437 protein-coding genes, 10 tRNA genes, 1 other RNA gene, 4 pseudogenes and 2 riboswitches (2 of these 454 only partly in view) are annotated in these 450,254 nt (G+C 65.4%); of the genes and pseudogenes, 279 read left to right on the forward strand and 173 right to left on the reverse strand.

Features of this window, described 5'->3' with window-relative positions:
* Positions 1-425 (reverse strand): annotated as a pseudogene (gene fbaA / locus ACYVF5_RS05520) (class II fructose-bisphosphate aldolase); its annotated part reaches 607 nt to the left of the window's first position; the annotation flags it as partial.
* A gap of 142 nt (positions 426-567) precedes the next feature.
* On the opposite strand from fbaA, the gene glpX reads away from it, so the two are divergent.
* Positions 568-1,575: a class II fructose-bisphosphatase gene (gene glpX, locus ACYVF5_RS05525; RefSeq protein WP_460944153.1), complete on the forward strand. Its 1,008-nt coding sequence runs from the start codon at positions 568-570 to the stop codon at positions 1,573-1,575.
* 54 nt (positions 1,576-1,629) lie between these two features.
* Here the strand turns inward: glpX and ACYVF5_RS05530 are convergent, their stop codons facing one another.
* Positions 1,630-3,084 carry a DNA recombination protein RmuC gene (locus ACYVF5_RS05530; RefSeq protein WP_460944155.1) on the reverse strand — a complete coding sequence of 485 codons (1,455 nt, stop codon included), beginning with the start codon at positions 3,082-3,084 and terminating at the stop codon, positions 1,630-1,632.
* Between the two features lie 96 nt (positions 3,085-3,180).
* On the opposite strand from ACYVF5_RS05530, the gene ychF reads away from it, so the two are divergent.
* From ychF to ACYVF5_RS05545, 3 genes are all read left to right on the forward strand, one after another.
* Positions 3,181-4,275 (forward strand): redox-regulated ATPase YchF, encoded by a 1,095-nt coding sequence (gene ychF / locus ACYVF5_RS05535; protein ID WP_460944157.1) that lies wholly within the window; start codon positions 3,181-3,183, stop codon positions 4,273-4,275.
* A 62-nt stretch (positions 4,276-4,337) separates the two neighbouring features.
* Positions 4,338-5,444, forward strand: a complete 1,107-nt coding sequence (locus ACYVF5_RS05540) for a DUF3644 domain-containing protein (protein ID WP_460944159.1) — start codon at positions 4,338-4,340, stop codon at positions 5,442-5,444.
* Positions 5,445-5,548: 104 nt separating this feature from the next.
* The gene (locus ACYVF5_RS05545; protein ID WP_460944161.1) at positions 5,549-7,078 is read left to right on the forward strand and encodes a recombinase family protein; all 1,530 of its coding nucleotides are present in this window, start codon (positions 5,549-5,551) and stop codon (positions 7,076-7,078) included.
* Positions 7,079-7,089: 11 nt separating this feature from the next.
* Here the strand turns inward: ACYVF5_RS05545 and ACYVF5_RS05550 are convergent, their stop codons facing one another.
* Both ACYVF5_RS05550 and ACYVF5_RS05555 read right to left on the reverse strand, forming a co-directional pair.
* A complete protein-coding gene (locus ACYVF5_RS05550; protein ID WP_460944163.1) occupies positions 7,090-8,334 on the reverse strand; it encodes a hypothetical protein in 1,245 nt (414 codons plus the stop codon).
* Positions 8,301-9,905, reverse strand: a complete 1,605-nt coding sequence (locus ACYVF5_RS05555) for an AAA family ATPase (protein ID WP_460944165.1) — start codon at positions 9,903-9,905, stop codon at positions 8,301-8,303. The genes ACYVF5_RS05550 and ACYVF5_RS05555 overlap by 34 nt, the downstream gene beginning before the upstream one ends.
* Before the next feature lie 115 nt (positions 9,906-10,020).
* Between ACYVF5_RS05555 and ACYVF5_RS05560 the strand changes: the two genes are divergently transcribed.
* Positions 10,021-11,271, forward strand: a complete 1,251-nt coding sequence (locus ACYVF5_RS05560) for a DNA-methyltransferase (RefSeq protein WP_460944167.1) — start codon at positions 10,021-10,023, stop codon at positions 11,269-11,271.
* Here the strand turns inward: ACYVF5_RS05560 and ACYVF5_RS05565 are convergent.
* The 4 genes from ACYVF5_RS05565 to ACYVF5_RS05580 are packed head-to-tail and all read right to left on the reverse strand — an operon-like array spanning position 11,268 to position 13,453.
* Positions 11,268-11,738 carry a hypothetical protein gene (locus ACYVF5_RS05565; protein ID WP_460944169.1) on the reverse strand — a complete coding sequence of 157 codons (471 nt, stop codon included), beginning with the start codon at positions 11,736-11,738 and terminating at the stop codon, positions 11,268-11,270. The two genes, ACYVF5_RS05560 and ACYVF5_RS05565, sit on opposite strands and share 4 nt — an antisense overlap.
* 54 nt (positions 11,739-11,792) lie before the next feature.
* Entirely contained in the window at positions 11,793-12,002 is a 210-nt protein-coding gene (locus ACYVF5_RS05570) for a hypothetical protein (RefSeq protein ID WP_460944171.1), read from the reverse strand.
* On the reverse strand, positions 11,999-12,202 hold the full coding sequence (locus ACYVF5_RS05575) for a hypothetical protein (RefSeq protein WP_460944173.1): 204 nt from the start codon (positions 12,200-12,202) through the stop codon (positions 11,999-12,001). The genes ACYVF5_RS05570 and ACYVF5_RS05575 overlap by 4 nt, the downstream gene beginning before the upstream one ends.
* A gap of 15 nt (positions 12,203-12,217) precedes the next feature.
* Positions 12,218-13,453 (reverse strand): MFS transporter, encoded by a 1,236-nt coding sequence (locus ACYVF5_RS05580; RefSeq protein ID WP_460944175.1) that lies wholly within the window; start codon positions 13,451-13,453, stop codon positions 12,218-12,220.
* 69 nt (positions 13,454-13,522) lie between these two features.
* Between ACYVF5_RS05580 and ACYVF5_RS05585 the strand changes: the two genes are divergently transcribed.
* Positions 13,523-14,395 (forward strand): LysR family transcriptional regulator, encoded by an 873-nt coding sequence (locus tag ACYVF5_RS05585; RefSeq protein ID WP_460944177.1) that lies wholly within the window; start codon positions 13,523-13,525, stop codon positions 14,393-14,395.
* Here ACYVF5_RS05585 and ACYVF5_RS05590 read toward each other — a convergent pair.
* Positions 14,385-14,828 (reverse strand): Lrp/AsnC family transcriptional regulator, encoded by a 444-nt coding sequence (locus tag ACYVF5_RS05590; RefSeq protein ID WP_460944179.1) that lies wholly within the window; start codon positions 14,826-14,828, stop codon positions 14,385-14,387. The genes ACYVF5_RS05585 and ACYVF5_RS05590 overlap by 11 nt on opposite strands.
* Positions 14,829-14,899: 71 nt before the next feature.
* Here ACYVF5_RS05590 and ACYVF5_RS05595 point away from each other — a divergent pair, with 71 nt between their 5' ends.
* Both ACYVF5_RS05595 and ACYVF5_RS05600 read left to right on the forward strand, forming a co-directional pair.
* On the forward strand, positions 14,900-15,628 hold the full coding sequence (locus tag ACYVF5_RS05595) for an AzlC family ABC transporter permease (RefSeq protein WP_460944181.1): 729 nt from the start codon (positions 14,900-14,902) through the stop codon (positions 15,626-15,628).
* The gene (locus ACYVF5_RS05600; protein ID WP_460944183.1) at positions 15,621-15,956 is read left to right on the forward strand and encodes a branched-chain amino acid transporter permease; all 336 of its coding nucleotides are present in this window, start codon (positions 15,621-15,623) and stop codon (positions 15,954-15,956) included. The genes ACYVF5_RS05595 and ACYVF5_RS05600 overlap by 8 nt, the downstream gene beginning before the upstream one ends.
* Before the next feature lie 7 nt (positions 15,957-15,963).
* Here ACYVF5_RS05600 and ACYVF5_RS05605 read toward each other — a convergent pair whose 3' ends face one another.
* On the reverse strand, positions 15,964-16,230 hold the full coding sequence (locus ACYVF5_RS05605) for a helix-turn-helix domain-containing protein (RefSeq protein ID WP_460944185.1): 267 nt from the start codon (positions 16,228-16,230) through the stop codon (positions 15,964-15,966).
* Positions 16,231-16,336: 106 nt separating this feature from the next.
* Here ACYVF5_RS05605 and ACYVF5_RS05610 point away from each other — a divergent pair, with 106 nt between their 5' ends.
* Both ACYVF5_RS05610 and ACYVF5_RS05615 read left to right on the forward strand, forming a co-directional pair.
* Entirely contained in the window at positions 16,337-16,729 is a 393-nt protein-coding gene (locus tag ACYVF5_RS05610; RefSeq protein WP_460944187.1) for a hypothetical protein, read from the forward strand.
* 40 nt (positions 16,730-16,769) lie between these two features.
* Positions 16,770-17,198 (forward strand): hypothetical protein, encoded by a 429-nt coding sequence (locus ACYVF5_RS05615; protein ID WP_460944188.1) that lies wholly within the window; start codon positions 16,770-16,772, stop codon positions 17,196-17,198.
* Between the two features lie 30 nt (positions 17,199-17,228).
* Here ACYVF5_RS05615 and ACYVF5_RS05620 read toward each other — a convergent pair whose 3' ends face one another.
* Positions 17,229-17,927 carry a response regulator gene (locus tag ACYVF5_RS05620; protein WP_460944190.1) on the reverse strand — a complete coding sequence of 233 codons (699 nt, stop codon included), beginning with the start codon at positions 17,925-17,927 and terminating at the stop codon, positions 17,229-17,231.
* On the reverse strand, positions 17,924-18,772 hold the full coding sequence (locus tag ACYVF5_RS05625) for a sensor histidine kinase (protein WP_460944192.1): 849 nt from the start codon (positions 18,770-18,772) through the stop codon (positions 17,924-17,926). The genes ACYVF5_RS05620 and ACYVF5_RS05625 overlap by 4 nt, the downstream gene beginning before the upstream one ends.
* A 116-nt stretch (positions 18,773-18,888) precedes the next feature.
* On the opposite strand from ACYVF5_RS05625, the gene ACYVF5_RS05630 reads away from it, so the two are divergent.
* The 6 genes from ACYVF5_RS05630 (at position 18,889) to ACYVF5_RS05655 (ending at position 23,342) form a co-directional block, all read left to right on the forward strand.
* Positions 18,889-19,596, forward strand: coding sequence for an ABC transporter ATP-binding protein (locus ACYVF5_RS05630; protein ID WP_460944194.1), 708 nt, complete (start codon positions 18,889-18,891; stop codon positions 19,594-19,596).
* The gene (locus tag ACYVF5_RS05635; RefSeq protein WP_460944196.1) at positions 19,593-20,324 is read left to right on the forward strand and encodes an ABC transporter permease; all 732 of its coding nucleotides are present in this window, start codon (positions 19,593-19,595) and stop codon (positions 20,322-20,324) included. Before ACYVF5_RS05630 ends, ACYVF5_RS05635 begins: the two co-directional genes overlap by 4 nt.
* A 1-nt stretch (position 20,325) precedes the next feature.
* Complete coding sequence (locus tag ACYVF5_RS05640; protein WP_460944198.1) at positions 20,326-21,129, forward strand: hypothetical protein; 804 nt, start codon at positions 20,326-20,328, stop codon at positions 21,127-21,129.
* Positions 21,130-21,231: 102 nt separating this feature from the next.
* Positions 21,232-21,513, forward strand: a complete 282-nt coding sequence (locus ACYVF5_RS05645; protein ID WP_460944200.1) for a helix-turn-helix domain-containing protein — start codon at positions 21,232-21,234, stop codon at positions 21,511-21,513.
* 113 nt (positions 21,514-21,626) lie between these two features.
* Entirely contained in the window at positions 21,627-21,980 is a 354-nt protein-coding gene (locus tag ACYVF5_RS05650; RefSeq protein ID WP_460944202.1) for a hypothetical protein, read from the forward strand.
* A gap of 435 nt (positions 21,981-22,415) precedes the next feature.
* The gene (locus ACYVF5_RS05655; protein ID WP_460944204.1) at positions 22,416-23,342 is read left to right on the forward strand and encodes an alpha/beta hydrolase; all 927 of its coding nucleotides are present in this window, start codon (positions 22,416-22,418) and stop codon (positions 23,340-23,342) included.
* Positions 23,343-23,517: 175 nt separating this feature from the next.
* Here the strand turns inward: ACYVF5_RS05655 and ACYVF5_RS05660 are convergent, their stop codons facing one another.
* From ACYVF5_RS05660 to ACYVF5_RS05675, 4 genes are all read right to left on the reverse strand, one after another.
* Positions 23,518-24,600, reverse strand: coding sequence for an AI-2E family transporter (locus tag ACYVF5_RS05660; RefSeq protein WP_460944206.1), 1,083 nt, complete (start codon positions 24,598-24,600; stop codon positions 23,518-23,520).
* Between the two features lie 119 nt (positions 24,601-24,719).
* On the reverse strand, positions 24,720-26,357 hold the full coding sequence (locus tag ACYVF5_RS05665; RefSeq protein ID WP_460944208.1) for an MFS transporter: 1,638 nt from the start codon (positions 26,355-26,357) through the stop codon (positions 24,720-24,722).
* On the reverse strand, positions 26,354-27,367 hold the full coding sequence (gene glsA / locus ACYVF5_RS05670) for a glutaminase A (protein WP_460945287.1): 1,014 nt from the start codon (positions 27,365-27,367) through the stop codon (positions 26,354-26,356). Before glsA ends, ACYVF5_RS05665 begins: the two co-directional genes overlap by 4 nt.
* 21 nt (positions 27,368-27,388) lie before the next feature.
* Positions 27,389-27,829, reverse strand: coding sequence for an SHOCT domain-containing protein (locus ACYVF5_RS05675; protein WP_460944209.1), 441 nt, complete (start codon positions 27,827-27,829; stop codon positions 27,389-27,391).
* 536 nt (positions 27,830-28,365) lie between these two features.
* Between ACYVF5_RS05675 and ACYVF5_RS05680 the strand changes: the two genes are divergently transcribed.
* Together ACYVF5_RS05680 and ACYVF5_RS05685 are read left to right on the forward strand one after the other, a co-directional pair.
* Complete coding sequence (locus ACYVF5_RS05680) at positions 28,366-28,917, forward strand: TetR/AcrR family transcriptional regulator (RefSeq protein WP_460944211.1); 552 nt, start codon at positions 28,366-28,368, stop codon at positions 28,915-28,917.
* A gap of 120 nt (positions 28,918-29,037) precedes the next feature.
* Positions 29,038-30,147: a DUF998 domain-containing protein gene (locus ACYVF5_RS05685; protein ID WP_460944213.1), complete on the forward strand. Its 1,110-nt coding sequence runs from the start codon at positions 29,038-29,040 to the stop codon at positions 30,145-30,147.
* 18 nt (positions 30,148-30,165) lie between these two features.
* Here ACYVF5_RS05685 and ACYVF5_RS05690 read toward each other — a convergent pair whose 3' ends face one another.
* From ACYVF5_RS05690 to ACYVF5_RS05700, 3 genes are all read right to left on the reverse strand, one after another.
* Positions 30,166-30,750, reverse strand: a complete 585-nt coding sequence (locus ACYVF5_RS05690; RefSeq protein ID WP_460944215.1) for a DUF308 domain-containing protein — start codon at positions 30,748-30,750, stop codon at positions 30,166-30,168.
* 210 nt (positions 30,751-30,960) lie between these two features.
* Positions 30,961-31,596 carry a TetR/AcrR family transcriptional regulator gene (locus ACYVF5_RS05695; RefSeq protein WP_460944217.1) on the reverse strand — a complete coding sequence of 212 codons (636 nt, stop codon included), beginning with the start codon at positions 31,594-31,596 and terminating at the stop codon, positions 30,961-30,963.
* 36 nt (positions 31,597-31,632) lie between these two features.
* The gene (locus tag ACYVF5_RS05700) at positions 31,633-33,087 is read right to left on the reverse strand and encodes an aldehyde dehydrogenase family protein (protein ID WP_460944219.1); all 1,455 of its coding nucleotides are present in this window, start codon (positions 33,085-33,087) and stop codon (positions 31,633-31,635) included.
* Positions 33,088-33,179: 92 nt separating this feature from the next.
* Between ACYVF5_RS05700 and ACYVF5_RS05705 the strand changes: the two genes are divergently transcribed.
* The gene (locus tag ACYVF5_RS05705) at positions 33,180-33,863 is read left to right on the forward strand and encodes a type 1 glutamine amidotransferase domain-containing protein (RefSeq protein WP_460944221.1); all 684 of its coding nucleotides are present in this window, start codon (positions 33,180-33,182) and stop codon (positions 33,861-33,863) included.
* A gap of 99 nt (positions 33,864-33,962) precedes the next feature.
* Here ACYVF5_RS05705 and ACYVF5_RS05710 read toward each other — a convergent pair whose 3' ends face one another.
* From ACYVF5_RS05710 to ACYVF5_RS05735, 6 genes are all read right to left on the reverse strand, one after another.
* Positions 33,963-34,544, reverse strand: a complete 582-nt coding sequence (locus ACYVF5_RS05710; RefSeq protein WP_460944223.1) for a recombinase family protein — start codon at positions 34,542-34,544, stop codon at positions 33,963-33,965.
* A gap of 228 nt (positions 34,545-34,772) precedes the next feature.
* On the reverse strand, positions 34,773-35,390 hold the full coding sequence (locus ACYVF5_RS05715; protein ID WP_460944225.1) for a hypothetical protein: 618 nt from the start codon (positions 35,388-35,390) through the stop codon (positions 34,773-34,775).
* 23 nt (positions 35,391-35,413) lie between these two features.
* The gene (locus ACYVF5_RS05720; RefSeq protein WP_460944227.1) at positions 35,414-35,986 is read right to left on the reverse strand and encodes a hypothetical protein; all 573 of its coding nucleotides are present in this window, start codon (positions 35,984-35,986) and stop codon (positions 35,414-35,416) included.
* Positions 35,973-36,521: a hypothetical protein gene (locus ACYVF5_RS05725; protein WP_460944229.1), complete on the reverse strand. Its 549-nt coding sequence runs from the start codon at positions 36,519-36,521 to the stop codon at positions 35,973-35,975. The genes ACYVF5_RS05720 and ACYVF5_RS05725 overlap by 14 nt, the downstream gene beginning before the upstream one ends.
* Positions 36,521-37,222, reverse strand: coding sequence for a hypothetical protein (locus ACYVF5_RS05730; RefSeq protein ID WP_460944230.1), 702 nt, complete (start codon positions 37,220-37,222; stop codon positions 36,521-36,523). Before ACYVF5_RS05730 ends, ACYVF5_RS05725 begins: the two co-directional genes overlap by 1 nt.
* Before the next feature lie 3 nt (positions 37,223-37,225).
* Positions 37,226-37,414, reverse strand: coding sequence for a hypothetical protein (locus ACYVF5_RS05735; RefSeq protein ID WP_460944232.1), 189 nt, complete (start codon positions 37,412-37,414; stop codon positions 37,226-37,228).
* A 114-nt stretch (positions 37,415-37,528) separates the two neighbouring features.
* Here ACYVF5_RS05735 and ACYVF5_RS05740 point away from each other — a divergent pair, with 114 nt between their 5' ends.
* The 8 genes from ACYVF5_RS05740 to ACYVF5_RS05775 all read left to right on the forward strand — a co-directional run bounded on the left by ACYVF5_RS05740 (position 37,529) and on the right by ACYVF5_RS05775 (position 45,494).
* Entirely contained in the window at positions 37,529-37,747 is a 219-nt protein-coding gene (locus tag ACYVF5_RS05740; RefSeq protein WP_460944234.1) for a hypothetical protein, read from the forward strand.
* Between the two features lie 4 nt (positions 37,748-37,751).
* A complete protein-coding gene (locus ACYVF5_RS05745; RefSeq protein WP_460944236.1) occupies positions 37,752-39,227 on the forward strand; it encodes a type IV secretory system conjugative DNA transfer family protein in 1,476 nt (491 codons plus the stop codon).
* A 38-nt stretch (positions 39,228-39,265) separates the two neighbouring features.
* Positions 39,266-39,772, forward strand: coding sequence for a hypothetical protein (locus ACYVF5_RS05750; RefSeq protein WP_460944238.1), 507 nt, complete (start codon positions 39,266-39,268; stop codon positions 39,770-39,772).
* A 98-nt stretch (positions 39,773-39,870) separates the two neighbouring features.
* Positions 39,871-39,993, forward strand: coding sequence for a hypothetical protein (locus tag ACYVF5_RS05755; protein WP_460944240.1), 123 nt, complete (start codon positions 39,871-39,873; stop codon positions 39,991-39,993).
* Between the two features lie 285 nt (positions 39,994-40,278).
* The gene (gene mobF, locus ACYVF5_RS05760) at positions 40,279-43,812 is read left to right on the forward strand and encodes a MobF family relaxase (RefSeq protein ID WP_460944242.1); all 3,534 of its coding nucleotides are present in this window, start codon (positions 40,279-40,281) and stop codon (positions 43,810-43,812) included.
* A 44-nt stretch (positions 43,813-43,856) separates the two neighbouring features.
* Complete coding sequence (locus ACYVF5_RS05765) at positions 43,857-44,558, forward strand: hypothetical protein (RefSeq protein WP_460944244.1); 702 nt, start codon at positions 43,857-43,859, stop codon at positions 44,556-44,558.
* Positions 44,559-44,568: 10 nt separating this feature from the next.
* Complete coding sequence (locus ACYVF5_RS05770) at positions 44,569-44,901, forward strand: hypothetical protein (protein WP_460944246.1); 333 nt, start codon at positions 44,569-44,571, stop codon at positions 44,899-44,901.
* 104 nt (positions 44,902-45,005) lie between these two features.
* Positions 45,006-45,494, forward strand: coding sequence for a helix-turn-helix domain-containing protein (locus ACYVF5_RS05775; protein WP_460944248.1), 489 nt, complete (start codon positions 45,006-45,008; stop codon positions 45,492-45,494).
* Positions 45,495-45,712: 218 nt separating this feature from the next.
* On the opposite strand, the gene ACYVF5_RS05780 is transcribed toward ACYVF5_RS05775, so the two are convergent.
* From ACYVF5_RS05780 to ACYVF5_RS05795, 4 genes are all read right to left on the reverse strand, one after another.
* Positions 45,713-46,354, reverse strand: a complete 642-nt coding sequence (locus tag ACYVF5_RS05780; RefSeq protein WP_460944250.1) for a GIY-YIG nuclease family protein — start codon at positions 46,352-46,354, stop codon at positions 45,713-45,715.
* Complete coding sequence (locus ACYVF5_RS05785; RefSeq protein WP_460944251.1) at positions 46,351-48,099, reverse strand: DNA polymerase; 1,749 nt, start codon at positions 48,097-48,099, stop codon at positions 46,351-46,353. The genes ACYVF5_RS05780 and ACYVF5_RS05785 overlap by 4 nt, the downstream gene beginning before the upstream one ends.
* Positions 48,100-48,200: 101 nt before the next feature.
* The gene (locus ACYVF5_RS05790; protein ID WP_460944253.1) at positions 48,201-50,768 is read right to left on the reverse strand and encodes a DUF3854 domain-containing protein; all 2,568 of its coding nucleotides are present in this window, start codon (positions 50,766-50,768) and stop codon (positions 48,201-48,203) included.
* 69 nt (positions 50,769-50,837) lie between these two features.
* On the reverse strand, positions 50,838-51,140 hold the full coding sequence (locus tag ACYVF5_RS05795; protein ID WP_460944255.1) for a helix-turn-helix domain-containing protein: 303 nt from the start codon (positions 51,138-51,140) through the stop codon (positions 50,838-50,840).
* Between the two features lie 265 nt (positions 51,141-51,405).
* Between ACYVF5_RS05795 and ACYVF5_RS05800 the strand changes: the two genes are divergently transcribed.
* The 4 genes from ACYVF5_RS05800 (at position 51,406) to ACYVF5_RS05815 (ending at position 53,923) form a co-directional block, all read left to right on the forward strand.
* The gene (locus ACYVF5_RS05800) at positions 51,406-51,795 is read left to right on the forward strand and encodes a helix-turn-helix domain-containing protein (protein WP_460944257.1); all 390 of its coding nucleotides are present in this window, start codon (positions 51,406-51,408) and stop codon (positions 51,793-51,795) included.
* Between the two features lie 547 nt (positions 51,796-52,342).
* Positions 52,343-52,936: a hypothetical protein gene (locus ACYVF5_RS05805; RefSeq protein WP_460944259.1), complete on the forward strand. Its 594-nt coding sequence runs from the start codon at positions 52,343-52,345 to the stop codon at positions 52,934-52,936.
* 331 nt (positions 52,937-53,267) lie between these two features.
* Positions 53,268-53,501: a FitA-like ribbon-helix-helix domain-containing protein gene (locus ACYVF5_RS05810; protein ID WP_460944261.1), complete on the forward strand. Its 234-nt coding sequence runs from the start codon at positions 53,268-53,270 to the stop codon at positions 53,499-53,501.
* On the forward strand, positions 53,498-53,923 hold the full coding sequence (locus ACYVF5_RS05815; protein ID WP_460944263.1) for a PIN domain-containing protein: 426 nt from the start codon (positions 53,498-53,500) through the stop codon (positions 53,921-53,923). Before ACYVF5_RS05810 ends, ACYVF5_RS05815 begins: the two co-directional genes overlap by 4 nt.
* 434 nt (positions 53,924-54,357) lie before the next feature.
* Here the strand turns inward: ACYVF5_RS05815 and ACYVF5_RS05820 are convergent, their stop codons facing one another.
* From ACYVF5_RS05820 to ACYVF5_RS05835, 4 genes are all read right to left on the reverse strand, one after another.
* Positions 54,358-55,206, reverse strand: coding sequence for an NmrA family NAD(P)-binding protein (locus tag ACYVF5_RS05820; RefSeq protein WP_460944265.1), 849 nt, complete (start codon positions 55,204-55,206; stop codon positions 54,358-54,360).
* Positions 55,207-55,216: 10 nt separating this feature from the next.
* Positions 55,217-55,768 carry a TetR/AcrR family transcriptional regulator gene (locus ACYVF5_RS05825; protein ID WP_460944267.1) on the reverse strand — a complete coding sequence of 184 codons (552 nt, stop codon included), beginning with the start codon at positions 55,766-55,768 and terminating at the stop codon, positions 55,217-55,219.
* Between the two features lie 236 nt (positions 55,769-56,004).
* Positions 56,005-57,432: an amidase gene (locus ACYVF5_RS05830; RefSeq protein ID WP_460944269.1), complete on the reverse strand. Its 1,428-nt coding sequence runs from the start codon at positions 57,430-57,432 to the stop codon at positions 56,005-56,007.
* The gene (locus tag ACYVF5_RS05835) at positions 57,429-57,914 is read right to left on the reverse strand and encodes a hotdog family protein (RefSeq protein WP_460944271.1); all 486 of its coding nucleotides are present in this window, start codon (positions 57,912-57,914) and stop codon (positions 57,429-57,431) included. The genes ACYVF5_RS05830 and ACYVF5_RS05835 overlap by 4 nt, the downstream gene beginning before the upstream one ends.
* Before the next feature lie 164 nt (positions 57,915-58,078).
* Here ACYVF5_RS05835 and ACYVF5_RS05840 point away from each other — a divergent pair, with 164 nt between their 5' ends.
* Positions 58,079-58,672 carry a TetR family transcriptional regulator gene (locus tag ACYVF5_RS05840; RefSeq protein WP_460944273.1) on the forward strand — a complete coding sequence of 198 codons (594 nt, stop codon included), beginning with the start codon at positions 58,079-58,081 and terminating at the stop codon, positions 58,670-58,672.
* Here the strand turns inward: ACYVF5_RS05840 and ACYVF5_RS05845 are convergent.
* The gene (locus ACYVF5_RS05845; RefSeq protein ID WP_460944275.1) at positions 58,669-60,846 is read right to left on the reverse strand and encodes an acetate--CoA ligase family protein; all 2,178 of its coding nucleotides are present in this window, start codon (positions 60,844-60,846) and stop codon (positions 58,669-58,671) included. The genes ACYVF5_RS05840 and ACYVF5_RS05845 overlap by 4 nt on opposite strands.
* Positions 60,847-61,048: 202 nt before the next feature.
* On the opposite strand from ACYVF5_RS05845, the gene ACYVF5_RS05850 reads away from it, so the two are divergent.
* The 5 genes from ACYVF5_RS05850 to ACYVF5_RS05870 all read left to right on the forward strand — a co-directional run bounded on the left by ACYVF5_RS05850 (position 61,049) and on the right by ACYVF5_RS05870 (position 66,366).
* Positions 61,049-62,671, forward strand: a complete 1,623-nt coding sequence (locus tag ACYVF5_RS05850) for an ABC transporter substrate-binding protein (protein WP_460944277.1) — start codon at positions 61,049-61,051, stop codon at positions 62,669-62,671.
* 98 nt (positions 62,672-62,769) lie between these two features.
* Positions 62,770-63,687 (forward strand): ABC transporter permease, encoded by a 918-nt coding sequence (locus ACYVF5_RS05855; protein ID WP_460944279.1) that lies wholly within the window; start codon positions 62,770-62,772, stop codon positions 63,685-63,687.
* Positions 63,684-64,538, forward strand: coding sequence for an ABC transporter permease (locus tag ACYVF5_RS05860; protein WP_460944281.1), 855 nt, complete (start codon positions 63,684-63,686; stop codon positions 64,536-64,538). Before ACYVF5_RS05855 ends, ACYVF5_RS05860 begins: the two co-directional genes overlap by 4 nt.
* Positions 64,535-65,539, forward strand: coding sequence for an ABC transporter ATP-binding protein (locus tag ACYVF5_RS05865; RefSeq protein ID WP_460944284.1), 1,005 nt, complete (start codon positions 64,535-64,537; stop codon positions 65,537-65,539). The genes ACYVF5_RS05860 and ACYVF5_RS05865 overlap by 4 nt, the downstream gene beginning before the upstream one ends.
* A 68-nt stretch (positions 65,540-65,607) precedes the next feature.
* Positions 65,608-66,366, forward strand: a complete 759-nt coding sequence (locus tag ACYVF5_RS05870; RefSeq protein ID WP_460945289.1) for an ABC transporter ATP-binding protein — start codon at positions 65,608-65,610, stop codon at positions 66,364-66,366.
* 159 nt (positions 66,367-66,525) lie between these two features.
* On the opposite strand, the gene ACYVF5_RS05875 is transcribed toward ACYVF5_RS05870, so the two are convergent.
* Positions 66,526-67,953, reverse strand: a complete 1,428-nt coding sequence (locus ACYVF5_RS05875; RefSeq protein WP_460945291.1) for an NAD(P)/FAD-dependent oxidoreductase — start codon at positions 67,951-67,953, stop codon at positions 66,526-66,528.
* A gap of 169 nt (positions 67,954-68,122) precedes the next feature.
* Positions 68,123-68,293 (reverse strand): SMR family transporter, encoded by a 171-nt coding sequence (locus ACYVF5_RS05880; RefSeq protein WP_460944286.1) that lies wholly within the window; start codon positions 68,291-68,293, stop codon positions 68,123-68,125.
* Positions 68,294-68,393: 100 nt separating this feature from the next.
* On the opposite strand from ACYVF5_RS05880, the gene ACYVF5_RS05885 reads away from it, so the two are divergent.
* Complete coding sequence (locus tag ACYVF5_RS05885) at positions 68,394-68,834, forward strand: hypothetical protein (RefSeq protein ID WP_460944288.1); 441 nt, start codon at positions 68,394-68,396, stop codon at positions 68,832-68,834.
* A 24-nt stretch (positions 68,835-68,858) separates the two neighbouring features.
* Here the strand turns inward: ACYVF5_RS05885 and ACYVF5_RS05890 are convergent, their stop codons facing one another.
* The 12 genes from ACYVF5_RS05890 to ACYVF5_RS05945 all read right to left on the reverse strand — a co-directional run bounded on the left by ACYVF5_RS05890 (position 68,859) and on the right by ACYVF5_RS05945 (position 79,175).
* Entirely contained in the window at positions 68,859-69,473 is a 615-nt protein-coding gene (locus tag ACYVF5_RS05890) for a GNAT family N-acetyltransferase (RefSeq protein WP_460944290.1), read from the reverse strand.
* Between the two features lie 146 nt (positions 69,474-69,619).
* The gene (locus tag ACYVF5_RS05895) at positions 69,620-69,943 is read right to left on the reverse strand and encodes a DMT family transporter (RefSeq protein WP_460944292.1); all 324 of its coding nucleotides are present in this window, start codon (positions 69,941-69,943) and stop codon (positions 69,620-69,622) included.
* A gap of 13 nt (positions 69,944-69,956) precedes the next feature.
* Positions 69,957-70,021: riboswitch (guanidine-III (ykkC-III) riboswitch) on the reverse strand.
* A gap of 20 nt (positions 70,022-70,041) precedes the next feature.
* Positions 70,042-70,200: a hypothetical protein gene (locus ACYVF5_RS05900; protein WP_460944294.1), complete on the reverse strand. Its 159-nt coding sequence runs from the start codon at positions 70,198-70,200 to the stop codon at positions 70,042-70,044.
* A 98-nt stretch (positions 70,201-70,298) separates the two neighbouring features.
* Complete coding sequence (locus ACYVF5_RS05905; RefSeq protein WP_460944296.1) at positions 70,299-70,532, reverse strand: hypothetical protein; 234 nt, start codon at positions 70,530-70,532, stop codon at positions 70,299-70,301.
* A gap of 85 nt (positions 70,533-70,617) precedes the next feature.
* Positions 70,618-71,754: a cysteine desulfurase family protein gene (locus ACYVF5_RS05910; RefSeq protein ID WP_460944298.1), complete on the reverse strand. Its 1,137-nt coding sequence runs from the start codon at positions 71,752-71,754 to the stop codon at positions 70,618-70,620.
* A gap of 42 nt (positions 71,755-71,796) precedes the next feature.
* Positions 71,797-72,657 (reverse strand): carboxylating nicotinate-nucleotide diphosphorylase, encoded by an 861-nt coding sequence (gene nadC, locus ACYVF5_RS05915; protein WP_460944300.1) that lies wholly within the window; start codon positions 72,655-72,657, stop codon positions 71,797-71,799.
* Positions 72,651-74,228 (reverse strand): L-aspartate oxidase, encoded by a 1,578-nt coding sequence (gene nadB, locus ACYVF5_RS05920; RefSeq protein WP_460944302.1) that lies wholly within the window; start codon positions 74,226-74,228, stop codon positions 72,651-72,653. Before nadB ends, nadC begins: the two co-directional genes overlap by 7 nt.
* A complete protein-coding gene (nadA, locus tag ACYVF5_RS05925; protein WP_460944304.1) occupies positions 74,228-75,520 on the reverse strand; it encodes a quinolinate synthase NadA in 1,293 nt (430 codons plus the stop codon). The genes nadB and nadA overlap by 1 nt, the downstream gene beginning before the upstream one ends.
* A complete protein-coding gene (locus ACYVF5_RS05930; RefSeq protein WP_460944306.1) occupies positions 75,517-76,239 on the reverse strand; it encodes an NUDIX hydrolase in 723 nt (240 codons plus the stop codon). Before ACYVF5_RS05930 ends, nadA begins: the two co-directional genes overlap by 4 nt.
* A gap of 149 nt (positions 76,240-76,388) precedes the next feature.
* Positions 76,389-77,969 (reverse strand): solute symporter family protein, encoded by a 1,581-nt coding sequence (locus ACYVF5_RS05935; RefSeq protein WP_460944308.1) that lies wholly within the window; start codon positions 77,967-77,969, stop codon positions 76,389-76,391.
* Positions 77,966-78,328 carry a DUF485 domain-containing protein gene (locus ACYVF5_RS05940; RefSeq protein ID WP_460944310.1) on the reverse strand — a complete coding sequence of 121 codons (363 nt, stop codon included), beginning with the start codon at positions 78,326-78,328 and terminating at the stop codon, positions 77,966-77,968. Before ACYVF5_RS05940 ends, ACYVF5_RS05935 begins: the two co-directional genes overlap by 4 nt.
* Positions 78,329-78,404: 76 nt before the next feature.
* Positions 78,405-79,175, reverse strand: a complete 771-nt coding sequence (locus ACYVF5_RS05945; RefSeq protein ID WP_460944312.1) for a CPBP family intramembrane glutamic endopeptidase — start codon at positions 79,173-79,175, stop codon at positions 78,405-78,407.
* A gap of 388 nt (positions 79,176-79,563) precedes the next feature.
* Here ACYVF5_RS05945 and typA point away from each other — a divergent pair, with 388 nt between their 5' ends.
* Entirely contained in the window at positions 79,564-81,468 is a 1,905-nt protein-coding gene (gene typA, locus ACYVF5_RS05950) for a translational GTPase TypA (RefSeq protein WP_460944314.1), read from the forward strand.
* Positions 81,469-81,579: 111 nt separating this feature from the next.
* Here typA and efeB read toward each other — a convergent pair whose 3' ends face one another.
* From efeB to efeU, 3 genes are read right to left on the reverse strand one after another with little or no spacing between them, the layout of a single operon-like run.
* Complete coding sequence (gene efeB, locus ACYVF5_RS05955; protein ID WP_460944316.1) at positions 81,580-82,935, reverse strand: iron uptake transporter deferrochelatase/peroxidase subunit; 1,356 nt, start codon at positions 82,933-82,935, stop codon at positions 81,580-81,582.
* Positions 82,936-82,954: 19 nt separating this feature from the next.
* On the reverse strand, positions 82,955-84,166 hold the full coding sequence (gene efeO, locus ACYVF5_RS05960) for an iron uptake system protein EfeO (RefSeq protein ID WP_460944318.1): 1,212 nt from the start codon (positions 84,164-84,166) through the stop codon (positions 82,955-82,957).
* A 46-nt stretch (positions 84,167-84,212) separates the two neighbouring features.
* Positions 84,213-85,091 (reverse strand): iron uptake transporter permease EfeU, encoded by an 879-nt coding sequence (gene efeU / locus ACYVF5_RS05965; protein ID WP_460944320.1) that lies wholly within the window; start codon positions 85,089-85,091, stop codon positions 84,213-84,215.
* A gap of 173 nt (positions 85,092-85,264) precedes the next feature.
* Here efeU and ACYVF5_RS05970 point away from each other — a divergent pair, with 173 nt between their 5' ends.
* From ACYVF5_RS05970 to ACYVF5_RS05985, 4 genes are all read left to right on the forward strand, one after another.
* Complete coding sequence (locus ACYVF5_RS05970; RefSeq protein WP_460944322.1) at positions 85,265-85,771, forward strand: hypothetical protein; 507 nt, start codon at positions 85,265-85,267, stop codon at positions 85,769-85,771.
* Between the two features lie 35 nt (positions 85,772-85,806).
* On the forward strand, positions 85,807-86,133 hold the full coding sequence (fdxA, locus tag ACYVF5_RS05975) for a ferredoxin (RefSeq protein WP_460944324.1): 327 nt from the start codon (positions 85,807-85,809) through the stop codon (positions 86,131-86,133).
* A 2-nt stretch (positions 86,134-86,135) separates the two neighbouring features.
* Positions 86,136-87,257 (forward strand): succinyldiaminopimelate transaminase, encoded by a 1,122-nt coding sequence (gene dapC / locus ACYVF5_RS05980; RefSeq protein ID WP_460944326.1) that lies wholly within the window; start codon positions 86,136-86,138, stop codon positions 87,255-87,257.
* A 130-nt stretch (positions 87,258-87,387) separates the two neighbouring features.
* Positions 87,388-88,698: a citrate synthase gene (locus ACYVF5_RS05985; protein WP_460944328.1), complete on the forward strand. Its 1,311-nt coding sequence runs from the start codon at positions 87,388-87,390 to the stop codon at positions 88,696-88,698.
* 153 nt (positions 88,699-88,851) lie between these two features.
* Here ACYVF5_RS05985 and ACYVF5_RS05990 read toward each other — a convergent pair whose 3' ends face one another.
* A complete protein-coding gene (locus ACYVF5_RS05990; protein WP_460944330.1) occupies positions 88,852-91,410 on the reverse strand; it encodes a penicillin acylase family protein in 2,559 nt (852 codons plus the stop codon).
* A 46-nt stretch (positions 91,411-91,456) separates the two neighbouring features.
* Entirely contained in the window at positions 91,457-92,428 is a 972-nt protein-coding gene (gene dapD / locus ACYVF5_RS05995) for a 2,3,4,5-tetrahydropyridine-2,6-dicarboxylate N-succinyltransferase (protein WP_460944332.1), read from the reverse strand.
* A 72-nt stretch (positions 92,429-92,500) separates the two neighbouring features.
* Here dapD and dapE point away from each other — a divergent pair, with 72 nt between their 5' ends.
* The 3 genes from dapE (at position 92,501) to ACYVF5_RS06010 (ending at position 95,135) form a co-directional block, all read left to right on the forward strand.
* Positions 92,501-93,604: a succinyl-diaminopimelate desuccinylase gene (dapE, locus tag ACYVF5_RS06000; protein WP_460944334.1), complete on the forward strand. Its 1,104-nt coding sequence runs from the start codon at positions 92,501-92,503 to the stop codon at positions 93,602-93,604.
* Between the two features lie 3 nt (positions 93,605-93,607).
* The gene (locus ACYVF5_RS06005) at positions 93,608-94,876 is read left to right on the forward strand and encodes a hypothetical protein (protein ID WP_460944336.1); all 1,269 of its coding nucleotides are present in this window, start codon (positions 93,608-93,610) and stop codon (positions 94,874-94,876) included.
* Between the two features lie 88 nt (positions 94,877-94,964).
* The gene (locus ACYVF5_RS06010) at positions 94,965-95,135 is read left to right on the forward strand and encodes a DUF3117 domain-containing protein (protein ID WP_460944338.1); all 171 of its coding nucleotides are present in this window, start codon (positions 94,965-94,967) and stop codon (positions 95,133-95,135) included.
* Between the two features lie 81 nt (positions 95,136-95,216).
* Here the strand turns inward: ACYVF5_RS06010 and ACYVF5_RS06015 are convergent, their stop codons facing one another.
* The gene (locus tag ACYVF5_RS06015) at positions 95,217-95,846 is read right to left on the reverse strand and encodes an O-methyltransferase (RefSeq protein ID WP_460944340.1); all 630 of its coding nucleotides are present in this window, start codon (positions 95,844-95,846) and stop codon (positions 95,217-95,219) included.
* A gap of 94 nt (positions 95,847-95,940) precedes the next feature.
* Here ACYVF5_RS06015 and ACYVF5_RS06020 point away from each other — a divergent pair.
* Positions 95,941-96,219, forward strand: a pseudogene (locus ACYVF5_RS06020) (Sec-independent protein translocase family protein); the annotation flags it as partial.
* 356 nt (positions 96,220-96,575) lie between these two features.
* Here the strand turns inward: ACYVF5_RS06020 and ACYVF5_RS06025 are convergent.
* From ACYVF5_RS06025 to ACYVF5_RS06035, 3 genes are read right to left on the reverse strand one after another with little or no spacing between them, the layout of a single operon-like run.
* Positions 96,576-97,769, reverse strand: coding sequence for an Mrp/NBP35 family ATP-binding protein (locus ACYVF5_RS06025; protein ID WP_460944342.1), 1,194 nt, complete (start codon positions 97,767-97,769; stop codon positions 96,576-96,578).
* A complete protein-coding gene (locus tag ACYVF5_RS06030; RefSeq protein WP_460944344.1) occupies positions 97,747-98,271 on the reverse strand; it encodes a DUF1003 domain-containing protein in 525 nt (174 codons plus the stop codon). Before ACYVF5_RS06030 ends, ACYVF5_RS06025 begins: the two co-directional genes overlap by 23 nt.
* Positions 98,264-99,553, reverse strand: coding sequence for a magnesium transporter MgtE N-terminal domain-containing protein (locus tag ACYVF5_RS06035; protein WP_460944346.1), 1,290 nt, complete (start codon positions 99,551-99,553; stop codon positions 98,264-98,266). The genes ACYVF5_RS06030 and ACYVF5_RS06035 overlap by 8 nt, the downstream gene beginning before the upstream one ends.
* 80 nt (positions 99,554-99,633) lie before the next feature.
* Between ACYVF5_RS06035 and ACYVF5_RS06040 the strand changes: the two genes are divergently transcribed.
* On the forward strand, positions 99,634-100,140 hold the full coding sequence (locus tag ACYVF5_RS06040) for a YflT domain-containing protein (RefSeq protein WP_460944348.1): 507 nt from the start codon (positions 99,634-99,636) through the stop codon (positions 100,138-100,140).
* Between the two features lie 14 nt (positions 100,141-100,154).
* On the opposite strand, the gene ACYVF5_RS06045 is transcribed toward ACYVF5_RS06040, so the two are convergent.
* Both ACYVF5_RS06045 and ACYVF5_RS06050 read right to left on the reverse strand, forming a co-directional pair.
* Complete coding sequence (locus ACYVF5_RS06045) at positions 100,155-101,606, reverse strand: aminopeptidase P family protein (protein ID WP_460944350.1); 1,452 nt, start codon at positions 101,604-101,606, stop codon at positions 100,155-100,157.
* Positions 101,607-101,647: 41 nt separating this feature from the next.
* Entirely contained in the window at positions 101,648-102,667 is a 1,020-nt protein-coding gene (locus ACYVF5_RS06050; RefSeq protein ID WP_460944352.1) for an endonuclease/exonuclease/phosphatase family protein, read from the reverse strand.
* Between the two features lie 113 nt (positions 102,668-102,780).
* Between ACYVF5_RS06050 and ACYVF5_RS06055 the strand changes: the two genes are divergently transcribed.
* Positions 102,781-103,650, forward strand: a complete 870-nt coding sequence (locus tag ACYVF5_RS06055) for a PHP domain-containing protein (RefSeq protein ID WP_460944354.1) — start codon at positions 102,781-102,783, stop codon at positions 103,648-103,650.
* Between the two features lie 155 nt (positions 103,651-103,805).
* Here the strand turns inward: ACYVF5_RS06055 and ACYVF5_RS06060 are convergent, their stop codons facing one another.
* Positions 103,806-105,218 carry a DEAD/DEAH box helicase gene (locus ACYVF5_RS06060; protein WP_460944356.1) on the reverse strand — a complete coding sequence of 471 codons (1,413 nt, stop codon included), beginning with the start codon at positions 105,216-105,218 and terminating at the stop codon, positions 103,806-103,808.
* A gap of 173 nt (positions 105,219-105,391) precedes the next feature.
* On the opposite strand from ACYVF5_RS06060, the gene ACYVF5_RS06065 reads away from it, so the two are divergent.
* Positions 105,392-106,120, forward strand: a complete 729-nt coding sequence (locus tag ACYVF5_RS06065; protein ID WP_460944358.1) for a ferritin-like fold-containing protein — start codon at positions 105,392-105,394, stop codon at positions 106,118-106,120.
* Positions 106,121-106,228: 108 nt separating this feature from the next.
* On the opposite strand, the gene pcaC is transcribed toward ACYVF5_RS06065, so the two are convergent.
* Complete coding sequence (gene pcaC, locus ACYVF5_RS06070; RefSeq protein WP_460944360.1) at positions 106,229-106,615, reverse strand: 4-carboxymuconolactone decarboxylase; 387 nt, start codon at positions 106,613-106,615, stop codon at positions 106,229-106,231.
* 219 nt (positions 106,616-106,834) lie between these two features.
* On the opposite strand from pcaC, the gene ACYVF5_RS06075 reads away from it, so the two are divergent.
* The 6 genes from ACYVF5_RS06075 to ACYVF5_RS06100 all read left to right on the forward strand — a co-directional run bounded on the left by ACYVF5_RS06075 (position 106,835) and on the right by ACYVF5_RS06100 (position 112,356).
* Complete coding sequence (locus tag ACYVF5_RS06075; protein ID WP_460944362.1) at positions 106,835-108,112, forward strand: ABC transporter substrate-binding protein; 1,278 nt, start codon at positions 106,835-106,837, stop codon at positions 108,110-108,112.
* An 81-nt stretch (positions 108,113-108,193) separates the two neighbouring features.
* Positions 108,194-109,078 carry a branched-chain amino acid ABC transporter permease gene (locus ACYVF5_RS06080; protein ID WP_460944364.1) on the forward strand — a complete coding sequence of 295 codons (885 nt, stop codon included), beginning with the start codon at positions 108,194-108,196 and terminating at the stop codon, positions 109,076-109,078.
* Positions 109,075-110,163, forward strand: coding sequence for a branched-chain amino acid ABC transporter permease (locus ACYVF5_RS06085; protein ID WP_460944366.1), 1,089 nt, complete (start codon positions 109,075-109,077; stop codon positions 110,161-110,163). Before ACYVF5_RS06080 ends, ACYVF5_RS06085 begins: the two co-directional genes overlap by 4 nt.
* A complete protein-coding gene (locus tag ACYVF5_RS06090; protein WP_460944368.1) occupies positions 110,160-110,903 on the forward strand; it encodes an ABC transporter ATP-binding protein in 744 nt (247 codons plus the stop codon). Before ACYVF5_RS06085 ends, ACYVF5_RS06090 begins: the two co-directional genes overlap by 4 nt.
* Positions 110,903-111,613, forward strand: coding sequence for an ABC transporter ATP-binding protein (locus ACYVF5_RS06095; RefSeq protein WP_460944370.1), 711 nt, complete (start codon positions 110,903-110,905; stop codon positions 111,611-111,613). The genes ACYVF5_RS06090 and ACYVF5_RS06095 overlap by 1 nt, the downstream gene beginning before the upstream one ends.
* Positions 111,613-112,356, forward strand: coding sequence for an SDR family NAD(P)-dependent oxidoreductase (locus tag ACYVF5_RS06100; RefSeq protein WP_460944372.1), 744 nt, complete (start codon positions 111,613-111,615; stop codon positions 112,354-112,356). The genes ACYVF5_RS06095 and ACYVF5_RS06100 overlap by 1 nt, the downstream gene beginning before the upstream one ends.
* Positions 112,357-112,411: 55 nt before the next feature.
* On the opposite strand, the gene ACYVF5_RS06105 is transcribed toward ACYVF5_RS06100, so the two are convergent.
* Positions 112,412-113,761 carry a hypothetical protein gene (locus ACYVF5_RS06105; RefSeq protein WP_460944374.1) on the reverse strand — a complete coding sequence of 450 codons (1,350 nt, stop codon included), beginning with the start codon at positions 113,759-113,761 and terminating at the stop codon, positions 112,412-112,414.
* A 27-nt stretch (positions 113,762-113,788) separates the two neighbouring features.
* Positions 113,789-115,357 (reverse strand): FAD-binding oxidoreductase, encoded by a 1,569-nt coding sequence (locus ACYVF5_RS06110; protein ID WP_460944376.1) that lies wholly within the window; start codon positions 115,355-115,357, stop codon positions 113,789-113,791.
* 267 nt (positions 115,358-115,624) lie between these two features.
* Between ACYVF5_RS06110 and ACYVF5_RS06115 the strand changes: the two genes are divergently transcribed.
* Both ACYVF5_RS06115 and ACYVF5_RS06120 read left to right on the forward strand, forming a co-directional pair.
* Complete coding sequence (locus ACYVF5_RS06115; protein ID WP_460944378.1) at positions 115,625-116,269, forward strand: GntR family transcriptional regulator; 645 nt, start codon at positions 115,625-115,627, stop codon at positions 116,267-116,269.
* Positions 116,270-116,374: 105 nt separating this feature from the next.
* A complete protein-coding gene (locus ACYVF5_RS06120) occupies positions 116,375-117,589 on the forward strand; it encodes a serine hydrolase domain-containing protein (protein WP_460944380.1) in 1,215 nt (404 codons plus the stop codon).
* A gap of 139 nt (positions 117,590-117,728) precedes the next feature.
* Here the strand turns inward: ACYVF5_RS06120 and ACYVF5_RS06125 are convergent, their stop codons facing one another.
* Both ACYVF5_RS06125 and ACYVF5_RS06130 read right to left on the reverse strand, forming a co-directional pair.
* The gene (locus ACYVF5_RS06125; RefSeq protein WP_460944382.1) at positions 117,729-118,016 is read right to left on the reverse strand and encodes a hypothetical protein; all 288 of its coding nucleotides are present in this window, start codon (positions 118,014-118,016) and stop codon (positions 117,729-117,731) included.
* Between the two features lie 10 nt (positions 118,017-118,026).
* Positions 118,027-118,251, reverse strand: a complete 225-nt coding sequence (locus tag ACYVF5_RS06130; RefSeq protein WP_460944384.1) for a DUF3107 domain-containing protein — start codon at positions 118,249-118,251, stop codon at positions 118,027-118,029.
* A gap of 150 nt (positions 118,252-118,401) precedes the next feature.
* Between ACYVF5_RS06130 and ACYVF5_RS06135 the strand changes: the two genes are divergently transcribed.
* Both ACYVF5_RS06135 and ACYVF5_RS06140 read left to right on the forward strand, forming a co-directional pair.
* On the forward strand, positions 118,402-121,635 hold the full coding sequence (locus ACYVF5_RS06135; protein WP_460944386.1) for a PD-(D/E)XK nuclease family protein: 3,234 nt from the start codon (positions 118,402-118,404) through the stop codon (positions 121,633-121,635).
* On the forward strand, positions 121,632-124,943 hold the full coding sequence (locus tag ACYVF5_RS06140; RefSeq protein ID WP_460944388.1) for a UvrD-helicase domain-containing protein: 3,312 nt from the start codon (positions 121,632-121,634) through the stop codon (positions 124,941-124,943). The genes ACYVF5_RS06135 and ACYVF5_RS06140 overlap by 4 nt, the downstream gene beginning before the upstream one ends.
* Here ACYVF5_RS06140 and ACYVF5_RS06145 read toward each other — a convergent pair.
* Entirely contained in the window at positions 124,889-126,187 is a 1,299-nt protein-coding gene (locus ACYVF5_RS06145; protein ID WP_460944390.1) for a phosphotransferase, read from the reverse strand. The genes ACYVF5_RS06140 and ACYVF5_RS06145 overlap by 55 nt on opposite strands.
* Before the next feature lie 64 nt (positions 126,188-126,251).
* Between ACYVF5_RS06145 and nudC the strand changes: the two genes are divergently transcribed.
* Together nudC and ACYVF5_RS06155 are read left to right on the forward strand one after the other, a co-directional pair.
* A complete protein-coding gene (nudC, locus tag ACYVF5_RS06150) occupies positions 126,252-127,232 on the forward strand; it encodes an NAD(+) diphosphatase (protein WP_460944392.1) in 981 nt (326 codons plus the stop codon).
* Positions 127,229-128,971: an ATP-dependent helicase gene (locus tag ACYVF5_RS06155; RefSeq protein WP_460944394.1), complete on the forward strand. Its 1,743-nt coding sequence runs from the start codon at positions 127,229-127,231 to the stop codon at positions 128,969-128,971. The genes nudC and ACYVF5_RS06155 overlap by 4 nt, the downstream gene beginning before the upstream one ends.
* Before the next feature lie 782 nt (positions 128,972-129,753).
* Here the strand turns inward: ACYVF5_RS06155 and ACYVF5_RS06160 are convergent.
* Entirely contained in the window at positions 129,754-131,160 is a 1,407-nt protein-coding gene (locus ACYVF5_RS06160; protein ID WP_460944396.1) for a zinc-dependent metalloprotease, read from the reverse strand.
* A gap of 119 nt (positions 131,161-131,279) precedes the next feature.
* Between ACYVF5_RS06160 and ACYVF5_RS06165 the strand changes: the two genes are divergently transcribed.
* The 3 genes from ACYVF5_RS06165 (at position 131,280) to ACYVF5_RS06175 (ending at position 135,616) form a co-directional block, all read left to right on the forward strand.
* Positions 131,280-132,437 carry a YlbL family protein gene (locus tag ACYVF5_RS06165; RefSeq protein WP_460944398.1) on the forward strand — a complete coding sequence of 386 codons (1,158 nt, stop codon included), beginning with the start codon at positions 131,280-131,282 and terminating at the stop codon, positions 132,435-132,437.
* Between the two features lie 85 nt (positions 132,438-132,522).
* Positions 132,523-135,453 carry a UPF0182 family membrane protein gene (locus ACYVF5_RS06170; protein ID WP_460944400.1) on the forward strand — a complete coding sequence of 977 codons (2,931 nt, stop codon included), beginning with the start codon at positions 132,523-132,525 and terminating at the stop codon, positions 135,451-135,453.
* Between the two features lie 89 nt (positions 135,454-135,542).
* Positions 135,543-135,616, forward strand: a tRNA-Met gene (locus tag ACYVF5_RS06175).
* A 159-nt stretch (positions 135,617-135,775) separates the two neighbouring features.
* On the opposite strand, the gene ACYVF5_RS06180 is transcribed toward ACYVF5_RS06175, so the two are convergent.
* Genes ACYVF5_RS06180 through ACYVF5_RS06190 form a run of 3 tightly spaced genes read right to left on the reverse strand, consistent with a single transcriptional unit; the run spans position 135,776 to position 139,349 of the window.
* Positions 135,776-136,303 carry a MarR family winged helix-turn-helix transcriptional regulator gene (locus tag ACYVF5_RS06180; RefSeq protein ID WP_460944402.1) on the reverse strand — a complete coding sequence of 176 codons (528 nt, stop codon included), beginning with the start codon at positions 136,301-136,303 and terminating at the stop codon, positions 135,776-135,778.
* A 5-nt stretch (positions 136,304-136,308) separates the two neighbouring features.
* On the reverse strand, positions 136,309-137,814 hold the full coding sequence (locus ACYVF5_RS06185; protein ID WP_460944404.1) for an aldehyde dehydrogenase family protein: 1,506 nt from the start codon (positions 137,812-137,814) through the stop codon (positions 136,309-136,311).
* Positions 137,811-139,349 carry a GMC family oxidoreductase gene (locus ACYVF5_RS06190; RefSeq protein ID WP_460944406.1) on the reverse strand — a complete coding sequence of 513 codons (1,539 nt, stop codon included), beginning with the start codon at positions 139,347-139,349 and terminating at the stop codon, positions 137,811-137,813. The genes ACYVF5_RS06185 and ACYVF5_RS06190 overlap by 4 nt, the downstream gene beginning before the upstream one ends.
* 270 nt (positions 139,350-139,619) lie before the next feature.
* Between ACYVF5_RS06190 and ACYVF5_RS06195 the strand changes: the two genes are divergently transcribed.
* From ACYVF5_RS06195 to ACYVF5_RS06240, 10 genes are all read left to right on the forward strand, one after another.
* The gene (locus ACYVF5_RS06195; protein WP_460944408.1) at positions 139,620-140,753 is read left to right on the forward strand and encodes an ABC transporter substrate-binding protein; all 1,134 of its coding nucleotides are present in this window, start codon (positions 139,620-139,622) and stop codon (positions 140,751-140,753) included.
* 34 nt (positions 140,754-140,787) lie between these two features.
* Positions 140,788-141,342 (forward strand): nuclear transport factor 2 family protein, encoded by a 555-nt coding sequence (locus tag ACYVF5_RS06200; protein WP_460944410.1) that lies wholly within the window; start codon positions 140,788-140,790, stop codon positions 141,340-141,342.
* A gap of 25 nt (positions 141,343-141,367) precedes the next feature.
* Positions 141,368-143,227: an ABC transporter permease gene (locus tag ACYVF5_RS06205; RefSeq protein ID WP_460944412.1), complete on the forward strand. Its 1,860-nt coding sequence runs from the start codon at positions 141,368-141,370 to the stop codon at positions 143,225-143,227.
* Positions 143,224-144,306 carry an ABC transporter ATP-binding protein gene (locus ACYVF5_RS06210; RefSeq protein WP_460944414.1) on the forward strand — a complete coding sequence of 361 codons (1,083 nt, stop codon included), beginning with the start codon at positions 143,224-143,226 and terminating at the stop codon, positions 144,304-144,306. The genes ACYVF5_RS06205 and ACYVF5_RS06210 overlap by 4 nt, the downstream gene beginning before the upstream one ends.
* Before the next feature lie 48 nt (positions 144,307-144,354).
* Positions 144,355-146,028: a CocE/NonD family hydrolase gene (locus ACYVF5_RS06215; protein ID WP_460944416.1), complete on the forward strand. Its 1,674-nt coding sequence runs from the start codon at positions 144,355-144,357 to the stop codon at positions 146,026-146,028.
* 44 nt (positions 146,029-146,072) lie between these two features.
* The gene (locus tag ACYVF5_RS06220) at positions 146,073-147,386 is read left to right on the forward strand and encodes an LLM class flavin-dependent oxidoreductase (RefSeq protein WP_460944418.1); all 1,314 of its coding nucleotides are present in this window, start codon (positions 146,073-146,075) and stop codon (positions 147,384-147,386) included.
* Between the two features lie 16 nt (positions 147,387-147,402).
* Positions 147,403-148,542, forward strand: coding sequence for a flavin reductase (locus ACYVF5_RS06225; protein WP_460944420.1), 1,140 nt, complete (start codon positions 147,403-147,405; stop codon positions 148,540-148,542).
* Between the two features lie 68 nt (positions 148,543-148,610).
* Entirely contained in the window at positions 148,611-148,826 is a 216-nt protein-coding gene (locus ACYVF5_RS06230; protein ID WP_460944422.1) for a three-helix bundle dimerization domain-containing protein, read from the forward strand.
* Between the two features lie 80 nt (positions 148,827-148,906).
* Positions 148,907-149,101: a hypothetical protein gene (locus ACYVF5_RS06235; protein ID WP_460944424.1), complete on the forward strand. Its 195-nt coding sequence runs from the start codon at positions 148,907-148,909 to the stop codon at positions 149,099-149,101.
* A gap of 48 nt (positions 149,102-149,149) precedes the next feature.
* Complete coding sequence (locus ACYVF5_RS06240) at positions 149,150-149,365, forward strand: hypothetical protein (RefSeq protein ID WP_460944426.1); 216 nt, start codon at positions 149,150-149,152, stop codon at positions 149,363-149,365.
* An 87-nt stretch (positions 149,366-149,452) separates the two neighbouring features.
* On the opposite strand, the gene ACYVF5_RS06245 is transcribed toward ACYVF5_RS06240, so the two are convergent.
* Genes ACYVF5_RS06245 through ACYVF5_RS06255 form a run of 3 tightly spaced genes read right to left on the reverse strand, consistent with a single transcriptional unit; the run spans position 149,453 to position 153,436 of the window.
* The gene (locus ACYVF5_RS06245) at positions 149,453-150,028 is read right to left on the reverse strand and encodes a Brp/Blh family beta-carotene 15,15'-dioxygenase (RefSeq protein WP_460944428.1); all 576 of its coding nucleotides are present in this window, start codon (positions 150,026-150,028) and stop codon (positions 149,453-149,455) included.
* Complete coding sequence (locus tag ACYVF5_RS06250; RefSeq protein WP_460944430.1) at positions 150,025-152,421, reverse strand: glycoside hydrolase domain-containing protein; 2,397 nt, start codon at positions 152,419-152,421, stop codon at positions 150,025-150,027. The genes ACYVF5_RS06245 and ACYVF5_RS06250 overlap by 4 nt, the downstream gene beginning before the upstream one ends.
* Positions 152,402-153,436 carry a hypothetical protein gene (locus ACYVF5_RS06255; RefSeq protein WP_460944432.1) on the reverse strand — a complete coding sequence of 345 codons (1,035 nt, stop codon included), beginning with the start codon at positions 153,434-153,436 and terminating at the stop codon, positions 152,402-152,404. The genes ACYVF5_RS06250 and ACYVF5_RS06255 overlap by 20 nt, the downstream gene beginning before the upstream one ends.
* A 520-nt stretch (positions 153,437-153,956) precedes the next feature.
* On the opposite strand from ACYVF5_RS06255, the gene ACYVF5_RS06260 reads away from it, so the two are divergent.
* The 3 genes from ACYVF5_RS06260 to ACYVF5_RS06270 all read left to right on the forward strand — a co-directional run bounded on the left by ACYVF5_RS06260 (position 153,957) and on the right by ACYVF5_RS06270 (position 155,510).
* Positions 153,957-154,496, forward strand: coding sequence for a hypothetical protein (locus ACYVF5_RS06260; RefSeq protein WP_460944434.1), 540 nt, complete (start codon positions 153,957-153,959; stop codon positions 154,494-154,496).
* A complete protein-coding gene (locus ACYVF5_RS06265; RefSeq protein WP_460944436.1) occupies positions 154,493-154,939 on the forward strand; it encodes a hypothetical protein in 447 nt (148 codons plus the stop codon). The genes ACYVF5_RS06260 and ACYVF5_RS06265 overlap by 4 nt, the downstream gene beginning before the upstream one ends.
* A gap of 217 nt (positions 154,940-155,156) precedes the next feature.
* Positions 155,157-155,510 carry a hypothetical protein gene (locus ACYVF5_RS06270; RefSeq protein ID WP_460944438.1) on the forward strand — a complete coding sequence of 118 codons (354 nt, stop codon included), beginning with the start codon at positions 155,157-155,159 and terminating at the stop codon, positions 155,508-155,510.
* Between the two features lie 99 nt (positions 155,511-155,609).
* Here the strand turns inward: ACYVF5_RS06270 and ACYVF5_RS06275 are convergent, their stop codons facing one another.
* The 3 genes from ACYVF5_RS06275 to ACYVF5_RS06285 form a co-directional block, all read right to left on the reverse strand.
* Positions 155,610-156,239: a response regulator transcription factor gene (locus ACYVF5_RS06275; protein WP_460944440.1), complete on the reverse strand. Its 630-nt coding sequence runs from the start codon at positions 156,237-156,239 to the stop codon at positions 155,610-155,612.
* Complete coding sequence (locus tag ACYVF5_RS06280; protein ID WP_460944442.1) at positions 156,236-157,312, reverse strand: sensor histidine kinase; 1,077 nt, start codon at positions 157,310-157,312, stop codon at positions 156,236-156,238. Before ACYVF5_RS06280 ends, ACYVF5_RS06275 begins: the two co-directional genes overlap by 4 nt.
* 224 nt (positions 157,313-157,536) lie before the next feature.
* A complete protein-coding gene (locus ACYVF5_RS06285) occupies positions 157,537-157,917 on the reverse strand; it encodes a hypothetical protein (RefSeq protein ID WP_460944444.1) in 381 nt (126 codons plus the stop codon).
* Positions 157,918-159,438: 1,521 nt separating this feature from the next.
* Here ACYVF5_RS06285 and ACYVF5_RS06290 point away from each other — a divergent pair.
* The gene (locus tag ACYVF5_RS06290) at positions 159,439-159,729 is read left to right on the forward strand and encodes a hypothetical protein (protein WP_460944445.1); all 291 of its coding nucleotides are present in this window, start codon (positions 159,439-159,441) and stop codon (positions 159,727-159,729) included.
* A 236-nt stretch (positions 159,730-159,965) separates the two neighbouring features.
* Here ACYVF5_RS06290 and ACYVF5_RS06295 read toward each other — a convergent pair whose 3' ends face one another.
* Positions 159,966-160,631, reverse strand: coding sequence for a M23 family metallopeptidase (locus ACYVF5_RS06295; RefSeq protein WP_460944447.1), 666 nt, complete (start codon positions 160,629-160,631; stop codon positions 159,966-159,968).
* 789 nt (positions 160,632-161,420) lie between these two features.
* On the opposite strand from ACYVF5_RS06295, the gene ACYVF5_RS06300 reads away from it, so the two are divergent.
* Positions 161,421-162,272: a carbon-nitrogen hydrolase family protein gene (locus ACYVF5_RS06300; protein ID WP_460944449.1), complete on the forward strand. Its 852-nt coding sequence runs from the start codon at positions 161,421-161,423 to the stop codon at positions 162,270-162,272.
* A 23-nt stretch (positions 162,273-162,295) separates the two neighbouring features.
* Here the strand turns inward: ACYVF5_RS06300 and ACYVF5_RS06305 are convergent, their stop codons facing one another.
* On the reverse strand, positions 162,296-163,495 hold the full coding sequence (locus ACYVF5_RS06305) for an aminotransferase class I/II-fold pyridoxal phosphate-dependent enzyme (protein WP_460945293.1): 1,200 nt from the start codon (positions 163,493-163,495) through the stop codon (positions 162,296-162,298).
* 179 nt (positions 163,496-163,674) lie between these two features.
* On the opposite strand from ACYVF5_RS06305, the gene ACYVF5_RS06310 reads away from it, so the two are divergent.
* The 5 genes from ACYVF5_RS06310 to ACYVF5_RS06330 all read left to right on the forward strand — a co-directional run bounded on the left by ACYVF5_RS06310 (position 163,675) and on the right by ACYVF5_RS06330 (position 169,622).
* A complete protein-coding gene (locus ACYVF5_RS06310) occupies positions 163,675-165,414 on the forward strand; it encodes a S1C family serine protease (RefSeq protein ID WP_460944451.1) in 1,740 nt (579 codons plus the stop codon).
* A 124-nt stretch (positions 165,415-165,538) separates the two neighbouring features.
* The gene (locus ACYVF5_RS06315) at positions 165,539-166,624 is read left to right on the forward strand and encodes a glycosyltransferase family 2 protein (protein WP_460944453.1); all 1,086 of its coding nucleotides are present in this window, start codon (positions 165,539-165,541) and stop codon (positions 166,622-166,624) included.
* On the forward strand, positions 166,599-167,420 hold the full coding sequence (locus ACYVF5_RS06320) for a CDP-alcohol phosphatidyltransferase family protein (protein ID WP_460944455.1): 822 nt from the start codon (positions 166,599-166,601) through the stop codon (positions 167,418-167,420). The genes ACYVF5_RS06315 and ACYVF5_RS06320 overlap by 26 nt, the downstream gene beginning before the upstream one ends.
* A gap of 7 nt (positions 167,421-167,427) precedes the next feature.
* Positions 167,428-168,291, forward strand: a complete 864-nt coding sequence (locus tag ACYVF5_RS06325; protein WP_460944457.1) for a glycosyltransferase family 2 protein — start codon at positions 167,428-167,430, stop codon at positions 168,289-168,291.
* A gap of 29 nt (positions 168,292-168,320) precedes the next feature.
* Positions 168,321-169,622 (forward strand): CDP-glycerol glycerophosphotransferase family protein, encoded by a 1,302-nt coding sequence (locus tag ACYVF5_RS06330; protein ID WP_460944459.1) that lies wholly within the window; start codon positions 168,321-168,323, stop codon positions 169,620-169,622.
* Here the strand turns inward: ACYVF5_RS06330 and ACYVF5_RS06335 are convergent.
* The 6 genes from ACYVF5_RS06335 to ACYVF5_RS06360 form a co-directional block, all read right to left on the reverse strand.
* Entirely contained in the window at positions 169,619-170,539 is a 921-nt protein-coding gene (locus ACYVF5_RS06335) for a hypothetical protein (protein WP_460944461.1), read from the reverse strand. The genes ACYVF5_RS06330 and ACYVF5_RS06335 overlap by 4 nt on opposite strands.
* A gap of 81 nt (positions 170,540-170,620) precedes the next feature.
* Complete coding sequence (locus ACYVF5_RS06340; protein WP_460944463.1) at positions 170,621-171,490, reverse strand: LLM class flavin-dependent oxidoreductase; 870 nt, start codon at positions 171,488-171,490, stop codon at positions 170,621-170,623.
* 51 nt (positions 171,491-171,541) lie between these two features.
* Positions 171,542-172,279, reverse strand: coding sequence for an ABC transporter ATP-binding protein (locus ACYVF5_RS06345; protein WP_460944465.1), 738 nt, complete (start codon positions 172,277-172,279; stop codon positions 171,542-171,544).
* Complete coding sequence (locus tag ACYVF5_RS06350; protein ID WP_460944467.1) at positions 172,279-173,106, reverse strand: ABC transporter permease; 828 nt, start codon at positions 173,104-173,106, stop codon at positions 172,279-172,281. The genes ACYVF5_RS06345 and ACYVF5_RS06350 overlap by 1 nt, the downstream gene beginning before the upstream one ends.
* An 80-nt stretch (positions 173,107-173,186) precedes the next feature.
* Positions 173,187-173,879, reverse strand: a complete 693-nt coding sequence (locus ACYVF5_RS06355; protein WP_460944469.1) for a phosphocholine cytidylyltransferase family protein — start codon at positions 173,877-173,879, stop codon at positions 173,187-173,189.
* Positions 173,880-173,975: 96 nt separating this feature from the next.
* Complete coding sequence (locus ACYVF5_RS06360) at positions 173,976-174,755, reverse strand: hypothetical protein (protein ID WP_460944471.1); 780 nt, start codon at positions 174,753-174,755, stop codon at positions 173,976-173,978.
* Between the two features lie 895 nt (positions 174,756-175,650).
* Here ACYVF5_RS06360 and ACYVF5_RS06365 point away from each other — a divergent pair.
* From ACYVF5_RS06365 to ACYVF5_RS06375, 3 genes are read left to right on the forward strand one after another with little or no spacing between them, the layout of a single operon-like run.
* Positions 175,651-176,622: an ABC transporter ATP-binding protein gene (locus tag ACYVF5_RS06365; protein WP_460945295.1), complete on the forward strand. Its 972-nt coding sequence runs from the start codon at positions 175,651-175,653 to the stop codon at positions 176,620-176,622.
* A complete protein-coding gene (locus ACYVF5_RS06370; RefSeq protein WP_460944473.1) occupies positions 176,598-178,169 on the forward strand; it encodes a hypothetical protein in 1,572 nt (523 codons plus the stop codon). Before ACYVF5_RS06365 ends, ACYVF5_RS06370 begins: the two co-directional genes overlap by 25 nt.
* 28 nt (positions 178,170-178,197) lie before the next feature.
* Entirely contained in the window at positions 178,198-178,500 is a 303-nt protein-coding gene (locus ACYVF5_RS06375) for a DUF3039 domain-containing protein (RefSeq protein ID WP_460944475.1), read from the forward strand.
* Between the two features lie 13 nt (positions 178,501-178,513).
* Here ACYVF5_RS06375 and ACYVF5_RS06380 read toward each other — a convergent pair whose 3' ends face one another.
* Positions 178,514-179,827, reverse strand: a complete 1,314-nt coding sequence (locus ACYVF5_RS06380; protein ID WP_460944477.1) for a nicotinate phosphoribosyltransferase — start codon at positions 179,825-179,827, stop codon at positions 178,514-178,516.
* 76 nt (positions 179,828-179,903) lie between these two features.
* On the opposite strand from ACYVF5_RS06380, the gene murI reads away from it, so the two are divergent.
* From murI to ACYVF5_RS06400, 4 genes are all read left to right on the forward strand, one after another.
* A complete protein-coding gene (gene murI, locus ACYVF5_RS06385) occupies positions 179,904-180,767 on the forward strand; it encodes a glutamate racemase (protein ID WP_460944479.1) in 864 nt (287 codons plus the stop codon).
* Positions 180,768-180,776: 9 nt separating this feature from the next.
* Entirely contained in the window at positions 180,777-181,517 is a 741-nt protein-coding gene (gene rph / locus ACYVF5_RS06390; protein WP_460944481.1) for a ribonuclease PH, read from the forward strand.
* Position 181,518: 1 nt separating this feature from the next.
* Positions 181,519-182,136, forward strand: coding sequence for a non-canonical purine NTP pyrophosphatase (locus tag ACYVF5_RS06395; protein ID WP_460944483.1), 618 nt, complete (start codon positions 181,519-181,521; stop codon positions 182,134-182,136).
* 87 nt (positions 182,137-182,223) lie between these two features.
* Positions 182,224-183,132 (forward strand): cation diffusion facilitator family transporter, encoded by a 909-nt coding sequence (locus ACYVF5_RS06400; RefSeq protein WP_460944485.1) that lies wholly within the window; start codon positions 182,224-182,226, stop codon positions 183,130-183,132.
* Positions 183,133-183,174: 42 nt separating this feature from the next.
* Here the strand turns inward: ACYVF5_RS06400 and ACYVF5_RS06405 are convergent, their stop codons facing one another.
* Positions 183,175-184,107, reverse strand: a complete 933-nt coding sequence (locus ACYVF5_RS06405) for a DUF368 domain-containing protein (protein ID WP_460944487.1) — start codon at positions 184,105-184,107, stop codon at positions 183,175-183,177.
* Positions 184,108-184,193: 86 nt separating this feature from the next.
* Positions 184,194-184,931 carry a DedA family protein gene (locus tag ACYVF5_RS06410; RefSeq protein ID WP_460945297.1) on the reverse strand — a complete coding sequence of 246 codons (738 nt, stop codon included), beginning with the start codon at positions 184,929-184,931 and terminating at the stop codon, positions 184,194-184,196.
* Positions 184,932-185,161: 230 nt separating this feature from the next.
* On the opposite strand from ACYVF5_RS06410, the gene ACYVF5_RS06415 reads away from it, so the two are divergent.
* The 3 genes and pseudogenes from ACYVF5_RS06415 to ACYVF5_RS06425 form a co-directional block, all read left to right on the forward strand.
* On the forward strand, positions 185,162-185,746 hold the full coding sequence (locus tag ACYVF5_RS06415) for a uracil-DNA glycosylase family protein (RefSeq protein WP_460944488.1): 585 nt from the start codon (positions 185,162-185,164) through the stop codon (positions 185,744-185,746).
* Positions 185,747-186,396: 650 nt separating this feature from the next.
* The gene (locus ACYVF5_RS06420) at positions 186,397-187,536 is read left to right on the forward strand and encodes an FAD-dependent oxidoreductase (protein WP_460944490.1); all 1,140 of its coding nucleotides are present in this window, start codon (positions 186,397-186,399) and stop codon (positions 187,534-187,536) included.
* Positions 187,537-187,872: 336 nt separating this feature from the next.
* A pseudogene (locus ACYVF5_RS06425) lies at positions 187,873-188,046 on the forward strand (amidohydrolase family protein); the annotation flags it as partial.
* Positions 188,047-188,085: 39 nt separating this feature from the next.
* Here ACYVF5_RS06425 and ACYVF5_RS06430 read toward each other — a convergent pair.
* From ACYVF5_RS06430 to ACYVF5_RS06460, 7 genes are all read right to left on the reverse strand, one after another.
* Positions 188,086-188,688, reverse strand: coding sequence for a TetR/AcrR family transcriptional regulator (locus tag ACYVF5_RS06430; protein WP_460944492.1), 603 nt, complete (start codon positions 188,686-188,688; stop codon positions 188,086-188,088).
* A 33-nt stretch (positions 188,689-188,721) separates the two neighbouring features.
* Positions 188,722-190,437, reverse strand: a complete 1,716-nt coding sequence (locus tag ACYVF5_RS06435) for a thiamine pyrophosphate-binding protein (RefSeq protein WP_460944494.1) — start codon at positions 190,435-190,437, stop codon at positions 188,722-188,724.
* The gene (locus ACYVF5_RS06440) at positions 190,424-191,263 is read right to left on the reverse strand and encodes an ABC transporter ATP-binding protein (RefSeq protein ID WP_460944496.1); all 840 of its coding nucleotides are present in this window, start codon (positions 191,261-191,263) and stop codon (positions 190,424-190,426) included. Before ACYVF5_RS06440 ends, ACYVF5_RS06435 begins: the two co-directional genes overlap by 14 nt.
* Positions 191,260-192,003 carry an ABC transporter permease gene (locus ACYVF5_RS06445; RefSeq protein WP_460944498.1) on the reverse strand — a complete coding sequence of 248 codons (744 nt, stop codon included), beginning with the start codon at positions 192,001-192,003 and terminating at the stop codon, positions 191,260-191,262. The genes ACYVF5_RS06440 and ACYVF5_RS06445 overlap by 4 nt, the downstream gene beginning before the upstream one ends.
* A 26-nt stretch (positions 192,004-192,029) precedes the next feature.
* Positions 192,030-192,872, reverse strand: coding sequence for an ABC transporter permease (locus ACYVF5_RS06450; RefSeq protein WP_460944500.1), 843 nt, complete (start codon positions 192,870-192,872; stop codon positions 192,030-192,032).
* Positions 192,873-192,876: 4 nt separating this feature from the next.
* The gene (locus ACYVF5_RS06455; RefSeq protein WP_460944502.1) at positions 192,877-193,872 is read right to left on the reverse strand and encodes an ABC transporter substrate-binding protein; all 996 of its coding nucleotides are present in this window, start codon (positions 193,870-193,872) and stop codon (positions 192,877-192,879) included.
* Positions 193,873-194,355: 483 nt separating this feature from the next.
* The gene (locus ACYVF5_RS06460; protein ID WP_460944504.1) at positions 194,356-194,979 is read right to left on the reverse strand and encodes a TetR/AcrR family transcriptional regulator; all 624 of its coding nucleotides are present in this window, start codon (positions 194,977-194,979) and stop codon (positions 194,356-194,358) included.
* A gap of 474 nt (positions 194,980-195,453) precedes the next feature.
* Between ACYVF5_RS06460 and ACYVF5_RS06465 the strand changes: the two genes are divergently transcribed.
* Both ACYVF5_RS06465 and ACYVF5_RS06470 read left to right on the forward strand, forming a co-directional pair.
* Positions 195,454-195,702 carry an amidohydrolase family protein gene (locus ACYVF5_RS06465; RefSeq protein WP_460945299.1) on the forward strand — a complete coding sequence of 83 codons (249 nt, stop codon included), beginning with the start codon at positions 195,454-195,456 and terminating at the stop codon, positions 195,700-195,702.
* Positions 195,703-195,707: 5 nt separating this feature from the next.
* Positions 195,708-197,120: an aldehyde dehydrogenase family protein gene (locus ACYVF5_RS06470; RefSeq protein ID WP_460944506.1), complete on the forward strand. Its 1,413-nt coding sequence runs from the start codon at positions 195,708-195,710 to the stop codon at positions 197,118-197,120.
* Between the two features lie 321 nt (positions 197,121-197,441).
* On the opposite strand, the gene ACYVF5_RS06475 is transcribed toward ACYVF5_RS06470, so the two are convergent.
* Genes ACYVF5_RS06475 through ACYVF5_RS06485 form a run of 3 tightly spaced genes read right to left on the reverse strand, consistent with a single transcriptional unit; the run spans position 197,442 to position 200,619 of the window.
* A complete protein-coding gene (locus ACYVF5_RS06475; RefSeq protein ID WP_460944508.1) occupies positions 197,442-198,905 on the reverse strand; it encodes an APC family permease in 1,464 nt (487 codons plus the stop codon).
* The gene (locus tag ACYVF5_RS06480) at positions 198,902-200,278 is read right to left on the reverse strand and encodes a flavin monoamine oxidase family protein (protein WP_460944510.1); all 1,377 of its coding nucleotides are present in this window, start codon (positions 200,276-200,278) and stop codon (positions 198,902-198,904) included. Before ACYVF5_RS06480 ends, ACYVF5_RS06475 begins: the two co-directional genes overlap by 4 nt.
* Positions 200,275-200,619, reverse strand: coding sequence for a cupin domain-containing protein (locus tag ACYVF5_RS06485; protein WP_460944513.1), 345 nt, complete (start codon positions 200,617-200,619; stop codon positions 200,275-200,277). Before ACYVF5_RS06485 ends, ACYVF5_RS06480 begins: the two co-directional genes overlap by 4 nt.
* A 183-nt stretch (positions 200,620-200,802) precedes the next feature.
* Between ACYVF5_RS06485 and ACYVF5_RS06490 the strand changes: the two genes are divergently transcribed.
* From ACYVF5_RS06490 to ACYVF5_RS06515, 6 genes are all read left to right on the forward strand, one after another.
* Positions 200,803-201,435, forward strand: a complete 633-nt coding sequence (locus tag ACYVF5_RS06490) for a TetR/AcrR family transcriptional regulator (RefSeq protein WP_460944515.1) — start codon at positions 200,803-200,805, stop codon at positions 201,433-201,435.
* Positions 201,436-201,451: 16 nt separating this feature from the next.
* Complete coding sequence (locus ACYVF5_RS06495) at positions 201,452-202,546, forward strand: NAD(P)-dependent alcohol dehydrogenase (RefSeq protein ID WP_460944517.1); 1,095 nt, start codon at positions 201,452-201,454, stop codon at positions 202,544-202,546.
* A 169-nt stretch (positions 202,547-202,715) separates the two neighbouring features.
* Positions 202,716-203,285 (forward strand): dihydrofolate reductase family protein, encoded by a 570-nt coding sequence (locus tag ACYVF5_RS06500; RefSeq protein WP_460944519.1) that lies wholly within the window; start codon positions 202,716-202,718, stop codon positions 203,283-203,285.
* 195 nt (positions 203,286-203,480) lie between these two features.
* Positions 203,481-204,446, forward strand: coding sequence for an arginase family protein (locus ACYVF5_RS06505; RefSeq protein WP_460944521.1), 966 nt, complete (start codon positions 203,481-203,483; stop codon positions 204,444-204,446).
* Between the two features lie 213 nt (positions 204,447-204,659).
* Positions 204,660-205,115: a hypothetical protein gene (locus tag ACYVF5_RS06510; RefSeq protein ID WP_460944523.1), complete on the forward strand. Its 456-nt coding sequence runs from the start codon at positions 204,660-204,662 to the stop codon at positions 205,113-205,115.
* Between the two features lie 84 nt (positions 205,116-205,199).
* Positions 205,200-205,409: a hypothetical protein gene (locus ACYVF5_RS06515; protein ID WP_460944525.1), complete on the forward strand. Its 210-nt coding sequence runs from the start codon at positions 205,200-205,202 to the stop codon at positions 205,407-205,409.
* A gap of 101 nt (positions 205,410-205,510) precedes the next feature.
* Here the strand turns inward: ACYVF5_RS06515 and ACYVF5_RS06520 are convergent.
* From ACYVF5_RS06520 to ACYVF5_RS06545, 6 genes are all read right to left on the reverse strand, one after another.
* Positions 205,511-205,592: transfer RNA gene (locus tag ACYVF5_RS06520), tRNA-Leu, on the reverse strand.
* 409 nt (positions 205,593-206,001) lie between these two features.
* The gene (locus tag ACYVF5_RS06525; protein ID WP_460944527.1) at positions 206,002-206,523 is read right to left on the reverse strand and encodes an SRPBCC family protein; all 522 of its coding nucleotides are present in this window, start codon (positions 206,521-206,523) and stop codon (positions 206,002-206,004) included.
* The gene (locus tag ACYVF5_RS06530; RefSeq protein ID WP_460944529.1) at positions 206,520-207,086 is read right to left on the reverse strand and encodes a TetR/AcrR family transcriptional regulator; all 567 of its coding nucleotides are present in this window, start codon (positions 207,084-207,086) and stop codon (positions 206,520-206,522) included. Before ACYVF5_RS06530 ends, ACYVF5_RS06525 begins: the two co-directional genes overlap by 4 nt.
* A gap of 241 nt (positions 207,087-207,327) precedes the next feature.
* Entirely contained in the window at positions 207,328-207,525 is a 198-nt protein-coding gene (locus tag ACYVF5_RS06535) for a hypothetical protein (protein ID WP_460944531.1), read from the reverse strand.
* Between the two features lie 350 nt (positions 207,526-207,875).
* Positions 207,876-208,346 (reverse strand): hemerythrin domain-containing protein, encoded by a 471-nt coding sequence (locus ACYVF5_RS06540; protein ID WP_460944533.1) that lies wholly within the window; start codon positions 208,344-208,346, stop codon positions 207,876-207,878.
* 184 nt (positions 208,347-208,530) lie between these two features.
* On the reverse strand, positions 208,531-208,821 hold the full coding sequence (locus ACYVF5_RS06545; RefSeq protein WP_460944535.1) for a DUF1330 domain-containing protein: 291 nt from the start codon (positions 208,819-208,821) through the stop codon (positions 208,531-208,533).
* 147 nt (positions 208,822-208,968) lie between these two features.
* Here ACYVF5_RS06545 and ACYVF5_RS06550 point away from each other — a divergent pair, with 147 nt between their 5' ends.
* The 7 genes from ACYVF5_RS06550 (at position 208,969) to ACYVF5_RS06580 (ending at position 213,582) form a co-directional block, all read left to right on the forward strand.
* Positions 208,969-210,198, forward strand: a complete 1,230-nt coding sequence (locus ACYVF5_RS06550) for a CpaF family protein (RefSeq protein ID WP_460944537.1) — start codon at positions 208,969-208,971, stop codon at positions 210,196-210,198.
* Complete coding sequence (locus ACYVF5_RS06555) at positions 210,195-211,058, forward strand: type II secretion system F family protein (protein ID WP_460944539.1); 864 nt, start codon at positions 210,195-210,197, stop codon at positions 211,056-211,058. Before ACYVF5_RS06550 ends, ACYVF5_RS06555 begins: the two co-directional genes overlap by 4 nt.
* A complete protein-coding gene (locus ACYVF5_RS06560) occupies positions 211,055-211,993 on the forward strand; it encodes a type II secretion system F family protein (protein ID WP_460944541.1) in 939 nt (312 codons plus the stop codon). The genes ACYVF5_RS06555 and ACYVF5_RS06560 overlap by 4 nt, the downstream gene beginning before the upstream one ends.
* Positions 211,994-212,081: 88 nt before the next feature.
* Positions 212,082-212,270: a hypothetical protein gene (locus ACYVF5_RS06565; protein WP_460944543.1), complete on the forward strand. Its 189-nt coding sequence runs from the start codon at positions 212,082-212,084 to the stop codon at positions 212,268-212,270.
* Positions 212,271-212,281: 11 nt separating this feature from the next.
* Positions 212,282-212,683: a TadE/TadG family type IV pilus assembly protein gene (locus ACYVF5_RS06570; RefSeq protein ID WP_460944545.1), complete on the forward strand. Its 402-nt coding sequence runs from the start codon at positions 212,282-212,284 to the stop codon at positions 212,681-212,683.
* A gap of 16 nt (positions 212,684-212,699) precedes the next feature.
* Positions 212,700-213,146, forward strand: a complete 447-nt coding sequence (locus tag ACYVF5_RS06575; protein WP_460944547.1) for a hypothetical protein — start codon at positions 212,700-212,702, stop codon at positions 213,144-213,146.
* A 4-nt stretch (positions 213,147-213,150) separates the two neighbouring features.
* A complete protein-coding gene (locus ACYVF5_RS06580; protein WP_460944549.1) occupies positions 213,151-213,582 on the forward strand; it encodes a pilus assembly protein TadG-related protein in 432 nt (143 codons plus the stop codon).
* Between the two features lie 34 nt (positions 213,583-213,616).
* Here ACYVF5_RS06580 and ACYVF5_RS06585 read toward each other — a convergent pair whose 3' ends face one another.
* Positions 213,617-214,906: an MFS transporter gene (locus tag ACYVF5_RS06585; RefSeq protein WP_460944551.1), complete on the reverse strand. Its 1,290-nt coding sequence runs from the start codon at positions 214,904-214,906 to the stop codon at positions 213,617-213,619.
* 81 nt (positions 214,907-214,987) lie between these two features.
* On the opposite strand from ACYVF5_RS06585, the gene prfB reads away from it, so the two are divergent.
* The 5 genes from prfB to ssrA all read left to right on the forward strand — a co-directional run bounded on the left by prfB (position 214,988) and on the right by ssrA (position 219,300).
* A complete protein-coding gene (prfB, locus tag ACYVF5_RS06590) occupies positions 214,988-216,094 on the forward strand; it encodes a peptide chain release factor 2 (RefSeq protein ID WP_460944553.1) in 1,107 nt (368 codons plus the stop codon).
* An 85-nt stretch (positions 216,095-216,179) separates the two neighbouring features.
* Positions 216,180-217,289, forward strand: coding sequence for a cell division ATP-binding protein FtsE (gene ftsE / locus ACYVF5_RS06595; protein WP_460944555.1), 1,110 nt, complete (start codon positions 216,180-216,182; stop codon positions 217,287-217,289).
* Positions 217,286-218,200 (forward strand): permease-like cell division protein FtsX, encoded by a 915-nt coding sequence (ftsX, locus tag ACYVF5_RS06600; protein ID WP_460944557.1) that lies wholly within the window; start codon positions 217,286-217,288, stop codon positions 218,198-218,200. The genes ftsE and ftsX overlap by 4 nt, the downstream gene beginning before the upstream one ends.
* A 102-nt stretch (positions 218,201-218,302) precedes the next feature.
* Positions 218,303-218,779: an SsrA-binding protein SmpB gene (gene smpB, locus ACYVF5_RS06605; RefSeq protein WP_460944559.1), complete on the forward strand. Its 477-nt coding sequence runs from the start codon at positions 218,303-218,305 to the stop codon at positions 218,777-218,779.
* Positions 218,780-218,929: 150 nt separating this feature from the next.
* Positions 218,930-219,300: a transfer-messenger RNA gene (gene ssrA, locus ACYVF5_RS06610) on the forward strand.
* Here the strand turns inward: ssrA and ACYVF5_RS06615 are convergent.
* Positions 219,279-220,112, reverse strand: coding sequence for an inositol monophosphatase family protein (locus tag ACYVF5_RS06615; RefSeq protein ID WP_460944561.1), 834 nt, complete (start codon positions 220,110-220,112; stop codon positions 219,279-219,281). The genes ssrA and ACYVF5_RS06615 overlap by 22 nt on opposite strands.
* Before the next feature lie 136 nt (positions 220,113-220,248).
* Between ACYVF5_RS06615 and ACYVF5_RS06620 the strand changes: the two genes are divergently transcribed.
* Positions 220,249-220,321 (forward strand) — tRNA-Lys (locus tag ACYVF5_RS06620).
* 42 nt (positions 220,322-220,363) lie between these two features.
* The gene (locus tag ACYVF5_RS06625) at positions 220,364-220,657 is read left to right on the forward strand and encodes a hypothetical protein (RefSeq protein WP_460944563.1); all 294 of its coding nucleotides are present in this window, start codon (positions 220,364-220,366) and stop codon (positions 220,655-220,657) included.
* Positions 220,658-220,713: 56 nt separating this feature from the next.
* On the opposite strand, the gene ACYVF5_RS06630 is transcribed toward ACYVF5_RS06625, so the two are convergent.
* Both ACYVF5_RS06630 and ligM read right to left on the reverse strand, forming a co-directional pair.
* Complete coding sequence (locus ACYVF5_RS06630) at positions 220,714-221,178, reverse strand: hypothetical protein (RefSeq protein WP_460944565.1); 465 nt, start codon at positions 221,176-221,178, stop codon at positions 220,714-220,716.
* A gap of 146 nt (positions 221,179-221,324) precedes the next feature.
* Positions 221,325-222,734 (reverse strand): vanillate/3-O-methylgallate O-demethylase, encoded by a 1,410-nt coding sequence (ligM, locus tag ACYVF5_RS06635; RefSeq protein ID WP_460944567.1) that lies wholly within the window; start codon positions 222,732-222,734, stop codon positions 221,325-221,327.
* Positions 222,735-223,099: 365 nt separating this feature from the next.
* On the opposite strand from ligM, the gene ACYVF5_RS06640 reads away from it, so the two are divergent.
* From ACYVF5_RS06640 to ACYVF5_RS06650, 3 genes are all read left to right on the forward strand, one after another.
* Positions 223,100-224,224, forward strand: coding sequence for a 4-oxalomesaconate tautomerase (locus tag ACYVF5_RS06640; protein WP_460944569.1), 1,125 nt, complete (start codon positions 223,100-223,102; stop codon positions 224,222-224,224).
* A gap of 69 nt (positions 224,225-224,293) precedes the next feature.
* A complete protein-coding gene (locus ACYVF5_RS06645) occupies positions 224,294-225,250 on the forward strand; it encodes a VOC family protein (protein ID WP_460944571.1) in 957 nt (318 codons plus the stop codon).
* 140 nt (positions 225,251-225,390) lie between these two features.
* The gene (locus ACYVF5_RS06650) at positions 225,391-226,761 is read left to right on the forward strand and encodes a glucose-6-phosphate dehydrogenase (RefSeq protein ID WP_460944573.1); all 1,371 of its coding nucleotides are present in this window, start codon (positions 225,391-225,393) and stop codon (positions 226,759-226,761) included.
* Positions 226,762-226,798: 37 nt separating this feature from the next.
* Here the strand turns inward: ACYVF5_RS06650 and ACYVF5_RS06655 are convergent, their stop codons facing one another.
* Positions 226,799-227,278 (reverse strand): hypothetical protein, encoded by a 480-nt coding sequence (locus ACYVF5_RS06655; RefSeq protein WP_460944575.1) that lies wholly within the window; start codon positions 227,276-227,278, stop codon positions 226,799-226,801.
* A gap of 136 nt (positions 227,279-227,414) precedes the next feature.
* A complete protein-coding gene (locus ACYVF5_RS06660) occupies positions 227,415-227,612 on the reverse strand; it encodes a hypothetical protein (protein ID WP_460944577.1) in 198 nt (65 codons plus the stop codon).
* A gap of 179 nt (positions 227,613-227,791) precedes the next feature.
* Between ACYVF5_RS06660 and ACYVF5_RS06665 the strand changes: the two genes are divergently transcribed.
* The 9 genes from ACYVF5_RS06665 (at position 227,792) to serA (ending at position 238,393) form a co-directional block, all read left to right on the forward strand.
* Positions 227,792-229,378 carry an alpha,alpha-trehalose-phosphate synthase (UDP-forming) gene (locus ACYVF5_RS06665; RefSeq protein WP_460944579.1) on the forward strand — a complete coding sequence of 529 codons (1,587 nt, stop codon included), beginning with the start codon at positions 227,792-227,794 and terminating at the stop codon, positions 229,376-229,378.
* On the forward strand, positions 229,375-230,187 hold the full coding sequence (otsB, locus tag ACYVF5_RS06670; RefSeq protein ID WP_460944581.1) for a trehalose-phosphatase: 813 nt from the start codon (positions 229,375-229,377) through the stop codon (positions 230,185-230,187). The genes ACYVF5_RS06665 and otsB overlap by 4 nt, the downstream gene beginning before the upstream one ends.
* Positions 230,188-230,236: 49 nt before the next feature.
* The gene (ilvD, locus tag ACYVF5_RS06675; protein WP_460944583.1) at positions 230,237-231,931 is read left to right on the forward strand and encodes a dihydroxy-acid dehydratase; all 1,695 of its coding nucleotides are present in this window, start codon (positions 230,237-230,239) and stop codon (positions 231,929-231,931) included.
* 41 nt (positions 231,932-231,972) lie between these two features.
* Complete coding sequence (locus tag ACYVF5_RS06680; protein WP_460944585.1) at positions 231,973-233,799, forward strand: acetolactate synthase large subunit; 1,827 nt, start codon at positions 231,973-231,975, stop codon at positions 233,797-233,799.
* Positions 233,800-233,801: 2 nt separating this feature from the next.
* Complete coding sequence (gene ilvN / locus ACYVF5_RS06685) at positions 233,802-234,311, forward strand: acetolactate synthase small subunit (protein ID WP_460944587.1); 510 nt, start codon at positions 233,802-233,804, stop codon at positions 234,309-234,311.
* Positions 234,312-234,368: 57 nt separating this feature from the next.
* Entirely contained in the window at positions 234,369-235,397 is a 1,029-nt protein-coding gene (ilvC, locus tag ACYVF5_RS06690) for a ketol-acid reductoisomerase (protein WP_460944589.1), read from the forward strand.
* Positions 235,398-235,800: 403 nt separating this feature from the next.
* Positions 235,801-236,310 (forward strand): DNA polymerase III subunit gamma/tau, encoded by a 510-nt coding sequence (locus ACYVF5_RS06695; protein ID WP_460944591.1) that lies wholly within the window; start codon positions 235,801-235,803, stop codon positions 236,308-236,310.
* Entirely contained in the window at positions 236,307-236,669 is a 363-nt protein-coding gene (locus ACYVF5_RS06700) for a bacitracin resistance protein (protein WP_460944593.1), read from the forward strand. The genes ACYVF5_RS06695 and ACYVF5_RS06700 overlap by 4 nt, the downstream gene beginning before the upstream one ends.
* Positions 236,670-236,800: 131 nt before the next feature.
* Positions 236,801-238,393 (forward strand): phosphoglycerate dehydrogenase, encoded by a 1,593-nt coding sequence (gene serA / locus ACYVF5_RS06705; protein ID WP_460944595.1) that lies wholly within the window; start codon positions 236,801-236,803, stop codon positions 238,391-238,393.
* Positions 238,394-238,398: 5 nt separating this feature from the next.
* Here serA and ACYVF5_RS06710 read toward each other — a convergent pair whose 3' ends face one another.
* A complete protein-coding gene (locus tag ACYVF5_RS06710) occupies positions 238,399-238,641 on the reverse strand; it encodes a DUF6458 family protein (RefSeq protein WP_460944597.1) in 243 nt (80 codons plus the stop codon).
* A 140-nt stretch (positions 238,642-238,781) separates the two neighbouring features.
* On the opposite strand from ACYVF5_RS06710, the gene ACYVF5_RS06715 reads away from it, so the two are divergent.
* From ACYVF5_RS06715 to ACYVF5_RS06745, 7 genes are all read left to right on the forward strand, one after another.
* The gene (locus ACYVF5_RS06715) at positions 238,782-239,828 is read left to right on the forward strand and encodes a 3-isopropylmalate dehydrogenase (RefSeq protein ID WP_460944599.1); all 1,047 of its coding nucleotides are present in this window, start codon (positions 238,782-238,784) and stop codon (positions 239,826-239,828) included.
* A 48-nt stretch (positions 239,829-239,876) separates the two neighbouring features.
* On the forward strand, positions 239,877-241,001 hold the full coding sequence (locus ACYVF5_RS06720; protein WP_460944601.1) for a branched-chain amino acid aminotransferase: 1,125 nt from the start codon (positions 239,877-239,879) through the stop codon (positions 240,999-241,001).
* 60 nt (positions 241,002-241,061) lie between these two features.
* Positions 241,062-241,820, forward strand: coding sequence for a fumarylacetoacetate hydrolase family protein (locus ACYVF5_RS06725; RefSeq protein ID WP_460944603.1), 759 nt, complete (start codon positions 241,062-241,064; stop codon positions 241,818-241,820).
* 211 nt (positions 241,821-242,031) lie between these two features.
* Positions 242,032-243,294 (forward strand): MFS transporter, encoded by a 1,263-nt coding sequence (locus ACYVF5_RS06730; RefSeq protein WP_460944605.1) that lies wholly within the window; start codon positions 242,032-242,034, stop codon positions 243,292-243,294.
* Positions 243,295-243,333: 39 nt separating this feature from the next.
* Positions 243,334-244,851 carry a glutamate--tRNA ligase gene (gene gltX / locus ACYVF5_RS06735; RefSeq protein ID WP_460944607.1) on the forward strand — a complete coding sequence of 506 codons (1,518 nt, stop codon included), beginning with the start codon at positions 243,334-243,336 and terminating at the stop codon, positions 244,849-244,851.
* Positions 244,848-245,762 carry an NAD(P)/FAD-dependent oxidoreductase gene (locus tag ACYVF5_RS06740; RefSeq protein ID WP_460944609.1) on the forward strand — a complete coding sequence of 305 codons (915 nt, stop codon included), beginning with the start codon at positions 244,848-244,850 and terminating at the stop codon, positions 245,760-245,762. The genes gltX and ACYVF5_RS06740 overlap by 4 nt, the downstream gene beginning before the upstream one ends.
* Positions 245,763-245,860: 98 nt before the next feature.
* Positions 245,861-245,932, forward strand: a tRNA-Gln gene (locus tag ACYVF5_RS06745).
* Positions 245,933-246,062: 130 nt separating this feature from the next.
* Here ACYVF5_RS06745 and ACYVF5_RS06750 read toward each other — a convergent pair.
* Genes ACYVF5_RS06750 through ACYVF5_RS06765 form a run of 4 tightly spaced genes read right to left on the reverse strand, consistent with a single transcriptional unit; the run spans position 246,063 to position 248,257 of the window.
* On the reverse strand, positions 246,063-246,731 hold the full coding sequence (locus ACYVF5_RS06750; protein ID WP_460944611.1) for a DUF4166 domain-containing protein: 669 nt from the start codon (positions 246,729-246,731) through the stop codon (positions 246,063-246,065).
* The gene (locus ACYVF5_RS06755) at positions 246,728-247,336 is read right to left on the reverse strand and encodes an SRPBCC family protein (protein WP_460944613.1); all 609 of its coding nucleotides are present in this window, start codon (positions 247,334-247,336) and stop codon (positions 246,728-246,730) included. Before ACYVF5_RS06755 ends, ACYVF5_RS06750 begins: the two co-directional genes overlap by 4 nt.
* Positions 247,337-247,377: 41 nt before the next feature.
* Entirely contained in the window at positions 247,378-247,584 is a 207-nt protein-coding gene (locus tag ACYVF5_RS06760; protein WP_460944615.1) for a KTSC domain-containing protein, read from the reverse strand.
* A 34-nt stretch (positions 247,585-247,618) separates the two neighbouring features.
* Positions 247,619-248,257, reverse strand: coding sequence for an MBL fold metallo-hydrolase (locus tag ACYVF5_RS06765; protein WP_460944617.1), 639 nt, complete (start codon positions 248,255-248,257; stop codon positions 247,619-247,621).
* Between the two features lie 202 nt (positions 248,258-248,459).
* Between ACYVF5_RS06765 and ACYVF5_RS06770 the strand changes: the two genes are divergently transcribed.
* Positions 248,460-248,532: transfer RNA gene (locus tag ACYVF5_RS06770), tRNA-Glu, on the forward strand.
* On the opposite strand, the gene ACYVF5_RS06775 is transcribed toward ACYVF5_RS06770, so the two are convergent.
* The 3 genes from ACYVF5_RS06775 to ACYVF5_RS06785 form a co-directional block, all read right to left on the reverse strand.
* Positions 248,530-248,781 (reverse strand): excisionase family DNA-binding protein, encoded by a 252-nt coding sequence (locus tag ACYVF5_RS06775; RefSeq protein WP_460944619.1) that lies wholly within the window; start codon positions 248,779-248,781, stop codon positions 248,530-248,532. The two genes, ACYVF5_RS06770 and ACYVF5_RS06775, sit on opposite strands and share 3 nt — an antisense overlap.
* Positions 248,782-248,872: 91 nt before the next feature.
* Positions 248,873-249,196 carry a helix-hairpin-helix domain-containing protein gene (locus tag ACYVF5_RS06780; RefSeq protein ID WP_460944621.1) on the reverse strand — a complete coding sequence of 108 codons (324 nt, stop codon included), beginning with the start codon at positions 249,194-249,196 and terminating at the stop codon, positions 248,873-248,875.
* 69 nt (positions 249,197-249,265) lie between these two features.
* Positions 249,266-249,940, reverse strand: coding sequence for a TIGR00645 family protein (locus tag ACYVF5_RS06785; RefSeq protein ID WP_460944623.1), 675 nt, complete (start codon positions 249,938-249,940; stop codon positions 249,266-249,268).
* A 233-nt stretch (positions 249,941-250,173) separates the two neighbouring features.
* On the opposite strand from ACYVF5_RS06785, the gene ACYVF5_RS06790 reads away from it, so the two are divergent.
* The 7 genes from ACYVF5_RS06790 (at position 250,174) to ACYVF5_RS06820 (ending at position 257,789) form a co-directional block, all read left to right on the forward strand.
* On the forward strand, positions 250,174-251,187 hold the full coding sequence (locus ACYVF5_RS06790; RefSeq protein WP_460944625.1) for a TerC family protein: 1,014 nt from the start codon (positions 250,174-250,176) through the stop codon (positions 251,185-251,187).
* Between the two features lie 128 nt (positions 251,188-251,315).
* Positions 251,316-252,797 carry a 3-isopropylmalate dehydratase large subunit gene (gene leuC, locus ACYVF5_RS06795; protein ID WP_460944627.1) on the forward strand — a complete coding sequence of 494 codons (1,482 nt, stop codon included), beginning with the start codon at positions 251,316-251,318 and terminating at the stop codon, positions 252,795-252,797.
* Positions 252,797-253,393, forward strand: a complete 597-nt coding sequence (leuD, locus tag ACYVF5_RS06800) for a 3-isopropylmalate dehydratase small subunit (RefSeq protein ID WP_460944629.1) — start codon at positions 252,797-252,799, stop codon at positions 253,391-253,393. Before leuC ends, leuD begins: the two co-directional genes overlap by 1 nt.
* Before the next feature lie 45 nt (positions 253,394-253,438).
* Positions 253,439-254,809: a UDP-N-acetylglucosamine 1-carboxyvinyltransferase gene (gene murA / locus ACYVF5_RS06805; protein WP_460944631.1), complete on the forward strand. Its 1,371-nt coding sequence runs from the start codon at positions 253,439-253,441 to the stop codon at positions 254,807-254,809.
* A 7-nt stretch (positions 254,810-254,816) separates the two neighbouring features.
* Entirely contained in the window at positions 254,817-255,671 is an 855-nt protein-coding gene (locus ACYVF5_RS06810; RefSeq protein ID WP_460944633.1) for a lysophospholipid acyltransferase family protein, read from the forward strand.
* Positions 255,668-256,783, forward strand: coding sequence for an NAD(P)H-dependent glycerol-3-phosphate dehydrogenase (locus tag ACYVF5_RS06815; protein ID WP_460944635.1), 1,116 nt, complete (start codon positions 255,668-255,670; stop codon positions 256,781-256,783). Before ACYVF5_RS06810 ends, ACYVF5_RS06815 begins: the two co-directional genes overlap by 4 nt.
* Complete coding sequence (locus ACYVF5_RS06820; RefSeq protein WP_460944637.1) at positions 256,695-257,789, forward strand: D-alanine--D-alanine ligase family protein; 1,095 nt, start codon at positions 256,695-256,697, stop codon at positions 257,787-257,789. The genes ACYVF5_RS06815 and ACYVF5_RS06820 overlap by 89 nt, the downstream gene beginning before the upstream one ends.
* Before the next feature lie 7 nt (positions 257,790-257,796).
* Here ACYVF5_RS06820 and ACYVF5_RS06825 read toward each other — a convergent pair whose 3' ends face one another.
* Positions 257,797-258,279 (reverse strand): DUF3515 domain-containing protein, encoded by a 483-nt coding sequence (locus tag ACYVF5_RS06825; protein ID WP_460944639.1) that lies wholly within the window; start codon positions 258,277-258,279, stop codon positions 257,797-257,799.
* A 24-nt stretch (positions 258,280-258,303) separates the two neighbouring features.
* Between ACYVF5_RS06825 and thiL the strand changes: the two genes are divergently transcribed.
* A complete protein-coding gene (thiL, locus tag ACYVF5_RS06830; protein ID WP_460944641.1) occupies positions 258,304-259,317 on the forward strand; it encodes a thiamine-phosphate kinase in 1,014 nt (337 codons plus the stop codon).
* 16 nt (positions 259,318-259,333) lie between these two features.
* Here thiL and rsmD read toward each other — a convergent pair whose 3' ends face one another.
* A complete protein-coding gene (gene rsmD, locus ACYVF5_RS06835; RefSeq protein ID WP_460944643.1) occupies positions 259,334-259,900 on the reverse strand; it encodes a 16S rRNA (guanine(966)-N(2))-methyltransferase RsmD in 567 nt (188 codons plus the stop codon).
* A 147-nt stretch (positions 259,901-260,047) separates the two neighbouring features.
* Between rsmD and ACYVF5_RS06840 the strand changes: the two genes are divergently transcribed.
* The 9 genes from ACYVF5_RS06840 (at position 260,048) to mutM (ending at position 269,896) form a co-directional block, all read left to right on the forward strand.
* Positions 260,048-262,231, forward strand: coding sequence for an ATP-dependent DNA helicase RecG (locus ACYVF5_RS06840; protein ID WP_460944646.1), 2,184 nt, complete (start codon positions 260,048-260,050; stop codon positions 262,229-262,231).
* A gap of 46 nt (positions 262,232-262,277) precedes the next feature.
* Positions 262,278-262,760 carry a pantetheine-phosphate adenylyltransferase gene (gene coaD / locus ACYVF5_RS06845; protein WP_460944648.1) on the forward strand — a complete coding sequence of 161 codons (483 nt, stop codon included), beginning with the start codon at positions 262,278-262,280 and terminating at the stop codon, positions 262,758-262,760.
* Complete coding sequence (locus ACYVF5_RS06850) at positions 262,757-263,797, forward strand: AAA family ATPase (protein ID WP_460944650.1); 1,041 nt, start codon at positions 262,757-262,759, stop codon at positions 263,795-263,797. The genes coaD and ACYVF5_RS06850 overlap by 4 nt, the downstream gene beginning before the upstream one ends.
* Positions 263,798-263,868: 71 nt before the next feature.
* Entirely contained in the window at positions 263,869-265,119 is a 1,251-nt protein-coding gene (locus ACYVF5_RS06855) for a DUF58 domain-containing protein (protein ID WP_460944652.1), read from the forward strand.
* Positions 265,116-267,407 (forward strand): transglutaminase family protein, encoded by a 2,292-nt coding sequence (locus tag ACYVF5_RS06860; RefSeq protein WP_460944654.1) that lies wholly within the window; start codon positions 265,116-265,118, stop codon positions 267,405-267,407. The genes ACYVF5_RS06855 and ACYVF5_RS06860 overlap by 4 nt, the downstream gene beginning before the upstream one ends.
* Positions 267,408-267,458: 51 nt before the next feature.
* Positions 267,459-268,034: a YceD family protein gene (locus tag ACYVF5_RS06865; protein WP_460944656.1), complete on the forward strand. Its 576-nt coding sequence runs from the start codon at positions 267,459-267,461 to the stop codon at positions 268,032-268,034.
* A 3-nt stretch (positions 268,035-268,037) separates the two neighbouring features.
* Positions 268,038-268,241: a 50S ribosomal protein L32 gene (gene rpmF / locus ACYVF5_RS06870; protein WP_022887809.1), complete on the forward strand. Its 204-nt coding sequence runs from the start codon at positions 268,038-268,040 to the stop codon at positions 268,239-268,241.
* A 25-nt stretch (positions 268,242-268,266) separates the two neighbouring features.
* Positions 268,267-268,965 (forward strand): ribonuclease III, encoded by a 699-nt coding sequence (rnc, locus tag ACYVF5_RS06875; protein ID WP_460944659.1) that lies wholly within the window; start codon positions 268,267-268,269, stop codon positions 268,963-268,965.
* Entirely contained in the window at positions 268,949-269,896 is a 948-nt protein-coding gene (gene mutM / locus ACYVF5_RS06880; RefSeq protein ID WP_460944661.1) for a bifunctional DNA-formamidopyrimidine glycosylase/DNA-(apurinic or apyrimidinic site) lyase, read from the forward strand. Before rnc ends, mutM begins: the two co-directional genes overlap by 17 nt.
* Before the next feature lie 32 nt (positions 269,897-269,928).
* Here mutM and ACYVF5_RS06885 read toward each other — a convergent pair whose 3' ends face one another.
* Positions 269,929-270,420, reverse strand: coding sequence for a DUF2000 domain-containing protein (locus ACYVF5_RS06885; RefSeq protein WP_460944663.1), 492 nt, complete (start codon positions 270,418-270,420; stop codon positions 269,929-269,931).
* A gap of 77 nt (positions 270,421-270,497) precedes the next feature.
* Between ACYVF5_RS06885 and ACYVF5_RS06890 the strand changes: the two genes are divergently transcribed.
* The 4 genes from ACYVF5_RS06890 (at position 270,498) to ACYVF5_RS06905 (ending at position 276,143) form a co-directional block, all read left to right on the forward strand.
* Positions 270,498-270,959 carry an Lrp/AsnC family transcriptional regulator gene (locus ACYVF5_RS06890; RefSeq protein ID WP_460944665.1) on the forward strand — a complete coding sequence of 154 codons (462 nt, stop codon included), beginning with the start codon at positions 270,498-270,500 and terminating at the stop codon, positions 270,957-270,959.
* Between the two features lie 203 nt (positions 270,960-271,162).
* Positions 271,163-274,729: a chromosome segregation protein SMC gene (smc, locus tag ACYVF5_RS06895; protein WP_460944667.1), complete on the forward strand. Its 3,567-nt coding sequence runs from the start codon at positions 271,163-271,165 to the stop codon at positions 274,727-274,729.
* A 35-nt stretch (positions 274,730-274,764) separates the two neighbouring features.
* The gene (gene ftsY / locus ACYVF5_RS06900) at positions 274,765-275,640 is read left to right on the forward strand and encodes a signal recognition particle-docking protein FtsY (RefSeq protein ID WP_460944669.1); all 876 of its coding nucleotides are present in this window, start codon (positions 274,765-274,767) and stop codon (positions 275,638-275,640) included.
* Positions 275,640-276,143: a DUF2004 domain-containing protein gene (locus tag ACYVF5_RS06905; protein WP_460944672.1), complete on the forward strand. Its 504-nt coding sequence runs from the start codon at positions 275,640-275,642 to the stop codon at positions 276,141-276,143. The genes ftsY and ACYVF5_RS06905 overlap by 1 nt, the downstream gene beginning before the upstream one ends.
* A 6-nt stretch (positions 276,144-276,149) precedes the next feature.
* On the opposite strand, the gene lipA is transcribed toward ACYVF5_RS06905, so the two are convergent.
* A complete protein-coding gene (gene lipA / locus ACYVF5_RS06910; protein WP_460945301.1) occupies positions 276,150-277,139 on the reverse strand; it encodes a lipoyl synthase in 990 nt (329 codons plus the stop codon).
* Positions 277,140-277,177: 38 nt separating this feature from the next.
* Complete coding sequence (lipB, locus tag ACYVF5_RS06915) at positions 277,178-277,810, reverse strand: lipoyl(octanoyl) transferase LipB (RefSeq protein ID WP_460944674.1); 633 nt, start codon at positions 277,808-277,810, stop codon at positions 277,178-277,180.
* Positions 277,811-277,950: 140 nt separating this feature from the next.
* Between lipB and ffh the strand changes: the two genes are divergently transcribed.
* From ffh to rimM, 4 genes are all read left to right on the forward strand, one after another.
* Complete coding sequence (gene ffh / locus ACYVF5_RS06920) at positions 277,951-279,519, forward strand: signal recognition particle protein (protein WP_460944676.1); 1,569 nt, start codon at positions 277,951-277,953, stop codon at positions 279,517-279,519.
* A 301-nt stretch (positions 279,520-279,820) separates the two neighbouring features.
* On the forward strand, positions 279,821-280,252 hold the full coding sequence (gene rpsP / locus ACYVF5_RS06925; RefSeq protein WP_460944678.1) for a 30S ribosomal protein S16: 432 nt from the start codon (positions 279,821-279,823) through the stop codon (positions 280,250-280,252).
* Positions 280,253-280,255: 3 nt separating this feature from the next.
* On the forward strand, positions 280,256-280,492 hold the full coding sequence (locus ACYVF5_RS06930) for an RNA-binding protein (RefSeq protein WP_460944680.1): 237 nt from the start codon (positions 280,256-280,258) through the stop codon (positions 280,490-280,492).
* Position 280,493: 1 nt separating this feature from the next.
* On the forward strand, positions 280,494-281,174 hold the full coding sequence (rimM, locus tag ACYVF5_RS06935) for a ribosome maturation factor RimM (protein WP_460944682.1): 681 nt from the start codon (positions 280,494-280,496) through the stop codon (positions 281,172-281,174).
* Positions 281,175-281,258: 84 nt separating this feature from the next.
* On the opposite strand, the gene ACYVF5_RS06940 is transcribed toward rimM, so the two are convergent.
* The 6 genes from ACYVF5_RS06940 to nirB all read right to left on the reverse strand — a co-directional run bounded on the left by ACYVF5_RS06940 (position 281,259) and on the right by nirB (position 291,241).
* On the reverse strand, positions 281,259-282,914 hold the full coding sequence (locus ACYVF5_RS06940) for an FAD-dependent oxidoreductase (protein ID WP_460944684.1): 1,656 nt from the start codon (positions 282,912-282,914) through the stop codon (positions 281,259-281,261).
* Complete coding sequence (locus ACYVF5_RS06945) at positions 282,911-285,043, reverse strand: molybdopterin oxidoreductase family protein (RefSeq protein WP_460944686.1); 2,133 nt, start codon at positions 285,041-285,043, stop codon at positions 282,911-282,913. Before ACYVF5_RS06945 ends, ACYVF5_RS06940 begins: the two co-directional genes overlap by 4 nt.
* Before the next feature lie 40 nt (positions 285,044-285,083).
* Positions 285,084-286,496: an MFS transporter gene (locus ACYVF5_RS06950; protein ID WP_460944688.1), complete on the reverse strand. Its 1,413-nt coding sequence runs from the start codon at positions 286,494-286,496 to the stop codon at positions 285,084-285,086.
* A gap of 181 nt (positions 286,497-286,677) precedes the next feature.
* A complete protein-coding gene (locus ACYVF5_RS06955; protein ID WP_460944690.1) occupies positions 286,678-287,808 on the reverse strand; it encodes a uroporphyrinogen-III synthase in 1,131 nt (376 codons plus the stop codon).
* The gene (gene cobA, locus ACYVF5_RS06960; RefSeq protein ID WP_460944692.1) at positions 287,805-288,599 is read right to left on the reverse strand and encodes a uroporphyrinogen-III C-methyltransferase; all 795 of its coding nucleotides are present in this window, start codon (positions 288,597-288,599) and stop codon (positions 287,805-287,807) included. Before cobA ends, ACYVF5_RS06955 begins: the two co-directional genes overlap by 4 nt.
* A complete protein-coding gene (nirB, locus tag ACYVF5_RS06965; RefSeq protein ID WP_460944694.1) occupies positions 288,596-291,241 on the reverse strand; it encodes a nitrite reductase large subunit NirB in 2,646 nt (881 codons plus the stop codon). The genes cobA and nirB overlap by 4 nt, the downstream gene beginning before the upstream one ends.
* A 311-nt stretch (positions 291,242-291,552) precedes the next feature.
* On the opposite strand from nirB, the gene nirD reads away from it, so the two are divergent.
* The 16 genes and pseudogenes from nirD to ACYVF5_RS07045 all read left to right on the forward strand — a co-directional run bounded on the left by nirD (position 291,553) and on the right by ACYVF5_RS07045 (position 305,394).
* Complete coding sequence (nirD, locus tag ACYVF5_RS06970) at positions 291,553-291,924, forward strand: nitrite reductase small subunit NirD (protein ID WP_460945303.1); 372 nt, start codon at positions 291,553-291,555, stop codon at positions 291,922-291,924.
* Positions 291,921-292,667 (forward strand): sirohydrochlorin chelatase, encoded by a 747-nt coding sequence (locus tag ACYVF5_RS06975; RefSeq protein ID WP_460944696.1) that lies wholly within the window; start codon positions 291,921-291,923, stop codon positions 292,665-292,667. The genes nirD and ACYVF5_RS06975 overlap by 4 nt, the downstream gene beginning before the upstream one ends.
* 9 nt (positions 292,668-292,676) lie before the next feature.
* The gene (trmD, locus tag ACYVF5_RS06980; protein ID WP_460944698.1) at positions 292,677-293,396 is read left to right on the forward strand and encodes a tRNA (guanosine(37)-N1)-methyltransferase TrmD; all 720 of its coding nucleotides are present in this window, start codon (positions 292,677-292,679) and stop codon (positions 293,394-293,396) included.
* A gap of 104 nt (positions 293,397-293,500) precedes the next feature.
* Complete coding sequence (locus tag ACYVF5_RS06985) at positions 293,501-293,989, forward strand: hypothetical protein (protein ID WP_460944700.1); 489 nt, start codon at positions 293,501-293,503, stop codon at positions 293,987-293,989.
* Between the two features lie 149 nt (positions 293,990-294,138).
* Positions 294,139-294,486, forward strand: a complete 348-nt coding sequence (gene rplS, locus ACYVF5_RS06990) for a 50S ribosomal protein L19 (protein ID WP_460944702.1) — start codon at positions 294,139-294,141, stop codon at positions 294,484-294,486.
* 66 nt (positions 294,487-294,552) lie between these two features.
* Positions 294,553-295,296, forward strand: a complete 744-nt coding sequence (lepB, locus tag ACYVF5_RS06995; RefSeq protein ID WP_460944704.1) for a signal peptidase I — start codon at positions 294,553-294,555, stop codon at positions 295,294-295,296.
* Positions 295,293-295,937, forward strand: coding sequence for a ribonuclease HII (locus ACYVF5_RS07000; protein WP_460944706.1), 645 nt, complete (start codon positions 295,293-295,295; stop codon positions 295,935-295,937). The genes lepB and ACYVF5_RS07000 overlap by 4 nt, the downstream gene beginning before the upstream one ends.
* A 12-nt stretch (positions 295,938-295,949) precedes the next feature.
* Positions 295,950-296,273, forward strand: coding sequence for a DUF2469 domain-containing protein (locus tag ACYVF5_RS07005; protein WP_460944707.1), 324 nt, complete (start codon positions 295,950-295,952; stop codon positions 296,271-296,273).
* A 194-nt stretch (positions 296,274-296,467) separates the two neighbouring features.
* The gene (locus ACYVF5_RS07010; RefSeq protein ID WP_460944709.1) at positions 296,468-296,893 is read left to right on the forward strand and encodes a YraN family protein; all 426 of its coding nucleotides are present in this window, start codon (positions 296,468-296,470) and stop codon (positions 296,891-296,893) included.
* A 710-nt stretch (positions 296,894-297,603) separates the two neighbouring features.
* The gene (locus tag ACYVF5_RS07015; RefSeq protein WP_460944711.1) at positions 297,604-299,979 is read left to right on the forward strand and encodes a glycoside hydrolase domain-containing protein; all 2,376 of its coding nucleotides are present in this window, start codon (positions 297,604-297,606) and stop codon (positions 299,977-299,979) included.
* A 47-nt stretch (positions 299,980-300,026) separates the two neighbouring features.
* Positions 300,027-300,926 carry a hypothetical protein gene (locus tag ACYVF5_RS07020; RefSeq protein WP_460944713.1) on the forward strand — a complete coding sequence of 300 codons (900 nt, stop codon included), beginning with the start codon at positions 300,027-300,029 and terminating at the stop codon, positions 300,924-300,926.
* Between the two features lie 43 nt (positions 300,927-300,969).
* A pseudogene (locus ACYVF5_RS07025) lies at positions 300,970-301,062 on the forward strand (DUF2469 family protein); the annotation flags it as partial.
* Positions 301,063-301,256: 194 nt separating this feature from the next.
* Entirely contained in the window at positions 301,257-301,613 is a 357-nt protein-coding gene (locus tag ACYVF5_RS07030; protein ID WP_460944715.1) for a YraN family protein, read from the forward strand.
* Positions 301,613-303,145 (forward strand): YifB family Mg chelatase-like AAA ATPase, encoded by a 1,533-nt coding sequence (locus ACYVF5_RS07035; RefSeq protein WP_460944717.1) that lies wholly within the window; start codon positions 301,613-301,615, stop codon positions 303,143-303,145. The genes ACYVF5_RS07030 and ACYVF5_RS07035 overlap by 1 nt, the downstream gene beginning before the upstream one ends.
* Positions 303,142-304,392 carry a DNA-processing protein DprA gene (dprA, locus tag ACYVF5_RS07040; protein ID WP_460944719.1) on the forward strand — a complete coding sequence of 417 codons (1,251 nt, stop codon included), beginning with the start codon at positions 303,142-303,144 and terminating at the stop codon, positions 304,390-304,392. Before ACYVF5_RS07035 ends, dprA begins: the two co-directional genes overlap by 4 nt.
* Positions 304,393-304,479: 87 nt before the next feature.
* The gene (locus ACYVF5_RS07045) at positions 304,480-305,394 is read left to right on the forward strand and encodes a tyrosine-type recombinase/integrase (protein WP_460944721.1); all 915 of its coding nucleotides are present in this window, start codon (positions 304,480-304,482) and stop codon (positions 305,392-305,394) included.
* 159 nt (positions 305,395-305,553) lie between these two features.
* On the opposite strand, the gene ACYVF5_RS07050 is transcribed toward ACYVF5_RS07045, so the two are convergent.
* The gene (locus ACYVF5_RS07050; RefSeq protein WP_460944723.1) at positions 305,554-306,132 is read right to left on the reverse strand and encodes a M23 family metallopeptidase; all 579 of its coding nucleotides are present in this window, start codon (positions 306,130-306,132) and stop codon (positions 305,554-305,556) included.
* A gap of 372 nt (positions 306,133-306,504) precedes the next feature.
* On the opposite strand from ACYVF5_RS07050, the gene rpsB reads away from it, so the two are divergent.
* The 9 genes from rpsB (at position 306,505) to ACYVF5_RS07095 (ending at position 313,309) form a co-directional block, all read left to right on the forward strand.
* Complete coding sequence (gene rpsB, locus ACYVF5_RS07055) at positions 306,505-307,461, forward strand: 30S ribosomal protein S2 (RefSeq protein WP_460944725.1); 957 nt, start codon at positions 306,505-306,507, stop codon at positions 307,459-307,461.
* Positions 307,462-307,486: 25 nt separating this feature from the next.
* Entirely contained in the window at positions 307,487-308,314 is an 828-nt protein-coding gene (gene tsf, locus ACYVF5_RS07060; protein WP_460944727.1) for a translation elongation factor Ts, read from the forward strand.
* 164 nt (positions 308,315-308,478) lie between these two features.
* Positions 308,479-309,219: a UMP kinase gene (gene pyrH / locus ACYVF5_RS07065; RefSeq protein WP_460944729.1), complete on the forward strand. Its 741-nt coding sequence runs from the start codon at positions 308,479-308,481 to the stop codon at positions 309,217-309,219.
* A 36-nt stretch (positions 309,220-309,255) separates the two neighbouring features.
* Positions 309,256-309,810: a ribosome recycling factor gene (gene frr, locus ACYVF5_RS07070; protein ID WP_460944731.1), complete on the forward strand. Its 555-nt coding sequence runs from the start codon at positions 309,256-309,258 to the stop codon at positions 309,808-309,810.
* Between the two features lie 36 nt (positions 309,811-309,846).
* Positions 309,847-310,857: a phosphatidate cytidylyltransferase gene (locus tag ACYVF5_RS07075; protein ID WP_460944733.1), complete on the forward strand. Its 1,011-nt coding sequence runs from the start codon at positions 309,847-309,849 to the stop codon at positions 310,855-310,857.
* A 41-nt stretch (positions 310,858-310,898) separates the two neighbouring features.
* Positions 310,899-311,450: a DivIVA domain-containing protein gene (locus ACYVF5_RS07080; RefSeq protein ID WP_460944735.1), complete on the forward strand. Its 552-nt coding sequence runs from the start codon at positions 310,899-310,901 to the stop codon at positions 311,448-311,450.
* A gap of 57 nt (positions 311,451-311,507) precedes the next feature.
* A complete protein-coding gene (locus tag ACYVF5_RS07085) occupies positions 311,508-312,206 on the forward strand; it encodes an aggregation-promoting factor C-terminal-like domain-containing protein (protein WP_460944737.1) in 699 nt (232 codons plus the stop codon).
* A gap of 76 nt (positions 312,207-312,282) precedes the next feature.
* Positions 312,283-312,573, forward strand: coding sequence for a hypothetical protein (locus ACYVF5_RS07090; RefSeq protein ID WP_460944739.1), 291 nt, complete (start codon positions 312,283-312,285; stop codon positions 312,571-312,573).
* Between the two features lie 16 nt (positions 312,574-312,589).
* Positions 312,590-313,309, forward strand: a complete 720-nt coding sequence (locus ACYVF5_RS07095; RefSeq protein ID WP_460944741.1) for an alpha/beta hydrolase — start codon at positions 312,590-312,592, stop codon at positions 313,307-313,309.
* A 27-nt stretch (positions 313,310-313,336) separates the two neighbouring features.
* On the opposite strand, the gene ACYVF5_RS07100 is transcribed toward ACYVF5_RS07095, so the two are convergent.
* Positions 313,337-314,383 carry an AI-2E family transporter gene (locus tag ACYVF5_RS07100; protein WP_460944743.1) on the reverse strand — a complete coding sequence of 349 codons (1,047 nt, stop codon included), beginning with the start codon at positions 314,381-314,383 and terminating at the stop codon, positions 313,337-313,339.
* 250 nt (positions 314,384-314,633) lie between these two features.
* Between ACYVF5_RS07100 and ACYVF5_RS07105 the strand changes: the two genes are divergently transcribed.
* Together ACYVF5_RS07105 and ACYVF5_RS07110 are read left to right on the forward strand one after the other, a co-directional pair.
* On the forward strand, positions 314,634-316,469 hold the full coding sequence (locus ACYVF5_RS07105; protein WP_460944745.1) for a hypothetical protein: 1,836 nt from the start codon (positions 314,634-314,636) through the stop codon (positions 316,467-316,469).
* Positions 316,466-317,413, forward strand: a complete 948-nt coding sequence (locus tag ACYVF5_RS07110; protein WP_460944747.1) for a co-chaperone YbbN — start codon at positions 316,466-316,468, stop codon at positions 317,411-317,413. The genes ACYVF5_RS07105 and ACYVF5_RS07110 overlap by 4 nt, the downstream gene beginning before the upstream one ends.
* A gap of 96 nt (positions 317,414-317,509) precedes the next feature.
* On the opposite strand, the gene glgB is transcribed toward ACYVF5_RS07110, so the two are convergent.
* On the reverse strand, positions 317,510-319,684 hold the full coding sequence (gene glgB / locus ACYVF5_RS07115) for a 1,4-alpha-glucan branching protein GlgB (protein WP_460944749.1): 2,175 nt from the start codon (positions 319,682-319,684) through the stop codon (positions 317,510-317,512).
* On the reverse strand, positions 319,681-321,828 hold the full coding sequence (locus tag ACYVF5_RS07120) for an alpha-1,4-glucan--maltose-1-phosphate maltosyltransferase (protein ID WP_460944750.1): 2,148 nt from the start codon (positions 321,826-321,828) through the stop codon (positions 319,681-319,683). Before ACYVF5_RS07120 ends, glgB begins: the two co-directional genes overlap by 4 nt.
* A gap of 103 nt (positions 321,829-321,931) precedes the next feature.
* Here ACYVF5_RS07120 and glgP point away from each other — a divergent pair, with 103 nt between their 5' ends.
* A complete protein-coding gene (glgP, locus tag ACYVF5_RS07125; protein ID WP_460944752.1) occupies positions 321,932-324,514 on the forward strand; it encodes an alpha-glucan family phosphorylase in 2,583 nt (860 codons plus the stop codon).
* Between the two features lie 6 nt (positions 324,515-324,520).
* On the opposite strand, the gene ACYVF5_RS07130 is transcribed toward glgP, so the two are convergent.
* On the reverse strand, positions 324,521-326,086 hold the full coding sequence (locus ACYVF5_RS07130; RefSeq protein ID WP_460944754.1) for a hypothetical protein: 1,566 nt from the start codon (positions 326,084-326,086) through the stop codon (positions 324,521-324,523).
* Between the two features lie 118 nt (positions 326,087-326,204).
* On the reverse strand, positions 326,205-328,256 hold the full coding sequence (glgX, locus tag ACYVF5_RS07135; RefSeq protein ID WP_460944756.1) for a glycogen debranching protein GlgX: 2,052 nt from the start codon (positions 328,254-328,256) through the stop codon (positions 326,205-326,207).
* 129 nt (positions 328,257-328,385) lie between these two features.
* Between glgX and ACYVF5_RS07140 the strand changes: the two genes are divergently transcribed.
* From ACYVF5_RS07140 to ligA, 5 genes are all read left to right on the forward strand, one after another.
* Complete coding sequence (locus tag ACYVF5_RS07140; protein ID WP_460944758.1) at positions 328,386-329,618, forward strand: cysteine desulfurase family protein; 1,233 nt, start codon at positions 328,386-328,388, stop codon at positions 329,616-329,618.
* A 94-nt stretch (positions 329,619-329,712) separates the two neighbouring features.
* Positions 329,713-330,921 carry a tRNA 2-thiouridine(34) synthase MnmA gene (gene mnmA / locus ACYVF5_RS07145; protein WP_460944760.1) on the forward strand — a complete coding sequence of 403 codons (1,209 nt, stop codon included), beginning with the start codon at positions 329,713-329,715 and terminating at the stop codon, positions 330,919-330,921.
* A gap of 278 nt (positions 330,922-331,199) precedes the next feature.
* Positions 331,200-331,688 carry an aldehyde dehydrogenase family protein gene (locus ACYVF5_RS07150; RefSeq protein ID WP_460944762.1) on the forward strand — a complete coding sequence of 163 codons (489 nt, stop codon included), beginning with the start codon at positions 331,200-331,202 and terminating at the stop codon, positions 331,686-331,688.
* Positions 331,675-332,739 (forward strand): amidohydrolase family protein, encoded by a 1,065-nt coding sequence (locus tag ACYVF5_RS07155; RefSeq protein WP_460944764.1) that lies wholly within the window; start codon positions 331,675-331,677, stop codon positions 332,737-332,739. Before ACYVF5_RS07150 ends, ACYVF5_RS07155 begins: the two co-directional genes overlap by 14 nt.
* A gap of 381 nt (positions 332,740-333,120) precedes the next feature.
* Positions 333,121-335,499 (forward strand): NAD-dependent DNA ligase LigA, encoded by a 2,379-nt coding sequence (ligA, locus tag ACYVF5_RS07160; protein ID WP_460944766.1) that lies wholly within the window; start codon positions 333,121-333,123, stop codon positions 335,497-335,499.
* A 10-nt stretch (positions 335,500-335,509) separates the two neighbouring features.
* On the opposite strand, the gene ACYVF5_RS07165 is transcribed toward ligA, so the two are convergent.
* Complete coding sequence (locus tag ACYVF5_RS07165) at positions 335,510-337,201, reverse strand: long-chain-fatty-acid--CoA ligase (protein WP_460944768.1); 1,692 nt, start codon at positions 337,199-337,201, stop codon at positions 335,510-335,512.
* 50 nt (positions 337,202-337,251) lie between these two features.
* Here ACYVF5_RS07165 and ACYVF5_RS07170 point away from each other — a divergent pair, with 50 nt between their 5' ends.
* The 14 genes from ACYVF5_RS07170 (at position 337,252) to ACYVF5_RS07235 (ending at position 350,878) form a co-directional block, all read left to right on the forward strand.
* Positions 337,252-337,989, forward strand: a complete 738-nt coding sequence (locus tag ACYVF5_RS07170; RefSeq protein ID WP_460944770.1) for a GntR family transcriptional regulator — start codon at positions 337,252-337,254, stop codon at positions 337,987-337,989.
* The gene (locus ACYVF5_RS07175; RefSeq protein ID WP_460944772.1) at positions 337,986-339,011 is read left to right on the forward strand and encodes an ADP-ribosylglycohydrolase family protein; all 1,026 of its coding nucleotides are present in this window, start codon (positions 337,986-337,988) and stop codon (positions 339,009-339,011) included. The genes ACYVF5_RS07170 and ACYVF5_RS07175 overlap by 4 nt, the downstream gene beginning before the upstream one ends.
* A 46-nt stretch (positions 339,012-339,057) precedes the next feature.
* Positions 339,058-340,494 carry a purine-cytosine permease family protein gene (locus ACYVF5_RS07180; RefSeq protein ID WP_460944774.1) on the forward strand — a complete coding sequence of 479 codons (1,437 nt, stop codon included), beginning with the start codon at positions 339,058-339,060 and terminating at the stop codon, positions 340,492-340,494.
* The gene (locus ACYVF5_RS07185; RefSeq protein ID WP_460944776.1) at positions 340,494-341,435 is read left to right on the forward strand and encodes a PfkB family carbohydrate kinase; all 942 of its coding nucleotides are present in this window, start codon (positions 340,494-340,496) and stop codon (positions 341,433-341,435) included. The genes ACYVF5_RS07180 and ACYVF5_RS07185 overlap by 1 nt, the downstream gene beginning before the upstream one ends.
* Positions 341,436-341,574: 139 nt before the next feature.
* Positions 341,575-341,874 carry an Asp-tRNA(Asn)/Glu-tRNA(Gln) amidotransferase subunit GatC gene (gatC, locus tag ACYVF5_RS07190; protein WP_460944777.1) on the forward strand — a complete coding sequence of 100 codons (300 nt, stop codon included), beginning with the start codon at positions 341,575-341,577 and terminating at the stop codon, positions 341,872-341,874.
* Positions 341,874-343,388 (forward strand): Asp-tRNA(Asn)/Glu-tRNA(Gln) amidotransferase subunit GatA, encoded by a 1,515-nt coding sequence (gatA, locus tag ACYVF5_RS07195; RefSeq protein ID WP_460944778.1) that lies wholly within the window; start codon positions 341,874-341,876, stop codon positions 343,386-343,388. The genes gatC and gatA overlap by 1 nt, the downstream gene beginning before the upstream one ends.
* Complete coding sequence (gatB, locus tag ACYVF5_RS07200; RefSeq protein WP_460944779.1) at positions 343,388-344,890, forward strand: Asp-tRNA(Asn)/Glu-tRNA(Gln) amidotransferase subunit GatB; 1,503 nt, start codon at positions 343,388-343,390, stop codon at positions 344,888-344,890. Before gatA ends, gatB begins: the two co-directional genes overlap by 1 nt.
* A 68-nt stretch (positions 344,891-344,958) precedes the next feature.
* Positions 344,959-345,552, forward strand: a complete 594-nt coding sequence (locus tag ACYVF5_RS07205) for a hypothetical protein (RefSeq protein WP_460944780.1) — start codon at positions 344,959-344,961, stop codon at positions 345,550-345,552.
* Positions 345,553-345,594: 42 nt separating this feature from the next.
* A complete protein-coding gene (locus ACYVF5_RS07210; RefSeq protein WP_460944781.1) occupies positions 345,595-346,851 on the forward strand; it encodes a DNA polymerase IV in 1,257 nt (418 codons plus the stop codon).
* Positions 346,852-346,904: 53 nt separating this feature from the next.
* A complete protein-coding gene (locus ACYVF5_RS07215) occupies positions 346,905-347,249 on the forward strand; it encodes a spore germination protein GerW family protein (RefSeq protein ID WP_460944783.1) in 345 nt (114 codons plus the stop codon).
* A gap of 21 nt (positions 347,250-347,270) precedes the next feature.
* Positions 347,271-347,380: riboswitch (TPP riboswitch) on the forward strand.
* Between the two features lie 36 nt (positions 347,381-347,416).
* Positions 347,417-348,043 (forward strand): ECF transporter S component, encoded by a 627-nt coding sequence (locus ACYVF5_RS07220; RefSeq protein WP_460944785.1) that lies wholly within the window; start codon positions 347,417-347,419, stop codon positions 348,041-348,043.
* Between the two features lie 12 nt (positions 348,044-348,055).
* On the forward strand, positions 348,056-349,540 hold the full coding sequence (locus ACYVF5_RS07225) for an ABC transporter ATP-binding protein (RefSeq protein ID WP_460944787.1): 1,485 nt from the start codon (positions 348,056-348,058) through the stop codon (positions 349,538-349,540).
* Positions 349,537-350,331, forward strand: a complete 795-nt coding sequence (locus ACYVF5_RS07230) for an energy-coupling factor transporter transmembrane component T family protein (protein ID WP_460944789.1) — start codon at positions 349,537-349,539, stop codon at positions 350,329-350,331. The genes ACYVF5_RS07225 and ACYVF5_RS07230 overlap by 4 nt, the downstream gene beginning before the upstream one ends.
* Positions 350,315-350,878 carry a nucleoside/nucleotide kinase family protein gene (locus tag ACYVF5_RS07235; RefSeq protein WP_460944791.1) on the forward strand — a complete coding sequence of 188 codons (564 nt, stop codon included), beginning with the start codon at positions 350,315-350,317 and terminating at the stop codon, positions 350,876-350,878. Before ACYVF5_RS07230 ends, ACYVF5_RS07235 begins: the two co-directional genes overlap by 17 nt.
* Before the next feature lie 21 nt (positions 350,879-350,899).
* Here the strand turns inward: ACYVF5_RS07235 and ACYVF5_RS07240 are convergent, their stop codons facing one another.
* The 6 genes from ACYVF5_RS07240 to ACYVF5_RS07265 form a co-directional block, all read right to left on the reverse strand.
* Entirely contained in the window at positions 350,900-352,129 is a 1,230-nt protein-coding gene (locus tag ACYVF5_RS07240; RefSeq protein ID WP_460944793.1) for a D-alanyl-D-alanine carboxypeptidase family protein, read from the reverse strand.
* Between the two features lie 89 nt (positions 352,130-352,218).
* Positions 352,219-352,569, reverse strand: coding sequence for a metallopeptidase family protein (locus tag ACYVF5_RS07245; protein ID WP_460944795.1), 351 nt, complete (start codon positions 352,567-352,569; stop codon positions 352,219-352,221).
* A 2-nt stretch (positions 352,570-352,571) separates the two neighbouring features.
* Positions 352,572-352,934, reverse strand: coding sequence for a DUF2200 domain-containing protein (locus ACYVF5_RS07250; RefSeq protein WP_460944797.1), 363 nt, complete (start codon positions 352,932-352,934; stop codon positions 352,572-352,574).
* Between the two features lie 60 nt (positions 352,935-352,994).
* Positions 352,995-353,070: transfer RNA gene (locus ACYVF5_RS07255), tRNA-His, on the reverse strand.
* Between the two features lie 51 nt (positions 353,071-353,121).
* Positions 353,122-353,742 carry an oligoribonuclease gene (gene orn / locus ACYVF5_RS07260; RefSeq protein ID WP_460944799.1) on the reverse strand — a complete coding sequence of 207 codons (621 nt, stop codon included), beginning with the start codon at positions 353,740-353,742 and terminating at the stop codon, positions 353,122-353,124.
* A complete protein-coding gene (locus ACYVF5_RS07265; RefSeq protein WP_460944802.1) occupies positions 353,739-354,560 on the reverse strand; it encodes an SGNH/GDSL hydrolase family protein in 822 nt (273 codons plus the stop codon). The genes orn and ACYVF5_RS07265 overlap by 4 nt, the downstream gene beginning before the upstream one ends.
* A 134-nt stretch (positions 354,561-354,694) precedes the next feature.
* On the opposite strand from ACYVF5_RS07265, the gene ACYVF5_RS07270 reads away from it, so the two are divergent.
* The 8 genes from ACYVF5_RS07270 to ACYVF5_RS07305 all read left to right on the forward strand — a co-directional run bounded on the left by ACYVF5_RS07270 (position 354,695) and on the right by ACYVF5_RS07305 (position 360,745).
* A tRNA-Arg gene (locus ACYVF5_RS07270) sits at positions 354,695-354,767 on the forward strand.
* Between the two features lie 751 nt (positions 354,768-355,518).
* Positions 355,519-355,728: a heavy-metal-associated domain-containing protein gene (locus tag ACYVF5_RS07275; RefSeq protein ID WP_460944804.1), complete on the forward strand. Its 210-nt coding sequence runs from the start codon at positions 355,519-355,521 to the stop codon at positions 355,726-355,728.
* Positions 355,729-355,943: 215 nt separating this feature from the next.
* Complete coding sequence (locus ACYVF5_RS07280; protein ID WP_460944805.1) at positions 355,944-356,681, forward strand: hypothetical protein; 738 nt, start codon at positions 355,944-355,946, stop codon at positions 356,679-356,681.
* Between the two features lie 50 nt (positions 356,682-356,731).
* Positions 356,732-359,002 carry a heavy metal translocating P-type ATPase gene (locus tag ACYVF5_RS07285; RefSeq protein WP_460944807.1) on the forward strand — a complete coding sequence of 757 codons (2,271 nt, stop codon included), beginning with the start codon at positions 356,732-356,734 and terminating at the stop codon, positions 359,000-359,002.
* Between the two features lie 49 nt (positions 359,003-359,051).
* Positions 359,052-359,321, forward strand: a complete 270-nt coding sequence (locus tag ACYVF5_RS07290; RefSeq protein ID WP_460944809.1) for a YHS domain-containing protein — start codon at positions 359,052-359,054, stop codon at positions 359,319-359,321.
* Positions 359,322-359,460: 139 nt separating this feature from the next.
* Positions 359,461-359,916, forward strand: coding sequence for an FAD-dependent oxidoreductase (locus tag ACYVF5_RS07295; protein ID WP_460945305.1), 456 nt, complete (start codon positions 359,461-359,463; stop codon positions 359,914-359,916).
* A gap of 143 nt (positions 359,917-360,059) precedes the next feature.
* A complete protein-coding gene (locus ACYVF5_RS07300; protein ID WP_460944811.1) occupies positions 360,060-360,371 on the forward strand; it encodes a metal-sensitive transcriptional regulator in 312 nt (103 codons plus the stop codon).
* Positions 360,372-360,469: 98 nt separating this feature from the next.
* Positions 360,470-360,745 (forward strand): hypothetical protein, encoded by a 276-nt coding sequence (locus ACYVF5_RS07305; RefSeq protein ID WP_460944813.1) that lies wholly within the window; start codon positions 360,470-360,472, stop codon positions 360,743-360,745.
* Positions 360,746-360,962: 217 nt separating this feature from the next.
* On the opposite strand, the gene ACYVF5_RS07310 is transcribed toward ACYVF5_RS07305, so the two are convergent.
* Entirely contained in the window at positions 360,963-361,862 is a 900-nt protein-coding gene (locus tag ACYVF5_RS07310; RefSeq protein WP_460944815.1) for an SDR family NAD(P)-dependent oxidoreductase, read from the reverse strand.
* Between the two features lie 103 nt (positions 361,863-361,965).
* Here ACYVF5_RS07310 and ACYVF5_RS07315 point away from each other — a divergent pair, with 103 nt between their 5' ends.
* Positions 361,966-362,598, forward strand: coding sequence for a TetR/AcrR family transcriptional regulator (locus ACYVF5_RS07315; protein WP_460944817.1), 633 nt, complete (start codon positions 361,966-361,968; stop codon positions 362,596-362,598).
* A 110-nt stretch (positions 362,599-362,708) separates the two neighbouring features.
* Here the strand turns inward: ACYVF5_RS07315 and ACYVF5_RS07320 are convergent, their stop codons facing one another.
* From ACYVF5_RS07320 to ACYVF5_RS07335, 4 genes are all read right to left on the reverse strand, one after another.
* Positions 362,709-363,002: a hypothetical protein gene (locus tag ACYVF5_RS07320; protein WP_460944819.1), complete on the reverse strand. Its 294-nt coding sequence runs from the start codon at positions 363,000-363,002 to the stop codon at positions 362,709-362,711.
* 76 nt (positions 363,003-363,078) lie between these two features.
* The gene (locus ACYVF5_RS07325) at positions 363,079-363,687 is read right to left on the reverse strand and encodes a Fic/DOC family protein (protein ID WP_460945307.1); all 609 of its coding nucleotides are present in this window, start codon (positions 363,685-363,687) and stop codon (positions 363,079-363,081) included.
* A 106-nt stretch (positions 363,688-363,793) separates the two neighbouring features.
* On the reverse strand, positions 363,794-363,991 hold the full coding sequence (locus tag ACYVF5_RS07330) for an antitoxin VbhA family protein (protein WP_460944821.1): 198 nt from the start codon (positions 363,989-363,991) through the stop codon (positions 363,794-363,796).
* 148 nt (positions 363,992-364,139) lie between these two features.
* Positions 364,140-365,387 (reverse strand): cation:proton antiporter, encoded by a 1,248-nt coding sequence (locus ACYVF5_RS07335; RefSeq protein WP_460944823.1) that lies wholly within the window; start codon positions 365,385-365,387, stop codon positions 364,140-364,142.
* A gap of 67 nt (positions 365,388-365,454) precedes the next feature.
* On the opposite strand from ACYVF5_RS07335, the gene nadE reads away from it, so the two are divergent.
* Positions 365,455-366,279, forward strand: a complete 825-nt coding sequence (gene nadE, locus ACYVF5_RS07340) for an ammonia-dependent NAD(+) synthetase (protein ID WP_460944825.1) — start codon at positions 365,455-365,457, stop codon at positions 366,277-366,279.
* 1 nt (position 366,280) lies between these two features.
* Here nadE and ACYVF5_RS07345 read toward each other — a convergent pair whose 3' ends face one another.
* Positions 366,281-367,036, reverse strand: a complete 756-nt coding sequence (locus ACYVF5_RS07345; RefSeq protein ID WP_460944827.1) for a hypothetical protein — start codon at positions 367,034-367,036, stop codon at positions 366,281-366,283.
* A 90-nt stretch (positions 367,037-367,126) separates the two neighbouring features.
* On the reverse strand, positions 367,127-367,381 hold the full coding sequence (locus tag ACYVF5_RS07350) for a hypothetical protein (protein WP_460944829.1): 255 nt from the start codon (positions 367,379-367,381) through the stop codon (positions 367,127-367,129).
* Between the two features lie 155 nt (positions 367,382-367,536).
* Between ACYVF5_RS07350 and msrA the strand changes: the two genes are divergently transcribed.
* From msrA to ACYVF5_RS07375, 5 genes are all read left to right on the forward strand, one after another.
* Positions 367,537-368,058 (forward strand): peptide-methionine (S)-S-oxide reductase MsrA, encoded by a 522-nt coding sequence (gene msrA / locus ACYVF5_RS07355; RefSeq protein WP_460944831.1) that lies wholly within the window; start codon positions 367,537-367,539, stop codon positions 368,056-368,058.
* Positions 368,059-368,241: 183 nt separating this feature from the next.
* Entirely contained in the window at positions 368,242-368,763 is a 522-nt protein-coding gene (gene ssb / locus ACYVF5_RS07360; protein WP_460944833.1) for a single-stranded DNA-binding protein, read from the forward strand.
* A gap of 100 nt (positions 368,764-368,863) precedes the next feature.
* A complete protein-coding gene (locus tag ACYVF5_RS07365; protein ID WP_460944835.1) occupies positions 368,864-369,343 on the forward strand; it encodes a DUF6993 domain-containing protein in 480 nt (159 codons plus the stop codon).
* 4 nt (positions 369,344-369,347) lie between these two features.
* Positions 369,348-371,030: an energy-dependent translational throttle protein EttA gene (gene ettA, locus ACYVF5_RS07370; RefSeq protein WP_460944837.1), complete on the forward strand. Its 1,683-nt coding sequence runs from the start codon at positions 369,348-369,350 to the stop codon at positions 371,028-371,030.
* A 17-nt stretch (positions 371,031-371,047) separates the two neighbouring features.
* Positions 371,048-371,509 carry an acyl-CoA thioesterase gene (locus ACYVF5_RS07375; RefSeq protein ID WP_460944839.1) on the forward strand — a complete coding sequence of 154 codons (462 nt, stop codon included), beginning with the start codon at positions 371,048-371,050 and terminating at the stop codon, positions 371,507-371,509.
* 34 nt (positions 371,510-371,543) lie between these two features.
* Here the strand turns inward: ACYVF5_RS07375 and ACYVF5_RS07380 are convergent, their stop codons facing one another.
* Positions 371,544-372,416: an acyl-CoA thioesterase gene (locus tag ACYVF5_RS07380; RefSeq protein WP_460944840.1), complete on the reverse strand. Its 873-nt coding sequence runs from the start codon at positions 372,414-372,416 to the stop codon at positions 371,544-371,546.
* 49 nt (positions 372,417-372,465) lie between these two features.
* On the opposite strand from ACYVF5_RS07380, the gene ACYVF5_RS07385 reads away from it, so the two are divergent.
* Positions 372,466-373,125 carry a hypothetical protein gene (locus tag ACYVF5_RS07385; protein WP_460944842.1) on the forward strand — a complete coding sequence of 220 codons (660 nt, stop codon included), beginning with the start codon at positions 372,466-372,468 and terminating at the stop codon, positions 373,123-373,125.
* Between the two features lie 293 nt (positions 373,126-373,418).
* On the opposite strand, the gene ACYVF5_RS07390 is transcribed toward ACYVF5_RS07385, so the two are convergent.
* Both ACYVF5_RS07390 and pepN read right to left on the reverse strand, forming a co-directional pair.
* Positions 373,419-373,811, reverse strand: a complete 393-nt coding sequence (locus ACYVF5_RS07390) for a globin (protein ID WP_460945309.1) — start codon at positions 373,809-373,811, stop codon at positions 373,419-373,421.
* 28 nt (positions 373,812-373,839) lie between these two features.
* Positions 373,840-376,386: an aminopeptidase N gene (gene pepN / locus ACYVF5_RS07395; RefSeq protein ID WP_460944844.1), complete on the reverse strand. Its 2,547-nt coding sequence runs from the start codon at positions 376,384-376,386 to the stop codon at positions 373,840-373,842.
* A 76-nt stretch (positions 376,387-376,462) separates the two neighbouring features.
* Between pepN and ACYVF5_RS07400 the strand changes: the two genes are divergently transcribed.
* The 4 genes from ACYVF5_RS07400 (at position 376,463) to ACYVF5_RS07415 (ending at position 379,896) form a co-directional block, all read left to right on the forward strand.
* The gene (locus ACYVF5_RS07400; protein WP_460944846.1) at positions 376,463-377,077 is read left to right on the forward strand and encodes a mycothiol-dependent nitroreductase Rv2466c family protein; all 615 of its coding nucleotides are present in this window, start codon (positions 376,463-376,465) and stop codon (positions 377,075-377,077) included.
* 154 nt (positions 377,078-377,231) lie between these two features.
* Positions 377,232-377,720 carry a ribose-5-phosphate isomerase gene (locus ACYVF5_RS07405; RefSeq protein WP_460944848.1) on the forward strand — a complete coding sequence of 163 codons (489 nt, stop codon included), beginning with the start codon at positions 377,232-377,234 and terminating at the stop codon, positions 377,718-377,720.
* Between the two features lie 46 nt (positions 377,721-377,766).
* Complete coding sequence (locus ACYVF5_RS07410) at positions 377,767-378,762, forward strand: Fpg/Nei family DNA glycosylase (protein ID WP_460944850.1); 996 nt, start codon at positions 377,767-377,769, stop codon at positions 378,760-378,762.
* A 54-nt stretch (positions 378,763-378,816) separates the two neighbouring features.
* The gene (locus tag ACYVF5_RS07415; protein ID WP_460944852.1) at positions 378,817-379,896 is read left to right on the forward strand and encodes a hypothetical protein; all 1,080 of its coding nucleotides are present in this window, start codon (positions 378,817-378,819) and stop codon (positions 379,894-379,896) included.
* 106 nt (positions 379,897-380,002) lie between these two features.
* Here the strand turns inward: ACYVF5_RS07415 and ACYVF5_RS07420 are convergent, their stop codons facing one another.
* On the reverse strand, positions 380,003-380,488 hold the full coding sequence (locus ACYVF5_RS07420) for a Dps family protein (RefSeq protein ID WP_460944854.1): 486 nt from the start codon (positions 380,486-380,488) through the stop codon (positions 380,003-380,005).
* Positions 380,489-380,662: 174 nt separating this feature from the next.
* Here ACYVF5_RS07420 and ACYVF5_RS07425 point away from each other — a divergent pair, with 174 nt between their 5' ends.
* The 4 genes from ACYVF5_RS07425 to ACYVF5_RS07440 are packed head-to-tail and all read left to right on the forward strand — an operon-like array spanning position 380,663 to position 385,069.
* A complete protein-coding gene (locus ACYVF5_RS07425; RefSeq protein ID WP_460944856.1) occupies positions 380,663-382,306 on the forward strand; it encodes a multicopper oxidase family protein in 1,644 nt (547 codons plus the stop codon).
* The gene (locus ACYVF5_RS07430) at positions 382,296-383,789 is read left to right on the forward strand and encodes a sensor histidine kinase (protein ID WP_460944858.1); all 1,494 of its coding nucleotides are present in this window, start codon (positions 382,296-382,298) and stop codon (positions 383,787-383,789) included. Before ACYVF5_RS07425 ends, ACYVF5_RS07430 begins: the two co-directional genes overlap by 11 nt.
* A gap of 50 nt (positions 383,790-383,839) precedes the next feature.
* The gene (locus ACYVF5_RS07435) at positions 383,840-384,511 is read left to right on the forward strand and encodes a response regulator transcription factor (RefSeq protein ID WP_460944861.1); all 672 of its coding nucleotides are present in this window, start codon (positions 383,840-383,842) and stop codon (positions 384,509-384,511) included.
* Positions 384,512-384,535: 24 nt separating this feature from the next.
* Positions 384,536-385,069: a gamma carbonic anhydrase family protein gene (locus ACYVF5_RS07440; RefSeq protein ID WP_460944863.1), complete on the forward strand. Its 534-nt coding sequence runs from the start codon at positions 384,536-384,538 to the stop codon at positions 385,067-385,069.
* A 98-nt stretch (positions 385,070-385,167) separates the two neighbouring features.
* Here ACYVF5_RS07440 and ACYVF5_RS07445 read toward each other — a convergent pair whose 3' ends face one another.
* Complete coding sequence (locus tag ACYVF5_RS07445; RefSeq protein WP_460944865.1) at positions 385,168-385,335, reverse strand: hypothetical protein; 168 nt, start codon at positions 385,333-385,335, stop codon at positions 385,168-385,170.
* Positions 385,336-385,581: 246 nt separating this feature from the next.
* Positions 385,582-386,118, reverse strand: coding sequence for a VOC family protein (locus tag ACYVF5_RS07450; RefSeq protein WP_460944867.1), 537 nt, complete (start codon positions 386,116-386,118; stop codon positions 385,582-385,584).
* 176 nt (positions 386,119-386,294) lie between these two features.
* Here ACYVF5_RS07450 and ACYVF5_RS07455 point away from each other — a divergent pair, with 176 nt between their 5' ends.
* The 5 genes from ACYVF5_RS07455 (at position 386,295) to ACYVF5_RS07475 (ending at position 392,124) form a co-directional block, all read left to right on the forward strand.
* The gene (locus ACYVF5_RS07455) at positions 386,295-387,077 is read left to right on the forward strand and encodes an IclR family transcriptional regulator (RefSeq protein WP_460944869.1); all 783 of its coding nucleotides are present in this window, start codon (positions 386,295-386,297) and stop codon (positions 387,075-387,077) included.
* A gap of 296 nt (positions 387,078-387,373) precedes the next feature.
* Positions 387,374-388,687 (forward strand): MFS transporter, encoded by a 1,314-nt coding sequence (locus ACYVF5_RS07460; protein WP_460944871.1) that lies wholly within the window; start codon positions 387,374-387,376, stop codon positions 388,685-388,687.
* The gene (locus tag ACYVF5_RS07465; protein WP_460944873.1) at positions 388,684-389,496 is read left to right on the forward strand and encodes an SDR family NAD(P)-dependent oxidoreductase; all 813 of its coding nucleotides are present in this window, start codon (positions 388,684-388,686) and stop codon (positions 389,494-389,496) included. The genes ACYVF5_RS07460 and ACYVF5_RS07465 overlap by 4 nt, the downstream gene beginning before the upstream one ends.
* Positions 389,493-390,368: an SDR family NAD(P)-dependent oxidoreductase gene (locus tag ACYVF5_RS07470; RefSeq protein ID WP_460944875.1), complete on the forward strand. Its 876-nt coding sequence runs from the start codon at positions 389,493-389,495 to the stop codon at positions 390,366-390,368. Before ACYVF5_RS07465 ends, ACYVF5_RS07470 begins: the two co-directional genes overlap by 4 nt.
* A gap of 22 nt (positions 390,369-390,390) precedes the next feature.
* Positions 390,391-392,124, forward strand: a complete 1,734-nt coding sequence (locus tag ACYVF5_RS07475) for a thiamine pyrophosphate-binding protein (protein ID WP_460944877.1) — start codon at positions 390,391-390,393, stop codon at positions 392,122-392,124.
* A 331-nt stretch (positions 392,125-392,455) separates the two neighbouring features.
* Here ACYVF5_RS07475 and ACYVF5_RS07480 read toward each other — a convergent pair.
* A tRNA-Gly gene (locus ACYVF5_RS07480) sits at positions 392,456-392,526 on the reverse strand.
* A gap of 158 nt (positions 392,527-392,684) precedes the next feature.
* Here ACYVF5_RS07480 and ACYVF5_RS07485 point away from each other — a divergent pair.
* The 6 genes from ACYVF5_RS07485 to ACYVF5_RS07510 all read left to right on the forward strand — a co-directional run bounded on the left by ACYVF5_RS07485 (position 392,685) and on the right by ACYVF5_RS07510 (position 397,847).
* A tRNA-Pro gene (locus ACYVF5_RS07485) sits at positions 392,685-392,762 on the forward strand.
* A gap of 55 nt (positions 392,763-392,817) precedes the next feature.
* Positions 392,818-394,164, forward strand: a complete 1,347-nt coding sequence (gene tig / locus ACYVF5_RS07490) for a trigger factor (RefSeq protein ID WP_460944879.1) — start codon at positions 392,818-392,820, stop codon at positions 394,162-394,164.
* Positions 394,165-394,353: 189 nt separating this feature from the next.
* Positions 394,354-394,938 carry an ATP-dependent Clp protease proteolytic subunit gene (locus tag ACYVF5_RS07495; protein WP_460944881.1) on the forward strand — a complete coding sequence of 195 codons (585 nt, stop codon included), beginning with the start codon at positions 394,354-394,356 and terminating at the stop codon, positions 394,936-394,938.
* A gap of 29 nt (positions 394,939-394,967) precedes the next feature.
* Positions 394,968-395,633, forward strand: coding sequence for an ATP-dependent Clp protease proteolytic subunit (locus ACYVF5_RS07500; RefSeq protein WP_460944883.1), 666 nt, complete (start codon positions 394,968-394,970; stop codon positions 395,631-395,633).
* Positions 395,634-395,780: 147 nt separating this feature from the next.
* Positions 395,781-397,058, forward strand: a complete 1,278-nt coding sequence (gene clpX, locus ACYVF5_RS07505) for an ATP-dependent Clp protease ATP-binding subunit ClpX (protein WP_460944885.1) — start codon at positions 395,781-395,783, stop codon at positions 397,056-397,058.
* A 24-nt stretch (positions 397,059-397,082) separates the two neighbouring features.
* Positions 397,083-397,847: a hypothetical protein gene (locus tag ACYVF5_RS07510; protein ID WP_460944887.1), complete on the forward strand. Its 765-nt coding sequence runs from the start codon at positions 397,083-397,085 to the stop codon at positions 397,845-397,847.
* Between the two features lie 20 nt (positions 397,848-397,867).
* Here ACYVF5_RS07510 and ACYVF5_RS07515 read toward each other — a convergent pair whose 3' ends face one another.
* On the reverse strand, positions 397,868-399,916 hold the full coding sequence (locus ACYVF5_RS07515; protein ID WP_460944889.1) for a M3 family metallopeptidase: 2,049 nt from the start codon (positions 399,914-399,916) through the stop codon (positions 397,868-397,870).
* 75 nt (positions 399,917-399,991) lie between these two features.
* On the opposite strand from ACYVF5_RS07515, the gene ACYVF5_RS07520 reads away from it, so the two are divergent.
* Entirely contained in the window at positions 399,992-400,798 is an 807-nt protein-coding gene (locus tag ACYVF5_RS07520) for a methyltransferase domain-containing protein (protein ID WP_460944891.1), read from the forward strand.
* 61 nt (positions 400,799-400,859) lie between these two features.
* Here ACYVF5_RS07520 and ACYVF5_RS07525 read toward each other — a convergent pair whose 3' ends face one another.
* From ACYVF5_RS07525 to valS, 3 genes are read right to left on the reverse strand one after another with little or no spacing between them, the layout of a single operon-like run.
* Positions 400,860-401,123: a hypothetical protein gene (locus tag ACYVF5_RS07525; protein ID WP_460944893.1), complete on the reverse strand. Its 264-nt coding sequence runs from the start codon at positions 401,121-401,123 to the stop codon at positions 400,860-400,862.
* 2 nt (positions 401,124-401,125) lie between these two features.
* Positions 401,126-401,575 (reverse strand): GNAT family N-acetyltransferase, encoded by a 450-nt coding sequence (locus ACYVF5_RS07530; RefSeq protein ID WP_460944895.1) that lies wholly within the window; start codon positions 401,573-401,575, stop codon positions 401,126-401,128.
* Positions 401,575-404,169, reverse strand: coding sequence for a valine--tRNA ligase (gene valS / locus ACYVF5_RS07535; protein ID WP_460944897.1), 2,595 nt, complete (start codon positions 404,167-404,169; stop codon positions 401,575-401,577). Before valS ends, ACYVF5_RS07530 begins: the two co-directional genes overlap by 1 nt.
* A gap of 101 nt (positions 404,170-404,270) precedes the next feature.
* On the opposite strand from valS, the gene ACYVF5_RS07540 reads away from it, so the two are divergent.
* Entirely contained in the window at positions 404,271-406,436 is a 2,166-nt protein-coding gene (locus ACYVF5_RS07540; protein ID WP_460944899.1) for an acyltransferase family protein, read from the forward strand.
* A gap of 9 nt (positions 406,437-406,445) precedes the next feature.
* Here ACYVF5_RS07540 and ACYVF5_RS07545 read toward each other — a convergent pair whose 3' ends face one another.
* Genes ACYVF5_RS07545 through ACYVF5_RS07560 form a run of 4 tightly spaced genes read right to left on the reverse strand, consistent with a single transcriptional unit; the run spans position 406,446 to position 411,548 of the window.
* Positions 406,446-408,098: a dipeptide ABC transporter ATP-binding protein gene (locus tag ACYVF5_RS07545; protein ID WP_460944902.1), complete on the reverse strand. Its 1,653-nt coding sequence runs from the start codon at positions 408,096-408,098 to the stop codon at positions 406,446-406,448.
* Complete coding sequence (locus ACYVF5_RS07550; RefSeq protein ID WP_460944903.1) at positions 408,095-408,907, reverse strand: ABC transporter permease; 813 nt, start codon at positions 408,905-408,907, stop codon at positions 408,095-408,097. Before ACYVF5_RS07550 ends, ACYVF5_RS07545 begins: the two co-directional genes overlap by 4 nt.
* Positions 408,904-409,893: an ABC transporter permease gene (locus tag ACYVF5_RS07555; RefSeq protein WP_460944905.1), complete on the reverse strand. Its 990-nt coding sequence runs from the start codon at positions 409,891-409,893 to the stop codon at positions 408,904-408,906. Before ACYVF5_RS07555 ends, ACYVF5_RS07550 begins: the two co-directional genes overlap by 4 nt.
* On the reverse strand, positions 409,890-411,548 hold the full coding sequence (locus tag ACYVF5_RS07560) for an ABC transporter substrate-binding protein (RefSeq protein ID WP_460944907.1): 1,659 nt from the start codon (positions 411,546-411,548) through the stop codon (positions 409,890-409,892). Before ACYVF5_RS07560 ends, ACYVF5_RS07555 begins: the two co-directional genes overlap by 4 nt.
* Positions 411,549-411,870: 322 nt before the next feature.
* Between ACYVF5_RS07560 and ACYVF5_RS07565 the strand changes: the two genes are divergently transcribed.
* The 8 genes from ACYVF5_RS07565 (at position 411,871) to ndk (ending at position 421,064) form a co-directional block, all read left to right on the forward strand.
* Positions 411,871-413,442, forward strand: a complete 1,572-nt coding sequence (locus tag ACYVF5_RS07565) for an HNH endonuclease signature motif containing protein (protein ID WP_460944909.1) — start codon at positions 411,871-411,873, stop codon at positions 413,440-413,442.
* Positions 413,443-413,595: 153 nt separating this feature from the next.
* Positions 413,596-414,162 (forward strand): TetR/AcrR family transcriptional regulator, encoded by a 567-nt coding sequence (locus ACYVF5_RS07570; protein WP_460944911.1) that lies wholly within the window; start codon positions 413,596-413,598, stop codon positions 414,160-414,162.
* Positions 414,159-414,518 carry a DoxX family protein gene (locus ACYVF5_RS07575; RefSeq protein WP_460944913.1) on the forward strand — a complete coding sequence of 120 codons (360 nt, stop codon included), beginning with the start codon at positions 414,159-414,161 and terminating at the stop codon, positions 414,516-414,518. The genes ACYVF5_RS07570 and ACYVF5_RS07575 overlap by 4 nt, the downstream gene beginning before the upstream one ends.
* Positions 414,519-414,706: 188 nt before the next feature.
* Entirely contained in the window at positions 414,707-415,303 is a 597-nt protein-coding gene (locus tag ACYVF5_RS07580) for a TetR family transcriptional regulator (protein ID WP_460944915.1), read from the forward strand.
* A gap of 226 nt (positions 415,304-415,529) precedes the next feature.
* Positions 415,530-418,922, forward strand: a complete 3,393-nt coding sequence (gene ileS / locus ACYVF5_RS07585) for an isoleucine--tRNA ligase (protein WP_460944917.1) — start codon at positions 415,530-415,532, stop codon at positions 418,920-418,922.
* Positions 418,915-420,279, forward strand: coding sequence for a bifunctional folylpolyglutamate synthase/dihydrofolate synthase (locus ACYVF5_RS07590; protein WP_460944919.1), 1,365 nt, complete (start codon positions 418,915-418,917; stop codon positions 420,277-420,279). Before ileS ends, ACYVF5_RS07590 begins: the two co-directional genes overlap by 8 nt.
* On the forward strand, positions 420,276-420,644 hold the full coding sequence (locus ACYVF5_RS07595) for a DUF4233 domain-containing protein (protein ID WP_460944921.1): 369 nt from the start codon (positions 420,276-420,278) through the stop codon (positions 420,642-420,644). Before ACYVF5_RS07590 ends, ACYVF5_RS07595 begins: the two co-directional genes overlap by 4 nt.
* A gap of 3 nt (positions 420,645-420,647) precedes the next feature.
* A complete protein-coding gene (gene ndk / locus ACYVF5_RS07600) occupies positions 420,648-421,064 on the forward strand; it encodes a nucleoside-diphosphate kinase (protein ID WP_460944923.1) in 417 nt (138 codons plus the stop codon).
* Between the two features lie 32 nt (positions 421,065-421,096).
* On the opposite strand, the gene ACYVF5_RS07605 is transcribed toward ndk, so the two are convergent.
* Positions 421,097-421,717, reverse strand: a complete 621-nt coding sequence (locus ACYVF5_RS07605) for a vitamin K epoxide reductase family protein (RefSeq protein ID WP_460944925.1) — start codon at positions 421,715-421,717, stop codon at positions 421,097-421,099.
* 390 nt (positions 421,718-422,107) lie between these two features.
* On the opposite strand from ACYVF5_RS07605, the gene ACYVF5_RS07610 reads away from it, so the two are divergent.
* Complete coding sequence (locus ACYVF5_RS07610; RefSeq protein ID WP_460945311.1) at positions 422,108-424,636, forward strand: Rne/Rng family ribonuclease; 2,529 nt, start codon at positions 422,108-422,110, stop codon at positions 424,634-424,636.
* Between the two features lie 57 nt (positions 424,637-424,693).
* Here ACYVF5_RS07610 and ACYVF5_RS07615 read toward each other — a convergent pair whose 3' ends face one another.
* On the reverse strand, positions 424,694-424,981 hold the full coding sequence (locus ACYVF5_RS07615) for a DUF4031 domain-containing protein (protein WP_460944927.1): 288 nt from the start codon (positions 424,979-424,981) through the stop codon (positions 424,694-424,696).
* A 245-nt stretch (positions 424,982-425,226) separates the two neighbouring features.
* Here ACYVF5_RS07615 and rplU point away from each other — a divergent pair, with 245 nt between their 5' ends.
* From rplU to ACYVF5_RS07665, 10 genes are all read left to right on the forward strand, one after another.
* The gene (rplU, locus tag ACYVF5_RS07620) at positions 425,227-425,544 is read left to right on the forward strand and encodes a 50S ribosomal protein L21 (RefSeq protein WP_460944929.1); all 318 of its coding nucleotides are present in this window, start codon (positions 425,227-425,229) and stop codon (positions 425,542-425,544) included.
* 20 nt (positions 425,545-425,564) lie between these two features.
* Positions 425,565-425,825, forward strand: coding sequence for a 50S ribosomal protein L27 (gene rpmA / locus ACYVF5_RS07625; RefSeq protein WP_460944931.1), 261 nt, complete (start codon positions 425,565-425,567; stop codon positions 425,823-425,825).
* Positions 425,826-425,941: 116 nt separating this feature from the next.
* Positions 425,942-427,525 (forward strand): GTPase ObgE, encoded by a 1,584-nt coding sequence (gene obgE / locus ACYVF5_RS07630; RefSeq protein ID WP_460944933.1) that lies wholly within the window; start codon positions 425,942-425,944, stop codon positions 427,523-427,525.
* Positions 427,525-428,346 carry a glutamate 5-kinase gene (gene proB, locus ACYVF5_RS07635; RefSeq protein ID WP_460944935.1) on the forward strand — a complete coding sequence of 274 codons (822 nt, stop codon included), beginning with the start codon at positions 427,525-427,527 and terminating at the stop codon, positions 428,344-428,346. Before obgE ends, proB begins: the two co-directional genes overlap by 1 nt.
* A 66-nt stretch (positions 428,347-428,412) precedes the next feature.
* Positions 428,413-429,714 carry a glutamate-5-semialdehyde dehydrogenase gene (locus ACYVF5_RS07640; protein WP_460944937.1) on the forward strand — a complete coding sequence of 434 codons (1,302 nt, stop codon included), beginning with the start codon at positions 428,413-428,415 and terminating at the stop codon, positions 429,712-429,714.
* A 49-nt stretch (positions 429,715-429,763) separates the two neighbouring features.
* Positions 429,764-429,976, forward strand: a complete 213-nt coding sequence (locus ACYVF5_RS07645; RefSeq protein WP_460944939.1) for a hypothetical protein — start codon at positions 429,764-429,766, stop codon at positions 429,974-429,976.
* Between the two features lie 9 nt (positions 429,977-429,985).
* Positions 429,986-430,585, forward strand: coding sequence for a nicotinate-nucleotide adenylyltransferase (gene nadD, locus ACYVF5_RS07650; protein WP_460944941.1), 600 nt, complete (start codon positions 429,986-429,988; stop codon positions 430,583-430,585).
* Positions 430,582-431,706: a hypothetical protein gene (locus tag ACYVF5_RS07655; protein WP_460944943.1), complete on the forward strand. Its 1,125-nt coding sequence runs from the start codon at positions 430,582-430,584 to the stop codon at positions 431,704-431,706. Before nadD ends, ACYVF5_RS07655 begins: the two co-directional genes overlap by 4 nt.
* Before the next feature lie 40 nt (positions 431,707-431,746).
* Complete coding sequence (rsfS, locus tag ACYVF5_RS07660; RefSeq protein WP_460944945.1) at positions 431,747-432,133, forward strand: ribosome silencing factor; 387 nt, start codon at positions 431,747-431,749, stop codon at positions 432,131-432,133.
* Positions 432,134-432,204: 71 nt separating this feature from the next.
* Positions 432,205-432,277 (forward strand) — tRNA-Ala (locus ACYVF5_RS07665).
* Between the two features lie 200 nt (positions 432,278-432,477).
* On the opposite strand, the gene ACYVF5_RS07670 is transcribed toward ACYVF5_RS07665, so the two are convergent.
* On the reverse strand, positions 432,478-433,500 hold the full coding sequence (locus ACYVF5_RS07670) for an NAD(P)-dependent alcohol dehydrogenase (RefSeq protein ID WP_460945313.1): 1,023 nt from the start codon (positions 433,498-433,500) through the stop codon (positions 432,478-432,480).
* A gap of 183 nt (positions 433,501-433,683) precedes the next feature.
* Between ACYVF5_RS07670 and ACYVF5_RS07675 the strand changes: the two genes are divergently transcribed.
* Positions 433,684-434,325: a TetR/AcrR family transcriptional regulator gene (locus ACYVF5_RS07675; protein WP_460944947.1), complete on the forward strand. Its 642-nt coding sequence runs from the start codon at positions 433,684-433,686 to the stop codon at positions 434,323-434,325.
* A 214-nt stretch (positions 434,326-434,539) separates the two neighbouring features.
* Here the strand turns inward: ACYVF5_RS07675 and ACYVF5_RS07680 are convergent, their stop codons facing one another.
* Positions 434,540-435,199 carry an alpha/beta fold hydrolase gene (locus ACYVF5_RS07680; RefSeq protein WP_460944949.1) on the reverse strand — a complete coding sequence of 220 codons (660 nt, stop codon included), beginning with the start codon at positions 435,197-435,199 and terminating at the stop codon, positions 434,540-434,542.
* Positions 435,200-435,349: 150 nt separating this feature from the next.
* Complete coding sequence (locus ACYVF5_RS07685) at positions 435,350-436,003, reverse strand: TetR/AcrR family transcriptional regulator (protein ID WP_460944951.1); 654 nt, start codon at positions 436,001-436,003, stop codon at positions 435,350-435,352.
* Between the two features lie 33 nt (positions 436,004-436,036).
* Between ACYVF5_RS07685 and ACYVF5_RS07690 the strand changes: the two genes are divergently transcribed.
* On the forward strand, positions 436,037-437,032 hold the full coding sequence (locus tag ACYVF5_RS07690) for a DMT family transporter (RefSeq protein WP_460944953.1): 996 nt from the start codon (positions 436,037-436,039) through the stop codon (positions 437,030-437,032).
* Here the strand turns inward: ACYVF5_RS07690 and ACYVF5_RS07695 are convergent.
* On the reverse strand, positions 436,956-437,579 hold the full coding sequence (locus ACYVF5_RS07695) for a TetR/AcrR family transcriptional regulator (protein WP_460944955.1): 624 nt from the start codon (positions 437,577-437,579) through the stop codon (positions 436,956-436,958). The genes ACYVF5_RS07690 and ACYVF5_RS07695 overlap by 77 nt on opposite strands.
* Positions 437,580-437,662: 83 nt before the next feature.
* On the opposite strand from ACYVF5_RS07695, the gene ACYVF5_RS07700 reads away from it, so the two are divergent.
* Together ACYVF5_RS07700 and ACYVF5_RS07705 are read left to right on the forward strand one after the other, a co-directional pair.
* Positions 437,663-437,938 (forward strand): DUF1905 domain-containing protein, encoded by a 276-nt coding sequence (locus ACYVF5_RS07700; protein WP_460944957.1) that lies wholly within the window; start codon positions 437,663-437,665, stop codon positions 437,936-437,938.
* On the forward strand, positions 437,935-438,732 hold the full coding sequence (locus ACYVF5_RS07705; RefSeq protein ID WP_460944959.1) for an alpha/beta fold hydrolase: 798 nt from the start codon (positions 437,935-437,937) through the stop codon (positions 438,730-438,732). Before ACYVF5_RS07700 ends, ACYVF5_RS07705 begins: the two co-directional genes overlap by 4 nt.
* A gap of 47 nt (positions 438,733-438,779) precedes the next feature.
* Here ACYVF5_RS07705 and ACYVF5_RS07710 read toward each other — a convergent pair whose 3' ends face one another.
* Entirely contained in the window at positions 438,780-438,968 is a 189-nt protein-coding gene (locus tag ACYVF5_RS07710; protein WP_460944961.1) for a hypothetical protein, read from the reverse strand.
* A 152-nt stretch (positions 438,969-439,120) separates the two neighbouring features.
* Here ACYVF5_RS07710 and ACYVF5_RS07715 point away from each other — a divergent pair, with 152 nt between their 5' ends.
* Both ACYVF5_RS07715 and ACYVF5_RS07720 read left to right on the forward strand, forming a co-directional pair.
* Entirely contained in the window at positions 439,121-439,816 is a 696-nt protein-coding gene (locus ACYVF5_RS07715) for a response regulator transcription factor (protein ID WP_460944963.1), read from the forward strand.
* A gap of 10 nt (positions 439,817-439,826) precedes the next feature.
* Positions 439,827-440,900, forward strand: coding sequence for a sensor histidine kinase (locus tag ACYVF5_RS07720; RefSeq protein ID WP_460945315.1), 1,074 nt, complete (start codon positions 439,827-439,829; stop codon positions 440,898-440,900).
* 21 nt (positions 440,901-440,921) lie between these two features.
* Here ACYVF5_RS07720 and vanX read toward each other — a convergent pair whose 3' ends face one another.
* The 3 genes from vanX to ACYVF5_RS07735 are packed head-to-tail and all read right to left on the reverse strand — an operon-like array spanning position 440,922 to position 443,549.
* Entirely contained in the window at positions 440,922-441,530 is a 609-nt protein-coding gene (gene vanX / locus ACYVF5_RS07725) for a D-Ala-D-Ala dipeptidase VanX (RefSeq protein ID WP_460945317.1), read from the reverse strand.
* A 32-nt stretch (positions 441,531-441,562) separates the two neighbouring features.
* The gene (gene vanA-Sc, locus ACYVF5_RS07730) at positions 441,563-442,603 is read right to left on the reverse strand and encodes a D-alanine--(R)-lactate ligase VanA-Sc (protein WP_460944964.1); all 1,041 of its coding nucleotides are present in this window, start codon (positions 442,601-442,603) and stop codon (positions 441,563-441,565) included.
* Entirely contained in the window at positions 442,596-443,549 is a 954-nt protein-coding gene (locus ACYVF5_RS07735; RefSeq protein ID WP_460945319.1) for a D-isomer specific 2-hydroxyacid dehydrogenase family protein, read from the reverse strand. The genes vanA-Sc and ACYVF5_RS07735 overlap by 8 nt, the downstream gene beginning before the upstream one ends.
* Positions 443,550-444,019: 470 nt before the next feature.
* Between ACYVF5_RS07735 and ACYVF5_RS07740 the strand changes: the two genes are divergently transcribed.
* From ACYVF5_RS07740 to ACYVF5_RS07775, 8 genes are all read left to right on the forward strand, one after another.
* Positions 444,020-445,351, forward strand: coding sequence for a D-alanyl-D-alanine carboxypeptidase family protein (locus ACYVF5_RS07740; RefSeq protein WP_460944966.1), 1,332 nt, complete (start codon positions 444,020-444,022; stop codon positions 445,349-445,351).
* 252 nt (positions 445,352-445,603) lie between these two features.
* Positions 445,604-446,173 (forward strand): TetR/AcrR family transcriptional regulator, encoded by a 570-nt coding sequence (locus ACYVF5_RS07745; RefSeq protein WP_460944968.1) that lies wholly within the window; start codon positions 445,604-445,606, stop codon positions 446,171-446,173.
* The gene (locus ACYVF5_RS07750; protein WP_460944970.1) at positions 446,166-446,909 is read left to right on the forward strand and encodes an ABC transporter ATP-binding protein; all 744 of its coding nucleotides are present in this window, start codon (positions 446,166-446,168) and stop codon (positions 446,907-446,909) included. The genes ACYVF5_RS07745 and ACYVF5_RS07750 overlap by 8 nt, the downstream gene beginning before the upstream one ends.
* Entirely contained in the window at positions 446,906-447,706 is an 801-nt protein-coding gene (locus tag ACYVF5_RS07755) for an ABC transporter permease (protein ID WP_460944972.1), read from the forward strand. The genes ACYVF5_RS07750 and ACYVF5_RS07755 overlap by 4 nt, the downstream gene beginning before the upstream one ends.
* Positions 447,707-447,811: 105 nt before the next feature.
* Complete coding sequence (locus ACYVF5_RS07760; protein ID WP_460944974.1) at positions 447,812-448,180, forward strand: PGPGW domain-containing protein; 369 nt, start codon at positions 447,812-447,814, stop codon at positions 448,178-448,180.
* Positions 448,181-448,411: 231 nt separating this feature from the next.
* Positions 448,412-449,257 carry a putative protein N(5)-glutamine methyltransferase gene (locus ACYVF5_RS07765; RefSeq protein WP_460944976.1) on the forward strand — a complete coding sequence of 282 codons (846 nt, stop codon included), beginning with the start codon at positions 448,412-448,414 and terminating at the stop codon, positions 449,255-449,257.
* Between the two features lie 74 nt (positions 449,258-449,331).
* Complete coding sequence (locus tag ACYVF5_RS07770; protein WP_460944978.1) at positions 449,332-450,123, forward strand: DarT ssDNA thymidine ADP-ribosyltransferase family protein; 792 nt, start codon at positions 449,332-449,334, stop codon at positions 450,121-450,123.
* A gap of 32 nt (positions 450,124-450,155) precedes the next feature.
* Positions 450,156-450,254, forward strand: the 5' portion of a protein-coding gene (locus tag ACYVF5_RS07775; RefSeq protein ID WP_460944980.1) for a glycoside hydrolase family 3 N-terminal domain-containing protein. Its footprint extends 1,101 nt past the window's final position; the window shows 99 of its 1,200 coding nt (coding positions 1-99); the start codon lies at positions 450,156-450,158; the stop codon falls past the right edge of the window.

Genomic DNA, 450,254 nt, shown 5'->3' on the forward strand with positions numbered 1-450,254 from the left:
TTCTCATCGAGGGGAACCGCGGAGCCGTCCCACATGTGCGACTGGAACAGCGGGTTGCGGCCCGCTTTCACCTCTTCTTCCGATGCCTCGATGAGCGGGTAGACGAATCCGTCGAGGGCGTTCTTCGGGCAGTGGTCGGTGTGGAGCGCGACGGTGACAGGGTAGTTCTTCGCAACCTCTGTCGCGAACTTCGCGAACGCGATGGCGCCGGCCGCGCGGTTCTTGACGGTCTGGCCGGCGAAGTAGTCGGCGCCACCCGTCGACACCTGGATGATGCCGTCCGAGCCCGCCTCGGTGAGCCCCTGGAGCACGGCGTTGACGGTTTGCGAGCTCGACACATTGAATGCCGGGTAGGCGAATCCCTGTGCCTTGGCGGTGTCGAGCATTTCTGCGTACTGCTCTGGGGTTGCGACGGGCATGGCTGCTCCTTTGAAAACGTTCGTAGGGGTGTGCTCGTTAGTTTAGTGAAGACGGCGGTCCGATGCCCGCAGACGTTAGGCTGGTGGTGGCGCCCCCAGCACGCCGTGAATCGTCTGACGACGCCATTTTCGACACTGTGAGGACACCGTGAACAGCCCTGAGACAGAATCGCTTTTTCTGCACCCGGACCGCAACCTGGCGCTTGAGCTCGTGAGAGCCACAGAGGCCGCCGCGATCAGGGCGGTGCCGTGGATCGGGCGCGGAGACAAACTCGGTGCGGACGGAGCGGCCGTCGACGCCATGCGCAAATTTCTCGGCACGGTCAACTTCGACGGTGTGGTGGTGATCGGCGAGGGTGAAAAAGATGAGGCGCCGATGCTCTTCAACGGGGAGCGCGTCGGCAACGGACGCGGCCCGGCCTGCGACATCGCTGTCGACCCGATCGACGGCACGAGCCTGACCGCTGCCGGCCGGCAGAACGCCCTCTCGGTGATCGCCGTGTCCGATCGGGGAACAATGCTCGATGCCTCGAGCGTGTTCTACATGGACAAACTCGCCGTCGGTCCGGAGGGGGTCGGCGTCGTCGACATCCGCAGGCCGATCGGCGAGAACATCCGGGCATATGCGAAGGCGACGGGCAAGGACGTCGGCGAGGTGAGGGTAGCCGTGCTCGACCGCCCCCGGCACGCCCAGCTGATCGAAGACATCCGCGCGGCCGGCGCCGGCACGCGGATGATGAGTGACGGGGATGTGGCCGGAGGCATCAATGCCGCGAGGTATGAGTCGCGCATCGACATGTGCGTCGGCATCGGTGGCAGCCCTGAGGGAATCGTGACAGCGTGCGCGATCAAGGCGCTCGGCGGCCAGTTTCAAGGCCAGATGTGGCCGCAGAACGACGAGGAACGCCAGAAGGGCATCGATTCGGGCCTCAAGATGGATTACGTCTATGAGGCAGATGAGCTCGTCGCGAGCGACAACACGTTCTTCGTGGCGACGGGTGTCACCGATGGTGGTCTTGTGCAGGGTGTGCGACGCAAGGGTCCCATCATTCGCACCGAGAGTGTTGTGCTGAGGTCGAAGTCCGGAACTATCCGGCGCATCGTCGCAGACCACCTCGCAGCCAAGTGGCTCGACAGCGACTCACCCAGCTCGTAACGACCCGGTCGCGGCGAACCGCTCGCGGCGAACCGCTCGGCGGATGGAGCGTCGTCACTCGAGGCGTTTCGCTATCGAGTCCTCGAAGTCGATCAGAGGGTCGTCTGCCGTCAGCTCGTCTTGTTGCAGGTCGAGCTCGGGGTGAGTCGTGCGGGCGTCTGAATCTGAACCGTCGACGGCCAGTTCGGCGACGAGTTCGTATGCCGTGGCCTCGCGCGCAGTCTCTTCGGCGGGAGAGAGGGTGGGCAGCACCTTCGACTCGTCGAGCATGTTGAGCTTGCGCGCCGAGGGGAGCACCTGGCGTTCGAGCGAGCCGACGAACTTGTTGTAGTTGTTCACTGTCGCCGTCACCGACCGGCCGAGCTTGTCGATGTGACCGGCCATCGTCGTCAGGCGGCCGTACAGCTCGCGGCTGAGGTCGAACAGCTGCTTCGCCTCTTGTGTCACCACGTCTTGCTGCCAGCTGAAGGCCACAGTCTTCAGCACGGACCAGAGGGTGACCGGCGATGAGAGCGCCACCCGCTTGCTGAAGGCGAACTCCATGATCGTCGGGTCGGCCTCGAGCGCGGATGACACCAGAGATTCGCTCGGGATGAACGCGATCACCATCTCGGGGCTGGCGTCGAGGCCGTCCCAATAGGACTTGCTGCCGAGTGCGGTGATGTGGTCTCGCACGGCCTTGACGTGCGCCTTCATCAGCTGATCGCGTCTCGCAAGCTCCGCCTCTGAGGCCGTGGACGGAATCGCGCTCGCCTCGAGAAAAGAGTTGAACGGCGCCTTCGCATCGACGGCTATGCTCTTGCCGCCCGGCAGGTGCACGACCATGTCTGGGCGGCCCGCGCCGCTGTCAGAGGTGATGCTCGACTGCACGTCGAAGTTCACGCGCTGCAGCAGCCCGGCGGCTTCGACCACGCTGCGCAGCTGGGTTTCGCCCCAGACGCCGCGGGTGCTGTTGTTCTTGAGCGCGGCCGCGAGTGACTCGGCCGTTGAGCGCAGCCGTTCCTCTGACTCCGTCGCAGACTTCAGCTGCTGTGAGAGCTCTCCGTGCTGCTGCACACGCTGCGTCTCGAGATCCGTGACCTTCTTCTGCATCTCGTGCAGGCTTTCGCGAACGGGAGCGAGCGCCTGCAGCACCTTGCTCTCGGCCTGCTCCCTGGCTTCGCGTTCTGCCTGCTCGGCTCGGTGGCGCTCCACGAGCTCACGGTACTGGGCCTTCTGTGCGTCGATCTGTTCCCGCAGCTGGCTCGCCGTGGCATCCGCCGCCGCCAGCCGGGACTGCAGCACCGACCGGCTCTGGGCCTCGTCTGAGAGCAGGGCGGCTCGTGCCTGCGCCTCTTCGGCGCGCACGGCCTGAAGCTCGCCCGCATGGCGTATCTCGATGAGCGCGAGATCGTCTGCGGTCGGGCCCCCCGACCGGTTGAGCCTGCGCGCAGCGAGCAGCCATCCCACGAGTGCACCGATGGCGATACCGGCGAGAAGGCCGATGACGAGTGCGAGTATCAGGTCCATGCATCAAGTGTCGCAGTGACCTCTGACATTGCCCGTTGCCCGCGTGGCGAGCCGCGCTGACGGCTGTTCGGTGGCGGGCCGGTACGATGGAGCCTCGTGGCTCTTACAATCGGAATCGTCGGCCTGCCCAATGTCGGCAAGTCGACCCTCTTCAACGCACTGACCAAAAACCAGGTTCTCGCGGCGAACTACCCGTTCGCGACGATCGAGCCGAACGTCGGTGTGGTGAACCTGCCAGACCCCAGGCTCGACGTTCTCGCTCGCATCTTCGCAAGCGAACGCATCCTGCCCGCCACCGTGTCGTTCGTCGACATCGCGGGCATCGTGCGCGGTGCGAGTGAGGGCGAGGGGCTCGGCAACAAGTTTCTGGCGAACATACGTGAGGCGGATGCCATCGCCCAGGTCGTGCGCGGATTCAGCGACGCAGACGTTGTGCACGTCGACGGCGAGATCAACCCCGCGAGCGACATGGAGACGATCAACACCGAACTGATCCTCGCCGACCTCGAGACCCTCACGAAGGCAGAGGCGCGCTTCGAGAAAGAGGTGCGCGGCAAGAAGCTCGATCCGATCGTGCTCGAGACCGCCAAAGCGGCGAGGGCGTATCTCGACACCGGCAAACCGCTCTCGTCGTCGAGCATCGACCTCGAGCCCATCAAAGACCTGGGGCTCTTGACCGCGAAGCCGTTCATCTATGTCTTCAACGTCGATGAAGAGGTGCTGACAGACGACGCGAAGCGTGCAGAGCTGGCGGCGCTCGTCGCGCCGGCGCAGGCGGTGTTCCTCGACGCGAAGATCGAGTCTGAGCTGATCGACCTCGATCCAGAGGATGCCGCCGAGCTGCTTGCGTCGACGGGGCAGACCGAGTCCGGCCTCAATCAGCTCGCGCGCATCGGCTTCGACACGCTCGGACTGCAGACCTACCTCACCGCCGGACCGAAAGAGACCCGTGCGTGGACGGTGCCGAAGGGGGCGAAGGCGCCCCAGGCGGCCGGGGTCATCCACACCGACTTCGAGCGCGGATTCATCAAGGCCGAGGTCATCTCGTTCGATGATCTGGTCGAGACCGGCTCGATCGCCGAGGCGCGTGCGAAGGGCAAGGCGCGTGTCGAGGGCAAGGACTATGTCATGCAGGACGGTGACGTGGTGGAGTTCCGGCACGGAGGGCAGTCTGGGAGCGGCAAGAAGTGATCGCCCGCAGCCGCATGTTCAGCGCTCCGTCTGCGGCCGCCTGCTGACGCGGATCGTGACCCATGACCGCCAGGAAGACCAGGCAGTACGTCGCCACTGCGGTTGACTCCCTGACGCTCGCGATCGAGCTGTTCAACCGGCCGAGCCCGACCGGGCGTGAGCACGCCACGGTCATGATGGCGGCCCACGCCTTCGAGATGCTGCTCAAGGGCGCGATCTACGAGGAGCGCCAGAAGGTCAGATTCTCAGGCAGCGACAGGTCGTTCGACCTCGGCAAGTGCGTGACGGTGGCGGAGACCTCGCTGGGCATCATCGACGCGGGCGACCGGGTCGTGCTGCTGGCTCTGAAGGAGGACCGGGACGCCGCGACCCACGACGTCATCGCGATGAGCGACGACGTCCTGTGGCTGCACCTGCGGTCCGCGGTGACCATCTTCCGCAAGGTGCTCTTCGACCTGACCGGGCAGGACCTGACGGACGTGATGCCGGGGCGCGTGCTACCGGTCTCGGCGAGCCCGCCCACGGACGTGGGCCTCGTGGTGGGCAAGGAGGTCGAGCAGATCGCCGAGCTGCTTCGGCCCGGTCGACGCCAGAGCGCCGACGCTCGCTCCCGTCTGCTCCCGCTCATGGCGCTCGACCGGGCGGCTCGCGGGGAGACCGAGCCGCCGAGCGAGACGGAGATCAACCGGGCTCTTCGTGATCTCAAGGCGCAGAAGCCCTGGGCGTCCGTGTTCCCGGGGGTCGTCGGCCTGCAGCTCGTCGGCGGGCCGCGCCCGTCCGATCAGGTGCAGGAGATCAGCCTGAAGATCGACCCCAAGCGAGGGGACCTCGCCGTCCGCCTGGCGGAGGACGGCGAGGACGCCCTGGGGTACCGCGAGGTCGACACGTTCGACCGGTACTCGCTCAAGCTCAGCAAGTTCGGGGAGAAGCTCGGCCTGACAAGGCACCAGGGGCTCGCTGTGATCCACGCGCTGGATCTGCGATCCGACCCCAAGTGCTATCGCGAGAAGCTCACGAGCAACGGGCATGTCCAGTTCCAGGGGCTCACGAACATCGCGCTGGAACGCGCGAAGAAGGCCATCGCCGAGGGCATGGACGTGGACGCCGCAGTCGTCGCCTACAACGCGAGCGTCGCGGAGCGGTCGAAGCGCAGGTCTCCTCGGCGCTGAGGACGCCTTCGACGAACTTCGCTGCGCGTCTTCTACGTGAACAGTGCCGAGCGGTAACGACTGAGTTCCGGCACGGAGGGCTATCAGAGAAGTAGAATGGATGCGTGGCCGACGCACCGCTCCGCGCAGCGATATACCTGCGCGTCAGCCAGGATCGCGAGGACAACCGACTTGGTGTCGACCGGCACCGTAAGGCAGCCGAAGAGCGGATCTCGCAGCGCGAGTGGTCGTTGGTGGACGTCTACGAGGACAATGACACCAGTGGCTCCGGCAGCAAGACGCGTCCGGGCTTCGAGCGGCTTCTCGTCGACGTCGAGCGAGGCCTGATCGATGTCATCGTCGCGCAGGAGTGGCCTCGCCTCGAGCGCAACCCGATCGATCGCATCAGAGTCATCGAGGCTGCGCAGCGGCACGGCGTCCTGCTGACCTTCGTCAAGGGCATGGATGTCGACTGCTCGTCGGCCATCGGCCGCATGATGGCCAACTGGCTGTCGTCGCAGGCTCGCGCCGAGATCGAGATCAAGGGCGAGCGCCAGTCGCTCGCCCAGCTCCAGCGCGCTCGGCAAGGGAGGCCGCCGAAGGGGCAGCGTCCCGTCGGCTACCTGACGAACGGCGACGTCGTCGAGGAGGAGGCCGCCGCTGTCCGCGAGGTATACAGGCTCTTCGCGATCAAGGACGGACCAACGATCGCATCGCTGGCCGCGGCCCTCTCCGGCGGTGATGGGCCCGAGGTCCCCAAGAGCGTCCCGCATCTGCCTCGCCACAGCCGCACAGTCATGATCGAGCGGAACGCGCGCCGAGTCGCGGAAGGGCTCGCGCCGAAGCCCGTGCCCGACGACGGGCCATGGCACAGCTCGACCGTGCTCGGCATCCTCCGCAACCCTCGCTACGCCGGCTACTCGGTCTACACCGACCGCATGGACCGGACCAAGAACAAGCGCCAGAGCTGGTACGCGCAGATCGTCCGGGACGAGGACGGCGAGCCCGTCCGCGGCCAGTGGGAGCCGATCGTCGACGAGATGACGTGGTGGAGCGTGCAGGAGCGTCTGAACGAGCCGTCCCGGATCACCAACCGCTCGGGATCCACGGCCCGCAAGCACCTCGGCGCTGGACTGTACCTCTGCGGCCTCTGCGAGAAGCCGGTGAGGACCGGCTCCGCTCGGTACCGGTGCGCCGCCTGCGGCATCAACCGCACTCGCGAGCACGTCGACGACTGGGTCCTCAAGCTCATCCGCGCCCGCCTCGCCAGTCCCGACCTCCACGATGTGATTCCGACCGGCGACGAGCCCCGCGTGCAGGCCATGCAGGCCGAGATCGGCACCAGGCAGGCCAAGATCAAGCGCGCCGCCCACGACTACGACGAGGAGATCATCGAGGGCTACGACTACAAGCGCATCAAGGATCGCGAGCTCACCGCCATCGCCGCGCTGGAGGCGGAGCGCCGCTTGCTGACCGCCACGACCGACCTCGGGGGAGTGCTGGACGCCAAGGACCCGGTGAAGGCCTTCGAAGACGCCGACCTGATGATAAAGCGCCGGGTCATCGACTTCTTCTGCACCGTCCGGCTCTACCCGCACCCTCAGGGAAGGAAGATTTTCGACCCCGAGACTGTGCAGGTCTTGCCGAAGCAGTAGCAGTGCAGGGGCTATGCAGTGACGTCGAGGAACTCCGAGATCAGCGTCGACATCCACGGCACCGCAGTGACGCCGAGGCGGATGGCGCTGCTGCGCCCGGGGATCTCGACCCGCGACTGCCCCGCGACCTTCTCCTCGGGGCCGATCACGTAGGACCAGAGCCGCATCCAGACGTCCTGCTCGTTGATCGCGTAGCCCGCCGCCTGGTGGTACCCGTTGCGCCCGACGTACGACCCGGACCAGGAGAACTTGCACTCCAGGAGGAGCGCATGGCCGCGGTCGGGGATGTACAGCGCGACATCGGAGCCGATAGCCGAGTCGGATCCGCGCACCGGCCTGACGACCTGCCGGTAGGCCGCCGGCCCGAACCCGTAGTGCTCGCGGGCACCCGCGGCCTCGAACCACACGTCGACCTTCGTCCCGTCGGGCATCGCCGCGACGAAGTTGGGGCCGGAGGCCCCCGCGCCCATCGGGGCCCGCCAGCGGATCGAGGCCCCTTCCGCGCGGAGCGCCATGAGCGCATGGCCGAGGACCGCGAGGTGGTAGAGCCGCCACCGAAAGTCCGGATCCGGTGCCAGCAGTTGCAGCGCGAACCAGTTCAGATCGGTCTCCGACCGCACGATCTTCGCCGTGACGGGCTCGATCTCGGACCACGGCCGACCCGAGGTGCGGAGGGACTCGAGGTCGTGCCGATCGGGCCGCGGGAGGTCCTCCGGCACGTCGGTGAGGGCCAGCGCCTCGCGCGCTGCGGCCAGCGGGACGTCGATCGCCTCCTCCGACTCGTCCAGGGCCCCGGTGCTGCGCGCAGCGGCGACGATGCGGTCCAGCGCCGCGACCGTCCAGGAGAGCGTGCTCACGGTGACGTCCGCGATCTCGCGCTCGCGCAGGCGGGTCACGTAGGAGTGGGCCGGCCAGCCGAAGCGCCGCGAGGTCTCGCGCCAGTCGACCCGACCGTGCGGGACCTGCGACACGAGCGTCCGGGCGGTCGACGCGATGGGCAAGTGCGGCAGCCATTCATCGAGGGACTGCGGCCATCTCTGCAGGTCGGCACGCACGTGCTCGAGCAGGATCCTTCCCGCGCGGCTGCGGATCGACTTCTCGTCCCAGTCGCGATCGATCCCGTCCGGGTCGTCCACGGCCCCGAGCGCCTGGAACAGGCTGCCCTGGCCTGACCAGCCCGACAGGACGTAGGCGACTCCCTCGATGGGGACCGAGAGCGCTGTCAGCCCAGCGTGTTCCGATGGCTCGTGATCCACGACCATCCGTCCTCCGAGATCGCGCCGTCGTCGACCAGTCGCGCGCCCAGCGCGTCCAGGGTCGCGTCGTCGTACGCGGCGACGTACTTGCCCAGGTTCATCACGTAGGCCTCGGCGATGAGTTCCGCGGGGTCGTTGACGGCAGGGTCGTCGTCGACGACGTACTCGGCGATCCTCAGGAAGATCGCCGGCCCCAGCTGCGTGTGCGGGTCGGTGTAGTGGGCCGCGTAGAGGCCCGAGACGGCGTCGCTGAGGTCCTGGTCGAGGTCGGGGAACTTCTTGGACAGGAGCGTGGTGAACGACGCCGTGTCCAGCGCCGGCACAGGGATCACGACGAACCGCCTGGACAGGGCAAGGCCCATGCGGAATACACGCTGCGCGTCCGCCGGGTTGTAGGTGCCGAACAGCCTCCAGGACGAGCCGGCGCTGTACTTGCCGTCGTCGACGGAGGACGTCGGATCGTCCGTCCAGTCCAGGGACACGGGCTTCCCGCCGTGGGCAGCGTCGCGCCCGATCTCGACGTTCTGCAGCGACAGCCACGTGAGCAGCGGCCCCATGATCTTGTCCATGTCCGCGCGGTTCGTCTCGTCCAGGACGAGCCAGCGGTCCTCGGCCACCGCGTTCGGGAGCGTCCCCGGCGACCACCGGAGAGTGCCCGAGTCGTCGGGGGCGAGCCCGCCGATGAGGTCGAACGCAGACCACGACTCGTCGGGCGTGCGCCAGATCGGATCCGGGTCGAAGCCCGGCTCGAAGCCGAACGACTCTGGGTCCGACCTGACCTGCTCGGTGACCCACGAGACCAGCGTGCCCTTGCCCGTCCCCGGAGGGCCGACGAGGAGGATGAACGGGAAGCGGGCGACCGCACGGCGGATCATGCGCTCTGTGCGCTTCTCGATCACCATCGTGGTCGGGGCCTGCTGCCCGGGCGTCGACGATGCCTTCGGAGGCGTCTGGATCGTCGTGGTCGCGACCGGCCTGAGGGACTCGGGCAGCGCCGCCATGGACCACTCGGGCATTGCGATCAGGGACTGGCCCAGGGTCACGGAGCTGTCCGTGATCTCGTCGTACTCGCTGGACTGGAGCCCCAGGATCTCCTGCGCCTTCGCGTGCGCGTCGCTCCAGGTCGCGGCCTGGGGGAAGTCCTCGTTCCGGACGAGGAGCGCCGTCAGCGCCTCCTTCGACGGCTTGTCCGGCGACGCCGCGACCAGCAGGCTGCGAGCGTTCGGGAGCAGGCCCTGACGGATGTCGCCGTTGGTGAACAGCGAGCTCGCCAGCGTGCTCTTGCCTCGCGACGCCTGGTTCCAGACCGTCTTGCGGCCCGAGCTGTCCACCTGGGACCAGGTGTAGCGGAACGGCTTCAGTCGACCTTCCTCGTCCTGCGGGTCGAGCGTGAAGAGCTGGTCGACGACCTCGTTCGCCTCCTTGGTGCCCGGGTCCGCGATGCCCTGGGCGGCGAAGACCATTCCTGTGAGCAGCGCCTCCCACGCGGACGAGACCTTGGTCTGGTACTGATCCTTGTCGTGGAAGTACGTCAGCGCCGCCTCCATGGCGGCTTCGCTGATGCGGGCCATCCCATCTCCTGTCGTGGGCGTCGAGAATGCTCAGAGATGAGCGTCACCGACACAACCGTACCTACCACGGCGCTGCCTGCCCGGGAGGCTGGCGGGAGCGCCTTACGATGGATCCATGCCGGAGACCCCCTCGACAACGATTCAGCCGCGCACTCCGGTGTCCACCCTCGACCGCGCCCGCTACCTCGACTCCGACCGGACCTTCGCGATCGCGGAGGTCGCTCCGCTCGTCGGCATGCAGGCCACCTTCATCAAGCGCGTGGTCGGCCACGACCGCGAGCTCTCGGTGGCCGACGTCATCCTGCTCCTGGACCAGGACGCCTTCGCTGAGACCTTCGTCCCGCGCTCCAAGGTCCTCGACTACCTGATGCGGGATCGCGAGGACGCGGTCGAGCAGGACTACGAGAGCCCCGAGCGCTATGACCTCGTGCACGAGGATTGCCTCTCGTTCGTCCGCCGCGTGCCGGACGAGGCCGTCAACTGCATCGTCACGTCGACGCCGTACTGGGCCATGCGCGTCTACAAGGAGTCCCGAACGATCGCATGGGCCGACGGCGACCTCGCCCCCTACGGGCACGAGCAGACGCCCGAGGGCTTCGTGCGGCACACCACCGAGATCCTGCATGCGCTGTCGCGCGTGCTGACCCAGGACGGCTCGATCTGGTGGAACGTGATGGACACTTTCAACACGCGGACTCAGATCCGCGGGTCGGCCGTCGAGGCACTGCGCGCCATGCAGGGCGGCGACCACTACAAGGTGTGGAGCGAGCACGAGTACCGCCGCTACAGCGCCGGTCACTCCTATCTGAAGGACGGCGAACAGGTGGGCATCCCGGCGATGATCGCGCAGCGCGCCTCTCGCCTCGGCCTGTTCGTGAAGGGCACCATCACCTGGGCGAAGACCGCGACGCTGCCCGAGCCTCAGAAGTCCCGCGTCTCGCGGCAGCTCGAGTACGTCATCCACATCACGAAGCAGCGCACGCCGAAGTTCGACAAGGACGCGTACTCGCGCCTGTCCACGGCCATGGGCGGCCGCAACCAGCTGCTCGAGACGGCGAAGCTCTCCGACGTGTGGGTGATCCCGACGTCGAGCGGCGGCGACGGGCACGGCGCGCAGTTCCCTCTCGCACTCCCGGCGCGCTGCATCGGCCTGTCCACGGACCCGGGCGACGTCGTGCTGGACCCGTTCGTCGGCTCGGGGACGTCCGTCGTCGCGGCGCTCGCCCTGGGGCGTCGAGGGATCGGCACCGACACGGCGCGCGAGTACCTGGCCGTTGCTGAGAGCAAGGTCCAGTCGCTCGGCGCGCCGAAGAAGCGCGGCGCTCAGCCTGTGGAGGCGAACCTCCCGGAGTTTCGGGCGATCTAGCCTGCCGTGCTCGGCCACGTCTCCGCGTCGTAGCGACCCACGGCCTCGATGTGCTCGGCCCGGGCTTCGAGCCACTCTGCCACCGACTCGTCGCCGTCCCAGTCGTCCACGGCGTGCCGCAGCGCTGCGGCGGCCACCTCGGCGGCCAGGCGCTCGGTCGCGGCGGTCGAGCGCACGGTGAACTCATGGGAGATAAATTGCTGGCCGCCGCGTCTGCTTCTGAGCGAGGGAGCGGCCCACGGCTCCGAGTAGCCCCTCCATCCGCACGTGCAGGTCGGGATCAGGTCGCCTTCGAGCTCGGCAAGGATCTCCTCGAGCCCATGTCTCACCGTCAGGTCGGTGAGACCCCTTAGCCCCTCGTGGGCGCGGCCGGCCTTCGCCCTGGCCTCGTCGGAGAGCTCCTCCGCCAGCACCCAGCCCTCGAAAGCGTGCCCCTCCAGATCGTCCCGTCCTCGTCGTGCTGTCATCCATCCAGTCTCGCCCGGAGGGCGGTCAAATCAGGTGAGCACTCCAGAAACTCGTCAGCGCAGGTCGGAGAACGGGTCCACGATGCTCTGAGCGCCGTGCTCGGGGCAGACGAACGCGATGCTCACGCCGGTGCCGTCCGCGCTGAGCGACGGGTCCGGCTCACAGTCCCCACCGCAGACCGAGCAGGTCCGGTACGCATCATCTGTCGGCACCCGGACCTCGAGCCCGTCCGGCCCGTCAAGGCTCTCGTACTCGAAGCTCACGGTCGCTCCACGGTGGCGGGCTCGTCGAGCCACTCCGGCTCGGCGCGACCCAGCCCCTCGGCTACGGCGGTCGCCGTCTCCCGCCAGGCCCTCGCCACGGCGTCCAGGCGCTCGGTTCCCGTCGCCTCCGCGAGGTCCCGCGCGCACGCCTCCTGGTCGGCGGGCGACAGCGCGCGCGTCCAGTCGAGGTCCTCCGTCATGTCCTCGATTCTAGGTCACCTCCGAGCGCACCCTTCGGTGGCAATCGGCGTGAGGTCGGGTTCGAACGTGTCGCGCAGCCGGGGTACCCAGATCACGGCGACGGTACTGAGGACGCCCACGGTGCCCAGCGCCGCGAGCACGGCGGGGACCAGGCCGGCGGTGTTCCCCGCCCAGCCGACCGCCAGCACCGTCGCTGCGGAGACTGTGTAGGTGACGGCGGCGTAGAGCGAAGCGAGCGAGCCCTGGCGTGATGGTGTCGCGCCGCGCGTCAGGGCGACGAGTGCGGCCCGGAAGGAGACGCCGACGCCGGCCCCGAGGACCGCGAACCCCGCGATGGCGAGGGCGTCGAGGGCCAGCCATGCGCCCGAGAGGATGCCCGCGATGCCCATTCCCATTGCCACGGCACCGCTGACCCATGGCGCGATGCGGGCGATGGCAGGGCTGGCCAGCTGCGCGGCCGCGCTGGTGCCGAGCAGCAGCGTGGGTCCGATCGCCTGCACCAGGGGCTGCCCGAGGTCTGCGAACACTGTCGCGCCGAACACGACGGCAACGCTCGTGGCCGCCCAGGCGATCGTCCCGGTGGCGAACATGCGCACGGCCCGCCGGCCGATGCGCGCGGGGGCCGGCGTCCCCGGCACCACGGCAAGGTCCGCGCGGTTGGCGTCGCGGCGCGCTCTCAGCACCACGATGGCGGCGAGGAGCAGCGCCGCGACGATGGCGGCGTGCCCCAGGAACACCGCCTGCGGGGCGGCCTCGCCCACGAGCGAGACCACGAGCTGCGACGCTCCGGCCCCGAGCACTCCGCCGACGAAGTTCCCTGTCGCCGTGACGGCCCGGCCCTTCGCGCCGATGGCGGCGACGACGAGCGCGGACGCGGCACCAGTGCCCAGGCCGCCGGAGAGCCCGGCGCAGACGCGGCCGGCGAGGATCGACCACTCCTGGGCGTGCGCGAGCAGCAGGTCGGACGCGATGAGCAGGGCCAGGCTCGCGAGGAGGAAGGGCGCGGCGCGGTGGGCACGGCCGGGCCGGGCGAGGAAGAACAGCGCGCAGACCAGCACTGCGACGTAGAGCACGAACGTCAGCGACAGCACCAGCGGGTCGAGGCCGAGCTGGTCGCGATAGATCGGCAGCAGGGGATTCACCGCGTTGGATCCGGCGAGCAGCATCGCGAAGGACGACCCGACGACGATCGACTGGGCAACGGCAACGCGGCTGTCGGAACTGCGCTGCGCTCTGGTGGTCTCGGCCATGCGGGCCACGCTAGGCGAGGCGATGCCAAACACCTAGTGCATGTCTCGCCGCTGCCATACGCTTGGGTTATGGATTGGACCATCCGGGAGCTCAGAGTGCTCGTCACCGCGGTGGAGACGGGCTCGTTCACGGACGCGGCAGCCGAGCTGCACGTCTCGCAGGCGGCGGTCTCGCGCACCATCGCCTCCCTGGAGCGCGGCGTCGGCGCGCAGCTCCTGCGCCGAGTGCCCCGAGGGTGCGAGTTGACGAGCGCCGGACGGCAGGTGCTGCCGGAGGCCCGGCGCGTGCTCGCCGAGGCGGACCGGTTCGAGCAGTTCCTCAGGACCCGGCACGCGCGGCTCCGGCTCGGGTACGCCTGGGCCGCGCTCGGGCACCACACGGCGTCGTTCCAGCGCCGATGGGCGGCGGAGCACGAGGCGGTCGAGCTGGAGCTGGTGCGCCACAACTCGCCGACCGCGGGCCTGGTCGAGGGGCTCTGCGATGTGGCGATCGTTCGTCGTCCCGTCGATGAGAGACGGTTCGAGTCCGTGGTCGTCGGTCTCGAACGGAGGCTCGTGGCCTTCGCATCCGACGATCCGCGGTGGGCGCGACGGCGACAGCTGAGCATGGCCGAGATTGCAGAGCGCACCGTCGTGATCGACCCCCGCGTCGGAGCGACGAGCGAAGAGCTCTGGCGAGGCACCGGACGACCGCCGCAGTTCATCGAGTCGACCGACGTGGACGGCTGGCTCGACACCCTCGCCGCTGGCCGCGGAGTCGGCACCACGTCCGAGGCGACGGCGCATCACCATTCGCGGACCGGGGTCAGCTACCGTCCCATCAAGGACGGCCCCCGCATCCCGGTGCGGCTGGCGTGGTGGCGCGACTCCCGCCCGGCAGGGCTCGCCGACCTCGTCGACGCGGTGACCCGGCTCTACGCGGGTGGGGCGACTAGCCCTTGAGCAGCTTCATCGTCTGGTGCGAGTCGACGCGGAAGACCGCCGGCAGCGCTGTGAGCTTGTGCATCTGGAACTGCTCGTACTCTTCGACGTCGCGCACCATGATCCGCAGGAAGTAGTCGGGGTTGCCGAAGACCTTCCTCGCCTCGACCACCTCGTCGAAGGCCGACACCGCGCTCTCGAACTCCGCGATCGTCTGGGTGTCGGTGCTCCTGACCTCGACCGCCGCGGTGACCTCCAGGCGACGCCCCAGCTTCTCGTGGTCGATGACCGCCCGGTAGCCGGTGATCACGCCATCGGCCTCGAGCCGCCGCACCCGTCGCAGGCACGGCGCAGGCGTCAGGCCCACCTTCTCGGCGAGCTCGAGGTTGCTCATGCGGCCGTCCGCTACCAACTGCTCAAGGATTGCGTGGTCGAGCGCATCAGGTTCCTTCATAGTGCGCATTCTCTCCCAGGCTCGCGCACTTCGGCAACCATAGTTCGCGATATCTTCCCTACCATTGCAGGATGGAAGAGTCAGTTGCCAGCCTTGGCGAGCGAACAGGCCCGAGCGTGCCCAAGGAGGCCCTCGCAGGCATCCGCATCGCGTTGCCCGCCGGGGTCGCGATGGCACCCCTGGGCATGGCGCTGGGTGTGCTCATCTCGCAGTCCGGCCTGCCGTGGTGGACGGCTCCGCTCTTCACGGGCGTGATCTTCGCCGGGTCTCTGGAGTTCCTGCTGGTCGGCATGGTCGTCGCGGCCTCTCCTCTTGCCTCGGTGGCGCTGACGGCGCTGCTGGTGAACTTCCGCCACGTCTTCTACGCGTTGTCCTTCCCGCTGCACCAGATCCGCTCCCGTGGCCTCCGCGTCCTGAGCACCTACATCCTCTGCGACGAGGCATGGGCGCTGACCGCGCACCCCGAGGCCCGCACTTGGACCGGCGCACGCATCCTCGGCATCCAATCGGTGTTCTACGTGAACTGGGTCGTCAGCGCCACCGTCGGCGTGCTCGCTGGTTCCCTCATCCCGCCGAGCGTCGTCGGGCTGGACTTCGCGATCACCGCGTTCTTCGTCGTCCTCGGCATCGACGCCTACCGCGCCCGTCGCTCCGTACCGATCCCGCTGATCGCTCTCGCCTGCGCGCTGTTCTTCGCCGTGTTCGCCGGCGACTCCATGATCCTGTCCGCGATGGGAGCCTTCGTCGCGGTACTGCTGGTCTCCTACGTCTGGAAGCGCTGGAGGGTCTGCCGTGGATGACGTCCAGTACCTTCTCACCGTCACGTTCGTCGCAGCCGCGGTGACCTGGGGGCTGCGCGCCCTGCCGTTCGCGATCCTCGCCCCGCTGCGCCACAGCGAGCTCCTGCCGTACCTCGCGGAGCGCATCCCGGTCGGCGTGATGGTGATCCTCACCGTCTACACGCTCCGGCACGTCGAGATCGTGGACGCCTCGAGCGTCATCCCGGCAGCGATTGGAGTGCTCGCGACCGCGGCGCTGCACCTCTGGAAGGCGAACATGCTCCTGAGCATCGCCGGGGGCACGGCCAGTTACGCAGTCCTCGTGTCTACCGTGTTCAGCGCGAGCTGACGACCGCCTACACGATCGGAGTCGGCGTGCCCACGGCCTTCGGGTGCCGGGCGCACACCGGCGCGACGAGCTCCGGCAGCGGGACGCCGAGGGCATGGGCGATGCCGTGAAGGGTGCTGATCTTCGCGGCGACCCGGCCGGCCTCGATTTGAATGATCGACTTCCGATGCACGTCGGCCGCCTCAGCGAGCCGGTCGATCGACATGCCCCTCTCGCGGCGCAGGCGCGCGATCTCGACGCCGAGGGCGCGCAGGTCGGGGACGGGAGCAGGCATGCCTCCCACGCTCGCGGAGGCGCGTTCAGTGCACAGTAGCGTAAACGCGCCTATTGCTTGATAGGTTCTGCTCGTACACGAGAAGAACTCGCGCAGGGGGACTGCATTGACGACCAAGACCGCGTTCAGCAAGCACGGCAAGATCCTCACGGCGGCCTTCGGACTCGCAGGAGTCGTGCTCGCGCTCACCGGCTGCTCCGGCAGCCCCGACATCGACGGCACCTACTTCACCCACCACAACAACGACAGCGCGCAGGCGGTCATCAGCGGCTCGACGATCGAGCTCTACATGATCGACTGCGTCGACGACCAGCCCGCGGCGGCCGACGAGCCCTCGCTGACCGGGAAGCTCAACGGCGACTTCACCGAGCTGACTCTGCAGGACGAGGACGAGCCCGTCGCGATCAGCATCTCAGACGGCGTCCTCACCATCGGCGGCGAGGTGTACACGCAGATGAGCGAGGCCGAGGGGCTGGCCGCCAGCCACGTGTGCAGCTGATCCGATGCCCGCTGAGACGAGAGAGAAGGACACAACGGACATGACCAGCACCAGGACCGCATCGGCGACGCGGCACAAGATCGCCGCGACCGTTGTCGGCCTGGCCGGCGTCATGCTGGCGCTCACCGGCTGCGGCGCGCAGAGCGTCGACGGCGAGTACTGGAACCACCAGGGCGACGAGAGCACCCGGGTCGTCATCGACGGCTCGACCTTCGAGATCTACGAGCTCGAGTGCGCCGACTCGGTGCCGACCATCCCTGCCGAGCCCACCACGACGGGCGAGGTCAACGCGGACCGCACCGAGATGACGGCCACCGTGGACGGAGAGCAGATGAGCGTTCCGATCCACATCTCAGACGGCGTGCTCACGATGGCAGGACAGACCGCGACCCAGATGAGCGAGTCCGAAGGGCTGGCCTCGAGCCATGTCTGCGACGGCGGCGTCGACACGGACGTCGACACCTACTGACCCGTCGCGGAGCTCGCCTAAGCCCCAACGTCAGCGGCGCTCAGCCGCGGAGGCATCCCCGCTGACGAGCCCGTGCGAGTACGCGGCGATGACGAGCTGCGCCCGGTCCCGGGCGTGGAGCTTGGACCGCAGGGCCCCGATGTGGGCCTTGACGGTGTGCATGGTGACGGTCAGCTCGCTGGCGATCTCCGCGTTCGACAGCCCACGGGCGATCAGAACCAGCACTTCTTCTTCTCGGTCCGTCAGCCCGGCGGGGCGGCGCGGGGCGGTGGTCCTGGGGCGCTCGACATAGTGATCGACGAGGCGGCGCATGATCTGCGGGGCGAAGAGCGACTCGCCGGCATGGACGCGCCGGATCGCGTCGGTCAGCTGGCCCGGGAAGGCGTCCTTGAGCAGGAACGCGCTGGCACCGGCGGACAGCGCCCCGTAGACGTACTCGTCCATCTCGAACATGGTCAGCACGATCACACGGGTGCTGCTCAGCTCAGGGCTGGCGGTGATGCGCCTGGTCGCTTCGATCCCGTCGAGCTCGGGCATCCGGATGTCCATGAGCACGATGTCCGGGCGCAGCTCGCGCGTCCTCGCCAGGGCTTCTGCTCCGTCGCCGGCCTCTCCGACGACGCGAAGTCTCGGTTCGTGGTCGATCGCGATGCCGAGGCTGCGCCGCAGCAGCGGCTCGTCGTCGACGAGGAGGACGCGGATCGTGGCTTCCTCCTCCGTCGCGCTCACGTCGTCCGTCCTCTCGGCAGCTCGGCGACGAGCCGGAACCCATCACCGGCCGGACCTGCCGTCAGCACGCCGTCATGGAGAGCTACCCGTTCCCGCAGGCCGGCCAGGCCGTGCCCTGTGCCCGCGTGGGGCCGCCAGCCCGGCGAGGGCCCGTCGTCGGCGACGTCGACCCTGACGAGGTCGCCCTGCACGCTGACGGACACGCGGGCGCTCGTGCGGCCGGCGTGTCGAGCCGTGTTCGACAGTGCCTCGCGCACCACGGCGCAGATCGTCACCTGCATCTCCGGTGAGAGATCCCCGAGCTGCGCGCTCTCGATGGCCGCGTCGACGTCGACGCCCGCCTGGCGGGCCGTCTCGACGATGCCCGCGAGGTCGGCGACGGTCTCGGGCGGGCGCATTGGCGCGTCCGCGTCGGAGGCCCGCAGGACGGTGAGCATGCTGCGCAGCTGATCGGTCGCCCGCCGACCGACTCGTTCGATGTCGTCGAGCGCGGTCAGCCGCTCCTCGTCGTCGGCGAGCTTCGCCGTCGACGCCCGGACGGTCATCACCCCGAGCCCGTGCGAGGCGAGGTCGTGGAGCTCGCGGGCGATCTTCAGGCGCTCGTCCATCGCGGCGCGCTCGCGCGCCCACGCCTCGAGGCGGCTCTCGTGGATGATGCGCTGCCGTCTGGTCCGCCACCAGGCCCAGACGGTGACGAGGACCACGAGAACGCCGAACGCGGCGACGATCCACGACGTGCCCGGGCTCGGCGGGAAGAGCAGCAGGAGGGCGACCAGCAGCGCGACCAGCCCGAGCGCCGCGGGCCATGCCCGCGACGTCCAGCTTGGCCGCTGCGCATCTTCCATCGTTCCAGCCTAGGCAGCGGTGGTGTGGAAGTCCTTAGACCGTGGTCTAGGACCGCCGAAGCAGGACTGCACCCCGGGCCAATGCGTCCCATTCCGCCGCCTGCTGGCATGGAGGCATGCTCACATTCGACCGACTCTCGAAGCGCCGCGGCACTCGAGACATCCTCACCGACATCTCCTTCCAGGCCCGCCCGGGACGGGTCACCGGCTTCCTCGGGCCCAACGGAGCCGGCAAGTCCAGCACTCTGCGGATCCTCCTGGGCCTGGACCGCGCGACGTCCGGCACCGCCCTGGTCGACGGCCAGGACTTCCGCACCCTGCGCGACCCGATGCGCAAGGTGGGCGCGGTGCTCGACGGCTCCGGCGCGCACCGCTCGCGCACCGGGCGCGCCCATCTGCGCTGGGTCGCGAGGGCCGCGGGGATCGGCGACGCGCGCGTCGAGGAGCTGCTGGAGACCGTGGGCATCGCGGACGCCGCCGGCAAGCGCGTGAGCACCTACTCCCTGGGCATGGGGCGCAGGCTGGGACTTGCCGCCGCGCTGCTGGCCGACCCCGAGGCGCTCGTCCTCGACGAGCCGGTCAACGGCCTCGACCCCGAGGGCATCCGCTGGATCCGCCTGTTCCTGCGCGACCAGGCGGAGCAGGGCCGGACCGTGCTGCTGTCCTCGCACCTGATGGGGGAGCTCGCCGAGACCGTCGACGACGTCGTCGTCATCCGCAAGGGCCGGATCGTCGCGGACGGGACGCTGGACGAGATCACCGGCGACCACCCGAGCCTCGAGTCGGCGTTCTTCGCCCTCACCGATGACCGGGACGCGCGATGAGGGCCCTGCGCGCGGAGCTGTCCAAGCTCGCGAGCCTCCCGTCGACCTGGATCGCCTTCGCCGCCGGCCTCGTCGTCCCCACCGGCATCGCCGTGATCACCAGCCTGACCTCGACGCCTGGGGAGAACACCGGGTTCTCGGAACTGGCCATCGGCGTCGTCGGCGCGATCGTCCTGGGCGTCAGCGTGATCGGCAGCGAGTACACCGCAGAGGGGGAGGAGTCCGCAGGCGGACGCCAGATCACCACCACGCTGACCGCGACCACGTCGCGCAGCCGGCTCCTGATCGCCAAGATCGTCGCCGTCGTGATCGCCACGGCGCTGATGGCCGTGCTCGCCATCGCCGCCGTCTTCGCGACGGTCGGCCTGCTCGTCGAGGACGGTGCCGCCCCGCCGCTCGACGCCGACGCGCTCGGTCGGATGGGCGGGGCCCTCGTGTACTGGGTGCTCATGGCGCTGCTGGCCTTCGCCCTCACCGTCTTCACGCGCAACGGCACCATTCCCATGTCCGTGCTCGTCGCGAACTCCTCGGCCGTGACCGTCACCTACCTGCTCGCCCAGTCCATCCCGGCCGCGAACTGGCTGCCCGACCTCGCCGGGATGCGGATGTTCACCACCGTCGAGACCGGCGTGCACATCGCACCCCTGACCGGCGGCCTTGTCATGACGGCCTGGGTCGCGGTCCTGCTCGCGGTCGCCGGCGTCGTCTTCTCGAGGCGGGATGCCTGACATGGACAGCACCACGGCCTCCCTGGTCGGAGGCCATGCCGGACCCGTCCAGCGCGGCGCGCTCAGCGCCTATGTCGCCGCCACCCGCGCCGAGCTGTCGAAGCTGCGGTCGCTCCCGGCGATCTGGCTCACGCTCGCGGGCACGCTCGCCCTGACCGTCCTGTTATCGCTCCTGTTCATCCGGGATGCCGAGTTCACGACCGGTGCCGACGTGACGGCCGACGCGGTGAACGTCCTCGACTACGGCGTCGTCGCCCTCGGCTGGTCCCAGGTCGGCTTCTTCCTCCTCGGCGTCATCGCCGCCACCTCCGAGTACATCGGCGGCCAGATCCGCACCACCCTCATCGCCGTGCCCCATCGGGTTCTCCAGCGCCTCGCAGCCAACACGGCCCTGGCCATCACGGTCTTCTCCATGGCGCTGCTGACGATCGCGATCAGCATCGGCACGGTGCTCGTCTCCAGCGGCACCGCGATCACCGAGCTCGATGGAGCACTGGTGGCGCGGATCGTCTTCGGCGCGGCCGGTTACCTCACCTGTATGGCGCTCCTCTCCGCGGCCCTCGGGCTCCTCATCCGAAGGGCCGTCCCGGCGGCGGCGATCCTGCTCGTCTACCTGCTGATCGTGAGCCCGCTGCTCCAGGGGCAGAACTGGTACTTCCTGCCGGACATGGCCTCCTACGCGCTCTGGTACGCCACCGTCCCCGAGACCGCGCCCCCGGCGATCGTGTGCTGGCTCGTCGTCGTCGCCTGGACCCTGGCCGCCGTCGTCCCCGCGACGCTGCGCTTCGCCAGGCGCGACACATGAGCGCGATCGCGGCCTGGACGCGCTGCTCAGACCATGTGGCGACCGTGAGCGAGCGCTGATCGGAGCTTCGGCTCTCGACACGCCGCTCATAGACTGCTGCCCATGGACAGGCTGAGGCTGTCGGACCTGCGGCGGCACGGCGACGTGCGCCAGGAGCGCCGCGCCCAGGCCCCTGCATACGCGGCCGAGGCCGACCGCCTGGCGCTGGCCGACGCCGTGAGCACGGCCCTCGTCCGCTACCGCGCCGAGCACGGCCTGACGCAGAGCGCCCTGGCCGCGCGGCTCGGCTGGGATGAGGCTCACGTCGCGCGGCTGGGGAGGGGCGACGAGACGCCATCCTCCGAGTCGCTGGAGCGCCTCGCCCGCGCCGGCATCATCACCTGATTCAGGCCTTGACGATGCGAGCCACGCGCCGACGGCGCGTGCTGCTCGACCGCGGCTCGAGCCCGATGATCACGGAGCCGGACTCGCGCAACACCTCAAAATAGGATGAATTCATGCCAGAACACGTATTCGAGTCCCGTTCTTCATCATCGGCCTCATACAAATTCTGGCTCGGTGCGCTCTTCTCCGCACTGGCCGTCGTCATCGCCGTGATCCTGGTCGGAGCACTCGGCTTCCGCGGACTGGAGACCGCCGGCTGCTCGCCGGAGTGCAGCGGCTCATCGCTCATGATGACGCTGTACCTCTACGTCGGCTACTGCGTCGTGGTCGTCGCAGCAGGATTCATCGTCATGGCCATGAACCGCCGGAGGACGTGGGCCTGGCTCACGCCGCTGTTCGCGCTCGTCGCCGTGATCGCAGGATTTCTGATCGCCAACATCGCTGCGGGAGCAATACTCCAGGCCTGACGTCGTTCGGTACGAGAACCGGCCTCCGGTGACCCTCTTCGGGTCGTTCCCAGGCCGCGGCGGACTGATCAGTGCTCCGCATCGAACGGTCTGCCTGCTCACGCCGAACATCGCGCCGATCTCGCTCGGAGAATGCTCGCCCTCCTGGTGGAGTCGCAGCACCTGCTTCTTCTGCGCGCAGCGACACCTTCCGTGCGTTCGGTGGACGCGCCCCGAGCGTGCTCCCGCCGCTCACATCGAGCATCGCGCCCGTCGTGCGGCGGGATCGCTCCGAGATGAGGAACGCGATGGCCTCGGCCACATCTCTAGGACCAGATCATGCCCGAGTTCGCTCGACAGAACTAGCTGTCTCGTCGAGCTGATCGCGCGTCAGCTTCGGCCCCATCCGTGCGGAAGAATGGCTCTCGGCGCATCAATCCCTAGCAGAAGGACCCTATGAAGCTCAGCGACATCGACCCGCGGCTGCGGGCCACCGCGCTGCTGTCGAGCATCCGGCACGTGGACAAGCCAGTCGTACGGGCCGTGACCCGGGCGGCGCTGCGCTCCTGGCCATCGCCGCGGGTTCCCGGTGTCCGGGTCGGCATCGCACGCGTCGGGAGTGCCTCTCTGAGGGTCTATGAGCCGGAGGGTCGGTGTTCGCGGCCTGCACTGCTGTGGATCCACGGCGGCGGACTCGTCGTGGGCTCGGCGCGGCAGGACGACGGGCTGTGCGCCCGGACCGCGGCCCGGCTCGATGCGGTGGTCGTGTCCGTGGACTACCGGCTGGCTCCAGAGGACCCGTGCCCCGCTGCGATCGACGACGTCTTCGCGGGCTGGCAATGGCTGCTCGCCCACGCGGAGCAGCTGGACGTCGACACGGGGCGACTGGCGATCGGCGGGGAGAGCGCCGGCGGGGGACTGGCCGCCTGCCTGGTCCAGCGGATCCATGACGCCGGCGGCGTGCAACCGATCGCCCAGTGGCTGTTCGCGCCGATGCTCGACGACCGGACCGCAGCCGATGCCGGGCGCGACGCAGTCGATCACTTCGTGTGGAACAACAGGGCCAACCGCTTCGGCTGGACGGCCTATCTGCAGCAGCCACCCGGCGGCGAGACGGTGCCGGCCTATGCCGTGGCCGCGCGCCGCACCGATCTGACGGGTCTGCCCCCGACCTGGATCTACACCACTGAGATCGAACTGTTCCACGACGAGGTTCTCGCCTACGCCAGTCTGCTTCGCGAGGCGGGCGCGACCGTCGAGCTGCGCACCGTCCCGGCCGCGCCCCACGCGTTCGAGCTGTTCGAGAACACCGCCCCGGCCCGCGCGCTGATGGAGGAGGCCCGTGCCTGGCTCGACCAGCAGCTGCGAGCCTCGTCATCATGAGCTGGCACGAACCCTGGTGAAGCGAGTCCCGTTCACGGCCAGGGGGAGCAGATGCAACGAACGCGCCGCTGCGCGGAGCTCGCCGACGCGCGGCAGGCTCAGCAGCTCGGCACCGGCGCGATCGCGCGATCCGGCGAGATGGCCGGAGTCGTGCATGCAGTGCGACCCGAGGCGATCAAGGCTGCTGCTCCGTCCGCCGCTCTGCGAGGGTCGCCATGGCCTTCTGCGCAGCCGACAGCAGGGGGGGCCCCAGGATCATCCCGAGGAGCCCTGCGACGACGCCGCCGACGAGCGTCGTCAGCATCACCGCGACGGGGTGCATCTTCAGCGCCGTGCCGAGGGCCCAGGAGCTGACCACGCTCTGGATCGTTCCGTTCGAGACGAGCAGGCTGAGCGCGACGATGATGGCCGCCGTCGCGCCCCCTGATCCGAAGGCGATCAACACGGCGAACGCTCCCGTGATCCACGCGCCGACGTAGGGGACGAACGAGAGGAAGAAGTACAGGATGACGATGGGGATGACCAGCGGCACCCCCAGCAGCAGCAGGGGGATCACGAAGATCGGGGCCGTGATGAGGGCAGTCACCGCGGTGCCGCGGAAGTACCCCCGGAGGGAGGCTCTCGCCGCCGAATCGATCTGGACGACGAACTGCTCGTCCTGCCCGGTGACGCGGGCGAGCCACGACGGGAGCGCATGTCCGTCACGGAGCACGAAGAACAGGAAGAACATGGCGAAGAAGCAGCCGATGCCGAGCGAGATCACGCCGTAGACGGTGTTGGTGACGATTCCGAGGATGCCGCTCCCGAGCTGCGGCGCGGCCTCATCGATCGTCTTGCGGATCTGCTCGAGCCATGAAGCCTCCAGATCGAGGGAGCGGGCCCACTGGTACAGCGAGCGCCAGCCTTCGCCGAGCTGTTCGGAGATCTCCGGCAGCTGACGGATGAACCCCGCGACGACCACGGCGACGATGCCCGCAGTCACGAAGATCGACAGCAGCAGTCCGCCGGCAGCAGCCAGCGCAGCGGGGACGCGCAGACGGCGCAGGCCCTGGACGACCGGTTCGAGGACCGCACCGAGGATGACTGCGATCACCAGCGGGATGAGAATGCCGCTCAGAGCGCTCACGGCGCTCGCCATGACGACGACGAGAGCGATGACGCCGAGCGCAGCCCAGCTCGCAGCGCCCAGCTCTCGCAGCATCGGCAGCCGCACGCCAGGCGAGCCGTCATCGTGGTCACGAAGGGCCTCGTCCTGCACCTGAGCACCCGCTATCGTCTTCCTCGATCTCGGGGATCTGCGCCCCGAACCGTCAGCAGAGATGGCGGGCCCTTTCCCAGGTGCTGGAGAGCCGGCTCGACGACCTGGGCCCCTCCACGTCACGCACGATCTGCCTTGGGCTGGTCGTGCGCGACGATCTCGTGCGGCCGATAGCGGGGGAGGCGGGACGCGGGGATGATGGCGGTGGCGCTGATGCCGGCGAGGATCAGCAGCCCGAGCTTGAGTGCGCGCAGACGCTGCTCCTCGTTCAACTGCACTGCCTCCTCGACCTGGGCCGGTGTCGCATCGGTCTGCGACAGCACCTCTTCGAGCGCGTCGTTCGAGACGAAGTTCACGCTGTCGAGGTCCACTTGGGCGACGAGCTCGTCGGGAAGCTCGGGATGCTCCATGACGGCGCGGCCGACGCCGACGCTCAGCAGCGCGACCAGAAGCGCGCCCACCATGGCGGTGCCCACCGCGGAGGCCAGGTTCTGAGTGCTGCCGCGGATCGAACCGACGTCGCCGGCGAGCTCCGGCGGGGCTGCGGTGACGAGCACGTTGAACACGAGGGTGACCAGTGCGCCCTGGCCGACGCCGAAGACGAAGAGACCGAGGATCGTGGGCAGCGTCTCCCAGTTGTTCGTCACCACGAACGAGAGCCACACGAGCGCGCCGGTTGTCAGGATGAATGCGGTGACGCCGATCGTTCGCGGGCTGTAGCGCTTGTAGAAGCGGACGACCAATGTGGCCGTGACAAACACGGTCAGGTTGAACGGCATCATCGCCAGCGACGTCTCGAAGGGGGTGCGGCCCTGCACGATCTGGATGTACAACGGCACCGTGAAGTTCAGCGCCGCCTCGAGCGCGACGACGATGAACATCGCATAGACCGCCGCACGCTCGCGCGAGGACCCGAGCACGGAGAGATCGACCAGCGGAACCTTGCCCGCACGCATGCGTCGCCTGGTCCACGCGAAGAACGCCTGGCCGAACACGATGCCGAGAATGATGAGCATCGGCGCGGGCGAGACGCCCAGGATGTCGAACGGTGCCCCGGGCCCGGCGAAGAACGCGCCCCACCCGTTGAGGTTGTTGAAGCCCAGGGTGAGCAACATGATCGCCAGGCCGATCAGCACGGACGCGACCAGGTCGATCGTGATGCCCGCGTCACCCTTGTCCGAGCGCAGCGCGAAGCTGAAGAAGAAGACGGCGACCGCGATCGCGAGCACGACCATGAACACCGGTCGCCACCCCACGAGGGTTCCCAGCGTGCCGCCGATGAGGAACGCGCTGATGCCTGACAGCGCCCGAGCGGAGCCGAGCGAGCCAATGGCAGTCGCCTGCTGGTCGCCGGAGTAGTTCTCCGCGATCAGCGCGACCAGCGACGGCACGATGATCGCTGCCGCGGCCCCGGCCAGCGCCTGACCGGCGATGGCCCAGCCCACGGACGGCGAGAAGATCATCATGAGGGAGGAGCAGGCGAACACCACGACCATGCAGCGGAAGATGAGCACCCAGCCGACGCGCTGCCCTAGCTTCGCGCCCGTCATCACCAGCGCCGCGACGACCAGGCCGTAGACCACGATCGTCGTGCTCGCCACGGTGGGTGGCACGCCGTAGTCGGCGACCATTCCGCCGATGGAGATCGGAAGGGCCGCGACGTTGAACGACATGAGGATCTGGGCCAGGAACAGGCCGATCATCGGCAGCCACGAACGCCGCTCTGCGCGTGCGATGGTCTCTGCTGTGGCGGTCATGACGATGCCTTTCCGGTCTGGGTGTTCGTGTCGGATGCGAAGAGGTTGAGCCCGAGGGCACGGGAGAGATAGGCGATGGCCCGCTGGCCGCGGACGCTGTTGCCCGCCGAGTTGAGGCGTGGGGAGAAGGCACCGATCGCACCCTTGCCCGGCGCGACCGCGACGATGCCCCCGGCCACTCCGGACTTCGCGGGAATGCCGATCTCGAACAGCCACTCGCCGGATCGCTCGTACATGCCGCTGGCCGCGAGCATGGACAGCGTGTCGCGGCAGACCTCGGCCGAGACCACCTGCACCCCGGTGACCGGATTCACGCCCCCGTCGGCAAGCGTCGCGCCCATCACGGCGAGGTCATGCGAGGTGACGAGCATCGCGCACTGCCTCGTGTAGATGTCGACCATCTCGAGCGGATCCGCATCGAGCCGGCCATAGCTCTCGAGAAGACGCGCGAGGGCTTTGTTCCTGGCGTTCGTCGCCATCTCGGAGGCGTACACGACACCGTCCATCGTCAGCTGGCGTCCCGCGAATGCGGACAGGCCCGTCCTGATCAACTCCCACTGCTCCGCCGGGGTCGCCCCGGGCATCAGCGCGGTCGTGGCGATCGCTCCGGCATTGACCATCGGATTCATCGGATGCCCGTCGTTGAGCTCGAGCGCCATCACAGAGTTGAACGACAGGCCCGTGTTGTTGACCCCGACGCGCTCCTTGACGACCTCGTGCCCGTACTCCTGGCACACCAGCGCGTAGACGAAGGCCTTCGAGACCGACTGGATCGAGAACGCATAACCGCTGTCGCCCACGTCGTGGACCGCCCCATTGACTTCGCTCACCGACAGACCGAACAAGGAAGGATCCACGTCGGCGAGCACCGGGATGTAATCGGCCACGTCGCCCGAATCGAGCTCTCGGTATCGCTTGAACGCCGCCGCCGTCAACGACTCCACCGCCTCCCACCCGGGCAGGCGGCCCGTCGACACCAGCTGATCGACGCTGTCGGACTCCGACGTGATCACAGTGACGCCCTCTCGTCCTCAGTTCCCAGGTGCCAGTGACGGCTGTCCGCCCGAGCGGGCAGGGACGTGCTCGAGCGCATTGCGCTTCAGCGTCGAGAACTCGTCTTCCGAGATCGCGCCGGCGTCCAGCAGATCTTTGGCCCGGGCGATCTCGCTGGCCGGACCGTGGCCGGCGACGGAACGGATGTAGTCGTCTGCGACCTGCTTGTTCGCCTGCGCCCGTTCGTTCTGTCGCTCAGCCATTCCGCGCCCACGGGCGATGAGATAGACCAGCGCCGTCAGCACCGGCACGAACAACAGGAAAACGATCCATGCCGCCTTGGCCCAGCCGTTCAGCGTGCGGTCGGAGACCAGGTCCCACACGATCGTGAACAGTGTGAACAGATACGCGACCAGGACGAATATCCAGAACAACGACGAGATGAAATCCCAGAAACTCGTGAACAGATCCCCGACCATGAGTGTTTCCTCCCTATCCGTGAGTGGTGGATCTTTCGCGTCGCATCACCGACCATGAAAAGCGATGCTCTGACCTGGTGGGCGCGCGACGAGGCCCAGCAGGAAGGAGAAGATGGCGGGCTCGGGAGCCTCCGCCAGCGGACACGCGCCGTCGGTGCTTTCGCCAGAACCACGAACCGGCCATGAAGCCGCACTCCTTCCTGCCGCCGGGGAGCACCCGGGCACCTGCTACAGATGTACCAGTTACTCTACGAATGTAGCGGGCTCTTCATCGAGGCACAAGGCTTCTGTCACACTCGGACACCGTGGTCCCGCAATATTCACCTCGCATTCACGGGCGAGCGGATCGTGCGTTTCAGGCGGGCACGCCGGTCGGCCCGTCCGCGAGGCCTCGGCGCGTGGCAGGAGCTCGATGGACGCGAACACGCCCAGTACCATGGGCGCATGGAAATCTCAGTCGGACGAGCTCGACCGTTGCAGCCTTTGTCGACCGTTGCTGACCCACCAGGCGATCCGTGTTGACGGGCCGGAGAGAGTTGATTGCCAATACCGCAATCGAGATCATTGATTCCCAGGGCGTGCGGGCGCTGACGCATCGCCGCGTGGACGCCGCTGCAGGATTGCCGCCGGGAACTACCTCGTACTACGCACCCACCCGCAAGGACCTGCTCGCTCTCGCTGTCGAGAGGATCTCGAAGGAGCCTGCCTTCGAGCCGTTGGTTGAGGACGAGTATCCGCGCCCGTCGACGGTGGCAGAAGCGGTGCCGTACATCACCAGCGAGATCGAACGTACCGCGGAAGCTGCGCCGGTGCTTCGGGCTCGCGCGAGCATCCTTCCCGAGCTCCGTGAGTGGCCCGAACTCCAGGAGCCCCTTTTCGACACTGCCCCGATTGCACTGGCCACCAGGCCACGCGCAATCGCCATCCTGGGCAGCATCGGCGTTAGCCATCCGGACGAACACGCCGAGGAGCTGCTGGCCCTGTGCGAAGCGCTGGTCATGCTGTGCGTGACACGACCCGGTGCTCTCGACCCAGGCAATGTTCTGACCCACTATCTGACTGGACTCGGCGGGCGAGTGGAGAAATAGCTGACGGCACTGCTGGGGAGATCGGCTTCCGACTTCACTGCCGCATAGATGGAGCCTGGACGAGATTCAAGAAGGGAGAGCACTACCGATGCTGTCCGCACGCTCACTTATCGTGGTGCCATGAGCATTGCACCCGTGCCCGGGCCTCCCGGGGAGGTTTCTTCGACAGTCGAGGAGCCGCACCACTATGTCGCACGGGTGGAATCCATCGCCACACGGGCAGCGCTGGTCGCGTTCGGCGCGGCACTGCTCGTCGCCGGGGTGGTGATCGGCGGCGACAGGCGTCCCCTGGCAGGCGACGAATCCGTCGGGGCGGTGGCCTCGTGGGTCAGTGCGGTGTTCGCGGCGGTCGCGGTCGCGGGAGCGTTCCTGCACGCGACCAAGAATGGGTACGCCCCGTGGCGACGGAGGATCCCGGTGCCCAGACGGATCATCGACATCGTCGCCGTCACTGCCGGCATGGCGACCCTGGCGTACTTCTCCGTGCTGGCGGCGGCTCGTGTGTTCCAGCTCGGGTTCATCGGTCTGACCGTCGACGCGATGGGCGGTGCCGTCCTGGTGGCCGCCGCGGCCGCGGCCCTCACCTACGTCGCGGCTCTGGCCGGAGCCCGCGTCAGCGGCGAAGGGCTGGCGCTGCTCGCGACCCTCGTGCTGCTCACCGGGACCATGGCCAGCATGCTGACGACCCCGGACGAGTCGTGGTGGCAGCTGCACTTCTCGCAGCTCGGCAACGTCGCCGAGCTGTCCGGGTACCGCTTCAATCTCGGGCTCATCGTCACGGGTGCGGTGCTGACGGCGCTGGCCGGCTTCATCGGGCACGACATCGACCTCGGGCTCACCGCGCGAGGTCGAGAGTCGCCGGCGCTGACGAAGGCTCTCAGCGGCCTGTTCGCAGCCATGGGGGTGTGCCTGGCGACGGCCGGCTTCGTCCCCGACGCCGTCAGCGTTCCCATCCATGTCGGGGCCGCGTCCGGGATGGTGGTCGTCTTCATCGTCTTCGTGGCGCTCCTGCTGCGCCTGCCGGGCCTCCCACGAGAGGTGGCTGCCGTCTCGCTGCTCGTCATCGCCGGCATCGTGACCGCCGCCGTGCTGTGGGTTCCGATCGGCTACTACAACCTCACGGGGACCGAGTTCGTCGCGGCGGCGCTGCTGTTCGGTTGGCTGACCATGTTCGTGCGGGCGATCGGCGCGTACGCCCGTCCGAGCCGTCACGTGTCGGCTCCCTCGTAAAGGCCGCATCCTAGGTTCTCAGGACGCGCGCTCTCGCTGATCGCGCGTGAGCACGAGCCGGATGATCGTGATGAGTCCGACAGTGATGAAGCACGCCGCGCTGACGGTGAGCAGGTGACCGAACGTTTCGATCGGGAGAGCGAAGACGACGACAGCTGCGGCCACGGATACGATCCCGGTCACGATCGCGGTGCGCCGCTCGGGCCCCTTGTCCAGGAGGCGCGCAAGCCCAGCGCAGGCAGCAGCATCGACGATGAGGCCGATCGACACGAGGCTGTCGATCATGGCGAAGCTGCGGTACGGATTGTTCAGGCACAGGACGCCGATCGCGACCACTCCTATACCGAGCGCACCCACGATGACGCGCATGCCCCGGGTGCTCGCTGCGTCGAACGCCGTCGCAGCTCGACCGATGCCGGTGGAGACGAAATAGACGCCGATGATCAGCGAAACGGCGTTCTCTCGATACTGAGGGAAGACGAGTCCGGCGAGACCGATGAGGATCGCCATGCCGGAGGCCCACCACGCCCAGCGCCGAGTGATCCGTCGCACCTCGTCCTCGGTGCTCTCATCGGCAGGATTCGACGATGTGCTGGATGCCATGTGAATGCCGCTCCTTTCGAGGGGCGAACGGAGGCGTGCGTTCCGACAACTGAGGACCGGGAGTGCCGACCCCTCCTACATTTGTAGAGTTTACACCGCCTTGCGAATCACATGAAGCATGAAGTCCTGCATATGGCGAAGCAAAGTACCGGCACCATGACGCAGTCCGGCTCTCTCCGCGCCCTTACGCCACCCAGGCAGGCTCCCGGCTCAGCCCGGGGCGGGGAGAGCCATCAGCACCTGCAAGATCATGTCCACCTCGGCGTCGATGGTCGAGGCGGGCGGCGGCATTGGGGCCAGGGCGTGTCGGAGCAGGCCTCCGCCGGCGATGAGGAGGCCCAGGAGCGCCGCCGTGTCCTCCTGCGGGGGAGCGATCTCTCCGCGGTCAGCGGCGCGGTCGAGGATGGCTCGCATCCTCTGGGTGGTGGCCTCGAGCACCTCCGTGTGGAGGATGCCTCGCAGCTGGGTGTCGTGGGCGGACTCGGCGAGCAGGGCGATTACGGCGGTGCCCGTGCGGGCGAAGAGGTGCTGCTTGAGGGTGATCAGCGCGTGCAGGTCGCCGCGGAGGGTTCCGGTGTCGAGGGAGTCGAGCGCGCCGTGGGCGATGGTGCGCGCGAGGTCGGCGATGAGCGCCTGCTTGGTTGGCCAGCGGCGGTACAGGCTGGCGGTCGAAGCGCCGACGTGCTTGGCGACGGCCGACGTCGTCAGCGCACGGTAGCCGCGGGTGGTGAGCAGGTCGAGGGCGGCGTCGATGAATCGCGCCTGCAGATGCGGGTCCGCGGGCCGGCCACGGGAGCCGGTCGGGGTCGCAGGGTCCTGCTGCGCGGGTTCGGCATTGGCGGGCATGGTGGGTGGTCTCGCTACTTCCCGTGAGTGATTTCGTCAGCCGCGCCGCTGCAGCCGCCCCAGCAGACGGCTGATGCGGGCATGGGTGCCGGGGTTGAGCAGACGAAGCGTGTCCGGCACGCGTGGCTTGGTGAGTACTGGCTTGAAGTGGGAGAAGGTGCGGATGGAATCGTAGCCGTGGTAGGCACCCATGCCGCTGGCACCGACTCCGCCGAACGGCAGCGTCCCGGCCCCGACGTGGATCAGAGCGGCATGGTTGAGCACCGCGCCGGAGGACGTCTCCTGTTCGAACAGACGGCGCGTCTGCGCGCAGTCGCTGAACACGTACAGTGCGAGCGGCTTGTCCCAGCCGTTAATGACCCGCACCGCCTCCTGGGGAGAGTCCACGACGATGATCGGGAGGATGGGGCCGAAGACCTCCTCGCGCAGCAGCCCGTGCGGCGCGTCGGGACCGACGGCGGCCGGGGTGGAGAAGGGGAAGGTGATCACGGTGGGCGCGATGTACAGATCCTCGCGGTCGTGCTGCCCGCCGATCTCGATCGTGCCTTCGTCCAGATATCCGGCGAGCCGGTCGAAGTGCCGCTCGCTGACGATGCGGCCGTAGTCGCCGCTCGCGGCGGGGTCGCGGCCCCAGAGCTCCTCGATCGCGCCGCGCATCGCCTCCACGAGGGCGGGGACCCGGTCCGGGGTGGTCATCACGTAGTCCGGGGCGACGCACGTCTGGCCGGCGTTGGTGAACTTCGCCCACGCCAGGCGGCGTGCCGCGTCCGCCAGGTGCGCCTCGTCGTCGAACCACACCGGGGACTTGCCGCCCAGTTCCAGCGTGACCGGGGTGAGATGCCGGGCGGCTGCGCTCATCACGATCCGCCCGACGCGGCCCGAGCCGGTGAAGATGATGTGGTCGAAGCGCTCCTCCAGGACTCGCTCGGCGACCTCGACGTCTCCCAGCACCACCTGCACGGCACCGCCGGGGAAGTACGCCGGCACCAGCTCGGCCAGCAGCTCCGACGTGCGCGGGGACTCCGGGCTGGGCTTGATCACCGCCGTGTTGCCTGCTGCGAGCACGCCCACCAGCGGATCCAGGGTGAGCTGGAGCGGGTAGTTCCACGGGGACATGATCAGCACCACCCCGAGCGGCTCGGGCACCATGCGGGCCGACGCGGGCCACAGGACGATCGGTGTCGAGGCGCGCCGCGGGGACGTCCACGCCGACAGGTGCCGCGCGACGTGGGATATCTCGCCGAGGACCGTGTCGATCTCGGTGATCCCGGCCTCGCGTGCGCTCTTGCGCAGGTCTGCGTGCAGCGCGCCCTCCAGCCGAGCACGGTTCTCGACGATCAGGCGACGCAGCGCGTCGAGATGCTCCCGCCGTGCTGCACGGGAACGGGTGGCACCGGACTCGAAGACGCTGCGGGCATGGGCGACGAGGGCGGAGACGTCGGGCGCACGAGAATCGACGGGCGACGGCGACGTGAGGTTGCGTGTCGGCATGGGCCCAGGCTACGGTCTATACGATACGAAATCAAGTCGTTTCGTATATCCGATACCTGTCCACCGCCAATTCCGAAGCGAGGCTCCTGCCCATGATCCGTCGCGTCCTGCATGTCGTGACCAACGTCGGTCATTACGACGACCAGTCCCATCCCACGGGGTTGTGGCTCTCCGAGCTCGCGCACGCCTGGGAGGTGTTCGCTGATCACGGCTTCGAGCAGATGATCGTCAGCCCTCTGGGCGGGAGATCGCCGCTGGAACCGCGTTCGCTGAAGTTCCCGAACTTCGACAAGAGCGCCAAGGCCTGGCACCGCGACCCGGGACGGATGGCGCTGCTCGAGACCACGCTCAGCCCCGACCAGGTCGATGCGGCCGACTACGACGCGATCTACTTCACCGGCGGCCATGCTGTGATGTACGACTTCCCCGATTCCGAGGGCCTGCAGCGCGTCACCCGCGAGATCTGGGAGCAGGGCAGCATTGTCTCCTCGGTATGCCACGGCTACTGCGGACTGCTCAACACGCGGCTGTCCGACGGCTCCCTCCTCGTCGCCGGCAAGCGCATCACCGGCTTTGCCTGGCAGGAGGAAGTCCTGGCCAGGGTCGCCGAGCTCGTCCCGTACAACGCCGAGGAGGAGATGAAGGCGCGCGGTGCGGTCTACGAGAAGGCGAAGCTCCCCTTCGTTTCTTACGCTGTCACCGACGGGAACCTCGTCACGGGCCAGAATCCGGGATCGGCCAGGAGGACCGCGCAACGGGTGGCGGCACTGGTGTAGCGCACCCCTGCGATCAAGAACCGCGGGCCGACGTCGAGGTCGCCGGGATTGACTCTACCCAGATGCCTCGCCTGCGCCGTCGTCATCAGTCGGGGTCGATCAGCTCACACTCTTCTCCGCGTCGGCGACCACGCGGTAGACCGTCTGGCGGCTCACGCCGAACATCGCGCCGATCCCGCGCGGGGAATGCTCGCCCTCCTGGTGGAGTCGCAGCACCTGTCGCTTCTGCGCCGGCGACAGCTTCGGTGCGCGCCCGGTCATCTTCGCTCGGCGCTCCGGCACGGCCAGCGCCTCCTTGGTCCGCGCGGAGATGAGATCGCGCTCGAACTCGGCGAACAGCCCCAGCATGCCGAAGAAGAGCTTGTCCATGGGGTCGGTCGGGTCGTAGGGCTTGCCGCCCAGCGAGAGCGTGATGCCCCGCGCCTCGAGGTCCTTGGCGATGTCCCCGAGGTCGCGCGCCGAGCGGCCGAGACGGTCGAGCTTCGTCACCACGAACGCGTCGCCGGGGCGGAGCGCCTTGAGCGCGCTCTCCAGCCCGGGCCGGTTCCGGTTCTTGCCGGACAGACCCTCGTCGAAGTACAAGTGCTCGGGCTCGACGCCGAGGCGGGCGAGCTGCTCGCGCTGCGCCTCGAGGTCCTGCTCGTCGGTGCTGACCCGCGCGTATCCGATCTTCGTGCTCATATCTTCAACCTCCACTGAGAACTTCTCTGGACACCACTTCTGGACACGCAGGACCCCTCCTGAGCGCTCTGCTCGGAGGGGTCCGCGAGATGGTCGTCATCTGGACAGTCAGATCGCTCCGACCATCAGCGCCGCGACGCCGAGCACCAGCGCTGCCAGCATGGCGACCACGGCGGCGGTCCCTGCTGCTCGCCAGCGGCGCGGCACGGCGTGCTCGTCGTTCATCGGTCAGATCACGAACCGCAGGATCGCTTCGCCCGTGTCGCCGCACACCCCGACGTACCGATCGATCTCGATGTCGTGGTGCGTCGAGGCGATGTCACCGCTGTTGTCGAGGGTGCGCTCGGTGATCACGAGCGACTCCGTCGCGCTGCGGGACATCCGCATCGGCGACTCGCCCTCCCACGTGACCGTCCACTCGCCCTCGTCCTCGCCCGGGGTCAGCGACCCGACCCCCGCGCCGGGCAGGCCGCCCGCGGAGTCGGTGGTGCCGAGGCACGTGTACCTGCGGTACTCGAGCGTGCCCGCAGCCTCGTCGACGGTCCATACCTCCAGGAGCGGGGAGAAGTCCTGGATGGTGCGGATGTACACCACCGCAGTCTCGGACTCCGGGGCGAGCACCACCTCGACGGTCTCCCGCTCGTCCTCGCTCTCCCCGTCGTCCGACGGCTTCGGCTCGGTGGTCTCCTCGGGCTGGGTCTCCTCGCCCTCGGCGCTCGGCTCGGAGGGCTGGGTCGACTCCGTGGTCACGGTAGGCGAAGTGCCGCCCTCATCCTCGCCCCACTGGACCGAAACGCATCCGGTGAGCGCCAGCGTCGCCGCGGCGACCACGGTGGCGGCGGGCATGAGCTTCTCCTTGAACATGTCGATCACTTCCCCCTCTTGCTGTTGTGCAGCGTGCGGATCCACGCCCAGATCTGCTCCTGCGCGAGGACCGCCGCGCCGAAGAGCAGGCCGAACCCCGCCGCCATCCACAGGGAAGACATGAGGCCGAATGCGAAGGCGACGCCCGCGCGCAGGATCAGGAAGCCGGCGGTCTGCCCGGCGGCGAAGACCAGCAGCCTCGGCATGGAGCTGTTTGCGATCGCGGCCTGGATCTCGTCGTAGATCCGCCGGATGGTGGACTTGGTGAACGCGAGATCGTCGTTCTGCTTCTCCGGGAGTCGCAGGATGCCCGCCTTGAACGCCAGCGTGACCAGCGTCATCAGGAACATCGACAGACCGGTGGCCACGACCTCCCGGAGGGGGCCGAGCGAGAGCTGGTAGCCGAAGCAGGCGATGGCCAGCGACACCATGAGGGTGATGAGGACGCTCCACACCCGGCTGCTGTCGAGCTTGATGGAGTTGTGGACGTGGACCTCGGGCTGCGGATCACGGCTCGTGTGGAAGTGCGTCTCGGACGGTCGGCGCTCCACGCCCTGCTCGTTCTCAGCGGTGGTCATGGCTGCGCTCCTTGATGATGATGTGCTTGTTCTCCTCGGGGCCCAGGGCGTCTGCGATGCGGCCCTGGAGGCGGTCGACGGATCCGGCGAGCGAGTACCTGATGCGCTCCGCCGCCTCCCGGACGGCTCCGCGGGCGAGGGCCCAGTCGCTCATCGACTCGCGGTGGGCGATGTGGTCGAGGACGTCGGCGTCGAGCTCGCCGTACCAGGCGTCGGCCTCTGCCAGGCGCTCGTCGTCGTCATGGCGGTGCTCCTCGATCCACGCCGCCACCTCGGCGGCCGGCACCTCGCGCGGCACGAAGAAGTCGTGGTCATACCCGCCGCAGATGCAGCGCCCCCGCGACGACGTCCGGTTCGGGTGCGCGTCGCAGTGCGCGTCGTAGTACTTCACCCGTCCGCAGCAGCCGGAGACCCGGCGCACGCGATGGGTCGCCAGCGGGTTCCGCCGCGGAGCCCACCACGGCGTGTCCAGGTGATGGCACCGCTCGGGGAGCCCGAGCGGTCCGCGCAGCGGCGTGGTCGTGTTCGCGTTCATCAGTCCTTCTCCTTCTCCGGCTCCGCGTACGGCGTGAGCCGGACCTTGTCCTTGGCGGCGGTCTTGGCGAACTCGCCGGTCTTCCTGTCCTTCTGCGGGGTGAGCACCCGGTCGGCGTCGGCCTTCACCGCGAGCCACCCGCACTCCACGGACCACCAGGCCGCGAAGAGGAGCGCGAGGGTGCCCTGGACCCACACGGTCTGCAGGACGAACCGCGTCGGCTGCTCGACCTCGACGACGAGGTGCGGGCCCGCCTGGACCGAGAGGGCCGCGGACGGGTCGGGCCCGACGGCGAACCAGCCGAGGACCCCGAGAACCGCTCCGGCGACGGCGTACGGCCACCAGCGGATCGGGCCCCACGCCGCGGTCCTGGACCACCAGAGCCCGTAGAGCCCGAGGCCGACGACCATCGCCGGCCCGACCGTCACGGCGACGGCACCCGCCTTGATCGCGGTCCAGACCGTCCAGCCGATCTCCGCCTTGAACCCGTCGCCGCCGTGCTTCGGGTGCGAGGACCGGTACCACCAGCCCGGCGTCGGGTCGTGGGGCTTGCCGCCCTCCGCCTTGCCGGTGGTCGAGGCCCGGCCGGCCCGCGCCGCCCGCTTGGCGAGCTGCTCCGCCCGGCGACGCCGGCCGGTGTGCTCCTTGGATCGGTCGTACAGCCAGTCGCTGCGGCGGTCCTCCCAGTGGTGCGAGGTCACGGTTCAGCCCTCCATCGAGGCGAGGCAGGCGTCGAGCCCCGCGGAGTCGATGGAGCCGCCGGCGTGCTCGATGCACGCCCGGACGGCCTCGAGCTGCTTCTCCTCGGCCATCTCGTTCGACCAGGAGCCGCCGACGACGACGCCCGCGATGAAGATGACGGCGAAGACCACCAGTCCAGCGATGAGCTTCATGTCGATGCCCCCTGTCTCTCTCCCGCGAAGGTGCCGCAGGTTCTTTCTCGATGGTACGTAGTCTAGTAAACTCGCAACTACTACACAACCAGCAAGAGTGAAGGAGTGGAGAGCATGAACGGCACGGAGTTGGATGCACGGCAGATGGTCTCGATGACCACGGCGGGACGGCAGCGCCTTCGGACGACCGCCGTCGGCCAGGACATCGGCCACGGGGCCTTCGCCCGCGTCCTCATCGACGCGGCGCTGGACGAGCTCGAGACCGACCCGGGCTTCGCCGAGCGCGTGGCCGAGGGCGTCGAGGCGGAGCGAGAGCGCTACAGGAGGGGATGACGCGATGAGCTGGATGGACGCGGTCGCGGCCTTCTTCATGGGGGCCGGCGACGAGGGGCCGAGGGAGCTCCCACGCCTGGCGAGGGCTGAGCGGCAGGTCGAGCTCGGCGACAGCCCCTACGTGGGCGTGCTGCTGCACGACCAGCCGGACGAGCCGGACAGCCTCAACATCAACGCCGGCCGCCGCGCCGGGGACCTGGCGCTCGGAGGGCCACACACGCTCTGCGTGGCTCGCACTGGATCGGGCAAGTCCCGCGCCGTCGCCGCTCAGAACATCCTCCTGGCCGGGGCGCGGCCCGTCATCGCGATGTCGGCCAAGGGCGACCTCGCGGAGCTGACGATCGAGAAGCGCGCCGAGCAGGGGCCCGTGTACCTGATGGACCTGTCCGGCCGCGTGCGCGAGAGCGAGCTGCAGGGCGTCGACGTCACGCGCGTCGTCTCCGATCCGTGCGCCCTGGTCTCCGACGACGACTCGGCCCTGCTCGTCTCGAGCCTGCTGCACCAGATGGGCACGCTCGGGGCCGGCGGCTCCGGTGAGATCAGCGGCGACTCCGCGCGGTGGACGGCGCTGGCGACCCCGCCGCTGGCGGGCTTCCTCCGCGCGGGAGGGTGGCTCACCGACCCCGACACCGGGGAGCGGACGTGGGGAGGCGGCATCCGCTGGGTGCTCGCCGCGCTCGACGTCTTCGAGCGGGAGAAGGACGAGGACCCCGAGAAGGCGGACGCGCCGTGCTGGGACAACGCGGCCAACCGGATCGACACGTGCACCGACTCGCGCTTCGCGCAGGCGCTCCAGGCCGTCCAGGCCATGGCCCCCGAGCAGCGGGACTCGATCGCCATCAACGTGCGCAACGCGCTCTTCCCGTTCCAGCTCTCGACGGTGGCAGGCGACGGCACCGAGCCGCCGTTCACGCCGGAGCTGCTCGAGGAGCGGGGCACGACCCTGTACCTCGTGACGCCGGGGCGCGGCATCAGCCCGGGAGCGGCGGCCGCCGTGCTCGAGCAGACGATCACCCATTGGATGGACCACCCGGAGAAGGGCCTCCGGACGCTCACGCTCGTGCTCGACGAGATGGCGACCGGAGCGCGGCTGCCGACGCTTTCCGAGGTGGTCAACCTCGGACGCGGCGCGGGCATCAGGATCATCGGCTTCGTCCAGTCGCTGTCCCAGCTGAAGCTCTGGGGCGAGGTGCCCGGCGAGATCCTCAAGGACGCATGGCCGTCCATTCTGCTGTTCCCCTCCGCCGCGGGCTCGAAGGAGGTCCTCGAGGCCGCGGCGTGGACCGCCGGAGAGGACCAGCGGACCGCCGCCTCCACCGACTCCCTCGGGCGCGCCTCGCGTTCGAGCGAGAAGGCGGACCGCTTCACCGGCGCGGACCTGCTGGCCCCGCGGCGCGGACAGGCACGCCTCGTCACAGACGGCACGCCGGGCGTGCTCGTCCGCCTCCCCGACCTCGAGCAGACCAGCCTGCTCGACTGACCGACCCCGACCACCACGCAGCACCCGAGAAGGAGAAGATGACGATGGCCCTCTACAGGAAGCCCAGCCCCACGCTCGAGAGGATCCGCAAGCAGCAGGAGGAGCTCGCTGCCCAGCTCAAGGCCGCCGAGCGGGAGGAGAGGGAGGAGCAGCGCAGGATCCGGGACGCGGGCAAGCGCGCCGGCGAGTCCTACGCCGAGGTCGTCCTGCCGCTGTATGACCTGCTCGGCGTCGAGCCGGAGCACACGACCAAGCGCACGACCGACGAGCGCGGCGAGATCGAGGTGACCACCGACCCCAAGGAGCGGATCCGCGCCGCTCGCGTCCTCACGATGCTGGAGGAGATCATCGAGCACGCGGACAAGGGGCTGATCGAGCGCCTCCGGCGCGAGGACGCGGCGGGGCGCGAGGAGCGGCGCAGGGAGCGCGAGGCCGCCCGTGCGACGAAGGCCGACGCTGACGAGCCCGAGGACGATCCCGACGAGCCCGAGGGCAGTGACGAGGCCGTGCGGAGCAGTGCCCCGTACGAGGCCATGATCGCGTAGTCGCCCACGCCCCACCAGGACCCCGGTCACCATCGTGGCCGGGGTCCCGCTCTGTCCGGGCCTCGAGAGGGACTGCGTTACCGGAAGGGCGGGCGGACTTGGAGCGACAGGGACTGCTGTGGAGACCAGCGGAGATCGTCGACTGCCTGCCAGGAGGTGAGAGCCAGGAGGGCATGCAGAAGGCCTGGGAGTGGGAGTGGAAGAAGAGGGTGAAGACCTGAGGAAGTGAGCATCCCTGAAGGAGTGAGGGCTGATGGGTGTGAAGAGGAAGAGGGTGAGGACCTGAGGGAGAGAGGACCCTGCCTAGCCCTGGAGAGAGGGAGGACTGTGATGAAGAGAGGAAGGGGAAGCGCGTAAACTACAGCTTCGCTGTAGTCAGCCGTCTGGTACAGTGGACACCACGCGGCGTCCATCGTCCGCTGGGCCTCTTCGCACCATGACCCGCATCGGCCCGAGCCCGTAGAGGTTGAGGATCACGGCTCTCCGTTCCATCGGAGGGCATGGTCATGGCCGGCGGCTTCAAGGCGTTCAGGGCGGCGAGCCCGAAGGCCGGAGACGTGCGCGCGGCCTCGGGCAAGGCGTCCGACTACCTCCTTGAGCGCGACGCCGCTCGCCTGGACGACTACTACGCCGAAGGCGAGGACCGGGCGATCCAGCATGTCGTCCTCCATCGGTCCCAGGACGGCGGCAAGGCCAGCGTCGACGAGTCGACCTTCTCGAGCGACGAGTTCCGCGCCTGGATCGAGCACACCGACCCCGCCACCGGCGAGAAGCGCGGTGGCTTCCGGACGCACAAGTACGTCAACGGTGAAGGTGAGGAGGTCACCGGCAGCACGCCGCTGTACCACGAGAAGGTCGTCACCGCGAGTAAGTCCCTCAGTATCGCGGCCGCATCGGACCCGAGGATCGCAGAGGCGCTCGAGAACGCCCAGGCGCGCGCGGTCGTGAGGGCCGCCGAGGCGATGGAGCATCACGCGGTCACGCGCATGGGGCCGCAGAACGCGCAGTACCAGGTGCGTCTCGACCGCGTGGAGTGCACCAGCGTCCAGCACAAGACCTCGCGATCGGGCGATCCGCACTTCCACCGCCACATGCAGGTCCTGCCCAAGGGATACGCCGAGGGGAAGTGGCGCAGCTTCCACGGGACCGTGCTCTACCGGCTGTCCGACCGCATGAACGCCGCCGCCGACCTCGCGATGGCGCGCGACGAGGAGCTCCGCCAGGCGATCGCGGACGCCGGCTACACGTGGGCGCCCAGCGAGAACGGAGGCGGAGTCGTCCTCGAGTTCGAGCCCTTCGTCGACGACTTCTCCCAGCGCCGCGCCGCCATCGATCAGGAGCGCGAGTCGCTGGAGGCCCAGTGGCGGACCGAGCACCCCGACGAGGATCCCGGACCGCGCCTGAAGAGGTCCTGGGACCAGCTCGGTTGGGCGAAGACCCGCCCAGAGAAGTCGCGCAAGAGCGACGTGCTCGCCGAGGACGCGCAGGGCCAGACCACGAACGTCGCGCTCATCGAGCGCGATGAGGTCGCCGCGCGGATCCCCACCGTTGCACCGCGGAACGTCGCACGGGTCGTCGCGGCGCAGACGGTCGACCAGATCGATCCTCGGGCGATCGCAGAGGGCGCGCTGGTCGACCTCGCGCAGCGCCGCTCGGCGTGGTCGCCGGCGGACCTGCACGCAGCGATCGATCGACGCCTGGCCATGACGTACCTGGTCGGCGACGACGGCGTCGACGAGCTGCACGAGCAGGCACTGCAGGCGGCGCAGGGCGAGACGGTCAGCTTCCTGGACGACGGTGTTCAGATCGAGGGGGTGAGGCACCTGACCGCCAAGGCCGTCGTGAAGACCGAGAACGACCTGACCGACGCGCTCACCAGGCGTGCGGAGCGGTCGGGAGAGGACGGGCTGGTCGAGGCGGACCGCGGAGCATTCTCGCTGACCGAGGGACAGGCAGCGGCGGCGCGAGGAATCACGGGCAACCACGCGCTGGTCGTAGTCGAAGGAGCGGCCGGCAGCGGCAAGACCAGCATGCTCGCGGCCGCGAACGAGCAGCTGAAGCTCGACGGCCGCCGGCTCGTCTCGGTGTCCCCGACGAAGCGCGGCGCTGAGGAGATGGCCCAGGCCGTGAAGGGCAAGGGCAACTCGGTTCACTCGATGCTGGTCCGCGCCGGGGCATCGTTCGACGAGACCGGGCGGTGGACGCTGCCGACGCAGTGGAAGCCGCAGCCGCGCGAGTTCGCGATGGACGAGGACACCGTGGTCGTCGTCGACGAGTGCGGCATGCTCGACCAGGAGACCGCGGCGGCGCTGCACAGGTACGTCGACGACCAGGGCGTGGGAAGCCTCGTGCTCATGGGGGACACGCGCCAGCTCTCCGCGGTCGGACGCGGCGGCTACCTGGCCAAGGCCGCGGGGATCGCGCGGCAGACCCACGACTTGCAGGACGTCCAGCGCTTTCGCACCAAGGACACCGGCGAGACCGACAAGGTCTACGCTGCGGCGTCCCTGAAGCTGCGCGAGCGCGAGGAGGTCGAGGAGTTCTTCGAACTGCTCGCCTCGCGCGGAGCCGTGCGCACGGGCACCTCGGACGAGGTGATCGGCCGGGTCGCGGAGACGATGGCCCTCGAGATCGCGGTGCGCCAGGAGACCTCGGTCGCCGTGGCGTCCACCAACGCGACGGCGCAGCAGATCAACTTCGCGGTCTACGACCGGCTGGTCGCCGCCGACGTCATCGACGCCTCCCGCGTCGTCAAGGGCCGCGACGGGGACCCGATCGCCCGCGGTGCGCGCGTGGCGACGAGGCTGAACGACCGCGACCTCAAGGTCGCGAACAGGCAGACGTGGACGGTGGAGCGGGTCAACGAGGACGGCCGGGTCGTCGTCAGGAACGAGAGCACCGGGCACCGGAGCACGCTCGGCCCCCGGTACGTCCAGGACCACCTCCAGCTGGCCTACGCGGTGACCACGCATGGGTCGCAGGGCATGACCGTCGACCACGCGGACTTCCTGCTCTCCGAGCAGGCCGACGCGGCTGCGGCGTACGTGGCGCTCACCCGCGGACGCCACAGCAACACGCTGCACGCGGTGGCGGTGGACATGGACGACGCCCGTGACCAGTTCGTCGCGGCTGTCGACCGCGAGGGCGCGGACCAGGGTCTGGACGCGGCCAAGAAGCAGGTGCAGCGCGACGTCGCCGGCCTCGCCCAGTCGTCCCGGTTCGATGACGTCCTGCAGGACATCGACATGTCGTGGCTGGATCAGTACCGGAGCGCGTCGAAGCGCCAGGGGGAGCCCGCGAGGAGGCAGTCCTCTGCGACGCCCGCTCGGAAGCGCGCTGCAGCGCCGGAGCCCGCTGCCCAGGCGTCCGTCGCCCCGGTGCCGGTCGAGACCGTGGCCGAGCGCCGTGCGCGGATCGAGGCCCACGTCGCGGAGCTCGGAGAGCGGGCTGCCCAGGAGGCTAGGGACAGCGCGCAGAGGATCGCCGCAGAGCGCGCTGCGGAGGACGAGCGCCTCGCGGGCGACGGCTGGATCGAGGACCCGGACGAGCCGGGGACTCTGCGGAGGAAGGAGGAGACCGAGGACAGCCCTCAGGCCGTGCTCGAGAAGGCCGACGCCGAGCTGCAGCGCATCGGCGAGCAGCACCCGAACGAGCTGGCCGTCATCACCCAGAACATCAAGGAGGGAAATCAGCTCCGCTCGCCCGGTGCCTCATCGGAGGCGATCGACGCGAAGGTCCGGAAGGAGCTGCGCGTGCTGGCGTACGTCGGACGGCTCGACGAGGACGTCCGAGAGATGGAATCGGCTGCGGGGTACTCGCGGCAGCTCCAGCAGGGTCCGCGCGGGGACTCGGTCGAGGCTGCCCGGTCGGGGACGGCGCACGCTGCGCACCCTGCCGAGACGACCCCTGAGGAGAAGAGCAGGCCGCAGTCGGAGAAGGCCCGACGGCTCGCCGCGGCCCAGGCCAGGAACCGCAGCGCCCGGGAGCACAGCAGGGCGAAGGACAGCGACGGCCAGGGCTTCGGCCTTGGCGGAAGGTGAGCGACGGTCGACCGACCGCCGCCGACGAGGAAGGAAGAAGGATCATGGCAGACGACGACCGGACCGGGCAGCACACTTACGAGGAGCCCAAGCGGGCCACCGACCAGCGTCGCGACGCGGACGCACAGCGCCGGCTCGACCAGCACCGCGTCGACCAGATGCAGGCCGAGATGCGCTCGGGCAGCAGCCGGGAGGAGCTCCGCCGGCGGTTCGGCGAGAGCGCGACCGGCTCCGAGGAGTTCCAGGAGGCCCAGCTGCGCGAGCAGCGCCGGCGCGAGGCGCAGAAGCGCTCCCTCGAGATGGCGATGGCCGACGACGAGGAGATGCGGCTGTCCGCCGAACAGCAGCAGCAGGCGGACGCGGAGCAGGCGCGGATCGAGCAGGAGCACCAGGAGCAGGAGGCCCGAGAGCAGGCCGAGGAGCAGGCCAGGATCGAGGACGAGGCGCAGCAGAACCAGGTCGAGCAGCAGCAGGACGCCGCGCAGGCGGACCAGCAGCTCGGCCATGCCGCGCCTGCGCAGGCCCAGGGATCCGTTCGGAGCTCCGATGAGTCGTCTTCGTCGCAGAGCAGTTCCCGGTTGTCGACCGCGGACGCTCAAGAGCAGGGCGGCGACGCGGACGGCTCGGGAAGCGACGAGCAGCGCTCCTCGGCGCGCGAGCGGCTCGCCGCCTCGCAGGCCCGCAATTCGAGGAGCCGGCAGCGCGCTCAGGACCGCCAGTCCCAGTCCCATGGCATGCGGATGTGAGGGGGAAGCGATGACCGGCGAGGACTGGAGGGCCTTCCACGCGAAGCGCCTCGAAGGCACGGCACGGCATCTCGACGAGATGGTCGCGCGCAGGAACGAGGGCATCACGTCGCGGCCGGTGACGAACCGGGATCGGACGCGCGTGGGGATCCTGACGGAGCAGGCGAACGACATCGAGCGCGAGGCCGCTGACCTGCGGCGCGCCGCTCGCTGGCTCCGGTCCCGATCCGGTGGCAGGGAGACCACGACCGCGACGTCGCACGACCCGAACCTGTACGTCCTGACCGAACACGGCACGGAGCGCGCCGTCGACGTCGATAGGCGTCGACGCGGACACGGCTGACTCCTGTCGATGAACGGCACCCCGGCGGAGCATGCGCCGGGGTGCCGTCGTGTGTAGTCTGTGGATGACTACCTATCGACTCGTATCCGAGGGAGCCCGACACCATGCCCGAGACCGCGGTCCCGCCGGAGTCCGCCGCCCTCAAGGCCGCCCATCGCCGCAGCGGCTACTCCATGGCCGAGCTCGCCGCGGCCATCGGCATGAGCCGGGGGTCGGTGCAGGTGGCTCTGGACGGCGTGAGGTACCGCGACGGCGAGGCGATCCCCGTGGTGCCGCCGGACGCGACGCTGGTCAGGCTCGCCGGCCTGCTCGGCATCGGGCCGGCCACCCTGCGCGAGCTGGGGCGCGACAGAGCCGCGCAGCTGCTGGAGGAGGCGGACCCGCCGGTCCCGGTGGAGAAGCCCGTCTCCCTGTCCGAGAGGGAGTCGCAGGCCGCTGTCGCCGCCCGCGCCGCCGTCGTGCGGCAGATGCTCTCGATCTTCTCGACCGAAGAGCTCCGGGCGGAGCTGGATCGACGGGACCGCGCCGAGCACGACGAGATCAACCGGGAGGGCATCCGCGACGCCGCCGAGGAGTGGCGCATGACGCGCTGACGATCGCCCCACGCATGATGAGACCCCCGGTCAGGGACCGGGGGTCTCGGCGTCTCTGCGCCCTCCGGGCGGTCAAGTCCTCGGTCGTCCGCGGGCCCGTCCCGAGCCCGCTCGGGCTGGTCGTGGGGGTCGGGAGGCCCGCTCAGCCATCGCCTCCCTCGTCGTCGCCAGGCGGTCGGGTGATGTTCATCGGGTGGCTCCTTGGCTCTTCAGCGCCGTCACACGGCCTTCGACTGCTGGAGCGCCCTCGGCATCAGAATTCCGCGATCGACGAGGTCGCGGACGCGCTCATGGTCCGCGTCAGAACAAAGCGGTGAACCTCGGTCGAGGTCCTCGTAAGCTTGTGACAGCAGCGCCTCGGAGGTCGCGCGCGGGCTCGCTTCAGCGAGAGCGAGGACCCGCATCGCCAGGGATCTGCGTGCCTCTGCGTCGGAGAGCCCGGACGTCCGGGGCCAGTACCGCGAGCGAGCGAGATGGCGCGCGATGAAGAGGTATCGGGCGTTGGGCCATCTAGCAGCTCGTGCTTCGATCTCCGGCTGGATCCATCGGCGAGCCTCGTCGTCTCCGCTGTATCGCAGCAAGTAGAGGTACTTCGACCAGAGCTGGACTTCGTCCCGGATCTCATCGCGATTCTCGAACCACTCGCCGCCCTGCCGAAGACGGAACCGGTGGAACTGCTCGTGCAGGTGCTGCTCGAGCTCGTAGGGCGCGCTCGGGATGGCCGCGACGAGCTCGAGCTCGGACGCGCAGCTGACCTGGATGCTGTGCATCCGCCTGTTCACATTCCCTTTCGTGTACCCGATCTTGAGAGCGCCTTCACCGCACCGGGTCTCAGGGTCGAGGATCAAGTAGACGGTCATGCTGCCTCCCTTTCTGCATTGCTCGTCGAACTCTTGATGTGCCAGGTGCAGCCCCCGTCACGGCACGTGGGCAGGTCCCGGTGGTCCCGGGAGACTTCGGGCCAGCTCTTCTTCTCGGACCGGTAGCAGTCAGCCCAGTCGCGACCGCGGTCTGACTTGTCAGCGAGAACAGGGACCGCGACCGCATCAGCCGCGATCCGGTACTCGAACTGGAGGGCGTCGAGCACGGCGGCCTCGGCCTCGTCGGCCCGGTCCTCGGGCACGGACAGGACGATCTCGTCGTGGACGATGGCTCGCAGGCAGGGCAGGAGCCACTCGGGCAGTCGGAGGATCCCCTCCATCATCAGATCGCGGGCGGTGCCCTGGCCGATGTGGGCCGGGGCCTGGGTGTACTCCTTGCCCGGCTGCACGCGCATCCGACGCCCGAAGGCGTTCGTGATGACCTGACGCCTGGCGTCCTCGCGCACCCAGGCCTTGAATGAGGCCAGGCCAGGGAATTTCAGCTCAAGCGCCGCCAGCTGCCGCTCGGCGTCCGCGAGGCTGATTCCCGCGTTGGCGGCCAGCGCCGCAGCGCCCATGCCGTACGAAGTCGCGTGCGTGATCGCCTTGGCATCACCGCGGCGGGGATGGTGACCCGCTGCGCGGTCCCAGCCGACCTCTCCGAAGACTGCCGCGGCCATCTCGTCGTGGAGGTCCTTCCCGGGCTCCAGAGCGGCGACGTAGGCATCGTCCTGGCAGTGCATCGCCATCGCCCGAGCGTCGATCTGCGACAGGTCGGCGCTGATGAGCACATGCCCCTCGTCGGGGAGGAGCATCGCCCGCTCGCAGACGTTGGCGCGGTCGCGCTTGCCCATGACAGACAGGCCGGGGTCGGTGATGCTGATCCGTCCCGTGGCCTGGATCGCGGCGACCCCCGGGTGCACGCGTTCGTCGGATCCGGTGTGATCCCGGATCGTCTGAGCGGTCGACCGCTCGCCGTTGAACGCCCGCAACGCCCCGCACAGCTCGACGAGGGACGCGTTCTCAGCGTGCCGCTCGGCCAGGGCCCTGAGCGCTTCCTTACCGGTGACGAGGTTCCCCTTGCTGGTCCGCGGCGGCTCGACGCCGCAGTCGGCGAACGCCTTCTCGAGGGCGGTCTTCCCTGGGGTAGTGGTGTGGGGCTTCTTGCCTTCGAGAGGCAGGCCGTAGACCTCGTGGAGGCGCTGCTTCTGTGCGTCGACGCGCTCCGACTGCTCAGCGATCAGTCGATCGACCAGGCCGACGTCGACGCGGAACCCGTGCGCCGTGATGTGGTTCAGCCGCCACATGACCCGGTGCTCGCGCCACAGGTAGTCGTCGACGACGAGGTGCTCGGAGAGCGCACGGACGAGCTCCACGTCCTGCACGAGATAGCGCACATAGTCGGGGTGGTCGACCGGGATCCGGTCGTAGCCGCCGAACTCCCGGGCCAGGGCCTTCAGCACGGAGCCGCCGTCGCCGGAGACCTTCCCGTCGCCCAGCACGCGGCGGCACACCGCGTCGAGGTTGTACCGGCGCGCATCGGCCTTCCCGGACAGCGGCGGATCGTTCTGACGGGCGGCCAGCAGCGTGTCCACGACCCGGTTCTCCCGCACCAGCCGGCCCAGGTCGAGGCCGTGGTAGCGCTCCAGGGCAGGCAGGTCGAAGCCGAGCACGTTGTGCCCGACGACGAGGTCGGCCCGCTCGACCATCTCGACGACGGCCGCGATGTCGGTCGTCGTCACCACGGCGGAGGACCCGAGGGCGTAGCCGGCGAGCCGGACGAACCCAGAGCCGTAGTCCCAGAGCCGCTCCGCGTCAGCAGTCTCGAGATCGAGGTAGAGGATGCTCACGATGCATCACCCCCGATCTCAGCGATGGTCTTCCCATTCATCGGCGGCATCGCACGGGCCACCTGGCTCTTGAACCCGTGACGGTCCGTGATCTCGATGACCTCGCCCTTCGTGGCACCGGCTGCAGGGCGCTGACCGGCGGGTGCCGACGAGGACGTGGTCGGGTCCGGGACGGGCAGGGGGGTCACGCCGGCGGGGAGCTGCTCGACGACGTACGCCTTGCCGCGGCCGTGCATCTTCCCGTCGTGGCGCACGCGGAGCCCGCCGTACCAGCGGGGATGAGTGCCGAAGTACGTCGACAACGACTTGGCGTCGAGCTCGTCCCATCCCTTGCCGTAGGGCGGCGGGGCGTCCGGATCGGCCTTGGCCTGCGCGAGGACGTCGCCGGCAGCGAAGCGTGCGCCGGCGGGGAACAGGTCCGAGATCCAGGCCCAGCACTCGGCGTTGTCCACGGCCTCGCTGTCGGCGGTGGCGCGGACCTCGAGGACGGTGGAGAGGAACCCCTTGATGCCGGCGAGATGGAGGATGCCGCCGACGACGCGCTGCCACTCGCCGAAGGACTTGAACCCGAAGGCTCGTGGGGCCTCGGGCTGTCCGCGGTCGTACCAGGCCCGGACCAGGATGAGCACGGCCCTGAGCAGCTCCGCGCGGTGCTCCGGGACCCAGGTGTCCATGTCATGGCGGAAGTCGTCGCGGGTCTCGAGGTCGTCGCGGTCGGAGGACAGGCGGCTGGTGTAGACGCGGCGGATCATGTCGCCCGGGATCTGGACGTTGTTACCGAGCCCGAACGTCGTCGCCATGTTCGGCAGGTCCAGGATCTCGGACACGCCGAGCTTGCGTCCTTCGTAGGACTCCGAGGTGAGGAACGCGCCGAGCGAGAGCGAGTCCAGCCGCGAGGTGCCGTCCTTGTCCTGCACCTCGTCGAGGACGATGGTGTCCGCACCCGCCCGCAGCTTCGCGATGAGGCGCTTGTCCATCTCCTCATCCGACTTGGGAGCGGGCTGCATCGGAGCGGGGATGCCGAAAGCGACCCTGTGGATCACATCGACGCAGCCGCCCTTGCCGACGCCGCGATGAAGCCCGTCGAACACGAGCATCGGCACCTTGCGCACGTTCGCGCGGACGACGGGAGTGATCAGGCCGGCGATCGCGTGGGTCTGGTCGGCCTCGGAAGCGAACACCCAGCCGTCCCGGCCGCCGGCCCCGTCCCGGGCGAAGAGGTCGTCCCGGATGAGCTCGACGGACTCCTCGATGTCGGCGTCGGTCGGGTGCTCCGGCACTTCGATGCCCTGCACGTCGGGGGTGAGGTCCAGGAGGACCCCGGTCTGCGGGTCGTATCCGGAGGCCGTGCGGACGGAGCCGTCCGCAGCGACGAGGGGCGAGCGGGTGATCCCGGCCAGCCATGGCATCCGGTCGTAGTGGTCGGCCACCAGGTCGACGAGGTTGTCGCTGAGGCCCGCGGGCGCGGGGCCGTCCGCGGTCATCGTGCAGGGGTAGACGGCCTCGAGCAGCTCGCGGCGCAGCCCGCTCCTCGTGAGGAGGCCGGCCTGATTCCGCCCGGTGTGGTCGGGACGGACCCGGACCATCGCGCCGTCGCGCTGGAAGACCCTCGTCCCGCCCTTGGCCTCCACCAGAGCTTCGAGCATGTCGAGCGAGACCTGGAGCATGTCGCCGCTCACGTCGATCTCGACGCGTCCCCGGGCGGCGTCGGCCACGGCGACCTCCGCAGCACGCGCGGCGGCCTTCGCCGCGGCCTCGGACCGCAGCTTGGACAGCTCTCGCTTGTCCAGGTCCGCGGGCTTCTGCTTCGCGTTCGCCACCCAGGACCGGAGCATGGAGCGGCGGGCATCGTCGTCGGCGAGGCGGGCGAGCAGATCGTCGAGCCCGTCCTTGCCGCCGCCGGGGAGCCGCGCGAACCTGACGCTGTTCGCTCCGTACCCCTCGCACGCCTCTCCGAGCGCGGTCGCCCCGTCGAACACATGCGGGTTGGTCCTGGCGTCCGCGTCGGGGACGATCACGACGTCGCGGCCCTGGACGGCGGCGAGGTGGGGGGTCGGGGTGCCGCGCTGGCCCTCGACCCCGCTCGCGACCATCCAGGACCAGATCCCGGTGATCCGGTAGATCGACCACGCCGGGGGTGCCCACGCCAGCGCGGCCAGCGCCTGCTTGACGCCCTCGACGATGAGGACGGTCTCGGGGTCCTTCACCGCACGCAGGACGGGCAGCCGCGGCGGGTTGCCGTGCTTTCCCGGCGAGATGTACTTCGGGGCGCGGCCATCGTCGAAGGTCACGGTGCCCAAGGCGGGCTTGACCTGGCCGGTCTCCGAGCCGTCCGGCTGCACCATCGGGTACACGAGCACGGGGAACACGTCCTCGTCGTGCGCAGCGATCCACTGCGCCCACGCCGGCAGCTCGTCGTGGCAGCGCGCGGAGTACACCCCCGCGTCGAGGGCGACCTGGAGCGGGATCGCGCTCCGGGTCAGCTCATCGACGTGGTCGTCGGACAGGACGGTGCCCGCGTCAGGGACCGTGCGATCGACGGCGTCGTCGTCTACAATGGACATGAGGAACCTCAACTTCCTTCACGGCCCCGGGCAGTCGTCAGCTGCCGCGGGGCCGAAGTCTTTCTCCGGTCAGGCGGCGAGCAGGCGGCCGAGCTCGCGCTTCCGCTCGGGCGAGAGCTCAGGCCACGTCAGGACGAGGCGCGCCGCGATCTCCTCGAGGCTCTCGGCGGGGGCGTCTCCGGCCGTGTGCTCCTCGACAGGGCCGGTCAGACGCTCGAGGTCGGACGCATACACGCGGAACTCGCGGCCGCCCAGGCGATGGGCCGGCAGGCGGCCGGAATGGATGTACTCACGGATGGTCGCCGGATGGCGTCGCAGGCGGCGCGCCACCTCGGGGACGGTGAGCTCCTCACGGAGGGTCGTTGTGCTCATGGAGGGGTGCCTCTCGGGAGAGAACCTTCATCTCGTCCGAGTCCGCGCCTGCCTCAGCCGTGACGGTCGCGACGACCGAGCACTCTCGTGCGGCGCGGCGTGCCCTCTCGACTTCGGGGGACGCGTAGCTATGCCCGCACGCGGGGGACCGCACCGTGGGGTGCTGCCTTGCTCTCTAGCTTAAGCGATCTCTGCTCATCTGACAAGCACCGCGCCAATGTATGCTAATGGAACACGGAAGTGCTCGTATACGAGGAGGTCCCGCATGGCGACGTACAGCAAGGTCTTCGCGCATCGGCTCCGCGAGGAGCGGCAGCGAGCCGGCCTGAGTCAGGCACAGCTCGCCCAGCGCATGAGCGAGGCCCTCGGTACGGGCATCGACGCGAGTGCTGTCTCCCGCATCGAGAACCCGAGTTCGGGACGGATCATCAAGCTCGACGAGGCGGCCGCCGCTGCGGGCGCACTGGGCGTGCCGCTCTCCGCCCTCCTGAGCGAGCAGGATCCCGTCGAGGCCAGGCTCGAGGAGCTACAGCGTGAGCTGGTCGTGCAAGGGGCGAAGGAGAAGGATGCCTGGTTCGACGTCCAAGAGGCGCAGGGGGCCATATCCGAGCTCGAAGAGGAGATCGAACAGCTCAAGGCATCTCGGCCGGACTGAGTAATGCGTCTGGACGAGGGGGCCGGGATCTTCGACGTGCCGCTGGTCGCGGTGCTCAGTCATCGCACGGTCGCAACGAGGAGCTCAGGCGGTCGGGTGTAGGTCGAGCATGGACACTCACTGCTGATCGGAGAGCAGGAGAGCACGGCAGCTCCCTGCTCTCCGCACTGCTCTCCGTGCGTAAGTCCTGGTGGTAGCAAGGAGATGTGCCTAGGGAGAGCAGGAGAGCACTGATCGACCGGCCTCGGGTACTCCGTGTGCGTGCGTGCGTCACGCGGCGTGACTTGCGCGGTGTGACGCGCACACACCGCGTCACATGGGAGTCCCCGATTCTGCTCTCCCTGCTCTCCGCAGCGGCGTCGCCCCGGGTGGTGCGCGCAATCTCACGGAGAGCAGAGCCGTTATCCCTGCTCTCCGTCTGCTCTCCTGCTCTCCGCCCCCGTTCGCCCCTGCTTCCCTCACGCTCGCTCCCGCTCCCGCTCGAGCTCTCCGCGGGTCCTCATCTCCGAGCCGATCGGTGTCCTCGCCCCGGCGTAGTGTCGATCCCATGCCGCGTCCTTCCACCTCCTCCCGCGCCGTCGGCGACGGCATCGCCCGCTACCGCGAGATCCGCCGGCTCTCCCGAGACGAGCTCTCCTACGCCCTGAGCACCGCGGGCCACGACCTCGACGTCGACGACCTGCGGCTGATCGAGCAGGGCGGCGCGATCGTGACGGCGGACGACCTCGTCGCCGTCTCCGTCGTCCTGGACGTCTCGCCCGCTGTACTGCTCTCGCACGTCCCCGCGGGCCGCCCTGCCGAGGAGCCCCTTGGGACCGGTGTGCCCGCTGATGTCGACCAGCCCGAGCTGGCTGCGTGGGCGCAGGGCAGGACAGGGCTTGACCGCGCCTCGCGGCTCCGCTGGGCCGAGGACCGGGTCGCGCGCCTGCGGATCCTCGCGGCGCACCACCAGGAGCACCTGGAAGCCGCGCTCGCCGAGCGGGACGAACTCGGCGAGCTCGTGGCCCAGGAGGCCGACGCCGTGCCCGTGCAGCGCCTGCTGGACCGCATCCAGGAGGGCGAGCACGCCGTGCGGGACGCCGACCTGGCGCTGGCGTACGCCGAGCACCGCCTCGAGGGCCTGCAGGGCGTCGAGCGCTGAGGAAGGTCGCGCCGGCACGGCGCAGTTCGTAATAGCCCTACGTGTGGGCACGTGGTGGAGTTCCGGTTCAACGTGTAGCCAGGCTGCTGACGGGGAGAGTTCTCCTCGTTCGCGATCGTCGACCTCGTTTCGAATGGTGTGCTATCGCCGTGCGTCGACAAGGAGGAGCCTCCCGGCCGACCATCGATGTTCTGACGGGCCCGATTTGACATGTCTCGACCTGCAGAAGCAGACGAGAGGCCACTGGCCAGCGATCTCTCGTTGTTCGACGGGCCGCTTGGATTGGCTCGACTGCTATCATGATTGATATCAGTCGAGGAGGTGGTCATCCATGTCATCTATCGTCGTTCGCGGTCTCGATGACTCAGTGAAGCAGCAGCTGGCGGCGCGGGCCAAGAAGCACGGACGCTCGATGGAAGCCGAGGTCCGCGACATCCTCACGAAAGCCGCGCGACGGCCCCACATCGGGATGGCTCTACTGTCCGTCGCCCAGGGGGTCGGCGGTGTCGATGAGTTGCCAATCCCGGCGCGCGAGGACGTTGCGCGAGCGGTGGACTTCGAGTGATCGTCCTCGACACCAACGTCATCTCGGAGATCTTTCGGCCCGCGCCGGACGAGCGCGTCGTTGACTGGCTTGAGTCGCTCACAGGCGACGTCGCGATCACCTCGGTCACGCTCGGGGAACTGCTGGCCGGAGTACGGCGGCTGCCGAGTGGCCGCCGCAGGGAGGATCTGGCGTCCCGGATCGACGCCGCGATTGAGCCGTATCGAGGCAGCCGCTCGGTGGTGCCCTTCGACGACCGGGCCGCTGACCGCTATGCCGACGTCCTCGTCGCTCGCGAGTCAGCCGGATCGCCGATCAGTACGGCCGATGCGCAGATTGCTGCGATCTGCCTGGCTCACAGCGCAACCTGCGCGACGCGCAACGTCAAGGACTTCGCGCATACTGGCGTTGAGCTCTTCGATCCGTGGCGCGCCCAGCCATGAGCCGTCTTACGATCGACAGCATCGCGCACGATGAACTCACGTCGGACCATCTCGCCGGACTTCGTCGCCCGTTCGATGACGAGTACCGCGACGACTTCAGGGAATGGGATCCGGACCAGCCTTACGGCTATGCGCCGCATGATCTCCACGTCATCGTGCGAGTAGACGATCGAATAGTCGGACACGTTGGGTGGGGGTGTCGCAAGCTCAGCGTCGGTGACGAAGACATCGTGATTGCGGGGGTGGGCGGTGTGCTGATCTCAGAACAGGCACGCGGTCGAGTGGGGACTGCAATCTGCAGATCCGGCGCAAGTCATGTAGTCGAGCCCCCGGCCAGCGCTTCTTCAGGCGAGTGTGGGTGCGCTCCAACCGGCGCATCGACCTTAGTTCCCACCCGCGTGCTGCACGAGCGTCTGCAGGAGGCGCGGGGGTAGTCACTCGCTTCGGAAGACCGCCGCGTGCTCGGCTGCGAAGGCCGCGAAGCTGCGGGCCGGACGGCCCAGCAGATCGGGCACGGCCGGCGAGACCTCGGCGGCCTCGCCGCGTGCGTAGTGCGCGTAGTCCTCGAGCAGGCCCCCGACCTGCCAGGGTGGAAGCACGCCCGTGAGCAGCTCGCTGAAGTGCTCGGGGGTGATGTCTCCGAACCGGATCTCGTGGCCTGTCGCAGCGGAGAGCTGCCCTGCGAGGTCGGCGTGGGTGAGCGATTCTGGCCCCGTGAGCGTCTGGATGCCCAGCGGCTCGGGCGACGTGAGGGCGTGGGAGGCGATGTCGCCGATGTCGCGCACATCGATGAGGCTCACGCGGGCATCGCCGATAGGCGCGGGCAGCGTCCGTGTTGCCTGCACGATGCTCGCGACGGCGAACAGGCCTTGCATAAAGAGGTTCGGACGTAGTGCGGTGACGCCGATACCCGACGCGAACGCGTGCTGCTCGACGGCGGCGTGGTATCGCAAGAATCGAACCGGGGAGTCGCACACAGATCCCAGCTGGGAGAGCAACACGAGGTGGCGAACGCCCGTATCGGCTGCCAGGTCGACGAATTGCTTCTGCTGCGACTCAGCGCGTTCCGTCGACGGCGATACGAGATATACCGTGCGCACGCCGTGGAGCGCTGCGCGCACGCTGTCGGCGTCGTCGAGGTCGGCCTGTACCGAGAACTCCGCGGACGACGGTCGGCGTGACATGGCGCGGAATCTGACGCCGCGTGCGGTCAGGGCGTCGGCGGTCGCGCGGCCGGTGGATCCGGTAGCGCCGGCGATAAGGATGCCGGGTGTGGTGGTCATATTCTTTCCTTCAGATCTCGGGGTGGCGCACGCCATTGGTCAGGATGCGCGACCAGTCGTCATCGATATCGGCGATGCCCGACGTGACGATGAGGTGGCAGAGCTGGCCGTAGGCGATGAATCGTTGCACGTCACGGTCGGCGGCTCCGGATCGTTGCTTCGCGAACCGGGTGATACGCGCCAGGCCGCTTCGAAGGGCGTCGCCGATTCCGGGGATCGTTGCCACCGACTGCGCGTGCACCTGGATGAGGAGCAGCGTTCGATCGGTGATGAGGTCGGCATATGCGTCGCCCATTGAATCGAGGATCTCGGTGGGGGATCCGTCGGCGGGCGCGCCCGCCAGGGCCTGCTCGACGCGTTCGAAGCATGCATCGAGCGCGGCGACGAAGAGTGCCTCCTTGTCGCCGAAGAGCTTGAGCACATACGCGCTCGAAATCCCCGCCTCACGGGCGACGTCCGTGATGGTGGTTCCGCGGTATCCGCCCCGCGCGAACGCGGCGAGAGCGGCGCCGATGATTACAGGCCGTCGGGCTTCCGCGGACGAGAGTGTGCGCGGTGACATGTGAGTGACTGTACACTCACTCTTCCAGGATCACAAGGCTCTAGGGAAGAGCTCGACTGGTCTGGCTTCGATGTCCTTCGGGACGACAGGCGCAACTACGCCCCGACCCTATGTTTTGCGACGTACGGATGCCCTTGACGGCGGCGTTGCCGTTGTTCGGGTGCTGGCATCGCTATCGCGGTGAGAGCGGTAGGCGGCACGGCGAGGAGCCGATTGTCTCGATCGTCTCGGCTGATTCAGAGCGCGGGCCGAACGGTATTCCAGGGGCTGATGGCCTCGAAGGCGGCCGCGGCGGCAAGGACGGCCGAATCGGCGAAGCGCGGGCCGACGATCTGCAGTCCCACAGGGAGACCCTCTTCTGAGAACCCGCAGGGAACCGTGATCGCGGGGAGGCCGGCATGACTGGGCGGTTCCGTCAGCCTATGGAAGTCCAGGTGAGGTGCATGCACTGGTTCCCCGTTGACATGGGTGTTTCCTGCCGCCTCTCCGGGGTGAGGGAACGCCGTGACGGGCATCGTCGGCATGACAACGAGGTCGTGCTTCGCCAGTACATTGTTGAACCCCCTCGAGATCTCGCCACGGGTCTGGGTGGCCGTGGTCAGGTAGTCGACAGCGGACATACGCTCTCCGATCTCGGCGAGGCGCGTCATCGCCGGATGCCCCATGTTCTGGGTTGCTTCGGCTGCGCGCACCCCGGCCGCGAAGCTGGGAGACCAATAGTGCTCGAAGTACTCGATCGGGTCGGGGAGAGCCATCTCGATCTGTTCCACGTGGGCGCCGCCGTCGTCCGCGATGCGTTGCACTGCACGCTGCACGATCCGTGCTACCTCGTGGTCGACGTTGGCGCTGCCGCAGTCCGGGGTGAACGCGATCCGGAGGCCCGCGAGCGACGGGTCGTTCAGTACCGCGGCCACGAAATCGTCGCCCGTCCACGGGAGGGAGAGCGGATCGTTCGGGTGCGGCCCGGCGGTGACGGCGAGGAGCAGTGCGGAATCGACGACCGAACGGGTCAGCGGACCGTCGGTGACGGCGGACTCCCATGCCTGCTCACCGGGGATGCGTCCCAGCGAGGCCTTGTGCCCCACGACGCCGCAACAGGCTGCCGGCACTCGAACGGAACCGCCGCCATCGGAACCCCAGGCGAACGCGGTGACGCCCGCGGCCACGGAGGCCGCTGCGCCTCCGCTGGACCCGCCGGAGGTATGGGTGGTGCGCCAGGGGTTGTTGGTGACTCCGGTGAGAGCGCTGTCGGTGACGCCGAGTGCACCGAACTCGGGAGTGGTGGTCTTGCCGATCAGGATCGCACCGGCGGCCTTGAGCCGGGCCCAGGCAATGGAATCCTCAGTCGGCACATGATCGGCGAACGCCTTCGACCCATAGGTGGTTCGCACTCCCGCGGTGTCACAGAGATCCTTCACGGTGATCGGTACGCCGAACAGGGCGCCCAGGTCATTCCCATTGCTGGCCATAAGTCGTTCTTCTGCTTGTCGGCCTTGGGCGCGCGCCGCCTCCGCGGTGACGGTGACGAAAGCGTTCAGGTGCGGCTCGGTTCGTTCCAACTGGGCGAGCGCCGCGTCCACAGCCTCGACCGGGGAGATATCACGGGCACGGATCTTCGTGGCCATTTCATAGCCACCCATCCAGGTCAGTTCGTTCGTGCTCATGATGCAGTCTCCTCGTCGAGCAAGGTCCACATGACCCTCCACTCGGCGATCATCCCCGGCTTCGCGCGACCCTCGACCTCAAGGGTGCAGTGAAACAGGACGAGGAGATTGTCGCCACGCTGTTCGATCGATTGGACTGTGCCTCGCACGCGGATGCGATCGCTGAGGGTGACCATGCTGACGAAGCGCACTCTGTCGAACCCGTAGTTCCAGCCGGACCACCGAGGCTCGTCGATATAACAGACCTCGTTGACGAGATGGTCCAGCAGGCCCAGCAAGTGGAATCCCTCGATGAGGCCTGGGGGATAGAGCCCGATGTTGACACCGTTCGGATTCTTCTTGACGTAGATGGCCTCGTCGAACAGTGCCAATTTGTCTTCTTCCACCGAGAACCAGCTTCCGCAGAACTCTTGGCCCGCGAGCTTCGGCGCGTCTTCCCAGTTTGTGACCGCGATTTGGGTCTCTGTCTGTTGAACGGACATGAGGGAGCTTCCTCTCCTGTAGGTACGGCCGTCAAGACGGCGCAGCACACAACCTTGTGTATCACGTACTATATATAAGCTATTACATAGAATGTCGTTACGGAACGTTTCACATCTGCGAGACGTGAGCCAGGCGGCGACGTCGGCTCAGAGAGAGGTGCAGGATGGCACGAAAAGTCGATCCACTCGAGCGGCGTCTCGAAGTCACAAGTGCTGCAATGCGTATCATTGCGAGGGGCGGGCTCGGAGCGCTGACTCTGCGCAGCCTGGCTGAGGAACTGAATGGCTCGATCACCCTCGTTACGCACTTTTTCGCCAAGCGCAGCGATTTATTCGAAGCCATCGTCGATGATCTGATAGCGAGCTATGACGCGGAGATGATCGAGTTGGAACAGTGTTCCGACGAATATGCCCGGCTGGAGACACTTCTCAAGTGGTTGCTGCCGTTGGACGAAGAGGAGCTCGAGCGTGAAGCGACCAGGATTGCTTTGAACTCGATGCGGGAGGAGTCCAGCATCGACCATTTCTACGTCGCCATGGAGAAGCGCACCCGTCAACTCATGAGCGTGTACCTTGAACCGTTGTTGCCCGCGGCTGAGGTGCCTGCTGCCGTTGATGTGTTGAGGGCGACGGTCAACGGCTTGGTTTTGTCGGCGGTCGAGCATCCACAGCTTTGGCCTTCGGAGAGGCAGCTGTCTGTGCTGTACAACGCACTTCGCGGGCTTGGTGTGCGTCAGTCCGATGCGGTAACGACCTAAACGCACTCGGCGGGCGAGAGCGCCTCTTGCGAATGCTCGTCCGCTCCCGCAACCAGGAGTGCGTCGATGACGAACACTCGGCCCGTTTCCTGTTCGACGAGAACGGGGTTGAGATCGGCCTCACGCAGACTCGTCCTCAGATCATCGGCCATCCACGAGAGGCGGCTGACCACGTCGGTGAAGTGGTGCGCCGGTGTCATCGGATTCAGGTTACGGTAGCCATCCAGAAGCGACTGCAGGCGGGTCGTTTTCAGGAGCGAGGTGGCATCTTCTGCACTGATCGGAGCCAACGCACGCGCCGTGTCATCGAGCAGTTCCACAAGAGTTCCACCCATTCCCAGGCCGATCGTCGTCCCGATTCGGGCATCGGTCACGAACCCGGTGAAGGCCTCGATGCACCCGACGATCTGCTCCTGCACCTCGAGCCCGGCGATGACCGCGTCGGGTCTGTGAATCTGCACATTCGCCAGGATCTTCTCCCACGCCTCCTTCAGGTCATCCACATTGCGGATATCCGTGATCACCGCGCCGATGTCTGACCGGTGGGCGATGTCGGGTGAATCAACTTTAAGGGCGAGAGGGAAGCGGTGCGCCTGGGCCCAGGCGATTGCCTGGGAGAGTTCTGTGACCGTGGACGAAGGGACCAGCGGAATACCGTACGCGGTGAAGATCTGCGCGAGGAAATCACGGGGCACGGGGCCGCTCAGTGTGTCGAGAGCACGTGTGAGATGCTCGACCGTCGGCATCGACGGCAGATCGTCGGGTCGCTCGATCGGACGTGGCAGCGTCGACTTATTGGCGGCCGCAGCCGTGAGTGCGACCAGAGCGTTCCCGATGCCGCGCAGAACGGGAACAAGAGAGTCAGGAGTGGTCACCCGGCTGGGATGAATCGTGAGAGATGAACTGGAAGCGATCACGACAGGTTTGGCCGGATGCGCTGCCGCTGCCGCGGTGACATCGGTGATCATTTGTTCCTCGTAGGCGATTTCTCTGTCGGAGAGGCTCGATTGCGCATCCGCGACGACCAGGACCGCGTCGAGGCTGGGATCGCGGCACAGGACTCCAAGCGCGTCGCCGAATGCGCTTTCGTGGGACGAGGCGCCTGCGCCGGCGTCGAATGGGTTGTTGATGGTTGCACCCGAGAACAGTGCGGAAAGTTCGTGGGATGTAGCATCGCTGAACGGGGGAAGCGTGATTGAGCGAGCGGTTGCCAGGTCTGCTGTGAGTGCGGCCTGCCCACCCGAGATGGTGATGACACCTACTCTGGGGCCCGCCACTGTCCGTGAACGGAGAACGGACAGCGCTTCGAGCGAGGAGGCGAGCTCGTCATAGTCGGCGACCAGGGGAAGATCAAGTCTCTCGAACAGTGCGGTATACGCGGAATCGCTGGAGAGGATCGCGCCGGTATGCGCGACAGTCGCCCGGCCACCCGCTTCGGTGCGACCGACTTTGAGTGCGACCAACGGTTTTCCGGCCCGACGCGCCTTGGCGACCGCGGCCTGAAACGCTTCGGCATCGGATATGGACTCCAGCACCAAGCCGATCACCCGAGTGTCAGGGTCGTCGGCCAACCAGGAGATGTAATCTGCTGACGAAGTGGCGTATTCGTTGCCGGTGGAGATGATCTTCGCGAAGCCGATCCCGGGGGCGGATCGGGTCACGAAGATAGCGCCTGATCCCGATTGCGACACGATCGAGACGTCACCGGGTCGCAGGCCCGTCAGGATACCCTCGTCTGCCCAGACGGCCATGCTCCTTTGCACGTTGATGACGCCCATGCAATTGGGGCCGTGCACAACCATTCCCCTCGTCTCCTTCCACGTGACAAGGGTGTCGGTCTCGTCCTGGGTCAACTCGACGCTCAACACGGCCGCAGCCGGGCAGCCCGCGTTCTCGAGGTCGAGGAGGACGGTGCCGATAGCGCCGGGCGGGAGCGTCACAACAGCAAGGTCGATGTCTGGCAGGTCGGTGGTGGAACGCACCGCTTGAACCCCCTCTATGAGGGCGCCAGAGGGATTGACTGCGTGGATCGTCCCCGTGTACCCGGTATCCCGCAGATGACGGATCACCTGGTTTCCTGTGGCATCGGCACGTTTCCCAGACGCTCCGATCACCGCAATGCTCTTCGCATCGAACAGGGCGTCGAGGTTGGTGAAGTTGGACGTCATCGTCATTACGTGCTCCTCTTCGGTTCGTATAGCAGACACTATATAACGTCTGTCATGTGGAAGATTATCCGCAAGGTTCAGGATATTGTCGGAATGTAGTCCGTGCTATATATTGCTTGTTACACAGCAAGCGCTCACTGACAGAACTCAACGAGGAGTACTTATGTCCCGCAGTCGCAGACAACTGGAACGCCGAGGGCGTCTCCGAGTGGCAGCATTCATCGGAATGGGCGCCGTTCTGACCGTGACCGGTTGCACGGCAGCCGGCAATTCCGATCGCGCCGACGAAGGGTCGGCTTCCGAACGCGAACTCGTCTCGGTCGCCCCCGCCGCACAAGGGCCAGTCGATTCTCTCGTCTGGAACCTTCCCACAGGTGAACCGGCCAGCATCGACCCTCCGAATGCTCCGACCTATTCCGGTGCGGGAGTGGTGAGCAACCTTTGTGATTCGCTCCTGACAGTGGACGCCGACTACAACCTGAGCCCCAACCTGGTCGACTTCGAGCAGGTCAGCCCCACCGAGCTGGTCTATACCCTCCGAGCGGATGCCACCTTCTGGGATGGAAGCCCTGTCACCGTCGAGGATGTGGCCTTCAGCCTCAACCGCGCCGCGGCACCGACGTCCATCGTGGCTTTTCTCTATGCCAACGTCGCATCCATCGGCGTGACCGGCGCGCGTGAGGTGACCGTCACCTTCAGCCAGCCTGACGAACTGTTCAATCTTGAGATGGCGACGTTCGCCGGAATGGTTGTGCAGAAGGAGTTCACCGAACAGGCCGGTGAGGCCTTCGGAACGGCCAGCGGCGGCGTTATGTGCAGCGGCCCGTTCGAACTGGATGAATGGCTGCCAGGTGAGAGCATCACTATCTCCAAGAATGAGAGCTATTGGAACCCCGATCGGCAACCGCTGGCCGAGCAGGTGACGTTCACCTTCGTCACCGATACCACAGCTATGACTCAGGCTCTCAATGCGGGAGAGATCGACGCTGCTCACGAGATCTCGCCAGCGGCGATTTCAGCGTTGGACGGCTCTGACGCCGGAAACCTGTACTTCGGCCCCTCGATGCAGAGCATGGGCCTCACCGTGGCTAACCCGGGCGGGCCGCTCGGGGACGTCGACGTGCGTCGCGCGCTCCAGATCGTTGTCGATCGCGAGGCATTGGCCGAGATCGTGTACAACGGCGCGGCCATCCCCGCCTACACGGTGATCTCGCCCGCGACCTGGCCGAGCGAGGTCAGGAATCTCTACGCCGATGCGTACTCCGAGTTTGAAGAAGAGCGAAAGCTGAACATCGACGAAGCGACGGCGCTCGTCGAAGCTTCGGACTACGGCGGCGAGGAGATCTTGCTGGCGGTTCCCGCGGGCGATGAAACGCTCTCTCAAGTGGGACAGCTCGTCCAGCAGCAGGCTCAAGCGGCAGGGCTCAACATCGTCATCGAGTCGATGCAGCCGCTGGCGTTCGCCGAGGCGCAGTATGACGCCGAGAAGAGAGAGGGCATCCACCTGTTTGTCGGCACGAGCTTCAATGCGGTGCAAGACCCCATCGAACCGCTCGGGTTCAGTTACTTGCCGGATGGCGCATACAACACGAGCGGGTTTGAAGATGCGGATGTCTCGCGTTTGCTGATCGAGGCACGCGCAACATTCGATCCTGAAGAACGAGCCGAAATGATCATTGAGGCTCAATCGATCTACGAACGCGCCTCAGCGAACATCCCGTTGTTGAACCTCCACTCGGTGACCTTCCTCAATAAGAAGTTTGCCGGGGCCGTGACCTCGTTCGCCTATCTCATCATGCCGTCGTTGGCGTACGTCGGCTCTGCCGAATAAGACGGACGGGTCATACCTCTGTGAAAGTTGAGCAGGTCACTCCCGGGACCGGAACGCGCAGACCGTTCCGGTCTCGGGCCGCGCTTGTCCTTCGCTGGGTGGGCGGGCCACTGGGCACCGTGCTGGCTGCGTCGTTCATCATATTTGTAGCCTTGGCCTTCGCTCCGGGGAACCCGATCGCACAGATCCTGGATGCTCGCGCAACCGAGGAGCAACGGTCGGCGATGAGGGAGCAGCTGGGCCTCGACGATCCTCTGCTCGTGCGCTACTGGAACTGGCTCATGGGTGCCATGCGGGGGGACTTCGGAGTGTCCTTCACCTTCAGGGACGATGTCTCGGCGATTCTCGCTCCACGGATCGGCACAACACTCACCCTTGTCGCCATGGCCGCGATTCTCATCCTCGTGATCGGCATCGCTCTGGGGACTCTCGGGGGAATGTCGCGACGTCTGCGGCCCCTCGTCAGCGCGTTGATCGGCGTCGGAATCGCTCTTCCAACATTTGTGGCCGCAGTTCTGTTGATCGGAGTCTTCGCCGTCGGGCTGGGTTGGTTCCCCACCTATGGCGCCGGATCGGATTTTCTGGACAGTATCTGGCATCTGACCCTGCCTGCCATCGCGCTCTCCATGGCATGGACAGCGTATATAGCCCAAATCACGCAAGCCGCGGTGCGGGAGGAAGCAGCCAAGGAACACGTCGCCACCGCAATCGGTCGCGGATTGCCCCGCAGTCTGGTTCTTCGGCGGCATGTGCTTCGCAATTCAGCCATTCCGGTGCTGACCGCATCTGGACTGACCGTAGCCGGTCTCGTGGCTGGGTCGGTCATCGTCGAGGCGGCATTCGCTGTAAACGGAATCGGATCCCTGCTCGTCGAGGGCGTTTCCAATAAGGACTATCCCATCGTCTTGGCGATTGCCATGATCATCGTCGTTGTGTTCGTCGTTATCACGACCGTCATCGATATTGCTCACACACTGCTGGATCCCAAGCGGCGGAAGGCGGGAAGGACGTCATGACGCAGCTTGCCGTTCCAGGTCGCTGGGTCGTCCGCTCCCGGCTGAGGATGCGGGACCCGTTGTTCGTCGCTGTGCTGGCGGTGTGCTCAGCGCTGGCGCTGATCGCTGCGATCGGCCCGTACATAGCTCCCTATCCGCCTGCGCAGACCGATATTCTCGCATCGGGTGAAGGACCCAGTGCCGCTCATTGGCTCGGCACAGACTCTCTCGGGCGCGATGTGTTGTCGCGCTTGCTCGTCGGCGCGCGTCTGAGCTTCGCCGGTCCTGGTCTGGTCGTGCTGGTCAGCACGACGTTGGGAACGGCGCTCGCCTTGGCAGGGGCATGGTTCGGAGGATGGTTCGATAGCCTGCTCAACAAAGTGCTCAACGTGCTCTTCGCCATCCCGGGAATTCTGGTCGCCGTCCTGGCCGTCGCTGTGTTCGGCGTGGGTTTCTGGGCACCGGTTCTCGCTCTCTCCCTGGTCTACGTTCCCTATATCGCACGCGTGGTGCGCAGTGCCGCCATTCAAGAGCGACACAAGGCGTATGTCGAAGCGTGCGAGCTAGCCGGCCTGTCCGCCCGGCGGATCACTTCCCGGCACATCCTCGGCAATGTGTTCCCCATCGTGCTGGCACAGGCGACCTTCGGATTCGGCGCAGCCCTGATGGATTTCGGAGCCATTTCCTTCCTCGGGCTCGGCGTTCAGCCGCCGGCCGCAGAGTGGGGACTCATGGTCAGCGACGGTCGTTCGGAACTGCTGGAAGGTTCCTTCCAACAGAGTGTGTCGGCGGGACTCATGATCGTCATCACTGTGGTCGCCTTTAACATGCTCGGCGAACGCATCTCCACCCGCTTAGGAGCAGCCAGATGAACGACAATAATCCGTTGCTCGAGATCGACCATCTCGGAGTCGATCTTCCTGGTGTCGCCCGGGACGCCCGTGTGGTCGTCATCAACGATGTCAGCCTGACAATCCACGAGGGCGAGTCGGTCGGCCTGGTCGGTGAATCCGGCTCGGGCAAGTCGATGACCACTCGAGCCGTGATGCGGCTCCTGCCGGAAGGGGCGCGGGCGCGGGGACGGCTCGACTATCAGGGCAGAGACCTGGCGAAGCTCAAGGGCAAAGCGCTGGCCCGCTTTCGAGCGAAGAACGTCGGCATGATCTTCCAGGATCCTCGCGCGCACATCAACCCGTTGTGGACCCTGGGTCACTTCCTCGTCGAGAGCGTTGTGGAAACGGGAGAGATGACGCGGGAGGCCGCCGAGAAGCGCGCCGTACAACTGCTTGACGAGGTTGGGATCCCCGACGGCGCCAGGCGCTTGAAGCAGTACCCGCATCAGCTGTCCGGGGGGTTGTTGCAGCGGGTGATGATCGTGATGGCGCTGATGCCGTCACCGCAGCTCCTTCTCGCCGACGAGCCCACCACTGCGCTGGATGTCACCGTGCAGTCTGAGGTGATGGCGATCCTGAACGAACTGCGGATCCAACACGGGCTCGGCATGCTTTTCATCACCCACGACCTTGATCTTGCGGCAGCTGTCACCGATACCCTGGCCGTAATGTACGCGGGTGTGATCGTTGAACGCGGTCCGTCCCCGGCCGTCTATCACACCCCCCGGCATCCGTACACAGCCGGCCTGTTGGGCTCGCGCCCCAGCGCTACTGCTGTGAAAGAGCTGACGGCCATTCCGGGCAAACCGATGGGAGCATTCGAGGTCGGGCCCGGATGCGTGTTCGAGAAACGGTGCCCCTTCGCCACCGATTACTGCCGCGACGTTCGGCCGGAGTTGCGTGAGGTCGAGGACGGTCGTTGGGTCGCCTGCCACCAGGCTGAAGAGATCGTCAACGAACTGAAAGGGGCCGAAGCCTGATGGGAGGAGATCTGCTCGCCGTCGCCGGACTTCGCAAGGTGTTCCACGTGAAGGGTCACCTCGGTCATATGGAGGATTTCGTTGCGGTCGACGACGTCACGTTCTCCCTCGCTCGCGGAGAGTCTCTGGCGATTGTCGGCGAGTCCGGCTCTGGAAAGACAACGATTGCCCGCATCATCGCCGGATTGGAGACAGCCACCGACGGCAATATCCTCTTCGAGGGCCGGCAGTGGTCGAAGCCGCGAGGGGTCACGCAGAGGCGTGAGCACGCGAGGCAAGTTCAGATGGTTTTCCAGGATCCATTCGGGTCGCTGAACCCCAAACAGGCGCTAGGCCCCTGTTTGGAAGAGATTCTCATCACCCAGTTCGACCGGGACCGGTCATGGCGCAAAGCGAGAATCGCAAAATTGCTCGATCAGGTCGGACTTGATGACCGGCAAGCCAAGGCCTTGCCGCGGAACCTGTCCGGCGGTCAACGACAGCGGTTCGCCATCGCCCGCGCTCTTGCATTGGAGCCGCAGCTCCTGATACTGGACGAGGCGGTATCTGCACTGGACGTCAGCGTGCAAGCACAGGTGCTGAACCTCTTGATCGAGATCAGGCGGCAAATCGACATCTCATACCTGTTCGTCTCTCATGACCTGGCGGTTGTCCGGCAGATCAGCGACAGATGCTTGGTGATGCAGAAGGGCCGGGTGGTCGAAATCGGCGACACAACGTCGGTGCTCGACGACCCGAGCGATCCTTACACCCGGCAGTTGCTCGACGCCATACCCCGACCCGGATGGCAGCCCAGCCGCCGAATCCAGCCGACGGTCCCGAGGTGATCCGGCGAGGTGATCTCGCGCAGGTCAACCGACGCTTGCAGCGGTCTTCCCCCGAAGCTCTCTGAGGAGCGCGTTCGCTCTCGCCCCGCCTGCCCGCGTTGATCGGAGAGCGTTCCCGGGTGCGGCCGTGTGTCGGAGTGTGTCTGGCGTGCGGCGGGCTTACGAGTCGAAACCGAGACCGAGAGAATCGAGGGTGCGCAAGAGGACGTTGCGCCTGCCCTCATTACGATCAGCGCGATCCAACGACCAGCGGGTGGCCTGCACACCCATCCAGGCGATCGGCTCAGGCGGGAACGGCACACCCTTGTGGCGCACCATCTCCAACTGCGTACGCTCGGTCTCCTCGCCAGAGAGCAGATCCAGCATGACTTTGCCCGCGAAGCGTGTGCTGCCCACTCCGAGGCCCGTGAAACCGGCGGCATATGCAACTCGGCCCTGTCGTGCGGTGCCGAAGAACGCCGTGAATCGTGTGCTTGTGTCGATCGCACCCGCCCATTTATGAGTGAAGCGGATGCCCTCGAGCTGCGGGAAGGTGGTCAGGAAGTGGCTGGCGAGCAGCCGGTAGCTCGAGGGCCGGTTCTCATATCGCGGGTCGACCCGGCGTCCGAAGTGGTACACCGCGTCGTAGCCGCCGAACAGGATCCGATTGTCGGCGCTCAGACGGTAATAGTGAAACTGGTTGGCCGAATCGCTCAAGCCTTGCCGGTTCAACCAGCCGATGGCATCCAGCTGCGTGTCGCTCAGCGGTTCGGTCATCAGCACGTAGTCGTAGACCGGCACCGTGTGCAAACGGTTGCGCTTCAGCAGAGAGGGGAAGACGTTCGTCGCCAACGCCACCCGGTTGGCGAAGACAGTGCCTTCGGCCGTGATCAACCGCACCGGGTCTGTGGGTGTGCTCCCCGCGCTCTCGACGGCGTTCACCTTCGTGTGCTCGTGGATCTCGATACCGAGCTCCACCGCGACCCGGGCCAGTTCGAGGGCGAGCTTGCCCGGGTGCACGATCGCGGCGCTGCGCTTGTGCCAACTGCCGGCGAGGTAGGTCGGGGAGTTCACCTCGGCGGTCACGGCTTCGCGGTCGAGGAACACCTCGTCTGGGCCGTGCTCGGCCTGCCGCATCGCCTCGGCCTGGTAAGGCTCAACGGCGAGGCCGATCACGCCGTTCCGCTCGAAATCGCAGTCGAGGCCGAGTTCCTCGACGGTCTGCTCGATCTCGTCCAGGTTCTCCAAGCCGAGCTCGTCCAGCCGCCGAATCTCGTTAGGCCACCGGCTCTTGCCGTTCTCGTGGCCATGGGTGAGACTGGCCTCGACGAAACCGCCGTTACGACCAGATGCCGCCCACCCGACGGCCCTCGCCTCCAACAGCACAACACGTGAATCCGGGTTTGCCTGCTTCGCCAACACGGCTGTCCAGAGCCCGCAGTAACCCCCGCCGACGACGGCGAGGTCGGCGCGCACATCGGCGCGGAGCGGCGTATACGCCGTGCGCGACACATCATCGAGCCAGAACACCCCGCGTCGAGTCTCGCGAAGAGATTCTTCCACAGCGCTCGGCGGCGGCGCCTGACGGTCGAACACCGTTGTTCTCATGCCCACCAGCTAACCATATCGAGACGGACCACCCCCTTTGCGATGATTCCGCCGGCAGGCAGGAGAGCCGTCGCCCCCGGGCATCCTCGTATTCTGGTCAGTGCGAGTCATCGACCAGCTTCAGCCAGACGATGCAACCGATCAGGCCGACCAGCAGAAGAATCTTCACTCACGACACGTCTGCATCCCCGGTGAACATCGACCACGCCACCGTCAGCGCAGCACCGATTCCGACCCAGACCGCATATGCAGTTCCGATGGGGATGTCACGCATGGCGATCGCGAGACCGCGCGAAGCGGGAACGGCAGGAGCTCGGACCAGGACGGAGCTGACGGTCATCATCGCTCGGTCAGGCGTGGCTTAGCCTGATGTTCGCGGTGGCACCGCGACCCGATTCCGGTGGTGGTTCGCACGGAGCCCGCAACACGTACACTTGAGCGTGCATTCCGACCTATCCCCAGCGCTCAAGCCCTTTATCCTGCAGGGCTACGCGTTCCCGGCGATGGGTGAGCACGTGTATATGCCGGTGACGCCGAGAGGATTCTTCGGGCTGAGCTCGCAGAAGGGCCAAGACGTCGTCGGCGATGTTCGCTATCTGCCGCGCATCAGGGCAGTTCTCGACGAATGGCGCGCAGACGGCGAACGTGACGGCCAGCTTCTGGCGATGCTTCTTCTCGAGCAGACCGACCCAGAGGCGGTTCGGATCGATCTCTTCTACTGCGGCACGGTGGCCACCTGCGGGTACCTGCCCGTCGCCCAAGCGGCCACGTTCGCAGCGCCGATACGCGCCACAGCCGACCAGGGTCTCATCGTCGCGATCGCGGCGAGAGCGTCAGGCGGCACGACCGAAGACCCGGCCATCTCGATCCGTCTCGGCTGATTCGGCGGCCGTGACTTGAGCACGTCAGCCGAGCATCCGCCGCATGAGAATGCGAGGGAAGCCACCGGCGACGGAATCGGTGTCCGAGACCTTTGCAAAGCCCGCCTCTTCGAACATGCTGCGCGTGCCCACATACGCCATCGTCATGTCGACGCGTTCCCCGGCATTGTCCACCGGATAACTTTCGACGGCAGGCGCCCCCGATTCGCGGGCGTACTCGACGGCGCCCTCGATGAGCGCACGGGTGACACCCTGTTTGCGGAAGCCAGGTCGCACCCGGATGCACCAGAGTGCCCACACGGGCAGATCATCGACATACGGGATCTTGCGCGAGTTCGCGAAGGGATGGAGTTCGGCGCGAGGAGCGATGCCGGCCCAGCCGGCGACATCCCCGTCGATGTGCGCGAGCACCCCAGGGGCGAGGTCACGGGAGCACAGTTCGCGCACTTTGTCTGCGCGCGCGGTTCCCGTGAGCTCTCGGTTCTCCTTCGAGCTCAACCTCCACGAGAGGCACCAGCAGACGGACGACTCCGGCTTCTTCGGTGCGAACATCGTCGCCATGTCGTCGAAGGAATGAGCCGGAGTCACCTCTATCGAGTGTGCTGCCGAGCGTGTCGCCGTTTCTGTGGGTTCACCCATGACCCCATCGTGGCAGCGGAGGATGCCCAGGGGAAGCACTCGCCCTCGCACCGACCGGCGCGAGAATAGGACATCGGGGCCGGAGCGACGAGAAATCGCCGATTTCATCCTTCTGCCACGCCGTTTGCCTCTTCTGCGCTGCTCCGTCAGTGCGAGTCATCGACCAGCTTCAGCCCGATGATGCAACCGATCAGGCCGACCAGCAGAAGAATCTTCACCCACGACACGTCTGCATCCCCGGTGAACATCGACCACGCCACCGTCAGCGCAGCACCGATTCCGACCCAGACCGCATATGCAGTTCCGATGGGGATGTCACGCATGGCGATCGCGAGACCGCCCATGCTGAGAGCGAGCGCGCCGACGAAAACAATGCTCGGCCAGAGCTTCGTGAATCCCTCCGACTTGCCGAGCGCCGTCGCCCAGACCGCTTCAAGCACGCCAGAGGCGATGAGAATGATCCACGACATGACGATTCACTCCTGTGGCCAGTCTTGTCGCTGTCCGGGTACTGATCCGTCGTCCGGGGTCGCATCGCGCGACCTTCTCACACGATATCAAATGCCCGTCATGGAGCAGGGGCAGGGCCCTCGGTCGGCTCGGCATCCGGCAGCCAGTCCTCGAGCTGCTCCTCTTCCGGCGCGGTCAGCTCTTCGTCGTTCTGGTCAGCACCCTCAGCATCGCCACGCTCGCGCTTGTCTTCGCCGTTCTTGAACTGGTTCGTCATGCCCACACGGTATGGCGCCTTGCTCGCGACCTCAAGAGTCCGGTGAGCTCACCGTCGGGATGACCCGGAACGTCGTATGACCCGGAACGTCGGATGACTCAGAACTCCGATCGTCGCGAATCGATGGCGCCCGGATAGACACGACGGCGGACAACAGGAGCCGCGCGTTGAGCGCGGGTCGTCGCATACGGCTGGCCATCCGTCGGCATCGCCGAGGGGAGCCAATTCTTGAGGCGCACGAGCTCTGGCGCCAACGAATCCTCGAACGAGAGGTCGTACTCGTCGTCTGTCATCTGGCCGGCACGCTGAACCGGTTTCTGTGCCCCGCTCATGCCTTCACGCTACTCCGGCGAGTACAGCCGCTCAAGCATTCGACGAGCATCGAGGGGTCGTGGTCCGTCGTCACGGAGCCGGTCGTCAGAGAGAGGTCATGGCGCGCACTGACGAGCTGACGGCATCCGCCGTGTGCGTGAGCTGGTCCGGAGTGATGTCGGACGCCAGGCTGAAGCGAACTGCGGTCTGAGCCGTTGCCGGATCGATTCCGACCGCCGTCAGCACGTGCGAGGGCTCATCGCTGCCTGCGGCACACGCGGAGCCGCTCGACGAGACGACCCCGCGTCGCTCGAGTTCGAGCAGAATGCCCTCTCCGCTTGTTCCGGGAAAACAGAACGACGCGTGGTTCGGCAGGCGCTCGGTCGGATGCCCCGTGAGGAACGCACTCGGCACACCGCGAAGGATGTTGTTGATAAAGGAGTCCCTCATCGTCGTCACGCGTGCGGACCCGTCGGGCCGTTCGGCCTCGGCCATCGTGAGAGCGGTGGCGAGGCCGACGGCTGCCGCGACGTTCTCGGTGCCTGAACGGCGACCGCGCTCCTGGCCGCCGCCGTGGAGCACGGGTTCGATCGGGAGCCGGCCGCGCAGGTAGACGGCGCCGACACCCTTCGGAGCGCCGACCTTGTGACCCGAGATCGTGAGGGCGTCGACTCCGAGCTGTGACGCGGTGATACTGAGCCAGCCGGCCGCCTGCACGGCATCGCTGTGAAACGGGATCCGGTGGCGGAGGGCGACCTCGGCGATGCCGGCGACGTCGTTCACGGTGCCGATCTCGTTGTTCGCGTACATCACGGTGATAAGCGTTGTGTCGTCTCTCACGACGCTCGCGACGGCATCCGGCGTCACCCGCCCGGTGCCGTCGAGATCGACGAAGGTCACGTCGAAGCCGTGCAGGCGCCTGAGGTAGTCGACCGAGGCGAGCACGGCCTCGTGCTCGATGGCGCTCGTGACGATGTGCCGGCCGCGCGGGTCGCCGAGCGCGATGCCCTTGATGGCGAGGTTGTCGCCCTCCGTGCCCCCGCCGGTGAACACGACGTCGCCGCTCCTCACCCCCATAACGGCGGCGACAGCCGAACGAGCGTCTGCGAGGGCTGCCGCCGCGCGCTCGCCGACGGTGTGATGGCTCGACGGATTGCCGAACTCGCTCGTGAGAAACGGCCACATCGCCTCGATGACCTCCCGGCGGACGGGGCCGGTCGCGGCGTTGTCGAGGTACAACATCAGCGGGCGTTCCCGTCGGGCACGCGCTCGGGCGCGACCGGCTCAGGCATCGGCGCACACCACAACATCGAGCCCCAGATCGAGCGCACGCACACTGTGGGTGAGCGCACCGGCCGAGATCACATCGACGCCGGTCTCGGCGATGGCCCGGACCGTGTCGAGTGAGACGTTGCCGCTCGCCTCGACGATAGCCCGGCCCGCCACGCGGTCGACCCCGTGTCGCAGGTCGTCCACCGAGAAGTTGTCGAGCATGATCGTGTCGACGCCGCCCTCGAGAACGGCGTCGATCTGGTCGAGGTCGTCGACCTCGACCTCGATGTGGGTCGTGTGCGGGAGCTGCTCGCGCAGGCCCCGGATCGCGTCGCTGACTGCGACCCCGCCCGCCGTGAGCACCGCGAGGTGATTGTCTTTCGCCATCACCGCGTCAGACAGTGAGAAGCGGTGATTGTGACCGCCGCCGGAGCGGACGGCGTGGCGCTCCAAGGCCCTGAGCCCCGGCGTCGTCTTGCGGGTGTCGACGATGCGCGCACGGGTGCCGGCGATCTCTTCAACGAAACGCGCCGTCAGCGTCGCGATTCCCGACATCCGCTGTGCGAAGTTGAGCCCGATCCGCTCCGCCTGGAGCACCCCGCGTGCGGGACCGGCGACGGTCGCGAGACGATCGCCGCGCGCGAACCTGTCGCCGTCGCGGCGGTGGAGCGTCACCCGTATCGATTCGTCTGTCAGGCGAAAAGCCGCCGCAAAAACGTCGCCGCCGCTGAAGACGCCGTCTTCACGCGCGACGAGATCGGCCGTCGCGACGGCGTCGGCCGGGATGAGCATCTGGGAGGTCAGATCGCCCCACGGTGCGTCTTCGTCGAGCGCTGCACGCACCGTGCGGTCGATGGTCGAAGCGGTCAGCATACGAGTGCCTCCTGCGCATCGGTGACGAAAATCGTCGGGATGGCCCTGGTCGGGTCGGACCGCGGGTGATCAGAACGAAAGTGGGCGCCGCGCGATTCCGTTCGCCTGATCGCCGCGTCGGTCATCGCCGACGCGATCGTGACCAGGTTGCGGTTCTCGACCTGACGGATGCCGTCCGCTCCCGTCTCGAGATCCGTTCCGTCGTCGAATTCCCGGCTCCAGCGCGCAAGCGTCTCGGCCGCGGTCTGCAGGCCGGCGCCATCGCGCAGCAGGCCGACGTGTTCCCACATAAGCTTCTGCAGCTTCTGGCGGACCTCGCCGACGAACGCGAACCGCTGCCGCCTCGCCCGGCTGATCGTGGGTGGATGCGCGTCGGTTCCGGCGGGAAGCCGATCGAGAGCGGACGCCGCACGAGCGCCGAACACGGCGCCCTCGAGAAGCGAGTTGGAGGCCAGGCGGTTCGCGCCGTGCACCCCCGTTCGCGCGACCTCTCCGACGGCGAGCAGCCCCGGCAGGTTCGTGCGCCCCCACAGGTCCGTGACGATCCCGCCCATCGCATAGTGGGCGGCAGGCGCCACCGGAACACCCGTGCGGGACCAGTCGATCCCCGCCGCCCGAACAGCCGCGTCGACGCTCGGAAAGCGGGCGGAGAGGTGCGCGGCGCCGAGCGCCGTCGCATCGAGGGTCACCGGCCCGCCGCGCGACGCCATCACCTGCGCGATGCCCCGCGCCACCACGTCTCGCGGCGCGAGCTCGGCCGCAGGGTGGAGGTTCTGCATGAACCGCCTTCCCTCCCCGTCGCGCAGCACGGCGCCCTCGCCGCGGACGGCCTCCGAGAGCAGGAACCCGGTGCCCGTCATGGCCGTGGGGTGAAACTGGTAGAACTCGAGATCGGCCACGGCGGCGCCGGCCCTGATCGCAGCAGCCAGGCCGTCGCCCGTTGCGACGGCGGGGTTGGTCGTGTGCTCGAAAAGCTGACCGAGGCCGCCCGTCGCGAGCACAACGGCATCCGCCCTGACCTCGACGAGGTCGCCGTCCGGTGTGAGAAGGAGCGCGCCGCGAACACCCGTGGGGTCTCTCAGCAGATCGACCAGGACAGTGTGCTCCCTGATCATCACCCCGCTGCGCTTCGCCCGTGTGATGAGCGCACGCTGTATCGCCTCTCCGGTGGCATCGCCGCCCGCGTGGAGCACACGGGGAGCCGAGTGCGCGGCCTCGAGCCCGCGTGCGGGCACGCCGTCGACGCCGTCGAACTCGACACCCCAGTCCGCGAGGTCGTGAAGGCGAGCGGATGCCTCTGTGCAGAGAACGCGGACGGCATCCGGGTCGCAGAGGCCGGCGCCTGCGGCGAGGGTGTCTGTGATGTGGGCGTCGACGCTGTCGAGGGGGAGACCGGCGGCCTGGCGGTCGTGTGCGCTCGTCATCACACCGGCGATTCCGCCCTGCGCTCGCCTGGTGTTGCTCTCGCCGACCGCCCCCTTCGTCACCACGGTGACCCGGTGGCCGGCGGCGGCGGTGATGGCGGTGACCAGGCCGGCGATCCCGCTGCCGATCACGAGCACCGTCGCCATCAGCGGTGCTCCGGTGGTTTGGCGGCGAGCATCCGCTCGAGTGCCACGCGTGCGGGTTCGGCGACGTCGTCGCCGACGGTGATCCGGTTGAGAACGGCGCCCTCGACGAGGGACTCGAGCACCCAGGCGAGATATCCCGGGTGAATCCGATACATCGTCGAGCACGGGCAGACTACGGGGTCGAGGCAGAAGATCGTGTGCTCGGGGTACTGCGCGGCGAGGCGTTGCACGAGGTTGATCTCGGTGCCGATCGCGAACGTTGTGCCCGCGGGCGCAGCCGCGATGGCCTTGGCGATGTAGTCGGTCGACCCCGCTTCGTCCGCGGCATCGACGACCGGCATCGGGCACTCGGGGTGCACGATCACGCGGACACCGGGATGCCGGGTTCTCGCCTGCTCGATCTGGTCGACGGTGAAGCGTTTGTGCACTGAGCAGAACCCGTGCCAGAGAATGACCCTGGCGTCGTCGAGGGAGGGCTCGTCGTTTCCGCCGAGCGGACGGTTCGGGTTCCACATCGGCATCTGCTCGAGGGGGACGCCCATGGCCTTCGCGGTGTTGCGGCCGAGGTGCTGGTCGGGAAAGAAGAGCACACGCTGCCCGCGCTCGAACGCCCATTCCAGAACCGTCTGCGCGTTGGAGGACGTGCAGACGATCCCGCCGTTCCTTCCGCAGAATCCCTTGAGTGCCGCCGAGGAGTTCATATAGGTGACAGGGATCACCGGAACACGGCCGGAGGCATCCGGTTCGGTTCCATACAGGTCGGTGAGCTGCTCCCAGCATTCCTCGACCTGATCGATGTTCGCCATGTCGGCCATCGAGCATCCGGCGGCGAGATTGGGCAGGATGACCGCCTGTTCCGGCTGCGAGAGCAGGTCGGCGGTCTCTGCCATGAAGTGCACGCCGCAGAAGACGATCGCCTCGGCCTCTGTGCGCGCCTTCGCCGCGTTCGCAAGCTGAAAGGAGTCCCCGACGTAATCCGCGTATCGGATGACCTCTTCGCGCTGATAGAAATGGCCGAGGATGACGAGTCGGTCGCCGAGCGTCGCCTTGGCGGCCAAGATCCGTGCATCCAGGTCCTCGTCCGATGCGTCGCGATACTCGCGCGGCAACTCGCCCTGTCTCGGCGAGCCGGTCGGGATCACGTCGCCCATCGACGCTCCCGGCCCGTATCCGGGAGGAGCAGAGTCGAAGAGCCACGGGCTTTTCACCAGGTCGGGGCTGCACGCCTCTGCGGGAGCGCGGCCGGCGTTGATCAGCTGGATGGTGGCATCGACTGAAGGGGTGAGCGTCATGAGTGCTCCAGGTTGTGGGTGCGGGTGTCGGAGAAGAGCGGGCCGTGGTCGACGAGCTGTGCAGAGCTGTTGTATCTGTAGAGACGGGCGGGGCGGTGCCTGGCACCGGTCTGAAAGCTCTCTGTCGCGATGACCTGGCCGGAGCCCTCGATCTGGCGTCGAAAATTGGCCGGGTCGAGCTGCTTCTGAAGGACGGCCTCGTGAACCTCACGCAGGTCGGTGAGTGTGAACGTCTCGCCGAGGAACGCGTGGGCGATGTGACTGTATTCGAGCTTGTTGCGCAGGCGCCAGAGCGCGTAGTCGACGATGCGGTTGTGATCGAACGCGAGAACGGGAAGGTCGTCGGCTTCGAACCACCTGACGTTCTCGGTGAGCACGGCGCGATCTGCTTCGTCTGCGCCCACAAGCGCCCAGTAGACGATCGAGACGACGCGGTCGCCGGGGGAGCGCCCGGTGTCGCCGAAGGCATAGAGCTGCTCGAGATATCTCGGCGAGAGCGCGGTCGTCTCGTCAAGGGTGTTGGCCGCGGCTGTCGAGAGGTCTTCGTCTGCGCCGAGAGGGCCGCCTGGCAGAGCCCACATCCCCTTATAGGGTGAGCGAACGCGCCGCACGAGCGGGAGCCACACGGTGCGAGCGCCGGATGCTCGTGCGGGCCGGAGTGCGAAGATCACTGTGGACACCGCGAGATCGACCTTCTGACCCGGTCTGCGTTCCGACATCGCGTCCTCCGTTCACGCGGCAATAAGAGTCATGCTGACTCTAAGTCTCTATCTTAGAGTCATGTCGACGTGAACTCACAACTCGCACGCGTCCATACGCGATGCGAACGCCCTCCCGGGGGAGGGCGTTCGCATCGCGCGCGAGACGGTTAGTGGTGTGACGCCTTCTCTGCGCCGTGACCGGTGAGAGAACGCACCTCCATCTCGGCGGCGATGCGTGGATCCTCTTTCACCCGTGACGTGACCGTTCCCAGCCAGCCGAGCAGAAAACCCAGCGGTATCGAGACGATCCCGGGGTTGCTGAGGGGGAACCATGCGAAGTTCGCGTTCGAGAACATCGACGTCTCAGCCCCCGAGACCACCGGGGAGAAGACGATCAGGACGAGGGCGGATCCGAGCCCGCCGTACATGCTCCAGAGTGCGCCGCGTGTGGTGAACCGGCGCCAGAACAACGAGTACAGGATCGTCGGCAGGTTCGCGCTCGCCGCGACGGCGAAGGCGAGAGCAACGAGGAACGCGATGTTCTGCCCCTGCACGCCGATGCCACCTGCTATCGCGAGCAGTCCGATCGCCACAACCGTGATGCGCGCGACCTTCACCTCGCCGTTCGGCGGCACCTTTCCCCTTTTGATGACGTTCGCGTACACGTCGTGCGCGAACGACGCGGCGGCCGTGATGGTGAGCCCGGCCACAACGGCGAGGATGGTGGCGAACGCAACGGCCGAGATGATCCCGAGCAGGATCGACCCGCCGAGTTCGAACGCGAGCAGGGGAGCGGCTGAGTTCACACCGCCGGGCGCGGCCAGGATCCTCTCCGAACCGACGAGGTACGCGGCGCCGTACCCGAGCACCAGCGTGAACAGGTAGAACAGGCCGATCAGCCAGATCGCCCAGACGACGCTCCGCCGTGCCTCCTTCGCCGTCGGAACGGTGTAGAACCGCATCAGCACGTGCGGCAGGCCCGCTGTGCCGAGCACAAGTGCCAGCGCGAGCGACACGAAGTCCAATCGGCTTATGCCTGTGACGCCGTACTGCAGTCCGGGGTTGAGGATGCCGTCTCCCGCGGTCTGGGCGGCCTGCCCGAGAAGAGCGGAGAGGTTGAACCCGTTGAGGGCGAGCACCCACACGGTCATCACGCCGGCGCCTGCGATGAGCAGCACCGCCTTGATGATCTGCACCCAGGTGGTGCCCTTCATCCCCCCGATGAGCACATAGAGGATCATCAGCACACCGACGACGGCGATCACCACCGACTGCCCGATCTCGTCTGCGACGCCGAGCAGCAGAGACACCAGGCCGCCGGCGCCGGCCATCTGGGCGAGAAGGTAGAAGAAGCAGACGGCGAGCGTGGCCGTGGCTGCGGCGAGGCGAACCGGGCGTTGCTTGAGCCGGAACGACAGAACGTCTGCCATCGTGAACTTGCCGGTGTTCCTGAGCAGTTCGGCGACGAGCAGCAGCGCCACGAGCCAGGCGACCAGAAAACCTATCGAATAGAGGAATCCGTCATAGCCGTTCACGGCTATCGCCCCGCAGATGCCCAGGAACGATGCGGCTGAGAGGTAGTCGCCTGCGATGGCCGCGCCGTTCTGTCCGCCGTTGAACGAACGACCGGCGGCATAGAAGTCGTTGGCCGTCGTATTGCGGCGTCCCACCCTGATGACGATGATCAGGGTGACGAGCACGAATGCCGCGAAGATCGAGATGTTGAGGATCGGCTCGCCGATGTTCATCGTGGGGCCTCCCCGCTCTCGGATTCTGCCTGTTCGAGTTCGGTGCGGAATCTCTGGGCAGCGGGGTCGAGCTTCCTATTGGCGAATGACACGTACCAGGTGGTGATGGCGAACGTCGTGACGAACTGGCTCAGTCCGAAGAGCAGTCCGACGTTGATGTTGCCCCAGACCTTGATCGACATGAACTCGTGTGCGTAGTCCGCGAGAAGCACATAGACGAAGTACCACACGAGAAAGGCGATGGCCAGCGGAAAGACGAATCGTCGGTGTCTGCGTTTGTGCTCGACAAAGGGTGCCGACTCTTCGATCGCAACGTAGTCGATGGCGGAGACAGGCTCACTGGCATACTCGTCCGACACGGATCCCCCCGAACTGTGCGCCACTCTGCGCACTTGGGCACACGATACTGCGATCGTTGTGCCCTGAACAGGGGTGTCACTCGGTCGGCAGGAACAGCCCCGGCCACCACATCGCGGCGAGTGGATAGCCGACGAACGACACGATGTCGATCAGCCAATGGGTGATCACCAGAGGCATCACACGGCCGTACCTGGTGTAGAACCAGCCGAAGAGCACACCCATCACGACGTTCCCGATGAACGGGCCGATGCCCTGGTACAGGTGATAGCTGCCACGGAGGAGCGCCGACGACAGGATGATCGTCCATTTCGACCAGCCGAGCTCCGCGAGCCGGGTGAACAGATAGCCGATCCCGATGACCTCCTCGATCAGCGCGGCTTTGAGCGCGGCGAAGATGAGGATCGGGATGGTCCACCAGTATGCGTCCAGCGGGGTGGGCACCACCGCGACGGTGATCCCGATCGCGCGGCCGATCGCATAGAAGACGAGCCCGGGGATGCCGATGGCGAGGAACAGCGCCAGGCCGCCGGCGGCATCCCTGCCCGGCTTCGCGAAGGTGAGCCCGATGCGTTCGAAGCCGCTGGTGCGTGGCGACCAGAGCAGGTAAAGCGCGAGAGCGACGGCGAAGAGATCGAAGAAGATGCCGAGAAACTGGTAGCTGAAGTCGAGCCACTCGAGTGGCGATTGGGACTGATTGAGCCCCGCGGCCTGGTCGGACAGGGGAGTGTCTGCGGTCAGCCTCGACACGATCGACACGATCGAATAGACGGCGGATGCCCCGAGCGAGAGTCCCAAGACGATGGCGATCTCCCACCAGAGGCGGCTCCTGCGTGCTGTTGGTGTCACTCGTCGATCCTGCCACCCCTGGGAACCTGCTGCAAAGTCTGCATGTCAATGGGGCAAGATCCGCAGTCTTCTGCGCTGGTGTCGGGATCCTTGCAAGAAAAGGCGATCAGACACCACTCTGTGTAGATCGCACACCCGAAGATGCCCCGCATTCGCGGCTGTGTGACGTTATGTTCTTCTGGTTCGGCGACGGGCGCGGAGGTCTGACACCTGTGCGTACGACAGAGAGCTCGGCAGTCTGGGGTTGCGCCTGTCGGTCGGCACCTTGACGTCGCCGGTTCGGCCGGCCGGACCGTGTAACGCATACGTTCAGCCTGCAGCGGGTAGAATGATTCGTCGCGGGTTTCTCCGCAGCACTCCACACACGTGAACTGAAGGACATTTCTGCATGGCAATCGCCACACGTACCGATCTCCGTAACGTGGCGATCGTCGCACACGTCGACCATGGCAAGACGACACTCGTCGACGCCATGCTGCGTCAGACGGACTCGTTCTCGGCCCACGAGCACGTTGAAGAGCGCGCCATGGACTCGAACGAGCTCGAGCGCGAAAAGGGCATCACCATCCTCGCCAAGAACACGGCGATCTCTTATAACGGTGTGCATGCCAACGGAACACCGATCACCATCAATGTCATCGACACCCCCGGCCACGCCGACTTCGGCGGTGAGGTCGAGCGCGGCCTGTCGATGGTCGACGGCGTTGTGCTGCTCGTGGACGCGAGCGAGGGCCCACTGCCGCAGACCCGTTTCGTGCTGCGCAAGGCGCTCGAGGCGAAGCTTCCGGTGATCCTGCTCGTCAATAAGACCGACAGGCCGGACGCCCGCATCGACGAGGTGGTCAGCGAGAGCCAGGATCTGCTTCTCGGTCTTGCCAGCGACATCTCCGAAGACAACCCGGAGCTCGACCTCGACGCGATCCTCGACGTTCCCGTCGTCTACGCGTCCGGCAAGGCCGGGCGGGCTTCGACCAACAAACCCGAGAACGGTGCGCTGCCTGACAGCGAGGACCTCGAGCCGCTCTTCGACGCCATCCTGACTCATATCCCGGCGCCGACCTACGACGACCAGCACCCGCTGCAGGCCTGGGTCACCAACCTCGACTCGTCTCCGTTCCTCGGTCGCCTGGCGCTGCTGCGTGTCTTCAACGGCACCATCAACAAGGGCCAGACCGTCGCCTGGGTCAGGCACGACGGCTCCGTGTCGAACGTGCGTGTGACCGAGCTGTTGAAGACGCGGGCTCTCGACCGTTACCCCGCCGAGAGCGCCGGGCCTGGCGACATCGTCGCGGTCGCCGGCTTCGCAGACATCACCATCGGCGAGACGCTCGCCGACCCCGATGACGTCAGGCCGCTCGAGACCATCACCGTCGACGACCCCGCCATCTCGATGACGATCGGAACGAACACCTCGCCCCTCGTCGGCAAGGTCAAAGGACACAAACTCACGGCTCGTATGGTGAAAGACCGCCTCGACCGTGAGCTCGTCGGAAACGTCTCGCTCAAGGTTCTCGACATCGGCCGGCCAGACGCCTGGGAGGTGCAGGGCCGAGGCGAGCTGGCACTGGCGATCCTCGTCGAGCAGATGCGTCGCGAGGGCTTCGAGCTCACCGTCGGCAAACCTCAGGTGGTGACGCGTCAGGTCAACGGCAAGACGCACGAGCCCTATGAGCACCTGACGATCGACGTGCCGGAGGAGTACCTCGGTGCGATCACCCAGCTGCTCGCCGCGCGCAAGGGTCGTATGGAGGGCATGACGAACCACGGAACCGGCTGGGTGCGTATGGAGTTCATCGTTCCGAGCCGCGGCCTCATCGGGTTCCGCACGGAGTTCCTCACGATCACCCGCGGCACGGGCATCGCCAACGCCATCTCGCACGGATACGAGGAGTGGGCCGGTCAGATCGTGACCAGGAACAACGGCTCGATCGTCGCGGACAGAGCAGGAGTGGTCACGCCGTTCGCCATCATCGCCCTTCAGGAGCGGATGACCTTCTTCGTCAACCCGACAGAAGAGGTCTATGAGGGGATGGTCATCGGCGAGAACTCCCGCGCAGACGACATGGACGTCAACATCACCAAAGAGAAGAAGCTGACGAACATGCGTCAGTCGACGTCAGACACGTTCGAGTCGATGACGCCGTCACGCCAGCTCACTCTCGAACAGTGCCTCGAGTTCGCCCGCGAAGACGAGTGTGTGGAGGTCACCCCAGAGATCGTGCGCATCAGAAAGGTCGAACTCGACCAGAACGCTCGCGCCCGATCGACATCGCGACTGAAGAAGCAGGCCTAGCTCACACGAAAGCGCAGCCATGCACGGTGTGCGCGGCCGAACGACAAACGGCCGCGTGCGCCGTCGTCAGCCTGGTGCCGGCCCCTGACCGACGGCGGCGAGTTTCTCCGTCTAGGTGAAGAGGGTCTCTCCGACGAAGCCGTTTGCGCTCGCACCAGGCGGCACCGCGAACAGGGCGGAGCCGACGTGTTTGATGTACTCGTTCAGCGTGTCGTCTGCCAGTGTGCGCTGCACGGTGATGAACTGCTCAGGAGAGCGCTGGAACGAGATGAAGAAGAGCCCGGCGTCGAGCAGCCCGAGCGTGTCGTTGCCATCGACGTAGTTGTAGCCGCGGCGAAGGATCCTCGCACCGCCGTTCTGGTCGGGATGCGCGAGTCTCAGGTGCGATGCCGCGGGGATCAGCTCATCGCCCGTCGCGCCCTTCGCCGTGAAATCGGGGGCGGTGAACTCCTTTCCTCCCGAGAGGGGAGCGCCCTCGCCCTTGGTGCGACCGATGGTCTGCTCCTGGTCCACGAGCTGCTGGCGGTCCCAGACCTCGATGATCATCCTGATCTTGCGGGCGACGAGATAGGTTCCGCCCGCGAACCACTGCTGATCGTCGTCGCCGGCCCAGAGATGCTCCGCGATCTGGTCGGTCTCCTCCGCCTTGAGATTGGCCGTGCCGTCTTTGAACCCGAAGAGGTTCCTCGGCGTCGTCTGGGTCGTCGAGGTCGACGATGTGCGCCCGAATCCCAGTTGCGACCAGCGGATGCTCGCACGGCCGAAGGCGATCCGGCTGAGATTGCGGATGGCGTGAACCGCCACCTGAGGATCGTCGGCGCACGCCTGGATGCACAGATCGCCTCCCGTCCACTCCGGGCGGAGGGCGTCGCCGCGGAATCGCGGGAGGGTCACCAGGCCTGCTGGCGTCTGCGAGGCGATGCCGAAACGATCCTCTTCCTCTCCGTCGGTGAAGAGGGACGGACCGAACCCGAAGGTGACCGTCAGCGCGCTTGCCGAGAGCCCCAGGGCTTCTCCGGTGTCGTCGGGCGGCGCGTAGTCCGACCCGCCGATCGCGCCGCTCTCGCTGACATCGAGCCCGGCCGTCAATCTCGCGGCCGCCGCGCTCCAGTCCCTGAGCAGGCCGACGAGACCGTCGCGGGTGAGACCGGCAGAGACATCGAAAGCGGCGAAGTGCAGTCGATCCTGCGCGGGTGTGGTGATCCCCGCCTGGTGGACTCCGTGGAACGGATGCACGGACGACGCCGGCTGGCTGCCGATGGCTGCGGCTGCTCCCAGCGCTCCGGCTCCGCCGCCGACGACGAGACCGGCGGCGCCGGCGGAGAAGAGCCCGAGCATGCCACGACGGGAGAATCCGCGCGGTGTCGCTTCATCGGCAGTGGCCGGAGGGGCAGTTTCTCGCGGCCCTTCCGCGCCGACCGGACCGACGCCGCCCGGCCCCCCGGCGTCGCGCCGATCCTCGGTCAAAGGTCACCTTCCGGCACGGTCAGAGCCCGAGAACGGTCTGTGTCAGATTCGAGAGCGGCTCCGCGAGGGCGTTCACGGCGTCGGACAGCTTCTTCTTCTGGTCGTCGGTGAGTTCCTTGTAGTTCACGAACCCGTCATCGATGCTGCCGTACTGCGCGAGCTGTGACTCGAGGGCGTCGAACTCGGTCTCGATCGACGAGACGAGCTGCTCGCCATCGTCTCCAGAGGCCAGGGCGATCTCGCGGACATTGCCGAACGCGACTCGGGCGCCCTGCACGTTCGCGGCGAAGTCGGTCAGGTCGGTCCCAGACCACCAGTCCTCCTCACCGGTGATCTTCCCAGAGGCGACCTCGTCGAGCAGGGCGATCGCGCCGTTGCTGATGTCGCCGAGCGTCACGGTGAAATCATCGGCGTAGACGAGGTCATACAGCGCCTGCACATCAGAGACGAGAGCGTCGCCGATCTGCCGGCGTTGCTCGGGTGTCGAGGCAGACCAGTCAATGAACGCGTCTGCTCCGTCGGAGTTGAGCGCGCCGGCGGCCGGTGGCCACAGGTCTTTCTCGATCCGGTGGAAGCCGGTCCAGTCCAGACCCTCTGCGACGGCGTCGACCTCGCGGTAGTCGATCCTGGGGTCGAGGTCACCGAACGCCTCGGCGGTCGGCTCGATGCGCTCGTAGAAGGCGCGGGTGGAGGCGAAGAGGTCGCGAGCGGTCTCGTCGTCACCCGCGACGTAGGCGTCGACGAACTTCTGCACGGCGGGAACCAGCTCACCCGCCTGAGAGGTGACATACGCGATGTAGTTGGTGACCGCCGCCTCGCTGAGCTCCTTCTCATCGGCTGAGAGCTCGGCCGAATCGCCGGTCACCGTGAATTCGGCCAGTCCGATCGGAGCACCGACCTGCTGGAACTTGCACGCGGTGTAATAGGTGCCCGCGCTCAGCTGCGCGGCGTAGTCGACGCTCTGGCCGGGAGCGATGTTCTCTTTCTCTCCCACGATCCTGAGCTTGTCGTCGGCGAGGATCTCGAACTCGTTGACGTCTGTGCCGGTGTTGGTGATCGTGAACACAACGGCGCCGGCGGATGCCGTCGCCGCAGAGACATCACACGTGTCGTCGGCGATGTCGACGGCCAGGGCGGCATCCTCGTTCGAGGCGTTGTTGGCGACACAACCCGTCAGGGCGACGGCCAGCGCACCTGCCGCGGCAATGGACGTGAGTGCAGATCTGTGCACGGATGACTCCTGTTCGATTCGGCACGGTTCAGTGCGATGAGATGGTTCAGTGCGAGGGGATGGTGCTGTGTGATCCGGCGGTGACGTCGGTCTTCGATGGCCCGTGCTCGCGCCTGCGCCGACGACTGCCGAAGACCTGCCTGACGAAGAGCGCGACCGTCACGACCAGGTAGACGAGCCAGGCGGCGAACTGAAGTGTCGTCGGCTCCGGGGTGAAGTTGAAGATGCCGGCGAGCACCGTGCCGTACCAGCTGCTCGGCGGGATGGCCGACGCGAGTGAGAACGCGGTCTGACCCCACCCGGGCAGGACCGACGCCTCTTGAAGGTCCCCGACGCCGTATGCAAGCACACCGGCTGCGACCACGATCAGGAGGAAGCCGGTCACCGTGAAGAACAGCGAGAGATTGACGCGAACCAGCCCGCGGTAGATCAGATAGGCGATGGCGACAGCGATCAGGATGCCGGCGACGGCTCCGATCGTGCCGCCGAGGGCGTCTCCGGACGAACCGGCCGCCGCCCAGACGAACAGCGCCGTCTCCACTCCTTCTCTCGCGACGCTCACGAAGCCGATGATCACGATCCCCCCGGCGGTGCCACGCAGAGCGCGATCGAGGTGGGACTCCAGCTCGTGTGCGAGCGTGCGCGCATGGTGCCCCATCCAGAAGATCATCCACGTGACGAGGCAGACGGCGACGAGGGAGAGTGTGCCGCCGAGGATCTCCTGACCCTGAAAGCTGAGGCCGTACGGACCCCAGGTGAGAACCGCGCCGACGCCGAGGGAGAGCGCAACGGCCAGGGCGACGCCGAGCCAGAGGCGGGGCAGCACATCTCGGCGGTCGAGCTTGCGGAGATAGGCGACGAGGATGCCGACGATGAGCGCCGCCTCGAGGCCTTCGCGCAGGCCGATCAGGATGTTTGCGAACAAGGGACCCCTACGTAGTCGATGGTGCGGGGTGATCGCGCCATACACAGATAAGCTAAGGCTTGCCTTAGCAAGATAATCGAATCGGGCGTCTCTGTCCATTCCGTCGCGCCTCGCCTCCGCGAACGGCAGGTCGCTCCCGTCACTGTCACAGTCAGGTGTGGCAGGATGACGCCGTGACATTCGACCGACAGCAAGAGGCTCCCCACGACGCCCACGTCGACCGGTTGCCCGCACTCGAACGCGACGAGGAGCATCCGACCGCGGCGGCGCGTGTGCTCAGCTCTCTTCTCTCGCTCGTCGTCGGCATCGCCTACGGTGCCATCGGCACCGTCGCACACGTCAACACGATAACCGTGTTCGGCGTCGAGATCCCGTTGGGACTCGTTCTGGCCGTCGCCGGAGCGATAGCGCTTCTTCTCGGATTCCGCCTGGTGCTCGATGACCGGTTCGCCGTGCTCTGCGCCGCCATAGGCATGGTCGCCACGGTCGGGCTGTTGTCGATCGAGAGCGCAGGCGGAACCGTGTTGATTCCTCAGGGCGGGCCGGGGCTCGTCTGGACGCTCGCCCCCGTTCTGATCGGCACAGTCATCGTCGCGTGGCCCGCGCTGCCGCCTCGCCGCGCTCAACGGCCCTCGCCCGTGGCCACGGCAGAGGCGGGCGAGGCCTCGCACGAGGATTAGACTGGAGGCATTGACTCGAAGGGATCGAACCCGCTGTGACCTACGTGATCGCTCTGCCGTGTGTGGACGTCAAAGACCGCGCCTGCATCGATGAATGCCCCGTCGACTGCATCTATGAGGGCGAACGGTCGCTGTACATCCACCCGGACGAGTGTGTGGACTGCGGGGCGTGCGAGCCGGTCTGCCCGGTCGAGGCGATCTATTACGAAGACGACCTGCCAGAGGAATGGGCTGACTACTACACGGCGAACGTCGAGTTCTTCAACGAGATCGGGTCGCCAGGCGGAGCCGCGAAAGTCGGCGTGATCGCATACGACCACCCCGTCATCGCCGCGCTTCCGCCGCAAGCGCACAACGCCTGACGATGGCGCTCGGACCCCTGCCTGAGTATCCCTGGGATGCCATGGCTCCATACGCGGAGAAGGCTCGCTCCCATCCAGACGGCATAGTGGACCTGTCCATCGGTTCACCTGTCGATGCGACGCCGACGGTGATCAGGGCGGCGCTCGCCGAGGCGACGGACGCCCACGCCTACCCGTTCACCGTGGGCACGCAGACGCTTCGTGAGTCCATCGTGGACTGGTTCGCCCGGCGACGAGGAGTCACGGGCCTCGAGCCGCGCAACGTCGTTCCCACCATCGGTTCCAAGGAGCTCGTCGCGCTGATGCCGCTGATGCTGGGGGTCGGCGACGGCGATGTCATCGTTCACCCACGCGCGGCCTACCCGACCTACGCGATCGGTGCGACGATCTGCGGCGCGACCGCCCTTCCCGCAGACGACCCTGCTGACTGGCCGGACAACACCAGACTCGTTTGGCTCAACTCTCCGGCCAACCCAGACGGGCGCGTTCTCGACATCGCCGCGCTGCGAGCGGCGGTCGCTCGCGCGCGCGAACTCGGTGCGGTCATCGTCAACGACGAGTGTTATGCCGAACTCGGCTGGGACGACCAGTGGGCGGACTCTCCCGTCCCGAGCATTCTCGACCCGAGGGTGATCGAGGGCAATCGGCGGAATGTGCTCGCGATCTACTCCCTGAGCAAGCAGTCGAACATGGCCGGCTACCGTGCCGCGTTCGCGGCGGGGTGCGCGACGGTGATCGAACGCCTGGTGAACGTGCGCAAACATGCCGGGCTGATGCTGCCCGCGCCCCTGCAGGCGGCGATGGTGGCGGCGCTGGCGGACGACGAACATGTGGTGAACCAGAAAGCCGTCTACCGTGCTCGTCGCGATGTGCTGAAACCTGCGCTCGAGGCCTGCGGCTTTCGCATCGACAACAGCGAGGCCGGGCTCTACCTCTGGGCGACGGAGGGCAGGGATGCCTGGGAGTCTGTCGACCGACTCGCCGAACGGGGCATCCTCGTCGGCCCAGGGCATTTCTACGGCGATTTCTCCCCGCAGCACATACGCCTGTCGCTCACCGCGACCGACGAGCGGGTGAGCGCAGCGGTCGCCCGGCTGACCGCAGAATCGATGGCTGGCGGATAGCTCCAACCGATCCGGCAGAGCTTTGTCTGATGCGGCAGTATCTCGCAGAGGCGATTAGGCTGTATCCAGGTCACTGTCGAGTGGGCGGTCGGCCATCGCAGTTCGATCAACCAATCATCAAGGAGGCGCCGTGGGCGACGCCCTGCATCAGTCATCGACAGAGCCCCAGAAAGCGACTCTCGCGTTTCCGGGGGGCTCAGCGGAGTTTCCCCTGGTGCCTGCCTCGCAGGGGGCATCGAGCCTGGACGTGTCGACGCTGACCAAGCAGTCGGGGCTGACCGCTCTCGACTATGGGTTCGTGAACACGGCGGCCACGAAGTCGGCCATCACGTATATCGACGGTGACCAGGGAATCCTTCGCTATCGCGGATACCCGATCGAGCAGCTCGCAGGCGGTTCGACCTATCTCGAGGTCGCCTGGCTCCTCATCCACGGCGACTTGCCGACCGCCGACGAGCTGGGCGAGTTCGATGAGCGAATCAGGCGACACACTCTGCTGCACGAAGATCTCAAACGATTCTTCTCTGCGTTGCCGCACACAGCGCATCCGATGTCGGTCCTCTCGAGCGCGCTCTCGGCGCTGTCGACCTATTACGAGAACGGCACAGCTCCGCACGACCCGCACGAGGTCGACATCACAACGGTTCGCCTTCTGGCCAAGCTCCCCGTGATCGCGGCATACGCACACAAGAAATCGCTCGGCCAGGCCTTTCTCTACCCGGACAACAGCCTGAGCTTCGTCGACAACTTCCTTCGCTTGAACTTCGGGAACCTCGCTGAGCCGTACGACATCGACCCGGTGCTCTCACAGGCCCTCGAACGACTGCTCATCCTGCACGAAGACCACGAGCAGAACGCGTCGACGTCGACGGTCAGGCTCGTCGGATCGACCGGCGCCAACCTCTATGCGTCGGTCTCGGCTGGCATCAACGCGCTCTCCGGTCCGCTGCACGGTGGGGCGAACGAGGCTGTGCTCGAGATGCTCGGACGCATTCGCGACTCCGGCGAAGGAGTACAGCGTTTCGTCGAGCGTGTGAAGAGCAAAGAAGAGGGCGTCAAGCTCATGGGCTTCGGCCACCGGGTCTACAAGAACTATGACCCGAGGGCGAAGATCGTCAAGCAGAGCGCCACCGAGGTGCTCGCACAGCTCGGTGTGAACGACCCGCTGCTCGACCTCGCACAGGAGCTCGAGCAGATCGCCCTCGAAGACGACTATTTCAAGGAGCGCAGGCTCTATCCGAACGTCGATTTCTACACGGGCGTGATCTACAAGGCGATGGGGTTCCCCACACGCATGTTCACAGTGCTGTTCGCCATCGGGCGCCTGCCCGGCTGGATCGCGCACTGGCGCGAGATGAACGCAGACCCGCAGTCCAAGATCGGGCGGCCCCAGCAGCTGTACACCGGCGAGGGAGCGCGCGACCTGCCCCAGGGGCGCTGACGGCGGCATCCTCTCGCTCGAGACCCGATCTCGCTCGAGACCCGATGGCGGGACTCGACGGCCACGATGCGCAAGCGCGGAGCTCAGTTGTTCCGCGGGCGGTGAACATCGGAAACCCGCCACTCGCGGTGCCGACCACCCGGTGTCACGTGGTCAGCGTGTGTGCGCGTGCCTCAGCACGAGCGTGTTCTCTGCCGACTCCGCCACCGAACCGGCAGAGAACGGCCACGCTCGCTGCTCACCGGCCTGCCACAGGGTGGTCTGGTCCACATAGTTCGGGTGGTAGGCGTGCCCGGATGCCCCGGCGAGATTGATCCAGGTCGATCTGTCGAAGTCTGAGAGGTCGACGACCATCCGCATCGACGGCACCCAGTTGACCTCGTATCCGTCTGGCGGGTACCAGCCCATGGCGTTGACCACGGACGAACCGCCGCCGACGGGGTACGGGCCGCGGTTGAAGAGGGTTTCGAGCACGGGAACGCCCGAGGCGCCGAAGCTCTCGTTGCGCAGAGTCAGGGTGTGCAGGCTCGACCACTCCCAGCGGTCCGAATCGTCTCCCATTCGCTCGGACGCCTCGTGCCAGGCGGCGTCGAGTGCCGCGATGAGCGCCTGGTCGCGTCCGGCGGCGTCGCCGTCATTCCACCAGGGCGAATCGGGTTGGTCGAGCAGCGAGCCGACGACCTGGAACCATCGTGCGCTGCCCTGCGGCGGGATCTCCTCCGGCAGCTTCGGCGCAAACGTGTTCTCGAGCAGCGTCTTCCAGAACACGTTGAAATAGGCGCTCGCGGCGCTCGAGGCGTCATCGCGGCGGTCCCACTCGGCGAGCAGGCGCTGGCCGTCTGCCGCCCTGCCGCTTGTGGTGAGCGCGGTCAGCACGGGGACGATCCTCTCGGCCATCGCGTTGTGCGTGTCGGTCTGAATCGTCCGCATGTCGCCGGCGGTGACCGTGGTGTCCGACCCGATCAGGTCTTCGAGCAGCATGCTGATGCGCGATGCGCGGTAGCCCGCGTCCCAGTCGCGGGTGATGAAGACGGGGTAATCCGGTCCGACGACCGCGTTGTTCGCGGTGGCGATATAACCCGCCACGGGGTTCTGCACGTTCGGAAGGCTCTCGAACGGCACAGAGCCGCTCCATCCGGCGGCGCTCGTCCAACCCGGCTGAGGAAGGGTTCCGTCACCCTGGCGTCGCACAGGAACGACGCCGGGCATCTGGTAGCCGATGTTGCCTGCTGTGTCGGCGTATACGAGGTTCTGCGCGGGAACTTCGAAGAGGCGAGACGCCTCGCGGAACGTCGACCAGTCAGATGCGAGGTTGACGGCGAAGATCGCGGATGCCGTGCGTCCCGGTGTCAGTGCCGTCCACTGCAGCGACAACTCGTACTCGCCCTCCGGCATGCCCGCCGCGGCCGGGTACCCCGATCCGATGGATTCGAACTCCCGATCGATGCCCGTGACGATGGGGCCGCGGCCCGTCGAACGAACGTCGATCGTGACATCCTCGCCTCCGGCCACCGCTATCGTCTCGGTGCGGACCTCGAATGGCACGATGACACCGTCGAGTTCATAGCCGTCGCCCGTCACCCGCTCGATATACAGGTCGCTGACGTCTGGGCCGAGGTTCGTGAAGCCCCAGGCGATCGACGCGTTGTGGCCGATGACCACCCCTGGTGTGCCCGAGAAGGTGTAACCGGCGACCTCGAACGGGCACTGCTCAGTGACCTCGGCGCAGTGCAGGCCCATCTGATACCAGATCGAGGGGAGCGAGGGCCCGAGGTGGGGATCGTTGGCGAGCAGCGGCATCCCCGTGTTCGTGTAGTCGCCGGACACGACCCACGAATTCGACCCGAGGTCGTTGCCCGCGTCGCCGAGCAGATCGGGGAACGACGAGAGAGCGTTGTGCAATTCGCTGAGAGCCCCTGAAGCGTCGTCAACGGCGTCACCAGGATCGGGGTCCCCGGCACCCCAGGGGCGAGACTCCAGCGCCGCCGGCGCTGCACCGGGCGCAATAAGAGGGTTTTCATCAGAGGGATACGAGGGATAGAGGTCGGCGACCTGCTCAGGCGTCAGCTCAGACGACAGGATCGCCCTGTCGACCTCTGATTCGAGGTTTGAGCGCATGTCCCACGCCATGGCCTTGAGCCAGGCGACAGAGTCGACAGGGGTCCACGGCTCGGGTGTGTAGCCCGGATTCTGCAGAGCGAGCACCGAGTACTCGAGTGAGAGGTCGGGTCCTGTTCGCTGCTCGAGATAGGCGTTCACGCCGTCTGCGTACGCCTGGTAGTAGCCGAGGTCCCTCTCGCTGAGCATCTCGACCTCCTGCTCGGCCACGTGCCGCCATCCGAGGGTCCGCACAAAGGTGTCTGTGCCGACCTGGCTCTCGCCGAAGAGCTCCGAAAGCCGGCCGGAGGTCACGTGGCGGCGAAAGTCCATCTCCCAGAAGCGATCCTGGGCGTGCACGAACCCCTGCGCGAGAAAGAGGTCTTCTGCGGTGCTCGCGACGAGCTGGGGGATGCCTGCGTCATCGCGATAGACCGTCACCTCCGAGGTGAGCCCGGGAACGTCGAGTTCGCCGTCGAGCCGCGGGAACGGCCGCTGGACGGTCCATACAACGAGAATCGACGCCACGATGCCGAGCACCGCTATCGCGCCGATCACGCTCAGCAGACCGGTGGCCGTGCGTGACCTTCTCGCGCGGGGTGTTTTCGGAACCATGTGCACTCCTTTGTGACAGGTCGGTCAGGCGACGGCGGGAACCGGGTCAGGCGTGGAGGGCCTCATTCAGGGTGACGCCGGCGCCGGTGCGGGCGAGGGCCTCGACGGCACCCGTGAGCGAATTGCGGCGGAACAGCAGGTTCGGCACCCCGGACAGCTCGACGGCCTTGACGGTGCGCGGCGAGCCGGGAGCGTCTCCCTCGATGAGGGTGACCTTCGTCCCGGCCGTCACATAGAGCCCGGCCTCGACGACCGAGTCGTCTCCGATCGAGATGCCGATCCCCGAGTTCGCCCCGAGGAGCGCCCGCTCACCGATCGTCACCCGCTGCGAGCCCCCTCCAGAGAGCGTGCCCATGATGGACGCGCCGCCGCCGATGTCAGACCCGTTGCCGACCACAACGCCCTGCGAGATGCGGCCCTCGACCATCGACGCCCCGAGGGTTCCGGCGTTGTAGTTGACGAATCCCTCGTGCATCACGGTGGTTCCGGGTGACAGATGCGCGCCGAGACGCACACGAGACGCGTCGGCGATCCGAACGCCGCGGGGCGTGACGTAGTCGATCAGACGTGGGAACTTGTCGATCGACGAGGCCTGAATGCCGTGCAGCGAGAGCGGGCGGCGAAGCTCGTCGAAGTCGTCCGGATGCACGGGGCCGGCGTTCGTCCAGACCACGTTCGGCAGGTGAGCGAAGATCCCGTCGAGATTGATGCTGTTCGGTGTGACGAGAAGGTGGCTCAACAGGTGGAGCCGGAGGTAGGCATCCGCCGTCGACGCCGGCGCGCTTGCCAGGTCGATCTCGGTGGTGACGACGTCTGTTCTGACCCGTCGACGCTCGTCCGTCACCGCGAGCGCCTCGATCTCGGCGGGCGCGATCCACCTGTCGCGTCCCTTCGGCAGCGCGCCGAGCCTCGGTTCCGGATACCACGTGTCGAGCACCGTGCCGTTCGATGACACAGATGAGAGGCCGTAGCCCCATGCCGATGTGGATGCGGAGGAATCGCGAGGGGCCGTCGTCATGCTTCAAGGCTAGCGAATCCGGCGGCCCCGGACGGACGACGGGCGGGAGCTCTGCGACTCTAGACTTGCCGTATGCCGGATTCTTCGCCAGTCATCCAAAACATCGACCTGGGCGTTCCCACCCCTCAGCTCGCTCAGCAGCTGTGTGACATCAGATCGGAATCCGGCGATGAGACGCGGATCGCCGATGCCATCGAGAGCGCGCTCGCGCACTGTGCGCACCTGGAACTGCACAGGGACGGAGACACGGTCGTCGCCAGGACGGCTCTCGGTCGAGCCAGTCGGGTGATCATCGCCGGGCACATCGACACGGTTCCCGTCAATCACAATCTGCCGAGCCGGCGAGAGAGGGTCGACGGCCGCGAGTTCCTCTGGGGTCGGGGCACCGTCGACATGAAGGCAGGGGTGGCGGTGCAGCTCAAGCTCGCCGCCGAGCTCGCCGCGCCGATCGTCGACGTCACCTGGATCTGGTACGACCACGAAGAGGTCGCGTCTGACCTGAACGGGCTTGGTCGCCTCGCGCGCAACCGGCCCGACCTCTTCGCGGGTGACTTCGCCATCCTCGGCGAACCGACGGCGAGTGAGATCGAGGGCGGATGCAACGGAACCATTCGCGCAGACATCCGAACCCACGGCGTTCGGGCGCATTCCGCACGAAGCTGGGTCGGCACGAATGCCATTCACGGGGCGTCTGAGGTGCTCGCCGTGCTCGCGGGGTACACCGCGCAGAACGTCGACGTCGACGGACTCGTCTATCGCGAGGGACTCAACGCGGTGAGGATCTCGGGCGGCGTCGCGGGAAACGTCATCCCAGACGAGTGCACGATCGAGGTCAACTACCGATTCGCCCCGGACAAGAGCGCCGACGAGGCGGTCGGCTATCTGCTCGGTCTCTTCGACGGCTATGACGTGACCGTCACCGATCGCGCGGACGGTGCACGGCCGGGGCTGCATGCCCCGATCGCTCAGCAGTTTATGCGTGCAGTGGGCGCCGCGGCGAAGCCGAAGTACGGCTGGACGGATGTCGCCCGCTTCTCTGCCATGGGAATCCCAGCGGTGAACTATGGCCCCGGCGACCCGTTGAAGGCACACGCCGACGACGAGCGCGTCGCGATCGACGAGATCGTCGCGTGCGAGCGCGGCCTTCGGAACTGGCTCACCGGCGTGTCCGGCTGACGGATGTCGACGACGCAGACCGGCGGGATGGGGGCCGGTGAATCCGGTCGGCTGACCTCGCCGTCTCGCTGGGCCCAACGCACGCGCCAGCTGCCGTGGTGGGTGCGCGTCGCTCTGATCTGGGGGGCCGCCCGGGTCGTCACAACGACCATGCTGCTCGTGCTCGCCGCGCAACAGCCGGCGAACGCGTGGACGGGCGCGAGTCCTGGGTATGCCGACTTCGCCACCATCTGGGACGGTCACTGGTACAACATCATCGCGGTCTCGGGCTATCCGACCGATCTGCCGATGACAGACGACGGGCATGTGGCCGAGAACGCCTGGGCATTCATGCCGGTGTATCCCGCGGTCGTGCGGCTGCTGATGCTGGTGACCGGGCTCGAATGGGCGACGGCGGCTGTCTCCGTATCGGTTGTGTGCGCGCTCGCCGCTGCTCTCGTCTTCTTTTTGCTTATGCGTGAGGTTCTCGACGAGAGCAGGGCGATGTTCTCCGTCACGCTGTTCTGCGTCGCGCCGCTCTCGCCGCTCATGCAGCTCGCATACGCGGAGTCGATGCAGATGCTGCTGCTGACGACTGCGCTCTATCTTGTGGTCAGGCGTCGTTACCTCGTGTTGCTTCCCGTGATCGTTGTGATGTCTCTCACGCGTCCGACCGGGCTCGCCTTCGCGCTGTTCCTCGGTCTGCACGTCTGCTGGAGGTGGCTGGCCGCCCGCCGAAACCGCGAGAGACCGCCGCAAGACCTGTGGCGGGCGGTTCTCGCCACTGTCGTCAGCGGCGTGGCCGGTCTCAGCTGGCCGGCGATCGCCTGGCTCGTCACCGGCAGGATGTCCGCCTACGTCGACACCGAGCTCGCGTGGCGGTCGGCCTACATCGGGCATCAGCACCTCGTGCCGTTCTCCGGGTGGGTGCAGGGCCTCGACTGGTGGGCGGTCAACGGACTGCACCTGCCGGCCGGTGTGCCGTGGGGCGCTGGGGGAGTGATCGTGCTCGCCATCGCCTTCACCGCGCTGCTGTTCTCGCCCCCGGTGAGAACACTCGGCGTCGATCTGCGACTGTGGACCGCCAGCTATGCCGTCTATCTGCTCGCCGTGTTCTTTCCACAGTCGAGCACCTTCCGTCTGCTTATGCCTGTTTTCCCTCTGCTCGGCGCGGTCGCCGCACCGCGGTCATGGATCTATCGGGCTGTCGTCGTCGCCCTGTCGCTGCTCGGGCAGTGGGGGTGGCTGCTGATCGCCTGGCGAGTGGACGGGTACGACTGGACACCGCCGTGACGGACCCCGCGTCGCAGAGGCCATCCGATTAGCACGCATACCGCGAAATATCGGATAATAGAAGTCACACGCCACGAAAGGGGAGCCAATGGCAGCCATGAAGCCGAGGACCGGAGACGGGCCGATGGAGGCTGTGAAGGAGGGACGGCTGATCATCGTTCGGGTTCCGCTCGAAGGTGGGGGCCGGCTCGTCGTCTCTGTGAACGACGCCGAAGCGAAAGAACTGCACGACGCTCTTGCCGGGGTTGTCACGTCCTGAGTGGGCAATCCGCGATGCGGATGCCGCCGGTCGTCTGAACCGGGGGCATCCGCATCGGCATGTGTAGGGGAGGCCGCCGGCTCAGTCGACCGTGGTGATCTGCAGCAGGCCGTCGCCGACGGGAGACAGTGCGCTCATCACGGCTGGAGACGACGCGATCTCTTGAACCAGGGTGCGGAAAGACGTGGTGATCGGGTCACGCTGCGTGGGATCCGCCACACGCCCTTTCCAGAGGGCGTGTGGAACGAGCACCGTACCGCCCCGCCTGACGAGGCGAAGGGCGTGCTCGACATATTCGATGAGCTGTGCGGGGTCGGCATCGATGACAACGAGGTCATACGAGTTCTCGTTCATGCGGGGCAGCACCTCGAGGGCCTTCCCCGTGATGAGCCTGATCCGGTTCGTGGCGATGCCTGCCTCTGAATAGGCACGACGCGCGTAGCCCAGGTGCTCGGGCTCCACGTCGATGCTCGTCAGCACGGACCGGTCCGAGGCCGAGAGCAGCCACAGGCCCGAGACCCCGGCGCCTGTTCCGATCTCGACGATGCTCGTGGCATCCGTCGCTTTCGCGATGACGGCCGCCTGTGCCCCCGTTGCGGGGGAGACGGCGTCGATGCCCAGCTCGAGCGACTGCTGGCGCGCTTTCGCGATGGCCTCGGATTCCGTCACGATCTCGTCCGCGTACTTCCAGTTGGAGGCGTGCTCAGACACCGGTGTGCTCCTTCGTGTCGCGCTCTCGGACAGCACTCAGCGTAGCGCCGCCAGACGCAGCATTCTGCGAGGCGCGGCGCGATAGTCTGAACTGGTGTTCGGCCTGACCTTCGACAAGCTCGTCATCATCGGCGTGATAGCTGTCTTTCTGCTCGGGCCGGAGCGTCTGCCTCACTATGCGGCGCAACTCGCGCGGCTCGTTCGATCGCTTCGCGAGATGGCGCGCGGCGCGAAAGACCGTATGCGCGACGAGATGGGTCCGGAGTTCGACGAGGTCGACTGGCAGAAGCTGGACCCTCGTCAGTATGATCCGCGGCGAATCATCAAAGAGGCGCTGCTCGACGACACCGGTCCAGAGGCGTCGAAGCCCCGGTCTGCCGAAAGCGGCACGGGCGCCGCACATCGAGCGGGCGTTGCCGACCGTGTTTCTCGGGGTGACGAAGCTGCGGCGCCGGCGGGCGTTGGCGCCGGTGGTGCCGGTGCCGGTGGGTCCGGGTCCGGTAGGTCCGGTGACGGTGGTGCCGGTGCCTCCGCGGGATGGGTCGAGCGGATTCGCGGCCTCAGGGCCGGTGAGCAGGTGCCGCCGCCATACGACGCCGAAGCGACATAGGGATTGTGCCACCAGGTCCATGCCACCACGTCTATGTGACGTTTCCGGACCGGTGTGCACGCACTATCGGCCACTGAGGTCCGGAAAGGTCCCATAGAGAGAGCCCGGTCGGGTCGTGCTCAGGCCGGCGAGAGCCCGAGCTTGCGGCCGGCCAGGCCGATGCCCCGAGCCTGAATGGCGTCGGCCACCGAACGGATCGCGACGCTCGCCGGGTCGTCAGGCGCAGACAGGACCAGGGGCACACCCTCGTCGCCCCCGGTTCTCAAGGCGATGCTGAGGGGGATCGACGCGAGCAGCGGCACGTCATTGTCTTCTGAGCTGAGCCGACGCGCCACCTCGTGGCCGCCTCCCTCTCCGAAGAGATGCAGAACCTCGCCATCCGGCTGCGCGAGACCCGCCATGTTCTCGACCACCCCGAGCACTCGCTGGCCCGTCTGCCCGGCGACGATGCCGCTCCGCTCGGCGACGTCTGCAGCCGCCGGCTGCGGTGTCGTCACGACGATCGCCTCGGCGTTGGGCAGAAGCTGCCCGACCGAGATCGCTATGTCTCCCGTTCCAGGGGGCAGGTCGAGCAGAAGGATGTCGAGGTCTCCGAAGTACACATCGGTGAGGAACTGGGTGATCGTGCGGTGGAGCATCGGACCGCGCCACGACACGGCGCCGGCGCTGCCCGCCCGCCCGTCTCTGGGCGCCTCGATGAACATCCCGATCGAGATCACTTTCACGCCGTGTGCCACAGGCGGCAGGATCATGTCGTCGACACGCGTCGGTCGCGGCGCTGCCCTGTTCTCGTCGACGAGACCGAGGATTCCCGGAATGGAGAACCCGTGCACGTCGGCATCGACGATGCCGACGGCCAGCCCTCTCGACGCCAGCTCGACGGCGAGGTTGGCCGTGATCGTGGATTTGCCGACGCCGCCCTTTCCGCTCGTGACCGTGTAGACGCGTGTGAGCGTGCCCGGCCCGAACGGCATCTCACGGGAGCGGTCGCCGCGAAGACGCTCTGTCAGCGCCTTCCTCTGCTCAGGCGTCATCACGCCCACGTTCACCGTTGCACTCGTCACCCCCGACACAGCCGACGCCGCATCGAACACCGCCTGCTCGATCGAGCGTGCCGCCGGGCATCCGACGATCGTCAGACGGATGTCGACCGTCGCCTCTCCGGCGTCGGTCACCCGCACGTCTGCGACCATGTCGAGCTCAGTGATGGGCCGCCTGATCTCGGGGTCGATGACACCCGTGAGAGCGGCGGTCACGCGGGCGGCGAGGTCGTGATCGGCGCTCTGGCGGTCAGCTCGATCGGGGATCGCCATCACTCCTGTCTTTCTCGAGCTCGTCGAGCAGGGCACGCAGCTCCTGCCTGATGAAGTCCTTCGAGGCCATGTCGTTCATCGCCAGCCTGAGTGCGACGACCTCTCTGGCGAGGTACTCGGTGTCTGCGAGGTTGCGCTCTGCTCTCTGGCGATCCTGTTCGATCTGCACCCGGTCGCGGTCATCCTGACGGTTCTGGGCGAGCAGGATGAGCGGAGCGGCATACGAGGCCTGCAGCGACAGCATAAGCGTCAGGGCGATGAACCCGTTCTCGAACCGGTCGAACCGCAGGTGCGGCGGAGCGAGAGTGTTCCACGACATCCAGACGACAACGAATGCACTGAGCCCGAGCAGGAACCACGGTGTGCCCATGGCGCGCGCGACCCACTCCGTGAACCGGCCGAACCGGTCTTGAGAGCGTCGGCCGCCACGGCCCGGAATCACCGTGGGGCGCAGACCCTTCGGGGCGTCGAGACGGGTTTCATTCCTGCGTGATCTAGGCACGACCTGCCCTCCGCCCCTGTGGCTGTTCCTGGGTCGCTACGGGTTCGTCGTGTTCCTGGCTTCGCCAGTCCTCCGGCAAGAGATAGTCGAGGACGTCATCGATCGTCACCACCCCGACGAGGCGGTGGGCGTCGTCGACGACGGGCACCTGAACCAGATCGTAGCTGGCGAGGATCCGTGAGACGACGGCTGCCGAGGTGTCTGGGTGCACAGGATCGAGTTCCTGGTCGAGGATCGCGCCGAGACGCTCGTGGGGCGGATAGCGCAGCATCCGCTGATAGTGCGCCATGCCGAGATAACGACCCGTCGGCGGCTCGTAGGGCGGCAGGGTGACGCAGACGGCGGCGCCGAGCGCCGGCGGGAGATCCGCCCTGCGGATCAGCGCGAGCCCCTCGGCAACCGTGGAGTCGGCTGAGAGGATGATCGGCTCTGTCGTCATCAGGCCGCCCGCGGTGTCTGGTTCGAACGCGAGAAGCATGCGCACGTCATCGGCTTCTTCAGGCTCCATCAGCTGCAGGAGCTCTTCACCGCGTTCGTGGGGCAGCTGAGCGATGAGGTCTGCGGCGTCGTCTGGCTGCATCTGATCGAGGACGGCGGCGGCCCTGTCGTCGTCGAGCTCCGAGAGGATCTCGACCTGGTCGGCCTCACGCATCTCTTCGAGAGCGTCGGCCAGCCGGTCGTCGGGGAGCTCCTCTGCCACCTCGAGGCGGCGCTCTCGCGGAAGATCGAGCAGCGTGTTCGCGAGGTCCGCCGGTTTGAGGTCGCTGTAGGTGGCGATCAGGTGCTCAGCGGACTGTGCCTCGCTGGCGTCGACGACCTCGTGGATCTCGCGCCAGGTCGCGAACGTCGTCGGGCCCTTGCTGAACGGCGACGCCGAGGTCTTCCGGCGTCGAACGAAATACTGGCTGACGGCCCATTCGCCCGGACCGGATTCTTCGATGGCGACGTCTTCGATGGTCGCCTCGCCCGTGCCATCGGTGAATCGGACCTTGCGGCCGAGCATCTCGGCGATCACGCGGACCTCGCCGCCCCGCTGCTCGAAACGACGCACATTGATGAGTCCCGTTGTGATGACCTGCCCGGCCGCGATGCTCGTGACACGGCCGATCGACATAAACACACGGCGCTTGCCCGGGATCTCGACGATCATTCCGACGACACGCGGTGGGTCGCTTTTGCGATAGACCACGAGCACGTCTCGTACTCGGCCTACACGGTCGCCCGCGGGGTCGAAAACTGTGCACCCGGCCAGGCGGGCGACGAATACCTTGGACGCTGTCACCTCTCTAACTTAGCCCGGGACGCTCCTCCATAGGTTTCCCTTCATTCGTTCTTCACATGCCGGGGTGCCAGAATGGGAGAGTGACCAGCCCAGAGCCGCAGAACCAGAACCGCTCCTTCGTCGATCCTCAGATCCCGCGGGGCGAGACGGTCGCGAGTTTCGAGACCTACCGTGAGGCTCAGCAGGCCGTCGACAGGCTCGCGCAGGCGGACTTCCCGGTGAAGCGCATCTCCATCATCGGGGACGGCCTGAAGAGCGTCGAACGCGTCACCGGAAAGCTCAGCTACGGCCGCGCAGCCGGCGCCGGTGCGTTGAGCGGCGCATGGCTCGGGCTCTTCTTCGGTCTGCTCCTGGTGCTCGTCAACCCCGCTAGCGATTTCGTTTTCGTCGGTGCAGCGGTGCTGATCGGCGCTGCTTTCGGGATGATGTTCGGCATCGTGTCGTACTCCGTCAACCGTCGCCGGCGGGACTTCACGTCAGTGATGCAGGTCATCGCAACGAGTTATGCGGTCATCGCTCCGCCGGACATCGCCAACCGTGCGCGCAACCTGCTCGACGGCGACGGCCGGGAGCATCCCGCCCTCTGATGCCCTGCCGGTCGCTATGACCTCAGCCGCGCGATCCATGCCTCGACATCGTCGGCCGTTCGAGGGATGTCTGCGGAGAGGTTCTCCGCACCGGTTTCCGTGACGAGCACGTCATCTTCGATGCGCACGCCGATGCCGCGGAACTCCTCTGGGACGGTGAGGTCGTCCGGCTGGAAGTAGAGGCCCGGTTCGACGGTGAACACCATGCCGGCTCTCACCTCTCCGTCGTGGTACATCTCGCGGCGTGCCTGGGCGCAATCGTGCACGTCGATGCCGAGGTGGTGGCTCGTGCCGTGCACCATGTACCTGCGGTGGAACTGGTTGTCGGGCTCCAGCGACTCGGCGGCGCTCACCGGCAGGATGCCCCACTGGGCCGTGTGCCTCGCGATCACCTTCATCGCCTCGGCATGCACGTCGCGAAAGACGATGCCGGGACGGATGACGGCGAAAGCGGCATCCGCGGCCTCCCTGACCGCCTCGTACACCATACGTTGAACCGGTGTGAACCGCCCCGAGGCCGGGAGCGTGCGCGTGATATCCGCGGTGTAGAGGCTGTCGAGCTCAACGCCGGCGTCGAGCAGCATGAGGTCACCAGGGGTGACGGGCCCGTCGTTTCGCGTCCAGTGCAAGATGCACGCGTGCGGCCCGGATGCGGCGATCGTGTCATAGCCGACCGCGTTGCCGTCGACCCTGGCCCTGGTGTAGAAGACCCCTTCGACCACGCGTTCTCCGCGAGGCTCGGTGGTGATACGGGCGAACTCGCCGATGACGTCGTCGAATCCGCGTTTGGTGGCGGCGACGGCACGCCGCATCTGCCCGATCTCCCACTCGTCTTTCACCAGTCTGAGCTCAGAGACGAACTCGGTGAGGCGGGCATCGGACTCAGAGTCCCCTCCGACGGTGAGGTCCTCGTCAGACGGGGTGAAATCGTCGAGGTGCGCCGTGGTGATGCCGAGGTCGGCCGAGACCTGCTCGAGCGACGGGCGCGCCCCGATCCAGAACTCGCCGATCGCCGGATTGGCATAGAACTCGTTCGAGGTGCGGTCCGCCCGCTCCCGAAAGTACAGGGTCACGTCGTGGCCGTCTGCGTTCGGATCGAGGACGAGGATGCTGCCCGGCTCCGAGTCAGACGCCCAGCCCGTGAGGTGCGAGAAGGCGGAGTGCGCCCGGAAGGGATAGTCGGTGTCGTTGGAACGCTGTGTGAGGTCTCCGGCGGGCACAACCACTCGTTCGCCCGCGAAAGCCTGTGAAACCCGTCTGCGCCTGGCCTCGGCGAACCGAGCCTGTTCCCTGGGGGCGGGCATCTCATCATGCCGGTCGGCCCATGACGACGCGATGTAGTCCTGGAAGCGCGTCGACGAGGGCGTGGTCGAGCGGTTCGACGTGCCGAGGGGCTTCTCGTTGTTGTCACCGGCCGGGTGTGCGGAGGTGTGCGTCGTGGGGGTGCCCGCCGTGCTGTTCTGCATTCCTTCATTCTCTCATCGTCCAGAAGGCAATGCCCGGATGCTCAGCCGGATGGCGTGAGTCGCGCGACGACCGGGCGGTGATCGCTCCCCGCGTTGTCATACTCCGTGAGCACGTGGGTGTCCTCGACATGCCAGTCGCTTGTCGCCATCACGTGGTCTATGGGCGACCCGACGAGGGAGGGCAGACTCGTCGGCCAGGTTCCGACGGCGCCGTCGCCAGATGAGACGGCGGCGTCGGAGCAAGCGCCGAGGGTCGCCCCGTTCTCTGTCTCGAGGCCCGCCATGCTGTCGACGGTCGCGTTGAAGTCGCCAGCCATGATCACGCTTCCGGAACCGCACTGTTCGGCCAGCCAGGCGAGGTCATCCCGCCAATTGGCCATCTGCCCGACCGTGGGAGACACGGCGTGGGCGGCGACGATGGTGGGGCCGTCGCCGTCCGCCGGCTCGACGATGACGGTGGGCAGCACCTTCGTGTTCTCGTTGCGTTCGGTGTCGCTCGTCACCTTTCTGTAGTCGCCAAGCTCGCTGCTGACCAGCACCGTCGTCGAACGTGCAGGCGAGATCAGGTCGAATGCCGTTGTGTGCACCCACATGGGGCGCCCGAGTGAGCGCATCGTCTCGGCGATCTCGACCCCTGTGGACTCGGTGGTCTCGGGGAGCGAGACGATGTCGGCCTCGACCTCGACCGCGAGTTCGGCGATCGCCTGAGCTCCAGGCGCATCGCCGAGAGTGTTCCACGACAGCACCGTCACGGCCTCAGGGGAGCCGGTCTCGAGCTCGCCGCTGCCCAGACCGCGCTGGAGCAGGAGCCCGCCCGTCGCGAGCGAGACCACCAGCAGAAGCACCGCGTTCACCGCGGCGAACACGCGGATCGGCTTGATCGCACTGAGGCACAGAAGAATGACAGCCATCACAGCCGCTGCGACGAGCAACAGCCCGCGCATCGAGACGGCCTGGGCGACGAGCCACGTGGTCTGAAGGCCGAAGAGCTGAGGCCACGCGACGACGAGCAGCACAGCGGCGATGACGATGGTGACGAGTGCACCGAGTAGTTTCAGCATGGCCCAGCCACACTACCGGCACGATGCTGGGGGAACCCTACGTGCCGGCTGACAGCCGACGGTGAGGCCCGGGTGCGGCCTCACGGCCCGCCGTGCCGCTCTATGCTTGGCATATGGTTGACGCGCTGCGAGTACGTATGCCGGCCGATCTGCACACGCACTCCAGCGTCTCCGACGGCACCGAGACCCCCACCCGGGTGGTGGCGGCCGCCGCTGCGATCGGACTCGGAACCATCGCGCTCACCGATCACGATTCGACAGCGGGATGGCACGAGGCGTCACTCGCGGCGAGGCAGAACGCCATCACGCTGATACCCGGCATGGAGTTCTCGACTCGGCTGGGATGGAAGAGCGTGCACCTGCTGGCATATCTCTTTGATCCGAACAACGGGGAGCTTGCGAGCGAGACCGCGAGGATCAGGGACTCACGCATCAAACGTGCGGAATCGATCGTCGATCGCATCTCGGCGGACTATGCCCTCACCTGGGACGACGTGGTCGCCCAGACACAGCCGGGAACCACCGTCGGCAGGCCGCATATCGCCGACGCCCTGGTCGCGAGGGGCCACGTGCCCACCCGCAGTGAAGCGTTCGCAGGCATCCTTCACCCCGCGACGGGTTACTACCTGCCACACTACGCGCCCGAGCCCTTGCGCGCCGTGCAGCTTGTGGTCGCCGCCGGCGGTGTTCCGGTGATCGCCCACCCCGCGACGAGAGGGCGCGGAACTGTCGTCGATGAGGTGTATCTGTCGAAGATGGCCGGTGCTGGCCTGTTCGGTCTCGAGGTCGAGCACCGCGAGAACACAGCCGACGGCAAACGGCGGCTGCGTGAACTCGCCGAGAAGTTCGGGCTCGCGATCACGGGTTCGAGCGACTATCACGGCGAGGGGAAACCCAACCGGCTGGGGGAGAACACGACGTCTGCGGCCGTTGTCGAGGCGATCATCGCGCGGGGGAGCGGGTCGGAGCCGGTGTACGGCTGAACAGGTTCGCCACGCAGAGCCGGTGACGCGGCGTCATCGTCTGGTGACGCGGCGTCATCGCGGAGCACCCGCGAGCGGGGCACCACGGCGCGCAGGATCACCGGAAACGCGCAGGATCACAGAGGGCTCCTGCGCGTTCGGGAACCCGTCCGTGGTTATTCGGGTTTCGAGGTGCGACGACGCGTGCGCGAACGGCGTCGTGGCGAGCTGTTCCCGTCGTGGTGCTGTGCTCCGTGGCCGTCGTGAGTGCCCGCGGCGACCCTGGCGTCGTCCGAGGCTCCCTGTGCCTCTGCCGACCGGGTCCGGCGCCGGTTGCGATTGCGCGGAGGGTGATCGCTGCCGCCCGGCTCCGGGTTCTTCGCGACCGGCGCGCTGCTGGCCGATGCGGCCTTGAGGCGGCCCTTTGTGCCCTCGGGGATGTCGAGCTCGGCGAAGAGGTGCGGAGACGATGAGTATGTCTCCACAGGCACCGGCTGCCCGAAGTCGAGGGCTCGGTTGATGAGTGCCCATTTGTGCAGGTCGTCCCAGTCGACGAAGGTCACGGCGATGCCCGTCTTGCCCGCGCGGCCTGTGCGGCCGACGCGGTGAAGATAGGTCTTCTCGTCTTCGGGAATCGTGTGGTTGATGACGTGTGTGACGTCGTCCACGTCGATGCCGCGCGCCGCGACATCCGTGGCGATGAGCACGTCTTTTTTGCCGGCCTTGAAAGCGGCCATTGCCCGCTCACGCTGTTCCTGGCCGAGGTCTCCGTGCACGGCGGCGGCGTTGAATCCGCGGTCGTTCAGCTCTTCGACGAGCTTCGCCGCTGCTCGCTTCGTTCGTGTGAAGATGACCGTCTTTCCGCGACCCCTGGCCTGCAGGATGCGGGCGATGACCTCGTCTTTGTCCATGTTGTGAGCACGATAGACATGGTGCTGGATATTCGCCTGCATCAGGCCCTCGTCTGGGTCCGATGCCCGGATGTGAATCGGCTTCGACATAAAACGACGTGCGAGTGCGACGATCGGTCCAGGCATCGTCGCCGAGAACAACATCGTGTGGCGAGTCGGCGGAGTCTTCGAGAAGAGCTTCTCGATGTCGGCCAGAAAACCGAGGTCGAGCATCTTGTCCGCCTCGTCGAGCACCATCTCTTCGACCTTGCTGAAGTCGAGCAGTCGCTGGTTGTTGAGGTCGATGAGGCGTCCGGGGGTGCCGACGACGACCTGAGCGCCGGCTTTGATCTGCTCGATCTGACCCTCGTACGCCTTGCCGCCGTAGATCGACACGATCTTCGTGTTGCGGTTGGCCGCGGCGAGCTCGATGTCTTCGGTGACCTGAACGCAGAGCTCGCGCGTCGGAACGACGATGAGAACTTTCACCCCGGATTCCGGATCGGCGCCGATGCGCTGGAGCACGGGCAGCCCGAAGCCGAAGGTCTTTCCTGTGCCGGTCTTGGCCTGGCCGATGATGTCTTGCCCGGCGAGGGCGAGGGGGATGGTCTGTTCCTGGATGGGGAAGGGTGAGAGGATGCCGTTGGATGCGAGTGCGTCGACCATGTCCTGGTCGACGCCGAGGTCGGTAAAAGTCACGAGTATGTATGCCTGTCAGTGCCTATCAGCGGTCTACGCCGAATCATTCACTCAGGCGCAGGAGCCCGATCCGTCGCCGGGCATGGTCCACATTCTAGCGGAGCGTGTCTGGATGCTTGCCTTGCGCCGCGTTCCCTGCCTGCCGCGCGACGGCAAGCCTCTACACTTGAGCCGTGGTCACATGGTTTCAGCGCCGCGCCAGGTCGGCGGCCCCGCGCCTCAGACAGCGAACGGGCCTGCGGCGAACGACCCGCGTCGACTTCGCGGAGCTGACGCCGGATGCAGCCAGCTTTCTCGGCCAGGTCGCGTACCTGCAACTCGGTTTCTTTCAACAGCTCTCGTCTCTCGGGTCTGCGAGCAGCGACCTCGGCGCGAAAGAAACACTGGCCTCTGCCGCCGGTGCGGCGCTGGCGAAACATCAGGGCTGCGTCGCCGAGATCAGGCGGCGGGGAGACGATCCCGCAGAGGTCATGGCGCCATTCGCTCCGTCGATCGATCGTTACCTCGAGGTGACGCGCGGTGAATCCGTCAACGAGAGGCTTGTGAGCGCCTACATCTGCCAGGGTTTTCTCGACGACTTCTACGTCAGTCTCGCCGCCGGTCTTCCCGCCGACATCGGTCCGCGACTGGCCGTGCTCCTCGGTGCGGACTCGGGTGCTTCTGGGATCGTCTCGCTTCTGACGGATGCCATCGCGGCGGATCCGGCCAGGGCTCACTTTCTCGCGCTCTGGGGCAGGCGTTTGGTGGGAGACACGCTTCTGCTCGCCGAGGCCGCGCTGCGGCACGGCGACGGAGCACGGCGGAACGGGATCGGCTCAGACGACGAGCGGATCGAGCCGGTCTTCACCGAGCTGATCGCGACGCACACCAGGCGTATGGACACCCTCGGCTTGACGGCGTGAGCTGCGTCGCGGCCTGAGCGGGCGCACGAGCACCGTGATCGCTGCTGTGAACCCGCCCGAGTCCCATCGTGCGCCCGATCCGGTCGGCGAGCGACACGACGTTGGCGCTCAGTCGCCGTCGAGTGCCCGCTGCGCGGTGCGGGTCGCTTCGAGAGCGGCAGGCACTCCGCAGTAGACGGCGGCCTGAAGGAGCACCTCGCGCACCTCGTCCGGGGTGACTCCGTTTCGGATCGCTCCTCGCACATGCAGCGTGAGTTCCTCCTGTTTGCCGAGCGCGGTCAGCATGGCGAGGTTGACGATGCTGCGCGTCCGCCGGTCGAGCCCGGGGCGATTCCAGATGGCGCCCCAGCAGTACTCCGTGACGAAGTCCTGCAACGGACGGGTGAAGTCGGTTGCGTTCGTCCGCGAGCGCTCGACGTGTTCGTCGCCGAGCACGCGGCGACGCATAGCCTCACCGGCGTCGATGAGGTCGGACCGACTCTGATTCGTGTTCATCTTCTGGCTTTCTCTTCGCACGGGGGTGACGGGCTTTCGCACACTGAGCCTGGCCCCGAGGCTAGCAGATCGGATGCTAGCTGACAGCAGCTATTGCACCACAGGCTGTCTGACTCCTAGGATCACCAGTACACCGGCAAGGACGCCGGCCGCGGGTGCTCGCAAGCGCAGCAGCTCCACAGGCCCCCGCAAACCCGGAAAGGAATCCCAATGAGGTCGATGCCTTCACAAGGAACACGTCTGCTGAGAAGTCGTTCCCGCCGCCGGCCGCTGGCCGCAGCTGTTCTCGCCGGAGTGGCGCTGCCGCTCGCTCTGGCGGGCTGCGGCGGGATCGCGAGCGAGTCGGAAGCGACTGTCGACCCCGACTGCGGTGACACGATCCAGATCGGCGCTCCGCACCCCTACTCCGGCCCGTTCACCGAGTTCGGCACGAACTCCTACCAGGGGATGGTGATCGCCGCAGACGAGATCAACGCCGCCGGCGGCATCGAGGCTCTCGGAGGCGCGCAGCTCGAGATCGTCAAGGGCGACACCAGCACGGCCGATCAGGCTCAGGCGAGCAGCGCGACCACGAAGCTCATCGAGGACGGCGCGGTGGCGCTCGTCGGCGCGTGGGCGAGCCCGCTGACCCAGGCGGTCTCGACTGTCGCCGAGGAGGCGCGCATCCCGATCCTGACGCAGTCGTGGGCCGATCAGCTCTCCGACCGCGGATTCCAGTACTACTTTCAACCGCCGCCCAAGGCATCCGAGATCGGCGGCGCGGCGGCGCAGTATCTCACCGAGGCCGCCGAGGCGGCGGGTGTGACGTTCGAGCGGGTCGCGGGTGTCGGGAACAACGATTCGGCGAACGTCGGCCAGATCACCTCTGCAGTGGAGGCGTTCGTCGCGGGCGGCGCCACAGCGCAGGAACCGACGTTCTTCGACACGGGAATCACCGACCCGACCCCGATCGTCAACCAGATCATCGGCCAGGATCCCGACCTCATCCTGCTCAGCGGCACACCGGCGGACATGTCGCTCGTCATCGGGGCGCTGCGTGACCGGGGTGTCACCGCGGCGATCATGGGCTTCGGCGGCGCCTTCGTTGTGCCGAGCTTCGCGGAGAACCTGGGCGCAGACGTCGACGGCCTGTTCGCCGTCGGCGCCTGGAACGCCGACCTTCCCCTCGACGGCGTCGAAGAGGCCGCGGCGGCGTACGAAGACGCGTACGGCGACTTCATGCCGATGGAGGCGGGCGAGAGCTGGGTCGACGTGCACCTGATCGTCCAGGCGATGGAAGACGCCGGGTCGTGCGACCCCCAGGACATCACCGACGCCCTACACGCAATGGACATCGACTCGGGTCCTGCCGCGGCCATGCCAGGCGGTCGGGTCGCTTTCGATGACGCAGGCACCAACGAGTCCGCCGTCCCGATCCTCATCCAGTGGACCGACGGTGTGCCCGCGACCGCGTGGCCCGAGGAGTACGCGACGATCGACGCGGTCTTCGACAACTGAGCAGAAGACAGGCTCGCCGGCGCGGTCTCCCGCCACACCGGCGAGCCCGTCGGTCGGAACGAAACGAAGGAATCCATCAGAGTGGAAAGCCTCATTCAGGTACTCGTCTCAGGCGTGCTCGTCGGCGGTCTCTACGGCGTGATCAGCAGCGGGCTGTCGCTGAGCTTTGGAATCTCGAAGATCGCGAACTTCGCGCACGCCGACTTCGTGACGGTTGGCATGTACCTGTGCATCGTCGCGGTCGGCGCACTCGGCTCCCTCGGGCTGGTGCTCGTTCCGCTCATCGCCGCCGCCGTCGGACTCATCGGCACCGTGGTGTACGTCCTGCTGCTGCGCCGCCAGCACATCAGCGCGGCGAACGAGGATGAGGCGCATCTGCCGCAGATCGTCATCACGGCCGGCGTCGGGATTTTCATACAGTCACTGCTGCTTTCGATCTTCTCGTCGCAGGATCGCAGCATCCACACGATCCTCGACGGGGCATGGTCGGTGGGAGGGGTTGCGATCTCGAAGGCGCAGACCGTCGCGTTCGTCGTCGCGGTCATCGCGTTCGTTGTGCTCGACCTGGTCGTTCGGCGCACCGAGTTCGGGCGGGGGCTCCGTGCCATCGTCGACGACGGCGACGCGGCTGCGCTCGTCGGGGTCAACCGCGGGCGGATGCTCAGTCTGAGCATCGGCATCGGCGTCGCGCTGGCCGGCCTGGCCGGCGGTCTCCTCGCGAGCTACCAGGTCGTGAACCCGACCAGCGGGTTCGACTACCTCGCCCTGGCGTTCGTGGTCATCATCCTCGGCGGGCTGGGGAGCATCCGCGGCGCCTTCGTCGCAGGCATTCTCGTTGGCCTCATCCAGCAGGCGACCGGAACCTACGTCGCGCTCGAAGCACAGAACATCGTGATCTGGGTCATCTTCATCCTCGTGCTGCTTGTGCGGCCGAACGGACTCTTCGGAAGGCGGGTCGTCACATGAGCCGTTTGCTCACCGGCGGACGGGTGGTGCTCCCCGCGCTGGGAATTCTCATCGTCGGGCTTTCGCTGCCCTACTGGTTCATCCAGCAGGAGTACGTGCTCGTTGTCTTCATCGTCGCGTGCATCTGGGCGATCGCCGGGCAGGGCTGGAACATCATCGGAGGCTACGGGGGACTGCTGTCCTTCGGCCATTCGGTGTTCTTCGGCATAGGCGCCTATACGACAGCGATGCTCACCGTGCATTTCGGGATCTCGCCCTGGATAGGCATCCCGGTCGGGGCCGCGCTCGCGGCTGTGGCCGGCGCCATCCTGACCTTTCCCGCCTTGCGCCTGCGCGGGGTCTACTTCACCCTCGCCACTTTTGTGCTTGCCCTGCTCTTCACCGACCTCGCGGTCGCCAGCCGTGACTTCACCAATGGCGACCAGGGGATCACCATCCCGTTCCTCCGCGACACACCTGGGATGCTGCAGTTCGACTCGAGGGTGACCTTCTACTTCGTTGTCATCGGTTTCCTTGCCCTGGCGACGCTGATCGTCGGCTTGGTCGCCCACAGCAGGCTCGGGCTGTTCCTCGTCGCGAGCCGGGACGATCCCGATGCCGCTCGAGCAGCCGGCGTCGATGTCACACGCACACGGCTCTTCGGACTCATGATCAGCGCCGCGGTGACCGCGGTCGCCGGTGGACTGATGCTGCAGTACCTGCGCTTCATCGATCCGGCGACGGCGTTCGGTGCGGCCACAGCCTTCACGATCGGTTTGGTCGCGCTCGTCGGGGGGCGCGGCACGATCCTGGGTCCGGTGCTTGGCGCGTTCATTCTCATCCCCGTTCAGCAGCTGCTGTCATCCACCTTCGCGAGCGGCCCGTCCGGAACCTCTGGCATGATCTACGCCGCGATCGTGGTGATCATCATGCTGCTGGACCCGCGGGGCCTCATCCACCTCGTAGGGCGCATCGTGAGCGCGGGCTGGCGCGGCGTCCGCGCGCTGAAGCGAGGATCCCCGGGGGCCGCCACGGCTGCCGAGGAGCCAGAACCAGCGCAAGCGAGTGCGGGCGCCGGCGCCCGGGCGAAGGAGACGCGCGAATGATGACAGACGACCGCCTGCTACACGTCGAGCACGCGACGGTGGCCTTCGGCGGCGTGCTCGCGGTGAACGACGTTTCACTCGACGTCCGACGGGGCGAGATCCTGGGGCTCGTCGGGCCGAACGGAGCGGGGAAGTCGACGCTCTTCGGAGCGATTGCCGGAGCCGTGCCACTTCGCTCCGGGCAGATCGAGCTCGACGGTCAGTCGATCGGCGGACGCAAGCCCCACACGATCTCCCGGCTGGGGATCGCACGAACCTTCCAGAAAGTGCGGCTGTTCGCGTCCATGACCGTCGAGGAGAACGTGCTGGTGGCCGCCCGTTCGCACGAGCGTTCTCTTGCGGCCGCCCACGCCATCGCTGCGGACTCACTCGCCCTCGCCCGCTTCGCCGGCGACCCGCGGACTCCCGTCACCGCACTGCCGCTCGCCGACCGCAAGCGCGTGGAGATCGCCCGCGCGCTCGCCGCGCGGCCGAAGCTGATACTGCTCGACGAGATGATGAACGGCCTCACCGTCGCAGAGACCGATGCCCTCGTCGCCGAGATCCGCGAGCTTCCCCAGGACGGCGTCACGGTCATGCTCGTGGAGCATGTCATCCACGTGGTACGCAGTCTGTGCGACCGGCTCGCGGTCCTTCATCACGGCAGGCTGATCGCGGAAGGCGCGCCGGGAGAGGTGCTCGCGCGGGAGGACGTCGCAGAGGCCTGGCTCGGCCGTGCGGCGGAGGGGAGGACGCTGTGATGCTCTCGGTGTCGGGACTGTCGGCCCGCTACGGGGACAGCGCCGTTCTGCACGACGTCGCGTTCGATGTTCAGGAGGGTGACCTCTTCGGCATCCTCGGTGCCAACGGCGCAGGAAAGACGACCATCCTTCGTGCAATCGCCGGGCTCCATCCGCCGACAGTCACCGGGTCGATCCTCTTTCGGGGCGAGGAGATCATCGCGCAGCCCGCTCATCGCCGTCCCTCGCTGGGAATCGGGACGGTGCCGGAGGGGCGTCGTATGTTCAACAGCCTCTCGGTGCGCGACAGCCTTCTTATGGGGGCCTATGGGCGAGGGCGCGCGTGGCAGCAGCGCAATCTCGCCCGCATCCTGGAGACCTTCCCCGAACTGGCCGAGCGACTCGAGCAGCCCGCGGGGAGCCTGAGCGGGGGCCAGCAGCAGATGGTGGCGTTCGGCCGGGCACTCATGAGCGAACCGAAGCTGCTCCTGCTCGACGAGCCGTCGCTCGGGCTTGCCCCCGTCATCGTGCAACGCATCTTCGGTCTCCTCTCAGATCTGCACCGTGCGGGCGACCTCACGATCATCCTCATCGAGCAGAATGCCGTCGAGGCGTTTCCGCTCATCACCAGCGGCTGCGTGGTGGATCGCGGCCGTGTGACGTTCGCCGGAACCCGCGTGGAGCTGGAGTCGTCTGAGACGATCAGCCAGGCCTACTTCGGGTCGGCCTGATGACCGGTGAGCTGGAGGACCGCGTCGCGATCGTCACCGGCGGAGGCGGCGGGATCGGAGCAGCGATCGTGCGCCGCTACGCCGAGGCGGGTGCGCGGGTCGCCGTCCTCGACCTGGATGTCGGTGCAGCACGCTCGGTTTCCGAGGCGACGCGCGGCGCCGAGGCGTTCGGGCTCGACGTCGCAGACGTGGAAGCACACCATGCGGTCCTCGACGCCGTCGAGGACCGCATGGGACCCGCGAGTGTGCTCGTCAACAACGCGGGCGTCGGCACGCACGCCGACGTGCTCGATGTCACGCCGGAGCAGTGGGACCGGGTCCATTCGGTCAATGCCCGCGGGACCTTCTTTTTTATGCAGGAGTTCGCACGGCGCCTCGTCGCAGCCGGCACAGGTGGCTCGATCATCAATGTCACCTCCGTCGTAGCCGACCGTGTCTGGCTTCCCAGCACTGCATATGCCGCCAGCAAAGCGGTGGTCCGCACGTTCACCGAGTACGCCGCCGCCGAGCTCGGCCGACACGGCATCCGCGTCAACAACCTGTGCCCCGGCCCGACAGACACTCCGCTCTCGGCGCCGAGGTACTCCGACCCCGGCTTTCGGGCGTCTCTGCTCGAGGCCATCCCGCTCAGACGGATCGGATCGACCCGCGATCTCGCCGACGCCGCCCTCTTCCTGGCGAGCGACACATCCGCATTCACGACAGGCACCACGCTGTATGTGGACGGCGGCCGACACCTCTGAACGAGAGGACCTGTCGCGGGGAGCCGCACGCACACGACGACCGAGCGGGCCGCCGCTAACGAGCGGACGGAGCCGGCAGCTCGATGCCCTGATTCCGGGGAACATCGAGATAGGGATAGCGGGCCACCGTCGCACGGATGCGCTTCTGCCTGCTCGCCTCTGGCCCCCACAGCACCTCGACCTGCTCACCCTCTGCGATCGTCCTCTCGAGGGAGCAGAGCGAGATCATCCGTCGGTAGTAGTAGGAATATGCGCGTCCCGAGCTCACGCCGACCAGTTCGTCACCGCGAAGAACCCTGTCCGCGTACATCACCTGCCCGCCGTTCTGCCGGGTGATATGGATCGGGTGGTCGATCGGTGCAAAGTGCTCGCCGAGCTCGAACTGGGACCGATACACGTCGACGAGGTCGTCGACATCCCACTCGAGCGTGACGATCCTCCGCGGCGGATCGGCGACGGCTCGCTCCAGGGCCTCCCGACCCGTGAAGTCGTGATCGAAACGGACCATCGACCCCCAGCCCAGGTCGAACGGCGTGCGATAGCGCAGCGTCATGTCCTCGCCGACGCTGCCGAGGAGCGCGGCGTCGTTGAGCAGGTTGCGGGTGCCCATCGTCCGTCCGGAGAGCCAGGCGCGAAACTCGGGAACGGTGTTCCAGGCGAGGGAGAAGTGGTAGAACGACTGGGGATATCCGTTCTCGGTGTGGTTCATCATGTACGCCCACGTCCCCAGGCGGCGGATGCCGAACGGCTCACCCGCCGCGACGATCGCCGAATAGATCTCCTGGGCGAACTCGGCATCGCCGTGAACCTCATAGGCCAGGGAGCCACCCATGCCCATCCGCAGGACGCGGATGTCGTGGCCGGCGATCGTGCTCGGGCGGTGCCGCATAAAGCGGATGTCAGACAGATCGTCTGTGGTCGCGGCGGCGAGGACGTCGTATGAGCGGGGGCCCGCGATCTGAAAGAGGAACCTGCTCGTCGACACATTCTCGAACTCGAGGTCCAGATCCGTCTGGCTCAGCAGGAACTCGAGGTAGGGCGCGAGCCACTGGGCTTCGAACTCCTCCTCACCGGTGCGGATGAGGACGCCGTGGCTCATCACCAAGCCGTCCGTGTTGCAGAGGATCGCGTGTTTGCCTCCGCCGACCGGAAAGGCGGCGAAGCTGTTGACGCACACGCTCTCGAGGAATCTCGACGCGTCTGGACCGGTGATCCGCGTCCACGGGCTGGGGTTCAGATTGCCGTGGACGTACGCCGTCGTCTTCCATGACAGCTGTTCATCCCGCCATCCGGTGTATTCCCAAGGGATGAGGAACGGTCGCAGCATCGCGTCATACAACATGATGTCAGGGTCGTACGGGACGTAGGGGGAGTGCGGGATCGCGATCGGCGGCTCTGCAGACACGAGATGCTCCTTGCTCGAGGGGGCGGATCAGTCGCCGGCGCGGTAGCGGCTCGGCCAGACGCCGTGACGACCGGGGGCGAGAATGCCGCGGGGGTCGACGGCATCCTTTATCCGCTCAACGAACCGACGATACGCATGGTCGTTGAACGAGAGCTGGTCCGCCGCGAGATCCATCAGATCGACGTGCGCGCGGTACTCGGCGTATCCGCGTTCGCCCGCTTCTGCGATCAGCTTCCTGACGGTTTGGTAGGCGCGACGGTTCGTCTCCGGGTCGGTGACGTCGAAGGTGATGCTGTTGACGACGACGCAGCTGCGGTCGTTGATCACGGACAGTGCGCAGACGTGATTCAGGCCGATCTCACGCACGATCGAGTCCCGGATGAGCGCGATGTTCTCTGCGAGAACCTCACCCCTGAGCGGCAGCACCGGAGCGAAGGCGATATGACCGATGTGGGGCGGTGTTGCCTGGATGATGTCGAGATTCGGGATGCCGGCTTGAACCTTGTCCACGAAGGTCTCGATGTGATCCCATTCGTCGCGACCGTAGATCCGAGTGTTGAGCACACGTCCGCCGGGAATGCGCTCTTCCCAGACGCGGCGGATCCGCTCGAGGTGGTGATCGACGACGACTCGGTCGCCCCACAGTGCTGTGCGCGCCCCCCACCGGCCCAGGCCGGTCCGGTCGGCGAGCTCGTCGAGTGCGTCGTCGCTGAGCGCGGGGTCGGCACGCAGATACATCGAGCGGGTCTCGGGGAACTGCGCAGACATCGTGACGAGATTCTGAATGGTGGGGACGCCGCGCACCACGCCGTCGAGCCGCAGCTCGCGGAACACGTTGACGGCCTCGGCCAGTTGCGCGTCGCGGGGAATCGTGAGGAAGAGGGGCGCGAACGCCTCGGGCCGTCGCATAAGCCACACTGCGGCTCGCGTGACGATGCCGTAGTTCGACTGCATAAACAGCTGGTCGAGGACCGGACCGATACCCCGCGGATAGACGTGCCACGCCGCGTTGCCCTCCTGAGCGCCGAAGCCCGTTCGGAGGACGTCGCCATCGGCGAGAACCACCTCAAGGCCACAGAGCTTCTGGAAATCCGAGCCGTATGGCGCGTAGGTCATCCCGTTGTCGAGGGAGTTGCCGATCACGCTTCCCCAGCCGAGGTCGGGAATCGAGAACCAGAGGTCGGTGTTTCCGCTCTCGTCGAGAGCGGCGCGGAGGTCGAACCAGGTGACTCCCGGTTCGATCACGGCATAGGCGAGTTCCGGGTCGATCTCGAGGACCCGGTTCATCCTGCGCAGGCTGACGAGCACGGAGCCGGCCACCCGGGGCGACGGGCCGCCGTATCCGTTGTTGCGTCCCTGCGATGACACCCACAACGGCACCTCGAACTCGTCGGCGATCCTCACGATCCTCTGCACCTGCTCGGTCGACCTGGGGAAGAGGACAGCCGACGAGTCATAGCTTCGGTCCTCGGGCAGCCAGAACGGGTCACGGAAGGTGTCGCGCTCGTCCTGCGTGAGCAGGGCGCCGTCTCGCCCCACCACCTCCACGAAACGCTCGAGGATGCTGTCGTCGACGACGACGCGGGAAGTATGCACGATGAAGTCCTCAGTTCAGGATTCGATGGTCGTCTGGCGGCCGCCCGAGCACGCCACCGCCGGGCGGGGACGAGCTGTCTGACAGCATATAGCTCGACGTGCCCAGCGTCTACATGTGGCCAGCACATCGGAACCCTCCGAGCAGACGGACGTCATCGGCGGTTGCTGACAGACAGCCGCTACGCTGTTAGCAGACCACAGGAGGATGTTATGTCTGCGTCAGAAATCGGCATGCGGGTGCAGCGTCATGCACCGATCCGGACCCAGGTGGCCGACATCCTGCGGGATGCGATCATCGACATGCGTCTGCAGCCCGGCCAGCTGCTCATCGAGCGCCAGCTGTGTGACATGACCTCCGCAAGCCGTCCGTCCGTCCGGGAGGCGCTCCGGCAGCTGGAGGCGGAAGGGCTGGTCGAGTCTCAGAATGGCCGCGGCACGGTGGTCAGCATCCTCAGCCCCGAGGTCGCGCGCTACGTATATCAGGTGCGCGCCGAGCTCGAGGGGCTCGCAGCTCAGCTCTTCGCCGAACGCGCCGATGAGGAGCTCCGCACCGAGCTCACGAAGACGTTTGCGGACGTCGAGCGCGCCGCCCGGGAAACCGACGAGGACCACACCATGGACATGCTCAAGGCGAAGAACGCGCTCTACGACGTGCTTTTCCGCGGCTCGGGCAACCCCGTGCTTCATCAGGTGATTCAAACACTGCAGCGTCGCGTCAATCAGCTGCGATCGCTTACGCTCGCGCAGCCCGGTCGGCCCGCTCAGAGCGTGGAGGAGATCCGCGTGGTCATCGACGCCATCCAGCGGCGTGATTCTGCTGCGGCTCGCTCGGCCGCGACCCACCATGTTCACCAGGCGGTGCGCACGGTCCTCGACGCCATCGACGGCGGCACGGCCCCCGTCACCGGCTGATCCCCGACCTCCGCCATCGCTCGGGGGTTCTGCCGGCACACATTGCGGTGCGCTGTCTGCTGTATGACAATAGGCTAGCAGTGATGATCGCGATGAAGGGATCCCATGAGCGAGCAGTCGAGTCTGCGGGAGTCAGCCGACGATGACGTGTTCGAGGCGCACGGAACGCGGCTTCCCGTCCACGGTTTCTATGAACGGGCGTTCCGCCCGGTCGTGGACGCCTTCGTCCAGAACTACCGTGAAGAAGAGGAGGTGGGCTCCGCCGTCTCGGTGGTGATCGAGGGCCGGACCGTCGTCGACCTCTGGGGCGGTTGGACGGACTCCTCGCGAACGCGCACGTGGCAGCGCGACACGATCGTGTGCATGATGTCCGTCGCGAAGGGCATCACAGCGATCGCCTTCAACATGCTCGTCGACCGTGGGCTGGTCGACATCGACACGCCCGTGTCGGAGTACTGGCCAGAGTTCGCGCAGAACGGCAAGGCCGACATCCCCGTTCGGTGGATTCTCGACCACAGGGCGGGCCTGCCGGTGCTCACACCCGACAAGCTGTGGCACGGCGCGCTGTACGACCGGATCGCGATGGTGGAGGCGCTCGCGAAGCAAGCGCCTCTGTGGGAGCCCGGCACGGTGGCGGCCTACCACGTGCACACGCAGGGTTACCTGCTCGGTGAGATCATGCTGCGGGTCAGCGGCAAGCTCGTCGGGCCTTTCGTGCGCGACGAGATCGCCGGTCCGCTCGACGCCGACTACTGGATCGGGTTGCCCGCGTCTGAGCACGGGCGATGCGCGACAGTGATGCCGAACATGGGCTCACGGCTGTTCGCCGCGAAGGACGGCGAGGAGCCAGAGACGCTTCGTGCGCTCGCGTTCTCTCAGAATCCAGACGAGCCGTGGTCGACGACGCTCAACTCGGCCGCCTGGCGCGAGACCGAGATGGCCAGTGGCAGCGGTCACGGCAACGCCCGCGCTGTCGCGCGGGTCTATGGCGCCCTCGTCAGCCCCGGCGCGATCCGCGGAGTGGCTCTTATGTCACCGGAGACCATGCGGCAGATGGCAACGATGCAACACGACATGATCGAGCTGTTGCAGGAGCGCCACTACCGTCAGGGGCTCGGCGTGCTTCTCCATTCGCCTGACGCCGTCCACATGGGCCCGAACCCGGCGTCGTTCGGTCATCATGGGATCGGCGGCTCGATCGGCTTCGGTGATCCTGACGCCGGCATCGGCTTTTCCTACGCCGTCAACAAGATGCACTCAGCCGGGACCAACGGGCCGCGTGCCCGGCGTCTCATCGACGCGCTCTATTCGGTGGTGTGACGACCGCGTGACCGTCGGGCGCGCCACCGGCGCGGCGAGCCTCGGACCGCGAGGAACACAGAGGTTAGAGGAACACAGAGGTTAGAGGAACACAGAGGTTAGAGGAACACAGAGGTTAGAGGAACACAGAGGTCGGAGGTCAGAGACCGAGCTGTACGCGCAACCGGCCGTCCGAAGCGGTACGAAGGCGACCGAGAACCAGATCGGCGACGAGCACAACGATCGCCGTGCCGCCGAGCGACAGCCACCAGATCACGCCGCCGTCCCACGCGAAACCGAGCCAGGTCAGCGCCACCCAGATGACGGCGGACACGATACCGCCGATGGCGGGCACGAGCATCGAACCGTGCAGGTCGCGCTTCGGAAGAACGTAACGTGCGATGAGCCCGAGAATGACGCCACCGAGCATAACGAAAAGCAGTTCCATCGGGCGGGGCCTAAGCGACGAAGCCGATGCGGCGGGACTCTTCGCTGCCGACCTCGACATAGGCGAGACCCGCGATCGGCACGATGTACACCTTGCCTTTGTCGTCGCCGATCGTGAAGTACGGCTTCTCGCTCTCGAGGGCCTCCCGGATCAGCTTCTCGACGTCGCTCGCCGACTGCGTGGTCTCAAAGCTGAGCTCGCGCTGGCTGTTGGTGATACCGATACGGATTTCCACTAGATCGCCTTTCAATCGCCTACGCCCACATTACGACACAACCGTCGAGCGGATCGCCTCGTTCTCCTCGCCCAGAGCGAACAGGGCGAGATCGACAGACGCGGGCGGGCCGAACGCCGGGTGTCGGCGGGTGCGGATACGGTGTGACGCGTGGCAGTACTCGGATTCATTTCAGAGCGGCTCGCGGCTCCGGTTGAAGCTGTGCCCGATAGCGGCGTGCCCGGCAGCACCGTCGCCCGCGGGCCCGCTCCCGGCGTCGCCGTGCTCGACGCATCACAACGTGCAATCGTCTCGTTGGCCGACGACACGAGCGCCGCGGTTCTCGGTGCCCCTGGCAGCGGCAAGACGACGACGCTCGTCGAACTCGTCGCCGAGCGGATCATCGCGAGGGGATACTCGCCCTCAGAGATCCTCGTCATCGCTCCGCACCGCCGATCGGCGACGGCGCTGCGTGACAGACTCGCCCTGCGAGTCGGCGTGCCGACAGAGGGACCTCTCGCCCGCACCCTGAACTCTGCCGCCTACCAGATCGTCAGGGCAGACGCGACGATGCGCGGTGACGAGCCGCCTCGGCTGCTCACGGGGGCCGAGCAGGATGCCGTGATCGCCGATCTTCTGCGCGGGCACCAGCTCGAGGGAACGGGTCCCGGGTGGCCGGACGAGATCGATCGCGAGGTGCTGTCGCTCGCCGGGTTCAGAACGGAACTCCGAGAGCTTATGATGCGCGCGACGGAATCGGGGATCAGGCCGGAGCAGCTCGCGGCGCTGGGATCGCTGCACGGGCGTGCCGAGTGGGCCGCCGCGGCGCGATTCATCGACGAATACGAACGGGTGATCGACAGCTTCGACGCACGCTATCTCGACGCCACAGAGCTCGTGGCAGAGGCCACTGCGCTGGTCAGAAGGGGCTTCGGGTTCGAGAAGCTGCGACTCGTCGTCGTCGACGACATGCAGGAGCAGGGGGAAGGCGCGATCAGGTTCATCGCAGCCCTGGCCTCTCGGGGAGTCCGGGTGGTCGGGTTCGGCGACCCAGACGTGGCCGCATCGACGTTCAGGGGATCGGACCCCGGCGCGATCGCGGCCCTCGGCCCGCGTCTCGGGATCCCGCTCGAGACGATGTCGCTGGCGGTCGTCCATCGGCACGGTCCGCGGCTGCGTGAGCTTGTGCGTGAGGTCACGTCACGGGTGGGCACGGCCGGAGCCGGTTTCCACCGCGAGGCTGCATCGGTGCCTGCATCGGTGCCTGAGGATGAGGCTGCAGATGGCCCAGACAGCCGGGCGGAGCGCACGACCCCGCCGGTTCTCAGGATCGAGGCAGCCTCGACTCCCGGCCAGTATCAGCAGATCGCACGCGTCCTGCGTGAGCATCACCTCTTCGGTGAGATCCCCTGGGCGAAGATGGCCGTCATCGTCAGATCGGGCGGGCAGATCCAGAACATCGCGCGAGCGCTCGCGCTCGCCGAGGTCCCCACCTCATCGGCCGCGCAATCCAGAAGCGTGAGCTCGGAGTACGCGTCGCGGCAGCTGATCATCGCGGTCGCGCTCGCGATCGGGCGCATCGAACCCGATGCGAGCACCATCACCGGGCTGCTGACGGGGCCGCTGTGCGGCATCGATGCCATCGCGCTGCGCCGCCTGCGACTCGCGCTCAGGCACGAGGAGCTCGCGGGCGAGGGAACCCGAACGGGCGACGAGCTGCTTCTCGAGGCCGTTATGACGCCCGGGCGCTTCGCGACGATCGATTCGGCTGCCGCCAGGTCGGCAGGCAGGCTCGCCGAAGCACTGGCGCAGGCCCGCGCAGAGGCAGAACGCGGAGCAAGCATCGAGGAGCTGCTCTGGATGTTCTGGGAGAAGAGCAGACTTGCATCGCTCTGGACGACACAGGCGCTCGGCTCAGGTCTCGCCGCCGACGAGGCGAATCGTCACCTCGACAGCGTGATGACCCTCTTCACGTCGGCGAAGCGGTTTGTCGAGCGTTATCCGACCGAGCCGGCGGGCCGGTTCATCGATGACGTCCTCGACGCCCAGGTGCCCGAAGACTCACTGACACCGCAGGCGGCTGCAGACACCGTGTGGATCGGAACACCGAGCGGTGCGGTCGGCAGCGAGTTCGACGTGGTCGTCGTCGCCGCGCTGCAGGACGGCGCCTGGCCCAACCTGCAGCTGCGTGGTGCGATTCTGGCCCCGGGGCAGCTCAGCGCCGTTTCTCAGGGCCTTCCGGTCGGCGACATCGACGAACGCGCAGAAGTGCTCTCTGACGAGGTGAGGATGTTCGCGCTGGCGGTGTCCCGCGCGAGAAGGCAGGTCGTGCTGTGCGCAACGGTGAGCGACGACGAACAGCCGTCCGCCCTGCTGCGGTTCCCCTGCATCCGGAACGCCGTTGCAGCGCACGGCGATGCTGAGCATCCGCTTTCGCTACGCGGGCTTGTCGGGTTTCTTCGCAGGCGGCTCGTCACCCACGGCGACCCCGCCGCGGCATCTGCTCTCGCACGGCTTGCACGATCGGGTGTGCCCGGGGCGGACCCGGGGGACTGGTACGGCATGCGCGACCCGTCGACGACGGCGCCGCTTGTCGATCTCGATGACGAGACAGCTGTCGTCTCGGTGTCGCCGTCGAAACTCGAGACCTTCGAGAAATCGCCGTTGGCCTGGTTCATCGACACGATGGCCGCAGCGCCGTCAGGAATCGCAGCGGGAATCGGAACCATCGTTCACGCGGCGATGGAGCAGGCGGGGCGGATTCCGGCAGACCAGCTTCAGACAGAGGACCTGAGCGTCGATTCCCTCTGGCAGACGATAGACGCGCACTGGTCGGAGCTGTCATTCGAAGCGCCGTGGCTGGCCGAACGGCAGCGAAGGAACGCCAGAGCGCTCGTCGAGGGCCTCAGTGAGTATCTTCTCGATGCGCACAGGGCAGGAAACAGTGTTGTGAGCGCAGAGGGCAGATTCGAGGTCGCGCTCGGCCAGATGCGGCTCTCTGGCACCATCGACCGCGTCGAGCGGGCGCCGAACGGAGAGATCACGATCATCGACCTCAAGACGGGCAGGACAGTGCCCAGTCAAAAAGACGTCGACGCGCACGCGCAGCTCGCTGCCTATCAGCTCGCGTTCCACGACGGTGCCATCCCGGGAACGAGCGCGGAGGATGCCGCGGGTCCGGCTGCGCTGCTCTACGTCAGCGGCGGAACGAGGGGCACGTCCTATCAGCGCAGAGACCAGCCGCTGCTGGATGACGCGCAGCTCGACGAGTTCCGCCGGCGTGTGATCGATGCGGGTTCCGGCATGGCGGAGGCCACATTCTGGGGCGCGGCCGACCTGCCCGAGAGAGATCCCAAGGCCTCGCTGATGTATCGGATCCATCTCGTGGCGGCGGTGTCCGCATGACGGGCGATCGTGTGAGCGCCGGCCTTCTCACGCTCGCGGCGCAGGTACCGGATGGTGCGGTGCCCGATGCTCCTCCCGCCCACGCGCTTTCCGCATCCGAGATCGCCCGACGGCTCTCGCTGCCGCAGCCGACGGCGGAGCAGGCAGCCGTGATCGAGGCCCCGCTCGCCCCCGCGCTCGTGGTCGCAGGCGCTGGCAGCGGCAAGACCGAGACGATGGCGAATCGGATCGTCTGGCTGCTGGCGAACGGACAGGTGAAGGTCAACGAGGTGCTCGGGCTCACTTTCACCCGCAAGGCCGCCGGAGAGCTCGCGGAGCGCGTGCGCACGCGGATCGACCAGTTGCACCGCGCGTTCGGCGACCGGCCGGGCGGCACGACCACCGACGTGCTCGCGGCACCGACCATCTCGACATACAACGCGTTCGCCAGCGGGATCTTTCGTGAATACGCACGCCTGATCGGCCGGGAACCGGATCAGACCGTGATCACGGAGGCATCCGCTTGGCGACTGGCGCGTCAGATCGTCGTCGCGTCGCAGGACCACCGTCTCGTTGATGTCGACAAATCCGTTGATGTCATCACGGGCGCGGTGATCGGCTTGTCCAGGGCGCTCGGAGACAACGACGCGTGGGGCGATGTCGAGGCCGTGCGTGAGTTCTCGACCACGTTCACCGAACTCGCCGACCTTCCGCTGCACGACGGCGGATCGCGCAAGCGCACGCCGTCGAAAGACCTTATCAAGGCATGCCAGGACGTCGGATGCCTTCCCCTTCTGCTCGATCTTGCCGAACGCTTCCAGGCAGAGAAGCGCCGTCGGGGATTCGTCGAGTTCAGCGATCAGGTGTCCCTCGCCCTCGAGATCTGCCGACGGGCGCCACGCGTCGCCGAGGAGCACCGCTCTCGCTTTCGTGTCGTGATCCTCGACGAATACCAGGACACATCCGTTGTGCAGACGGATCTGCTCGCCCGGCTGTTCAGCGATCACCCGGTGATGGCCGTCGGAGACCCGAACCAGTCGATCTATGGGTGGCGTGGTGCGAGCGCTGCCAACCTGTCGAGGTTCCGAGACGATTTCGCTCCCGCGCGGCAGGCGGCCGGATTCGCCCTGTCGACGAGCTGGCGCAACGCGGGTGCGGTGCTCGATGCCGCGAATGCGATAGTCGCACCGCTGCCGACCGGTCGTGGTGTTCCCGTGAGCACCCTCCGGCGTTCTGAACGGGCGCCGGACGGAGAGGTCTCCGTCGTCTTCACCGAGACGGTCGTCGAAGAGGCGGATGCCGTGGCCGGCTGGCTGCACCACGAGCTTGAGCGGCCGAACCAACACGGTGGCGTGAGATCGGCCGCGATGCTGTGCCGTTCACTCAAGGGGATCGGTGTCTTCACCGATGCCCTCGCCGCGCGCGGTGTCCGTTTTCACGTGCTCGGCGTCGCCGGCCTGCTCGAGCAGCCGGTCATCGTCGACCTCGTGTCGGCACTGCGGGTGCTGCACGATCCCTCGGCGGGATCCGAGCTCATCAGGCTGCTCACGGGAGCCAGATGGCGGATCGGCGCACGCGACGTCAAAGCCCTCAGAGCTCTCGCGCGATGGCTCGCCGATCGCGACCATGCGCAGCAGCGTGTCTCAGAGGACGTCCGCCGCCGGATGTTCGAATCTGCCGCCGATGACGATGGCACGTCCATTGTCGACGCGCTTGATTTTCTGCAGACGGCGCCTGAGACGCACGGGGCGCTCGCGGACTTCAGCGAGCAGGGCCTGGTGAGGATGCGAGAGGCCGCCAGAGCGCTGACGGCGATGCGCAGGCGCCCCGGTCTCGACCTGCACGACCTGGTGAATCTCGTGGTGCAGGACCTGCAGCTCGATATCGAGATCGCCGCCAACGAACACTCGGTGCTCGGGCAGCCGAGCCTCGATGCCTTCGCCGACCAGGTGTCGGCTTTTCTCGCCATCGACGAACGCGGCACACTCGGCGAGTTCCTCTTGTGGCTCGACGAAGCTGAGAAACGCGAGAACCTGAGCCCGCGATCAGAGGATCCAGAACCCGGAACGGTCCAGATCCTCACGATCCACGGATCGAAGGGGCTCGAGTGGGACAGCGTGGCGGTGCCGCGTATGGTCCATGACGAGTTGCCGGGAACGCTCAGGAGCAAGCGCGGGTGGACCGCGTTCGGTGAGCTTCCATATGAGTTCAGGGGTGACCGGTTCGAACTGCCAGACCTCGCCTGGCGGGCAGTGGCGACCCAGGTCGATTTCGAGTCCGCCTACAGCGCATTCGGTGACGGGCTCGACGACAGGAACGCCGGGGAGCAGCGACGCCTGGCCTATGTGGCTGTGACGCGAGCACGCGATGCGCTGCTCGCAACCGGATCGTTCTGGTCGACGCAGCGCCGACCACGGGCGCCTGGTCGGTTTCTGCACGAGATCGCTCAGGCTGTTCCTCGCAGCTGCGCCGGCCTTCCGGAGCGCAGCGAGCACAGCGAGAATCCGCTTGCTGAGCAGCAGAGCCGTATTCCATGGCCGCTCGATCCGCTGGGAACGAGAGAGAAATCGGTGCATGCCGCTGCGGCCGCCGTTCTCGGCGCCGATCCGGATGCAGACACTCCGTGGTCGCGGGACATCGACCTGCTCATCGCTGAGCGAGACCGCCGTGCTCGGGCTGACGAATGGGTGACGGTGCCACACCGTGTTCCGGCGTCGCGGTTCAAAGACTTCGTGTCCAACCCGCAGGAACTCGCAACCCGGATGCGTCGTCCGGTTCCGGAACGGCCGTTCCGGCAGACGCGTCTCGGCACCCTCTTTCACAGTTGGGTGGAGAACCGCGTCGGCATGGCCGGCGGGCAGGAGACGCTCGACGCACAGGTGCTGGAGCAGGACACGGACGACGTCGCGCAGGGAACCCTGTTGCCCGTCGGCATCGAGGAGCTGCAGGCGCTCCAGCGCCTGCAGCAGACTTTTGAATCGAGCGAGTGGGCCCACCTCGCCCCGGTGGATGTCGAACGAGAGATCAATGTGGTGCTCGGCGGCCAGATCATCATCTGCAAGCTCGATGCGGTGTACCTGCGTGACGGTCGTTACCAGATCGTGGACTGGAAGACGGGTCGTGCGCCGGCGAACGACGATGAAATCGATGAGCGTCAGCTGCAGCTCGCGCTCTATCGCATCGCGTGGTCACGATGGAAAGGCGTGCCGGTCGACGAGATCGACGCCGCGCTGTACTACGTATCCGAGAACCGCGTCGTCAGGCCCGAGCGCTTCTATTCAGAAGAGGAACTCGTTCGCCGGTGGACGGCCGCGATGGGATCGCCGTGATCGGGCTTTGTGGTGCTGATCGGTCCGGTCGCGAGCTCATCTGCGCCCGGCGCGTCAGGAACCGGCTCGTTCGCCGCCAGGTCGTCTTCGGGCCTGTCACCCTCAGCCGAGTCCTGGCCGTCGACGATGTCGAACTCAGACGTGCCGAACTCCCGGGCGAGTTCTTCGCGGTCATAACTGTCCGTTTCCATGGCGTACGCCGCATGCCTCGCTTCGGAACCCTGCGCCGCCGCAGCCGGACGCGCCTGCGGTGTTCGCTCGAGCATGGCCTCCACGTCAGAGACCGCCATGATCGGGCCGGTCTGCGGCGTGAGCGGATACATCATCTCGCCGAGCACACTGTCGACGAGCCCATCGAGCATCACAACTGCATCCTCGACCACTGACTCGTCACGCGTGTCGATCCCGTGAAGAAGCCACCTGGCGAGCTCGAGCTCAGCATGAAGCAGGGAACGCTGCACGATGTGGCTGTCGGGGTGACGCGTGCACGCCGACCGGTAACCGTCGATCACGCTCTGCGCGGCATCCTCTGCACCGCTCAGCCAGTGCAGGTCGCGAGCCGGGTCGCCGACCTGCAGCGAACCCCAGCCGAGCATCCCGGACACAACCGGGCCCGCCTCATGGTCTGTGATGAGGAAGGAATCCGAACGAACGGCTCCGTTGATGACCGTCGGCTGGAACTGCCAGACGGTGTCGTCGTCGACCGCGTCGAGCCAGCGCTTCTTCACGGCGGCGGGCAGACGCCGAGCTGCAGAGGCGCGATCGATGACGTTTCGCGCCTCTTCGCGCGACTGTGCGGCGGAGAGGTGCGGAAGTCCCACATCTGAGACGAACGACCCCGGCAGCGAATGCACGGCGGCGATCGCGGCACCGATCGAGGTCGCCGCTCCGTCGCCGGCGGGAATGTTCTCTGCTTCCACGCTGTAACCGGGCAGATAGTCGTACACAACGGCGCGACCGGTCTCGAGAGGCGCCTGTCCCATGATCGCCGGAACATCGAACGGCAGCCGGCTGCGGATTCCCTGCGTCATAGCCTGCAGGGCGATGATCTCGATCGACTGCTCACTCGCCGCTCGCTCGTGCGCGGGCACGCGCACGACGACGTCGGCACCTGCGGCCGTGCGCAGGAGCGCAGAATCGAAATCTCCGCCGTTCGGGCTGCCGAGCACACCGCTGCCGGTCACCACGAGCCCGGGCGCGGCCGAGGTTGCCAACGCGGCTAGAGTGAGATGCGATCTGGCCATGCACACTAGGTTAGGTCTCCAGCTTCGCCGCCGACTGTTCGCCACGCCCGTGAGAGAGGAGAGTATGACCCTGAGTGAAGGCCGTCAGCTGACGATCGCGGTTCCGCCGCTGTCCCGTGGTGCCGTGGATCGCGACTATCGCACCCGTTCGCAACCAGAGCTTCTCGCCGATCTGGAGCAGAATCCCGACGCGAGGATCCTGCCCATGTGGAACGGCCGGATGCTGGTGGGTGAGGGCGAGATCGTCCTCGTTCCCCGGCTCGAACACGCCGGGGAGGGGCTGAGCTGCTACCTCGGCCGCACGATCGGCCCGATCGCAGACACCCCGTCGAATGCACCGGTCCGTCTCGTTGTGCTCGCAGACGACGAAGCGAAGCGCCTCGAGCCCGACGAGGCACGCTGGCGAGGACTTCGAGAGCTGGCCGGCACCGTCGGAGATGATTCCGTCGCCTTTGCGACGGCGGCCGTCGCTCTGGCCAACTGGCACGGGTCGAGCAGGTTCTGCCCGCGTTGCGGGTCCGAGACGGTGATCGAGCAATCCGGGTGGGCGCGTCGCTGCACGTCGTGCAACAACGAGACCTTTCCCCGCACCGACCCGGCCATCATCGTGGTCGTGACCGACGACGACGACCGTTTGTTGCTCGGCTCGAACGTGCTGTGGGAGCAGGGCAGGTATTCGCTGCTGGCGGGGTTCGTCGAGGCGGGGGAGTCACTCGAGCAGGGAGTGGTGCGCGAGATCTCCGAGGAATGCGGTCTCGAGGTCATCGATCCCACCTACAGGGGCTCACAGCCGTGGCCGTTCCCGCGCTCGCTGATGCTCGGCTTCGCGGCGCGGGTGGCGCCGGGGCAGAACCCGGACGACCTGGAGCCGGACGGAGACGAGATCGCAGATCTCCGGTGGTTCACGCGCCACGATCTGAGGCACGACAGCGCCGGTGTGCTTCTGCCGGGCACGAGTTCGATCGCGCGCACGCTCATCGAGCAGTGGCTGGCCGCGGACGGAGGTCCCGGGCTCGACGAGCAGACGACCGGCGGCCGGCGGTGACAGACGTCGTCAGGGAGCCCTCTCGCCTGCTCGAATCGCTCGACGATGACCAGCGCATCGCGGCAGAGGCGCTGAGGGGACCGGTCTGCATACTGGCGGGCGCAGGCACGGGCAAGACCAGGGCCATCACCCACCGCATCGCCTATGGCGTGGCCACGGGGACGTATGCGGCGAACCGGGTTCTCGCCCTGACCTTCACCACGAGGGCCGCCGCGGAACTTCGCCAGCGCCTTCGCCAGCTGGGTGCAGGGGGTGTGGCCGCACGCACCTTTCACTCGGCCGCGCTCAGCCAGCTCAACTACTTTTGGCCGCACGTCGTCGGCGGTTCCGTGCCGTCCCTCGTCGAAGGAAAGGCACGAGTGCTCGGCCAGGCCGCTGAGCGGCTGAAGCTCAAGGTCGACACGGCGACGCTCAGAGACCTCGCCGCAGAGATCGAGTGGCGCAAGGTGTCCGCACTGAGCATCGACGAGTACGCCCACGCGGGCAGGCAGACGCCGCCCGGCTTCGATCTCGAACGCGTCCTCGCGATGCAGGCCATGTATGAGACGCTCAAGGACGAGCGCCGCCAGATCGATTTCGAAGACGTGCTGCTCGTGTGCGCCGGCATGATCCGGTCGGAGCCCTCGGTGGCGATGCAGGTGAGAGAGCAATACCGATTCTTTGTCGTCGACGAGTACCAGGACGTCTCCCCTCTGCAAGAGCGTCTGCTCGGGTTATGGCTCGGAGACCGGAGCGAGATCTGCGTCGTCGGTGATGCCAGTCAGACCATCTACTCGTTCGCGGGCGCCAAGAGCGATTACCTTCTCGGTTTCGCCTCGAGGCATTCAGGCGCGACGGTCGTGAGGCTTGAGCACAACTACCGTTCGACGCCACCCATCGTCGACACGGCCAACCGGCTGATGCGCGGGCGCGCGGGCGCGTTGACCCTGCACGCCGCGCGCCGCGGTGACCACCCTGATCCCGTTGTCCGGGCGTTCGCCACAGACATCGCCGAGGCCCGGGGGATCGCAGAAACGATCAGGGAGCAGATCTCGTCCGGCGTGAGACCCGAGCGCATAGCCGTGCTCTATCGCTACAACGTTCAAGCGGCTGCGTTCGAGACAGCGCTCAGCGAACTGGGCATCTCGTACCAGTTGAAGGGGTCGAAGCGGTTCTTCGACCTGCCCGAGGTGAAGCAGGCGATCATGGCCCTGCGGGGAGCATCCGTCGCCGTTTCTGCCGAGCCCCTCTTCAAATCGGTGAGCGACGTGCTGCGTTCGCTCGGCTGGTCGCAGGTCGCTCCAGAGACACGTGGCGCTGTGCGTGACCGGTGGGAATCCCTCAACGCGATCATGCAGCTCGTCGACCAGGCGGCGGCGGGCACAACGCTGCGGCAGTTCACCGATGAGCTGCTCGAGAGGCAGGCCGGGCAGCACGAGCCCACCATGTCGGCGGTGACCCTCGCGACGCTGCACTCCGCGAAGGGGCTCGAGTGGGACACCGTGTTCCTCATCGGCCTGAGCGAAGGACTCGTTCCGATCAGCTATGCAAAGACGTTCGAGCAGATCGATGAAGAGCGGCGGCTGCTCTATGTGGGCATCACTCGCGCGAGGACGAGACTTTTTCTGTCGTGGTCAGAGGGAACAGGTCGGGCGGGACAACCACGGTCGATGTCGCGTTTTCTGACAGAGATCGGCATCCGCACAGCGGGTGCTGCCGGTGCGAGACGAAGCGGCCAGCAGAAGAGTCGCCGAGTCTGATCGACGAACCCACCAGCTCGTTGACGCCGCGGCGCACCCGCGCGTCGACGATCCGCGCCACTCTGAGCGCGACTTCGCTCACCAGAGGCTCTTCCTCGGCAGCGGCCGTGAGGTGCGCCACCTGGGTGGCGATCACCGGCCAGGCGTCGTCTTCGTCGACTCTGGCGTTCGCCACGCAGTGCAGGCAGGGGCCGAGCCCGGGTTCGACGAGGGGCCCGATGCTCACACCCGTGTCACCGTAGGTGACCGCAAGGTGTGGGATGTCGCTGCTCAGCCAGGGCACGTATCGCGCCGGGGCGATGGCGAAGGCGCCGATGACAACGGTGAGCGCGGGCCGTGCGGCCCGAGCGGGCGCAGTGACGGCGAGGTCGCGGTCGAGCAGAAGCTCTCTCACCCTGGTCGCCGTCGGCCCGCTCCCGTCCACAACGCAGAAACCGTCGGTTGCGTGAGGGGGAGGACTGTTCTGGCCGTGGAGCAGCGCGGGCCGCAGCGCCGTGACGAACGCATCGACCTCCTCCCGTTCGACGCCGAAACGCCGCCCGATGTCACCGAGCGTCGAGACGCTCGCCCCCGCGACCGCCGCGCCGAGAAGATGTTCGAGCGCGACAGTGGAGTTGTCGAACAGCACCATCGCGCGTTCGACCCCGATCTGCAGCGATGTCGGAGAACGCCAGACGACGGGGTATCGCGGATCGAGTTCGACGTGCATGGAGTGATCATGCCGCAGCGGCCATCGGTTGCGAGCGGGTTATCCACAGCCCGGTCGTCGGCTCACGAACCGGTCAGACCGACGGCGGCCGGTCGTCGCCTTCGCCGGCGGGTTCGTCTGGATCGATCCTCGACGAGCTGTCGTCGGCGGTTCCGGACCGTCCGCTCAACAGGTCGTCGAGCGCCGCATCGAACTCATCCCTCTCGGGAAGCTCTCCGCGGGCCGCGCGGGCCAGGCGTGCGATAAGAGCAGACGGATCATCGATGTCTGATGCCGTCGGAACGAGATCCGGGTGCGACCAGAGCTGGTCCCGATCGTCTGCGCCGACGGCATCCGTCACCGCCTGCCACATCGCTGCGGCCTCGCGAAGGCGTCGCGGACGAAGTTCGAGCCCGACAAGGCTCGACAGAGCCGACTCGGCCGGTCCGCCCGTGGCACGGCGTCGCCGAACCGTCTCAGCGACGGAACCCGCCTTCGGCAGGCGCGTCGTCGCCTCCGCGGTGATCACGTCGACCCAGCCTTCGATGAGGGCGAGCATCGTCTCGAGGCTGGAGAGCGTCTCGAGCTGTTCGTCGGTTTTCGGAGGGATCAGCGAACCGTCCACCATCGCCTGGCGAAGTTCCTCGGGATGCGACGGGTCGAAGCTCTCGGCGAGAGACTCGAGACGCTCGGTGTCGATGTTGATGCCCCTGGCGAACTCGGTCACAGACGAGATGAGCCGCAACCGCAGCCACCGTGCGTGGCGGAAGAGCCGGGCGTGCGCGAGCTCGCGCACCGCCAGGTACAGCTGCACCTGGTCGATGGGAATGTCGAGTCCCTCCGCGAAGTTCGCGACGTTCTGCGGAATGAGGGCCGCCGTGTTGTCATCGAGAAGCGGCAGTCCGACGTCGCCGCCCGAGACGACCTCTTTCGACAGCTGCCCGACGACCTGGCCGAGCTGCATCGCGAACAGGGCGCCGCCGATGCTCCGCAGCATCTGGCTCGCGCCCTCGACCATGCCGCGCATCTCTTCGGGAGCCTGCTCCCGCATCACCCGGGTGAGGGCATCCGAAATGCTCAACGCAACGGGCTCGGCCAGTTGCGTCCACACGGGCATGGACTGCCGTGTCCACTCGGCACGGCTCATCAGCAGAGGGGTCGACGTGACGTCGCTGATCGACGTTGTGTCTGCGAGCCACAGTGCGGCCACATGGAAGGCCTGCTCGAGTTGTGCCCGCTCGTTCTCAGAGGACGGCGTGGCGCCGTCGTTCGCGATCTGGCGTGCCCTGTCCTCCGACGCCTGCCAGTTGAGCCCGCCGTCCGGGCTGGGCTGCATCGCATTCTGGAGCTGGCTCATCATCGCCTGGAGGGCGGCCGGATCGTTCGGCAACCCGGCGGCGCCCGCGAGCTGGGCGGGGTCGACACCGGCCTGACCTGACAGGAACTGTTGCAGCATGTCGCGGAATTCGTCTTCTGGATTCTTCGCGTCGTCTTCTGGCACGTCAGCCACCTCTCAGCGGGCTCGGGGTTGCTGGATCTACGCTAGTCAAAGATCCGTTGAGATTCGCGCGTGGGGGCTGATCCCCTGTCCGCCCGCCGCGAACACCAGAAAGGCCGCGCGTGACCCTGTTCTCTGACGATCCCACTGTGCCCGGAATCGTGGATCGTGACGCCGTCATCACCGCGCCCGCCGTGCGAAGGCGCCGACGAGGTTGGATAGCGCTCGCCGTTGGTTTTGTGCTGCTCGGTGTGCTCGCCATCTGGCCGAGCTCATATGTGATCCAGCAGCCGGGACCTGTTTTCGACACCCTCGGCAGTGTGGAGAGCGACGATGAAGACGTGCCGCTCATCACCATCGACGGCACTGAGACGTATCCGACGAGCGGAAGCCTCGACATGCTCACGGTGCAGGTGCTCGGCAACCCGGAGCAGCGGCCTGGGTGGTTCGAGATCGTGTCGGCCTGGTTCGACCCTGCCCGGATGGTGGTGCCCCTCGAGGCTGTGTTCCCGTCCGACCAGACACTGGATGAGCGCAACGAGCAGAACGAAGAGCTGATGGTCGACTCCCAGCAGGACGCGATCGCCGCAGCGCTCTCTGAACTCGGCTACGAGTTTCCGGCCGAGTTCAGCATTGGGCGGATCACAGAGGGATCGCCCGCCGAAGGCACGCTCAAGGTCGACGACGTGCTCGTCAGCGTGAACGATGTTCCCGTTCCCGATGTCGAGACGATTCGCGAGGTCCTGATCGAGAACGGCACGGAGAAGCCCGCGGAGTTCGACGTGATCAGGGGAGGAGTGCCGACCACGGTGAGCGTCACCCCAGAGCCGTGGCCGCTCGAGAACGGCGAGACGATGCCCGTCGTCGGCATCACCACGACCTACGTCTATGACTTTCCCGTCGACGTCACCATCCAGCTCGACGATGTGGGGGGACCGAGTGCCGGCATGATGTTCGCTCTCGGCATCGTCGACAAGCTCACGCCGGGGGAGCTGAATGCGGGCGAGCAGGTCGCCGGAACGGGCACCATCGGCGCGGATGGCGCCGTCGGCCCTATCGGAGGCGTTCGGCAAAAGCTCTATGGCGCGCAGAACGCGGGAGCGGGTGTCTTCCTGGCCCCGCAAGGGAACTGCCAGGAGGTCGTGGGTCATGTCCCAGATGGACTCGACGTCTACAGCGTCGCGACTCTCGACGACGCGATAGCCGTTCTCGAGACGATCTCGTCCGGTGACGGCGCCGACGAACTGCCCACCTGCGAGAGCGTCGCCTCCGAGGACTGAGCCGGATGCGGATGACGCTCCCAGATTGTGCGGGAGCACGCCCCTCTAGAATGGTTCACGACCCCGAAGACCAAAGAGGCTATACGTGACGTCCACAGCATCCGCACGACAGGATTCCCCCAAGAGAAGCCGCCGCGCTCCCATTCTCATCACGGTCGCGATCGTCGCGGTCTTGGTGATCGCATTCTTCGCCTTCGCGGGGGTGTACACAGACTTTCTCTGGTATGAGCACCTCGGTTTCACGAGCGTGCTGTTCACGCAGTGGTTCGCGACCGGGGTGATGTTTCTCGTCGGGTTCGTCGGCATGGCTGTGCCGGTCTGGCTGAGCATCTACCTCGGTCACCGGTTGAGGCCTGTCTACGCGAAGCTGACAGGTCAGCTCGATCGTTACCAGGAACTCGTCGAGCCTCTTCGCCGCCTCGCGACGTACGGCATCCCCGTGGTCCTCGGCCTCTTCGCCGGCTTTTCAACGGCAACGCGCTGGCAGGTCGTGTGGATGTGGATGAACAGCACCCCGACGGGTCAGACCGACCCCCAGTTCGGGTTCGACGTCTCGTTCTACATGTTCGACCTGCCGTTCTATCGCGGTGTCGTCGCGTTCGCCTCTGCTGTTGTGCTCGTGTCGATCCTCGCCACGGCAGCCGTCACGTATCTCTATGGCTCGATCAGGGTGACAGGGCGCGAGCTGCGGATCTCGAAGGCCGCACGCATCCAGCTCGCGATTCTCGCCGGGGTGTACCTGCTTCTGCAGGGGGTCTCGATCTGGCTCGACCAGTACACGACGCTCACGCAGACCGGCGATCTCATCACGGGCGCGAACTATACAGACGCAAATGCGACGATCCCCGGTCGTGCGATTCTCGCCGGCGCCGCCGTTGTCGTTGCGCTCTTGTTCTTCGTCACGGCGTTCATCGGGCGCTGGCGGCTGCCGATCGCCGGAACCGCACTGCTTCTGGTCGCCGGGCTCGTCGTCGGTTCCGCCTACCCGTGGGTCATCCAGCAGTTCCAGGTCGGCCCGAACGAGCAGTCCCTCGAGCGGCCCTACATTCAGAAGAACATAGACCTCACCCGTGATGCCTATGGCGTCGCCGACGTCGAAGAGATCCCGTACAACGCGACGACGGATGCCGAGGCCGGCGCCCTGCGTGAAGACGCGGAGACGACCGCGAGCATCCGAATCATCGACCCTGCGATCGTGAGCCCGTCCGTGCGGCAGCTCCAGCAGTTCAAGCAGTACTACAGCTTCGCCAGCACGCTCGACGTCGACCGGTACAACGTCGATGGTTCGATGCAGGATGCAGTGGTGTCGGTTCGCGAGCTCAACCTGGCCGGTCTTGACGACGCGCAGAGCTGGGTGAACTCCACGATTGTCTACACACACGGTTATGGCATGGTCGCCGCATACGGCAACGAGCGCTCCGCCGACGGGCAGCCGGTGTTCATGGAGGGCGGCATCCCGTCGACGGGTGTGCTCGGCGAATACGAGCCGCGGATCTACTTCGGCGAGAATTCGCCGGAGTACTCCATCGTCGGTGCGCCAGAGGGCAGCGATCCCGTTGAACACGACTACCCGGCGAACAGCGAAGGCGAAGAGAACAGCTACACCACCTATGAGGGTGATGGCGGACCGACCCTCGACAACGTCTTCAAGAAGCTGTTGTACGCCCTGAAGTTCCAGTCCGAGCAGATCTTTCTCTCAGACGCGGTGAACGACGAGTCGCAGATCCTCTATGACCGCGATCCGCTCGAGCGGGTGCAGAAGGTCGCTCCGTACCTGACCCTCGACTCCGACCCGTATCCGAGCGTCGTCGACGGCCGGATCGTGTGGATCGTCGACGGGCTGACCACGTCGGCGAACTACCCGTACTCGCAGAAGGTGAACCTGGCAGAGGCCATCACCGACTCGCAGACAGAGGCGCAGCCTTTCGCGCTCGAAGAGATCAACTACATCCGCAACTCCGTCAAGGCGACGGTCGACGCCTACGACGGCTCGGTCACGCTCTATGCCTGGGATGACGAGGATCCGGTCCTCGCGACCTGGCAGAAGATCTTCCCCTCGACGGTGAAGCCGATGAGCGAGATGTCGGGTGAGCTGATGAGCCACGTCAGGTATCCGTCAGACATGTTCAAGGTGCAGCGCCAGATCCTCGGCAAGTATCACGTGGTCGACGCGGGCCAGTTCTATTCGCGCACCGATCAGTGGACCACACCGAACGACCCGCAGTCGTCAGGCGACTCCGTGTCACTCCAGCCTCCGTACTACCTGACACTGCAGATGCCGGGCCAGGAGTCACCCGCGTTCTCGCTCTTCTCGACGTTCATCCCGCCTGGTGCCGGTGAGGCATCGCGCAACGTTCTGACGGGCTATCTGGCGGCAGACGCGAACGCCGGGTCGACGGCGGGTGAGAAGGCGGAGAGCTACGGAACACTCCGGCTGCTCACTCTGACGGGCGACGATACGGTGCCCGGTCCCGGGCAAGTGCAGAACAACTTCGACTCCGAGCCGAGTGTCTCTCAGGAGATCAACCTGCTGAAGCAGGGCCAGACCGAGGTGCTGAACGGCAACCTGCTGACTCTGCCGGTCGGTGGGGGACTGTTGTACGTGCAGCCGGTGTATGTGCAGTCGACGGGCGGCACGAGTTATCCGCTCCTGCAGAAGGTGCTCGTCGCATTCGGCGACCAGATCGCCTTCGAAGACACTCTCGACCAAGCGCTCGATGTTCTGTTCGGCGGTGACTCCGGTGCCAATGCGGGTGATAACGAGGTGCCAGACATCGAAGAGGGCGCGCCTGTCGACCCGGGGGCGGTGCCAGACGAGGGCGATCAGACAGACGAGGGCACAGACGAACCCACGGATCCTGCTGTCAGCGAAGATCTGCGAGACGCGCTCGCAGACGCCAATCAGGCCATGCAAGACAAGCAGGCTGCCCTTGCCGACGGCGACTGGGCCGCATACGGCGAGGCGGATGCCCGTCTCGCTGAGGCCCTGCAGAGAGCACTCGACATCACCGGGTGATGACGGTCGGGGCCGGTGCGGCGCTCACGCGCTGTTTCCGGCCCCGATTGGACGCCTCGTCAAGCGCATGCTAGAGTTAATTCTTGTGCCGCGGGGTGGAGCAGTTCGGTAGCTCGCTGGGCTCATAACCCAGAGGTCGTAGGTTCAAATCCTGCCCCCGCAACAGAGAAGGCCCGGAATCGTTGAGATTCCGGGCCTTTTGCTTCGCCCAGGCGCAGCCGGCTCGGGGCTTGTTTGCCACAGGTGGGTATGGCCTCGGGCATGTCCTGCTCATCGTGTGCGGTGCGGGTGTCCGGTGGCACCGTGTGATGAGCCGAGCACCCTACGGGGTTTCTGGGCTGTGGTCCATCACCTTCTGCATGAGCATCAGGAGCAGCGTCTGCTCCACATCTGTCAGCGAACCGAACCACTCGCGCTCCACTTCGAGGTGCGCTTCGTAAGTGCGGCGTGTCGCGGTCTCTCCCTGCGGTGTCAGTCGCATCACAACCGAGCGCTGGTCCTCGATAGACGGCTCTTTGGTGACGAGGCCGTCTTCGTGGATCTTCTTCAGCGCTGCAGAGATGGTGGCGCGGCCGATGCTCGTCACCGCGGCGATCCGATGCGATGGCAGCGGGCCGAGCACCCACAGGGCGAAGCAGATGCGAAAGCTCGCCTGAGTCCAGCCGGCAGGTCGATGCACGCGCCGCTCGGCATCGTCCGTCATCAGCTGATTGAGCTTGCGCGCGACAAGACTGAGGCGGGGGATCACGGTGTCTTGGTCTATGCCGAGTTCGTTCACCTTGTGCGCCGACGCATCGACGAAGGACCGGAATCGACCGGCCCGGGAATGTGGCTGTGGGACGTTCTGCACGGGAGTCAGTCTGCCTTATCCGGCGCGTCGACCGCGGATCGCACTGCGGTGCCGTCGGTGATCGTGACGAGCTCGCAGAAGGCATCGACGCCGGCATCGCCCCCCTCGCGCCCGATCCCGCTCTGCTTGACCCCGCCGAACGGGATCGACGGATCGGGCATGGCGAGCTCATTGACCCACACGACGCCCGCCTCGAGCCGTGAGACGATGCGCTCGATGAACTCGTCGTCCGCAGACCACACGCTGGCGCCGAGGCCGTAGAGGGTGCCGTTCGCGAGTCGGATGACGTCGTCCTCTGTGTCGTAGGCAATCACCGGGAGGACTGGGCCGAACTGCTCTTCGTCGACGATCGGATCCCCGGGGGCCAGATCGGTGACGATCGACGGCTGCATAAAGAACCCCGGCTCCTTCGACCGCACGCCCTCGTATGCGACGCGTCCTCCTCGCGAACGGGTGCCCTCCAGAAGCGACTGCACCCGGTCATACTGTGCCTCGGTCGTCAGCGCCGGCGCTGTCGCCTCGGCATCGAAGGGGTTTCCGGTCCGCGCCTGCGCGGCGAGCGAAGCGAGGCGGTCCACGACATCGTCGGCGATAGGTCTCGGGACGTAGACGCGCTTCACTGCGACGCAGGCCTGACCGCTTGACGCGAAAGCGCTTCTGAAGATCTGCGGCACGACCGTGTCGAGATCTGCATCGGCGCCCAGGATCGCAGGGTCGTTTCCGCCGAGCTCCAACTGCACCCGCTTGAGGGTCGACGCAGCAGCTGTCATGATTCTCTTGCCGACCGCCACACTGCCGGTGAACGAGATCATCGCGACATCAGGGTGTTCACTGAGCACCGGACCTGCCGCGTCGTCACCCGCCACGATGTTCACCCACCCCGGCGGAACGAGGTCTGCGAATGCTCTGGCAAGTCTCATCGCGCTGAGCGGTGCCGCCGGAGACGGCTTGCAGACGACCGTGTTTCCCGTGACGAGGGCTGCCCCGATCTTGTTGACCATCATCAGAAGCGGCATGTTGAACGGTGTGATGGAGGCGACGACGCCGATCGGCCGGCGCAGAACCCGAACCCGCTTGCCCGCCGCGGATCGAAGCTCCTCTGCTCGCGGCTCGACCGAGGCCCAGTGCTGCAGCGCCGCAATCGTGCCCGCCGTCTCCATGGTTGCGGAGCGGAACAGTTTTCCCGTCTCGAACGAGATGAGAAGGGAGAGCTCACGCGCGATCTTCTCCACGTGGTCGGCCATCTGGCCCAGCAGGGCTCGGCGAGCAGCCAGATCGGCCGTGTCGGCCTCGAACGCCGTCCGTGCGGCGTGGATGGCGGCACGCACCGTGTCGGCATCCGCCATACGGTACTCGACCATCTGAGTGCGATCCCATGGGGCCCGCACCGTGCCAGGAACGGTCCCTTCGATCATCCGTCCGCCGATCAGGTGCCGGCTCTCGCTGGCGATGGCGGACGCGTATGCGTACGCATCCCGCGCTTCGGTTGTGTGGGCATTCGCTGTTGTCATGCTGTGGCTCCAAACAGGTCGGGGTTGCGCACCAGAAAGTGCTCGGCGAGGGCGAGAACGCTGAGGTAGGTGTTCGCGCTCGGCACCGTCGGCATAACAGACGCGTCGACGACGCGTAGGTTCTCGACGCCCAGCACACGGCAATCGGAGTCGACGACGGCCTCCGGATCGTCCGGTGCTCCCATGCGGGCCGTGCAGCAGAGGTGCATCGTGTCTTTCACCGTCGCTATGATCTCGTCGTCGTCTCTCGGCATCGTGGGCTCTCCGGTGACGATCCGGCCGAACGCCTCGTGGTCCATCAACGTGCGGGCACGCTTCAGCCCGTCGCGCATGCGGATGAGGTCGCGTTCGTCCGAGAGAAAGTCGAGCTCCACATGGGGCTCGTCGAGCGGGTCAGCCGAGCGCAGCGTCATCTCACCACGGGAGTACGGCTGCTCCAGCGAGACCGCGATCCCCGCCGTGTCTCTTCCGAACCAGTAGTTGTGGTTTGTCGCGAGGAGCATCATGTCGTTGTGATGGCCGTCACCGAGTCCAGACGAGTAGCGGACGACGATGTTGGTCGGCCGATTGGCGACGCAGGTCTGCGCCGCGGGCGCAACGGGAACCTCGACGAAGGTGACGGCGTGGTCCTGTGCGCCACGGCCGACAGGTAGGTCCGCGCGTACGGGGATGCCGAGAGGCGCCAGGACGTCCGCTGGTCCGATGCCCGAGCGCATCAGGATGGCCGGCGAGAACGTCGATCCGGCGCAGAGCAGGACCTCGCCGCCCGGACGGGCGATGTGGCTGTTGCCGGCGACGTCGACCACACCGATCGCGCGGTCGCCCCGGAAGAGGACCCGGTCGACATGCGTATCGCCCATGATCCGGAGGTTTTGTCGGTGGCGTGCTGGCTCGAGGTACGCATGGTTGGTCGAGACGCGGTTCCCACCTCTGATGTTCATCGCCGTCGGGGAGACACCTGTGCTGCCCGGGGCGTTGTGATCGGGATGCCAGGGGTATCCGGCCGCGAGCGCGGCGTCGCGAACGGCGCGATCCACACCGCCCCAACCGGGCTCGGGTTCACGATAGACCGGCGTCGGCCCCGTTGCCCCGTGATACGGCAGGTGGCCGAAGTCGAGGTCGCTCTCGATGGCGCGGTAGGCATCGAGCATCGCCTCTGGGCCCCACCCCTGAGCACCGTGCTCTTCCCACGTGCGGAAATCGTCGTCGACGCCACGGATCGCGTACAGACCGTTGATCGTGGAACTGCCTCCGAGCCCACGCCCCCGCCTGTAGGGGAAGGGCTCCTGGCCTCGTGCTCGTCGTGCGGTGGTCCCGTGCCAGTAGAATTCAGGGTTCAGGTGGTTCTTGGGCGCCTCCAGCGCGAGACCGAGGCCCTTGGTGCGATCCCTGAACTCTTTGGGTGTGTCGGCGGCACGATAGTCCGGTCCGGCCTCGATGAGGAGGACAGAGATGCCGGGGCTGGTCGTCAGGCGAGACGCGAGCAGCGCTCCGGCTGAACCCGCACCGACGATGATGTAGTCCCAACCGCTCATGCTGCCTCCTTCGTTGGTTGCCCATGTGGCCGCCGCCTCGCGGACTCATGTCTGAACATATCGTCCCGCCGCTCACCCGATATGTCAATTGATAGACAAAATCGGGCACGATAAGTTCTCGGAGAATGCTGAATAACCGCGAACTATGGGGGTGAATAAAAAGGATCATGGGAAAAACAAGTCTAATGCTTGACTACATTGCGACTTGTGTAAGAGAATCCCATCACGGTTCCTGCAACGCGGCAGCGAACCCCGACCCGGGAGAACACGATGAAGCGTTCCACTGTCCGCAAACGACTCGTCTTCAGCGCCGCCATCGCGTGCGGGATGCTCGGCCTCGCCTCGTGCAGCGCCTCCGGAGCGGCGGAGGGCGGCGAGCTGGACCTCGATCCGCTGAACCTTACCGCGGAGCAGGAGTCGGAATTCGAATCACTGTATGAGGCGGCTATCGAGTCCGGCGAGACGGAGGTCGCCATCTACGCCGGACACCACGACGAGTACCTCGGCATCTACGAGGCCTTCGAGAACCGCTTTCCGGGGCTGACGATCCAGCCCGAGACCTACGTCGGCGCCGAACTGCAGACAGCACTCGAGGCAGAGAAGCAGAGTGGCAGGCACGTCGTCGGAGTGATCTCGAACCCCAATGCCGACAGGTATGCGGAGCAGGGGTTCGCCGAGGCGTACCGCCCCGTGACCTTCGAGATCCCGGCGTGGACCGAGGGCCGGATCAGCCCAGACCAGATCGAAGACCCGAAGGGTTTCTACCACGCACCGTGGGCACTGCTGTTCGCGTCCTCGTACAACACCGAACTGCTTGACGAGAACGAGCTGCCCGGCACCTGGGCGGAACTGGCCGACGACGAGTGGGAGGGGAAGCTCACGTTCATGACGCCGGCGACTCCCGGGGGAACGCAGACCGTGCTGGCCACCCTCCTCAACGACGGGGTCGTTGACGAGGAGTGGCTGCGCACCGTGGCTTCGCACGCGAAGATCGTGGCGCAGGACCAGCTCGCGCTGCAGTCGATCAGCTCTGGTGAATTCCCCTTCCAGCCTCTGTCTGCCACGACATCCGTCCTCAACGCACAAGAGGACGGCGCGCCCGTCGCCGTGCATTTCATGGACGAAGACAACGTCGCCTCGACAGAGAAGTGGATGCTCGCGGCTGACAGTCCATCGCCAGAGGCGTCAAAGCTGCTGCTGAGCTTTCTCTTCACCAACGAGGCCCAGAACGCCACCGTCGAAGCGGGAAACTTCCCGCTCGCGCAGGACTCATCTGTCGAGTCGCCGCATGGCTGGCCGGCTCTCGAAGACGTGAACTTCGTGCCGATTCCGGAGCAGACCGCACTGCGCGCCAAGGCGCTCGAGTACAGCGAAGGTCTCTTCCGTGAGATCAGCGGCAACTAGCACGATCAGCCCCGACGGGGAGGAAGGGAGACACATGAATGCTCAGGACGCGGAGATCCTCGCTCGACTGAACGCGCTCGAGAAGCGCGTAGACGAACTCGATTCGATCCGGGCGATCGAGAAGCTGCAACAGCAGTACGTTCGGGATCTCGGCGACCGCAATTGGCAGGGTGTCGCCGACGCGTACGCCGAAGATGCGGTGTGCGACATCAGGCAGCACGGCCGCCACGCCGGTCGCGACAGCATCGCGGAGATGTTCGCCGAGGACCTCGAGACGGTCGTGAAGAGCCGCGACGGGTACATCCTCTCGTCGCCGTCCATCACCGTGGACGGCGACGAGGCCTACGGGGAGTGGGTCTGGCATCGCTTCCAATGCGAGTTCCGCACCTCCTTCGGAATGATGCGGGTCTGGGGCCCGTGGTCGGAGGGCATCTACAAATGTCACTACCGCAGGATCGACGGGGAGTGGAAGATCGGGGATCTCTGGTTCCGGGTGATCCGGCCGGATTCAGATGAGGAACTCGCGCAGATCCAGGAAGGGCAGGTCATCGGGGGCAGCTATGCGCCTGTGGGGAGGGCCGGCGGGTGACTGTCACCCTGAGCGGGAGGAGCACATGATGCAGAGGCTGCGCAACACGCTGGCGAATCCGCAGACGCTCGTCACGGTACTGTGTGTGGCCTGCTTCGTCGCACCAGCGGCGATGATCGTGCAGGGCGCGTTCAAGACCGAGATGTTCGGGGAAGGCGGCACGTACACGGCGGAGATGTTCGTCGACGTCTTGACGTCGCCACGCGTCCACGAGGTGTTCGGGCAAACAGTCCTGATGGGCATAACGAGCGTTGTCCTCTCGACCGTGCTCGCTCTGCTGTTCACCGTTGTGTACGTCAAGACGAACACGCCGCTGCGTCGGCTCATCCCTCTCATCATGTTCGTGCTGATGGCGACGCCTGGCCTCTTCTTCGCGATCTCGTGGGGTCTGCTCGGCAATCAGAACGTCGGTCTCGTCAACGACGTCCTCGAGATGCTGCTCGGTCCGGCTGGACGGGTGGTCGATACCGAGTCGTGGTGGGGCATCGTGCTCGTCTCGGCGATGAGGCTGATCGCGCTGCAGTTCTTTCTGATGCTCGGCCCATTCCTCGCGCTCGACCGGTCGCTGGAGGAAGCCGCGCGGATGAGCGGGGCCGGGCCGCTGCGCACCTTCGTGCAGATGGAGATCCCCATACTGGCACCGGCGATCACTGGCTCGATGATCCTGTGCTTCGTCCTCTTTCTCGAGGCCTTCGATGCGGCCCAGATCCTCGGCGTTCCCGCCGGGATCTATGTCATCCCGACCGAGATATACGCTTACCTGTCGAACTCGACCGGCGCACAGTTCGCTCAGGCGAGTTCGATGTCGGTCCTGCTGATGGTCGTGCTCGTTGTGCTCGTCTTCGCTCAGATCCGCGTGCTTGGACGCCGCTCGTTCGTCACGGTCGGCGGCAAGGAGTCGCGGCCTCTGCAGCGCGACGTCGGCGGGTGGCGCTGGCTCTTCTCCACGGGCATCGTCGTGTTCGCGCTGCTCACGATCATTCTGCCGATGTACCAGCTCATCCGTGTCTCACTGTCACCCTTCCTCGGCGCAGACACCGCATTCACGCTCGACAACTACGAGGCCGTCTTCGACGACCCGCGGATGATCTCGGCCTTCTTCAACACGCTGGGCACGGCGGTGGTGAGCGCCCTGCTGGCGATGGTCGCTGCGACGGCGCTCAGCTGGGCTGCGCGCTTCCGGGCGGGCGCGGCATCCAGATTCATCGAATACAGCCAGTGGCTCGGTCTCGCGATGCCGGGTCTGATCCTGGCCCTCGGCGTGCTCTGGCTGTTCCTCGACGCCCCGGGGCTGTCGCAGTTCTATGGCACGCCCGTGATCATGATCTTCGCACTCTTCGTCGGTGTCATCCCTCTTGCCGGCCGCAGCACGTCTGCTGCGATCGCCCAGATCCCGCGTTCCCTGGAAGAGGCGGCCTGGGTCTCGGGCGCGTCGAGGTACCGAGCGATCTGGGACATCGTTGTGAAGCTTATGCTGCCGAGCCTCGCCAGCGGCTGGCTGCTGTGCTTCGTCGTCGTATGCGGAATCCTCAGCACACCACTCGTTCTCGCCGCTCCAGGAAGCACGTACCTCTCGGTGGAGATCTACAGTGCCTACGTCGAGGGGCGGGCGCCGCAGGCCGCGGCGGCGGCGCTGCTCCTCATCGCGAGCTTTCTCGTGCTGGCGCTCGTCGCTTTTGGGCTCTCGCGGCTTCTGAGGCGCCGGCCACGGCATCGCTCGGCTGCAGTCGGTGGAGCTGCGGCGCCGAGCCGTTATGGTTCGGGCCCTGCCCATTCGCCGCCCGCCGGCGGAATGCCCGCACCTCTCGACGGCGCAGCGCTCGCTCACACGGCGCCTGGACAGACCTACGAACCGGCGACCGTCGGAGGGAAGGAACCATCATGAAGATCGTCTTGGAAGACGTGGACAAGTCCTTCGCATCGAACCACATTCTGAAGAATCTGAATCTGAGCTTCGGTGACGGAGAGTTCGTCACGCTTCTGGGCCCCAGCGGGTGTGGAAAGACCACCACGCTGCGCTGCGTCGCCGGATTGGAGAACCCGGACGCCGGCACGATCACGGCGGGTGACCGCCTGTTCGCTGACGCGTCCGCCCACCGATATCTCGTGCCGCATAAGCGAAAGATCGGCATGGTCTTCCAGAGCTATGCGCTCTGGCCGCATATGACGGTGAGATCGAACGTCGCCTATCCGCTGAAGCGACGGCGTGTGCCGGCGAAGGATATCCGGAGTCACGTGGCACGCACGCTGGAAGCGGTCGGAATGGCGATCCATGCGGAGCGGTATCCGCACGAGCTCTCAGGCGGGCAGCAGCAGCGCGTCGCGCTCGCGCGTGGGCTCGTCTCGGCCGGTGGCGTTATGCTCTTCGACGAACCGCTGTCGAACCTCGACGCCAAGCTGCGCATCGCTATGCGGACCGAGATCCGAAGGTTGCACAACGAGTTCGGCAACACGTCGATCTATGTCACGCACGACCAGGAGGAGGCGCTGGCGCTCTCTGACCGCATCGTGATCATGAACGGCGGCGGGGTCGAACAGGTGGGGAGTCCCGAAGAGATCCATTCGTATCCGGTCTCGCGGTTCGCGGCCGACTTCGTCGGTTTCGAGAACATCATCGACTGCGTGGGCGGGGGAGACGCCGACGGAGAGGCGATGTTGACGGGAGGGCTGCGGTACCGAGCGGTCGCCGGGCGGCCGCTCCCCGAAAAGGGCCAATCGGTCGCGTTCCGTGGCAGGAGCATCCGCCTGGGTGTCGTCGACGGCACAGCGATCGTGGGCAGGGGCGTCATCCGAAACAGCACATATGTCGGCGAGGAGTGGGTCGCCACGCTCGAGACCGCGGACGGTCACGGCGTCTCGGTATCCGTGCCCGCCGGTTCCGAGCGGTTCATCGGCCGCGGCGGCGACGGCACGGCAGTGGACTTCTCCGTGCTCGCCTCAGACGTCGTGATCCTCGATCACTGAGAGCCACGGCCGCCGTCACGGTTTTCCACGATCATCTAGGAGTTATGCATGAGCGTCCACGAAGCGCAGTACACGATCATCACGCGCCCCGGCCTCGATCCCGAGAATGCGCCGGGAAAGCCTCCGCTTCCTCCGCTGCGGCGTGAGACCCTCGACCTCGGCGAGCTCGTTATGGAGAAGGACGTCGACGTGCGGCTCCGCGACGGAGCCGTGATCTACCTCGACGTCTACCGTCCCGCGAATCGTCAGTCTGATCTGCCGGTGCTGCTGGCCTGGGGTCCGTATGGCAAGCACAATACGAAGGACCGGCTATGGCCCGATGCCGGCGTCGAGCCGGGATGGATGTCTCCCCAGACGGGTTTCGAGGCGCCGGACCCGGCATATTGGTGCGGTCATGGTTATGCGGTGGCATATGCGGACCCTCGCGGGATGTGGAACTGCGAGGGCGAGGGGTTCCACAACGGCCCGCAGGAGGGCGCCGACATCTACGACACGATCGAGTGGCTGGGTGCGGCGGACTGGTCGAACGGGCGCGTGGGAATGCTGGGCGTCTCCTACCTCGCGGGCTCTCAGTACATCGCGGCGGCTCTGCGACCGCCGTCGTTGAAGGCCATCAGCCCCTGGGAGTGCTTCTCGGACTGGTACCGCGAGTTCGCCCACCACGGCGGGATCCCCGAGACCGGGTTCATTCCACGGGCATCCCAGAACATGGGGTACTCCCGCACACGCACTGAAGACACCGAGGCGAATGTGCTCGCCCATCCGCTGATGTCGGCGTACTACGAGGACAAGTATCCGTCGCTCGAGAACATAGTTGTTCCCGCGTATGTCGTCGCGAGCTGGAGCGACCACGGCCTGCACTCTCGTGGCACTCTCGAGGCGTTCGCGCGCATGTCCAGCGCCGAAAAGTGGCTCGAGGTGCACGGACAGAAGAAGTGGCGATACTTCTACCGCCCCGAGAGCGTGGCCCGCCAGCGGCAGTTCTTCGATCACTACCTGCTCGAGCGAGGACCGGGGCCGGCGGACTGGCCGCGTGTGCGCCTTGAGGTTCGGGAGAATGCAGGGCATCACAGCGAGCGCACCGGCGTTCCCTGGCCGGTTCCGGAAGACCGCGCCGTTCGTCTCCATGCCGATGCGGCCACCGGTCGTCTGCAGCACGCGACCGCCCTCGCTGGCTCGATCGAGCTGGATCCGCGCGTGGGCAGCGTCGATTTCCGATACCGGGCAGAAGCGGACATCGACGTGATCGGACCCATGCGCCTGCGCCTGTGGCTGGAGACGGAGTCGGCCGCGGACGCCGACGTGTTCGTTGCGATTCGCAAGTTCACACGGGACGGCGAGGAGATCCGCTTCCCCTTCAACGCCCTCTTCGACGACGGTCCCGTCGCGCTCGGATGGCTGCGCGCCAGCCACCGCGCGGTCGCCGAGACCGAATCCACCGAACTGCGACCGTTCCACCCGCACGATGCCGAGGTGCCGTTGGAGCCCGGTATAGCGGTGCCGCTCGACATCGAGATCTGGCCTTCGGGCACCCGGTTCCGCGCCGGCGACGAACTGCGTGTGTCGGTGCTCGGCCACGACTTCGTCGAGCGTGCCCCTGACCTCATGTCCCCCGTGATCCGTCATGATCGGCTGCGGAACGAGGGCACCTGGCGTATCCACACGGGCGGCGATCGGGATTCCTATCTTTCGCTGCCCGTGTTCGCGGCAGGTGCCCCGTGACGCGTGCGGCGCCCCGTTCGACATCACCCAAGGAGAGCAACCCCATGCCCAGTACCTCGGCCCGTCACATGGTCCTCACGACATTCCTGCTGCCCGCGGGATACCACCGCGACAGCTGGCGTCGGGAGGGGAGCCGCGCGGAGGAGCTCGGCGGTCTTTCGTTCGTCGCCGACCTGACGCGGATGGCGGAGGAGGCGAAGCTCGACGCCGTGTTCTTCGGCGACGTGGTCCATGCCACCGCCACCATGCGCGGGGACATCATGATGAACGGTTTCTATGAGCCCATCAGCGTGCTCTCGGCTCTTGCTGCGCTCACCAGGCACATCGGACTCATCGGAACCATGTCGACGTCGTTCACCGAGCCGTACAACGTCGCGCGACAGATGGCGGGACTCGACCACATGTCGGCGGGCAGAGCGGGCTGGAACATCGTCACGTCACGCGACGGCTTCGGCAACTTCGGGGGCCGCGGCGTGCCCGATCCCGAGCAGAGGTACGCTCGCGCCGACGAGTTCGTGGACGTCGTGCAGAAGCTCTGGGACAGTTGGGGAGACGATGCCATCCTCGTGGACAGAGCGTCGGGCCGCTGGCTCGACACGTCGAAGCTTCGGCCTATCGATCACCGAGGTGCTCACTTCAGCGTCGACGGACCGATCAACATGCCCAGGCCCCCGCAGGGGCGCCCGATTCTCGTGCAGGCCGGTTCCTCGGACACCGGCGTGGCTTTCGGCTCCAGGATCGCCGACCTGATTTACACCGCTCAGCCTCACCTGGAAGGAGCCCGATCGTTCTATGCGCGCATCAAGGAGAGCGCCGCGGCATACGGGCGCGACCCCGAGACGGTGAAGGTCGTTCCCGGCATCCTCCCGATCATCGGCGACACCGAGCGTGAGGCGAACGAGCTCGCCGACGAGCTGGGCTCGCTGCTCGACCTGGAGGCTGGACGTCGTCAGATCGCGGGAGATCTCAATCTGTCGATAGACGATATCGGCGACGACGAGCGGATCCCTGCCGAGCGGTTCTCGGAGGACCCCAAGCTCGGCACCCGCTACCACCTCTTCCGGCGCAAGAGCGTCGAGCAGGGGCTGACGCTGCGCGAGCTGATCGTTGACCGGGCTCGCTCGACGGGACACATGTGGATGGCCGGCACCCCGAGCCGGATTGCGGATGTCATGGTCGAATGGTTCGAGACAGGGGCCTGTGACGGCTTCAATCTGAACTCACCATACAACCCGGGCGGGCTCGAGAGCATCTGCACCCGGCTGGTCCCCGAACTGCAGGACCGTGGGTACTTTCGGACAGAGTACGAGGGGTCGACACTGCGTGAGAACCTCGGCCTCGAGCGGCCGTCGGCATGATGCCATGAGGAGAGACATGAGCGCGACCAGAGACGTCATCATCGACGCCGAGGCGTTCGCCGAGGCGGCAGGGCACCTGGCGAGCGGGGTCACGATCCTGACGACAGCCCTGGGTGGGCGGACGTACGGCACGACCGCCTCCGCCGTGCTTGCGCTGTCGAACGATCCGCCGATGATGCTCGCGTGCCTGAACCGGTCGAGTTCGACGCACGACGCGATCATCAGAGCGGGGATCTTTGCGATCAACATCCTCGGCGAGGATCAGGGAGGGCTCGCGCGCCGGTTCGGCAGCAAAGTCGACGACAAGTTCGCCGGTGTCGAATACCGTATCTCGTCGAGCGGTGGGGTTCCGATGCTCGGAGGCGCGCTCGCGACCCTCGTCTGCCGTGTGGAGGAACACCCGAGCGGCGGCACGCATTCGGTCTTCTTCGGTACAGTGCTCTCGGCCGAGACGACGCGCGGACACCCGCTCGCCTACTTCCGCGGCACGTTCGGGCGACTGGAACGGCTCCGGGAGCGCGAGGCCTACGACAGTGTGAGGCGGCTCGTTCTGGAGCGGAGCGTCGCGCCGGGCGACGACCTGGATGTCGAAGATCTCGCCGTGCGATTGGACGTCCGCCCCGATGACGTCCACAACGCACTCGTGAGGCTGTCGACGGAGTCGCTCGTCGAACGCGATGAGCGCGGAGCTTTCACGCCGAGCCCGATCACCGTGGAACTCAGCGACAGCCTCTACGACGCCAGGGCGAACATCGAGATCGGTGTCGTCGCCAATCATATCGAGCGGGTTCCGAAGAGTACCCTCCGCCACCTGACCGCGATCGTCGCGCGGATGGGAGAACTGCGCGCCTCATCCACCGCGGACTCGGCCGATTTTCTCTCACTGCATTCGGAATACCACGCCGCCCTCGTCGCTCTGTCGGGCTCCAGCCAGCTTGAGGAGTGGTATCAGCGCCTCAGCATCGCGCGCGTCTGGCGATCCGTGTGGAGCGAGTTGGAGTGGCGGGCGCTGCTCGATTGTCACTGGCTGACCGAGCTGACCCGCGCCCTCGAAGCGGTGGACGTCGATGAGGCGATCGCCTGCGTTCGCGCGTACAACGATCAGGCCAAACTGCTCGCTCGCGTGGCTATCGAGCAGCGCGGGGGCGCCGTGTAGGTTGCCGCTCTCGGTAGGGTGGCGAGTGTTCACAGCATCCGTTAACCGTCAGAGCCGAAGCTGGGCAGGTGCACAACGAAAACGAGAACCAAGAGCGCGAAGCAGTTGACGCCGTCTCGTCGCGGCTCGCGAAGAAGTTTCCGCACCTGCCCCTCAACCATGTCGCTGATGTCGTCGAGGCGCAATACGAGAAGATGAGGGGTGCGCGTCTTCGCGATTACATCCCCGTGCTCGTCGAGCACGGGGCCAAGCAGGTCTTGCGCGACCAGGCCAAGCAGAACTAGACCCCGCCGCGGCCGGAAGGTCAACCCCTTGGGCGCCATGCGCGACCTGCCTAGCCTCGGAAGAGGAAGGGAGACCGCAGATGAGCGATCCAGAGAACACCACACCAGACGAAGAACGCTTCATCACTGATGACGAGCGTTCAGCGCCGTCACCGGGAATCGATGATCAGCGTGAGGTGGCCCCCGATCCTTCAGACGCGGGTGAGGAGCCGTCGTTGCAGGAGCACCACAATCCTGAGACAGAAGAAGACACGGTCTCTGGCGGACCTGCCTAACCGTGATCGGCTATGTGAATCCGTCCGACACGATCGAGGAGGCACCAGATGGAACGCGAACCTGACAACGCTCACACAAACGACTTCGAGCCGGGAAACGACGATCCGAGCGTCGTGGTGGGGCCTCCGGCTCCACAGGACGAACTCGACACTCCCGTTGAGGAGCAGAGCGAAGACGTGAATTCGTCACCCGTGAAGCGGGCGCGTAGCGAGAGCGGAACGGAACCGGTCTCTGATGCCGAGGTGCGGTCTGACGAGATCTGATCGGCGCTTCGACACAGACGGACAGAAGAAGACGACAGGCGAGGGATGCCTGTCGTCTTCTGTGTGCCCATTCGCGGGCGCCGCCGGTTAGAACACGTGAGACAGTACAATGATGAGCACTGCCGCCACCAGGCTGGGAACGGCTGCAAGCCCGCACAGGTGTGTGGCGATTACTCGGTGTCGGGGGTTCGTTCTGTTTCGCGCCCACAGGCCGTACCCCAGTGCGAGCGCGAGCGACGCGGCGGTGACGACGAACGTGTCCATCGAGGCCTGCGCCAGATCTTGCCGAGCAGTCCGCTCGTTCGCCATGGTTGATCCATGCGGAGGCGGCTCCAGGAACGCAACGAAGAGGCCCACACCAGCCAGGGTGATAAGTAACGCGACAGCGCACCCGAGCACGAGGCCCCACGCCGCGACGAGCGGACGTCCTGAGCGCGAACGCCAGGCTGCGGTGTATGCGAATGCTGCCGCGAGTGCTCCTGAGCACAGTCCGAAGAAGATCGCTCTGGACGTCACAGTGTCGGTTTCGTCACGCAGGATCGGGCTAGACAGGTTCAAAGGACCCAAAGAGAAGAAGATCACACACACGGCGATCGGCACGAGGGCTGCCAGGACATGGGCCAGGGCGGTGCGCCACCAGGTTCTTTTCGGGGAAGGGGTCACAATCCGGCCTTGAGAAGGAGATTATCGGCACAGGCCTTCTTGAATTCGGTCAACTGAGCGGGCGTTGGGTCATCCGCACCGTCCAGGAACCTTCCGCGAGGATAATCTGGCCAAGGCCAGCTCGTAGAAAAGGTGGATTGAATATTGTTCTGGATCGCGGCGTTGAGGGTCATACCAGGCACCGTAAACCGGGCTCGTATGAACAGTTCGAGCCTCGTCTGCCATGACGGGTATTCTCTGAGCCAATTGGCCATTGAGTCGGAGAATGATGTTCCATCCCTGACGTCACGTCCGACGAGCCACCCGTCTGCATCAGCGATGAGGTCTGGTTGTCGCCATTGGGACGTTTCCTCTGTGCCGCCACCAAGATTATTGGCGACAAACTGAGTGATAGACCCGCCGCCGCCGTGTTTGTAATAGTTCGACCAGAGCTGGACCGCGTCGAGTGCCCAGCCGCCCAGATCCCCCATCTCGATGGTGGCTTTGCCCGCAACGGTTCCCCAATAGTTGATGCCCTGCGCGACGACGGCCAGATGCTCCAGGTCGCCTTCATAGTCCGGGGCGATTGCGCTGGGCAGACCAGCGAGCTCGAAATACATCCCTCGGGCCAAGACCCACTGGTCCGCAGTGGCAACGGGCAGCCCGAGTGCCGGGAACCGGGCGTAGACCAGAAACGGCCCGTAAGCATACTTTGTCCGCATGAGATAGAACATCAGGAAATCGTTGGCGAGAGATGCAGGAACCAAGGGATATTGGGCGATCGCGATCTCAGCGAGCACTTCTTGCCTGACAATATTCCAGCGGAGCTGTCTGCTTGCTGCGCTTTGTTCCGGTGTGCGCAGCACGAGTTCGCGGGTAGCCGGTTCCGCTCGTGACGAGACGGCATTCCGGTCAATATTGAGCGTATGCACTTCCTGGATCTGGTTGTACCACCACCCCTGTGGCATAGGGAATCCGAGGTTACCTGAATAGCCGGTGGACATCCCGCTCACCCAGATCGCTTCGGCCAGTCCCAAACCAACCGCCCTCGCGGCGACGTTTCGCGTCGCATAGATGCCAATCCGGTAGGTGATGGAGTGCGAGGTTCGAAGTCCATCCCTTACCCCTTCGAAGTAGGGCTTGATGAGCGATTCGATCTCCTGGTCGAAGGCGTCGTAGTCCACGGCGAAGAAGATGACGACTCCGTGCCGGAAGCCGAGCTGACGCGCGCGCATCGCGGCCTGTGCCCCGTGATCGTACCCGATGTCATATGAAAAGTACTCCGGCGCGTTGTTGTAGTTCTGAAAAATGGGAACCACACGGAAGCCAGCGTCGAATAAGACATCTAGCTCCCCTCTGCCTATTGCCTTCCCAGTCACCGTCAGGTAGCGACCTGCGATTGAGTACCCTGCAGCGCGCATCTGAGAAGCAAATGCAGGGGTGAATGTTTGGATGGTGTCGATCATGCTTACGGGGCGGTCTGGGTTTCCCGTGCTGACGAGAAGCGCCGCCCACGTGTCGTAGTCACCGTTGCCGGTCTCTGAGATCTCCATAAAATCCTGAAAACCCAGGGTGATCGCCCGGGTTCCAGCATTGAACGTACCCGTTCGCGCGACGTTATAGCCGTTGAATGCGAGAGCGAGCTGGAACAGCGAAACGAAGCGCGTCGCTCCGTCTGAGGCGCCCAAGGTCACTGTCGCCTGGGCACGAAGACCGCTTTGTGTGCTCGGCCCGAAGTTCCCATTGGCAACCGAATCGGCGATCCCGAGCTCATACTGGATTGCGAGCATAAGCCCCTGCTGAACGTCCCTGCTGAAGTGTCCGTCGCAGGGCAGGATGTCAAAGCCCGAGTGAGAAATGTACTTCGAGTTCAGCCACCGTTGCCCCTCACGGACGAGGTCACTGCCGCCGGCGGTCTTGACGTACGCGTCCATCGTCAGGAGTGACTTCATCAGTTTCACGTTCACTCTTGAGTTGGCCTCCACGCCGATGTTCCCTTGAGCCGTGGCCACTGCCGCGGCGACGGTATCCGACCATTCGCCGAGGTCTGCGCCACCCGGGAAACCTTTACACCAGAGCGCGCACTGCAAGATACCGACGATGCCGACATTGGTCGTGGATGAGGAAATGGAACCAACTTTGTTCACGAACGAGGAGGTTGTGCCTGAGCCGAAGTTGTCTGACAGCGATGTTATGCCCAGCTCGTACTGGAGCGCTCGAGTCAGTGCGTACATCGTCTGCCAACCCGTGATCCCATCCTGAGGGATCGGGTTGTAGCCGGGTTTGTCGCCGTAACGCCCGTTTACCCAGACCTGTGCCTTCAGCACCCAGATATCTATCATTTGTTTCTGCCCGTTCTGTTGCGCAGTGATGGGGGTGAATCCGCGTCGGCATTCAAACTTTGCCGCGTGCACTGCTCTCGATGAGAGGTGTTCCAGAGCTCGTGTTTGCTACCGCGGTCTCTGTTTGGGTAACGCGCTGCATCCCCGTCGAGGCTGCAGATGGGATGAGCGTCACCCGTGCGTAGGTAATGGCATCGGTAACTCTTGGGGAACCTGTTGCGACAGATTCCAGAATGACGTCGACGATTTGGTTCGCGGGTATGAGACTGTCGAGAGTGAGGAGACCGCCTGACTGCATCGAGCTGTTCTCTGGTGAAAAATGCCACAGAGAAGGTTCCCCGTCATCGCGTGTGACGACGGAAGACGGAGCGACTGAGCTGATTACATTAGCGTCAACAACAACCCTGATCGACGTACCAGCAGGTACCGGGCCAGGACCGACGCTGCGCAGCTGCAAGGAGGCCGGGTGCGCATAGGCAGAGCCGGTTGTTCCTGCGATTGAGCTGATCCGACCCCAAGCAACCTGGATCTCCGCACCCCACCCTTGCCCCGAGGAAGTATCCAACTGTGGGGAGAAGGCCACCTCTGCTGCTGGCACGGACATCGAGTTCGGCGTCAGGATCGCTGTCGCGTCTTGCAACATGCCGATGTTCTCGTGAGGGTAGAGCGGCAGAATCCGAAGAGGCAGGGAGACGTCGAGGGCGTCGGTGCCGACAGGTGGAAGGGTCAACGTCAGTGTCGCGATTGTTCCGCTCACGGAATGGGCGACTGCGATGCGACGAATCGAGCTTTCAGATACGACAGCTGCGTCGGTGCCGTCCCACTCCTGTCCACGGGCGTCGTAGCTGATCGCCACCTTTGCATTGGACAGTGTGTCTTTGCTGCCCGATATGGATAGTCCTTTCACAGCGGAGAAGGGGAAGTTCGTCGTGAACTCCTCGTCGAATACAGAGGCTGTTGTCGCCCACGGAGTCATGCTGAGAACGGTCGACGCGACTGCACTGGCGGGCCGAAGTGTGCCTTGCAGAGCGTTGAGCGAGAGCACGCCGATGGCTCCAGCAAGCAGATGTCGTCTTGTCAGGGCCATATGGTCACCGCACGAGAAACATCGTCCTTCGACTCGTAATGGAAGTATGAAACGCCGCTGGTAACGGCCGATGCGATGCAGATCGCGCTCTGAGCTGCGCCACGGAATCTCTGGGGGACGTGGGCCGCGCGTTCAATAGTCGCACTCGTAGTGCGCTGGGCACGCTCGTGCATAGTTTTCTCCTCTTTTCCCCTCAGCCTGTAATCGTCGAAGTATGGGCCTTGGAAGCGTGTGAACCACATTTCGAACGATAGGCGCTTGGCGCATTCACGGGCTATGTGTCGTAGGACACATGCAAACAAAAGCTTGAAAGAGGCGAACATCAGCACCAGCCAGCTGCTCGACAGCGTTTTAACCGCGCGTGGTACCACCGGATGCAGCTTCCCGCTTCCCCCGTTGGTGGCATATACGGCAGAAGCGTACGAGCGTAGGTTGGCCTCATTCTCGATGCGGTTCGGGGCATCGCGTCGGAACTCGAGAATCTGACAGCTCCCGAATATCACGCATCAAAAGGAGAAAGTTGAGAAAGTTCATAGCAGCGGCGACGGTTCTATCGGGTGTCGTCATCGGGTTGGCCGGGCTTTCCGCGGCGCATGCAGTGGGGCAGGACGAACTTGCTCCGAGGCAGGTTGGTGAGCACCAGTTCTATTCCGAAGATCAAATAGACGCCGTCTGGACGTCGATAGTCGAGGCATACCCGGAGCCACTCCCTGAGGGAGTCGAGTTCCCGAAGGTAGCGCCCTCTTTTCTTCACCCAGATGACGAGACCCCGAGCAACTTCGAGGTAGGCCTGGCTGAACAGGTTGCAGCCAAATATTGGCGCTGTGCCTGGCTCGATTCCACGATCAATGCCGGTGCCGCAAAGCAAATCTCAGCGCAAAGCGAAGCCGAGCGGGCACTTTCGAAATACTATGACCTGCCCGAAGTGGCTGAGAACTTTGACGAAAAGCGTTACGAAGCGACAGTCGAGGGGTGGGCCGAGCAACTGAAGACCGATCCCATTTCTGCCGAGTATGAAGTTGAGTGCAGTGACTACAGCGAAAGCAGCGAGACCAAATGAGTGAAACTGTCCAGAAAAAGCGCAGCGCGCGTCATCGCTTCGGCAAACTCGTCCTAGCGGTGACAGGCGTAGCGGCGATGACGTTTGGGGTGGCAGCGCCGGCGGCGGCCGCCACCGCCGCGCTTTCGCAATACACCAACTACAACGAGACGTACTACTGGAACACCCCGAGGGAGAACAAGCAAGCGAGAAATCAGGTCCGGTACTACGCAGCGAACAATCCCACGTGTGGCGGTGGTCTGGTGATCTCGATCAGGCCGAACGGTGGCGCGAACATAGCGACTGCGCGCGCGTCCCTGGGATGGGCCACTTTCATAACCCCGAGCGGGGCGGCCTGGGTGCCGCGCGGGGTCTTCTATACCAACACGAAGCTCGTCAGCGCTGGAGGTTGCGGAGCCGGCGCCACGTGGAAGGGTACCCTTTCTTGGAACATCGCGGTCTAACCTACTGGTGGCTTCGTCAGGGCGACGAGGCCACCAGTACCAATGCAACAGAAACTGATGGCGGAGCCGAAAGTCTCGCTATGACGGGAACTCTATGAAACTCTTACGTGTCAGCGCACCAGTTGTCGGGCTCACCATACTGCTCCTCCTATGTGGATGTGCGACATCGTCCGAGGGCTCGGGAGCGATCGCTCCGAGCCCAGAAGTGGATGTATCGGTGCCCCAGACGGTGATCACCCCCGAAGTCGCATTGGGCAAGACCTGTGGAATGCTCTCGGTGATAGCGACGACTGAACATAACGCCTTCGTGGATCGCGAGGCCGGTACAGTGTCCGCGGAACAGTATGCTGCGCTCTCGGCAAGCATCCACACCGGTTACCGCCTGGTTTCTCAAGAAGAACCGCAAAGCGTCAGCGCTGAGGTTGAAGCGATATTGGCGTACTTCGATGGGATCGAAATCCAGAGTTTTGATATGAGGAACGAGGAGTACCGTCTTCTCGTGCAGCCGCTGTCCGATACGTGCTCGGCTGCCGGAGTCCCCGTCGCCGTTTTCGCAACCAGCGGAGGCTGACCCGGCAGGACACTGTTAGAGAGACAGTGTGTCTACCGTCTCGTCAAGGGTCGTCGAGGAGCTGAAACAGGAGCCGTCCCGCAACCACCTAGATGACGATTATGGTCCCATATCGAGAACGCCATAGAGTCGTGCCTTGTTCACCGCATCGATTCGGCTCTCGGCGTCCAGTTTCCTGAAAATGTTGCTTATGTGACGTTTCACTGTGCCCGGGGCAATACCAAGTTCTTTCGCGATTCGGGCGTTCGAGTGGGCGCGGCCGATCAACTGGAGAACCCTCGCTTCGCGGGCGGAGAGCTTTCGCGGCCCGCCGCTCCTTGCAGTCGCATCATCCTGAAGGGCGTCGGCATCCTTGTCGGAGAGAGCTCGGACTGCACTGATGATGGCGGTGCTGCCGAGAGACTTCGTCAGAAATGCGGATGCACCTGCGAGCCTCAGCTCATCTCCTAATACACGGCTGGTGTGCATCGTGAGGACCGCGATGTGCACGGCGGGCGCGTTTCGCCTTATGCGGCGAATTGTCTGCGCGGTCGGCGGACCGGGCATCTCTACGTCCAAGAGCAGTACGTCTGGCGATTGCTCAACGACGGCGCTATAGGCTTCCTCGCCCGTGGCGGCTTCAGCGACCACAGTCAACGTCGGGTCAGTACGCAGGATCGCTGCCAAGCCCTCGCGCACTAACCGATGATCGTCCGCAACGACGATGCTGATGGCGCGAGCCGTAGTCATGCCCACGTCGGATGGGCTGGCAACTGTAGCGTCACGGTGGTCCCGTCGCCCTTCTCCGTCTCGATAATGAGATCCGCTCCGATGAGTTCTGCTCTTTCGCGCATCCCGAGAATTCCGAGCGACTGCGACTGCGACGGCGTCGGGGGCCCGAATCCTATGCCGTCATCGACGACGGTCACAACAAGACCTTCTCGACTCCATACAAGGCCTATCTTGACGGGCTTGTCAGTCTGCGAGTGCCGTCGAGCGTTTCGTACTGCTTCGATGATGATCATGAATGCCTCGTCAAGCATCGCTTGTGACAGAGGCAGCTGAACGCCCGTCTCCGTGAGCACGACTCTTGGCAGAGAAGCCTCAAGACTGACCGCGTACTCCTGAAGGGCATCGCTGAGCGTGCGTCCTGCGAGGCTTTGCCGCAGGTCGGACGCAAGTCCCTGCACTTCATGAAGAGTCTCATCCAAAATATCGAGCACAGACTGCATCATCAGGCCTGCGTTCGCGGGCAGACCGCCGGAAGCGAGTTCGACTCGTTGTCGCGCGGCGAGAACCCCGTGTGCAACGCGATCGTGAAGGTCACGTGATACTTGTTTTCGCGCATCCTGGTAGACAGACGCGACTCTCTGCCGGAGATTGTCGGTATAGGCAATCGCGCCTGGTGGGAATCTGCGAAATATCGAGTGATGGAGCAAACTTGCGATGGTCACAGCGTCAACACCTCGAGTTGCTCCCCGCTGCGCGAGTATGGATAAAGAGACGCTGAAGAGGACTTCCGCACCCATAAGCGATTCGGCAGGATGCCGGTTCTGGTTGGCCCTCAGTTGACCCGTTCGGTGAAGTGCCGGTGTCGACGAATAGTCGATCGAAACAGGCAGAAGGGGTGGTCGAAGGTCGTCATCGATGAGCGTCAGGGTCTCATTCAGTATCGAAGAACACTGCTCCGCAAAATCGGAGTCCAGCACACCGTCTATCGCCAGGCTGCTACCGCGTGCAGACAATGCGTCGGCGAGGACCGGTACTATTCGAGCGCATATGCGCTCATACTCGGAGGATTCGGGGGTGGGCGCCGCGCTCATGCTGCACAGACTAGCCCAATCCTCTCGCCGTGCTTCTTCTGACCCTCGCGATTCAAAGCGTGTAAGACAGCACGATGACTTGTCCGCCGAGGGCTTCGAGGAAGAATATCTTCCAGTTGCCGAGGCTTAAACGGTCGGGGGTTCAGAAACCGAAGTGAGCAGATCTCACGGCCGTCTCGCCGACTGACGGTCTTCGCCGCGACAATCATTCCCTTCACGGGAAGCTAATCCTTCTCTGCCTCCGTAAAGCAGAGATTGAAGAGGCGGTCAGCAGGGGAAAGCTCATCCCAAGACCGCTTCTGCTCCACAACCACGTTCCAAGAGGCTCCAGATTGTAAGAGCATCTGAGGCAGCACGAGCGCACTCGACGTAGATTCCTCCACGTTCGAAGCTCGTGCAGCCTCAACGCGCGCTTCGATCTCCGGCTCTGAACAGGCTTCCTTCTCGGCTGCGGAGATCTCGACCCAGATCTCTGATGGATCATGGCTTACTTGGGCCTGAGGAACTGTCGTCGAGTGTCCATACTCAGCGGCACAGCCCGTGACGCCAGCAAGCGTACCGAGCACGACCGCGACGATCCCTAAGTTCCCGCGCATTTTGCTCATCCTGAATACTGTGAGAGCTCCACTTGGTGAACGCGTACGGCACCAGGTAGTTCATCGAAATAGTACTTGGCTGTCGAAGCGTTCCTCCACAACGACCAGTAGTAGGTGTTGTTCTGAGAGTACATTACATGCCCTCGCCAGGACTGCGGGGAGAGCCATCGCACAGGGCCGAAACCGGCTCCATAGAAGGCGCTTTTGCCTGCACCCGACCAGCAATAGTACCCAGCTCCGCTATAAGGCTCGGGTACATAGAAACGGTACGGTTGTTGGCCACTTGGCCAACAACCGGTCGTTGCAGCAAATGGGGTGACCACACCACCCGAGTCGGACACCGGCACGTGCATCGGTTCTATAAGTTGATCCGGAACATCGATTCCGAGTGCTTCCTCACTCTCACGAAGCTCGTCCTGTTCTGCCGCCTGGGCCGGCGTAAGTGACTCGATGAACTCCGTCTGGGCGGCCACGGCGGAGGCGCTCGCGCCCGCGTCCTCAAGCTCGGAGGGGAGAACAACGAGGGCCTCCGGAGGAACTGAGGGCGGCGCGTCGTCCGCGTACGCTGGACCAGCAGTTGCGCACGAAACAATCATCATCGCGGCGACTAGTGCTACGGAATATCGTGACTGGATTCTGATCTTCGTCATTGTGGCCTTCCTATCGATTTTCTTCGGCTGTTGATCGCGTCCTGAGTCTTATATGTGTGCGATGGCCCTGTGCGCAGGCCCCGTCCCGCACCCAACGCGGCCCGCGAACGCACAGCAAAGCCTGCGATGACTATGTCGAGTACAACGAACGAGCTGCCCACACTCCTCAATCGTCAGGAGCTAGCGACACCGAGGTCACGGTGAGTCCCTGCCTACGTTGGTACTCAGACGTTATGACCCGCTCTAGATGTCTGGCGATACGCCTTTAGGCACATTCCCTCTCCAAAAGGCCCCGCGCCGTACCCGTCCATGCTGATGAAGCTGACCACTCTCTGCAGATCAGCGCCCTCAGACGGAACTCGCGGAGCTCTTCCTCGTCTCCCGCACCACGAGCTATCGTGAGGTCCAACGCAGAGCCGCCGGGCAGACCGCTCGTTAGCGGGTGTGGTGCGTTGACCGGTTGGGATCCCGTTTGCCCGCGCGGAAATACGTGCATCAGACGAAGCAGGCCTCCTTTCGCTGATTCCTCCAGTTCTCCTGACACAATGACCGCGTGAGTGATGAGTGGAAACCGCCCTATAAACCAGGGGTGGAGAGAACCGAAGACTCGGTTACCTCCTCGGGTATCTTGGGCCATCAAACGCGTTGCAGTCGGAGCACTTTTCAGCGTCGGGATCTTCGTGCTCGCGATCGGAGTGTGGGCTGACACGCAAGAGCTGTACCTCTGGGTGCTGGGAATGCAAACCGAACAGTTCTTCGCGGCAGGGATTATTTGTTCAACGCTTGCGATCACCCTTGCCAGCTTCCTCGTACCCGCGCGCGGGGTGAAGCGGAGCGGATCGCTGTTCCGCTCCGAGCGCTCGCGGTTGTCCTTGCATCTGTGCTCGTACCGTTCAACATGCTGTGGTTCTCACTTGAGAAGCTGACGCCTCTCGACCTGCCCGAGTGCTATCCGACGGTCGTGTTCTTTGAGGGTTGGTTCGCCGCCGGCGACGGCAACGTGTCGTTCTACGCGCCATCGGGGATTTGGCGAGGTGAGCCAGTCGCCCACGCCCACACCACAGGCCCAGAGGTGTTCATCGGCCGCAAGTTCGACATCGAACTTGAATCGGAAGGGGTGCGTCTCAGCTACACCGCCAATTCAGTACTGATTCCAGTGACCTGCGATTGAGCCGGCCCATGCCAACCCAGCTGTCGTAGCGTCGTTCTTTCAGATCGCGGCCGTCGGAGACAGTATTGGAGGCACTCGTGAAGCGGCGGACAGCGAGAGCGGAACGGAGCCGACCTCTGACGCCGAAGCGCGATCTGACGAGATCTGATCGACACTTCGAGACAGACGGACAGAAGAAGACGACAGGCGATCGACGCCTGTCGTCTTCTTCTGTGCCCATTGGCGGGGGAGTGCCGCTAGACGACAACACCCCGTGAGATGAGGAACGCGGCCGGATCGGTCGTCTCGCCGTCGAGCACCACCTTCAGATCGAGGTGGCAGCCGCTCACGACCCCGGTGGCCCCGACCTCGGCGATGAAGGCTCCGCCGGCGACCACGTCACCCACCTGCACCTGGAACGAGCCAGAGAGAAGGTGACCGTACATGGTCTCAATGCCGTCGCCGTGATCGATGACGACCCTGTTGCCATAGGCGCCTGCGTTGCCGACGAAGGTGACCCGGCCGGCATTCGCAGCACGGACCGGAGTGCCGCACTCGTCACCGAAGTCGATTCCTTCGTGAAAACTGTTCGAGCATCCCGCCGAATTGCAGATCAGCGCACGCGGTCCATATGGCGACGTGATCTCGCCGGGTGCCGGGCGCCACCAACCCATCGTCGACGGGCTCTCATAGCCCGCCTTCGCCTCTGAAACGTTGTATGAATAGCCGGATTCAGCCCTGGCCGAAATGAGATCGTTGACGCTTGTCGCAGAGTATGAGTCGCGCTCGACGGCCTCTGCCTTCACCTCGTCACTCACCACGAGGCTCTGCCCGGCACCGGTGGTGATGTGCGAGTTCGCGTCGGCAGTCGTCTCTGGCAACGAGAAAGCAGGCAGCGCGACGGTGCCGAAGATGCCAGGCACGACGAGCGCGACGATAATCGTCCCGCGTACGGACTGTCGCCCCCCTGACGCTCTCGAGCGCGGTGCGAAGACCTCGCGAAGAGCTGATGACACCCAGCGGCGGCGCCGCGGTGCCGACCGTGAAACGGATTCCTCCGCCTGGCTCGGGTGGTTCGGCTGGGGCGCACGCGCGGAGTCGGTGCCGACGCGATGCTGCGCCGAGGCCGGAGTCGACGGTGAGGCGGGCGCCGACGTGAACACCGCTGACGCGTCAGAAAGCGACGCCCGCGCGGTGCGGACCGAACGCCGGGTCTGTGGTGCCGCGGGTGTGGTCGGTGCGTTTGGGTGATCTGGTGTCGTTATCGTGCGCTGCTCGGGGCCGTTCTGCGCACCGGAGCCGAATGCACGAGTGGCGCGCAGGCTTCGTCTGGTAGGGAGTGTGTCGGCGGCCCGCGGTGATGCGTCGGGGGAGCGGGAGCCTTCGTGAGGCTGGGGGTTTCCGTGTGGGGCCAAAGGTGTGTCTCCGGCGCCTCGTCAGCATCAGCTGTCTCGTCCACAGGCATACGTGGTTCACACGAGGAGACGAGCGGGGAGGCGCCTCGTGCCGGACGCAACTGCCAGTCAGGCATGCGCGTCACAAAAATGGGGGCAACGACGCCGTGTTCAACAGCGCCGCCCGATCACAGTAACAAATCGGTAACGACGTTGCCAATCCCTTTCGACTCTCACAGTCAACGCGGAGGGGGAGGCGAGACACGTGCCCTCTCATCGACGCCCGGCACGTGAGAAGACACACCGTAGGCTGGTGCCATGACCACCACGGCTCTCGGCGCCGATCAAAACGGCGTCCACGCTCCCACCGGGGTTGCGATCGCACAGTTCGTTCCCCGCGCTGACACCGAGGCGAACCTGGAATCGATACGCGCTCTCACCGTTCGCGCGTCGGAGCGCGGGGCGACCATTGTCGTGTTCCCCGAGTATTCGAACTTCTATGCCGAGCCGATGGGCCCGCCGTTCGTCGCGCGGGCCGAGGACCTCGACGGCGTCTTCGTGCGGACGATCGGGGCGCTCGCCACCGAGCTCGACGTTCACATCGTCATCGGAATGGCGGAGCGAGTCAGTGCCGACGAGACACGCTTCAGCAACACGGTGGTTGCCGTGGCGCCGGGCGGCGATGTGGTCGCACAGTATCGCAAGCAGCATCTCTACGACGCGTTCGGGCAGAAAGAGAGCGATTGGGTCGTTCCCGGCGACACCGGACGGCCGCAGACCTTCTCGAGCGGCGGGCTCCGCTTCGGGCTGCAGACCTGCTACGACATCCGGTTTCCCGAGGTCAGCCGCCGCATCGTCGATGCGGGCGCGAACGTGCTGCTCGTGCCCGCCCAGTGGGTGAGGGGTCCGCTCAAGGAGCACCACTGGCGCACCCTCGTCACGGCACGTGCCATCGAGAACACCGCATACGTGGTGGCTGCCGACCACGCGCCGCCGACGGGTATCGGAAACAGCCTCGTCGTCGATCCAGCGGGCGTGGGTGTGGCCTCAGTCGGAACAGAGAGCGATGTCGCCGTGGCCTTCCTCTCGCCGGAGCGCCTGCTCGAGGTCAGACGGTCGAATCCGGCGCTCTCACTGCGCCGGTATGCGGTGGCACCACTACCTGACTGACCTCAGACGCTCAGCGCGGCAGTTCAGCGCGCGTGCAGTCCGGCAAACCGCGAGACGGCATCTTCGAGCACGGACCGGCGCTTGCAGAACGCGAATCGCACGAGGGTTGCATACTCGCTGCGGCGTTCAGGGTGCACGAAGGCCGTGACCGGAACCCCGACCACGCCGACCCGCGCGGGGAGTTCACGACAGAACGCGGCAGCGTCGTCGACACCGTGCGCCCGGGCATCCGCAATGACGAAGTAGCCCGCCGCGGGGCGTGCGACGTCGAAGCCGGCGGATGCGAGCCCGTCGGTGAGCAGATCGCGTTTGGCGCGCAGGTCGGCGGCGATTCCGGTGAAGACATCGTCGCCGAGCCCGAGACCGACGGCGATCGCCGGCTGGAACGGAGCTCCGCTCACGTAGGTGAGGAATTGCTTCACCGTGGTGAGCGCCGTGACGAGCGGCGCAGGCCCGGTCGCCCAACCGATCTTCCACCCCGTTGTGCTGAACGTCTTTCCGCCAGACGAGATCGAGATGGTGCGCTCCCAGCCCCCGGGCAGGCTTGCCAGTGAGACGTGCGGGGCGTCGTAACTGAGATGTTCGTACACCTCATCGGTGACGATGACGGCGTCGTGCCTGTGGGCGAGGTCGACGATGAGGGTCATCGTCTCTTCGGTGAGCATCGAACCGGTTGGATTGTGCGGAGTGTTCACAATGATGACGCTGGTCTTGTCGGTCACAGCGGCGCGCAGGTCGTCGTGATCGGGTTGGAAGTCCGGCCAACGGAGTGGGACCGTGCGGTGGTGCGCCCCGGCGAGTGCGATCAACCCGCCATACGCGTCATAGAACGGCTCGAACGTCACCACGTCGTCTCCGGCCTCAGTGAATCCCAGGATGGCTGAGGCGAGTGCCTCGGTCGCACCGGCGGTCACAACGACCTCGGTGTCTGGGTCGACCTGAACACCGTAGAAGCGATGCTGGTGGTCAGAGATCGCCCGACGTAGCGTGGGTGTGCCGCGGCCGGGCGGGTACTGGTTCGCGCCGTCGGCGATCGCCCGCCTGGCCTCGTCGAGCACCTCTGCCGGTCCGTCTTCATCGGGGAAACCCTGGCCCAGATTGAGTGAGCCGGTCGATTCCGCGAGTGCGCTCATCTCGGCGAAGATGGTCGCACGAACGCCGTCATCGCCGATCAGAAGACCCGCACCCGCGGCCGTTCGCCGCCAGGAGCCGTGTTGTGTCATACTCATGCCTCCGTTGAGGCAAGGCTATCGTCCGTTCAGAGCGCCCAGCCGAAGCGTGAAAGCGCATCCATCGACGCTGCCCAGCAACGCCGAAGGGAGACGATAGTCGCCTCACAGACTGCGCATAAGCAATGCACAGCTTTATGGGTGAGTCTGATCTTGCGTGAAAGGAGCGCACGATGACTGAGAACCCGCACCACGAGGCAGACCCGATCGAACCCGGACAGGCACAGCCGGATCAGGCACGGCCGGAACAGGCGCAGCCGAACCAGGCGCAGCCGGATCAGGCGCAGCCGGAACAGGCACAGCCGGAACAGGCACAGCCGGATCAGGCACGGCCGGATCAGGCGCAGCCGGGACAGGCGCCGAATCAGGCGAATCAGGCACAGCCGGAACAGGCACAGGCAGAACAGCTGCAGCCAGAACAACCGCTGTCAGAATCGGCGCAGCCCCGGCAACCCGTGCCGCCCGCCGGCGAGCAGACGACGCACACACAGACGCCGCCGCCGGAGGGGCAGGGGGAGACTCCCGCTCATCCATATCGTGCGCAGCAGCACGGGGACTCCTACACGAGCGCGCACCAGCACGTCACAGGGCACACGACCGGCACCGCGTTCGGTGTGACCCAACCCGGTGCGCCGGTCTATCCGTATGCGAGCTCATCCGACACACACCAGCACGAGGCCGGGCAGCCCGGACTCCATGCGGCCGAACACGGCACGGGCGAGAAGAAGCGCCGCACCGGCGGTCGTCTTCTCATCGCAGGCCTCGCCATCGGCGCCCTCGTCGGCGGTGCCGCCGGCGCGGGCACCTCTGCCCTGATCACAACGGGATCAGGCAGTTCCGTTGTCAGCGAGTCGAACGGGCCGGCATCGATCACGATCAATGACACAGACGACGTCACACCGACATCGGCCGTTGCGGCGAAGGCGGCACCGAGCGTGGTGACACTGATGGTCTCGTCAGGAGAAACAGCCGGAAGCGGTTCTGGGGTCATCCTGAGCGAGGACGGGTACGTCCTCACCAACAACCACGTCGTGACGCTTGACGGATTGCTCTCCGATCCCGATATCCAGGTCACCGACAACGCGGGGAACATCTACAGCGCGACGATCGTCGGCACCGACCCCGTGTACGACCTCGCGGTCATCAAGCTCGACGATGCGAGCGATCTCACGCCCATCGAGTTCGCCGACTCGAGCGAACTGAACGTCGGTGACATGGCTGTCGCGATCGGAGCACCGCTCGGGCTCTCCGGAACGGTCACAGACGGCATCGTGAGCGCGTTGAACCGCAGCATCACGATCTCGTCGTCTGCAGTGCCTGACGACGGTGGTGACACCGACCCGAACGAGCAGGAGGAGAGCCCCTTCGACTTCAATATCCCAGGGCAGGAAGAGCAGACCGAGCCGACGACCACCATTGCTCTTTCCGTCATCCAGACGGATGCCGCCATCAACCACGGGAACTCGGGCGGTGCGCTTGTAGACGAAGAGGGAAAGCTGATCGGAATCAACGTCGCCATCGCCGGGTCGGGGAGCGACGAGCAGAGCGGCAACATCGGTGTGGGGTTCGCGATCACGTCGAACATCGCAGAACGTGTGGCCTCGGCCCTCATCGAGAGCGGTGAGGCCACACACGGTCTGCTCGGTGCGACGGTCACCGACGCAACGGCGGCTGCCGACAGCCCGGTGGTGGGCGCCCTGATCGACTCAGTCACGCCTGGCGGCGCCGCTGAGGCGGCAGGCCTGAGAGCGGGAGACATCGTCACGGGGCTGAACGAGCTGCCGATCACCGGATCAGCAGACCTCACAGCGCAGGTGAGGGCGCTCGCCGCCGGTGAATCAGCCGAACTGACGTTCGTCCGCGATTCAGAGAGCCACACGGTCGACGTCACTCTCGGAACGCTGGTTCTCTGAGGTCCTCACGTCACACGCCCGTCCCCGCTTGCGCGGAGGCGGGCGTTGGCGCGCGTGCGGTGTGACGGCCGAGGATTCGGCTCGGCTGATAGGCTCTTGCGGATTCAATCAGCGAGTGGAGACCATGTCTGAGAACACGGCGACGGGCTTCGGTCCTGCCCTCGGCGTTTCCTATGTCATGCCTGTTCTCAACGATGTTCGCCACGTTCGGGCAGCTGTCGACAGCCTGCTGGCGCAGGACTATGAGGGACCGTTCGAGGTGGCGATCGCCGTAGGCCCGAGCATCGACGGCACCAACGAACTCGTCGACGAGCTCTCGCGGGCAGATTCCAGAATCCGTGTGCTCGAGAACCGCGCCGGCTCAACTCCGGCGGGGCTCAACCTCGCGATTCGTGAGACGACGTATCCGATCGTCATCAGGGTCGACGCTCACTCGGTGCTGCCACCGGACTACGCCCGGATCGCCGTCGAGACGATCGTCAGGACCGGGGCGCACAACGTCGGCGGAATCATGGACGCGCGCGGGACGACGCCCTTCGAACGCGCTGTGGCCAGGGCATATGGCAGCCGTATCGGTCTCGGAGGGACCCCGCATCACGTCGGCGGCGAAGAAGGCCCGGCAGACACCGTCTATCTCGGCGTCTTTCGGCGCGAACCCCTTGAGCAGGTCGGGATGTTCGACGAGCGCATCAAGCGCGGCCAGGACTGGGAACTCAACAGGCGCCTGCGGCAGAATGGCGGAACGGTCTGGTTCACACCGGAGCTGCGTGTCACCTACCGTCCCCGTTCGCGGTTATCCGCCCTTGCGCGACAGTTCTTCTCAACCGGGCTCTGGAGGGGCGAGCTCAGCAGGAGGTTTCCCAGCCCGCGCACCGTTCGGTACTTCGTACCGCCCGTGATGGTCACGAGCGCCATCGTGGGCGTTGTGCTCGGGATCATCGGCGTGGCGCAGGCAACCATGGAGCACACGCCGTGGCTTCTGGCCGGGTGGGTCGTTCCCGCCGTGTACATCGCGTTCGTTCTCGCCGCGACAGCGGCAGCTGCGGCGCATGCCGGAGTTCGCGAGACCCTCTGGTATCTCGTAGTCTTGCCCTGTATCCACTTCTGTTGGGGAATCGGGTTCACGTTGGGCTATCTGTCACTCGCAAGCAACATCTCGGCCCTCAAGAACGAAAGAGGCGGGAATGCCAGTGCCGGGACCATCGGCTGATCGCCCGTTGCGGCCACGCTCGATCGCAGAGCTGCGCGAGGTCGCACAGCCCGCAGAGGTGCGAGGCCGCCGTAACGCCGAGCACTGGACGGCCTCGCTGTACTTGCGGTCCCTGTCGCCGTATCTGACCTGGCTGCTCCTTCGCACGAGCATCAGCGCCAACGGTGTGACCGGGTTGATGATCCTGACTGGCTGGTCAGTTGCAGCGGCTCTGCTGATACCGGGAATCTGGGGCGTCGTGCTTGCCCTGGTGCTCGGGCAGCTGCAGATGCTGGTGGACTGCTGCGACGGAGAAGTGGCCAGATGGCGACGCACGTCGTCGCCGGCCGGTGCCTTCCTCGATGCCGTCGGTCACTACTCGACAGAGGCTCTCATCCCGCTCGCGCTCGCCATCCGGGCGGCGGGATATCCGTTCAGCGCTCCGGAAGACTATGCCTTCACCACCCTCGGTGCTCTTCTTGCACTGATCATCGTGCTCAACAAGGCGCTCAATGACATGGTGCGCGTGGCGCGTGCCAACTACGGGGCGCCGAAGCTGACATACAGTGAGAGCGAGTCCGAGCCGACGATCGGTCTGCTCGCGTTTGCGCGCAGGGCTGCCCGGTTCGTTCCTTTCCACAGGCTGCTGCACTCGGTCGAACTGACGTTCGTCATCTTCGTCGGTGCGCTCCTCGGCCTCGCGATCGGCCAGACCGAGGCGATGAGGCTCACCCTGGGTGTTCTGATCGCCGTTGCCGCCGTCACCCTGTTCGGACATTTTGTGGCCATCATGTCGTCGAAACGGGTCCGTGCCTGAGAACCCGATGCCCACCGTTGGCGTGGTCGTCCTCACTCAGGGCACACGCCCTGGCGAGCTGGCGCATGCGCTCGAGAGCGTGAGAGGGCAGCAGGGGGTGTCGCTCGATGTCGTCGTCGTCGGAAACGGCTGGAAGGTGACCGGGCTCCCCGCCGACGCGCGAGGGGTGTCACTCGACACCAACGTGGGAATCCCGGCCGGGAGAAACCGCGGAGCGGCGGCGGTCGCGGGCGAGTACATCTTTTTTCTCGATGACGACGCGCGTGTGGTCGATCAGGGGTTCCTGCTCGCCTGCGTTGAGATGTGCCGCGCAGATGAGAGTATCGGCCTGATTCAACCCCGTCTGGATGCCCTCGACGGTGGCGAAGCTCCGACGAGATGGATCCCCCGCACACGGAAGGGAGACCCTCGGCACTCGAGCGAGATCTTCTCGTGTCTCGAAGCGGCGGTATTCCTGCCACGGGCTGTATTCGACGCGACCGGTGGCTGGGCGGAGCCGTTCTTCTATGCCCATGAAGGCATCGAGCTCGCCTGGCGCGTCTGGAACCAGGGGAGACGCGCGTGGTATGCGGGAAACCTGGCAGCACAGCATCCCATCGTGGAGCAGACGAGGCATTCGGAGTACTACCGCATGAACGCTCGCAACCGCGTGTGGCTTGCACGGCGCAATCTTCCCGCCGTCCTCATCCCGCTGTACGTGGCCACGTGGACCGGAATCCAGCTGGTGCGCTGGTGGCGTAACCCGACGGCGCTTCGAGCGTGGTTCGGCGGGTGGAGAGAAGGCTGGAAACAGAACCCGGGCGGGCGTCGCGCCATGCGATGGCTGACGGTGTGGAGGATGACCGTCGCGGGCAGGCCCCCGCTCATCTGAGCTGCGTTCAGCGGCGGTAGGCTTGACGGATGGGCATCGTGAGTGACGCGCGCAAGGCTGTCCGTATCGGGCGCGACATGCTTGCGAATCGACGTGCGCGCGCTGAGCTTTCAGTGCGTCTCGCACAGCTGCCGCCGCTCGAGGCGGGAAAGTACAAGATCGCCGTCTATTTCGCTGACGGCCAGGTCAACATGTATCAGGTCCGCCAGTGGTACCGGCCGCTTGAGGAATTGGCGAAGACCTGGCCCGTCGTGGTGCTCAGCCGGGGGGCGACTGCAGCCACGAAGCTGTTCGAAGAATCGCCGTTGCCCGTGGCGTACGTGCGCACGGTGTCTGCGCTTGAGGCGACCCTCGCCGAGCAGGACATCCGCATCGTCTTCTACGTCAATCAGAACACCCGGAACTTTCAGATGTTCCGGTACGGCGGCTGCTGGCATGTTTTCATCAATCACGGTGAGAGCGACAAGATGTACATGACGACGAATCAATTCAAGGCGTATGACTACAGCCTGGTTGCCGGAGACGCCGCCATAGCCCGGCTCGAGAACGTGCTCTGGAACTATGACTTTGACTCGCGGGCGATCAAAATCGGTCGTCCGCAGGCTGACTACTACCGCGCCGACAACCTGCCGTTCACACCCGATGACCGGACGGTGGTTCTCTACGCGCCGACCTGGGAAGGCGACAGGCCGGCTGCGTCCTATGGCTCGATCGCTTCGCACGGGGTTCCACTCGTGCGTGAACTGCTGCGGACCGGTCGGCATCGTGTGATCTACCGTCCGCATCCACGCAGCGGGGTGGTGAACTACGCATACGGTGCGGCGAACCGCGAGATCGTCTCGATGCTTGCGGCGGCGAACGATGCGGATGCTTCGGCCGGCCACGTGCATGACACCGATGCCGAACTGGGGTGGCAGCTCGCGGCCGCAGACGTGGCCATCGTCGACATCTCTGCAATGGTGTACGACCGGCTCGCGACCGGCAAGCCGCTGATGATCACACGCCCCGTGAATCCAGACGCACGGATCGATACCACGGGCTACCTCTCTGCGTGCGAGTGGCTCGACGCCGCGCACACGGGCGAGATCGTGACCCAGATCGATCAGGTACTGCACGATCCCGACACCGTTTCCCGCCTCGAGTACTGGGTGCAGCGGTATTTCGGGGACACCACCCCCGGTGCCGCCACAGAGCGCTTTCATTCGGCCGTCGAACACCTGATGGCCGAATGGGATCGATTCGCCCTGGCGCACCTGAACGATGACCCTCAGCAGTCTGGCTCACCTGAAGCGAGAGACACCGACATCGAAGACGACGACGAACTCGGCTAAGCCTGCTCGCTGTCGTCGGCATCATCCTGCACGTCGTCTTCGCCCGCCACGTCTTTCGGGCCGCGCCGGCGCATCCGGGGGATGAACCGGTGGCCCACGGTCAGACCACGCTGTTTTTTCTCTGACGACGTCTTTCTGAGAGTGATCGTCGGTTCGAGTTCAGCGCGGAGCGTGAAAGGCGCCGGCCCGAAAGCGGAGCGCGCGCTCAGCACCACCTGCCTTCCGGCGAGATGGTTGCCGATTCCCCCGATCGCGGCGCCGATGCCGAAGGGAATCACCTTGCCGATGAACGACGTCCCCTGGTTGAGGGCGAACTTCTTCACGAACCTCTTCTTCAGTTCGTCTGCCACCGGCCCCATAACGAACTGCGGCATGCTCGACGTGATGACTTCTCCCCAGTAGGCCGACCGGACGGGGGCCTGCCCGGCGATCTGTCCCGTGAGCTGGCCGAGCAGTTCCGTGCCCGCCCGCCCGAGCATCATCGTCATCACCAGTGCACGGGCGCGCACAGGGTCATCGAGGCTGATCCCGTGCACCTCGGTGACCGATTGGGCGAAGAGGGCGGTGGTCTCGAGGAACCCCAGCGTCTCGACGCCAGAGAGAGTGAGGGCGATACCGGTTCCGACTGCCGGCACCATGGCTGTCGCCCCGACCGCCGCGCCCCCAGAGGTGATCGCCGTCAGATAGTGGCGTTCGAGGATGCGCACGAGCTGTTCGGGTGTGGCGTGCGGGTGCCGGCGTCTGATCGCGCGAACGTGCGCGACCACAACGGGCCGTTGAACGGCGAGCACTCTGTCGACGGCCCGGAGCCATGCCGGTCCGGTGAACGGTGGAGCACTCGCAGCCCCGCCCGCTCTCTCGTCGATCGGCGCCACGATGACCGCGGGGATGTCTGGTCGGTCTGACGCGTCTGGCATGCGGCCATTCTAAGCACCACGTCTGCGAATACGAGGCGTGCAGGACAACAGGACTTCGGAGCAGCGGCCCCCGTTCTCGACTCACAGTTGCGGCGGCCCCGCCTGCACGCGAGCGCGAGCGTATGCCTCGACGCGTTCAGCCGGCATAGACCAGTCGGATTCGAGCCACCATGTCGCTCCGGCGTCGGCCCACGGTCGAACGCGCTCGGCGTCGGCAGCCGCATCGGTGCCCGTGGTCGTGCCCTCGTGGATGACATCGAACGGGCGATCGGCGAGGCCGGCTGCCTCGCGCTCGTCGCGGATCCAGCTGATCGCCTCTGCCGCGATGTCTGGTGTGTAGAGCCGCTCCTGCTCTTGGGGGCTGGCTGGTGAAGCGCCGGGCGGCGCATAGTTCGGGATCCACCCGTCGTACTGCGCCACTCGACGCATCGACTTCTTGCTCGGCCAGAGCCCCACGACCCAGGTCGGGATGCGTGGCTGCTGCACGCTTGCCGGCGGCAGCATGGTTTCAGTGCGCTTCGCGCGGAAGTGCCTTCCCGTGTATTCGAAGCTCTCGGCACGCCACAGGTGTTGCAGGAGTTCGAGGCTCTCATCGAGGAGCTCCGCGCGCACTTTTCGACCGGGATCGTCTTCGAAGATCCAGAAACGTTCGTCGACCTCGGCAGGGACGCCGAGCCCGGCAGAGAGGATGACACGACCGTTCGAGAGGCGGTCGACGGTCATGGCCTGCCCGGCGAGCTCCCACGGACGCCGCCGCGGGACAGGAGTGAGCATGGTGCCGAGCCGGATGCGGTCGGTCACGGCGGCGGCGGCAGCGAGCGTCGACCAGGGGTCGGTGGCCCAGATGCCCTCCCACACGAAGAACCCATCCCACCCTGATTGCTCGGCCAGCCGGGCGAGTTCGACTGCGAGGGTGGGGTCTGTTCCGGTGAAGATGAATCCCTTTTTCATACCGGCCAGGCTATCCGGCACCACCGACGCCGACACCCGGCGCCGTCATCGCTAACTGTTGTAGTCGCGGTTGTAGCGGTCGAGAACCTCGGCGATCGATGCATCGAGCACCAGCTCGCCCCTGTCGAGATAGAGTCCTCGGGTGCAGAACCTGCGCAGGTCCTTCTCGCTGTGAGAGACGAAGAAGAGGGTCCTGCCGCCCGCGAGCATCTCATCGATGCGCCTGTAGCATTTCTCTTTGAATGCGCGGTCGCCGACGGCGAGCACTTCGTCGACGAGGATGATCGGTTCGTCGAGCTGCGCGATGACGCTGAAGGCAATGCGCACCTTCATTCCGCTTGAAAGATGCTTGTACGGAGTATCGACGAAGTCCTCGATCTCGGCGAACGAGATGATCTCGTCGAATCGGTCGTCGATCTCTCGCTTCGACATACCGTGCAGACCCGCGGTCAGGAAGACGTTGTCCCTGACCGTGAGGTCGTTGACGAACCCCCCGGTGATCTCAATGAGCGGCGCCACACCGCCACTGACACCGACACGGCCTTCGTCGGCGATCACCACACCGGCGACGAGCTTGAGCAGCGTCGACTTGCCCTGTCCGTTCCGTCCGACGACGCCGATGGCCTCACCGCGTTCGACGGTGAACGAGACGTGGCGGAATGCCCAGAACTCTCCCGGACGTGAGCGGCGGTCTCGGCCGGAGAAGAGATCCTTGAAATTGCGGCGGCCGCCCCTGTTCCGGCGAAAGCGGATGCCGAGGTCGTCGGCGACGATCACGTGCTCGGTCATCAGAGCTCCTTCAGCACTGTCCGCTCGCTGCGTCTGAAGACCCAGAAGCCGATGCCGAGCAGTATGAGCGTCATCGCGGCCGAGATGACCACGGCGAACCAGTCGAGCTGCTCGGGGAAGAACGCGGAACGGTACAACGAGAAGATGCCGGCGAGAGGGTTGAACGCTGCGAGATTCTGCACGCTGGCCGGAAGAGCATCCAGATCACCGAGGCCATAGACGATCGGCGACGCGTAGAACAAGAACCTCAGCATGAGTTTCACCGCGCGTTCGAGGTCTCTGAAGAAGACCACGAGGGGGGCGATGATCATGCCGATGGCCACGGTCAGCACGGCCTGCATCACGATGGCGAGCGGAAAGAGCAGAACGCTCACCGAGAGCGATGCGCCGGCGAATATCGCGAATGCAGCGAGCACGGGAAGCGCGGCCACGTATTCGATGCCCTTCGAGAGCACAATGCGGTTCACCCAGATGGTGCGCGGGATCGACGTTGAGCGCACGAGCTTCGCGTCGCGCAGGAATGCGCGGGTGCTGTCTGACACCGATCCGTTGAACCACATCCACGGAAGCAGCCCGCTCAGCAGGAACACGATATAGGGGCGTTCGCCGACGCTCCCTCCACGGTCGAAGATCACCGCGAACACGAGGTAGTAGATGCCCGCCATCACAAGCGGGTCGAGAATGGACCACACATACCCGAGCACGCTCGTCGAGTAGCGGACGCGCAGGTCCCGCTTGGTCAACAGCCAGAGTGAATGACGATAACGCGTCGCCTTTGAGCGGCCCGAAGGGCTCAATGCGGCGTCAGAACTCACAGGCTCCAACATATCCGCATTCTGCGACACCGCGCGCACAGACAGGTGCCCGGGTGCGCATCGTGTCGAATGCCCCGGTCATACCGGTCGGGTCAGACGAAGAGATTCGCTCGCTCGAGGTCTTCGGCGAAGTCGACCTCTACTGCATAGAGGTCTGAGATGTCGACCGGCTCCACGAGCATGCGCTCATTCTCGATGGCGAGTTCGATACCCCGCTCGAAATAGTCCTGGTCCTCAACTCGGGCGAGGTACCGCACGAGCATCGCCTTGTCGCGAGACGAGATGTAGTTGATGCCGACGGCTTCGCCGAGACCACCCTTCACCGTCTTGGACAGCTCGCGGATGTAACCCTCGGCGCCGGTGGTGTACTTCACTTCTTCGTCAGAGACCTTCGACGTGTTGACGGTCACGAAGGACTGATCTCGGGCCATTGTCTCAGCGGCCCGGTCGAGAATGGCCGGGTCGAAGACGACGTCTCCGTTCATCCAGAGAACGCCGCCGGGCTGAGAGGCGGTGAGGGCGCGCAGAAGGCTCTTCGAGGTGTTCGTCTGGTCGTATTCTTCGTTGTAGACGAACGAGGCATCGGGGAACGCCTCGATGATGTGCTCGAGCTTGTAGCCGACGACAATCGTCACCTTGGCCTTCTTGCCGAAGGCGTGGTGGATGTTGTCGAACTGCTGCTGCATGATCGTGCGACCGTCGCTCAGCTCGGTGAGCGGCTTCGGCAACGACCGGCCGAGCCTGCTGCCCATGCCCGCTGCAAGGATTACTACCTGGGTCGTCACGAGATACTCCTCAAAAATTGATTCAAGGTCACTCGGCCGCTCAGAACAGCCGTGTTAATAAAGAGTTAACCTGAAATTGGTTGAATCGACACCCCGTCATGCCTGCTCCCACGATAACTGTCGCCCCTCACGCCGGCACCGTTGGGAGAGCGGTTGTTGTGGTTTCGTAATCTGCCGCACGGGGTTTTCACAGGTTACTGAGAGGGTGAGAATAGGGCTCGCACCGATGCAAGGCATCACAACTTGGTAGGTTTGATCAGTGACTTCACCTTCGCCTTCCCCAGCATCGTCTGACCGAGACGAGTCCCAGGCGAGCGAGACTGTCGATTCTGGTTCGGTCAGCGCATCATCATCGAACGACCGGCCTGCAGAAAAGAAGCCGGCGCGAAAGCCGGCTGCGCAGAGATCGGCGGCGCAGAGATCGGCGGCGCAGAGATCGGCTGCGCAGAGATCGTCGGCGCAGAAAGCGCCCGCGCAGAAGCCGACGCCGGCGGCGCAGAGATCCACGACGCAGAAAGCGCCCGCGCAGAGATCCACCGCGCAGAAACCGGCGGCGCAGAAACCAGCGGCGCAGAGATCCACCGCACAGAAACGAACGACGCCGAAGGCGCCAGCGCCAAAGCCGGGCGCTGCTTCGGCGTCGGGCGAGCCGAGGGTCCCCGACGAATCCCCGGCGACGACCGAGACACCTGACGCCGCCACGCAGAACACGCAGAAGAAGTCGTCGAGCACAGCGGGCAGAAAGCCCGCGGCCGCGAGCAAAGCACCGGCCACTCCCCGAAAGCCGGCCACTCCCCGAAAGCCCTCCGCTCCGCGAAAACCGTCAACACCGCGCAAACCGGCGTCGAGCACCCGTACCGGCAGCGCAGCAGACACGCCATCGGTCGAAGAGACTCCGACTCGGCTCTCCCTCGAATCAGAGCGTGTGCATATGCCCGCCAAAACAGCGGCTGCCGCGGTTCGTGATAGCTCCGCAGTCAGGACGCCTCCGGCAGACATCGTGCTCGATCGTGACATTCCGCCGGTTCCGCCGCTCCCTTCGCTTCCTGATGTGAAACCACAACCTGAATCGCCGACGGCGCCCCCTCCCGAGCCGCAGGGTCCAGAGAATCCCGATCCGGCTGAGTCGCACGAGCCTGATACGGCTGAGCCCCACGAGGCCGTTGCGGTCCCGGCGGCACACCGTGCGCCCGATGACACCGAGGCGTCAGAGGATGCTGAGGTGTCAGAGGACGCTGAGGTGTCAGAGGATGCTGAGGTGTCAGAGGAGACGGCGGAGACGGAGACCGCAGAGAAGGTTGATGCGGCATCGGTGCCTTCGCCGCCGCCGCCGCCGTTGCCGCCGTTGCCCGCACATGAGGCAGCCGCGCGCTTCGAGACTCGTGCCGCGGAGACCGGCGAAACGAGCGCGGAGTCGCTCGATTCAGAGGCCGAGCCGTCTGCGGCAGAAGAGCCGCCGGCGCCGGCGGCAGATGCACGATGGGTCTGGAGCCGTCGCTGGCCGTTCCTCAGCCTGCGCACGCAAACGGGGTCGCGAGTCGAAGCCGGTGATGCTGAGGTCGACACCGCTGAGGTCGACGCCGCTGAAGTCGACGCGACTGTCGTCGATTCGCACGGTGACAGCATCGAGTCCGATGACCTCGAAAGCGTGAGCGCGCCAGAGGCTGAGGCCGATGAGCAGACGTCGCCTGACGATGACCAAGCCGCTCTGGCTGACGAGCCAAATCAACGGGACGAGCCCGACCAACCGGACGAGCCGGAGCCCGACCAACTGGACGAGCCCGACCCGGCTCAACCGGACGAGGCCGCTCAGCCTCTTGAACCGAATCCTCTCGCCGTTGTCGGAGTCGCTGAATCGACCGATACAACAGAAGCCGGCTCAGAGCACACCGATGCCGGCGAAGACGAAGAGGCAGACGCGCCTGTTGCTCCGGCGACGCTCTCGGCGTCTGCCGCCCCTCGCCGTGAGCGGGATGCGGCAGCCGGAGACGTCATCAGCATCAGGGGGCTCTCGAAACGGTTCGGCGACACGGTTGCCGTCGACGACATCGATCTCGACGTTCAGGCCGGCTCCTTCTACGGAATCGTCGGGCCGAATGGAGCGGGAAAGACCACGACACTCTCGATGGCGAGCGGACTGCTCCGGCCGGACTCCGGCACCATCACCGTGAACGGCGTCGACGTCTGGAACGATCCGGAAGCGGCCAAGCGTTCGATCGGCGTGCTGCCCGACCGACTGCGTGTTTTCGACCGCCTGACCGGTGCCGAGCTGCTGTATTACGCGGGTGTCCTTCGTGGACTCGACGGCGCGACAGTGCGGTCCCGTGTCGCGGATCTCGCACGTGCGTTCTCTCTCGAAGACGCACTCGGCCGTCTGGTCACCGACTATTCCGTGGGCATGACCAAGAAGATCGCCCTCGCCGGCGCGATGATCCATTCGCCCCGCCTGCTGGTTCTCGATGAGCCGTTCGAGTCCGTCGACCCGGTTTCAGCCGCGAATGTCATCGAGATTCTGCAGAAATACGTGGACCATGGCGGGACGGTTGTGCTGTCGAGCCACAGCATGAGCCTGATCCAGCGCGTCTGCGACCGTGTCGCCATCATCATCAACGGGCGGGTGCTCGCGTCTGGATCGGTGGACGACGTCAGGGGTGACCTCAGCCTGGAAGAGAAGTTCGTCGAGCTGGCAGGCGGTCGCCGTGCCACAGAAGGTATGGAATGGTTGCACAGCTTCTCGGAATGAGACTGCGGATGCTCGCCAATGTCTTTCGGCGCAGCCCGTCCCAGCTCATCGGCATCGTGGTGCTCGCCCTGGCCGGTATCACGCTGCTCGTGCTCATCGGCGGCGGCGTGATCGCGCTGCAGTCAGCACCCGCAGAGTTCGCGCGGAACGTGATCGTGATCGTCGGGTGCTTCGTTGTGCTCGGATTCGTTCTCGTTCCCCTGGTGTTCGGCCACGAAGACGACCTGGATCCCCGCGCGTTCTCGCTGTTCGGCATCCGCCCTCGTCTGCTCGCCCGCAACCTCTTCATCGCATCGCTTGTCACTGTGCCCTCCGTGGTTCTGGTGATCTTGACAGCGCTCACGATCGTCACCTGGGGCCGTGGCTTCTTCGCCGTGCTGTGTGCGCTCATCGGCGGCGCTCTCGCTGTCGCGACCTGTGTGCTCGCCTCGCGTCTGACCTCTGCCGTCGCCTCGCTTGTGCTGGCGACGAGGCGGTCCCGTGAGCTGATGGGCATCTTCGGTGTTGTGCTCATCGTTCTCGTTGCGCCGGCTGTGATCCTGCTGTCGAGCATCGACGTGACCGCCGACGGCTTCTCGGCTCTGCGAAGCGCTGCCGACGCCATCAGCTGGACTCCGCTCGGGGCAGCGTGGGCGATCCCGGGCGACATCGCCGGGGGCAGCGTCGGCGCCGCACTCCTCAAGCTTCTCATCGCCGCGGCCACCGTCGGATTGCTCTGGCTTGCATGGGAGCGCGTCGTCACACGCATGATGGTCACGACGGAGCGCCCCTCAGCGCCCGGAACCGCAGTGCGACGGGGATGGTTCGATGTCTTCCCCGCCACGCGCAGCGGCGTCGTCGCCGCTCGCAGCATGACCTACTGGGCACGCGACTCCCGCTACCTTGTATCGATCATCATCATCCCCCTCGCACCGCTTCTGATGATCGGAGCGCTCCTGGTCGCCGGGGTTCCCCTGCAGCCGCTCACCCTCCTCCCGCTGCCCGTCATCGCTCTGTTCCTGGGATGGTCGCTGCACAACGACCTCGCACTCGACTCCACGGCCATCTGGATGCACGTCGCCGCCGGAGTGCGGGGGGTCGCCGACCGCATCGGGCGAACCGTGCCGGTCCTGATCATCGGCGTGCCTGTTGTTGTGGTCGGTTCGATGCTGAGCGTCGTGCTCTACGGAGACTGGGTAGTGCTTCCCTCCGTGTTCGGTGTGGCGGCCTGCCTGCTGCTCGCGGGCCTCGGAGTGTCGAGTGTCAGCTCCGCCCGTTTTCCGTACCCCGCTGTCCAGCCGGGTGACAGCCCGTTCCAACAGCCGCAGACATCCGGAACGAACTCGGGACTCGTGCAGTCGATCGCCCTCGTCGGCACGATAGCGCTCGCTCTGCCGACGCTGATCTATGCGTGGCTCGGGCTCGTCGAAGACGCCTCGTGGCACACTGTCGCGCTCTGGGTGGGTGTGGGCACCGGCCTTGTGGTGTACCTGCTCGGCGTCTGGATCGGCGGTCGGGTCTTCGAGCGCCGTGGTCCGGAGATCATGGCCTTCGCGACGAGTATGTAGGACTGCGGCTGCGCATACAATTGTTCACATGGAACAGGTATCTGCCGGTGTGACACTGCGAGCCTCTGATCCGAGCGGCACCCCTGACGGTGGCGGGACGAGTGTTCTCGACCGAGAGCTCGAAGAGCTGCTGCAGAACGAGAGCATCGACCCGGGCGACCATGAGCGCTTCTCGCACTATGTGAAGAAAGACAAGATCATGCAGTCGGCGATGACCGGAAAACCGGTCAGGGCGCTGTGCGGCAAGAAGTGGACCCCTGGGCGAGACCCGGAGAAGTTTCCGGTCTGCCCCGCCTGCAAAGAGATCTATGAGAAGATGCGCGCCGAGTAACCACTCGTCAGCGTCAGCCCTGGTAGGTCGTCGGCAGGACAGGGTCGCCCCGCCCCAGGCGGAATGCTCCTTGAGGGAGTTCAGCGAGGGCCTTCGCCCGATGCTCCCGCGCACGACGCGTGCCCTCCGCTCCCGTGTGGCTCTCGTCGATGACACCGTCGACAACCAGTGGAACGAGCAACGGGCGGTCCGACGGGCCGGCGGAATCGACATCCTCAGGCCCGTCGCCCACGAAGACGATCTCTTCGCGCGCGACACCTCGATCGTTCCGGCGCCGCACCGGATACTTGCGGCCCCCGACAGACGCTTTTCCGTCCGAATGCTTGGCAACCGAGATCCACGAGCCGTTGTCTTTGCGAGCCACGAGTTTGTAGACCATTCCAGCTGCCGGTGATCCGGAGCCGGTGACGAGCGACGTGCCGACGCCATAGGAATCCACCGGAGCCGCGGCGAGAGTGGCTATCGCGTGTTCGTCCAGGTCGCTCGTCACGGTGATCCTGGTTTTCGTCGCACCGAGGGCGTCGAGTTGTTTGCGCACCTCGACGACGAGTGTGGGCAGGTCTCCCGAGTCGAGGCGCACGGCCCCCAACTCGGTGCCGGCGACCTTGATCGCGGTGTCGATTCCCCGCTCGATGTCGTAGGTGTCGACGAGAAGCGTCGTCCCGACCCCCGCAGCCCTGATCTGCGCGCGGAAGGCCTCTTCTTCGCTGTCGTGGAGCAGCGTGAAGGCGTGTGCGGCTGTTCCCATGGTCGGGATGCCCCAGGTGCGGCCCGCTTCGAGGTTGCTGGTCGCGGTGAATCCCGCGATGTACGCCGCCCGTGCGGCTGCGATGGCTGCTGATTCATGCGCCCGCCGCGACCCCATCTCGGCAACGGGGCGACCCATCGCGGCCGTCACCATGCGTGTCGCCGCATTGGCGATGGCGCTGTCGAAGTTCAGCACGCTCAGCACGAGGGTTTCGAGAACGACCCCCTGCGCGAACGGGGCTTCGACGACGAGCACGGGGGAGTTGGGAAAGTAGACCTCTCCTTCACGGTATCCCCAGATGGTTCCCGTGAACCGGTAATCCGCCAGCCAGTCGAGGGTCTCGGACTCCACGACCGCATTGTCGCGCAACCAGCTCAGCTCGGCGTCGCCGAAGCGAAAATCGCGGATCAGCTCGAGCAGTCTGCCTGTGCCGGCGACCACCCCGTATCGGCGTGCCCCCGGCAGCCGCCTGGCGAAGACCTCGAACATGCACTCACGGTCCGCGGTTCCGTGCATAAAGGCCGCGTCGACCATCGTGAGCTCGTAGCGGTCCGTGTGAAGGGCTGTGGAATTCGTCACTCGGTCAGACTACTGACCTCATCGTGTCGCGTCGAGGCAACGGGTTGCCGTGTCGGTGCGGGTAGGCTTGTGCATCGTGAATGACGCGCCAATCGGGATCTTCGACTCCGGGGTCGGTGGATTGACTGTCGCGCGTGCGATCCAGGATCAGCTGCCGCACGAAGAGATCCTCTACGTCGGTGACACAGCGCATTCCCCGTATGGCCCCAAGCCGATCGCCGATGTCAGGCGATACGCGCTCGAGGTGCTCGATGATCTGGTCGGGCAGGGCGTCAAGATGATCGTCATCGCCTGCAACACGGCATCCGCGGCCATGCTGCGCGATGCGCGCGAACGCTACTCCGTTCCCGTGCTCGAGGTCATCCAACCGGCGGTGAGGCGAGCGGTCAGCACGACCCGCAACCGGCGGGTCGGCGTGATCGGCACGGTGGGAACGATCAAGTCACGTGCATATGAAGACGCCTTCGCGGCGGCTCCGGAGCTCGAGCTGTTCGCACAGGCCTGCCCCCGGTTCGTGGAGTTCGTCGAATCCGGTGTGACAACGGGCGCCGACGTGCTGCGCGAGGCCGAGAGCTATCTCGATCCGCTGCGCGAAGCGGGTGTGGACACCCTGGTGCTCGGCTGCACCCACTACCCCTTTTTGAAGGGGGTCATCTCGTATGTCATGGGTCCGGACGTCACCCTGGTGTCGAGCGACGTCGAAACGGCCAACGATGTGTATCGCCTTCTCATCAGCGAGGGTCTCGAACGCACAAGCAGCACACCGCCTCAGCATCATTACGAGGCGACGGGAGCGAGCGAAGACGAGTTCCTCACCCTCGCCCGCCGCCTCGTCGGTCGCGAGATCTCACACGTCGACCTGGTGCAGACCGGTGTGATCGACCTCAGAGCCCTGCGCGCCGCACAGGCGTCGTATAACAACCCGTACGGAACACCCTAGGAGCCGCCCATGTCAGACATCACCCGCAAAGACGGCCGCGCCGCCGACGAGCTGCGCGAGATCACCATCGAGCGCGGCTGGAGCGACCAGGCCGAGGGTTCGGCCCTCATCTCGTTCGGCCGCACCAAGGTGCTCTGCACCGCATCGTTCACCAACGGCGTGCCGCGCTGGCTGACCGGCAAGGGCAAGGGCTGGGTCACGGCCGAGTACTCCATGCTGCCTCGGTCGACGAACGACCGGATGGACAGGGAGTCGGTGAAGGGCAGGATCGGCGGTCGCACGCACGAGATATCGCGGCTCATCGGCCGCAGCCTCCGAGCCGTGATCGATACGAAAGCCCTCGGTGAGAACACCATAGTCATCGACTGCGATGTGCTGCAGGCCGACGGCGGCACCCGGACCGCCGCCATCACCGGCGCATACGTCGCTCTCGCCGACGCGATCGAGTGGGCCAGGGGCAAGAAGTTCATCGGGCAGAAGTCCACGCCGCTCATCGACAGCGTCGCGGCGGTCTCTGTCGGGATCATCGACGGAGACCCGATGCTCGACCTCGCCTATGTCGAAGACGTCAGGGCAGAGACCGACATGAACGTTGTCGTGACCGGCCGCGGGCTGTTCGTCGAGGTGCAAGGGACGGCAGAGGGCGCCCCCTTCGACCGTCGCGAGCTCGACTCGCTGCTCGACCTCGCGGTCGGGGGTGCGGCCACACTGACCGGCTTTCAGCGGCAGGCGCTCGGACTCGAGGGCTGACATGCCGATCGAACTCGTCCTCGCCACGCACAACCAGCACAAGGTCGGAGAGTTCCGACGCATCATCGGTGCCGAACTGCCGGATGTCGCGGTCTCTGGATACAACGGACCTGAACCGGTCGAGAACGGCGTGAGCTTCAGCGACAACGCGCTGATCAAGGCCAGAGCCGCTGCAGCGCACACGGGCCGGATCGCCCTGGCGGACGACAGCGGGATCTGCGTCGATGTGATGGGCGGTGCGCCAGGCATCTTCTCGGCTCGCTGGGCAGGATCGCGGGCGAGCGACGAAGCGAACGTCGATCTTCTGCTCGAACAGCTTGCGGACATGGGTCCGGGCCAGCGACGGTCTTCGTTCGCCTGCCATATCGCACTCGTTGTGCCGGAAGGTGTGGGGAACGGTCCGTTCGAGCATGTGTCCGTCGGCACCTGGGCGGGCTGGCTGGCGACAGAACCGAGCGGCGAAGACGGATTCGGGTACGACCCGGTGTTCGTTCCAGACGGCTACGAGGTGACCTCGGCATCGCTTGCGCCCGGTGTCAAGAACGAGATCAGTCACCGCGCACGCGCGTTCGCGGACCTCGTTCCCGTGTTGCGACAGGTCATTCACAGCGTCGGGTGATGCCGAGCCGCTGAGAATGAGAACGGCCATCGTTCCTGATTGCGGCTGAGACTGGCGCCCACCGCCCCCGGGCTCTAGCGTGGGAGTATGGCCCACGACCACGCGCATTCGACGAGTAACAGGGCACGCCTGATCCTCGTGATCATCATCGTGTCGGTTGTGCTCATCGTCGAGGTCGTGGGGGGAGTGCTGTCTGGCTCGCTCTCGCTGCTGGCGGATGCCGGGCACATGTTCAGCGATCTCGCCGGGTTGTGCGTGGCGCTCTTCGCCGTTCTGATCGCCGCACGACCGGCATCCGACCGGCACACATACGGTTTCCGGCGCACAGAGGTCTTCGGCGCCCTTGTCAACGGCGTGATCCTCACCGTTCTCGCCGTCTGGATCGGCGCCGAGGGCATGCGCCGGCTGACGGTGACCGGTGACATCGAGATCCTCGGTATGCCGATGCTCGTCGTCGCCGTCGTCGGGCTCATCGCGAACGTCGCATCGCTGATCATCCTGCGTGGCGGCGCCAAGAACTCGATAAACCTGCGAGGCGCGTACCTCGAGGTGTTCGGCGACGCGCTCGGGTCGCTCGCCGTGATCGTCGCCGCCGTCATCATCATGGCCACGGGGTGGCTCCAGGCCGACGCGGTGGCGTCCGTGCTGATCGCCCTGGGCATCCTGCCTCGCGCGTTCGCGCTGTTGCGCGACGTGTGGCGTGTGCTCAACGAGGGAGCGCCACACGACACCGACGTCGCCCTCATCAGGCGGCACATTCTGGAGACGGACGGTGTCGTCGATGTGCACGACGTGCACGTCTGGTCGATCACATCGGGGGAGCCGGTCTTCACCGCGCACGTGGCCGTCGACTCCGAGGTGTTCACGGGAACCCGAGCGGGCCAACTGCTCGATCAGCTCGGCGACTGCCTGAGCGACCACTTCGATGTGGCGCATTCCACGTTCCAGCTCGAGCCGGTGCAGCATGCCGAGCATGAGAGCCACGAGTACCACTGAACGCTGGCCGCGGCACAGGTTCTCACCGCGCCGTGATGAGGTCTACCTGGCTGCGCTTGACACGGACCTGCCCGTCGGCGCCGTGCGCCTCTTCACGAGTGCCGTCTCGATGACGATGAGCAGGGCGACGACGATGATTCCCACGGCGAACATGGCGAGGGCGAGACCGACGTCGCCCTGAGGCGCCAGCAGCTCGTTGTCGTCTGACTGCCAGGGCCAGAGAGCGCGGAGCGCCCCGATCATAAGCCCGGTCATCGCGGCGAGGGTGATTCCGTGCCTGTGCTCGAGAAGCCACTGCAGACCGGAGACGAAGAGACTCAGGCCGAGGACCGCTCCGATGATAAAAACACCGAGATACACCAGGTCGCGATCGTTGACGGCGGCGAGTGTCGGCGCGTACATTCCGACGGTCAGCAGAAGGAATGAGCCCGAGACCCCGGGAAGCACGAGGGCGCAGACCGCGACCGCTGCAGCGATCATCACCAACCAGAGCGGCGGATCGACCGGGTCTGCAGACGGAAGACTCGTCAGGAGGAAGGCCGCGACGGCGGCGATGGCGGCTCCGACCACCTCGTGTGCCTTCCAACGGCGCCCCACCATGCGGATGGGCACGATCAGCGAGGCGATGATGAGCCCGGCGAAGAGCGCCCGTGTCTCGACCGGATGCTCCTCGATCAGGGGTGCGAGCACGGCAGAAGCGACGACGATGGCGATGAGCATGCCGATGGCGACCGGAAGCACGATGCCCCATCTGACCTCTCGGAAGTGCGCCCGTGCCCGGGTCAGCCCGCGCCCTCGGAGCGGGTCGGCGACGGCGCGCACAACGCCCCTGACGAGTTCGCCGGCAGAGCCGATGATGTCTTCATAGACACCGACGATCAGCGCGATCGTGCCGCCGCTGACCCCTGGAATGATCTCGGCGATCCCGATGAGCGCTCCGCGCACGAGATCCATGAGCATCGTGAGCAGTCTCATCGGCGAAGGTGTCCTTTTCTTTTGAGGGAGCGTCGTTTTGGGCGCATTCCGGAGGCGCCCGGCCGGAGTTGTCGGGTGTGAGGAGCTCAGTCTTTGGGACGGTCGATGAACACGTCTTCGTCGAGCACCAGCTGTTCTGCTTCAGTATGGTCTGTGACGACATCTGCACCGGCTTCACGAAGCCGCTTCGCTCTGCGGCTCGATTGGACGTAGTGCCAGATGGTCGGCACCAGCGTCAGGACGACAGCGGCGAGGAGGATGAGGTCGATGTAATTCTGAACGAAGTCTGCGACCGGGGGAATGAACCCGAGAAGCCAGCCGAACAACGTCAGGCCCGCACCCCAGATGAGTGCACCGATCAGGTTGTACAGGGAGTATTTGCGATAGTCCATGTGGCCGACGCCCGCTGCCACGGGGGCGAACGTTCTGACGATGGGCACGAACCGGGCCAGGATCACCGCGAGTGCACCGAAACGGGCGAAGAACGCGTTGGTGCGTTCGACGTTCTTGACGCTGAACAGGCCGGACTCTTTGCGCTCGAAGAGGCGGGGACCGAACTTGTGGCCGATCAGATAGCCCACTTCGCCCCCCAGGAACGCGGCGAGTCCGATCGCGAGGCACACCCACCAGATGTCGATGCCGATGATTCCGGAGAACGTCAGCACACCGGTGATGATGAGCAAGGTGTCACCCGGGAGCAGAAAGCCGACGAGCAGGCCGGTTTCGGCGAACACGATGGCGCAGACACCCAGAAGGGCGAATGCCCCGAAACCCTCGATCAGGGTCGCCGGATCGAGCCAGGGAATGAGCGCTGCGTTGATCACAGGGGTGTTGTCTCCATTGGTCGGCCGCACGGTGAGCGCGGCCACTCGGGGCAAGAATGTTGTCGGAATCTTCCGCGGCGACGCGGGATTTTTCCAAAGTCTAACGAGAAAGGCCGACCGGACCCTGGATCATCAGCTGAAATCATTCTCTCGGATGACCCGCGGAGATGACCTTCACCTCTCGAGCGCCGGCTTTTCGGCGGGCGGGGCGCTGATGCGATGATGGCGTGGTGAACGCCCTCGACGACATCCGTGCCTCGATCATCGGGCACCCCTCGAACACGTGGGCGATCGAGCGGGGTTACGGTCCGGTCTACACGGCTGCTCCTTCTGCACGCATCGCCGTCATCGGGCAGGCGCCTGGACGCCGGGCCCAAGAGACCGGTATTCCGTGGAACGACAGGAGCGGTGAGCGCCTTCGGCAGTGGCTCGGGATCACAGACGACGAGTTCTACGACGCCCAGAAGGTCGCACTCCTGCCGATGGACTTCTACTATCCGGGCAAGGGGGCGAGCGGCGACCTGCCGCCGCGCAAGGATTTCGCGGCCAGATGGCATCCGCAGATCTTCGATCTGCTGCCCGAGATACGACTGACCGTGCTGATCGGACGGCACGCGCAGAAGCACTACCTCGCCGCGACATCGAAGCCGACGTTGACCGAGACCGTGCGAGCGTTCCGCGAGTACGGTCCTGGCACGATTCCCATCGTGCATCCTTCGCCGCTCACCCTGGGCTGGCAGATCAGGAACCCGTGGTTCGAGGCAGAGGTGGTTCCCGAGTTGCGCAGGCATGTTCGTGAGGCGCTGGGGGGCTGAGCCGCCGCAGCCATCGGGCCTCGCCTGTCGGGTCGGGTCGACTCACCGAGCGGATCGGGAACCGGTGCGAAGCGAATCGAAGAGCGCGTCGAGCGCGGCGAGCTGGCGTTCGTCGGTGCACATGTCCTGCATGAGGTCGGAAATCATGAGAAATCCCGTGTTCATGGTGGTGCTCTGGTCGACGATCAGGTCGCGCTCGTGCCGATCTTCGTGTCGATCTTCGGGTTCGGGTCGTCGCGATCACGCTCCGCGCTCTTCCCGACGCTGATCGCGACGATCGGCGTGCGTGGTATCGATCCGACGCTCGCGATGGTCGCGCGCTTGCCGGTTCGACCGGGTGCAGCGGTTCTTCGCCGTTGTGCTTCCCGCCGCGAGCCCGCGGATCTTCTCTGGGGTCTGTGCCGTCCAGGCGCGACTGTCGACGGCCTCCGAGCATCGCCGGCCCGGTTCCGCTCCGCGCTCTTTCAGAGTCGACGACAGGGTGTGTCCGGGTCTCGACTTCGATGCTCGCGCACCGGGTTCGCCGGTATGCACCACGTCCAGCCCTTGGCACATCGCTCCGGCGATTTAGTATTTACTGTCCATATGGATAAACTAACTCTCATCGCACGAAGCCGTGCGAGTCAGACAATGACCTCCGGGAGTTGAGAATGGATTCGTCCAAGCGCCACGCCGAGGTGGCAGGAGCAGGGATTGCTGGACTGGCGGTCGCAATCGCCCTCGCCCAACGTGGATGGACCGTCACCGTGCACGAGCGTTTTCCGTCGGTGCGAGAAGTGGGGGCGGGCATTGCCCTCGGCAGGAACGCGGTCGAGGCGCTCGCCCAGCTGGGTGCTTTTGAGGAGGCGGTGGCCGACGGCCAGGAGATCGCGTCGTGGTCTATCGGCGATGAGTGGGGAAACACGCTCCAGGACGAATCGGTGGGGGAGCGCACGATGTACTCCTGCCGGCGCGAGTCCCTTCAGCGGGCTCTGCTCAGAAGCGCACTGCGCGAGGGCGTGGCTGTGGTCACGGGGTCTGGGGTCGTCGGCGTGCGGGACGGAGACCTCGTCACAGAGGACGGAGCGCGCCACAAGGCGGATCTCATCGTGGGCGCAGACGGGGTCGGATCGCGCGTGCGCCGGTCGTTGCAGGACGTGGGCATACGAACCAGGCGAGTCGACTTGAAGGTCGCCAGTCTCCGCTTTATGTTGCCACGTATACCAGGCGACCCCGTGGACACGATGCCAGAGTGGATCAGCGGAAACCGTCGTGTGGGACTCCTGCCCTTCGATGACGAGACCATCGCCATGTATATGTTCTGCCCGCCCGGCGATGGGCGCGGACGGGCGTTGCCTGTCGACGTGGCAAGCTGGACCTCATCGTTTCCGCACCTCCGCGCTGTGTTCGACCGACTCCCGAAAGAAGGCACCTGGCTGCCGGTGGTGGAGACACGCAACTCCACCTGGACGCACGACAATGCGGTTCTTCTGGGTGATGCGGCGTTCTCGATGGCTCCGAACATGGGCCAAGGCGGCAGTACCGCGCTTCACGCTGCGATCACTCTGGCGAATGCCGTGAGTGGCGAAAGGTCCGTCGCAGACGCCTTGAAACGCTGGGAGTCGAACGAACGGGACTACGTCGACTATGTGCAGACGTGGTCCCGCCGGTACAGCCGAATGGTGAGTCAGTGGCCCCCTGTCGGGCGTCGCTTGCGTTCCCTCGTGTTCCGCGGACTGAGCAGGTCGAAGAGGCTCGCTCACCGATTCGCCGGCATCGAGCTCCGTCATGGTTCCGACATGATGTCGTAGGCACCAGAGACTATCCATCTGTCAAGCCAGACCACGATGCAGCAACATATATCGCCAGAGACTTATCCATTTGGATAAGCTTGTGGAGCCGATGAACATTACTCAAGGAGGAGTCGTGGGGCGTTTCGTTCGAGCCGGCACAGGGGGAGGCCCTGGTCGAGCAGCTTGTCGCGACGCATGACCCTGAACATGGCAGATGCGCTTGCGATGAGTGGGTTGTGGTCGGAAGGGTCGATCCTCCGGCGGAGGATGAGGAGCTATTGAACCGGGAACAGCTGGGCCGCGCTTTCCCAACATTCCCGTGCTTCTCGATGACTACTCGATACCTCATGGGTTCGCCAACTCGAAGGCGCTGGGAGCGAGCGGGGCACCCTTGAACAGGGGAAGAAGGCCGACTACATCATCCTGGATCGGGATCTCTTCGAGGCGGACGTGAACGAGATCGGCTCGACCGTCGTCACCGACACATTCGTCAATGGCGAGCACGTCTATGCGGAGCGGGCCGAGTGACCTTCGCCCGCTCCCACGCTCTGGGCCTGACCACCGCTTCTATTCAGAGGCGAGGCTCTCTTTGAGACGAGAGACCGCGATGTCCGCTCGGATCAGGGAGCGAAGCCGTTCGATGGCCCTCTCGGTTTCGGCCGGATCAGAATTGATGAGCTGTTGAATGGCCAGCCCGTCGAGTGCGGCGAAGACGACTTGTGCCAGCGGGCCGAGCCGATCGGCACCGGCAAGCCTCAATTCGTCTTCCAGAGCCGCGACATAGCCTCGGTAGATCTGTCGTACATCCTCGATGAGCTCGGGTCGACGCAATGACTCCAGGATCATCTCGTATTGGTAGCGCTCTTCATGCGGCTGATTGGCGATGATCGAGCTGAGGTTCGCACCGATGTCGTCGATTCGCCCGGTGCCAGGCGACAACTCCAGGTTCGCTTCGCGTGTGCGGGCATCCTCGCGGAAGGCGGCGATGATCAGAGCGTCGCGCGAGCCGAAATGATGGGCGACGAGACCGTGGGCCACACCGGCCTTTTGGGCGACGGCGCGATAGGTGAGACCGCGTATTCCCTGTTCCGCGACGACGCTCACGGTCGCCTTGATGAGTGCTTCGCGCCCGCCGTCGCGCTCTTCGGGGGGTTTTGTCGCGTCTGTCATGGGAGCAGTCTACGAAGAGATGCACGGACGGCTTCACTCATCGTGCGGAGATCTCCATTCCAGCTTTCCTTCCTCGGTCATCACGGTGACCGCGCTCACCCCGGGGTCCACACGGCAATCAAGCACCAGAGGACCGGCAGACTCCGCCGCCCAGGACGCGAGATGTCGCACGTCTTCGAGGCGCCGCACGACGACACCCCGCACGCCGAATCCTTCGGCCACCTGAGCGAGCTCGCGTTGGGGAAACTGGGCCACGGCGGTGTCCATTCCGAGAGGACGGAAGTCATGGACCTCGGCGCCGAACGCGGAGTCGTTGATCACGACCACAAGCAGAGGCAGCTTCAACCGCGAGGCGGTGTCGAGTTCTTGCGCAGCCATCAGGAAGCCGCCATCACCGACGATCGCCACTGTTATCGTCGACGGGTCTGCCGATGCCGCTCCGATCGCGCGCGGAAGACCGAGTCCGACCGACTGGAATCCCTGACCGAACAAGTAGCGGCCCGCCACGGCGACGTTGACGTACATTGCGGCGAACGCCATGAAGTGGCCGGAGTCGAGCGCGACGGTGCGTTTCGACGGCAAGATCGCATCGAGATCGACGAGCAGCCGGCGCGGGTCAACGCCATCCCGCCCATCGTGCGGGGGAATCTCGTCGGATCTGCGGTAGCCGCGCACCAACTCGGCCACGTGCGTTGCGCGAGCGGAAGGAGCATGGTCTGCGACGCTCGTGGCGGCCCGCAGACGCTTGGCGGCAGCACGTGCGTCGCCCTGAACGGTTCGCCTGACAGGTGGGGGCGGCGCGGTGCGGGCTCCGGCCTGTTCGTCAGCCGGTGTCTCCACGTCGAACCGGATGATGTGCGCCTCAGACGAGAACAGTGCGCCTCGACATGTCGTCCAGTCGTCGAGCGACGTCCCGAAGGCGAGCACGAGGTCCGACTCCTTCATGATCTTCGCGCTCAGGCGGGAGCCGAAGCCGCCAGCAATTCCGACGGAGAGCGGATCGTTGTCGAAGAGCCCCCGTGCGGGAGCCGTCGTCACCAGCGGGGCGCCGATCTGGTGCGCGAGACGGCGTAGCTCCTGCCCGGCGTTCGAGAGCACCGCGCCGAGACCGGCGATGATGACGGGAGACGAGCTTCTTCCGATGAGATCGACCGACATCGCCATATCTGCTTCGGAAGGGGTCGACGCTGCGCGCGTTGCCTGGTATCCGCTGACCGATGATGCCGTTGAAACGTGTTGGAGCAAATCGATGGGCATGTTGAGCACAATGGTTCGACGCTCACGGAAAGCGACTTCGAACGCATCGACCAGCTGCCGTTCAGCCGGTATCGAGTGATTCAGCTGGCGCACTTCGATGCCGGCTCCGAGCGCCGTCAGCGTATCCGATTGCCGGATGCGCTGGTGCGATCGGTCTTGCCGGGTCGGGGAGTCGGCAGCGAGGACCACGACCGGCACACGCGATTTCGCCGCGTCGACGATGGCGGTTATCGCGTTCGTCAGCCCAGGGCCCTGATGAAGCGACGCGACGCCGACGCGGCCGGTGATCTCTGCCCAGCCACAAGCCATCGCGACTGCTCCTGACTCGTGGCAGCTCGAGACATACTGACCGCCGGCCGCTTTGAAACTCGAGAGCAGTTCGAAGTTTCCGCTTCCGGCCAGCCCGAAAACGGGCCCGTTGTGTATCTTCTTCATGGCATGGCCGAGAAGCGCGGCGACGCGCAACGGCGCCCCGCGGTCAGTCGGCTTCATGCTGGGTCTGCACGAGTTCGAAGAGCTCGGTACGGAGTTCGGCAAAGCGGGGATCGCCACGGGTGGCGGCCTGATCGCGCGGGCGGGAAAGGTCGACCGGCACAACGGCGCGAACGGTTGCCGGCGACCGGGTCAACACGACTACACGATCTGAGAGGTACACGGCTTCGTCGATGTCGTGTGTCACGAAGAGCACGCTGATGCCGTAGTCGTTGCGCACCTGCAGCAGGAGGTCCTCCAACTCGAAGCGGGTCTGGGCGTCGACGGATGCAAACGGCTCATCCATGATCAGACAGTCAGGTTTGTAGGCCAACGCCCGGGCGATGGCGACACGCTGCTGCATTCCGCCCGAGAGCTGCCATGGATACTTCCGCGCGGTCCCTTTGAGGCCGACCGCGTTCAGCGCGTCCTCCACTCGTTCCGTGATCTCGGCGGCGGCGATCCCCTTGCCTTTCAGCGGAAAGGAGACGTTGCGCGCCACGGTGAGCCACGGGAACAACGACCGCCCGTAGTCCTGGAACACGACGGCCATCCCGGCCGGTGGACCGGTGACAGGCATCCCCTCGAAATACGAGCCGCCCGAGGTGGCCGGAATGAGCCCCGTCAGGCAATTCAGCAGTGTCGTCTTGCCGGCGCCGCTGGGCCCGACGATGCAGACGAATTCGCTGCTCTCGAGGGTGAACGAGATGTCTCCGATCGCGGTCACCGCCTGAAGGCCCTCACCGTAGACCTTCGTCAGGTTTCGAACGTCGAGGATCGCGTGAGGTGTCGTCGCAGGTGGCGTTGTCCCTGCCTTGCCCTGGTTTCTGTGGGTGCTGTTGGTCATGAGAGCCTCGAGTCGTGGGTTGCGGTGTGCCAGCGCAGCACAGCGCGTTCGATGGGATTGAGAATCGCGTTGAGCGCGAAACCGAGCAAGCCGAGCATGATGATGCCGGCCCACATATCCGGGATGCGGAATTGCTGCTGTGATTGCAGGATGAGAAAGCCCACGCCATCGGTGGAGGCGAGCATTTCGCTCACCACCATGAGCAGCAACGAAACCTGAAGGCCGACCCTAATGCCCGTCATGATTTGCGGCGAAGCCCCGGGAATGACGACGAACAAGAATCTGCGTGGTGATGAGATCTTGTAGGAGCGGCACACATCGACCCAGCGGGGATCGTTGGCGCGGACGCCATCGATCGTGTTCAGGAGCACCGCGAAGAATGCGGTGAACGCGATGATCCACACTTTCATCGTCATGTCGATCCCGAACAGGATCATGAACAGCGGCAAGAGAGCGGGCCCCGGCAACGAGCGGAAGAAGTGGACAATTGGAGCCGTGATGGCTTGCGCCCACTCGTTGAGGCCCAGAAGGACCCCAGCCAGAACGCCGAAGACGCACGCGATCAGAAATCCGAGCGCAAGATTCGTCAGGCTGGGAAGAAGCGAATCGGTGATGTTGGGCGACAGAAAGTGGAACTGGAAGCGCTCGAGGATCGTGGCGAGCGAGGGGAAGAAGAAGGTTCCACCGTTCGCTGTGGAGAACCACCACGCGAGAATCAGCGTGACGGGCAGCCACACCATCAGCAGGGCGTCGGATACTCGTCTCGTCATCGCGTCGACCCCCGTTGGCTGACGTGCCAGTGCATGGCCCTGCGCTCTGCGGCTTCGAGTAGCGTGTTGACAAGGATGCCGAGCAGACCGGTCAGGAGCACATAGGCGTACAGGTCTGCGAACTGGGCGGCCGACTGGGCGCGAGCTATCTCGAGCCCAAGCCCGGGGGCACGGCCGACGAGTTCGGTGACGATGCACAGGAGCAGAGCGCCGACGCCTGCTATCCGCAGGCCCGTGGCGATGTACGGGGCAGCGCTGGGAAGGATGACCATGAAGAAGCCGCGCGCGCGTCCGATGCGGAACGAGCGTGCCGTGGACGCGGCGACGGAGTCGACGCTTCGGACGCCGTAGATCACCTGGATCAGGAGCGGCCACACGGTTCCGAAGATGATCAAGGAGAGCTTCATCTGTTGGGTTGTGCCGAAGACGAGCAGGGCGAGAGGAAGAAGGGCAACCACCGGAATCGGCTTCAGGAACTCGATGGTCACTGACACCGATCGATACAGGATGCGGCTGAGGCCGATGACCGTGCCGAGCGGGATCGCGATGAGAACACTGATCACGAGGGCGACAACAGTACTGAGGAGGGTCTCACCGAGAGCAGACCAGAATACGGCGCTCGCGAGGATGACCGGGAGCTCTGCTATCACCTGCGAGGCCGGCGGAAAAGCAGACGTGCCGACGAGCCCGTTGCGGGTCGAGACCTCCCAGATCAGCAGAAACCCGAGCACCCCTGCCAGGCCGAGGGCGATGTGAGGGGTTCCACGCTTGCGCCTGCTGCCGCGCAGGCCGGCACGCAGCCACCCGGAGGAACTCGCGGGGGAGGCGACAGTCGTCATCTCGCTAGGATTCCGCAGCATAGACGAGCTCTTCTAGAGTGGGCTGCGTCTCGATGAAGCCGTACTCGAACAACAGTTCCGACATACGCGTGATCGACTCGGTGTCGAGCCCGGGCTCGTACACGGTGCCGAGATTGGTCTCGGCGACCTGGTCCGGTTCGAGTCCCGTGTATTCGGGTATCAGATCAAGCACTTCCTGCTTATGGTCTTTGCTGTATTGCAGCGTCTTCTCCATCGCCCGTCGGAATCCGTCGATGACATCGGGGTTCTGCTCGGCGAAGCCGTTCGACGTGACCCAGGCGGTGACAGTGCCATTCGGGAACACCTCGATCTCGGGGGTGGAGATCGAGCGTCCCCCTGCAGCTAGCGATGCGGACAAGAAGGGCTCCGTCGTCACGATCGCGTCGACGTTGCCCGCGTCGAGCGCCTGCTGCATCTGGGGGAACGGTAGTTGGACCGGCTCCACGGCACTGCTGTCGCCGCCGTCGTCGTCCACAACGACGAGGGTCAGCAAATGCAGCTCGGAACCGAGCGCGACAACTCCCACCTTCTTGCCTGCCAGATCTTTGGCACTCATGATGTCGCTGTCCTCGGGAACAACAATCGCCGCTGCGGCTGCTTCTGTGTCGATGAGGCCGTCGACGGGGGCGATGGCCTTCAGTTCTGCTCCCTGGGCCACGACGGTTGCGAGGAACGTCGTGGTGGCGAAGCCGATGTCGAGCTGACCACTGCTGATCTGCCCCGCGATTGCGGCCGGGTTGTCGCCTTCTGTCTGCACGATCTCGAGGCCTTCTTCTTCGAAGAAACCCTTCTCGATCCCCAGCTGGAACGGCGCCGTGCCGGTGTAGACGAGGTTACCGACGTTGACAGTGATCAGGTCGCCTTCGGATGACTTCGGCCCGTCACCACCCTCGGAAGAGCAAGCTCCTAGTGCAGCAGCGAGAACGAGGACGCTCATGGCCACTCCCACTTTTTTGGCCGATACGAGACGGGTCTTCATCGATCCTCCTGATTTAGGCGTGTGTGCGACTGTGCACGATAGGACATGCTATCCAATCGGATAGCAAGGGGTCAACTGTTTGGAGTCTTGTCATGGAACGGAACAGCCTGAATGATGTTGCCCCGTGTAGCATTCCCGATGTTTCCGCCCGCCGGGGAGATAGAGGCAGGGGAACGGCTTCACCGCGACAGATCGTGCACGAGGCTGCACCATCGTGCCGTGGAGCACGCGGGGACCGCTCGTTCGCGCACGCTCCTCATCCTGCGAATGCACGGTGATGCGCTCTTATCCATCTGGATAATATTATGGTCGACGTGGACCAGCCTCTCAGCTGGGCTCCCACTGTAGCTGCTGCCGAAGTATCGTGCTCACGGTCGACCTCATCATCGCGTGAGAGCAGGTGTCACGGTCGTGTGTTTCTTGCTGGTCTGCTGTCCGAGACGCGGCGCATCGGCTTGTGTGCCCTGATCGATGGCGAATGTGTCAGCGACCAGTGGATATGGGATCGGCGGCGGGAACGAGAAGCTGATCCCCCTGTGCTCGTCCGCGGGGCTCGCTCGGGGAAGGCAGTGCGTGCCACAGTGAGAGGATCGCTTTTCTGATCGTTTCCGTGTCGACACCGGCCATGTACTGAAGCACCAATCCATCTAGCGCCGCAAAGATGAAGCGCACCTTCGACTGGTCGTGGGTGTCGATCCCGAAGCGCTCAAGGCTGAGAGCAATCACTTCCTGGTATCGGTTGTAGAGGCGTTTCACCGGTTCTGCGAACATCGGGTTGCGGCGAGCCTCGAGGATCATTTCGTATTGGAAGGACTGGATCTCGGAGTTGACGGTCAGCTCCTCCAAGAGTGTGTCGGCGAAGCTCTCCTGGCTGTCAACGCTGAAGAGGCCCGTTGTCTCGATGGACTGCTCGACGGCCCATTCGAGGGCTGCGGCCAAGAGGGAATCTCTTGTGCCGAAGTGATGTGCGACGAGCGAGTTGTTCACGCCGGCCCTCTCGGCGACCGCGCGAAACGTCAGTCCGCGAAGCCCCCGTTCAGCCGCCACTTTCACGGCCGACTGGATCAGGAGTTCACGGCCCTCGCCGTATGCCACAGATCTCGCCATCTCTTCATGTTAGTCGGGCAAGATCGCTACTTGCGCAACACCTAATCATCTGCTTAACTCAGATGAGGCTCGAAATAAGCAAATGCTTAGATAGCGCTTTCACTCAATGATGAGGAGAAGACATGACCCAGAACAACTTGTGATCCACGACACGGTCGATCGATCGAAGGAAGAGCCCTCTGAAGTCGGCATGGTCCACTGGATCCGAAAGCCAGGGAAGGGCTCGCGGGACGTGCTTTGTGCGGGTACTGGTTCATTACGCCCGCGCAGGCCCCTGGCCCGATGCGGATCGTGGTTCACGCCGATAAGACCATCCACATTATTGAGGGCCGCATAAGGGTGGAGCCGGACGACGGTGAGGCCTCGAACTCGCTGCGGGTTCCGCAGCACCTTCAACAAGGGCGCCGCGGCCGTCTGGATGATCTGAGAACCGACCGTTGAGTTCTTCGTCTACTCCTGAATGCACTCCGGGGCATCCAGGGTGCTGTCCAACACCAGAGCCACCCGATCCCTCTGGAAGAGGCCCTGCTGGGGGTGACCCGCGTGGGGGCGGCGGCAGTGGGCAAGGAAGACGAGCGAGGCACGTTGGAGGAAGGGAAGAAGGCAGACTTCATCATCCTCGATCGCGACCTCTTCGGAATCGACGAAAACGAGATCGGCGCCGCGCAGGTATCTCGGACGTTCGTCGATGGTAAATCTGTACACGTTCGAGAAGAGAGTTGATGACGATGAACACTTATGAGAATCTGCTGGCGGCGATATCGCCGGGCACCGGCGAGACCCGTGAGGTGCTCGACCCGGCCACCGGTGAGAAGATCGGGACCGCCCCGGTGCAGGACGTGGCCGACCTCGAAGCGGCGATCGACAAGGCCGACAACGCGCAGCCAGCGTGGGCGGCCCTCAGTGACGAGGTTCGCGCGGGATACCTGCACAAGGTCGCTGACGCGATCGAGGAGTCCGCAGAGGCGCTTGCCCAGCTGCTGTCGCGCGAGCAGGGCAAACCGTTGAACGGCCCGAACGCCCGCTTCGAGGTGGGCGCCTGCGCGATCTGGACCAGAGCCGCCGCCGATACCCCGATTCCGGTCGAGGTGCTCGTCGACGATGAGTCGAGCCGAGCCGAGATGCACTATCGGCCTATCGGCGTGGTCGGTGCCATCTCGCCGTGGAACTGGCCCATGATGATTGCGATCTGGCAGATCGCCCCGTCGCTGCGCATGGGCAACACCGTTGTGATCAAACCGGCAGAGACCACGACGTTGTCGGGGCTGGCCCTCGTGGCGGTGATGAATCAAGTGCTGCCGGATGGTGTGCTCAACATCGTCGCCGGCCCCGGTCGCACGGTCGGTGACGCGCTGACGAAGAGCCCGAAGGTGGGCAAGATCATGTTCACGGGTTCGACCGAAGTCGGCAAGCGGATCATCCATGCCAGCGCCGACAACGTCACCCGGCTCACCCTCGAGCTCGGCGGTAACGATGCAGGCATCGTGCTGCCGGACGCGGATGCCTCGCAGGTCGCAGAAGACCTGTTCTGGGGCGCATTCATCAACACCGGCCAGACGTGCGCAGCACTCAAGCGCCTGTACGTGCACGACTCGATCTACGACGAGGTCGTCGACAAACTCGTAGACTTCGCCAAGAACGTGCCCATGGGAGTCGGCTTGGACGAAGGGAACGTGCTCGGACCGCTGCAGAACAAAGGCCAGTTCGACATCGTCGATCGTCTCGTCGAGGCGGCGAAGGCATCCGGTGCCCGCGTTCGGCTCGGCGGTGACCCGGACCGTGACGCTCCCGGCTACTTCTACCCGACCACCATCGTCGCTGACATCGACCCGCACAGCGAGCTGGTCGTCGAAGAGCAGTTCGGCCCGGCGTTGCCGGTCGTCCGTTACACCGATGTGGATGAGGCAATCCGGCTGGCGAACGAGCTGGAGTTCGGTCTCGGCGCGTCGGTGTGGTCGTCTGACCGAGAGAGGGCGAAGCAGATCGCGGCCAGACTCGAAGCGGGAACTGTGTGGATCAACTCCCATGGTGGTCTGCATCCGATGGTTCCGTTCGGCGGCGCGAAGCAGTCCGGGTACGGCCGGGAGTTCGGCGTCGAAGGCCTGAAGGCCGTTGCCGTTCCTCAGGTGGTCAGCGGCTGATCCCGGTTCGGATCAAGAGCCGGAGCCTCTGCGCCGGTGCGACGTGCGTTCCTCTCCTTTAACGCCCGGGCCGTCCTTTCGTCGTGAGAGAACGGGAGTCTTGCGAAACCTCGTTGTGATGCCACAGGGAGGGGGAGCGCATGGGCGGCGCGGCGCCTTCAGACCGAGTCTGCCGTTGATCCCCGTTAAACGGTGTGGCAGGCCGGTCGAAAGACCAGCCTGCCACATCAGGCGACCGCCCGGTCGATCAGCCCCTCGTCATAGGAGAACGAGGTCGGCGTACTGACCGCCGACGCATTTTGAACGCGTGCGCGTCACGGGTCATACCGGTTCCGTCTCCTTCTGGGGCTCAGGGCGACGGCGTCGCGCTTCGCTGACGACGCCGATCGCGAAGACGACGGGAACCACGAGCAGAAGGGCCACGGCCGTGACGATCTCGCCGCCGATGAGCGACGTGAAGTTGGCCACGACTAACAACAGGACCATCGTGAGTGACAGGGCCGCGAGTGCGGGCGCGATCTGGGTCTGCCACACCTGCCGTTCGGCCTTGTGCCGCACGAAGTAGCTGACGACGGCAACGGAACTCAGCACATAGAGGGTGACGAGTGCCGCGACCGCGAGTCCGCTGAACCACGAGAACAACGTCAGCACGGGGTCGAGACCGGTGAGCGCGAATGGCCCGATGAGCACCACTGCCATGATCGTTTGAACCCATGCTGCAGTCGAGGGCGCCTTGTGCTTGTTCGTTCTTGCGAGGGTGCCCAGCAGGGAACCCTGCAATGAGAGTGAGTGTAGGTACCGGTTTATGCCGTTGTGGAAGGCGAGGATGCCGGCGAAGAGAGAGGTGACGAGAAGAATCCCGCCGACAAGACCAGACCAACCCCCGAGGATGTCGTCGAGCGCGGTGAAGATGAAGGCGGTGGAGTCACCGGATTCGACAGCCGAAGCTGCGGCCCCGACGGCGTTCGATGCGCCGTAGTACGACACGAACATCCAGGAGACGAACGAGAAGAGGGCGGCAATGACGGCGACAGACAGGTACGTCGCTCGTGCAACCGTCCGCTTCGGGTCCTTCGCCTCGCCCGAATAGATCGCGGTCGATTCGAACCCGAACATCGACGCCATGGCGAACATCAACGCGACGCCGGGTGCTCCGGCCATGATCGCCGACGGAGAGAAGCTGCTCGCAAAGTCGATTCCCTCTGGCCCACCCCCCGCGATGAGCACGCCGATCGCGAACGCGAGCAGGATGGCCACTTCGAGGCTGACGAGGATGGCGAGAACCCTGGCCCCCAGCTCGATGTTCAACGATCCCAGCAGCTGGACCAGCGCGATCGTGAGCAGAACCGGAATCCACCAGGGGGTGTGTATGCCGATGCCCGCCAGCAGGCCGGCGGCGGACGCGCCGAACAGGCCGTACATCGCCGCCTGGACTGTGCCGTACGCGAGAATCGCCAGCCAGGCCGCGCCCCCGCCTACCCGCCGGCCGATCCCTGCACTGATATAGGCATAGAATGCTCCGCCGGCGTCGATGCGACGCGACATCGCGATGAATCCGACGGCGAAGACGATGATGATGAGACCGATCACGAGATATGCGCCGGGGGCGCCCGGGCCGTTGCCCAGAAGGATCGTGAGGGGAAGCGCACCGGCGATGCCGGTGAGGGGCGCCTGTGCCGACAGCACGAAGAACAGGATGCCGAGCACCCCGATTGCTCCCTTGCGAAGGTCTGTCGAGTGGCCGGGCGGATTCGGCGCCGGTCGCCGTGAAGTTGAGGTGGTCATGCGAAATGTCCTTCAGCGGCAAGGTGGTGGGAGTCATCACGTGCGACAGATTCCGCCGTGCGTGCGGCAAGGACGCGCGCTGTGCGTGCGGCCGCAGTCAGGCCGCTCTCGATCGCGCCATCGATGAATCCACCCCAGCCGTCGGCGATATCCGATCCGGCGAAGTTCAGGCCGTCGTCGGCGGATTGAAGCTCCCGGAGCGAATTCGTGAGATACCCGGCACGATGCATCGGCCAGGTCTCACCGGAGTATTCGTCGGCCACCCAGTCGTGAGCGGCGATATCCACAACCACCGCGTCTGGCACGAGCCGGCGAAGCACGGCTTGAACGGACTCTCGGTCATCCGTATCGATCGCGTGTGCGTCTGGGCCGAAACCGATGACATAGGTGTGTTCGTCGTGAACGTACTCGGATTGGAAGAAGGTCAACGGCCAGCTGGCGTCGCCGAGCGCTACGAACGGGGCGTGCTCGCCCTCGATTCTGATCCAGACCTTGACGCCCAGCCCGAGCTGGCCCTCGCCTATCGCAGATGTCCGTGCGGGCGGCAACGGCGGATGGAAGGCTATTCGCCCGAGTGCATGGAGAGGAGCGGTGACGATCGCTGTGGCGGCGTTGATGGTGCGCCCGTCGGCCAAGGTGACCTTGACGGAGTCGTTGACATGAAGAACCTCCCGCACGTCTGCATTCAGAAGCAGGTCTGCCGTGGAGTGCTCTGCTATGTGTGACGCGAGGTTGCGCGTTCCCCCCTCGATCTTGTAGCTCGAACATGCCTCGAAGGTGACTGCCCAGTCCCCGTTGGCCAGGGCGACCCATCTCAGGGCCTGCGTCAGTGCCGCGTGCTCGAGACGTCCGTTGAAGTTCAGCGTCCAGAACGCGCTCAGCAGGGACCGTTCCTCGTCACTCAGGTCGAGCTCAACGATTCGGTCGGCCAGCGTCACCGTGTCGATGTTCGTGAGATCCGGGCCGGCGAACGGTGCGAACGGCTGCGGAAAACACGTGCGCGATTCTTCGGTGAGTATCCGGTTCGGACGATCCATGCGTTGGAACAGCTCGTCGGGGCTCCCGGAAACAGCTGCCTGTCCGTTCCACCAGAACGCGTGTTGGGGAATCGGGCTGGGTGCGACGCCCAAGCCGTAACGACGGAGCTCTGCCCAGACGTACGGCTGGGTCCAATGCACCCACGTGCCGCCCATTTCGAGATCGAGTCCCATTCTCGAATCGAGCCAGGTGCGCCCGCCGATTCGATCACGGCCTTCGACCACAATGACCTTGTGACCCCGGTGCGAGAGCTCCCGCGCCGCGACAAGGCCGGCGAATCCGGCTCCGACTACAAGAACGTCATACCGTGCGGATGGTTCAGTGACAGACCTCATGAGTACACGAAGAATTCGACGACGGGCTCATGGATCGTCCACCGCGTTGCGGTGCCCCGGTTGAGAGAGGCGCTCATTCCGGGCGTCAGGTCGTGGGTGACGCCGCCCTCGACCTCGATCGTGATGCGGCCTTCGACGATGTGGATGGTCTCGTCGGCTTCGCCGACCAGGTCGAACGGTTCCGGAGCCTCGTCGGGGCTCACAACCCAGTAGCCTGCGCCGATGTTGTCGCGGCCCCCGTCGCCGAAACGCCTGAGCCACTGGACTCGGCCGAGCTCGAAGCGTTCTAACTGACTTCGATCGAGACGAGTTGAAACGGCAAAGTTCGATTCCTCTGACATTGCTGTCCTCTCCTTTGAGGTTGATTGGCTGCACTGCTCGCGGACAAGCTAAGCAAGTGCTTAGTGTCTTGTCAAGACGTCTCCGTACCTGGCGAACGTACCCCGGTCGGCGTGATGGTGATCCTCATCGGAACCTCTAGTCGTTTTCTGCACACCTGTCCAGAAAGGGAGTAGATTTGTGCTGTGTCCGGTCTCAAGGTGTCAGGTCAGTTGCGTCAGTCGCTGCGTGATTCGACCGACCCTCGGCCCGCCCGCACCAGGGAGGCACTGCTTGCTGCTGTCGGCCGGCTGCATTCCCGCGGTGCTCGGGCCACGGTGACGGCGATCGTGCGTGAGGCGGGGGTGAGCCGCAGCAGTTTCTATGCCCATTTCGACGGTCTCGACGAGGTTGCGGGAGAGCTGATGCGGGCCGCGCTCGATGAGATGGCCGGGCTCTTTGAGAGAACCAAGGGTGTCGGCCGACAGCAGCGTGCGCACGCGATGCACACGACGCAACGTCGTCTCGTCGATCACATCGCGGAGCACCGCGAGCTGTACCTCAGTGCCCTGTGGCTGCCGAAGTCTCACGGCGGCGCACGCGTCGACGCGGTGCGCATCCTCGCGGACGCGATCCACGGTGTGCTGCTGCACGAATCGAACGTGCCAGCGGATGTCGATCCGCGACTTACCGCCCGTTATATCGCGGGGGCTGCGATGAGTCTGTTGGAGGCATGGGCGAGCGGTGAGGTCGAAGCGGATGCCGAGACCGTCATTCTTCACCTCACCCGGCTCATGCCGCTTTGGTTCTCCGGGCTCGAAGCAGACCCGGTCAGATGAAAGGAACGATAACGACATGGTTGCCATTACCGCCGCGGTGACCCGCGGCAAAGACGCCCCGTTCACCTTCGAGCAACTCGAGCTCGATGATCCGCGGCCCGACGAGCTGCTGGTCAAACTCACGTCGAGCGGCCTTTGCCACACCGACCTGGCCGTTCTCCACGGCCAGATGCCGACGCCGTTTCCGATCGTTCTCGGCCATGAGGGCGCCGGAATCGTGGAGCAGGTCGGCTCGTCGGTGACCGACTTCGCGGTCGGAGACCGTGTTGCGGTCTCCTTCGCCTCCTGCGGGCGCTGCGCGAATTGTCTGTTGGGAAAGGAAGCATACTGCGAGCAGGTGATGGCGTTGAACTTCGGCGGCAGCCGTGAAGACGGCTCCACCACGATCACTGATTCATCGGGCTCCGCCGTCCATGGCAGTTTCTTCGGTCAGTCCTCCTTCGCGACCCACGCGCTCGTCGCCTCTCGCAATGCGGTCAGGGTGCCCGATGGCATCGATCTTGATCTGACCGGCCCGCTCGGTTGCGGAATCCAGACCGGGGCTGGGGCGATCATCAACACCCTCCGCGCGGGCGCAGGATCGACAGTGGTCGTCTCCGGCACCGGCGCTGTCGGTCTTTCTGCCGTGATGGCTGCCCGAGCGGTGGGCGCGACGACGGTCATCGCCGTCGACGTGCTGCGGTCCCGGCTCGACACCGCGCTCGAGCTCGGTGCTACCCACGCCATCAACGGGAAGGAAGAAGACGTCGTCGCGCGTACCCAGGAGATCACCGGAGGGGGAGCGGACATCGCCTTCGACACCACAGGCATCGTCCCGGTGATCGTCAACGATCTGCGGGGATTGAAGGTGGGCGGTCGCATCGGACTGGTTGCTGCGAGCGGCCCCGAACCGGCGATCCCGGTCGCGGAGATGTTCGGCAAGACCGTGCACTCCCTGATCGAGGGAGATTCCGTGCCGCAGGTGTTCATCCCACAGCTCATCGCGCTCTACAAGGCGGGAGCCTTCCCTTTCGACAAGCTTGTGACGATGTATCCGTTCGCTGACATCGACCGCGCCATCGCAGACACACAGTCGGGTGCTGCTGTCAAAGCGGTGCTCGTCATGAACTGAGCAGCCGGCGGAACCGGTATGCGGCCGCGACGCTCTCCGTGAGCAACGTGACAGCTCCCCGCGGCGAGCCGGTTCTGTCTAGGTGTGGCGGTCACTCGTTTAGGCCCCGGCAATAGGCTGAGAGTACGGATCGCTCGACGCCGGGCGCGCATCAAGGGAGGATGACGAGATGAGGCCACTTCGATACTCGATCAATGTCACGCTCGACGGCTGCTGCCATCACGAGGCAGGGCTCCCGCCGGACGAGGAGTCGATGCGCTACTGGACCACTGAGATGGCACGAGCCGATGCCCTGCTCTTCGGCCGGGTGACCTACGAGATGATGGAGTCGGCGTGGCGGAAGCCGGCCACGGGCACATGGCCCGACTGGATGGGTGAGTGGGACATCCCATTCGCCGAGTCCATCGACCGGACAAAGAAGTACGTCGTGTCGAGCACGCTGAGCGGGGTCGACTGGAACGCCGAGCTGGTGCGAGGCGACGTGGGCCAAGCGGTTCAGCGGCTCAAGCAGGAGCCAGGCGAGGGCCTGTGGGTGGGCGGAGTGACGCTCCCGGTGGCGTTGGCAGATCTGGGACTGATCGACGAGTACGAGTTCGTTGTGCAGCCGGTCCTTGCCGGACACGGGCCGACGTTGCTCGCCGGTCTGCGCGAGCGCATCCAGCTTGAGCTCGTGGATCGCCAGGAGTTCCGGTCTGGAGCTGTTGCCCTGCGATATCGGCCCACGCGAGTTCCGGCCTGATGTGATTCGTCCTGGCACGGCGGGTTAAAATTGGTGGTCTGAGCTTGAAGCGCGCGCTCCCGCGACTCGCTTGACATGTGGTGCCGAGTGACATTCTGCTGAGTGGAGGCGTCAGCCTCTTCAGCGGCCGGGGCCGGCGATCTACACTTGGTCCTGCCAAGACACTGGACGCCGACGAACCATCGGAAGGCCCCGATGACCGCTCCCTCCACCACACTCATCGACTCGCCGCGCCGCATAGACCTCATCGGACTCGCGTTCGACGGGTATGCCCGCGAGGGCAACCAGACCATCGCCGCGGCGGCGTTGCGGCACGCTGGTCTCGCTGACCTCGCCTCCCCGTTTCCGCTCGCCGACCTCGGAGACCTGACACCGGCCAAGCAGACTGCCCAACGTGGACCAAGCGGCCTCCTCAACGAAGTCGCGGTCATCGACATCCAGGGCCAGCTAGCTTCGGTGGTTTCCGCCGCGCTGCGGGACGCGCGGTTTCCACTTGTGGTCGGAGGTGACTGCTCCGCGCTCGTCGGCGCAGTCCTCGGTGCCCGCGACGCGCTCGGTACTGTTGGCCTCCTCCACGTCGACGGACACGAAGACACCACACCGCTGGACGCTTCGGAAGACGGAGAGGCAGCCAACTCCGAGATCGGGCTGCTCTTGGGTCTGATTGCGCGCGGTGTGGACGGGCCCGTGACCGCCGGCCTTCCCGCGCTGGCCCGTGAATCGCTCGCGCTTCTGGGGCAGCGCGACGATGAGTGGCGGCGCGAGCTGAACGTCGGCACTCTCGCCGACCTCGGGGTATGGAAGCGAAACGCTGCCGAGACTGTCTCCGCTCCCTCGGCATCGGGCCGGGCCGCTGTCGCGCACCTGCAGAAATCGGCCCCGGGGTGGTGGCTGCACATCGACGTGGATGTGCTCGACCCAGAGGAGTTTCCGGCGCAGGGGATCGCGGGTTATCCCGACGAACCTGGCGGGCTCTCACGCACACAGCTCACCGAACTTGTGACCTCCGCCGTGGCCGAGCCCGGCTGCGTGGGCGCGAGCATCGCGATCTACGACCCCGACCAGGATGCAGACGGCTCGGGCGCACGGTACGTCATCGAGCTCGCGGCCGCCATGCTGCGCACGCTTCCCCGCACCGCTATGCCATCGCCCGTCGTCTGACCATCATGCTCTACCCGGAGGGCAATGAGTTCTGTCCGGTGAGCCGGCTGAAAAGTCCCGGTCCCCTTGTTCATTCGGCGGTTCTTGGCTGTGTCGAACGCCAGGCAGATCGGAGCGATTCGAGATGTGAGCCTCGCCATCGATCGTGCTCGCGATCGCTCATCGTGAATGTCACGGGCCTGCCTGGTTCGGAAGCCTGGCTACAATTCGGACATGACACGGACGAATCCGATCCGGCAGGGGAACCAAGCCTCCGACGAGCTCGGTCCCGGCGTGCTCGTCTTACTGTGGCTGTTCATCACCGCCGGACTCGTCGTACCGGCAATCTTCGTGTTCCATCTTGTGACCGGGAACGCGGAGGATGCGGGTGACTGGGCGCCGGGTTCGATCGTCGGCGTTCTGGTCGCTCTGCTCCTGTTAGCCGGGATGCGCTCATCGGCTCGCGACACGCGACAGCTCCGCGCCGGGGGCGTGCCCGGAACCGCCACAGTGCTCTCCGTGGAGCCGTTGGAGGACGGATACTCCGCAATCCTGCGGATCCGCGTCGACGGCCTCGAACCATTCGAGGCACGCGCCCGCTCCGGCGGGTGGAGTCGTATGAACGTCGGTGAGACCGTCGAGGTGCTTGTCGACCCCTCGGACCTGCTGTTCACCATCGTCGATCGCTGACCCGCGTTAGCGCCGCGCCCTCCCTGATGCCCGGCTGAAGCGCGGGTCACTGAAGCGGTTCTCGCCGCCGACGGACGACACCCGGTGCGCGGGCCGATCGGCTACCTCAACACCCTGCACCGCGACGAGCTCGGCCGCGAAGTCCGCTCGATGTACGAGCGGTGCGATGACCAGAACAAGCGCCTCGCAAGTCAAACCTTCTTCACCCGCATCTACCTCAACGAAGGCGGCACCCTCACCGCCGGCACCGCAGCACCCTTCACCACAATCCTCGACGAGGACACCAACCAGTAGGCCATCGCCTGGGCCGAACAGCAGGTCGCCGGCAACGGAGAGAGCGATGCTGCAACCCAGGACCTGTACTTCAGGCGTGGGTTGCAACATCGCTCATCGGGTGCGGGAGAAGGGACTTGAACCCTCACGCTCGAAAGCACAGGAACCTAAATCCTGCGTGTCTGCCAATTTCACCACTCCCGCCGGCGTCACTCATTCTAGGCCGGTGCTCACCCCTCGAATGAGGGATCGCCCGGCGGGGGAGTCGTCTGCGAGGTGCCGAGGGCGAACGCGCCACGCTGGACAGGGTGTGTGTTCGCCTGCTGCCCCGGCAAGGGAAGGAACGCTGAATGCTCAAATGCATAATGAAGAAATAGGGGATAGAACGACGGGTCAATCGCATCCCGATCATCGCCCGGCGCGGACTGGCTGCGCACCCCGGCAGCCCGGCGGGGCGGCGGACTGTTGATGATCGTCGGCGAGACGTAGGACTGGGACGGGACGGATGTCGTCGCCTCGTACCGACAATCCGTGGCGGGGTTCCCGTGACGCGTGCGTTCGCGGTCTGGGCGCTGATCGGGCCGCCGGCACCGGACCGAGACGTCTAACTGGTTCAGCGCGACTCGGCGCGTTCCTTGAGTGCGGCGTTCATCGCGGCGAACTCTGGCAGTGTTTCTGCGTCGAGCCAGCCGGCCATGAACGGGATGAGGATGCCGCGGAAGCGTTCGTCCTGGGTGAGGCGCGTCCCGCCGCCGGGGAGCTCCTCGAGGGTGAACCGGTGCTCGCCGTCGAAGAGTCCGACGACGACGAGATGACCCTTCCAGCGGAGTTCGGCGGCGGGCGTCGCGGCGAGAACCGTCGGCGTGACGTCGAATCCGTCGTCGGCGGTGCGGAAGCCCAGCGTCTCTCCGACCTCCGGTACCCCCCGCATCCCGAGCAGCGACGGGTTCCACTCCGGGTAGGCCGCGAAGTCGGTGAGCACGTCCCAGACGGTACTCGGTGGAGCGTCGATGTCGATGGACGAACTGAGCACGTGCGGATGCGCGCGCTGCACGAGGGCGGCGCCGACGATGGCGACGAGCGCCGCGCCGATGGTGATCAGGACGACGCGGCGGCGTCGGGGACGGGGGGTCATGGATGATCTCCTCGGGTCGGGATGGTGCGCAGCACCGTATCCACAAGCGACATGGCGTATGCGTCGTCGAGTACCGCGTCCGTGACGACGACGCGGTAGTAGAGGGGGCCGATGAATAGATCGAGCAAGAGGTCGGTGTCGACGCTTTCGTCCGGATCGAGTGCGGCGCGGAACGCCGCGGCGGCCGCGTCGCGTCGCGCGCCCCACAGCGCGGTGACGCGCTTCCGCAATCCGGGATCCCGGGCGGCCGCAGCAGCCAGCTCCGCGACCACCCGACGCATCGGCGCGGGATCCAGAGCCCGCGCCAGCGCCACGACGAGCCCGGTCACGCGGGTCCGCAGGTCGCCCTCGATCACGAGCGGGAGTTCGGCCTGCCACGACTCGAGAAGGGTCGCCATGAGGTGCTCGGTCGTGGGGAACCGCCGGTACACCGTCGTCTTCGCCACACCCGCTTCGGTCGCCACGCGCTCGATCGTCAGCGCCTCGTAGCCTTCTGCGAAGAGCAGTTCGTCGGCGGCCGCGAGGATGGCCGCGTCGGCGGCAGGGTCTCTAGGTCGCGGCACGGTAGTAACGCTACACGAGTATCGTAATTTCCCGTCGCCTCCAGTGCGGCTGCGTCGGGTTATTGGACCCGCTCGGTTGAGGCGCTCGACACGTCCTCGCGTGCGGCCGACGTCGAACTGGACAGCCGGGACGACCTTGACCGTCCCAACCCTGTCCGTCACCCCGCGGATCAGGGTGCGGGGCCCGGGTCGTTAAACTCGACGGGTCGCCCCAGGGTGGTCGGGACCGGCCGGGCTTGGTTCAAGCGCGGTCGCCGTCATCGCGTCGTGGATGCGCGAGGACGGGGTACGAAGCGAGTCCAGCCATGCCGATAACGGCGAACACGCCGACGATGACCCAGGTCTGAGTCACGATCCCGACGACGACGAACGTCACAGCGATCACAGCGGTGAAGACCGACGCGATTCGGTACAGATTTCGGTGCGTTTCGACGGACATTGTGAGCACCTCCTCGTCCACGAGCCTATGAAGCCGCGATGCGCTTCCGCATCCGCCGCAGGGGGAAATGACCTAGCGTGGTGGGGAGTCGATTCGCATGAGTCCGCCGTCCTCCGCGCAACTCCCCGAGCGCCGCCAGTCGAGGAGCAGCCAGCCTGCAGCACTGGAGCGCCCCCCATAGCCCGGCACTGTCACGCTCGCTTCGCGTCCGACCGAAAACGATCGTTTGCGGACTCGTTCAGCGGCTACGCCGAACCGGCCGTCATAAACGGTGGCCGGTTCAATACTCGGTTACGGGCCGATCGCTTTCGGACATGTCTTTGGGCGTGGAGCACGACCAGCTTGTGCAGCTACAGGGGTCCGAGAACATCGCGCACAGCGTCGTGCAGTTCGAGGCTTTCGAGTACACGCAGGAGCTGTCGTTCCTCGTAGAGGAAGTGAGTCTCCATCACCGCGGCAACTCCGTCGAGGTGCATAGACAGTTCTGCCGCGGACGCTGACCGATTGACGGCCGCGCTGAGTTCTCCGAGGAGATGGGCAATCATCGAGTGGTCTTGTTCGAGGGACCGCAGCAGGGGAGCTAGGTGAGGATGCGCGGCCTCGATCGCAGGGAACAGGGCGCGGTCTTCGCCGCGATGGTGTCCATCGAGTGCCGCGCAGAATCCGTGGCAGTACAGCAGTAGATCACGCGTCGCGTCTTCGGATAGGCCGCCGTCGCTTACGGCTGTTTGTGCGACAGCCAGTGCGTCGCGCAGCCGTTGGTGCACGCGGCGTAGTTCGTTGCTCCAGGCAATCAGCCTGGTCGTCTCGCGCTCAGTCACGCGACGACGAAGGGAGCGATGAGAGCATCGTCAGTCCTTCGGGTCCGACGCCTCCATGCCTGACACAAACTGCCACCGGCACGCGACGCTGCACCCATGTTAGTTGTAAATTTCCGCAACTGGCCGCACCTGATCGATATCGGCAGACCGGTATCATCGCAGTTCTAGAATCAGTTCTCCACAACTAGACGATCGTTTCGACGTTCAAGAGTTGCGTCGTCGCTACCGCTTGGCGATGCACCTCGGCCAGCGCGAGACGCTCGGGATCGTCCATGTAAGCGCGCAGTGCGGATTCATCGGGCAGGTGGATGACCTGCACTTCACGTGGTCCGACGCCGTTATCGACGCGGCGAACCCTGCTCACGACGTCGCCGCCGTGCTTCGGGACAAGTGCGAGCACGCTGTTCTCATATTCAGTCAGCGCGCGTTCCTGCCCCTCCGACGCCCAGAGCAGAACACAAAGTTTCAAAGTCATGTGGGCACCTTGCCGACTGGGCAAGCGACCCTTGTGGTGTGTGTTCGAGTCGATCCGTGCCGTCGGGAGAGGGTATGGATCGGCCGTCGCCTGTGTGCTTGTGGATAACTTTCACGGGCGTCGGCGGAAATGTGCATGATCGAATGCATGACCTCGGCCACCGACATCATCACGGAGCGGGTTCGTGAGCGGGTGCGCCGTGAGGGTGTCGATATCGCCGAGAGAGGCCGAGCCGACCGGCTCGTGCACGAAGAGCTCCGGCGTTACAGCGAACGCGCGCTCGGCGGTGCGCTCCCGCTCGTGGCAGACGAGGCCCAGGCGCGGAGCGCGATCGTCGCGACGCTGACCGGGTTCGGTGCGTTGCAGCCCTACCTCGACGATCCGTCGATCGAAGAGGTGTGGGTGAATGCGCCGGATAGGATCTTCGTCGCTCGAAACGGGATCGCTGAGCTCACGCCGACGGTTCTCACCGAGGAGGGGGTGCGTGACCTCGTCGAGCGGATGCTGCAGAGCACCGGTCGCCGCGTCGACCTCAGCTCGCCGTTCGTGGATGCGTCTCTGCCGGATGGCAGTCGTCTGCACGTGGTCATCCCAGACGTGACTCGCAGGTACTTCGCCGTGAACATCCGCAAATTCAGTCGTCGGGCACGCGACCTGGTGCAGTTGGTCAAGCTCGGCTCCCTGCCGCCCGGTGCGGCAGAGTACCTGCGTGCGTCGATGCTCGCCGGCCTCAACATCCTGGTGTCCGGCGCAACACACGCGGGCAAAACCACGATGCTGGGCGCCCTGCTGTCGATGGCCAGGCCAGATGAACGCATCGTGACCGTTGAAGAGACGTTTGAGCTCGACCTCGCCGCGCAGGATGTCGTCGCGATGCAGTGCAGACAGCCGAGCCTCGAGGGCACGGGCGAGATCACCCTGAGACGCCTGATCAAGGAAGCACTGCGCATGCGCCCCGACAGGTTGATCGTCGGCGAGGTGCGTGAGGCAGAGAGTCTCGACCTGTTGATCGCGCTGAACAGCGGGCTCCCGGGGATGTGTTCGATACACGCCAACTCCGCTCGCGACGCCCTCGTCAAACTCTCGACCCTGCCACTGCTCGCCGGCCGCAATATCGACTCGGCATTCGTGCAACCGACCGTGGCGACGAGCATCGATCTGGTTGTGCACTGCGAGATCGACAGCGACGGTCGCAGACGGGTTGCCGAAGTGCTGGCGCCGACGGGTGCGATTCGGGGCGGCATCATCGAGGCGACGGCGCTGTTCGAGCTGGTCGGTGATCAGCTTCGGGCGACCGGTGCTCGGCCGGCCAGAAGAGAGAAGTTCCGGCGTGCCGGCATCGATCCGGACATTCTCATCGAGCGGGCATCGGCATGACCTGGGTGCTCGGATGTCTTCTCGCGGCCGGTGCGCTGCTGACCGTTGCTCCGTGGCTGTGGCCGAGGGGTCGTGCGACCGTCACAGCGTCATCGGGGCGACGGAGGCCGCTCGCCGAGAAGCTCGCCCGGGCCGGCTTCGCCCGGGTTCCCGTCGCCATGTTCGTCGTTGTGTCGGTGCTGGTGGCGGCCGTCGCCGGTGCCGTGGCACTCGCGACCCTCGGCGTCGTCGCCGTTGCCGTGGCGGCTGCGTGCTTCGGTGCGGTCGCGCCCTATGCCGCCGTGACCTGGCGAGAGAACCAGCGCCGCTCCGTGCACGACGCCCTGTGGCCTGACGTGCTCGACCATCTGGTCTCCGCCGTGCGGTCCGGTGTCGCGCTCCCGGATGCCGTTGCAAGCCTCGGGCGATCCGGACCGGCGGCACTTCGGCCGGAGTTCGCCGAGTTCGAGCGGGACTACCGCCTCACGGGTTCTTTCACCGACAGCCTGGACAGGCTCAAAGGCGCACTCGCCGACCCCGTGCCCGATCGCATCATCGAAACCGTCCGGATGGCCCGGGAGGTGGGCGGAACCGATCTCACCGGCATCCTTCGCAATCTCGCCGCGTATCTGCGAGAAGACAGCGCCATACGTTCCGAGGTGTCTGCGCGGCAGTCCTGGGTGCGCAATGCTGCGAAGCTCGGTGCAGCTGCTCCGTGGATAGTTCTGCTGCTGCTCTCGACTCGGCCCGAGGCACAGCTCGCCTACAACTCGGCGGGCGGGACAGCGCTCATCCTCGTCGGCGCGGCCGTGTCGATGATCGCCTATCGTCTGATGGTCTCGATCGGCCGGCTGCCTCGTGAGAAGCGGTGGTTCGGATGAATCCGATGTCGGCATGGGCGATAGCGCTCGGGATCTCGCTCGGCTTGGGGCTCTGGAGCATCGCGGCAACACTGCCGCGGTTGTCTGGCCCGTCACTCGCAGACCGTGTGGCGCCGTACATCGTCGATGTGTCTGAGCACGCTCGTGTGCACACCGACCGGCGCCGCAGCGATCCGCTCCCGATCCTCGGGGCGATGTTCGCGCCGCTCGCCGCTCGCCTGGTGGCGGGGCTCTCGGTGTTCGCGGGCGGCAATGCAGGTGTCCAGCGCCGCATCGACCAAGCCAGGCTCGATCTGACCGTTGCCCAGTTCCGATATGAACAGCTGCTCGTTGTGCTCGTCGCAGGCGGTATCGGCGCCGCAGTCTCGGCTGCCGCCCTGGCGAACGCGACGCTCCCGGCAGCGGTGGCGCTGTTGCTTCCGCTGCTGTTCGGCATCAGCGGTGCCATTGCCAGGGACGTCCTCTTGCAACGCCGGGCGCGAGCGCGGGCATCGCGGATCACAGAGGAGCTCCCGACAGTCCTCGAGTTCCTGAGTCTGACATTGTCGGCGGGCGAGGGGATCCTCGATTCGCTCAAACGGGTGGCCCGTGTCGGCACAGGGGAGCTCAGCGCGGAGTTCCGGCGTGTGGTCGACGACGTCGCCACCGGAGTGCCGCTGGCGACAGCGCTCTCAGGATGTTCGCGACGCGTCGACGTTCCCGCTCTCGGCAGGGCGATCGAACAGTTGAGCGTCGCCCTGGAACGAGGGGCTCCACTGGCAGACGTGCTGAGGGCGCAGGCGCAGGACGCTCGCTCAGAGTCGAAGCGGATGCTGCTCGAAAGCGCGGGCAGAAAAGAGGTCGCCATGCTCGTTCCGCTGGTCTTCTTCATCCTTCCGCTCAGTGTCGCATTCGCGATCTACCCCGGCGTCTTCGTTCTGCAGGCGGGGTTCTGACCCACGCCGACACGAGCACCCCGACACGAGCACCCCCAGACAACATCGAAACGAACCACGACGAGCAGAAGCACGACGAAGGAGACTGATGATGACCAGACACAGGAGTGCGACGGCGATCTGGCTGGAGCGTGCGCGGGACGACCGTGGAGATGTTCCCGGGTGGGTTCTGATCACGCTGATGACCGCGGGGCTCGTCATCGTGATCTGGGCCCTCGCCGGCCCTGCTCTCAGCCAGATCTTCGAGCAGGCGATCAGCAGAGTCTCGGGCTTCTAGGAACGACCACCGTGCTCCAGAAGCCCCTGGTGTGGCGAGATGACGAGGGATCAGCGGTCGTCGAGTTCACCTTCGTCGCTGTGCTTCTCAGCGTGCTGACCCTCGCCGTGATCCAGCTCGCCCTCGGATTGCACGTGCGCAATACCGTTCTCGACGCTGCCGCTGAGGGGGCGCGTCACGCAGCGCTCGCCGACAACACACTGGCGGATGGGGCGGCTCGCACAAGAGAGCTGATCAGCACCGCGATCGGGCCGTCCTATGCGACGCAGGTGACCGCGCGAAACGGCGACTTTCTCGGGCACCCGAGCACCGAGATCACCGTGTCGACGACGCTGCCGCTGATCGGGCTGATCGGTATCGCCGACGGGCTGGAGGTGTCCGGTCATGCAGCGCTCGAGACCGCCGAGGAGTGAGGGAGCACGTAAGCGGATGACCGTGACGAGACTCTCGGCGGACGACGGGTCGTCGTCACTCGAGTTCATCACCGCCGGCCTGATTCTTCTTGTTCCGCTTGTGTATCTCGTGCTCGCGTTGAGTGCGCTGCAGGGCGGAACCCTGGCCGCTGAAGGTGCAGCCCGGCAGGCTGCACGCGTGTATGTGCAGGCGGGGACCGAAGAGGCAGCCCAGCAGCGCGCAGAGGTCGCCGTGGCGATTGCGCTCGGCGACTACGGGATCGACGCTGAAGACGCGCGAATCGCCATCAGCTGTGCGGGCGGCGACACGTGCCTCACTCGCTCCGGTTTCGTCACGATCACGGTGCGGGTCGACGTCGGCATGCCTCTTGTGCCGAGCGTTCTCGACCTCTCAGAGGCGGCTCGGGTTCCCGTGCAAGCGCAGTCCACACAGCAGGTCTCCCGATTCTGGAGAGAGGGATGACGACATGACTCTCACAGACGAACGCGGTTCGTCCCTGATCCTGACGATCTTCTACGGCGCGCTCGCGCTGGTGATCATCCTCGTCGTCGCCGCCTCGACCTCGCTCTATCTCGAGCGCAAGCGACTGCTGGCGCTCGCCGATGCCGCAGCACTTGTCGGGGCAGAGGCCTTCGACCTGTCGACCGCGACGTTCGACGGCGACAAACCGTCGGTCACCCTCGAATCGTCAGACGTCCACACCGCCGTCACCACATTCCTCGACGATTACCCGGCAGCCCAGCTCGACAATCTGCGGTTGGAAGAGGCCGGGTCGATCGACGGCAAGAGTGCGAGCGTCACCCTGTCGAGCGCATGGATGCCGCCGGTGCTGACCCTTTTCGTGCCGGACGGCATCCGTCTTGACGCCTCGAGCGTGGCGAGGTCTGTGTTCGACTGACGGGCACAGCTCCCCGATCGCAGTCGAGGCCTCGTCAGACGCCTGCTTCCGGGGCATCGTCAACACTCGGCCGCCGGCGCGGGTGCGGCACATAGCGTGGAACGTTGCGGGCGAGCAGCCAGGCGCCGAGGAACCCGACGATGCCGAGTGCTCCGGCGGCGAATGACACCGACACCGCCGCCGTGATGCCCGCGAGCGCGAGCGGGGCTACCGCCGAGCCAGAGTCGACGGTGAACCGCCACGCACCGAGGAATGCAGCGGGGGAGCGCTGAGGGGCGAGATCGGCCCCGAGCGTCATGATGATTCCGGAACTCAGTCCGTTCGCCACGGACAGCACACCCGCCGCAACGATGAACCAGACAACGGCACTGGGCAGATCGTGGGTGAAGGCCAGCAGGAGCATGCCGGAACCGAGCCCGAGCATCGAGGGGATGGCCGCCCAGAGTCGGCCGAATCGGTCCATCACCTGTCCGCTCACATAGAACAGTGCGAAGTCGACGGCGCCGGCCAACCCGATGATGAGGGCGGTGTTCGCCTCGCTGACCCCGATGCTCACCGCCCAGAGCGGCAGGAGCACCGTTCGCGTCGCCCGCATCGCAGAGATCAGGCTGGCACCGCTGCCGACACGCACGAGTGCGCCGCGGTTGTTCCAGACCGTGCGGAGCAAGCCGTGCGCCTCGTCGGCCGCGAAACGCTCGCCCCCTGAGGGCTCTGCGCGGCCCCGCTGTCGCCCGCCGGCGCCGAAGGCCGCTTCGGGGTTGCGCAGCAGAATCAGCACGAGCACAGCGGCGAGGGTGAACGCGATCATGATGCCATAAACGGACTCCGTTGTGCCCGTCAGATGTATCAGCGGGGCCGCGAGCAGCGGGCCGATGAACATCCCCGCCCTGAACACACCGCCCAGTGTCGACAGGGCCCGCGCGCGGTACTGAATCGGCACATACGTTGTCATAAAGGCGTGACGCGCCAGCGAGAAGACCGCCGTCGCGATTCCCAGGATGAGGATGGCGACGCCGAGCACCCAAGGCGACCACGAGAGCCACGCGAGAACGACCGCGCCGACGGCGGCGAACGCGGCGCCGATCATCGCCGCGCGTTCGCCGACGACCCCGACGAGCCATCCGCTGGGGATGTCGCCGATCAGCTGACCGACGGTCAGCATGGCGGCGATGACCCCCGCTATCGCGAGAGTGGCGCCGAGGTTCGTGGCGACGCCGGGGATGAGGGGGATCAGGGCGCCTTCGCCGACCGAGAAGAGGAGCGTCGGCAGGTATGCCCAGGCGGCGACAGCGCGCATGCTGAAAGAAGGCTCGGCACTGGTCATGGTGATTCACCAGCTTACGCAGATGTCGAAATCACCCGGTGCAGGTTTCGGGCAGGCGGTGCCGGGTAGGCTGATGCCGACATGTTAGATCTTGACCTCAGCGACCAGATCCGGGCACTCCGCGCCACGTTCAGCGATATCCGGCAGGTGATCGACCTCGATCGTCTGCGTGCAGACATCGCCGAACTCAGCGAGCAGGCAGGCACCCCCGACCTCTGGGACGACACCGAACACGCCCAGAAGATCACGAGCGCACTCAGCCACCGGCAGTCCGAGCTCGAACGCGTCAACAGCATCGAATCGAGGCTCGACGACCTCGAGGTGCTGATCGAACTCGCGAACGAGGCGGGCGACGAAGAATCGGCGGCCGAAGCCCGTGCCGAATTGACCGCCCTGCAGAAGATCATGGGCGATCTCGAAGTGCAGACGCTGCTCAACGGCGAATACGACGCGCTTCCGGCCGTCGTCACGATCCGAGCGGGCGCCGGTGGTGTCGACGCGGCGGACTTCGCCGAGATGCTGATGCGTATGTACCTGCGCTGGGCCGAGCAGCACAAGTATCCGGCCACGGTGCTCGACACGAGCTATGCCGAAGAGGCGGGGGTCAAATCGGCGACCTTCGAGATCGATGCTCCCTATGCGTTCGGCACCCTCAGCGTTGAGGCGGGAACACATCGCCTGGTGCGAATGAGCCCGTTCAACTCGGCCGGCAAACGGCAGACGAGCTTCGCCGCCGTCGAGGTCGTTCCGCTGATGGCAGAGGCGGCCGAGATCGAGATCCCCGACACAGACATCCGCGTGGATGTCTACAGGTCGAGCGGCCCCGGCGGGCAGTCGGTGAACACCACCGACTCCGCTGTGCGCATCACGCACCTGCCGACGGGGACTGTGGTCAGCTGCCAGAACGAGAAGAGCCAGATCCAGAACCGGGCCGCGGCCATGCGTGTGCTCAAGTCGCGCCTGCTGCTGCTGCAGAACGAGCAGGAGGCGGCGAAGAAGAAAGAGCTCGCCGGCAACATCACCGCGAGCTGGGGCGACCAGATGCGGTCATACGTTCTCGCGCCGTACCAGATGGTCAAAGACCTGCGCACGGACTACGAAGTGAACAACCCGCAGCATGTCTTCGACGGTGACCTCGACGGGTTCATCTCTGCGGGCATTCGCTGGCGCAAGCAGGGCGACGATTGACGATCGAGCCGCAGGCTGAGGGCTCGCATGCGTTTAGGCGTGTCTGACGGGCAATCGGGGTGCGGGTGCTTAGGCTCAACTCGTCATGATTCGATTTGAGAACGTCACGAAGAAATATCCGGGCACCAAACGCCCCGCGATCGACAGTATGAACCTCGAGGTCGCCCGGGGCGAGTTCGTGTTTCTCGTCGGAGCATCCGGTTCGGGAAAGTCGAGCTGCCTGAGGCTGATCCTCAAAGAGGAACGCCCGACGAAGGGCACCATTCACGTGCTCGGAAACGATCTCGGCACGATCTCGAACCGCAAGATCCCCTATTTCAGGCGCAACCTCGGCGTTGTGTTCCAGGACTTCAGGTTGCTTCCGAACAAAACGGTCTTTCAGAACGTCGCGTTCTCCCTTCAGGTGATCGGCAAGTCGCGCGGGTTCGTGCAAGAGGCCGTTCCGGATGTTCTGACGATGGTCGGTCTCGACGGCAAGGCCGAGCGTCTGCCCCACGAGCTTTCGGGTGGTGAGCAGCAGCGTGTCGCCATTGCGCGCGCCGTGGTGAACAAACCGCAGGTGCTGCTGGCCGACGAGCCCACCGGAAACCTCGACCCCGCGACGAGCGCAGGCATCATGCAGCTGCTCGAGCGGATCAACGCGGGCGGCACCACCGTTCTGATGGCCACGCACGAGGCCGGCATCGTCGACAAGATGCAGCGTCGTGTGATCGAGCTCGTCGACGGCCAGGTGGTTCGCGATGAACGTGAGGGCGGGTACGGCGACACTGGGATCGTTCCAGAGCTCGGGCCTGCTCTCGTGAGAGGGCAGTCGGCCAAGCGCGCACGCGACGATGTCGCGGCCGCTGCGGCAGAGGCTGATGCGCAGACCCAGTCGATCCCGCGCCAGGCGGGTGCCGTCCCCCGGGACTCACGCTCACACGCGGCGCCGATGCGAGAGGCGGCACGCAATGCGTACGCGGATCCCTCGGCGAACGACGTTGAGCGCCCATCGGATGCAGCCGGGCAGCACACGGGTGAGGCAGGGCTGCAGGGTCAGGCAGCTCCGATTCAGGACGATACGGGATCGATCTCGATTCCCCGTACGCGTTCCCACGACGATGCCTATGAGCATCTGACCCTCGCCGAGCGCCTCGGACTACGCTCGGGCGCCTCGTCAGACGATGACGAGCAGAGCATCGGACCGGTCAAATGAGGCTCGGACTGATCTGGCAAGAGGCTTTCACCGGCCTCAGGCGCAATGTCTCGATGGTGATCTCGGTGATTCTCGTGACGTTCATCTCGCTGACCTTCGTCGGGACCGCCGCGCTGCTGCAGATGCAGATCGGAGAGATGAAGAACTACTGGTATGACCGGGCGCAGGTGGCGATCTATCTCTGCACCCCGGATTCCACGGCGGAGACCTGCACCGGTGGCGAGGCGACGGAAGACCAGAAGACCGGGGTGCAGGCTCAGCTCGACTCACCCGCGTTGGCGCCGTTCGTCGAGAAGTACTACTTCGAAGACCACCAGCAGGCCTATGACAACTTTCAGGCACAGTTCGCCGACAACGAACTGGCGCAGCTCGTCACCCCCGAGCAGTTGAACGAGACGTTCTGGGTCAATCTCGTTGACCCCTCACAGTCCGACGTCATCGTCGAAGCCTTCTCTGGAACTGCCGGCATCGAAGAGGTGACCGATCAACGGCAGTACCTCGACGCCATTTTCCAGGTGCTCAATGTGGGCAGTTACACGGCCATCGGAATCGCAGCCCTGATGCTCATCGCCGCCGTGCTGCTGATCGCCACGACCATCCGGCTCTCGGCGTATTCGCGCCGCAAAGAGATCGGCATCATGCGCCTTGTCGGCGCCTCCAACCGGTTCATCCAGACGCCGTTCATCCTCGAGGGCGTCTTCGCCGCACTCATCGGCTCGCTTTTCGCCGGTGGAGCCGTGGTGGCGATCGTGCACTTCTTCGTGCAGGGATACCTGGCACCGCGGATGCTCTTCGTCAATTTCGTCACGCTGCAGAGCGCATTCATCGTTGTGCCGCTGTTGATCATCGTCGGAATGGCGCTTGCGGCGCTGTCTGCCAATTTCGCCATCAAGAGATACTTGCGCATCTGACGCCGGTTGTGCTGTTGGGGCTGCCCGGCGTTAGAATGATGGGCTGCTCGGCAGAACGAATTCTGCCTGCACGCATCCGTCGACACCAACAGGAGTGAGTTCGTGCCAAAAGAACGTGGTCAGAAGGTCGTGGCCACCAATCGCAGGGCGAGGCACGACTATCTCATCGAGGACACCTACGAGGCCGGCCTCGTTCTGAGCGGAACCGAGGTGAAGTCGCTTCGCGAGGGTCGTGCGTCGCTCGTCGACGGCTACGCGTATATCGACGGGGGAGAAGCCTGGCTCGACGCCGTGCACATCCCGGAGTACAACCAGGGCACCTGGAACAACCATCCGCCCCGCCGCAAGCGCAAGCTGCTGCTGCACAAGCAGGAGATCCTGAAGATCAGCCACAAGGTCGCCCCCGGCGGTTACACGATCGTTCCCCTGAAGCTCTATTTCAGCGATGGTCGCGCCAAGGTCGAGATCGCTGTCGCCAAGGGCAAGCGCGAATATGACAAGCGACAGGCCCTGCGTGAGAAGCAGGACACCCGAGAGGCCCAACGCGCGATGTCGACCCGGAATAGAATGGGCGAGTAAGTCGTTTCGTAGAGTGCGCAGGTTTGCCGACCGATGCATCGGACGTTATACTGAAAAGCTGCGTTGAATCTCTTGATCGCAGTGTATTGACAACTCAACAGCGTGTGACAACGGCCCGTTCTGTTCGCATCGTCGAACAGCGCGACGCATGGGGATGATCGGTTTCGACATTGCCTGCGAAACTGCGAGAAGCGGGTCGAGGATTCAGGGTTATCTCGTTAACGATCTCTGAAAAACAATAAGTGCCAATTCAAAACGCACTGACTTCGCCCTCGCTGCGTAAGCGAGCTCGATAGTCCGTCAGACCGTGGGTGTCTCCGACACGGATTCTGGCGTCATTTAGGGGGCTTGCTGTGCACTGACGTCTGAGCGGTGCACGGGACTCGAACTCGGACTGGGCCTGTCGACCTAGGTGCCTGTGGCAAAGGTCGGGGCCGAGCAGAACGCTTGCACAGGCTACACCCGTAGAAGGCGCAGAATCACAGCAGTGGACGGGGGTTCAATTCCCCCCATCTCCACCATCGGCCGTTGTCACACGTTGCGTCAGCACCCGCAGGACCTGCTCGTGCAGGATGCCGTTGGTCGCCAGCGCGCTCCGCTCGGCGATGCTGTCGGTGCCGTCGATGGCCGTGAGCCGCCCTCCGGCCTCTTCGAGGATGACGGCGAACGGCGCGATGTCATATTCCTTGACGCCGAACTCACCGGCTATGTCGATGAGGCCTTCGGCGAGCAGGCCGTATGCCCACATGTCGCCGTAGGCGCGGTCACGCCATACGCTGCGCGTGAGGGTGATGAGTTGATCGAGGTAACCGGCGTCGTCCCACTGGGCGATGCTCTGGAAACTGAGCGAGGCATCCTCGAGCCGTTCGACTCCCGAGACCTGCAGGCGTCGCGCGGGGCCTCCGCCCTCGCTGAGCCATGCTCCTGATCCGGTCGCAGCCCACCAGCGCTTGCCGAACGCGGGTGCGCTCACAACACCCACAACCGGTTTGCCGTCGACCGCCAGGGCGATGAGGGTCGCCCAGTTCGGCACGCCACGCAGAAAGTTCGCGGTGCCGTCTATGGGATCCACGATCCACTGGCGGTTGGTCGGGCCCTCTGCGCCGAATTCTTCGCCGAGAATGCCGTCGTCGGGTCTTTCGGTCGACAAGGTCTCCCTGAGCGCCCGCTCGACCGCGAGGTCGGCATCCGTGACGTGTGAGCGGTCCGGCTTGGTCGAGATCTCGAGGTTCGTCGCTCTGAACCGTTCGAGCGAGATCGCATCCGCGGCGTCGGCCAGGCGAAAGGCGAGGGCAAGATCATCGGAGAAGAGGCAGTCGGGCGCATCGGTCACACCCCAACGATAGCGTCGCACCGGCTCGCGTATGCGCTGGGGCGGCTTCGCCCGCATTGATCCCCGATTGGCGAAGGCGCCGTGGGTGATGCTAATGTTGACCCTCGGTTCGAGAGTTCGAATTCGGGCCGACAACGCACCTCTAGCTCAATTGGCAGAGCAACTGACTCTTAATCAGTGGGTTCCGGGTTCAAGTCCCGGGGGGTGCACCCTACGCACAAGGCTCGAACCTCGGCCCGAAGAATCAAGGGATGGGTTCGGGCCTTGTCGGCGTTCGCGGCCCAGGTCAGGGCGTCGGCGTTGACGACGGGGTCGAGCAGCATCTTGAAGGATCGGGCGTTCTCGACGCGGAGTTCGTCGTCCTCCTCGATATAGACCTTGGTGAAGAACGTTTGGCTGCACAGGCGCCGGTTGGCGTAGTGAGCCCGCCGAGGTGGTCCACCTCGAAGATCAACTGTGGTGAGGGGCACGCCGCCGCTTGGCGCACGTCGGCATCGAGTCAACGTCCCGATCCCGAGCTAGGCCGAAGAACCGGCAGCATCTGAGAACAACTAGCGACGAAACGTGTGGGTCTCGGTTCACACGTCCGAGAGTCCTATACTCAGCGCGTGAGGCCGATGAGGCCGGCGACGAACACGATCAGCGCGATGGCAGCCCAGACGAATGCGATGTACTGCATCGGGATCCAGAACAGGGTGTGCACGTTGTAGGCCTGCTTCGTCTGCTCCAGCTCCCGCGCGAACACGGCGTCGGCCATCTGCCTCGCCTCTTCTGTCGAAGTCGGCTGCGGGTAACCGGGGCCGAGCGAGAATCGGCCCGTCGCCAGCAGTTCGTCGAGCTGTGCCCTGCGCCCCTGCGCCCAGGCGTCGATCTTCCGCTGCGGAGTGGTGCGGTTCATCGCGATGCCCGTGAACCAGGTACCGGCAGCGGCGGCGAGCAGACCGATCGTGATGCTGAACGGCAGCACCGAGTCGGCGAGCAGTGTGGAACCGAGCCCGGCGAACAGGATCATCGCGATGAACGCGTAAAGAAACGCCAGAATTCCCCAACCCCGCCAGATGACCACCAGCAACTCCTCTCATTCTTTGAGGCGCGAGCGCACCCCCATCGAACATCGTAAACGGATGCGTGCTGCGACCGGCGCCACGCGACGGCGGGACCCGGCTGTTCGGCACCCGGGTCCCCTTTATGTCACGGTGCTGAGCGCGGTGTCTATGCCTGGCCGGCGGTGCGCCAGCCGCCGTGGTACTCCTTGCGGACAGTCTCGGCGTAGGGGACCGGGCTCACAACGACGCGCACGGCGATCTGCTCGTGCGGCTGAACCGTCGTCTTCTTCGATCCGCCGTTGGGCTCACCCCAGACGACGCGCAGTTCGGTGCCGACGGGAATGTTCTGGTCGACGATCGCGAGCGAGAGACCACGGCGCTCGTTCGCCGTGATGCCGGTGAACATCGACAGGCCCACAACCGTGCCGTCTGCGTCGATCACCGAATCGTAGTTCGACGAACCGTAGTTCGCGTTGGGCAGATCGAAGAACTGGTATCCCGGCCCGCTGCGGTCGATCGGCGACACGAGGATCTTGCCCAGGTCTTCGTCATTCCACGCGAGGGTCACCTTCTTGCGCTGTGCGGCGGGGTCCATCTTCTCGAGTGCTTCTTTGCCGATGAAGTGATCGCGGTCGAACTTGATGAACGAACCGTAGCCGAGGTCCCACGGGGTGACGTAGTAGTCCTCGATGTTGTCAGAGACGAACGAGCCTGCGAGGGCGTTGGTGGCCTCGTAGCTGTTCGCACCGAGCCATTCGCGGTACCCACGCAACTCCTCACCCGTGTAGATGGCGGGCAGCGGAGAGGGGATCCAGCCGGACTCGAGTGTGTTCGACGAGTAGGCACGTGCACCGACCGGCTCGATGCCGAACTCCGCTCCCTCGTCGAGAATGGTCTGGCGGACCTTCTCATAGGTGTCGTATGGTCCCCAGATCTCGAGGCCAGGGGCGCCGGCCATACCGTGGCGAAGCGTACCGACGGTCTCGCCGCCGATTTTCATGGTGGCCATGTGGAAGAACGTGACCTTCTCCATCGATCCGCCGTTGAGCTTTTCGATGATCGGCCAGGCGTTGGGCCCCTGAATCTGAAAGCGCCAGTACCTGCGGCTGACGGCCTTGCCGTACGGCCTCGAGGGGGAACGGTCGTCGTGAACGATCTCGACGTCGTAACCACCGGTCTCGCCCTGATAGAGCAGCCAGTTCGCGACAGGCGCACGGCCGACGAACACGAAGCGGTCCTCTGTTTCACGGAACATGATTCCGTCTCCGATGACATAACCGGCTGGGGTGACGGGCACGAACTGCTTCGCCGTGTTCACGGCAAAGGTGGCGACGCTGTTGATGCCTGTGTCGCTGACGAGCCTCAGAGCATCCGGGCCCTCGATGAAGAGGTTCACCATGTGGTGGCTCTGGTCGAAGAGCACCGCCGTCTCGCGCCAGGCGATCTGCTCACGACGCCAGTTGGTGAACTCAGAGGGGACGACGGGATAGATATACGTCCCGAGCTGCGAGTTCCGAAGATGCTCAACGGTGTTCGCCGATTCGTCGAGAACCTCTTGCAGATTGGATGCGGTCACGATGCTCCTTCTCTTGATGCCGGTCTGGGAGATGATGCGCTCCGCCTGTGTGCGCCACCTTCGTGGCTTTCTGCGCGAGATGCGGCGGTCACGCGAGAGCGCGAAAGAGGGAACGGACGGGGAGTGTCGAGGCCTCGTAGGCCCGCGATGCCGGCCGCCGTCGGCCGTTCGCTCGGGTTCATCGACATGGTGAACTCCCTTGTTCTCGCCGTCTTCGTCTGAGACTAGCCTTGAACACGATTGGCTACAAGAATGTAGCCAAAATCTTGACCGTTATGCCGGATCGTGGTTTGCTGGCATAGGGCGGCTGATGAAGGCCAGCCCCGCGCGCACGAGGCACGACGCGCAAGAGAGGAATGACGTATATGGCGAGCGAGGATCGCAGCCGTGACGCCGTCCGCGCCGACACGATGATCGACGGGGTTCCCTGCATGCTGATGCGGGGCGGAACCTCGAAGGGCGCGTACTTTCTCGCGTCCGACCTTCCCGTCGATCCCGCGTCGCGCGACGACCTGCTCATGCGGATCATGGGAACACCGGACGCCAGGCAGATCGACGGGCTGGGAGGCGCGCATCCGCTCACCAGCAAGGTGGCCGTCGTCTCACCCTCCGCGGCGGGCGAGACCGACGTCGACTACCTGTTCCTGCAGGTGGGGGTCGACGAGGCTTTCGTCACCGACGCCCAGAACTGTGGGAACGTTCTTGCGGGAATCGGGCCGTTCGCCCTCGAACGAGGGCTCGTCGAGCCTGGTCCGGGCGGTGAGACGAGTGTTCGCATCCTGATGGTCAACAGCGACAGTGTCGCCGTTGCGACGTTCGCCACCCCGGGCGGGCGTGTCGACTACGACGGTGGCCTGGCGATCGACGGGGTGCCGGGCACGGCGGCCCCCATCAGACTCGAGTTCGAGGGCACGGCCGGCTCGACTCTCGGCGCGCTGTTCCCGACCGGTCGTGTGCGCGACACCGTCGCAGGCATCGATGTGACCTGTGTCGACAACGGCATGCCGAGCGTGCTGGTGAAGGCCTCCGATCTCGGTGTGACCGGTGACGAGCCGCCAGCGGATCTCGAAGCGGATGAGGTGCTTGCGGCGCGTCTCGTCGACCTCAGGGCGGCCGCCGCCGAGATCATGGGCATGGGTGACGTCAGCGGCAAGACGATTCCGAAGATCGTGCTGCTCTCACCCCCGCGGGGTGACATCGGTGCAATTGGAACCCGCAGTTTCCTGCCCGTTCGCGCCCACACATCCATCGGTGTTCTCGGCGCTCTCACCGTGGGCGCGGGCGTGCTCGCCGAGGGGTCGGTAGGACACGACCTCGCGCGGCTGCCGCAGCGCGGGCAGCCGTTCAGAATCGAGCACCCGACCGGCTTCTTCGACGTCGACGTCGCGCTCTCTGGTGCGGCTGAGGATGCCGACGTCACACGTTCCGCCGCGCTGCGCACGAGCCGCAAGATCTTCGACGGCCGTGTCTTCGCGAGGCCACGGCTGTGAACCGGCTCCGGGCTGACCCCTGAAACACAGCGACGATTCGCACCGACCAGCACCCATGACGGAGGAACCATGACCGACCCGCAGTCTTTCGACATCGCCCATCTGGGGCACGTCGAGCTCTTCACCCCTGACTTCGAGAAGAGCCTGTGGTTCTTCAAAGACCTGCTCGCCATGCGAGAGGTGGCCCACGAAGGCGATTCGTCGTTCCTGCACTGCTGGGACGACTACGAGCGGTACACGATCAAGTTGACGGCTTCGCACACGAGCGGGGTCGGCCGTGTCGCCTACCGCGCATCCAGCCAAGAGGCGCTCGAGCGTCGGGTGAGGGCGATCGAGGCATCGGGATACGGGATCGGCTGGCGCGAGGGAGAGATGGGCGTCGGGCGCAGTTTCGCCTTCACCGATCCCGACGGACACCCGATGGAGATCTATTACGAGACCGAGCGCTTCGTCGCTCCCGCCGATGCGAAGCCGGCGCTCAAGAACCAGGCAGACAGGTTTCCAGGCCGCGGAGTCAACGCCCGCCGTCTGGACCACGTCAACTACCTCGGCGCCGATGTCGAGGAGAACGGCCGATTCATCGCCGAGGGCCTTGCCGGCCGCGCCAGCGAACAGATCCGCCTCGATTCGGGGAAGCTGGCCGCACAGTGGTTCCACTTCGTGAACAAGTCGTACGACGTGGTGTACTCGGGGGACTGGACGGGCAGCACAGGGCGTCTGCACCACATCGCCTTCGCGACCGACACTCGTGAGGACATCCTCAAGGCCGCAGACATCTTTCTGGAGAACGGCATCCACATCGAGTCAGGTCCGCACAAACATGCGATCCAGCAGACCTTTTTTCTGTACGTCTGGGAGCCGGGGGGCAACCGCATCGAGTTCGCCAACCCGGGTGCGCGCCTGCTTCTCGACCCGGACTGGGAAGTCGTGGAGTGGACAGAAGAAGAGCGCAAGAAGGGTCAGGCCTGGGGGATGAAGACCATCGAGACCTTCCACACACACGGCACGCCGCCGATCGAGTCGTAAGCGAGCAGAGCCATCTTCTGTGAGACGAGCAGAGCAGTCTTTTGTGCGACCCGGCTGGTATGGATGTGAGAAGGCGGCTTTGAACATTCGCCGCGTCGAAGGGGTGGTGGTTCCGGTGAGCGGGCGATAGCGTCGGCAGCATGAGCTCACCTTCATCAACGCTTCTCATCCTGGGCGCAAGCGGCGACCTGACGTCCAGGCTTCTGCTTCCGGCCCTCGGCCAGCTCCTCACCGAACAGCACCACAGAAGGGTGCAGATCATCGGAGCAGGGCTCGACAAGGTGACGGATGCCGACTGGCGCGAGACCGTGACGAATTCATTCTCGACGGTGCAGGCATCCGGTGCAGCCGTCGATGCCGCCATCCGCGACGCGATCTACGCAGACACCGACGTCAGCAAGCCGGACGCCATGCGCGAGCTGCTCTCTCGTTGCAAACAGGCGCCGGCCATCTATTTCGCCCTGCCGCCGGCTGTCACCGCACTCGCGTGCGCCGCACTGCAGCAGGTGGAGCTGCCGGAAGACACCGTTCTGGCGCTCGAGAAGCCGTTCGGCACCGATGAGGCCGGCGCTGAGGCGTTGAACGCGCAGCTGTCCAGACTCGTGCCGGAGGACAACATCCATCGCGTCGATCATTTTCTCGGTCGGTCGACGGTCTTCAACCTGCTCGGGGTGCGATTCGCCAACCGCATCTTCGAACCACTGTGGAACGCAGAGCACATCGAGAAGGTGGAGATCGTCTATGACGAGCAGCTCGGCCTCGAGGGGCGCGCGGGATACTACGATCGTGCGGGCGCACTCGTCGACATGATCCAGAGTCATCTTCTGCAGGTGCTCGCCGTGGTGGCGATGGAACCGCCATCTACGCTGAACGCACAGGATCTGCGCGACGCGAAGGGGCTTGTGCTGAGGGCGACGCGTGTGCGGCACAATGACGCCGTCGGCTCGACAAGACGTGCGCGCTACACCGCGGGGGCCGTTGCCGGCCGTCGATATCCGGCCTACGCGGACGAGCCGGGTGTCAACCCGGATCAGAAGACCGAGACGCTCGCCGAGGTGAGAGTCGAGGTGAACAACTGGCGCTGGTCCGGTGTGCCGTTCGTCTTGAGGTCAGGCAAAGCGCTCGGTGTGCGCCGGCGTGAGATCATCGTGACCTTCAAGCGCGCGAACCATGTGCCGACCGGCTTCTCGGGGCGCGCAGAGGCAACGGTTCTGCGGCTGATGCTCGCACCAGACGAGATGTCGCTCGAGCTGAACATCAACGGTCCTGGCGATCATCGAGTGCTTGACCGAGCCGCTCTCACAACCGATTTCGGGCCCGGTCAGCTGCTGGCATACGGCGAAGTCCTCGAGGGCATCTTCGACGCTGACCCGTCGCTCTCGGTCAGGGCAGACACGGCGGAGCAGTGCTGGCGGATCGTCGCACCCGTTCTCGAGGCATGGAAGCGGGATGACGTTCCGCTCGATGAATACGCCGCAGGGTCGGCGGGGCCGGCTCACTGGCGTTCCTGACGGCAGATGCCCGCAGCTCGCGAGGGCCGTCAGCGGATCACGCGCTGTTGCGGGACTGCTCGGCGCCGTGGGGCGGTGAGACGAGCTCGTCACTCACGAACGAGGGATCGTGGCGCACGGGGTCTGCCCACACCGCGACCGTATCGAGCTCCCGAGTCACTCGCTCAGTGGCTGTCCTAGGTTGCCCTTCAGCCGCTGTGAGTGCCGTGATGCCGGGTTCTCGGACGACGGAGGGCTCTTCACTGCCGCGCGCAACGGGAATGCCGTCACGCGTGCCGAGGATGGATGCCGTGACAGCCTGTGCGAACACGGTTGCCGAGATCTCTTGAAAGATCGAATCGGTGTCGTCGTCGCCCCGGCGCACCAGGGTCCACGTGCCGTTCTGACCGATGTACTCGCTGAGCACGGAACGCACAGTGGCAAAGAGCTGTTCGGGATCAACAGGCTGCTGTGGGGCGGGTCCCGTGGCGTCCGGCCGGGGCTGCGGATGCGCTCTGTGGCGGCGGCGGCCAAACATATCTGCTCCTCTGCAGTGAGACGTGTCTTCCTGCTTGCGACAAGTGTCACGTGCTCACCCGAGGGCGCACCGGCGACACGCCGCAATGAGCGGAATCACCCTGTCAGCCTGGCATTCCGGTAATGTGTGCGCCGCCTCAGGCCTCGAGCTGCTCGCGCTTCTCCTGCTCTGCCTTCTGCGAGACCGCGCCGATGGCTAGAGCGACGGTGATCGCCCAGCCGACCCACATCAGTGCGAGTCGCCAGTCGCGTGGTCCTTTTCGAGTGCTCTGTAAAAGGCCGAAACCACTGGCCACCGTTGTGATCACACTCGCGTTGAGCAGGTATTTGCGCATCGTTATGAACCTCCGGTTCCAGGGTAGTGCGCTTCGCGTCGTGGGAGCAGACCCCGCAACGGTGTGCTGAGGCTCTCACGCGAGAAGGCGGGCAGCTGCCGCCGGCAGCCACTGTGGGGTGCGGGCTCCGCTGATAACCTGAGACAAACTCAATTCGACGATCGATGTGCGGAGGTGACATGGGCGACAAGCGCGACACGACGGCACAATCGTTCGATTTTGTGGTGGTGGCCAATCGGTTGCCGGTGGACAGGGTGGCGACGGATGACGGGACCGTTCACTGGAGAACGTCCCCCGGCGGGCTGGTGACCGCGCTCGAACCGGTGATGAGGGCAGAGAGCGGTGCCTGGATCGGGTGGCCGGGGTCGACGGACATCGACGTCGAACCGTTCGACAACAACGGCACCTGGATCGTGCCCGTGCACCTCAGCGCCGAAGAGGTCGAGTACTACTACGAGGGATTCTCGAATGACACGCTCTGGCCGCTCTACCATGACGTGATCGCGCCGCCGAGGTACCACCGTGAGTGGTGGGACGCGTATGTCCTCGTCAATCGCCGTTTCGCCGACATCGCGGCTTCTATCGCCGCTGAGAACGGCACGGTGTGGGTGCACGACTACCAGCTGCAGCTTGTGCCCGCCATGCTCAGAGACTCACGGCCAGACCTGACCATCGGGTTCTTCAACCACATTCCTTTTCCGGCATACGGGTTGTTCTCGCAGCTGCCGTGGCGCACTCCGATCGTTCGCGGTCTGCTCGGCGCCGACGTTCTCGGCTTTCAGCGCACAGCGGATGCCAGCAACTTCGCGAGGGCTGTGCGCCGGCTGCTCAATTACGAGACGAAGAGCACGAGCATCGCTGTTCCCATCGAGGAGCGCGCGCCGGTCGAGGCTCGAAAACCGCAGAGCACTGTGGTGCCGCCCGATTCTCGTACCCGCAGGCCCGTCGGTCCGAAGCGGATCGTGACGGTGAAACACTTTCCGATCTCGATCGACGCGCAGAGCTACGAAGACCTCGCACGCCAGCCAGAGGTCCAGGCCAGGGCGCGTGAGATCAGAGAAGAGCTCGGCAATCCCCGAGTGATCATGCTCGGAGTCGATCGTCTGGACTACACGAAGGGCATCGGCCACAGGCTCAAAGCATATGGAGAGCTCCTCGCAGAGGGCAGGCTCAGTGTCGAGGACGTCACACTCGTGCAGGTGGCGAGCCCGAGCAGGGAGCGCGTCGAGACCTACAAGTCATTGCGCGATGAGATCGAGCTTATGGTCGGACGGATCAACGGCGATTTCGGCACGATCGGTCATACGGCGATCAACTATCTGCACCACGGTTATCCGAGAGAGGAGATGGTCGCCCTGTATCTCGCGGCGGACGTCGTGCTTGTGACAGCGCTGCGCGACGGCATGAATCTCGTCGCGAAGGAATACGCGGCCACTCGGTTCGACAACGACGGTGTGCTCATACTGAGTGAGTTCGCCGGAGCATCCGACGACATGAAACAGGCCCTTCTGGTGAACCCCCACGACATCGAAGAGCTCAAAGACGAAATGATGCGGGCGATCGATATGGCACCGGCAGAACGTCGTCGCCGTATGCGTGCCATGCGGCGACGGGTGCTCGACTACGACGTGAAGCGCTGGTCTGCGTCGTTCCTCAACGAACTGCGCCGGAGCTCCGCGGCTGCGAAGTCACGTGCGCGTCTCTCGGATGCCGACGATGGGCCAGACACCCGCGGCGAAGAAAGCGACCCACGGGTGGCATCGTGAGCAAGGGCGGGGCGGAACTCGGCCAGCGGGCGGAGCGGGAGATCGACGACGCGGTATCACGCCTTGCGTCGGCTGGCGAGCTGCTCGTTGCGCTCGACTTCGACGGCACTCTCGCGCCGCTCATAGACGACCCGGCGAACTCGCGTGCGCTTCCCGAATCGCACGCGGCGGTTCTGGAGCTGGCCTCCGCACCGCACACGAGGGTCGCGTACGTCTCAGGCCGGGCGCTCGAGAGCCTCGAGCGTGTCGCAGACGTGCCGGACTCCGTGCTGCTCGTCGGCTCGCACGGGGCGGAGTTCCGCCTGGACGGGGCGGACGGGCATCCACCCCTCAGCGAAGACGACACGTCAGCCCTCGAGCGGATGAAGCAGGCGCTCGACGCCGTCGCCGATGCCGCACCGGGCGTGTGGATCGAGGTGAAGCCCGCGGGGTTCGCCGTGCACACTCGCAGGCTGGACGATCGCCACGCCGAGCGTGTTGTGGCAGAGGTCATGCGTGTCATCGACGGAGGATTCCCCGGGGCGACCGTGCGCGCGGGCAAAGACGTTCTCGAGATGTCTGTGCTCTCTGCGACGAAGGGGGACGGCATCGCCCGGCTTCGCGATTACACCGGGGCAGACGCCGTTTTCTACGCGGGTGACGATGTCACAGACGAAGACGCCTTCGCGGCTCTCGATCAGCGGGACATCGGCGTGAAGGTCGGAAGCGGCGAAACCCGGGCACAATATCGAATCGACGGCCCGAGAGAGTTCGCCTTGTTCCTCGGCCGGGTCGCAGAGAGCAGGATCGCCCGGCTCGGAAGCGTTTGACGAGCACCGGGCGGCCAGGCCGCATTCGCCGAAGCCTTAGACTCGGTGTATGCCAGAGATTGACCTCAAGCCACGCAGCCGTGCCGTCACGGACGGAATCGAAGCCACCACAAGTCGCGGGATGCTCCGCGCTGTCGGAATGGGCGATGAAGACTGGGACAAGCCGCAGATCGGCATCGCGTCGAGCTGGAACGAGATCACTCCGTGCAACCTCTCGCTCGATCGTCTCGCGCAGGGCGCCAAAGAGGGTGTGCACTCCGGCGGCGGGTACCCGCTGCAGTTCGGAACCATCTCGGTGTCCGACGGCATCTCGATGGGACACGAGGGGATGCACTTCTCGCTCGTGTCGCGTGAGGTCATCGCCGACTCGGTCGAGACGGTGGTCATGGCGGAACGCCTCGACGGCACAGTGCTGCTCGCGGGCTGTGACAAGTCCCTGCCCGGCATGCTGATGGCGGCGGCGAGACTCGACCTGGCCTCTGTTTTTCTGTATGGCGGCTCGATCGCCCCAGGATGGGTCAAGCTGAGTGACGGCACGGAGAAGGACGTCACGATCATCGACTCCTTCGAGGGCGTCGGCGCCTGCAAGGCGGGCACGATGAGCGAAGAAGACCTCAAGCGCATCGAATGCGCGATCGCCCCGGGAGAAGGCGCGTGCGGCGGCATGTACACGGCCAACACCATGGCGTCCGTCGCCGAAGCGCTCGGCATGAGCCTGCCGGGATCGGCAGCGCCTCCCTCGGCCGACCGCCGCCGGGACTATTTCGCTCACCGCTCGGGCGAGGCGGTTGTGAACATGCTGCGTCTCGGCCTCACGACCAGGGACATCCTCACAAAAAAGGCCTTTGAAAACGCCATAGCCGTCGCCATGGCGTTCGGCGGGTCGACGAATGTCGTTCTGCACCTGCTCGCCATCGCACGTGAGGCCGATGTCGACCTCACCCTCGACGACTTCAACCGGATCGGCGACAACGTTCCCCACATCGGTGACCTCAAGCCGTTCGGCAAGTACGTGATGAATGACGTGGACCGCCACGGCGGAGTGCCGGTTGTGATGAAGGCCCTGCTCGACGCAGGCCTGCTGCACGGTGACGCGATGACCGTCACGGGCAAGACCGTCGCCGAGAACCTCGCCGAGCTCAACCCGGGCGAGCTCGACGGCGAGGTTCTGCGCACGCTCGACAACCCGATTCACAAGTCGGGCGGTCTCACCGTGCTGAGCGGGTCGTTCGCGCCAGAGGGCGCCGTCGTCAAGACCGCCGGCTTCGACCTCGAGGTGTTCGAGGGCCCCGCACGCGTGTTCGAACGTGAACGTGCGGCGATGGATGCTCTCACAGAGGGAAGCATCAGCGCAGGCGATGTCGTGATCATCCGGTACGAGGGCCCGAAGGGCGGGCCAGGAATGCGGGAGATGCTCGCGATCACCGCCGCCATCAAGGGCGCGGGGCTCGGCAAAGATGTACTACTATTGACGGACGGTCGATTCTCAGGCGGCACAACCGGTCTGTGCATCGGCCACATAGCACCCGAAGCAGTGGACGCCGGCCCCATTGCATTCGTGCGCGATGGTGATCTGATACGGGTCGATATCGCGGCTCGCTCCATTGACCTACTTGTCGACGCTGCAGAGCTCGCAGCCCGCCGTGACGGCTGGGCACCACTTCCTCCGCGCTATACCCGTGGCGTCCTCGCAAAGTACTCGAAGCTCGTGCACTCCGCTGCGGAGGGCGCGATCACCGGGTAGCGCGCCTCATTCACGATCACTCTCGAGGGAACAATTCACGTATGTCTGCGGAACCACGTACCGCCAAATCACCAGCTGACCTCCACGCTGCCTCGGCAGCGCCAGAGGTCCAGAGAGCGCCCGAAAGTCTGACGGGTGCCGAAGCCATCGTGCGCACGCTCGAACTTCTGGGTGTCGACGACGTCTTCGGCCTTCCCGGCGGGGCGATCCTGCCGCTCTATGACCCGCTGCTCGACAGCACAAAGCTTCGGCACATCCTCGTCCGCCACGAGCAGGGGGCAGGTCATGCTGCTGAGGGTTACGCCGCTGCCACCGGTAGGGTCGGCGTCTGCATAGCGACGAGCGGCCCGGGAGCGACCAACCTCGTCACAGCCATCGCCGACGCGCACATGGATTCGGTGCCCTTGCTGGCGATCACGGGCCAGGTGTTCTCGCACCTCATCGGAACCGATGCCTTCCAAGAGGCCGACATCGTCGGGATCACGCTCCCGATCACCAAACACTCATTTCTGGTGCGCGACGCGAGCGAGATCCCCGCGACCATCGCGGCCGCGTACCACATCGCCTCAACGGGCCGGCCGGGGCCGGTGCTCGTCGACATCACCAAAGACGCACAGCAGAACTCTGCTCCATTCATCTGGCCGCCGAAGCTCGATCTGCCCGGTTATCGCCCGGTCACCAAGGCGCACGGCAAACAGATCCAGGCGGCGGCCCAGATGCTCGTCGAAGCCAAGAAGCCGGTCTTCTATGTGGGCGGGGGAGTGATCAGGGCAGAGGCATCCGCCGAACTGCTGGAACTCGCCGAATCGACAGGTGTTCCCGTTGTGACCACGCTGATGGCCAGGGGTGCATTCCCCGATTCGCACGCCCAGCACCTGGGCATGCCGGGGATGCACGGAACGGTCCCGGCCGTGCTGGCGCTGCAGGAGGCTGACCTGCTGATCTCGCTCGGAGCCCGCTTCGACGACAGGGTCACCGGCAAATCGGCGGAGTTCGCACCCCTTGCCAAAGTCGTTCACGTCGACATCGACCCTGCTGAGATCTCGAAGATCCGCACGGCCGATGTGCCCATCGTCGGCGATGCCAAAGACGTCATCGTCGACCTCAGCGCAGCGTTCCAGAAGGCGAGCCGAGAGGCGAAGCCGGATTACCAGGAATGGTGGACCTACCTGAACGGGCTGCTGGACGAGTTCCCGCTCGGATTCGCGCCGACGAGTGACGGTCTGCTCGCCCCGCAGCACGTCATCAAGCGGATCGGTGAGCTCACCGGGCCGGAGGGCATCTTCGCGGCCGGCGTCGGCCAGCATCAGATGTGGGCGGCGCAGTTCATCAGCTATGAACGACCGAACTCGTGGCTCAACTCGGGCGGTGCGGGCACGATGGGTTACGCCGTTCCCGCAGCCATGGGCGCCAAGGTGGCGGAGCCGCATCGCCATGTCTGGGCGATCGACGGCGACGGATGCTTCCAGATGACGAATCAGGAACTCGCGACCTGCACGATCAACAACATCCCGATCAAGGTCGCCGTCATCAACAACTCGTCGCTCGGCATGGTGCGTCAGTGGCAGACGCTCTTCTACGACGGCCGGTATTCGCACACGGACCTCAACACCGGCCATGACACGGCCAGGGTCCCCGACTTCGTGAAGCTCGCCGAAGCCTATGGCGCCCTCGGCATCCGGGTCACACGCGAAGACGAGGTCGACGCGGCCATCACACTCGCGCTCGAGACCAACGACAGGCCGGTCGTCATCGACTTCGTCGTGAGCGCAGACGCGATGGTCTGGCCGATGGTGCCGCAGGGCGTCAGCAACAGTTATGTGCAATACGCCCGGGATCACAGTCCGGCGTTCGACGAGGAGGCCTAGACATGTCGAGACACGTTCTGAGCCTGCTTGTCGAGAACAAGCCCGGTCTGCTGACCCGAGTCGCGGGGCTCTTCGCCCGACGCGGCTTCAACATCGAATCGCTTGCGGTCGGCGTGAGCGAGGTCGAGGGCCTCTCTCGGATAACCGTTGTCGTCGACGTCGAAGGACTTCCGCTCGAACAGGTCACCAAACAGCTCAACAAACTGGTGAACGTCATCAAGATCGTCGAGCTCGAGCAGTCCCAGTCCGTGCAGCGCGAGCACCTGCTGATCAAGGTGCGCGTCGACAACTCCACCCGCTCCCAGGTGCTCGAGGCCGTCAACCTGTTCCGCGCGCGTGTCGTCGATGTGGCGACAGACGCGGTTGTCATCGAGGTGACGGGCGATTCCGGCAAGACGAACGCACTCCTCAAGGTGCTCGAGCCCTATGGGATCAAAGAGATGGCGCAGTCAGGGCTCCTCGCGATCGGCCGCGGTTCGAAGTCCATCTCCGAGCGCGTTTTCAAGAACTAATACGAAGCCGGAACCGCTGCACAGGCGGTTTCCGAAACCAACAAGGAGAAATCACAAGTGACTGAGATTGTCTACGACCAAGACGCCGACCTCTCGCTCATCCAGGGCAAGAAGGTAGCTGTCATCGGGTATGGCTCACAGGGCCACGCCCACGCACTCAACCTGCGCGATTCCGGCGTTGAGGTCGTTGTCGGCCTGAAAGATGGCTCGAAGTCCATCGCAAAGGCCCAGGAGGCCGGCTTCACGGTGAAGAACGTGGCGGATGCATCTGCCTGGGCAGACGTGATCGTCATCCTCGCCCCTGATCAGCACCAGCGCATCATCTATGCGGAGTCCATCAAGGACCAGCTCTCCGACGGCAAGGCACTCGTCTTCGGCCACGGCTTCAACATCCGCTTCGGCTACATCGAGGCCCCAGAGGGCGTCGACGTGTTTATGGTCGCTCCGAAGGGCCCGGGGCACACCGTCCGTCGCGAGTTCGAAGCGGGACGCGGAGTTCCCGTGATCGTCGCCGTCGAGAAGGATGCATCCGGAAACGCCTGGCCCCTCGCCTGGTCATACGCCAAGGCCATCGGCGGGCTGCGTGCCGGCGGCATCAAGACCACATTCACCGAAGAGACCGAGACCGATCTGTTCGGTGAGCAGGCGGTGCTCTGCGGTGGTGTGTCACAACTCGTCCAGTACGGCTTCGAAACGCTGACCGAGGCCGGCTACCAGCCGCAGATCGCGTATTTCGAGGTGCTTCACGAGCTGAAGCTCATCGTCGACCTCATGTGGGAGGGCGGCATCGCCAAGCAGCGCTGGAGTGTCTCTGACACCGCCGAGTACGGCGACTATGTCTCTGGCCCGCGTGTCATCGACCCGCACGTGAAAGAGAACATGCAGGCCGTTCTCGCCGACATCCAGTCCGGTGCGTTCGCGAAGCGCTTCATCGACGACCAGGATGCAGGCGGCCCCGAGTTCCTCGAGCTCCGCAAGAAGGGCGAGCAGCACCCGATCGAAGAGACCGGGCGTGAACTGCGCAAGCTCTTCGCGTGGAACGCATCGAACGATGACGACTACACAGACGGCAGCGTCGCCCGCTAGAGGTGTCTTGACGGGCTGCCGTCTGTGCAGTCGTCGTGACGCTGTGTTTGTTGTGGTGCGGTACCGACGGCGGCGTCGCCCGCTAGAGGTGTCTTGACGGGCTGCCGTCTGTACAGTCGTCGTGACGCTGTGTTTGTTCGGCGCCTGCGGTGCGGTACAGACGGCGGCGTCGCCCGCTAAAGAGCCACCACCTGATCAGCACACCGGCTGATCTCACCAGACAGGGATGATCTCCCTCGGCTTCGGCCGCCGCTCGCGCACCATCGTGAGCGGCGGTCGGAGCCATTTTCATTCAGCCCCGTGCGAGCGGCTCGAGTGCGTCGCGTTACGACGATCGGGCTCGTATCGGGGGTGAACCGTGTGCAGAGCCCGCTCCGAGACGAGTGGCGGCTACGCTGGAACGATGACGCCCGACCGTGACCACGATGCGCTGAGCTGGGCGGGTGACGACGATGAGACTCTCGCCGGCGGTGCCGGTGGTGTCGACGATGCGTCTGCACAGAAGGCCTCCGTGGCACCCGGATGGCGGATCGTCGGAAAACCCGGTGTGGCCGACGGTGAGAACACGGATGCTCGGAGCGGCGATCGCCGGACGCACCAGACCTCCACCGGCGAACGTTCGCAGATGAGCTCGATCGCTCTCATCGCCCATGGTGTGATCGCGGGTGTTTTTCTGCTCTACACCATCGGCTGGCTCGTGGCGGTGGGCCGAGACAGTTATCGGCCAGAGGGAATCGACGCACAGGTCATGTACACACTCGGGCACTGGTTCGCCGTGCTGTCTCCAGCGCTCTGGTTCGGCACGACCCTCTGGCTCACCCGCGGATCCCCGTCGTTCCGGTGGCGGTTTGTGGCGTTCGTCGCCGGCGTCGTCGTATTGGCGCCGTGGCCGTTCATCGTGGGGGCAGCATGACAGGTGGCACCGTGCAACCAGGGGCGTCGCCCGCCGCCCGCACTCCGCTATGGCTTCAGTACGCCCTGCTCGTCGTCTTCGGGCTGTTTTTCGCCTATGACGTCTGGGAGGCGGTCGGCAACCTGCTGGTGATCGCCGCAACGGCATCCGCACTCGAGACCTCGGTCACCGCACTCGGCTGGGTGATCCTCGTTCTCAGCGCGCTTCTGCCGCTCATCGCCTTCGGGGCGGCGTACCTCATCGGACGACGGCGCGGTCCGATCTCTCAGGTTCTTCTCTATCTGACGGCACTCGGCACCTCTGCCGCGACGTACCTCAGCGTCGGCTCGCTGTTCGGAGTGGGGTCGTTCCTCTCCTGACCACATTCCGCCGTCGGGGTCTTCACAACACGAGTACCGGCGTCGGCGTCATGCGGCCCGGCCGTCCGATAAAGTTGACCTGAACCCGCCTGCCCGTCAGCGCGTCCCCGTCGAACCGTGAAGGATAGTCTGTGTCGAAACCGGTTGTGCTCATCGCCGAAGAACTCTCACCAGCCACCGTCGATGCGCTCGGGCCGGATTTCGACATCCGCAACGTCGACGGCACCGATCGCCCGGCACTGCTCTCAGCGCTGGCAGACGCCAACGCCGTTCTCGTGCGCTCGGCGACCAAGGTCGACGAAGAGGCGATCGCGGCAGCTCCTCACCTGAAGGTGATCGCCCGCGCGGGCGTCGGGCTCGACAACGTCGACATCAAGGCCGCGACGACCGCCGGCGTTATGGTCGTGAACGCGCCGACGTCCAACATCATCTCAGCCGCTGAACTCACAGTGGGTCACATCCTGAGTCTGGCTCGTCACATCCCCGCCGCACACAGCGCCCTCGCTGAGGGGCAGTGGAAGCGGTCGAAGTACACCGGAACAGAGCTCTATGAGAAGACCATCGGCATCATCGGCCTAGGCCGCATCGGTGCGCTCATCACCGCCCGCATGCAGGCGTTCGGAACGAACGTCATCGCCTATGACCCCTACGTCACCAGTGCTCGCGCCCAGCAGCTCGGTGTGCGACTCGTCAGTCTCGACGAGCTTCTGGAACAGGCGGACTTCATCACGATCCACATGCCGAAGACGCCGGAGACCACGGGCATGATCAGCACCGAGCAGCTCAGGCGCATGAAGCCCACCGCCTACATCGTGAACGTCGCACGCGGTGGTCTGATCGACGAGGACGCGCTGTACGAAGCGCTCGTCTCGAAGACGATCGCCGGCGCCGGGCTCGACGTGTTCGTCAGCGAACCTCCGACCGAGCGCAGGCTGCTCGCGCTCGAGAACGTGATCGTCACCCCGCACCTCGGTGCGTCGACAGCCGAGGCGCAGGAGAAAGCCGGTGTGTCTGTGGCGAAGTCGGTGCGCCTCGCTCTCGGCGGAGAGCTCGTTCCAGACGCCGTCAACGTCGCGGGCGGCATCATCGATCCCTACGTGCGCCCCGGCATCCCGCTCGTCGAGAAGCTCGGTCAGATCTTCGCGGCGATCTCAGCGCGTTCGCCCCTCACGAGCGTGGACGTCGAGGTGCACGGCGAGCTCAACGACTACGACGTGAGCGTTCTGAAGCTCGCCGCCCTCAAAGGGATCTTCACGAACATCGTCAGCGAGACCGTGTCGTATGTGAACGCACCGCTTCTCGCCGAGCAGCGAGGCATCGAGGTCCGCCTGATCACGGATGCCGAAAGCGACGAGTACCGCAACGTCATCACCCTGCGCGGCGCGTTGAGCGACGGCTCGCAGATTTCGGTCTCCGGCACACTGACCGGCACCAAGCAGATCGAGAAGCTCGTCAGCATCAACGGATACGACGTCGAGGTTCCGATCGCCAAGCACCACGTTGTGATGCTCTACACGGACCGCCCGGGGATCGTCGCGATCTTCGGCCAGCGTTTCGGCGAGGCATCCATCAACATCGCCGGCATGCAGATCGCGCGCCACGAAGCAGGCGGGCAAGCGCTCAGTGTGCTGACCGTCGACTCGCCGGTGCCGGATGACATTCTCGAGACCGTTCGCTCCGACATCGACGCAGACGTTCTGCGCGAGATCGACATCACGGACTGAGCCGATCAGAGGGTGTCATCGCGCTCGGCGTAGTCGACGCGCTCCCCGGTGGTGCGGTCAACACCGGAACGGGTGATGGAACGGCGTTTGCGTGCCATCAGGGCGATGCCGAGGATGACAACGACGAATCCCGCGGCGAGCAGGATGTAGCCCACCATTCTCAGGTCAACCCACTCGACGGTGATGTTGACGGCGAAAACGAGTATCGCTCCCACCGCCATCAGAAAAATCCCCAGACCCAAACTCATCGTCACCACTCCTTTGTCGTCGGCGGGTGTTGTCGCCAGCGTATTCCGCTCCGCCCCGAATAACCACCGGTCGTGCGGATAGCGGCTCCCAGCGGCAGTAGGCTGAACAGGTCGTTGTCGTGGCGCAGTGAAGGAGCAGTATGTCGCGTGAGATCAAGCTTGCGGTGATTCCGGGTGATGGAATCGGCCAGGAGGTCACGACGGAGGCGGTGAAGGTTCTCGACGCTGCCACGGCGGCATCGGACGTCACATTCGCCAAAACGATGTTCTCGCTCGGCGCCGGCAGGTATCTCGAGACGGGTGACGTTCTGACACCGGATGACCTCGCCGCGATCTCTCAGAACGACGCGATTCTGCTCGGCGCCGTCGGAGGCACCCCTGGGGACACCCGTCTGAAGGACGCGAACATCGAGCGCGGGCTTCTGCTCGGCCTGCGGTTCGCCCTCGACCACTACGTGAACCTGCGCCCCGTGCGTGTGTATGAGGGCGTGGCGAGCCCACTGGCCGACCCCGGCGACGTGGATTTCGTCGTCGTCAGGGAGGGCACAGAGGGACCGTACGTCGGTAACGGCGGCTCGATCAGGCGCGGCACCGCCCACGAGATCGCCAATGAGGTTTCGGTGAACACCGCCTATGGCGTGGAGAGGGTTGTGCGATACGCGTTCACCGTCGCAGCGTCCAGGCGCCAGAAGCTCACGCTGGTGCACAAGACGAACGTCCTCGTTCACGCGGGCGGGCTCTACAAACGCCTGGTCGACGAGGTCTCGGCCGAGTTTCCCCGGGTGAGCGTCGACTACCTGCACGTCGACGCGGCGACGATCTTCATGGTCACCAATCCTGCTAGATTTGACGTCATCGTCACAGACAATCTCTTTGGCGACATCCTCACCGACCTCGCCGGCGCAATCAGCGGTGGCATCGGACTCGCGGCCTCCGGCAACATCAACCCGGACGGCACGTTCCCCAGCATGTTCGAGCCCGTGCACGGATCGGCGCCAGACATCGCGGGGCAGCAGAAGGCTGATCCCACCGCTGCCATCCTCTCTGTCGCTCTTCTGCTCGATCACCTGGGCCTCACGGCGGAATCGGCGGCTGTCACCGCAGCCGTCACGGCGGACATCGCCACCCGCACCGATTCACCCCGCACAACGAACGAGATCGGCGACGCGATAGCGTCTCGGCTCTGACGAGTTGTTCATGCCCCCTTGCGGGCGTCGTCGTACGAAGGAATACAGATGACCATCACCACTGAAACCGCGAACGGGCCGGCGCAGCCACTTGCCTGGCAGCACGCCGCGGCCCCGAACCCGCTCGGTGAAACCGAACGAGCCGCCATTCTCGAGGACCCCGGGTTCGGCAAGCACTTCACCGACCACATGATCGCCATCGACTGGTCGGTCGACGAGGGATGGCACAACGCACGTGTGCAGCCGTACGGGCCGCTCCAGCTCGACCCCGCTGCCTCGGTGCTGCACTACGGCCAGGAGATATTCGAGGGACTCAAGGCGTACCGGCATCCTGACGGCACGATCTGGACGTTCCGCCCGGAGAAGAACGCCGAACGGATGCAGCGTTCCGCTCACCGGCTCGCACTGCCGCTTCTGCCGGTCGAGTACTTCGTGGAGTCATTGAGACAGCTCATCGCGGTCGACAAGGCCTGGGTTCCGGAGGGTGCGGACAAGAGCCTCTACCTCAGGCCGTTTATGATCGCCAACGAGTCGTTTCTCGGAGTACGCGCGGCCGAACACGTCACCTACTACGTGATCGCGAGCCCCGCCGGGTCATACTTCGCCGGCGGAGTGAAGCCCGTGTCGATCTGGCTCACCACCGAGTACTCACGTGCCGGTCGCGGTGGGACGGGCGCGGCGAAGTGCGGCGGCAACTATGCGGCGTCGCTGCTGCCGCAGCAGGAGGCGGCGGCGAACGGGTGCTCTCAGGTGCTGTTCCTCGACAGCGAGACCGGGAGCCGCATCGACGAGCTCGGCGGGATGAACATCTTCTTTGTGTATGCCGACGGACGCATCGTGACGCCTGAGCTCACCGGGAGCATCCTCGAGGGAGTCACCCGATCGAGCATCATCGAGCTGGCCGAAAAGCGCGGTCATCGGGTTGAGGAACGCACAATCACCATCGACGAGTGGCGGGCAGGCGTGGAGTCCGGTGAGATCTCCGAGGTGTTCGCCTGTGGCACAGCCGCGGTGATCACCCCGATCGGTCAGCTGAAGTCACCGCACTTCAGCATCGGGCGTCCCGACGCAGTGGCCGGCGAGGTGTCGATGTCGATCAGGCGCGAGCTGACAGACATCCAGCACGGCCGTGAGACAGACACGCACGGCTGGCTCACGAGGCTCGACGCCTGACCGGGATGTGCCCCGGCACGTTCACCGGGAACGGGCACGCGAGAGCATAGGGTTGTACACGTGAAAATCGCGCGCTTCAGTCATCAGGGCTCCATCCATTTCGGTATCGTCGACGAGACAGATCTCGTTGTGCTCGCGGCCGACCCGCTGTTCGCCGGGATCGAGACCACGGGTGAGCGGATTCCGCTCGCAGACGCCGTGCTTCTTGCGCCGGTCATTCCCCGGTCCAAGGTCGTCTGCGTCGGCAAGAACTATCACGAGCATGCGGCCGAGATGGGCGGAGAGGCGCCTCAGGAGCCGTTGTTGTTCCTCAAGCCGAACACGTCGGTTGTGGGCCCGGGCGACAAGATCGTGCTGCCCGCGCAGTCGTCGCAGGTCGAGCACGAGGGCGAACTCGCGGTGGTCATCGGCGCGGTTGCGAAGAACGTCGCCGCAGAAGACGCAGATCAGGTCATCTTCGGCTACACCGTTGCCAACGATGTGACGGCGCGTGATCTGCAGCGCGCAGACGGCCAGTGGACGAGGGCGAAGGGGTTCGACACATTCTGCCCGCTCGGACCGGTCATCGAGACGGAGTTCGAGTTCGATGGAGCGACGATCGAGACGCGTGTCAACGGCTCGGTGCGACAGTCTGCGCCGCTGGGCGACATGATCCACTCCGTGCCGAGGATCGTCGAGTACGCCTCTTCTGTGTTCACTCTGCTGCCGGGTGACGTCATTCTGACGGGCACGCCTGCCGGGGTCGGACCGATCGTCGCCGGTGACACGGTCGAGGTCGAGGTCAGCGGCCTCGGGGTTCTGCGCAACACCGCAGCATAACGAGCGTCACCGCACACCGCATCCACCGCGCTGCAGCACGAGACGGCTTCGTCCGCGTGTGCTCGTCACGAGTGCGCTCATCACGAGTGCTTTCGTGCGCTCATCACGCGCGCCACGGTTTGTGATGCGCTACACGAAATAGGGTAGCGCGCCGCAAAAGGTGGCGCGCGAGGCAGAACAGGTCCACCGGCACACGGTTAGGCTGACGGATGTGACCAGGTCAGGTGGTGTGCGTCCCCTCGGTTCCGGCGGTGCCGGCCTCGCCGAGGCGGAGCTCGTGAGTGTGCAGAGGCGCACGGTTTGGCTGCTGTCACTCGGCCAGGTTCTCGGTGGATTCGCCGCCGGCGCCACCGTCTCGCTGGGGGCGCTGCTGGCCTCAGAAGTGTCCGGATCCACTGCATGGTCCGGCATGGCCGCCACCATGCTCACCCTCGGCGCCGCCGCCGTGGCCATCCCCCTCGCTCGGTTGGCCGCGGCGAAAGGGCGGCGACCGGCACTCGCTGTCGGTGCCCTCGTCGCGGCCGGCGGGTCTCTCCTCACCGTCACGTCTGTGGCTCTCGGCAGCTTTCCGTTGCTGCTGGTGTCGCTGCTTCTGCTCGGGAGCGGTTCTGCTGTCGGGCTTCAGGCACGATTCGCCGCCACGGACCTCGCCTCGGATCGCACGCGCGCGCGGGATCTGTCATTCGTCGTCTGGTCCACCACGCTTGGAGCGGTAGCCGGTCCGAATCTGCTCGAACCGGGGGAGGCGATCGGAGGGATACTCGGACTGCCGCCTCTCACGGGTGCGTTCGTGTTCGGAATCGTCGCGCAGCTTCTGGCCGTCGCCGTCTATCTGGTCGGCCTGCGGCCTGACCCGCTGCTGACCGTCCGGGCTGTCGGCGACGCACCGCGTCCGGGGGCGAGAGCCCTGATCGCGGCGCATCCCTCGACGACCCGTCGCCGGTTCGCGATGGTCGCCGTGGCGTTGAGTCACGCCACGATGGTGTCTGTGATGGCGATGACGCCCGTGCACCTGCAGGATCACGGAGCCACGCTCTCGATCATCGGGCTCACGATCAGCCTGCACGTCGCCGGGATGTATGCCCTGTCACCCGTCTTCGGTATCATCGCGGACCGCGCCGGGCGTCTCACGGTGATCGTCGGGGGTCAGATCCTGCTCGGGGGAGCCCTGCTCGTGGGCGCCATCGGCTCAGACAGCAACGCCATGGTGGCGCTCGCCCTGATTCTTCTCGGTCTGGGCTGGAGCGCGTCGACGGTCGCCGGCTCCGCCCTGCTCACGGAGTCGACAGAACCGCCGCTGCGCGCGCGTGTGCAGGGCTTCAGCGACATGGCGATGAACCTCGCGGGTGCGGTCGGCGGAGCCCTCGCAGGTCCGGTGCTTGCCCTCGTCGGCTTCAACGGGTTGTCGTGCGTCGTGGCATCCCTTGTCGCGGTGGTGATCGTGTGGGCCCTTCTGGCGCGCACACGATCCTGAGCGGATGCCGGGGGATGAGCGCCGGTAGGATTGACAGCGATGTCAACTCACTCCACACACCCCTTCTCGACGGCCACGGGCAGCGAGGTTCGCGTTCGCTTCTGCCCCTCGCCGACCGGTACACCGCACGTCGGCCTGATCCGCACGGCGCTCTTCAACTGGGCATACGCCCGGCACACGGGAGGCACACTCGTGTTCCGCGTCGAAGACACCGATGCGGCCCGCGACAGTGAAGAGAGCTACGGGCAGATCATCGACGCGCTGCGATGGCTGAATCTCGACTGGGATGAAGGAGAAGGCGTCGGGGGACCGCATGGGCCGTACAGGCAGTCCGAGCGCCATGACGTCTATCGTGACGTGATCGAGCGCCTGATGGCGTCTGGACACGTGTACGAGAGCTTCTCGAACGCCGAAGAGATCGATGCGAGGAACGAGGCCGCGGGTCGGCCCAAGCAGCACGGCTACGACAACGGGGATCGCGGACTCTCCGACGAGCACAAGCGGGCCTTCCGCGCCGAGGGCAGGCAGCCGGCGCTTCGGCTTCGTGTGCCCGACACCGATCTCAGTTTCACCGATCTCGTTCGCGGCGAGATCACCTTCCCGGCGGGCTCGTTCAGCGACTTCGTTGTGGTGAGACCGAACGGGCATCCGCTCTACCCCTTCGTGAACCCCGTTGACGATGCCATCATGGGAATCACCCACGTGCTGCGCGGCGAGGACTTGCTTCCGTCGACTCCTCGGCAGATCGCGTTGTACCACGCCCTCATCGACATCGGGGTGACGACCTTCGTTCCGCAGTTCGGCCATCTTCCGTACGTGATGGGTGACGGCAACAAGAAGCTGTCGAAGCGCGATCCCCAGGCCAACCTCTTTCATCACCGCGACCGCGGGTTCATTCCAGAGGGACTCGTCAACTATCTCGCATTGCTGGGCTGGGGGCTCGCTGCCGACCGCGACGTCTTCACCCTCGACGAGATGGTCGCGGCGTTCGATGTCGTGAACGTCAACCCGAACCCCGCCCGCTTCGATCTGAAGAAGGCGGAGTCGATCAACGGCGACCACATCCGGATGCTTGAGGCCGACGATTTCGCCCAGCGCACGATTCCCTACCTCGAGTCGGCCGGCATCCTGCGTGCGCCGCTCACGGCCGAACAGGCACAGATCCTTGCGCAGGCCGCGCCGCTCGTGCAGGAGCGGATCGGACTGCTCGGTGAGGCGCCGGGCATGCTCGGGTTCCTGTTCACGGATGCCGCAGGCGTCGAGTACCAGGACGACGCCCTGAAGAGCCTCCCCGCCGATGCGCGTGAGGTCCTCACCGCCGCCACGGCGGCGCTGCAGGGTCTGTCGGAGTCGGAATGGTCGCACGAGCTCATTCAGCAGGCGCTTGCCGGCGCGCTGATCGACGGGCTCGGCTTGAAGCCCCGGGTGGCGTACGGCCCGCTGCGTGTGGCCGTCTCTGGACGGCGTGTGTCTCCGCCGCTCTTCGAATCGCTTGAGATCATCGGCAGAGACGACAGCGTCGCGCGACTCGAGCGTCTTTCGGCTCAGCTGGCATGAACGGGCACTACGACGTTGTTGTCGTCGGAGCGGGCCCTGCGGGGCTCTCGGCGGCGCTCAACCTCGTTCGTGCCAGGCGGCGGGTGCTTGTGCTCGACAGCAACAGGCCGCGGCACGCGGCCACCATGATGTCGCACGGCTTTCTCACGAGAGACGGAATCCCGCCGCTCGAGCTTCGTCGTCTCGGCCGTGAAGAAGTGCAGAAATATGAGACGGCCGAGGTGCAGTTCGCCTTCGTGCAGTCGATCTCTGCGAACGGCGACGGATTTCGGATCGTCGCCAGCGGGGTGCGAGGCGACCCCGATCGCGACGTGACGGCCGACCGGGTCGTCGCGGCCACCGGGCTGACAGAGACCTTGCCGCAGGTCCCCGGCATCCGTGCTTTCTATGGCACAAGCCTGCACAGTTGTTTCGAGTGTGACGGATATGAGAAGCAGGCCTCGCCGCTCGCGCTGATCGGCGAGACGAACGACCTTACGAGGCGGGCGATCCACGCGAGCCTGTGGACAGATGACCTGATCGTGTTCACGAACGGTGAGGTGCAGGTGGGCGGGCATGACGAGAGCCTTCTGGCTGAACGAGGCATCCGCGTGGAGCACAGGCGGATCGACGAGATCGAGGGTGATCGGTCGGGCATGACGGGTGTGAGGCTGGCCGACGGTGAGACCATCGCGTGTTCCGTCGGATTCGTGCGGCCGGTGTGGCATGCGAGACTCGACTATCTCGACGGCCTGGGCATCACCCGTGACGAGGGGGGACTGGTGGTCACAGACGACGGCGGACGCACAGGCGTGGCCGGGTTGTACGCCGTCGGCGACATCACTCCTCCTGGGCCGGAACAGCTCATCATCGCAGCCGGTTCTGGCGCCCGGGTGTCGCGCGCCATCGTGCGGGATATCGCTTTCGGCTGAGTTCTGCCGAAGACGCCAGAACCGGGCGTCTCAGTTTGAGTGGCAGGTCTCGTTAGGCTACAGTTGACTCTCGGCCCCGGGTATTGCTCAGAGGCCATTGGGGTATGGTGTAATTGGCAACACAGCGGTTTCTGGTACCGCCATTCTTGGTTCGAGTCCAGGTACCCCAGCAGTGCGACCTCCGATGAAGTTCATCTTCTGATGAACGTCGTCGGGGGTCTTTTTGCGTGACGCGGTGCTTGGCCTGCAACACAAGCACAAGCCGGGGGTTATCGGCTTATGGGACAGAACCGCCGGTGCTCAGGTGCGTGATTCATGTCTGACGGGCTTCAAGCGGGACGGTGCGTCTTCAGCCGCCGGGAACTCGCAGGTGAACTCGCCTTCATAGCCGAAGAGAAAGCCGAAGAACCGGTTTCGCACTTCCAGCCTGATCCGGTAGACCTGCGCATCGTCGTCGAAGGTCTCGTGTAGGTCGGCGCGTCCGCTGAACAGCATCGGAAAGCGGAAGCCCAGGGGGCCCGCATAGAATCGCTGGCCGTCCGATCGCAGGCGGAGCGAGCCGTCAGGCTCCGCGACGAGATCGAGATCGACGGCGAGGTGCTGGTGGGTTCCGAGATAGTCAACGATCGAGCCGTTGTCGAGCACCATCGTCGCATCGAATCGTGTGGGCGTGCGCCCCACCGAATACTCGCGCACGAAGGTCACGGTTTCGCGCCCGTACGGGTCTCGGTAGGGATAGTTCTCGATCACGAACGGCACGTGCTCGCCGACATCCGGCGTGAGAATGTTGCGGATCCTGCCGATCTGCAGGAACAGAGCCGTCCACCACCGTCCACGCCGGATGCGCTTCATCGTGCCGCGTCCGACGCAACCGTACTTCGCGCCCAGTCCCACACCGAACCGCCGCCGCAACATCGGATGGAGGCGTGCGAAGTCAGGACCCATCGCCTGCTCGAAGATCGACGTCACGGCATCTCCAGATCGTCGAGTGTGGATGGGGCGCCGGTCATCGTCTGCGAACGTCTCTTCTCACGCAGACAGCGACGTGCCCGAGGGCGGTCCCTGCGCCAGAACCTCAAGACGGATGCCGCCGGCCAGCGCTCCGGCGGCACGCCTGTCTCTGCCCAGATGCGCAGGCGGTCGAAACTCCAGGCGGTCATCCACCCGACGACGGGCCGCACACAGAGCTTGTCGATGAGCGCGCCCCATGCGGGCTCGTAGTCGAATCCCGTGATGAACGTTGTGCCGGTGGGCGTGGGCTCATAGCGCCAATAACCCCGGCCTGCACCGAGGGGCGACAGTCTGTCGCTCGTCGCGAACTTCAGGGCTGAGGTGCGTGTGCCGTCTGGTCGCGAGCGTTCCCCGATCGCGGTACCGGTGCCCACGATGACGTGTGCGGGTATTCGTCGTTCGTATCTGAACCGGTAGCCGCCTCCGGTGAGGTCGCCGACGGGCGTGATCGCGCTGAATCGCAGATCCCATCGTGGATGGTGGGCAGGGTTCTGGGTGAGTTCCCAGACCCGTTCCAGATCAGCGCGGATTCTGCTCTCGACGTAGATCGGCGTGTGTGCCATAGAGCCAGTGTGGCGCAATCGGAGCATCCGGTGCTGAGCGCTCAGGTAAGGCGGCGATACCGGTGGGCCTTGACCTGATCGCCCACGCGACGCCAGGGGTGAGGCAGTTTCAGCTGTTCGACGAGATCCGGTTCGACGTCGACGTACTCATAGCGGCCACCGGATTCGAACTCGACGGTCAGCGTGCGAGTCTCCGGATCGTATGACGCTTCGGTGAGGGCGTCGGACTCGAGAGGATCCAACCGCATGTTCACCTTCCGCAACCTGTTCCTGGCAACCGGTTCAGATATCGAGAGTGTCGCCGGGGGCAAGGGGAAAGAACTCGCCGCCGCCAGCCTCTGTCGCCGTAGCGATTCTGCCGTTGGCCATGTCTTTGCCGATCTTCGACAGCACCATCTCGTGTGTCGGAAAGCTTCGCCTGGGTGCGACGGCGGTCACATAGTCGATGACGTCGCCGATCTTCAGCCACGGAGCGCCCGCCGGAACCGCGAGAACGTCTACCTCGACGCCGTCTGGCACGGTGTAGGAATCGCCGCCGTAGTAGAGCTTGCCGTTCACCAGAACGCCGACGTTGTCGACGATCGGGATGGACTCGTGGATGACACTGTGCTTCTCGCCGAAGAACTGCAGCCGAAACGGTCCGACATCGACCGCATCGCCCGCCTTGACGATGCTGACGGGAAGGCCACCGGCTGCCGCGGCGAAGCCGGCCGGTCCGAAGATCTGCGCATCGGGGCTCTTGTCGAGGACGCGTTCGATCTGCTCGGGCGTCCAATGGTCGGGATGCTCGTGCGTGATCACGATGGCGACAGCCTGCGCGGTGTCCGTGAGCGCCGTGGTGAACGCCCCGGGATCCACAAAGAGCTTTTTTCCCGATTCTTCGACGATCAGGGCAGCGTGTTCAAGCTTGGTCAACTTCATATGTCGAGCTAATACCGTCGGGTGCGGGGGTTCAAGTCGCCGCGTCACCGAACATAGAAAACTCAGCTCGGACTCAGCAGAGAGACGATCTCAGAGATGAGAATCGAACCGGGATTTCGCCGGTTTCGCTGAACGCATGCCCCAACCGGCATCAATTTGATCGCGCCCCGAACCTATGTCATACTCGAACACGTTGTTTCACGGCCCCATCGTTTAGCGGCCTAGGACGTCGCCCTCTCACGGCGGTAACGCGGGTTCAAATCCCGCTGGGGTCACAACACCAGAGAACCCCCGGATTTCCGGGGGTTCTCTGCATGTCCGGCCGTGCCCGCTCGCGGAAGATGACCTGCTCCCACTCGTCCAGGAGGTCGTCGGTCCAGACCCAGATGACAGGACGTTTGCACGCGGATGCGGCGGTGACGGCTGCCGGGCAGACGGCGGAAGGCGAGCACGCCGTCCTCGCAGAGCCGATCCACGAACTGACGGGTTACGCCGAGAAGCTCGGCAGCCTGGGTCGGCGGCACCTCGTCCTACCGATAACCGCAATAACGACAACCTTCGGACAGACGCCTTCGGAGGGCGGCTGTGATCGCGGCCGCGGGGCTCGCAGAGGACTCAGCCGGAAGCATCCTGATCGGACGATTCGGGACGAAACCCGAGACCATGCTGACTCAGAGCGGCCGACAGCTTCTTCAGCGTATTCGGGCCGACTCCGTGCAGCGATGCCACGTCTTTCTCCGTGTGCAGGCTCAGTTCGCCCAGACCGGTGATGCCGGATGCCGCCAGCGCACGCTGCGCGGGAGCGCTCACGGCGGGCAGCGGGGCTGCCGTCACCTCGTCGGTCCCGTCGTCATCCATGGACTCCGCGACGACGGGGTCGTCGCCCTCGACCGTCTCGTCGACGTGGAACGCGTCATCCCGATGCCATTGCTCAGCCATGCTACGAGCGTATGTCGAGAGCGGTGATTGCGGGACCGTCCAGTGCGGGGGAGTTCCGGTGACCGCCGCTCAGGCGTCGACGGGTTCAGCCTCGCGCATATGCCCGGGCGCCGCCCGGCCGATCGCAACGGGGCGCTTCGGCTGCGACATCCTGTCGATCGCGGCGAGCGCGAGGGCAGAGACGATGAACGCGAGATGGATGATGACCTGCCACATCACGCCCTCGGTTGTGTACGTCTCGCCGGTCACCGAGTTGCTCTCGCTCGTGCGACCCGACATGTCGCCGACCTCGATGAACGTCTTCAGCAGGTGGATGGACGAGATGCTGATGATCGAGACGGCGAGCTTGACCTTGAGCAGGTTGGTGTTGACGTGCGCGAGCCATTCAGGCTGATCCCGGTGACCGGTGACGTTGATCTTCGAGACGAAGATCTCGTAGCCTCCGATGATCACCATGATCAGCAGGTTCGCGATCATCACCACGTCGATGAGTCCGAGAACGGCGAGCATGATCGTCGCCTCGTTGAGCTCGTGGCCCTCGTGCCCGCCGAGCCCGAGCACAACGTCTTCGCCCAGGTGCCAGAGATCGACCATAAAAACGATCACGTAGATCAGCTGCGCGACGATCAGCCCGAGATAGAGCGGTGCTTGCAGCCACCGACTCGCGAAGATGAAGTAGCCGAGTGCATTCGAGGCTGCACTGGGGTCACGGAACTGCCTGGCCTGGGAATCTTCACGAGTCACGGCATGAATTCTAGAGGTCGTTCTCCGTCTGAAACTGACAACGTGTTGTGGGAACGACGCGCCGGCATGCGATGCGACCGCTAGACTGATCGGAGCGAAGGGGAGTATCCCTCAACGCGCGTTCGTCAGTACGGGTCCCGTCGATGCGACCCCGGATGCGTGGCACCGGTCATGGCACACGGTGCGGGAGAGACTTTCGGCCCTCAGCCGTACCCTCCTGTGAAAGGTGCTCCATGCATCCGCTGCTTCCGCTCTGGTTCGAGATCGGCTCATACGTCGTTCTCGGGCTCATCCTTCTCGTCGACCTGCTTCTCGTCGTCAAGAGACCGCACATCCCGTCGATGAGGGAGTCCACCCTGTGGGTCGTCTTCTACGTCACGCTCGCGCTCGTCTTCGCCGGACTGATGTTCCTGTTCGCCGGCGGAGACTATGCCGGCGAGTTCCTGGCCGGCTGGCTGACCGAGTACAGCCTCTCGATCGACAACCTCTTCGTCTTCGTGATCATCATGGCGAGGTTCTCGGTTCCGAAGAAGTTCCAGCAGGAAGTTCTGATGATCGGAATCATCCTCGCACTGGTCTTCCGGGGGATCTTCATCCTGCTCGGCGCACAACTGATCGCGAACTTCAGCTTCGTCTTCTACATCTTCGGAGTGTTCCTTCTCTGGACGGCCTGGCGGCAGGCGTTCGGCAGAGTGGAGGAAGCCCAAGAGGAGGAGACCCGGTTCATCGCGTGGCTGAAGCGCCGGGTGAAGGTGTCAGACGAGTTCGACGGGGCCAAGCTGCGCACGCGCATCGGCGATCACGGGTACTGGACGCCGATGCTCATCGTGCTCATCGCGATCGGCACAACAGACGTGATGTTCGCGCTCGACTCGATTCCCGCCATCTTCGGCATCACGCAGAGCCCCTTCATCGTGTTCACCGCGAACATCTTCGCGCTGATGGGCCTGCGTCAGCTGTACTTTATGCTCGGGGGGCTGCTCGAACGCCTCGAATACCTCAAGTACGGCATCGCTTTCATTCTCGCGTTCATCGGCGTGAAGCTCGTGCTGCACGCCATGCACGAGAACGAACTGCCGTTCATCAACGGCGGTCAGAACATCGAATGGGCGCCGGAGATCGACACCTGGACGTCTCTCGGTGTGATCATCGCGTCGATGGCGGTCGCCACCATCGCCAGCGTGGTGAAAGCGCGCCGCACAATGCGCGACGAGGTCGAGACCGCGCGGGTCGACGCCGACGAGTGATATTCTGACTCTCGTGCTGTTCGGGTTGCTTCTTCTTAGCTGCCGCGACGAGGCCTAGTTTTCGACAGGCTCCCTCGCCGCGGCTATGTCGCCATGCCTGACCACCGATACTCAAGGACAGAGCACTCATGAACACACGCGCAGAGAGCACGGAGCCCCGCACCCTGGCGGAGAAGGTCTGGGCGGACCATCTGGTCGCCAAAGGGGAAGACGGAACCCCCGACCTGATCTACATCGACCTGCACCTCGTGCACGAGGTGACCAGCCCGCAGGCATTCGACGGCCTGCGGATGGCGGGGCGCCCTGTGCGCCGCCCCGACCTCACCATCGCCACAGAGGATCACAACACGCCGACCATCGGAATCGACAGGCCGATCGCCGACCTGACGAGCCGCACCCAGATCGAGACGCTGCGTCGCAACGCAGAGGAGTTCGGCATCCGCCTGCATTCGCTCGGTGACGTCGAGCAGGGGATCGTGCACGTCGTCGGACCGCAGCTCGGTCTCACCATGCCGGGAATCACCGTCGTCTGCGGAGACTCGCACACCTCGACGCACGGAGCCTTCGGCGCGATGGCCTTCGGCATCGGAACCAGCGAGGTCGAGCACGTGATGGCCACGCAGACGCTGCCGCTCAAGCCGTTCAAGACGATGGCGATCAACGTCGAGGGAACACTGCGGCCCGGCGTCACGGCGAAAGACATCATCCTCGCGGTGATCGCCAAGATCGGCACGGGCGGAGGACAGGGCTACGTTCTCGAATATCGCGGTTCTGCGATCCGCTCGCTCTCGATGGAGGGCCGCATGACGATCTGCAACATGTCGATCGAGGCGGGCGCGCGCGCCGGAATGGTCGCGCCAGACGACACGACCTTCGAGTATCTCAAGGGCCGGCCCCACGCCCCTCGGGGGCAGGACTGGGAGGATGCGGTCGCCTATTGGCGAACGCTGCCCACGGATGACGGGGCGACCTTCGACGCAGAGGTGTTCCTCGACGCCAACGAGCTCGAGCCCTTTGTCACCTGGGGAACGAACCCGGGCCAGGGGGTCTCGCTGAGCGACCGTGTGCCGAACCCGGCTGAGATCGCCGAGCCGAACGAACGGGCGGCGGCGGAGCGTGCGCTGGAGTACATGGACCTCGAGGCGGGCACGCCGATGAAGGAGGTCAGGGTCGACGCGGTGTTCATGGGATCGTGCACGAACAGCCGCATCGAAGACCTGCGTGCGTTCGCATCGATCATCAAGGGGCGAAGGAAGGCAGACGACGTTCGTGTGATGGTTGTTCCCGGATCCGCGAGAGTCAGGCTCGAGGCAGAAGCAGAGGGCCTCGACAAGGTCATCACCGACTTCGGGGCGGAGTGGCGTTTCGCAGGCTGCTCGATGTGCCTGGGGATGAACCCAGACCAGCTCGCGCCGGGTGAACGGTGCGCGTCGACATCCAACCGGAACTTCGAGGGGCGGCAGGGCAAAGGCGGGCGAACCCACCTCGTCTCGCCACTCGTCGCCGCGGCGACGGCCATCCGCGGCACACTGTCGACACCATCTGACCTCATCGATTCCGGGACATCTGATCTGGTGACGAGCGGCGCAGAAACGGGGGCGGGCGAATAATGCAGAAGTTCACAACGGTCACAGGCGTGGCCGCACCGCTCAAACGATCGAACGTCGACACCGACCAGATCATCCCTGCGGTCTACCTGAAGCGCGTCACGAAGACCGGGTTCGAGGACGCGCTCTTCGCCGCGTGGCGCCAGGATCCGGAGTTCGTGCTCAATCGCCCTGAGTTCGCCGGTGCATCCGTCCTGGTCGCCGGGCCGGACTTCGGCACCGGGTCGTCTCGGGAGCACGCCGTCTGGGCTCTGCGTGACTTCGGCTTCGACGTCGTGCTGAGTTCGCGTTTCGGCGACATCTTCCGTGGCAACTCCGGCAAGCAGGGCCTGCTCACCGGGATCGTCGACGAAGAGGACATCAAACGCATCTGGGCGATCATCGACGCGAAGCCGGGAATACCGATCACCGTGAACCTTGTTGAGAAGACTGCGGCCATCGGGGATCTCACAGTCAACTTCGACATCGACGATTACACTAGGTGGCGATTGATCGAGGGGCTGGACGACATCGGCCTCACCCTGCGCAATGAAGCGCTCATCTCAGAGTTTGAAGCCACACGCGAAGCCTGGAGGCCCCAGACGCTTCCGGCGCGGTGAGAACTCTTTTCAGTCACACAAAGACAGGCAGTGCAGGTAATTGATTTGAGTTCTCTTCTCGAAGACGCGTCGCGCGCGGGCGCAAGCGTCGGCCTCAAAGGCGACAGGATCACCATCAACGGCGGACGACCGCTTCGCGGCAGGATCGAGCTCAAGGGCGCGAAGAACCTCGTCACCAAGGCGATGGTCGCCGCGATCCTCGGCGAGACGCCGAGCACGTTGCGCGATGTCCCGGACATCAGCGACGTGCGTGTGGTCCGCGGTCTTCTCGCGGTGCACGGCGTCACCGTCACCGACGGGGAGAACGAGGGCGAACTCGTGCTCGACCCGGTGGACGTTGAGAGCGCCCACATGGCCGACATCGACGCGCACGCCGGTTCGAGCCGGATCCCCATCCTGTTCTGCGGGCCCCTGCTCCACCGCCTCGGTGAGGCGTTCATTCCCGACCTCGGGGGGTGCAAGATCGGCGATCGCCCGATCGACTATCACCTCGAGGTGCTGCGCCAGTTCGGCGCGGTCGTCGAGAAGCTGCCGAGCGGCATCCGGATGTCTGCGCCGAACGGTCTCACCGGTGCGAAGGTCGCACTGCCATACCCGAGCGTCGGCGCAACCGAGCAGGTCTTGCTCACAGCGGTTCGCGCAGACGGCATCACCGAGCTGCGCGGCGCTGCGATGGAGCCCGAGATCATGGATCTCATCAACATCCTGCAGAAGATGGGCGCGATCATCACCGTCGACACCGATCGCGTCATTCGCATCGAAGGCGTCGCACGGCTCGACGGATATACGCACCGTGCTCTGTTCGATCGCAACGAAGCCGCGAGCTGGGCGGCAGCCGCACTCGCGACAGAGGGCGACATCTTCGTCGGTGGTGCACAGCAGTCCGAGATGCTCACTTTTCTCAACGTCTTCCGCAAGGTCGGCGGCGAGTTCGAGATCCACGAAGACGGCATCCGTTTCTGGCATCCGGGAACACCGTTGAACCCGGTGATCATCGAAACGGATGTGCACCCGGGGTTCATGACGGACTGGCAGCAGCCGCTTGTGGTCGCGCTGACCAAGGCGCAGGGGGTGTCGATCGTGCACGAAACCGTTTATGAGCAGCGGTTCGGGTTCGTCGACGCTCTCGTCGAGATGGGTGCGACGATCCAGGTGCACCGGGAGTGCCTCGGCGGACAGGCGTGTCGTTTCGGACAGCGGAACTTCAACCACTCCGCGGTGATCGCCGGTCCGACGAAGCTGCACGGCGCGGACATCGTTGTTCCCGACCTGCGCGGCGGGTTCTCGCACCTCATCGCCGCGCTCAGCGCCGAAGGAAAATCGACCGTGTCGAACGTCGGCATCATCAGCCGTGGCTACGAGAATTTCATCACCAAGCTCAGGCAGCTGGGGGCCGACTTCGTTCTCGAAGGATAATGGGAACGTGTCGACGTCAGAAGACGGGCCCCAATCGGGTCCGCCGGTGCCCCGCCGCCTGAAGGCGCGCCTGAAAGGCGGCACAGCTGCCGCCAACGCCGGCAAAACGGCCGGCACACGCCAGAGGGCGAGCCCGGAGAAGACCAGGCCGTCGATCTTCTGGATCCTCGCCGGGATCGTTGTGCCGTTGTCTCGGCTGATCATGAAGATCAGGATCGTCGACGGACACAAACTGCCGCGCACGGGGTCGTTCATTCTCGCGCCGAATCACTACAGCGAGATCGATCCGATAGTGGTCGGCGTCGCCGTGTGGAAGATGGGACGTATGCCGCGGTTTCTCGCCAAGGCCGGCCTGTTCAAGAACCGGTTCCTCGGGTGGATCCTGACGCGAGCGGGACAGATACCCGTCGAACGTGAAGGATCGGTTCGCGGCAGAGGCCCGATCGAAGCGGCGGGTGAACTCGTGAAGACCGGTCAGGGTGTCATCGTGTATCCCGAGGGAACACTCACACGTGACCCGGACCTGTGGCCCATGCGCGGCAAGACAGGTGCGGTGCGGATGGCGCTCACCCACGGCATTCCGGTCATTCCCGTCGTACACTGGGGCACGCAGCAGGTGATGCCGCGGTATTCGAAGAAGATTCATTTTTTTCCCGCCAAGAACGTCGTTGTGAAGGTGGGCGACCCGGTTGATCTCTCTGCCTTCGCCGGGCGACCGCTCGAGTCGGCCACGTTCACCGAGGCCACCGATGTCGTGATGGATGCGATCACCGAGCTTCTCGCCGGTGTCAGAGACGAGAAACCACCGGCGGAACGCTGGGATCCGAGCAAACACAATCAGAAAGAGACGGGCCGCTTTTGACGCGCAAGACCGCTGCTGCCCGCGTCGCCGTGCTCGGAACGGGCAGCTGGGGTACGACGTTCGGCAAGATCCTCGCCGATGGCGGAGCCCAGGTGACCATGTGGGCGAGACGCCCGGAGCTCGCGCACGACATCAACAGGAACCACCGGAACAGCGACTACCTGCCCGGGGTGACTCTGCCGCAGGGCCTCAGGGCGACGGCCGACCTGCGAGAGGCGCTCTCGGGAGCCGAACAGGTGTTCATCGCGGTGCCCAGCCAGTCGCTGCGAGACACGCTCGTCGCCGTGAAAGAGCACGTGCCGCACGGTGCGATAGTCGTCTCGCTGATGAAGGGTGTTGAGAAAGGATCCGGACTGCGAATGAGTCAGGTCATCGAGCAGAGCCTCGAGATCGACACGTCGCTCATAGCCGTCGCATCCGGGCCGAATCTCGCTCTCGAGATCGCCAAAGAGCAGCCCACCGCGGCCGTTGTCTCATCTCAGAGTCTCGACACGGCCCAGGCCGTCGCACTCAGGGCGCGCAACGGCTACTTCCGCAGTTTTGTGAACACCGACGTGATAGGCACCGAGTTCGGTGGAGTGCTCAAGAATCTGATCGCCGTTGCGATCGGGATCGTCGACGGAGTGGGATACGGCGAGAACACCAAGGCCTCGATCATCACAAGAGGGCTCGTCGAGATGACGGACTTCGCCGTCGCGCAGGGCGCGAAACCCGAGACCCTCGCCGGCCTTGCCGGGCTTGGCGACCTGATCGCCACCTGCCAGTCGCCGCTCTCGCGGAACAACACAGCCGGGCGCCTTCTCGGGCAGGGATACAGCTACCAGGCCGTGGTCAAGCAGATGCAGCAGACCGCCGAGGGTCTCGCGTCTGTCGCCCCCGTGCTCGAACTGGCCAGATCGATCGGGGTGGAGATGCCGATCGCCCTGCAAGTGAAACAGGTGATCGACGGCTCCCTCGACCCGCGGGACATCGCCCCGCACCTGACAACCGACAGCGACGAGCCGCAGGGCGAAAGGACTAACGATGACGCAAAAGCGCCGGGTGGCGGTGTTGTTTGGAGGTCGCTCAAGCGAGCACTCGATCAGCTGCGCGACAGCGGGAGGCGTGCTTGAGGCCATCGACAGAGACCGTTTCGACGTCGTTCCCGTTGGAATCACGCGTGACGGCTCGTTTGTGCTCGAAGAGGATGACCCGTCGCGGTTCACCCTCGGCGCACGGGCACTGCCCTCTGTCGAAGACAACGGCACACGCGTGCAGTGGCCAGAGGACGCGCACTCGCGAGAAATGACCGTCACCGACCGTGACGGCCGCCGGTCGCTCGGGGTGATCGACGTCGTGTTCCCGATCCTGCACGGGCCCTACGGGGAGGACGGCACCGTTCAGGGCCTTCTCGACCTCATGGGGCTCCCGTACGTCGGCTCAGGGGTGCTTGCGTCGTCTGTGGCGATGGACAAGCACTTCACGAAGACTGTGCTTCAGCACGCGGGCATGACCGTCGCGTCGTGGCGCACGGTGACTGACCGAGAGCATGCAGTGGATCCCTCCGTCGCGCGTTCGGCTGCTGCCGAACTCGGGTTCCCCGTGTTCGTCAAACCCGCACGAGCCGGGTCGAGCGTCGGCGTTTCGAAAGTCACCTCCGTCGACGAGGTGGATGCCGCGATGGATACGGCCTTCCAGCATGATGACAGGGTTCTCATCGAAGCCGGCGCGTCTGGGCGCGAGCTCGAGATAGGAGTGCTCGGAGGGCGTCCCGGCGACCCGCCGCGCGCATCCGTTGCCGGTGAGATCGTCGTGAAGGGGCGCGACTTCTATGACTTCGACGCGAAGTACCTCGACGCTCCGGGTGTCGACCTCGTGTGCCCGGCGCCGCTTGAACCCGGCGAGTATGCCGAGATGGAGAGGGCGGCGCTCGAGGCTTTCGACGCGATCGGTGCGGAAGGACTCGCACGCGTCGACTTCTTTCTCACCGACGACGGACTCGTGGTGAACGAGATCAACACGATGCCTGGATTCACGCCGATCTCGATGTTCCCGAAATGCTGGATAGCCTCTGGCATGACCTATCGGGAGCTGATCACCGAATTGCTCGACGTGGCACACGTCACCGGCGCGCGCTGACGGACTCCTACTCGAGCACGTCGGCAGCCCCGACGCATTCGGTGGTCGTGGGGAGCACGGAGACCGCGGTGGCCAGGTCGGTGAGTGCCGTGGTCCCAGAGGCCAGACTCGCGTCGATGACCACCTCGACGGCCGGGTCTCGCCCATAGGTGGTGAACACGTAGATGTCTTCGTCAGCCCTGCTGGCGTCTTCGATCCAGTCGACCCCGTTCACCGAATGGCACGGATCGGTGGTCGGGCCCGGAACGGCCACGCCGCAGTGCAGGATGACGCCGGCAGGGTCACCCCATGCGCCCGTCGCCTGTGCGTTGGTCTCACGCTCGGGCAGGTCTGCGACGCGATCGGGCAGCCGCACACTCACCTCGGCGCACTGCGGGTTGCCCGCGTCGGCCGCGGGATCCAGGTTCAGCGTCGGCGAGCATCCGGACAGCGCGAGTGAAATGACGGCTGCTGAGACGAGCGCTCTCACGAGGCGAGATCGGGTAGACATCTCTCTCAGGCTACCGTTGATGCCATGACAGCAGCTGCGCGGGACGACGGAAGCCTCACGATCGCAGAGGTGAGTGAGAGCGACATCCTCTCCCGCATCTTCCCGCTCCTCCCGCCCGCGAGCGGGCAGCTGCTCGGCCCGGGCGACGACGCCGCAGTGATGGCCGCCGCAGACGGACGCTACGTCGTCACCACAGACATGATGGTGCACGGCCCCGATTTTCGGCTCGCATGGTCGACTCCGTTCGACCTGGGCTGGAAGGCGGCGGCCACGAACCTCGCCGACGTGGCAGCGATGGGCGCGAGGCCGACGGGGCTCGTGGTCGCTCTCGCCGTCACCAGGCAGCTGCCGGTCGCGGCCGTGACCGAGTTCGCGCGCGGACTCAGACAGGCGTGCGAGGCCCTCGCTCCCGGATGTGGCGTCGTGGGGGGCGATCTGTCCGTCTCAGACACGCTCACGGTCGCCGTGACGGCGTTCGGCGATCTCGAAGGGCGTCAGCCCGTGCTGCGGTCGGGTGCTCGTCCTGGGAATGTCGTCGCACTCGCCGGTCGTGTCGGCTTCGCCGCGACCGGGCTCGCGCTGCTGTTCGAACGCGGCGTCGACGACTCCGGCGAGCCGCTTGCGTCCGCTGCAGAGCGTCTTCGGCACGAGATGCCGGTGTTCGTCGACGCCCAGCTGGCACCCGCTCCTCCGATCGGGTTGGGCAGGCAGGCCGCCCTGGCCGGGGCGACGGCCATGCTCGACGTCTCTGACGGTCTTTCACTCGATGCGGAACGCCTTGCGCGGGCGTCGGGGGTTCGCGTCGACGTCAGCGCAGAGGCTGTGAGGGCGATCGCGGCAGAGGGAAACCTGCAGCGCGGACTGCGCGGGGGAGAAGACCACGCTCTGCTGGCGACGTTCCCTCCGTCGTCTGTGCCAGAGGGCTTTGTCGAGATCGGCAGGGTGAGATCCGGCTCGGGTGTGACGGTCGATGACAGCCCCATCGACGGTGTGCTGGGGTGGGATCCCTATCGCGGCTGGGACGGTGGTGTCGGATGATGGCGTGGCACGCCGATCAGGCCGGTCCTGCCCACCACACAACCGTTTCTCCGTAAGACTTCGATCGTTCAGCGGTGAGCTCACCTGGCCAGACCGGCTCAGGGGTCCGTGAGCTGCGCTCGACCAGAACGAGAGCGTGCTCCGACAGGACAGGAACGAGGGAGGCGAGGTTCTGCGCGAGCTCGTCTTCGGAGAGGTCATACGGAGGATCGAAGAACACGAGGTCCCATTCCCCGTCCGCCCTGTCGAGGAACTGCTGCACCGCAACGGCCGAGACACGGATGTCCGGTGCGAGTCCCGAACCGAACGTCGCGAGAACCGTCGACGCGTTTCGTCGGCAGACCTGCGCGGCCTGGGAATGCCTCTCGACGAGATCAACGGATGCTGCTCCCCGGCTCGCCGCCTCAAGACCGAGTGCGCCAGACCCCGCATACAGGTCGAGAACACGGGCGCCATGAACGGCATCCCTGGCGTCGAGAGCAGAGAAAACCGCCTCTCGAACCCGATCGCTCGTCGGGCGCGTTCCCTGCCGGGGCACGGTCAGGGTCAGGGAGCCTGCGACACCCGCAACAATTCTCGTCACCGCGCCAACTTTAGTCGGTGCTCGGTGGCCTCCCGGCGAGAGCGCGTTCCGGACGAGAGCGGACCCGCTCCGCAACCGTCGCGCAGACGCTGGTTCCCCGGGAGTGAGACGGGGACGCACGTCGTCGGCTCCGAATAGACTCGAGGCATGACCGGGTCTGACCTCGACACCAAGCTGAACGGTGTGATCGGACCGCGAACGGCTGCCGCGCTCGCGCGCGCTTTCGACGTCGAGACGACCGGCGACCTGCTGATGCACTACCCGCGGCGGTATGCGAGCAGAGGTGAGCTGACGGCGATCGACCAACTGCCCGTCGGCGAGAACGTGACGATCATCGCCGAAGTCCTTCAGGTGACGAACCGCACGATGAAGTCGAGAAAAGGCTCGATCCTCGAGGCCAAGATCACCGATGGCAAGGGCATCCTCACCCTCACCTTCTTCAACCAGGCCTGGCGATCCAAAGAGCTTGCCGCGGGGGTCAGGGGGATCTTCGCGGGCAAGGTGGGGGAGTACCGGGACGCACTCCAGCTGGCGCACCCCGACTACAAGCTGTTCGACGCCGAGGTCGCAGACCGGCCCGATGCCGCGGCGGCGAGGGAATGGGTGACGAAGCCGATTCCGATCTATCCGGCGACGAGCACGGTGTCGAGCTGGCAGATACAGGCGTCGATCGATCTCGTGCTCGACGACCTCGGTGAGATCGACGACCCGATCCCGGCCGACGTGCGGTCGACGGAACGGCTCCTGGACTACCGGAACGCGCTGGAACGCATCCACCGCCCGTCGACGGACGTCGACTGGCATGCCGCCAGGCGGACCCTGCGCTTCGCCGAGGCGTTCATCCTGCAGACGGCCCTCGTGCAGCAGAGGCAGCAGACGAAACGGTCCGAGGCGTATCCCCGCCAACCGAGACCTGGCGGGGTGCTCGAGCGTTTCGATGCGGCTCTTCCCTTCGAACTGACCGGTGACCAGAACAGGGTCGGGCACGAGATCGCCTACGACATGTCTGGCCGGTCGCCCATGAACAGGCTCGTGCAGGGCGAGGTCGGCTCTGGCAAGACCCTCGTCGCGCTCAGGGCCATGCTCACGGTCGCCGACTCCGGCGGGCAGTCGGCGCTGCTCGCCCCGACCGAAGTCCTCGCCACCCAGCACCTTCGTTCGATGGTCAAGGCGCTCGGGCCAGACATCGCCGCCGAGGTCAAGCCGGTTCTGCTCACGGGTCAGATGACCACGGCGGAGCGCAAGCGGGCGATGCTGCTCATCGTGAGCGGCCAGGCACAGATCGTGATCGGAACGCACGCCCTGCTGAGCGACTCGGTGACGTTCTTCGATCTGGGGCTGATCGTCGTCGACGAACAGCACAGGTTCGGCGTCGAACAGCGCGACACGCTCAAGGGCAAGGCACAACGCCCCCCGCACGTGCTCGTGCTCACCGCGACGCCGATTCCGCGGACCATCGCGATGACCGTGTTCGGCGACCTCGACGTGAGCACCATCAGAGAGCTTCCCTCCGGACGCATCGGCATCGAGACCTTCGTGGTGCCGCTCGCCGAGAAACCTGAATGGTTCGGGCGCATCTGGGCGCGGGTGGCCGAAGAGATCGCAGCCGGTCGCCAGGCGTTCGTCGTGTGCCCTGCGATCGATCCCGGCGTCGTCGAAGATGACGGCGAGCCCGCGCCGGACGACGCGGATTCCCACGGGTCACCGAGTGGCCGCACGGTCGCCGCCGTGACGACGGTGCTCGAGGAGCTGACGCGCGTTCCGGCGCTGACGGGCGCGCGGATCGGCGCACTGCACGGGCGGATGTCTGCAGACGACAAGGACCGCATTATGCAGCGGTTCAGCGCAGGCGAACTCGACGTCCTGGTCTCGACAACCGTCATCGAGGTGGGCGTCGACGTTCCGAACGCATCGGTGATGGTAGTGCTCGACGCCGATCGTTTCGGTGTGTCGCAATTGCACCAGCTGCGCGGCAGGATCGGACGAGGCGAGTTCGCCGGGGTCTGCCTGCTCGTCACCGCCGCAGAGCAGGAAACCCCCGCCAGGGAGCGCGTCCAGGCCATCGCCGACACCCTCGACGGCTTCCGTCTCGCCGAGATCGACCTCGAGCTGCGCAGAGAGGGAGACGTTCTCGGCAGTGTGCAGTCCGGTCGCCGTTCGTCTCTGCGACTGCTGCGGGTGACGACAGACGGCGAGATCATCGAGGCCGCGAGGGCGCACGCAGAGAATCTGCTTGAGGCCGACCCTGCCCTGGCGCGGCATCCGGCCACCGCCGAAGCACTTGCCCGGTCGGTGGACGAACGCGAGCGTGCTGCACTGCGCAAGGGATGACCTGCGCGATTGTTATCTAATCGTGAGCGTGCCGTAGGCTTAACGAATGCAGAGGATCGCCGTTGTCCCCGGATCGTTTGACCCTGTCACACTCGGTCATATCGATGTGATCAGGCGAGCCGCCGGGCTCTTCGACGAGCTGCACGTGCTCGTGGTGCACAATCCCGACAAGGCCGCGCTCCTCCCGATCGCCCAGCGGGTCTCACTGCTCGAGCAGTCCATCGAAGAGGGCGGCGACCCGGGCAACATCGTCGTCGCGTCATGGAGCGTCGGCCTGCTCGTCGACTACGCCACGGATGTCGGTGCGTCCGTGCTGGTCAAAGGCATCCGTTCACAGGTCGACGTCGCATACGAGACGCCGATGGCTATCGTCAACAGGCATCTCGCCGGTGTCGAGACGGTGTTCATGCTGCCGGACCCGGCCCACGCCCACGTGTCGAGTTCGCTCGTGCGGCAGGTCGCCGGCCTCGGCGGCGACATCAGTCCGTTCGTTCCCCGTGCCGTTGCCCGGTTCCTGCAGAAGACATGAACAGTTACCTCACCCACGCGCCGACAGACAGTTCGGTGCCGCCCCACACCGAATCCGACGATGCGGGGCGTCTCGACCGCGATGACGCCGCGTCCATGGCCTCGGACATCGTGCGGAACGTCGAAGCGGTCATCGACGGCAAACACGAGGCCGTGAAGGTCGCGCTCACCGTGCTGCTCGCCGAGGGGCACCTGCTGATCGAAGACGTGCCCGGCGTCGGCAAGACGATGCTCGCGAAGGCGCTCGCGAAGTCCGTGCACTGCACGGTGAGCCGCATTCAGTTCACTCCGGATCTCTTGCCGAGTGACGTCACAGGGGTTTCGGTCTACAACCAGATGGAACGGCGCTTCGAGTTCACGCCCGGGGCCGTGTTCGCGAACATCGTCATCGGAGACGAAATCAACCGGGCTTCGCCGAAGACGCAGTCGGCCCTGCTCGAGTGCATGGAGGAGCGCCAGGTCACCGTCGACGGGACGACCTATCCGCTCCAGGCGCCGTTCACCGTGGTGGCAACGCAGAATCCGATCGAGATGGAGGGCACGTATGCGCTCCCCGAGGCACAGCGAGACCGGTTCATGGCCCGGATCTCGATGGGGTACCCAGACACGGATGCCGAGATGGCGATGCTCACGGCGCGCGACAGCCTCAACCCCCTCGGAACGCTATCTGCGGTCGTCGACCAGGACACCCTGCGGCGTATGATGGCGACGGTCCGCGCGGTCTTCGTGTCGCCGGCCGTCAAGGCCTACGCGGTCGAGCTCGTGCGCGCAACCCGTGAGCACAACGAACTGAGACTCGGAGCAAGCCCGAGGGCCACCCTCCAGCTGATTCGAGCCGCCAAGGCGATGGCCATGATCGCGGGGCGTGGCTTCGTTCTGCCCGATGACGTCGACGCCCTCGCCGTGCCGGTTCTCGCCCACAGGCTCATGCCGACGAGCAGGGCGGTCGGGCGTCATCAGAACACGGACTCCCTCGTCGCGAGCATCGTCAGCGGGATCGTCGAGACAACACCCGTGCCGATACACGACGCCAGATAGGAACGATCGTGGCGCGGGCGGCAACCGAGAGCATGAGGCCGGCTCGACTGACCACGCGCGGGTGGACCGCAGTGGCGATTGCCGTTTCGCTCTTCGTCGTCGCGGTGGTCCTCGACAGGCGCGAGGCCCTGTATCTCGCGCTTGTGGTGACGCTGATCTGCATCGGCGCGCTCGTCTGGGTTCGGATGCAGCGTTCCGGCTTGAGCGCCAGACGCGTGTTCACACCTCGTTCCGCAGCCGTGGACGAGCCCGTCGCCGTGCGCACGATCGTCACGTCCGACACGAGCATTCGCCCGGGGCTCAGGTGGAACGAGGCGGTGCCGGCGGTGTTCGGCGATCCTCCCGAAGGGATTCTCACCGAGGGCGAGCGTTCAGCGTCGCGGACCGTGACGCTCGACTACGAGCTCGTGTCGGCGTCGAGGGGACGTTTCGCCGTCGGACCTCTCTGGGTCGGCTGGACCGATCCCTTCGGCCTGGTGACGACCCATCACCGCGTCGCAGGGCGCACACCCCTCGTGATCACGCCGCGCGTGACGGCACTGCCGAGCGGAGGGTTCAGATCGTCGAATGGCGACGGCGGAAGAATCTCGCACTACCAGCTGTCGAATCCGCGCGCCGACGAGCTGATCGCTCGTGAGTATCGGGCAGGAGACCCGCTCAGACGGGTGCACTGGCGCCAGACCGCCCGAAAGGGTGAGCTGATGGTGCGCCAGGAGGAGCAGCAGGCGGACCCCTCTGCGCTCGTGGTGTTCGACACCTCTTCTGACGACGTCGGGTTCGAGCGCAGAGTGGAACTCGTCGCATCGATGGCGATTCTGCTGCTCGACACCGGGCATTCGGTGGTCCTGGCCGAGACGGCTGTCGGCGATTCGCCCGCAGACGCCGGCCGCCGGGTCAGACGCTTCGGCGTCGACGACGGGGAGCACCTGCTCGAGGCACTCGCGGACGCCTCGCCATGCGCCGTTCCGTCCGACTGGGACATCGCAGAAGAGATCGCACCTCTCGTCGACGACGTTCGGCAGGCCGCGCCCGTGTTCGTCGTGCGAGGGCCGACGACAGCGGCAGAGGCCAGACGACTCGCCGTGATCGGGTCGGGGACAGGACCCGCTGTGATCTTTCTCGGTGAATCAGCAGAGAGCGGGCACCGGGACGACGCCTCCCAGCGCGCCAGGCATCCTGCCGACGGACGGCGGGACAAAACGCTAGCGGTTCAACTGCTCGCCGATGCGGGGTGGCGCACCGCTGAGCTGTCAGACGACACCTCTGTCGGCGACGCCTGGTCGCAGATCATCCACACGGCCGAGGTCGTGAGGGGCGGGTGACCGTGAGAGCGACCGGGGCCGGGCTCGCCCGCCGCACAAGGCGGCGCGACGGCGCTCGTCGGCTCTGGCTGCTGACCGGCGCGGTCTTCGTGATGCTCCTGACCACCGTCGCCACACTCACGCCGCTCCTGCATGGCATCGTCTGGTGGACGGATGCCGCTCTTCTGTCTGCCGCAGTGCTTGCGGCAGCGGCGGGCATCCGCTCGCTCGGAGCGCCACGCTGGGTGGGAACACCGGTGGGCGCCCTCGCCGGACTGGCCGTGCTCACGCTGCTGTATGCACCGGCGACGGGTCTGGTGTTCGTCGTTCCGACGGCCGAGACGTTTGCGGTGTTCGGCGAGCTCGCCTCGGCGGGCACGACCTCGATCATCCGCGAATCCACCCCTGCGCCGGCCACGGACGGCATCCGATTCGTGCTCGCATGCGGTGTCGGCGTGCTCGCGGTGCTGTTCGACGGGCTTGCGCTCTCGCTTCGTCGTGTTGCGCTCACGGGTGCACTCGTGGTCGGTGTGGTCGTTGTGCCGGGGATCGTGACGGGCGATGTCACCCCGTGGCCTCTCGCACTGTGCACAGTCGTTTTTCTGTGGATGCTGTGGGTTGACGCGAGGGTCAGGAACCCGTCCCTTCGTCTGGGCGGGGGCATGCTCGTCATCACGGCGGCGTCGGTCGTCGGTGCGGTGGCGCTGTCGACGGCGGCGCCGGGCTTCAACGGTGCGAGCCTGCTGACGGTGTCCGGCGACCCGGTGTCGTCGCGGGGCATCAGCCCGCTCGTGGATCTCGGCGCAGACCTTCGCAGACCGGGCAGCACCGAGCAGTTCCGCTACATCACAGACACAACGCGCCCGCAGTACTTTCGGCTGCTGACGCTCGACCGCTTCGACGGCACCACCTGGTCACCGGGCGACGACCAGGTGACTGAGCCGTATTCGAGAGGCTCCGTGATGCAGGTCCCCGGTCTGGACGCGTCGACCCCGACTGAGACCGTCGAGACGAGCGTCGACATCGTCGGAATGCGCAGTGAGTGGCTTCCCGTCCCTTTCCCGAGTGTTCAGGTGACGGGCCTGGACGGCCGGTGGGAGTGGGATGTGGACGGGCTCACCCTGTCGAGCCCCAGTTCCAGCACTCGGGGACAGGAGTACGTCTCTCAGAGCCTGTCGCTGCGTCCGACCAGGGAACAGCTCGTCGCCGCGCCAGCCGACTATCCGGAATCGGTGACGCCGTACCTCGAGGTTCCCGACGACGTGCCAGATCTCATCGAGACCACACTCGATGAGGTGACCGCCGGACTGACGAACGCCTACGATCGCGCCTATGCGCTGCAGCAGTTCTTCCGGGCCGGAGATTTCCGCTATTCGCTCGACTCACCCGTTGACGACGGCTACGACGGCGACGGCTACGACGTCATCGCTCGCTTTCTCGAAGAGCAGACCGGCTACTGCGTGCACTTCGCCTCGGCTATGGCTGTGATGTCGCGGATGGCGGGGATTCCGGCGAGGGTGTCGCTCGGATACCTTCCCGGTGATCGTCTGGGCGCGACCGAGGATGAACGTTCACGGTACACGGTCACATCCGACGATCTGCACGCGTGGCCCGAGCTGTATTTCAGCGGTGTGGGCTGGGTTCCGTTCGAGCCGACCACCGGACGCGGGGTCATTCCGGAGTATGCGCTCCAGGTCAGCGCGAACGAGCCGGCCGATGAGGCCGAACCAGATGTTCGCCCGGTGACACCGACGCCGGAGCAGCAACCGGAGGCCGAAGAAGAGGCGTCCGAGCGCACAACGCGAGATGAATCGCGTTCTGATCTCTTCGCGTACACCTGGGGCCTCGCGGTCATCGTGCTCGTGTGCGCAGCTGTTCCGGCCGTTTTCGCCCGTGTGAGACGGGCACGCCGTCTCGCTGACCTGAGACGAGGACGAGGCCTGAGACCTGGACGAGGGGGCGCGGACCTCGCCTGGCAGATGGTCGAGGATGCAGAGAGAGACCACGGGCAGGATGTTCCGCCCACAGACACCCCGCGTGCGCGGGCGGAGGCGATTTCGGAGCGCCTTGAACTGGCAGACGCCGAGAGTGCAGCCCTTCACCGTCTGCTCGACGCTGTCGAACGGCACCGCTTCGCCCCCGCGGAGCCGGATGCCCTGGGGCGTGGGCTCGCCGATGACGCGATCATCGTGACAACGGCGATCTCCCGTGGGGCGAGCACACCGGAACGAATGCGGGCGCTGCTGCTGCCGGCATCCGTTCTCTCGCCGCCGAGACGGTCGCGGGTGCCCCATCGGGCCGAGGGCTGACCTGAGCGGACTCGCAGGAGCCGATGCGTGCGGGACGGTAGAATTGCCGGTGTGACCGATTACAGAAAGATGCCGTTCTCCGTCAGCGTGCGCGACCTCGTCCGCAGGCCGGGAGAGATGCGAGAGCACGAGTACACGGTGCCGTCTCCCGCAACCCTCGGCGAGGGACTTGTGGCTGTGAAAGAGGGCACGCCCATCCATGAGGATGTCCGATTCGAATCCGTGCACGAGGGTATTCTCGTCACCGCCGAGATCGAAACAACAGCCGAAGGGCAGTGCGGAAGATGCCTCACTGAGATGACGCTGCCGGTCGAAGTCGAATTTCAGGAACTTTTCGCGTACCCTAGTGACGAATCTTCTGAGCATGAGGTTCGCGGTGACCACGTGGATCTGGAACCTCTCGTCAGAGACGCGGTAGTGCTCTCACTGCCGTTTCAGCCGGTTTGCCGGCCAGACTGCCCCGGACTCGATCCTGAGACGGGAGAGCGTCTGGCTGAACAGCCCGACCGAGAACCCCACGAAACACATGATCCACGCTGGTCTGCGCTCGCGAATTTTCGAGCAGACACAGGCTCCGACGCCTCGGATGCCGAAGCCAGTGAGACCACAGACAGAGAAAAGAGATAAGACATGGCTGTTCCGAAGCGGAAGAAGTCACGCGCGAACACACACGCGCGCCGTTCGCAGTGGAAGGCTGAAGTCCCCACTCTGGTGAAGACCGTCGAGAACGGCAAGGTGACCTACAGCCTGCCGCACCGCGCCAAGGTCGTCGAAGACTCGGCGGGCACACCGTTGTTCCTCGAGTACAAGGGCCGCAAGGTCGCAGACGTTTAGCCTGCGACCCGCTGGCGCACGATTCGTGTCAGAACCGCAGACAGACCGAGGGTCGCTCCTGGCGACCCTCGGTGTCTCAGTTAACGACGCGATGCTTGAGCTTGCGCTCACGCATCGCTCTTTTGCGTACGAGAACGGCGGTGTGCCGCACAACGAACGCCTCGAGTTCCTCGGCGATTCGGTCCTGGGCCTCGCCGTCACACAACGGCTGTACCGTGCGAACCCCGAGCTCACCGAGGGGGACCTTGCGAAGATGCGCTCGAGCGTCGTCTCGACGGTGGCACTCGCAGAGGTCGCACATTCCATAGGCCTCGGCGAGCACCTGCGCCTCGGGCGCGGGGAGGAGCTCACCGGCGGTCGAAGCAAGCCGTCGATCCTCGCCGACACGATGGAGGCGATCTTCGGTGCCGTCTACCTGGACCAGGGCCATGAGGTCGCGACTGCCCTTGTGCTGCGGCTGGTCGAGCCCCTGCTCGCGGACTCCGCGCGGTTCGGTGCGGCCATGGATCCGAAGACGAGCCTGCAAGAGGCAGCCGCTGCCGTCGGCGCACCCGCTCCGGTGTATTCCGTGACGAGTGAGGGCCCGGACCACAATCGCTCATTCACGGCCACGGTCACGGTCGGAGACCTCGTCGCCGCCACGGGACACGGCAGCAGCAAGAAGCACGCGGAGCTCGCCGCCGCGATGATCGCCTGGACGGAATTGAGTGCCGGAGCTTCCTGAGGTCGAGGTCGTGCGCGCCGGCCTCGCTCCCGCCGTCACCGGTGCGCGCATCACGAGCGTCGAGGTGCTCGATGACAGGTCGGTGAAACGCCACAATCCGATCAGCGGCTCATTCGAAGAGGTGCTGCACTCGCGCGTCATCGAGGGTGCCGTGCGCCGGGGAAAGTTCCTCTGGTTCCCGCTGCGCGCGACCGGCGCGGATGACATCCGCCCGGTTGCTCTCGTCACCCACCTGGGCATGAGCGGCCAGATGCTGCTGAGGGAGCCGGGCGTTGAGGATCGCCTGACGCGGATACGTCTGGGAATCGAGCACCCGGAGCACGGGGAGCTGTGCATCAACTTCGTCGACCAGCGTATCTTCGGCGGAATGGCCATCGACGGTCTCATCACAACAGCCGACAGCGCAGCCGGGGGATTCTCCGGTCGGCATCCAGGCACACCGGTTCTGCCCGCCTGGCACAGCCTCATCCCCGATCGCGTCGCCCATATCGCCAGAGACCCGCTTGATCCGGCGTTCGACCAGCGCGAGTTCGTCCGGCGCCTCGGCCGCAGGGCGTCAGGCATCAAACGAGCCATGCTCGACCAGACACTGGTGAGCGGGATCGGCAACATCTATGCGGACGAAGCCCTGTGGGCAGCGAGGCTGCACTTCGACCAGCCCGCGAACACTCTCTCGGCTCGCAAGATCGCGGAGCTGATGTCTGCGGTCAGGCAGGTGCTCGAGAAGGCGCTCGCAGAGGGCGGCACGAGCTTCGACGCTCAATACGTCAATGTCAACGGGGCGTCAGGCTATTTCGCGCACAGCCTCAACGCATACGGACGCCAGGGGCTCGCGTGCGCACGGTGCGGCACGGTGATGGAGCGGGTCGCCTTTATGAACCGTTCGTCGCACTACTGCCCGAGATGTCAGCGGCTGCGCCCGGTCCCCTGAGCCGTGACAGCGGTTCACCGGTGCGCGTCCGTTCACGGCATGAGCGCGAGACGCTTGACGAGCCGGTCGATGCGGTTCCGCGGACCGACCATGCTCACGGCGTAGTACTCGATCTCGTCGGCGGATGAACCCGAGAGCGCGTCTACATACTCGTCGTACACACGGGTCTGCTGTGCCGCCGACGGCATGTCCGCGACGAACGTCTCGTCGTGGGCTGCCGCCTGTGCACGGAGTGACCGGAGTGTTCCGGCATCGGCCACGAGAACGGTGCAACCCGCCCAGGGCAGGCCGGGGTGGACGTCTCCGTCGCCGTCGACCGCATCCGCACCGAGGATGCCGGTGACACGCGACGAGGTCGCCGCCGCCGCGCAGATGGCCGCGTTCACCGCCCGCCCCGGGGGCAGGTCTTCGTTCACGACCACGACCCACTTCAGCCTGGCCGAGCGTGTTGGTCCTGACTGGATCTCTTCCGCCGCAAAACCGATCGTGTTCATGTCTGCCCTTGTCACCTGTTCGACTATCACGCGTGAATACTATGCTCATTCACATATGTGATGCCCTACATCCGTATTAAGTACGAGAATGGAGGCGGAGGGTGAATATGGACGAATTAGATCAGGCGATTCTGCGCGAGTTGCAGTCGGATGCACGTCGCTCCAATCGTGACGTCGCGGCGGCCGTCGGAGTCTCGCCGACGACGGCGCTCGACCGCACCCGTGCTCTGCGCGCTCGTGGTGTCATCAGGGGTGCCGTACTCGATGTGGACCTGGCCGCTCTCGGCCGGCCGGTGCAGGCTCTCATCGCCGTGAGGATCAGACCGCCATCGCGGCCGGTGATCGAGTCGTTCAGGGACTGGGCGTCAGGGTTGCCGCAAACACTCGGAGTTTTCGTCACAACCGGCACAGAGGACTTCATCATCCACGTAGCGGTCCCTCATAACGAAGCGCTGTACGCGTTTGTGATCGACGAGCTGACCCAGCGCGCCGAAGTCGCAGACGTCAGGACATCTGTTGTATACGAGCACATCCGCGCGACGCGTGTCGAGCCGGTCGTCGGCGGCTGATCATCGCTCGGCATGCCGGTGTGCCAAAGGGCGGCCGATCAGAATAGACCCGGCGATGTTCGGTCTGCAAGACGCGCGCCTGTGCTGCCGCACGCCGATGGTTCGGTACCGTAGACCAGAACGTCGCAGCGGGATCACGTTCCCGTCTGAGCCGCACAGAGTTTGAGCCGCACAAGGTCTGGGAGCAGAGGGAAGGAGGCCGAATGTACCTGAAGTCGTTGACCGTCAAGGGGTTCAAGTCATTCGCCCAGCCGACCACATTCGCGTTCGAGCCCGGCGTGACCTGCGTCGTCGGGCCGAACGGCTCCGGAAAATCCAACGTCGTCGACGCGCTTGCGTGGGTGATGGGGGAGCAGGGAGCAAAGACACTGCGCGGCGGCAAGATGGAGGACGTCATCTTCGCCGGCACCTCGACTCGGGGTCCGCTCGGCCGCGCCGAGGTCATCCTGACCATCGACAACGCCGATGGCGCGCTTCCGATCGACTACACCGAGGTCACGATCAGTCGCACACTCTTTCGGAACGGCGGCAGCGAGTACGCCATCAACGGAGAGGGCTGCCGGCTTCTCGACGTGCAGGAGCTGCTGAGCGACTCCGGGCTCGGGCGAGAGATGCACGTCATCGTCGGTCAGGGCCAGCTCGATGCCGTGCTGCACGCGTCGCCCGAGGAACGCCGCGGTTTCATCGAAGAGGCTGCCGGAATCCTCAAGCACCGCAGGCGCAAAGAGAAGACCGTGCGCAAGCTCGACGCCATGCAGACGAACCTCACCCGCCTGAGCGACCTCGCCGGCGAGATCAGGCGGCAGCTGAAGCCGCTCGGCCATCAGGCGGAGATCGCCAGGGAGGCGCAGTCGATAGCGGCGGTCGTCCGCGATGCGCGGGCCAGGCTGCTGGCAGACGAGGTGGTCACGCTGCGAAGGGCCCTTGACGCCCACGGGCGCTCGGAACACGAGCGGCACACGGAGCGCATCGTGCTGCAGGAGCAGCTGGAGCAGAAGCAGCTGCGCATCGCCCGGCTCGAGCAGGCACAGGTCGGCGACGCCGTCGACGTCGCACGTCGCACGAGTTTCGGCCTGGAGTCGGTGCAGGAGCGGCTGCGCGGCCTGTATACCCTCGCCAACCAGCGGCTGGCCCTGCTGGGCACTGAGGGCGAGTCGAACGACGTCACGCAAACGGTCACGAGGCAGAACATCGACGACGCGAAGGCAGAGGCCGAACGCCTGCGCCACGCTGTGACCGCAGCGGATGCCGCCTGGCAGCGAAGCAAACAGGCGACGGTCTCTGCCCGCCAGCGCCTCGACGCCGTTGATGACGAGATCGCGGCGCAGAGCGCTCTGGTGTCCAAACACGACCTCGAGATCACCAAACTCACCGGTCAGGCCGATGCCGCCGCATCGCGACTCGCAGCGGTCCGCGGTGAGAGGCTCCGGCAGCAGAACGCCATCGATGCCTCAGAGGAACGCCGGGATGCCGCGAAGCGGGAGTTCTCGGCGCTCGAAGAATCGGTCGGAGACGTCGACAGAGACGACAACGGCCTCGACGAGGCATACGAACTCGCCCAGGCGCGTGTCTTCGAGGCGGATGCGGAGATCGAACGCCTGCGCGAGCTTCTGCACGAACACGAGCGCGAGCGCGACGCCCTCACCGCACAGACGAGCGCGCTGTCACGTGCCCTTGAGATCAAGGACGGTGCGAGTGATCTCGTCGCGGCGAACCTCAGCGGGGTGCGCGGAGTCGTCGCAGACCACGTGCAGGTCGCCGTGGGCTACGAGTCGGCCATCGCCGCCGCGCTCGGCACCCTGGCAGACGCCGTGCTCGCATCGGGGGACTCAGAGGCCTTCGGCGCTCTGGAGTACGCCCAGGAACACGATCTCGGTCGCGTCGAGGTGGTGATCGCCGACAGCGGACGGGCGATTCCGACGTGGCCGGACACCCCCGGCATCGTTCCGGCCACAACCGTTGTAGAGGCACCGGGTGGTGTGCTCGGCATTCTCGCGTTCGCGGGTGTCGCCGACGACATCCGATCAGCACGTTCCGCCTGGGCCGAGCTCACATCGGCGCTCGGCGGCCCTGTCACCCTGGTGACGCGGTCTGGCGACGTGCTCACCGATCACGTGCTGCGCGGCGGATCAGGTGGCAAGCAGGGTCGTATCGAGCTTCTCGCGGAGCGGGACGCCGCTGCGGAACGCCTCACAGAGGTCACCGCGCTGATCGAAGACCTCCGGATCGAGCTGACCGAGCAGCGGGCCGTGCACCAGTCGGCCAAGGAGCAGTCCCAGCGGGCCCTGCAGGCCCTGCGCGAGTTCGATGCTCAGCTCGCCGCCGTCACGGAGAAGCTCAACCGGGCCAAGGTGCAGTCAGAGGCGGCCGTCGCCGAATACGATCGGCTCACAACGGCTTTCGCGCAGTCCGCAGAGGCGGTCACAGAGGCTGAGGCCGCGCTGGAGAGAGCCAGGAGCGAGCTCGAGACGGCCAGGAGCCGGCCGAGACCGATTCTCGACGTGGCCGCACGGGATGAGCTCGCGGCCGAGCTCGACAGGGCGAGGGAGGCCGAGGTCGAGTCCAGGCTCCAGCTCGAGACCGCGCGGGAGCGGGTCCGCGCAGAGGAAGAGCGTGTCGGGGCTCTCGCGGCGCGTATGGAGTCTGAGCGCGAAGCCGCAGAGGCGGCCGCCCGTCGCGCCGTGATCCGCAAGCGACAGCTCGACACGGCGTCAGGTGTCGCCGATGTTCTGCCTGCCGTGCTCGACTCGGTCGATCGCTCCGTGGCCGAATCCCGGATGCTGCTCGCCCGGGCAGAGGAACAGCGCGCACACCAGAACGAAGAGCTCGTCACGCTGCGTCGAGAAGAGAGCGCATTGCGCGAGCGGCTGCAGGCTGTCACCGAGAGCGTGCACGGGCTCGAACTGCAGATCTACGAGAAGAAACTGCACCTGTCGAGCCTGCTCGAGAGAGCCGGATCCGAACTCGGTCTCGTGGAAGACGTTCTGGTCGCCGAGTACGGCCCAGACGTGCCGGTGCCACCGGACGGCGTCACACCTGACGACGGAAACGAGGGCGAGAGCACACCTGCTACTCCTGCCGATGGATCGGACGAGGGCATCCCGTTCGACCGGGAGCAGCAGCAGAGGCGTTTGGAGCGCGCCGAACGCAAGCTCTCGAGGCTCGGCCGGGTGAACCCGCTCGCCCTCGAAGAGTTCGCCGCGCTCGAACAACGGCACAGGTTCCTCACGGAGCAGCTGACCGACCTCACGAAGACGCGAACCGACCTGCTCACGATCATCGATGAACTCGACGACAAGATGCAGACCATCTTCCAGAGCGCGTTCGACGATACGAAAGCGGCGTTCGGTGACGTCTTTCCCGTGCTGTTCCCCGGTGGAACCGGGAGCATCCAGCTGACAGATCCCGAGAACCTGCTGACGACGGGCATCGACGTGAGTGTGAAGCCGGCGGGCAAGAAGATCGAGCGGCTCTCGCTTCTGTCTGGCGGGGAACGCTCCCTGGCGGCGGTCGCCCTGCTGATCGCGATCTTCAAGGCGCGCCCCAGCCCGTTCTACATCATGGACGAGGTGGAGGCCGCACTCGACGATGCGAACCTGGGACGCCTGCTGGCGATCTTCGAAGACCTCAGGCAATCGAGCCAGCTCATCGTGATCACCCACCAGAAGCGCACGATGGAGATCGCAGACGCACTCTATGGTGTGTCGATGCGCCAGGACGGCGTCTCGGCCGTCGTCGGCCAGCGTGTGGCCGAGGAGCGGGCCAGCTGATTCGGGCCCCAACGCCGACTCGGTAGTCTTGAGACATGGCAGAACGCACGCCCTGGTCACTTTCGGGCGCACTGAAGGGGATGTTCCAGAAGGCCACCATCGATGAGGGAACCTGGGACGACCTCGAGTACGCACTCATCTCTGCGGACTTCGGGTCAGAGGTGACCGAGGCCGTCATCGACGAACTCAGGGCGAACGTCGCACGCTACCGCACAACCGATCCGAAAGACCTGCAGCGGATGCTCCGCGAGACGATCGAAGAACGCCTGTCGCGTTACGACACAACACTCACCCTGAGCGAGCGCCCCGCCGTTGTGCTCGTCGTCGGCGTCAACGGCGTCGGCAAGACGACGACCATCGGAAAATTCGCGAAGTTCCTCGCCACATACGGACGAAGCGTTGTGATCGGCGCTGCCGACACCTTCAGGGCCGCGGCCGTCGAACAGGTTGCGACCTGGGCGGAGCGCGCGGGGGCCCAGATCGTCCGGCCGCAGCAACAGGGCCAGGATCCGGCATCCGTCGCGTTCCAGACCGTGGAGTTCGCCGTGCAGAACGGCATCGAGATCGTGGTGATCGACACGGCGGGGCGGCTGCAGACGAAGGGCGGGCTGATGGACGAGCTCTCGAAGATCCGCCGAGTCGTCGAGAAACAGGCTCCGATCGCCGAAGTGCTGCTCGTGCTCGATGCCACGACGGGGCAGAACGGTCTCGCTCAGGCAGAGGCGTTCATTCAGCACGCGGGTGTCACCGGGCTCGTGCTCACGAAGCTCGACGGGTCGGCGAAGGGCGGTTTCGTGCTCGCCGTGCAAGAGAAGACGGGCATTCCCATCAAACTCATCGGGCAGGGTGAGGGCATCAACGACCTCACCGGATTCACACCGCACGTCTTCGCGCAGAAACTGGTCGGCTGATGGCCTCGGTCGAGCACGACTTCTTCGGACTGATCGAAACGGATTCGGACGGCGCGCTCTACTGGTCTGAGACCGCTGAGGTCGGCGATCAGGTCATCGACCTCACGCTCAGCGTTCCTGGGGGTGTGAGCGTCGCAGAAGACGCCCTCGACGGTGCTGCCGGCATGGTGGCCACGCTCGACGATCTCGACCTTCGTGCCCGAGAGGCGATGCTCGCTCAGCTGGACGCGAGCGGCTCGGACGTGGCGGAGTTCATCGCCACGAGCGTGGACGAGCTCGGCGACGATCTCGAAGACCTGCTCGTCGACCACTCAGGAGACCGTGAGGTCGATGTCATCAGGTCGCTTCAGCTGATGAGGGTGTCGCTCCACCCGCACCAGACCGGAGAGGGTGACCCCTTTGTGAGCCTCGAGTTCGCCCTCGACCCCGACGGCTCAGAGCTCGCGCTGGTCGCGCATCTCACCGTGCGCGGTGAGACGGTGAACGTCGAGCTGCTCGGCTGAGAGATCTCAGCCGACCGCCTGTGCGAAACCCTGTGCTCCCTCTGCGAGGTGCAGCAGTTCCCGGGGAACCTGCCTGCCCGATCGCTGCATCGAGCCCGCCCAGAGCCTGCCGGCCCGATACGACGATCTGACGAGCGGGCCGGCGAGCACGCCGAGAAACCCGATCTGCTCGGCCTGTGACCTGAACTCGAGAAACTCTTCCGGCCTGACCCAGCGGTCGACGGGCAGGTGCCTCGGCGTCGGGCGCAGATACTGCGTGAGGGTGATGATGTCGGTTCCGGCGTCGCGCAGGTCGTGGAGAGCCTCCGTCACCTCGGCCGATGTCTCGCCCATGCCCAGGATGAGGTTCGACTTGGTGATCAGCCCGGCACGCTTCGCCTGCGAGATGACGTCGAGGGAACGCTCGTACCGGAAAGCGGGTCTGATGCGCTTGAAGATGCGTGGCACCGTCTCGACGTTGTGCGCAAAGACCTCTGGCCGCGACGAGAACACCTCGGCGAGCAGATCCGGGTTGCCCGAGAAATCGGTGGCGAGGATCTCGACCCCCGTTCCCGGATTGCGCGCATGGATGGCCCGGACGGTCTCGGCGTGCAGCCACGCCCCTTCGTCTGGCAGGTCATCGCGAGCGACGCCGGTCACTGTCGCATAGCGCAGCTGCATGGCGGCGACGGATTCCGCGACGCGCCTCGGTTCGTCTCTGTCGTAGTCGGCGGGTTTGCCCGTGTCGATCTGGCAGAAGTCGCAGCGTCTTGTGCACTGTGCGCCGCCGATGAGAAACGTCGCCTCCCTGTCCTCCCAGCACTCATAGATGTTGGGACACGCTGCCTCCTGGCAGACGGTGTGCAGCTGCTCGTCTTTCACCAGTGCCTGCAGGCGGCGGTACTCCGGTCCCGTTCTCAACGTGGTCTTGATCCACTCGGGCTTGTGTTCGATGGGTGTCTGCGCATTGCGCACTTCAAGCCTGAGCAGCTTGCGCCCGCCTGGTGCTCCGGCCATCGTGTCGGCCGTCGTCGCGCCCGTGCCCCCGCAGGCGCTCATACCGGAACCCGCGCCGGCGCAGCGCCGAACGCCGCGGCGACGGCATCCGCCAGGTCCGCCGGCGTCACCGTGCGGCCCAGGGTGAGGCTCACGGTCGTGACCCCCGCATCACGGATGCCGCACGGGACGATCTGTGTGAACGGCTCGAGGCTGTTGCTGCAGTTGAGGGCGAAACCGTGCATGGTCACGTTGTCGGAGACCCGCACTCCGATGGCGCCGATCTTGTTGTATCCGCCGGGGGAGTCCACCCAGACGCCCGAGCGTCCGCGCACGCGCTCGCCGGTGATCCCGATATCTGCGAGCACACCGATGAGTGTCGACTCGAGGCGACGCACATAATCCACGACCGGTTCTGCGAGCCGGACGATCGGGTATCCCGTCAGTTGCCCGTGGCCGTGCCAGGTGATCTTTCCGCCTCGATCGACATCAACGACGGGAGCCCCGTTCGCCGGTCGCTCGTCGGGCAGCGTACGTGTTCCGGCCGTGAACACCGGCTCGTGCTCGAGCAGGATCAGGGTGTCGGGCGAGGAACCGCTGACGACATTCCGATGCACTCTCCGTTGAAGGGCCCAGCCCACGTCGTATGGAACGAGATCGGGGGCGAACCCCGCTGTCAGAAGCTCGGTCATGGCAGCACGATAGCATTAATAGACTCAGTCCAATAAGTCGCCTCTTCTCTGTCTGCTGTCGAGAGGCGAGTCGATTTAGTCGCGAGAGGCGAGTCGATCTAGTCGGCCATTTCTCGATTGGCTAGCTAAACTGGGATCAAATGGCTACTTTCGGAAACCTCTCAGATCGCCTCAGCGACACCTTCAAGAATCTTCGCAAGAAGGGCACCCTGTCGCCGGCGGATGTCGACGGCACCGTTCGCGAGATCCGTCGCGCGCTGCTCGATGCCGATGTCTCGATCGATGTTGTGAAGGCCTTCACCGGGCGTGTGCGCGAGCGCGCGCTCGGCGACGAAGTCAACAAGGCTCTCAACCCGGCGCAGCAGGTCGTTCAGATCGTCAACGACGAGCTCATCGGCATTCTCGGCGGTCAGCAGCGGCGGCTCGAGTTCGCGAAGAACCCCCCGACCGTCATCATGCTCGCCGGGCTCCAGGGCGCAGGCAAGACGACGCTCGCTGGAAAGCTCGCGAAATGGCTGGCGAAAGACGGACACACACCGCTCCTCGTCGCCGCCGACCTGCAGCGACCGAACGCCGTCACCCAGTTGAGCGTGGTCGCCGAGCAGGCCGGGGTCGCGGTGTACGCACCCGAGCCAGGCAACGGGGTCGGCGATCCTGTCAGGGTGGCGAAAGACGGCGTCGCATACGCGAAGACCAAGCAGTACGACACGGTCATCGTCGACACGGCCGGCCGTCTCGGCGTCGACGCCGAGCTGATGAAGCAGGCCGCAGACATCCGTGCCGCCGTCGACCCCGATGAGGTGCTGTTCGTCATCGACGCGATGATCGGTCAAGACGCCGTTGCGACGGCGAAGGCGTTCCAGGAGGGTGTGGACTTCACCGGCGTGGTGCTGTCGAAGCTCGACGGCGATGCACGCGGCGGAGCAGCGCTCTCCGTGGCTTCGGTCACGGGGCGCCCGATCATCTTTGCGTCGACGGGTGAGCGACTCGACGATTTCGAGCCGTTCCACCCCGACCGCATGGCGAGCCGCATTCTCGACCTCGGCGACATCCTCACCCTCATCGAGCAGGCGCAGCAGGCGTTCGACGAAGAAGAGGCACGAGCGGTCGCCGAGAAGTTCGCGACGGACAGCTTCACCCTCGACGACTTTCTCAAGCAGATGCAACAGCTCCGCGGAGCGGGTTCGATCAAGAAGATGATGGGCATGCTGCCCGGCATGGGCCAGATGAAGCAGCAGCTCGATGCGTTCGACGAGAGCGAGATCATCAGGACAGAGGCGATCATCCAGTCGATGACCCGGGCGGAACGGGAGAACTCCAAGCTGCTCAACGGCTCGCGCCGGCTGCGGATCGCGCGCGGATCCGGAACCACCGTCACCGAGGTCAACCAGCTCGTGAACCGCTTCGAGCAGGCCGCGAAGATGATGAAGACCGTCGCAAAGGGCGGCACACCGAACATTCCGGGGATGGGGCCGATGCCCGGCGTGCGTGGTGGTGGCGGCGGGCGCAAGCAGCAGCCGAAGAAGAAGGGGTCGAAGTCGGGGAACCCCGCGAAACGCGCGGCCGAGAACGCGGCACTCGCCGCGGGGCCGGCGAAACCGACGTCGGCCGGGGGTTCCGGGTTCGGACTGGGTTCTTCCGGAGCGGACGCGCAGACCCCGCCGAACGAAGAAGAGCTCGCCGCCCTGCAGAAGTTCCTGGGGCGATGACGGCGTCGCGTCATCTGACGACGACCTCGACCAGGCGTATGCGCATCGGCGTTCACGGTCGGCATCAGCGGGCCGGACGACGACCTTGCACGAGTGAAAAGATGGCTCCGCCGGCGTGACACGGTCAACGGCTGAACGACGCCTGTCACACGATGGAGAATTATCTGCCAGAATAGACAGCTGAGACTGTGCTCGTCCGACCCTCTAATCAGGCCGCACAGCATCCAAAGAGCTTTCTGAGCCGAGTGTGCCCCCACGCAGCCGGTTCAAGCACAACACATCACAACATTTCAGGAGAACTGTGTCCGTCAAGATCCGATTGAAGCGCCTCGGCAAGATCCGCGCGCCCTACTACCGCATCGTCGTCGCCGATTCGCGCACCAAGCGCGACGGCCGCGTCATCGAAGAGATCGGCAAGTACCACCCCACAGAAGAGCCGTCGTTCATCGAGGTCAACTCGGAGCGCGCCCAGTACTGGCTCTCTGTCGGGGCGCAGCCGACGGAGCAGGTCGCCGCGATTCTCAAGCTCACGGGCGACTGGGGCAGGTTCACGGGTGACAAAGACGCCGTGAGCACTGTCAAGACCAAAGAGTCGAAGGTCCAGTTCGTCGCAGACGAGAAGAAGAAGCCTGTGCTCAAGCCCAAGGCTGAGAAGGCTGAAGCTCCCGTCGCCGAGAAGGAGGCTCCCGTAGCGGAGCCTGAGGCGGAGACCACCGAAGAAGGCACGGCGTAACCCTTGCTCGCATCAGCTCTCGAACACCTCGTCAAGGGGATCGTCGACAACCCGAACGACGTTGTCGTCGCAGCGAAGAGCTCACCGCGCGGTGAGGTCCTCGAGGTTCGTGTGAACCCCGAGGACCTCGGCCGTGTCATCGGAAGGGCCGGCCGCACCGCGAAGTCCCTTCGCACACTCGTCGCGGCTCTCGCCGACGGTCACAGAGTACGCGTAGACGTCGTCGACACCGACGCCTGAAGTGAGCACCGAGAAACCGTCTCAGACCCAGTTGCGGGTCGGCAGGCTCACGAAGGCGCACGGGCTCAAAGGAGCGATCAAGCTCGAGCTCTACACCGACGACCCCGACACGCGGTTCGTGCCAGGGGCCGTCTTCACCCTGCAGGTTCCGTCCACGTCACCGTGGCACGGCACGTCGCTCACGCTCAAGGAACTCCGCTGGTACAACGCACAGCCGGTCGGTTTCTTCGAGGGAGTCGACGACAGGACAACAGCTGAGTCCCTGGCAAAGGGGATTCTCTGGATCGATCATGATCCGAACGAGGCGTCGACTGAAGAAGACGCCTGGTTCGACCACCAGCTGATCGGGCTTGACGTGCTCAGAGACGGCGTCTCGGTCGGCTCCGTGGCCCGTGTCGATCATCTGCCGGCGCAAGACCTGCTGATCGTGAAGACCGCAAACGGCGAGGTCATGGTGCCGTTCGTGAAGGCGATAGTGCCATCGGTCGACGTCGAGGCGCGAACAGTGACCATCACACCGCCGCTCGGATTGTTCGAGGAGCTGCCCTCGGCTGCCGAGACCGAAGCAGAACCGGGCACGGACCACACCGGCGGCGATGCACCCGCGGCGTCAGCGGCGGAGCCCGATGAGCCCGCCACACCTGACTCCGATTCAGATCCAGAGGCCGAAACCCCGCGGTAGCCGTTTGCGCACCGTCCGTTTGCGCACCGTCCGTCGTGCGCTTTCTTCTGAACAGATCGGCCGGCGCCAGATCGGACACCGCCGCTACACGGCGACGTCGGATGCTCCCGTCGGCGCCACGTGGGCGAGCAGCTCAGAGATGCGCCCCCTGCATCCGCCGCATCCCGTTCCCGCTCGTGTCGATCTGCCGATGCAGGCGACGGTGGTGTTTCCCTCTTCTGCCGACCGTTCGATCGCCCCCACTGTCACTCCGTTGCACCAGCACACCGTCGCATCGGGCGCGAACACGTCGGTCGCAGACGCGGAACCGGAGTCAGGTCCGTCAAGGCGCAGCAGGATCGACCGGTCGGCCGGCAGCTCACCGGAACGCTCGAAGAGCAGAGTGAGCTCGGCAGCGGTCCTGGGCATCCCCACGGCGACGAACCCCTCGAGCACACCCTGCCTGGTGACCATCTTCACGTAGCGCCCGTGCTCGGGATCGGCCCACTGGGAAACCCGGCGCGGCGCTGCATGCTGCTCGATTCCCGCCGGATGGGGATGCTCCTCTTCCCAGGGATCGGCAGACACGTCACCGACAGCGACCACATCGATGTTCTCGGCCTTCAACATCACAACTGACTGCCTCTGGGCCGGCGCCGTGTCGCCCCTCGCACCGGCATCCGCCGTGTCGGCGCCCGCTGCCCTGGCGTCTGCCGACAGACGTGACGCAAGCCACTCGGCCTGCCTCCACCCTGGGCCGATCAGACCGCTCGGCCCGCCGGCGAGAACACGCTCGTGCGCGCGTTCCGGCGTCTGCTCGATGACGTGCGCACAGTCGCCGATCGCATAGATCGCGTCGTCTGACCACGATCGCAGGTCCGGGCCGACGACGATTCCCGCCGCCACACGCAATCCGGCCAGAGCGGCCAGGTCCGATCGTGCGTTCACCCCGCATGACAGCAGGAGCAGGTCGCCCGGGATGCTCTTGCCGTCGGCCGTGACCAGCGCAGAGAAATGCCGTCCGCCGCCCTCATCTGTGCTGAAGAGGATCGCTTCGGCCCGACTGTGCGCGACGACGCCCACACCGGATGCTCGCAGAGCAGACGTGAGAACCGTGCCGCCTCCCCGATCGAGGTTTCTCGGCATCGGGAACCCGCCGTGATGCACAACACACACCTCGGCTCCCTCGGCGGCTGCCGCAAGCGCGATCTCAAGGCCGAGAACACCGGCGCCGAGGATGACGATGCGGCGCCCCGAGCGCACCGCACGCTGCACTGTGATGGCGTCATCGAGATCACGGAGCACGGTCACTCCGCTCGGCAGCGGATCATCGTGGACCCACACCGAGCTGTCTGCGCGTTCGAGACCCGCGAGGTCCCGGCGCACGCGGGCCACCCCGTCGAGAGTCGGCACGTTCGCACGAGCGCCCGTCGCCAGCACGAGCCTGTCGTATGCGACCGCCGACCCGTCGTCGAGGTGCACACGCCGTTGCCGCCTGTCTATCGACGTCACGCTGACACCCGTGCGCACGGATGCCCCCGCGCGTCTCAGATCATCGCCGTCCACCATTGTCATCGCCTCGACGTCTGTGCGGCCGACGGCGTACTCGGCGACCAGCACGCGATTGTAGGCGTCTGCCTTCTCCTGACCGATGACGGTGAGCGTGACATCGCCAGACGTCACCGCGGGAAGGATCTCTTCGGCGAATCGCGCCCCGACGGGCCCGAACCCGACCACCACAACACGTGTCGGGGCGCTCATGCAACACGCACCCGGGTGATCGGGCGCACAAAGACCGAGGCGGTCTTGAAGTCCGGCATGCCCGAGACGGGATCGACGGCATCCTGTGTGAGCATGTTCGCCGAGTGCTCGTCCGGGTAGTGGAACGGGACGAAGACCGTGTCGTGCCGGATGTCCCCGGTCACGCGCGCACGAGCGCGGATCAGACCGCGCTCGTTCCCGATCTCGACGAGATCGCCCTCTGAGATGCCGAATCGCACGGCCGTCGCCGGGTGCAGCTGAACGAACACCTCTGGCTGCGCTCTGCGCAGTTCATCGACGCGCCTGGTCTGGGTGCCGGACTGGTACTGCTCGAGCACCCGCCCGGTGACGAGCGCCACGCTGTCGCCGGTGTACAAGGACTCGGCCTTCGGGTGCGGGGCGACTGCGATCAGCGAGGCCCGGCCGTCCGGGTGGGCGAACGATTCGGTGAAGAGCCGCGGCGTGCCCCGTGAGCCCGCCGGGTACGGCCAGAACACATCGTCTGTGCGATCGAGCAGGTCGTAGCTCACACCGGAGTAGTCGGCTATGCCACCTGCGGACGCCAGCCTGAGCTCCTCGAAAACGGACTGCGGATCGTCGCTGAACGTCGAGGGCGCCTCCAACCGCTCAGCGAGCTCCCTCATCACCCACAGCTCGGTCTTCACCTCGCCGGGTGGGTCAACGGCACGGCGGCGCCGGATGATCCGGCCCTCGAGCGAGGTCATCGTCCCCTCTTCCTCCGCCCACTGGGTGACCGGAAGCACGACGTCGGCCATCATCGCCGTCTCTGAGAGAAAGAAGTCGCACACCACAAGCAGGTCGAGGCGTTCGAGTGCTGCCCTGACGCGTGTCACGTTCGGGGCAGAGACGGCCAGGTTCGACCCGTGCACGAGCAAGGCCATGATCCCCCCTGGCCTGCCGAGTTCCTCGAACATCTCGACAGCCGGAATGCCCGGGCCCGGGATCGTCTTCTCGTCGACGCCCCAGACCGCGGCGACGTGCCGGCGTGCAGCAGGGTCGGTGATTCTGCGATAGCCGGGCAGCTGATCGCATTTCTGTCCGTGCTCTCGCCCGCCCTGGCCGTTTCCCTGACCCGTGAGCGTGCCGTAGCCGGAGCCGGGCCGCCCGGGCAGGCCGAGGATCAGGCTCAGATTGATGGCGGCTGTCGCGGTGTCGGTCCCGTCCACGTGCTGCTCGACGCCACGACCGGTCAGGATGTAGGTTCCCGCTCCGGAGGCGAGTCGCCTGGCGACCCTCCGAAGGTCATCGGCTGGAACGCCTGTCGTCTCCTGCACGCGCTCGGGCCACCACAAGCTGACGCTTCGTCTGAGGGCCGCGTATCCGTTCGTCCTCTCGGCGATATAGGTCTCGTCTGTCAGCTTTTCGGCGATCACGATGTGGATGAGGCCGAGAAGAAGCACGAGATCGGTGCCAGGCGCGGGTTGCAGGTGGATGCCCCGGCCGTCGTCGGTGAGTGTGACGGTTGCCGATCGGCGAGGGTCGACGACGATCAGCCCTCCGGCCGTCTGTGCGCCACGCAGATGACCGATGAACGGTGGCATCGTTTCGGCGACGTTCGAGCCGAGCAGCAGCACCGTGTCGGCGCTGTCGAGGTCGTCGAGGGGGAACGGCAGACCCCTGTCGACGCCGAACGCTCGGTTTCCGGCGGCCGCAGCCGACGACATGCAGAAGCGCCCGTTGTAGTCGATTCGGCTTGTGCCGAGTGCGACGCGGGCGAACTTTCCGAGCTGATACGCCTTCTCGTTCGTGAGGCCGCCTCCGCCGAACACCCCGACGGCATCGGCGCCGTTCGCCCGGCGGATGTCGCGAAGGCGAGAGGCTACGCGGTCGAGGGCGTCATTCCACGAGACCTCGCGGAATGCGCCGCGCGCATCTCTGACGAGCGGCGAGGTCAGCCGGTCGTCCGCGACGAGCACATCGGGCGACGTCCAGCCCTTTTTGCAGAGACCGCCTCTGTTCGTCGGAAAATCGCGGCCCGTCACCGTCACCGGGAGCAGTCGCGAACGGGGCGTCTGAGCGGAGTCGTTTGTGGTCAGCGTCATCGCACACTGCAAGGCGCAGTACGGGCAGTGCGTCGCGGTGGTCTGTGCGACAGATGACTCGGCCATGGCTCGCCTTTCGGATCGGTGAATGCTGAGAGCGGGTCGGTCACAGGCGCTGGCCGGACAGCGAGGGGTTGCGGCGAACGTAGAAGAACCAGGTGAGTGCGAGCAGAACGAGATACGCACAGACGAATCCGTAGAATGCCGGCGCATATGTGCCGCTCGATGAGTGCGAGACGTTGAGGATCTGCGGAATGATGAATCCGCCGTAGGCACCGATGGCCGAGATCAGCCCGAGTGCCGCTGCGGCTTTGCGCTGTGTGGTCATGTCAGCGCCACCGCTGTGAGCGTTGCCGGCGCCCGCACGGGCGGCGAACACGCTCGGGATCATGCGATAGGTCGAGCCGTTGCCGATGCCAGACGCGACGAAGAGCAGCAGAAAGAACACCAGGAACAGCCAGAAGTCAGCGAACGGAAGTGTCCAGACGACGGCAAGAGCGCCGACCGCCATCACCGCGAACGAGCACATCGTGACGAGAGCGCCGCCGAAACGGTCGGCGAGTCGACCGCCGAATGGCCGTGCGAGCGATCCGACGAGTGCACCGAGAAACGCGAGGGACATGGATGCCGTTCCGACGGCGAAGCTGCCGAACGACGGGAACTGGTCGGAGATGAGCTTCGGAAACACACTCGCGAAGCCGATGAACGACCCGAAGGTGCCCACATAGAGAAGCGAGAGCATCCAGAGGTGCGGTTCCCGAAGGGCTGCTGCCGAGCCGGCGAAGTCCGCCTTCGCCGATGACAGGTTGTCCATGTAGCGGTGGGCGCCGAACATCGCGACGAGAATCAGGGGCACCCAGATCCAGCCGGCGAGCGGAAGGTTCAGCGTTGCGGCGGCGCCGACGGTGACGATGATCGGCACCACGAACTGCGCCACCGCAGCCCCCAGGTTTCCCCCGGCGGCGTTCAGGCCCAGGGCGTAGCCCTTTTCACGCTGCGGATAGAAGAACGTGATGTTCGACATCGAGCTGGCGAAGTTTCCGCCGCCGAGACCGGCGAGGGCGGCAACGCCGAGCATCACGGCGAACGGGGTCTCCGGATTGCCCACGCACAGCGCCAGCGCAACGGATGGTATCAGGAGCAGGCCTGCCGAGATGATCGTCCAGTTGCGCCCGCCGACCTTCGGCACCATAAACGAGTACGGGAACCGCAGGGTGGCGCCGACGAGGCTCGGCATCGAGATCAACCAGAACGTCTCGGCAGTGGTGAAGGTGAACCCGGCCTGGGGGAGCATCACCGCGACGATGCTCCAGAGCTGCCAGACGATGAACCCGAGGAACTCGGCGAAGATGGACCAGGCCAGGTTGCGGCGGGCGATCGCGCGTCCGCGTGTGTTCCAGAACGCGGTGTCCTCTGGGTCCCAGTTGTCGACCCAGCGCCCCGGGCGGAACGAGAGCTCGCGTGGGTACTCCGCGGTTGTGTGGTCCTCTGAGACAGGACCGGTGAGGTGCGTTGTCATCGTAAGCTCCCCGTGTGTCGGATCAACATGTGTTCGTTGGTGATCCCGACGGTATTCGCCGTGTGTTTCGGGTCGTCGTTCGACGCGTTAACGCAGGATCACGTCGTTCTCACAGCCGACGGACCCGGTCGCAAGGGTCCCGCCACAGGCGCGTCATCTGACGCGCGTGACCGCTTTGTCGTCAGACGTCGAGTCGGTAACCGCGCTTCACCACAGTGCTGATGAGCCCGGGAACGCCGAGGGCCTGCCGCAGGCGGCTCACCGAGACCTCGAGCGCGTGTTCGTCTGCCCCGCCGGGGAGCGCGGTAGCGAGCGCCTGTCGTGACACGACGGCGCCATTCGCCGTGACCAGAGTGCGGAGGACAGCACTCGCCGACGGTGACAGTGCGACCCTGCGCCCGTCGACCTGCGCGATGCTGCCCCTCAGCTCCACGTCGCCGTGTCCGGTGTGTGCGCGCAGGGTTCCGAATTGTTCGAGATGCTCGCACACCAGCCGGATGAGGGCGCCCATGCGGTAACGCTCGGGAACGATGGGTGTGATGCCCATGGCGATCAGTCCTGCGGCCGTCACGGGCCCGACGGCTGCGGTGAGAACACCGCTCTGGAGCGCGCGCTGAAGGGGAATGTCGTCGCCTCGCCCTTCAGCAGCGTGGAACAGCGCGTCGACGGAGGGCGCGCTCGTGAACGTGATCACGTCGAGGGACCCGGCGATCGCCTGATCGATGAGACGCCCGACCCTGTCGTCCGTGGAATCGGGATCCGTCCACCTGTACGGAGCGACAGTGTGGACCTCGGCGTGCACCGAGCGAAGCCGGTCCAGCTGGGCCTCGTCCGTGTACCCGTGGAGCTGGACGGCGACACGGAGCCCAGGCTCGAACTCGGAGAGCACCTTGGTGACGAGCGATGCGGTGGTCTCTTCGTCGCTCATGCCGACGTCGTTCAACCCGGCGGCGCGGATGGCGCCGCGCGCCTTCGGACCGCGCACGAGGATCGCGGTCGCCGAGAGCGCGTCCACGAGCTCGTCTCCGAGCCCGGCGGCGTCCGCCACCTCGAACCACCGCCCGATTCCGTACGAGGTGGTCGCCAGAAGGATGTCGGGCCGGGCGGCGATGATGTCACGTGTGTCGTCGATCAAGGGCTCGTCGTGCTCGGCGTGCGCGATCCTGAGCGTCGGAGCATGCAGCACCTGGGCTCCCCGGCGCTCAAAGGCATCGATGAGGTCCTGCGACCGGCGATCGCTGGTCACGCCGATGCGGAAACCCTCGAGCTGGTCCGCGCGGAAACCGGGAACGGCGCGCGTGCCGTCGTTCATTCGAACGCCGCCATCCGACGGGCCCTCGCCATCAGATCGTCTGCACTGAGATCACCTTCGTAGGCGAGCGCGACGACCTCGCCGATCACGAGCACGGCAGGCGACGTCACGCCAACCGAGGCGGCGACGTGCACAGCCGTCCCGAGATCCGCGATCGTTGTGCGCTGCGCAGCGCTGTATCCGTTTTCGACGATCGCGACGGGGGTCTGGGGGTCACGTCCGTGACGCAACAGGCCCTGGGTGAGCGTCGGCAGCGTGGCGACCCCCATCAGCACCACGAGGGTGCCGCCCAACTCGGCCAGACTCCTGTGCTCGCTCTCAGAGAGGGGGGCATGACCGCTGACGACGGTGAACAGATGGCTGACGCCGCGGTGAGTCAAGGGGATGCCCGCTGCGGCCGGAACGGCGACAGCGCTCGTCACACCGGGGAGCACGGTGACCGCTATGCCGTTGCGATGACATGCGAGCACCTCTTCGCTTCCCCTGCCCAAGACGTAGGGGTCGCCGCCCTTGAGACGGACCACCCGTTTTCCGTGGCGAGCGTGCCGGATGAGCGTCTCTTCGATGGACTCCTGCCCGACCGTGTGGTGACCGGGGCGTTTGCCCACGTCGACGAGCTCGGCATGGGGAGCGAGCTCCCGCAGCCCATCGTGCGGGGCGAGCCTGTCGTAGAGCACGACATCGGCGTGGCGGAGGGCGTCGACAGCGGCTACGGTCAGCAGGCCGGGCGCTCCTGGTCCGCCCCCGACGAGGGTGACGGTGCCCAGGCCGGCAGTGCTGACATCGCTCATCGCGTCCCTTCCCGCACAGACCCGCTGGGCCTTATAGGAATAGTAGGCCCTGCGACAAAGACGACGTCGCCGCTTTCCCGCTCATCCGCGGTCGCGGGGCGCAACTGCCCGCGCTCCTCGACACGTGCGACGGTGTCGTCAGGTGTTGTGGGGGCGTTCACGAACGGCCGGAACCGGCGCAGGCGCTCCGGGTCTGCGAGCGTCGCCGCCCACTCGTCCTCATAGGTGTCGACGTGCGCAGACATGGCCGTCTCGAGCTCGTCTGCAAGGCCGAGCGAGTCGTCGACGATCACGTCTCGAACGTGATCGATCCCTCCGTCGAGGTCTTCCATCCACCTCGCGGTGCGCTGCAGCCGGTCGGCCGTGCGGATGTAGTACATCAGGTACCTGTCGATGTAGCGGATGAGGGTCTCATCGTCGAGGTCTCCGGCGAGGAGCTGTCCGTGTGACGGCTGGAAACCGCCGTTCCCGCCCACGTAGAGGTTCCACCCTGTGTCCGTGGCGATGATGCCCACGTCTTTGCCCCTGGCCTCCGCGCACTCGCGTGCGCAGCCCGACACCCCGAACTTGAACTTGTGGGGGGCTCGCAGGCCGCGGTAGCGCAGTTCGAGCTGCACGGCCATGCCCACGGAATCCTGCACTCCGTACCGGCACCAGGTCGAGCCGACACAGCTCTTCACATTGCGCAGTGACTTGCCGTACGCCTGGCCGGACTCGAACCCGGCGTCGACGAGTCTCCTCCAGATCTCGGGGAGCTGGTCGAGCCTGGCGCCGAACATGTCGATGCGCTGCCCGCCGGTGATCTTCGTGTAGAGGTTGAAGTCCGTGGCCACCTGGGCGATAACGGCGAGCTTCTGCGGGGTGATCTCGCCGGCCGGGATACGGGGGACGACTGAGTATGTGCCGTCCTTCTGCATGTTGGCCATGGCCCTGTCGTTGGTGTCCTGCAGGGTTCCACGCCCGGCATCCAGGATGTAGTCCCCGTGCTGGCTTGCGAGGATGGATGCCACAGCCGGCTTGCAGACGTCGCAGCCCCTGCCCGTGCCGAACCGTTCGATCGTCTCGTCGAATCCGGTGAGCTGATACACGCGGATCGTCTCGAAGAGCTCCTGCCGTGAGAGGTCGAAGTGCTCGCAGAGCGCCCGCGACATGGTGATGCCCGATTTGGCGAGTTCGGACCCGAGCAGCTTCTTGACGAGCGGAACGCAGGAACCGCACTGTGTGCCGGCGCGGGTGCAGCTCTTGAGCTCGGTGAGGTCGGTGCAGGCCGCCGTGTGCACGCCGTTGATCGTGTCCCGAATGGTGCCGGCGCTGACGTTGTTGCACGCGCAGACCAGGGCGGCATCCGGAAGCTCGTCGCCGGCCGGAGGTTCCATGCCGGACGCCGAGAGGTAGGCTGCCGGCTCGCTCGAGAGCTCACTCCCCAGCATCGGGCGAAGAGCCGCATACGGCGCAGCGTCACCGACGAAGATGCCACCGAGAAGGGTCTTGGCGTCGTCGGTCATCACGAGCTTCTGATAAAGCCCGCGTGCCGGGTCGGCATACACGATCTCGAGAGCGTGCTCGCTGGTGGCGAGTGCGTCGCCGAAACTCGCGACGTCGACGCCAGAGAGCTTCAGTTTGGTCGCGTCGTCGACAGTCGTGAACCGCGCCGAGCCGCCGAGCAGCCGGTCTGCGACGACCTCGGCCATCGCATTGGCCGGGGCGACGAGCCCCGTGCACCGGCCTTCGAAGCACGCCACCTCGCCGATGGCCCAGACGCCGGGGTGTGACGCCCGGCAGTCACTCCCGATCACGATCCCGCCGCGCTCGCCGAGCTCGAGACCGGCGGCCCTGGCGAGCTCGTCCCTGGGGGTGATGCCGATCGCGAAGACCACGAGATCAGCGCCGACCCGCTGACCGTTCGAAAGAGCGACGGCCTCGACTGTTCCGGCGTCTGAGGTCAGGATGCTGCGGGGGCGGGTGCCGAGATGGAGCCCGATTCCCTGCGCGGCGATGATCCGCCCGAGAGCCCGCCCGGCGCCCTCGTCCAGTTGGGCCGACATCAGCCACGATCCGGAGTGCACGATGCTGGAATCCGCCCCTCGCCTGGAGAGGCCGCCGGCGGCCTCGAGGCCGAGGAGTCCTCCGCCGGCGACGAGGACCCGCGCCGGCCGGCCGAGGTCGGCGCCCATCCTGTCGACCTCGGCCGCCAGATAGTCGACGTCGTCGATGGTGCGATACACCTTCGCGTGCTTGTGCCCCGTGATCTCGGGAACAGGCGCAGACGATCCGGAGGCGAAGACCAGCTCGTCCCACGCTAGTGTGCTCCCCGCCGAGGTGACGATCGATCTCGCCTCGAGGTCGACGTCCGTGACGCGCTCGCCGAGGATCAGGTCGATGTGGCCGTGGTTCCACGCGCCTGTCGGTTCAAGGGTGAGGTCGGCGTCCTGTTCAAGGCGTTTGCTCAGAGCGACCCTGTCATACGGCCTGTGCAGCTCTTCGCTCACAACCGTGACGTGGAGCGAACGGTTCTCGTCGCGCGACGCGATCGCGTCGGCGAACCGGTGAGCGGCAGGACCTCCGCCGATCACCACGACCTCTCGAACGTCGTTGCCTGCCGGCATGTTCTCGTGTGTTCGGCTCTGCGTGGTGTCTGTCATGGCGCGGCCCGCCTCTCATCTGATGCGGCGAGCCTACGTGCGAGGGATTTCGCGACAATTTCTCGAATGTAACCGCGGGTTGTCCGGCGACGCACAGCGCACGGTGCCGGATGAGAGGGCGGTTTCACACGGGCGAAACATTCGAGCTGCCTCGGCGAAACACACGACGCCTAACGTCGGATCAACCTCTCGTCCGCCGGGCCCATTCACCGGCCGAACCCATTCATCACATCGAGCAGCGACAGTCACATCGAGCACCGACAGAGCGACAGTCACATCGAGCACCGACAGGAAGGCCGATTCGTATGACGATGATCAGCACGCATTCAGACAGCGAACTGCGCAACACCCAGGTGCACGCCTGGGAGCGGGTGTGCGGAGTCGACGATCTCGAACCCGCATGGGGAGAGGTCGCCCTGATCGGCTCACAGCAGATAGCGATCTTTCTGCTCGCACCCGACGAGGTGTACGCGGTGTCTCACCGGGATCCGCACACCGACGCGAACGTGATGGCCCGTGGCATCGTGGGGTCGCGTGGTGAGCGTCCGACGGTCGCCTCGCCGCTGCACAAAGAGGTCTACGACCTCGCCACCGGTGAGTGCTTCACCAACCCCGACCTGGTGCTCGGCACCTACCGGACACGAGTCGTCGGCGGGTTCATCGAGGTGGAGCTGGCCGCATGAGCCTTGTTCTCGAGCGCACAGCCGCCGATGTCTCGACGGCGCTCGTCGCGGTGTCTCACGGAACCTCGTCCCTCGACGGTCAGCGCGCCGTCGAAGCGCTCACAGACGCGGTCGCGAGCCTTGTTCCCGAACGACGCGTGACAGCGGGGTTCGTCGACGTGCAACACCCGGATGTGCCTGTCACCCTCGGCGGGCTTGCAGCCGACCAGCCGGCGGTGATCGTGCCCGTGCTTCTGTCTGCGGGTTACCACGTGCACGTCGACCTGGCCGAGGCGGCAGCAGACGCAGGGCGCTTGGCGCGCGTCTCGAAGGCGCTCGGGCCCGACGATCGTCTTGTGCGCGTGCTCGTCCGGCGTCTGCGCGCCGCGGGGCTGCGGGCAGACGATCAGGTGGTGCTCGCCTGTGCCGGGTCGAGTGATTCCCGGGCGGTCGCGGACTGTGCGGAAACCGCGCGCCGCCTCTCGCTCAGGCTCGGGCGAGACGTTCGAGCGGGCTTCATCTCGGCGGTCGAACCCGAGCTTTCGCAGGCGGTCCGCGAAACCAGGCAGGAGCATCCGGGCGCGCGGGTGATCATCTCGGCCTATCTGCTCGCGCCGGGGTACTTCTACGATCTCGCCGTCGCCGCGGGCGCGGACGCGATCACCCAGCCACTGCTGACGGCCGACGGCGAACCGCCCCACGAGATCGTGTCGATCGTGTGTGATCGCTTCACCGAAGCGAGAGAGGGCCACGCGCTCTCGTAGACTCGCTGCATGCGCATCGACATCGTCACGATCTTCCCCACGATCTTCGATGCGCTCGACATCTCGCTCCTCGGCAAGGCGAGGCAGAGCGGGATCATCGACCTCGCCGTGCACGACCTGCGTGACTTCACCCACGACCGTCATCGCACCGTCGACGACACCCCCTATGGCGGTGGCGCCGGAATGGTGATGAAACCGGAGCCGTGGGGTGAGGCGCTCGACCATGTGCTCCGCCCCGCCGCCGCATCCGCTGATGACCTCGCGGGGGCTCCTGCGGACGAAGACCCCCTGGTGGTCTTCCCCTCACCGGCGGGCGACGTCTTCACCCAGAGCATGGCCAGGGAGCTGAGCGGTGAGAGCCGGCTCGTTTTCGGATGCGGGCGCTACGAGGGGATCGACCAGAGAGTCTTCGACCACACCGCGGCACGTGCACGGGTGCGCCTCGTCAGCCTGGGGGACTATGTGCTCAACGGGGGAGAGGTGGCTGTGATGGCGATGGTGGAGGCGATCGCCCGGCTGATTCCGGGTGTTGTCGGCAACCCCGAATCGCTGGTCGAGGAATCGCACGAGAACGGGCTTCTCGAGTACCCGAGTTACACCAAACCGTCGTCGTGGAGGGGGCTCGACGTTCCGCCCGTGCTGTTGAGCGGGAATCACGCGGCGATCGCGGCGTGGCGGCACGAGCAGCAGCTCGAGAGAACACGTCGGGTGCGGCCGGACCTGCTCTGAGCACGCCCGGTCGAGGGGGAGCGATGCTTCAGCCCGCAGCGAACCTGAGACGATCGGGGTCATCTGCCGACCAATCTCCCAGCCCGTCGCAATATGCTCGCCACATGATGATTCGCCGCGCATTCCGCTACTGGATGTTCATCGCGTCGGTTGCGCTGCCGATCTGGCCGCTGATCGGCTGGGCGGTCTTCGGTGACAGCGGCTGGGAGTTCCTCGGCCTCATCGTCGCCATGCCCATCCTGTTTCTCGCCCTGCTCGCCGTGTCGCTGCTGATCCTCGCCCGGCCGGAGGTGCGAGCGGGCACGGGCGTGTCGTGGCCGGATGTCGCTGTGCTGACCGCATGGCACGTCGCCGTCATCGGATTCGGACTCTTCGGGGCATCGTCCTCGCTCTTCGCCGTGCTGGGGGTGGTCGCGGGGCTCGCCGCGTTCTGGCTCGCGATCTGGGAGCTGGTTCGCGGTGCCGCGCGCCGGACACGTGCGACGTTCGCCGAATTCGAACGCCTCGCGCAGCAGTCGCCGGCAGGCGCGCCGAGGCGCCCGGACGACGGCGGCGAGTTCATCGTGATCGAGGAACACCCGCGCCGGCCCTGACTGCTTTGCCAGAAACCCCGCGGCATGGCAGAATGGACGATTGTGCCGCTACCGGACTCTGCCACAGGGGAGCCCGTGCACGAAGCGGCGACACTCATTCAGACAATTATTCGTAGTCGACCTGTGGCGGGTACAGAGAGCGAAACATCATGCACATCCTCGACCACGTCGATGCAGCCTCCCTCAGGTCGGACATCCCGGACTTTCGCGCCGGTGACAACGTCAAGGTGCACGTGAACATCATCGAGGGCAACCGCTCTCGTGTCCAGGTCTTCCAGGGTGTTGTGATCGGCCGCTCCGGTGAAGGCGTCCGCGAGACGTTCACCGTCCGCAAGGTCAGCTTCCAGGTCGGTGTCGAGCGCACTTTCCCGGTGCACTCGCCGGTGATCGACAAGATCGAGCTCGTCACGCGCGGTGACGTTCGTCGCGCCAAGCTGTATTACCTGCGCGAGCTGCGCGGCAAGAAGGCGAAGATCAAAGAGAAGCGCGACAGCTGAGCTTTCCTCACGCGTCATCTCTCCGAGCTCCTCACCGATAAACTGGTGGGGAGCTCGGGCGGTTAAATGACAGACAACACGATTTCGGCAGACGATTCGACTGCCAGGGTGCGGCAGCGACCACGCAAACGCGGCGCACTGTACTTCTTGCGCGACATCCTCGTGATCTTCGTCATCGCGCTTGTCGTCTCCTTTGTGATCAAGACCTTCCTCGTGCGGTCGTTCTATATTCCGTCGTCATCGATGGAGCACACCCTCGAGATCAACGACCGGATCCTGGTGAACCAGCTGGTTCCCGACCTCATCGGAGTCGAACGAGGCGATGTCGTCGTCTTCAGGGACCCAGGCGGATGGCTGCCGGTGCAGCCGAAGGCGCAGCAGTCGCCGTTCGTCGTGGGCGCGGAGTGGGTTCTGTCGCTTTTCGGACTCAGCTCTCCCGACAACGACGACCACCTCATCAAACGGGTGATCGGCCTCCCCGGCGACAACGTGGTCTGCTGCAACGCGCTCGGCCAGATGTCGATCAACGGTGTTCCCGTGGACGAGCCCTATGTGAATCTGCCCAATGGCGTCTCGTCGGTGTCGAAGGACGACTTCGACGTCACCGTCCCAGAAGGCGCACTCTGGGTGATGGGCGACAATCGATACAACTCGAAGGACTCCCGTTACAACCGAGAGCAGCCCGGAGACGGCTTCGTGCCGCTCGAGAACGTCGTCGGTCGCGCTTTCGTGATCAACTGGCCCGTTGACCATTGGGGATGGCTCGGCAATTACCCCACTGTCTTCGGAGGAGTGCCGGATACGAAATGAGTGTTGTCGACCCCACTGACGCCCTCGAGCGCGAGTTCTTCGCAGCGGGCACCCGCACCGTGATCGGCTGCGACGAGGTCGGCAGGGGGGCCGTCGCCGGCCCCGTCGCCGTCGGCATGGCTGTGATGACCGCCGACTGCGGACCACACCCGGCCGGGCTGCGTGACTCGAAGCTCCTCAGCGAGAAGCGCCGGGTGGCTCTCGAGCCCCTGGTGTGCAGATGGGTTCCCCACCACGCCGTCGGTATGGCCGACGCGTCCGAGGTCGACGAGGTCGGGATCATCGCCGCCCTCGGACTGGCGGGCAGACGGGCACTGACTCAGCTTCATGAGCGGGGTGTCGACGTGATGTCGAGTGTGATCCTGCTCGACGGATCGCACAACTGGCTGGCGCCGGTGCTCACCACACCGCTCGACGTGCGGATGCGCATCAAGGCGGACAGGGACTGCGTGTCTGTGGCCGCGGCATCCGTCATCGCCAAGGTGCGGCGCGATCAGCTGATGATCGAACACGACGCCGTGATGCCCGGCTACGGCTGGAGCGGGAACAAGGGATATGGAAGCGGTGAGCACCTGGCGGCGATCGGGCGCCTCGGCGCCACGGAGCTTCACCGGAGGAGCTGGCTGTCCGTCAACGCGTAGGATGGACTCACCATGGAAGAAGACGAGTTCGAGGACTACGACCGCGAGGTCGAGTTGGCCCTCTACCGCGAGTATCGCGACATTGTTTCGCAGTTCAAATACGTCATTGAGACAGAACGACGCTTCTACCTGGCGAATGACGTCGAACTGACCCGCCGTGACACCGAGCACGATTTCTATTTCGAGATCACGATGAACGACGTCTGGGTGTGGGACGTCTATCGTTCGGACAGGTTCGTCAAGTCTGTGCGGGTGCTCACGTTCAAAGACGTCAACGTCGAAGAGCTCTCTGCCCGCGACTTCGAACTGCCGAAGGATCTCGCGCTCGACGAGTAGCGCGGGTGCCGATGTCCGGCACCGTCGGGATCGGAACAGGGGACCGGTCCGTGCCGGGTACCGCCGGGCTCGTGACCGAGTGACGAGAGTGTTCTGCACAACGCCGGGTTGTTGACGGGCTTCTCCCCAGTGTGACGAGCTCCGGCTGAGTGCGACGTGCCGACCTCCATCATCGAATGGTGGAGGTGGCCCCGATGGCGCAGAAAGACGATCTCGGCAGGCGAGGTGAAGACCTTGCGGCCGAGTACCTCGCGGGTGCCGGCTATCGGATCATCACCCGCAACTGGCGTTGCGCAGACGGCGAGATCGACATCGTCGCCGAAGACCTCGGCACAACCGTCTTCGTCGAGGTGAAGACGAGATCGGGTCTGGGGTACGGGCATCCGTTCGAAGCCGTCACATCCGTCAAACGCGCCCGGCTGCGGCGACTGGCCATCGCGTGGTGCCACGAGAACGATGGCGAGTTCAGGCCGATCCGCATCGACGTCGTCGCCGTGGTCGGGCAGCGAGAAACAGCCGACGCGCTCGTTGTCCCGACTGGCGCGGGCAAGACCATGCTCGCGGCACGCCTGCCCTGCCGGACCTCGACGTCGCCGCTGCACTCGACGTCAGCTCAGTGAAGTCGTTGAGCGGAGAGCCCGTCGGCGGTCACCTGCAGTTTCGGATACCTATTCCTCGCCTGGCGCGGGGAAAGCCACAACATCTGAACAAAGATCTACAGAAGCATGGCTGCGTTCTCTGCGGCCAATATCGACAGATTCGGCGGCTCGACTGGAGAGAATAGAGCCATGACAGCCATGGCCTCAGAAATCACGCGCGAGTTCTGGTAACAACTCATGGACAATGGATCGCGGCTCATCGTCGATGCTCTTGCTCGATTCTCCTCGTCGGGCGGTGGGACCTTCCCGTGTTGGTATGCCGAGGTTGACTGCACTCGGGCGATCCCGCAAGCCTAACGAGCGGAGCAAGCTCGCTTCCGCTTCCGCTTCCGCCTCCGCCTCTGCGAACGAATTCCTCACCCTCAAACAGGTTGAGCCTGTGTTTCTGGTTTTGCTAGCGGATGCCTGCCGCGCCAACTAACGTCGGTCTTGAGATCGCGCCCATCCATTGCCCGGCGCGAGTCTGGAGCACTCATGACACCAACATTAAGCCGAGTGAGGAGAGCATTCGTGGCGGACCACTGCAAAATCGGCGTGATTCCTGCCCAAGACCGGAACCATCGCTGATGACGCGCTTGGCGGTAAACGGCTCGACCATCTATACCTAGGAATAGAACGCTCGTTCGAAGAATTAGAGTTTGCGCACAGGATCAATCCGATTGGAAGAACACATGGACCAGTGGGTCAAGAACGTTCAGGAGTGGCTGAACGACACGTACGGCAATGATCCGGCGATCGACATCAATCCGGTGAACGAAGATGGAGAGACCGGATGGCAAACAGTCAACGCCCTCACGCGAGCGCTGCAGTACGAGCTCGGATTGACTGCTCTTGCCGACAACTTTGGCCCCGGGACTCTAGCGGCGTTAGAAGCGAAGGGTCCGATCGATGACGACACCACGCCGAAGAACATTATTCGTATCGCTCAAGCAGGTCTGTATTGCAAGGGCTACAACGGTGGGACGCTCGACGCCGACTGGGGCTCGATTGCTCGGGCGAGCACGCAGCAGCTGCGTACAGACATGGGGCTTGCGCCAGAGTCCGGTTTCGTTCATCCAAAGATCTTCAAAGCGATTCTGAACATGGACGCATTCGTCCTCGTCGCCGGAGGGTCGTCACTTATCCGACAGATTCAGCAGAACCTGAACGATCGATACCTCTCGCGAGAGAATTTCTTCGTAATCCCGACCGACGGTTTCTTCTCGAGAAGCGTCCAGAACGCGCTGATCTACGCACTTCAGTACGAAATCGGTATGTCGGACAGCGTCGCAAACGGCAATTTCGGACCCGGGACGCAGCAGGGTATCCGGGACCACGCCGCACTTCAGCTCGGCACCACCGATTCGACGAAGTACTTCGTCCACTTGTTTCAGGCAGCCATGACTTTCAACGGGTATCCGGTCGCCTTCGACGGTGACTACGGAAACCAGACACGCTCCGCAGTGATTGACTTCCAAAGCTTCGCCAAATTGTCCGTCACCGGCAATGCTGATTTCCAGACATGGGCGTCACTACTGGTGAGTACCGGTGACACCAGCCGACCCGGCACTGCAGTCGATTGCATCACGACGATCACACCGGCACGAGCCCAGACGCTCATCTCCCACGGGTACGAAGCTGTCGGGCGGTACCTCACCAATACACCAGGCGGCTCACTCGACAAGAACATCAAGCCAGGAGAGCTTCAAACGATCTTCGACGCAAGCCTCACAGTCTTCCCAATCTACCAGGAAGGAGGCACAGGAACCGCGTTCTTTAACTATTCCATGGGCGTAGCAGCAGCAAAGCGTGCACACGCCGCTGCTCGAGGGTACGGGTTCAAACCCGGAACTGTCATCTACTTCGCGGTCGACTTCGACGTCCTTGGTGAGCAAATCTTCTCGAACATCGTTCCTCATTTCGAAGGAATCCGAGATGGGCTGGGCTCCGTCGGGAGTGCTTATAGGGTCGGCATCTACGGAGCAAGAAACGTCTGCACGCAGGTGTCGGAGCGTGGTCTCGCAGTCAACAGCTTCGTCAGCGGCATGTCGACGGGATTCAGCGGCAACCTCGGGTACCCACTCCCCCGAAACTGGGCTTTCGACCAGATCCTTGAATACGCGATCGGCACCGGCGACGGGTACATCGGAATCGACAAGGACATCAAGTCCGGTCGAGACCAGGGTCAATCTTCAATAGACGCGACTCCGCCGGCCCCTTCGTTGAACTCCGAGTTCGTCGACTTTCTCTACTGGCTGCAGATCCAGGCGAACGAATACCGAGCGGCCAATGCAGGGAGTCCATCAGCCGCGGAACTCGTTGCACAGTTCATGCGAAGCCCTAAATACCAAGGTCTCGATTGGACCGCTCTCGCTGGCCCGCGATTCACGAATTGGGTTACCTTCGTTTACGATCAAGCATTGGCAGAAGGCGTTACACTGAGGAGTCTGTACGTCCTTCCCGAAGTGTCCGCAGAGCCAGTGTCGTCTGACCACTTCTTTGCCACACTCAACGCCTACCTTCATCGGGGCATACCTTCACGAGTCGATGGCCCAGAGTTCACCGATATTGCCGGTTGGGGTGGAGACCTCGCAACTACACTGGTCGATTTCACCAACAGCCAGAATATCGGCGAGTCCATTGGCAACTTTGGTCGGCGAGTGATCGGCGGGACTGGGAACAACAGTCTCAGTTTTGGACAGCTGGACCTAATCCAGGACGTGGACGCTGTAAATGTAGCTGCTGCGTACCTCGCTAATCCGGCACCGTCACTCGCCGGGATCGTGCGGGACGCCTTAGCTGGGGGTGTCGTCCCGAATGAGAACCGGTACCAAACGTTCGTACGGGAACGATTCGGAAACGTCGCGAACGCGAAGATGGCGGGTCGGCAGGCTTTCCTGCAAAATGCAGATACGAATGACAAGCTCCTCTTCAACGGCGCTCGAACATACCTCATCCAGGCATACGGGAGCCCGGGCGACCCAGTGCACATTGGAGACTTCTCGGTCGCTCAGCTTGAAGAGCTCGGTGACGCTTTCGGAACAGTGCTCGACCAACTTGGAGCGTGAGTCAGGTTCATCGGCGATACTAGTGGGCCAACCGGACGGAGAACTGCATGAGGCGGATACACATCGCAACAGTCGCTCTTGTTGTGGCGGGGCTTCTGTCTGGGTGCGTAATGGTCGACGATCCCAGACCGGACCCGTTCGCAGTTTTGGATGAGTTCGTTTCCCATGCTCAGACGCTGGACGGCGTCGAGTCTGTGGTGGAAGTCAAGAGATACTCAGAACCTCAAGACGGTAGCAGCTACGCCCAGTTCAGTGTCAAGCTCTCAGCGGACCAATGGCGAGAAACCGCTACCGGTATCGCTGAGAGCATTGCCAGGTGGGTCACTGAATCGGACGTGCCTGCAAATCTCTATATCCAAGTGGCTCTGACCTTCGGTGGAAACAGCGTGGGACTGTCGACATCGCAAGGACTGAACCCCGCACGGATCACCCTGGCCGCGCAACTGCTCGATACCGGCGACATCCAGCAAGTCGGGGTCTTAGCACCCTGGCAAGGAGGCGCCGGAAACGAAGCCGTCGAAGAATCGGTCGACGGACTCACCGTGATCGTCGTGCCATTCCCGAGCGAGCAACCACTGCCCCAGCGTCTCGAAGAACGGTGGCTTGAGCCAATGAAGGTCTTAATGCCACACGGGAGCCTCGCCGTGGGCAAGGCGTTCGAGTCGGGAAATGGGATTGGATCCGTTCAAGACGGGGCCCGTCTACTTATCACGGAGGTAGATGAGCCACTACCCCCGGAAGCCTATGCTTTCCGCGCTGCACTCGAGGAGAGAAGCGACATAGAGGGATATTCCATCAACCAGAGTGCGACCTTCATCATGTTGAACGGTTGCGCGAGTGATCAAAGCGAACAGGAAATCGCTGCCCTCCCGGGTTACGGCAGCGTATGGACACCCCTGATCCAGCGATCAGGGGCAGACCCAGAGACAGATTGCACCTCGCCCTAAATTCAGCGGCGGCTGTTTGCCAGAGGTTGGGCTCGGAAACTGCGCTGTGCGGGTGCTCACGTTCAAAGACGTCAACGTCGAAGAGCTCTCTGCCCGCGACTTCGAACTGCCGAAGGATCTCGCGCTCGACGAGTAGCGCGGGTGCCGATGTCCGGCACCGTCGGGATCGGAACAGGGGACCGGTCCGTGCCGGGTGCCGCCGGGCTCGTGACCGAGTGACGAGAGTGTTCTGCACAACGCTGGGTTGTTGACGGGCTTCTCCCCAGTGTGACGAGCTCCGGCTGAGTGCGACGTGCCGGCATCCATCATCGAATGGTGGAGGTGGCCCCGATGGCGCAGAAAGACGATCTCGGCAGGCGAGGTGAAGACCTTGCGGCCGAGTACCTCGCGGGTGCCGGCTATCGGATCATCACCCGCAACTGGCGTTGCGCAGACGGCGAGATCGACATCGTCGCCGAAGACCTCGGCACAACCGTCTTCGTCGAGGTGAAGACGAGATCGGGTCTGGGGTACGGGCATCCGTTCGAAGCCGTCACATCCGTCAAACGCGCCCGGCTGCGGCGACTGGCCATCGCGTGGTGCCACGAGAACGATGGCGAGTTCAGGCCGATCCGCATCGACGTCGTGGCCGTGGTGATGCCCGCACACCGCCCGCCGACGCTTGAGCATCTCAGGGGAATGTCCTGATGGCCGTCGGTCGCACGTGGGCTGTTGCGCTCAACGGGCTGGACGGGGCGATCGTCGAGGTCGAGGCTGATATCTCGGGTCAGCTGCCCGCGTTTGTGCTGATCGGCCTCGCAGACAGGTCGCTGGGCGAAGCGAGCGGCAGAGTGCGGCAGGCGGCGGAGAACTCGGGATGCCGGCTGGCGTCTCGTCGGATCACCGTCAACCTCTCTCCGGCGAGTCTGCCGAAACACGGATCCGGCTTCGATCTCGCGATAGCCCTCGCCTGTCTCGCGGCGGACGATGTCGTCTCTCGCAGTTCCGTCGATGCGGTGGTGCATATCGGGGAGCTTGGGCTGGACGGTCGTCTGCGGCCGACGCGCGGAGTGCTTCCCGCCGTGCGCGCGGCGGCCAGAGCCGGCAGAAAGAAGGTGATGGTGCCCGTCGGCAGTGAAGCAGAGGCGCAGCTCGTTCCGGGGATAGACGTCGTCGGCATCGTCTCGCTGCGCGATGCCGCCATCTGGCATGGAGCCCAGCTTCAGCCGATCGAGGTGAGACCGATCCTGGCTCCGCCCGAGCCGGAGCATCCGCGGAGCTCCGATGATCTCGCCGACGTCCTCGGGCAGCGAGAAGCAGTCGATGCACTCGTCGTCGCCGCAGCCGGCGGCCACCACCTGATGATGGTCGGCCCGCCGGGAGCAGGAAAGACCATGCTCGCCGCACGCTTGCCCGGAATCCTGCCAGACCTCGATGTCGCTGCCGCTCTCGATGTCAGCTCGGTGAGGTCGCTGAGCGGAGAGCCGGTCGGTGGCAGTCTGCAGACGCGCCCGCCGTTCGAAGCGCCGCACCACTCCGCCACGGTGGCGTCCATCATCGGGGGAGGAACGGGAGTCATCAGACCGGGTGCCGCCGCTCGTGCCGCCCACGGTGTGCTGTTCCTCGATGAGGCCCCGGAGTTCCAGGCCAACGTTCTCGATGCGTTGAGACAGCCTCTCGAATCCGGGCGGATCAGCATTCACCGCGCAAACGCGATAGCGCACTTCCCCGCGCGCTTCCAGCTCGTCCTCGCCGCGAACCCGTGCCCTTGCGGTCAGTACGGCGCGAAAGAGAACACCTGCACCTGCCCTCCCCATGCCATCAGGCGCTATCTCTCGCGCATCTCCGGTCCTCTGATGGACCGCATCGACATCCAGCTCACCGTCACGAGGATCACGGCAGCCGAGTTCCGGTCGGCAGATGACGCCACCCGGCTGACCTCCGAGGCGGCCAGGGCGCGCGTGATCGCAGCCAGGTCGCGCGCTGCGAAGCGCCTCGCCGGCACCGCCTGGACGACGAACGCCCAGGTGCCTGGCGCCTGGCTGCGGGATCGATCGCGGGCCCCCGGCCGAGACGCGACAGCGCCGATCGACAGGGCACTGGAACGAGGCCTCATCACGATGCGCGGCTACGACCGCATTCTGCGCATCGCGTGGACCCTCGCGGACCTCGACGACACACTCATTCCGAGCGCGGGCCATATCGGTCGCGCCCTCTACCTGCGAAGGGGAACAACATGACGTCCATGATTTTCGGGCTGCCTGAAGCCGACGTGCTGCTGGCCACCTCCGCCCTCTCTCCGCGCGACGAGACGGTGGAATCGACGACCGCCCGCTTCGCGCACGCCGCATGGACGGCCATCGCAGAGCCGGGTGACGGCGTCGCCGGGATGCTGGTCGGTATGCTCGGCGCCGTCAAGGCGCTCGAGCGGGTGATCGCCGGCCGCTCCGTGTCGCGCATCGCCGCAGAGATGTCGGGGATCTCGCCGGTCGACGACGATGCGTCGGCGATGCTTCAGACAGAGCTCTCCGGCGCGCTCGCACGCTGGAAACCCCGCATCGACTCGGCGATGGTGCTCAGGGCGATGCGGCTCGGGGAGCACAGCAGGACGACGCTGATCTCGCCGATCGATCCGGAATGGCCCCTTATGCTCGACGATCTCGGCGTTCATACGCCCCTGGCGATCTGGACGCGCGGAGACATCTCGACGCTGGACCGGTTGGCGCACTCGATATCGATAGTCGGTTCGAGAGCGGCGAGCGGTTACGGCGAACACCAGACACTCGAATGCGCGAGCGGGCTGGTGGACCGCGGGTTCGCCATCGTCTCTGGCGCCGCATACGGAATCGACGCTGCGGCGCATCGGGGTGCCATCGGTTCGGACGGCACGACGTTCGCGTTCCTGGCAGGCGGGGTCGACCGCGCCTACCCGAGCGGACACCGTGAGCTGCTCGAAAGGGTGAGACGGCACGGGGCAGTGCTGTCCGAGGTGCCACCGGGCGGTGCGCCGACGAAGTGGCGCTTTCTTCAGCGAAACAGGCTCATCGCGGCCGCCGGCCTCGCGACGGTGGTCATCGAAGCCGGCTGGAGGTCGGGTTCGCTCAACACCGCCTCCCACGCCGCGTCGCTCGGCCGTCCTCTCGGGGCGATGCCGGGCAGGGTGGACAGCCCGACCAGCAGCGGCTGCCACAGGCTGCTGCGCGAGCACAACGCGGTCTGCGTCACGAATGCCGGCGAGATGGCAGAGCTTGTCGGGTCTGACAGCGTGCTCCCCGGGATGAGTGCGGATGCCACGCGAGAGCGATCCAGCGACGAGACCCGAGTGCTCGACGCCCTCAGCGTTCGATCGGCCCGTGGCACGTCAGACATCGGCAAGCGAACAGGTCTCTCCACCGCCACGATAGAAGGAACGATCGCGCTGCTCGAACTCGAGGGCGTCGTCGTCGCACGGAACGGCGGCTGGGTGCATCGCAGCGCTCGAGGATGAGTGTGTGCCGGCAGCGAGAGACGGCCGGTTTGAGCCACTCCGTTCACGTGTGCACTCGAAGAGGCGTTCATCGGTGATCCTTGGAGTATGCAGATCACCCGGGCGGTTGCGGTGTATCTCGACGAGGGGGCGCTGTCGAGACGACTGTCGGCCGCGACGCTGCGCGCATACGAGTCCGACCTGGCGGATCTCGTGGCGTTCGCACGTGACCGGCGCCTGGACGATGTCGCGGAGCTCGACCTCGAGCTGTTGAGGGACTGGCTCTGGCGAGACGCTCAACGGGGGCTGGCGCAGACGACTCTCGCACGCCGGGTCGCGAGTGTGCGCGGTTTCACGAGGTGGCTCGCCGCGCACGGCCACACCGAGAAGGACAGCGGTGCGCGCCTGCGTTCTCCGAAACCGGGCCGGCACCTGCCGCAGGTGGTCAGGGGCGGGCAGATGGATGAGATCCTGCACCGCCTCGCCGAGCTCGCGTCCACCGGCGACCCCGTGGCCGTGCGCAATGTGGCCATCGTCGAACTGCTCTATGCATCCGCACTCCGGGTGTCGGAACTCTGCGACCTCGACGTGGACGACATCGACCTCGACCGGCTGACGGTGAAGGTGCTCGGCAAGGGGGCGAAGGAGCGGGTGGTGCCGTTCGGCGTGCCCGCTCATTCCGCGCTCGTCGACTATCTGCGCACGGCGAGACCGGCGTTGGTCACACGAGCGAGCGAGAACCGCCACGGCGACGCGGTGTTCCTCGGCGCCAGGGGCGGAAGACTTTCACCGCGAAGCGTCTACGACCTCACGAGCAGAGCCTTCGGCCCAGCTGTCGGCGGCGCAGCGGGCCCTCACACCCTCCGGCACACAGCCGCAACGCATCTGCTCGACGGCGGAGCGGACCTGCGCGCCGTGCAGCAGCTTCTCGGTCACTCATCGCTCGGCACAACGCAGATCTACACCCACGTGTCGACAGAGCGACTGCGAGAGAGCTATCGACGGGCACACCCCCGGGCCTGAGCATCCGCCGCGGCAGCTATCCGAGATCGATTCATCCCGCGCTACACCTTTTGTGACGCGCGCCCCTATCTCGTGGCGCGCGTCACAAAAGGTGTAGCGCGCGGCACGAGCACATGGGCAGCGACGCGGGCAACGGCTCACTCGAGGCCGCGCCCGGCGCTAGCCGCCGTGGTTCGGCAGCAGCACCGCTCGCTCGAGTTCACCGAGCAGCAGCAGTGGATTCACATACTCGCCATACAGGCGCACACCCACGTGCAGGCATCCGGACCCGCAGTGCCCACCTGTGGCGATCGTGCCGATCTGCTGACCGGCCTGCACCACCTCGCCGTCTGTCACCGTCGGTTCGACTGGTTCCATCGACGACACCAGGCCGTTCGGGTGGGTGATGGAAACGAGCGGCCGATCGACCACGACCCCGGCGAACGAGACGATTCCTGCCGCCATCGCGGTGACCGGCGCGCCGGCATCCACAGCCAGATCGATGCCCCTGTGCCCCGCGGAGTACGGGGTGGGCGGAGCCCGGAACGGTTCGGTGATGCGCCTCGGCGGCGGGATCGGCCAGAGCCACGTGGCATCCGGTGGCACCGTGCGCATCCCGGCGATCACGGGCGCCGAGCGCGAGATGATGTCAACGGCCGAGGCGGATGCCGTTCCCGCGCCCAGCAGCGCGACGACGAGAGCAGCGGCTGCGATGAATGCGGGTATACGGGCTCCCGCTGTCTGAACTGTGAGGCGCATATGAACAGGATGCGCCGGAGGTCCCCGGTCAGTGGCGGTGGATCCGGATCTGTGCGCAACGTGTGTTTTCCACAGGGCCGTTGTTCACAGCTCGTCACGGGCGACTGCGATGCATCCCGGCCCGGGGAGCCGGGGAGCCGGGGAGCTGGGGAGCCGGCCCGAACGGATCACTGCTATCATGGGGGAAGCATCCCGCATGTCGGGGTGACTACGCGCGCCCATTCGGCACATTCATCCATTCGGTCCTTCTCTCGACGAGCTTCAGACAGAGCGGGCGGACGTGTGCCGGGCGCCAGGAGCGGCGGTCATCCGATCGCCGCAAGGAACCGAGAGACGCGCACACATGTGTGCGTCGGAACAGGAGAACGGCTCATGGCCGTCGTCACCATTCGCCAGCTGCTCGACAGCGGCGTGCACTTCGGGCACCAGACCCGACGCTGGAACCCGAAGATGAAGCGATTCATCTTCACCGAGCGGTCCGGCATCTACATCATCGATCTGCAGCAGTCGCTTGCATACATCGACAAGGCATACGACTTCGTCAAAGAGACCGTCGCCCATGGCGGAACCATTCTCTTCGTCGGAACGAAGAAGCAGGCTCAGGAGTCCATCGCCGAGCAGGCCACCCGCGTCGGCCAGCCCTACGTCAACCAGCGTTGGCTCGGCGGGCTTCTCACGAACTTCCAGACGGTGTCGAAGCGTCTCGCACGCATGAAGGAGCTCGAGGAGCTTGACTTCGAAGACACAGCCAAGTCCGGGTTCACCAAAAAAGAGATGCTCATCAAGAAGCGCGAGCTCGACAAGCTGCACAAGTCGCTCGGCGGTATCCGTAACCTCACAAAGACGCCTTCTGCACTCTGGGTCGTCGACACCAAGAAAGAGCACCTCGCCATCGACGAGGCGAAGAAGCTCGGCATTCCGGTGATCGGCATCCTCGACACCAACTGCGACCCAGACGAGGTCACGTACCCGATCCCGGGCAACGACGACGCCATCCGCTCGGTGAGCCTGCTCACCCGCATCGTCGCGGATGCCGCCGCCGAAGGCCTGATCCAGCGCCACCAGAAGCCCGAAGACGGCGCAGAGCCGGCGGAGCCCCTCGCCGAGTGGGAGCAGGAGCTGCTCAGCACCAGCGGACAGGCCGATGAAGTCGGCGCAACCACCGAAGAGAACGATGCAGACGCTGCAGTCGCCGCCGTGAACGCAGCAAAGGGTGACGACGCTCCCGTGGAGGACGCCAAGGTGCCTGAAAGCGACGAGCAGACCGAAGAGCGCATCGAGGCCGAGGCGACAGAGGCCGAGAAGCAGCCCGCCGCAGACAACAACTAGTTCCAGACAGAGGAGCCCATTTCACATGGCGAATTTCAGCGTTGCCGATGTCAAGGCGCTGCGCGAGCAGCTCGGCACCGGCATGGTCGACACCAAGAACGCACTCGTTGAGGCCGACGGCGACATCGAGAAGGCAACAGAGATCCTGCGTCTCAAGGGCGCGAAGGGCAACGCCAAGCGCGCCGACCGTTCGACGAGCGAGGGTCTCGTCGCCGCCTCACAGCAGCCGGGCAGCACCACGCTCATCGAACTGGCGTGCGAGACGGACTTCGTGGCCAAGAACGAGCGTTTCGTCGCTCTCGCCGACAAGGTGCTCGAGGCGGTCGCGGCAGCGGGTTCCACAACGGTCGACGCCGCACTCGCCGCTCCGGCGGGCGACAAGACCGTTGCGACACTGATCGACGACGAAGCGGCGATCATCGGTGAGAAGGTCGAACTGCGTCGCGTCGCCGTCGTCACTGGCGACAACGTCGAGGTCTACCTGCACCGCACATCGAAAGACCTGCCTCCGCAGATCGGCGTTGCCGTCGGTTACAGCGGGGCAGACTCCGAGACCGCTCGTGCTGTTGCTCAGCACATCGCGATGTTCGACCCGCAGTACCTGACTCGCGACGAGGTTCCGGCCGAAACCGTCGAGAAGGAGCGCGAGATCGTCACCGAGATCTCTCGGAACGAGGGCAAGCCAGAGGCTGCGCTCCCGAAGATCGTCGAGGGCCGCCTCACCGCGTTCTTCAAGCAGGTCGCACTGCTCGAGCAGGACTATGCACGAGACAGCAAGGTTCAGGTCAAGAAGGTTCTTGACGATGCAGGGCTGACGATCACGGGCTTCGCCCGCTTGAAGGTCGGCGCGTAGCTCACGCACAGGGGGAGTCCGGATCAGCTGATGATCCGGACTCCTTTTGCATGTGCACGCGGCACATGCGCCGCGCCGCGAACGCACGGCAGCACACCGCCGTTTCGGCGGCGTGACGGGACACAGTAGTTTTAGTGAGGTTGATCCAGAGAATGGGAGAACGGATGTCATCGGTCAAGAGGCGCAGGCGCGTGCTGCTGAAGCTGTCTGGAGAGTCGTTCGGAGGCGGATCGCTTGGGGTCAATCCAGACGTCGTCAGCGCGATCGCCCGTGAGATCGCACAGGCTGCTCCCGAGGTCGAGATCGCCATCGTCGTCGGGGGCGGGAACTTCTTCCGCGGCGCCGAGCTGTCTCAGCGAGGCATGGACCGCGGGCGCGCCGACTACATGGGAATGCTCGGCACGGTCATGAACTCGCTCGCCCTGCAGGACTTTCTCGAACAGGCGGGTGCGGAGACGCGGGTGCAGTCCGCGATCTCGATGACCCAGGTCGCCGAACCCTACATTCCCCGTCGTGCCGAGCGCCACCTCGAGAAGGGACGAGTTGTGATCTTCGGCGCCGGTGCGGGTCTGCCGTATTTCTCCACAGACACGGTAGCGGCCCAGCGCGCCCTCGAGATCGACGCGGATCTCGTGCTCGTGGCGAAGAACGGCGTCGACGGGGTCTACACCGCCGACCCCCGCACCGACCCGGACGCCACGCGCATCGATCACATCACGTATCTGGACGCACTGCAGCGCGGACTGAAAGTGGTCGACTCCACGGCCTTCAGCCTGTGCATGGACAACGGCATGCCGATGCAGGTGTTCGGAATGGAGCCGGAGGGAAACGTCACGGCGGCTCTTCTCGGTTCGCCCATCGGCACTCTCGTGAGCAACGAGAGCGTTGTTCCCGCCGACAACTAGAATGAACGAGACCACACGTAACAAGAAGGAGTCGCTGTGATCGCGGAAGTACTGTCCGACGCCGAAACCCGCATGGGAAAGGCCGTTGAGGTTGCGAAGGAGGACTTCGCGACGGTTCGGACGGGGCGCGCGAACCCTCAGATGTTCCAGAAGATCCTTGTGAGCTACTACGGGACTCCAACGCCCCTCGCGCAGCTTGCCTCCCTGCAGAACGTCGAGGCCCGCACCATCGTCGTCACGCCGTACGACAAGGGTGCCCTGCGCGATATCGAGCAGGCGATCAGGGATGTGCCGAACCTCGGGGCGAACCCGACCAACGACGGCACCATCGTTCGTGTGAGCCTTCCTGAGCTGACCGAAGAGCGCCGCAGGGAGTACGTGAAGCTTGTGCGCAGCAAGGGCGAGGATGCCAAGGTTTCGGTGCGGAACATCCGACGCAAGCTGAAAGACGAACTCGACGCGCTGAAGAGCGAGGTCGGCGACGATGACGTGGCACGTGGTGAGAAAGAGCTCGAGCAGATCACGAAGACACACATCGACGCCATCGACGACGCCCTGAAACGCAAAGAAGCCGAACTGCTCGAGGTCTAGAGTCATGCGCGCCGTGACATGGCCGTGGTGCCACACATGACAGAACCAGAGAGCGGAGAACCGCCGAGCCAGGAGAGAATCCGGGGCGGACGGAGATCTCGCGACGAGTTGCAGGCGCAGTTCAAAGCGACGAGGGCTGATTTCGAGCGGCAGGTCGGGGCCGCGCGGGCACAGATCGACCAGGCGAACGAGCGGATCGCGGCCCGCACAGGGCGCAATCTGGTGCTCGCCATCATCATCGGGCTTGTGCTCGGGTTCGCGATGTTGTTCAGCCTGATCTTCGTCAAAGAGATCTTCGTGCTGTTCGCGGCGACGGCTATGGTGTTCACGACGCTGGAACTCGTCGCCGCCTTGAAGCGTCACGGACGCAGGCTGGATGCTGCACCGGCGGTCGTCGCGGGACTCGCTATCGTCGTCACCGCCTACTTCGCAGATTCCGCGACACGCTGGGCCGTGCTCATCGCGAGCCTTGTCTTCGTCGTCGTGTGGCGACTCGTCGCCCAGATGGTGTCAGGGGAGAAGCGCGCTGCCTATGAGGTCGTCAGGGACCTCGTTGTGAGCGTCTTCGTTCAGGTGTATGTTCCGTTCCTCGCGAGCTTCGCGCTTGCTCTTGTCGCTTTGCCCGACGGACAGTGGTGGACACTGGCGTTCATCGTGCTGGTGGTGGTGATCGACATCGGCGCGTATGCCTCGGGATTGACGTTCGGCAGGCATCCGATGGCGCCGAGAATCAGTCCAAAGAAGACCTGGGAAGGCCTGGCTGGGGCCGCGGTGACCGCGATCATCGCCGGTGTGCTCCTCGCGATCTTTATGCTGGGCATCCCCTGGTGGGCGGGTGTTGTGTTCGGTGTCGCGCTCCTCGGAACGGCGACCATGGGCGATCTCACCGAGTCACTGATCAAGCGGGACATGGGAGTCAAGGACATGAGCTCCTGGATACCCGGTCACGGCGGATTTCTGGACCGGCTCGACTCGATCCTGCCGTCTGCGCCCGTCGCCCTCGCGATGTATGTGATCTTCGCCCCCCTGTGGGGGACGGTCTCGTGAGCGCGCAGGTTTCTGCCCGCTCCAGAAGAGAGAATGATCGAGTGAGCCCTACCTTTCCCCCAGCGCGCAAACGTTCCCGCGGTTACGACCGGAGCGAAGTGGATGAGTTCCTCGATCGCGCGCGCCGTGCCTACGATGAACCGGACACCGTCGAGCCGAGCCTCACGGCGTCGCAGATCAGGCATATGTCTTTCGGCCTGACCCGCGGTGGTTATTCGACGACTCACGTCGACGCCGCCCTCGAGCGGCTCGAAGACGCTTTCGCCCTTCGTGAACGGGAACGCGCGCTGCAATCGTCGGGAAAGAGCGAGTGGCTCCAGTCGGCCAGGCAGACGGCGCAGGTCATTCTCAATCGACTCACGCGCCCGGCCGGACGCCGCTTCGCGAGGGCGGGTTTTCTGACCCAGGGATACAACTGCGCAGACGTCGATGCCCTTGCCGACCGACTGGTGGACTACTTTCAGACGGGCAAGCCCATTGGAATCGATCGTGTCAGAACGGCTGTCTTCAGGCCGCAGCGCGGTGGTTACCGAGAGGCGCAGGTCGATCTTGTGCTCGATGCCGTCGTCGACGTGATGCTGGCCGTTCGCTGAGCGTGTCTCGTCCCGGTTTCGCCATTGTGCTGCGATCTGCGCTAAAATCGACGGATTGTGGGTAAGCATCTAGAGACGACAGAGACCTTGCAGCCGAAGACCACCGGCCGCGGGGTGTTCATCAGACCCAGATCGCGGAGCCCTATCGCACTCTTCTGCTTCGCCTTTGCCGCAGCCGTCTCGTTCCTTGCCGTGAACGTGGTCGATCCATACTCGGGCGCCACAGCATCGCCGTACTTTCAGGTCGCGCCGAGATACGCCGGGCTCGAGACCCAGGACCTCACGGTGGCAGGCAGCTACGAGACGGCTTTCACCCGCGAAGGCTATGAGATTTTCGTCCCGCCGCCGCCTGAGCCCTCTCCGCCGCCTGTCACCGAGACCGAAGAGTCGGACGACTCGGATTCAGAGTCGTCATCTGGCGGAGGCTGGGCCCCGCCCGCCGTCGCTCCGGATCCTGGTTCTGCGCAGGCCGTCGCATACGAGATGGTCGCCGCACGGGGATGGGGCGAAGACCAGTACTCCTGCCTCGTCTCGCTGTGGAACAAGGAATCGGGCTGGCGTGTGAACGCGCACAACGCCTCCAGCGGGGCATACGGCATCCCTCAGGCACTGCCCGGCAGCAAGATGGCCACGGCGGGGGCGGATTGGGAGACCAACCCGGCGACACAGATCACGTGGGGCCTCGGGTACATCCAGGGCCGCTACGGCAGCCCATGCGGTGCCTGGGCGCATTCGCAGAGTGTGGGCTGGTACTGACAGATGTCTGTGTTCCGCGCAGATGTCTGTGTTCCGCGCGTGAACGGCTGGCCTGGCCGGCCCGAAAGCCCGTGAGATGCCACGCAGCAATCGATCGCGCCGACGCAAGCCCGTCGACGATGAGGGTGATCTGTCGCATCTGCTCTCAGGATGGAAACGCACCGAGCAGAGGCGCGGTCGCGAGTGGTTCGTGCAGCCGGTCAGCGCGGCGCGCGCTGTCAAGGACTATGTCTGCCCGGGATGCAGCGGCACGATTCTTCAGGGAACGGCGCACATGGTGATCTGGCGTGCTGACGGCGTGCTCGGTGACGCGGCCGACCTCGAGTCGCGCCGGCACTGGCATTCGCACTGCTGGCGGGCCTGGTGAGCGGAGGACGAACAGAATGAGCGGGATCGAGATCAGGAGCGGCGTCGAGCTGCCCGCCGTGCGTGAGGACGTTGAACTGCACACCGACGACGGCTTGACCCTGGTCGGCGAGCTCGCGCTTCCGGAATCCCGTGAACCGGTCGCAACCCTTGTCACGCTCCACCCTCTGCCGACGGCCGGGGGATTCATGGACTCTCACGTCATCCGCAAAGCAGCCGCACGTCTCCCGGCGCTTGCCGATCTTGCCGTGTTGCGTTTCAACACCCGCGGAACCGTGTCGCCACGAGGAACGAGCGAGGGCTCGTTCGACGGGGGAACAGGCGAACGGTTCGACGTCGCAGCCGCGATGGACTTCGTGATGCAGCGCGCCCTGCCTCATCCCTGGCTCGTGGGCTGGTCGTTCGGGAGCGAACTGGCCATCAAGTACGGGCCGCAGCATCCCATCGACGGCGCGATACTGCTGTCACCGCCCCTGCACCGGGCAACGGCGCACGAGCTTGCGGCCTGGGAGGGTGACCCGCGCCGGCTGATCGCGCTGATTCCCGAGTTCGACGACTACCTGCGACCGACGGATGCCGCAGAGCGGTTCTCCGTCGTCCCCTCGGCCGTCCTCGTCGACGTCGAGGGGGGAAAACACCTGTGGGTCGGTGAGAAACAGGTCAGGCGGGTGCTCACCGAAATCGTCGCGGCGGTCAATCCGGATGCGCTTCCGCTGCCGGAGCGGTGGGACGCATAGGTGAGTCCTCTGAGCTCGGCAAGCGTGTCACAATTCGTTTTGCCGCGGTATGACAACCTGTTTGATGATGAGCAGAACAGCCGCCGCCATAGGAATCGCGATCAGGGCGCCGAGTAGACCGAGCAGCGAACCACCTGCCAACGCGGCGATCACGACCACCGCCCCTGGCACACTCACCGCGCGCTTCATGATGTTGGGGCTCAGCACGTATGCCTCGATCTGCATATAGATGAGGTAATAGATCCCGGCGATGAGAGCCGTCACCGGTGACCCGAGCGACGGGATGAGGCAGGTCAGTGTGATGATGATCGACCCGGTGAGCGTGCCGACCAGGGGAATCAGCGAGAACATAAACGCGATCACCGCGAGAACAGGCGGGAACGGAGCGTCGATGATCGAGAGCATGATGAAGCTGAGCACGCCGTTGGTCGCGGCGATGCTGCCCTGGCCGATGATGTAGCGACCCACCGAATCCGTGATCTGTTCCGCCAGATCCGCGAATCGCTCCCGTTTCGACGCGGGAACCAGCTGGTACAGCCCACGCTTGATCGAGGGCAGTGAGGCGGTGAAATAGATCGTGAGGATCAGGATGATGAGCGCCCCGAAGAACCCGGTGCCGATGGCGAACGCGACCTGGATCGCACCGGTGCCGATGTTCGGGATGTTGTCTGTCAGAAAGCGGCCGGCCTCGGCGATGATGTCGTCCACCTGAAGGAACGGAAACTGCGAGCGCAGGTTCTCGATGATGGTGTTGTCGACGATCTGCTGCTGGATCACCGGAATGCGCGCGACCAGTTGAGACACCTGGTCGACGATGATGGGGACGATCATCCAGACGATGCCGGCGAACACGACGAGCAGACCGAGGATCACGATGATGATGGCCGACCAGCGTGGCAGCGACCGCTTCTCGAGCCACGACACGATCGGGTCGAGGCCGAGGGCCAGGAACAGTGCGGCGCCGACATAGACCAGCACGGACTGCAGGGCGACGACCGACGTCAGGATGAGCAGGCCGAGCCCGACGCCCAACGTGCCGATCAGCCCGAACCGGAACACATTCTGGATCTTCACGTTGTCCTCTCGCCTCGCCGGTCCGTCGCTGCGGCCTCGACCGCACCATCGTGTCGGCGTTGAGCAATCGTAACCCGATGAAGGGGTGGTTCTCCCTCGTCGCAGAAGGCGGGGTGCGAGCGGGTCACCGTCTAGGAACCACTCAGGGTGTTCCGCTAGTCTGAAATGTCTGTGTCTGTTGCCACGTGCCCGATTGACTGGACAGCATCGGGTGCAGCACCCGCAAGATGGCAACGCAGAAGGAGATGTAGTGCGCTTCGTATTCGCCATTGCCGCGCTGGTTGTCGCGGCTGTACTGATCGTTCTGGGCATCGCCCAGCGCACGGTGTTCCTCGGCCCCTCGACCGTCTCGATGGAGACGACCGTCGACACAGAGCTGCCCTACACCGTGATCGACGGCGCCGTGCTCGGCTCGCACCCCGGTCAGCAGTCCATCACGGTCTCTGGTGCAGACGAGGTCTTCCTCGCCTACGGAACCACCGCAGACGTTGTGGCCTGGATCGGAGAGAACGACTACACGAGCATCCAGACCGACAACGAGAGCGGCGAACTCACGAGCGAGGTCATCAAGCCCGAGAACAACACGCCGGTCCCCGAGGGGTCGGACGATGCGGAGACCGAGGAACAGACCGAAGAAGAGATCGCGGCCGCGGCCGATCCACGAGGGTCGGACTTGTGGCTCGCAGAGCAGTCAGAAGAGCGGGCCCTGATCACGACGGTGAGCCTGCCAGAAGACATGAGCGTGATCATCGCCTCAGACGGTGTGGCACCGGCTCCGGAAGACATCGAGCTGTCCTGGCCGCTCAACAACTCAACACCGTGGGCGGGGCCGCTCATCGCACTCGGATTCCTGCTTCTGGTCGTCGGCATCGTGCTCTACTTCTTGGGACTCCGGCACATGCGCAGGTCGCGTGGTCCACGTCGTAAGTCGATCACCTCTGGGCCGGGCCTCGAGCAGACGCCCAAGAGTCAGAAGCAGCTGAAACCGAGACGCACCAGGGAGCGCGCGCTGCCCAAGCCGAAACGCACTCCCAGGCGCTCGATGCGGGCGGTCGTTCCCGTGGTGCTCGTCTCCGGTCTCGCGCTCGGAGGCTGCAGCGCCGATTACTGGCCCGATCTGTCTCTTCAGAACGGATCGACGCCGACGCCCACGCCAACGACCCCTGCGGAGGAGGCTGCGGCAGAGGCAGCGCCCCCCGTCGTGACCGTCCCACAGCTCGAGCGTATCGTCGCCCGGATCGCCACCACGGCGACGCAGGCAGACGAAGCCCTCGACGCCGACCTCGCCCAGACGCGGTTCGACGGTCCCGCACTCGATGAGCGCACAGCCAACTACGCCATCCGCGCGAGCGTCCCCGACGCCGGATTGCCGACCCCCATCCCGGGTTCGCCGGTAACCCTCACCCTGCCGCAGGCGAGTGCGAGCTGGCCGCGCACGGTGATGACGGTGATCAGCGACGAACAGGATGAGACGATCGCGCCGACGGCATTGGTGATGATGCAGCAGTCACCCCGCGAGAACTATCACGTGGAATACGCGCTTCAGCTCGAGCCGGACGCACAGATCCCCGACGTCGCACCGGCGACGATCGGCGCCGCACTCGTGCCGGCGGAGCTCCAGTTCTTGCTGGTCGCCCCCGACACCCTTGGAGCTGCATACGCCGACCTCATCTCCCGCGGGTCCGAGAGCGAGTCGGCAGGCCTCTTCGAGACGGAGGACTCGCTGCGGACCGCCATCGCCGCCGACCGCGAGAAGAAGACCGCCGAACTGCCGTCCACGGCATCCATCGAGTTCTCCGCAGCCGCCGGTGACGGTGTGCCCCTCGCTCTCGTGACGAACGAGTCAGGGGCGATCGTGGCGGCGCACGTCGTCGAGAAAGAAGTGGTGCGCCCCATCGAGGCAGACGCACAGGTGAGACTCTCGGGGGGCATAGCCGCCCTCGCCGGTGTGACGGAAACCACAAAGGGCGTTGAGGCCACGTACAGCGACGAGCTGCTCTTCTACGTTCCGCCCGCGGGCAGCAATGAGAAGATCGTGCTGCTCGGATTCCGCCAGGCGCTTGTCGCAGCAAAGGAGATCGAATGAGTGGAGTAGAGCCGGCCCCCGCGCACCTGCGCGGAGCCGTCGACCTGTCTAGCCTTGCCGCACCGCGTTCGCAGGGCGGCCCGTCGGATGCCGGCGGTGCGGCGGCCCAGGTCGCCTCACTGGTCGCGGACGCCACTGACCAGAGTTTCAACGACTACCTCGAGCTGTCTGCACGCGTGCCTGTTCTCGTGCACCTCTGGTCGGCGGGCAGGCCAGAGACCAAGGAGCTCGCTCCGCTCCTCGCCAGGCTCACGCAGGAGTACGGCGGACGCTTGGTGCTCGTCAACATCGACGTCGACGCCAACCCGCAACTCGCCGGTGCGTTCCAGGCGCAGTCGGTCCCCCTGGTCGCGGCAGTCATCGGCGGCAGGCCGTTGCAGTTGTTCACCGGTCTGCTGCCCGAACAGCAGTTGAGGCAGCTTCTCGAGCAGGTTCTGCAGGCCGCCGCGCAGTCCGGCGTGACCGGAACCGCCGTCGCCGCTGAGCAGGGCGAGCCTCAGGGAGAAGGGGCAGAGCCGGAACCCGAGCCGTTGCCCCCGCTGCACGCCGAGGCATACGAGGCCATCGAGCAGGGCGACTACGCGCGCGCCATCAGCGCGTACACGACGGCGATCGCCCAGAACCCGACCGACAAGCTGGCCGTTGCCGGTCTGGCGCAGGTGAAGCTCCTGCATCGTCTGCAGGGGAAGACTCTCGATGAGATCCGGTCGAGGGCCGCGGAACACCCTGACGACCTCGATGCGGCGCTCGATGTCTCTGATCTCGATGTCTCTGGTGGTCACGTCGAGGATGCCTTCGACCGACTGCTCGGGTTCTTCGCGTCGGCGTCGGCGGAGGACCGCAACCGCATTCGTGAGCGCCTCGTGGAGTACTTCGAGGTGGTCGGAACAGACGACCCGCGTGTGGTGAAGGCTCGTGCGCGCCTGACCAACCTGCTCTACTGATCGTCTCTGCTGGTCGTTTTCTACGGGCTGGTCGTTTTCTACCGGGCTGATCGTTTTTCTGCCGGTCCGAAGCCGGGGATCTCGTCTCGGTCGAGGTCAGAGCTCGAGACGGAGCCACAGCGCGCCGAGCGGCGGGACGGTGAGCTCGGCCGACGCCGGGCGCCCCGCCCACGGCTCGTCGACGGCGACGACACTGCCGAAATTGCCGACACCTGATCCGCCGTACTCAGAGGCATCCGTGTTCAGCAGTTCGCGCCAGGAGCCGGCGGCGGGAAGGCCGATGCGATAGGGGCCGACGGGTGTGCCCGAGAAATTGACGATGACCGCGATCGCGTTGCCAGAGGCGTCCTTGCGGAGGAACGACACGATGCTGTGTGCGGAGTCGCCCCCGTCGATCCATTCGAATCCCGCGTCGGTGTTGTCCAGAGCCCAGAGCGCCGAGTTCGCGCGGTAGAGGCGGTTCAGCTGGGTGACGAGTGAGAAGAGGCCGCGGTGCACGGGCTGATCGAGAATCCACCAGTCGAGGCCCCTGGCCTCAGACCACTCGGAGGGCTGGCCGAACTCCTGCCCCATGAACAGCAGCTTCTTGCCCGGATGCGCCCACATAAACGCAAGGTAGGCCCGCATGTTCGCGAGTTTCTGCCAGTGGTCTCCCGGCATCTTGGCGAGGAGCGAGCCCTTGCCGTGCACCACCTCGTCATGGCTGATCGGCAGAAGAAAGTTCTCGCTGAAGGCATAGGCGAACGAGAACGTGATGTCTCCGTGGTGATAGGAGCGATACAGCGGGTCGTGGGCGATGTACTGGAGCGTGTCGTGCATCCAGCCCATGTTCCACTTGAGCCCGAATCCCAGGCCGTCGGCCGTTGTGGGCGCTGTGACGCCCGGCCAACTCGTGGATTCCTCTGCGATCATCACAACGCCGGGGTTTCTTTTGTATGCTGTGGCGTTCGCCTCTTGCAGCAGGCTGATCGCGTCGAGGTTCTCTCGTCCGCCGTATTCGTTCGGCAGCCATTCCCCGTCTTCGCGCGAGTAGTCCAGATAGAGCATGGACGCGACGGCGTCGACCCGGAGCCCGTCGACGTGGAACTCCTCGATCCAGTAGAGCGCGTTCGCGACGAGAAAGTTGCGCACCTGACGGTTGCCGAAGTCGAAGACATAGGTGCCCCACGACTTGTGCTCGCCCCGGCGGGGGTCCGGATGCTCATAGAGCGCCTGTCCGTCGAATCGCGCGAGTGCCCACTCGTCCGTCGCGAAATGCCCGGGCACCCAGTCCATCAGCACCCCGATGCCGGCGTTGTGCAGGCGATCGATGAGATACCGGAGGTCGTCCGGATGCCCGAACCTGCTCGTCGGGGCGTAGTAGCCGGTGACCTGGTACCCCCACGACCCTCCGAACGGATGCTCGGCGAGCGGCAGGAACTCGACGTGGGTGTACCCGAGCTCGGTGAGATAGCCGATCAGCGGGTCAGCGAGGTCTCGATAGCCGAGCCCCGGGCGCCATGAGCCGAGGTGCATCTCATAGACGCTCATCGGGGAACTGTGTGGGTCTCGTGACGCGCGCTGTTCCAGCCACGGCTCGTCGGTCCAGCTGAATCCGCTCTCGCCCACAACCGACGCGCTGGCCGGGGGATGCTCGGTGAACCGCGCCATCGGGTCTGCCCGGCGCACCCAGACGCCGTCTTGACCGAGCAGCTCGAACTTGTAGAGCGAACCGGCGGCGACACCGGGGATGAAGAGCTCCCACACACCCGTCGGTCCCATGCTGCGCATCGCATGCAGGGTGCCGTCCCAGCCGTTGAAGTCACCGATCACCCTGACGGCCCTCGCGTGCGGCGCCCACACGCGGAACGCGGTTCCGTCCGTGACCCACGTGGTGCCCTCGTGCTGCATACGATGAGCCCCGAGGGCGTCCCACAGCCGCTCGTGCCGGCCCTCGCCGATCAGATGAAGGTCGATCTCGCCGATCGTCGGCAGGAACCGGTAGGGGTCGTCCGCCACCCAGGCGGGGGTGTCGTCGTTATATGCGCTTTCGAGCATGTAGTCGCGGATGCCGTGCCTGTGGGTGCCCTCCCAGATGCCGTTGTGCACGTGGGCGAGAGGGATGCGGGTCCCGTCGTCCAGCACGGCGGTCACCGCCCGTGCGAGGGGGCGCAGCGCCCTGATCACAACGGCGTCCGCGCTGCGGTGCTGGCCGAGGACCTCGTGCGGAGCGAAGTGCTCGCCGAGTGACACGGCGTCGAGAACGTGGCGGTCGATGTCGTCGTTCGTCATGAGCCCACCTGCGAGACGTGCAGGATGTGCACCGGTCGGGTGAAGGCATCCAGCCTCACGTAGTTGCTGTCGCCCCAGAGCCAGTCGTCGCCCGTGATGAGGTCGGTGACGTGGAACGACGTGCCCGGCAGCATCCCGAGCGCTGTGAGGTCGAGGTGGACTGTCGTCTCTCGCACGGAGTGGGGGTCGACGTTGGCGACGACGATGACGGCGTCAGCGGCCCCGTCGGGCGACAGCGCGGCCTCGAGGTATTTGCTGTAGACGAGGACGGCATCATCGTCGCTCGAGTGAACGTGCAGGCTTCTGAGCTGTTGCAGGGCCGGATGTTCCCGCCTGATGCGGTTGAGCATCCCGATGAAGAGCGCGAGCGACCTGTTCTCTTTGGCGGCACGGCTGAAGTCGCGTGGTTTGTACTCGTACTTCTCATTGTCGATGTTCTCTTCTGAGCCGGGCCGTGCGACGTTCTCGAAGAGCTCGTACCCCGAATACACCCCCCAGACCGGGGCGGCAGTGGCCGCGATGGCGGCGCGGATCGTGTATGCGGCCGGACCGCCGAACTGCAGGTACTCCGTGAGGATGTCCGGGGTGTTCACGAACAGGTTGGGCCGCAGGTATTCGGCTGTGCTGTGGGCGATGTCGGTGAGGAACTCCTCGAGCTCCTCACGGCTGTTCCTCCAGGTGAAATAGGTGTAGCTCTGCTGGAAGCCGACCTTGGCGAGTGTCGTGAGCATGGCAGGCCCGGTGAACGCCTCGGCGAGAAAGATCACGTCGGGGTGCTCGTCGTTCACCCGGCCGATCAGCCATTCCCAGAACTCGACCGGCTTTGTGTGGGGATTGTCGACCCGAAAGATCCGCACGCCGAGAGCCATCCAGTGCCGCACGATTCGGAGGACCTCGGCGCGGATGCCGTCCGGGTCGTTGTCGAAGTTGATCGGATAGATGTCCTGGTACTTCTTCGGCGGGTTCTCCGCATAACGGATGCTGCCGTCCGGCAGCGTCGTGAACCACTCGGGATGCTCGCGCACCCAGGGGTGGTCTGGGGACGCCTGCAGCGCGAGGTCGAGGGCGACCTCGAGCCCATGCTCCGAGGCCGACCGGACGAAGCTCCGGAAGTCGTCGACCGTGCCGAGATCGGGGTGGATCGCATCGTGACCGCCCGCAGACGACCCGATCGCCCACGGCGACCCTGGATCGTGTGGTCCGGCTTTGAGGCTGTTGTTCGGGCCCTTGCGGTTCGTCACTCCGATCGGGTGGATCGGCGGCAGATACACAACGTCGAAGCCCATCTCGGCTATCGCCTCGAGCCTGCGGACCGCGGTGCGGAAGGTCCCGGACTGCCACGAGCCGTCTGCGCGCCTGACCGCACCCTCCGATCGGGGGAAGAACTCGTACCACGCTCCGTATCCCGCTCGTCGCCTCTCCACCCGGATGGGCAGTTCCGGCGTGATGCTCTGCAGGCTCGCGACCGGTCGTTCCGTCAGGATGCGCGCGAGCCGGCCATCGTCGAGCAGGCCACGTCGCAGCTCGTCATCGTGCCCGCGCAACCGGGTCGCCGCCTCGGTGAGATAACGAACCTCATCTGCGGCGCGCGCAGATTCCGCGGCGGCGCGCTCACAGATCTCGGCCCCGAGAAGGAACATGACCTCGACATCGACCCCCGCATCGACCTTGATGGTCGCGTTATGCCGCCAGGTCGCGAAATCGTCGGCGAACGCACGAATGCGGTACGTCCAGGTTCCCTCGTCGTCGAGGCGCACGACGGTCTCCCACCTGTCGGTTCCCGGCGTGACGAGTGTCATACGATGCGTCGTCTCGTCGCCGTTCGGCGCTGTGAGAAGGAGTTCGACCCCGATGGCATCGTGGCCTTCCCTGAACGCCGTCGCACGGAACGGAACGATCTCACCGGCGAACGCCTTCGGACTCCAACGCCCGTTCGCGAGGTTCGGTGAGAGGTCGAGGATCGGAATCCGTCCGACCAGGGTGCCTGGAGGGGCCGACCGGGCACCCTGTGCGGTCCCCGGCAGGGGCGCCGCCTGGGCGGATGCCGCGGCCGGCTCGGCTCGGCTCGGTGACGGACGCCCGGACTGTTCTGCTGCTGCCCCCGGCACGACACTGCCGGCATTACCTCTTCGCTTGTTCGCCACACCCCGACCGTACCCCGAATCGGGGCGCAACTCCCGAACGTCGCGGGCATCCGCTCACCGAGTATTCACACGCCCTTAACGCTGCGCTTCTATGCTGAGGAGCGTGAAAGCCATCAGACGATTCACCGTCAGACCCGCACTCCCGGAGCGGCTGTCCGCCCTGACCACACTCGCGGGGAACCTGCGCTGGTCGTGGCACGGCCCGACCCGTGACCTGTTCTCGAGGCTTGCGCCAGAACTCTGGGAGAGCGGAAAACACGACCCCGCCGCCATTTTCGCCCACGTCACACAGGCGAGCCTCGACGAGCTCGCGGCCGACGATGACTTCGTCGAACAGCTGAACGATCTCAACGCCGACCTCGAGCGCTACCTCGGCGAACCGCGCTGGTATCAGGGCCTCGACGGCGAGAAGCCGCAGTCGATCGCCTATTTCTCTCCGGAGTTCGGCATCGCCGCAGCGCTTCCGCAGTATTCGGGTGGCCTCGGGATCCTGGCGGGCGATCACCTCAAGAGCGCGTCTGATCTCGGTGTGCCGATCGTCGGGGTCGGGCTCTTCTATCGCGCCGGATATTTCAGCCAGTCGCTCTCACACGACGGCTGGCAGCAGGAGACCTATCCGGTCGTCGACCCAGACGGACTGCCGCTGCGTGTGCTTCGCCTGCCAGACGGCTCCGCCGCCGTCGTTACCCTTGCGCTGCCAGACGGCCAGACGATGAGCGCCCGCGTCTGGGAGGCACGGGTGGGGCGAGTGAGTCTGCTCCTGCTCGACAGCGACATTCCCGAGAACTCGGGGGAGCTGCTCCACATCACCGACAGACTCTACGGCGGGGGAGAGGAGCACCGCCTGCGGCAAGAACTGCTCCTCGGGATCGGCGGCGTCAGGGCTCTCGCCCTCTGGTCGGAGCTCACCGGGAGAGCGATGCCAACGGTGTTCCACACGAACGAGGGACACGCCGGTTTTCTCGGACTCGAGCGGATCGCCGACCTCATCGGCGTCGGACTGAGTTTCGACGAAGCCCTTCAGGCGGTGCGTGGATCAACCGTCTTCACCACTCACACCCCCGTCGCCGCAGGCATCGACCGGTTCAGCGTCGACCTGATCCGCACCTATCTCGAGAGCGACCTGCTGCCGGGGGTCGACGCCGACGATGCCCTCGCGCTCGGACGGGAGGTGGGACCGGAGGCCTCGCCGGGTGTCTTTAACATGGCGTATATGGGACTGCGTCTCGCGCAACGGGCGAACGGGGTCTCACGACTGCACGGTGAGGTCAGCCGTCGTATGTTCAACCCGCTCTGGCCGGGTTTCGACGCCACCGATGTTCCGATCGGATCGATCACGAACGGCGTGCACCCGGCGACGTGGACGCATCCGGTGCTCTCCCGCCTCGCGCGTGAGTCCCTCGGAACGACGGAGACGAGCGCCGCCGACTGGAGCTCGGAGAACCTGTCGGACGCGGAGCTGTGGAACGCTCGTGATCAGATGCGGGCACTCCTCGTCGAGGATGCCAGGCGGCGGGTCTCTGCGGACATCGCCGGCAGGAACCCCGGGTCGATCGTGCCGAGCTGGGTGCATACCCTGCTCGACCCCGGCATCCTCACCATCGGTTTCGCCAGGCGGGTTCCCACATACAAACGGCTCACGCTGATGCTCCACGATCAGGAACGCCTGCGGCGCATTCTGCTGCACCCGGAGCATCCGGTGCAGATCGTCGTTGCGGGAAAGTCGCATCCGGCAGACGATGAGGGCAAGCGGCTCATCCAGCAGCTCGTGCAGTTCGCCGCCGCCGAGGACATCAGGCAGCGCATCGTCTTCTTGCCGGACTACGACATCGCGATGGCCAAGTCGTTGTACCCGGGAACCGATGTCTGGCTGAACAACCCGTTGCGCCCGCTCGAGGCGTGCGGCACATCCGGGATGAAGGCCGCGCTCAACGGGTCTCTCAACCTGTCGATCCTCGACGGCTGGTGGAACGAGTACTTCGACGGAGAGAACGGATGGGCGATCCCCTCTGCAGACGACTCCGTCGGGCCGCAGGAGCGCGACCGTCTTGAGGCCGAGGCTCTCTATGACCTGATTGAGCACGAGATCGCCCCCCGCTTCTATGACAGGGACGACAGCGGTATTCCCGTCAGGTGGATGCGAAGCGTTCGCCACACCCTGTCGACGCTCTCGCCGCGTCTGAGCGCCGATCGTATGGTCGAGCAGTATGTGCGTGAGTTCTATCTCGAGGCCCACCGCAGCGGAGCACAACTGCGTGCCGACGGCTATGCCGCCGCGAAGTCGCTCTCTGCCTGGAAAGAGAGGGTGCGCACGGCGTGGCCGTCGGTGGCCATCGCCCACGTGGAATCCGGTGGACTCGACTCTGTGCCGCAGGTCGGAGAAGAACTGCATCTTCGTGTCTATGTCGAACTCGACGGGCTGACGACCGACGATGTCGCCGTCGAGGTCGTCTACGGTCGCGTCGAGCAGGGCGAGACACTCGCCGAAACGCGTGTGCACGAACTCGAGCCCATCGTCGATGACGGGCGGGTGAGCATGACCACGCCGCGCTCCGGCGCTGTCGAATATGCAGGCACCCTCGCGCTGACGCGTGCCGGCAGCTTCGGCTACACCGTGAGGGTCGTTCCCCAGCACGACCTGCTCGTGGGCACGGCAGAGCTCGGGCTCGTGACCTCTGCCGAGTAGGAGTGATCATGACCGGGGTTGGCCGAGCTCGAGTTCACCTTCGCCGAAATCCGTGATCGTGTAGGTGCCGCACGAGATCATCTCTGAGGTCTGTGAGCGAAAAACGTCGTCTGGCAACTCGAAGGCGGGAGATCGGCTGTCGCTCACCAAGAAAGACACGGAAACACCGCGGTAATCGGAGCGGTTGACGAGCCAATGGTAGGGGTTGAGGCTCGCATCGACCTGAACGAGTTGCCGCGGATCGTCGAGATACGCCTTCGGGGCGCGGATCGTCCAGAATTGCCCGGCGCCTACCCGTCCCGATGAGTCGATCCATTGAGTAACGCATCTCAGCGAGGGATCAGACCCTTGGGCCTTCACACTCTGGACAAGTCGAGGCGCACCGATCAATGCAGTCGCCGCGATGAGGATCACCCCGATAGTTCCTATGAGTGCGCTCACACCGCGGGAGAGCGCACGAGATCTGACGTGTTCGGGCAGCAGAGACGGGAGCAGAACGAGAGACAGGGCTGGCATGAAGAGCACGGGCTGCAGGTATCGAGAAGCGTGAGTGCCCACCATGATGGCCCCGACGAGTACCGCGAGGGGCACGAACCAGGAGGCGCTGGCCAGAAGCGTGGCTCCAGCGGAACGACGTTTAAAAGCGATCACGCTGCAGCAGGCTGCAAGACCTATGAGCGCTAGGACGAGAAGGAGTGCTATCGCGCCCTCAAAGGACCCTCCTCTCTCTACAAGCAGCGCCGAGTAGTAGTCGACCGAATGACGCCAGTCGGACGGGCGAATATAAGACGCGCCGGAATTGGCGATCATGCTGCTGAAGGGCACGCGGCAGGCGAAACCGAGTGCTGTGCCACCCAGCATTCCGGAAAGCGCATAGAAAGCGTGCCGACGGGTGGAGTGGCTCGCGAAAGCCCAGACGATGACCAGCACTGTCAGCGGCACCGTGGCCCAGGCGACGTAGATCGGGTTCGTCACTGTGGATAGTGCGGATATGAGTATGAGGAGCACTGTGCGGGACAGCAGGTGATGCCGTGGGTCGTCGGCGATTCGCCAGAGGACGCCGACGGTGAGTACGACGCCGATTATGGTTGCGGAATAATACGTGGTTGTCGCCATGAGGCTTGCCAGCTCAAGGCTGCTTCTGCTGCTCGAGCTTTCGAGCAGGGCGAGCGCGCTAAACGCGCTGAAAGCCAGCAACGACCCTGCAACTGCTGTAAGCGAAGACCCGTTTCTGCCTGCGACATAACGAATCGACGTGTACAGGACCATGAAATTCACAACAGCGTTGATCGTGAGCGTTGCGGCCACAGGCAGACTCAGGAGCGACAGCAACCCATACACAGCGATCTCTGGGAGGAAGAGCACCGACGACATCGCCCAATCCTGCGGTTGCCCCGTACTGATTGAGTGTGCCACCAGAACGTTCAACAGTGAATCGCCGTCGGTGTAGAGAAGCACTGACCGGTCGGAGCTGGCAAGGTGCGAGACGACAGTGATCGTTATGAAGAGCGCTGAGACGACACCGAGCATCTCGTATGCCCACGACCGCTTGATCGTCGTCGAGCGCTTCATCGCGACCGCACGAGTTTCCTGAACCTCCGGCGACCGAAGCCGTTGCGTTTCCGGGCAGTTGGCTGCCTTCTCCTGCTGTCCAAGATTCCGTCCCAATGGCTCGTCTGTGGGAGAGGGCTCAGCTGGACACAGCGCGGAAGAGCTGCATCGAGGTGGGGGCGACCTCGGCTGCGTCCCCGGGCATCCAGACCGGCCGTTCGTCGGCCGGCCAGGTGTCCGCGCTGTTCCACAGGCGTTCGTAGCGCCCGACCCCGTCGTGACGGGGGAGCGTCACACTGGTGGGCGCCTCCACGCCGTGCACAACGAGGAGCACGCGGTTGAACTCCTCGAACTCGGGAGTCGAGGCCACCAGGTACTGCAGAGTGCGGTTGGCCGGGCTCGTCCAGTCCTCTTCGCTCATCGTCTGGCCGCGGGCGTCGTACCAGTCCATCTGGCTCGCGCTCGGCGTCGTCTCGCCGAACCGGCCGAACCTCACCGGCCGCAGCGCGGGGTTCTCGTTTCGAAGACGGATGAGTGCCTTGGTATGCTCGCGCAGCGCACGCTGCCACTCGTTCGAGACGGGGTGGAGCCAGGTGAGCTCTGAGTCGTGGCAGTACGCGTTGTTGTTGCCGTTCTGCGTGCGGCCGGCCTCGTCTCCCATCGTCAGCATCGGGATGCCGGCCGACAGCATAAGCGTGCCGAGCAGGTTGCGTATGGCCTTCTGTCGGTCTGCGCGCACAACCGGGTCGTCGGTCCAGCCCTCGACGCCGTGGTTGAATGACCGGTTGTTGTCGGATCCGTCTCGGTTCGATTCGCCGTTCCCCGTGTTGTGCTTGACGTCGTACGACACCAGGTCGGCGAGGGTGAACCCGTCGTGCGCCGTCACGAAGTTCACCGAGGCGAGCGGGCCGCGCTCCTGAGAGAAGGTGTTCGACGACCCGGCCAGGCGCGTCGCGAAACCGCCGATTCCGACGGGCGCATGCTCGGCTGTTCTGGCATACGACACATCGCGCAACCAGAAGTTGCGCACCCGGTCGCGGTAGCTGTCGTTCCATTCGCTCCACCCAGGGGGAAAATTGCCCGTCTGCCAGCCGCCGTGGCCCAGGTCCCACGGCTCGGCGATCAGCTTGGTGCTCGAGAGCGCAGGATCCCGTCCGATGGCCTCGAGAACCGGATGCTGCGGGTCGAACTCGCCGCTGTCGTTCCTCGCGATGGTGGGGGCGAGGTCGAAGCGGAACCCGTCGACCTGCACGTCATTCGCCCAGTAGCGCAGCGAATCGAGCAGCATCCGCTGTGCCACCGGATGCGAGTAGTCGACGGTGTTCCCGCATCCGGTTGTGTCGATGTAATCCCCGTCGTCGTTTTGCCGGTAGTACGCGCTGTTGTCGAGACCCCTGAGACTGCTGACCGGGCCGCCTCTGCCCTCTTCTGCCGTGTGGTTGTAGACGACGTCGAGGATGACCTCGAGGCCAGCTTCGTGCAGGAGCCTGACCATTCCCTTGATCTCGCGCAGCACGGCGCTCGGCCCGTTCTGCTGGGCCTCGCGCGAGGCGTAGTCGGCATGCGGTGAGAAGAAGCTGAGGGTGTTGTAGCCCCAGTAGTTGGTGAGGCCCTGCTTGACGAGCCGCTGCTCAGAGACGAACGCCTGCACGGGGAGCAGTTCGATCGATGTGACACCGAGGTCGTGCAGGGCGTCGATGGTCGCCGGATGCGCCAGTCCGGCGTAGGTTCCGCGCAGATGCTCGGGGACGGACTCCTGAAGCCGGGTCAGGCCCTTGACGTGCGCCTCATAGATGATCGTGCGGTCGAGGGGCACCAGCGGCTTGCCGACACCGCCCCAGTCGAAGTCGTCATCGACGACGACGGAGCGATAGGCGCCTGCGCCGGCGCGGATGACACCGCGCCCGTATGGGTCGAGCAGCAGCCGCTCCGGATCGAATGCGTGCCTGGGGCCGTCTGTGCCAGACGCGCGGATCGCATACCGAGCCCCCGGCTTGAGCCGGCGGGTGCGGCCGACCCAGACGCCGTCGGCGGAACGCTGCATGGGCACCGTCCTGGTGATCCAGTTCACGTCTTTCTCGCCGAAGACGACGAGGTCCATCGCCTCTGCCGCCCCCGACCACACACGGAGCTCACCGCCGTGGGAGGTGTGACGCACGCCGAGCCGCGCGAGATGATCGCCTGATGCCATGCGATCTAGAGTAGTGAGTGATTCCGGCCCGTTCAGACGGAGGCTCACACGCACGGCCCCACACGCACGGCCCCGACGAGACCAGACCAGACGCACGGGCCAGACCATAACGATAAGAGGAGTGCTGCGATGACCGTCTACCTCGATCATGCCGCAACGACTCCCATGCGTGACGAGGCGATCACCGCATACGCGGACGCCATGCGCACGGTCGGCAATCCGGCGTCGATCCATTCGCAGGGCCAGAGGGCCAGGCGGATGCTCGAAGAGGCCAGGGAGACGATAGCCGCGACCCTCGGATGCGATCCGATCGAAGTCGTGCTCACCTCCGGAGGGACTGAGGCGATAAACCTCGCCCTGAAGGGCGCGTACTGGTCGAGGAACTCCGAGGGGTCGCGTCCCGTGATCCTTGCTCCCGGCGGTGAGCACCACGCGAGCATCGACACCCTCGAATGGCTCGAGCGGCGCGAGGGAGCGACGCTCAGATGGATACGGATCGACGACGAGGGTCTGATCGACGAGGCCGATCTCGAGCGGGCGCTCGCCGAGAATGCCGGACGTGTGGCGCTGATGACGACGATCTGGGCGAACAACGAGGTGGGGAGCATCCAGCCCGTTGAGCGGATCGCCACGATCGCCGCGCGCGCCGGCATCCCTCTGCACATCGATGCGGTGTCGGCATACGGACATCTGCCCGTCGACTTTCGTGGGCTGAGACGGACGAGCGGATCACAGGGCGACGCCGGCCTTGTCGCGCTCAGCGTCTCTGCGCACAAGATCGGAGGGCCGGTCGGTACGGGGGCGCTTGTGCTCGCTCGTCAGGCGACGATCGAGCCTCTGCTGCACGGCGGGGGACAGCAGCGTCAGGTTCGTTCTGGCACACAAGACGTGGCCGGCGCGGTATCGTTCGCGCGCGCCGCGCAGCTCGCGGCGGAACGGCTGGATGCCGAAGCGGTGCGGCTTGCTTCGCTGAGGGATCGGCTGATCGACGGCATCGTCGAGAGGGTTCCAGACGCACGTCTCAACGGTGCGACCGGGGCTCAGCGGCTCACGAGCAACGCCCACTTCGTTTTTCCCGGCTGCCAGGGGGATTCGCTGCTGTTCCTGCTCGACATGGCCGGGGTGTCCGTCTCGACCGGTTCAGCCTGCCAGGCGGGCATCCCGGAGCCGTCGCATGTGCTGCTCGCCATGGGGCGCGACGAGGCGACGGCGAGGAGTGCGCTTCGCATGAGTCTCGGTCACACCACAACAGAAGAAGACATCGATCGGCTGCTCGCCGCGCTGCCTGCCGCCGTGGAGCAGGCGGCGAAGGCTGGGCGGTCCGACCGCGAGACGGAGCTCGGCTCTGGCGCTCGCCGGTGAGGGGGTGGCTCTCGAGCGCCGCGTCAGGCGACTGACTGGTCGATCTCAGACGACTGGCTGGTCGATCTCAGAATCGGAAGCGTACACTTGCCGGGTGAAAGTTTTGGCGGCAATGTCTGGAGGGGTCGACTCCGCGGTGGCTGCGGCGCGCGCGCTCGAAGCCGGCCACGAGGTGGTCGGGGTGCATCTCGCGCTGAGCCGGATGCCGGGAACCCTGAGAACAGGCAGCCGCGGATGCTGCACCATCGAGGACTCGATGGATGCTCAGCGCGCGGCAGACATCATCGGGATCCCGTATTACGTGTGGGACTTCTCCGAACGGTTCAAGCTCGATGTCGTCGATGACTTCATCGCGGAGTACACGGCCGGCCGCACACCGAACCCGTGTATGCGCTGCAATGAGAAGATCAAGTTCGCCGCACTGCTCGAGAAGGCCGTCGATCTCGGCTTCGACGCGGTCGCCACCGGGCACTATGCCTCGATCGTGACGGATGCCGACGGCAATCGTGAGCTGCACAGGGCGAGCGCGTGGGCCAAGGACCAGTCATACGTGCTCGGTGTGCTGACGTCGGAGCAGCTCGCGCACGCCATGTTCCCTCTCGGACACACCCCCTCGAAGGCCGAGGTGCGTGCTGAGGCCGCCGAGCGCGGGTTCAGCGTGGCGAACAAGCCCGACAGCCACGACATCTGCTTCATCCCTGACGGTGACACCAGGGGATGGCTTGCCGACCGTGTCGGAGCCGAGAGCGGCGACATCCTCGACCGATCCGGTGAGCGCATCGGAAGCCACCAGGGGGCGCACGCGTTCACCGTCGGCCAGCGCAAGGGCCTCAACATCGGGTTCCCCGCAGACGACGGAAAACCGCGTTTTGTGCTCGAGGTGCGACCGAAGACCAACGAGGTGGTCGTCGGCCCCAAAGAGGCACTGGACGTCTCGCTCATCGCGGGGCGCAAATACAGCTGGGCGGGTCTCGATCCTGTGGCCTCGGGCTACACGAGCGATTCCGGCGACGGCACGACTGACGAGTTCGCGTGCGAGGTGCAGATCAGGGCGCACGCCGACCCTGTGTCCGCTCGAGCGCGCCTCGCCAGGGTCGATCCCGCAGACTACCCGGCCGGCGCAGAGCAGATCTCCGAGTCGCGCAGCGCGCAGACGAGTTCGGAGTTCGAGCTCGTCGTGGTTCCGGACGAGCCGCTCAACGGCGTGGCGCCGGGGCAGACCGCCGTGGTCTACGTCGGCACCCGGGTGCTCGGCCAGTGCACCATCGACAGGACCGTCAGCGCGGTTCCCGCCCTCGCCTGAGCTGTTCGCCTGAGTGCCAAGACGAGTTGCGGAAGTGTGCGGATGCAGTGACATCGGTCTGGCGCATGCAGTGGGACTCGACGCGGAGACCGGCGCTGGTCAGCCGAGGCGGATGACGTTTCGAGTCGGCACGGCGAACTCATGCATCTCGCCGAGATACTTCTCCTGTACCGGTGGGCACTACACGCGCTGTAACTGTCGCTGACACCCGTACTCGGCCTTGTTTCTGTGCGTAGCGCACAGTGACGCGCGGCCGATAAACGTGGATTCTGACGGATGTGGCAGATACAGCGAGCACGACGGTACGGCCTGAGTGGCGAACCGCGACGGCGTACATCACTGGTGAGATCCTTGGATGCTCGGGGACCATTCCGGTGCTCAATCCGGCGAACGGCGTTCGCATCGGAGATGTGCAGGCCGTTGACGGGGTACTCACGGACGAGGCGGTTGCCTCGGCGAATGCGGCATTTCCGGCCTGGCGGGATCTGACGCCCGTTGAACGCGGGGCCATACTGAGTGAAGCCGTCGATACCTTCGTCAACGCACATCGGCTAGGGGCATCCGTGCCTCGAGCGCCATTCGGTGGCGTGAAGCAATCAGGCATTGGGCGCACGCACGGCCTCTCCCTGCATCACTGTACGCAGGAACACGCAATCGCCGGGTTCAGCGACGCCGCTGCCCAGCTCCCCGGAATCGAAAGGTGGATAAACGTGGACGACGACAAAGATACGAAGGGCACGGGGAGGGGGACTCATGAGCGCCTCTAACTCCGTCGAAGCCTCCGAGTGGGAGAATCGGCCATACCGAAGGATCGCCGCCGAGGAGGCCTACGCGCCGCGGGAGTTGATCGACGAATACCTTCGCATGCTGCGTGAGGACGATGTCGAGATCGGGTTCCGTTCCCTCATGGGTTACTTCCTCACATCTCCGCACCCGCAGCCACGCAGCGTGGTCGAGCGGCTCACCGATCTTGGTGCACGCCGGCTCGCCGATATGGATTCCGCCCACATCGACCATCAAATCCTCTCACTCACATCACCGGGCACTCAGGTACTCGAAGTGGGTGCCGCTCGTGAGTTCGCCCAGCTGGCGAATGATCGCATCGCGGAGGCCGTGGGTGCACACCCTGACCGTTTCTCAGGGCTCGCTGCCGTGGGGTTTGAGCATGCCGACTCCGCTGTGGATGAGCTCGACCGAGCAATCGGTACGCTCGGATTGAAGGGGCTCATCGCCAATTCGCACATCAAAGGCACCTACCTGGATGATCCGCGCTATCTGTCGATCCTGGAAAAAGCGGCCGACCTCGGTGTGCCGGTATACCTGCATCCGCAGACGCTGCCGGACGACGCTATCCGTCCGTACGTCGAATCGGGCCTGGATGGCGCGGTTTGGGGGTTCGCGGCCGAGACCGGGCTGCACCTGCTGCGGATCATCACGAGCGGGCTCTTCGATCGCGTGCCCGATCTGCGTCTCGTCGTCGGACATCTCGGTGAGGGCCTGCCCTACTGGATGCACCGCATCGACCACATGCACGCCAAGCAGGTCGCGGCTGGCCGCTATGCGGCTATCAAGCCGCTGAAGCAGCGGCCCAGCGAGTATCTGAAGACACATATCTGGCTGACGACCAGTGGCATGCCGTGGGAGCCGGCGATCAGTTTCGCGCGTTCGGTGGTGGGCGCCGATCGAGTCATGTATGCGATGGACTACCCGTATCAGTTTGTCGGCACCGAAGTCGAAGAACTCGATAACCTTCCGTACTCCGTAGAAGAGCGGCGAGCTTTCTTCCAGACGATCGCCCAAACGGTATTCGACATCTGAGCTGTTGCACCTGCACGCGAAAGGCCCCGCCGCTGTGAACTGGTCCCCGGGAGTTGGACTGAGATATTCAGTTTCGATTCCCGGGGGTCAGTTGTATGGATCGGCGAAGTTCGCTGTCGGAGGAGCAGCGGTCGGCGGCTGTAGCGTTGTTCGAGCAAGGGGGTTGCACCGGGGCAGACCGCTGTGGTCTGCGCGTGCGCAGGTGTGCTCTATGTGACCTTTGCGGACGTAGGTGGCAGATTCTTCGGGCACATAGGTCCGCAAAGGTCACATAGGCAGCCGAGTAGAGGCTGCAGGGCAGGGCAGGGCAGGGCAGGGCAGGGCAGGGCAGGGCAGGGCAGGGCAGGGCAGGATGTCGGCGGATCTTCGTAGACTGATGTCGTGGCCGATACTCCAGACGAGCTCGACAGCGCGCATGCCGAAGTCGAACAGCTGACCTCACGCATCCTCGAACTGCGCGACGCCTATTATCAGCGCAACGAGGCGCTCGCCTCTGACGAGGAGTACGACGCACTGATGCACCGTCTCGAAGAACTCGAGCGGATGTTCCCCGAACTGCAGGGGCAAGACAGCCCGACGCAGACGGTCGGCGGCAAGGCTCAGTCGCTGTTCGACCCCGTCGAGCACGCCGAACGCATGCTGAGCCTCGACAACGTGTTCAGCATCGAAGAGTTCGAGGCCTGGGCCGAGCGAGTCGTGAGAGACTCATCGCGACCGGTCGACTGGCTGTGCGAGCTCAAGATCGACGGGCTCGCGCTCAACCTGCGCTACGAGTACGGTCGCCTGGTCACGGCTGCGACCCGCGGAGACGGTGTGACCGGCGAGGACGTCACAGAGAACGTCGCGTTCATCAACGGCATCCCGAAACGCCTGGCCGGCAGCGGGCATCCGCCGATCGTCGAGGTCAGGGGAGAGGTGTTCTTTCCCGTCGAGGCCTTCCGCGAGTTGAACGCGAATCAGGCAGAGGCCGGTGAGCGGGTGTTCGCGAACCCGCGCAATGCGGCATCGGGAAGCCTGCGGCAGAAAGCAGAGAACAAGACCGCGGCGGCCCTCGCCCTGATGCATGACCGCCTGAGCCGGCTGCGGATGCTCGTGCACGGCATCGGAGCCTGGCAGAACCCGCCCGTCGACAGCCAGTCGAAGATCTACGAGATGCTCGCCGAATGGGGCCTTCCGACGAGCTCCCACTACCGCGTCTTCGGCACGGCCGAAGAGGTGGCGGAGTTCATCCGCTACTACGGGGAGCACCGCGACAGCGTCGAACACGAGATCGACGGCATCGTCATCAAGGTCGACGAACTCGCCCTGCACGATGAGCTGGGCGCCACGAGCAGGGCGCCACGCTGGGCGATCGCCTATAAGTACCCGCCTGAGCAGGTCAACACGAAGCTCCTCGACATCGTCGTCAGCGTCGGCCGCACCGGAAGGGCCACTCCCTTCGCCGTGATGGAGAAGGTGCGTGTCGCGGGGAGCGAGGTCCGGCAGGCCACGCTGCACAATCAAGATGTTGTGAAGGCGAAGGGTGTGCTCATCGGAGACACGGTTGTGCTGCGCAAGGCGGGCGACGTGATCCCCGAGGTGCTCGGGCCGGTCATCGAGCTGCGCGACGGCAGCGAGCGCGAGTTCGTGATGCCCGATCTCTGCCCCGAGTGCGGAACCCGCCTCGCACCCGCGAAAGAGGGCGACATCGATCTGAGATGCCCGAACGCCCGCAGCTGCCCGGCCCAGGTCCGCGGACGGGTCGAGCACATCGGCAGTCGCGGTGCGCTCGACATTGAGGTGCTCGGCGAAGTGACGGCGGCGGCCCTGACACAACCGCTACGTCCGTCGACACCGCCCCTCGTCACCGAGGCTGCACTGTTCGACCTCACCGCCGAGCAGTTGTTCCCGATCGATGTGGTGGTCCGCGACTCCGAGACCGGGATGTTCCGACTCGGCGAAGACGGCGCGCCAGACAGCCGATCACCGTTCCGCAGGCAGCGCAAGAAGTCCGACCCGCCATACACACCAGACGGCCCCTTCGACGGAGATGCAGATCACGTGCTGTCGTCTGCGGCGCTCAAACTCCTCGACGAACTCGAGAAGGCCAAGACGAAGCCGCTGTGGCGGATCCTGGTCGCGCTGAACATCCGTCACGTGGGGCCGGTGGCGGCGCGTGCGCTGGCCACCCACTTCGGCTCGCTCGATGCGATTCGCGGGGCATCCAGAGAAGACCTCGCCGCTGTCGAAGGCGTCGGCGGAATCATCGCCGATGCCGTGCTCGACTGGTTCGACGTGGACTGGCACCGCGAGATCATCGAGCGGTGGAGCGCTGCAGGTGTTCAGTTCTCGACCCCTGGGCATCCCGGCCCTGGGAGCGCGGACGACGCGGGTGGTGTGCTCTCGGGAATCACTGTTGTGGCCACCGGTTCGCTCGAGGGCTTCAGTCGTGAAGGCGCGCAAGAGGCCATCATCGCCGCGGGAGGCAAGGCCGCGTCGAGTGTGTCGAAGAAAACGGACTTCGTCGCGGCAGGGCCCGGCGCCGGATCGAAGCTGACGAAGGCCGAGCAGCTCGGCCTGCGCATCATCGACGCGGAGCAGTTCAGAATTCTGGTCGAGCAGGGCCCGGATGCTCTCGGTGCCGAGCAGGCGCCTGACGCTCTCGATGTTGAGCAGGGCCCGGATGCTCTGGGGGTCGAGCAGGGCCCGGATGCTCTGGGTGCCGAGCAGGGCCCGGATGCTCTGGGTGCCGAGCAGGCGCCTGACGCTCTCGACGAATAGTGTGCGGCGGTCAGCGCTCGGCGGCCAGCAGCTCGTCGCGCACCTGCTTGCGCAGGACCTTTCCGATCAGCGACTTCGGCAGCTCATCGACCGTAACGATCCTGCGGGGAACCTTGTACGGGGTCAGCTGAGTGCGCGCCCACTCGCGGATGCCTGCCTCGTCTAGCTGCGCACCGGGTCGGGGAACGACAGCGGCGACAACGTCTTCTCCCGAGTGGGCGCTCGGGAGGCCGATCACGGCGACGTCATCGATGTCCGGGTGCTGGCGCATGGCGTTCTCGACCTCCGTGGGCGCCACGTTGAACCCACCTGTGATGATGAGCTCTTTGATGCGGTCGACGACCGAGACGAAACCGTCGGCATCCATCGTCACGATGTCACCGGTTCGGAACCAGCCGTCATCGCTCAGGACAGCCGCCGTCTCATCCGGTTTGCGGTAATAGCCCGAGAAGACCTGAGGGCCACGCACGATCAGCTCGCCCTCGGCGCCGAACGGCACCTCGACGGTGATGTCTTCCGGATCGACGACACGAACCTCCGTGCTCGGCAGCGGCAGCCCGACGGTTCCCGCTCTGCGGTGCTCGGCGACCGGATTGGCCATCAGCACGGGGGAGCACTCGCTGAGACCGTATCCTTCGATGAGGTATCCGCCGCTTGCACGCTCGAATGGCTCCACAAGAGACTCGGGCAGGCTCATCGCACCCGAGATGGCGATGTCGATGCCTTCGAGTGAGATGTTCTGTTCTTTCGCCGCGTTGAGCAGCCGCTCGGCGATGGGCGGCACGGCCGGAAAGAAGGTGGGCGGATGCCGTCGGACCGCTTTCAGCACAAGGTCGGTGTCGAACTTGGGAAAGAGGACCAGACGTGCGCCCATGCTCATGGCGAACGTGAGGCACAGCGTCAGCCCATAGGCGTGGAACATCGGCAGAACCGCGTAGACGACGCAGTCACCCTGTCGGATCGTCGGTACCCACGCCCTCGCCTGGGCGGCGTTGGCCAGCAGGTTGCCGTGCGAGAGGACAGCCCCCTTCGGGTCTCCTGTAGTGCCAGAGGTGTACTGGATGATCGCGGTGTCGTTCGTCGACGGGCGCACGTGGTCGGGGTCGAGGGGTGCTGACGCCAGCAGCCTCTCCCACGCCGTCGCGCCCCGGGTCTTCGTTGTGAGGGCATCGCGTGACTCGCGGGCTTTGCGGATCGGCAGGCGGAGTGCGAAACGCATGCCGAACGGCATCGCCCTGGTCACGTCGACGGCGACGAGCTGATCGACAGCGACATCGGAGGGGAATTCCCTGATCGTGTCGACCACCTTGTTCCAGACAACCGCGACTCTGGCGCCGTGGTCTTCGAACTGGTGCCGGAGCTCGCGCGGTGTGTAGAGCGGGTTGTGCTCGACGACTATCGCGCCGAGCCGGAGGACGGCGTAGAAGGCCACGATGTGCTGCGGGCAGTTGGGCAGCACGAGCGCGACGGTGTCTCCGTGCCCGACACCGAGACCGCGGAGTCCCTCTGCCACGCGGTCGATGGCATCCTGCAACTCGCTGTATGCGGTGGTCGCGCCGAAGAACTCGAGGGCGACGGCGTCGCCGTAGCGTTCTGCAGCCGTCGCGACGAGATCGCCGAGCCAGCCGGTCTGAGCGTCGATGTGGTCTGGGACGTTCGGTGCATAGCTTTTCAGCCAGGGCCGGTCGCTGGATGGGGTCACGCCATCAGCCTAGTTGCAGTACAGGTACTGTACAGGTAGTGTCATGTTCCATGTCGACCGGAGCTGCAGGACACCTCTCGCGCTCGCCGGGGAAGAGCGCGGTCATCGTCGATCGTCTTCGCACGGCGATCCTCGCGGGGGAATACGACCATGGCACGATGCTTCCCGGAGAACAGGAGCTCGCTCGGCACTACGCGGTGAGCAGGGGAACCATCCGCCGTGTGCTCGCACAGCTCGCCGACGAGGCTCTCATCGCGACCAAAACGGGAATCGGGTCGTTCGTTGTGTTCGACGGCCAGGCGATCGACCAGAGCGAGGGATGGGGGAGGTCGCTCGCGGCGAGCGGCGCCCGGACGACGGTCACCACTCTCCGTATGGAGTTGGTCGACGACCCCGCCCTCGCGACGGCGACCGGTGCTCCGGTGAGCGCGTTCCTCGCGCTCGATCGCGTGCGCCTTCTCGACGACGGCACGCCGATCTCACTCGAGCGCAGCCGGGTTCCCGCGGTCGGGCGCATCCGCGATGTTCCGCGAACAGGCCTCGTGGACGCCTCCCTCACCAGGACCCTTGTTGTCGCTGGACTCCGCCCCACGAGCGGCGAGCAGGAGGTGGGGCTCGTCGAGCTGGGCGACGACGACGCGATCGTGCTCGAGCGCGAGGCCGGGACGCCGTTCCTGCAGAGCCTGCGCACGGTCCGCGACCGCGACGGCGCACTCGTCGAGCGAGTCTCCAGCCTTCTCGATCCCCGGCACTTCCGCGTCCACCTCACGTTCGGAGAATCCCGATGACCACCACCACCACCGGCTCCCGCGCCCTCGCCGCATTGCGCGGTCTCGCCCTCGGCGACGCGCTCGGGATGCCGACCCAGTCGATGTCTCCCGAGCAGATCGCCGCAGACTACGGCGTGATCGACCGCTTCATCGCCGCCGGGCCGAACCAGCGCATCGCCGTGGGGATGCCCGCCGCGCGGATCACCGACGACACCGAGCAGGCGGTGCTCCTCGGCGAGCTGCTCGTCGAGTCCGGCGGGAGCATCGACCCCGGTGTGTTCGCCGACCGCCTGCTCGCCTGGGAGCAGAGGATGATCGACGCCGGCTCGCTCGACCTGCTCGGGCCATCGACGAAGGCGGCGCTGTCACGGCTGCACAACGGCGTCCCACCTGAGGAGGCCGGTCGTTTCGGAGCCACGAACGGCGCGGCGATGCGCATCGCGCCCGTGGGCATCGCGACCCCCGCCGAGCCCCTCCACGCCTTCGTCGACGCGGTCGCCCGGGCCTCTCAGATCACCCACAACACCAGCATCGGACTGGCGGCGGCCGCAGCGGTCGGAGCTGCGGTGAGCGCAGGGGTCGCGGGCGCGGGGATGGACGATGCCCTCGAGACCGCCGTGGCGGCAGCCGATCTCGCCGAGCGACGGGGGCACTGGGTCGCCGGCGGCCGAATCGGGCCGCGCATCCGCTGGGCCGCCGCACTCCTGCGCGACGCCCCGGTCGCCGAGCGTGCCTCCCTGGTGACCGACGTGATCGGCACCTCCGTCCAGGCACAGGAGTCCGTGGTGGCCGCTCTCGCGCTCGCCTCCGTCTCGTCGTCGCCCTGGCAGACCCTCTGCGATGCGGCAGCATACGGCGGCGACAGCGACACCGTCGCCGCGATGGCCGGTGCCGTGCTCGGCGCCGTGCACGGGCCGGATGCCTGGCCGGCCGACGCGACGGCTGCCGTCGAACGTCTCAACGGCCTCGAGCTCGACGCGCTCGCGACCGGGTTGCTCGATCTGCGCGCAGGTCTGCGGCCACACAGCGAGGGCCCGTAGCCGGGCCGCGGATCGACCGATTCCACCGATGATGTTTGGAGCATCCATGAACGACAACGCCGTCCCCAGCGGAGTCATCTCCGCCGTCGAGCAGCGCGGCATCGAACCCGTCCCCGAGCCTGAACGCAACGGCAGGCCGCTGCAGCTGTTCTGGGTCTGGTTCGCAGCCAACATCTCGATCCTCGGGCTTCCGCTCGGCGCCACACTGGTCGCGAGCGGGCTGAACATCTGGCAGGCCGTGCTGGTGGCGGTCATCGGCTCGGCGGGATCGTTCGCCCTCGTCGGCGTCGTCTCGATCGCGGGTCGCCGGGGCGGCGCCCCGAGCATGACGCTCTCGCGTGCCGTGTTCGGCGTCCACGGGAACGCCGGGCCAACCTTCGTCTCCCTGCTGTCGAGGCTCGGCTGGGAGACGGTGAACACGACCACCGGCGCTTTCGTGCTCCTCTCGCTGTTCGCGATCTTCTCCGGCACGGCCATCGTGACCAAAGAGGCGCCCATCCTCGTGCTGGTCGCGATCGCGATCTTCGAGGCGTGCACGCTGCTGGTGTCCGGTCTCGGGCACGCGGCCATCCTCGTGGTGCAGAAGTGGGCGACGTGGATCTTCGGAGCCCTCAACGTGGTCGTCGGCGGTTTTCTCGTCGCGACGATCGACTGGAGCGCGGTTGCAGCGATGCCGGCGGGTCCCATCAGCGCGGTGCTGCTCGGCATCGCGACCATCGCCGCGGGCACCGGGATCGGCTGGGCGAATGCCGGAGCGGACATGTCGCGCTACCAGCACACCTCTGCTCGCGCTGCGCATCTGATCGCGTCGAGTGCCGCTGGCGCGGGTATCCCGCTGATCCTGCTGATCGGACTGGGCTCGCTGCTCACGGCCGGCGACGGGTCTCTGGCATCCGCCACCGACCCGGTGGCGGCCATCAGGGAGCTGCTGCCGGCCGGCATGGCGGTTCCGTACCTGATCGCCGCCTTCGGCGGACTGCTGCTGTCGAACCATCTCTCCGTCTACTCCGCCGGGCTCACCACCCTCACCCTCGGCCTGCGGGTGCGTCGTGTCTATGCCGTCACGGTGGATGTGATCGTCACCTTCCTCGGAGCGGTCTACTTTATGCTCGTGGCCGGCGACTTCTACGGCCCGTTCATCGCGTTCATCTCGCTGCTGGCCATTCCGATCACGGCCTGGCTCGGCGTCTTTCTCGTCGACATGATCCGCAGGCATCGGTATGACGCCGACGCGCTTATGGATCTCAGTCGGGCGAGTGCGTACTGGTACCACGGCGGCGTCGAATGGCGGGCGGTCGGCGCCTGGATCGCGGCGATCGCGATCGGCTACCTGATGCGCGGCGTCGGCCAGGAGAGCATCGCGTGGATAGCGACCTTCGTTGTGGCCGGCGGCGGCTACCTTCTTCTGGGCGGTGCACGCGGCGATAGCCTCTCGGGCGAACCCGATGCCGAAGCACAGCCCGCGCGGTCGGGACAGGCCTGATGACCGGCCGTCTCGTCTACACCGGCAATGTCATCGTCGACATCGTCGTCGATGTCGACCGCATCCCGGAGCCAGGAGGTGACACGATCGCCGGATCATCGGAGGTGACGGCCGGCGGCGGTTACAATGTGATGATCGCTGCTGCCCGCGACGGGGCGGATGTGCTCTATGCCGGGCAGTACGGGGCCGGCATCTTCGGCGGGATCGTGCGGTCCGCGCTCGCCGACGCGGGGTTCGATCTCGCGCAGCCAGGGCTCGACGACGTCGACAGCGGCTACTCGATCGTGATCGTCGACGAGACGGCCGAGCGAACGTTCATCACCCACGTGGGAGCAGAGGGCCGGCTCGACGCCACGGCGATCGGTTCGGTCGCGGCGGCTGACGACGACATCGTTGTGGTCTCGGGCTACAGTCTCGCGCACCCGGTGAACGCGGCGGCGCTTCCCGGATGGCTCGACACGCTGCCGGAGCGCACGAAGGTTGTGCTCGACCCGTCGCCGCTCGTCGCCGAGCTGCCGCCGGACGTGCTCGAGCGGGTGCTCTCGCGCACCGACGTCCTCACCGCGAACGCCCGTGAGATGCGGTTGCTCGCGGGGAGCACCGGACCGGCCGATCTCGCCCTGGCGGCAGCGGAGGCCGTTCAGCGGCTTCGCCGTGGTGGAACAGTGCTCGCCCGCGACGGCGCCGCCGGATGCATCGTCGCTGACGGCAGCGGTGAGACCCGGGCGATCGCGGGGTTCCCGGTCGATCCCATCGACACGACCGGTGCCGGTGACGCGCACACGGGTGTGCTCGTCGCCGCCCTGCTCAGGGGAGAGCCGCTCGCGGATGCCGTGCGACGCGCCAACGCCGCCGCGGCGGTCGCGGTGTCGCGCCGAGGCCCGGCGACCGCGCCGACCGCTGCCGAGACCGACCGACTCTTGGACACCGCACCGAGGTGACCTTTCCGGACGGGCCGCACCGAGGTGACCTTTCCGGACGGACGTGCCCGGCGCAACGAGCACACCCGTCCGGAAAGGTCACCTATGCGGTGCCGATAGAATGATCCGACACCCCCGCAAAACCGTGTGACGGAGACCCATGTCTGAAATATCCGAGGAGCAGGTCGCGCACCTGGCGAATCTCGCCCGCATCGCCCTGACGAGCGACGAGATCACCAGCCTGACCGGCGAACTCGACCAGATCGTCGACAGCATCGCGAAGGTGCAGGAGGTGGCGACACCCGACGTTGCGGCCACGAGCCACCCCATCCCTCTGGCGAATGTCTACCGGCCGGATGTCGTCGGTGAGACGCTGACCATCGAGCAGGCCCTGCAGAACGCGCCGGAGCAGGCAGACAACCGGTTCAAGGTCTCGGCGATCCTGGGAGAGGAACAGTAGTGACGGACATCATCCGCCTCACCGCGGCCGAGCTGTCTTCCCGGCTCGCCTCACGGGAGATCAGCTCTGTCGAAGCGACGCAGGCGCACCTCGACCGGATCGCCGCCGTCGAGCCCGAACTTCACTCGTTCCTCCACGTGTCCGACCACGCGCTCGATGTCGCGCGCGACATCGACGAGAAGCGTGCCGCCGGAGAAGAGCTCGGTCCGCTCGCCGGTGTCCCGCTCGCGATCAAAGACGTGCTGGTCACAACAGACATGCCGTCGACATCCGGAAGCCGCATTCTCGAGGGATACATGTCGCCGTTCGATGCGACGGTCGTCGCCCGCTCGCGCGCTGCCGGACTCGTTCCGCTCGGCAAAACGAACATGGACGAGTTCGCGATGGGCTCATCGACCGAACATTCCGCTTATGGGCCGACGAGGAACCCGTGGGACCTCGAACGCATTCCCGGCGGCTCGGGCGGAGGCTCCGCGGCAGCCGTTGCCGCGTTCGAAGCGCCGCTCGCGCTCGGAAGCGACACGGGCGGGTCCATTCGTCAGCCCGCGCACGTCACCGGAACAGTGGGTGTGAAGCCCACCTATGGTGCGGTGAGCCGGTACGGCGCGATCGCGCTCGCGTCGTCGCTCGACCAGGTCGGCCCGGTCACGCGCACCGTGCTTGACGCCGGCCTGCTGCACGACGTCATCCAGGGCCACGATCCGTTCGACTCGACATCGTTGACGGATGCCTGGGAATCGATGGCAGACGCCGCACGTGAGGGCGCAACGGGCGACGCGCTCTCCGGACTGAGGGTGGGCGTCGTGCGCGAGTTCGGCGGTGAAGGGTTCCAGGCCGGTGTGAAGACCCGGTTCGACGAGGCCCTTCAGCTGCTCGAGAAGAACGGTGCAGAGATCGTCGAGGTGAGCGCACCCCATTTCGAGTACGCGGTCGCGGCCTACTATCTGATCCTGCCGGCCGAGGCATCGTCGAACCTCGCGAAGTTCGACTCTGTGCGGTTCGGGATGCGTGTGGTGCCAGAGGGCGGAGGAACCATCGAACAGGTGATGGCCGCGACGCGAGAGGCCGGCTTCGGCCCCGAGGTCAAGCGGCGCATCATCCTCGGCACCTACGCGCTGAGCGCCGGCTACTACGACGCGTACTACGGCAGTGCGCAGAAGGTGAGAACGCTCATCCAGCAGGACTTCGCAGACGCGTTCAGCACGGTCGACGTCATGGTGAGTCCGAGCGCGCCGACCACCGCCTTCAGGTTCGGCGAGAAGCTCGAAGACCCGATGGCGATGTATCTCAACGACGTGACCACGATTCCGGCGAACCTCGCGGGAGTCCCCGGCATCAGCGTGCCCATCGGGCTTGCGCCAGAGGACGGCCTGCCGGTCGGCATCCAGTTCATGGCTCCTGCGCGCCACGACGCGAGGCTCTACCGCGTCGGCGCCGCCCTCGAGGCGCTCCTCGAAGACCAGTGGGGTCACACGCTCATCTCGCAGGCTCCCGCTCGTGGAGGAGTGAAATAATGGCAAAAGACGCGTTGATGGACTTCGACAAGGTTCTCGAACTCTTCGAGCCGGTGCTCGGCTTCGAGGTGCACGTCGAGTTGAACACCAGAACGAAGATGTTCTCACACGCCCCGAACGGCTTCGGCTCGGCGCCCAACACCAACGTCTCGCCCGTCTGTCTGGGCCTTCCCGGTGCGCTGCCTGTCGTGAACGAGCAGGCCGTGCGCTACTCGATCAGCCTGGGGCTCGCGCTCGGTTGCGAGATCGCACCGTCTTCACGTTTCGCCCGCAAGAACTACTTCTATCCCGACCTCGCGAAGAACTACCAGATCTCGCAGTACGACGAACCGATCGCGTTCGACGGCTGGGTGGAGGTCGAGCTGGCAGACGGCTCGACCACGCAGGTCGAGATCGAACGGGCGCACATGGAGGAAGATGCCGGAAAGCTGACGCACGTCGGCGGCTCGACCGGACGCATCCAGGGCGCCGAATACTCGCTCGTGGACTACAACAGGGCAGGAGTTCCCCTCGTCGAGATCGTCACACGGCCGATCTTCGGCGCGGAGGCGAGTGCTCCTGAGCTGGCCAAGGCCTATGTCGCCGTCATCAGGGACATCGTGATCTCGCTCGGCATCTCTGACGCCAAGATGGAACGCGGCAACCTGCGCTGCGACGCCAACGTCTCGCTGCGCCCCCGCGGACAGGAGAAGCTCGGCACCCGCACAGAGACCAAGAACGTGAATTCGCTGCGGTCGGTCGAGCGCGCGGTGCGCTACGAGATCCAGCGCCAGGGTGCGATCCTCGCCGCCGGCGGTTCGATCACACAGGAGACCAGGCACTGGCACGAAGACACCGGCACGACGTCTGCCGGGCGCCCGAAGAGCGATGCAGACGACTACAGGTACTTTCCCGAACCGGACCTGCTGCCCGTACAGCCGTCGCTCGAGCTCATCGAAGAACTGCGCGCTGCTCTTCCCGAGCCTCCCGCCGCCCGCAAACGGCGGCTCAAAGCCGAGTGGGGGTTCACAGACCTCGAGTTCCAAGATGTCGTCAACGGCGGACTGCTCACCGAGATCACCGAAACGGTTGCCGCCGGCGCGAGTCCCACGGCCGCGCGCAAGTGGTGGACGGGCGAGATCAGCCGCGTCGCGAACGTGCGGGGAACCGAGGCATCCGCACTCGTCAGCCCCGAGAACGTCGCCGCCCTCGCGAAGCTCGTCGAGGCAGGAACACTGACAGACAAACTCGCCAGGCAGGTGCTCGAGGGAGTGATCGCCGGTGAGGGAACCCCTCAGGAGGTCGTCGACGCACGAGGACTCGCCGTGGTCTCTGACGACGGCGCCCTGATCGCGGCGATCGACGAGGCGCTCGCCTCGCAGCCGGATGTTCTCGCGAAGATCCGCGACGGCAAGGTACAGGCCGCGGGCGCCGTGATCGGCGCGGTGATGAAGGCGATGCGGGGGCAGGCGGATGCCGCTCGGGTGCGCGAACTCGTGCTGGAGCGTGCGCAGCAGGACTGACCTGATCCGGGAGCGTTTCGGCGGGGGAGGAGCTGGTTCTCTCGAAGGCTTCGCCCTACCCTGAGAGCATGCTCATCGAGGGCACCATACGCTGGCAGGTCACAGAGGATTGCCCGTGGGACCTGCTGCTGGCGCTTGCCTTCCGCGAGCTCGCCCGGCTGCAGAACGAGTGCGCATCGAGCCTGCCGGCCGTGTCGCCTGCTCTCGCCCCCGTGCCGCTCGACGGAATCGATCGGTCTGTGCTGGCCGCGCAGTGGCAGGGCTGGTGGACGGGGATCGTCCGTCGTGAGACACGACCGTTCATCAGCCAGGTCCGTCCACCGCATTTCGGTGTCTTCGACCGTGCGCTCGAGCTGCAGGAGCTCGTCTACCGAAGTTATGACGCGGCCGCCGAATGGGCGGGCGAGAGGCACAACGAGTACCTGAAGGCGGTGAGCGGACGAGAGCATCCGCTCGCCGACGTCTATGAGCTTGTGCTTCGCCGCCAGCATGAGCTTCGTCGTCAGAGCGGGTCGTTCAGACTCGATCTCAACGTGCTGCCGCTCGATCAGAAGGGCGCCTGGGTCGTCGCCCCTGACACGGTGGTGGTGAGTGAACAGCTGCGAGACGACCATAACGCCTTCCAGGAGTGGCTGAGACCGGTGGTCGTGGCACTCGTCTGAGATGTGGGGCCTGCTGTCAGCGGCCGGTGCGACAATGACTGTGTGACACGGCAAGACGGGCGATCGAGACAGGTGAGCGCCGCAGAGGTCGACGATTCTGCATCGAGCATCCTGCACATCGACATGGATGCGTTCTTCGCGTCTGTCGAGTTGCTCGACTATCCGGAACTGCGCGGAAAGCCGGTGATCATCGGACACGCCGTCGGCCGGAGTGTTGTGACGAGCGCGACGTACGAGGCCAGGCGTTACGGTGTGTCAGCCGCCATGCCCGTGGCGAAGGCCATGCGGCTGTGTCCGCAGGCGACGGTGCTCCCGCCGCACCACGACAGGTATCGTGACTACTCCTCGCGGGTGATGCGGATCTTCGCAGAGGCCACACCTCTCGTCGAGGCCCTGAGCATCGACGAGGCCTTCCTCGATGTCTCCGGCGCCAGACGCCTGCTCGGTGCGCCATCTGAGATCGGGCACATGCTGCGCAGGCGTGTGCACGAAGAGACGGGCCTCACCTGCTCGGTGGGGGCGGCATCCACCAAGTTCGTGGCGAAACTCGCCTCTGGTATGGCCAAACCGAACGGCCTTCTCGTTGTGCCGCATTCCCAGACGCTCGAGTTTCTCAGGCCGCTGCCGATCAGGGCGCTGTGGGGTGTGGGCGGACGCACGGAGGAGTCGCTCAAACGCCTGGCCCTCCACACCGTCGGCGACGTCGCAGACACGCCTCTCGATGTGCTGCGGAAGGTCGTCGGCAATGCCGCCGGGACGAAACTGCATGAGCTCTCGCACGGCGTGGATCCGCGACGTGTCGTCACGGCGACCCACGAGAAGAGCGTCGGCCACGAGGTGACGTTTCACACCGATATCGCAGACGCCGAACGGCTTCGACGAGAGCTGCTGCGCCTGGCAGACCAGGTGGCCGGTCGCTTGCGCGCCGCCGGGCTCTCGGGGCGGACGGTGGCGATCAAGGTGCGCTACAGCGACTTCAGCACCGTGTCGCGCTCGCGCACGCTTCCGGAAGCGACGAACGTCGGGAGGCGTCTCTATGATGAGGCTGTCTCGTTGCTGCGCGAGCTCGGCGACGAGAGAAGACCGGTTCGGCTGATCGGAGTGCGTGCCGAGCAGCTCACAGACGCAACAGAGTCTGAATCCCTCTGGGATCCCGATGAGGAGTGGCGAGAAGCGGAGACGACCATCGACCGTTTGCGTGAACGCTATGGGCGGTCGGCCGTTGGGCCGGCATCCCTGCTCGGGACGAACCCGCGCGACGAGACGGCGGGCGGCACGCGCGCGCCCGCCGGCGGATGACCGATCCGACCGAAACCTTGGAGTGTCGGGTCCTGGCCGGATAGCGTGTGTTCATGGAGAATCTCACGCTGCAGTTGGCTGACAAGTTCAGGTCGATCGGGGTCGGCGCCACATACGGCGAACCCATCGATGTCGAGGGATCGACGATCGTTCCCGTTGCATTCGCCAGTTATGGATTCGGCGCGGGCGAGGGTGAGGGCGAGGTCGCCGAAGAGAACCACGGCGCGGGCGAGGGCGGAGGCGGTGGCGGGTGTGCGATACCGCTCGGCGCCTACGTGAAGACGCGTGACGGGCTTCACTTCGAACCGAACGTCGTCTCACTGCTCGCGATCGGAATTCCGTTCGTCTGGGTGGCAGGAAAAGCCCTCGCCGGAATCATCAAGGCGTTGAAGAAGTAGATCCCGGCGCGCCTCGCTATACTGGCAGCACACGGGAGTCCGGTGAACCGGGCTGAGAGGAAGGTTCCGAACCTTCGACCGTCGAACCTGATCTGGATCATGCCAGCGCAGGGAGACCACTTCTCATAAACCCGTGCCCTCAATTCATCATTGAAAGGGGCACGTCAGTGTCAGCTGTATCTTCTGAAAGCAATTCTTCGCACCGACCGGCGCCGTCATTCCGCTGGCGAGTGGTCGACATCGTGGTGGCAAGCGTCATCGGCGTCGCGGCCGGCGTCATCTTCTGGGCCTGGGGCCTCGCCTGGGAAGGTGTGAGCGCACCTCTCAAGTCGCTCCTTCCCGGTGTTCAAGCCGGCCTGGCCGCCATGTGGCTCTTCGCGGGTGTGCTCGGCGCCCTGATCGTGCGCAAACCGGGAGCGGCGATCTATGTCGAGCTGCTCGCGGCGACGGTCTCGGCCCTCATCGGCACCCAGTGGGGCCCGCTCACCATCGAGTCCGGGCTGGTTCAGGGCATCGGCGCCGAGATCGTCTTCCTGATCTTTATGTACCGCGTGTGGAGCCTGCCGGTCGCCATGCTCGCCGGCGCTGGTGCAGGCTTGGCCATGGCCGTCAACGACCTGGTGATCTGGTTCGTCGGAGCGGGAGTCGACTTCTCCGTCATTTACACCGTCTCGAGTGTCGTCGGGGGCGCTCTGATCGCCGGTGCGCTGTCGTGGCTCGCTGCTCGTGCCCTCGCCTCCACCGGAGCATTGAGCCGGTTCGCGTCTGGCCGGGAGATCACGGCGCGTGTATAGGCCATGCCTCTCATGAGCATGTCTCCCCGTGCGGCTTCGGTCGTGGCGCGCGGCTGGGGCTGGCGCCACGCCACCAGACGGGCCTGGGCCGTCTCTGACATCGACCTGACGATCGAGCCGGGTGAGCGTGTGCTCCTGCTCGGTGCGTCAGGGGCGGGAAAGTCGACGCTGATGCAGGCGATGGCCGGAGTCCTCGGGAGCGACGACGAAGGAGAACAGGCCGGCGACCTGTGTGTCGACGGACAGCATCCGCTCGCAGGCCGCGGTCGTGCGGGCCTGGTGCTGCAAGACCCCGACTCCCAGGTGATCCTGGCTCGCGTGGGCGACGACGCCGCTTTCGGGTGTGAGAACCTCGGTGTGCCGCGAGATGAGATCTGGTCTCGGGTGGACGCCGCGCTGGAGGCCGTCGGCCTCGATCTGCCGAGGAATCACCCCACCTCTGCTCTGTCGGGGGGGCAGAAGCAGCGTCTCGCCCTCGCCGGGGTGCTCGCCATGCGGCCCGGCCTTCTTCTTCTCGACGAGCCGACGGCGAATCTGGATCCCGATGGGGTGGTCGAGGTGCGGGATGCCGTCGCCCGTGTTCTCGAGCGCACCGGGGCGACACTCGTGGTGATCGAGCACCGTGTGTCTGTCTGGCTGCCTCTCGTCGACCGTGTTGTTGTGCTGTCTGCAGAGGGAGGAATCCTCGCCGACGGTCCGGCTCGGGGTGTGCTTGCCGAACACGGACAGACGCTCGCGGATGCCGGTGTGTGGGTTCCAGGGGAGGTGCACCCTCCCGAAAGGAGGCGCCGTTCAGCCCCGGCCGCACAGCGACCGCTGCTGACCGCAGGCGGCCTGGCCGTCGCTCGGGGGCAGCACGTTGTGCAGAGCGACATCGACCTTGAGGTCGCAGACCACCAGGTGGTCGCGGTCACCGGGCCCAACGGCGCCGGAAAGTCGACGCTCGCACTCACCCTCGCCGGCCTGATCGAACCGCATGGCGGCACCCTCGAAGCGTCTTCTGGCCTGAACGACGGAGCCGGTCCGCATCCGGTGCGCTGGAAATCGCGTGAGCTGCTCACCCGCATCGGAACGGTGTTCCAGGACCCGGAACACCAGTTCCTCGGTGCGACCGTGCGGGCCGATCTCGAGATCGGTCCTCGCGCGCTGCGTCTCGACGCCGGTCAGATAGCCGAACGCGTCGACCCGGTGCTCGACCGGCTGAGATTGAGGCATCTGGAGCGAGCGAATCCCTTCACCCTCTCCGGAGGTGAGAAGCGCAGGCTCTCCGTGGCAACGGCTCTCGTGACACGCCCTCGTCTTCTTGTGCTCGACGAGCCCACGTTCGGACAGGATGCCCGCACCTGGGCGGAGCTGGTCGCCCTGCTGCGCGAGCTTCGAGATGCGGGCACATCGATCGTGGCGGTGAGCCACGACCGCGAGTTCGTGTCGGCGATCGCCGACATCGTTGTGGACCTGCCGCTGCCGGACGCCGTGCGATCGGGAGCCGACGCATGACCGGTTCGTCTGTGCTGGTCCGGCAGCAGATCACCGGGGTCTCGGCGCGTCTCAACCCGGTGGCAAAGCTGCTTGCACCCGTGCCGGTCACGATTGCGCTCCTTCTGACCCTGGACTGGGTGTCGGCGGCCGTGGCGCTCGCCATTGAACTCGTGTTGCTTGCCATCGGGGGAGTGATGACCGGGGCGATCTGGGCTCGCGCGCTGCCCGTGCTCGTCGGAGCACCCCTCACGGGGATCAGTATGACGCTCTATGGTGTGGCGTCAGGACACACCTACTGGCAGTTCGGCCTGATCCATGTCACAGAAGGCTCGATCGAGATCGGCATCGCCACCTGCCTGCGGGTTCTCGCCATCGCCCTTCCCGCTGTGATGCTGTTCGCCACCATCGATCCGACCGATCTCGCCGACGGGCTCGCGCAGGTGGTGCGTCTGCCCGCCCGTTTTGTGCTCGGAGCGCTTGCCGCACTGCGGCTGGTCGGCCTGTTCATCGAGGACTGGCGTCAGCTCGAGCTCGCCCGGCGCGCACGCGGAGTCGCAGACCGGGGGAGGATCCGTCGATTCTTCGGTCAGGCCGTCGCCCTGCTCGTCCTGTCGATCAGGCGTGGAAGCAAACTCGCCACGGCTATGGAAGCGCGCGGGTTCGGCGGCGGCCGAACGCGCACCTGGGCGAGGGCGTCTGAGTTCGCTGCGCGCGACTGGGCGGCGATAGCACTCGGTGTGCTCGTCGCCATGGTCGCGGTCGGCGTGAGCGTCGCAACCGGAAGCTGGACCTTTGTCATCGGAAGGTGAGCAGGTCGAGTGTGTTCTGCGTCTGCTCGCGTTGGGCCCGACGCCGCACACCCTCCTCATCGACGGACCGAGCGGGTCGGGAAAATCGACGCTGGCCACCGAGCTCGTCGGCTCCTGGCCCTCCGGCCCGTGGCCGGTGCTCGTGCGTATGGACGATGTGTACCCCGGCTGGCACGGTCTCGATGCCGCGAGCGAACACGTCGGTGAGCACCTTCTGACCCCACGCCTGCGCGGCGAGAGCGGCAGGTGGCAGCGATACGACTGGGCCGCGGCAGAAAGCGCCGGGTGGCATGAGGTGCCCGCGGCGGCATCCCTGATCGTCGAGGGCTGTGGCAGTCTCAGCCGCACCAACGGGGCCGCGGCCACGGCCCGCGTGTGGCTTGATGCCGCCCTCCCGTTTCGTCGGGAGCGGGCGCTCGCCCGCGATGCCGGCGCCTTCGATCCCTATTGGGAGCTCTGGGAGGAGCAGTTCAGAAGGTTTGTGGCCAGGGAACGGCCGAAAGACCGCGCAGACCTCGTTCTGTGGTCAGGGCCGCCTGAGCGCTGACGGCCCATGCACGGCGATTCGTCACTCGTTCAGCGAGGTGATGAACGCGCTGATGACGGGGACCGGGTGCGTGAGTCTCCAGAGAGGGCCTGGGTCGATGATCGAGTTCCCGGCGAGCAGGGCGATCTCGATGGTGCCTGCGCCGTCGTCTGCGCTCACGGTGCCGATGAGGGACCCTTCGGAGACCGTGGTGATTCCATCGATGTCGACGGTCATCTCGGGTGTGCTCCAGCCCCACCGCGTGCGCTCGGGCGCAGCCGCCGTCACGGCTGAGGCTCTCTCTCCCCACAGCGACTCCACCGTGGCGACGACAGTGCCTGGCGGGATGATCGGCTCCTGTGTCACGCCCTCGCGTGCGCTGGCCATGAGCGCACGCATGGCACCGTCGAGGGTCTCCCAGTCCGGCTGTCGCAGAACCGCGCCGGAGAATCGGTACGCGTCGTCTCCCTCGCCGATTGTCGCTGTGAAGAGCAGGCAGATGCCGGCCGCGTCTGTGTAGCTGAGCGAGATGCCGGTGATGCCCTCTTCGGGCAGATACGCCGTTGTGTTCTCGATTCCGCGCCTGGCGGCGAGACCCGTCACCTCGTCAGAGAGCAGGGCCATAAGCGTGTCGTTCGCCGTGGCGATCGCCGCGAGCCGAGCCAGGTCTTCAGCAGTGCCCGTGCTCTCGGCGCTCAACCCCGTCGCGTCGACCACGGTCGTCGAGTCCAGGCCGTTCTCAGCCAGCCAGGCGTTCGCCGCATCCACATAGTCGGCAACGCTCCCGTAGGCCCACCGCGCGAGGGCGTCTGCGTGGTTGTTGCTCGATCCGAGCAGGAGCCCCTGCAGCATTCCGCGCAGCGTCCACTGGTCTTCGGTGTAGACGGTGACTGTGCGAAAGCCCGATGCCTCGTAGTCCAGGTATGACAGGTAGTCGTCTTCCGTGATGGGCACCGTCACACCCTCCGCGTCAGGGGCGAGCGGATGCTCGTCGAGGATGACGAGTGCGGTGATCGTTTTGGCGACACCGGCGAGGGGCAGCGCGTTCTCGGCGCCGGCGACCGCTATCGCCGAGCTGTCAGGCGCCTCCGTGATCGCGCTCCCTCCCTCGGCGGGCATCACCGGTGCCGCGCCGTGTGCGGTGTCAGCAGGGTCTGCAAGCACAACGGATGCCGCGGGCAGGGGGCCGAGGAGCGTCGCGGGAACATAGGCCCCTGCGCCGAGGATGACGACAGTGCCGACGAGGATTCCGATCACCCGACCCGCGCCCACGTGGACCTCCCGGTGTTGGCTGCTGAGTTGACTGCGGTCTTGGCCACCGCTGACGGTCTCAGGTTAACCCTCGACGGTTCGGAACGCCGTCAGCCCCACCCGAGATCGTGCAACTCGGCGTCGTCGAGACCATAGAAATGGCCGATCTCATGAACCAGGGTGACACGCACCTGGTCGCGGAGCTGGCTTTCATCGTCGACGACGGACAGCAGGGGCTCGCGATAGATGCTGATGACATCCGGCAGCTCTCCGAAGCCGTACTGGCCCCGTTCTGTCAGGGCGACGCCGTGATAGAGCCCGAGCAGGTCGAGGGAGCCGTCTTCGGGGCGGTCGTCGATCACGATCGCCACGTTGTCGAGGCCGTCGACCATATCGTCGGCCAGGGTGTCGAACACCTCGCCCACAAGCTGTTCGAAGCGATCGGAATCGAGGTGGAACATCCTCAGGATCGCAGAATCTTCTCGATGGTCTTGCCCTTGGCAAGCTCATCGACCAGTTTGTCGAGGTAGCGGACCTGTTGCATCACGGGGTCTTCGATGTCTTCGACCCGCACTCCGCACACGACGCCGGTGATCAGCGGGGCATTGGAGTTCAGCCGCGCGTCGGCGAAGAACTCCTCGAACGAGGTCTCCATCGCCACGTGACGCTCGACAGCAGTGTCATCGAACCCGGTCAGCCACGTGATGACCTGGTGCAGCTCGGCCTTCGTGCGGCCCTTGCTCTCCACCTTCGTGACGTAGTGGGGATACACCGCAGAGAACGGCATCCGGTAGACCCGCTTCAGGGTCTTCTCATCCGTCTTCATACCGCGATTCTACCGGGCCTGGCGCAGCCATGAATGCGTAACCGCCACGCTCGCCCCACTTGGGGTGAGTAACGGGGCTTGAACCCGCGACCTCCTGGACCACAACCAGGCGCTCTACCAACTGAGCTATACCCACCATGGCATCCGCTTGTCGGCGAACCGCGCGAATGCAACGAGGACGATTCTATTACACGTCTGAGGCGTATGCGTTCACCACGGCCTCCGCCGCGGCTTTTGCGTCGTCTGAGGTGGGCCCGGGCATCGGTACGAAAGCGATCTGACGGTAATAGGCAAGTTCGCGGATCGACTCCTGGATGTCGGCGAGGGCACGGTGACCGCCGTCTTTCGCCGGGGCGTTGAAGTAGATTCTCGGGTACCAGCGACGGGCCAGCTCTTTGATCGACGACACGTCGATGTTGCGGTAGTGCAGGTGGGAGTCGAGCCTGGGCATGTATTTCATCAGGAACGCACGGTCCGTGCCGATGGAGTTGCCGGCGAGCGGTGCCTTCTGATCGGCGGGGATGTGCTTGAGGATGTATTCGATGACCTGGTACTCGGCCTCTGCGACGTCGACGCCGAGGGGGATCTCATCGATGAGCCCGGACTCTTTGTGCATGTTGGTGACGAACTCGCCCATCTGCTCGAGGGCAGCGGGGTTCGCCTTGATCACGATGTCGATGCCCTCGTCGACCGGTTTGAGGTCGAAGTCGGTGATGATCACCGCGATCTCGACCAGCTCGTCGACGTCGAGGTCGAGCCCGGTCATCTCGCAGTCAATCCACACCATCCGGTCACTGGCAGCACTCATCCCACAATGGTAGCGGTGACATCGGACGAGCTCGGTTGCGGAAGCACCAGCGGCTGCAACGCAGGACGCTTCGCTGTTCGCCCGTCGCCCGCGGTTTTGCCCCGCACCCTGCGGATGACCCAGGGGAAGACGTGATCGCTCACCCACTCGGATAACGGCAGCGACTGGCCGACAGGCCGCGCTCCGGTCATCGCCGTGCTGCCGTCATCTGGGATGACGCCCAGCGCCTGCGCCGCGAGCCTGGCGACGAGTGCGTGACCCTCCGGGCTCAGATGCACCCGATCGACACAGCGCATGTCACTCCGCTGGAGCTCGCGCGTTCCCCAGAGATCGAGCACGTGGGCGCCGTGTGTCCTGGCGATGCTCCAGACGTTCGAGTTGAAGATCGCGGCTCGCCCGCGCAGCGGGCGCAGAACCGGCATGAAGAACGGATCGAAGCTGTTCGCCAACAGCACTGTGCTGCCGACTTTGCGCAGCATAACGACGCCCTCTTCGAGAACGGCCGCGAGAGCATCCGGGTCGGCCCCCGGCTTCGCAAGATCATTGGCGCCGACCATGATCGACACGAGATCCGGTTTGAGGGCGAGGGCCTCTGGAATCTGCTCGTTGACGACGTGAGCGATGCGTCTGCTTCGCACGGCGACGTTCGCGTACTCGAGGATGCTGCCGCGCGATCGTGCGACATCGGCCAGCATCATGGCGAAGCGATCGGCCCAGCCGAGCCAGGAGTCGTGGGTGCCCGCCCTCTGCGGGTCACCGAGCCCTTCTGTGATGGAATCACCTGTTGCGACATAACGTGTGCAGGTTTGTGCGTTCACGATGCAATCGTGCTAGGCCGTCGTCGTCGACGACAGGCGGACGCGCTGACCGTCACCGAACCGTCAACGACTGTTTGCGAAGCCGACACCTGAGGAGTTGCATGCCTGATGACTGCGATATTCTAGAAACGTGCGCCTCCGTAGCTCAGGGGATAGAGCAGGAGCCTTCTAATCTCTTGGTCGCAGGTTCGAATCCTGCCGGGGGCACTGTGTGACGGAGTGGGCGGCGGGTCTGGGAGTGGGCTCTTGCGGTGCTTCTCATCTCTTGGTCGCAGGTTCGAATCCTGCCGGGGGCACTTAACGCACAAGGCGCGAACCTGGTCCGAAGAATCAAGGGCTGGGTTCGGGTTGTGCAGGTTCATGGCGACCCTCCGCCCTCGAAACGATCGGGAGCGTGTGAGTGCTCGATCTAGCAGCGATGGTTCGCACAGCACTTGCAAGTCGAGCGTAGAGAACGAACCGGAATAGAGCAGCCACGAGGGGCATTTGGTTTGCGAGCGATGTCGGCCATCTCGGCCGCACGACAGCAACGGACGCGCTTTCGATCGCTTTTGCGGACTCCGACTTTTGCTATGGGTCGAGCTGCCAGGCTAATAGCCCGCTGAGTAGGCCCCGTCTGCCTTAAGGAGTTGCCCGGGATACCCAGCGCCCGCGCGAGGAAACAAGAAACGAGACATGTGCCGCAAATAGGGAGCGTGCGCGGCCTGATCCCTTACTCGCAAAGGCACAGCGTCTCCACCAGCGTTGCCGGGGGCACGCGGATGTGCTGTTTGCTCGAGGGGTAGGTCTGCGTGGTTCAGGTGGGGGTGCCGCTGGCTCTTCGCGGATTGCGCAGCCGTCTGCGCGACAGGGCTGTTGCGCTCTTCGCCTCCTCCTTGTGGAATACCTGCCGGGGGTATACTGTTTGCAACAGGTAGGGATACCCGGTGGGGGTATCCTTCGGTGAGGAGGATAGCTGATGGCTGCGAATGAGTACCAGGTGACCGGCATGACTTGCGGGCACTGCGAGATGTCGATCCGTGAAGAAGTCAGCGAGATCGCCGGCGTCGAGAACATCCAGGTCAGCGCGCAGGCGGGCAAGCTCGTCGTCACCGGTGAGGGTGAAATCGACGACGCGAAGGTGCTCGCTGCGGTCGAGGAGGCCGGCTACTCGGCGGTGCGGGTCTGATGAAGGCCGGCGCACGACTCGCGCTCTACGGAGCGGGGCTGGCGGTTGCGTTCGGCGGCGCATTCGCAGCCGCCGGAGCCATCGTCCCCGACGGTTTTGTTGCAGCGTGGGCGGAAGGAAGCGATATGAACATGCACGGTGAAGGACATGGCCGCGGCGATACCGAGGCTGCCGGACACGCACTGAATGGGATCTCGATCGACGCGGGCCGCTTCGTGATCTCGCCCGTCGAGGCCCCCAGCATTGTAGACGCCGAGGGCGAGCTGAGTTTCCAGGTTCAGACCCTCTCGGGTGAGCCGGTTACGGAGTTCGCCGAGGCTCACGAGAAAGATCTCCACCTGATCGTCGTCCGCACCGACGGTGCCGAGTTCCGGCATGTCCATCCTGATCTGGACGAGGCCACCGGGATTTGGTCACTGCCGTGGAGATGGGATGCGGCGGGCACTTACCGGGTGTACGCCGATTTCACTCCCGCGACCGAGGGCGCGGAGGGCATCACCCTGACCCGCTCGGTCGAGGTCGCCGGCGACTTTGCCCCTGTGACCGCGGAGGTGCAACGTACGACGGAGGTTGACGGCTTCACAGTCACTATCGAGGGCGACCTCATCGCCGGAGAGACGGGCAACCTTACGATCTCGGTCGAGCGTGACGGGGAGCCCGTGGCCGCGCTCGAGCCGTACCTCGGCGCGTTCGGCCACCTGGTCGCGCTGCGCGAAGGGGATCTGGCATATCTGCACGTCCACGCCGAAGGCGACGAGCCCCACGCGGGCGACACGGCCGGCCCGGAGATCGGATTCATGGCCGAAGCACCCACTGCGGGCCACTACCTCCTGTACTTCGACTTCCAGGTCGACGGGACGGTGCACACCGCCGAGTTCGTCATCGACGCCGCCCACGGCGACACTCACGGTGACGGCGACGAATCGCACTCGGACGACGAGGGCGGCCATTAACCCACCTGGTGTGGCCGTCGCATACAGAGAGCTGAGAGAGAAGGAAGATGATGAGCACATCAGCACCCACTACCAGTGGGTCGGGCATCGAGTTGGTGATCGGCGGGATGACCTGCGCCTCCTGCGCGAACCGGATCGAGAAGAAGCTGAACAAGCTCGACGGCGTCCAGGCGACGGTCAACTACGCTACCGAGAAGGCCAAGGTCACCGTGCCCGACGGGTACGACCCCGTGCTGCTGATCGCCGTGGTCGAGAAGACGGGATACACCGCCGCGCTCCCGCAGCCCAAGAACGCCCAGGCAGCCCAGAGCGCCGGCGGTGAGGCTGACGAGTCCGACCCCGAGTTGACGTCGCTGCGGCACCGGCTGATCGGGTCGATCGTGCTCACGGTGCCCGTGATCGCGATGGCGATGGTCCCCGCGCTGCAGTTCACCTACTGGCAGTGGGCCTCGCTCGCCCTGGCCGCACCGGTGATCATTTGGGCGGCCTGGCCGTTCCACAAGGCCGCGTGGACGAACCTCAAGCACGGCACCGCGACGATGGACACGCTTATCTCTATGGGCACCTCGGTCGCGCTGCTGTGGTCGCTGTATGCCCTGTTCTTCGGCACCGCCGGCACACCGGGGATGACGCACCCGTTCGAGTTCACGATCGCTCCCTCCGACGGCGCGGCGAACATCTACCTCGAAGTCGGTGCGGGTGTGACGATGTTCATCCTGGCGGGCCGCTACTTCGAGAAGCGCTCCAAGCGTCAGGCCGGGGCCGCGCTCCGCGCTCTGCTCGAACTCGGCGCGAAGGAGGTCTCCGTGCTGCGGGACGGCGCCGAGGTGAAGATCCCCACCGACGAACTGCTTGTGGGAGATGAGTTCATCGTGCGCCCCGGCGAGAAGATCGCCACCGACGGTACCGTCGTCTCCGGTACCTCCGCCGTAGACGCGTCCATGCTCACCGGCGAGTCGGTGCCCGTCGAGGTCGGTGAGGGCGACGCGGTCACCGGTGCCACCGTCAACGCCGGTGGGCGCCTGGTCGTGCGCGCCACGCGCGTCGGCTCCGACACGCAGCTTGCGCAGATGGCGAAGCTCGTCGATGATGCGCAGACCGGCAAGGCCGAGGTGCAGCGCCTGGCCGATCGCATCTCCGGCGTGTTCGTGCCAATCGTGATCGTGGTCGCGTTCGTCACCCTCGGTGCATGGCTCGGCGCGGGATTCCCCGTCGCCGCCGCGTTCACCGCTGCGGTCGCGGTCCTCGTGATCGCGTGCCCCTGCGCACTGGGGCTTGCGACCCCGACCGCGCTGCTGGTCGGCACTGGCCGTGGCGCGCAGATGGGCATCCTCATCAAGGGGCCGGAGGTGCTGGAATCGACCCGCAAGGTCGACACCGTGGTGCTCGACAAGACCGGCACCGTCACCACCGGCAAGATGACCCTCGTCGATGTCATCACCGAGCCCGGTGTGGACCGTGGGGAGCTGCTGCGCTTCGCCGGTGCGCTTGAGGATGCTTCCGAGCACCCGATCGCGCAGGCGATCGCCAAGGGCGCCACGCAGGAGGTCGGTCAGCTTCCGACCCCGGAGGATTTCGCGAACGTCGAAGGCAAGGGCGTGCAGGGCATCATCGACGGTACCCCGGTTGTCGTCGGCCGCGAGTCGCTGCTGGCCGACTGGTCGCAGCGCCTCTCCCGCGAGGTCGCGTCGGCCAAGGCGCGCGCCGAGGGCGAGGGCAAGACCGTCGTCGCCATCGGTTGGGATGGGCAGGCGCGCGGTATCCTCGTCGTCGCTGACACCGTCAAGCCGACGAGCGCTGAGGCGATCGCCCAGCTCAAGGAGATCGGCCTCACCCCGGTGCTCCTCACCGGCGATAACGAGGCGGTCGCCCGCCAGATCGCTTCCGAAGTCGGCATCGAGCAGGTCATCGCAGAGGTGCTCCCCAAGGACAAGGTCGACGTCGTCGCCCGGCTGCAGCAGGTGGGCAAGATCGTCGCGATGATCGGCGACGGCGTCAACGACGCCCCCGCCCTCGCCCAGGCCGACCTGGGACTGGCGATGGGCACCGGCACCGACGTCGCGATCGAGGCCTCTGACATCACGCTCGTGCGCGGCGACCTGCGCTCCGCCGTCGACGCGATCCGCCTGTCGCGGAAGACTCTGTCGACGATCAAGACGAACCTGTTCTGGGCATTCGCCTACAACACCGCTGCGATCCCGGTCGCAGCCCTCGGCATGCTTAATCCCATGCTCGCAGGTGCGGCGATGGCGTTCTCCAGCGTCTTCGTCGTCGGCAACAGCCTCCGCCTGCGGGGGTTCAAGAGCGTCACCAAGCAGTGACGATCTGAACCGCCCCATCCCACATCAGAACGAAAGGCAACGACTCATCATGACGAACGACACCCCGAGCACGTCCGGCTGCTGCAGCACCAGCGCACCGAACCCGGCCGCAGCTGGCAACGGCCGTAACAACCTCCTCGGCGGCGGTGACGACACGACTACCTGCCCTGTCATGGTCGAGAGCCCCGTCAGCAAGAAGGTGGCGGAGGCAGCCGGTCTGTTCCGTGACTTCGAAGGCGAACGCTACTACTTCTGCTGCGCCGGGTGTGGCCCCGCGTTCGACTCGGACCCGGCCAAGTACGCCTCGAACATGGCGTAACCCACCGGCGTGCGGGGTGGCACGGCCAAGCGACCGTGCCACCCCGCCACCTGATCAGAGCCTCGTGCGTTCATAGAACCAACACTCATTCCGTCACAGTCCAGGAGTTCCCGTCATAACCACCACTCCGCACGTCCTTATTCTCGGTGCAGGAGCCGCCGGCTCCGCCGCCGCGCGCAGTCTCGCCGCCCGGGACGACGTCCGGGTGACGCTGGTGGCTCAGACCGGCGAGACACCGTACACACTGATGCTGATCAGAGGCATCGCGTTCGGCCCGATACCGCCTGAGCTCATCAAGCTCCCTCTGCCAGAGATTGAGGTCATCACCGACACCGTGGTCGAAGCCAACACTTCGGCGAAGGAGGTGCGGCTGGCCTCCGGCGCGCAGCTCGGCTACGACGCTCTCATCGTCGCGACCGGAAGCGAGTCCCGCCCTTTCACCCCTGATGTCATCAGACGTGAGACTGCTCTGCACATCCGCGAGCTGATGACAGGCCTCGGCCGGCCCGCGCGCGTGGCGATATACGGCGGGCACCGTCTACCAGTGGGGTCAGCGACTCAACTGCGTACAGGTCTGAGATCTGACCGAGACTAGTACTACTTGCAGAACAAGGAGCAGATCATGACTGACCCTCACGCACATCCGCAATCGCATCACGATCATTCATGTGCGGATGCCGACCTCACCACCGTAGCCAGTACCCGTTCCGTTCTGGAACGCCAACAGTAAGGACGCCCATGTCACCTGAGAATGACGTCGCCGCCAGTCATCACGGCTACATCGACGACAAGAATCAGTACTTGCAGCGCATGAAACGCATCGAAGGTCAGGCGCGTGGCATCGCGAAAATGATCGACGAGGAGAAGTACTGCATCGACATCCTCACCCAGGTCAGCGCGCTCACCCGCGCCCTGCAGGGCGTCGCCACCGGGCTGCTCGATGATCACCTCAAGCACTGCGTGCTCGACGCGGCCAAGCTCAGCGACGACGCTGGCAAGGCGAAGATCCAGGAAGCCACCGACGCAATCAACCGCCTGGTGCGCTCCTGAGACGCGTCCCCCCCCCGACCCAACACTCACACTGGCCTCGGCCGTGGGCGCCTCCCGCGACCTCCTGGGCGAGCTCGTCGAGCGCCACGGCACCGTCGGTGACATGGTGTCGACGATGGCGCACTCGCCGGCCCGGTCCCGAACCCAGAGCGCCTCCTGGCACCTCATGCGTCACCGGACTCATCGACCTCGGACGGCTCGGACGCGCTGACCCCTACGCCGACATCGCCCTCCTGTTCGCGAACGCCCGCGAGACCTGGCCCGACGAAGACACCGCCCGCCACGTAGAGCACGACTTCGCCTCCCGATATGGCATCGCCCTCGACCCCGACCGACTGGACTTCTACCTCCGGCTCGACCCTCTGACCTGGTGACCACGCGCAGCGAACCCGCACACACTGAACCCGGCATCACCGAGCCCCGGGACGTCGATCCGAGCGAGATCCGGGCCAGGTATGAAAGGGATCCTCGCCCGGGATATCAACGATTGGAGCCTTGCCCAGCCCGAGACGCCATAGAGAAACTCATGGTGCCTCTCATCTCTTGTCGCAGGTTCGAATCCTGCGGGGGCACTCGATGCCCGACGCTGTGTCAGCCTCGGGCGAGCTCCTCCGCCCAGCCGGTGTTTTCGGCTGTCATCCAGTTCGTAAGCTGTGCTGTGTCGTCGAGCACGGCGAATCCGTCCCGATCGAGCACCCGGTCGCCGTTGGCGACGAGGTCGGCGATCGTGAGGTCCTTGTTCCAGTGACCTCGTGTCGACCCGACGAAGTTGAGAGCGGCGCGGCCTGCCGCGGCCTCGATGATCTGACCATTGAGCACATTGTCTCGGCGAAGCAGCCAGCCGACGACGGGGGCGACAAGGCGGGCCGGCATCATGGTTTCGGACTGTTTGCGCGCGGTTTCGTCCTCCATCGCCCCCGACATCCCAGTGAAGGCACCCGGCGCGAGAACGTTGACGGTGATGCCGTGCTCGGCGCCCTCGACGGCGAGCGTCTTCGCCAACCCGAGTACCGCGCCCTTGGATGCCGCATAATGCGCGATCAACGGCTGCGAGACCCATGCGCTCGACGAGCTGACCATCACGATCCGTCCGTAACCCTGATCCTCGAGGTGCGGCCAGGCGGCGTTCACGACGTTGAACGCGCCGTACGCGTTGACCTTCATCACCCGGTCGAACGTATCGAAATCCATCTCCCGGAAGGGGACATTGCGGATGACTGCAGCGTTGCTGACGACCATGTGGAGACCACCGAACTCCGAGAGAGCTGCGCCGATGAGCGCCTTCGCCTGACCTGGGTCAGAGACGTCGTGCATGCTGACCACCGCTCGTCCGCCCGCCGAGATGATCTCGTCAACCACCTCGTGTGCTGTGGGGGAGAGATCGTTGACGACGACCGCAGCTCCCTCGTGCGCCAACAGCAGCGCATGCTCACGGCCCATCCCGGCTCCAGCGCCCGTCACGACCGCTACCTGACCATCGAACAGTCCCATTTCTCGCTCCTTCGCTCGTCCGGTCTCGCAAGTGCGATCCGCCCGGAACAACAATACGCTTTTATAGACACCTGTCTATCTCACGAGGCGCAATGATAGTCACATGTCTCTCACGCCTCAGCAGGAGCGCCGCGACCACCGCGCGACGTCGGCGGATGACCGTTCCCGTGCCACGCGTCGTCGCCTCGCATCCGCGCTCACCGCCGCTCTGGACGCAGGCGAACCGGCCGGCGTCGCCAGCGTATGCGCACGAGCCGAGGTGGGACGCAGCACGTTCTACACTCACTTCGCGACACTCGACGAGCTCGTCGAGTTCGCGATCGACGATCTTTTCACCGATCTGGCGCCCATCGATCGTGCGCGACGCGAGAGCCATTCCCTGTCGCGCACGGAGATCACCCGTATCGGTCTGGCGGAACTCATCGGCAGCGTTCTGGGAAGCCGAGCCATCCTGGCGTATGCTTCCCGGCAGCCGGGCAGAGAACAGCTCCGCAACCGCCTCATCGTCGACATGTCCCGAAGCCTGCGCGGCACGATCCTCGCCGAGCGCGCGGATGCATCCGAATCGTTCATCTCCATCGCCAGCGAGTACGTGGCCGGTGGTGTGATCTCGGTGCTGCTCAGGCTCGTCGAGAACCCGGAAGACTACGACCACGACGAGGTCGTCGCGATAATCGCCGACATCCTCCCCGTCTGGTTGACCAGCGAGCACACCGCGTCGTCCGATTCCCGCTAGCGAACCCGACGGTTCCCGTGTGCCGTCGCGCCGGCTCCTCAGGCGCGGGCAGAAGCAAAGTCGTCACGACACGGCGATCTCGGCCGACGGGTACGCGACCGTCCCGTGACTCACGCTTCGTCGATGAGGTCGCGGTCCTTCGTCTGAGGGTCATCCTCTGGTGGCTGCGACAGGTGTTGAGGGAGCACCGTGGACGACCTGTGCCGCAGTGCGAGACCGAGAAGGGGAAACACGAGAACGCTGATCAGGCCGGCGCCGACGAGAGCGGCAGCCAGGCCGCTGTCTATCTCGCCCGTGTCGACGCCGATCGCAGAGACGGCGACGATGATCGGCAATCCCGTGGCGCCGAAGAGCATGGTGGCGACACGGTCACGGCCCGTCGAGCCGGCCGGCGCCGCCAGCATGCTCGCAGCAGCACGGCCTGCAGATCGTCGATGAGCGCGTGGAGTTCAAAGGTCACGCCGGTGTTATGGCGCTGAACTATTCGTTCGAAGACTTACCCCGGTTCGATCTGGGGGAATCATTGGGAGCGTACGTCACCGGTGAGATCGTTCGATACACGGAGCTGTCATCGAAAAGGAACCTGTCAGCTACAGGTGGTTCCAGTAGCTTTGTGAAAATCGGGTGGAACGGTGCCCCGTTGCCCTGGTCGAACGCACTGATCGAAGCTTCCAGATGTTCGCGTTGGCTGATGTTCCGCCAGGAGAGCGAGCGGCCCGATATCGTTGCGATCTGGTCGAGGAACGCGCGCTGCGTTCGCCCGTTTCCTTCCCTGAAGAGGTGCATGTAGTTGATCATCTCGAGCAACGTCGAGATCTGTTCGATGAAAGATTCGTCATCGATCGGATGCGTACTGAGCAGATCGGAGTCGTGCAACCAGCCAAAGGTGGTCTCAGCTGCGGTATGAGCCATCTGGATGGGGAGGAACACCGATGCGTCCTTCTGGATGTTTACACTGCGCAGCTGCCCTGCCCATCCATAGACGTCTTGGAACAATCTCCGGTGTACCTCTTGCAGTGAGGAAGATCGAAGTTTCCATTCACCGGCTTGCTCTGAAGTTCCTGTCTTCGCGCGAAAGTCATGCGATATTCGACCAGATCGAGTTCTGCCTGAGTCCGCTTGTCGAGCAGGTTCACCAGCACCGTAGAACCCGGGTACAGGTAGGGGTCGACGAAGGTTCCGTCGGAACCGGCCACTAGAGCGCTCGCGTCTTCTCGATGAACTCTTCGATGCTCAGAGAGCCTTCGACATATGCGCGAATATCGATGATGGTATCCGAGTCGGCTTCCATGCCTTCGAGCGACCAGCTCGCCATTGTGTCGACGGCACTCTCTCGGCGGGTCTCACGGCTCTCTACACTGCCCGTTGTGCTCATCGCGAACCTTCCTTCCATCACTGCTATTTTACTCTGAACCACCTCGGCAAGAGAGGCTGAACAGGTGTGTACCAGAGTGCACTGTGTGGCGAAGGCGGCGAGTCTGGGAATGGGCATTTCGCGGTGCTTCTCATCTCTTGGTCGCAGGTTCGACTCCTGCCGTGACTCACGCTTCGTCGATGAGGTCGCGGTCCTTCGTCTGAGGGTCATCCTCTGGTGGCTGCGACAGGTGTTGAGGGAGCACCGTGGACGACCTGTGCCGCAGTGCGAGACCGAGAAGGGGAAACACGAGAACGCTGATCAGGCCGGCGCCGACGAGAGCGGCAGCCAGGCCGCTGTCTATCTCGCCCGTGTCGACGCCGATCGCAGAGACGGCGACGATGATCGGCAATCCCGTGGCGCCGAAGAGAGCCGTGGCGACACGGTCACGGCCCGTCGAGCCGGCCGGCGCCGCCAGCATGCTCGGAACACCCCTGATCACGAGCAGCAGCACGACGAAGAGCGGCAGCAGCAGCACGGCCTGCAGATCGTCGATGAGCGCGTGGAGGTCAAAGGTCACGCCGGTGTTGATGAAGAAAACCGGAACGAGAAAGCCGAAACCGAGCGCTTCGACCTTCGACTCGATCGCGTCGCGTCGTTCACGAGGCGCCTCTTGCATCAGCACCCTGAAGAAGAGCCCCGCCACGAAGGCCCCGAGAAGCATGTCGAGGCCGAGCATCACGCTGATCGCGACCAGGGCGACGAGGATCACCATCACGAGTCTGATGGCGAATTGTCCGCTCGTGTGCAGGGTCACCTCGATCACCCTGTGCAGAACCGGGTGCCTGGCACGGCCCACCAGCCATACGGCGAGCACCGCGATCACGATGAATCCGACCAGATAGATGGTGGCCTGGCCGAAGTTATGCCCGCTCAAGAAGAGCGAGATGGCAATGAGCGGGGCGAACTCGCCGACGGCCCCGACCGCGGTGATCGCTGTTCCGAACGGTGTTCTCATCTCACGGGCGTCCCTCAGCACGGGCAGGATCGTGCCCAGGGCTGTCGACGTGAGAGCGACACCGATGAAGACGGCGGGCATGATGCTGTTCATCAGCAGCATGCCGGCGCCGATGCCGAGCACTATCGAGATCAACCAGCCCCAGACGGCACGTTTGAGAGGCCGACCGGACACCCGCTGAAAGTCGATCTCGTTGCCCGCGAGAAAAAAGAGCATGGCGAGCCCCATGTCGGCGATCGTCGTGACGACATCCGTCTCGGTGATCCAGCCGAGCACCGCCGGTCCGCAGAGAAGACCGAGCACGATCTCGAACACAACGAGCGGGATCCGAGCAGCCCGGCCCACCCAGGTGGCGAGTATCGCCGCGACCACTGCGATGACGGGGAAAAGCAGAAGGGTGAGCATCTCTGGAGTCATGGCTACCCTCTCAAGCGGCGATACGCGTCGTTACATGGTCGTAACCGGATGTTAGTAGATTGAGGGGATGGTGACGCTCCAGCAACAGATCATCTCGGCGCTGCACGTGCGGCCGACCGTCGATCCGGCAGAAGAAACGGATGCGCGCATCCGGTTTCTCGAGGACTACCTGCGCCAGACAGGTGCCTCCGGCCTCGTGCTCGGCATCAGCGGGGGACAGGACTCCTCGCTGGCCGGTCGGCTCTGCCAGCTTGCTGCCGAACGGCGCCGCGCAGCGGGTGACGACGTCACCTTCACCGCGGTTCGCCTGCCGTATTCGGTGCAGCGAGACGAAGACGACGCCCAGCTCGCCCTCGAGTTCATTCAGCCGGATCGAATCGTGACATACAACATCCGGGATGCGGTCGATGGTTTCGAGGCCGAGTTCGTGCGGGCAGTCGGACGTTCGATCACTGACTTCAACAAGGGAAACGTGAAGGCACGGGTGCGCATGGTCGCGCAATATGCAGTCGCGGGTCAGGAGGGCCTTCTTGTGGTGGGGACAGACCATGCCGCAGAGGCCGTGACGGGTTTCTTCACGAAGTACGGCGACGGCGGCGCCGACGTTCTGCCGCTGTCGGGACTGACCAAACGGCAGGGGAAGACGCTGCTGCAGCACCTGCGCGCACCTGCGCGCCTCTATGAGAAGCTGCCGACAGCCGACCTGCTCGACGATCGGCCCGGCCAGACCGATGAGGAGAATCTCGGGCTGAGCTACAGCGCCATCGACGCATACCTCGAGGGCGACGAGGTGGCATCCGACATCGCGTCAGCGATCGAAAGCCGTTACCTCGCGACGAGGCACAAGCGTGAGCTCCCGGTGTCGATGTTCGACGACTGGTGGAGGAGCTGAGTCAGCTCGCGTCCTTCTCGGCGGCCGCATCGTCTGCTGAGCGCCGGACCTCCATCGCCGCGACATCGTCGATCAGGCGCTGTGCTTCCGCATCACCGGCTGCTGCTCCCTGGCGTGCGAACGTGGCCGGACTGAGCGAGGGCGGTGGTGTCGTCGCCACCGGTTCATCCGAGAGCGCCGCCGCATCGTTTTCGAACGACTGGCGCTGCTGGCGCGTCGCCCAGGCATCCTGCTCGGCGATGAGGGTCTTCTCCGAGTCAGTGGTCTCGAACTGCCACCTCTCGAGATCACTCTCGAAGATGCGCTTTGCCCGGCCGGGGCGGTGCTGCCAGTCCAAGAGCCGGTCCCGGAACTCCGCCTTCATCGGCGCGAGCTCGTAACCGAAGGTCGCCGACTGGCGTTTCATCTCGGCGAGCTGGTGCGCGGCCCAGTTCGCCGCGGTAGCCGCTCCCTTGAGGGGGAGCAGACGAACATAGATGTCTGCCTGACCCACTGCGCGGTCCGCGAGCACCTGCTCGCCCGGCGTGAGCGAGTTCCAGACTGCCGCTTCGGTCGAGGCGTCGACGAGGGCGGCGATCGCGGATGCTCGCATCTCGCGATCTCGCTGCGCGACGAGGCGGCGAACCGCCGCCTTTGTGATCGACGCGGCGATGAGCGCGGCGACGATGATCGAGACGATGAGCACGGCCGACGTGAAAAGCACGGGCCGTGTCTCGGCTGAGATCAGCCAGCTGACGAATTGATTCCACCACTCCATGTGCCGAAGGTTACCCCTCGGTGTCGTCTGCACCGGTCACGCCACGCCCGATTCTGCGATGCCGGATCAGCGGAGCGGTGCACGACCGGGTCAATTGTCGGTCAGGCAATCGACGGCGTCGTCGATCGCCCAGAAACGACCGAGGTCGACGAAGCGCGACGAGAGTGTGTTGAACCGTTTGGCGATGAACACATCGCCCTGTGCGGTGTTGCTGCGTTCGAGATGCCCGATCACCCGGCCGTCGGGCGCGATGACCCGCCAGAGGAACTCGTTCACGCCGACGAGTTCGACCCGCGTGCGGTGTAATGGCAGAGCGGTGCGCGTCATCGTGGCACGTGTGGTCATGTTTCCTCCTGACTGTGTGGCATGTCGCCCTGCTGAGAACGCTACGGGTGACCACCGACATCGGGAATCCCATGTCGGCCTGGTGCGTTGCTCTGTATGGTTGCTGCCAGAACCCGATGACCGTCGGGTCGTTCGGCAGGGCAGAAGGGGTCGACATGCACAGCTACGTACTCGCAGGAGGATGCTTCTGGTGTCTCGACGCGGTCTACCGCACCCTCGACGGCGTCACGGATGTCGTCTCCGGATACACGGGCGGAGCGACGCCCTCTCCGAGTTATGAGGCCGTGTGCACAGGCAGCACGGGCCACGCGGAGGCCGTGGAGGTGACGTTCGACGAGAACCGCATCCCGTCTGAGATCATCCTGGATGCCTTCTTCACCCTGCACGACCCGACCCAGCTGAACCGCCAGGGGGCAGACGTCGGAACGCAGTACCGTTCGGCGATGTTCTACCGCGACGACGGGCAGCGCGAGGTCTTCGAGGCCGCACGCGACCGCGCGCGTGAACTGTGGGGTGACGGCGTTGTGACCGAGATCGCACCCCTCGGGGTTTTCTACGAGGCAGAGGAATACCACCAGGACTTCTTTGCCAAGAATCCCACCCAGGGCTACTGCATGGCCGTTGCCGCTCCCAAGGTCAGCAAGGTCAGGCGCGCGTTTATGGAGTACGCCAGGTAGCTCCTGCACATCGGCGGTCGTCAGTCGGGCTTTTCCACACAAGTGGAAGAGCCCGATTCTGCGTACCAGGCAGGCGCCACACTCGAGATACGGCTTCGGGAGCGGCCCACCCGGCACGAGCGCCGCTCCCGGAGCCGCCGCCGTCGGAGATTCCGACGAGGTGTGTTTCAGAAGGAGGATGTTATGACAGACAGCATCACGCTCACCGGCCTCGTGGCAACGGACCCGCAGGTGGTCACACCACGCGACGACCTCGAGATCACGACGTTCCGGCTGGCATCGAACCAGCGGCACTTCGATCGTTCGACGGGCGCCTGGGTCGATCGCGAGACGAACTGGTACACCGTGTCGATGTACAGGCAGCTGGCCAGGAACGCCTACCGGTCGCTTCACAAAGGCGATCGCGTCGTCGTCAGCGGGCGCCTGCGCATCCGTCGTTGGGAGAAAGAAGACAGGCGTGGCACGAGTGTCGAAGTCGACGCGGATGCCGTCGGCCATGACCTGCTCTGGGGAACCGCCGTCTACACGAGATCACCGCGTGAGGGTGGCACTGCACCGAGTCCGCCGCCGACCGAGGCTGCTGCTCGGGGCGGTGAGGGCGTGACGGCCACCGGAGACCACGGCGCCGGTGACGCCGGTGACGGAGCCGTGTGGACGCCGGTGACACCTGGTGGAGCGACGGTTCCCGCTGACACCCCGTTCTGAGGTGGTCCCGCATAGACTCGTACGGTGCTGTTATGTCGTCAGCCGGCATTCAGACGACACGCCGCCCGTGGCGTGTGCTGCATGATGATGAGAGGGCGGAATGCGAAGAACTACCAGCGTCAGGCGTGGGGGAGTCGGCGTGCTCGCCGTTGTGCTCTGCGCATTGGTCACCGCGTGCTCCTCGCCTGCACCGACACCGTCGCGCGATGCGACGCCGACGCCGTCCGCGACGGCGACAGAACCGCCTCCGGTCCTGATTCCCGCCGGCACCGCCGACGACAACAAGCCGTTCTTCGACCTGATCAATTCCCAGACGCTCGCGGCCACACCCGAAGCCGACGGTCGTGCGTTCATCGACGGCCTTGCGGCGGCGGGATTCGACAAGGCGGCCATGGAGGTCACGAGCGACACCACAACGCTCGGCCAGGCGGCCGATTCGATCATGTTCTCTGTGCGCTGGGGCGAGGAATGCCTCATCGGCCAGAACGGCCCGGGAGTCGGCGGGTACCACTCGACAGTGCAGGCGGTGCTCGGCACCGGCAAGTGCCTCGTCGGTGCCACCCGCCCGATAGACTGGTAGCAATATGGCTGAATACATTTACTCGATGGTCAGAGCCCGAAAAGCAGTGGGCGACAAGGTCATCCTCGATGACGTCACGATGTCTTTTCTGCCCGGTGCGAAGATCGGTGTGGTCGGGCCGAACGGTGCGGGCAAGTCGACGATCCTCAAGATCATGGCCGGCTTGGACACCCCGAGCAACGGCGAGGCCAAGCTCAGCCCCGGCTACTCCGTCGGCATCCTGATGCAGGAGCCGGAACTCGACGAGTCGAAGACGGTTCTCGAGAACGTCCAAGAGGGCGTCGGCCCGATCAAGGGCAAGATCGACCGCTTCAACGAGATCTCGGCGGCCATGGCTGAGCCCGATGCCGATTTCGATGCGCTTCTCGCCGAAATGGGCACGCTGCAAGAGGAGATCGACGCGGCGGATGCGTGGGATCTCGACTCACAGCTCGACCAGGCCATGGACGCCCTGCGCTGCCCGCCCGCCGACGCGCTGGTCGCCCCCCTCTCCGGTGGAGAGAAGCGCCGCGTCGCGCTCTGCAAGCTGTTGCTGCAGAAACCTGACCTGCTGCTGCTCGACGAGCCCACCAACCACCTCGATGCCGAGAGTGTGCTGTGGCTCGAACAGCATCTCTCGAAGTATCCAGGCGCGGTTCTCGCCGTGACGCACGACAGGTACTTTCTCGACCATGTGGCCGAGTGGATCGCAGAAGTCGACCGCGGACATCTGTATCCCTACGAGGGCAACTACTCCACCTATCTCGAGAAGAAGCAGGAGCGGCTGAAGGTCCAGGGCAAAAAAGACGCCAAGCTGTCCAGGCGTCTCGCTGAAGAGCTCGAATGGGTTCGCTCCAACGCCAAGGGCCGGCAGGTGAAGTCGAAGGCCAGGCTGGCCCGGTACGAAGAGATGGCCGCCGAAGCGGAGCGCACGAAGAAGCTCGACTTCGAAGAGATCCAGATCCCCGCGGGTCCCCGGCTCGGTCAGGTTGTGCTCGAGGGCAAGAAACTGCAGAAGGGCTTCGACGAGCGGATCCTCATCGACGGGCTCTCGTTCTCGCTTCCACGCAACGGAATCGTCGGAATCATCGGGCCGAACGGGGTCGGAAAGACCACGCTCTTCAAAACGATCGTGGGACTCGAACCCCTCGACGGCGGTGAGCTCAAGGTCGGCGAGACCGTCAAGATCTCGTACGTCGACCAGAGCCGCGGCGGCATCGACCCGAACAAGACGCTGTGGGAGGTCGTTTCAGAAGGACACGACTACATCCAGGTCGGCAACACGGAGATCCCGTCTCGTGCCTACGTCTCGACCTTCGGGTTCAAAGGTCCAGATCAGCAGAAGAGGGCAGGCGTGCTCTCCGGCGGTGAGCGCAACAGACTGAACCTCGCACTCACCCTCAAACAGGGCGGCAACCTGCTCCTGCTCGACGAGCCGACGAACGACCTCGACGTCGAAACGCTCTCGAGCCTCGAGAACGCGCTGCTCGAGTTCCCCGGCTGTGCAGTGGTCATCACGCACGACAGATGGTTCCTCGACCGCATCGCCACGCACATCCTGGCGTATGAGGGCACGGACGACAACCCGGCCAACTGGCACTGGTTCGAGGGCAACTTCCAAGCATACGAAGAGAACAAGATCGAACGCCTCGGGCCGGATGCAGCGCGCCCGCATCGTTCTGCCTATCGCAAGCTCACCCGCAGCTGACCGCGGCACGAGCGGTTATGCGCGTACACGTTCCGATCCAGTTGCGCTGGGGTGACCTCGATGCGTACAACCATGTGAACAACGTCGAGGTGATGCGGCTTCTCGAAGAGGCCAGGGTGAGGACCTTCTGGGAGACGAGCGCAGACGCCGGAGGGGTCGGCTCGCCGCTCGCGGTGATCGACGCCGGGCCGACAGCGGCCACGAACACCCTGATCTCGCGTCACGAGGTCGAATACCTCGTGGCGCTGCCCTACCGGGGCGACTCGGTGGATGTCCAGCTCTGGATCGGCCGCATCGGCGGAGCGAGCCTCGATGTCTGCTACGAGGTCGTCGTCGACGGCACGGTCCATGTGAAGGCGTCGAGCACGATCGTGCTGGTCGATTCAGCATCGGGCAGGCCTCGTCGTATCACGAACGCCGAGCGTGCCGCATGGCAGCCGTACCATGAGCCGCCCGTCGAGTTCAGGGGCCGCCGTTAGCGGAGCCTCGCCGCTGTGATCCAGGCGGTCACCCTCACGTGCGCGTCGGAACCCTCACCATGCCCTCTTGCGCCACTGTCGCGAGAAGGGCGCCGTCACGACTGAAGAACTGCCCCTGGGCGAGCCCTCGTCCTCCGGTCGCACTCGGTGATTCCTGCACATACAGCATCCACTCGTCCACTCGTGGCGGCCGGTGCCACCACAGAGCGTGGTCCAGGCTCGCGATCTTGAGGTCCGGTGTGGTCCAGGCGATCCCGTGTCGCCGCATGATCGGCTCGAGAAGCGAATAGTCGCTCGCATAGGCGAGGGCGGCGCGGTGCAGCTTGTCGTCGTCGGGCAACGGGGCGATCGCCCGCATCCACACGGCGTTGCGGGCCACGTGTTCGCCGTCGACGGCAAGATATATGGGCGAGGGAATATGACGAAGGTCGAACGGCCTCTCATAGGCCCAGTTCTGAGCGAACGGATGATCGAGGTGACCGAGAAGGTCAGCCGCGGTCGGCAGGCTCTCGGGTTCGGGCAGATCCTCCGGCATGGCGTGTTGATGCTCGAACCCGGCGTCGTCGATCTGGAACGATGCGATCATCGACAGGATCGGGAGACCCCTCTGATAGGCCTGTGTGCGTCTGGTGGAGAACGACCGTCCGTCGTGGATCCGATCCACCGAGAACGTGATGGATTCTGAGACGTCACCTGGCCGCAGGAAGTACCCGTGTGTCGAATGGACGATCCGGTCGTCCGGAGTGGTGCGCATCGCTGCGACGAGGGCCTGCGCGAGAACCTGCCCGCCGAAAACCCGCCCTCGTGGCATCCATTGCGAGGAACCGGTGAAGATGTCTTCACTCGTGCGTGCTCCGGTATCGGTCAGGTCAAGCGCCGCCAGCAGATCCTCGATCGGATGTGTCATCGTTCTCCTCGGAATGAGCGGTGCGCTCTCTCAGATAGTTTAGGAGCAGATGAATGACGTATTCGCCCTCGCAGACGCCGAGTCCCTTTCCGACCTCACGGTCTTTCTGTCGCGCGCCAAGCGTCTCGATGACACCGCGATCCGGGTGATCGCCACGGCCGGGGCGCTCGCTGTCTATGCCCCTGTGCTGTACCCCCGCGGCCTGCTCGACACGAGTCCGGCTGTGCTCGGGTTGCGTGTGCTCCGTGAGCTGGACCGGGCGGAGTTCGACAGGGTGATCTCGCCCGGCAGCCTGTTGGAGCGCACGGCCCGCGCCGAAAGTCAGGGGCCGCCGTTTGCGATCGGGATGCCGCCAGGAGAGGTCAGGGTGAGCTGGTCGGGGATCGCTCCTCCACGCGGCGGATGGCGTCGCGCAGGCGACGTGCCGGCGGACACCCTCGCGGCCGTCGCCCGTGAGGGGGCGGCCGAGATCGCCGCAGCCCTTCCCGAGAACGTCGGCGACCACATCGTGCAGCGTGTGCGGTCAGGGGTGTGGTCGCGACAGATCGACGGGAATCCCGGGCTCGTGGCCGGTGCGGCATTCGCCGCCGAAAGCCTCGGATTCCTCGCCGGGAGCGAGGAGATACCCGTATTCGTCTCCGGCGACTGGATGAGGGTGAGCCCCAGGCGAGGTCATGTGCTCGTCCGTCGGCACTCCCGCGGGGTCTGACGCAGGATCAGAGCTGGGCGGCGGCCGCGCGGCGCGCGGCACGCCCAGAGAAGTTGCATCCATGTCCTGTGCACACCTTCGGAGATTGAGCCCTGAAACGTCCGCCCCACCGTCCCGAGAGCCCAGAAACGAAAATTCTCCGAAGTTGTGTGCGCGCAGCGGGTCTACGACGAGGAAGACAGTGAGGTCGACCGGTTACACCGAACCACTAGCGGGTTGTCGTATCCCACGGCGGGGGGTCTCTCGGCAGGCTCGACCGGTGGGTGGGGTCGGCAGGCTCGACCACCGTCCGCTCAGCCGTCGAAGGTGTTCACCATCGCGTGGGCGGCGCGCTCCAGATAATCCCAGAGCGTGGCCTCGTGAACCGGAGACAGCTCGAGCGAGTCGACCGCAGCTCGCATGTGCGTCAGCCAGCGGTCCCTGGCGTCTGGGTTCACCGCGAAGGGCATGTGGCGCTGCCGCAGGCGTGGGTGGCCACGGGTCTCGCCGTATGTCGTCGGTCCGCCCCAGTACTGCTCCAGAAAGAGCAGCAGGCGCTCTGCGGCCGGCCCGAGGTCTTCTTCGGGATACATCGGTTTCAGCACCGGGTCGTCTGCGACACCGCGATAGAACTCCGTGACGAGTTTTTCGAAGGTGGGCCGACCGCCCACCTCGTCGTAGAAGGATGCTGAGGGAAGAGGGGTCATACGTCTGCCTGTGTCGTCTGTGGTCTCATCAGCCACGGGCGTCGCGAGCCTGCGCCTTGAGCGCGCGCTCGACGCCAGCGAGATTCTCTGTGACGAGCCGGCGCAGCGCGGCGGGCTCCGGGTTCGCGTCGAGCCAGGCTCGGGTCGCGTCGTGCAGCCTCTGATCGGCAAGGGGTGCCGGATAGAAGCCCACGACGATGTACTCGGCGATCTTGTAGCTTCTGTTGTCCCAGATGGACTGCAGGATGTCGAAATAGTCGTCTACGAACGGCGCGAGCAGTTGTGTGTCTGCGGCCCGCTGGAATCCGAGACCTGTGCTGCGCACAATCGTGTTGGGCAGTTTGTCGGTCTCTGTCACGGATGCCCACGCCGCGCGCTTGCCCTCGGGCGTCGGCAGTGCAGCACGCGCGTGGGCAGCCGACTGCTGACCCGTCGCCGTGTTGTCCGTGGCGAGCGCCGCATCGATCTCGGCTGCGCCCGAGCGCCCGCCGGCGACGAGCGCGATCAGAAGCTCCCAGCCCAGGTCGGTGTCGATGTCGAGACCGTCGAGGGTGACGGCTCCATCCAGCAACGCGGAGATCGTGTCGAGATGCTCGTCTGTCGATGCGATGCCGGCGAAGAACTTCACGAACTGGAACTGCGCGTCACTCCCGGCTTCCGCTTCGCGGGCGAGGGCCCAGAGCTGCGTCGCCACGTGCTCCGTCGTCGCCTTCTGCCTCTCAGGCGCCACGTAGCTCGTCGCGGCCAGGATGAGCTGGTTGAGGGTCGTACGGATCGTCGTCGACTCTGTTTCGCTTGCGATGTTGCCGAGCACCAGGCGCACGTAATCGCTCGCGGGAGTCTCTGCGTCTCTGGTCGAGTCCCAGACGGACCCCCACACGAGAGCCCGCGCGAGCGGGTTCGAGATGCTCGCGAGGTGCTCGATCGCGACCTCGAGTGACTGCTCGTCGAGGCGGATCTTCGTGTAGGCGAGATCGTCGTCGTTGATGAGCACAAGGTCGGGACGTGTCATTCCGACGAGATCGGGAACATCCGTGCGCTCACCGTGCACGTCGAGCTCGACGCGGTGCGTGCGCACGAGGCTGCCGTTCTCGAGAGAGTAGAAGCCGACGGCGAGGCGGTGAGGCCGGATCGTCGGATAGTCCGCCGGCGCGCTCTGCAGCACGGCGAAGTCGGTGATCGTTCCGTCATCAGCGGTGACGATCGCCGGGCTGAGTGTGTTCACCCCGGCGGTCTCGAGCCACTGCGCGGACCAGCCCGAGAGGTCGCGACCGCTTGTCGCCTCGAGCTCTGCGAGCAGATCGCCGAGCTCGGTGTTCCCGTACTCGTGCTTCTTGAAGTAGGCGGCGACGCCAGAGAAGAAAGCCTCTTCGCCGACCCAGGCCACCAGCTGCTTCAGCACGGAGCCGCCCTTGGCGTAGGTGATGCCGTCGAAGTTCACCTGCACGTCTTCGAGATCGTTGATCGTCGCCACCACGGGGTGGGTCGACGGCAGCTGGTCCTGACGGTACGCCCAGCTTTTCTCCATGGCCTGGAACGTGGTCCAGGCTTCCGTCCATTCGGTGGCCTCGGCGGTGGCGATGGTAGACGCCCATTCGGCGAAGGACTCGTTCAGCCACAGATCGTTCCACCACTTCATCGTGACGAGGTCGCCGAACCACATGTGTGCGAGCTCGTGCAGGATGGTCACCACACGACGTTCCCTGATGGCATCCGTCACCTTGGAGCGGAACACGTAGATCTCGGTGAAGGTGACGGCTCCCGCGTTCTCCATGGCTCCGGCGTTGAATTCGGGCACGAAGAGCTGGTCGTACTTCTCGAACGGATAGGCGTAGTCGAATCGTTCCTCGAAGTAGGCGAATCCCTGGCGTGTCTTCTCGAAGATGTAATCGGCGTCCAGAAACTCGGACAAGCTTTTGCGAACGAAGATTCCCAGGGGGATGACACGTTCGTCCCTGCTTGTGAGCTCGCTTCTGACAACGTCGTACGGGCCGGCGATGAGTGCAGTGATGTAGCTGGAGATCACCGGGGTCGGGGCGAACGTCCACGTCGAGTACGATCCACCGGCGGGAACCGGTTCGGGGGTTGGCGAGTTCGACACGAGCTGCCAGTTCGACGGCGCGGTGACCGTGAACTGGAACGTCGCCTTGAGGTCGGGCTGCTCGAACACAGCGAACACTCGTCTCGAGTCCGCGACCTCGAACTGCGTATAGAGATACACCTCTCCGTCTGCCGGGTCGACGAAGCGGTGCAGTCCCTCGCCGGTGTTCGTGTAGGCCATGTCTGCGTCGACGATGAGCTCGTTCTGGTCGCGCAGGTCGTCGAGCTGAATGCGGATGCCGTCACTCACGGCATCCTTGTCGAGTTCCGTTCCGTTGAGCGTGATGCTGTGCACGGTCTGCGTGAATGCGTCGATGAACGTTGAGCTGCCTTCTCGGGCGGTGAACCTGACAGTTGTTGTGCTGCGGAACGTCTCAGCGCCCGTCGTCAGGTCGAGCACAACGCCGTAGCTCTCTGTCTGCACAACCGCCTTGCGTGCGCTCGCCTCTGCTCGGGTCAGGTTCTCTCCTGGCACTGAAACTCCTCATTCGTCTGGATCGTGTCCGAATCTCAAGCGTAGTCGAGGCGTTCCGGCCCTCTAAGCTCGAATCATGACTGACTCTGTGCGTACTGCGGTTGATTTCTGGTTCGATCCGTCGTGCCCGTGGGCCTGGATGACATCCAGATGGCTCGACGAGGTCGCCAGGCAGAGACCCATCGATGTGACCTGGCACGTGATGAGCCTGGCGGTGCTCAACGAAGACAAAGAAGTCTCCGAGGACTATCGGGCGTTCTTTCCTCGGGCGCTTCGCTACACCCGCCTCGTCACCGCCGTTGCAGAGAGATCAGGGCGTGAGCACGTCAAACCGCTCTATGATGCTCTCGGCACGCGCATACACCCCGGCGGGTCGAAAGACGCTGACGCGGTGATCGCCGAGTCCCTCGCCGAACTCGGTCTGCCCGCCGATCTCGCGGCCTTCGCCGATTCAGACGAGTACGACGCGCAGATGCGCGCGTCTCATTTCGACGGCATCGAGCGCGTGGGCCAGGATGTCGGCACGCCGGTCATCGCCGTCAACGGCGTCGCATTCTTCGGTCCCGTCCTCTCGCCCGCGCCCAAGGGTGAAGAAGCCGTCGCCCTGTGGGACGGCGTCGTGGCGGTGGCGGCGTATCCGGGGTTCTTCGAGCTCAAGCGCAGCAGGACGGTCGGCCCGCGGTTCGATTGAACGCTGTTTCCACTCGATTGAACGCTGTTTCCTCGCCGATGATCCGCAAAACGCCCCCTCTCTGTGACCTTTCCGGACGCGGGGGCGCGTTGCGCCGGCCACCGCGGTCCGGAAAGGTCACAGAGAGGCACGACGGGACGGGCAGAATAGAGCAATGCGCATTCACATCGGCACCGATCACGCCGGGCTGGAGTTCAGCCGGCACCTTGAAGAACATCTCACCGCGGCCGGCCACGAGGTCGTCGACCATGGTCCGGCCGAGTACGACGCCCTCGACGACTACCCGTCGTTCTGCATCAACGCCGCTCTCGGGGTCGTCGCCGACCAGAAGGCGGGAACAGAGGCGCTCGGTGTGGTCTTCGGAGGCTCGGGGAACGGCGAGCAGATCGCCGCGAACAAGGTGGACGGCGCACGGGCGGCGCTGGTCTGGAACCTCTCGACGGCACTTCTCGCCCGGCAGCACAACGATGCCAACCTGATCTCGATCGGGGCGAGGCAGCACACCGTCGATGAGGCCGTGGGGTTCATCGACGCCTTCATCGCCGAGCCGTTCAGCGGCGACGAGAGGCACGCCAGACGTATCGCGCAGATCGCGGAGTACGAGTCCACCGGTGTTATCGCCGGTAAAGGCGTCGACGGCTGACGGGATCCGAGTCGCGTTACGCGGCCAGACGAGTGGGAGAGCAACGATGCCTGAGGGCCATTCCGTGCACAGGATCGCGCGCCAGTTCGCGCACAATTTCGTGGGGCATCCTGTGACCGTGTCGTCGCCCCAAGGCCGCTTCGCCGAGGGAGCCGCGATGCTCGACGGCCGAACGGTCACCGATGTCACTGCTGTCGGCAAACAGATGTTCATGGAGTTCGACTCCGGCGTCTGGTTGCGTGTGCACCTGGGCATGTACGGTGCGTGGGACTTCGCGGGTGAAGTGTCGGCCGATCAGACGATCGCGTCTGCGAACGGCCGGATGGGGCAGACGAACCAACGCGGTACAGACCTGGCGCTCACTGTGCTCGACAAGGCGGGGGAGAACTCGCTCTCGAGCATCGGTGCTCCGCGCAAAGCTCGAGTTCGGATGTCGGAGCAGACGAAGGGCGACACCGATGTCGACTGGGACTCTTTTCCGCCAGACCCGGTCGGCGCGGTGAGGGTGCGGCTGCTCACCGAGCACACGGTGGCCGACCTGCGCGGCCCGACGGCGTGCGAGGTCATCGACGCGGCGCAGATGCAGCGTGTGATCGACAAGCTCGGCCCTGATCCTGTGCACGACGACAGCCGAGAGGCCGAAGACCGCTTCACGGCGGTCGTGCGACGCAAGCCGACGCCCATTGGACTTCTGCTGATGGACCAATCGGTTGTCAGCGGCATCGGAAACGTCTATCGGGCCGAACTGCTCTATCGGGCTCGACTGAACCCGCATACGCCGGGCAAACAGGTTCCCGAAGAGCGGGTCAGGGCGCTGTGGCAGGACTGGGTGAGACTGCTGACGATCGGGATCGAGACCGGCCAGATGATGACGATGGACGACCTGTCTCACGACGACTATGTCAAAGCGATGGCCCACCGCAGCGACAGGCACTGGGTCTACAAACGGGAAGGCCTCCCGTGCCGGGTCTGCGGCACGAACATCGTTCTTGAAGAGATGGGCGCCCGCAAGCTCTACTGGTGCCCCAACTGCCAGCGCTGAGCACGGCCGCGGGTCGCGAATCTCAGTGAGCGGGCAGAGCGGATCGGCGGCACCGTGGCTCATCTGAGGCTCAGGGCCGCCAGACCGGGTTCGGGCGTTCGTGTGGTTCTCGCCGGTGCGACGCTGGCGCGGCCCGACCGGCCCGATGCCTCTCGAGTGGATATCGTCATCGTCGACGGAATCGTCACGGAGTTCGTGGCGGTGTCCGCGCGGCATCCGTCGCCGTCATCGCTGTACGACGGCGCTGAGATCGTGGATCTCGATGGCCGGTACGTGCTGCCGGGCTTGCGTGACCACCGGGTGCGCTTCGACGCCTGGAGTCGGGCCCGGTACGGCGAGACACCACGAGAGACCGAGACCGCCACTGATGACGAGGTGGTGAACGCCGCCCGGCGTGCGGCTGCGCGCGGAGTGACGGGCATCGTCGACGAGTCTGCCGTCTGGAACCTCGACGTGTGGGCGCAGCGCGCGAAGAACGGCAACAACCTGCTTCGTGTCGACGTGATGATCCCGCCTCACGGCCTGGGCCGAGCCGTCTCAGAGGGGCTGTCGACGGGCGACGTGCTACCGCACACCCACGGGCTGGTGCGCGTGGGCCCGCACCGGCTGGTGTGGTCAGACCCGGTCGCGACGCTGACGGGCATGGCGGCAGCGGCAGCTGCCGGGATCGATGTCGCGGTGACCGCCCGTGCCACCGCCGACGGCTCGGCCATCGCCCGGCTGTTCGAGCGCACAGGAGCGCACGGCGGCGTCGACCTGGCGGTCGTCGCCGAAAACGATCTCGCCGCCCTGGCACGGGTGCCCGTCACCCTCATCTCGCTGCCGCCGCACCCCCGCATGGCGGCGGCCGGGCGGGCAGGCGCCCGAATCACACTCGGTTCGGGAGCACCGGCGGCGCCCCTCGACCCCTGGGTCTCGCTTGCCGCCGCCGTCTTCGGCGCTGCCACGCGTATGCCCGTGGCAGCGGCGCTGGCCGCCTCGACGGCCACAGGCTCTGCGGATGTCGCCCCCGGCGACGTCGCCGACCTCGTCATCACAGAACACGACCCTTACCGGGCATCCGCCGAGGAACTGGCATCCATGCCCGTGACGGCCACCCTGGTGAACGGTCGCTTCACCCACCGGCTGATCTAGCCGCGGACGATTCACGGGTGCTGGTCCGGCGGCCGGTCGATGCCCGCCGTCTGAGACGACGACGGGCCGGGTCGACGCGCGACCCGGCCCGTTCACCCGTGACTGGCTACTTGCTGACGTGAGCCACCAGGAACCAGCGGTCCTTCTCGAGGCCGCGCGCGATTTCGATGGCGACGTCCTGGCTGGTCTGGTCGATCTCATCGAGTTCGTCGATGGCCGTGCGCACAGCGACGAGCGCGGCGTCGATCTGCGCGACGACCTCGGCGATGGTGTCGTCCGACTGGCGGAATCCGGCCGTCAGCTGCTCTGTTGTGGTCTTCTGCGCGACGGTCTGCAGGCGCGCATCGACGGGGAGCCCGAGAGCCACGATCCGCTCGGCGGCATCGTCTGCATAGCCCTGTGCATGAGCGACCACGTCATCGAGCAATTCGTGCACTCCGACGAAGTTCGCACCGCGCACGTGCCAGTGGGCCTGCTTGCCGTTCACGACGATCGCGGTGAGGTCGATGACGACGGGGGCGAGGAACTGGGCGACGCCGGCGGCGACATCCGGGTCGATCGAAGACTGTGTGACGGTGGTCGTGTTGGTCATTGTGCTTCCCTTCATGAGGTGTGATATCCACGGTACTCGGCGTGCGAGCGCGCGCAAGCAAGACAAGGCTCTGCTAACCCGCTCACAGGCGGTGTCCAGGCGGGGGTTTTCCCCCGTATCGATTCGGATGCGGGCCGGATGTCACGCGAGACGCCTCGACGCGAGGCTGGAGCCATGCTGAAAGAACCATCGCCTCGTCTCTCGCCGGCACACACCCGCGGCCCGCGTGCGCCACGTCGACGCTTCGCCACCATCGGGGTGTCGTCGCTCATCGTCGGAGCCATCGGCCTCACGACGGTGCTGAGCGCGTGCGGTGCTTTCGAGAATGAGCCGATCTCAACCGTCGGAGAGATCGAGTTCGACACACCCCTCTCGATACCGCCGCTCGCCGAGTCGAGTGTCGACGGCAACGGCGTGCGGCACTTCGCCCTCGCGGCACAAGACGGTGAGAGCGACTTCGGCCAGGCAGAGCCGACGGCGACCTGGGGTTTCAACGGAGCCTATCTCGGGCCGACGATCGTCGCGGATGCCGGTGAGCGCGTCGCCGTCGAGGTCACCAACCGGCTCGATGAACCCACCACCGTTCACTGGCACGGCATGCACATTCCGCCGGAGATGGACGGCGGGCCCCACCAGATGATCGACCCGGGTGAGACCTGGACGCCCGAGTGGGCCATCGACCAGCGGGCCTCGACGCTGTGGTACCACCCGCATCCGCACGGCAACACAGAGGAGCACGTGCGAAAAGGGCTCGCCGGCATGTTCATCGTTCGCGACGACGCCGAGAGGTCCTATGGTCTGCCGGACCGATACGGTGTCGACGACGTTCCCGTCATCGTCCAAGACGCGCAGCTCGACCAGAACGGACAGCTTCGGCTCACGGGGGGATCCTTCGCCGGAGTGCTCGGCGATGACCTGCTCGTCAACGGCACAGTCGGCCCCTTCTTCAGCGTGACGACCGAGGTGGTGAGGCTGCGCCTTCTGAACGGATCGTCGGCCAGGAGCTACAACTTCGTTTTCGCCGATGACCGCGAGTTCGCGCTCATCGCGAGCGACGGCGGTCTGCTCGACGCGCCGTTGACGACATCCGCCGTTCAGCTCTCGCCGGGCGAGCGTGCTGAGATCCTTGTGCGGATGGATCCGGGAGAGAACGTTGTGCTTCGTTCTGCGGAGCAGGACCTCGGCGGAGCTCTGTCGGTCATGGGCCCGAGCGGAACCGGTGACACCTTCGACGTGCTCGAGCTTCGAGCTGCCGATTCGCTCGAGGCGCGGGGGAGGGCCCCGTCGGCGTTCGAGCCGATCGAACGGCTGGACGAGTCGACGGCGACCGTGGAGCGCAGCTTCACCCTCGACGGCACGCAGATCAACCAGCAGAACATGGACCTGAAACGCATCGACGAGGTGGTCGAGGTTGGTGCGACCGAGATCTGGACGGTGCGGAACGGCATGGCGGCGCCACACAACTTCCACGTGCACGATGTGCAGTTCCAGGTTCTGACCATCGGTGGCGATGCGCCGCCGCCTCAGCTGGCCGGGTGGAAGGACACCGTCTATCTCGAGCCGAACACCGACTATCGGCTCATCATGCGATTCGAGGATTACGCCGACCGGAACATCCCGTACATGTACCACTGTCACCTGCTCGCGCACGAAGACCGGGGAATGATGGGCCAGTTCGTGGTGGTCGAGCCGGGGCAGTCGGCGGGAACCCCGCCGGCGGCCCACGCGGGCCATACAGGCCGAGCGGACTCGGGCGGCGACACCGGCGCGGGCGGGTTCGGCCCGCGCGAGACGACGGGAGAGGATCATGAGCACTGACGCGGGCGGCGCGATGGGCGCCGAGATCAATACCGAGATCAACACCGAGATCAACACCGAGACGCGCACTCAGGTGCGTGACGAAATGAGCGAGATGAACGCCACCATTGGCACCACAGAGCGTGGTTCTGCCACTCTTGACAGCATGAGCGCAGATCCCGGTCAGCTGCGGCGCGGCTACGGGGCGCTGTGGCGCACGGTGCCCCGTGAGCTCGGCTTTCTTCTCCTGACGATGCCGATCGCCATCATCGGGCTCAGCCTGCTCTCACCGGTCTTCCTTTCGGGGATCGGGATGCTCGTCATCGTGCTCGGCCTGTTCTTCGTCGTCGCGGCGCTGTGGATGGCTCGCGGGTTCGGCACCCTCGAGCTGGCGCGACTCGGTGCCTCCGGGCGCCCGCCCATCGCCCGGCCGGGCTGGAAGCGCCCGCGCGCCGGCTCGGGGTTCTGGCGCACGATGCTCGTCCCGTTCTCCGACGGCCATTACTGGGCGTACCTGCTTCACGGTCTCATCGTGAATCCGATCGTGAGTGTGGTCACCTGGTCGATCACCATCGTCTGGACCACAACAGCGCTTTCCGGCGTCACGTACGGGGCCTGGGCATGGTCGTTCCCGCAGGGCGAGCGCGATTTCTCTCTTCCCGAGGTTGTGCTCGAATGGATGCTCAGACGGTCCATCGACGTCGACACGTGGACGCTTGAGATCGTCTTCTATCTGATCCTCGGGGTGATCTTCACGCTGACGCTTCCGTTCGTCACCCGCGGCCTCACCACGCTGCACCATCTGATCGCCGGCGGGATGCTCTCGCGCTGGTCGACCGAAGACCTCGCCGAGCAGGTCACACGACTCGACGCCTCGCGAGGAGCCGCGGTCTCGGCTGAGGACCAGTCGATCCGGCGCCTCGAACGTGACATCCACGACGGGCCGCAACAACGCCTCATCCGCCTGCAGATGGATCTTGCGGCCGCAGAACGCAAGCTCGACTCCGATCCAGAGGCCGCGCGGGCGCTCATCGCCGAGGCGAACAGCCAGGCGCACGCCTCACTCGATGAGCTGCGGGCGCTTTCCCGCGGCTTCGCTCCGCCGATCCTGCTCGATCGCGGCCTGCTCGAGGCCGTCAGGTCGGCGGCAGCGATGAGCGGGATGCGGGTGACAGTGGACTCCAACCTCGACGCATCCGCTCGTCTGCCGGGCGAGATCGAGCGGAATGTGTATTTCGTGGTGGCCGAACTGCTTGTCAACGCCACAAAGCACTCGGCGGCGACAAACGTGTTCGTCCGTCTGCACATCGGCGAACCGTCGACGGCAGGCGGGCAGGCTCTGCTGCTCGAGGTGAGTGACAACGGTCGAGGGGGAGCGGTGGTCGCCGATCGCCACGGCCTGTCCGGTCTGCGAGACCGGATCACCGGGCTGCGGGGTTCGTTCACCGTGGAGAGCCCGGCAGGCGGGGGAACACGTGTGCACGCATCCGTGCCTCTTCCCTGATCGACAGGGGGTGGCGCACGTTCCTGCCGGGTGACGCGTAGTCTTGTCGCGTGCATAGCGACGACCGACCGCGTGGCGCCCCTCTTCGTGTCGCTCTCGCAGACGACTCGGTTCTTTTGCGTGAGGGACTCGTGCGCCTGTTCGATGAGGCCGGATTCGAGACGGTCGGCTCGTTCGGCGACGCGGACTCGCTGATGGCGGATCTCGAGACGAGCGCTCCCGATGTTGTTGTGCTCGACGTGAGAATGCCTCCCGACTATCGCGACGAGGGGGTGCGGGCGGCCGTCGGGATCCGACGAGAGCATCCGGGGACCGGCGTTCTGCTGCTCAGTCAGTATGTCGAGGCGAGCTACGCCGCCGAGCTTCTCGAGTCGGCAGATGGCGGGGTGGGCTACCTGCTGAAGGATCGGGTCACGTCTCTCGACGAGCTGAAGGATGCCGTGACACGCGTCGCAGAGGGCGGCACGGTGCTCGACCCCCAGGTGGTTCGCGAGTTCGTGGCACGCAGGCGTGACCCGCTCGACGAGCTGACTCCGCGGGAGCGTGAGGTTCTCGGGCTGATGGCAGAAGGCCGCACGAACCAGGGCATAGCCACACAGCTCGTCATCGGCGTGGGGGCGGTGGAGAAGAACGTCACATCGATCTTCTCGAAGCTCGGTCTCGAGGATTCCGGGTCAGATCATCGACGGGTCCTGGCCGTGCTCGCCTTTCTGCAACGCTGATGCCACAGGCGATAGCCTGACGGCATGACGTATGAAGAACACCCCGGAATCGTCCCGCTGCGCGGCACGCCGGCTCCTCGCATCGCCGACGACGTGTTCATCGCAGACGGCGCGCGCGTGGTCGGCGATGTCACCATGCATCCGTCGTCGAGCGTGTGGTACAACGCCGTGCTGAGGGGTGACTACGCGAGCATCGAGCTCGGCGAGGGGAGCAACATCCAGGACGGCGTCGCGGTGCACGTGGATGCCGCGTACCCGGTGCGCATCGGAGCAGACGTGTCAGTGGGGCACAACGCCGTGGTGCACGGGTGCACAATCGGCGACCGGGTGCTCATCGGCATGGGCTCGGTTGTGCTGAGCGGTGCGGTGATCGGAGACGAGTGCCTCATCGCTGGGGGAGCGGTTGTGCTCGAAGGCACTGTTGTTCCTCCGCGTTCTCTCGTCGCGGGTGTGCCGGCGAAGGTCAGGCGCGAGCTCACCGACGACGAGGTCGCGTCGATCACCGAGAACGCGCGCCGCTACGTCGCGAATGCGCTGCACCACGGCGAGACCGCGTAGCCGGTCGCGCCACCGCTACTACATAGACCTCATTCCGAGGAGAGGAGAACGGCCCGAGAAGAGGACGATCTCGCGTTTCCGTCCATTTTGTCGAGTCGTTATCCTTCACTCGCGCCGCCAGCCCCGCGCCTATGGCGCCGCATGGCCGCACCGAGGCTCGTCACGCACGCGATGAGCAGGGCCGCGCCGAGCCCGAAGCGCCCGGCCGCCAGGGCGATCGCCGCTGCGACGAATGCGACGACCCCGACGATGCTCCAGATCTTCACGAGAAACAGCGCGCAGCCATCGCGCCGGCGTTCCCCAAATCGTCCCAGCACCCAGAAGGGTCGGTCCACCCGAAGCCATCTCGATATCGTGGGCGTGCGCTCGCGGGATCGTCATTCGAGCCAGGAGGAACGTTTGATGGGAGGGGGGTTGCGGAACGCACTGTTGTTGTCCTCTCGGCATCGATCTCAACACGCTACAGGGCGAACGAGCACTCGCCCATCCCACGTTCGAGTACTGCAGAAGTACTACAGTTCGCGCCGATAGAAGTCTGTGCCGTCCCAATCCAGGGCGGTGCGATAAATGCGCGTGTAAAAGGCCTCTTGGGCCGGATCCATGCTGATGAGTTCTGTCATGCCCGGCAGTTCTCTCGTGGTGTCGATGTAAGCCACTCGCGCTCTGCTCGGCAGTACGTCTTCGAACGCCACGTCGAACCCCATGGATCCGTATCTGGCGATGTCCTTGTCGATGTCGGTCGAAGCCACTCCCCAGTGATGAAATCCATAACCCCTGGCTTCGACGATCTCCCGGTACACGGAAGGCACATCGTTGTGCTGCTGAACCAGCTCGATCATCGTGTGACCGTTGAATGTTCGCGCCAACGTAAGCTCCACCTCGGTGGGCTGCCCCCGGTACAGTGCGGAGCTCGCGGTGAACGGCCCTCGAACCAGCCATGGGCCCACCGCGAAGATCTCCGTCCACCTGCGTGCAGCCTCATAGGCGTCTGGCACCGTGTAGGCGTACTGGATGATACCGCCGGGAGGCTGACCGAAGTCCAGGAGCATAGAGGTCTCTTTCTGTCTCTGCCGTAGCGCTGAATCGGCCTCCACGCGCCCGAGATTTCAAAAGCTGAAATTTACCTCATATAATGAGATGCCGTCACTGTACAGCGACGCACGGGCCGTTGGGAACCCCGGTGTGTCATGTGCTTCGCTTCGAAGCACTATCACCGGGAGGTCACATGAGCGCGAAGGCATCGGAGCGGAGGCAACCGTCCTTACAGACGGTCGACAGGGCGTTGTCAGTCCTGGAGTTCGTGGCTAGATCACCGGAGCCACCCACCATCAGGGGTGTCGCGGAAGGTTTGACGCTGAACATCACAACGTGCTATCACCTTTTTCACACTCTCAACTCGAGGGGATATCTGCGTCGCGACACTGCGCTGCGATTGCATCTTGGCAACAAGATCGCCGGTCTGTATTCCCAGTATCGGGATAAATACCCGGTGTTGAGCGATCTGAGCAGGATCATCGACGGCCTTGCCGCTGATACTGCGGAGACGGCGTACCTGTCCGTACTGGAGGACGGGGCACTCGTGGTGCGCGTCCTGGTGGAAGGATCACATGCGCTGAAGGTCGGAGGGTTATATCTCGGACTCAGCGGTCGCGAGCACCAAAGGGCGTCGGGCAAGGCGGTCCTGCCTCACCTGCCTGCGCCCGAACGCGAAGACATTCTTGCCAGGGCCCTTGCTGATCTCCCCGAGGATGAGCGCGCCGTAAGGCTGGCGAGATTCCGTGAAGAGATGGGTCTAGTGATCCAACGCGGATGGTCCATCGACGATCAGGAGTCCGATCTTGGAGTGGTGAGCATCGGATGTCCCGTCTTCGCGGAGGACGGCAGGGTCTACGGCGCTCTGGGCGTTGTTGGTCCGTCCGTCCGCATGGAGGCCTCGCTTCAGACCTATATCGATACCGTCAAGGCGGCGGCCGGGGAAGCTGGCGCAGCTCTATCGGGCTGGCACTGAGCCCAGCGCACGTCGTCTGCGCGACAATCGGATCGTCCGGCCGGTGCCAAGACGATCCTTCGCCTGTCTCCCACTGAGTTCAGTATTTGAAATGTATTGCATCTATTGACATTGCGGGAAACTGCGAGCTACCTTGCTGGAACCACAGGGTTGGACGTGGAGGTCGTCACCGGGACGAGCTGGTTCTCGTCAGGGCGACCACGCCCAGCGACCCTTACTCCTCAATAGGACGATTGGACTCGACGATGAGCACTATCGGAACAAGCGGTGGGACCCCCACCGAGCACAAAGACAGCATGAAAAAGGTCGTAGCCGCGAGCCTGATCGGCACGACCATCGAGTGGTATGACTTCTTTCTGTACGGGTCAGCAGCCGCACTGGTGTTCGGCATGCTGTTCTTCCCAGAGAGCGAGCCGCTGGCGGGAACGTTGCTGGCGTTCGGGACCTATGCGATCGGATTCCTGGCCCGCCCCTTGGGTGGTGTGGTTTTCGGTCACTTCGGCGACCGGGTAGGGCGCAAGAAGATGATGGTCATCAGCCTCATGATGATGGGCACGGCCACCGTGGCGATCGGGTTGCTGCCGACGTATGCGACGCTCGGTGTCGCGGCGCCGATCCTCTTGTTGGTGTGCCGACTGATCCAGGGATTCGCCGTGGGCGGTGAATGGGGTGGAGCCGTGCTGATGATCTCAGAACGTGGCGACCCGCGCCGACGCGGTTTCTGGGCATCCTGGCCGCAGGCCGGCCTGCCGGCTGGCCAGGCGTTGTCGGTGGCCGTTCTGGCCGTCCTTGCGGTGACCATGGAGGACGAGGTCTTCAACGCGTGGGGTTGGCGCGTGCCATTCCTGCTCTCCGGCGTGCTGATCATCGTGGGCTTGTGGATCCGCTTCTCGATTTCCGAGTCGCCCCTGTTCCGGGAAGCACAGGAAAAGGCAGAACAGAGCAAAGACAAGGCGCTTCCGTTGTTCATGGTGCTCAAGTACTACCGCCGCGAGGTGCTGCTGGCCATGGGCTCACGATTCTGCGAGAACGTTACCGGCTACCTGTTCACCGCTTTCGTTCTCGTCTATGGAACCCAGCAGGCAGGGCTTGAGCGAGAGCAGATCCTGCTCGGCGTCTTCATCGGTTCCCTGTTCCACATCGCGGCCGTGCCGTTCTGGGGAGCGATGTCGGATCGCGTCGGACGGCGACCCATCATCATTTTCGGTGCTGTGGGTGTATCGGTATGGGGCTTCGCCATCTTCCCCCTGATCGCGACCGACTCGACGTTCTTGGCGATTGTCGCGATCTCTGTGGCCCTGATCCTGCACGGTGCGATCATTGGCCCGCAGGCCGCGTTCGTGTCTGAGCTCTTTGGTACCAGCGTGCGTTTCACCGGTGCGTCGATAGGCATCCAGTTCGCCTCGATCTTCGCTGGTGCCTGGGCGCCGATGATCGCTGTCGCATTGCTCGCGGCCTTCGGCTCTCACGTGCCGATTGCCGTCTATGGTGCTCTGGCCGGTGCGGTCACCGTGATCAGCCTTCTGCTCGCACGGGAAAGCGCCAACACGGACTTGGCGTTCGACCGTGGCAGCGCACACGAGACAAGCGAACGGGAGATCAATCGATGAGGCATCTGGCGGGAAAGACCGCGGTGGTCACAGGGGCGGCGAGCGGCATAGGCCTTGCCCTGACCGAACTGCTTATCGATGAAGGCGTCCGGGTCGTTCTCGCTGACATCGACCAATCCGCCCTGGACGCGGAAGTGGAAGGCCTCAGGTCGAACGGGGCCTCGGTGACCGGTGTCAGGACGGATGTGTCCGACGAAGAGTCCGTCTCCGCACTGGCTCAGCAGGCTCGTGATGCGTTCGGGCCGGTACACCTGCTGTTCAACAACGCGGGGGTTGGCCCGGGAGGGGCCGTGTGGGAGACCCCCCGAAACGTTTGGCAATGGGTTCTTGATGTGAACCTGTGGGGTGTGATCAACGGGATCAAGGCCTTCGTACCCGACATGATCGCCCAGGGCGAGGGGCATGTCATCAACACGGCTTCGGTATCGGGGCTCCGAGGAAGCCCCGGCATGGGAGCGTACTGCGCCTCCAAACATGCGGTCGTGGGGCTGTCACAGTCCATGCACCTGGATCTGGAGCTGGAGAACACGGAGGTGAAGGTATCGGTTCTGTGCCCGGGCTTCACACGCACCAATATGAACGCCTCGGGACGCAACTGGTCAGCAGACCGCTACGGCCCTGCGCCCGACGAGGGACTTGACCCCGGTCATCCCATGACAAGAGATGCCTTCCTGGCGCGAATGGACGACGGGGCCATGGACCCGGCGGCAGTCGCTGAGCTGACACTCGAGGCTATCAAGCAGGACAAGTTCTGGGTGCTGCCCGATCCCTCGTTCGAATCTAGCATTCCGGAGGCACTGAGACGATGACGAGTACAACAGGGAACAATCGTTTCGAGGGCAAGACGGCCGTGATCACGGGCGCTGCCAGCGGCATCGGGTTCGAACTCGCACGTCTGGCGGCGTCGCGGGGGATGCGCGTCGTCCTGACCGACGTGGAAGAGGCACCATTGGAGCAGGCGACACACACGATCCGATCCAGCGGATCACGTGCCACGGGAATCGTCTGCGATGTCTCTGACCGGGCCTCTGTCGTCTCAATGGCGGAGCACGTGTCTCGTGAGGTAGGCGTACCCTGGCTTATCGCCAACAACGCCGGCGTCGGCTTCGGCGGGCGGTCGTGGGAAATGCTTCCGGAAGCCTGGGAATGGTCGATCGGCGTCAACCTCATGGGGGTCGTGCACGGCATCCAGGCCTTTCTACCCGGACTCGTGGAGCGCAACGAGGGCATCGTCCTCAATACCGCGTCGATGGCCGGACTGGTCACCGCGCCGGGCAGCGTGCACTACGCGGCAGCCAAACATGCGGTGGTCGGGCTCAGCGAGGCCCTCTACCGAGAGTTGAAGTTCGAGAACTCCGGAGTGGGTGTCACGGTGCTCTGTCCCGGGCTGACGGACACGCGCATCGGAACGGCCGCCCGTAACAGTCCCGGTGCGCTGAAAGGTCAATTGCCGCGCAGCATCGCGGGGAACATGCCGGATGATGATGCGAACCGCATGGACCCGAACGATGTTGCGGCATGCGCCTTCGCGGCCATGGAGCGGAGACAGTTCTGGGCGTTGCCCCATGTGAACGACTACAAGGAATCTCTCCGAAACCGCGTCAGTCAGATCGTGGAATGCAGAAATCCAGACGACAGCAGCGCGGATCCCGTGCTCCAATCAGCGGCTCGTCGCGCCTGAAAAACTCGAACGAAGGAACCACATGAATCGGATACCGGCTGGGCAGGCGATCGTCAACGCTCTCGTTGCCGAGGGAACAGAATATGTGTTCGGGATGCCCGGAGGGCACGTCCTGGGAATCTACGATGCCATCCACACCACGGAGGGCATTAGAAGCATCCTCGTGCGCCATGAGCACACCGCTGCATCCATGGCAGCCGCCCACGCCCAGTTGACCGGGCAGCCGGGGATCGTCCTCGTGACCGCAGGGCCGGGTGTGACCAACACCCTCACCGCCGTGGCCGAGGCCTTCGTAGGAGCCCTGCCGATGATCGTCTTGGCCGGCCGCGGGTCGACAGCCACCGCTTATCGGGGCGCCAGCCAAGAGATCCCTACCGACCGGGTGTTCGCCCCCATCACCAAGTGGTCAACTCGAGTCGACCGCGCCGAGCTGCTGGCAGATGTGATGCGACAGGCTTTCTCCATCGCCCGCAGCGGCAAGCCCGGGCCGGTGCTGATCGACATCCCGCGCGATCTGCTCACCGAATCCGTCTCGGACAAACAGTACATTCCCGTCGGCAAGCCGGCGCGGATCCGACCCGACCGGGACGCGATCCGTCGCGCAGCCACCGCTCTGGAAGCGGCAGAGAGACCGATCATCGTCAGCGGCGGGGGAGCCATCGGCTCGGAAGCGTCGGAGGCTGTCCGCTCACTGGCCGAGAAGATCGCTGCCCCCGTGATCACCAGCCTCGCCGGACGTGGAATCGTGCCCGAAGACCACCTTCTGGCAGTAGGCGGACTGGGTGCTCACCGCAACCCTGTGTCTAAACGGCTGCTGCAGGAAGCCGATGTCGTCTTGGGCCTGGGAACCCGATTCGAAGAAATGGAGACCAACTGGCAACCCGGCGCCCTGCCCGCCGCAACCGCTACGTACATTCAGGTCGATATCGACCCAACGGAACTGGGCAAGAGTACTCCGGCGGCCATCCCCATAGTCGGCGATATCCGCGCGACCGTCGAAGACCTCCTCGCCGTCCTCAACACGCCTGAGAAGACGATCCTGCAACGGCAGAAGGACATCCATCCCCGGATGCAGGCCGAGCTGGCCTCGCTGGAACGCGAGATCTCCGCGATGGCGGACGACGATTCCCTGCCGATCAACCCGGTTCGGGTCATCCGAGCAGCACGTGAGGTGTTCCCGCGTGACACGATCCTGGGTGTGGACGTCGGTGCTCTGGCCCAACACATCGGCGGAGCCTTCCCCTACTTTCCGGTTTTCGAAGCGCGTTCTACGATCGTTCCGTCGAGCTTCTACGGGATGGGATTCGTCAGCGCGGCGTTGCCTGCCGCACGTCTGGCGCACCCGTCCCGCCCGGCACTCTGCTTCGTGGGGGACGGATCATTCCAGATGTCCATGAGCGCCCTGCCGGTGGCTGCAGACTACGGGTTGCCCGTCACATGGTGTGTCCTCAACGACGGCGCCCTCGGATCGATATGGGACATTCAGCACCACAGCTTCGAGAACAGGATCGTGGACACTGAGTTCGGCTTCCAGCCCGATTTTGCCGCTTTGGCCGCCTCCTGCGGCTGCTACGGCGAACAAGTTATGGACCCCCAGGGGGTGACGGCGGCCCTGGAACGCGCCCTGGAAGCCAACAACAACGGTACGCCCGCGGTACTTGACTTCTCCGTCGCCCGGCTCCGCCTGCCCCAAACCAAGGAACACTACTTCACGACATTCCCTCAAGAACACGCACCTCAAGAAAACACTCAATAGAAGGGCAGGTGCCGTCCGGTGGTCATGCAGATCTGTCCCTGAGCGCCAGCTCCAGGCCATCGACTCGATCGTCCAGGAGACGGCCAACGCGGGGGCCGGGTCGTCGCCGGAGGCTCCGGCGACGGCCTCTTCACATCAACGAGATGACGGTCGCGGACGAGGCCAACGCGCTGTTCGGCGGACGGGTGCATCCGGCACCGGGTCCCGTTTCGGCGGCGCCACTGCCAACCTCGAGGCGTTCACCGAGACGCAGTGGATCACCATCAGCCCGGATGTCCCGTACTACCCGTTTTGACCAGACTTCGGTCGGACTGATCTGTTTTAACAGAAGAGGGGATGACGGGAATCGAACCCGCACCATCAGTTTGGAAGACTGAGGCTCTACCATTGAGCTACATCCCCGTTTCGCCATCACCTGGCGAACGGCACCAGATTATCGTAGTACAGCTTGGAGCCGATCGTGACAGCCCGCGTGCGAAGAACACGGCAAACGTCCATGTAGACTGTCCGAGGTCAATTCGCTGGTCATGCTGTGCGAAATTGTCCACCGGCTTGGGTGCCGGGGCGTAGCTCAGCTTGGCTAGAGCGCCCGCTTTGGGAGCGGGAGGTCGCAGGTTCGAATCCTGTCGCCCCGACCAGTCGAATCCTCAGATCGAGGAAGAACTTCCATCAACCTCAGGAGAACATCTCATCGTGAAGTCCACGGTCGAAACGCTCAGCCCGACTCGAGTCAAGCTCGCCATCTCGGTGACGCCAGAAGACCTGAAGCCGAGCATCGCGCACGCTTACGAGCACATCGCCGAGCAGGTGAACGTTCCCGGGTTCCGCAAGGGCAAGGTGCCGCCGCCCATCATCGACCAGCGCGTCGGCCGTGGTGCTGTCATCGAGCACGCGGTGAACGAGGGCCTCGACGGGTTCTACCGTGCAGCTGTCGAGGAACACGGCATCCGCACACTCGGCCGGCCTGAGGCGGACATCGCCGAGTGGCCGAACGAGAAGGACTTCTCTGGCGACCTGCTCGTGAACATCGAGGTCGACGTTCGCCCAGAGGTCACGCTTCCGAACTACGACGACATCACGATCGAGGTCGAGGCCGCAGAGGTCACGGACGCCGACGTGACAGAAGAGCTCGACCGCCTTCGCACCCGCTTCGGCACGCTCGTCACCGTCGATCGGCCGGCGAAGACGGGCGACTTCGTGCAGATCGACCTCATCGCGACGATCGACGGCGAAGAGGTCGACAACGCCACGGGCATCTCATATGAAGTCGGCTCGGGCGACCTCATCGAGGGCATCGACGAGGCACTCGAATCGCTGACGGCCGGCGAGACGACAACGTTCACGGCGCCGCTCCTCGGCGGAGAGCACGAGGGCGAGACCGCCGAGATCACCGTCACCGTGGGTGCGGTCAAGGAGCGCGAGCTGCCGACCGCCGATGACGACTTCGCTCAGATCGCCAGTGAGTTCGACACCATCGACGAGCTGACCGAGAGCCTCAAGGATCAGGTCAGCCGCCAGAAGGTCTTCGCACAGGGCAACGAGGCGCGCACCAAGCTTGTCGACAAGCTCGTTGAACTCGTCGACATCCCGGTGCCGGCCAAGCTCGTCGAAGACGAGGTCGAGCGCCACCTCGAGGGCGAGAGCAGGCTCGACGATGCTGAGCATCGCGCCGAGGTCACGGAGTCGAGCGAGAAGACGTTCCGCCAGCAGCTGCTGCTAGACGCCGTTGCCGAGGCCGAAGAGGTCAAGGTCAGCCAGGACGAACTGACCCAGTACCTCATTCAGGGTGCGTCGCAGTACGGCATGGAGCCGGGCGAGTTCATCAAGGTTCTCGACCAGAACGGACAGATCCCGTCGATGGTCGGCGAGGTCGCCCGCAACAAGGCACTCGCCATCGTGCTCGGCAAGACCAAGGTCGTCGACACGGCCGGAGCACCTGTCGACCTGACCGATTTCATCCCGTCGGCCGACGAAGAGGCTGAAGAAGCCGAAGAGTCCGGTGCAGAGGCGACGGACGAGAACGCGGCAGACGACAAATAGCAGGTTTCCACCGCACATGACGACGAGCGGATGCCGGGGAGAACTCCCCGGCATCCGCTCGTTTTCGTCTCGCCATACGCTGACCGCGCTGCGCAGGCCGAGTGAATCTGCCCACGGCGAACAGCGACTCGTGACGACTCAGGCTCCACTAGATTCGATATCAAGCGATTACGCAGAACGGAGCTCGACATGGCCGAACCGACACTGGGACCCAGTGTTTTTGACCGACTTCTGAAAGACCGCATCATCTGGCTCGGCTCAGAAGTGCGCGACGAGAACGCAAATGAGATCGCAGCCAAGCTGTTGCTGCTCGCTGCAGAAGATTCCAAACGTGACATCTTTCTGTACGTGAACTCGCCCGGCGGTTCGATCACAGCCGGCATGGCGATCTATGACACCATGCAGTTCGTGCCGAACGACATCGTCACCGTGGGCATCGGCATGGCTGCATCGATGGGTCAGCTGCTGCTCACAGCAGGCACCAAGGGCAAGCGCTACATCACCCCCAACGCGCGCGTTCTGCTGCACCAGCCGCACGGCGGATTCGGTGGCACGGCGAGCGACATCCAGACCCAGGCGCAGTTGATTCTCGACATGAAGAAGCGCCTGGCCGAGATCACCGCCGCTCAGACGGGCAAGACCGTCGAGCAGGTCAACCGAGACGGCGACCGCGACCGCTGGTTCAACGCACAAGAGGCGCTGGAGTACGGTTTCGTCGACCACATCCGCGAATCGGCGTCAGACGTCGCCGGCGGCGGCGGAACAGAACAGTAACCGGCAGCCAGAGAACAGGACGAAAGACCATGGAGACCCCCACCTTCGCCGCCGCCGGCCGTGCCATTCAGGCGCCCGGCGCCAGATACATCCTGCCGAGCTTTGAAGAGCGGACTGCGTACGGCTACAAGCGGCAGGACCCGTACGCAAAGCTCTTCGAAGACCGCATCATCTTTCTCGGTGTGCAGGTCGACGACGCGTCGGCAGACGACATCATGGCCCAGCTGCTCGTGCTCGAGAGCATGGACCCCGACCGCGAGATCGTGATGTACATCAACTCGCCAGGTGGCTCGTTCACCGCGATGACAGCGATCTATGACACGATGCAGTACGTCCGGCCCGACATCCAGACGGTGGTGCTCGGTCAGGCCGCATCGGCCGCAGCGGTGCTCACCGCCGCGGGAACGCCCGGCCGCCGCCTCGCGCTGCCGAACGCCCGCATCCTGATCCATCAGCCCGCCGTCGGCGAGGCCGGCCACGGACAGGCGTCTGACATCGAGATCCAGGCGGCAGAGATCATGCGGATGCGCACGTGGCTCGAAGCGACGCTGTCGCGTCACTCGAACCGCAGCCCGGAGCAGGTGAACAAAGACATCGACCGCGACAAGATCCTCTCTGCCGACGAGGCGAAGGAATACGGTCTCATCGATCAGGTGCTGACCAGTCGCAAGAACGCTCTCGCGCTCACGAGCTGATTCGTGCAACCATGGGGCGCTCAGGGATCGCATCGGTTGTGTGTAACAACTCGGTGACACCCTGAGCGCCTCTTGCGTGGTCTGGTCGGTGGTTCGGGTTAGGCTCGCAGTAGGCATTCGCCCAAAGACACGTGAGGAGACGGACTGATGGCTCGGATCGGGGAAAGCGCCGACCTGCTCAAGTGTTCGTTCTGCGGCAAAAGCCAGAAGCAGGTACAGCAGCTTATTGCAGGACCAGGTGTGTACATCTGCGACGAATGCGTCGAGTTGTGCAACGAGATCATCGAGGAACGTCTCGCTGAGGCCGGCGAAGAGGCATCGGCTGATTTCGAGCTTCCGAAGCCCAAAGAGATCTTCGGGTTTCTCGAGGAGTACGTCATCGGCCAGGAGAAGGCGAAGCGGGCGCTCGCGGTGGCCGTGTACAACCACTACAAGCGCGTGCGTGCGCGCAACACCCTGGCGAGTGCAGACACGATCGCAGACGACGTCGAGATCGCCAAGAGCAATATCCTGCTGATCGGTCCGACCGGCTGCGGAAAGACCTATCTCGCGCAGACCCTCGCGAAGCGCCTCAACGTGCCGTTCGCCGTCGCCGATGCGACAGCGCTCACCGAGGCGGGCTACGTCGGCGAAGACGTCGAGAACATCCTGCTCAAGCTCATTCAGGCGGCCGACTACGACGTCAAGCGGGCTGAGACCGGCATCATCTACATCGACGAGGTCGACAAGATCGCGCGCAAGGCCGAGAACCCGTCGATCACCCGCGACGTCTCCGGAGAAGGCGTGCAGCAGGCGCTGCTCAAGATCCTCGAGGGAACCGTCGCCTCGGTGCCACCCCAGGGCGGCCGCAAGCACCCGCACCAGGAGTTCATCCAGATCGACACCACAAACGTGTTGTTCATCGTCGCCGGTGCGTTTGCGGGTCTCGAAGAGATCATCTCGTCTCGAGCGGGCAAAAAGGGAATCGGTTTCGGCGCCCCTCTTCATTCGAAGGGCGACGACTTGGAGCTCTTCAGCGAAGTCCTTCCAGAAGACCTGCACAAATTCGGTCTCATCCCCGAGTTCATCGGGCGTCTCCCCGTCGTCACCACCGTCACGCCTCTCGACCAGTCCGCGCTTATGGAGATCTTGACGGTGCCGAAGAACGCCCTGGTGCGTCAGTATCAGCGTATGTTCGAGATCGACGGGGTTGAACTCGAGTTCGACGCAGACGCCCTCGAGGCGATCGCCGACCTGGCTGTCTTGCGCAAAACCGGCGCACGCGGGCTTCGGGCGATCCTCGAAGAGGTGCTCGGGCCCATCATGTTCGAGGTCCCGTCGACAGAAGAGGTCGCGCGGGTCGTCGTCACAAAGGAAACCGTGCTCGACAACGCGGCGCCGACGATCGTGCCGCATCCCGCACATCGCCAAGAGAAGTCCGCGTAGCATCAGCGCAAACCGGGCCGGGGCATGAACCAGATCAGCACCTGGCGGCGCATAGCCGTCATCGTCATCGTCGTCTCGCTCGCTCTCACCGCGCTCGTGGGCATCGTCGCCCTGTTCTCGGGGGAGTTCGGCGAGATCCAGGGCAAGATCCTGCTGACAACACTGATCGTCGCCGGGTTCAGTGTGCTGGCGCTCTGCAACCTGACGATCGTCGAGCGACGGGTCCGGATCGTCGGGTTCGTGGGTGCGGCCCTGACCGTGGTCACGTTCGTGCTCGGGCTGACACTCATCTGGGCCGGCTGGGAGAATGACCTGTCGGGGGTTTTTCGCGCGTTTGCGGCATTCGGCGTCGTCGCGGTGGCGTTCGCCCAGGCAAGCTTGCTTCTGGTCGTCACCGAGCGGGGCACGCCCGCGCTGTCCGTCAGCGTGTACGTGACGCTCGCCCTCGTCGCTCTTGTGGCGCTGATGATCGTTCTGCCGATCGTGACGGACGGCCGGGTGCCCGGTGAGGGAGGAGACACCTATTGGCGGTTCTTCGGCGCACTGGCCATTCTCGACGCGGTCGGCACGGTCACCGTGCCCGTTGTCGCCCTTGTCTCCCGAGCCGGCCGCCGTGGGGTGCAGGCCGCCTCAGAGCAGCCGACGTCGATACAGCTGCCCGGGAATGTCGCGGAACGACTTCGCTCCTATGCCGCGGCGGTCGCCGCGGACCCCGCAGACGTGGCGGCATTCGCTATTTCAGAACACCTCGAACGAAACGAGCCCGCCATACCGCCACGGCGGCCCTGAGCGCCTTCGTGTTCGCGGCGTTATGCGGTGAGCCCGCGACGTTTCACAAGCGGTTCGATGACGGCGTCGCGTCCGCGAAAGTCACGGTAGGCCTCGAGCGGATCTCTGCTGCCGCCGAGACCGAGGAGCCGTGAGCGAAAACGGTCTCCGTTCGCGCGCGTGAGGCCACCGTTCTCGTGGAACCACTCCACAGTGTCCGCGTCGAGCACTTCGCTCCAGATATAGGAGTAATACCCCGCGTCGTATCCGCCCGAGAAGGTGTGCGCGAAATAGGTGCTCGCATACCGCGGCGGAATGGCCTCGTCGTCCAGCCCTGCTGACGCGATCGCCTGCGCCTCGAACGTTTCGACGTCGTTGATGTCGTCGTCTGAGGAGATCGTGTGCCAGGCCTGGTCGAGCAGTGCCGCAGCGAGGTACTCGCTCGTCGCGAAGCCTTCGTTGAACGATGAGGATGCCTGGAGTCGTTCGACGAGGTCTGGCGGCATGGGCTCACCGGTCCTGTGGTGAATCGCGTAGTTCTCGAGCACCTCGGGCCACAGCATCCACATCTCGTTGACCTGGCTGGGGAACTCGACGAAGTCGCGGAAGACGTTGGTTCCGGCGAACTTCGGGTAGGTGACCTGCGCGAAGAGCCCGTGCAGCGCGTGCCCGAACTCGTGGAAGAGCGTGTTCACCTCGTCATAGCTGAGCAGTGTGGGCTCGCCCGCCGCCGGTTTCGGCACGTTGAGATTGTTCACCACGACCGTGGGGTGATCGAGGAGTGAGTTCTGCGAGATCAGCGGGTTCATCCAGGCCCCGCCGCGCTTCGAATCTCGTGTGTAGAGGTCGAGGAGGTAGAGCCCGAGAGGTGAGCCGTCCTCATTGCGCACCTCGAAGATCCGCACGTCCGGGTGGTAGGAGACGAGATCGGGCCTCTCGTCGAACGTGATGCCGTAGAGTGTGCCCGCGGCGAAGAACACACCGCCCTGCAGCACACGTTCGGCCTCAAAATACTCTCGCATCGATGCGGCGTCGACGTGGTACTTCTCTGCTCGCACCTTTTCGGTGTAGAACGCCCAGTCCCACGCTTCGACGGGGCCTGTTTCACCTGCCGTCTCTGCCTGCCTTCGAAGATCTGCCTTCTCTGCGCGGGCGTTGCGCGCGGCTGGCGACGCGAGGCGTGTCAGCATGTCGGCGACGTTCTCGGGTGTCTTCGCCGTTTGGCCTGCGGTCACGTAGGCGGCATGCGACGCGAAGCCCAGCAGACGTGCCCTCTCGGCTCTGAGCCGGACGATGCGGAGCACAAGGTCGCGGTTGTCGAATTGGCCGCCGTGGTTTCCCCGTGAACGCGACGCGTGCATAATGCGTCTCCGCACGTCACGATTCGTGATGCTGGGGAGCCACGGGTGTCCTGTCGGCAGCACGAGGGAGATGAGGTATGCGCCGTCAAGCCCGCGCTCCGCGGCGGCTTGGGCGGCAGCCGAGATCTCACCGGGGCCCAGCCCGTCGAGATCGGCGATGTCGTCGATGACGACGGCGAGTTCGTTGGTGTCTGCCAGAAGATTTTTCTCGAAGCGCGTGGTGAGCGTCGAAAGCTCGGCGTTGATGTCTTTCAACAGCTGTTTGCCCGCGTCGTCGAGTCCGGCGCCGGCACGGGCGAACTCCGTGACGTAGCGCTCGAGCAGGTACCGTGATTCGGTGTCGAGCGAGAGTTCGTCTCGTGCGTCCCACAGCGTTCTGATCCGCGCGTAGAGCACGCTGTCGAGCATGATCGCGTCTCGGTGCGCTGCCAGCTGCGGCGCGATCTTCTCTTCGAGGTCGTTTGTCGTCTCGTTCGAGTCGGCCGAGCTCTTGTTGAAGAAGACAGCTTCGACCCTGCCCAGCATCTGTCCGGAGCGCTCGAGCGGAATCAGTGTGTTCTCGAACGATGGCGGCTCCGTCGTCGAGGTGATATCGGCGACCTCTGCGAGTTGCTCCGCGATCGCTCGGGCGAAGGCAGGCTCGTAATGCTCATCCCTGATCTCGGCAAAAGGAGGCAGCTGATAGGGGAGCTCGCTCGGCTGATCGAAGGGTGTGCGCATATCTGCCATTCGTCCACACTACGGGCAGGCGAGTGCGTCGTCACAGAGCGAGAGCACGTCATTCCCGCGCATATGCTGGATCTCATGGCAATCACCGAACGCTACACACACGGGCACCATGAGAGCGTCATGAGAACCCACAGCTGGCGCACCGTCGACAACTCCGCCGCCTATCTGGCGCCACGTCTTGTGCCCGGTCTCTCGGTTCTCGATGTCGGTTCGGGGCCGGGAACCATCACCATAGACATCGCGCGCCGCGTCGGCACCGCACGTGTGGTCGGGATGGACGCGTCTGACGATGTGACGGCGCAGGCCGCTGCTTTGGCTCGTGCCTCTGACGTCGAGAACGTGGAGTTCGTGACCGGTGATGCCTACCACCTCGATTTCGACGATGACACGTTCGATGTCGTTCACGCACACCAGGTGCTGCAGCATCTGGCCGATCCGGTAGCCGTCTTGCGTGAGATGAAGCGTGTGGTGAAGCCGGGGGGTGTGGTGGCGGCCCGTGACGTCATCTACGCGGCGGCATCCTGGTACCCGCTTCTGCCCGGACTCGAGAAGTGGATGCAGGTGTATCAGGGCGTTGCGCGGTCGAACGGCGGCGAGCCGGACGCCGGGCGATCGCTCAAGGCCTGGGCGATGGAGGCCGGTTTCACACACGTGGAGAGCACGGCGTCGATCTGGTGCTTCTCCACGGATGCCGACCGCGACTGGTGGGGGAGCGCGTGGGCCGATCGTGCCCTGCACTCGAGTTTCGCACCCCAGTCCATCGAGGCCGGTGTCGCCACCGCCGACGATCTGCAGGGCATCTCGCGTGCGTGGAGCGAGTGGGTCGCGCGAAAAGACGGCTGGTACGCGATGCCGCACGGCGAGATCCTCGCCTCACCCTGACCCCGACCGACCGACCGACCCAGAATAGATCCCCCAGAACAGATCCCCTAGAACGGATCCCCTAGAACGGATCCTCGTCGCTCTCGGAACCTGCACCGGATCTCACCGTCGCCGAGTGCGACTCCGGGTGATAGGTGATGTGCGTGCCGTCGTCGAGATCGACGACGGGCAGGCCCTCGAGCCAGGTGAGCGTCCACCGCCACCCCGCGGTGTCCACGTCGTCTGCCTTCAGCTCGTCTTCGACGGTGCGAACGGCGTCCACGACGACGTCGGGCAGAGAGCCCGGGGTGTCGTCTCCGACGCTCCAGCGGGTTCCGAGCTGCATGGCTAGTCTGCCACTGTCATGTCGTAGGTGATCCACTCGGTGCGTGTCGCCATCGAGTCATAGACGAGCTGGGCGACCTCGTTGTCCGGTGCGGTGACCCAGCGGACGATCTGCGCCTTCTCCGCCTGTGCCACGCTCTTCACGTGCTCGATGAGCGCTGTCGCCACGCCGCCGCCGCGTGCTTCTTCTGCGACGAAGAGGTCATCGATATAGAGACCGGTGCCCGCGGCGAGCGGTCGGGCGAAGGTGCGATAGTGCGCGAAGCCGACGAGTTTGCCGTCTTCTTCTGCCAGCGCCGCCCTGACCGTGTGCTCGCCGGTTTCGATCCAGTTCCACACCACGAGGGCTTTCTGGTCGGTGACCGGTGAGTTGTAGAAGTCGCCGTATGCGACGAACAGGTCGAGCCAGATGAAGAAGTCGCTGCTGTTCGCAGTTCTGATCGTGACCGCCATTATGCTCCTTCGCGTTCCGCCGGTGCCAGAATGATATTCCTCACAGCCAGTTCCTGTGCGCTTTCGAACACAAGCGTGTCGATCCTGCCGACTGCTTTGATGTCGTCCTCTGCCAACGTCAGCACAGCCACCTGCGCCTCGGGGCCTGCGATCGTGGCCTGCGAAACAGGGGCCTTCTGCGACGCCTTCGCATCGGTCTTGGCCCGGCGGATGCTGGTCAGGGCTTCACTGGCCAGGCTGAGCAGTGCAGGGTCCCCGTCCGCGGTGAAAGCGAGTTCGTCGTCGTCAGGCCACCGCGTGAGATGAACAGAGCCGTCATTCCACCACGACCAGGCCTCTTCGGTCGCGAACGGAACGAAGGGGGCGAAGAGACGCAGAAGCACGCCGAGCGCTGTGCGCAGAGCCTCGACAGCCGATGCCTGACCGGGGTTGTCAGGGTCGTACGCCCGCTCTTTGACCAGCTCGAGGTAGTCGTCGCAGAACGCCCAGAAGAAACTCTCCGTGAGCTCGAGAGCCCGAGCATGGTCATATGACTCGAGCGCGGCCGATGCGTCTGCGACGACGGCACGGAGTGTCGCGAGCATGCTGAGGTCGATGGCTTCGGTCACCATCGACGGCTGGGCGACGTCGAAGGTGAGGATGAACTTCGACGCGTTGAGAATCTTGATGGCCAGGCGCCGCCCGATCTTGATCTGCGTCGGGTTCTGGGGGTCGAAACCGGCGTCTGTGCCGAGGCGAGCGGATGCCGCCCAGTACCGCACGGCATCCGACCCGTGCTTTTCGAGGATGTCGGCCGGGGTGACGACGTTGCCCTTGGACTTCGACATCTTCTTGCGATCCGGGTCGAGGATCCAGCCGGACAGGCCGGCATGCGCCCACGGCTTGTCGCCGTGTTCGAGCACGGACCTCAGCATGGTCGAGAACAGCCAGGTGCGGATGATGTCCTGGCCCTGCGGCCTCAGCGAGAACGGGAACACGACGTCCCAGAGCTCGTCGTCTCGCTCCCAGCCGCCCGCGAGCTGCGGGGTGAGCGACGAGGTCGCCCAGGTGTCCATAACGTCGAGCTCACCGATGAAGCCGCCGGCCGCTCCGCGCTGCTCAGCAGTGAATCCGGGCGCCACGTCGCTCGACGGGTCGACGGGAAGGTTCTCGGGGGCGGCGACGATCGGTGTGTCATAGACGGGGTTGCCGTCTGCGTCGAGGGGGTACCAGACCGGGATCGGCACACCGAAGAAACGCTGGCGTGAGATCAGCCAGTCGCCGCTCAGCCCTCCCACCCAGTTCTCGTATCGCACGCGCATGAAATCCGGGTGCCATTCGAGTTCGCGTCCGAGCTCCAGCAGACGCTGACGCAGCGCCTCGTCGCGCGCGCCGTTGCTGACGTACCACTGGCGCGTCGAGACGATCTCGAGCGGCTTGTCGCCCTTCTCGAAGTACTTCACGGCGTGGGTGATCTTCCTGGGCTCACCGATCAGATCTCCGGATGCGGCCAGAAGGTCGATCATCGCCTGTTTCGCGCTGAACACCGTTTTGCCGGCGAGCTGTTCATACGCGGCCTTTCCGGCCTCGCCGGTGATCACGTCTGGCGCCTCGCCGATGATGCGGCCGTCCCTGCCCATGATGGTGCGGTTGGGCAGGTTCAGCTCGCGCCACCAGACGACGTCTGTGACGTCACCGAAGGTGCAGATCATCGCGATCCCCGCGCCCTTGTCCGGCTGTGCGAGGTGGTGCGCAAGAACGGGCACCTCGACGCCGAACACCGGTGTCGTCACGGTGGTTCCGAAGAGGGGCTTGAAACGCTCATCGTCCGGGTGCGCGACGAGGGCGACGCACGCGGGGAGCAGCTCGGGCCGTGTGGTCTCGATCTCGACCGTTCCGCCGTCTGGCGTGTGGAAGGCGATGCGGTGGAACGCCGCCGGCTGCTCTTTGTCTTCGAGCTCCGCCTGAGCGACCGCGGTCCGGAAGGTGACATCCCACAGTGTGGGAGCCATCGCCTGATAGGCCTCGCCGCGCTCGATGTTCCGAACGAAAGCCAGTTGGCTGGTGCGGATGGCATCGTCGCCGATCGTGCGATAGGTCTGCGTCCAGTCGACGGAGAGCCCGAGCATCCGCCACAGCGACTCGAACTGTTTCTCGTCTTCGACGGTCAGTCGCTCGCAGAGCTCGATGAAGTTGCGGCGTGAGACGGGGACCTGATCGGCAGCCTTGCTGCTCTTGCCGTCGCCGCCCTCGAACGGAGGAGTGAAGTCGGCGTCATACGGCAGTGTCGGGTCACAGCGCACGCCGTAGTAGTTCTGCACGCGGCGCTCGGTCGGAAGACCGTTGTCGTCCCACCCCATCGGATAGAACACCTGCTTGCCGCGCATTCTCTGATATCGAGCAATCACGTCGGTGTGCGTATAACTGAAGACGTGGCCTATGTGAAGCGAACCGGATGCCGTCGGCGGGGGAGTGTCGATCGAATACACGCACTCACGACCCCCCTCGAGAGCCGCGTCCCGGTTGAACCGGAAGACCCCGTCGGATTCCCAGGACCGGCCCCACTTGGACTCGAGCCCCTCGAGTGCGGGCTTCGCGGGCACGTTTGCGGTCATCTGCGGCTCCGATTTCGCTATAGGCGGCACCGTGTGAACGTGCCTGAGTGTTGTGATGTCTCCATGCTACCGTCCACGTATCGGATGAAACGATGAGCGGGATGAGCGCCACAGAGACACCCAGGGCCGTGCAGCCGGGTCATGGGGGCGAGAGGGCTGCCGCGCGAACCGACATCCAGGGCCTCCGCGCCATCGCCGTTGTGCTCGTTCTCGTCTTTCACCTCTGGCCCGCCGTCCTGCCCGGCGGCTACATCGGGGTCGACGTGTTCTTCGTCGTCTCGGGTTTTCTCATCACCGCCCACCTCGTGAGAGAGACCGACAGATCAGGAACGGTTTCGCTGCCCCGTTTCTGGGCTCGTCGGGCTCGTCGTCTCCTGCCCGCGGCTCTCACCGTTCTCGCCGTCACCGTCGTCGCCACCCTGACATTCGTTCCGGCCGGTCTCGTCGCGCCGTTCATGCGGCAGATCACGGCCTCATCGCTGTACGTCGAGAACTGGGCGCTGTCGTTCGAATCGGTTGACTACATGGCGGCCGAGAACGTGGCCTCGCCCGTGCAGCACTACTGGTCACTGTCGGTCGAGGAGCAGTTCTATCTCGTCTGGCCGCTGCTCGTGGTCGCAGCGATCGCCGTCGCCGCCAGGTTGACCGCCCGCGGTGTGCGAGTCTCATCACACCGGGCGATCGCCGTAGCACTCGGTGCCGTCGCGGTCGGATCGTTCGTCTGGTCGATCGCGTACACCTCACGGGAGCCGGCACCGGCCTACTTCGTCACAACGACGCGCGCGTGGGAGTTCGCTGCGGGCGGCCTGCTGGCACTGGCCGTCGCCTCGTCGCGATGGCGCCGCATGTCAGAGACGATGGGGCAGAAACCGCGAGCGGGTGTCGCATGGGCGGGGATCGGGATCCTCGCCTGGGGGTGCTTCTCGCTGTCGGGGAGCACGCCTTTTCCGGGCTGGGCCGCCCTGATCCCTGTCGTCGGCACCGTGCTCGTCATAGCCGCAGACGACGGGCGCTCTCGCGTCGGGCCGGATATGTTCCTGAGCCTGCGTCCGATGCAGTGGCTCGGAGACGTCTCGTACGCCGTGTATCTCTGGCACTGGCCGCTGATCGTGCTCCTGCCGTATCTGCTCGCACGCGGTCTGACGTTCGCGGATCGCATCGCGGTCGTTCTGCTCAGCCTGGGCCTCGCCTGGGCGACGACGCGTTTCGTGGAGCAGCCGATACGTTTCGGCAGGGCGTCCAGGTGGCGGCCCCACATTGTTTTCGCGGCGACGGCGGCGTCGATGGCCGTTGTGGTGCTGGTCTCGTCCTCTGGAACCGCCATGGGCGAGGAACGCATCGCCGCCGAACACAAACGAATCGAGCAGCTCGTCTCAGAGCAGCCGGACTGCCTCGGGGCGGCCTCACTCGAACCGCTGTCCGGCTGCGACGCCTACGAGACCGCTCTCGAGAGGGTTGTGCCTGATCCTGCCCTTGCCGACGATCCTCCGGATCGATGCATCACCGGAATCCGCAGCGCCGACGTGAGGGTGTGCGACTACGGCGCAGAGCCCGAGAAGGCTTCACGAACGATCGCCCTCATCGGTGATTCGCATGCGGAACAATGGCTGCCGGCCCTCGTCGAGGTGGTCTCGGAGCGCAACTGGCGGATGTACGTCATCGCCAAGAGCTCGTGCCCGTTTTCGACGGCCGAGCGATACGAAGACGACATGTCGCCTGAAGTGCTCGCCGAGATGAACGAGAGCTGCCGCGGCTGGAACGACGGGGCGCTCGAGTTTCTCGAGACGCACAGCGAGATAGACACGATCGTGACGTCGACCCGATCGAGCAATCCGGTGCGAGCGGAGCGGGGTGAGGACTGGCAGAAGACCGCTGAGAAGGGCTATGAGGATCGCTGGAGCGACCTGCCGCAGAGCATCGAGAACATCGTTGTGGTCAGGGACACCCCGCTGATGCCGCAGACCATGCTTCCCTGTGTCGCCGAGAACGGACCGGCGGCCGCGAAGGAATGCGCCGTCGACCAGACGGATGCCGTCGGCGACGACCCGCTCGTCGATGCGGCGGTCTCCACCGATGACGACAGGGTCAGCGTCGTGGACTTCACGGATTATTTCTGCGTCGACGAGAAGTGCCCGCCGGTCGTCGGAGGTGTGCTGGCCTATCGCGACACCCATCACATCAGCTGGGTGTACGCAGAGACGCTGGCGCCCTATGTCGACGAGCAGCTCGGCGCGGTGCTCGGGGAACCGGCCGTCATCGTCACCTGACGCCGGTTCTCACCGGACAGATGCACGGGTGTCGAGCAGATGCCGTGTATACGGATGCTGAGGGTCTCGCAAGACGTCCGCCGTCGCTCCGTGCTCGACGATGCTGCCCAACCGCATCACGGTGATCTCGTCGCTCATGTGCTCGATGACGCCCAGATCGTGTGAGATCAGCAGGTAGGCCAGACCGCGCTCCCGCTGCAGTTCGTCGAGAAGGTCGAGCACCTGGGCCTGGATGGAGAGATCGAGTGCAGAGACAGGCTCGTCGAGAACCAGGACACGAGGTTCGACGGCCAGTGCGCGGGCGATCGCCACTCGTTGGCGCTGGCCGCCCGAGAGGGTGCGCGGCCTCGCCGTCATCAGCGAGGAGTGCAGGCCGACGGCATCGAGTGCGTCTCGGACGGCCCGCTCGACGGTGCGTGGGCGAATCGACCGGCCGCCGGTGACGGCGTCGGCGATGATGCTTCCGACGCTCCAGCGTGGATCGAACGAGCTTGCCGGATCTTGGAACACAGCACCGAGCATCCCTCGCCGGCGTCGGCGCTCCCGCTCGCGGATGCCGGTCCACGGCTCGCCGAGCAGGGCTATGCTCCCGCCGTCCGGCTGCTCGAGACCGAGAATCATCTTTGCGATCGTCGTTTTTCCCGACCCCGATTCGCCGACGAGGCCGAGGGTGCGCCCGGCGCTCAGCGCGAGCGAGACGTTGTGAGCCGCGACGACGGCGGTGCCGTGCACCCAGAACGTCCGCGAGAGCTTCTCGGCCTGCAGAAGCACCTCTGGCGGCGGAACAGGCACCGGGTTATCGCCGGAGTCTTCTGCAGCAGACGTCACCGCTCTGTGCGAGGCCGAGGGTGAGCCGCCGGCCCCCGCAGACAGGGCTGTGCCGCGCGGTTTGCCCGATGGCACGGCGGCGAGAAGACGTCTGGTGTACGGATGCTCCGGATTCTCGAGCACGCGCGCGGTCGGTCCTTCTTCGACGATCAGTCCAGAGGTCATGACGACGACCCGATCTGCGACGCTCCTGACGACAGAGAGGTCGTGTGAGACGAGCAGGATGCCGGTGCCCTCGTCGCGCAGGTCGGCGAGCAGCCGCAGGATGCCTGCCTCGACCGACCGGTCGAGGGCTGTCGTCGGCTCGTCGGCGACGAGCAGGCGGGGCTGCGCGGCGATGCCAGACGCGATCAGGGCTCGTTGACGTTGCCCGCCCGAGAGCTCTCCGGCGCGCTGCCGTGCCCGCAGCGCCGGTTGCTCGAGTCCGACGTTCTCGAGCAGGTTATGCACACGGGCCATGCGGTCAGAGGCATTCAGCCGGGTGTGGAGCGCAAGGGTGTCAGAGATCTCACGCCCGACCGGGCGGAGGGGGTCGAGCGAGACCAGGGCGTCCTGGGCGATCATGCCCACCTCACCGCCCCGAAGGCGCCTCAGCGCAGAGGCGTTCGCCGTGATCACGTCTGTTCCCGAGACCGTGAGCGCCGCGGCGCTCACGGATGCGCCGGGCCCGGCGAGACCGACGATGCTGCGCGCCGTCACGCTCTTGCCTGAGCCGGACTCGCCGACGATCGCCACACATTCACCGGCCTGAACCGAGAACGACACGGCATCGACAACCGTGCGGGCGCCGAAGCGCACGGTCAGGTCACGCACCTCAAGGAGCGGTGTGGTCATTGCGCATCCCTCCGGCGCTTCTGCGCCCCGCGGCCGATCACGGTGACCGCCGCAGCGCTCGCGACGATCGCGAGACCGGGAAAGAAGGTCATCCACCAGAAGTTCGCGATGTAGGTGCGCCCGGCGGCGAGCATCGCCCCCCACTCCGCCGCGGGCGGAACCGCGCCGAGCCCGAGATAGCTCAGCGATGACACCCAGATGATGGCCTGCCCGAGCCCGAGCGTCGCGAGCACGAAGAGCGCGGCAGACACGTTCGGCAGAATGTGGCGGGCGATGATCACCGGCCGGCTGCGCCCGAAGACGCGTGCCGCCTGCACGAACTCAGAGCTCGCGGTGGTTCGAACCTGCGATCTGATGATGCGTGCATAACCGGGTGCTGTGGCCAGTCCGACGGCGATTGTCGAGCTGAGCACGCCCGGACCGTTGACGACGATGAACAGCAGGGCCAGCAGCAGTCCGGGGAACGCGAAGAGCACTTCGACCAGCCTCGTTGTGCCGAAGTCGAGCCAGCGGGGCCCGAGGCCGGCGATGAAACCGAGCAGGGCGGCCAGGCCGATTCCGATGGCCGTGGCGAGTGCGCCGATCAGCAGCGACTCTCGTGTTCCGTGCACGACACGGGTGTAGATGTCGCGCCCGGATTCATCCGTGCCGAACGGATGCCCCCACGACGGTGGCCGAAAGGCATCCGTCGGCGACACCGCAAGGGGGTCGCCCGGGGCGAGCGCAGAGGGCATAAGCGCGGCGACCAGCAGAATGCCGACGATCGCGAGCGCGATGATCTCGGCGATGCCCGGCCTCTGACGCCTCATGTGCGTGCTCCTGAGAGACGGGGATCGATCAGGCGGTCGGCGATGTCGGTGACGAGCGTGACGATCGTGTAGCCCAGGGCGACGACGAGAACGATTCCCGTGACGAGCGTGACATCCCGAAGCTGCACGGCCGAGAGAAGGGTTCGGCCGAGCCCCTGCCGGGCGAACACCGTCTCGACGACCACAGCGCCGCTGATCAGGGATCCGAACGCCCATCCAGACAGGCCGACGGCCGGGATCGCCGCGTGTCGCAGGGTGTGGCGCCAGAAGATGCCGGATTCGCGTTCTCCGCGTGCGCGTGCGGTGACCACGAACTGTGAATCCATGGCGGCGAGCAGGGACTCCCGCATGACCTGCCCGAGAAACCCCGCGAGGGGGAGCGCCAGCGTGAGGGTCGGAAGGATGAGGCCCAGCACACCGGGAACGCTGATCGGCGGCAACCAGCCGAGTGTTGTGCTGAACACGAGCACCAGCACGGTTCCCAACCAGAAGTGCGGGACGGCCGCTGCCACGAGTTCGAGCCCGGAGCCGACGGCCCACGCCATTCGCCCGCCCTGCACACTCCAGACAGCCATAACGAGTGCGATCACCCATGCGACGGCGAGGGCGCAGAGGGCGAGGATGAGCGTGGCGCCGAGCTGCTCGCCGATCGCGGACGCCACCGGCCGGTTGAGCGAGTACGACTGCCCGAGGTCTCCGCGAACGAGACGCAGCAGGTAGTCGCCGTACTGCACGATGAGTGGCCGGTCCAGCCCGTGCTCCCGCCGCACCTGCGCGAGCGATTCTTCGCTCGCCTGCGACCCGGGACCGCCGAGGATGGCCTCTGCCGGGTCTCCGGGGATCAGGCGGATGCTGAAGAACGTCACTGTCGCCGCGGCCCACAGAACGAAGGCGAGGCCGCCGATTCTGGCGAGGAGCCACGACCACCGGCGACCGCCCGCGCGCCGAGGGCGCTGTCGTTCGGTCGACGGTGGTGGCAGGGTCACGACGAGAGCCACGCCTCGGCGAAGGTCGGTGTCGAGACCGTCGGCATGGCGCGGAGGCCGCGCAGGGACGATGTGTAGAGAAAGTGGTTCTGCTGGTCGTAGAGGGGAAGGATGTAGTGCCCCTCGAGAATGATGCGCTGCGCGTCGTGATACAGCGTCTCCCTGGCCTGGGGGTCCGAGGTGCTGCTCGCCTCGGACAGCAGGCTGTCGAGCTCGGGCAGGCTCACCTGTGCGAGGTTGGCGAAATACCCGCTCGGCGCCGGGGTGATGCTCGACGAGTGGTACAGGATGCGCAGCACGTCTGGGCCGACCTTCGTGTATGGCGCGCTCACCAGGTTGTAGTCGTTCTCGGCGAGGGCTGCGTACCAGCTCGACAGGTCGAGCGGATGAAGCCGAACGTCGAAGCCGGCGTCCTTCGCGCCCGCCTGGATCTGTTCGAACAACGACTGTTCAGCGGGGATCGACTGATTGGTGCTGACGGGAAAATCGAGAACGAGGCGTTCGCCGTCTTTGATCCGGTACCCCTCGGCATCCGTCTCGTCCCAGCCCGCATCGTCGAGCAGCTCAGCCGCTTCGTCCTGGTCGGTCTCGAACAGCTCGGAAAGCGAGAGGGCTGCCGATTCCCGGCTCGAGAGCGCGGAGTAGGAACGCTCGGCGGTGCCGAAGAACAGGCTGTCGATTCCGTCGTTCACGTCGACGGCGCGAATGAACGCCTCGCGCACCCGTTCATCGTCGAACGGCGCTTTGCCCGAGTTCAGCTCGATCCGGTTCGACGCACCGGGACGCGGGGCGTTCAGGTGCTCGATGGTGTCCACCGACTCCGCGGCCGCGATGGTGTCAGGCTGTGCGTTGTCGATGACCTGCACCTCGCCGGACTGGAGCGCCGCGTATCTGCTCGCGGAGTCCGGAATGAACCGCCAGACGATCTCGTCGAGGTAGGCGGGTCCGTCGAGATCCGAGTCCGCGGGCGGTGAGTTGTAGTCCTCGTTGCGCACGAGGGTGATGGAGTCCTGCCTGTTCCATTCCTCCACGATGAACGGCCCGGTGCCCACCGGTGACGCGCAGTTCTCGTCTTTGCTGCGCGCGAGAGCGGCGGGCGACTCCATGGCGACCCACACCTGGGACAGGCTTTCCAGGAGCGCGCTGTCCGGTTCGGTCAGCGAGAGACGGATGGTGTGCTCGTCGACGACCTCTGTCGCCGCGACCTTGCCGAGAGCCAGGTACCCGGTCGATGACGCGGTCTCGGGGTTCTGCACGTGTGCGATGTTGGCGGCCACGGCCTCGGCGGTGAACGGCGTGCCGTCTGTGAACGTGACGTCGTCGCGCAACGCGAACTCCCAGCTGAGTCCGTCGTCGCTCTCCGTCCAGTCGGTGGCGAGCCAGGGAATGACCCTGCCGTCGTTGTCGAGCGAGACCAGGGACTCCAGGTACTGCGTCGCGATGAGAGCCTGCGGATAGTTGCCCCCGACGTGCGGATCGAGGCAGGTGGGTTCGGCATCACCGGACGCATACGTCAGTGTGCCGCCTGTGACAGGGTCGTTCGCCGCGGCATCGTCGGATGTGCCTGGCGCGCAGGCGGTGAGAACCAGGGCGCTCGCCGCGGTGATCGCCAGGGTGGCGATGGAGGCGCGACGATGCGAGTGGAGCGCGGGCATGAAGATCCTTCTGTTGTGTGTCAGGTGGGTTATCGGGTGAGTGGCTGCTGGGGGTTAGTGGTTGCTGGGCTTATTGGTTTGAGTGCAGTAATAGCTTATCGGCCCAGCGGCCCGCCGGCGCTCGCCCGGTAGGGAGCCTGTCGGGGCTCGTCAGGTCGAGGAGAGCCTGCTCTGACGTAACCGCTCTTCAAGAAGCTCCGCACGTGCGCCAGGCGTCGCCTTATGGAGGTCGACGCGATCGTCGCCCTCGTGCTTCCCAGGCGCCTGCATTTCACCCACGAAACGACTAGAACATATGTTCGAATGTGTGGTAGAATCGGGTATGGCCGCTGATGAACAGAGCACTCCTCCGGATGACGGGGTGTGCTCCGCTGCGGCGCGTCGTGCGGGTGAGGTTTCGGCTTTGATCGCGGAGGTTGTTGAGGCGGATCGTGAGGTGGCCAGGGCTGAGGCGCGGCGGGTTGTGGTGCTTGATCGGGCCAGGCGGTGTGCTGAAGAGACCGTGTCGGGGGTGGTGTTGGATTCTGGTGTTCTGTCGGGGTCGCGGGTGGATGAGTTGGGGTATCGGTCGTTCATCGCGGAGCTGGCCGCGGCGATGCGGGTTTCGGAGTCGTCGGTGCGTGTGCTGGTGGAGGAGGCTCGTGTGTTGCAGGAGTCGTTGCCGTTGACTCGGGCTGCGTTGGCTGCGGGGGAGATCGGTTATCGGCATGCGAGGGTGATCGTTGATCAGGTGTGGTCGTTGCCCGATGACGCGGTGCCGGGGTTCGAGGAGCGGGTGTTGCCGGTCGCGAGGGTGATGACGCCGGCGCGGTTCGGTGTGGCGGCGCGGGTGTTGCGTGAGAGGGTGCATCCGGAGACGATCCGTGAGCGTCGGGTGAAGGCTGAACGGGGTCGTGGTGTGGAGTTCAGTCCCGCGGCGGATGGGATGGCGTGGTTCGGGTTGAAGCACACGGCGGAGATCGTGACCTCGCTTCACGCGGCGACGATGGCTGCGGCGCGGAGTCTGCACGAGGGTGCGGGTGGGGTGGATGGTCGCACGATCCAGCAGATCGCTGCTGACGTGCTCGCTGATGTGATCGTGGCCGGGCATGTCCTCGGCGGCGCCGACGGGCCCCTTGACACCTCCGAACCGGCGGCCGCCGAACCGACGACAGCTGAATCGGGCGCACCGGCCACCGCCGAAACGGCTATAGCCGGACCGGCACCCGCGATGGGGTCGGGGGCACCCGCGCTGGCAGCGGCACCCGTAGATGATGATGCTGGTGAGGGATTGGCCCGGTTCCGGGCGGTGCTCGGGATCGGGGATCGGCGTCTGTCGATCCGGCCCACGGTCATGGTCACCGTTCCCGCGCTCACTCTTCTTGATCTCGACGCTGAACCCGCGACCCTCGACGGGTACGGGCCCATCGACCCCGAGACCGCGAAACGGCTCGCCGGGAACGCGCCCTCGTTCACCCGGATCCTCACCCACCCCGAGACCGGCGCCGTCCTCTCCGTCGGCCGTGACTCCTACACCGTGCCAGCGGACCTGAAACGTGCCCTCCGGATCCGGGATCAAACCTGCCGGTTCCCGGGCTGCAACCGCAAAGCAGGGAACAGTGACATCGACCACACTGTTGACTGGCAGTACGGGGGCCAGACCGCGCTCACGAATCTTGCGCATCTCTGCCGTACACATCACACTCTGAAACACCGAACCCGGTGGAACGTGACCCAGCATCCGGACGGGGTGCTGCAATGGTCCTCGCCCCACGGTGACACCCACTTCACCTACCCCGCACACAGGCTCCCCACTCCCGCGCCCGCACCCGCACGTCCGCCGTCACGCGCACGGGAACTGCTCGACGCCCTCCTCCCACCACCCCGAGAACTCCCCACCGAACCACCCTTCTGAACGCCCAGCTCCGTTCCGGTGCGAGAAACGTAGAGACAGGCGCGATCACACGGCCCCACGGTATGGCACGGAGGGGTGGCGCTCGGAGGTGGAAGAGGTCGCGGGATTCCTCTAGGATGAACGTGTTCAGTGAACATGTTCAGGACGGTGGAGATGGCAGCGATTCGAGACGCCGCACGGCGTGAAACCCAGTCGAGGGTATTCGCTGCGTCTGAGGCGTTGTTCCGCGAGCGGGGCTTCGCCAACACGACAATCCGTGACGTTGCCGCGGCGGCGGGAGTGAGCGTGGGGACCGTGATGGCGGTCGGCGACAAGAGCACCCTGCTCGTAGCCATCTTCGACCGCCTCATCGAGAGCGTCCACCAGCGCCGGTCAGGTATCGAGACTCACGGGTCCGCATCGGATCGGGTCATGGTGCTGCTGGACCCCTTCATCGCCCTGTTCACAAGTCGTGGCGAGCTGGCACGGGCCTACGCGTCGATCCTTGTCGCCGGCCGCCACGACTCGACCGTGTTCACCGAACTCGCCGCAATGCTCGTGAGAGAGATCCGCGCGGTGTTCGGCCCCGGGAGTGACACGCTCGCGCAAGCGGTGTACCGGGCTTATCTGGGCACCTTGTTCATGTGGGCTGCGGGTGGGAGCGACGATCCTGTGGTGTTGAGAGAAGACCTGCACCACACACTCGCCGCACTCTGTCCGAAAGAGGAGAAGAATCAATGATCTTGCTACCGAGTCTGTGGTGGCTGCCCAGCCTACTCGCCGCCGTACTGCTCGCCGATGCCGCGCTGTCGGTCAGGCCTCCGGCCTTCATCCGCGACTGCCTGAACGGGGTGAGGTTCCCCCGCGACTGGTGGTGGACACTCATCGTCATCAAGACACTTGCAGCCGCCGGGCTGATCGCGGGCATCTGGGTTTCCGGAATCGGATTCGCCGCGAACCTCGGTGTGGTCGCCTACTTCCTCTGCGCGGTCGCTGCACATCTGAAAGCGCGATTCCTCGGGCAAGCGTTCTGGATCAACTGCCTCGGCATGCTTGCCTTGGCCATGATCATCCTGGTGCTGTCCTACGCGTTATAACAGTCCCGCTGCAGTGAGGGCACCGCTCGTGTTCGTGTCGTCAGCTCCGACGCTCGGTCGTGTCGACGTTGCTCCGCCATCCGACAAGCCCGCGGGCCCTGCCTTGGTCTCGTGCCGTTCGCCGATCGACTCGCCGGTTACGATGACGAGCAGAAGCAGAAGCAGAAGCAGACGACGAGGGGACGACGATGGCAGACGCACGAGTCGGGCGACCGCGCCGGTCGAGCCGAGAGACCATTGAAGATGCCGCGGCCGAGCTCTTTCTCGAGCAGGGCTACGACAAAACGACTGTCGAGCAGATCGCGCAGCGAGCCGGTGTCAGCCGGAACACCTTCTTCAATTACTTCCCAGCCAAATCAGACGTGCTGTGGGTCGACCTCGATGAGAGCATCTCGGGTCTTGAAGCAGAATTGTCCGAGACTCCGCCGTCCGATGATCCGCTCACCACTGTCGCGAGGGCCCTACTCGATGTCGCGTCGGGACATCCCTCCGATCGTGTTCCGTGGGCGCTCACCCAGGCCGAGCTGATGCGAACGGAGTCCGAGCTGCAGGCATCCGGTCTGGCGAGGATCATTCGCGCCGCTGCCGTCATCGAGACATATCTCGGCGCGTGCGCATGGTCGCACCGGCTCGAGGCACGAGTGATCGCGTTCGCGCTTCTCGGCGCCAGCGCAGCGGCCTGCGGCTCATGGGCGGATGCGGGCGTCTCCCGTCGTCCGCTGGCCGACTACCTCGCTCCGGCGATCGAGCCCGTCTGCCGAGGCTTCGCCGCAGAAGGCCCGTGAAGAGGCTATCCTTGACGACTAGAGACAGTGAACCGGCCATCACCGGGGAGTTTTCGGAAGAACAGCGGATGCTCGCAGCCGCCAAGTAGAACCGAACGGGTCCGGCCCGTCACAGCCGAAGAACGAGCGGTCGTTGTCGGTCGGTGAACGGCAGGCAACGTCAAGCGGGGTGGTACCGCGGTGCATGCATCGCCCTCGCAGGAGAAAACAACCTGCCAGGAGAGCAATGACCTACCCGAAGCCGAACGCCGAGAACGCCGATGGCACCGCTTTCGGCGTGACGCCGTCCCCTCGATTCCCCGAGATCGAAAAGAACGTTCTCGAGTTCTGGAAGAAGGACAAGACCTTTCTCGCCTCGATCGAGCAACGCGAGGGCTGTGAGGAGTGGGTGTTCTACGATGGTCCGCCCTTCGCAAACGGCCTTCCGCACTACGGCCACCTTCTGACCGGGTATGCCAAAGACCTGTTCCCTCGGTTCCAGACCATGCGAGGCAAGCAGGTGCACCGCCGGTTCGGCTGGGACACCCACGGACTCCCGGCAGAGCTCGAGGCGGAGCGGCAGCTCGGGATCACTGACAAGAGCCAGATCGAAGAGATGGGAATCGCCGCCTTCAACCAGGCGGCGAAGGACTCCGTCCTGAGATACACAGCAGAATGGCAGGAGTACGTCACCCGCCAGGCCCGGTGGGTCGACTTCGACAACGATTACAAGACTCTCGACATCAGCTTCATGGAGAGCGTGATCTGGGCGTTCAAACAGCTTTATGACAAAGACCTCGCCTACGAGGGCTACCGTGTGCTCCCATATTGCTGGCGTGACCAGACCCCGCTGTCGAACCACGAGCTGCGCATGGACGACGACGTCTACAAGATGCGTCAAGACCAGACGGTCACCGTGACCTTCCCCCTCGTCGGCCCGAAGGCAGAATCGCTCGGGCTCACCGCCGTCAGGGCACTCGCCTGGACGACGACACCGTGGACGCTGCCGACGAACCTGGCGCTCGTCGTCGGTCCCGCGATCGAGTATGCAGTTGTGCCGGCAGGCCCGAACGGCACACCGGATGCCACGGTGCTTCGTGAGAAGCCGGCGGCAGCCGGCGAGGCGACACAGGTGCTCGGCGCGGAGTATCTGCTCGCGAGCGATCTCGTGGGCTCGTATGCGAAGGATCTCGGCTATGAGTCGGCCGACGAGGCCGTCCGAGCCGTCTCGCGCACAGTGCGCGGGGCGGACCTCGAGGGCGTCAGCTACGACCGGCTGTTCGACTATTACGCCGATGCCGAGGTGTGGAACACCGGGAACGCCTGGCAGATTCTCGTCGACGATTACGTCACGACCACAGACGGCACGGGCATCGTGCACCAGGCGCCCGCATACGGTGAAGACGACCAGCGGATCTGTGAGGCCAACGGCATCCCCGTGATCTTGTCGCTGACCGACGGAGGCGTCTTTCTTCCCGAGGTCACCGAGGTCGCCGGCCTGCTCTGGTCAGACGCCAACAAACCCCTCACGCATGCGCTCAGGGCGGAGGGCCGTCTGCTGCGCCAGGCAAGTTACGAGCATTCGTATCCGCACTGCTGGCGATGCCGCAATCCGCTCATCTACAAGGCCGTCTCGAGTTGGTTCGTGCGGGTTCCGGAGTTCAGGGAGCGCATGGGTGAGCTCAATCAGCACATCAACTGGGTGCCTGAGAATGTGAAGGACGGACAGTTCGGAAAGTGGGTGGGGAACGCCAGGGACTGGTCGATCAGCCGCAACCGATACTGGGGGTCGCCGATCCCGGTCTGGAAGAGCGATGACCCCGAGTACCCGCGCATCGACGTCTATGGTTCGCTCGACGATCTCGAGCGCGACTTCGGGGTGAGGCCCGCCGACCTGCACCGTCCGTACATCGACGAGCTCACCCGGCCGAACCCGGATGATCCCACCGGAAACTCGGTGATGCGGCGCATCACCGACGTGCTCGACGTCTGGTTCGACTCGGGCTCGATGCCGTTCGCCCAGGTGCACTACCCGTTCGACAACCGCGAATGGTTCGACGATCACAGCCCCGCCGACTTCATCGTCGAGTACATCGGTCAGACGCGTGGCTGGTTCTACACGATGCACGTGCTCAGCACAGCGCTCTTCGACCGCCCGGCGTTCAGCAACGTCATCAGCCACGGCATCGTGCTCGGCAGCGACGGACAGAAGATGTCGAAGTCCCTGCGCAACTACCCAGACGTCAACGAGGTGTTCGACCGCGACGGCTCGGATGCCATGCGCTGGTTCCTGATGTCGAGTTCGGTGCTGCGCGGCGGCAACCTCATCGTCACCGAGGAGGGCATCCGCGAGGGCGTACGCCAGCTGCTGCTGCCACTGTGGAACACCTGGTACTTCTTCTCGCTCTATGCGAACACGGCAGAAGAGGGCGGATACGACGCCGTGCGGCGCACCGACTCGGCGGATGCGCTCGACAGGTACATCCTGGCGAAGACGGGGGAGATGGTCACCGAGGTGACCACTCACCTCGAGAACCTGGACTCACCTCTCGCGGCCGCCGCGCTGAGGGACTTCGCCGACGTGCTCACCAACTGGTATGTGCGGCGGTCTCGCGACCGCTTCTGGAGGGGAGTGGATCGGGCGGATCCGTCGAGCACCGAGGCCTTCGACACCCTGTACACAGTGCTCGAGACGCTCACCCGCGCCGCCGCGCCGCTGCTTCCGCTCATCACGGATCAGGTCTGGAAAGGCCTCACCGGGGGCAGGAGCGTGCACCTCACGGATTGGCCGGATGCGGGAGAGTTCCCCCTCGACCAGCCACTCGTCGAGGCCATGGACACGATCAGGCGCATCACCGGTTCTGCGCTCTCGTTGCGCAAACAGGCGTCGAGGCGCGTGCGACTGCCGCTGCCCAACCTCACAGTGGTCACGCAGAGTGCAGCTGCCCTCGGCCGGTTCGACGGCATCCTTCGCGAGGAGCTCAACGTCAAGAGTGTGACCCTGGTCGAGCTCAGCGACACGAGCGCGGCGGACTACGGAATCACATCGAGACTCACCGTCAACGCGAGAGCGGCGGGCCCACGGCTCGGCAAAGACGTGCAGAACGTGATACGAGCGGCCCGCGCCGGCGACTGGAACGAGAGCGACGGTGTCGTGACCGCCGGCGGAATCGCACTCGCCGACGGCGAATACGACATCGTGCTCGAAGCAGCGGCCTCAGAGGGCCGTGAGCAGGCGCTTGCCCTTCTCGCCGGCGGCGGGTTCATTCTGCTCGACACGCAGACGACACCGGAGCTCGAAGCAGAGGGACTCGCGCGTGATGTCGTGCGTGCCGTGCAAGACACCAGGAAGGCAGCAGGTTTCGAGGTGAGCGACCGCATCAGGCTCGATCTCGTCTTCGTCGCTGAATCAGACGCCGACGCGGTTCGCTCGGTTGCCGACCTCGACATCGCCGCCGAAACGCTCGCGACCGGGTACGAGATCCACCTCGCGCCGTCCGGTGGTGAGCTCTCGCCCGAATGGGCAGAACCCTACATCGGCCAGGCCGAGTACGCTCAGGAGTTCCGTGCAGGGCAGTTTGCCAACACCGGCCGTTTTGTTGTGGCCGTGTCGCGAGAGGGAGGGGCAACGGATGTCTGATGGCGGGATCGACGAGTTCGAATCGGCGGGCGATGAGGTCTATCGCGCACTGCTCGCCCGAGCGGGGGAAGGCAACCCGGCGCCCAGGCTCGAACCGACGAGAAAGGTTCTCGAGCTGCTTGGCGACCCACAGCGGGCGTACCCGATCATCCAGCTCACCGGCACAAACGGCAAGACGAGCACCAGCAGGATGATCGAGAGCATCCTGAGGGCGTATGGTCTGCGCACGGGTCTGTTCACGAGTCCTCATCTGCAGCGTTTTAATGAGCGCATAGCTCTCGACGGCGCGCCCATCGGCAACGAGGCGCTCGCGGCGAACTGGGCGGACATCGAACCGTATGTCGCCATGGTCGATGCAGAGCTCGGTGTCAAAGGCGAGCCCTTGCTCACCTATTTCGAAGTGCTGTCCGTTCTCGCGTTCGCGAGTTTCGCAGACGCGCCTGTCGATGTCGCTGTCATCGAGGTCGGGATGGGTGGCGAATGGGACTCCACGAACGTGGCCGACGCGCAGGTGGCTGTGTTCACGCCGATCGACCTCGACCACACCTCGATTCTCGGGCACTCCATCGCCGAGATCGCGCGTACCAAAGCGGGGATCATCAAGCCGGCCGCCACCGTCGTCACTGCCGAACAGAGCCCGGAGGCGATGCGTGAGATCGAGCGCGCGGCTGAACTCACCGAGGCGAAGGTGCTTCTTCTCGGGCGGGACTTCTCGCTGGCCGACGATGTTGTCGCGGTCGGGGGACAACAGGTGTCGATCACCGGTGTCGCCGGTGAGTACAACGAGATCTACCTGCCGCTCTATGGCGATCACCAGGGCAAGAACGCGGCGGTGGCGGTGGCCGCCGTCGAGGCGTTCTTCGGCGAAGGCACACACACCCTGTCGGCCGATCTGCTGAGTGAGGGACTCGCAGAAGTCACCTCACCGGGGCGGCTGCAGCTGATCGGCACCGAACCGACGACCCTCGTCGACGCAGCGCACAACCCCCACGGCGCCCGTTCACTGGCCGAGTCGCTCGACACCTATTTCGACTTCGACGAGATCGCACTCGTCGTCGGTGTGCTCGCAGACAAGGACGCCTCAGGCATCCTGTCGGTGCTCGCCCCGCTCGCGCAGCGTCTCTATCTCACGCAGCCTCAGTCGGATCGGTCGGTTCTCGTCGACGACCTGGCCGAAAGATCGAGCCGCATCGTCGACCCGGCGATCACCACCACCCACGACGATCTCGAGGATGCCCTCGAATCCGCCAGGGAATGGGGCGCCGACTCCGATCGCAGGCTTGTCGTCGTAGCGGGATCGGTGCTGCTCGCGGGTGAGGCGATCACGCTCGCCGAGCAACGCGGGTGGAAGAAATGAGTTCACGAGTCAGACGGCAGAGAACGGTCACAGAGACCCTTGGCTCGATCGTGATGGCGTCAGAACTCGTTGTGGTCTTTCTCGCATCGCTCGTCGCGTTCGGGCTCGGAGCGCTCACCGCACCCGTCGCACTCGGGGGCGGCGGTGCTCTCTGCCTGCTGATGGCTCTCACAACAGGCCTGCTGCGCTATCGCTGGGGAATCGTTCTCGGTTGGGTGGTGCAAGGCAGTATCGTTGCAACCGGAATTCTGCTGCCGATGATGTTTCTGGTCGGCAGCATCTTCGCTGCGATGTGGGTGTATTGCATGTTCAAGGGTGCAGCCATCGACCGGCAGAAGAACCTCGCACATGACGTTGGAGAGTAGAAGATGGCAGTTGAAGAGACACTCGTTCTGGTGAAGCCCGACGGTGTGGCCAGAAACCTGACAGGTGAGATCCTGAGAAGGATCGAAGCGAAGGGCTACTCGCTCGTCGACATCAGGATGCTCCAGCCCGACCGCGAGATTCTGGCGAACCACTATGCCGAGCACGAGGGCAAGTCGTTCTATGAGCCCCTTGTCGAGTTCATGCTGTCAGGGCCGGTCGTTGCTTTTCGTGTGGCCGGCGATCGTGTGATCGAGGGATTCCGCGCCATCGCCGGGACCACTGACCCGACGACTGCAGCTCCGGGAAGCATCAGGGGAGACCTGGCCAGGGACTGGGGTCTGCCCGTGCAGCAGAACCTCGTCCACGGCTCTGACAGCCCGGAGTCGGCGGCGAGGGAACTCGCGCTCTGGTTCGGCTGAGCGGCGGGTGAGCCTCTGCAGAGGCTGCTCGGTCAGAGCCCGATGTTTCCGATGACATCGAGGCGCACCTGGGCGACGATCGCGATGATGAGGTAGCAGGCGAACGTCACCAGCGCGAGCCAGCCGGACAGCATCCTCGCCGTTCGGCGCGCGCCGCCGGGCGCCGGGACGATCCCCTCTCGCACAACGAAGAACCAGATCGCGAAGAACGAGGGAATGGTGACCGCCCAGGTCACCATGCACCACGGGCAGAGTGTGCCGAGCACGAATATGCTCTGGGTGATCAGCCAGATGACGAGCGCCATAGCGCCGGTCATGCCGAGGGTGAAGAGCCACCAGTACCATCTGGCGAAGCGTGCGCCTGCAAGGACGGCGGCGCCCGTCACAATGGGCGCGATCCACCCCGCCAGGCCGATCAGGGGATTCGGAAAACCGAGAAGCGATCCCTGCCACGAGTCGAGATTCGCAGAGCACTGCACGAGCGTGCCGAAGTCGCATGAGAGCGCGTCCCCGGGTTTCTCGAGCGATGCGAGGCGTTCGAGAGTCAGCGCGAACGCGGCGATCCAGCCGATGGCACCGGCGACGATGAGGGTGATCGCCAGACCGACGGGCTGCGGCCGGCGGGAATCCGGTGGTGTCGTCGAGGCAGTCACAATCCGGATTATGGCACACCGGTTTTCGTGTCGGCTGTCCGCAAAGACACGTGGTGGACGCGACGCATGCGATAATGGAGCCAAGACCGACGGGGCCGCGCCCCGTCGGCACCAGAGAAGGCTTGTTGGGCAAAGTCAGCCCAGTTGTTTGCGTCGGTCGATTGGCCGGCGCTCCAAGAGACAGAAACAGTGACGAGGCCACCGGGCCCGTCAAGACCACAGGATTTGTGGATCACCAGCCACGGCGGTGATCCGCGTGAGAGTACCCGGGCTGGTAGCGCGGTCGCCGCCCGGTCGAGGAGTGCACCAGAAATGGTGGAAGAGAATACTGAAAATCGGGTTGATGATTCAGCCAACGTGACGAATGTTCCCGAGGGGATCAGCGCCGGCATGCAGACGGGCGCTCCGACGGACGCCCCGGGCGAGAATCCCACGGCCGAACAGGCGCGCGACGGGCAACCAGCAGTCGCCGACGCGCCGTCCGACAGGGGCCAGGCGTCTGACCGACAGGTCGAGCCGGCAGACCAGTCGGAGCCACCGGCGGGTGCCGGCGTCACAGCGGGTGTCGAGGAGCAGGTCGAGCCGGCCACACAGCCATCGCACGATGCAGCGCCGGAAGCTGAAGAACAGTCGCCGAACGAAGAACAGGCGCAGAATGACGAGACAAGCGACGTGCCTGTGCCGTTTGTGTCTGCTCCGTCGACGGCCCTGATCTTCAAAGCTCCAGACATCAAGCCGCTCCCGCCGCGCGCATACGATGACGACGACGACACCAACGAATACGACGCTCCGAACGTGCGACGCCGCGCCAGGCGCCGGGCAGGGGATGAGAACCGGAACGGCCAGAGCGACCCGACGAACACCGTCGTCAAGGTCAGGCAGCCGCGTGAGCCCGAGCTCATCACCGAGCCTCAAAAAGTGAAGGGTTCGACCCGGCTCGAGGCGAAGAAGCAACGCCGCCGTGACGGACGGGATGCCGGTCGTCGGCGGCCGGTGGTCACCGAGGCCGAGTTCCTGGCTCGTCGAGAATCGGTCGACCGTCAGATGGTCGTCCGATCCAAAGACGGACGCATCCAGATCGGCGTTCTTGAAGACAAGGTGCTCGTCGAGCACTACGTGGCTCGGAATCAGGATGCCTCGCTGATCGGCAACGTCTACCTCGGACGTGTGCAGAACGTGCTTCCGAGCATGGAGGCGGCATTCGTCGACATCGGCCGTGGGCGCAACGCCGTGCTGTACTCGGGTGAGGTCGACTGGGACGCCGCCGAGACGGGCAACCAGCCTCGTCGCATCGAACTGGCGCTGAAGCCGGGCGACAAGGTCCTTGTGCAGGTCACCAAGGATCCGGTCGGACACAAGGGGGCGAGGCTGACGAGCCAGGTCTCGCTGCCGGGCCGTTACCTCGTGTATGTGCCGAACGGATCGATGAACGGCATCTCTCGCAAGCTGCCGGACACCGAGCGCGCCAGGCTCAAGAAGATCCTGAAAGAGGTGCTCCCCGAGAACGTCGGCGTGATCGTTCGCACCGCCGCAGAAGGGGCGACAGAAGAGCAGCTCACGATCGACGTGAACCGCCTGACCTCACAGTGGGAGAACATCTCGAAGCAGGTCGAATCCGTTCAGGCGCCCGCGCTCCTGCACTCCGAGCCCGACCTCTTGATCAAGATCGTCCGTGACGTCTTCAACGAGGACTTCCAGAAGATGCTGATCCAGGGCTCGGATGCCCAGCAGACCATCGAGGCGTACCTGCGCCAGGTGGCTCCCGACCTGCTCGAGCGTATCGAGAGCTACGAGGGCACTCGAGATGTCTTCGACGAGCACCGCATCACGGAACAGATCGAGAAGGCACTCGACCGCAAGGTCTGGCTCCCCTCCGGCGGCTCGCTGGTGATCGACCGCACAGAGGCGATGACCGTCGTTGATGTCAACACCGGCAAGTTCGTCGGCACCGGAGGCAATCTCGAAGAGACGGTCACGAAGAACAACCTCGAGGCCGCTGAAGAGATCGTGCGCCAGCTTCGGTTGCGCGACATCGGGGGCATCATCGTCGTCGACTTCATCGACATGGTTCTCGAGACGAACCGCGATCTCGTTCTTCGGCGACTCGTCGAGTGCCTGAGCCGCGATCGCACCAAGCATCAGGTGGCAGAGGTCACCTCGCTCGGTCTGGTGCAGATGACCAGGAAGAAGCTCGGCCTCGGCCTGCTCGAGACCTTCAGCGAAGCCTGCGACGTCTGTGCCGGCCGTGGTGTCGTCGTGCACCACGACCCGGTGGTCAAACACCGTCAGACACCACAGCCAGAGCGCCGCAGAGGCGGCCGAGGCGCTGGCCAGAACGGCGGGTCACAGAACAACGGTTCGTCGAACGGCGGCGGAAGCAAGCTCGCAACGCACGCCATCACCGACGACGCGAAGAACGCACTCGCTCAGATCGCCGCGTCGACCATCGCGGGGTCGCCGGGTGAGCCCGGTGCGGACGAAAAGCCCGCCTCGGCGGCGGAGACCGCTGCTGTCGATGGCAGCCGGCCGGCTGCGGACGGTGACGAGAGCGCCCGCGATGCGTCTGGTCGTCCGGCCCGAAAACAGCGTGGCAGAAAACGCCGGGCATCGTCGAGCGATGTGCCGCAGGGTGAGATCGAGCCGGGCCCCGGTCTCGGCGATGCAGACGTCGTGCAGGCGGAGACGAGCGACGCTCAGCAGGCACAGCCGATGGCCATCCTCGACATTCCCATCGCGCCGGCGCGCGCGCCGCAGCGTTCCGACGCCCGGACGGCCGAGGACCTGCTCAGTTCCGTTCTCGACGCGCTGCCTGAACCGAAGAAGCCGGGCACGGGCCGGAATCGATCCCGCCGGGTCACGACGGCGGCCCTCACGGGAACACCGGTCACACACGACTCCAAGCAGGAGCAGGGCGAGTAGCTCGCGGGCGATGCGGGTGCGACGTGAGTCTCCGCCCGCATCGCCGCGTCTGCCCCGTCAGCTCGATGTCTGTCGGAGTGCACGGCGTTCGCGGGAGGTCACACGCAGGCCGCTTGCGATCAGGCGTCGCACGAGTTCCTTGCCCCCCACATGCTCTGCGCCCGCCTCGATCAACGCGCCGTGCCGTTCTGCCGGCACGTCGTAGTGATCGAGATCGAAGCTGCGCGCTGGCACTCCATTGGCGTGTGCAAAGGCGTGCAGCTCATCGAGGGAGCGGTCGCTCACGAGGTGGGCCCACAGTGCGTTGTGGGCGGGCCACAGGGGGTCGTCGATGAGCACAGCCATACGTCGATTCTAGAAAGCCGCGCCGCTGCCGAGTGTCATTTGTGAGATCGGCTCTCATCGAGTAAACTCGACAGTTGGTGCGCGTTGGCTTATCCCCATGTCGCGTCCACGGTTTTCTGTCAGCCGAGACCCTCCTTCCCGCTGGGGTCTTATGCACAGTGCAACACAGAGGCAGTGCAAGATACAGGCAGTTACTTTCATCTCAGTTGGAATCGGAGCTTCGCTCCCACACGTTAGGTATAGAAGTGGTTTACGCAGTAGTGCGCGCCGGCGGTCGGCAGGAAAAGGTAGAAGTGGGCACCATCGTCACGATGGACCGAGTGAAGGCGGGCAAGGTCGGCAAAGACGGCACGCTCACTCTCGCCCCTGTTCTTCTCGTCGACGGTGAGAAGATCACCTCAGACGCCGAGTCGCTTGCCAATGTGACGGTCACGGCAGAGGTCATCGAGAACCTCCGTGGCCCGAAGATCGTCATCCAGAAGTTCAAGAACAAAACCGGATACAAGAAGCGTCAGGGGCACCGTCAGGAGCTCACGCGCGTCAAGGTCACCGGCATCAAGTAAGACCACAAGGAGAAAAGCTCATGGCACACAAAAAGGGAGCGAGTTCGACTCGCAACGGTCGCGACTCGAACGCGCAGCGCCTTGGCGTCAAGCGCTTCGGTGGCCAGGTCGTCGGCGCTGGGGAGATCATCGTCCGTCAGCGTGGAACGCACTTTCACCCCGGTGTGAACGTCGGCCGTGGTGGTGACGACACTCTGTTCGCCCTCGAAGCCGGTTCGGTCGAGTTCGGCCACAAGGGTGGCCGCAAGGTCGTCAACATCGTTGCGGCCGGTGCCGAATAGGCTTTCAGCGACACGCAAGACCAACACTCACACAGGGGCGAGCTTCGGCTCGCCTTTGTGCTTTACAGGGGCTCTCGCCACCTCGTGGCAGCTGCCGACAACGGAGGGAATTACTCGTGGCAACCTTTGTCGACGAAGTGACACTGCATGTGCGCGCCGGCAACGGCGGCAACGGATGTGTCTCGGTACGGCGCGAGAAGTTCAAGCCTCTCGCGGGCCCAGACGGCGGCAACGGCGGCGACGGGGGTGACATCGTTCTTGTGGCCGATTCACAGGTCACAACGCTCCTCGGGTATCACCGGTCTCCCCACCGCACATCGCAGAACGGCGGGTTCGGCATGGGCGACAACCGCCATGGAGCACACGGCGAAACGCTTGAGCTCGCGGTTCCGGTCGGAACCGTTGTGAAGTCGAGCGCGGGTGATGAGATCGCGGACCTCACCGATGACGGGATGCGGGTCGTGATCGCCGCAGGCGGACAAGGCGGTCTCGGGAACGCCGCGCTGTCGACGACGAAGCGCAAGGCGCCAGGATTCGCCCTGCTCGGCACACCGGGGTGGGAGGGCGATGTCGTTCTCGAGCTCAAGATCGTCGCAGACGTGGCGCTCGTGGGGTATCCCTCTGCCGGCAAGTCGAGCCTGATCGCGGCGATCTCGGCGGCAAAGCCGAAGATCGCCGATTATCCGTTCACCACGCTGCACCCCAACCTCGGTGTTGTGCAGGCGGGCGACAACCGATTCACCGTCGCCGACGTGCCCGGGTTGATCGAGGGCGCCAGCGAGGGCAAAGGGCTCGGCCTCGAGTTCCTGCGGCACGTGGAACGCTGTTCGGCGCTGCTCCACGTTCTCGACTGTGCGACTCTCGAGCCGGGACGTGATCCGATCAGCGACCTCGATGTCATCCTCGCGGAGCTCGCGGCGTATCCCGTTCCAGAGGGGCAGGTTCCGCTGCTCGACCGACCCCAGCTGATCGCCCTGAACAAGATCGATGTTCCAGAGGGCAGGGAGCTCGCGGACTTCGTCAAGCCGGGTCTCGAGGCCAGGGGCTACCGCGTGTTCGAGATCTCCACGGTCACTCACGAGGGGCTGCGACAGCTCTCGTTCGCCCTGGGCGAGCTCGTCGCGGCCGACCAGGCGGCTCGCGCTGCCGAGGCAGCGGCAAAACCGAGGGTCGTCATCAGGCCGAGGGCCGTCAACGAGCCCGACTTCACCATCACCGTCGAGGGCGGCAGCTACGGAAACCTCTACCGTGTCGTCGGGCAGAAGCCGGAACGCTGGGTGCAGCAGACCGATTTCACGAACGACGAGGCCGTCGGATACCTGGCGGATCGCCTCGCGAAGCTCGGCATCGAGGACCAGTTGTTCAAAGCGGGAGCCGTGGCTGGGTCGACAGTCGTGATTGGCCGGGAAGACGGAGTGGTGTTCGATTGGGAGCCCACGCTGACGTCGACGGCCGAACTCATCAACACACCGCGCGGCACAGACGCGCGACTCGACGAGAACCGCCGTCAGACGCGCAACGAACGTCGAGAGCACTACTTCGACCGAATGGATGCCAAAGCGAGGGCCAGAGAGGAACTCGTGCAAGAAGGCCAGGCCGGACTCTGGAGTGAGTCTCTTTCGGAGGCTGACGGGTCCACGGGAACAGATGAGCCCGCCGCCGACGACACGACGGGTGCACCTGCGGGCGAGGACCGCTGATGGTGCTGGCAGATCGACGTGAGGTGCGTACGGCCTCACGTGTGGTGGTGAAAGTCGGTTCCTCATCGATCAGCGGCGCCAACGCCGGTCAGATCACTCCGCTCGTCGACGCGTTGGCCGCGGCACACGGGCGCGGCACCGAGATCATCCTTGTGTCGTCTGGTGCCATCGCGATCGGGATGCCGTACCTGGCGCTCGAGTCGCGCCCCGTTGATCTCGCAACGCAGCAGGCGGCTGCCGCCGTCGGGCAGAACGTGCTGATCTATCGCTACCAGTACAGCCTCGACCGGTACGACATCGTCGCCGGGCAGGTGCTCCTCACGGCGGGCGACCTGGAGCATCCGACACCTCGCAGCAACGCACAGCGCGCCATGGAACGGCTGCTTTCGCTGCGGATCCTGCCCATCGTGAACGAGAACGACACGGTCGCGACGCACGAGATCCGCTTCGGCGACAACGACCGGCTGGCGGCGCTCGTCGCCATTCTCGTCAAGGCAGAAGCCCTCGTTCTTCTGAGCGACGTCGACGCTCTGTACACGAAGCCGCCGCATGAACAGGGCGCCGAGCGCATTCCGCTTGTGAAATGGGACGAATCGCTCGACGAGGTCACCTTCGGCGATGCCGGACCAGCGGGCGTCGGCACCGGGGGAGCATCGACGAAGGTGAGCGCCGCGCGACTGGCGGCGGACCACGGGACAGCTGTGCTGGTCACCTCGACGGCGAATGTCGGACGGGCGCTGTCCGGCGCACAAGAGGGCGCAGACACCCTCGGCACCTGGTTCGAAGCGAATCCTGCGCACGAGAAGCACACAACGCTCTAGGCACACATGTTGCCGGCCGACCAGCCTCGGCCTCTCCGCTTTGCGACGCTCGGTAGACTGGTGTGCATGACAGACACCGCCCAGACGGCCCCCGTGCAGGACGCGGACGGCGTGGCCCCTGTTGACAGTGCCATCGGCCGCATGCGGGCGGCTCGGGCCGCCTCGCGCACGCTCGCCGTTGCATCCGGCGACACCCGCCTCGCCGCGCTCGAGGCGATCGCGGCGGCCATCGGCGCCTCGACCGATCGGATCGTCGCGGCCAACAGCGATGACCTGGAACGCGGCCGCGCCAATGGGCTTGCCGAGGGACTCCTCGACCGGCTCCGCCTCGACGATGCTCGTCTGTCGGGCCTCGCCGCGGCCGTCCGTGAGATTGCCGCACTCGGCGACCCGCTCGGACAGACGGTGAGGGGCAGCACGCTGCCGAACGGCATCAAGATCGACCAGGTGAGGGTACCGTTCGGTGTGGTCGGTGCGATCTACGAGGCCAGGCCGAATGTGACCGTCGACATCGCCGCCCTCGCGCTCAAGAGCGGAAACGCCGTTGTGCTCCGCGGTGGTTCGGCTGCCGAGCAGAGCAATCGTGTGCTGGTGTCCGTGATTCAGAATGCCCTCGAATCGGTCGGGCTGCCGGCGGCAGCCGTTCAGACCGTCGACGATTTCGGTCGAGAAGGAGCAACAGCCCTGATGCACGCGCGGGGGCTGATCGACGTGCTCGTTCCCCGCGGCAGCGCCGGCCTGATCGAGACCGTTGTGACGGAGTCGCGTGTTCCCGTGATCGAGACCGGTGCGGGCATCGTGCATATCTATCTCGATGAGAGCGCCGATGAGAAGAGCGCCGTCGAGATCGTGCAGAACGCGAAGGTCCAGCGCCCGAGCGTGTGCAACGCCGTCGAGACCCTGCTCGTGCACCGCGCGGCGGCAGAACGCCTGCTTCCCGGTGTGCTCGGGCGCCTGCGCGAATCCGGCGTCACAGTGCATGCCGATGCGTCCACTCTGTCGATCTTCGCCGACGCCGTTCCAGCCGCAGATGACGAATGGCAGACCGAGCATCTGAGTCTCGACATCGGCGTGCGTGTCGTCGATGATCTCGACGAGGCGCTCGAGCACATCCGCCGGTACTCGACGAAGCACACGGAGTCGATCCTGACCGAGAACGTGTCGTCTGCCGAGCGTTTTCTGGCCGAAGTGGATTCCGCTGTGGTGATGGTCAACGCGTCGACACGATTCACGGACGGCGGAGAATTCGGTTTCGGCGCCGAGGTCGGCATCTCGACACAGAAGCTGCACGCTCGCGGCCCGATGGGGGTGTCCGAGCTCACGAGCACGAAATGGATCGTCCGTGGCTCCGGGCAGGTGAGACCGTAGCGGTTAGAATGATGGATGCGCCGTTGGCGCGCAACCGAATGGAGAGCAGATGTCGTTTGCGACGATCCTTGTGACCGAGGCGGCCACCCACCACGTGGAGTTGCCGATGCCGCCGTTTATGTATGGGGTTGTCGCGCTGATCGTGTTCGCCGTGCTCGGCATCGTCACCTACTCATTTCGTGACGTGGCGAACCGTTACGCGGCGCGGGTCGACGCCCGCGCCGGCCGTCGCGGCGACGCCCAGGCAACGGACCACGAGTAGCCCTCGGGCATGGCAGACGGCATACGCCGGCCTCGGGTCGGGGTGATGGGCGGCACCTTCGACCCCATTCACCACGGCCACCTCGTGGCTGCGAGCGAAGTCGCGCAATCATTCGATCTCGATGAGGTCATCTTCGTTCCGACCGGGATCCCCTGGCACAAGACCACGGTCACCGACAGCGAGCACCGTTACCTGATGACGGTGATCGCGACGGCGTCGAACCCGAGATTCACAACGAGTCGTGTGGACATCGACCGTGACGGCACGACCTACACGATCGACACGCTTCGTGATCTGCGTCGCGCCCGGCCGGACGCGGAGCTCTTTTTCATCACCGGCGCGGACGCCGTCGAGCAGATCCTCTCGTGGAAAGACGTGAGAGAACTCTGGGAATTGGCTCATTTTGTCGCCGTCAGCAGGCCGGGGCATGCCCTCAACGTTTCTGGTTTGCCCGAGGGAGACGTAAGCTTGTTAGAAGTTCCGGCCTTGGCGATATCCTCGACAGACTGTCGGAGCCGCGTAAGCCGGGGAGATCCGGTATGGTACTTGGTTCCCGACGGTGTCGTTCAGTACATCACCAAGCACCACCTGTATCGGAGTAACCCATGACCCCGCCCGACGAGAAGCCACTGTCTCGTCGTCAGCTGCGAGAACAGCAGCAACGACAGGCCACGTCGTCTGCCTCACGCCGTGTCTCTGCGCCCACGGTCGCCGGTGGCGAGATTCCCGACGCCGCCCCGGTCGATGAGAGCACCGTCCACGCCGACAGGGCGCATGAGACCCACACAGCGCAGCCGCCACACACAGAGTCCCCAGAGGCACAGGCACACGAGCCGACACCACACGATGAGCGAGCCGGCGGCGCCGGACCGCGGGCGCCCCTGACCCGCAGGCAGGCACGACTGCAGCGGACAGCTGCCGTCGATGTTGTGACGCCGGCGTCAGCACCATCCGTGCCGTCAGCACCGGCGCCAGAGAAACAGGCAACGTCTGTGCCCGAAACGTCTGTGCCCAAAGAGACTGCACCTGCATCGACGAAGGCAGAGGGTGAGCAAGCCGGACGCACACGTGAACCGGTGACCTTTCGCGCCGGTGAGCAAGACGATCACGTCATCGCCCTCGCCGCGCAGGCCGCAGATGAAGCCGAGGCGCAGGCTGCGACGAAAGCGCGGTCCGAGAGGGACGCAGCTCGAGGCGATGCCGAGGCGCCCGAGGCGAAGCCGAAGCTGTCCACGGCGTTCGGCACAGGTGTCAAGCACGAGCAGAAGTCTCCGACAGACCTGCATGAGGCCCCGTTCGATCAGATCATCGCCCGCGGCATCGAGTCGGCGGCGACCTCGTCGAATTCGCTGATCCTGCCCACACTGCCGTCGACGGGACCCCTGACCGGGCCGATCACGTCGGGCGGAGACGTGATCATCACCGGATCAGTTGATCTGCCGCCTGGACTCGGATCGACGGGGCAGCATCCGCAGCATTTCGACAAGTCCGACATCGACGCGATGTTCGAGTCCGACGAAGACCAGCCGCCATCCACAGCAGGCACACCGGTGTCCGCGAGCAAAGCGGTGAGCACCCACACCTCGACTCGCGACGTCATCAACCCGCCCGCACCCGCGAAGAGCAACAGGATGCTTATGGTCCTCGCGATCACCGCGGGTGTGCTGGCCGTTGCTGTGCTTGCCGTGGTGATCATCGGGTTCGCGGCAGGCGCGTTCGGGGCATCGTGATGACAAGCGATGTGCGATACCTATCGAAAGGTTCTTCTCTGTGACAGCTTCTGAGTCGACGAAAGACGTCCTCGGCATCGCGGCTGCGGCTGCAGTGCAGAAGGGCGGCGAGGATCTCGTTGCACTCGATGTCTCTGGACCGCTCCCGCTCGTCGACGTGTTTCTGATCGTCACGGGCAACAGCGAACGGAACGTGCTCGCGATCGCGGGCGAAGTGGAAGACCGTGTGAACGAATCGGGGCAACGGACGCTTCGTCGTGAAGGTCGTTCAGAGGGGCGTTGGGTTCTGCTCGATTTCGGTGACCTCGTTGTGCACGTCTTCCATGAAGAAGACCGCATGTACTATCAGCTCGAGCGCCTCTGGAAGGACTGCCCGGTTGTGCCTGTGAGTGAGGCTCTTGCAGCCGCACACGCGGATGACGCCTGAGTCTGCCTGGTTTTTCTCCGCTCTCTGAGTGTTGTAGACTTTTCGAGTTGCCTCCGCTGAGCGGAGGGTACGGGTCTGTGGCGCAGCTGGTAGCGCACCTGCATGGCATGCAGGGGGTCAGGGGTTCGAGTCCCCTCAGATCCACCCAGCGCTTGATGTTCAAACTCCTGTCCGTTTCATTGCGGGCAGGAGTTTGTGCTGTCTCCCTGCTGTGCGATCGTCGTCGCTGGCGGTGCGTGCACCGTCGAGGTAGGTGCTGACTCGCTAATCGGTGACTCGGAGACGTTGCCGCCTACTGCAGCGCCTCCGGGTCGAATAGCATTAGTGTCCGCGGCCGACTGCTCTCACTGTGCACGATTCGGCTCGTTATCCAGCCCGATGTGCATCCGGGCGCCGTCAGTCGATAGTGATGACGACCTTGCCGCGGACGCCGCCCCCTCGAGGCGATGATGGGCATTCGCGGTCTCGGAGAGCGGGAACACCGAATCGACCGTGGGCCGCAAGGTGCCGGCGTCGGCCATCTGGGTGAGTTCTGCGAATAGTTCGTGTGCAGGCTTTCCACGGAAGAACCGGATGCGGCGCTTTCCATGGATAGACGAGCCGACGATCGTAGCCAGACTCGTGACGATGTGGTTTGTATCGAACCTCGCTGCCACCATTCTCCCCTTCGGGGCAAGAAGCCGACGGTAACGACGAAGCTCGGTGCCTACGGTATCGACGATTACATCGAAGCGGCCCAGGTTCTCGGGCCCGGTGACGCGGTAATCATAGACTTCGTCCGCACCGATCTCGCGAACGAAATCTAGGGTGCTTGAGCCCGCCAACGCGGTGACATGCGCTCCAAAGGCCTTTCCCACCTGTACGACCGCACTACCTACGCCACCGGCGGCGCCCCGCACGAGCAGTCTTTCACCGGGCGCCAATCCCGCCACTCGTCGAAGTGCAATGAGAGCAGTCATTCCTCCGAGCGGCAAAGTAGCTGCCTCGACCGGCGAGAGGTCGCGTGGTGCATATGAAATTTGCCCGGGCTCCACCACAAGGTATTGGGCGAGGCTGCGGAGTGCTTGGCCTGTTTCGTCCGGCTTCTCATCGAGTGCGCCCCACACCGCTTCTCCCACCTCGAAGCCGGTGCCTGCGCTCCCGATTTCCGCTATCTCACCCACAAAATCCAAGCCCAGCTGTCGAGGAAAGGGACCTTTCATGAACCACGACGGCAACGCCCCGGACCTCAAGATCAATTCGCCACCGTTTACTGTCGCGGCATGGACTTTGATCAATAATTGCCCGGGGCGAATCGATGGAACTTCTACTAACCCATCGTAGAGGACGTCCGGTGAACCATAGTGGTCGTAAAGGGCGGCACGCATGTGAGACAAAGTTGCTTCTTTCTGGGTCTGAGGAACACTGATTACACATCGACCAACCCTGCCTTGCCTGGGAGCATTCCACCTGCTCGGCACGTGAGAGTCATGAGCGTCGAAAGCTCTCAATTCAGCCAGAATCCTCGTTCTCCATTGGTCGTGAGTTATCGTCAGCCGTACAGTGGAACGGTGCTTGCCGACGAATCCGCTCCTGCCAACGTTGAAGCTGCGCTGCGTTCGGACGCGAGATCTAACCGTGGAAGAATCCTTCGCGCCGCCCGTTCAACTCTGACTGACGATGGGATCGATGCGCCGCTGACCACCATCGCTCGACGTGCACAGGTCAGCACCGCCACCCTCTACCGGCGCTTTCCAACACGTGACGCGCTCGTCAATGAAACCTTTGCAGAACAGCTGGCCGAGTGCACCGCCGCGCTCCACATGGCGCTGAAGGACAGGGACCCCTGGCACGGGATGTGCATTTTCATCGAGTCCATCTTCGCCATCCAGGTTAGCGACCGTGGCTTCACCGAAGCATTCTTCGTCCGTAACCCGAGCAAAGCCGAGCATCCCGAGCTTGATCGCAGCGAAAAGGCGATAGCCGAGTTGATCCGACGCTGTCAGGAGGCGGGCAAGATGCGGTTGGACGTCGTGCCCAGCGACATAACGCTTGCCCTCATTGCCAATGCTGCCCTTGTCGCGCGCCTGCCTGACCCGAAACAAGCCTCTGCACGCCTAGGCGGGCAACTGCTGCGTGCGTTCTCAGCTGGATCGAATCAGTCATTGCCGCCCGCACCGATCCTGGCTCTCGGGCCCGTGCTCACCAGATGAGCTGAACCTTATCGATCGTCCAAGTCTAATGGCGACGCGGGCGGGTGCTCCTTGGCCCGCCTGGTGCTGCGAGCTTCTTCCTGGCGTGTGCCGAAACGGCAGGCACTTCCGCGACGAGTACGCCCCTGACGGGCGAGATCGCCCGGGTGATCGAAGGGTTGCGAGCACTCTCGATCGACGTATGCGTCTGGTCGGACGCTCGTGAATCATCCGTTCACCCCGACGCGATCTTTTGTGCAAAGTCGTTCAGCGCAGCCGCGACGGCTGCGGGATGCGTCAGCGTCGCGTAGTGGCCGCCCGGAATCTCGACTGGCGCGATCCCCAGGCGCTCAGAGATCTGTCTTCTCATAAAGGGCGCGGGAAAGAACTGGTCGTCGGTGCACACGATGGCCAGTGTGGGGATCGGCGGGTGGTGGTCGGCGGGCCAGGGACTCGACATCCAGTTGCCCTGCTGGTCGCGTTCTCTGCGCCGCGCCTCGTCGGCCAGCGGCTCGGAGACGCCGTTGAAGAACGAGACGGCCGGGTCATCGTCGATCGGCTCGCGATCGTGACCGGTGTTGGTCCACCACTCCACAAAGCTCTCGCCGGGAGACGGGATCATGCCGGCGAGATAGACGAGCCCGTCTGCCCGAAGCTGCAGACAGGCGAGAGAAGCCGTGAAGCCTCCCAGTGAGTGACCGACGACGATGACGTGGTTCCTGTCACCTATCGCGTCAGCTACGGTTCGGACATAGTCGTCGAGTCCGGCGTTCGCATTTTCAATGGGCAGGTCAACCGCGACTACTTCGTGGCCTGCGTTTTCGAGGTGGGGATTTACGAGGTGCCAGTCCCATGAGGTCGAACCGCCTCCGTGGATGAGTGCGAAGGTCGCCATGGTCACTCTCTGTCATCGGTGAGAACGTGGTCATCGGTGGGAACGTGATCAACCGGTTCATCATCACCATTATGTCTGTCGGGGAGTGCTGGCGGGGAGCATCGAGCGCGCTGTCGACGGCTCCGATCGCCGCAGACGGAAGCATCTGCCTCACGGCTCCGGCGTCGGCTGGACGCCGATGACGGTCCCGGGGCGGCGAGCCGCATCCTGCGGGCGCTGCTGCTCAAGCAGCAGACGAGCCACGTCACGGGCAATCTCGAACGGCTGGGCGAATGTCTCCATGCCGACAGTGACGATCGCGCCCTCATAGAGCAGCATCATCCTCTGGGCCATCGCCTGAGCGTTGTGCACTCCCGCCTCGCGGCACAGCTCGCCGAACGTGTGGAGCAGCCATGACTTCTGGCGCGAGACCTCGGGGAACACGGGGTGACCGTCGTGTCCGTCGCCGATCTCGGCCCGAGCGTTGATCGCGCTGCACCCCTTGGGGCTGTTCTCGTCGGACCACGAGATGGCCGCGTCGAAGATCGCCAACACTCGCTCGACACCCGGCTCGGGCACGCGAACCAGGTGTTCGGCGACATGGTCGCGCCACCTCGCGTCCCTGTGCTGCAGGTACGACACAACCAGCGCTTCTTTCGAGCCGAACCGGTCGTACAGCGTCTTCTTCGTGACACCGGCCGCTTCGGCTATGGTGTCGACGCCGACTGCATGGATGCCGCGTTCGTAGAACAGCCTGGAGGCTGCGTCGAGGACGCGACTCGCACCGGGAGTCAGGGGAGCGAGTTCGGGGAGGGGTGTGGTCATGCGTTAACTATACCAACCTGTATAGTCGCTGTCATGAGTAAACAGATCAGTGTACTTCGGGTCGGGGTGACGGTGACGGCCGCAGCGGCCTTCGTGGCGACATGGAGCTCCGGATTCGTCATCGCTGCGATCGCCACCGTCGAGGTCTCGCCATTGACCCTGCTCGTGTGGCGATTCGTGCCCCTGGCCGGTGTGCTGATCGTCGTGGTCGTCGTCACGGGCGCCGCCCGGGCCCTCACCCGCGCAGACCTGCGGCGGCAGGCCGTCATCGGCCTGTTCGCTCAGTTCGGATACTGCGCATCCGTCTACGCCGCGATCGCTGCAGGCGTCGCAACGGGCACAACGGCGTTGATCGATGCCGTCCAGCCGCTCGTGGTCGCGATGCTCGTCGGCCCGTTGTTGGGCATCAGGGTGCGGGGCACCCAGTGGGCCGGCCTGGTCGTCGGCGCACTGGGCGTCCTGCTCGTCGTCCAGTCGCAGATGGAGGGCTCGGATGCTCTCCCGGCGGCCTATCTGCTGCCCGTTCTTGCGATGGCGTGTCTGATCGTTGGCACTTTCGTCCAGCGTCGCTCGAACACCGCGCCGGGCGTGCTCGTGACGTTGGCCGTCCACGTCGGAGTGACGGCGGTGGCGCTCGTCGCAATGGCGGCGATGACGGGAGCACTTGTGCCGCCCGCGTCATCGTCGTTCTGGCTCGCGGCGGTGCTCGCGGCGGCGTTCCCGACGTTGGCCGCATACGGCCTCTACTGGTGGTTGTTGCGTCGGGTGGGCATCACGGTGCTCAACGCCCTCCTCTTTCTTGTCGCACCCGCCACCGCCGCGGCCGGCGCCGTGCTGCTCGGCGAGCCGCTCACCGTTGTGACCCTCGTCGGGTTTGTGCTCTGCGGTGCCGGCGTGGCTGTTGTGCTGGCCGGCGAAGCGCGCACAGCTCGTGGCCGGATGACCGAGACGGTCATCGTCGAACGGCAAAGGCCCGGAGGAAGGTCTCGAGCGCTCGGTCGACATGATGCTGGATCTCCGTGTCGCTGAGCTGCGAGGCGGCGTCGCCCAACATCATGGCTCGGTTGAGCGGCTCACCCATGACGAGCCAGTTCAATTGGGTCGCGGCTGCGTCGGCATCCGGCACGTGGAGCATTTCCAGACTGTCGAAGGTGCGCAGGATCGTCGCGAGCGCGTTGATCGCCCGGCGGGGACCGTGCTCGTACAGCGCGGCCGCCAGCTCTGGAGAGCGGACCGCCTCAGTGACCACGAGCCGGCGTAGGGCGAGAATGGACGGGGTCAGGACCGTGCTCAACTGGTTGCGAAGCACAGCACCCAGAACGGTGCGTGGGTCGGTGTCGTGATCGATGGGTGCAGGGTCGGCGAGCACGGTATGAGCGGCGCCGGCAGTTGTTGTTGTGACCAGCTCGAGGAACAGGGCGCGCTTGCTGCCGAAATGGCTGTAGAGCGTCTGTTTCGCTACCCCGGACTCCTTCGCAATGGAGTCCATCGTCACCGAGTCATAGCCGGTGGCGAGGAACTGCCGTTCGGCGGCGGCGAGCATTGCATCGCGTTTCTGAATCGAACTGGGTCGCACGTGAGGACCTCCTTGCTTAAATCATACTCATGGGTCTACTGTCGAAGTTGTAAGACTCGGCAGTCTAAAAAAGGGAGATCACGGTGTTCACCAAACCACCACTCGAGTTCGAGGCGGAGCTACGCGTCGCCCCAGAGGCGGCGTCGTGGACGGTCTTCGACGTGCCCGGTTCAGAACCCTATTTCGGCACAAGGCAGCCGACGCGAGTTGTCGGAACCGTTGACGACACACCCGTCGAGATCACGCTGATGCCGACCAAGAACGGACACGTCGGACCGGTGAAGGCGGCGACGCGGAAGGCGCTCGGCAAACAGGCCGGCGACCGGGTGCGGGTGCGTATCGCGGCGGCCAGCGCATGACCGAGCTCGTCACGCAGGCCGGCGACACGGTGGTCTTCGATCGTTATGGGCCGGTGGGCGCCCCGGCCGTGCTCTTCATCTCGGGAGCCGGACCGATTCGCGCCGATGACCCCGTGACCACCGAGACCGCCCGTCGCATCGGGGAACAGGGGTTCCAGGCGAGTGTGCACGATCGCATTGGTCGTGGCGATTCTTCGGGCTCCGGTCCGATCGCTCTCGACCGCGAACTCGCCGCGATCGATGCCATAGCGGATGAGCTCAATGCCCCGGTCGTTCTCGTTGGCCACTCATCGGGGTGCGCGATCGCCATCCGTGCCGCGCGCCGAGTCGAACGCCTCGCCGGGCTCGTGCTCTGGGAGGCTCCCTTCGGGCAGTTCGACAAGGGGGCGCCCGAGTGGTGGGCCGATGTCGCGGCGAGCATCGACCGAGGGGATCTCGAGCAGGCTATCACCGAGTACATGGTCGACATGCCACCTGAGTGGCTCGAAGAGCTCCGTGCTTCACCGGCCTATCCTGAGCTGATTCTGAGTTGGATTCCTGATGGAACAGCTCTTGCGAACGTCGAATCCGACGGCCTGCCGTCAGCACTACGCGACCTCAGCGTGCCGGTGCTTGCGCTGGTCGGAACAGAGAGCTTTCCGGGGATGGCTGAGGCGGCGGCGAGCATCGCAGACGCAGCACCACGCGGATCCCATGAAGAGCTTCTCGGGGCGTGGCATTCCTGGGACCCGGAAGCGATGGCGTCACGGCTGGTTGCCCTGCTGACAGCAGGGCGGATGCCGGAAACCGTGTGAGGGGCGGGAAACTCCAACCGGAGTCGAGCTGAGGAGCGCTACCGCGGTCACGGCTTGCGGCGGAATGTCGCCATCGTGGGTCGGCGTGAGCGTTCCTTGTCGAGGCCAGCCCGCTCGAGCGTCCGCAGGATGTGGGGAGGAAGCTCCGCTGCCGGGGGTGCCGGGCCGCGCAGCGCGTCCGTGGCGCGGCCGAGCAGACCGATCCAGGTCCATCCGACAGCAGGGATCGCCGCCATCTGTACGAGCAGGTAGACAGGCCGCAGAGCCTCAGGTATCGCGGCAGCAGCCTCTCCACCGGCGAAAGCGCTGCGGTGAGCGCCACGCCTGAGGGTGCGCTGCGCAGTGTTCGATATGCCGACGATATGCGTCGCCTTCTAGTATCGAGAGCATGCGTGTGTTGGTCGTCGAGGACGAGCCCTACATGGCCGAGGCCATCCGCGATGGGCTGCGCTTGGAGGCGATAGCGGCCGATGTCGCCGGTGACGGCGATACGGCTCTGGAGCTGTTGAGCATCAACGCGTACGACATCGTCGTCCTCGACCGCGACATCCCCGGGCCCTCCGGTGACGAGATCGCTGAGAGCATCGTCGCCTCGGGCAGCGGCATGCCGATCCTGATGCTCACCGCCGCAGACCGGCTCGACGACAAGGCCTCCGGGTTCGAACTCGGCGCCGACGACTATCTCACGAAGCCGTTCGAACTCCGAGAGCTCGTGCTCCGTCTCAGGGCCCTCGACCGCAGACGTGCGCACAACAGGCCGCCGGTGAGGGAGATCGCAGGCCTGCGTCTGGATCCGTTCCGCCGCGAGGTCTACCGGGACGGCCGGTACGTCGCGCTGACCAGAAAACAGTTCGCCGTGCTCGACGTCCTCGTCGCCGCTGAAGGGGGTGTCATCAGCGCCGAAGAGCTCCTGGAGCGAGCGTGGGACGAGAACGCCGACCCGTTCACCAACGCCGTGCGCATCACGGTCTCCGCCCTGCGCAAACGACTCGGCGAGCCCTGGCTCATCGCCACGGTGCCGGGCGTCGGCTACCGGATCGACACCGGACGAGACGCCGGAACCGCGGGAGGCGAGGGTGGATAGAGCGCCCGGGCTGAGCGTTCGCCTCAAATTCACACTCAGCTATGCCGGGTTCCTTATGCTCGCGTCTGCGTTGCTGCTTGCGGCCGTGTGGGTGTTCCTGCTGCGTTACGTACCCGAGTCGATCGATACCCCCGGCGGGATCTGGACCCTGCAAGCCGACCTGCTGCGCGCCTTCGTCCCGGCGGCGGCCGCGGTGCTGGCGTTCCTGCTGGTATTCGGTCTTCTCGGAGGATGGATCCTCGCCGGCCGGATGCTCGCCCCCCTGGCGCGGATCACCGGTGCCACGCGCAAGGCTGCGAACGGATCACTCTCATACCGGATCGAGCTGGAAGGACGGGCGGACGAGTTCCGCGAGCTCGCCGACAGCTTCGACAGCATGCTCTCACAGCTCGAAGCGCACTTCGCCGAACAGCGGAGGTTCGCGGCCAACGCCTCGCACGAGCTTCGCACTCCGCTGGCGATCACGCAGACCCTTCTCGACGTCGCCCGCAACGATCCGGCACGCAACAGCGGCGAGCTCGACGACCGCCTCTACGCCGTCAACGCCCGCGCGATCGAACTCACCGAGGCTTTGCTCCTGCTCAGTCGGGCCGATCAGCGGTCCTTCATCCGAGAACACGTTGATCTCTCCCTGGTCGCGGAAGAAGCCACCGAGACCCTCCTCTTTCTCGCGGAGAAGCATGGGGTCGCCATCGAGACCTCCGGAGAGATCGCCCCGACCATGGGCTCACAGGCCCTCTTGCTGCAGATGACCACGAACCTCCTGCACAACGCCATCGTCCACAACCTCTCCGAACACGGCACCGTGCGGGTCACCACTGCCATTCGTTCCGGGTCCGTTGTGCTCATCGTCGAGAACACCGGCGACAAGCTCAGTCCACAGCTGGTCGCGACGCTCACCGAGCCGTTCCAGCGCGGGACCGAACGCGTACGCACCCACCACGCGGGTGTCGGCCTCGGCCTGGCGATCGTCAAAAGCATCGTCAACGCACACAACGGAACCCTCACCCTGACCCCCGGTGCCGCAGGGGGACTCTGCGTCACCGTGAACCTGCCGGCCGCCCCGTCGCACACGGGCGGGTGACGATCGGGGGTGCTGCCGGCTCTACCTGACGGGAAAGTCGAAATACGTGTCCGGGTAGGGCTCGGCGTGCAGTGTGTAATGCCACCACTCGCGGTCGTATCGATCGAAGCCGGAGTCCTCCATGATGGAGCACAGATCGTGGCGGTTTCTCTCGTCGACCGGCGTGATTCCTTCTGCTCCATGATGCGAGATCGGGTCCATCAGATCATGGTCACCGCCCATGGGGGCCCGTTCGCCCGTGACCAGGTGATAGAGCGTCACGTCGACCGTGCTGCCTCGGCTGTGGCCGGATCTGGCGGCCACATATCCCTTTTCGAAGATCTCCGCTCTGTCGATGTTCGGGTAGTGTCGCAGCTTGGTTCGGCCATCCTCCGGCTGTTCTGCCCACCGCATAAAAGCATCCACAGCGCGTTGCGGACGATATCCATCCCAGAGAAGCAATCCGAAGCCACGCGACGCTGCCTTTTCTTGTGCGCTCTCCAGGGCCGCGCACAACGCCCTCGTGCCCACAATTCGATTTGCCAGGTATCCGTCCACGGGTTTGCCGGTGAAGTTGTCCCAGGTGGCATATTTGGCATCCCAGCGGATTCCGGGGACGAACTCGTCCACATAGACGAAATCGTGCACCAAGACCGGGTCGTCCACCACAAGAGAACGGCCCTTCATCGCCTTTTCCCCGTCACAGCCAGCGACATGACCCTGTCGAGCACATCGGCGAGCGGCAGCCCCGCGGCCGCCATCATTCTCGGGTAGCGGCTGTATGAGGTCATGCCGGGAAACGTATTGACCTCGTTGAGGACGACCGTTCCGTCTTGCGTGAGGAACATGTCCACTCGCGAGAGCCCTCTGCATCCCAGAGCGCGATATACGGCCTTTGCGGTCTCTTGGACGAGCGAGCGGGATTCTGCCGAGATGTCAGCGGGAACGACGGGCGTCGAGTTCTCCGAGCCGGTTTCAGGTTCGCTCTCCTGATGGATTCTGAAGAAGCCGTGGGTGAGAGAGATCCGGTCCACCTCGCCCGCGATCAGATCCGGATCGTTCCCCAGGATGGCGCATCCGACCTCGCTGCCGACGACAGCCTCTTCGATCAGCACCTTCGAGTCGTACTGTCTCGCGGTTTCCACCGCACTCAGAAGCTCTTCTTTGCGAGACACCTTGCTGACGCCGAAAGACGACCCAGAGCGTGCCGGCTTGACGAAGACGGGATAGGTCAGCCCGTCGGGATCGAGGCTCTCGTCCGAGGTGACGGTCCAGAAGTTCGGTGTTGCGATTCCCGCGCTTCTCGCGACGATGTAGGCGAGGGACTTGTCCATGCAGAGGGCGGAACTCTGAATATCGCAACCGACGTAGGGGATGCCGGAGAGCTCCAACAAGCCCTGCATCGCACCGTCCTCGCCCAGCGTGCCGTGCAGAACAGGCAGCACGAGGTCAAGACCGATCGTTTCGTATCGTCCGTTCTCCAGGACGAGCAATCCGTGGATGCTTCTGTCCGGCGACAGCATGGCCGGACGGCAATCACCGTTCTCCAGATCTGCGTCAGGAGAGTCGCACAGCTTCCATGCACCGTGTGTTGTGATCCCGATAAAAAACGGTTCGTATTTTGCGGTGTCGAGGTGTCGTGCGACCTCTCGCGCAGACTTGACAGAGACAGGATGCTCCTCGGAGGAGCCCCCGAAGACGATTCCGACCTTCACCCTATCCATGGTGCTTCTCGCTTTCGCGGGTCACGCAGTTGATGAGACTGTTCTGAACGGCGTCTCGCAGGGCGTGGTCGGTGTAATAGGCGGTGTGCGGACTGATGAGCACATTCGGCAGCCTCTGCAGTCGCAGCAGCGCCGTGCTTTCGACGGGCTCGCTCCGGCGGTCGGTGTAGAAGATCCCTTCCTCACCTTCGAGCACGTCCAACGCCGCTCCGCCCAATCTGCCGCTTTCCAATGCCGAAATGAGGGCTTCGGTGTCAAGAAGCGAACCACGTCCGGTGTTGACGACGAACGCGCCGTGTTTCATCTTCTCGATACCTTGTCGATCGAGGAGATGGTGTGTGTCCGCGTTCAGCGGGGTATGGAGGGTGACGATGTCGCTGAGTTCGAGCAGGTCATCGAGAGGAACGTAATCGGCAGCGGTCTTGGAGCGATTGTCATGGGCTACCGTGCGGCAGCCGAAACCTCGCAGCCGGTCGATGACGGCTGTGCCGATGCGTCCTGTTCCGATCACCCCGATGGTGAGGTCGCGGAGTTCCTTTCCGCGGGCGCCACTCAGCCTGTAGTCGTGGTTCTCCGCGCGGTGGATGATGGATTTTGCGTTGCGCACGGCCATGAGCATCAGCATCAGTGTGTAGTCGGCCACGCTGTCGGGTGAATAGGCGACGTTGTCAACGGAGATGCCGACGCACTTCGCGTAGTCGACATCGATGTGGTTGCATCCGACGCTTCTGGTGGAGATGTATGTCACGCCTGCCTGGCTCAGTGCGAGAAGAGTGGGCCTTGTGATGCGAGTCTTGTGATCGACGCTGATACATCGGTTTCCGGATGCCAGGTGAACATTGGCTTCGGACACCGCTTCCTCGGTGATCTCTGGGACGACGCCGAAGCGAGGCGCCATCTCCTGGAACAAGGCTGCCTCGTCCTTGTCGCATCCATAGATCGTCATTCCGGTCGTGCGGACGGCGGAGGAGGCCGCGGATGCCTGCGACCGGCTGCCGCGGGCCGCTGTTCGTGCTGGTTCGGCGTGGGTCATGCACCCAGTCAAGAGTGCACGGTGTTGCCAGCGCGTATGCGCCTTTCGATATGCCTGCGATATGTTCGAGTGGCCGGGAGCTGGGGCGGGAGGCGGCAGCGTCCCATCGCCTGGACTGCGATGTGAGACGCGTGCGGCCGTTGTGGTGCTGTTCTGGAGATTGACGGCACTGTCTCGCCACTGTTGACTTGGGTGACGAGGAGGCAGTGCGGTCACCTTGCGCCGGTCGGGTAGAGCCGAGTAACCGTGATGCGACCAGGGAGCAATGATGGGACGATGACCCGCTGTATCGACGACAGAGCGCCCGTTTGGGTGCCGAGCGGCTCTAACAGCCGGGGATCGGTCACGACACCGTTGCGGATCAGGACCTGGGTCGTGCGTGCATGAGCGGGGACGGACTCGATCAATTCTCTGAGATGCTCGATCGCGCCCACGTTGATGAGGCCGAGATCATGGCAGGCGCGCGCGGTCGACGCAGGCGGGGCAGAATCGCGGCATCAGTGGTGGCGATCGTCGCGGTCGCCGCTGTCGGCACCTATGTTCCGGTGACGCTGCTGGCTCCGGTGTCCGCGGCCGCCGTCACCGTCACGATCCCCGACGCAGCCGTACCTGCTTCTGCGGCGCTCGCGCTCCCTCAGGCCGAGGCGAGCGCGGTCAGCGTGATGGGCGGAGACGACTTCGCGACGATGACCGGCGCGGCAGAGATGACGGCGGCAGCGGGCAGCGACGAACCGCGCCCGCTCGCGAGTATCAGCAAGGTGATCACGGCACTGGTGATCCTCGACGCCAAGCCGATCGCAGTGGGGGAGGACGGCCCCACCATCGTCTTCGATGAGGCGGACTCCGACCTGTACGACAAGTACTACCTAATGGACGCCACCATCCAGCCGATGGATGAGGGATCGAGCATGTCTGAGCATGACGCGCTCGAGCTGATGCTGATCGTCTCTGCTTCGAACTACGCCGAGGCCCTCTCGACCTGGGCATACGGTTCGCAGCGGAGTTTTCGCAACGCCGCTGCCGACTGGCTTGCCGCGAACGGGTTGACGGGAACGACCCTCGTCGAGCCGACAGGCATCGACCCCGGCAATGTCAGCACCGCCACCGACCTGATCACACTCGGCAAACTCGCGATGGCGAACCCCGTCGTCGCCGAGATCGTTCAGGCATCGGCGCTCGACGTGACGGGGTTCGCCGCGTTGCCGAACACGAATCACCTTCTCGGACTGGACGGGATCAACGGAATAAAGACGGGGACCCTCGACGAGGGCGGCGCGTGCCTTCTCTTCTCTGCGCAGCTCGACGTCGGTCTGGGCACTCCGCTGACCGTGATCGGATCGGTGCTCGGCGGCTCGAACCATGCTGTTGTGGACGGGCAGGTCACGGCCCTTCTCGACAGCATCAGAGCCGGATTCAACACCGTTGCGCTCATCGGCGATGGCCAGGAGGTCGGTGCGTACTCGACCATGTGGGGTGATGACGCAGCCGTCGTCACCGGGGAGCCGGCATCCGTTCTCACGTGGTCCGACACCCCGATCACGTCGCGCGTCGAGACGAAACCGGTCGAGACCGGTTCGACCGGAACAGAGGTGGGCACGGTGACCTTCACCGCCGGGGCATCGTCTGTCGTTGTGCCGCTCGTTCTGCGGGGCTCGATCGAGGCGCCGGATGCCTGGTGGCGATTGACGCATCCCGTCGAGTTGCTCGCTCACTGATTCGTCGCTTCAGCCGTCGCCAACGCACCGAATGATGCGGCGAAGCGTGCTTTGGCGACGGCCGAACACACGATATCGGTGCCGGTCTCAGTTCACTTCTCCTTTCATTTTTTAGGTGAGCGAGGTCGAGCACCGGCACGGCAGGATCGTTCAGCGCTCTGAAAAGTAAAGCCCCAGGAGGCCCCCTCGCGAGCGACGGATGAATGCTCGTTTGTGGTTGCGAGACCAAATGTTAGTGACTAACATTCGAGGATGTCCGCCACACGCTCCAAGAGCGAACGCACCCGCGCGCATCTGACCGAATGCGCTCTCGAGCTCTTCGACGCGCAGGGCTTCGAGCAGACGACAATCGCCCAGATCGCCGAGCGGGCGGGCGTCACGCAGATGACCTTCTTCCGCCATTTCGCAGCGAAAGAGAACGTTGTGCTCGACGACCCCTATGACCCGCTCATCGGTGCAGCGGTCGGCGCCCAGCCGCGCGCGTTGCCGCTTCTGCACCGCGTCGCCGAGGGAATCCGAGCGGCGTGGTCCGACCTGCCCGAACCCGCGACGGACCTCGTGCGCCGTCGTGTTCGCGTGATCGCGCGGTCAGGGATGCTGCGCGGCGCGGTCTCTCGCAACAACCTGACGACAGAAGAGATCATCGCCGCGCAACTCATCGACGACGGCGCCGATCCGATGGCGGCCCATGCAGCCGCCGCGGCGACTCTCGCCGCGCTCAGCGCAGCGCTCTTCGAATGGTCGCGACGCGACAGTGAACGTCTCTCGACGGCGATCGAGACAGCCCTCGACACGATGACGGGCGGCAGCGCCCGTGAATGAGACGCGTCTCGAGGTTCGCGGCATCACGCGCCGATTCCCGGGCGGGGCCGGAATCGAGTCCATCGACCTCGCGGTGCGGGCCGGCGAGATCCACGCGATCGTGGGACTGAACGGTGCGGGCAAAACGACTCTGATGCGTGTGCTCCTCGGCATGCTGCGGACCGAACGCGGAACCATCGAGCTCGACGGAGCGAGCATCCTCACCGCCTCACCCTCGATCTGGGCACGGGTCGGTCACCTGGTCGAAGCGCCATTCGCCTATCCGGAACTCACCAGTCTGATGAACCTGCGTCTGGCGGCGAGGCTCAGCGGCGTGCCGCGGCACCGTATCGAGGCCACCGCTCGGGCCGGGCTGGCTCAGCTGGGGCTCGAGGCGTACGAACGCGTGCGCTCGACGAGGCTCTCACAGGGGAACGGGCAGCGGCTCGGCATCGCGGCGGCTCTTCAGCATGACCCGATGCTCGTTGTGCTCGACGAGCCGACGAACGCGCTTGACCCGGCCGGTGTCATCCTGCTGCGCGAACTTCTGCTGAGGCGCGCGGATGCCGGTGCGGGCGTTCTCGTGTCGAGTCACCATCTCGACGAGGTCGCTCGCATCGCGCATCGCATCACGGTTCTCAACGCCGGGCGCGTCATCGGTTCTCTCGACCCGCACGGCGTCGACATCGAGCGCGCGTTCTTCGCCACCGTGCACGCCGACGAGACCGTGCACGCCGACGACGAGAGCGCAGCATGAACGAGATCGCATCGCACGGCAGGAGAGGGACCTGGTCGGCTCTCGTCTGGGCGGCGGTTGTCGTCGAAGCCGTGAAAACCACAGCGTCCCGCGTGACAGGGGTAACGACGGTGCTCCTTGTGGTCGGCGTCGCTGTTCTCGGCGCATCGATGACGCTCGCATCTGCGGCCGGCAACGAGCAGGTGATCGCCCAGCTCGGCGCATTCGGCGGTATAACCGGATGGCCGCTGTTGCTCGGCATCTCGGCCCAGGTGATCTCAGCCGGAGGTGTGCTCGCCTTCGGCGTTGTGCTGAGCTGGATGTTCGGCCGCGAGTTCTCGGAGGGAACGATCACCGCGCTGTTCGCACTGCCGGTGAGTCGCGCCACGATCTCCGTCGCCAAACTGGTCGTCTACGTCGTCTGGGCATGCGTGGCCTCCGCGGCATTGGCGGGTGCGGTCTGGCTGGTCGGCCTGATCATCGGGCTCGGCCCGCTCGACGCCGATGCCGCCGATGGCCTGCTGCGGCAGCTCGTACTGAGCCTGCTCACCGCGCTCATAGCGGTTCCCGCCGCGTGGAGTTCCACGATCTGGCGCGGGCTTCTGCCCGGCATCGCGATCACGGTCTGCGTCGTCGTCTGCGCGCAGGTGATGGTCGTTCTGGGAACGGGCGCCTGGTTTCCGTTCGCCGCCCCCGCTCTTTGGGCCATGGATCCGAGCAGCGTCTCATCCGGCCAGCTGGCTCTCGTCTCGGTTGTGCCGCTGCTGTTCGGGCTTATGACCGTTCTCTCGTGGCGGCGGCTCGAGCTCGACCGCTGAGGGCGCGTCATCCCGAACGGGTTCAACGACGGGTTCAACGACGGGTTCGACGACGGGTTCGACGACATGGAGGGGACCCGAAGGCTGGTGTATTACCCTGGCGCCATGGATGCTGCGAATGGCACGGCCGGCGGCCGGTCTGACGGCCGCTCTTCTGGCGTCTTTCATAAGACGAGACGGGTGATCCGCCGTCACCCGCGTGTGAACCGCGCCTACCGGACGTCTGTCGGGGTGACGGGCGCGACGACTGTCGCTCTCGGAATCGTCCTCATGCCGTTGCCCGGGCCAGGCAGCCTGATCGCTCTCGGAGGGCTCGCCATTCTGGGCACGGAGTTCGAGGGTGCGAAGAAGGTGAGCACACGGGCGAATGCTGCCGTTCGCACCGGGCTGGCCAAGGCCAAGGAGCATCGGCGCCAGAAGAAGGAGCGGTCGGCCGAGCGTGACGCTCGCGATCCGGCGCACACGGGCAGATGATCTCGAGCAGGTCGCGTTCGGCGTTCGCCTCGAGAGCCGCAACACCGGTGCTCGCGACGTCCCTGCTCGTCGTTCGCTGGTAGTGTGGGCGAGTTCGAACACGACAGAACTCGGACACGGCAGAAGGAGGTGAGACCCATTACCGCTTCAACGCAACGGGTGCTCCCTTCGCACACCCGCCCACTCGGCTGACGTCGTGCACCAGGGAGGCCCCCTTCTGAAGGGCTCCCCATGTCTGGCATTTCTTCACGTCGCTTCAGCGACACCATCACCGCCCTCCGCCTCGCCGGCTGCGTCTTCGCCGAAGACGAGGCAGCGCTCCTGAGCGAGGCCGCGCAGAACGACGACGACCTCGACGCCTTGGTCCACCGGCGGATCGTCGGTGAGCCCTTGGAGCAGATCGTGGGCTGGGCGGAGTTCGCCGGCCTGCGGCTGGTCGTCGAACCCGGCGTCTTCGTTCCCCGGCGACGCACCGAGTTCCTCGCTCAGGTGTCGACAGCTCTGGCGGCGCCCCTCGTGAACCCGGTGGTGCTCGACCTGTGCTGCGGAGTGGGGGCGGTGGGTCTCGCCGTCTCGACGTCGCTCCGCGACGTCGAGCTCCTCGCGTCTGATTGTGAGGCGAGCGCCGTTCGATGTGCTCGCGCGAACATCGGAGCACGCGGTCGGGTTTTCGAAGGCGATCTCTATGACCCGCTTCCGTCCGCTCTGCGCGGGAAGATCGATGTGGTTGCTGCGAACGCACCCTATGTGCCGAGCCGGGCGATCGAGCTGATGCCGCGAGAAGCACGTGACTGGGAACCGCGGTCGGCTCTCGACGGCGGGACCGATGGCCTGGCGATCCAACGACGGGTGCTCGCCGCGGCAGGAGAATGGCTCTCGCCACGGGGACGCGTGGTGGTCGAGACAAGTGAGCGCCAGGCGCGAGAGACCGCTCGACTGTTCGCTGACGCCGGTCTCACCTGTGAGATCTTGCGGTGCGACGACGTCGATGCGACGGTTGTGAGCGGTGGGTTGATCCACTCTCGTCCTGTGAACGAGATCAGCTCGCGCCGGCAATTGTTCCCGTGGTGCCGGTAAGCAACGTAACGTTAGAGATGCGGTCTCGACCTCGCTGCCTGCTGAGCGACCGCATGTTACCCGAAAGGTGCGCTTTGAGCGACGAATGTATCCACGGCTTCGATGTCGGCCAATGTGCCACGTGTTTCCCTCAGGAGCCCCCTCAGTCAGAGACAGCGGCCACGCCTGTCAGACGCAAGGCGAGCAGGACCTCCCGCCCCGCACTGGGCAGCGCCAAGCATGAGCCAGAGGTCGTCGACCTCGGCCAGCGGCGGCTGTATCACGTCAGCCACATCGACAATCTCGACGGAATCCTCGAGCACGGCGCTCTTCTTGCCGATGCCGATCTGGCGGGTGGCGGACTCCGCCGCGTCGACATCAGCTCGTCAGCGCAGCGCGACAGGCGGCGCCAGGTTCTCGTCGCCGGGCATCCGGTGTCGGCGTATGTCCCCTTCTTTCTCACTCCGGATGCCGACACCTGGACCAACCTGAGGATAGGCTCTCGCGATTCGCGCCTGTCGCCAGCCGCGTATGAGTTTCCGCCAAGTGACTATGTCGTCTTCGTGACGACCATCGATCGGGTGCGACCCCTGACGCGCGAGAAGATTCCTGTCGGGTTCGCCGTGGCAGACGACGACTCCGCTGACGACCTGGCGCGCATCGAGACGAGCGAGACCGGCGTGAACCGGGCATTCCAGCGTTTCGACGGCGACGATGGCAGGGAGCGGGCGCGCGTCGCGGAGGCCCTTGTCGCCGAATCGGTGCCGCTCGGCGCCGTCTCGCTTGTGGGAGTCGCGAACATCCGGGTCAGGGAACGTGTGAAGGATGCCCTGACCGCGGCCGGGCAGACCACAAAGGTCGCTGCATACACGCCCTGGTTCGAGTGAACGGTCTCACCGCACAGGCCTAGGCTGGGGCTATGTCGCCCCACCCCGTCCTGCGACGTGGCTCCGCTTCCCGGGCCCGTCGCGCGCTGGGGGCCGCTCTCCTCGTGGTGTTCGCCCTGACGGCGTGCACG

The organism is Okibacterium endophyticum (genome assembly GCF_054780075.1).

Bases quoted from the DNA above. Each gene is read 5' to 3' on its own strand.
- ettA (WP_460944837.1), top strand. From the start codon at position 369,348: ATGGCTGAATACATTTACTCGATGGTCAGAGCCCGAAAAGCAGTGGGC.
- ACYVF5_RS07685 (WP_460944951.1), bottom strand. From the start codon at position 436,003: ATGACCACACCCCTCCCCGAACTCGCTCCCCTGACTCCCGGTGCGAGT.
- ACYVF5_RS07540 (WP_460944899.1), top strand. From the start codon at position 404,271: ATGAGCGCCACAGAGACACCCAGGGCCGTGCAGCCGGGTCATGGGGGC.
- ftsX (WP_460944557.1), top strand. From the start codon at position 217,286: ATGAGGCTCGGACTGATCTGGCAAGAGGCTTTCACCGGCCTCAGGCGC.
- nudC (WP_460944392.1), top strand. From the start codon at position 126,252: ATGACCCTGAGTGAAGGCCGTCAGCTGACGATCGCGGTTCCGCCGCTG.
- ACYVF5_RS05575 (WP_460944173.1), bottom strand. From the start codon at position 12,202: ATGACGGAGGACCTCGACTGGACGCGCGCGCTGTCGCCCGCCGACCAG.
- ACYVF5_RS07615 (WP_460944927.1), bottom strand. From the start codon at position 424,981: ATGGCTGTGCTCATCGACGACCCCCTGTGGCCCGCCCACAACGCACTG.
- ssb (WP_460944833.1), top strand. From the start codon at position 368,242: ATGACAGACAGCATCACGCTCACCGGCCTCGTGGCAACGGACCCGCAG.
- ACYVF5_RS07470 (WP_460944875.1), top strand. From the start codon at position 389,493: ATGACGAGTACAACAGGGAACAATCGTTTCGAGGGCAAGACGGCCGTG.
- ACYVF5_RS06655 (WP_460944575.1), bottom strand. From the start codon at position 227,278: ATGTTTGGCCGCCGCCGCCACAGAGCGCATCCGCAGCCCCGGCCGGAC.
- ACYVF5_RS06185 (WP_460944404.1), bottom strand. From the start codon at position 137,814: ATGACAACAGCGAATGCCCACACAACCGAAGCGCGGGATGCGTACGCA.
- ACYVF5_RS05810 (WP_460944261.1), top strand. From the start codon at position 53,268: ATGTCATCTATCGTCGTTCGCGGTCTCGATGACTCAGTGAAGCAGCAG.
- ACYVF5_RS05695 (WP_460944217.1), bottom strand. From the start codon at position 31,596: ATGCCCGCCAATGCCGAACCCGCGCAGCAGGACCCTGCGACCCCGACC.
- ilvN (WP_460944587.1), top strand. From the start codon at position 233,802: ATGTCGAGACACGTTCTGAGCCTGCTTGTCGAGAACAAGCCCGGTCTG.
- ACYVF5_RS07515 (WP_460944889.1), bottom strand. From the start codon at position 399,916: ATGGCAGATATGCGCACACCCTTCGATCAGCCGAGCGAGCTCCCCTAT.
- ACYVF5_RS07000 (WP_460944706.1), top strand. From the start codon at position 295,293: ATGAGTGTTGTCGACCCCACTGACGCCCTCGAGCGCGAGTTCTTCGCA.
- ACYVF5_RS07185 (WP_460944776.1), top strand. From the start codon at position 340,494: ATGACCGGCCGTCTCGTCTACACCGGCAATGTCATCGTCGACATCGTC.
- glgX (WP_460944756.1), bottom strand. From the start codon at position 328,256: ATGGCATCAGGCGATCATCTCGCGCGGCTCGGCGTGCGTCACACCTCC.
- leuD (WP_460944629.1), top strand. From the start codon at position 252,797: ATGCAGAAGTTCACAACGGTCACAGGCGTGGCCGCACCGCTCAAACGA.
- ACYVF5_RS06575 (WP_460944547.1), top strand. From the start codon at position 212,700: ATGACCGTGACGAGACTCTCGGCGGACGACGGGTCGTCGTCACTCGAG.
- ACYVF5_RS07180 (WP_460944774.1), top strand. From the start codon at position 339,058: ATGAACGACAACGCCGTCCCCAGCGGAGTCATCTCCGCCGTCGAGCAG.
- ACYVF5_RS07765 (WP_460944976.1), top strand. From the start codon at position 448,412: ATGTCTGGCATTTCTTCACGTCGCTTCAGCGACACCATCACCGCCCTC.
- ACYVF5_RS06280 (WP_460944442.1), bottom strand. From the start codon at position 157,312: ATGAGCGCGGCGCCCACCCCCGAATCCTCCGAGTATGAGCGCATATGC.
- ACYVF5_RS05930 (WP_460944306.1), bottom strand. From the start codon at position 76,239: ATGTCGGAACGCAGACCGGGTCAGAAGGTCGATCTCGCGGTGTCCACA.
- ACYVF5_RS07350 (WP_460944829.1), bottom strand. From the start codon at position 367,381: ATGACCACACGTGCCACGATGACGCGCACCGCTCTGCCATTACACCGC.
- ACYVF5_RS06200 (WP_460944410.1), top strand. From the start codon at position 140,788: ATGAATGCTCAGGACGCGGAGATCCTCGCTCGACTGAACGCGCTCGAG.
- ACYVF5_RS06045 (WP_460944350.1), bottom strand. From the start codon at position 101,606: ATGCAGAACAGCACGGCGGGCACCCCCACGACGCACACCTCCGCACAC.
- ACYVF5_RS07155 (WP_460944764.1), top strand. From the start codon at position 331,675: ATGAGCGCCTCTAACTCCGTCGAAGCCTCCGAGTGGGAGAATCGGCCA.
- vanA-Sc (WP_460944964.1), bottom strand. From the start codon at position 442,603: ATGGATAGGGTGAAGGTCGGAATCGTCTTCGGGGGCTCCTCCGAGGAG.
- ACYVF5_RS07645 (WP_460944939.1), top strand. From the start codon at position 429,764: ATGTCGTTTGCGACGATCCTTGTGACCGAGGCGGCCACCCACCACGTG.
- pyrH (WP_460944729.1), top strand. From the start codon at position 308,479: ATGTCATCGGTCAAGAGGCGCAGGCGCGTGCTGCTGAAGCTGTCTGGA.
- ACYVF5_RS07450 (WP_460944867.1), bottom strand. From the start codon at position 386,118: ATGCTCCTGGACTTCGGTCAGCCTCCCGGCGGTATCATCCAGTACGCC.
- ACYVF5_RS06715 (WP_460944599.1), top strand. From the start codon at position 238,782: ATGTCGCGTGAGATCAAGCTTGCGGTGATTCCGGGTGATGGAATCGGC.
- ACYVF5_RS05655 (WP_460944204.1), top strand. From the start codon at position 22,416: ATGAAGCTCAGCGACATCGACCCGCGGCTGCGGGCCACCGCGCTGCTG.
- orn (WP_460944799.1), bottom strand. From the start codon at position 353,742: ATGAGTGCTGCCAGTGACCGGATGGTGTGGATTGACTGCGAGATGACC.
- ACYVF5_RS07655 (WP_460944943.1), top strand. From the start codon at position 430,582: ATGACCCCGCCCGACGAGAAGCCACTGTCTCGTCGTCAGCTGCGAGAA.
- ACYVF5_RS06905 (WP_460944672.1), top strand. From the start codon at position 275,640: ATGGCCTCGGTCGAGCACGACTTCTTCGGACTGATCGAAACGGATTCG.
- ACYVF5_RS07005 (WP_460944707.1), top strand. From the start codon at position 295,950: ATGGAAGAAGACGAGTTCGAGGACTACGACCGCGAGGTCGAGTTGGCC.
- ACYVF5_RS06755 (WP_460944613.1), bottom strand. From the start codon at position 247,336: ATGGCACACACGCCGATCTACGTCGAGAGCAGAATCCGCGCTGATCTG.
- ACYVF5_RS06560 (WP_460944541.1), top strand. From the start codon at position 211,055: ATGAATCCGATGTCGGCATGGGCGATAGCGCTCGGGATCTCGCTCGGC.
- ACYVF5_RS05715 (WP_460944225.1), bottom strand. From the start codon at position 35,390: ATGCCCGCCGCCACCGTGGTCGCCGCGGCGACGCTGGCGCTCACCGGA.
- ACYVF5_RS05590 (WP_460944179.1), bottom strand. From the start codon at position 14,828: ATGAAGGAACCTGATGCGCTCGACCACGCAATCCTTGAGCAGTTGGTA.
- ACYVF5_RS05825 (WP_460944267.1), bottom strand. From the start codon at position 55,768: ATGTCACCGCGCACACTCTCGTCCGCGGAAGCCCGACGGCCTGTAATC.
- dapE (WP_460944334.1), top strand. From the start codon at position 92,501: ATGCCGGATTCTTCGCCAGTCATCCAAAACATCGACCTGGGCGTTCCC.
- ilvD (WP_460944583.1), top strand. From the start codon at position 230,237: ATGCCAGAGATTGACCTCAAGCCACGCAGCCGTGCCGTCACGGACGGA.
- ACYVF5_RS06395 (WP_460944483.1), top strand. From the start codon at position 181,519: ATGCCGATCGAACTCGTCCTCGCCACGCACAACCAGCACAAGGTCGGA.
- ACYVF5_RS05790 (WP_460944253.1), bottom strand. From the start codon at position 50,768: ATGTCCATTGTAGACGACGACGCCGTCGATCGCACGGTCCCTGACGCG.
- gatC (WP_460944777.1), top strand. From the start codon at position 341,575: ATGTCTGAAATATCCGAGGAGCAGGTCGCGCACCTGGCGAATCTCGCC.
- cobA (WP_460944692.1), bottom strand. From the start codon at position 288,599: ATGAGCGATGTCAGCACTGCCGGCCTGGGCACCGTCACCCTCGTCGGG.
- pcaC (WP_460944360.1), bottom strand. From the start codon at position 106,615: ATGAACACGAATCAGAGTCGGTCCGACCTCATCGACGCCGGTGAGGCT.
- lipA (WP_460945301.1), bottom strand. From the start codon at position 277,139: ATGGCCGGAGCACCAGGCGGGCGCAAGCTGCTCAGGCTTGAAGTGCGC.
- rpmA (WP_460944931.1), top strand. From the start codon at position 425,565: ATGGCACACAAAAAGGGAGCGAGTTCGACTCGCAACGGTCGCGACTCG.
- ACYVF5_RS06820 (WP_460944637.1), top strand. From the start codon at position 256,695: ATGACGCAAAAGCGCCGGGTGGCGGTGTTGTTTGGAGGTCGCTCAAGC.
- ACYVF5_RS05625 (WP_460944192.1), bottom strand. From the start codon at position 18,772: ATGGAAGATGCGCAGCGGCCAAGCTGGACGTCGCGGGCATGGCCCGCG.
- ACYVF5_RS05560 (WP_460944167.1), top strand. From the start codon at position 10,021: ATGCCGGAGACCCCCTCGACAACGATTCAGCCGCGCACTCCGGTGTCC.
- ACYVF5_RS05820 (WP_460944265.1), bottom strand. From the start codon at position 55,206: ATGACCACCACACCCGGCATCCTTATCGCCGGCGCTACCGGATCCACC.
- ACYVF5_RS07245 (WP_460944795.1), bottom strand. From the start codon at position 352,569: ATGTTCCACCTCGATTCCGATCGCTTCGAACAGCTTGTGGGCGAGGTG.
- ACYVF5_RS06950 (WP_460944688.1), bottom strand. From the start codon at position 286,496: ATGACAACGCACCTCACCGGTCCTGTCTCAGAGGACCACACAACCGCG.
- ACYVF5_RS06340 (WP_460944463.1), bottom strand. From the start codon at position 171,490: ATGAAAAAGGGATTCATCTTCACCGGAACAGACCCCACCCTCGCAGTC.
- ACYVF5_RS06370 (WP_460944473.1), top strand. From the start codon at position 176,598: ATGGTTGCACAGCTTCTCGGAATGAGACTGCGGATGCTCGCCAATGTC.
- ACYVF5_RS07385 (WP_460944842.1), top strand. From the start codon at position 372,466: ATGAATGACGTATTCGCCCTCGCAGACGCCGAGTCCCTTTCCGACCTC.
- ACYVF5_RS06095 (WP_460944370.1), top strand. From the start codon at position 110,903: ATGCTCTCGGTGTCGGGACTGTCGGCCCGCTACGGGGACAGCGCCGTT.
- ACYVF5_RS06440 (WP_460944496.1), bottom strand. From the start codon at position 191,263: ATGACCAACAGCACCCACAGAAACCAGGGCAAGGCAGGGACAACGCCA.
- ACYVF5_RS06190 (WP_460944406.1), bottom strand. From the start codon at position 139,349: ATGAGCGGTTGGGACTACATCATCGTCGGTGCGGGTTCAGCCGGAGCG.
- ACYVF5_RS05765 (WP_460944244.1), top strand. From the start codon at position 43,857: ATGGCAGACGACGACCGGACCGGGCAGCACACTTACGAGGAGCCCAAG.
- ACYVF5_RS06455 (WP_460944502.1), bottom strand. From the start codon at position 193,872: ATGAAGACCCGTCTCGTATCGGCCAAAAAAGTGGGAGTGGCCATGAGC.
- ACYVF5_RS05780 (WP_460944250.1), bottom strand. From the start codon at position 46,354: ATGACCGTCTACTTGATCCTCGACCCTGAGACCCGGTGCGGTGAAGGC.
- ACYVF5_RS05540 (WP_460944159.1), top strand. From the start codon at position 4,338: ATGACCGCCAGGAAGACCAGGCAGTACGTCGCCACTGCGGTTGACTCC.
- ACYVF5_RS06945 (WP_460944686.1), bottom strand. From the start codon at position 285,043: ATGGCCGAGTCATCTGTCGCACAGACCACCGCGACGCACTGCCCGTAC.
- ACYVF5_RS05725 (WP_460944229.1), bottom strand. From the start codon at position 36,521: ATGAACGCGAACACGACCACGCCGCTGCGCGGACCGCTCGGGCTCCCC.
- ACYVF5_RS06445 (WP_460944498.1), bottom strand. From the start codon at position 192,003: ATGGTGTGGCTGCCCGTCACGCTGATTCTCGCGTGGTGGTTCTCCACA.
- ACYVF5_RS07410 (WP_460944850.1), top strand. From the start codon at position 377,767: ATGCCTGAGGGCCATTCCGTGCACAGGATCGCGCGCCAGTTCGCGCAC.
- ACYVF5_RS05935 (WP_460944308.1), bottom strand. From the start codon at position 77,969: ATGAACATCGGCGAGCCGATCCTCAACATCTCGATCTTCGCGGCATTC.
- ACYVF5_RS07740 (WP_460944966.1), top strand. From the start codon at position 444,020: ATGAGCGGGGACGGACTCGATCAATTCTCTGAGATGCTCGATCGCGCC.
- ACYVF5_RS06310 (WP_460944451.1), top strand. From the start codon at position 163,675: ATGACTGAGAACCCGCACCACGAGGCAGACCCGATCGAACCCGGACAG.
- ACYVF5_RS07465 (WP_460944873.1), top strand. From the start codon at position 388,684: ATGAGGCATCTGGCGGGAAAGACCGCGGTGGTCACAGGGGCGGCGAGC.
- rpsB (WP_460944725.1), top strand. From the start codon at position 306,505: ATGGCCGTCGTCACCATTCGCCAGCTGCTCGACAGCGGCGTGCACTTC.
- ACYVF5_RS07130 (WP_460944754.1), bottom strand. From the start codon at position 326,086: ATGAAGCGCTCGACGACGATCAAGCGGTCGTGGGCATACGAGATGCTC.
- ACYVF5_RS06005 (WP_460944336.1), top strand. From the start codon at position 93,608: ATGTCGACGACGCAGACCGGCGGGATGGGGGCCGGTGAATCCGGTCGG.
- ACYVF5_RS05710 (WP_460944223.1), bottom strand. From the start codon at position 34,544: ATGAGCACGAAGATCGGATACGCGCGGGTCAGCACCGACGAGCAGGAC.
- valS (WP_460944897.1), bottom strand. From the start codon at position 404,169: ATGACCGCAAACGTGCCCGCGAAGCCCGCACTCGAGGGGCTCGAGTCC.
- dapC (WP_460944326.1), top strand. From the start codon at position 86,136: ATGGCGCTCGGACCCCTGCCTGAGTATCCCTGGGATGCCATGGCTCCA.
- ACYVF5_RS06215 (WP_460944416.1), top strand. From the start codon at position 144,355: ATGAGCGTCCACGAAGCGCAGTACACGATCATCACGCGCCCCGGCCTC.
- ACYVF5_RS06350 (WP_460944467.1), bottom strand. From the start codon at position 173,106: ATGTTGGAGCCTGTGAGTTCTGACGCCGCATTGAGCCCTTCGGGCCGC.
- ACYVF5_RS06500 (WP_460944519.1), top strand. From the start codon at position 202,716: ATGAGGCCACTTCGATACTCGATCAATGTCACGCTCGACGGCTGCTGC.
- ACYVF5_RS07170 (WP_460944770.1), top strand. From the start codon at position 337,252: ATGTCGACCGGAGCTGCAGGACACCTCTCGCGCTCGCCGGGGAAGAGC.
- nadC (WP_460944300.1), bottom strand. From the start codon at position 72,657: ATGCTGACCGCTTCGACCATCGACCGCACGGTGCGTGCAGCGCTCGAC.
- ACYVF5_RS05705 (WP_460944221.1), top strand. From the start codon at position 33,180: ATGATCCGTCGCGTCCTGCATGTCGTGACCAACGTCGGTCATTACGAC.
- ACYVF5_RS07110 (WP_460944747.1), top strand. From the start codon at position 316,466: ATGAGTGGAGTAGAGCCGGCCCCCGCGCACCTGCGCGGAGCCGTCGAC.
- ACYVF5_RS06345 (WP_460944465.1), bottom strand. From the start codon at position 172,279: ATGACCGAGCACGTGATCGTCGCCGACGACCTCGGCATCCGCTTTCGC.
- ACYVF5_RS06090 (WP_460944368.1), top strand. From the start codon at position 110,160: ATGATGACAGACGACCGCCTGCTACACGTCGAGCACGCGACGGTGGCC.
- lipB (WP_460944674.1), bottom strand. From the start codon at position 277,810: ATGACCGAGCTTCTGACAGCGGGGTTCGCCCCCGATCTCGTTCCATAC.
- ACYVF5_RS06205 (WP_460944412.1), top strand. From the start codon at position 141,368: ATGATGCAGAGGCTGCGCAACACGCTGGCGAATCCGCAGACGCTCGTC.
- ACYVF5_RS06565 (WP_460944543.1), top strand. From the start codon at position 212,082: ATGATGACCAGACACAGGAGTGCGACGGCGATCTGGCTGGAGCGTGCG.
- nadE (WP_460944825.1), top strand. From the start codon at position 365,455: ATGGTGACGCTCCAGCAACAGATCATCTCGGCGCTGCACGTGCGGCCG.
- ACYVF5_RS06140 (WP_460944388.1), top strand. From the start codon at position 121,632: ATGACGGGCGATCGTGTGAGCGCCGGCCTTCTCACGCTCGCGGCGCAG.
- ACYVF5_RS07670 (WP_460945313.1), bottom strand. From the start codon at position 433,500: ATGCGTGCCGCCCTTTACGACCACTATGGTTCACCGGACGTCCTCTAC.
- ACYVF5_RS06555 (WP_460944539.1), top strand. From the start codon at position 210,195: ATGACCTGGGTGCTCGGATGTCTTCTCGCGGCCGGTGCGCTGCTGACC.
- ACYVF5_RS05675 (WP_460944209.1), bottom strand. From the start codon at position 27,829: ATGGTCGGGGATCTGTTCACGAGTTTCTGGGATTTCATCTCGTCGTTG.
- ACYVF5_RS07095 (WP_460944741.1), top strand. From the start codon at position 312,590: ATGAGCGGGATCGAGATCAGGAGCGGCGTCGAGCTGCCCGCCGTGCGT.
- ACYVF5_RS07455 (WP_460944869.1), top strand. From the start codon at position 386,295: ATGAGCGCGAAGGCATCGGAGCGGAGGCAACCGTCCTTACAGACGGTC.
- ACYVF5_RS06145 (WP_460944390.1), bottom strand. From the start codon at position 126,187: ATGGCCAGATCGCATCTCACTCTAGCCGCGTTGGCAACCTCGGCCGCG.
- ACYVF5_RS05640 (WP_460944198.1), top strand. From the start codon at position 20,326: ATGGACAGCACCACGGCCTCCCTGGTCGGAGGCCATGCCGGACCCGTC.
- ACYVF5_RS05745 (WP_460944236.1), top strand. From the start codon at position 37,752: ATGAGCTGGATGGACGCGGTCGCGGCCTTCTTCATGGGGGCCGGCGAC.
- ACYVF5_RS05685 (WP_460944213.1), top strand. From the start codon at position 29,038: ATGAGCATTGCACCCGTGCCCGGGCCTCCCGGGGAGGTTTCTTCGACA.
- ACYVF5_RS07580 (WP_460944915.1), top strand. From the start codon at position 414,707: ATGGCAGACGCACGAGTCGGGCGACCGCGCCGGTCGAGCCGAGAGACC.
- ACYVF5_RS06985 (WP_460944700.1), top strand. From the start codon at position 293,501: ATGATGATTCGCCGCGCATTCCGCTACTGGATGTTCATCGCGTCGGTT.
- ACYVF5_RS07230 (WP_460944789.1), top strand. From the start codon at position 349,537: ATGACCGGTTCGTCTGTGCTGGTCCGGCAGCAGATCACCGGGGTCTCG.
- ACYVF5_RS06550 (WP_460944537.1), top strand. From the start codon at position 208,969: ATGACCTCGGCCACCGACATCATCACGGAGCGGGTTCGTGAGCGGGTG.
- ACYVF5_RS07430 (WP_460944858.1), top strand. From the start codon at position 382,296: ATGAGCACTGACGCGGGCGGCGCGATGGGCGCCGAGATCAATACCGAG.
- ACYVF5_RS06275 (WP_460944440.1), bottom strand. From the start codon at position 156,239: ATGACTACGGCTCGCGCCATCAGCATCGTCGTTGCGGACGATCATCGG.
- ACYVF5_RS05845 (WP_460944275.1), bottom strand. From the start codon at position 60,846: ATGACGATGACGTCCAACTTCACCAACCTCGACGCCCTGTTCGATGCG.
- ACYVF5_RS05860 (WP_460944281.1), top strand. From the start codon at position 63,684: ATGACGCAGCTTGCCGTTCCAGGTCGCTGGGTCGTCCGCTCCCGGCTG.
- ACYVF5_RS06975 (WP_460944696.1), top strand. From the start codon at position 291,921: ATGAGCCTTGTTCTCGAGCGCACAGCCGCCGATGTCTCGACGGCGCTC.
- ACYVF5_RS07405 (WP_460944848.1), top strand. From the start codon at position 377,232: ATGCGCATTCACATCGGCACCGATCACGCCGGGCTGGAGTTCAGCCGG.
- dapD (WP_460944332.1), bottom strand. From the start codon at position 92,428: ATGACGACGGCCCCTCGCGATTCCTCCGCATCCACATCGGCATGGGGC.
- ACYVF5_RS07440 (WP_460944863.1), top strand. From the start codon at position 384,536: ATGACGTATGAAGAACACCCCGGAATCGTCCCGCTGCGCGGCACGCCG.
- ACYVF5_RS07320 (WP_460944819.1), bottom strand. From the start codon at position 363,002: ATGCTGGCGGCGCCGGCCGGCTCGACGGGCCGTGACCGTGTCGCCACC.
- ACYVF5_RS05830 (WP_460944269.1), bottom strand. From the start codon at position 57,432: ATGAGCACGAACGAACTGACCTGGATGGGTGGCTATGAAATGGCCACG.
- ACYVF5_RS07520 (WP_460944891.1), top strand. From the start codon at position 399,992: ATGGCAATCACCGAACGCTACACACACGGGCACCATGAGAGCGTCATG.
- ACYVF5_RS06525 (WP_460944527.1), bottom strand. From the start codon at position 206,523: ATGACCCCCCGTCCCCGACGCCGCCGCGTCGTCCTGATCACCATCGGC.
- ACYVF5_RS05690 (WP_460944215.1), bottom strand. From the start codon at position 30,750: ATGGCATCCAGCACATCGTCGAATCCTGCCGATGAGAGCACCGAGGAC.
- ACYVF5_RS07595 (WP_460944921.1), top strand. From the start codon at position 420,276: ATGAGTTCACGAGTCAGACGGCAGAGAACGGTCACAGAGACCCTTGGC.
- ACYVF5_RS07365 (WP_460944835.1), top strand. From the start codon at position 368,864: ATGCGAAGAACTACCAGCGTCAGGCGTGGGGGAGTCGGCGTGCTCGCC.
- ACYVF5_RS05595 (WP_460944181.1), top strand. From the start codon at position 14,900: ATGGAAGAGTCAGTTGCCAGCCTTGGCGAGCGAACAGGCCCGAGCGTG.
- ACYVF5_RS06100 (WP_460944372.1), top strand. From the start codon at position 111,613: ATGACCGGTGAGCTGGAGGACCGCGTCGCGATCGTCACCGGCGGAGGC.
- typA (WP_460944314.1), top strand. From the start codon at position 79,564: ATGGCAATCGCCACACGTACCGATCTCCGTAACGTGGCGATCGTCGCA.
- ACYVF5_RS07285 (WP_460944807.1), top strand. From the start codon at position 356,732: ATGAGCACATCAGCACCCACTACCAGTGGGTCGGGCATCGAGTTGGTG.
- prfB (WP_460944553.1), top strand. From the start codon at position 214,988: ATGTTAGATCTTGACCTCAGCGACCAGATCCGGGCACTCCGCGCCACG.
- ACYVF5_RS06665 (WP_460944579.1), top strand. From the start codon at position 227,792: ATGGGCGACAAGCGCGACACGACGGCACAATCGTTCGATTTTGTGGTG.
- ACYVF5_RS06680 (WP_460944585.1), top strand. From the start codon at position 231,973: ATGTCTGCGGAACCACGTACCGCCAAATCACCAGCTGACCTCCACGCT.
- ACYVF5_RS07690 (WP_460944953.1), top strand. From the start codon at position 436,037: ATGAGTAAACAGATCAGTGTACTTCGGGTCGGGGTGACGGTGACGGCC.
- ACYVF5_RS07290 (WP_460944809.1), top strand. From the start codon at position 359,052: ATGACGAACGACACCCCGAGCACGTCCGGCTGCTGCAGCACCAGCGCA.
- ACYVF5_RS06625 (WP_460944563.1), top strand. From the start codon at position 220,364: ATGGGTTCGGGCCTTGTCGGCGTTCGCGGCCCAGGTCAGGGCGTCGGC.
- ACYVF5_RS07705 (WP_460944959.1), top strand. From the start codon at position 437,935: ATGACCGAGCTCGTCACGCAGGCCGGCGACACGGTGGTCTTCGATCGT.
- ACYVF5_RS07375 (WP_460944839.1), top strand. From the start codon at position 371,048: ATGCGCGTACACGTTCCGATCCAGTTGCGCTGGGGTGACCTCGATGCG.
- ACYVF5_RS07140 (WP_460944758.1), top strand. From the start codon at position 328,386: ATGACCGTCTACCTCGATCATGCCGCAACGACTCCCATGCGTGACGAG.
- ACYVF5_RS05880 (WP_460944286.1), bottom strand. From the start codon at position 68,293: ATGACCGTCAGCTCCGTCCTGGTCCGAGCTCCTGCCGTTCCCGCTTCG.
- ACYVF5_RS05650 (WP_460944202.1), top strand. From the start codon at position 21,627: ATGCCAGAACACGTATTCGAGTCCCGTTCTTCATCATCGGCCTCATAC.
- ACYVF5_RS07525 (WP_460944893.1), bottom strand. From the start codon at position 401,123: ATGCAGCTCGGAACCCGCTGGAGCGTCGGAGACGACACCCCGGGCTCT.
- ACYVF5_RS06940 (WP_460944684.1), bottom strand. From the start codon at position 282,914: ATGAGCGCCCCGACACGTGTTGTGGTGGTCGGGTTCGGGCCCGTCGGG.
- ACYVF5_RS05900 (WP_460944294.1), bottom strand. From the start codon at position 70,200: ATGACGAACCAGTTCAAGAACGGCGAAGACAAGCGCGAGCGTGGCGAT.
- tsf (WP_460944727.1), top strand. From the start codon at position 307,487: ATGGCGAATTTCAGCGTTGCCGATGTCAAGGCGCTGCGCGAGCAGCTC.
- ACYVF5_RS07030 (WP_460944715.1), top strand. From the start codon at position 301,257: ATGGCGCAGAAAGACGATCTCGGCAGGCGAGGTGAAGACCTTGCGGCC.
- ACYVF5_RS06320 (WP_460944455.1), top strand. From the start codon at position 166,599: ATGCCAGTGCCGGGACCATCGGCTGATCGCCCGTTGCGGCCACGCTCG.
- ACYVF5_RS06240 (WP_460944426.1), top strand. From the start codon at position 149,150: ATGGAACGCGAACCTGACAACGCTCACACAAACGACTTCGAGCCGGGA.
- dprA (WP_460944719.1), top strand. From the start codon at position 303,142: ATGACGTCCATGATTTTCGGGCTGCCTGAAGCCGACGTGCTGCTGGCC.
- ACYVF5_RS06010 (WP_460944338.1), top strand. From the start codon at position 94,965: ATGGCAGCCATGAAGCCGAGGACCGGAGACGGGCCGATGGAGGCTGTG.
- ACYVF5_RS05645 (WP_460944200.1), top strand. From the start codon at position 21,232: ATGGACAGGCTGAGGCTGTCGGACCTGCGGCGGCACGGCGACGTGCGC.
- ACYVF5_RS05775 (WP_460944248.1), top strand. From the start codon at position 45,006: ATGCCCGAGACCGCGGTCCCGCCGGAGTCCGCCGCCCTCAAGGCCGCC.
- ACYVF5_RS07545 (WP_460944902.1), bottom strand. From the start codon at position 408,098: ATGACCACACCGCTCCTTGAGGTGCGTGACCTGACCGTGCGCTTCGGC.
- ACYVF5_RS07550 (WP_460944903.1), bottom strand. From the start codon at position 408,907: ATGAGGCGTCAGAGGCCGGGCATCGCCGAGATCATCGCGCTCGCGATC.
- ACYVF5_RS06720 (WP_460944601.1), top strand. From the start codon at position 239,877: ATGACCATCACCACTGAAACCGCGAACGGGCCGGCGCAGCCACTTGCC.
- ACYVF5_RS06710 (WP_460944597.1), bottom strand. From the start codon at position 238,641: ATGAGTTTGGGTCTGGGGATTTTTCTGATGGCGGTGGGAGCGATACTC.
- ACYVF5_RS07380 (WP_460944840.1), bottom strand. From the start codon at position 372,416: ATGACACATCCGATCGAGGATCTGCTGGCGGCGCTTGACCTGACCGAT.
- ACYVF5_RS06420 (WP_460944490.1), top strand. From the start codon at position 186,397: ATGGATTCGTCCAAGCGCCACGCCGAGGTGGCAGGAGCAGGGATTGCT.
- ndk (WP_460944923.1), top strand. From the start codon at position 420,648: ATGGCAGTTGAAGAGACACTCGTTCTGGTGAAGCCCGACGGTGTGGCC.
- ACYVF5_RS06890 (WP_460944665.1), top strand. From the start codon at position 270,498: ATGGACGAATTAGATCAGGCGATTCTGCGCGAGTTGCAGTCGGATGCA.
- ACYVF5_RS06760 (WP_460944615.1), bottom strand. From the start codon at position 247,584: ATGCGGTTGGATCCTCTCGAGTCCGACGCCCTCACCGAAGCGTCATAC.
- ACYVF5_RS06460 (WP_460944504.1), bottom strand. From the start codon at position 194,979: ATGGCGAGATCTGTGGCATACGGCGAGGGCCGTGAACTCCTGATCCAG.
- ACYVF5_RS06535 (WP_460944531.1), bottom strand. From the start codon at position 207,525: ATGTCCGTCGAAACGCACCGAAATCTGTACCGAATCGCGTCGGTCTTC.
- lepB (WP_460944704.1), top strand. From the start codon at position 294,553: ATGACAGACAACACGATTTCGGCAGACGATTCGACTGCCAGGGTGCGG.
- ACYVF5_RS06650 (WP_460944573.1), top strand. From the start codon at position 225,391: ATGAGCTCACCTTCATCAACGCTTCTCATCCTGGGCGCAAGCGGCGAC.
- ACYVF5_RS05635 (WP_460944196.1), top strand. From the start codon at position 19,593: ATGAGGGCCCTGCGCGCGGAGCTGTCCAAGCTCGCGAGCCTCCCGTCG.
- ACYVF5_RS06235 (WP_460944424.1), top strand. From the start codon at position 148,907: ATGAGCGATCCAGAGAACACCACACCAGACGAAGAACGCTTCATCACT.
- ACYVF5_RS06075 (WP_460944362.1), top strand. From the start codon at position 106,835: ATGCCTTCACAAGGAACACGTCTGCTGAGAAGTCGTTCCCGCCGCCGG.
- ACYVF5_RS07565 (WP_460944909.1), top strand. From the start codon at position 411,871: ATGGCCGCTGATGAACAGAGCACTCCTCCGGATGACGGGGTGTGCTCC.
- ACYVF5_RS07495 (WP_460944881.1), top strand. From the start codon at position 394,354: ATGGCCGAACCGACACTGGGACCCAGTGTTTTTGACCGACTTCTGAAA.
- ACYVF5_RS06765 (WP_460944617.1), bottom strand. From the start codon at position 248,257: ATGAAGTTGACCAAGCTTGAACACGCTGCCCTGATCGTCGAAGAATCG.
- ACYVF5_RS05735 (WP_460944232.1), bottom strand. From the start codon at position 37,414: ATGAAGCTCATCGCTGGACTGGTGGTCTTCGCCGTCATCTTCATCGCG.
- ACYVF5_RS05875 (WP_460945291.1), bottom strand. From the start codon at position 67,953: ATGAGAACAACGGTGTTCGACCGTCAGGCGCCGCCGCCGAGCGCTGTG.
- ACYVF5_RS06400 (WP_460944485.1), top strand. From the start codon at position 182,224: ATGGCCCACGACCACGCGCATTCGACGAGTAACAGGGCACGCCTGATC.
- ACYVF5_RS06450 (WP_460944500.1), bottom strand. From the start codon at position 192,872: ATGACGACTGTCGCCTCCCCCGCGAGTTCCTCCGGGTGGCTGCGTGCC.
- ACYVF5_RS06780 (WP_460944621.1), bottom strand. From the start codon at position 249,196: ATGGCTGAGCAATGGCATCGGGATGACGCGTTCCACGTCGACGAGACG.
- ACYVF5_RS07020 (WP_460944713.1), top strand. From the start codon at position 300,027: ATGAGGCGGATACACATCGCAACAGTCGCTCTTGTTGTGGCGGGGCTT.
- ACYVF5_RS05805 (WP_460944259.1), top strand. From the start codon at position 52,343: ATGCCGCGTCCTTCCACCTCCTCCCGCGCCGTCGGCGACGGCATCGCC.
- ftsY (WP_460944669.1), top strand. From the start codon at position 274,765: ATGGCAGAACGCACGCCCTGGTCACTTTCGGGCGCACTGAAGGGGATG.
- proB (WP_460944935.1), top strand. From the start codon at position 427,525: ATGGTGCTGGCAGATCGACGTGAGGTGCGTACGGCCTCACGTGTGGTG.
- ACYVF5_RS06850 (WP_460944650.1), top strand. From the start codon at position 262,757: ATGAACAGTTACCTCACCCACGCGCCGACAGACAGTTCGGTGCCGCCC.
- nadB (WP_460944302.1), bottom strand. From the start codon at position 74,228: ATGGCGACGGTGCTCGTGATCGGCAGCGGGATCGCCGGCCTGGTCACC.
- ACYVF5_RS07090 (WP_460944739.1), top strand. From the start codon at position 312,283: ATGCCACGCAGCAATCGATCGCGCCGACGCAAGCCCGTCGACGATGAG.
- ACYVF5_RS07570 (WP_460944911.1), top strand. From the start codon at position 413,596: ATGGCAGCGATTCGAGACGCCGCACGGCGTGAAACCCAGTCGAGGGTA.
- ACYVF5_RS07680 (WP_460944949.1), bottom strand. From the start codon at position 435,199: ATGGCGACCTTCGCACTCATCCACGGAGGCGGTTCGACCTCATGGGAC.
- ACYVF5_RS06300 (WP_460944449.1), top strand. From the start codon at position 161,421: ATGACCACCACGGCTCTCGGCGCCGATCAAAACGGCGTCCACGCTCCC.
- ACYVF5_RS07010 (WP_460944709.1), top strand. From the start codon at position 296,468: ATGGCGCAGAAAGACGATCTCGGCAGGCGAGGTGAAGACCTTGCGGCC.
- ffh (WP_460944676.1), top strand. From the start codon at position 277,951: ATGGCTACTTTCGGAAACCTCTCAGATCGCCTCAGCGACACCTTCAAG.
- glgB (WP_460944749.1), bottom strand. From the start codon at position 319,684: ATGACGAACGACGACATCGACCGCCACGTTCTCGACGCCGTGTCACTC.
- ACYVF5_RS06285 (WP_460944444.1), bottom strand. From the start codon at position 157,917: ATGAGCAAAATGCGCGGGAACTTAGGGATCGTCGCGGTCGTGCTCGGT.
- smc (WP_460944667.1), top strand. From the start codon at position 271,163: ATGTACCTGAAGTCGTTGACCGTCAAGGGGTTCAAGTCATTCGCCCAG.
- ACYVF5_RS07300 (WP_460944811.1), top strand. From the start codon at position 360,060: ATGTCACCTGAGAATGACGTCGCCGCCAGTCATCACGGCTACATCGAC.
- ACYVF5_RS06055 (WP_460944354.1), top strand. From the start codon at position 102,781: ATGGTTGACGCGCTGCGAGTACGTATGCCGGCCGATCTGCACACGCAC.
- ACYVF5_RS06265 (WP_460944436.1), top strand. From the start codon at position 154,493: ATGAGTGAAACTGTCCAGAAAAAGCGCAGCGCGCGTCATCGCTTCGGC.
- ACYVF5_RS06435 (WP_460944494.1), bottom strand. From the start codon at position 190,437: ATGAAGCCGACTGACCGCGGGGCGCCGTTGCGCGTCGCCGCGCTTCTC.
- ACYVF5_RS06120 (WP_460944380.1), top strand. From the start codon at position 116,375: ATGAGCGAGCAGTCGAGTCTGCGGGAGTCAGCCGACGATGACGTGTTC.
- ACYVF5_RS05800 (WP_460944257.1), top strand. From the start codon at position 51,406: ATGGCGACGTACAGCAAGGTCTTCGCGCATCGGCTCCGCGAGGAGCGG.
- ACYVF5_RS05530 (WP_460944155.1), bottom strand. From the start codon at position 3,084: ATGGACCTGATACTCGCACTCGTCATCGGCCTTCTCGCCGGTATCGCC.
- ACYVF5_RS06405 (WP_460944487.1), bottom strand. From the start codon at position 184,107: ATGAGACTGCTCACGATGCTCATGGATCTCGTGCGCGGAGCGCTCATC.
- ACYVF5_RS05740 (WP_460944234.1), top strand. From the start codon at position 37,529: ATGAACGGCACGGAGTTGGATGCACGGCAGATGGTCTCGATGACCACG.
- ACYVF5_RS06700 (WP_460944593.1), top strand. From the start codon at position 236,307: ATGACAGGTGGCACCGTGCAACCAGGGGCGTCGCCCGCCGCCCGCACT.
- ACYVF5_RS07215 (WP_460944783.1), top strand. From the start codon at position 346,905: ATGGAGAATCTCACGCTGCAGTTGGCTGACAAGTTCAGGTCGATCGGG.
- msrA (WP_460944831.1), top strand. From the start codon at position 367,537: ATGCACAGCTACGTACTCGCAGGAGGATGCTTCTGGTGTCTCGACGCG.
- ACYVF5_RS06195 (WP_460944408.1), top strand. From the start codon at position 139,620: ATGAAGCGTTCCACTGTCCGCAAACGACTCGTCTTCAGCGCCGCCATC.
- ACYVF5_RS06740 (WP_460944609.1), top strand. From the start codon at position 244,848: ATGAACGGGCACTACGACGTTGTTGTCGTCGGAGCGGGCCCTGCGGGG.
- ACYVF5_RS06325 (WP_460944457.1), top strand. From the start codon at position 167,428: ATGCCCACCGTTGGCGTGGTCGTCCTCACTCAGGGCACACGCCCTGGC.
- ACYVF5_RS07045 (WP_460944721.1), top strand. From the start codon at position 304,480: ATGCAGATCACCCGGGCGGTTGCGGTGTATCTCGACGAGGGGGCGCTG.
- ACYVF5_RS06825 (WP_460944639.1), bottom strand. From the start codon at position 258,279: ATGTCTACCCGATCTCGCCTCGTGAGAGCGCTCGTCTCAGCAGCCGTC.
- ACYVF5_RS05895 (WP_460944292.1), bottom strand. From the start codon at position 69,943: ATGTCGTGGATCATTCTCATCGCCTCTGGCGTGCTTGAAGCGGTCTGG.
- ACYVF5_RS07315 (WP_460944817.1), top strand. From the start codon at position 361,966: ATGTCTCTCACGCCTCAGCAGGAGCGCCGCGACCACCGCGCGACGTCG.
- ACYVF5_RS07050 (WP_460944723.1), bottom strand. From the start codon at position 306,132: ATGCGCCTCACAGTTCAGACAGCGGGAGCCCGTATACCCGCATTCATC.
- ACYVF5_RS07500 (WP_460944883.1), top strand. From the start codon at position 394,968: ATGGAGACCCCCACCTTCGCCGCCGCCGGCCGTGCCATTCAGGCGCCC.
- ACYVF5_RS05615 (WP_460944188.1), top strand. From the start codon at position 16,770: ATGACCAGCACCAGGACCGCATCGGCGACGCGGCACAAGATCGCCGCG.
- ACYVF5_RS07460 (WP_460944871.1), top strand. From the start codon at position 387,374: ATGAAAAAGGTCGTAGCCGCGAGCCTGATCGGCACGACCATCGAGTGG.
- leuC (WP_460944627.1), top strand. From the start codon at position 251,316: ATGAACACACGCGCAGAGAGCACGGAGCCCCGCACCCTGGCGGAGAAG.
- ACYVF5_RS06695 (WP_460944591.1), top strand. From the start codon at position 235,801: ATGACGCCCGACCGTGACCACGATGCGCTGAGCTGGGCGGGTGACGAC.
- rplS (WP_460944702.1), top strand. From the start codon at position 294,139: ATGCACATCCTCGACCACGTCGATGCAGCCTCCCTCAGGTCGGACATC.
- ACYVF5_RS07035 (WP_460944717.1), top strand. From the start codon at position 301,613: ATGGCCGTCGGTCGCACGTGGGCTGTTGCGCTCAACGGGCTGGACGGG.
- ACYVF5_RS06495 (WP_460944517.1), top strand. From the start codon at position 201,452: ATGGTTGCCATTACCGCCGCGGTGACCCGCGGCAAAGACGCCCCGTTC.
- ACYVF5_RS07590 (WP_460944919.1), top strand. From the start codon at position 418,915: ATGTCTGATGGCGGGATCGACGAGTTCGAATCGGCGGGCGATGAGGTC.
- ACYVF5_RS05605 (WP_460944185.1), bottom strand. From the start codon at position 16,230: ATGCCTGCTCCCGTCCCCGACCTGCGCGCCCTCGGCGTCGAGATCGCG.
- ACYVF5_RS06085 (WP_460944366.1), top strand. From the start codon at position 109,075: ATGAGCCGTTTGCTCACCGGCGGACGGGTGGTGCTCCCCGCGCTGGGA.
- clpX (WP_460944885.1), top strand. From the start codon at position 395,781: ATGGCTCGGATCGGGGAAAGCGCCGACCTGCTCAAGTGTTCGTTCTGC.
- ACYVF5_RS07745 (WP_460944968.1), top strand. From the start codon at position 445,604: ATGTCCGCCACACGCTCCAAGAGCGAACGCACCCGCGCGCATCTGACC.
- ACYVF5_RS07425 (WP_460944856.1), top strand. From the start codon at position 380,663: ATGCTGAAAGAACCATCGCCTCGTCTCTCGCCGGCACACACCCGCGGC.
- ACYVF5_RS07330 (WP_460944821.1), bottom strand. From the start codon at position 363,991: ATGGAAGGAAGGTTCGCGATGAGCACAACGGGCAGTGTAGAGAGCCGT.
- ACYVF5_RS07575 (WP_460944913.1), top strand. From the start codon at position 414,159: ATGATCTTGCTACCGAGTCTGTGGTGGCTGCCCAGCCTACTCGCCGCC.
- ACYVF5_RS06305 (WP_460945293.1), bottom strand. From the start codon at position 163,495: ATGACACAACACGGCTCCTGGCGGCGAACGGCCGCGGGTGCGGGTCTT.
- ACYVF5_RS06480 (WP_460944510.1), bottom strand. From the start codon at position 200,278: ATGAGGTCTGTCACTGAACCATCCGCACGGTATGACGTTCTTGTAGTC.
- ftsE (WP_460944555.1), top strand. From the start codon at position 216,180: ATGATTCGATTTGAGAACGTCACGAAGAAATATCCGGGCACCAAACGC.
- ACYVF5_RS05870 (WP_460945289.1), top strand. From the start codon at position 65,608: ATGGAGGATTTCGTTGCGGTCGACGACGTCACGTTCTCCCTCGCTCGC.
- ACYVF5_RS05770 (WP_460944246.1), top strand. From the start codon at position 44,569: ATGACCGGCGAGGACTGGAGGGCCTTCCACGCGAAGCGCCTCGAAGGC.
- ACYVF5_RS05585 (WP_460944177.1), top strand. From the start codon at position 13,523: ATGGATTGGACCATCCGGGAGCTCAGAGTGCTCGTCACCGCGGTGGAG.
- nirB (WP_460944694.1), bottom strand. From the start codon at position 291,241: ATGACAGACACCACGCAGAGCCGAACACACGAGAACATGCCGGCAGGC.
- ACYVF5_RS06050 (WP_460944352.1), bottom strand. From the start codon at position 102,667: ATGCTGAAACTACTCGGTGCACTCGTCACCATCGTCATCGCCGCTGTG.
- ACYVF5_RS07205 (WP_460944780.1), top strand. From the start codon at position 344,959: ATGCTCATCGAGGGCACCATACGCTGGCAGGTCACAGAGGATTGCCCG.
- gatB (WP_460944779.1), top strand. From the start codon at position 343,388: ATGGCAAAAGACGCGTTGATGGACTTCGACAAGGTTCTCGAACTCTTC.
- ACYVF5_RS07390 (WP_460945309.1), bottom strand. From the start codon at position 373,811: ATGACCCCTCTTCCCTCAGCATCCTTCTACGACGAGGTGGGCGGTCGG.
- nirD (WP_460945303.1), top strand. From the start codon at position 291,553: ATGATCAGCACGCATTCAGACAGCGAACTGCGCAACACCCAGGTGCAC.
- ACYVF5_RS07760 (WP_460944974.1), top strand. From the start codon at position 447,812: ATGGATGCTGCGAATGGCACGGCCGGCGGCCGGTCTGACGGCCGCTCT.
- ACYVF5_RS05720 (WP_460944227.1), bottom strand. From the start codon at position 35,986: ATGACCACCGCTGAGAACGAGCAGGGCGTGGAGCGCCGACCGTCCGAG.
- ACYVF5_RS07530 (WP_460944895.1), bottom strand. From the start codon at position 401,575: ATGGCGGTCACGATCAGAACTGCGAACAGCAGCGACTTCTTCATCTGG.
- ACYVF5_RS07015 (WP_460944711.1), top strand. From the start codon at position 297,604: ATGGACCAGTGGGTCAAGAACGTTCAGGAGTGGCTGAACGACACGTAC.
- ACYVF5_RS06225 (WP_460944420.1), top strand. From the start codon at position 147,403: ATGAGCGCGACCAGAGACGTCATCATCGACGCCGAGGCGTTCGCCGAG.
- ACYVF5_RS07475 (WP_460944877.1), top strand. From the start codon at position 390,391: ATGAATCGGATACCGGCTGGGCAGGCGATCGTCAACGCTCTCGTTGCC.
- ACYVF5_RS06955 (WP_460944690.1), bottom strand. From the start codon at position 287,808: ATGAACGACGGCACGCGCGCCGTTCCCGGTTTCCGCGCGGACCAGCTC.
- ACYVF5_RS07710 (WP_460944961.1), bottom strand. From the start codon at position 438,968: ATGGCGGCGATCCCTGCTGTCGGATGGACCTGGATCGGTCTGCTCGGC.
- ACYVF5_RS06025 (WP_460944342.1), bottom strand. From the start codon at position 97,769: ATGGCGATCCCCGATCGAGCTGACCGCCAGAGCGCCGATCACGACCTC.
- ACYVF5_RS05835 (WP_460944271.1), bottom strand. From the start codon at position 57,914: ATGTCCGTTCAACAGACAGAGACCCAAATCGCGGTCACAAACTGGGAA.
- ACYVF5_RS07640 (WP_460944937.1), top strand. From the start codon at position 428,413: ATGACAGACACCGCCCAGACGGCCCCCGTGCAGGACGCGGACGGCGTG.
- ileS (WP_460944917.1), top strand. From the start codon at position 415,530: ATGACCTACCCGAAGCCGAACGCCGAGAACGCCGATGGCACCGCTTTC.
- ACYVF5_RS05910 (WP_460944298.1), bottom strand. From the start codon at position 71,754: ATGTTGTACCTCGACAACGCCGCGACCGGCCCCGTCCGCCGGGAGGTC.
- mobF (WP_460944242.1), top strand. From the start codon at position 40,279: ATGGCCGGCGGCTTCAAGGCGTTCAGGGCGGCGAGCCCGAAGGCCGGA.
- ACYVF5_RS07420 (WP_460944854.1), bottom strand. From the start codon at position 380,488: ATGACCAACACGACCACCGTCACACAGTCTTCGATCGACCCGGATGTC.
- ACYVF5_RS07310 (WP_460944815.1), bottom strand. From the start codon at position 361,862: ATGGGACTGTTCGATGGTCAGGTAGCGGTCGTGACGGGCGCTGGAGCC.
- ACYVF5_RS05750 (WP_460944238.1), top strand. From the start codon at position 39,266: ATGACGATGGCCCTCTACAGGAAGCCCAGCCCCACGCTCGAGAGGATC.
- ACYVF5_RS06375 (WP_460944475.1), top strand. From the start codon at position 178,198: ATGGAACAGGTATCTGCCGGTGTGACACTGCGAGCCTCTGATCCGAGC.
- ACYVF5_RS07610 (WP_460945311.1), top strand. From the start codon at position 422,108: ATGCAGACGGGCGCTCCGACGGACGCCCCGGGCGAGAATCCCACGGCC.
- ACYVF5_RS05580 (WP_460944175.1), bottom strand. From the start codon at position 13,453: ATGGCCGAGACCACCAGAGCGCAGCGCAGTTCCGACAGCCGCGTTGCC.
- nadD (WP_460944941.1), top strand. From the start codon at position 429,986: ATGGCAGACGGCATACGCCGGCCTCGGGTCGGGGTGATGGGCGGCACC.
- coaD (WP_460944648.1), top strand. From the start codon at position 262,278: ATGCAGAGGATCGCCGTTGTCCCCGGATCGTTTGACCCTGTCACACTC.
- gltX (WP_460944607.1), top strand. From the start codon at position 243,334: ATGTCAACTCACTCCACACACCCCTTCTCGACGGCCACGGGCAGCGAG.
- ACYVF5_RS05990 (WP_460944330.1), bottom strand. From the start codon at position 91,410: ATGGTTCCGAAAACACCCCGCGCGAGAAGGTCACGCACGGCCACCGGT.
- ACYVF5_RS06510 (WP_460944523.1), top strand. From the start codon at position 204,660: ATGACACGGACGAATCCGATCCGGCAGGGGAACCAAGCCTCCGACGAG.
- ACYVF5_RS05565 (WP_460944169.1), bottom strand. From the start codon at position 11,738: ATGACAGCACGACGAGGACGGGACGATCTGGAGGGGCACGCTTTCGAG.
- ACYVF5_RS05700 (WP_460944219.1), bottom strand. From the start codon at position 33,087: ATGCCGACACGCAACCTCACGTCGCCGTCGCCCGTCGATTCTCGTGCG.
- ACYVF5_RS06210 (WP_460944414.1), top strand. From the start codon at position 143,224: ATGAAGATCGTCTTGGAAGACGTGGACAAGTCCTTCGCATCGAACCAC.
- ACYVF5_RS06430 (WP_460944492.1), bottom strand. From the start codon at position 188,688: ATGACAGACGCGACAAAACCCCCCGAAGAGCGCGACGGCGGGCGCGAA.
- rph (WP_460944481.1), top strand. From the start codon at position 180,777: ATGTCAGACATCACCCGCAAAGACGGCCGCGCCGCCGACGAGCTGCGC.
- ACYVF5_RS07560 (WP_460944907.1), bottom strand. From the start codon at position 411,548: ATGCCCGCGCTCCACTCGCATCGTCGCGCCTCCATCGCCACCCTGGCG.
- ACYVF5_RS06585 (WP_460944551.1), bottom strand. From the start codon at position 214,906: ATGACCAGTGCCGAGCCTTCTTTCAGCATGCGCGCTGTCGCCGCCTGG.
- ACYVF5_RS07335 (WP_460944823.1), bottom strand. From the start codon at position 365,387: ATGACTCCAGAGATGCTCACCCTTCTGCTTTTCCCCGTCATCGCAGTG.
- ACYVF5_RS06470 (WP_460944506.1), top strand. From the start codon at position 195,708: ATGAACACTTATGAGAATCTGCTGGCGGCGATATCGCCGGGCACCGGC.
- ACYVF5_RS07715 (WP_460944963.1), top strand. From the start codon at position 439,121: ATGCGTGTGTTGGTCGTCGAGGACGAGCCCTACATGGCCGAGGCCATC.
- ACYVF5_RS06505 (WP_460944521.1), top strand. From the start codon at position 203,481: ATGACCGCTCCCTCCACCACACTCATCGACTCGCCGCGCCGCATAGAC.
- ACYVF5_RS07175 (WP_460944772.1), top strand. From the start codon at position 337,986: ATGACCACCACCACCACCGGCTCCCGCGCCCTCGCCGCATTGCGCGGT.
- ACYVF5_RS07400 (WP_460944846.1), top strand. From the start codon at position 376,463: ATGACTGACTCTGTGCGTACTGCGGTTGATTTCTGGTTCGATCCGTCG.
- ACYVF5_RS06790 (WP_460944625.1), top strand. From the start codon at position 250,174: ATGCATCCGCTGCTTCCGCTCTGGTTCGAGATCGGCTCATACGTCGTT.
- ACYVF5_RS06645 (WP_460944571.1), top strand. From the start codon at position 224,294: ATGACCGACCCGCAGTCTTTCGACATCGCCCATCTGGGGCACGTCGAG.
- ACYVF5_RS07755 (WP_460944972.1), top strand. From the start codon at position 446,906: ATGAACGAGATCGCATCGCACGGCAGGAGAGGGACCTGGTCGGCTCTC.
- ACYVF5_RS07225 (WP_460944787.1), top strand. From the start codon at position 348,056: ATGAGCATGTCTCCCCGTGCGGCTTCGGTCGTGGCGCGCGGCTGGGGC.
- trmD (WP_460944698.1), top strand. From the start codon at position 292,677: ATGCGCATCGACATCGTCACGATCTTCCCCACGATCTTCGATGCGCTC.
- thiL (WP_460944641.1), top strand. From the start codon at position 258,304: ATGACAGCAGCTGCGCGGGACGACGGAAGCCTCACGATCGCAGAGGTG.
- ACYVF5_RS06660 (WP_460944577.1), bottom strand. From the start codon at position 227,612: ATGCGCAAATACCTGCTCAACGCGAGTGTGATCACAACGGTGGCCAGT.
- ACYVF5_RS06220 (WP_460944418.1), top strand. From the start codon at position 146,073: ATGCCCAGTACCTCGGCCCGTCACATGGTCCTCACGACATTCCTGCTG.
- ACYVF5_RS05840 (WP_460944273.1), top strand. From the start codon at position 58,079: ATGGCACGAAAAGTCGATCCACTCGAGCGGCGTCTCGAAGTCACAAGT.
- ACYVF5_RS05795 (WP_460944255.1), bottom strand. From the start codon at position 51,140: ATGAGCACAACGACCCTCCGTGAGGAGCTCACCGTCCCCGAGGTGGCG.
- nadA (WP_460944304.1), bottom strand. From the start codon at position 75,520: ATGACGCTCACCCCTTCAGTCGATGCCACCATCCAGCTGATCAACGCC.
- ACYVF5_RS06475 (WP_460944508.1), bottom strand. From the start codon at position 198,905: ATGACCACCTCAACTTCACGGCGACCGGCGCCGAATCCGCCCGGCCAC.
- ACYVF5_RS06545 (WP_460944535.1), bottom strand. From the start codon at position 208,821: ATGACTTTGAAACTTTGTGTTCTGCTCTGGGCGTCGGAGGGGCAGGAA.
- rpmF (WP_022887809.1), top strand. From the start codon at position 268,038: ATGGCTGTTCCGAAGCGGAAGAAGTCACGCGCGAACACACACGCGCGC.
- ACYVF5_RS05665 (WP_460944208.1), bottom strand. From the start codon at position 26,357: ATGACCGCCACAGCAGAGACCATCGCACGCGCAGAGCGGCGTTCGTGG.
- ACYVF5_RS05890 (WP_460944290.1), bottom strand. From the start codon at position 69,473: ATGGGTGAACCCACAGAAACGGCGACACGCTCGGCAGCACACTCGATA.
- ACYVF5_RS05555 (WP_460944165.1), bottom strand. From the start codon at position 9,905: ATGGCCCGCATCAGCGAAGCCGCCATGGAGGCGGCGCTGACGTACTTC.
- ACYVF5_RS06485 (WP_460944513.1), bottom strand. From the start codon at position 200,619: ATGTCAGAGGAATCGAACTTTGCCGTTTCAACTCGTCTCGATCGAAGT.
- ACYVF5_RS06640 (WP_460944569.1), top strand. From the start codon at position 223,100: ATGGCGAGCGAGGATCGCAGCCGTGACGCCGTCCGCGCCGACACGATG.
- ACYVF5_RS06255 (WP_460944432.1), bottom strand. From the start codon at position 153,436: ATGGCCCTGACAAGACGACATCTGCTTGCTGGAGCCATCGGCGTGCTC.
- ACYVF5_RS06580 (WP_460944549.1), top strand. From the start codon at position 213,151: ATGACTCTCACAGACGAACGCGGTTCGTCCCTGATCCTGACGATCTTC.
- ACYVF5_RS05905 (WP_460944296.1), bottom strand. From the start codon at position 70,532: ATGAGCGGGGCACAGAAACCGGTTCAGCGTGCCGGCCAGATGACAGAC.
- ACYVF5_RS07735 (WP_460945319.1), bottom strand. From the start codon at position 443,549: ATGACGATCTATGGATGCGACAAGGACGAGGCAGCCTTGTTCCAGGAG.
- ACYVF5_RS07510 (WP_460944887.1), top strand. From the start codon at position 397,083: ATGAACCAGATCAGCACCTGGCGGCGCATAGCCGTCATCGTCATCGTC.
- ACYVF5_RS06330 (WP_460944459.1), top strand. From the start codon at position 168,321: ATGGGCATCGTGAGTGACGCGCGCAAGGCTGTCCGTATCGGGCGCGAC.
- ACYVF5_RS07345 (WP_460944827.1), bottom strand. From the start codon at position 367,036: ATGGAGTGGTGGAATCAATTCGTCAGCTGGCTGATCTCAGCCGAGACA.
- ACYVF5_RS06335 (WP_460944461.1), bottom strand. From the start codon at position 170,539: ATGCCAGACGCGTCAGACCGACCAGACATCCCCGCGGTCATCGTGGCG.
- ACYVF5_RS06125 (WP_460944382.1), bottom strand. From the start codon at position 118,016: ATGGAACTGCTTTTCGTTATGCTCGGTGGCGTCATTCTCGGGCTCATC.
- ACYVF5_RS07075 (WP_460944733.1), top strand. From the start codon at position 309,847: ATGACAGAACCAGAGAGCGGAGAACCGCCGAGCCAGGAGAGAATCCGG.
- ACYVF5_RS07275 (WP_460944804.1), top strand. From the start codon at position 355,519: ATGGCTGCGAATGAGTACCAGGTGACCGGCATGACTTGCGGGCACTGC.
- ACYVF5_RS05865 (WP_460944284.1), top strand. From the start codon at position 64,535: ATGAACGACAATAATCCGTTGCTCGAGATCGACCATCTCGGAGTCGAT.
- ACYVF5_RS05630 (WP_460944194.1), top strand. From the start codon at position 18,889: ATGCTCACATTCGACCGACTCTCGAAGCGCCGCGGCACTCGAGACATC.
- ACYVF5_RS06840 (WP_460944646.1), top strand. From the start codon at position 260,048: ATGACCGGGTCTGACCTCGACACCAAGCTGAACGGTGTGATCGGACCG.
- ACYVF5_RS06315 (WP_460944453.1), top strand. From the start codon at position 165,539: ATGTCTGAGAACACGGCGACGGGCTTCGGTCCTGCCCTCGGCGTTTCC.
- ACYVF5_RS07250 (WP_460944797.1), bottom strand. From the start codon at position 352,934: ATGAAGACGGATGAGAAGACCCTGAAGCGGGTCTACCGGATGCCGTTC.